The sequence below is a fragment of the Chitinophaga sp. YR573 genome, assembly GCF_900110995.1.
Taxonomy (GTDB): Bacteria; Bacteroidota; Bacteroidia; order Chitinophagales; family Chitinophagaceae; genus Chitinophaga.
Genome location: NZ_FOJF01000003.1, coordinates 749,728 through 1,211,100 on the forward strand (window position 1 = coordinate 749,728; position 461,373 = coordinate 1,211,100).

348 protein-coding genes and 1 tRNA gene (2 of these 349 cut by a window edge) are annotated in these 461,373 nt (G+C 41.9%); 186 read left to right on the plus strand and 163 right to left on the minus strand.

What is annotated here, in order from left to right; all coding sequences use genetic code 11:
• Positions 1 to 564: the 3' portion of an acyl-CoA dehydrogenase family protein gene (locus tag BMW86_RS33100; protein ID WP_218149256.1), read on the plus strand. It extends 246 nt beyond the left edge of the window; 564 of the gene's 810 nt are visible here — the last part of the coding sequence; its start codon lies off the left edge, out of view; the stop codon is at positions 562 to 564.
• Positions 557 to 1,117, plus strand: a complete 561-nt coding sequence (locus BMW86_RS33105; protein WP_218149257.1) for an acyl-CoA dehydrogenase family protein — start codon at positions 557 to 559, stop codon at positions 1,115 to 1,117. The genes BMW86_RS33100 and BMW86_RS33105 overlap by 8 nt, the downstream gene beginning before the upstream one ends.
• Positions 1,118 to 1,297: 180 nt before the next feature.
• On the opposite strand, the gene BMW86_RS29505 is transcribed toward BMW86_RS33105, so the two are convergent.
• Genes BMW86_RS29505 through BMW86_RS29515 form a run of 3 tightly spaced genes read right to left on the minus strand, consistent with a single transcriptional unit; the run spans position 1,298 to position 2,831 of the window.
• Complete coding sequence (locus BMW86_RS29505) at positions 1,298 to 1,690, minus strand: hypothetical protein (protein ID WP_089787080.1); 393 nt, start codon at positions 1,688 to 1,690, stop codon at positions 1,298 to 1,300.
• Positions 1,691 to 1,716: 26 nt separating this feature from the next.
• Positions 1,717 to 2,250: a YceI family protein gene (locus BMW86_RS29510; protein WP_089787082.1), complete on the minus strand. Its 534-nt coding sequence runs from the start codon at positions 2,248 to 2,250 to the stop codon at positions 1,717 to 1,719.
• Positions 2,251 to 2,261: 11 nt separating this feature from the next.
• Positions 2,262 to 2,831 carry a YceI family protein gene (locus tag BMW86_RS29515; RefSeq protein WP_089787084.1) on the minus strand — a complete coding sequence of 190 codons (570 nt, stop codon included), beginning with the start codon at positions 2,829 to 2,831 and terminating at the stop codon, positions 2,262 to 2,264.
• Between the two features lie 288 nt (positions 2,832 to 3,119).
• On the opposite strand from BMW86_RS29515, the gene BMW86_RS29520 reads away from it, so the two are divergent.
• Entirely contained in the window at positions 3,120 to 3,509 is a 390-nt protein-coding gene (locus BMW86_RS29520) for a winged helix-turn-helix transcriptional regulator (protein WP_089787087.1), read from the plus strand.
• Positions 3,510 to 3,549: 40 nt separating this feature from the next.
• Here BMW86_RS29520 and BMW86_RS29525 read toward each other — a convergent pair whose 3' ends face one another.
• From BMW86_RS29525 to BMW86_RS29540, 4 genes are all read right to left on the minus strand, one after another.
• A complete protein-coding gene (locus BMW86_RS29525) occupies positions 3,550 to 4,356 on the minus strand; it encodes a phytanoyl-CoA dioxygenase family protein (protein ID WP_089787089.1) in 807 nt (268 codons plus the stop codon).
• A 229-nt stretch (positions 4,357 to 4,585) separates the two neighbouring features.
• Positions 4,586 to 5,359, minus strand: a complete 774-nt coding sequence (locus BMW86_RS29530) for an SDR family NAD(P)-dependent oxidoreductase (RefSeq protein WP_089787092.1) — start codon at positions 5,357 to 5,359, stop codon at positions 4,586 to 4,588.
• Between the two features lie 266 nt (positions 5,360 to 5,625).
• Entirely contained in the window at positions 5,626 to 6,093 is a 468-nt protein-coding gene (locus BMW86_RS29535) for a DUF6691 family protein (RefSeq protein WP_089787093.1), read from the minus strand.
• 10 nt (positions 6,094 to 6,103) lie between these two features.
• Positions 6,104 to 6,664 (minus strand): YeeE/YedE family protein, encoded by a 561-nt coding sequence (locus tag BMW86_RS29540; RefSeq protein ID WP_089788248.1) that lies wholly within the window; start codon positions 6,662 to 6,664, stop codon positions 6,104 to 6,106.
• Positions 6,665 to 6,808: 144 nt separating this feature from the next.
• Between BMW86_RS29540 and BMW86_RS29545 the strand changes: the two genes are divergently transcribed.
• From BMW86_RS29545 to BMW86_RS29550, 3 genes are all read left to right on the plus strand, one after another.
• Entirely contained in the window at positions 6,809 to 7,261 is a 453-nt protein-coding gene (locus tag BMW86_RS29545) for a MarR family winged helix-turn-helix transcriptional regulator (RefSeq protein ID WP_089787096.1), read from the plus strand.
• A gap of 16 nt (positions 7,262 to 7,277) precedes the next feature.
• The gene (locus BMW86_RS32640) at positions 7,278 to 7,604 is read left to right on the plus strand and encodes a hypothetical protein (protein WP_143056730.1); all 327 of its coding nucleotides are present in this window, start codon (positions 7,278 to 7,280) and stop codon (positions 7,602 to 7,604) included.
• Between the two features lie 87 nt (positions 7,605 to 7,691).
• Complete coding sequence (locus BMW86_RS29550; protein WP_089787098.1) at positions 7,692 to 9,929, plus strand: monovalent cation:proton antiporter family protein; 2,238 nt, start codon at positions 7,692 to 7,694, stop codon at positions 9,927 to 9,929.
• Between the two features lie 226 nt (positions 9,930 to 10,155).
• On the opposite strand, the gene BMW86_RS29555 is transcribed toward BMW86_RS29550, so the two are convergent.
• Both BMW86_RS29555 and BMW86_RS29560 read right to left on the minus strand, forming a co-directional pair.
• On the minus strand, positions 10,156 to 10,956 hold the full coding sequence (locus tag BMW86_RS29555; RefSeq protein ID WP_089787100.1) for a hypothetical protein: 801 nt from the start codon (positions 10,954 to 10,956) through the stop codon (positions 10,156 to 10,158).
• A gap of 165 nt (positions 10,957 to 11,121) precedes the next feature.
• Positions 11,122 to 11,355 carry a hypothetical protein gene (locus BMW86_RS29560; protein ID WP_089787103.1) on the minus strand — a complete coding sequence of 78 codons (234 nt, stop codon included), beginning with the start codon at positions 11,353 to 11,355 and terminating at the stop codon, positions 11,122 to 11,124.
• 259 nt (positions 11,356 to 11,614) lie between these two features.
• On the opposite strand from BMW86_RS29560, the gene BMW86_RS29565 reads away from it, so the two are divergent.
• Both BMW86_RS29565 and BMW86_RS29570 read left to right on the plus strand, forming a co-directional pair.
• Positions 11,615 to 12,445 (plus strand): CheR family methyltransferase, encoded by an 831-nt coding sequence (locus tag BMW86_RS29565; protein WP_089787105.1) that lies wholly within the window; start codon positions 11,615 to 11,617, stop codon positions 12,443 to 12,445.
• A complete protein-coding gene (locus BMW86_RS29570; protein WP_089787107.1) occupies positions 12,442 to 13,008 on the plus strand; it encodes a chemotaxis protein CheB in 567 nt (188 codons plus the stop codon). Before BMW86_RS29565 ends, BMW86_RS29570 begins: the two co-directional genes overlap by 4 nt.
• Before the next feature lie 51 nt (positions 13,009 to 13,059).
• Here the strand turns inward: BMW86_RS29570 and BMW86_RS29575 are convergent, their stop codons facing one another.
• From BMW86_RS29575 to BMW86_RS29615, 9 genes are all read right to left on the minus strand, one after another.
• Entirely contained in the window at positions 13,060 to 14,625 is a 1,566-nt protein-coding gene (locus BMW86_RS29575; protein ID WP_089787109.1) for a hybrid sensor histidine kinase/response regulator, read from the minus strand.
• An 80-nt stretch (positions 14,626 to 14,705) separates the two neighbouring features.
• A complete protein-coding gene (locus tag BMW86_RS29580) occupies positions 14,706 to 15,011 on the minus strand; it encodes an iron-sulfur cluster assembly protein (RefSeq protein ID WP_089787111.1) in 306 nt (101 codons plus the stop codon).
• Positions 15,008 to 15,454, minus strand: a complete 447-nt coding sequence (locus tag BMW86_RS29585; RefSeq protein WP_089787113.1) for a SufE family protein — start codon at positions 15,452 to 15,454, stop codon at positions 15,008 to 15,010. The genes BMW86_RS29580 and BMW86_RS29585 overlap by 4 nt, the downstream gene beginning before the upstream one ends.
• Positions 15,455 to 15,461: 7 nt before the next feature.
• Positions 15,462 to 16,709, minus strand: a complete 1,248-nt coding sequence (locus BMW86_RS29590; RefSeq protein ID WP_089787115.1) for an aminotransferase class V-fold PLP-dependent enzyme — start codon at positions 16,707 to 16,709, stop codon at positions 15,462 to 15,464.
• 89 nt (positions 16,710 to 16,798) lie between these two features.
• Positions 16,799 to 18,121: a Fe-S cluster assembly protein SufD gene (sufD, locus tag BMW86_RS29595; protein WP_089787117.1), complete on the minus strand. Its 1,323-nt coding sequence runs from the start codon at positions 18,119 to 18,121 to the stop codon at positions 16,799 to 16,801.
• Between the two features lie 14 nt (positions 18,122 to 18,135).
• On the minus strand, positions 18,136 to 18,900 hold the full coding sequence (sufC, locus tag BMW86_RS29600; RefSeq protein ID WP_089787118.1) for a Fe-S cluster assembly ATPase SufC: 765 nt from the start codon (positions 18,898 to 18,900) through the stop codon (positions 18,136 to 18,138).
• A 46-nt stretch (positions 18,901 to 18,946) separates the two neighbouring features.
• Positions 18,947 to 20,392 carry a Fe-S cluster assembly protein SufB gene (gene sufB, locus BMW86_RS29605; protein ID WP_089787121.1) on the minus strand — a complete coding sequence of 482 codons (1,446 nt, stop codon included), beginning with the start codon at positions 20,390 to 20,392 and terminating at the stop codon, positions 18,947 to 18,949.
• Positions 20,393 to 20,414: 22 nt separating this feature from the next.
• Positions 20,415 to 20,744 (minus strand): HesB/IscA family protein, encoded by a 330-nt coding sequence (locus BMW86_RS29610; RefSeq protein WP_089787123.1) that lies wholly within the window; start codon positions 20,742 to 20,744, stop codon positions 20,415 to 20,417.
• Positions 20,745 to 20,762: 18 nt separating this feature from the next.
• Complete coding sequence (locus BMW86_RS29615; RefSeq protein ID WP_089787125.1) at positions 20,763 to 21,323, minus strand: NADPH-dependent FMN reductase; 561 nt, start codon at positions 21,321 to 21,323, stop codon at positions 20,763 to 20,765.
• Between the two features lie 78 nt (positions 21,324 to 21,401).
• Here BMW86_RS29615 and BMW86_RS29620 point away from each other — a divergent pair, with 78 nt between their 5' ends.
• The gene (locus tag BMW86_RS29620; RefSeq protein WP_089788250.1) at positions 21,402 to 22,067 is read left to right on the plus strand and encodes a helix-turn-helix transcriptional regulator; all 666 of its coding nucleotides are present in this window, start codon (positions 21,402 to 21,404) and stop codon (positions 22,065 to 22,067) included.
• On the opposite strand, the gene BMW86_RS29625 is transcribed toward BMW86_RS29620, so the two are convergent.
• From BMW86_RS29625 to BMW86_RS29645, 5 genes are read right to left on the minus strand one after another with little or no spacing between them, the layout of a single operon-like run.
• Entirely contained in the window at positions 22,036 to 22,449 is a 414-nt protein-coding gene (locus tag BMW86_RS29625; protein WP_089787127.1) for an EamA family transporter, read from the minus strand. The two genes, BMW86_RS29620 and BMW86_RS29625, sit on opposite strands and share 32 nt — an antisense overlap.
• 3 nt (positions 22,450 to 22,452) lie before the next feature.
• On the minus strand, positions 22,453 to 22,944 hold the full coding sequence (locus BMW86_RS29630; protein WP_089787129.1) for a GNAT family N-acetyltransferase: 492 nt from the start codon (positions 22,942 to 22,944) through the stop codon (positions 22,453 to 22,455).
• A 12-nt stretch (positions 22,945 to 22,956) separates the two neighbouring features.
• Positions 22,957 to 23,535, minus strand: a complete 579-nt coding sequence (locus tag BMW86_RS29635; protein WP_089787132.1) for a GNAT family N-acetyltransferase — start codon at positions 23,533 to 23,535, stop codon at positions 22,957 to 22,959.
• On the minus strand, positions 23,519 to 24,622 hold the full coding sequence (locus BMW86_RS29640; RefSeq protein WP_089787134.1) for an AI-2E family transporter: 1,104 nt from the start codon (positions 24,620 to 24,622) through the stop codon (positions 23,519 to 23,521). Before BMW86_RS29640 ends, BMW86_RS29635 begins: the two co-directional genes overlap by 17 nt.
• A 25-nt stretch (positions 24,623 to 24,647) precedes the next feature.
• A complete protein-coding gene (locus BMW86_RS29645) occupies positions 24,648 to 25,577 on the minus strand; it encodes a helix-turn-helix transcriptional regulator (protein ID WP_089787136.1) in 930 nt (309 codons plus the stop codon).
• Between the two features lie 320 nt (positions 25,578 to 25,897).
• On the opposite strand from BMW86_RS29645, the gene BMW86_RS29650 reads away from it, so the two are divergent.
• The 4 genes from BMW86_RS29650 to BMW86_RS29660 all read left to right on the plus strand — a co-directional run bounded on the left by BMW86_RS29650 (position 25,898) and on the right by BMW86_RS29660 (position 30,048).
• Positions 25,898 to 26,788, plus strand: coding sequence for a type IX secretion system protein PorG (locus tag BMW86_RS29650; RefSeq protein ID WP_177189435.1), 891 nt, complete (start codon positions 25,898 to 25,900; stop codon positions 26,786 to 26,788).
• A 474-nt stretch (positions 26,789 to 27,262) separates the two neighbouring features.
• Positions 27,263 to 27,595: a hypothetical protein gene (locus BMW86_RS32645; RefSeq protein ID WP_143056731.1), complete on the plus strand. Its 333-nt coding sequence runs from the start codon at positions 27,263 to 27,265 to the stop codon at positions 27,593 to 27,595.
• A 100-nt stretch (positions 27,596 to 27,695) separates the two neighbouring features.
• On the plus strand, positions 27,696 to 29,597 hold the full coding sequence (locus BMW86_RS29655) for a menaquinone biosynthesis decarboxylase (protein WP_089787142.1): 1,902 nt from the start codon (positions 27,696 to 27,698) through the stop codon (positions 29,595 to 29,597).
• The gene (locus BMW86_RS29660) at positions 29,569 to 30,048 is read left to right on the plus strand and encodes a DUF6265 family protein (RefSeq protein ID WP_143056732.1); all 480 of its coding nucleotides are present in this window, start codon (positions 29,569 to 29,571) and stop codon (positions 30,046 to 30,048) included. Before BMW86_RS29655 ends, BMW86_RS29660 begins: the two co-directional genes overlap by 29 nt.
• A 327-nt stretch (positions 30,049 to 30,375) precedes the next feature.
• Here the strand turns inward: BMW86_RS29660 and BMW86_RS29665 are convergent, their stop codons facing one another.
• Positions 30,376 to 31,959, minus strand: coding sequence for a peptide chain release factor 3 (locus tag BMW86_RS29665; protein WP_089787146.1), 1,584 nt, complete (start codon positions 31,957 to 31,959; stop codon positions 30,376 to 30,378).
• A gap of 91 nt (positions 31,960 to 32,050) precedes the next feature.
• Here BMW86_RS29665 and BMW86_RS29670 point away from each other — a divergent pair, with 91 nt between their 5' ends.
• The 4 genes from BMW86_RS29670 (at position 32,051) to BMW86_RS29685 (ending at position 36,160) form a co-directional block, all read left to right on the plus strand.
• Entirely contained in the window at positions 32,051 to 33,304 is a 1,254-nt protein-coding gene (locus BMW86_RS29670; RefSeq protein ID WP_089787148.1) for an ABC transporter permease, read from the plus strand.
• 18 nt (positions 33,305 to 33,322) lie between these two features.
• Positions 33,323 to 34,318 (plus strand): tRNA (adenosine(37)-N6)-threonylcarbamoyltransferase complex transferase subunit TsaD, encoded by a 996-nt coding sequence (gene tsaD, locus BMW86_RS29675; protein ID WP_089787151.1) that lies wholly within the window; start codon positions 33,323 to 33,325, stop codon positions 34,316 to 34,318.
• A gap of 6 nt (positions 34,319 to 34,324) precedes the next feature.
• Positions 34,325 to 35,047, plus strand: a complete 723-nt coding sequence (locus BMW86_RS29680; RefSeq protein ID WP_089787153.1) for a tRNA1(Val) (adenine(37)-N6)-methyltransferase — start codon at positions 34,325 to 34,327, stop codon at positions 35,045 to 35,047.
• 321 nt (positions 35,048 to 35,368) lie between these two features.
• The gene (locus BMW86_RS29685; protein WP_089787155.1) at positions 35,369 to 36,160 is read left to right on the plus strand and encodes a DUF3825 domain-containing protein; all 792 of its coding nucleotides are present in this window, start codon (positions 35,369 to 35,371) and stop codon (positions 36,158 to 36,160) included.
• A gap of 37 nt (positions 36,161 to 36,197) precedes the next feature.
• Here the strand turns inward: BMW86_RS29685 and BMW86_RS29690 are convergent, their stop codons facing one another.
• A complete protein-coding gene (locus tag BMW86_RS29690; RefSeq protein WP_089787157.1) occupies positions 36,198 to 37,397 on the minus strand; it encodes an NAD(P)-dependent oxidoreductase in 1,200 nt (399 codons plus the stop codon).
• 131 nt (positions 37,398 to 37,528) lie between these two features.
• Here BMW86_RS29690 and BMW86_RS29695 point away from each other — a divergent pair, with 131 nt between their 5' ends.
• The gene (locus tag BMW86_RS29695) at positions 37,529 to 38,221 is read left to right on the plus strand and encodes a YoaK family protein (RefSeq protein WP_255373040.1); all 693 of its coding nucleotides are present in this window, start codon (positions 37,529 to 37,531) and stop codon (positions 38,219 to 38,221) included.
• Positions 38,222 to 38,240: 19 nt separating this feature from the next.
• Here the strand turns inward: BMW86_RS29695 and BMW86_RS29700 are convergent, their stop codons facing one another.
• The 5 genes from BMW86_RS29700 to BMW86_RS29715 form a co-directional block, all read right to left on the minus strand.
• Complete coding sequence (locus BMW86_RS29700) at positions 38,241 to 40,637, minus strand: discoidin domain-containing protein (RefSeq protein ID WP_089787162.1); 2,397 nt, start codon at positions 40,635 to 40,637, stop codon at positions 38,241 to 38,243.
• A gap of 216 nt (positions 40,638 to 40,853) precedes the next feature.
• Complete coding sequence (locus tag BMW86_RS33260) at positions 40,854 to 40,976, minus strand: hypothetical protein (protein WP_255373041.1); 123 nt, start codon at positions 40,974 to 40,976, stop codon at positions 40,854 to 40,856.
• Positions 40,977 to 40,990: 14 nt separating this feature from the next.
• Positions 40,991 to 41,716: an SDR family NAD(P)-dependent oxidoreductase gene (locus BMW86_RS29705; RefSeq protein WP_089787164.1), complete on the minus strand. Its 726-nt coding sequence runs from the start codon at positions 41,714 to 41,716 to the stop codon at positions 40,991 to 40,993.
• Positions 41,717 to 41,718: 2 nt separating this feature from the next.
• A complete protein-coding gene (locus BMW86_RS29710; RefSeq protein ID WP_089787166.1) occupies positions 41,719 to 44,166 on the minus strand; it encodes an alpha-L-rhamnosidase-related protein in 2,448 nt (815 codons plus the stop codon).
• 25 nt (positions 44,167 to 44,191) lie between these two features.
• Positions 44,192 to 45,436 carry a DUF1028 domain-containing protein gene (locus BMW86_RS29715; RefSeq protein ID WP_089787168.1) on the minus strand — a complete coding sequence of 415 codons (1,245 nt, stop codon included), beginning with the start codon at positions 45,434 to 45,436 and terminating at the stop codon, positions 44,192 to 44,194.
• A 63-nt stretch (positions 45,437 to 45,499) separates the two neighbouring features.
• On the opposite strand from BMW86_RS29715, the gene BMW86_RS29720 reads away from it, so the two are divergent.
• Entirely contained in the window at positions 45,500 to 46,030 is a 531-nt protein-coding gene (locus tag BMW86_RS29720) for a C40 family peptidase (RefSeq protein WP_177189436.1), read from the plus strand.
• 8 nt (positions 46,031 to 46,038) lie between these two features.
• On the opposite strand, the gene BMW86_RS29725 is transcribed toward BMW86_RS29720, so the two are convergent.
• Positions 46,039 to 47,934: a sigma 54-interacting transcriptional regulator gene (locus BMW86_RS29725; RefSeq protein WP_089787172.1), complete on the minus strand. Its 1,896-nt coding sequence runs from the start codon at positions 47,932 to 47,934 to the stop codon at positions 46,039 to 46,041.
• Between the two features lie 4 nt (positions 47,935 to 47,938).
• The gene (locus tag BMW86_RS29730; RefSeq protein ID WP_089787173.1) at positions 47,939 to 50,134 is read right to left on the minus strand and encodes a tetratricopeptide repeat-containing sensor histidine kinase; all 2,196 of its coding nucleotides are present in this window, start codon (positions 50,132 to 50,134) and stop codon (positions 47,939 to 47,941) included.
• Positions 50,135 to 50,272: 138 nt separating this feature from the next.
• Between BMW86_RS29730 and BMW86_RS29735 the strand changes: the two genes are divergently transcribed.
• The 9 genes from BMW86_RS29735 (at position 50,273) to BMW86_RS29775 (ending at position 61,062) form a co-directional block, all read left to right on the plus strand.
• Positions 50,273 to 51,052, plus strand: a complete 780-nt coding sequence (locus BMW86_RS29735; protein ID WP_089787175.1) for an alpha/beta hydrolase — start codon at positions 50,273 to 50,275, stop codon at positions 51,050 to 51,052.
• Positions 51,053 to 51,062: 10 nt separating this feature from the next.
• Positions 51,063 to 51,980, plus strand: coding sequence for an alpha/beta fold hydrolase (locus tag BMW86_RS29740; RefSeq protein ID WP_089787177.1), 918 nt, complete (start codon positions 51,063 to 51,065; stop codon positions 51,978 to 51,980).
• 10 nt (positions 51,981 to 51,990) lie between these two features.
• Positions 51,991 to 52,479 carry a cupin domain-containing protein gene (locus BMW86_RS29745; RefSeq protein WP_089787179.1) on the plus strand — a complete coding sequence of 163 codons (489 nt, stop codon included), beginning with the start codon at positions 51,991 to 51,993 and terminating at the stop codon, positions 52,477 to 52,479.
• Between the two features lie 112 nt (positions 52,480 to 52,591).
• Positions 52,592 to 54,937 (plus strand): glycosyl hydrolase 115 family protein, encoded by a 2,346-nt coding sequence (locus tag BMW86_RS29750; protein WP_089788252.1) that lies wholly within the window; start codon positions 52,592 to 52,594, stop codon positions 54,935 to 54,937.
• 61 nt (positions 54,938 to 54,998) lie between these two features.
• Positions 54,999 to 55,625 carry an ABC transporter ATP-binding protein gene (locus BMW86_RS29755; RefSeq protein WP_089787181.1) on the plus strand — a complete coding sequence of 209 codons (627 nt, stop codon included), beginning with the start codon at positions 54,999 to 55,001 and terminating at the stop codon, positions 55,623 to 55,625.
• Positions 55,622 to 56,722 (plus strand): hypothetical protein, encoded by a 1,101-nt coding sequence (locus BMW86_RS29760; RefSeq protein WP_089787183.1) that lies wholly within the window; start codon positions 55,622 to 55,624, stop codon positions 56,720 to 56,722. Before BMW86_RS29755 ends, BMW86_RS29760 begins: the two co-directional genes overlap by 4 nt.
• A 66-nt stretch (positions 56,723 to 56,788) precedes the next feature.
• The gene (locus BMW86_RS29765) at positions 56,789 to 58,360 is read left to right on the plus strand and encodes a tetratricopeptide repeat protein (protein WP_089787185.1); all 1,572 of its coding nucleotides are present in this window, start codon (positions 56,789 to 56,791) and stop codon (positions 58,358 to 58,360) included.
• A 131-nt stretch (positions 58,361 to 58,491) separates the two neighbouring features.
• Positions 58,492 to 60,123: a serine hydrolase domain-containing protein gene (locus BMW86_RS29770; RefSeq protein ID WP_089787187.1), complete on the plus strand. Its 1,632-nt coding sequence runs from the start codon at positions 58,492 to 58,494 to the stop codon at positions 60,121 to 60,123.
• A 102-nt stretch (positions 60,124 to 60,225) separates the two neighbouring features.
• The gene (locus BMW86_RS29775) at positions 60,226 to 61,062 is read left to right on the plus strand and encodes an oxidoreductase (protein WP_089787190.1); all 837 of its coding nucleotides are present in this window, start codon (positions 60,226 to 60,228) and stop codon (positions 61,060 to 61,062) included.
• Here the strand turns inward: BMW86_RS29775 and BMW86_RS29780 are convergent.
• On the minus strand, positions 61,045 to 61,980 hold the full coding sequence (locus tag BMW86_RS29780) for a helix-turn-helix domain-containing protein (RefSeq protein ID WP_089787191.1): 936 nt from the start codon (positions 61,978 to 61,980) through the stop codon (positions 61,045 to 61,047). The genes BMW86_RS29775 and BMW86_RS29780 overlap by 18 nt on opposite strands.
• Before the next feature lie 102 nt (positions 61,981 to 62,082).
• On the opposite strand from BMW86_RS29780, the gene BMW86_RS29785 reads away from it, so the two are divergent.
• From BMW86_RS29785 to BMW86_RS29810, 7 genes are all read left to right on the plus strand, one after another.
• A complete protein-coding gene (locus BMW86_RS29785) occupies positions 62,083 to 62,982 on the plus strand; it encodes a DUF6929 family protein (RefSeq protein WP_089787193.1) in 900 nt (299 codons plus the stop codon).
• 38 nt (positions 62,983 to 63,020) lie between these two features.
• On the plus strand, positions 63,021 to 64,313 hold the full coding sequence (locus BMW86_RS29790) for an amidohydrolase (protein ID WP_089787195.1): 1,293 nt from the start codon (positions 63,021 to 63,023) through the stop codon (positions 64,311 to 64,313).
• A 196-nt stretch (positions 64,314 to 64,509) separates the two neighbouring features.
• Positions 64,510 to 64,674: a hypothetical protein gene (locus BMW86_RS32940; protein WP_177189437.1), complete on the plus strand. Its 165-nt coding sequence runs from the start codon at positions 64,510 to 64,512 to the stop codon at positions 64,672 to 64,674.
• A 64-nt stretch (positions 64,675 to 64,738) separates the two neighbouring features.
• Positions 64,739 to 65,752 carry a hypothetical protein gene (locus BMW86_RS29795; RefSeq protein ID WP_089787197.1) on the plus strand — a complete coding sequence of 338 codons (1,014 nt, stop codon included), beginning with the start codon at positions 64,739 to 64,741 and terminating at the stop codon, positions 65,750 to 65,752.
• A complete protein-coding gene (locus BMW86_RS29800; protein ID WP_089787199.1) occupies positions 65,749 to 66,171 on the plus strand; it encodes a MauE/DoxX family redox-associated membrane protein in 423 nt (140 codons plus the stop codon). The genes BMW86_RS29795 and BMW86_RS29800 overlap by 4 nt, the downstream gene beginning before the upstream one ends.
• A 138-nt stretch (positions 66,172 to 66,309) precedes the next feature.
• Positions 66,310 to 69,474: a SusC/RagA family TonB-linked outer membrane protein gene (locus BMW86_RS29805; protein WP_089787201.1), complete on the plus strand. Its 3,165-nt coding sequence runs from the start codon at positions 66,310 to 66,312 to the stop codon at positions 69,472 to 69,474.
• A gap of 3 nt (positions 69,475 to 69,477) precedes the next feature.
• Positions 69,478 to 71,265 carry a RagB/SusD family nutrient uptake outer membrane protein gene (locus tag BMW86_RS29810; protein ID WP_089787203.1) on the plus strand — a complete coding sequence of 596 codons (1,788 nt, stop codon included), beginning with the start codon at positions 69,478 to 69,480 and terminating at the stop codon, positions 71,263 to 71,265.
• 47 nt (positions 71,266 to 71,312) lie between these two features.
• Here BMW86_RS29810 and BMW86_RS29815 read toward each other — a convergent pair whose 3' ends face one another.
• Entirely contained in the window at positions 71,313 to 72,290 is a 978-nt protein-coding gene (locus BMW86_RS29815) for an aldo/keto reductase (RefSeq protein WP_089788254.1), read from the minus strand.
• Between the two features lie 78 nt (positions 72,291 to 72,368).
• Complete coding sequence (locus tag BMW86_RS29820; RefSeq protein WP_089787205.1) at positions 72,369 to 73,223, minus strand: helix-turn-helix domain-containing protein; 855 nt, start codon at positions 73,221 to 73,223, stop codon at positions 72,369 to 72,371.
• 146 nt (positions 73,224 to 73,369) lie between these two features.
• On the opposite strand from BMW86_RS29820, the gene BMW86_RS29825 reads away from it, so the two are divergent.
• Positions 73,370 to 74,848, plus strand: coding sequence for a hypothetical protein (locus BMW86_RS29825; protein WP_089787208.1), 1,479 nt, complete (start codon positions 73,370 to 73,372; stop codon positions 74,846 to 74,848).
• Between the two features lie 94 nt (positions 74,849 to 74,942).
• Here the strand turns inward: BMW86_RS29825 and BMW86_RS29830 are convergent, their stop codons facing one another.
• The 3 genes from BMW86_RS29830 to BMW86_RS29840 form a co-directional block, all read right to left on the minus strand.
• Positions 74,943 to 75,263: a DMT family transporter gene (locus tag BMW86_RS29830; RefSeq protein WP_089787210.1), complete on the minus strand. Its 321-nt coding sequence runs from the start codon at positions 75,261 to 75,263 to the stop codon at positions 74,943 to 74,945.
• A gap of 70 nt (positions 75,264 to 75,333) precedes the next feature.
• Positions 75,334 to 75,894, minus strand: a complete 561-nt coding sequence (locus BMW86_RS29835; RefSeq protein WP_089787212.1) for a Crp/Fnr family transcriptional regulator — start codon at positions 75,892 to 75,894, stop codon at positions 75,334 to 75,336.
• Positions 75,895 to 75,915: 21 nt separating this feature from the next.
• Positions 75,916 to 76,284 carry a winged helix-turn-helix transcriptional regulator gene (locus tag BMW86_RS29840; RefSeq protein ID WP_255373042.1) on the minus strand — a complete coding sequence of 123 codons (369 nt, stop codon included), beginning with the start codon at positions 76,282 to 76,284 and terminating at the stop codon, positions 75,916 to 75,918.
• A 115-nt stretch (positions 76,285 to 76,399) separates the two neighbouring features.
• On the opposite strand from BMW86_RS29840, the gene BMW86_RS29845 reads away from it, so the two are divergent.
• From BMW86_RS29845 to BMW86_RS29875, 7 genes are all read left to right on the plus strand, one after another.
• Positions 76,400 to 76,771 carry a DoxX family protein gene (locus BMW86_RS29845; RefSeq protein WP_089787215.1) on the plus strand — a complete coding sequence of 124 codons (372 nt, stop codon included), beginning with the start codon at positions 76,400 to 76,402 and terminating at the stop codon, positions 76,769 to 76,771.
• A 57-nt stretch (positions 76,772 to 76,828) separates the two neighbouring features.
• Positions 76,829 to 77,410, plus strand: coding sequence for a Crp/Fnr family transcriptional regulator (locus BMW86_RS29850; protein WP_089787218.1), 582 nt, complete (start codon positions 76,829 to 76,831; stop codon positions 77,408 to 77,410).
• 83 nt (positions 77,411 to 77,493) lie between these two features.
• Positions 77,494 to 78,384, plus strand: a complete 891-nt coding sequence (locus tag BMW86_RS29855) for an MBL fold metallo-hydrolase (protein ID WP_089787220.1) — start codon at positions 77,494 to 77,496, stop codon at positions 78,382 to 78,384.
• Complete coding sequence (locus BMW86_RS29860; protein ID WP_218149259.1) at positions 78,378 to 78,842, plus strand: nuclear transport factor 2 family protein; 465 nt, start codon at positions 78,378 to 78,380, stop codon at positions 78,840 to 78,842. The genes BMW86_RS29855 and BMW86_RS29860 overlap by 7 nt, the downstream gene beginning before the upstream one ends.
• Positions 78,843 to 79,017: 175 nt before the next feature.
• Entirely contained in the window at positions 79,018 to 80,064 is a 1,047-nt protein-coding gene (locus tag BMW86_RS29865) for an alpha/beta fold hydrolase (protein ID WP_089787223.1), read from the plus strand.
• A 538-nt stretch (positions 80,065 to 80,602) separates the two neighbouring features.
• A complete protein-coding gene (locus BMW86_RS29870) occupies positions 80,603 to 82,855 on the plus strand; it encodes a histidine kinase dimerization/phosphoacceptor domain -containing protein (protein WP_177189438.1) in 2,253 nt (750 codons plus the stop codon).
• A gap of 17 nt (positions 82,856 to 82,872) precedes the next feature.
• Positions 82,873 to 84,768, plus strand: coding sequence for a sigma 54-interacting response regulator (locus BMW86_RS29875; protein ID WP_089787227.1), 1,896 nt, complete (start codon positions 82,873 to 82,875; stop codon positions 84,766 to 84,768).
• Positions 84,769 to 84,771: 3 nt separating this feature from the next.
• On the opposite strand, the gene BMW86_RS29880 is transcribed toward BMW86_RS29875, so the two are convergent.
• Positions 84,772 to 85,428: a metal-dependent transcriptional regulator gene (locus BMW86_RS29880; RefSeq protein WP_089787229.1), complete on the minus strand. Its 657-nt coding sequence runs from the start codon at positions 85,426 to 85,428 to the stop codon at positions 84,772 to 84,774.
• A gap of 115 nt (positions 85,429 to 85,543) precedes the next feature.
• On the opposite strand from BMW86_RS29880, the gene BMW86_RS29885 reads away from it, so the two are divergent.
• The 7 genes from BMW86_RS29885 to BMW86_RS29915 all read left to right on the plus strand — a co-directional run bounded on the left by BMW86_RS29885 (position 85,544) and on the right by BMW86_RS29915 (position 94,988).
• Positions 85,544 to 86,743, plus strand: a complete 1,200-nt coding sequence (locus tag BMW86_RS29885; protein WP_089787231.1) for a di-heme oxidoredictase family protein — start codon at positions 85,544 to 85,546, stop codon at positions 86,741 to 86,743.
• Between the two features lie 4 nt (positions 86,744 to 86,747).
• Positions 86,748 to 87,191, plus strand: coding sequence for a QcrA and Rieske domain-containing protein (locus tag BMW86_RS29890; RefSeq protein ID WP_089787233.1), 444 nt, complete (start codon positions 86,748 to 86,750; stop codon positions 87,189 to 87,191).
• Positions 87,192 to 87,217: 26 nt separating this feature from the next.
• Positions 87,218 to 88,414 (plus strand): hypothetical protein, encoded by a 1,197-nt coding sequence (locus BMW86_RS29895; protein ID WP_255373043.1) that lies wholly within the window; start codon positions 87,218 to 87,220, stop codon positions 88,412 to 88,414.
• Between the two features lie 68 nt (positions 88,415 to 88,482).
• Positions 88,483 to 89,304: an AraC family transcriptional regulator gene (locus BMW86_RS29900; RefSeq protein ID WP_089787235.1), complete on the plus strand. Its 822-nt coding sequence runs from the start codon at positions 88,483 to 88,485 to the stop codon at positions 89,302 to 89,304.
• Positions 89,305 to 89,399: 95 nt separating this feature from the next.
• Positions 89,400 to 90,794 (plus strand): TolC family protein, encoded by a 1,395-nt coding sequence (locus BMW86_RS29905; RefSeq protein WP_089787236.1) that lies wholly within the window; start codon positions 89,400 to 89,402, stop codon positions 90,792 to 90,794.
• A gap of 2 nt (positions 90,795 to 90,796) precedes the next feature.
• A complete protein-coding gene (locus BMW86_RS29910; protein ID WP_089787237.1) occupies positions 90,797 to 93,907 on the plus strand; it encodes an efflux RND transporter permease subunit in 3,111 nt (1,036 codons plus the stop codon).
• Between the two features lie 10 nt (positions 93,908 to 93,917).
• Entirely contained in the window at positions 93,918 to 94,988 is a 1,071-nt protein-coding gene (locus tag BMW86_RS29915) for an efflux RND transporter periplasmic adaptor subunit (protein ID WP_177189439.1), read from the plus strand.
• A 90-nt stretch (positions 94,989 to 95,078) separates the two neighbouring features.
• Here BMW86_RS29915 and BMW86_RS29920 read toward each other — a convergent pair whose 3' ends face one another.
• The 5 genes from BMW86_RS29920 to BMW86_RS29940 form a co-directional block, all read right to left on the minus strand.
• Positions 95,079 to 96,560, minus strand: coding sequence for a hypothetical protein (locus BMW86_RS29920; RefSeq protein WP_089787240.1), 1,482 nt, complete (start codon positions 96,558 to 96,560; stop codon positions 95,079 to 95,081).
• Between the two features lie 51 nt (positions 96,561 to 96,611).
• Positions 96,612 to 98,183: a tyrosinase family protein gene (locus BMW86_RS29925; RefSeq protein WP_089787243.1), complete on the minus strand. Its 1,572-nt coding sequence runs from the start codon at positions 98,181 to 98,183 to the stop codon at positions 96,612 to 96,614.
• Positions 98,184 to 98,194: 11 nt separating this feature from the next.
• Complete coding sequence (locus BMW86_RS29930; protein WP_089787245.1) at positions 98,195 to 98,617, minus strand: hypothetical protein; 423 nt, start codon at positions 98,615 to 98,617, stop codon at positions 98,195 to 98,197.
• A gap of 22 nt (positions 98,618 to 98,639) precedes the next feature.
• Positions 98,640 to 99,089 (minus strand): hypothetical protein, encoded by a 450-nt coding sequence (locus BMW86_RS29935; protein ID WP_089787247.1) that lies wholly within the window; start codon positions 99,087 to 99,089, stop codon positions 98,640 to 98,642.
• 417 nt (positions 99,090 to 99,506) lie between these two features.
• Positions 99,507 to 100,394, minus strand: a complete 888-nt coding sequence (locus BMW86_RS29940; RefSeq protein WP_089787249.1) for a dienelactone hydrolase family protein — start codon at positions 100,392 to 100,394, stop codon at positions 99,507 to 99,509.
• 177 nt (positions 100,395 to 100,571) lie between these two features.
• Here BMW86_RS29940 and BMW86_RS29945 point away from each other — a divergent pair, with 177 nt between their 5' ends.
• From BMW86_RS29945 to BMW86_RS29955, 3 genes are all read left to right on the plus strand, one after another.
• Positions 100,572 to 102,743: a beta-1,3-glucanase family protein gene (locus BMW86_RS29945; protein WP_089787251.1), complete on the plus strand. Its 2,172-nt coding sequence runs from the start codon at positions 100,572 to 100,574 to the stop codon at positions 102,741 to 102,743.
• 109 nt (positions 102,744 to 102,852) lie between these two features.
• On the plus strand, positions 102,853 to 103,080 hold the full coding sequence (locus tag BMW86_RS29950; protein ID WP_089787253.1) for a hypothetical protein: 228 nt from the start codon (positions 102,853 to 102,855) through the stop codon (positions 103,078 to 103,080).
• A gap of 37 nt (positions 103,081 to 103,117) precedes the next feature.
• On the plus strand, positions 103,118 to 103,891 hold the full coding sequence (locus tag BMW86_RS29955) for a hypothetical protein (RefSeq protein ID WP_089787254.1): 774 nt from the start codon (positions 103,118 to 103,120) through the stop codon (positions 103,889 to 103,891).
• A 54-nt stretch (positions 103,892 to 103,945) separates the two neighbouring features.
• Here the strand turns inward: BMW86_RS29955 and BMW86_RS29960 are convergent, their stop codons facing one another.
• The 8 genes from BMW86_RS29960 to BMW86_RS29995 all read right to left on the minus strand — a co-directional run bounded on the left by BMW86_RS29960 (position 103,946) and on the right by BMW86_RS29995 (position 116,424).
• Positions 103,946 to 104,713 carry an ABC transporter permease subunit gene (locus BMW86_RS29960; protein WP_089787256.1) on the minus strand — a complete coding sequence of 256 codons (768 nt, stop codon included), beginning with the start codon at positions 104,711 to 104,713 and terminating at the stop codon, positions 103,946 to 103,948.
• Positions 104,697 to 105,437 carry an ABC transporter ATP-binding protein gene (locus BMW86_RS29965; RefSeq protein ID WP_089787257.1) on the minus strand — a complete coding sequence of 247 codons (741 nt, stop codon included), beginning with the start codon at positions 105,435 to 105,437 and terminating at the stop codon, positions 104,697 to 104,699. Before BMW86_RS29965 ends, BMW86_RS29960 begins: the two co-directional genes overlap by 17 nt.
• Positions 105,434 to 106,666: a nitrous oxide reductase family maturation protein NosD gene (gene nosD / locus BMW86_RS29970; RefSeq protein ID WP_089787259.1), complete on the minus strand. Its 1,233-nt coding sequence runs from the start codon at positions 106,664 to 106,666 to the stop codon at positions 105,434 to 105,436. Before nosD ends, BMW86_RS29965 begins: the two co-directional genes overlap by 4 nt.
• Positions 106,663 to 107,109 (minus strand): nitrous oxide reductase accessory protein NosL, encoded by a 447-nt coding sequence (locus BMW86_RS29975; protein WP_089787262.1) that lies wholly within the window; start codon positions 107,107 to 107,109, stop codon positions 106,663 to 106,665. The genes nosD and BMW86_RS29975 overlap by 4 nt, the downstream gene beginning before the upstream one ends.
• Complete coding sequence (locus BMW86_RS29980; protein WP_218149260.1) at positions 107,106 to 107,681, minus strand: hypothetical protein; 576 nt, start codon at positions 107,679 to 107,681, stop codon at positions 107,106 to 107,108. Before BMW86_RS29980 ends, BMW86_RS29975 begins: the two co-directional genes overlap by 4 nt.
• A 56-nt stretch (positions 107,682 to 107,737) precedes the next feature.
• On the minus strand, positions 107,738 to 109,708 hold the full coding sequence (nosZ, locus tag BMW86_RS29985) for a Sec-dependent nitrous-oxide reductase (protein ID WP_089787267.1): 1,971 nt from the start codon (positions 109,706 to 109,708) through the stop codon (positions 107,738 to 107,740).
• Positions 109,709 to 109,732: 24 nt separating this feature from the next.
• A complete protein-coding gene (locus BMW86_RS29990) occupies positions 109,733 to 110,236 on the minus strand; it encodes a c-type cytochrome (protein ID WP_089787269.1) in 504 nt (167 codons plus the stop codon).
• 638 nt (positions 110,237 to 110,874) lie between these two features.
• Entirely contained in the window at positions 110,875 to 116,424 is a 5,550-nt protein-coding gene (locus BMW86_RS29995) for a T9SS type A sorting domain-containing protein (protein ID WP_089787271.1), read from the minus strand.
• 389 nt (positions 116,425 to 116,813) lie between these two features.
• Between BMW86_RS29995 and BMW86_RS30000 the strand changes: the two genes are divergently transcribed.
• Both BMW86_RS30000 and BMW86_RS30005 read left to right on the plus strand, forming a co-directional pair.
• The gene (locus tag BMW86_RS30000; protein ID WP_089787273.1) at positions 116,814 to 120,959 is read left to right on the plus strand and encodes a hybrid sensor histidine kinase/response regulator; all 4,146 of its coding nucleotides are present in this window, start codon (positions 116,814 to 116,816) and stop codon (positions 120,957 to 120,959) included.
• Positions 120,960 to 120,988: 29 nt separating this feature from the next.
• Positions 120,989 to 122,221, plus strand: coding sequence for a PQQ-dependent sugar dehydrogenase (locus BMW86_RS30005; protein ID WP_089788260.1), 1,233 nt, complete (start codon positions 120,989 to 120,991; stop codon positions 122,219 to 122,221).
• Positions 122,222 to 122,263: 42 nt separating this feature from the next.
• Here the strand turns inward: BMW86_RS30005 and BMW86_RS30010 are convergent, their stop codons facing one another.
• The 11 genes from BMW86_RS30010 to BMW86_RS30060 all read right to left on the minus strand — a co-directional run bounded on the left by BMW86_RS30010 (position 122,264) and on the right by BMW86_RS30060 (position 139,327).
• Positions 122,264 to 124,168 (minus strand): hypothetical protein, encoded by a 1,905-nt coding sequence (locus tag BMW86_RS30010; RefSeq protein WP_143056733.1) that lies wholly within the window; start codon positions 124,166 to 124,168, stop codon positions 122,264 to 122,266.
• A gap of 1 nt (position 124,169) precedes the next feature.
• On the minus strand, positions 124,170 to 124,847 hold the full coding sequence (locus BMW86_RS30015) for a hypothetical protein (RefSeq protein WP_089787277.1): 678 nt from the start codon (positions 124,845 to 124,847) through the stop codon (positions 124,170 to 124,172).
• A 121-nt stretch (positions 124,848 to 124,968) separates the two neighbouring features.
• Positions 124,969 to 125,625 carry a response regulator transcription factor gene (locus tag BMW86_RS30020; RefSeq protein WP_089787279.1) on the minus strand — a complete coding sequence of 219 codons (657 nt, stop codon included), beginning with the start codon at positions 125,623 to 125,625 and terminating at the stop codon, positions 124,969 to 124,971.
• Between the two features lie 186 nt (positions 125,626 to 125,811).
• The gene (locus BMW86_RS30025) at positions 125,812 to 127,131 is read right to left on the minus strand and encodes a D-arabinono-1,4-lactone oxidase (protein WP_089787282.1); all 1,320 of its coding nucleotides are present in this window, start codon (positions 127,129 to 127,131) and stop codon (positions 125,812 to 125,814) included.
• Complete coding sequence (locus BMW86_RS30030) at positions 127,124 to 128,695, minus strand: NAD-dependent epimerase/dehydratase family protein (protein WP_143056734.1); 1,572 nt, start codon at positions 128,693 to 128,695, stop codon at positions 127,124 to 127,126. The genes BMW86_RS30025 and BMW86_RS30030 overlap by 8 nt, the downstream gene beginning before the upstream one ends.
• 23 nt (positions 128,696 to 128,718) lie before the next feature.
• Positions 128,719 to 129,627, minus strand: coding sequence for an aldo/keto reductase (locus BMW86_RS30035; RefSeq protein WP_089787286.1), 909 nt, complete (start codon positions 129,625 to 129,627; stop codon positions 128,719 to 128,721).
• A 131-nt stretch (positions 129,628 to 129,758) separates the two neighbouring features.
• Positions 129,759 to 131,357, minus strand: a complete 1,599-nt coding sequence (locus BMW86_RS30040) for a solute:sodium symporter family transporter (protein ID WP_089787287.1) — start codon at positions 131,355 to 131,357, stop codon at positions 129,759 to 129,761.
• 3 nt (positions 131,358 to 131,360) lie between these two features.
• The gene (locus BMW86_RS30045; protein WP_089787288.1) at positions 131,361 to 132,380 is read right to left on the minus strand and encodes a substrate-binding domain-containing protein; all 1,020 of its coding nucleotides are present in this window, start codon (positions 132,378 to 132,380) and stop codon (positions 131,361 to 131,363) included.
• An 18-nt stretch (positions 132,381 to 132,398) separates the two neighbouring features.
• Positions 132,399 to 134,564, minus strand: coding sequence for an alpha-galactosidase (locus tag BMW86_RS30050; RefSeq protein WP_089787290.1), 2,166 nt, complete (start codon positions 134,562 to 134,564; stop codon positions 132,399 to 132,401).
• 65 nt (positions 134,565 to 134,629) lie between these two features.
• Positions 134,630 to 136,183, minus strand: a complete 1,554-nt coding sequence (locus tag BMW86_RS30055) for a RagB/SusD family nutrient uptake outer membrane protein (protein WP_089787293.1) — start codon at positions 136,181 to 136,183, stop codon at positions 134,630 to 134,632.
• An 18-nt stretch (positions 136,184 to 136,201) separates the two neighbouring features.
• Positions 136,202 to 139,327, minus strand: a complete 3,126-nt coding sequence (locus BMW86_RS30060) for a SusC/RagA family TonB-linked outer membrane protein (RefSeq protein ID WP_177189440.1) — start codon at positions 139,325 to 139,327, stop codon at positions 136,202 to 136,204.
• Between the two features lie 646 nt (positions 139,328 to 139,973).
• Here BMW86_RS30060 and BMW86_RS30065 point away from each other — a divergent pair.
• Positions 139,974 to 141,242 carry an epoxide hydrolase family protein gene (locus BMW86_RS30065; RefSeq protein WP_089787295.1) on the plus strand — a complete coding sequence of 423 codons (1,269 nt, stop codon included), beginning with the start codon at positions 139,974 to 139,976 and terminating at the stop codon, positions 141,240 to 141,242.
• Between the two features lie 55 nt (positions 141,243 to 141,297).
• On the opposite strand, the gene BMW86_RS30070 is transcribed toward BMW86_RS30065, so the two are convergent.
• The 4 genes from BMW86_RS30070 to BMW86_RS30085 all read right to left on the minus strand — a co-directional run bounded on the left by BMW86_RS30070 (position 141,298) and on the right by BMW86_RS30085 (position 149,823).
• Positions 141,298 to 142,479: an alginate lyase family protein gene (locus tag BMW86_RS30070; RefSeq protein WP_089787298.1), complete on the minus strand. Its 1,182-nt coding sequence runs from the start codon at positions 142,477 to 142,479 to the stop codon at positions 141,298 to 141,300.
• On the minus strand, positions 142,449 to 144,653 hold the full coding sequence (locus tag BMW86_RS30075; protein ID WP_089787300.1) for a glycoside hydrolase family 31 protein: 2,205 nt from the start codon (positions 144,651 to 144,653) through the stop codon (positions 142,449 to 142,451). The genes BMW86_RS30070 and BMW86_RS30075 overlap by 31 nt, the downstream gene beginning before the upstream one ends.
• A 127-nt stretch (positions 144,654 to 144,780) precedes the next feature.
• On the minus strand, positions 144,781 to 147,639 hold the full coding sequence (locus BMW86_RS30080) for an N-acetylmuramoyl-L-alanine amidase (RefSeq protein ID WP_143056735.1): 2,859 nt from the start codon (positions 147,637 to 147,639) through the stop codon (positions 144,781 to 144,783).
• A 381-nt stretch (positions 147,640 to 148,020) separates the two neighbouring features.
• Positions 148,021 to 149,823 carry a DUF4082 domain-containing protein gene (locus BMW86_RS30085; RefSeq protein WP_089787305.1) on the minus strand — a complete coding sequence of 601 codons (1,803 nt, stop codon included), beginning with the start codon at positions 149,821 to 149,823 and terminating at the stop codon, positions 148,021 to 148,023.
• Between the two features lie 402 nt (positions 149,824 to 150,225).
• On the opposite strand from BMW86_RS30085, the gene BMW86_RS30090 reads away from it, so the two are divergent.
• From BMW86_RS30090 to BMW86_RS30100, 3 genes are all read left to right on the plus strand, one after another.
• Positions 150,226 to 153,327, plus strand: coding sequence for a PQQ-dependent sugar dehydrogenase (locus BMW86_RS30090; protein WP_089787307.1), 3,102 nt, complete (start codon positions 150,226 to 150,228; stop codon positions 153,325 to 153,327).
• Positions 153,328 to 153,501: 174 nt separating this feature from the next.
• Positions 153,502 to 154,080 carry a Crp/Fnr family transcriptional regulator gene (locus tag BMW86_RS30095; protein ID WP_089787309.1) on the plus strand — a complete coding sequence of 193 codons (579 nt, stop codon included), beginning with the start codon at positions 153,502 to 153,504 and terminating at the stop codon, positions 154,078 to 154,080.
• 77 nt (positions 154,081 to 154,157) lie between these two features.
• On the plus strand, positions 154,158 to 155,045 hold the full coding sequence (locus BMW86_RS30100; RefSeq protein WP_089787311.1) for an SDR family oxidoreductase: 888 nt from the start codon (positions 154,158 to 154,160) through the stop codon (positions 155,043 to 155,045).
• 93 nt (positions 155,046 to 155,138) lie between these two features.
• Here the strand turns inward: BMW86_RS30100 and BMW86_RS32650 are convergent, their stop codons facing one another.
• The gene (locus tag BMW86_RS32650) at positions 155,139 to 155,528 is read right to left on the minus strand and encodes a hypothetical protein (RefSeq protein ID WP_143056736.1); all 390 of its coding nucleotides are present in this window, start codon (positions 155,526 to 155,528) and stop codon (positions 155,139 to 155,141) included.
• Positions 155,529 to 155,686: 158 nt separating this feature from the next.
• Here BMW86_RS32650 and BMW86_RS30110 point away from each other — a divergent pair, with 158 nt between their 5' ends.
• A complete protein-coding gene (locus tag BMW86_RS30110) occupies positions 155,687 to 156,091 on the plus strand; it encodes an NUDIX hydrolase (protein ID WP_089787315.1) in 405 nt (134 codons plus the stop codon).
• Between the two features lie 65 nt (positions 156,092 to 156,156).
• A complete protein-coding gene (locus BMW86_RS30115; RefSeq protein ID WP_143056737.1) occupies positions 156,157 to 157,095 on the plus strand; it encodes a hypothetical protein in 939 nt (312 codons plus the stop codon).
• Between the two features lie 83 nt (positions 157,096 to 157,178).
• Here BMW86_RS30115 and BMW86_RS30120 read toward each other — a convergent pair whose 3' ends face one another.
• The 4 genes from BMW86_RS30120 to BMW86_RS30135 all read right to left on the minus strand — a co-directional run bounded on the left by BMW86_RS30120 (position 157,179) and on the right by BMW86_RS30135 (position 162,913).
• Positions 157,179 to 157,712 (minus strand): nuclear transport factor 2 family protein, encoded by a 534-nt coding sequence (locus tag BMW86_RS30120; RefSeq protein ID WP_089787319.1) that lies wholly within the window; start codon positions 157,710 to 157,712, stop codon positions 157,179 to 157,181.
• 27 nt (positions 157,713 to 157,739) lie between these two features.
• Positions 157,740 to 158,030, minus strand: a complete 291-nt coding sequence (locus tag BMW86_RS30125; protein ID WP_089787321.1) for a cyclic nucleotide-binding domain-containing protein — start codon at positions 158,028 to 158,030, stop codon at positions 157,740 to 157,742.
• Between the two features lie 159 nt (positions 158,031 to 158,189).
• Entirely contained in the window at positions 158,190 to 159,911 is a 1,722-nt protein-coding gene (locus tag BMW86_RS30130) for a RagB/SusD family nutrient uptake outer membrane protein (protein ID WP_089787323.1), read from the minus strand.
• 11 nt (positions 159,912 to 159,922) lie between these two features.
• On the minus strand, positions 159,923 to 162,913 hold the full coding sequence (locus BMW86_RS30135; protein ID WP_089787326.1) for a SusC/RagA family TonB-linked outer membrane protein: 2,991 nt from the start codon (positions 162,911 to 162,913) through the stop codon (positions 159,923 to 159,925).
• Between the two features lie 390 nt (positions 162,914 to 163,303).
• Here BMW86_RS30135 and BMW86_RS30140 point away from each other — a divergent pair, with 390 nt between their 5' ends.
• Positions 163,304 to 164,914: a DUF6377 domain-containing protein gene (locus BMW86_RS30140; protein WP_089787328.1), complete on the plus strand. Its 1,611-nt coding sequence runs from the start codon at positions 163,304 to 163,306 to the stop codon at positions 164,912 to 164,914.
• 241 nt (positions 164,915 to 165,155) lie between these two features.
• Positions 165,156 to 165,554 carry a hypothetical protein gene (locus tag BMW86_RS30145; protein WP_089787330.1) on the plus strand — a complete coding sequence of 133 codons (399 nt, stop codon included), beginning with the start codon at positions 165,156 to 165,158 and terminating at the stop codon, positions 165,552 to 165,554.
• Positions 165,555 to 165,681: 127 nt separating this feature from the next.
• Here BMW86_RS30145 and BMW86_RS30150 read toward each other — a convergent pair whose 3' ends face one another.
• Entirely contained in the window at positions 165,682 to 166,182 is a 501-nt protein-coding gene (locus BMW86_RS30150; protein WP_143056738.1) for a hypothetical protein, read from the minus strand.
• 167 nt (positions 166,183 to 166,349) lie between these two features.
• On the opposite strand from BMW86_RS30150, the gene BMW86_RS32945 reads away from it, so the two are divergent.
• Complete coding sequence (locus BMW86_RS32945) at positions 166,350 to 166,505, plus strand: chryseobasin-related MNIO class RiPP peptide (protein WP_177189441.1); 156 nt, start codon at positions 166,350 to 166,352, stop codon at positions 166,503 to 166,505.
• A 26-nt stretch (positions 166,506 to 166,531) separates the two neighbouring features.
• Positions 166,532 to 167,656: a multinuclear nonheme iron-dependent oxidase gene (locus BMW86_RS30155; protein ID WP_255373044.1), complete on the plus strand. Its 1,125-nt coding sequence runs from the start codon at positions 166,532 to 166,534 to the stop codon at positions 167,654 to 167,656.
• A 50-nt stretch (positions 167,657 to 167,706) separates the two neighbouring features.
• Here the strand turns inward: BMW86_RS30155 and BMW86_RS30160 are convergent, their stop codons facing one another.
• Positions 167,707 to 169,959, minus strand: coding sequence for an FG-GAP-like repeat-containing protein (locus BMW86_RS30160; protein ID WP_089787334.1), 2,253 nt, complete (start codon positions 169,957 to 169,959; stop codon positions 167,707 to 167,709).
• 201 nt (positions 169,960 to 170,160) lie between these two features.
• Here BMW86_RS30160 and BMW86_RS30165 point away from each other — a divergent pair, with 201 nt between their 5' ends.
• On the plus strand, positions 170,161 to 171,141 hold the full coding sequence (locus tag BMW86_RS30165; protein WP_089787336.1) for a hypothetical protein: 981 nt from the start codon (positions 170,161 to 170,163) through the stop codon (positions 171,139 to 171,141).
• A gap of 99 nt (positions 171,142 to 171,240) precedes the next feature.
• Here BMW86_RS30165 and BMW86_RS30170 read toward each other — a convergent pair whose 3' ends face one another.
• The 3 genes from BMW86_RS30170 to BMW86_RS30185 form a co-directional block, all read right to left on the minus strand.
• Positions 171,241 to 173,472, minus strand: coding sequence for an FG-GAP-like repeat-containing protein (locus tag BMW86_RS30170; protein WP_089787338.1), 2,232 nt, complete (start codon positions 173,470 to 173,472; stop codon positions 171,241 to 171,243).
• 265 nt (positions 173,473 to 173,737) lie between these two features.
• A complete protein-coding gene (locus tag BMW86_RS30180; protein WP_089787343.1) occupies positions 173,738 to 174,733 on the minus strand; it encodes an SDR family NAD(P)-dependent oxidoreductase in 996 nt (331 codons plus the stop codon).
• Between the two features lie 11 nt (positions 174,734 to 174,744).
• Positions 174,745 to 175,500: an SDR family NAD(P)-dependent oxidoreductase gene (locus tag BMW86_RS30185; RefSeq protein WP_089787345.1), complete on the minus strand. Its 756-nt coding sequence runs from the start codon at positions 175,498 to 175,500 to the stop codon at positions 174,745 to 174,747.
• Positions 175,501 to 175,606: 106 nt separating this feature from the next.
• Here BMW86_RS30185 and BMW86_RS30190 point away from each other — a divergent pair, with 106 nt between their 5' ends.
• Positions 175,607 to 175,963: a winged helix-turn-helix transcriptional regulator gene (locus tag BMW86_RS30190; RefSeq protein ID WP_177189442.1), complete on the plus strand. Its 357-nt coding sequence runs from the start codon at positions 175,607 to 175,609 to the stop codon at positions 175,961 to 175,963.
• Positions 175,964 to 176,085: 122 nt separating this feature from the next.
• On the opposite strand, the gene BMW86_RS30195 is transcribed toward BMW86_RS30190, so the two are convergent.
• From BMW86_RS30195 to BMW86_RS30215, 5 genes are all read right to left on the minus strand, one after another.
• On the minus strand, positions 176,086 to 176,352 hold the full coding sequence (locus BMW86_RS30195) for a DUF5518 domain-containing protein (RefSeq protein WP_089787347.1): 267 nt from the start codon (positions 176,350 to 176,352) through the stop codon (positions 176,086 to 176,088).
• 209 nt (positions 176,353 to 176,561) lie between these two features.
• Positions 176,562 to 178,172 (minus strand): RagB/SusD family nutrient uptake outer membrane protein, encoded by a 1,611-nt coding sequence (locus BMW86_RS30200; RefSeq protein WP_089787349.1) that lies wholly within the window; start codon positions 178,170 to 178,172, stop codon positions 176,562 to 176,564.
• 3 nt (positions 178,173 to 178,175) lie between these two features.
• Positions 178,176 to 181,445, minus strand: a complete 3,270-nt coding sequence (locus BMW86_RS30205; protein ID WP_089787351.1) for a TonB-dependent receptor — start codon at positions 181,443 to 181,445, stop codon at positions 178,176 to 178,178.
• Between the two features lie 54 nt (positions 181,446 to 181,499).
• The gene (locus BMW86_RS30210) at positions 181,500 to 182,627 is read right to left on the minus strand and encodes a FecR family protein (RefSeq protein WP_089787353.1); all 1,128 of its coding nucleotides are present in this window, start codon (positions 182,625 to 182,627) and stop codon (positions 181,500 to 181,502) included.
• A gap of 73 nt (positions 182,628 to 182,700) precedes the next feature.
• Complete coding sequence (locus BMW86_RS30215; RefSeq protein ID WP_177189443.1) at positions 182,701 to 183,279, minus strand: RNA polymerase sigma factor; 579 nt, start codon at positions 183,277 to 183,279, stop codon at positions 182,701 to 182,703.
• 210 nt (positions 183,280 to 183,489) lie between these two features.
• On the opposite strand from BMW86_RS30215, the gene BMW86_RS30220 reads away from it, so the two are divergent.
• The 4 genes from BMW86_RS30220 to BMW86_RS30240 all read left to right on the plus strand — a co-directional run bounded on the left by BMW86_RS30220 (position 183,490) and on the right by BMW86_RS30240 (position 191,838).
• On the plus strand, positions 183,490 to 184,770 hold the full coding sequence (locus tag BMW86_RS30220; protein ID WP_089787358.1) for a glycoside hydrolase 5 family protein: 1,281 nt from the start codon (positions 183,490 to 183,492) through the stop codon (positions 184,768 to 184,770).
• A gap of 9 nt (positions 184,771 to 184,779) precedes the next feature.
• Positions 184,780 to 187,011 carry a glycoside hydrolase family 3 N-terminal domain-containing protein gene (locus BMW86_RS30225; RefSeq protein ID WP_089787360.1) on the plus strand — a complete coding sequence of 744 codons (2,232 nt, stop codon included), beginning with the start codon at positions 184,780 to 184,782 and terminating at the stop codon, positions 187,009 to 187,011.
• A gap of 135 nt (positions 187,012 to 187,146) precedes the next feature.
• Entirely contained in the window at positions 187,147 to 189,723 is a 2,577-nt protein-coding gene (locus BMW86_RS30230; RefSeq protein WP_089787362.1) for a hypothetical protein, read from the plus strand.
• Between the two features lie 759 nt (positions 189,724 to 190,482).
• Positions 190,483 to 191,838: an amidohydrolase family protein gene (locus BMW86_RS30240; protein WP_089787366.1), complete on the plus strand. Its 1,356-nt coding sequence runs from the start codon at positions 190,483 to 190,485 to the stop codon at positions 191,836 to 191,838.
• A 10-nt stretch (positions 191,839 to 191,848) separates the two neighbouring features.
• Here BMW86_RS30240 and BMW86_RS30245 read toward each other — a convergent pair whose 3' ends face one another.
• Both BMW86_RS30245 and BMW86_RS30250 read right to left on the minus strand, forming a co-directional pair.
• Positions 191,849 to 192,622 carry a response regulator transcription factor gene (locus tag BMW86_RS30245; RefSeq protein WP_089787368.1) on the minus strand — a complete coding sequence of 258 codons (774 nt, stop codon included), beginning with the start codon at positions 192,620 to 192,622 and terminating at the stop codon, positions 191,849 to 191,851.
• Entirely contained in the window at positions 192,615 to 195,722 is a 3,108-nt protein-coding gene (locus tag BMW86_RS30250; RefSeq protein ID WP_089787370.1) for a ligand-binding sensor domain-containing protein, read from the minus strand. The genes BMW86_RS30245 and BMW86_RS30250 overlap by 8 nt, the downstream gene beginning before the upstream one ends.
• Positions 195,723 to 195,888: 166 nt before the next feature.
• Between BMW86_RS30250 and BMW86_RS30255 the strand changes: the two genes are divergently transcribed.
• Positions 195,889 to 197,442, plus strand: a complete 1,554-nt coding sequence (locus tag BMW86_RS30255) for a family 43 glycosylhydrolase (protein ID WP_177189444.1) — start codon at positions 195,889 to 195,891, stop codon at positions 197,440 to 197,442.
• A 58-nt stretch (positions 197,443 to 197,500) separates the two neighbouring features.
• Here the strand turns inward: BMW86_RS30255 and BMW86_RS30260 are convergent, their stop codons facing one another.
• From BMW86_RS30260 to BMW86_RS30285, 5 genes are all read right to left on the minus strand, one after another.
• Entirely contained in the window at positions 197,501 to 199,369 is a 1,869-nt protein-coding gene (locus BMW86_RS30260; protein WP_089787375.1) for an amidohydrolase, read from the minus strand.
• Positions 199,370 to 199,522: 153 nt separating this feature from the next.
• Positions 199,523 to 200,134 (minus strand): class I SAM-dependent methyltransferase, encoded by a 612-nt coding sequence (locus BMW86_RS30265; protein ID WP_089787377.1) that lies wholly within the window; start codon positions 200,132 to 200,134, stop codon positions 199,523 to 199,525.
• Between the two features lie 185 nt (positions 200,135 to 200,319).
• On the minus strand, positions 200,320 to 202,695 hold the full coding sequence (locus BMW86_RS30270; protein WP_089787379.1) for an ABC transporter permease: 2,376 nt from the start codon (positions 202,693 to 202,695) through the stop codon (positions 200,320 to 200,322).
• 542 nt (positions 202,696 to 203,237) lie between these two features.
• Complete coding sequence (locus tag BMW86_RS30280) at positions 203,238 to 205,337, minus strand: T9SS type A sorting domain-containing protein (protein ID WP_089787384.1); 2,100 nt, start codon at positions 205,335 to 205,337, stop codon at positions 203,238 to 203,240.
• Between the two features lie 564 nt (positions 205,338 to 205,901).
• Positions 205,902 to 206,600: a hypothetical protein gene (locus BMW86_RS30285; RefSeq protein WP_089787386.1), complete on the minus strand. Its 699-nt coding sequence runs from the start codon at positions 206,598 to 206,600 to the stop codon at positions 205,902 to 205,904.
• A gap of 647 nt (positions 206,601 to 207,247) precedes the next feature.
• Between BMW86_RS30285 and BMW86_RS30290 the strand changes: the two genes are divergently transcribed.
• The gene (locus BMW86_RS30290) at positions 207,248 to 210,646 is read left to right on the plus strand and encodes a gliding motility-associated C-terminal domain-containing protein (protein ID WP_177189445.1); all 3,399 of its coding nucleotides are present in this window, start codon (positions 207,248 to 207,250) and stop codon (positions 210,644 to 210,646) included.
• A gap of 86 nt (positions 210,647 to 210,732) precedes the next feature.
• Here the strand turns inward: BMW86_RS30290 and BMW86_RS30295 are convergent, their stop codons facing one another.
• The gene (locus tag BMW86_RS30295) at positions 210,733 to 211,290 is read right to left on the minus strand and encodes a hypothetical protein (RefSeq protein ID WP_143056739.1); all 558 of its coding nucleotides are present in this window, start codon (positions 211,288 to 211,290) and stop codon (positions 210,733 to 210,735) included.
• 245 nt (positions 211,291 to 211,535) lie between these two features.
• Between BMW86_RS30295 and BMW86_RS30300 the strand changes: the two genes are divergently transcribed.
• Both BMW86_RS30300 and BMW86_RS30305 read left to right on the plus strand, forming a co-directional pair.
• Positions 211,536 to 212,555, plus strand: coding sequence for a tetratricopeptide repeat protein (locus tag BMW86_RS30300; RefSeq protein ID WP_089787391.1), 1,020 nt, complete (start codon positions 211,536 to 211,538; stop codon positions 212,553 to 212,555).
• Between the two features lie 206 nt (positions 212,556 to 212,761).
• Positions 212,762 to 213,469: a hypothetical protein gene (locus BMW86_RS30305; protein WP_089787393.1), complete on the plus strand. Its 708-nt coding sequence runs from the start codon at positions 212,762 to 212,764 to the stop codon at positions 213,467 to 213,469.
• Between the two features lie 70 nt (positions 213,470 to 213,539).
• Here the strand turns inward: BMW86_RS30305 and BMW86_RS30310 are convergent, their stop codons facing one another.
• A complete protein-coding gene (locus tag BMW86_RS30310) occupies positions 213,540 to 214,502 on the minus strand; it encodes a tetratricopeptide repeat protein (RefSeq protein WP_089787395.1) in 963 nt (320 codons plus the stop codon).
• Positions 214,503 to 214,912: 410 nt separating this feature from the next.
• Positions 214,913 to 215,233 carry an aldo/keto reductase gene (locus tag BMW86_RS30315; protein ID WP_255373045.1) on the minus strand — a complete coding sequence of 107 codons (321 nt, stop codon included), beginning with the start codon at positions 215,231 to 215,233 and terminating at the stop codon, positions 214,913 to 214,915.
• Between the two features lie 344 nt (positions 215,234 to 215,577).
• Between BMW86_RS30315 and BMW86_RS30320 the strand changes: the two genes are divergently transcribed.
• The 5 genes from BMW86_RS30320 (at position 215,578) to BMW86_RS30340 (ending at position 219,114) form a co-directional block, all read left to right on the plus strand.
• A complete protein-coding gene (locus BMW86_RS30320; RefSeq protein ID WP_089787397.1) occupies positions 215,578 to 216,501 on the plus strand; it encodes a hypothetical protein in 924 nt (307 codons plus the stop codon).
• A 99-nt stretch (positions 216,502 to 216,600) separates the two neighbouring features.
• Positions 216,601 to 216,969, plus strand: a complete 369-nt coding sequence (locus BMW86_RS30325) for a hypothetical protein (protein ID WP_089787399.1) — start codon at positions 216,601 to 216,603, stop codon at positions 216,967 to 216,969.
• A 321-nt stretch (positions 216,970 to 217,290) separates the two neighbouring features.
• Positions 217,291 to 217,845: a dihydrofolate reductase family protein gene (locus tag BMW86_RS30330; protein WP_089787401.1), complete on the plus strand. Its 555-nt coding sequence runs from the start codon at positions 217,291 to 217,293 to the stop codon at positions 217,843 to 217,845.
• A 95-nt stretch (positions 217,846 to 217,940) separates the two neighbouring features.
• Positions 217,941 to 218,330, plus strand: coding sequence for a helix-turn-helix domain-containing protein (locus tag BMW86_RS30335; RefSeq protein ID WP_089788271.1), 390 nt, complete (start codon positions 217,941 to 217,943; stop codon positions 218,328 to 218,330).
• Between the two features lie 67 nt (positions 218,331 to 218,397).
• Positions 218,398 to 219,114, plus strand: a complete 717-nt coding sequence (locus tag BMW86_RS30340) for an SDR family oxidoreductase (protein WP_089787403.1) — start codon at positions 218,398 to 218,400, stop codon at positions 219,112 to 219,114.
• Positions 219,115 to 219,447: 333 nt separating this feature from the next.
• Here the strand turns inward: BMW86_RS30340 and BMW86_RS30345 are convergent, their stop codons facing one another.
• Both BMW86_RS30345 and BMW86_RS30350 read right to left on the minus strand, forming a co-directional pair.
• On the minus strand, positions 219,448 to 219,762 hold the full coding sequence (locus BMW86_RS30345; RefSeq protein WP_089787405.1) for a pyrimidine/purine nucleoside phosphorylase: 315 nt from the start codon (positions 219,760 to 219,762) through the stop codon (positions 219,448 to 219,450).
• Positions 219,763 to 219,920: 158 nt separating this feature from the next.
• Positions 219,921 to 220,277, minus strand: a complete 357-nt coding sequence (locus BMW86_RS30350) for a winged helix-turn-helix transcriptional regulator (RefSeq protein WP_089788273.1) — start codon at positions 220,275 to 220,277, stop codon at positions 219,921 to 219,923.
• A gap of 171 nt (positions 220,278 to 220,448) precedes the next feature.
• Here BMW86_RS30350 and BMW86_RS30355 point away from each other — a divergent pair, with 171 nt between their 5' ends.
• Positions 220,449 to 221,369 carry an MBL fold metallo-hydrolase gene (locus tag BMW86_RS30355; protein ID WP_255373046.1) on the plus strand — a complete coding sequence of 307 codons (921 nt, stop codon included), beginning with the start codon at positions 220,449 to 220,451 and terminating at the stop codon, positions 221,367 to 221,369.
• A gap of 294 nt (positions 221,370 to 221,663) precedes the next feature.
• Here BMW86_RS30355 and BMW86_RS30360 read toward each other — a convergent pair whose 3' ends face one another.
• Positions 221,664 to 223,055, minus strand: a complete 1,392-nt coding sequence (locus BMW86_RS30360; RefSeq protein ID WP_089787409.1) for an IPT/TIG domain-containing protein — start codon at positions 223,053 to 223,055, stop codon at positions 221,664 to 221,666.
• 676 nt (positions 223,056 to 223,731) lie between these two features.
• On the opposite strand from BMW86_RS30360, the gene BMW86_RS30370 reads away from it, so the two are divergent.
• From BMW86_RS30370 to BMW86_RS30395, 6 genes are all read left to right on the plus strand, one after another.
• Positions 223,732 to 224,340, plus strand: coding sequence for a Crp/Fnr family transcriptional regulator (locus tag BMW86_RS30370; RefSeq protein WP_089787411.1), 609 nt, complete (start codon positions 223,732 to 223,734; stop codon positions 224,338 to 224,340).
• Between the two features lie 51 nt (positions 224,341 to 224,391).
• A complete protein-coding gene (locus BMW86_RS30375) occupies positions 224,392 to 224,820 on the plus strand; it encodes a 4-oxalocrotonate tautomerase (protein ID WP_089787412.1) in 429 nt (142 codons plus the stop codon).
• Positions 224,821 to 224,926: 106 nt separating this feature from the next.
• On the plus strand, positions 224,927 to 225,433 hold the full coding sequence (locus BMW86_RS30380; RefSeq protein ID WP_089787414.1) for a cupin domain-containing protein: 507 nt from the start codon (positions 224,927 to 224,929) through the stop codon (positions 225,431 to 225,433).
• A gap of 146 nt (positions 225,434 to 225,579) precedes the next feature.
• Entirely contained in the window at positions 225,580 to 226,485 is a 906-nt protein-coding gene (locus tag BMW86_RS30385; protein WP_089787416.1) for an alpha/beta hydrolase, read from the plus strand.
• 5 nt (positions 226,486 to 226,490) lie between these two features.
• Positions 226,491 to 227,138 (plus strand): pirin family protein, encoded by a 648-nt coding sequence (locus BMW86_RS30390; RefSeq protein WP_218149261.1) that lies wholly within the window; start codon positions 226,491 to 226,493, stop codon positions 227,136 to 227,138.
• Positions 227,139 to 227,239: 101 nt separating this feature from the next.
• Positions 227,240 to 228,190: an NAD(P)-dependent alcohol dehydrogenase gene (locus tag BMW86_RS30395; RefSeq protein WP_089787418.1), complete on the plus strand. Its 951-nt coding sequence runs from the start codon at positions 227,240 to 227,242 to the stop codon at positions 228,188 to 228,190.
• 126 nt (positions 228,191 to 228,316) lie between these two features.
• Here the strand turns inward: BMW86_RS30395 and BMW86_RS30400 are convergent, their stop codons facing one another.
• Entirely contained in the window at positions 228,317 to 228,517 is a 201-nt protein-coding gene (locus tag BMW86_RS30400) for a cyclic nucleotide-binding domain-containing protein (RefSeq protein WP_089787420.1), read from the minus strand.
• Between the two features lie 582 nt (positions 228,518 to 229,099).
• Between BMW86_RS30400 and BMW86_RS33110 the strand changes: the two genes are divergently transcribed.
• The 7 genes from BMW86_RS33110 (at position 229,100) to BMW86_RS30430 (ending at position 235,343) form a co-directional block, all read left to right on the plus strand.
• Positions 229,100 to 229,696 (plus strand): hypothetical protein, encoded by a 597-nt coding sequence (locus BMW86_RS33110; protein ID WP_218149262.1) that lies wholly within the window; start codon positions 229,100 to 229,102, stop codon positions 229,694 to 229,696.
• Between the two features lie 12 nt (positions 229,697 to 229,708).
• Positions 229,709 to 230,470, plus strand: coding sequence for a hypothetical protein (locus BMW86_RS33115; protein WP_218149263.1), 762 nt, complete (start codon positions 229,709 to 229,711; stop codon positions 230,468 to 230,470).
• 10 nt (positions 230,471 to 230,480) lie between these two features.
• Positions 230,481 to 230,852, plus strand: a complete 372-nt coding sequence (locus BMW86_RS30410) for a hypothetical protein (protein ID WP_089787422.1) — start codon at positions 230,481 to 230,483, stop codon at positions 230,850 to 230,852.
• 4 nt (positions 230,853 to 230,856) lie between these two features.
• Positions 230,857 to 231,270: a hypothetical protein gene (locus BMW86_RS30415; protein WP_089787424.1), complete on the plus strand. Its 414-nt coding sequence runs from the start codon at positions 230,857 to 230,859 to the stop codon at positions 231,268 to 231,270.
• An 825-nt stretch (positions 231,271 to 232,095) separates the two neighbouring features.
• Positions 232,096 to 233,403 (plus strand): group II intron reverse transcriptase/maturase, encoded by a 1,308-nt coding sequence (gene ltrA / locus BMW86_RS30420; protein WP_089788275.1) that lies wholly within the window; start codon positions 232,096 to 232,098, stop codon positions 233,401 to 233,403.
• Positions 233,404 to 233,769: 366 nt separating this feature from the next.
• Positions 233,770 to 234,495: a hypothetical protein gene (locus tag BMW86_RS30425; RefSeq protein ID WP_143056740.1), complete on the plus strand. Its 726-nt coding sequence runs from the start codon at positions 233,770 to 233,772 to the stop codon at positions 234,493 to 234,495.
• A 263-nt stretch (positions 234,496 to 234,758) separates the two neighbouring features.
• Positions 234,759 to 235,343: a hypothetical protein gene (locus tag BMW86_RS30430; protein ID WP_143056741.1), complete on the plus strand. Its 585-nt coding sequence runs from the start codon at positions 234,759 to 234,761 to the stop codon at positions 235,341 to 235,343.
• A gap of 538 nt (positions 235,344 to 235,881) precedes the next feature.
• On the opposite strand, the gene BMW86_RS30435 is transcribed toward BMW86_RS30430, so the two are convergent.
• The 7 genes from BMW86_RS30435 to BMW86_RS30465 form a co-directional block, all read right to left on the minus strand.
• The gene (locus BMW86_RS30435) at positions 235,882 to 236,574 is read right to left on the minus strand and encodes a retron system putative HNH endonuclease (RefSeq protein WP_089787430.1); all 693 of its coding nucleotides are present in this window, start codon (positions 236,572 to 236,574) and stop codon (positions 235,882 to 235,884) included.
• Positions 236,558 to 238,054 (minus strand): AAA family ATPase, encoded by a 1,497-nt coding sequence (locus BMW86_RS30440; RefSeq protein ID WP_089787432.1) that lies wholly within the window; start codon positions 238,052 to 238,054, stop codon positions 236,558 to 236,560. Before BMW86_RS30440 ends, BMW86_RS30435 begins: the two co-directional genes overlap by 17 nt.
• Before the next feature lie 5 nt (positions 238,055 to 238,059).
• Positions 238,060 to 239,745, minus strand: a complete 1,686-nt coding sequence (locus tag BMW86_RS30445; RefSeq protein ID WP_089787434.1) for an ATP-dependent nuclease — start codon at positions 239,743 to 239,745, stop codon at positions 238,060 to 238,062.
• Positions 239,745 to 241,091 carry a restriction endonuclease subunit S gene (locus tag BMW86_RS30450; RefSeq protein WP_089787435.1) on the minus strand — a complete coding sequence of 449 codons (1,347 nt, stop codon included), beginning with the start codon at positions 241,089 to 241,091 and terminating at the stop codon, positions 239,745 to 239,747. Before BMW86_RS30450 ends, BMW86_RS30445 begins: the two co-directional genes overlap by 1 nt.
• A 9-nt stretch (positions 241,092 to 241,100) precedes the next feature.
• The gene (locus tag BMW86_RS30455) at positions 241,101 to 243,371 is read right to left on the minus strand and encodes a restriction endonuclease subunit M (RefSeq protein WP_089787437.1); all 2,271 of its coding nucleotides are present in this window, start codon (positions 243,369 to 243,371) and stop codon (positions 241,101 to 241,103) included.
• Positions 243,372 to 243,373: 2 nt separating this feature from the next.
• Positions 243,374 to 243,589 carry a helix-turn-helix transcriptional regulator gene (locus BMW86_RS30460; RefSeq protein ID WP_177189446.1) on the minus strand — a complete coding sequence of 72 codons (216 nt, stop codon included), beginning with the start codon at positions 243,587 to 243,589 and terminating at the stop codon, positions 243,374 to 243,376.
• Positions 243,590 to 244,004: 415 nt separating this feature from the next.
• Positions 244,005 to 244,418 carry a helix-turn-helix transcriptional regulator gene (locus tag BMW86_RS30465; RefSeq protein WP_177189447.1) on the minus strand — a complete coding sequence of 138 codons (414 nt, stop codon included), beginning with the start codon at positions 244,416 to 244,418 and terminating at the stop codon, positions 244,005 to 244,007.
• 258 nt (positions 244,419 to 244,676) lie between these two features.
• Between BMW86_RS30465 and BMW86_RS30470 the strand changes: the two genes are divergently transcribed.
• The 10 genes from BMW86_RS30470 (at position 244,677) to BMW86_RS30515 (ending at position 250,202) form a co-directional block, all read left to right on the plus strand.
• Positions 244,677 to 245,420 carry a sensor histidine kinase gene (locus BMW86_RS30470; RefSeq protein WP_089787439.1) on the plus strand — a complete coding sequence of 248 codons (744 nt, stop codon included), beginning with the start codon at positions 244,677 to 244,679 and terminating at the stop codon, positions 245,418 to 245,420.
• A gap of 34 nt (positions 245,421 to 245,454) precedes the next feature.
• The gene (locus tag BMW86_RS30475; RefSeq protein ID WP_089787441.1) at positions 245,455 to 246,369 is read left to right on the plus strand and encodes a HEPN domain-containing protein; all 915 of its coding nucleotides are present in this window, start codon (positions 245,455 to 245,457) and stop codon (positions 246,367 to 246,369) included.
• Positions 246,353 to 246,754, plus strand: coding sequence for a hypothetical protein (locus BMW86_RS30480; RefSeq protein ID WP_089787443.1), 402 nt, complete (start codon positions 246,353 to 246,355; stop codon positions 246,752 to 246,754). Before BMW86_RS30475 ends, BMW86_RS30480 begins: the two co-directional genes overlap by 17 nt.
• Entirely contained in the window at positions 246,754 to 246,966 is a 213-nt protein-coding gene (locus BMW86_RS30485; RefSeq protein WP_089787445.1) for a hypothetical protein, read from the plus strand. Before BMW86_RS30480 ends, BMW86_RS30485 begins: the two co-directional genes overlap by 1 nt.
• A gap of 66 nt (positions 246,967 to 247,032) precedes the next feature.
• On the plus strand, positions 247,033 to 247,878 hold the full coding sequence (locus tag BMW86_RS30490; protein ID WP_089787447.1) for a hypothetical protein: 846 nt from the start codon (positions 247,033 to 247,035) through the stop codon (positions 247,876 to 247,878).
• Between the two features lie 220 nt (positions 247,879 to 248,098).
• Positions 248,099 to 248,485 (plus strand): hypothetical protein, encoded by a 387-nt coding sequence (locus tag BMW86_RS30495; protein ID WP_089787449.1) that lies wholly within the window; start codon positions 248,099 to 248,101, stop codon positions 248,483 to 248,485.
• A gap of 36 nt (positions 248,486 to 248,521) precedes the next feature.
• Complete coding sequence (locus BMW86_RS30500; RefSeq protein WP_143056742.1) at positions 248,522 to 248,797, plus strand: hypothetical protein; 276 nt, start codon at positions 248,522 to 248,524, stop codon at positions 248,795 to 248,797.
• 48 nt (positions 248,798 to 248,845) lie between these two features.
• Positions 248,846 to 249,550, plus strand: a complete 705-nt coding sequence (locus tag BMW86_RS30505) for a hypothetical protein (RefSeq protein WP_143056743.1) — start codon at positions 248,846 to 248,848, stop codon at positions 249,548 to 249,550.
• Positions 249,551 to 249,584: 34 nt separating this feature from the next.
• Positions 249,585 to 249,839: a hypothetical protein gene (locus BMW86_RS30510; RefSeq protein ID WP_089787454.1), complete on the plus strand. Its 255-nt coding sequence runs from the start codon at positions 249,585 to 249,587 to the stop codon at positions 249,837 to 249,839.
• A gap of 114 nt (positions 249,840 to 249,953) precedes the next feature.
• Positions 249,954 to 250,202, plus strand: a complete 249-nt coding sequence (locus BMW86_RS30515) for a hypothetical protein (protein ID WP_089788282.1) — start codon at positions 249,954 to 249,956, stop codon at positions 250,200 to 250,202.
• 45 nt (positions 250,203 to 250,247) lie between these two features.
• Here BMW86_RS30515 and BMW86_RS30520 read toward each other — a convergent pair whose 3' ends face one another.
• The 3 genes from BMW86_RS30520 to BMW86_RS30530 form a co-directional block, all read right to left on the minus strand.
• Positions 250,248 to 251,342: a site-specific integrase gene (locus BMW86_RS30520; protein WP_089787456.1), complete on the minus strand. Its 1,095-nt coding sequence runs from the start codon at positions 251,340 to 251,342 to the stop codon at positions 250,248 to 250,250.
• A complete protein-coding gene (locus tag BMW86_RS30525; RefSeq protein ID WP_143056744.1) occupies positions 251,339 to 251,668 on the minus strand; it encodes a BTB/POZ domain-containing protein in 330 nt (109 codons plus the stop codon). The genes BMW86_RS30520 and BMW86_RS30525 overlap by 4 nt, the downstream gene beginning before the upstream one ends.
• A gap of 115 nt (positions 251,669 to 251,783) precedes the next feature.
• Positions 251,784 to 251,867, minus strand: a tRNA-Leu gene (locus tag BMW86_RS30530).
• Between the two features lie 125 nt (positions 251,868 to 251,992).
• Between BMW86_RS30530 and BMW86_RS30535 the strand changes: the two genes are divergently transcribed.
• Positions 251,993 to 253,090, plus strand: coding sequence for an NADH:flavin oxidoreductase (locus tag BMW86_RS30535; RefSeq protein ID WP_089787460.1), 1,098 nt, complete (start codon positions 251,993 to 251,995; stop codon positions 253,088 to 253,090).
• 60 nt (positions 253,091 to 253,150) lie between these two features.
• Here BMW86_RS30535 and BMW86_RS30540 read toward each other — a convergent pair whose 3' ends face one another.
• The gene (locus tag BMW86_RS30540) at positions 253,151 to 254,188 is read right to left on the minus strand and encodes a DUF6340 family protein (RefSeq protein WP_089787462.1); all 1,038 of its coding nucleotides are present in this window, start codon (positions 254,186 to 254,188) and stop codon (positions 253,151 to 253,153) included.
• A 247-nt stretch (positions 254,189 to 254,435) separates the two neighbouring features.
• Here BMW86_RS30540 and BMW86_RS30545 point away from each other — a divergent pair, with 247 nt between their 5' ends.
• Entirely contained in the window at positions 254,436 to 254,915 is a 480-nt protein-coding gene (locus tag BMW86_RS30545) for a group II truncated hemoglobin (RefSeq protein ID WP_089787463.1), read from the plus strand.
• Here BMW86_RS30545 and BMW86_RS30550 read toward each other — a convergent pair.
• Together BMW86_RS30550 and BMW86_RS30555 are read right to left on the minus strand one after the other, a co-directional pair.
• On the minus strand, positions 254,906 to 255,235 hold the full coding sequence (locus BMW86_RS30550) for a hypothetical protein (protein ID WP_089787465.1): 330 nt from the start codon (positions 255,233 to 255,235) through the stop codon (positions 254,906 to 254,908). The two genes, BMW86_RS30545 and BMW86_RS30550, sit on opposite strands and share 10 nt — an antisense overlap.
• A 47-nt stretch (positions 255,236 to 255,282) precedes the next feature.
• Positions 255,283 to 256,074, minus strand: a complete 792-nt coding sequence (locus BMW86_RS30555; RefSeq protein ID WP_089787467.1) for a DUF4846 domain-containing protein — start codon at positions 256,072 to 256,074, stop codon at positions 255,283 to 255,285.
• A 290-nt stretch (positions 256,075 to 256,364) separates the two neighbouring features.
• On the opposite strand from BMW86_RS30555, the gene BMW86_RS30560 reads away from it, so the two are divergent.
• Positions 256,365 to 257,060, plus strand: coding sequence for a hypothetical protein (locus tag BMW86_RS30560; RefSeq protein WP_089787469.1), 696 nt, complete (start codon positions 256,365 to 256,367; stop codon positions 257,058 to 257,060).
• A 73-nt stretch (positions 257,061 to 257,133) separates the two neighbouring features.
• Here the strand turns inward: BMW86_RS30560 and BMW86_RS30565 are convergent, their stop codons facing one another.
• The 9 genes from BMW86_RS30565 to BMW86_RS30605 form a co-directional block, all read right to left on the minus strand.
• On the minus strand, positions 257,134 to 258,060 hold the full coding sequence (locus BMW86_RS30565) for an EndoS/ChiA family endoglycosidase (RefSeq protein ID WP_143056745.1): 927 nt from the start codon (positions 258,058 to 258,060) through the stop codon (positions 257,134 to 257,136).
• Positions 258,061 to 258,156: 96 nt separating this feature from the next.
• On the minus strand, positions 258,157 to 261,261 hold the full coding sequence (locus tag BMW86_RS30570) for a beta-galactosidase, LacZ type (RefSeq protein ID WP_089787473.1): 3,105 nt from the start codon (positions 261,259 to 261,261) through the stop codon (positions 258,157 to 258,159).
• 4 nt (positions 261,262 to 261,265) lie between these two features.
• Entirely contained in the window at positions 261,266 to 262,852 is a 1,587-nt protein-coding gene (locus BMW86_RS30575) for a GxGYxYP domain-containing protein (RefSeq protein ID WP_089787475.1), read from the minus strand.
• Between the two features lie 9 nt (positions 262,853 to 262,861).
• On the minus strand, positions 262,862 to 263,794 hold the full coding sequence (locus BMW86_RS30580; RefSeq protein ID WP_177189448.1) for a BT_3987 domain-containing protein: 933 nt from the start codon (positions 263,792 to 263,794) through the stop codon (positions 262,862 to 262,864).
• Positions 263,795 to 263,850: 56 nt separating this feature from the next.
• Positions 263,851 to 265,620: a RagB/SusD family nutrient uptake outer membrane protein gene (locus BMW86_RS30585; RefSeq protein ID WP_089788284.1), complete on the minus strand. Its 1,770-nt coding sequence runs from the start codon at positions 265,618 to 265,620 to the stop codon at positions 263,851 to 263,853.
• 19 nt (positions 265,621 to 265,639) lie between these two features.
• Positions 265,640 to 269,059, minus strand: a complete 3,420-nt coding sequence (locus BMW86_RS30590) for a SusC/RagA family TonB-linked outer membrane protein (protein ID WP_177189449.1) — start codon at positions 269,057 to 269,059, stop codon at positions 265,640 to 265,642.
• A 187-nt stretch (positions 269,060 to 269,246) separates the two neighbouring features.
• A complete protein-coding gene (locus BMW86_RS30595) occupies positions 269,247 to 270,215 on the minus strand; it encodes a FecR domain-containing protein (protein WP_089787481.1) in 969 nt (322 codons plus the stop codon).
• Between the two features lie 58 nt (positions 270,216 to 270,273).
• On the minus strand, positions 270,274 to 270,864 hold the full coding sequence (locus BMW86_RS30600; protein WP_218149264.1) for an RNA polymerase sigma factor: 591 nt from the start codon (positions 270,862 to 270,864) through the stop codon (positions 270,274 to 270,276).
• Between the two features lie 122 nt (positions 270,865 to 270,986).
• Entirely contained in the window at positions 270,987 to 272,489 is a 1,503-nt protein-coding gene (locus BMW86_RS30605; protein WP_089787482.1) for a TolB family protein, read from the minus strand.
• A 182-nt stretch (positions 272,490 to 272,671) separates the two neighbouring features.
• On the opposite strand from BMW86_RS30605, the gene BMW86_RS30610 reads away from it, so the two are divergent.
• From BMW86_RS30610 to BMW86_RS30635, 6 genes are all read left to right on the plus strand, one after another.
• Complete coding sequence (locus tag BMW86_RS30610; protein WP_089788288.1) at positions 272,672 to 274,099, plus strand: alpha-L-fucosidase; 1,428 nt, start codon at positions 272,672 to 272,674, stop codon at positions 274,097 to 274,099.
• A gap of 101 nt (positions 274,100 to 274,200) precedes the next feature.
• A complete protein-coding gene (locus BMW86_RS30615; protein ID WP_089787484.1) occupies positions 274,201 to 274,530 on the plus strand; it encodes a hypothetical protein in 330 nt (109 codons plus the stop codon).
• 183 nt (positions 274,531 to 274,713) lie between these two features.
• Positions 274,714 to 275,259: an RNA polymerase sigma-70 factor gene (locus BMW86_RS30620; RefSeq protein ID WP_177189450.1), complete on the plus strand. Its 546-nt coding sequence runs from the start codon at positions 274,714 to 274,716 to the stop codon at positions 275,257 to 275,259.
• A 39-nt stretch (positions 275,260 to 275,298) separates the two neighbouring features.
• The gene (locus BMW86_RS30625; protein ID WP_089787489.1) at positions 275,299 to 276,243 is read left to right on the plus strand and encodes a FecR family protein; all 945 of its coding nucleotides are present in this window, start codon (positions 275,299 to 275,301) and stop codon (positions 276,241 to 276,243) included.
• A gap of 3 nt (positions 276,244 to 276,246) precedes the next feature.
• Positions 276,247 to 278,748, plus strand: a complete 2,502-nt coding sequence (locus BMW86_RS30630; protein WP_089787491.1) for a TonB-dependent receptor — start codon at positions 276,247 to 276,249, stop codon at positions 278,746 to 278,748.
• Between the two features lie 80 nt (positions 278,749 to 278,828).
• Positions 278,829 to 279,575, plus strand: coding sequence for a hypothetical protein (locus BMW86_RS30635; protein WP_089787493.1), 747 nt, complete (start codon positions 278,829 to 278,831; stop codon positions 279,573 to 279,575).
• A 61-nt stretch (positions 279,576 to 279,636) separates the two neighbouring features.
• Here BMW86_RS30635 and BMW86_RS30640 read toward each other — a convergent pair whose 3' ends face one another.
• The gene (locus BMW86_RS30640) at positions 279,637 to 279,969 is read right to left on the minus strand and encodes a hypothetical protein (protein ID WP_089787495.1); all 333 of its coding nucleotides are present in this window, start codon (positions 279,967 to 279,969) and stop codon (positions 279,637 to 279,639) included.
• A 486-nt stretch (positions 279,970 to 280,455) separates the two neighbouring features.
• On the opposite strand from BMW86_RS30640, the gene ppsA reads away from it, so the two are divergent.
• The 6 genes from ppsA (at position 280,456) to BMW86_RS30670 (ending at position 289,761) form a co-directional block, all read left to right on the plus strand.
• On the plus strand, positions 280,456 to 282,888 hold the full coding sequence (gene ppsA, locus BMW86_RS30645; RefSeq protein WP_089787497.1) for a phosphoenolpyruvate synthase: 2,433 nt from the start codon (positions 280,456 to 280,458) through the stop codon (positions 282,886 to 282,888).
• A gap of 10 nt (positions 282,889 to 282,898) precedes the next feature.
• Positions 282,899 to 283,936: a class 1 fructose-bisphosphatase gene (gene fbp / locus BMW86_RS30650; RefSeq protein ID WP_218149265.1), complete on the plus strand. Its 1,038-nt coding sequence runs from the start codon at positions 282,899 to 282,901 to the stop codon at positions 283,934 to 283,936.
• A gap of 195 nt (positions 283,937 to 284,131) precedes the next feature.
• Positions 284,132 to 286,642 (plus strand): discoidin domain-containing protein, encoded by a 2,511-nt coding sequence (locus tag BMW86_RS30655; RefSeq protein ID WP_089787499.1) that lies wholly within the window; start codon positions 284,132 to 284,134, stop codon positions 286,640 to 286,642.
• 137 nt (positions 286,643 to 286,779) lie between these two features.
• Positions 286,780 to 287,655 carry a helix-turn-helix domain-containing protein gene (locus BMW86_RS30660; RefSeq protein ID WP_089787501.1) on the plus strand — a complete coding sequence of 292 codons (876 nt, stop codon included), beginning with the start codon at positions 286,780 to 286,782 and terminating at the stop codon, positions 287,653 to 287,655.
• A gap of 64 nt (positions 287,656 to 287,719) precedes the next feature.
• Positions 287,720 to 288,703 carry a DUF5996 family protein gene (locus tag BMW86_RS30665; protein WP_089788293.1) on the plus strand — a complete coding sequence of 328 codons (984 nt, stop codon included), beginning with the start codon at positions 287,720 to 287,722 and terminating at the stop codon, positions 288,701 to 288,703.
• A gap of 62 nt (positions 288,704 to 288,765) precedes the next feature.
• The gene (locus tag BMW86_RS30670) at positions 288,766 to 289,761 is read left to right on the plus strand and encodes a serine hydrolase domain-containing protein (protein WP_089787503.1); all 996 of its coding nucleotides are present in this window, start codon (positions 288,766 to 288,768) and stop codon (positions 289,759 to 289,761) included.
• On the opposite strand, the gene BMW86_RS30675 is transcribed toward BMW86_RS30670, so the two are convergent.
• On the minus strand, positions 289,747 to 290,979 hold the full coding sequence (locus BMW86_RS30675; RefSeq protein ID WP_089787505.1) for an InlB B-repeat-containing protein: 1,233 nt from the start codon (positions 290,977 to 290,979) through the stop codon (positions 289,747 to 289,749). The two genes, BMW86_RS30670 and BMW86_RS30675, sit on opposite strands and share 15 nt — an antisense overlap.
• A 189-nt stretch (positions 290,980 to 291,168) precedes the next feature.
• Between BMW86_RS30675 and uxuA the strand changes: the two genes are divergently transcribed.
• Complete coding sequence (gene uxuA, locus BMW86_RS30680) at positions 291,169 to 292,350, plus strand: mannonate dehydratase (protein WP_255373047.1); 1,182 nt, start codon at positions 291,169 to 291,171, stop codon at positions 292,348 to 292,350.
• Positions 292,351 to 292,378: 28 nt separating this feature from the next.
• On the opposite strand, the gene BMW86_RS30685 is transcribed toward uxuA, so the two are convergent.
• The 4 genes from BMW86_RS30685 to BMW86_RS30700 all read right to left on the minus strand — a co-directional run bounded on the left by BMW86_RS30685 (position 292,379) and on the right by BMW86_RS30700 (position 295,093).
• Positions 292,379 to 293,143 (minus strand): isocitrate lyase/PEP mutase family protein, encoded by a 765-nt coding sequence (locus tag BMW86_RS30685; protein WP_089787507.1) that lies wholly within the window; start codon positions 293,141 to 293,143, stop codon positions 292,379 to 292,381.
• Positions 293,144 to 293,155: 12 nt separating this feature from the next.
• Positions 293,156 to 293,536: a YybH family protein gene (locus tag BMW86_RS30690; RefSeq protein ID WP_089787509.1), complete on the minus strand. Its 381-nt coding sequence runs from the start codon at positions 293,534 to 293,536 to the stop codon at positions 293,156 to 293,158.
• A 67-nt stretch (positions 293,537 to 293,603) separates the two neighbouring features.
• Positions 293,604 to 294,419, minus strand: a complete 816-nt coding sequence (locus tag BMW86_RS30695; RefSeq protein ID WP_089787511.1) for a helix-turn-helix domain-containing protein — start codon at positions 294,417 to 294,419, stop codon at positions 293,604 to 293,606.
• Between the two features lie 119 nt (positions 294,420 to 294,538).
• Positions 294,539 to 295,093 carry a hypothetical protein gene (locus tag BMW86_RS30700; RefSeq protein ID WP_089787513.1) on the minus strand — a complete coding sequence of 185 codons (555 nt, stop codon included), beginning with the start codon at positions 295,091 to 295,093 and terminating at the stop codon, positions 294,539 to 294,541.
• Positions 295,094 to 295,297: 204 nt separating this feature from the next.
• On the opposite strand from BMW86_RS30700, the gene BMW86_RS30705 reads away from it, so the two are divergent.
• From BMW86_RS30705 to BMW86_RS30735, 7 genes are all read left to right on the plus strand, one after another.
• Positions 295,298 to 295,813 carry a sigma-70 family RNA polymerase sigma factor gene (locus BMW86_RS30705; RefSeq protein ID WP_089787515.1) on the plus strand — a complete coding sequence of 172 codons (516 nt, stop codon included), beginning with the start codon at positions 295,298 to 295,300 and terminating at the stop codon, positions 295,811 to 295,813.
• 56 nt (positions 295,814 to 295,869) lie between these two features.
• Positions 295,870 to 296,775, plus strand: coding sequence for a FecR family protein (locus tag BMW86_RS30710; RefSeq protein WP_089787517.1), 906 nt, complete (start codon positions 295,870 to 295,872; stop codon positions 296,773 to 296,775).
• 57 nt (positions 296,776 to 296,832) lie between these two features.
• Complete coding sequence (locus BMW86_RS30715) at positions 296,833 to 300,300, plus strand: SusC/RagA family TonB-linked outer membrane protein (protein WP_089787519.1); 3,468 nt, start codon at positions 296,833 to 296,835, stop codon at positions 300,298 to 300,300.
• A gap of 10 nt (positions 300,301 to 300,310) precedes the next feature.
• Positions 300,311 to 301,801 (plus strand): SusD/RagB family nutrient-binding outer membrane lipoprotein, encoded by a 1,491-nt coding sequence (locus tag BMW86_RS30720; RefSeq protein ID WP_089788298.1) that lies wholly within the window; start codon positions 300,311 to 300,313, stop codon positions 301,799 to 301,801.
• An 11-nt stretch (positions 301,802 to 301,812) separates the two neighbouring features.
• Entirely contained in the window at positions 301,813 to 303,309 is a 1,497-nt protein-coding gene (locus BMW86_RS30725) for a DUF5689 domain-containing protein (protein WP_177189451.1), read from the plus strand.
• A 7-nt stretch (positions 303,310 to 303,316) separates the two neighbouring features.
• Positions 303,317 to 304,804, plus strand: coding sequence for a calcineurin-like phosphoesterase C-terminal domain-containing protein (locus tag BMW86_RS30730; RefSeq protein ID WP_089787523.1), 1,488 nt, complete (start codon positions 303,317 to 303,319; stop codon positions 304,802 to 304,804).
• A gap of 99 nt (positions 304,805 to 304,903) precedes the next feature.
• Entirely contained in the window at positions 304,904 to 306,025 is a 1,122-nt protein-coding gene (locus BMW86_RS30735) for an ankyrin repeat domain-containing protein (protein ID WP_089787525.1), read from the plus strand.
• A 355-nt stretch (positions 306,026 to 306,380) separates the two neighbouring features.
• Here the strand turns inward: BMW86_RS30735 and BMW86_RS30740 are convergent, their stop codons facing one another.
• Complete coding sequence (locus BMW86_RS30740) at positions 306,381 to 307,634, minus strand: MFS transporter (RefSeq protein WP_089787527.1); 1,254 nt, start codon at positions 307,632 to 307,634, stop codon at positions 306,381 to 306,383.
• Positions 307,635 to 307,997: 363 nt separating this feature from the next.
• Between BMW86_RS30740 and BMW86_RS30745 the strand changes: the two genes are divergently transcribed.
• The 5 genes from BMW86_RS30745 (at position 307,998) to BMW86_RS30765 (ending at position 325,374) form a co-directional block, all read left to right on the plus strand.
• Positions 307,998 to 310,958 carry a SusC/RagA family TonB-linked outer membrane protein gene (locus tag BMW86_RS30745; RefSeq protein ID WP_089787529.1) on the plus strand — a complete coding sequence of 987 codons (2,961 nt, stop codon included), beginning with the start codon at positions 307,998 to 308,000 and terminating at the stop codon, positions 310,956 to 310,958.
• Between the two features lie 23 nt (positions 310,959 to 310,981).
• Positions 310,982 to 312,514 carry a RagB/SusD family nutrient uptake outer membrane protein gene (locus BMW86_RS30750; RefSeq protein ID WP_089787531.1) on the plus strand — a complete coding sequence of 511 codons (1,533 nt, stop codon included), beginning with the start codon at positions 310,982 to 310,984 and terminating at the stop codon, positions 312,512 to 312,514.
• Positions 312,515 to 312,524: 10 nt separating this feature from the next.
• Positions 312,525 to 319,136 (plus strand): cellulose binding domain-containing protein, encoded by a 6,612-nt coding sequence (locus BMW86_RS30755; protein WP_177189452.1) that lies wholly within the window; start codon positions 312,525 to 312,527, stop codon positions 319,134 to 319,136.
• A gap of 85 nt (positions 319,137 to 319,221) precedes the next feature.
• On the plus strand, positions 319,222 to 321,102 hold the full coding sequence (locus BMW86_RS30760; RefSeq protein WP_089787535.1) for a glycoside hydrolase family 97 protein: 1,881 nt from the start codon (positions 319,222 to 319,224) through the stop codon (positions 321,100 to 321,102).
• A gap of 210 nt (positions 321,103 to 321,312) precedes the next feature.
• Positions 321,313 to 325,374, plus strand: coding sequence for a hybrid sensor histidine kinase/response regulator transcription factor (locus BMW86_RS30765; RefSeq protein ID WP_255373059.1), 4,062 nt, complete (start codon positions 321,313 to 321,315; stop codon positions 325,372 to 325,374).
• A gap of 30 nt (positions 325,375 to 325,404) precedes the next feature.
• On the opposite strand, the gene BMW86_RS30770 is transcribed toward BMW86_RS30765, so the two are convergent.
• Both BMW86_RS30770 and BMW86_RS30775 read right to left on the minus strand, forming a co-directional pair.
• Positions 325,405 to 326,229, minus strand: coding sequence for an RpnC/YadD family protein (locus BMW86_RS30770; RefSeq protein WP_089787539.1), 825 nt, complete (start codon positions 326,227 to 326,229; stop codon positions 325,405 to 325,407).
• Positions 326,230 to 326,424: 195 nt separating this feature from the next.
• Complete coding sequence (locus BMW86_RS30775; RefSeq protein WP_089787541.1) at positions 326,425 to 328,020, minus strand: glycoside hydrolase family 99 protein; 1,596 nt, start codon at positions 328,018 to 328,020, stop codon at positions 326,425 to 326,427.
• A gap of 206 nt (positions 328,021 to 328,226) precedes the next feature.
• On the opposite strand from BMW86_RS30775, the gene BMW86_RS30780 reads away from it, so the two are divergent.
• The 3 genes from BMW86_RS30780 to BMW86_RS30790 all read left to right on the plus strand — a co-directional run bounded on the left by BMW86_RS30780 (position 328,227) and on the right by BMW86_RS30790 (position 335,040).
• Complete coding sequence (locus BMW86_RS30780; RefSeq protein ID WP_089787543.1) at positions 328,227 to 328,913, plus strand: DUF92 domain-containing protein; 687 nt, start codon at positions 328,227 to 328,229, stop codon at positions 328,911 to 328,913.
• A gap of 79 nt (positions 328,914 to 328,992) precedes the next feature.
• Positions 328,993 to 332,139 (plus strand): CheR family methyltransferase, encoded by a 3,147-nt coding sequence (locus tag BMW86_RS30785; protein ID WP_089787545.1) that lies wholly within the window; start codon positions 328,993 to 328,995, stop codon positions 332,137 to 332,139.
• Positions 332,140 to 332,373: 234 nt separating this feature from the next.
• Complete coding sequence (locus BMW86_RS30790; protein WP_089787546.1) at positions 332,374 to 335,040, plus strand: T9SS type B sorting domain-containing protein; 2,667 nt, start codon at positions 332,374 to 332,376, stop codon at positions 335,038 to 335,040.
• Positions 335,041 to 335,068: 28 nt separating this feature from the next.
• Here the strand turns inward: BMW86_RS30790 and BMW86_RS30795 are convergent, their stop codons facing one another.
• Positions 335,069 to 336,640, minus strand: a complete 1,572-nt coding sequence (locus BMW86_RS30795; RefSeq protein ID WP_089787548.1) for a S53 family peptidase — start codon at positions 336,638 to 336,640, stop codon at positions 335,069 to 335,071.
• A gap of 336 nt (positions 336,641 to 336,976) precedes the next feature.
• On the opposite strand from BMW86_RS30795, the gene BMW86_RS30800 reads away from it, so the two are divergent.
• Positions 336,977 to 337,882: a helix-turn-helix domain-containing protein gene (locus BMW86_RS30800; RefSeq protein WP_089787551.1), complete on the plus strand. Its 906-nt coding sequence runs from the start codon at positions 336,977 to 336,979 to the stop codon at positions 337,880 to 337,882.
• Here the strand turns inward: BMW86_RS30800 and BMW86_RS30805 are convergent.
• On the minus strand, positions 337,874 to 338,269 hold the full coding sequence (locus tag BMW86_RS30805; protein WP_089787553.1) for a hypothetical protein: 396 nt from the start codon (positions 338,267 to 338,269) through the stop codon (positions 337,874 to 337,876). The genes BMW86_RS30800 and BMW86_RS30805 overlap by 9 nt on opposite strands.
• Positions 338,270 to 338,394: 125 nt before the next feature.
• Between BMW86_RS30805 and BMW86_RS30810 the strand changes: the two genes are divergently transcribed.
• Complete coding sequence (locus BMW86_RS30810; RefSeq protein ID WP_089787555.1) at positions 338,395 to 339,141, plus strand: SDR family NAD(P)-dependent oxidoreductase; 747 nt, start codon at positions 338,395 to 338,397, stop codon at positions 339,139 to 339,141.
• A 40-nt stretch (positions 339,142 to 339,181) separates the two neighbouring features.
• Here the strand turns inward: BMW86_RS30810 and BMW86_RS30815 are convergent, their stop codons facing one another.
• Genes BMW86_RS30815 through BMW86_RS30830 form a run of 4 tightly spaced genes read right to left on the minus strand, consistent with a single transcriptional unit; the run spans position 339,182 to position 341,864 of the window.
• On the minus strand, positions 339,182 to 340,159 hold the full coding sequence (locus tag BMW86_RS30815) for an aldo/keto reductase (protein WP_089787557.1): 978 nt from the start codon (positions 340,157 to 340,159) through the stop codon (positions 339,182 to 339,184).
• 21 nt (positions 340,160 to 340,180) lie between these two features.
• Positions 340,181 to 340,615, minus strand: a complete 435-nt coding sequence (locus BMW86_RS30820; RefSeq protein WP_255373048.1) for a nuclear transport factor 2 family protein — start codon at positions 340,613 to 340,615, stop codon at positions 340,181 to 340,183.
• 19 nt (positions 340,616 to 340,634) lie between these two features.
• Positions 340,635 to 341,012, minus strand: coding sequence for a nuclear transport factor 2 family protein (locus tag BMW86_RS30825; protein ID WP_089787559.1), 378 nt, complete (start codon positions 341,010 to 341,012; stop codon positions 340,635 to 340,637).
• A gap of 9 nt (positions 341,013 to 341,021) precedes the next feature.
• The gene (locus tag BMW86_RS30830) at positions 341,022 to 341,864 is read right to left on the minus strand and encodes an aldo/keto reductase (protein WP_089787561.1); all 843 of its coding nucleotides are present in this window, start codon (positions 341,862 to 341,864) and stop codon (positions 341,022 to 341,024) included.
• Between the two features lie 174 nt (positions 341,865 to 342,038).
• Here BMW86_RS30830 and BMW86_RS30835 point away from each other — a divergent pair, with 174 nt between their 5' ends.
• The 6 genes from BMW86_RS30835 to BMW86_RS30860 all read left to right on the plus strand — a co-directional run bounded on the left by BMW86_RS30835 (position 342,039) and on the right by BMW86_RS30860 (position 350,251).
• Positions 342,039 to 342,935, plus strand: a complete 897-nt coding sequence (locus BMW86_RS30835) for a helix-turn-helix domain-containing protein (RefSeq protein WP_089788302.1) — start codon at positions 342,039 to 342,041, stop codon at positions 342,933 to 342,935.
• 8 nt (positions 342,936 to 342,943) lie between these two features.
• Complete coding sequence (locus tag BMW86_RS30840) at positions 342,944 to 343,963, plus strand: serine hydrolase domain-containing protein (RefSeq protein ID WP_089787563.1); 1,020 nt, start codon at positions 342,944 to 342,946, stop codon at positions 343,961 to 343,963.
• 363 nt (positions 343,964 to 344,326) lie between these two features.
• Positions 344,327 to 345,109 (plus strand): hypothetical protein, encoded by a 783-nt coding sequence (locus BMW86_RS30845; protein WP_089787564.1) that lies wholly within the window; start codon positions 344,327 to 344,329, stop codon positions 345,107 to 345,109.
• Between the two features lie 9 nt (positions 345,110 to 345,118).
• Complete coding sequence (locus tag BMW86_RS30850; protein ID WP_089787566.1) at positions 345,119 to 347,029, plus strand: hypothetical protein; 1,911 nt, start codon at positions 345,119 to 345,121, stop codon at positions 347,027 to 347,029.
• Between the two features lie 2 nt (positions 347,030 to 347,031).
• Positions 347,032 to 348,168 carry a hypothetical protein gene (locus BMW86_RS30855; protein ID WP_089787568.1) on the plus strand — a complete coding sequence of 379 codons (1,137 nt, stop codon included), beginning with the start codon at positions 347,032 to 347,034 and terminating at the stop codon, positions 348,166 to 348,168.
• A gap of 355 nt (positions 348,169 to 348,523) precedes the next feature.
• On the plus strand, positions 348,524 to 350,251 hold the full coding sequence (locus BMW86_RS30860; protein WP_177189454.1) for an eCIS core domain-containing protein: 1,728 nt from the start codon (positions 348,524 to 348,526) through the stop codon (positions 350,249 to 350,251).
• A gap of 315 nt (positions 350,252 to 350,566) precedes the next feature.
• Here the strand turns inward: BMW86_RS30860 and BMW86_RS30865 are convergent, their stop codons facing one another.
• Positions 350,567 to 350,917, minus strand: coding sequence for a winged helix-turn-helix transcriptional regulator (locus BMW86_RS30865; protein WP_089787572.1), 351 nt, complete (start codon positions 350,915 to 350,917; stop codon positions 350,567 to 350,569).
• A 96-nt stretch (positions 350,918 to 351,013) separates the two neighbouring features.
• On the opposite strand from BMW86_RS30865, the gene BMW86_RS30870 reads away from it, so the two are divergent.
• On the plus strand, positions 351,014 to 351,766 hold the full coding sequence (locus BMW86_RS30870; RefSeq protein ID WP_089787574.1) for an SDR family NAD(P)-dependent oxidoreductase: 753 nt from the start codon (positions 351,014 to 351,016) through the stop codon (positions 351,764 to 351,766).
• Positions 351,767 to 351,864: 98 nt separating this feature from the next.
• A complete protein-coding gene (locus tag BMW86_RS30875) occupies positions 351,865 to 352,419 on the plus strand; it encodes a hypothetical protein (protein ID WP_089787576.1) in 555 nt (184 codons plus the stop codon).
• Between the two features lie 7 nt (positions 352,420 to 352,426).
• On the opposite strand, the gene BMW86_RS30880 is transcribed toward BMW86_RS30875, so the two are convergent.
• Positions 352,427 to 353,335, minus strand: coding sequence for an AraC family transcriptional regulator (locus BMW86_RS30880; RefSeq protein ID WP_089787578.1), 909 nt, complete (start codon positions 353,333 to 353,335; stop codon positions 352,427 to 352,429).
• A gap of 145 nt (positions 353,336 to 353,480) precedes the next feature.
• On the opposite strand from BMW86_RS30880, the gene BMW86_RS30885 reads away from it, so the two are divergent.
• Positions 353,481 to 356,276, plus strand: coding sequence for a glycoside hydrolase family 2 protein (locus tag BMW86_RS30885; RefSeq protein WP_089787580.1), 2,796 nt, complete (start codon positions 353,481 to 353,483; stop codon positions 356,274 to 356,276).
• A gap of 72 nt (positions 356,277 to 356,348) precedes the next feature.
• Here the strand turns inward: BMW86_RS30885 and BMW86_RS30890 are convergent, their stop codons facing one another.
• Together BMW86_RS30890 and BMW86_RS30895 are read right to left on the minus strand one after the other, a co-directional pair.
• Positions 356,349 to 357,875: a RagB/SusD family nutrient uptake outer membrane protein gene (locus tag BMW86_RS30890; RefSeq protein WP_089787581.1), complete on the minus strand. Its 1,527-nt coding sequence runs from the start codon at positions 357,873 to 357,875 to the stop codon at positions 356,349 to 356,351.
• Between the two features lie 14 nt (positions 357,876 to 357,889).
• Positions 357,890 to 360,964, minus strand: a complete 3,075-nt coding sequence (locus BMW86_RS30895) for a SusC/RagA family TonB-linked outer membrane protein (RefSeq protein WP_089787584.1) — start codon at positions 360,962 to 360,964, stop codon at positions 357,890 to 357,892.
• A 730-nt stretch (positions 360,965 to 361,694) separates the two neighbouring features.
• Between BMW86_RS30895 and cas6 the strand changes: the two genes are divergently transcribed.
• The 8 genes from cas6 to cas2 are packed head-to-tail and all read left to right on the plus strand — an operon-like array spanning position 361,695 to position 369,322.
• Positions 361,695 to 362,354 (plus strand): CRISPR-associated endoribonuclease Cas6, encoded by a 660-nt coding sequence (gene cas6, locus BMW86_RS30900; RefSeq protein ID WP_089787586.1) that lies wholly within the window; start codon positions 361,695 to 361,697, stop codon positions 362,352 to 362,354.
• 5 nt (positions 362,355 to 362,359) lie between these two features.
• Positions 362,360 to 362,932, plus strand: coding sequence for a hypothetical protein (locus BMW86_RS30905; protein ID WP_089787588.1), 573 nt, complete (start codon positions 362,360 to 362,362; stop codon positions 362,930 to 362,932).
• Positions 362,932 to 365,070: a CRISPR-associated helicase/endonuclease Cas3 gene (locus tag BMW86_RS30910; protein WP_089787590.1), complete on the plus strand. Its 2,139-nt coding sequence runs from the start codon at positions 362,932 to 362,934 to the stop codon at positions 365,068 to 365,070. The genes BMW86_RS30905 and BMW86_RS30910 overlap by 1 nt, the downstream gene beginning before the upstream one ends.
• 10 nt (positions 365,071 to 365,080) lie before the next feature.
• A complete protein-coding gene (locus tag BMW86_RS30915) occupies positions 365,081 to 366,385 on the plus strand; it encodes a hypothetical protein (RefSeq protein ID WP_089787592.1) in 1,305 nt (434 codons plus the stop codon).
• Between the two features lie 20 nt (positions 366,386 to 366,405).
• A complete protein-coding gene (locus BMW86_RS30920) occupies positions 366,406 to 367,455 on the plus strand; it encodes a CRISPR-associated protein Cas7 (protein WP_089787594.1) in 1,050 nt (349 codons plus the stop codon).
• 51 nt (positions 367,456 to 367,506) lie between these two features.
• Entirely contained in the window at positions 367,507 to 368,034 is a 528-nt protein-coding gene (gene cas4, locus BMW86_RS30925) for a CRISPR-associated protein Cas4 (protein ID WP_089787596.1), read from the plus strand.
• Between the two features lie 19 nt (positions 368,035 to 368,053).
• Positions 368,054 to 369,058: a type I-B CRISPR-associated endonuclease Cas1b gene (gene cas1b, locus BMW86_RS30930; protein ID WP_089787598.1), complete on the plus strand. Its 1,005-nt coding sequence runs from the start codon at positions 368,054 to 368,056 to the stop codon at positions 369,056 to 369,058.
• Positions 369,059 to 369,322, plus strand: coding sequence for a CRISPR-associated endonuclease Cas2 (cas2, locus tag BMW86_RS30935; RefSeq protein WP_089787600.1), 264 nt, complete (start codon positions 369,059 to 369,061; stop codon positions 369,320 to 369,322).
• A gap of 2,630 nt (positions 369,323 to 371,952) precedes the next feature.
• Here the strand turns inward: cas2 and BMW86_RS33410 are convergent.
• From BMW86_RS33410 to BMW86_RS30945, 4 genes are all read right to left on the minus strand, one after another.
• Positions 371,953 to 372,183 (minus strand): hypothetical protein, encoded by a 231-nt coding sequence (locus BMW86_RS33410; protein ID WP_410492578.1) that lies wholly within the window; start codon positions 372,181 to 372,183, stop codon positions 371,953 to 371,955.
• A complete protein-coding gene (locus tag BMW86_RS33415; protein ID WP_410492579.1) occupies positions 372,164 to 372,445 on the minus strand; it encodes a hypothetical protein in 282 nt (93 codons plus the stop codon). Before BMW86_RS33415 ends, BMW86_RS33410 begins: the two co-directional genes overlap by 20 nt.
• Before the next feature lie 549 nt (positions 372,446 to 372,994).
• Positions 372,995 to 373,819 (minus strand): endo alpha-1,4 polygalactosaminidase, encoded by an 825-nt coding sequence (locus BMW86_RS30940; protein ID WP_089787602.1) that lies wholly within the window; start codon positions 373,817 to 373,819, stop codon positions 372,995 to 372,997.
• A gap of 123 nt (positions 373,820 to 373,942) precedes the next feature.
• On the minus strand, positions 373,943 to 376,150 hold the full coding sequence (locus tag BMW86_RS30945) for a hypothetical protein (protein WP_089787604.1): 2,208 nt from the start codon (positions 376,148 to 376,150) through the stop codon (positions 373,943 to 373,945).
• A 178-nt stretch (positions 376,151 to 376,328) separates the two neighbouring features.
• On the opposite strand from BMW86_RS30945, the gene BMW86_RS30950 reads away from it, so the two are divergent.
• Positions 376,329 to 376,526 carry a hypothetical protein gene (locus BMW86_RS30950; RefSeq protein WP_089787606.1) on the plus strand — a complete coding sequence of 66 codons (198 nt, stop codon included), beginning with the start codon at positions 376,329 to 376,331 and terminating at the stop codon, positions 376,524 to 376,526.
• 315 nt (positions 376,527 to 376,841) lie between these two features.
• Here the strand turns inward: BMW86_RS30950 and BMW86_RS30955 are convergent, their stop codons facing one another.
• Entirely contained in the window at positions 376,842 to 377,606 is a 765-nt protein-coding gene (locus tag BMW86_RS30955) for a DUF4476 domain-containing protein (RefSeq protein ID WP_089787608.1), read from the minus strand.
• A 76-nt stretch (positions 377,607 to 377,682) separates the two neighbouring features.
• On the opposite strand from BMW86_RS30955, the gene BMW86_RS30960 reads away from it, so the two are divergent.
• The 10 genes from BMW86_RS30960 (at position 377,683) to treF (ending at position 400,852) form a co-directional block, all read left to right on the plus strand.
• The gene (locus BMW86_RS30960) at positions 377,683 to 378,198 is read left to right on the plus strand and encodes an alpha-ketoglutarate-dependent dioxygenase AlkB family protein (RefSeq protein WP_089787610.1); all 516 of its coding nucleotides are present in this window, start codon (positions 377,683 to 377,685) and stop codon (positions 378,196 to 378,198) included.
• A gap of 290 nt (positions 378,199 to 378,488) precedes the next feature.
• Complete coding sequence (locus BMW86_RS30965) at positions 378,489 to 380,546, plus strand: S8 family serine peptidase (protein ID WP_089787612.1); 2,058 nt, start codon at positions 378,489 to 378,491, stop codon at positions 380,544 to 380,546.
• Positions 380,547 to 380,560: 14 nt separating this feature from the next.
• Positions 380,561 to 383,944, plus strand: coding sequence for a DUF6603 domain-containing protein (locus tag BMW86_RS30970; protein ID WP_089787614.1), 3,384 nt, complete (start codon positions 380,561 to 380,563; stop codon positions 383,942 to 383,944).
• The gene (locus BMW86_RS30975) at positions 383,941 to 387,243 is read left to right on the plus strand and encodes a hypothetical protein (protein WP_089787616.1); all 3,303 of its coding nucleotides are present in this window, start codon (positions 383,941 to 383,943) and stop codon (positions 387,241 to 387,243) included. The genes BMW86_RS30970 and BMW86_RS30975 overlap by 4 nt, the downstream gene beginning before the upstream one ends.
• 11 nt (positions 387,244 to 387,254) lie before the next feature.
• Positions 387,255 to 392,765: a hypothetical protein gene (locus BMW86_RS30980; RefSeq protein ID WP_089787618.1), complete on the plus strand. Its 5,511-nt coding sequence runs from the start codon at positions 387,255 to 387,257 to the stop codon at positions 392,763 to 392,765.
• The gene (locus BMW86_RS30985; protein ID WP_089787620.1) at positions 392,762 to 394,630 is read left to right on the plus strand and encodes a hypothetical protein; all 1,869 of its coding nucleotides are present in this window, start codon (positions 392,762 to 392,764) and stop codon (positions 394,628 to 394,630) included. Before BMW86_RS30980 ends, BMW86_RS30985 begins: the two co-directional genes overlap by 4 nt.
• Positions 394,631 to 394,740: 110 nt before the next feature.
• Positions 394,741 to 397,416, plus strand: coding sequence for an alpha-L-rhamnosidase (locus BMW86_RS30990; protein ID WP_089787622.1), 2,676 nt, complete (start codon positions 394,741 to 394,743; stop codon positions 397,414 to 397,416).
• A gap of 266 nt (positions 397,417 to 397,682) precedes the next feature.
• Positions 397,683 to 397,979, plus strand: coding sequence for a thioredoxin (gene trxA, locus BMW86_RS30995; protein WP_089787625.1), 297 nt, complete (start codon positions 397,683 to 397,685; stop codon positions 397,977 to 397,979).
• Positions 397,980 to 398,080: 101 nt separating this feature from the next.
• Positions 398,081 to 399,250: a DUF5009 domain-containing protein gene (locus tag BMW86_RS31000; protein WP_255373049.1), complete on the plus strand. Its 1,170-nt coding sequence runs from the start codon at positions 398,081 to 398,083 to the stop codon at positions 399,248 to 399,250.
• A gap of 15 nt (positions 399,251 to 399,265) precedes the next feature.
• Positions 399,266 to 400,852: an alpha,alpha-trehalase TreF gene (gene treF / locus BMW86_RS31005; RefSeq protein ID WP_089787627.1), complete on the plus strand. Its 1,587-nt coding sequence runs from the start codon at positions 399,266 to 399,268 to the stop codon at positions 400,850 to 400,852.
• Positions 400,853 to 401,150: 298 nt separating this feature from the next.
• Here treF and BMW86_RS31010 read toward each other — a convergent pair whose 3' ends face one another.
• Positions 401,151 to 402,413: a cytochrome P460 family protein gene (locus BMW86_RS31010; RefSeq protein ID WP_089787628.1), complete on the minus strand. Its 1,263-nt coding sequence runs from the start codon at positions 402,411 to 402,413 to the stop codon at positions 401,151 to 401,153.
• 100 nt (positions 402,414 to 402,513) lie between these two features.
• Here BMW86_RS31010 and BMW86_RS31015 point away from each other — a divergent pair, with 100 nt between their 5' ends.
• The 4 genes from BMW86_RS31015 to BMW86_RS31030 are packed head-to-tail and all read left to right on the plus strand — an operon-like array spanning position 402,514 to position 404,400.
• Positions 402,514 to 402,783, plus strand: coding sequence for a hypothetical protein (locus BMW86_RS31015; RefSeq protein WP_089787630.1), 270 nt, complete (start codon positions 402,514 to 402,516; stop codon positions 402,781 to 402,783).
• A 34-nt stretch (positions 402,784 to 402,817) separates the two neighbouring features.
• Positions 402,818 to 403,276 (plus strand): NanQ anomerase/TabA/YiaL family protein, encoded by a 459-nt coding sequence (locus BMW86_RS31020; RefSeq protein ID WP_089787632.1) that lies wholly within the window; start codon positions 402,818 to 402,820, stop codon positions 403,274 to 403,276.
• A gap of 48 nt (positions 403,277 to 403,324) precedes the next feature.
• Entirely contained in the window at positions 403,325 to 403,792 is a 468-nt protein-coding gene (locus tag BMW86_RS31025) for an RNA polymerase sigma factor (protein ID WP_143056746.1), read from the plus strand.
• On the plus strand, positions 403,789 to 404,400 hold the full coding sequence (locus BMW86_RS31030) for a cupin domain-containing protein (RefSeq protein WP_089787635.1): 612 nt from the start codon (positions 403,789 to 403,791) through the stop codon (positions 404,398 to 404,400). Before BMW86_RS31025 ends, BMW86_RS31030 begins: the two co-directional genes overlap by 4 nt.
• A 2-nt stretch (positions 404,401 to 404,402) precedes the next feature.
• Here BMW86_RS31030 and BMW86_RS31035 read toward each other — a convergent pair whose 3' ends face one another.
• Entirely contained in the window at positions 404,403 to 404,843 is a 441-nt protein-coding gene (locus BMW86_RS31035; protein ID WP_089787637.1) for a nucleoside deaminase, read from the minus strand.
• Between the two features lie 149 nt (positions 404,844 to 404,992).
• On the opposite strand from BMW86_RS31035, the gene BMW86_RS31040 reads away from it, so the two are divergent.
• Entirely contained in the window at positions 404,993 to 406,069 is a 1,077-nt protein-coding gene (locus tag BMW86_RS31040; protein ID WP_089787639.1) for a 3-oxoacyl-ACP synthase III family protein, read from the plus strand.
• Between the two features lie 2 nt (positions 406,070 to 406,071).
• Here the strand turns inward: BMW86_RS31040 and poxB are convergent, their stop codons facing one another.
• Positions 406,072 to 407,799 (minus strand): ubiquinone-dependent pyruvate dehydrogenase, encoded by a 1,728-nt coding sequence (gene poxB, locus BMW86_RS31045; protein ID WP_089787640.1) that lies wholly within the window; start codon positions 407,797 to 407,799, stop codon positions 406,072 to 406,074.
• Between the two features lie 140 nt (positions 407,800 to 407,939).
• Here poxB and BMW86_RS31050 point away from each other — a divergent pair, with 140 nt between their 5' ends.
• On the plus strand, positions 407,940 to 409,088 hold the full coding sequence (locus BMW86_RS31050; protein WP_177189455.1) for a putative sensor domain DACNV-containing protein: 1,149 nt from the start codon (positions 407,940 to 407,942) through the stop codon (positions 409,086 to 409,088).
• Between the two features lie 42 nt (positions 409,089 to 409,130).
• Here the strand turns inward: BMW86_RS31050 and BMW86_RS31055 are convergent, their stop codons facing one another.
• A complete protein-coding gene (locus tag BMW86_RS31055; protein ID WP_089787642.1) occupies positions 409,131 to 409,346 on the minus strand; it encodes a DUF6965 family protein in 216 nt (71 codons plus the stop codon).
• 130 nt (positions 409,347 to 409,476) lie between these two features.
• On the opposite strand from BMW86_RS31055, the gene BMW86_RS31060 reads away from it, so the two are divergent.
• Positions 409,477 to 410,301, plus strand: coding sequence for a LamG domain-containing protein (locus BMW86_RS31060; protein WP_089787644.1), 825 nt, complete (start codon positions 409,477 to 409,479; stop codon positions 410,299 to 410,301).
• A 22-nt stretch (positions 410,302 to 410,323) separates the two neighbouring features.
• On the opposite strand, the gene BMW86_RS31065 is transcribed toward BMW86_RS31060, so the two are convergent.
• Both BMW86_RS31065 and BMW86_RS31070 read right to left on the minus strand, forming a co-directional pair.
• Positions 410,324 to 410,932 carry a TetR/AcrR family transcriptional regulator gene (locus BMW86_RS31065; RefSeq protein ID WP_177189456.1) on the minus strand — a complete coding sequence of 203 codons (609 nt, stop codon included), beginning with the start codon at positions 410,930 to 410,932 and terminating at the stop codon, positions 410,324 to 410,326.
• A gap of 211 nt (positions 410,933 to 411,143) precedes the next feature.
• Positions 411,144 to 412,043: a helix-turn-helix domain-containing protein gene (locus BMW86_RS31070; protein WP_089787648.1), complete on the minus strand. Its 900-nt coding sequence runs from the start codon at positions 412,041 to 412,043 to the stop codon at positions 411,144 to 411,146.
• A 198-nt stretch (positions 412,044 to 412,241) separates the two neighbouring features.
• On the opposite strand from BMW86_RS31070, the gene BMW86_RS31075 reads away from it, so the two are divergent.
• The 4 genes from BMW86_RS31075 to BMW86_RS31090 all read left to right on the plus strand — a co-directional run bounded on the left by BMW86_RS31075 (position 412,242) and on the right by BMW86_RS31090 (position 415,886).
• Positions 412,242 to 412,442 (plus strand): aldo/keto reductase, encoded by a 201-nt coding sequence (locus BMW86_RS31075; protein ID WP_218149267.1) that lies wholly within the window; start codon positions 412,242 to 412,244, stop codon positions 412,440 to 412,442.
• 83 nt (positions 412,443 to 412,525) lie between these two features.
• The gene (locus tag BMW86_RS31080; RefSeq protein WP_089788309.1) at positions 412,526 to 413,437 is read left to right on the plus strand and encodes an alpha/beta hydrolase; all 912 of its coding nucleotides are present in this window, start codon (positions 412,526 to 412,528) and stop codon (positions 413,435 to 413,437) included.
• Between the two features lie 25 nt (positions 413,438 to 413,462).
• On the plus strand, positions 413,463 to 414,881 hold the full coding sequence (locus BMW86_RS33120) for a carboxymuconolactone decarboxylase family protein (RefSeq protein ID WP_218149268.1): 1,419 nt from the start codon (positions 413,463 to 413,465) through the stop codon (positions 414,879 to 414,881).
• Between the two features lie 282 nt (positions 414,882 to 415,163).
• Positions 415,164 to 415,886, plus strand: coding sequence for an SDR family oxidoreductase (locus BMW86_RS31090; protein ID WP_089787650.1), 723 nt, complete (start codon positions 415,164 to 415,166; stop codon positions 415,884 to 415,886).
• Positions 415,887 to 416,147: 261 nt separating this feature from the next.
• Here the strand turns inward: BMW86_RS31090 and BMW86_RS31095 are convergent, their stop codons facing one another.
• The 3 genes from BMW86_RS31095 to cysC form a co-directional block, all read right to left on the minus strand.
• Positions 416,148 to 417,320, minus strand: coding sequence for a hypothetical protein (locus tag BMW86_RS31095; RefSeq protein WP_143056747.1), 1,173 nt, complete (start codon positions 417,318 to 417,320; stop codon positions 416,148 to 416,150).
• A 236-nt stretch (positions 417,321 to 417,556) separates the two neighbouring features.
• Entirely contained in the window at positions 417,557 to 418,381 is an 825-nt protein-coding gene (locus BMW86_RS31100) for a sulfotransferase (protein WP_089787654.1), read from the minus strand.
• Entirely contained in the window at positions 418,381 to 418,941 is a 561-nt protein-coding gene (cysC, locus tag BMW86_RS31105) for an adenylyl-sulfate kinase (RefSeq protein WP_089787656.1), read from the minus strand. Before cysC ends, BMW86_RS31100 begins: the two co-directional genes overlap by 1 nt.
• 302 nt (positions 418,942 to 419,243) lie before the next feature.
• Here cysC and BMW86_RS31110 point away from each other — a divergent pair, with 302 nt between their 5' ends.
• From BMW86_RS31110 to BMW86_RS31120, 3 genes are read left to right on the plus strand one after another with little or no spacing between them, the layout of a single operon-like run.
• Entirely contained in the window at positions 419,244 to 421,904 is a 2,661-nt protein-coding gene (locus BMW86_RS31110) for an exo-rhamnogalacturonan lyase family protein (protein WP_089787658.1), read from the plus strand.
• A complete protein-coding gene (locus BMW86_RS31115; protein WP_089787660.1) occupies positions 421,904 to 422,557 on the plus strand; it encodes a DUF6250 domain-containing protein in 654 nt (217 codons plus the stop codon). Before BMW86_RS31110 ends, BMW86_RS31115 begins: the two co-directional genes overlap by 1 nt.
• A 12-nt stretch (positions 422,558 to 422,569) precedes the next feature.
• Positions 422,570 to 423,337: a rhamnogalacturonan acetylesterase gene (locus BMW86_RS31120; protein WP_089787662.1), complete on the plus strand. Its 768-nt coding sequence runs from the start codon at positions 422,570 to 422,572 to the stop codon at positions 423,335 to 423,337.
• A 107-nt stretch (positions 423,338 to 423,444) separates the two neighbouring features.
• Here BMW86_RS31120 and BMW86_RS31125 read toward each other — a convergent pair whose 3' ends face one another.
• A complete protein-coding gene (locus BMW86_RS31125; RefSeq protein WP_089787664.1) occupies positions 423,445 to 424,074 on the minus strand; it encodes a response regulator in 630 nt (209 codons plus the stop codon).
• A gap of 298 nt (positions 424,075 to 424,372) precedes the next feature.
• On the opposite strand from BMW86_RS31125, the gene BMW86_RS31130 reads away from it, so the two are divergent.
• The 4 genes from BMW86_RS31130 to BMW86_RS31145 all read left to right on the plus strand — a co-directional run bounded on the left by BMW86_RS31130 (position 424,373) and on the right by BMW86_RS31145 (position 437,812).
• Positions 424,373 to 434,314 carry an Ig-like domain-containing protein gene (locus BMW86_RS31130; RefSeq protein WP_089787666.1) on the plus strand — a complete coding sequence of 3,314 codons (9,942 nt, stop codon included), beginning with the start codon at positions 424,373 to 424,375 and terminating at the stop codon, positions 434,312 to 434,314.
• A gap of 58 nt (positions 434,315 to 434,372) precedes the next feature.
• Entirely contained in the window at positions 434,373 to 435,494 is a 1,122-nt protein-coding gene (gene porV / locus BMW86_RS31135) for a type IX secretion system outer membrane channel protein PorV (RefSeq protein ID WP_089787668.1), read from the plus strand.
• A 162-nt stretch (positions 435,495 to 435,656) separates the two neighbouring features.
• Positions 435,657 to 436,631 (plus strand): sugar phosphate isomerase/epimerase family protein, encoded by a 975-nt coding sequence (locus tag BMW86_RS31140; protein WP_089787670.1) that lies wholly within the window; start codon positions 435,657 to 435,659, stop codon positions 436,629 to 436,631.
• A 188-nt stretch (positions 436,632 to 436,819) separates the two neighbouring features.
• Positions 436,820 to 437,812, plus strand: a complete 993-nt coding sequence (locus BMW86_RS31145) for a proline iminopeptidase-family hydrolase (RefSeq protein WP_255373050.1) — start codon at positions 436,820 to 436,822, stop codon at positions 437,810 to 437,812.
• A gap of 63 nt (positions 437,813 to 437,875) precedes the next feature.
• Here the strand turns inward: BMW86_RS31145 and BMW86_RS31150 are convergent, their stop codons facing one another.
• Genes BMW86_RS31150 through sprA form a run of 7 tightly spaced genes read right to left on the minus strand, consistent with a single transcriptional unit; the run spans position 437,876 to position 453,761 of the window.
• A complete protein-coding gene (locus tag BMW86_RS31150; RefSeq protein WP_089787674.1) occupies positions 437,876 to 439,492 on the minus strand; it encodes an FAD-dependent oxidoreductase in 1,617 nt (538 codons plus the stop codon).
• Complete coding sequence (locus tag BMW86_RS31155; protein WP_089787677.1) at positions 439,489 to 440,205, minus strand: SGNH/GDSL hydrolase family protein; 717 nt, start codon at positions 440,203 to 440,205, stop codon at positions 439,489 to 439,491. The genes BMW86_RS31150 and BMW86_RS31155 overlap by 4 nt, the downstream gene beginning before the upstream one ends.
• A gap of 1 nt (position 440,206) precedes the next feature.
• Positions 440,207 to 441,631: a RagB/SusD family nutrient uptake outer membrane protein gene (locus BMW86_RS31160; RefSeq protein ID WP_089787679.1), complete on the minus strand. Its 1,425-nt coding sequence runs from the start codon at positions 441,629 to 441,631 to the stop codon at positions 440,207 to 440,209.
• A 2-nt stretch (positions 441,632 to 441,633) separates the two neighbouring features.
• Positions 441,634 to 444,909 (minus strand): TonB-dependent receptor, encoded by a 3,276-nt coding sequence (locus BMW86_RS31165; RefSeq protein WP_089787681.1) that lies wholly within the window; start codon positions 444,907 to 444,909, stop codon positions 441,634 to 441,636.
• 30 nt (positions 444,910 to 444,939) lie between these two features.
• Positions 444,940 to 446,028, minus strand: coding sequence for a FecR family protein (locus BMW86_RS31170; protein WP_089787683.1), 1,089 nt, complete (start codon positions 446,026 to 446,028; stop codon positions 444,940 to 444,942).
• Between the two features lie 36 nt (positions 446,029 to 446,064).
• Entirely contained in the window at positions 446,065 to 446,637 is a 573-nt protein-coding gene (locus BMW86_RS31175; RefSeq protein WP_089787685.1) for an RNA polymerase sigma factor, read from the minus strand.
• Between the two features lie 23 nt (positions 446,638 to 446,660).
• Positions 446,661 to 453,761 carry a T9SS outer membrane translocon Sov/SprA gene (gene sprA, locus BMW86_RS31180; RefSeq protein WP_255373051.1) on the minus strand — a complete coding sequence of 2,367 codons (7,101 nt, stop codon included), beginning with the start codon at positions 453,759 to 453,761 and terminating at the stop codon, positions 446,661 to 446,663.
• A gap of 395 nt (positions 453,762 to 454,156) precedes the next feature.
• Here sprA and BMW86_RS31185 point away from each other — a divergent pair, with 395 nt between their 5' ends.
• The gene (locus BMW86_RS31185; protein ID WP_089787689.1) at positions 454,157 to 455,947 is read left to right on the plus strand and encodes a M23 family metallopeptidase; all 1,791 of its coding nucleotides are present in this window, start codon (positions 454,157 to 454,159) and stop codon (positions 455,945 to 455,947) included.
• 14 nt (positions 455,948 to 455,961) lie between these two features.
• Here the strand turns inward: BMW86_RS31185 and BMW86_RS31190 are convergent, their stop codons facing one another.
• Genes BMW86_RS31190 through BMW86_RS31200 form a run of 3 tightly spaced genes read right to left on the minus strand, consistent with a single transcriptional unit; the run spans position 455,962 to position 460,190 of the window.
• Entirely contained in the window at positions 455,962 to 458,463 is a 2,502-nt protein-coding gene (locus BMW86_RS31190) for a YfhO family protein (RefSeq protein WP_089787691.1), read from the minus strand.
• Positions 458,464 to 458,475: 12 nt separating this feature from the next.
• Complete coding sequence (locus BMW86_RS31195) at positions 458,476 to 459,792, minus strand: hemolysin family protein (RefSeq protein WP_089787693.1); 1,317 nt, start codon at positions 459,790 to 459,792, stop codon at positions 458,476 to 458,478.
• Positions 459,793 to 459,830: 38 nt separating this feature from the next.
• Positions 459,831 to 460,190: a winged helix-turn-helix transcriptional regulator gene (locus BMW86_RS31200; RefSeq protein ID WP_089787696.1), complete on the minus strand. Its 360-nt coding sequence runs from the start codon at positions 460,188 to 460,190 to the stop codon at positions 459,831 to 459,833.
• Between the two features lie 96 nt (positions 460,191 to 460,286).
• On the opposite strand from BMW86_RS31200, the gene BMW86_RS31205 reads away from it, so the two are divergent.
• The gene (locus BMW86_RS31205; RefSeq protein WP_089787698.1) at positions 460,287 to 461,018 is read left to right on the plus strand and encodes an SDR family NAD(P)-dependent oxidoreductase; all 732 of its coding nucleotides are present in this window, start codon (positions 460,287 to 460,289) and stop codon (positions 461,016 to 461,018) included.
• 68 nt (positions 461,019 to 461,086) lie between these two features.
• Positions 461,087 to 461,275, plus strand: coding sequence for a hypothetical protein (locus tag BMW86_RS32655; RefSeq protein WP_143056748.1), 189 nt, complete (start codon positions 461,087 to 461,089; stop codon positions 461,273 to 461,275).
• Here BMW86_RS32655 and BMW86_RS31210 read toward each other — a convergent pair.
• Positions 461,240 to 461,373, minus strand: partial view of a pepsin/retropepsin-like aspartic protease family protein gene (locus BMW86_RS31210; protein ID WP_089787700.1) — the 3' end only. The gene runs 340 nt beyond the window's last position; 134 of the gene's 474 nt are visible here — the last part of the coding sequence; its start codon lies beyond the right edge, outside the window; it ends in the stop codon at positions 461,240 to 461,242. The genes BMW86_RS32655 and BMW86_RS31210 overlap by 36 nt on opposite strands.

Below are 461,373 nucleotides of genomic sequence, written 5' to 3' on the forward strand. Positions count from 1 at the left end.
AGGGAATTGCAGTTACAGGTGCGTGCATTCATGGAAAATGAGGTGCAGCCCATTGTAAATGAGTATTGGCTGAAAGCCGAATTTCCTTTTGAAATCATTCCCAAACTGGCCGCACTGAATATCTGCGGTGTTACTTATGAAGGATATGGTTGTCCTAACAGGTCTTTCCTGATGGAAGGGATACTGGCGATGGAAATGGGCCGGATCGACTGCTCCATCTCTACCTTTTTTGGGGTACAGAGCGGGCTGGCCATGGGGTCTATTTACATGCTGGGGTCCGAAGCTCAGAAACAGGAATGGTTACCTTCCATGCAGAAGCTGGAAAAGATCGGATCTTTTGGTTTAACAGAACCTGAAGTAGGATCTGCCGCTGCCGGGGGATTAACGACAACAGCCAAACGTTCCGGAGATACCTGGATATTGAACGGACAAAAGAAATGGATAGGTAATGCCACTTTCGCAGATGTACTGGTGATATGGGCAAGGGATGTGGATGATAACCAGGTAAAGGGATTCCTGCTGCGTAAAGAACACTCCCGGATTCAGTGTAGAGAAGATGCATGATAAAATGGCCCTGCGTATCGTACAGAATGGGTTAATTACTTTGAAGGATTGTGTAGTGGAAGAGAAAGACCGCCTGGAACATGCCAATTCATTCAAGGATACTGCTAAGGTGCTGCGTATGACCCGTGCAGGTGTGGCATGGCTGGCAGTAGGTTGTGCAAGAGGAGCGTATGAGAATGCTTTGCAATACACGACTAAACGTAAACAGTTTGGAAAGCCTATTGCTTCTTTTCAGCTGATCCAGAATCACCTGGTAGAAATGTTGTCTAATCTTACTGCCATGCAAACCATGGTATACCGTCTTTCTGAATTACAGGACCTGGGTCAGTTGCAGGATGAACATGCCTCTATCGCCAAAGTTTTCTGTTCATTGAGAACACGGGATGTGGTAAGCCGTGCACGTGAAGTGATGGGAGGGAACGGTATTCTGCTGGAATATAATGTAGCACGCTTTGTAGCCGATGCGGAAGCTATTTATTCTTATGAAGGGACTAAGGAGATTAATTCACTGATAGTAGGAAGAGCTATTACAGGCTTCAGCGCATTCGTATAAAAATTGACTTTCAATCTGGCTCCGTCAGGAGCCCCGTGTTTGTAGATATATATTATTCAACAAAATCAGACTCCGTTAGGAGTCCCCTGTTACATCTGTAAATAGGGGACTCCTAACGGAGTCATTATATGGAAGATATTTATTTGCTACAAACACGGAACTCCTAACGGAGTTCTTTTTTTATACTGATTTAGCAAATAAAGGCTTCAGTGTAAACCATGCCAGAGCAGGGAAAAAGTGCATTGGGATCGTTAAGCCTGGAAATAATTCCGGAGCTTCGATCGTCATTGGCAGTTTTGCTGCAAAAGGCCCGAGAATTGTAACAAAGGAAAGGATGGTAAAGATCAGGTTGAAAACCGGTTCTGTATTGCCTTTCAATACTTTGCTCAATAAAAAGTAACCCACTGCAGCTATTAAAGTACCCGCAACAGAGCTGCCCAGTATCTTAGCGATTGTAACAGTCTCAGTGAATCCTTCTCCCAGTGAGGCCGCATATACTTTCTGGTATATGATGGAGGCGATGCCTGCGAGTAAACCGGATATTACACCCAGTAATAATAATTTCTTCAGCATGTAGTTGCAGATTTAAAAATGATCACTTACTTGGTAACGGGTACGGCTACTTCTACTTTAATGATATCAGAAACGTCACCGCCTGGTTTTCCGATATGGAAGTCGTTACGGTTTACGTTAAAGGTACCATTGAAGGTAGCAGTATTACCTGTACGCTTGAATGTAAAGGGAATAGTGAATTCCTTCTTCACACCATGTATTTCAAGATCGCCTGTTACCTGGTATGCGGTACCGGCTTTCACGATTTTCTTTGATACATAATGAATAACAGGATATTTGGCGGCATCGAACCACTCATCGCTTTTAGCGTGTTTGTTCTGAAGACCGTTACCTGTATTAATAGAAGCAACATCTACGGTCACATCGAAATTCGATACGGCCAGGTTCTGCTCATCAAATGCTATACTGCCTTTAAATGTTTTGAATATACCACCTGCTTCATTGCTGGAAAAGCTGATATTATATTTATCAGTTATTTTCCATACCGGTGATACTACTGTAAAGGCAAACACTGCTGCTATAAGCAGCAGTGTTACTGAAAATATTATTAGTTTCTTCATTATTGTTAAACTTATTCTTTAACAAATTCTGCATTGCCCAGGATCTTCACATCATCGCCCAGCATTGCAACTGGCATTGAAGCGCCGATACCGAAATCAGTACGTTTGATAGTACCGCTGAATTTGAAACCTGCAGATACTTTCTTGTTCATTGGGTTGGTAGCAGTACCGTTGAAAACTGCATCCAGGGTAACGGATTTAGTTACACCGTGAAGGGTCAGATCGCCGGTCAGTTTGTAGTTCTTACCGCTAACTTTCTTGAAAGAGGTGCTTTTGAAAGACAGTGTACCGAATTTCTCTGCGTCGAAGAAATCAGCGCTTTTCAGGTGTTTGTCGCGCATTTCGTTATCGGTAGAAAGGCTGTTTACATCAGCAGATACTTCAATTGTAGCATCAGACAGATCTTCTTTAGAAGAAGTGATCTTTGCATCAAAGGTTCTGAAGGCGCCTTCGCTTTCAGAGATACCCATGTGGGTTACTGAGTAAGACAGTCTTGAGTGCGCTTTGTCAACATTCCAGGTTTGAGCGAATGTAGTTGCGGACAGGGCCAATAAAGATGCAACGATGGTAAGTTTTTTCATGTGTTTTTAAGATTGAAAATTTAAGATTGAAGTTATTGTATTTGTAAAATTATACTTTTTTTTTGATGATTGATGTTTCAACATATATTTCCTTAAAATATACCTACAGGAGCGGTTCTTGCTATAATCATTTAATCACTGTTTTAAATATTTGTTATAAATTTACACTCTTAAGAGTGTTACTCTCTTTTGGAGAGTCAAAGGTAAATGGAGTGTAACTTCTAAACAAGAAGGCACCTCTGAGAGCCTTACTTACTTTTTAGTAACAATCGTGAAAATCAAATTGTTATGAAGGAAAATAATCCGGATAAATTTATACTAACGTCTGAATGTCCTATCAGGCAGGTATTAGACCGTTTTGGTGATAAATGGTCTATGCTGGTGGTGGAATTGTTGTCTCATAGAGGTCGGTTAAGGTTTAGTGAAATTGGCCAGAATATCGAGGATATCTCTCAAAAAATGCTCACGGTAACATTGCGTTCACTGGAATCGGATGGGTTGATAACGAGGGAGATTTTTCCGGAGATCCCGCCCCGTGTGGAATATGAATTAACAAGCCTGGGTAAGAGTCTTGTACCTCATATAATGAGCTTAACCAGTTGGGGAATAGAACATATGGCTACTATTCTCGAGAACCGGAAAGCCTATGAATTGAAACAGAAGAAGACTACATATTAAAACGGGGCTAACCCTGAGGCAGCCCCGCTTTAATACGTTATTACTTTACAATACCTGCAAAGCGTTGATAGAAGAGAGTCGGACTTTTTTCATTCTTCGGCTCATATTTACCTGCAATCAGGGGAACATATATTACCCTTCTGCGGCTGGCTTCTCCTACTACTGAAGATTGTGCCACACGATGCCATAAACGACCGTCGTGAACAGTGATATCACCAGCCTTAGGCATAATGGCGATCTCTTTCTTATCCGGACGGTGATCAATGAAATATCTTTTCTTGAACAGCATGCTTAATAAGCTCTGTTTGTGCGTACCTGGTATGATCCTTAATCCGCCATTCTCAGGCTGTAAGGTACTCAGGTGAATACCGAGGTTTAACATTGGGTTCAGACGGCCACCGTAGAAGATGTCACGCAGACCGTCTGTATGCCAGCCCATTTTGGTGAACTTGCTTTCAGGACCATTTACATAGTGGTTAAACACCATGCCATCCTTTTCATCTACTCCAATACGCGCATCGGGCCCGATTAATTCCAGTAATCCCTGTAAGCGTTCATCATTCAGGAGATCCGATAATACGGGTGTGTGCTTATTTATAAATGCAAAACGTTGTACGATTTTGTTACCATTGAGGTCGATACCATATTTAATAGGTACGCCATTAATCTTTTCCACGTTATCACTGATCCACTTTTGTTGTACCTGTTCAGATGCTTCAATGATCTGCTGTACTGTAGCAGAAGTCAGCGCGTTTGAGAAATGAATAAAACCATGTTCCTCAAAAAAAGCTTTTTGTTCTGTTGTGAGTGAATTGCCCAGTGTAAACGTAGTATAAGCTGTTGCCATGATAATTTGAAAAATTTAAATTGATTGATGATCGATAAATAGCCACATAGTTCGCTGTGAGGTTTGATAGAAGGATTTATCTAACAATAAGGACATCTCTTACTGGTAGGTGAAGAAGACCTGCGGAGTAGCTGAATTATAGTCGATGGTGGTAGCATTTATTAGTCTACTGAATTTATAGGATAAAGATAAGTACTTTTTACAAGTTACAAAAATAAACTATAATTGACTAACTTTTATAAAGACTACCAGCAATTTTTTCCACCATATCCTTTGGGAATAACCTTGTGGAAAACGCACTTATTACGTTTAGCGCACCAGGTATGATCTCCGCCTTCTTGTTAAACATTCCTTTCAACGCTATGTTTGCGGCCACATCCGGTTGCATGCCAAACTTCTCAGCAGTGGCTTTTATAGCCTGCATACCGGCACGGTCCACGAAATTGGTATTTACCGGTCCGGGGCAAAGACAGCTTACGGATACGTTACTGCCTTTTAACTCCTGCCGTAATCCCCTCGTAAAAACCAGTACAAAGGCCTTTGAAGCGGCGTAGAGGCTTAATGTTGGTACTGCCTGGTAAGCGGCTGTACTGGAAACATTAAGGATATACGATTGCGGTTGTGCTTTTAACATCGGAAGCAGGTAGTGACAAAGAGCTACAGGCGTTTGCATGTTCAGTTGCAGCATGTTAGACTGCTTCTCCAGGGTAAGTGATTCAAATGTTCCCCAGATCCCGTAACCTGCATTATTGATCAGAACAGATACCGTATAGTGGTTATCGGTACACCATTTATATACAGTTTCAGCAGCATTGGGCAGTGAAAGATCCTGAGCCAGCCAGCTTACCTGTACATTGTATTTAGTTCTGAGTGTATTCGCAACTGTTTCCAATTCCTCGCCCGACCTGGCTACCAGCAGGAGGTCGTAGTGTTTCATTGCCAGCAGGTTAGCCATTGATTGCCCAATGCCTTTGCTGGCTCCTGTTATTAATGCGTATGCCATATATGTTGTGAATACCCCTTAAAAATTGCGGAAAGATAACGCTATTTTACACAATATGAAAATAGAGGTCTCAGGTTGCAGAAATAAGGAAGGGCGGTAAGAATACCGCCCTTAATTTTTTAACCATATCCTATGAAAAACCTGAACTAAAGATATATGACCATTCTCTGCCGGGTAGTCAATTTTGGTAAAGGCTATATTTTATCTGGTAAACGTTGGTAAAACCACCCCGTTAACTAAAAATTAACAAGTGCGTAATCGTTATCCTAGTGTGGAAGGCGTTCTCTTACCGCACCGTACACCCAGGTACCCACAATTGCACTGAATAAGGTAACCACCGTAACGGTGAAGCCTGCACCGATCTGAGCGAATAATGGCCCGGGACAGGCGCCTGTCATGGCCCAGCCAAATCCAAACAGCAGTCCGCCAAACACCTGTCCTTTATTAAACGTCTTATTCGTAAACGTAACCGGTTCACCATGAATCGTCCTGATCTTCAGTCTTTTAATGAGAAATACCGAGATCATTCCCGTTACCACTGCCGAACCGATCACTCCATACATATGAAAAGACTGCAAACGGAACATTTCCTGGATGCGGTACCAGGACACTACCTGCGACTTTACCAGGATGATCCCAAAGAACACACCTGCCACCAGGTATTTTAACTGATACCATCCTGGTTCCTGCTTTACCGGTGTATCCAGGCTTTGTACTTCAAAATCAGTATTCATGATAAGGATATTATAAATGAAGAATAAAAGGAAGGATGAGATTAGCCATGATGAACCCACCAGCCATAAAACAGCAGGTGGCCACCAGGGAAGGCCATTGCAGGTTAGATAAGCCCATAATGGCATGCCCGGAGGTACAGCCTCCGGCATAGCGGGTGCCAAACCCTACCAGGAAGCCGCCCACTACCATCAGGATAAACCCTCTGATAGTCAATAATGCCTGCCAGTTAAACAGCTGTACCGGCAGTAAGGCATGGTGATCCGTCACCCCATAACCCTGTAATTCCGCTGCCAGCTGCGGATGGATTACCACCGGCAGGGGATCTGTCAGATGGAAGGCTGCGATCGTTCCGCCCAGTAATATGCCCGCTACAAAGAACAGGTTCCAGGATTCTTTTTTCCAGTTGTAAGAGAAGAAAGGTATTTTGGCAGGCAAACATGCTGCACAGATATGCCGCAGGGAAGACGAAATACCAAAGTGCCGGTTTCCCAGCAGCAATAACAACGGAACCGTAAGTCCTATGAGAGGCCCGGCAACATACCAGGGCCAGGGGGCGCTTAATGCATTCATCAGCATAATATCGGTTTTAAGTATAATAAAGGGATGTTATATAAGTGGTGGTAAGCAAATATATCATTTTAAATATCCACAGGATGTTGAAAGAATGCAGTAATCCAAATATGTTGCAACACGCATATTTATTATCTTTGAAGTATGAGAATAGAACAAGCTATTAATCAGCGTAAGTTCCGGGATGAACATCATAAGGTGGTTGTAAACCTCCTGTATACCGGCAACTGGTTGAGGGATGCATTGGGTGCCAACCTGAAAGCCCACGGGCTTTTACCGCAACATTACAATGCTTTGCGCATCATCAGAGGCAGACATCCGGAACCATTGTCTGCCGGTAGTATTAAAGAAGTGATGCTGGATAAAGCAAGTGATGTTACCCGTTTGCTGGACAAGCTGGAGAAACTGAACTTCATTCAGCGCAGACTTTGTCCGCATAACCGCCGTAAAATGGATATCAATATCACCACGCAGGGATTACAGTTACTGGATCAACTGGATGAGCCAATGGACGACTTTTACAAAGACCTTGTTGAACGGTTGACAGAAGATGAAGCGATGAAGTTGAGCGATCTGCTGGATAAAATGAGGGGATAATGATATCTTTGTCTGCATGAGGTGTGCTTTCGTTCTGTATTTTTTCTTCCTGGTATTTTGCTGCGGGCTTAGCGCCAAAGCAGAAAAGATCAGTGGCACTCAAATATTTTCCACGACCTCACAGGTAAAGTATCACGGGTATAGTGATGCGCCGGAGATAACTATTGAGATTATCACCAACCAGGCGCTCACTCCATTCAGGCCCGTTGCTAATGTTCATTTTAAAGATCATTTTCTTACCCCGGTTATTGTTTCCTGCAACGAAATATTTATCAGGCGCTTACTGCCCGATCTGCATGCTATTGTAAAGTGCATAATTTTCCCACAGCACTTTTTCTGGTAATTTCCTGTTTATCTTTATTATACCTCCATTATAACTGATGATACTTTATCATCGGCAGGATTTTCTATTTCGAACTAAAATTACCGGATGATACATTTACCACCTTTAATTGCCGATCTGGCATTGATATTAATTGCTGCTGCCATTACCACGCTCATCTTCAAAAGGCTGAAGCAACCACTGGTACTGGGATATATTGTAGCCGGCCTGCTGGTGGGGCAGCACGTGTCTATATTACCAAACGTATCCGATGAGGCCAATATTAAAGTATGGTCGGAAATCGGTGTGATATTCCTCTTATTCAGCCTGGGACTTGAATTCAGTTTTAAGAAACTGATTAAAGTTGGTGGGGCTTCTTCTATCACAGCGATAGTGGAAGTTACCTTTATGGTTTTTCTTGGATATTTTATAGGTAAGATGATGGGATGGTCTACCATGGATAGCATCTTCCTGGGTGGCATTCTTTCTATCTCTTCCACTACTATTATTATTCGTGCTTTTGAAGAACTGGGGATCAAAGGACATAAATTCGCCGGACTGGTATTCGGTATCCTTGTTGTGGAAGACCTGGTAGCCATCGTGCTGCTGGTATTACTTTCTACGTTGGCGGTAAGCCAGCAGTTTGCAGGCGGAGAAATGCTCAGTTCTGTATTGAAGCTCGTGTTTTTCCTCATCGCATGGTTTGTGACCGGCATCTTTTTCCTGCCTACGTTACTAAGGAAAACACGGAAACTGATGAATGAGGAAACATTGCTGGTAACTGCCGTGGGCCTATGCCTGTTAATGGTAGTACTTGCTACTCATGCTGGTTTTTCTCCGGCATTGGGTGCATTCATCATGGGATCTATACTCGCAGAAACTACACAGGCGGAGAAAATAGAACACCTGGTAAAACCGGTGAAAGAGTTATTCGGCGCCGTGTTCTTTATATCCGTAGGTATGCTGATTGATCCGGCTATGCTGATCAAATATGCAGGCCCGGTAGCTATCATTACCGTGGTGACTTTGTTAGGTAAAACAATCAGTACCAGTATAGGGGCACTGGTTTCCGGGCAACCACTAAAGACTTCCGTACAGGCAGGTATGAGCCTGGCGCAGATAGGGGAGTTCTCTTTTATCATTGCGCAACTGGGGCTGTCGCTGAAGGTAACCAGCGACTTCCTGTATCCGGTAGCTGTGGCGGTATCCGCGGTCACTACTTTCACCACGCCTTATATGATCCGCTTGTCTGCACCTATGTACGAAAAGCTGGCAGGCGTATTACCGCATCGCTGGAAAACATCTCTCAACAGGTATAGTGCGGCGGCACAGACGATCTCTGTGGTGAGCGACTGGAAACAATTACTCCGTTCTTATTTCATGAACATGGTTATCTATTTTGTGGTAATCCTGTCTATCATTTTATTATCGTATTACTACCTGTTACCGCTGATCAATATTCAAATTGATGGGTATAATTACGGGCGTATAGTGAGTGCGGTTATTACACTGGTATTGCTGTTGCCTTTTCTCTGGGCGCTTGCTTTCCGTAAGGTGAGCAATGAAGCCTCTTCTCATATATGGGAACAGAAAAAATACCGGGGACCGTTATTATTACTGCGTTTATCAAGAATTATTTTATCGGTTTTCCTGATAGGTTTTTTTATAGATCAGTTCTTTACTTATACTATTGCGGTGTTGGTAACAGCAGTTATTTTGTTGCTGGTATTTATGCTCAGGCACCGGATCCAGAAATTCTATAACACGATAGAAGAACGTTTCTTTTCTAACTTTAATGCACGTGAAGCAAGGGTAGGGCATATCAATAAATCTGTGCTGGCACCCTGGGATGCGCATCTGGCTGTGGTGGAGATACATGCACATTCTCCTGTAACGGGTAAAACATTACAGGAACTGGCATTGAGAGAGCAGTATGGGGTAAATATTGCGCTGGTGAACAGGGGCGGGCGGAAGTTGTATGCTCCTGATAAGGATACGCGATTATATCCGGGGGATGTGATTACGAGTATTGGTACAGATGAACAGCTGGAGAAATTCAACAGTTTCCTGGAATCTACGAATGAAGTGGATACCAGTCTGGAAGATACTGACCCTATTGCATTACGTCAGTTCCTGATTGGAAAGGAATCCCGCCTGGCAGGTATTAATATCCGTGAGGCAGGCATCAGGGAACGTACCCGGGGTATTGTGCTGGGGATTGAACGTAAAGGACGGCGTTTGCTAAACCCCGAATCTAATACCGTGCTGGAAGCAGGGGATATTGTATGGACCGCAGGCAGTGGTAAAATGCTGAATGCGTTTATTAAGGAGCAGCAACAGAAGTAGATAATAAAAGAGTAATCCCCAAGTTTATAACAAAACATGATAGGCTCCGTTAGGAGCCCCGTGTTTGTAGAAAACGCATTATACAACAAAATAAGACTCCGTTAGGAGTCCCCTATTATTTGTTATTAAGGGGACTCCTAACGGAGTCTATTATGTAGAAGATAGATCATTTCTACAAACACGGGGCTCCTAACGGAGCCAAGTTTGTTGGATCAGCTTCTTTAAATTACTCAGCCCACTCCAGTTCAGTTGCAACGGTTTCTTTGCCACCATAAGTAGCTGTTACCTTTACAGGATATTGAGAGGCGTTATAAGCGTATGCGTAGTTATTTACTATAGCGCTGCCAGCAGTTGCTGTAATAGTTTCAGAAACGATGTTATTGGCAGATAAATTAGCCGGCGCTATATCTATCATGTAGCTCAATACCGGGGTGTTCTGCTGTGCATTAGGTTTACTATCATATTTGTAGCTGGTGCTGGAACTCAGTACAAACTCCGCTTTATCATTCAGGCGGCCCATGTTCTCCATGCTGCTGATATTGCCCTGGGCATCCCAGGTATACAGCTGGCAGTTATGGCTCTCAAAACCATTCTTTCCTGCTTGTTTGCTAAAGAAATAACGGGCAATGATTTTACCGGTATTGTTATATACCAATGAATCATAAGCATTTACAACGTTTTCCTGGTAATAGCTGATCTTCTCTACCTGTCCTTTGGATGAATAGGTAAAAGTAGAAAACAACATAGGAGCATCAGACACTTCATCATCTGTAAACAGTGTTTTTACGAGGTGTCCGTTTTCATACACGGGAATACGGGCTACTACGTAGCTCTCATCACTGGTTTTGTGTGTACTTACCAGTTTAGCAATGCTTTTGTCTGCATTGTAGGTAATCACCGTCTTGTCTGTAGCTGTTGTAATACCGTGTAAACGCATTTTACCGTTTACAGTACGAAAACCGCTGAGCATAGCCGCAGCCATAAGAAAGGTCGCGCCAAGCGTACCCTTGTTCAATAATCCATTCATGATTGGCATAGTTAGGTTTAAAAAAAACTGGTACCCCGTTGGCGGAGGCTACCGTAAAGATATCGTCAGTAGATATAAACGACGTACTATTTTAGTTGGATTTTAATACTTAAAATATAATAAAAAAACTACCCCGGAATATTTATTCCGGGGTAGTAGAGTCAATTAATGAGGTGTTTTGTCCTTTTTTGGCCAGCTGCTGTCTCCTTTGGTCTTCATTTTATTCTTCCATTTTTTGTGTTTGGCAGTATCACTACGCGGTACTGTATCCTGCCGGAAATGGTCAGTATTGCTTACAGTAAGGTTGTTGGTGGCATAAGACCGGATACTGGTGGTTTGTAATGAAAAGAGGGCTACAATAAACAATAGCAGCCCGAATGATGCAAGATACTTTTTCATGGCTCTAAGTTTTAGTGAAGAAAAATATGTATAATCTAACAGCTAAAATCCTGCTCTTTTTGTCAATATTTTCTATATGGTTAATTTACAGTACTTTACGTGAGTGTTCAATATACGTATTGAATATTAAATAGATGCTTTTGTGGAAATTTCACTGCAATCAGCGTATCTCTAAGTTATAAAATGCTTATAGTAAATCACAGAAAACTTTGCGAAATTACATCAGGCTGAATAATTGTAGCATACTGTTATAAGAACAATGGAAAGTGTACATCACATAAAAGACGAGGAAATTGCTGTACTGCTGAACGATCTGTTAGAACAATACGGGTATGATTTCACGGATTATTCGTTTGCTTCTGTTAAACGCCGTTTACAAAGGGTATACACTACCGACCGCTTCCCCAGTTTTGCCGAATTCCGGTATAGAGTGAAGTCGGACCCTGTTTATCTCACCTACCTCATGGAGCAGATAACGGTGAATGTGACTGAAATGTTCCGCGATCCCGGCTTTTTCATGACCTTACGCAAAAGTGTATTGCCGGTACTGGCTACTTATCCCTTTATCCGCATCTGGCATGCCGGATGTTCTACAGGAGAGGAGGTGTATTCCATGGCTATTTTACTACAGGAAATGAATCTGCTGCATAAAGCGGTGATTTATGCCACAGATATCAATGAAACCGTGCTGGAAAGAGCCAGGAAAGGCATTTTTCCCCTGGCTCATATGCAGCAATATTCCCAAAACTATCAGCAGTCGGGTGGGCAGCGGGATTTCTCAGAATATTACGCCGCCAATTATGAATATGCGAAGTTCTCCGAAAAACTGAGTACCAAGATCATTTTCGCGGCGCATAACCTGGTAACAGATCGTTCATTCAATGAGTTTCAACTGATTGTATGCCGGAATACGTTAATTTACTTCAATAAAGATTTACAGGATAAAGTGTTACACCTGTTCAGTGATAGCCTGGAACAATTGGGCTTCCTGGCGCTTGGTGCAAAGGAAACACTTCGTTTTACAACTGCAGCCCCGTTATTTAAACCTGTAGCGCAAAAGGAAAAAATCTGGAGAAAAATATCAACATGACATCGCTCCCTAAACTCCTTGTTATCGGAGGATCTGCCGGTAGCCTGGATGTATTGCTAAGGCTATTACCATCGCTGGATAACAGCTGGCCTTTATCAATGATTATCGTACTTCACCGGAAGAACGACAGTGATTCCCTGTTAACAGAATTGCTGGCCTCAAGGACGAAATTAGCGGTGAAAGAAGCGGAAGAGAAGGATGTGCTGATGCCTGGTGTAATCTATATAACACCTTCGGACTATCACCTGCTTATAGAACGGGATGGTTCCCTCACACTGGATGATTCTGAAAAGGTAAATTACAGCAGGCCAAGTATTGATGTAACATTTGCGTCTGCTGCGGAAGTATTTGGTGACCGGCTGTATTGTATCCTGCTTTCCGGGGCTAATATGGATGGTGCCGAAGGACTGGCAACTGCCCGGGAACTGGGGGCTTTTACTGCTGTGCAGGACCCTGAAGAAGCTGAAGTATCTTTTATGCCAAGGCATGCCCTGAATAGTATTGCTGTTGACAGGGTATTGACGATGCAGGAAATGATAACATTTGTAAAATCATTGGAATAGGAATGATTTTTTGTGATGGTGCTTCACCCTGCACCCAAAAATCAAACTGAATCATTGCTCTATTGGTAATACCATGATAAAAGTAGCACCTTCATTTTCTTTACTATGTGCACTGATAATCCCCTGATGTTTTTCCACCACCTTCTTTGCAATCGCTAAACCAATCCCGGTCCCTTCATAAGCCTCACTGCCATGTAAACGCTGGAACAGGTTAAAGATCTTTGGCAGATACATCTCATTAAACCCAATCCCGTTATCTGTGATCGTAATCCGGCAGTAAGGTCCTTCTGCAGCAACCTCGCTCTCAAACTCCTTATGTGCCACCCTTTCTCCTTTCACCTGGATAATGGGTTTTACACCTTCACGGGTAAACTTCAACGCATTGCTGATGATATTCTGGAATGCCTGTCTAAGCTGCCCGGGAATAGCATGTAATGCAGGCATATCCTGCACAGTAATCTCTGCATTTGTATCCTGTACAGACAATTCAAGATCAACCAGTATTTCGTTGATAGTTGCGTTCACATCTACCAGTTCAAAATTATCCCCGGCAGAGAGGCGCGAATATCTTAACAGATCATTGATCAGCTTCGTCATTCTTTCAGAAGAGCCTACAATACGTTCCATATAGCCCAATGCATCCGGATTGGTACCCAGGTGCCGATCGCGTAATATGGTACCGAAAAGCTGGATTTTACGCAGTGGTTCTTTGAGGTCATGAGAGGCCACAGAGGCAAACTGTTGCAGCTCGTGGTTACTGGCTTCCAGTGCCTGATTCATCTCCTGTAGTTCCTGGGTACGTTCCACCACCCGTTGCTCCAGGATCTCATTCGCCTGTTTCTGATGGGCAATATCCGTGAACGTGCCTACCCATTTAATGATACGGCCATCTTCTTCCAGTGGAATTACCCGTAAGAGGTGACAACGAAAATGATTATGGATTCTATGATGGAGATAGACTTCTTTTTCTACAGGCAAACCTGCCTTCACTGCATTATCCCATACAAAAATAGGGTGCTGGTCCTGGTTGAATGTTTCAGGGAATTTATCCAGAGATGTGGAATAATGGAACCAGTAACGGTTCGCATATTCTACAGCCCCATCTGCACGGGCTGTAAAAGCCACCTGTGGCAGGGATTCCAGAATGGAATGCTGCTCCTGTACTTTAGCATTGAGGGCGGCCTGCGCCTGTTTACGCACTTCAACTTCCTGCTGAAGATTCGCGTGCATGGCCTGTAACTGCCTGTTCTGTTCGTATAATTTGATGAATGTTTTTACTTTTAAGAGTAAGATATCGGGGTCTACGGGTTTGGTAATGTAATCCAATCCACCTGATGCATATCCTTTGGCAATGAATTTTTTGTCTTTATTAGCAGCAGAGAGAAACAGGATAGGTACATCTTTGGCTTTGCTGTAGCCGGAGATCGTCTCTGCTACTTCGAAGCCGTCCATACTGGGCATTTGTACATCCAGTATGATCAATGCGTAATTATTCTTCAGGATTTTCTTTAATGCCTCTTCTCCGGAAAGGGCAGTATCAACTTCAAAATCGTGTAATTCGAGTGTTTTCCTTAACGAAAGAATATTTTCCGGCTTATCGTCGACAATTAATATCATTCTTTTCTAAATATAAATGGCGATAGGGATACCTCAAAAATCAAGCTAAAAAGGGAACTCCGTGAGAAGTTCCCTTTTTATTACAAAAAGCCTAATTCTAATTTGGCTTCTTCGCTCATCATATCTTTAGTCCAGGGGGGATCAAAAGTAAGTGTTACATCCACATCAGAAACTTCTTCTATCTCCTTTACTTTTTCCTCTACTTCACGTACAATATCTCCTGCTACAGGGCAGGCTGGTGCTGTAAGTGTCATGGTGATGCCAACGCGGTTATTATCACCTATCCTGATTTCATATACAAGTCCTAACTCGTAAATATTAACCGGGATTTCAGGATCATGTACAGTCCTCAGTACTTCTTCTATTTTATCTCTTAAATCGCTCATAATTCCGTGCCGTTTTTTTGTGATTGAGAAGTTGCCTGGTAAGCAAAAGCATACATTTTCATCTGCTTCAGCATACTTAACAGGCCGTTGGATCGGGTAGGGGACAGATGACTGGTAAGACCTATTGCCTCAATAAAATACAGGTCTGCTTCTGTAATTTCCTTTGGTGTATGATTGGATAATACATTTACCATCAGGCTGATCAGCCCTTTGGTAATTACTGCATCACTATCCGCTGTAAATACCAGTTTACCACCGGTCATTTCAGTATGTAACCACACCTGCGACTGGCAACCTTTTATCAGGTTATCCGGTGTTTTATACTTTTCATCTATCAGTGGTAAATCTTTTCCAAGCTGGATAATATACTCGTATTTGTCCATCCAGTTTTCCATGAAGGAGAAATCCGATATCAGTTCGTCCTGTGTTTCTTTGATAGTCATAGTCCCATTATCTTAACATGGAAGCAGCTTTCTGAATACCTGCTACCAGTTTATCAATATCTTCCATTGTTGTATACATTGCAAAAGAGGCGCGTACGGTGCCCGGAATACAAAACTCAGTCATCACCGGTTCTGCGCAATGATGTCCTGTACGGATAGCGATACCCTGCTTATCCAGCAGTTCTCCCAGATCGTACGGATGAATATCATCTATCAGGAAAGAGATAGCGCCGGTCTTCTTCTTAGCCTGGCCTATAAAGCGCAGACCCTGTACTTCCTGTAAACGTTGCGTGGCATATTCCATCAGTTGCTCTTCCCATTGCTGCACATTTTCTATACCTGCTTTCTGCAGATATTCTACTGCTGTGCCTAATGCAATCGCACCACTGATATCCGGTGTACCGGCTTCAAACTTATACGGCAGTACGTTGTAAATTGTTTTGGCAAAAGTAACGGTCTTGATCATATCTCCACCACCCTGATAAGGAGGCAGTTTATCCAGCCATTCTTCTTTGCCATATAGTACACCAATACCGGTAGGACCGTATAATTTATGTCCGGAGAATACCAGGAAATCTACGTCCAGTTCCTGTACATCCACCGGCATATGTTGTATGGCCTGCGCAGCATCTAATAATACAGGGATATTACGGGCATGTGCCTGAGCGATGATCTCGTGTACAGGATTCACGGTACCTAATGCGTTAGACACCCAGGTAACAGCAATGATCTTTACACGGTCATTCAGCAAAGCAGAAAACTGGTCCATCAGTAATTCACCCTGTTCATTCATAGGGATTACCTGTAACTCAGCGCCTCTGTCTTCACACATGATCTGCCAGGGAACGATATTGGAGTGATGCTCCATCGCAGATACCAGCACGATATCTCCCGGTTTGATGACGCCACGTCCGTAAGAGTTAGCCACCAGATTAATACCATCGGTAGTGCCTTTGGTAAAGATGACTTCTTCCGGTTTACGTGCATTGATAAAGCCGGCTATAGTTTTACGGGAACCTTCGTATGCATCTGTAGCAAGCTGGCTAAGGTGATGCACACCGCGGTGTACGTTGCTGTTGATGGTAGTGTAGTATTGTTCCAGGGCATCCAGAACAACCTGTGGTTTCTGCGTGGTAGCCGCATTGTCAAGATATACCAGCGGGATGCCGTATACCTTTTCCTGTAACAGCGGGAAATCCCTTCTGATCTTCTCTACATCCAATGCCGGAACAGTTATGTCGGGTACGTGTTGCATAATGAGTGTTATTATTTCTCTGATACATTTGAGGTCATCCAGGTATGAACCCGGATGACCTCATACAAAGATCGTAATTTCTTACTTAATTAATTGTTGATAGCGCCGGATACATACTTGCGGATCTTCTCAGAAAGGAAGTCCTGCAATGCCGGGATATGCACCTGGTCTGTAATGTCAAACGCAAAAGCGTTTACCAGCAGGGTCTTCGCAGCTTCTTCGCCAATACCGCGGGAACGCAGGTAGAACAAAGATTCTTCGCTGAAACGGCCTACAGTGAAACCATGGCTGCATTTCACATCATCCGCATATATTTCTAACTGCGGTTGTGAGTTGATGCTTGCCTTTTCGCTCATCAGCAGGTTGTTGTTCTGCTGGAAAGCGTTGGTTTTCTGTGCATCCTGGTGTACATGGATCTTACCGGTGAAAACACCATTGGAGTTATCCAGTAACACGCCTTTGTACAGTTCATTACTGTTACAGTTAGGCACCAGGTGATCAACGAATGTATGGTTATCTACATGTTGCTCATCGGTAGCCAGGTAAAGGCCATGCAGGTTTGTTTCTGTATTGCTGCCGGTGAGTGCTACACTCAGGTTATTGCGTGTAAGCTCTGCGGAAGGCAGGGTGAAGTTGAAGTGATGGTAACGGCTGTCTGCCTTCTGTACGGTAGAAGTATGATAAATATGACGGCTGTTCTTTTCACTGCTCTGCAGGTTGTAATGCCACAGCTCTGCATTTTCTTCCAGTATTATTTCAGTAACACTGTTTACAAAAGCGATGGCTGTTTCATTCATGCCTACGGAAGATTCTACAATCTCCAGTGTAGCACCTTTATGCAGCACCAGCAGGTGGCGGGGCTGTATGAAAGCGTTTTCTGCGGTAGTGTAGATATGGATGATGTGCAGGGGTTTATCCAGGCTGGCATTCTGGCCAGCTTCGATAAAGAGACCGTCTGCAAACAGGGCCGCATTCAACGCAGCAAAAGGCTGTTGTTGCAGGTGCGGGTGTTTATCAAACCATAACTGTAATTGAGTATTGTTAGCTGCATCGCTGAGTTTGGAGATGGTGATCTTTCCTTCAGCAGGCAGTTTGGATAATGCAATTTGCAGGCGTCCGTTCACCAGTACAGCAGTGTAGCTGTCCAGTTGAGGGATTTTGGTATTTACTGTTTTCAGTTGTTCAGCGGTGATAGTACCTTCTTCCTGAGCTAAGGAAAAAGAATCCTTCAGAAAGCGTTGTATATTGGTATAGCGCCATTCTTCTGTTTTCACAGAAGGCAGACCCAATGCCCTGAACCGGCTGAAAGCCAGCTGGCGTGCAGGAAGGATCGCATTATCTGCGTCTTCTCTCAGCTCTGGCCCCGGCAGCCCGTTTGATATAAAGTCGAAAAATGATTTGTCGCTGGTCATGTTCTGGTTAAGTGTTAAACGGATTCTTTCTGGTGTACCTCTTCTTTCAGCCAGTCGTAGCCTTTTTCTTCCAGTTCCAAAGCAAGTTCTTTGTTACCGGTCTTTACGATACGGCCATCATACAATACATGTACGAAATCCGGAACGATGTAGTCCAGCAGACGCTGATAGTGAGTAATAACCATGAAAGCCTTGTCTGCACTACGCAGTTTGTTTACACCAGCTGCAACGATACGGAGGGCATCGATATCCAGACCGGAATCCGTTTCATCCAGGATAGCCAGTTTTGGGTCCAGCATAGCCAGTTGAAATACTTCGTTACGTTTCTTTTCACCACCGGAAAAACCTTCGTTCAGAGAGCGGTTCATCAGATTGGCATTAAAGTCTACCAGCTGCTGTTTTTCCTTTGTCAGCTTCAGGAATTCCTTTGCTTCGATAGGAGCCAGGCCGTGGTAAGTCCGGATTTCATTTAAGGCAGTCTTCAGAAAATTCAGGTTAGATACACCTGGTATTTCTACGGGGTACTGGAATGCCAGGAAGATACCTTCGCGGGCACGATTTTCGGGAGAGAGATCCAGGAGGTTCTTACCTTCAAAGATGACTTCCCCTTCAGTAACCGTATAATTTTCACGACCAGCCAGTACAGAAGACAGTGAGCTTTTGCCGGAACCGTTAGGTCCCATTATAGCGTGCATCTCACCTCTTTTGATTTCCAGGTTAATGCCTTTCAGTATTTTTTTACCGTCTACTTCTGCGTGCAGATTTTTAATCGTCAGCATGATATTATTTCTCTATTGTTTTTCTTGTATAAATGTTGTTGATATATTACCCTACACTACCTTCCAGTGTAATAGACAGCAGTTTCTGTGCTTCTACGGCAAACTCCATCGGGAGCTGGTTCAGCACTTCTTTCGCGTAGCCATTAACGATAAGGGCTACTGCTTTTTCTGTTTCTATACCACGTTGATTCAGGTAAAATATCTGGTCTTCCCCGATCTTGGAAGTAGTAGCCTCGTGTTCAACGGTAGCAGTACTGTTCCTTGATTCGATATAAGGGAAGGTATGAGCGCCACAACGGTCACCTATCAGCAGGGAATCACATTGTGTGTAGTTACGTGCATTTGCAGCACGTGGTCCTACCTGTACCAGGCCACGATAAGTATTATCGCTATGACCTGCAGAGATACCTTTGGATATGATACGGCTGCGGGTGTTTTTGCCCAGGTGATATATTTTGGTACCGGTGTCTGCGATCTGTTTGTTACGGGTAACTGCCACAGAGTAAAATTCACCTTCAGAGTTATCGCCCTGCAGGATCACGCTGGGATATTTCCAGGTGATAGCAGATCCGGTCTCTACCTGTGTCCAGGATATTTTACTGCTGTTACCTTTGCAGATACCGCGTTTGGTAACGAAGTTGAAGATACCGCCGTTACCGTCTTTGTCACCGGGATACCAGTTCTGTACAGTAGAGTATTTGATTTCTCCGTGGTCCAGCGCAACCAGTTCCACTACTGCGGCATGCAGCTGGTTCTCGTCGCGTTTAGGAGCAGTACAACCTTCCAGGTAGCTTACGTAGGCGCTTTCATCAGCAATGATGAGGGTACGTTCAAACTGACCGGTATTTTCTGCGTTGATACGGAAATAGGTACTCAGCTCCATTGGGCTGCGTACTCCTTTGGGAATATATACGAAAGAACCGTCGGAGAATACGGCGGCGTTCAGTGCGGCGAAGATATTATCGGAATGAGGGACCACGGTGCCCAGGTATTTCTTTACCAGTTCAGGGTGATGTTTAACAGCTTCTCCGAAAGAGCAGAAGATAATGCCCAGTTCTTCCAGTTTGGCGCGGTAGGTGGTAGCTACGGAAACGCTGTCGAATACAACGTCTACGGCCACACCAGCCAGTACTTTTTGTTCTTTCAGTGAGATACCCAGTTTGTCGAAGGTAGCCAGCAGTTCAGGATCTACTTCATCCAGGCTGTTCAGCTTTTTCTTTTCTTTAGGAGCTGCGTAGTAAGATAATTTCTGAAGGTCCAGTTCCGGCATTTTAAAGTGCTGCCAGTTAGGGAATTTCATTTTCTTGAAAGCCGCAAAACCTTTCAGGCGCCATTCCAGCAGCCATTCCGGTTCCTGCTTTTTAGCAGAGATAAAGCGAATGGTGTCCTCATTGAGGCCAACAGGAGCGATATCCATCTCAATGTCAGTAGTAAAGCCGAACTCGTATTCCTTGTTGGCTATATCATCTATTATTTCGTTGCTATTTCTCATTTTCCGAATTAGTTAATTAATGCTACACCGCAAAACTTTCGCCACAGCTACACGTACGGGTAGCGTTTGGGTTGTTGAAGTATAAGCCCTTGCCATTCAACCCGTCAGAGTAGTCAAGCTCTGTACCATACAGGTACAAAAGGCTTTTCATCTGCACCACTATCTTTACGCCTCTGTCTTCAAATGTCTGGTCTCCTTCCTGATGATCAGTGCTTTCAAACTTCATCACGTATTCCAGTCCGGAGCAACCGCCGCCTTTTACGCCTACGCGCACAAAGGTATCAGGCGCATGATTTTCCTTGATCATGAGCGCCTTGATATATTCGCCTGCTTTTTCTGATACTGTTATCATATTGCTTCCTTATTATAGTTAATGTTGAACCGTCCTTACCATCCTGGCATCTCCCAGCAGGGAGATCACCATATCAAATTTATGTTTATAGGATACCGTAAAGTCTTTGGTTTCGGCATCATACAGGTGTTCTTTCATAATAGGTACGGAAAATGGCAGTACCCATGCCCTTAATGCTTTCGCTACCGAATCCATTGCATTGATGCCCTGCATCGCCTGTGAACCGTCTCCCCAGCACACCAAAGCTACAACCTTTCCCGTTAAATAAGGATGACTGAGCTTGCTGGTCATTTCCAGCCAGTCCAGGGTGTTTTTCATTACCCCGGTCATACTCCCGTGATAAAGTGGTGTTAACCACACATGTACGTCTGCTTTCAGGAAAGCATCGCACATCGCCTGTACGGGGGCAGGCACTTCTCCTTTTGGGTATTCAAAAAATGGAATGTGGCCGCCTGCAGGACTAAACACCTCTGTATTAAAGCCTTTCTGACGGAATTGGTCTTCAAAATAACCAGTCAGTTTATTCGCCGTAGTATAGGGGCTGCTGTCCATCGTGCCGTTGAAGATCAATACGTTCATTCTATGTATGTTGATGTAGCAACAAATTTTTTTTACTCCTACAAAATTACGACATTTGATAATAAAACAAGTAATAACTTGGAAAATTATAGACCCATCACCAAAGCGACAGCGGACCGGTTCCTGCAGTTACTGAAGACGAAGGGGCCACAATCGGCCGCAATGCTGGCAGCCGCTTTACAAATAACAGGAGAAGGCGCCCGGCTGCAGCTATTAAAGCTGGCAGAAGAGGGCCTCGTGATGTCGGCTACTACCACAAAAGGAGTAGGCCGTCCCGTACAAATCTGGAATCTTACACCCCAGGGGCATGCGCATTTCCCTGATACCCATGGGGAGTTTTCCCTTCAATTGATAGAAACCATCCGCAAAGAGCTGGGCGAAGCAGCGCTTGAAAAAGTAGTGACTGCCCGCGAACGCCTGCAACAGGAAAAATATACTCTTGCCCTCCAGGGCATCACCGATCTGGCCGAAAAGCTGGAACAGTTCGCTGCTATGCGTACCTCCGAAGGTTACCTGGCCGAATGGCATGCAGAAGATGACGGTTTTATATTTATAGAGAATCACTGTCCAATTTGTAATGCAGCTTCAAAATGTGCAAATATCTGTAAATCAGAGCTTAACACCTTTGCATCTATATTAGGAGATGAAGTGGAAGTTAGCCGAACCAACCACATTATTGCCGGAGATCGCAGATGTGTATATAAAATAGCTCTTATAAAATCAGTACCAGCGTTCCTCCCATAATCAATGCGGCCCCAATGGCAGTTTTGATGGTCAGTGCTTCATGTAAAAATACAATTGACAGCACAATAGTCAATGCCACACTCAGTTTATCTACAGGAGCCACCTGGGATACTTTCCCTATCTGTAATGCCTTAAAGTAAAAGATCCAGGATGCCCCGGTTGCCAGTCCGGATAATACCAGGAACAGCAGTCCATGTTTCGAAATATGCTGTAACCCCTTGCTTTCCCCTCTGAACAGAACAATACCCCAGGCCATTATCACAATGATGACAGTCCGGATGGCAGTAGCCAGGTCGGAATTAATATCCGCCACACCTATTTTAGCGAAAATGGCTGTTAGCGAAGCGAAAATAGCGGAGAGTAAAGCATAAATCACCCACATAGATCAATAAATTCTTTTACCGAGGATACTTAAACTTCTTTCTACGTTATCGAGTACTGCAATATTGGGGAGATGTGCCCATTCCTTAAAGCCCAGTTTCTCAAACAACCGGATGCTGGGAAGGTTGTGCGAAAAGATAAATCCCAGTAAAGTATGTATTTCAAGGGATGGACATTGTGCCATCGCGTATTCTAAAATCGCTTTTCCCTGACCTTTACCACGCTGATTTTCATGTAGATAGATGCTTATTTCTGCAGTTCCATTGTAAGCCGGGCGGCCGTAAAACGACTGGAAGCTGACCCATCCGACGCAGGTACCGTTCTCTTCCACCATCCATAAGGGGCGTTTTTCGGGAGAATGTTCATTAAACCATTTTATCCGGCTATCTACTGTAACTGGTTCAGTATCAGCAGTTACCATTCTTCCTGCAATGGTAGTATTATAGATCCCGACTATCTCCTTAAGATCTTCTGTAGTGGCATTCCTAAATAGCATGGAACAAAAATATTAAAAATGAAGTTCATTTTTATAGTCCCCCTGTAACATGCTGTAAATATATACGTCCACAAATCTGCCTTTCTCGAAAAATGACTGTCTGTGTAATCCTTCCCTTTGAAAACCAAGTCTGTCCAGTAAGGCATAAGACTTTGTATTAATAGGATCTACTATAGCCTCAATCCTGTTGAAATTCATTTGTTCAAACCCAAACTGCAGGATGGCATGGAGGGCGTTGGTCATAATTCCCTTACCCCAAAAGGCAGGGAGCAGGTCGTACCCGATCTCGCATTTATAATGTGTGGGACTGATATGATGAAAACCACAGGTACCTATTAGCTGATCATTGTCTTTCAGGCAGATAGCCCAGCGAATCCCTTCACCTATGCTCAGTTTTTCCCGGAAAAAAGTAACCATCTGAGCGGCCTCAGAAATATTGGTAAAACGTTCCACATCCATAAATTGCATAACAGGCTCGCTGGAAAAAATAGCGAACAAACCTGCCAGGTCTTTTTCGTCTATGGCACGCAATATCAGATTCTCTGTGGTCAGTACGGGTACTTCCGTAATTGATTTATTCGCTAGCGACATCGGGTTCGGGGGCTTTGGTTACTTCGGTTTTTTTCTTTTTAAGTGTCACATCACCCAGTAAAAGGGCCCATGGCTGCATATATTCTATATGTTCAAAAACGATTTTAAGGATGGCAATGACAGGGATGGCCAGGAACATACCCGGAATACCCCAGATGAGGTTACCGGCTACTACGCCCAGGATAGTTACCAGCGCATTGATTTTCACCTTGGAACCTACAATACGGGGCAGCAGGATATTGCTGTCCGTAAAATGCACCAGTAACAGGCAAAGCCCTACCTGTATAGTAATAGGTACGGAGCTGTTGGTAAGGGTCACCAGCATACATAAAATGGTGGCTACAAAGATCCCTACATAAGGGATGATATTGAAGATGGCCGCCATAATACCCAGCAGTGTAGCGTATTTAATACCCAGGATCCAGAAGATCGTACAGTTCACAATAGCCACTACGGTCATTTCTATCATCAGTCCGGTTAAATACCCTTTAATGATAGAACGTGTCTGGATAATAACGTCTTCGAGTATATCCCGGTGTTCGTCCTTAAAAACCCGTATCAGGAAGGTAACGAGTAACCGCCGGTACAGGAGCAGGAAAAACGTATATAACATCACGAAAATGAAGAAGATAAAGAGGGAGGAGACAGATAATACGGTGGTACTCAGGAAGCTGGTAGCAGAACCCAGGGTACCCATGGCTAACTGTTCCAGGTAGTCCATCTGTTTATGGGAGTTGATATGGAAATGAACGTTTATCCATCCCTGTAAGCCGTTCAGTGACTGCAGCAACTGTGCCTGTAAATGCGGGAAGTCGTCCACAAAAGAGCCCATCTGAGAAATCAGCAGCATAGTAATACCAGCCAGGATAACCAGAAAGAGCAGGATAACGGTAAGAGCAGCTGCTCCCCGTGAAAACCGCCATTTTTCAAGCTGGTTAGCCACGGGAAGCAGTGTAATAGACACCAGGAAGGCAAAGATCAGTGGTATGATCAGTTCATGCCCGAGCCTCAGGATGTATATAATGAGTAAGATAGATATCAGGGTAAAAGCCAACCGTGCGTTGAAGGGTAACTTCACTTCGTTCATGGACAGTGTATTTTACCCAAATATATTATAATAGTTGCTTCAAATATGGAATATAAATCTCGCAGGCATTAGGTGCCAGCAGTGATATGAAGAAATGGTTACCACTCATTTTAAACACGCCTTCGTTTACGTAACGGTTGATAAACTCGTACATGGGGATACCTGCAGTAGCGAAATCCATGGGTAAAGGCAGGCGCAGGTAATGGCCTCCGGGCATTCTTTTGGCCATGAGGCCTTCGGAAGCGGCGGTATGCAGCAGCTGTGCCGTTACATCTTTAGCGGGGATCAGGATACCTGCATACATGCTCATTTTCTCATATTCTGTAACAGGTACGGCATCCAGGGTACTGGTGATCACTCTTGCATGGGGCAGTTCCAGGCCGGATAATATTTTCCGCATCCGTTGTTCTTCCCGGTTCATTTTCATGATCATCTGTACTACGGGGTCCTGTTTATGAGACAGCAGGGTATAGAACAGCATACTTTCGGGCAGTACTTCGGCTTCTGTTCTTTCGAAGCTGAAATAGGGGGCAATCAGGTTTCCTTTCTTATCGAAGGATTGAACAATGGCGTCTACGAGTTCGAGGGTACGCTTTTCCTTGGGCAGGGTATCTATCTTACGGAAACTACGCGGACTCTTATTAAAATACTGTGTAAATGCCTTTGTAAAGGCAGCTACGGTAGCATAACCGGAACGTTCTCCGATCTCGCTGATATTATAGCCGCTATGTCTCAGCAATCCGGCAGATAATTCGAGGCGATGACGTTTTACGTATTGCCAGTAAGGTTCGTCCATCACAGCAGTGAAGCTGTGGTAAAAGTAAGAATAGGAAATGCCGAGCCATTCGGATACGTCCTTCATTTCAAATGCATCTGCTACGTGATCATCGGCAAAGCCAAGGGCCTTCACAGCAAGTTGTTCCATGGACTCCTGGGTTGGAGGTTTGTTTTTCATCGCGGGTTATTTTAAGAGGATTTATCAGCAGGGTGTCTACAATTATTAAGTTGATCAGAACTAACTCAAAATAAGAATTTTAACGCATATTAAGAAAAAAAACGCTCCAACAAATAAATGCTGCATTAATACGGCATCGGGCTTTGCAGTAGAGAAGAAAAGCATTATTTTGCGTCCGTTCTTAGCGCGTATAATTACCTGTATTACAATTTTTGCCAGTTTTAGACGTTATAAGACAATTGTTCTGATATCCCCTTATACCTGCCTTGAAAGTATGTACATCAATCATGTACAGATCACTATTATTTAATCCAGCCCTTATGTTGGTGCCAAATTTATGTGCATTGAGGAACCGTTTAACAGTAACCGTATTTAAGAAAGTAGTAGTCCTGGTATTGATTTTTGCGCCTTTAGCAGGTTTCAGTCAGCAGTACTGGCAGGTAGGTGGTTTTTTAGGGACAAGTAATTATAGTGGGGACCTTGCAGAAAAGCGTATAGACTTCAGGTATACCCGGTATTCCATTGGCCTTTGGGCCAAAAGGGATTTTAACCGTTATTTTAGTCTGCGTGCCGGGTTCACTTACGGCAGGATAGCCGGTGCTGACAGCACCAATAAAGATCCGAACCTGGTAGCCCGTAACCTCAGTTTCCGTTCTCCTATTATGGAAGGAAGCCTGATAGGTGAATTTAATTTCCTTGATATTGATGAAAAACGATTCACGCCTTATGTATTTGGGGGGATCGCCGTTTTTAGTTTTTATCCTACCGCCAGAGATGCTAATGGTAACGTGGTAAAGCTGCGTACATTAACTACAGAAGGGCAGGGGCTGCCTATGTACCCGGATAGAAAACAGTATAACCTGCGTTCTATTGCTATTCCTTTTGGAGCAGGCGCTAAATTCTTACTGACAGACTCCTGGGTACTTGGTTTTGAAATAGGTATCAGGAAAACTTTTTCAGATTATCTGGATGATGTGAGCATGGGGTATGTAGACAGGAACACGCTATTACAATACAGGGGACAGAAATCAGTAGATTATGCCTATCGTGGTAAAGGGACCTATCCTATAGATGGTTATCCCAGAGGTTCCCAGAAGAATGACGACTGGTACGTTTTCTCCGGATTTACAATTGGCTATCGTTTTGGAGGCACAAAAGGCCCGTGGGGACACTGGGGTAAACAGAAATTTTCCGATTGTCCGCGCATGTAACACAATATTATTCATCATTCTATATCATGCTGATCTCCCGGTTACAACCGGGAGATTTTTTTTGGCATACTTATTGGCTTTTACTATACAACAGAGCGGTACAATACGACAAAAGCCTTTGGCAGTCAGTATCTAACTGTTAAATAGTGTTAAGAATAAGATCCGGATCAAACTACTTATTAACTCATTATTTTTAAATGTTTGGATCATGAAAAAGTTAATTTTTCTCAGCATATTTATCTTAGGAAGTTTTACGTTTGCGAATGCACAACCTCCACTTCCTCCTCATCCGGTAGCGGTTCATCACCCACACCGTTTTCCTCATCCTCCGTTACCTCCAAGGCCGCACCGTCATGGACGTGTTGTACACCGTCACCATGTAGTGCATCACCACTGGCACCATAGACCAGTTCATCATCACTATTAATAAATTTTCTACTACAACCTTTCTCTAAACAACATAAACAAACAGTTATGAAACGGATAGTATTAATTACGATGCTAATAGGCGGAGCTATACTTAGTACCCAGGCACAGGGCAGAAGAGATTTTGACAGAGGTGACAGAGGACGCGGATACGGATACGGTCATGGTGGCCGTGGTTACGAAAGAGAATACCGTAGGGATGATTGCCGTCCTGCTCCTCGTTACAGTGGATATTACGGAGGTGGTTATGCTTGTCGCCCGGAACCAAGAGTAGTTTATTATGAAGCACCTTGCCCTCCGCCACCACCACCACCAAGAGTATATTACCCACGTGGTCCGAGAGTAGTGATCGCGACCGGCCCGATAGTAGTTGGTTTCTAGTTTAATTGGTTTTTCAGTTACAAATTACGAATGACGAATTACGATTGTGCGTATCTTTGCGCCTGATTGTAATTCGTCATTCGTTTTTAGTAACTGGGCTATGGCATATAAACATCTGAAACAATTCATTGATACACTCGAAAAGGCAGGAGAGCTGGTAAGGATCAAGACTTATGTTGATCCTAAGCTGGAAATAGCTGAGATTACAGACAGGGTAAGCAAATCACCCCATGGTGGTAAAGCATTGCTTTTTGAAAATACAGGGTACGATTTCCCGGTATTAATCAACTCAATGGGCAGCTACAAACGTATGTGCCTGGCATTGGGCGTAAAAGAGCTGGATGATGTAGCCCGTGAAATAGAAGACCTTTTTAAAATGCTGTCTAAACCCAAGGAAGGGATACTGGATAAACTCTCCATGTTACCTAAACTGGGCCAGTTTGCTTCCTGGATGCCTAAAGTGGTTAGTGGCAAAGGTAGCTGTCAGGAAGTTGTGATGACAGACCCCGACCTCAGCAAATTACCTGTATTGACGTGCTGGCCTAAAGATGGCGGTCCGTTCATCACTTTACCTGTTATTCATACCAAAGATCCGAATACCGGTACCCGCAATGTAGGGATGTACCGCATGCAGGTGTTTGATAATAAGATGACCGGTATGCACTGGCATAAACATAAAGTATCTGCCAAACACTTCATGGAATATAAAAAGCTGAAGAAGCGTATGCCGGTAGCCGTTATCTTAGGCGGTGATCCTGTATATACCTATTCCGCTACCGCTCCTTTACCTGAAAACGTAGATGAGTACATGCTGGCAGGTTTCCTGCGCAAGCAGAAAGTAGAGCTGGTAAAGTGTATTTCACAGCCGGAACTGGAAGTACCTGCCGATGCAGACTTTGTAATAGAAGGTTATGTGGAACCGGATGAAGAACTGATATGGGAAGGACCTTTCGGAGATCATACAGGGTATTATTCTCTGGCCGACTGGTACCCACGTTTCCATGTGACTGCTATCACTCACCGCAAAGATGCTGTTTACCCCTCTACTATAGTGGGTATCCCGCCACAGGAAGATGCCTGGATAGGGAAGGCGACAGAAAGGATTTTCCTGGCGCCTATTAAAATGACACTGGTACCTGAAATCATAGATATGGAAATGCCGGTAGAAGGGGTGTTCCATAACCTGGTGATCGCCCAGATCAAGAAGGATTATGCGGGGCAGGCCCAGAAGGTGATGAATGCTATGTGGGGGGCCGGACAAATGATGTTCAACAAGATCCTGGCAGTGACAGATGAAGGGGCTAATATTCACGACTACAAACAGTTAGCACAATACATGTTCCGTCATCTGAACCCGGCTACGGATATTTACTTTAGCCAGGGACCTATGGATGTGCTGGACCATTCCTGCTCTAAAATGGGTTTTGGCGGTAAGATGTGTATTGATGGTACGCGTAAATATGAAGAGGAGATTGAAGGTGAATTACTTACTACGATTAATAAGATTAGCGTAGCAGAGATCATACAGCGTTTCAGGGAGATCAAAGGGATCAATGATTCCCTGTTGAAAGATGATATTCCCTGTGTGCTGATAGCTGTAGAAAAGACCCGCCCTTTCCATATTAAAGAACTGAATGAACAGCTTTATAATCTGCCGGAAATGGCAGGTGTCAAGATGGTTCTTTATGTAGAGCATACCGTAGATGTAAGCGATCTGGCTTCTGCCTTATGGCGTTTCTGCAATAACCTGGACCCCCGTCGTGATAATTTTGTAATAAGGCAGGGTAAAACCATGGCAGGTATTGGTTTGGATGGCACACAGAAAACCCGCTTACTGGATAACTTCGAACGCGACTGGCCCAATATCATCGTAGCTGATGATGCTACTATCCAAAAGATAGATGAGAAATGGGTATCACTCAACATCGGACCTTTTATCGCTTCCCCTTCACATAAATATAAACAACAGATGTATGGTGAGGAAGCTATTGTACAGCAGTAGTCTGCTGCTGATAACATGCCTGCACGTTCATGCGCAGGTAACCAATGCCGATTTTCATTTCCTGGACCGTATGGAGGGTAAGTGGCTGATGCGTGCGAAACATAGCACGTTCAGGGAGAACTGGGTGAAGGTAAATGATGATGCATGGCAGGGTACCAGCTGGCGTATTGTTGACAAGGATAGTGTGAAGCAGGATGAAATGAAATTGTTACGTACTCCGGAAGGGCTCTTTTATACGATTGCTGCTGTGAAAGACCCTCAGACAGGACAACCTTTGCGGTTTAAGATACGCGTATTGAAAACGGTGGGATTTGTGGCAGAGAACCTGGATAGTCCTTATCCGCAGAAGATCACTTACCGATGGAAAGATGACCGGCATATGGATGCGCATTTTGAGGGGAAACAGGAAAAAACATTTAGTGAGATTATCTTACAGTATACAAGAGAATAAGTAAAAGGCTCCGGAAGGGGCCTTTTTAATGCTCTGAACAGGTATTAATCGGCTATTGAAGAGGTTCATCCTACGTTTATCCTACGTTAAAGACGTAGGATAAACGTAGGATAAACCTCTTCAATACCTGTTTTGTTCCTGTTCAATATCTGTTTCGTTACTGTTCTATTCCTCTTTGCGTAAATCAAATTCCCAAATCCATAAATAAAAAAAGCAAAGCTGGTGTAGCTTTGCTATACGTTTTACATTTAAGACAGTCTGCAATTGTACTTCGAGTTGGTCGTACAATTCAAAATACGCCGCTCCTGATCTCAGAAGCGGCTTTTATTATTTATGTATTTCAGAAGTGAAATGGAATTCTATTTCAGGATTGTTGGTACGTTCTGTATTTAAGTACCATTCAGACTGCGCCAGGTATACCAGGTGGCCATCTTTATCAGATACAATGTTCTGTCCCTTAAAACGGATAAAGTCTTCTATCTTCTGCTTATTGCCGGTAATCCAGCAGGCTTTATAGAAAGGAAGGGTGTTGAACTGGCAGGAAGCGCCATACTCCTGTAACAGGCGGTACTGGATTACTTCAAACTGCAGGTCGCCCACACAACCAATGATCTTACGGTTACCACCATGCTGGGTAAATAACTGTGCTACCCCTTCATCTGTTAACTGTAAAAGACCTTTTTCCAGCTGTTTGGTTTTCATCGGGTCTTTATTGATCACCTCTTTAAACAACTCCGGAGAGAAGCTGGGAACACCGGTGAAGTAAAAATCTTCTCCTTCAGTAAGAGTATCACCAATTTTAAAGTTACCGGTATCAAATAAACCTACCACATCACCCGGATAAGCATCATCTACTATATTCTTGTCACGGGCCAGGAAGCTGTATGGATTGCTGAAGCGTACTTCTTTATCCAGTCGTACGTGATGGAAGAACTTATTCCTTTCAAAACGTCCGGAGCATACACGAAGGAAAGCGATACGGTCGCGGTGACGGGGATCTAAGTTCGCATGGATCTTAAAGATAAAACCGCTGAATTTATCTTCCTGTACATCTACCGGGCGGGTACTGGCTTCGCGGCTACGCGGAATGGGTGCGATTTCCACAAAGGTATCCAGCAGGTCTTTTACACCAAAGTTATTTACGGCGCTACCGAAGAAAACGGGAGCCATTTTACCCTGGAGGTATTCTGTGTTATCGAACGTATCATACACACCTTCAATCAGTTCCACGTCTGCACGTAACTGTGCAGCATCCTGTGTATTGAAATGTTCGTCTATATAAGAGCTGGAAAGGTCTGTAAGGGGAACGATATCATCATCCGTTGCTTTCTTGTTAGGGGCAAAGGAAACGAAGCTTTTATTATAGAGGTTATAAACGCCTTTGAAGTCTTTACCGCCGTTAATAGGCCAGCTGAGGGGACGCACCTTGATATTCAGTTTTTCTTCCAGTTCGTCCAGGAGGTCGAAAGGGTTTTTACCGTCACGGTCCAGTTTATTGACGAATATGATCACCGGGGTATCACGCATCCGGCATACATCCATCAGTTTACCGGTTTGTTCTTCCACCCCTTTCACACAGTCTATCACCAGCACAACGCTGTCCACAGCGGTGAGCGTACGGTAAGTATCCTCAGCAAAGTCCTTGTGACCAGGGGTATCCAGCAGGTTAACCAGCATATCCCTGTATTCGAAGGTCATTACGGAAGTAGCCACAGAGATACCACGCTGGCGCTCTATTTCCATAAAGTCGGACGTAGTATGCTTCTTGATCTTATTGGATTTTACCGCTCCGGCCGTTTGGATAGCGCCACCGAATAACAGAAATTTTTCTGTAAGGGTGGTTTTACCGGCATCCGGGTGGGCTATAATGGCAAATGTCTTCCGTTTGTTGATTTCGCTTGCGTACTTCATATTAGTTTGTACCAAAAATGTTTGCAAAGGTACTTAGAAAGAATGAGAAGAATGGTGAATATCATGATTAATCATTAATTTACATGTATCTATGATAGCCACTATAAAAATATTATGGAACAGCCTTAAAATGGCTTTACAGGAGTTGCGGGTTAACAAACTGCGTACCTTCCTGTCCCTCTTAGGTATAACCATCGGTATATTCTGCATTATTGCCGTTCTCACGGCTACTAACAGTCTGGAAAGCAATGTTCGTACTGACCTGGCAGCGCTGGGTGATGACGTGATATTTGTCCAGAAATGGCCCTGGGAAGGTGGGCCGGATGCGCCCTGGTGGAAATACATGAACAGGCCACTGCCTGAATACAAAGAGTTGAAATACATACAGGACAAGGTACATAGTGCCAGCGCGGCCGCATTTGCATTCTCTTCCAATAATAAGCGGATAGAATATGGGAATGATTATATGCAGGGGGTGGATTTTATGGCTGTTACGCAGGATTACGATAAAGTGCAGCAGATCTCCATTTCAGCGGGTCACTTCTTTATAGGCAAGGAAAACGATGGATCGGCCAACGTGGCCATCATTGGTGCTAACCTCTGGGAAGGATTGTTTGGCTCTGCGGAAGCAGCATTGGGCAAAACTGTCCGTATTGAAGGAAGGCCGACCAAGATCATAGGGGTGTTGAAAAAGAAAGGTTCCAGTATGCTGGACATTGTCAGCTATGATAATATTGTAATAGTACCTTATAAATATGGGCGTACCATTGTGGATGAACGCCGGTATGCGGACCCTTATATCCTGGTAAAAACGGCTCCTACTTCTACCATGCCGGAAATGAAGGATGAGCTGAGGGGTATTATCCGGGCTGTTCACCGGTTGAGGCCTACAATGGAAGATAACTTCTCTCTTAATGAGATTACCAGTGCTTCTGATGATCTGAATGGCGTATTTGCTGCTATCAATATGGGTGGCTTTTTCATCGCCTTTTTTGCGCTGGTGGTGGGAGGGTTTGGTATTGCCAATATCATGTTTGTAACGGTGAAAGAACGTACCAGTATTATCGGGCTTAAAAAAGCCATTGGCGCCAAACGCAGTGTGATTCTCATGGAATTCCTCATGGAATCTATCCTGTTGTGTATCGTAGGTGGTGGAATAGGTTTGCTGCTGGTGTTCCTGGGGACCCTGGTAGCCAATAGTCTCAGTACTTTCGTGGTAACGCTCACACTTTCCAATATTATCCTCGGATTGACTATCTCTGCTTTTGTAGGGATGATAGCAGGGTTTATCCCGGCGTTTTCTGCTTCTAAATTAGACGCTGTGGTGGCAATCAGGAGTAACTAATTTCCTACCTTTGCGCCCATGTCTGTAAAAATACTGGCCATAGAGTCTTCTTGTGATGATACCGGTGCGTCTGTGCTGGTGGATGGAAAAATATTATCCAATTGCATTGCCAACCAGACAGTGCATGAGCAATACGGAGGTGTAGTGCCTGAGCTGGCATCCCGTGCACACCAGGAGAATATTGTGCCTGTGGTGGATTTGGCGTTGAAAAAAGCTGGTGTTAGTAAAGAGGAGTTAAGCGCGATCGCTTTTACTCAGGCTCCTGGTTTGATGGGGTCTTTGCTGGTGGGTAGTTCTTTTGCTAAGTCCCTGGCAATGGCGCTGGATATTCCGCTGATAGCGGTGCATCATATGCAGGCACATGTGCTGGCTAATTTCATTGCAGAATCTAAACCTTCTTTTCCTTTTTTATGCCTTACTGTTTCTGGTGGGCATACCCAGATAGTTCGCTGTGATAGTCCGCTGCAGATGAAAGTCATCGGCGAAACGCTGGATGATGCGGCGGGGGAAGCCTTTGATAAAAGCGCTAAATTATTGGGTTTGCCATATCCGGGTGGCCCGCTTATCGATAAATATGCTGCTCAGGGTGATCCCAAAAGGTTCAAATTTCCGGAGCCGCAGATACCAGGGCTTAACTTCAGCTTCAGTGGTCTTAAAACATCTATACTTTACTTTATACAGTCGCAGGAACCTCAGTTTATACAGGATAACCTGGCAGATATCTGTGCCTCTATCCAGCAGCGTATTATCAGTATACTGATGAATAAACTGGTAAAAGCATCTAAAGAAACCGGTATTAAAGAAATCGGTATAGCAGGAGGGGTGAGTGCAAATTCCGGTCTTAGGAAAGCATTAGAAGAGCAGGGTGCGAAATATGGCTGGAATACGTACATCCCGAAATTTGAATATTGTACGGATAATGCTGCGATGATCGCTATTACAGCATGGTACAAATACCAGGCAGGCGAGTTCGCAGGACTGGATGTTATTCCTGGTGCAAGAGCGGCTTTTTAATCTCTTATGGCAAACAACTATTTCCGTTTCAAAGAATTTACTGTGTATCAGGATGCCTGTGCTATGAAAGTATGCACAGATGCATGTATTCAGGGCGCTTATACAGCCCGTTATATACTGGAAAATAACCTGCCCTCTTCAGAGATTATGGATATTGGTGCAGGTACCGGGTTATTGACTTTAATGCTGGCACAACAACTCCCGTCATCACATTTTACAGCTATTGAATTAGATACTGCCGCAGCGGGGCAGGCTATTGATAACATTGCAGCTACTCCCTGGGTTAACAATATCAAAGTGATAAACGCAGATACACGGGAGCTACCTGTAGCCTTATACGATTTCATCATTACCAATCCGCCATTTTACGAAACAGACCTGAAAAGCAATGACCAACTACGTAATCAGGCTATGCATGCTACTACTTTAAATTATACATCACTGTTAGAAGTAATCACAAACCATCTAAAACCAGATGGTGTATTTTCCATATTACTCCCTTATCAACCCTTTACAGATTTTGCTGCAAAAGCCGCTGACGCAGGGTTTGATGTACAGCAGATATTGCACATCAAACAAAGTGTACAACACGATTATTTCCGTTCTGTTGGTATTTTTAAGAAGAGAGAAGGAGTAACGAATATAGAGGAAATGGCTATCCGCGAAACAGGTAATATATATACTCCTGCATTCACAGATCTGTTAAAACCTTATTACCTCTATCTATGAAACAGATAGCTCAGTTGAAAAAAAAATTGATAAAAAATTTGGTAATATTTTTCCAGTGAATTAGATTTGTGTTGTAGTTTTTAAAAACAGAAGAAAAAAGAAAACGCTCTAGAAGCACGTAGTTTTAAAAAACGGAAGAAAAAGAAAACGTTCATTTAGCTCTTGAAGCACGGAAGAAAGAAAAAAACGTAGTTTTAAAAAAAGAAAGAAAAAAAAGATAAGTTTTGAAAAAGGCCCGGGTTCTGCCCGGGCTTTTTTCGTTGTTGTATTTGTTTTTATGTAGGAAATTATATTTATTAAAAATCAGAAAGTTTCACGATTATGTATCAATTACAAGCAGAGGAAAGAAAAAAAGCACCTCTTTTAGATTTTGCCTATCTGGGCAGAATTGATGAATTTTTAAAACGGCTTAGAGAGATGGCTATGACTGAAAATTGGAATTATTTCAGGACTTATACTACGAGGCCATTGCCTATCCTTTACAATTATTTGAATCATACATTCATGAGATTAAAGGAACAGGGAAAAGTTATAGAAACATCTGGTTTTCATTGCTTTAATACTGGCCTGGTAACAGATCATCAACAGGAGATTTTTGCAGTTTTTAAAGAAAATGAGAAGGGAATGCGTTTTATGAAATTTTGTACGGAAAGCGATAACACCATGAGTTATTATTCGTCCTTACCTGAAAGGGCTACCTATTTCACAAATCCGGCAGATTTGATTTTTGATAACAGATTAGATTTTAGGATAAAAATTGATCACATTATTGGCGATGAGGCTAATTTTAGTCGATTCCCGGTAGAGATACAACAACTTTCTCAACATCAGCTTATTAATACATTTAATGGTGCTTTAGAACATGCGAAAAAGAGAATTAACAGGAATTATAAGACTGCAATTCCTCAATTTTATAGAGGACAATATGTTCCGCAGGGCCAGCTTCAATTACTTTTGCCACTCTGTTTGATCGAACCTCATCAGGCAGACTTAGCTCTTACTATTTATAAAGAAAATAATTTTTATTCAGGACGAACATGTTTGACATTAGATATGGCCATTAATAATGCTCGTTTAATAGCAAAGCCGGATGATGAATGGCTTAAGCCATAATGAAAAGACGATGATTAACCCTGCGTTTTCTTTCTTTTTATAAATCTGCATAATCCTGCAGATAAGAAAATCTTTCAGTCAGATGCCCCTTTTGCGCTATAGTGGCATTATGTAAAGTCTCACTCTGATCTTTCAGTAATTCATCAAACACATACTTCATCAACTGATCTCCGAAGTATTGCGAAGCATCCCTTGGCAACTCATTTGGCAGGTTACTCACGCACATCATATCGACTGTATCGGGCAGGTAAGGAGCTGTTTTCACATGTGTATGTCTATCCACTCCATATACAGGATCTTCAATCGTAGAATCCCCCAAATTACTGGGAATAGAACCATTGGTATCATCTGTAATATCAGCTATTGCCCGTATCCGGAAATTATCTTTCGCGAGGTCTGTCCAGGTAAAAAGAGGGGCAATCCGTTCATCCCAGTAAATCCCGTTCATCAATATATCAGTCGCTGTTACAAAGGGTAAAAATCTGCAATCATATTTATCCGGATGCAAATGGAAATCTTCCCTGCTATAAGTTTTATCCGTTTTCCTGAGATAAAGTTCTCCGGCTTTTAACTGTGTATATACCGGATATGCATAATTATTTATGAGATATTCTTCCGGTGGAATATACTTAATCCCCAGTAATCCCATTACTTCCAGCGTCCCCGCTGCTACTCGTCCGGAGCCGGTAATAGCAATCTTTAAAGGAGGTAATTTAGTCCCGAAATAATGATTGATCAGTTCTTTAAAGTCATGGCATTCATGCACAGGTGTTAATGAAAATGTGCCTGTTTTCTTCCCATAAGTTAATATCCCGTTATGAGCGCCAACAACTCCTGCAAAGAACCCGAATCCCAGGATCCGTTGTCCATCTTCATGCACGAGGCATTCATAATCTATGAGTGTGATCTGTTTTTGCAGGATGGTTTGCAGTAAATGCTGGTTTTGTGGTTGTTTCTTTCTGGTATGAGAGAAGAACAGATATGTTTTCCCTGCTAATAGTTTCTCTGATGGAACTTCTTTAATCCCGAGCAGTACCTGGCAGTGGGAGAGATCTTCAGAAAGGGTAACCCCTGCTTTCAGGTATTCATCATTTTTAAAACAGCGCCAATCGGACGGCTGTACGGTAATATTTACCTGTGGATAATTGCGTGTGATCCATTGGCATTGCAGTGGAGTGAATGCGACCCTGTTATCATGCGGCTGTTTTTCTTCCCTTATAAGGCCAATCTGTAACATTAGAATTTGAGGTTTGTTTTGTTTTGGTTTTCTAAACTAAGCAATTATTTAACAGTAGCAACAATATTCGTAATTTTACCACCATGTTTAGGCACAAAGGCAAAAGTAGAACATATCTTCATAATCTGCGATTGGCTTCAACACTTTCATTTATTGCAGGTATTGTTAATATTACGGGCGTCTTGTCTGTTAAAGTATTAACCACAAACGTTACTGGCCATTTTGCCTATTTTTCGGAAGAGCTGGTAAAAAAGAACTACCTCACAGCCCTGGTTTTCCTGATTTACATTTTTTGTTTCCTGGCAGGTGCATTCATATCTAATCTCTTAATTGAAACGGTTATAAGGATAAAACCAGCAGTGGCTCATACTATTCCTATGATCATCGAGATCCTTATTTTGACAATTACAGGGATGATGGGCGGTGTTTTAGCAGGCTTTCAGGGTCAGGTAATAGCCTGTGCTTTATTATTTGCTATGGGGCTGCAAAATTCTTTGGTTACAAAAGTCTCACAATCGGTAGTTCGTACCACACACTTAACAGGATTATTTACTGATTTAGGGATTGAATTATCCCAGTTATTCTTTTACCGCCAGGAAGCTGAATTCCGGCGATTATCCAGAAGCATTTATCTGAAATTAGCTATCATCAGCTTTTTCTTTATAGGATGTGTACTGGGGGGCTTTATTTTTAAAACATATGCATTAAAAACACTTTTCTTAGCATCTGGTTGTTTAATCATTGCGTTGTATTATGATAGTATCATTTATCATTATTATCATTTAAAGAGAAAGGTCCGTAATGAAAACAGCCCCAATCCATAGGATTGAGGCTGTTCAAAATTTATTCTACCACCACTTTCTTCCGCACATTATCCAGAGAAATAATGTAAATACCCTTAGTCCATTTAGAAATATCTATCTGCACCTGGGTAGCCGGACCTGTAACAATTGAGTTATAGATCTGCTGACCGGTAATGCTGTAAACTTTCAAAACAGATTTGCCTTTCAAACCTTTTGTCTGAACTGTAAGGAAATTTGTAGCCGGATTAGGCCAAACACCTATTGAAAGCGGTGTTTCATTGTCTTTTGTAGCAGGAGTAAATGCGATAGTTGCACTTTTCTTTGCAGCTGAAGCGGCATCTGCATACACTTCAAATTCCCACAGAGAAACACCATATACAGTTGCTCTCTTCACGCTATACATTCTTACATAACGGGCGCTCACGGCAGGGAAACTAAGATCCTCTGTACCTCCAACACCAGCGGTTACTGTTTTTTGGGCAGTCCAGGTGCTGTTATCAGTAGAAGTTTCTATACGATAAGAAGTCGCATATGCCACTTCCCATTTCAGTACTACTCTTGAAATATTCTGAGCAGTACCAAGATCAACTTCTATCCATTCGTTATCTGTATAAGCAGAAGACCAGCGGGTAGTAGTTGCGTCACCATCAAAGGCTTTATACGCTTCAAAACCGGTAGTTTCTACAGAAGAAGCTGTAATGGTTTTGTTAAGCGCTATATTCTGAGATACCGGAGAGAAGCTGAACCAGTTGAAGTTAAAGGATGCAGCATCCATTACTACGCGCATTACTTTTGTACCAGCAGTTAATACAGGTGTAGTAACGCTCACGGTAGCAAATGTCTGCCATGCACCGGTATTTGGTACGGTGATAGTGCCGGAGATATTCTGGCCACCCATTTCAATATGGAATGTTTTTCCCGCAGCAATAGCAGCTACTCTGGCCTGTAATGTGTAGGCACCTGCATTGGCAATGTTTACAGTATATTCCAGCCATTCGCCAGCCTGAATCTCACCTACATCATATCCGCCTTCTGTAGTACCTTCTATGTCTACGCCTTCAGTAGTACGATACTGGCCTTGTGTATTAGTCGCCGTTAAATCATGATAAGCAGCACCTTCTCCGCCATTATCATAATTTTCAGCTTCTATTTTTCCAGGGATAGGCCATGCTGTTCCACCATAAGGAGTCTGTGGTGCAGCACCATATACTTCCAGTTCGTAAATAGAATAACCATAGGCAGTCGCTCTTGCTGTACCATAAATTCTCACATAACGACCGGAGGCAGTCAGCCCGGTGTTATCGTTGGTCAGCGTCGTATTACCTGTAACAGATTTTACGGTAGTCCAGGTAGAAGCATCGGTTGATACCTGTATCTGGTAAGCGGTAGCATAAGCAGCTTCCCAGGTAATCTTCACTTCGTTAATATCATAAGTAGCACCCAGATCCACATACACCCATTGTGGATCAGCGAAAGCAGAAGACCAGCGTGTGGAATAGTTACCATCTGTAACATTAGAAGCTACTACACTTGTAGTGGTAGTTGCTTCAAGAGAAGAAGCGGTAACCGGTTTGCCGGATGCGAGGTTCTGAGGGACCGGTGTGCCACCTTTACAAACAGATCCCAAAGTGTTATAAATAGAATTGATATCACCATATTCTGATGCAATATCCCAGATCATGATCCCACCTGCAGTTGTTTTAGCAAGGTTGGATTTCCATACATGTTCTGCTGTGGTATTATCAGAACTATAAAACGGAACACCCAGCATTCTTTTGCTTTGAGGAACACCGCGGGAAGTCCAGTAGGAAATAGAGCTGCTGGCCAGGTTATTATCCCCGTAACACATAATGTTCACGAGGTCTAACATGGTAACATCATCATAGTGATCACCGTTGTTGCTCGCGCTTTCAGATACGGCAGCAGTAAACAGTTTACCCATTCCATGCAACTTGGTACCAAGAGCAGTAGCCAGGCTATTCCATCTGGCTTTTGTTGTGGGATATTCCCAATCCAGGTCAATACCATCCAGGTTATACTGAGTAACCAGGTTGCCACAGGCAGTGGCCAGGTTATTGATGGAAGTGGTACTGCTTGCAATTGTTTCAAAAGGAGTGTTGCTGGGTGAGGAGTCCAGCCATCCGCCTATTGATAAAAGCACTTTAACGTTATTGGCATGAGCTCTGGTAACGAGGTCTGTTAGTGTGGAACCACCATCAACAGATCCAATTTTACCATCAGTGCCAGGGATAGCAAATGCATAACAGATATGCGTGTATTTGCTGTAATCAATTTTCGATGGCGCATTAATGTAATAATTGCCACCGGCTACCCAGGAGGGATAATATCCCACGATGTTGTAGCACGACAATTGCCCGAAAGAGACCCTCGAGAGCATAACGAGGGCAAGAAGAAAAATCCATTTGATTTTTTGCATACTAGCTTTGTTTTAATGATTATGTTAAGGGTGTAAGGTGCTATTTTGAGAGGCTGTAATATAGCCGGGTTAAGATTGCGTTACAATCCTGAATCATAGGTTTTCAATCGGTTATTTTGAGAATGAGTTACTTAACGTGAATAAGGTAACATTACCTTATATTAATATAAATATAAAAATACATTTAATCTGAATAACTGCAATATAAAATTTATCTTATTTCCAGAAAGTTCCTAACTGCTTTAGCATCAATAAAAAGCCAGGACCAGGCATTTCACCATGAGCAAAAACATCAAATTCATAGAGGAAAGTTTTCTTGTGGCCCGCCAGTTTCATCATTCTTGCCAGGTAATTTAGGGAAGTTTTGCTACCAGTTTTTCCGGCATCAGTTTTAAAATAGTATAGATCAGTTTCCATTTAAGACCAGGGACAATGGTAAATGTATTTCCTGCGTTCACGACTGCGCTGGCTATGAAAGCAGGCTCCAGCATTAAAGATTCCGGCAGGTTTAGTCCTGCTGTCATCTTACTGCGTATATAACCTGCTACAATCACATTCACTTTAATATGTCTGGCAAAAAGATATTGTCTTAACCCGGCAAGGTACTGTGTAAATGCAGATTTGGTACTGCCATAAATAAAGTTGCTCTTCCTGCCTCTTACTCCTGATAAAGAGGACAGGCCGATAATCCTTTCTAACCGGTTATTATCTTTATCCATCGCAACAATATTAAGGATAGATACCGCCCCTGCATAATGTACCTGCATCATCCTGAAACTCCCTTTAAAATCAAGCAGAGCTTCTTCATTATTCTTCAGATACCCGGCCGCATATACGACGATATGTGGCTTTTCAGGTAGTTGTTGGTAAAAGTTTTCATGACTGTCAAAATCAACGGCATCAAAGTAAAGAATAGTAACCAGTTCTTTCTGAGGTACATGCTGCTGCACAAAAGTATGCAGCTCGTCCGTACTGCGGGAAGCCGCAAGGATACGGTAGCCTTTAGCTGCATATTGTATAATGGCTGCTTTAGCTACGTCTGAGTTGGCACCAAGCAGGAGAACGGTTTTACTTTGCATTTTTACTTATTTTCTATCGCAATAACATCTGTGATCTTACTCGTCTTATAGTCAAATGTTATACTGCCATCAGCAGTACTCTTCATCCGTTTCAGGATTTGTTTATTCACAGAAATAGTATAATAATTATCACCTTTCAGATCATTAATCAGATATTTATTTAAACCAGTGGAAGACTGGCTCCACAACATATTATCCTGGGAAAAGTTTTTTATTTCCAACGCGAGTGTACCCGTAGTTTCAACTTTCATAGAAGCTGTGCCATTATTACCATTAAAATATAACAACTCATTATCTGAACCATAAAAACCAAAATCTCTTTCACTAACTATCTTAAACCGTCCATCAGATATAGCATACTTATTCATAGCAAGATCTATCAATAATACCTGTCCCCTGAAATTATATTTTAACTGCGTACCTGATAACTGTTGTGTAATATGTGGATTAAGATAAAACCTGTTATACAAAGGATTTATTCCATAAATCGCCTGATACAAACCAACAACGGAAAGACTATTCCCGGAAAGAATATCATCTCCCAATCCATCCTGGTTCACACGTCCATACCGCTGAAAAGCAAGACCATCTTTCGCATATTGTGCCAATACATTCTTTACATATTTTAATGCAAGTTCGGGTTTGTAAGATGCATAGGCTTTTACGCCCAGGGCCCCCCAGGATAAAAACAGATCTCCGTTTTCGTAATTAGGGAAAGGGAATTGCCAGTCATTACCTTCGCCCTTATTATAACTATACATGCAAATAGGCCAGAAGAATAACTGTTCTTTTTGCATCTGATATTCTATCGTATCTAAAATAGTTTTTGTCCTTAATTTATTATCACAAATACCATAACCTATGGCCATGAAATTTACGGGTGTTACCATGTTATTTCCATGAACAGAACCGTCTTTATCCCGCCAGTGAATATAGCATGATTTGTTACCATCCCAGAATCCGCCTTCACTAACAGGCTTGTTAAAACTGGCTTTCAGCTTTGCTGCAAACTGCTGATAATAATAAGCTTTCTCTGTATTTCCCAGCTGTTGCTCAATATCTGCCCATAGGGTTAAAGCATGATATAGTTTTGCATTTACAAAGGCATTTTCATAAGATGCCCAGATGATATCTATCCAGTCACTGCTCTTTTTCTCAGTATGATTATCATTGATCATTTCTACTAATCCATTATTATTAGTATCTCTTTTCAGTAGCCAGTCAAGGGCTTTTTCACAGGATAGCTGATGTGTCTTCACCCATGCCTTATCGCCGGTCTGGTCATATAATTCTGCTACATTAGCAACAAAATCCGGATTAGCATCCAGTAAATATCCCCATTGCGCTTCGTAAAAACCTTTATCTGTCACTTCTCCCGGCATCATGTCTTCATTCGTATAAGCCCATCTGGACCATACTCTTCCATCCGGTTTAATCGCATTATCCCTGTAATAATCCAGGCATTGCTGATAACCGTTTAAATATTTTTGATCATTAATGGCCAGTCCCATCTGGGCTATATATTGTTCGTGCAAACAGATTGGCCCATAGGGGGTATGCCAGCTGTTTCCTCCAAAATGTTCTTTATCAATAACGCCTATTCTTGCAATCGTATTTAATACAGCACTTACCTGATCGCCATTAATCCCAACGAATTTGCCACGCCCATATTTATCGTTAAAGTTGAAATAAGAAAGTGTAATGCTTTTGTGACCAGATCCTACATTAACAGGTGCCCAGACATCTGTTCTGTCGCGGATATATCGCCTGCGGTTAGTACCCGAATCATAGCGCAGCCGGCCAGCGGATAAAGCGATGCTGTATGAAAGTTTATCATCAACACGACTGTAACTCATTATTGCACCAGGCTCATTAACAATAACGCTTAAACCATTGTTGGTCTTACTATTCCAGAAATCAGAAGAGTTGCTGTGAACACCATAAGTATCGGACGACTTATTAAAAAGATAAAACCAGGCAAGTCCGCCATATCCCTGATAGGCGCCTTCCCAGGTATTAATGCTTTTGAACATAAAGAGAGGTAATCCCACTTCTTCTGCTGTTATATTATTTGACATTTTTCTATCAATATCAAATTTGATATCCTTTGCCGTTACTGTAAACTTCCATGTTTCGAATATTTTATCACCATATTGGATATTGCATGTTATTACATTATCACGGAGTTGTACCAGAGGATAAGAAGAAAGCTGCAGTGTAGAATAAGTTTTCTTATCTGTTTTAATGAATGAATAAATACCTGCGGGATCAAGTACCTGCTGGCCATTCAACACCAATGAAGAGATAATGGCCTTTTTATTATAATCAAGCGTCATCTGCATTTTTTCATTACCAAACAGGATCTGCCTGTTTAGTATATCGTTTTTTATAACGGGCTGGGCTAAACACAGAACAGGAAACATGATAAGTAAAAGGAACCATTTCTTCATAACCAGCAATAGGGTTTGTTAAAGGTCAAATATCGGATCTTTTTTCAGGATTGTTAATCTCCTTTTGGAGTTTGATGGCATCGGCATTCTCCGGATCCAGTTTTAAAGCCTGGTTATTGGCTGTTTTTGCGGCATCAGGATTTCTCATCTTTAAGCAGGCTTTTGCCTCAAGATACCAGGTATAGGAGGAGGCCGGGTATTTTGCAGTTATTTCTCCTGCCAGTGTTATACTTTCTGATAAACGATTAAGGTCGATCATCATGCTGATAGCATTGTTCCAGTCGATGACCGTAAACTCCTTTACCGGGTAAAGCTTACTGATATAAGTATCATAGTATAAACAGTAAAAAGCAGAGAGGTTTTGTTTCCATGCAGGTTCACCTTTGATAGCGGCTTTGATAACAGCGATTGCTTTTTGTTCCTGTCCCAGATAAAGCCAGGCCTTGGCGATTTTTGGATATATTCCATACCAGCCATTCGTTTGTACAATGGCTTTTTTCAGCAATGTTTCCCCGCGTTCCTTATTCCGTTGTTCTATTGCGTAGAAAGCCTGATTGAGTGTAATACGGCCGTAATGATAGTTTAACAATCGTTGGAGATCGCCAAAAGGGTCGCGGGAATGGTCGACCCGCAGGTCAATCTGGTTAAACCACTCATTTTTAGTGCCTTTAACGAGTAATGCTGCGGATTGCTTACCACTTATCTGGCCGCCTGCATTTTCACCGGCTATCAGGCTTTTTAGCAGTCTTTCCGCCAGTGTACCTTCGCTATGTTCAAAGGCATCCGCCATATCATGGAGTACATTGGGGGCTAACTGGTTGCCCATCACCACGTAATATTTCCCGGAAAGGTCGGCAGCGCTGCCTTTCCAGTATTTAAGCGAAGACCCGGTAAAAGCAAATACATGGCCGCTGCTATCGATACCTGAGACCTGGCGGGTATCAGCATCCATATCTGATTGTTTAGTGAACAGGATGGCTTCCTGAATGGTTTTGCCCTGTGCTAACTGCTGAAAACCATTGATCGCATATTGAGGTTCCGTTTCTGCAATACAGGAAAAAGCGCCTATACCAGGGGTGATATAACAGGTGGAATTACCCACATATATGTTATTGGTGGCAACTGCGATACCCCATTCCTTTGCCTGCGGATCATAGGCTGTAATGCTGAAGGTGGAATTAATATTGCGGTTCAGCAACAGACTTGGCAGATTTTGTGCATGACAAAAGACAGGTAACAATAAAAGGGATGTCAGTAGTTTCCTTCTCATAGGATAAAGTTTTAAATAAAAAGCCTAAATATTTCACTAATTTTAAATATGTGCGAAAACCTTATGTTATGTTTATTACTTCCGGTTTTATTATCCTGCGGAGGTATTCCTGAGGAAAGAATGGCCATTCCTATTGATTCCAGTATATCTGAAACTATTGATACTATCAGAACGGACACCACAGATATCCAAACAGGCAATACGGACCCGTCAAAGCTTATCGCATACTCCCAAACACTGAAAGGCATCCCTTACAAATATGCGTCTACTGATCCGGCAGCAGGATTCGACTGTTCCGGGTTCATCACTTACGTCTTCAACCATTTCGGTATAGAAGTGCCAAGGACCTCTGTGGACTTTACCGATAAAGGAATACCCATCAATCTCAGCCTCTCAAAACCCGGCGACCTGATTCTTTTTACTGGTACTGATAGCACTATCAGAACAGTAGGCCATATGGGTATCATTACTCACACCGGTGATAGCATCGTTTTCATACATTCTACTTCCGGGAAAGCCTATGGTGTAACGGAAACAACGCTCAACCCTTATTATATGGGAAGATTCATGAAGGTAATCAGGGTGTTTGAATAAAGTTATAATCAGGCTATATATTCCTTCTTAATCCCCAGTTTTTTCATCTTTGATTTCAAGGTGGAAGGAGGAATATTCAGTACTTCAGCTGCGGCCCCGGCTCCCCATATCCTTCCATTGCATTTTTTTAAAACCGTGATAATATAATCCCGTTCATTCTCATGGATCGTCTTCATACGTACTTCTTCAACAACAGTTTCCGTTTTCCGGGAGACAGGTATCAGCGCATCTTCTATAGTGGTTCCACTTGTAAGCAATACACTTCTTTCTATTACATGTTCCAGTTCACGAATATTGCCAGGCCAATGATAAGCCATCATATTCTTTAAGATCTTATCAGACAAGCCCGTGATTTTCTTTCCCGTCTTACGATTATAATAATTCATGAAATGATATGCCAGTGCAGGAATATCTTCCGTACGCTCCCTTAATGCAGGTAACACTATGGGGAAAACGTTCAGCCGATAATATAAATCCAGCCGGAATCGCCCTTCGGCTACTTCTTTCTCTAAATTACGGTTCGTTGCCGTAATGATACGTACATCTACTTTTATAGGGGTATTCGATCCTAAACGTTCGATCTCTTTCTCCTGTAATACACGTAATAGTTTTACCTGTAATTCCAGCGGCATTTCTCCTATTTCATCAAGGAATATCGTTCCTTTATCCGCCTGTTCAAATTTCCCTGTTCTCTTTTCTATGGCGCCCGTAAAAGCTCCCTTCTCATGACCAAATAATTCCGACTCTATTAATGAAGCAGGTAATGCCGCGCAGTTTATTTTAATAAATGGTTGCCCCTGCCTGGGAGATAACTGGTGTATACAATCAGCGATTCTCTCTTTTCCTGTACCAGTCTCACCCATAATAAGCACAGAAGTATCTGCCGGAGCCACCTGTATGATGTGATCAAATACATTCAGCAGGAGATGGCTTTTTCCGATGATCCCTTCAAACGCTTTTATGTTTGTTATTTCGGTGTTTTTAACTATGGTATTATGTACTGCCTCTTTTCTATCACTGATATCAGCAATCAGGATCTGCTCCAGTCGCCTGAATAAAGAAATATGATCTGCATGATAAGTATCAGGACGGCGGCTGTAAAAAGAGAAGTGAAAGAATGTTCCGTCAGGCAGATGTAAGGGAAATGAGAGATGAGATCTCATCTGAAAAGTACTGGCAATGAGCTTTTTTAAAGAGGGTTGTTTACAGATTTTCTCAAAGGCATCATCATTATACCAGATGGGAGTATTATCGATAACAGTAGCGGCGGATAAATTTATCACATCAGCCATTGTCAGACCTGTAATGGTCAATAACTCTTTGATTCGTATTGTCTGGTACTGATCATATCCTATACGCAGAAATCCAATATCCTCAATAGAATTAAATCCTGCCAGTATAAAATCAAAAGGGATATGCGACTGGAATGCCTTTCCTATTTCAGCGAGTTTCTGTTCCCAGCCTTTGTGCTCCGAGATAATTTTGGTCAGTTGCTGCTGCAGCGTTGATTCTTTATTCAATGCAGATTCCTGGAGATGATCATGACGATACTGCGCAATTTCCAGGGTAACCAACAGGTCTTTTTCCCGGAATGGCTTTACCAGGAAACCGGAAGGCTGGGTTGCTTTTGCCGCCATCAGCACTTCTTCGTTTGAATTAGCAGACAGATATACGAAAGCAATATTTTCATTCTTCAATTGTCGTGCAAGATCTATCCCTGTTAGTTTTCCTTTCAGGAAGATATCCAGTAATACTAAATCAGGTGTTGTTTGTTTCATGATCTCCTGTGCCTTTACCACAGAACGTGCGATGCCAATAACTTCATAGCCCGCCTTCACCAGTATTAACCTGAGATAATCAGCTTCCACAAACTGATCTTCGACGATCAATATTTTCTCTTTCATAAATTTAGTTTGTTAATGTAAGATCAAATGCAATACTGATAGATGTTCCATCATGATTAAAAATATTAAAATCCCCATCCATGTCCTCACTTAAGCCCTGCATAAGATTCATTCCCATAGAGTTTCGTGCATGTATATCAAACGCTGCAGGTAAACCAACACCATTATCCGTTATCGTCAATAATATTTTATGCTCCGATACCTGTGACAATGAAATAGTAATAATTCCTTCCCTGCTATCCGGAAAAGCATATTTAATGGCATTTGTAATCGCCTCATTTAATATCAGTCCAAGAGGGATACAATGTGATAAATCCAGTTCAATACGATCTATATATAGTTTGAACTGGATAGCCTGCCGGATATTAAAACTATCCCTGAGATAATCTACCAGTTCATGTATATAATCAGGTATATTAATGGCAGATAGATTATCCGACTGATATAATTTCTGATGTATCAGCGACATCGCATGTATCCTGTGCTGACTATCACTGATAGCCATTAATGCTTCTTCTGTTTTCAGATAACCGGATTGAGTTCCCAGTAAACCAATCACCATATGAAAGTTATTTTTTACCCTATGATGAATCTCTTTCACCAGCCAGTCTTTTTCTTTAATGAGATCTTCCAGAGAAGCATTTTTCTTTTGGATCTCTACCTGCTGTGCCTGTAATAATTTATGACTCCTGGCCCGGTGCTGCGTATGTTTATACAACAGGATGATAATAATCAGTAACAAAACAATTCCCGACAGTGTGAAATTTTTAATTACCCTGCTTGCACGTAACCGGCTATTCTGCAACTGTGCCTGTTTTGTAAGCAACTGAATATTCTGTTCTTTAAAGGCCAGGTCCTTATCTTTCTGCTCAATATTATACACGATTTCCAACTGACTCACCTGCCTGCTCTTTGATTCATTAAACAGGGAATCATTTAATGTTTTATAGAACTGATAATGAGCGATAGCAGAGATATAATTACCCTGGGTGGAATCCAGTTTGAACCACCATAAATGGTTAAGGGCTAAATTCATCAGTAAACCGGTTTTCTCCGTGAGCTTCAGGTATTTACGTGTTTCGGGATATTTATGTGTAGCCAGCAAAACAGGGATAACAGCACCATATAACAGACTGTTTTCTTCACTGTTCAATTCATACTTCTCAGATATGTTCAATAACTGTGTGCAGTATTTTTGTGCTACTGCATAGTTGTTAAGTTTTGCATAGATAGCAGTAAAACCCGAAACTATTCTTATCCGGCTGATAACATCTTCTGCGTTATATTCTTTTTCAATTTCGTGGAGAAAATGCAGGGCATCTATTGTTTTCCCCTGTCTTAGTAATACATGCGTAATATTAAAAGCTAATTCATGAACAGCATTATTATCTTTATATTTCTTCGCTACAGATAAGGCTTTCTGGAAATAGGTATTGGCTTTATCAAACTCATTCAGATTAAGATAAGTGATACCAAGACGGTTATAAATAGTACAGATCTGTTTACTGGAATCTCCTACCATCTCTGCTGTCTGAAGCGCCAGCAGACCATATCTGATCCCTTCTTTCTGATCTCCTGAGGCAGTAGATACAAATCCCAGTAAATCATATACACCCATCAATCGTAAGTAACCTATCTGCTGGTATATTTTTAAAGCCTGTTTAAGTGATTCCAGTGATTTTGAAAAATCCCCCTGTATCTGGTATAAATCTCCCAGCTCTTTAAATATATCTGCTTCTTTTTTCCGGCTTTTCGCTTTCTGAAATGCGTTCAGGGACAACTTCATTGCATGAATTCTTTCCGTAAGGCCATTCCCTGAAAATGAATAATACCCTGCCAGATCGAAATAGGCATCACCCAGTTCCATCAGGTAGTTATTCGCTTTGAAGATATCTATTGCTTTACTGGAAAAATATCTGCCTTTGGTGCTGTCTCCATTTACATGCACGATTTTGGACAACTGTTCATAACTGTTACCGATCCCTTTCTGATAAAACAGTGTATTACTGAGTTTCAGGGCAGCCAGTACATATAACGTGGCACTGTCCAGATCACTTTTTTTCCTGTTGTCTTTAAGGAAGTACTGATCGCTTAGTTGCAGTAATACATTCACGCGGGAAGTATCCTGCTGCGCTTTGGCCGATATAACAATTCCTGCCATCAGGAAGGTATATAACAGCAGCTTTAGCGATTTCTTCATACCTAAATATACCGTTTTATTTCGTGGTTTCAATCGTACAACCGCGAAATAAAACAGTATATCATATAATGTATTTGTTGTAATTACTTGATAGTTAGTAGATTATTTGTTTGGCCTTTCGTTTGGCTATTATAAGCAATGGAAAACAACAAAATTCTCTTTATTACAGGTGCTTTTGTAAGCAGTAATTGCTGGGATGAGTGGAGGACATATTTTGAAGCCAGCGGATATACTACCATGGCGCCTCCATGGCCGCATAAGAATGCCCCGGCAGAGGAGCTTAGAAACCGTCAGCCTGATGCTGCAATAGCATCTAACAGGTTGCAGGATCTCACTGATTATTATGCGGAGATAGTCAGGCAGTTACCGGAAAAGCCTATACTGATTGGTCATTCTATTGGCGGTCTCATTGTGCAGCTTTTATTGCAACGTGGGCTGGGCATAGCAGGAGTTGCGATACATTCTGTTCCGCCGAAAGGGATATTCACATTGAAGTTATCTTTTCTGAAAGCAGGCTGGGGGGCACTGGGCTTCTTCACTTCCACGAAGAAATCTTATATGATGACTTTCAAACAATGGTGTTACTCCTTTACCAACGGCATGACTACCGAACAGCAAACAGCATCCTATTATAAATACGCCATACCGGAGTCAAAACTGATTGTAAGGGATACTGTTGGTAATGCTGCGAAAGTGAATTTTAAGAACCCGCATGCGCCTTTATTGCTGACTTCCGGTAGTGATGATCACTCAATACCTGCTTCTCTCAATTATTCCAATTATAAAAAGTATAAGAACAGTAATTCGGTAACTGACTATAAAGAATTCGAAGGGCGTAATCATTTTGTATTAGGGCAGCCTACCTGGCAGGAGGATGCGGAGTATATACTGGCATGGATCAAATCTAAAATCGTTTAAAACTAAATATATGATACCCAAACATTTATTGTTAGTAGCTTCTTTTTTTATGGTGCTAACTGTTACAGCAGCTGTTACCCCTGCATCTCCACCCGCTAACTTCAAAAGTGCAACAGCAGTGGTAAACGGTGTAAAGATTCATTACGTGATTGGTGGAAAGGGCGAACCCCTGGTACTAATCCATGGATTTGGCCAGAACTGGTACATGTGGAACCGCTTACTTCCTGAGTTATCAAAACATTTCACTGTTATCGCTCCTGATCTCCGGGGTGTTGGAGAATCAGACAAACCTGCCGGTGGATACGATAAAAAAACAATGGCAGTAGATATCCACGAATTAGTTACAAAACTCGGTTATCACAATATCAATCTTGTAGGACATGATATAGGGTTGATGGTCGCTTATGCCTATGCAGCGCAATTCGGGAATGAAGTTAAGAAGCTGGCATTACTCGATGCCCTGTTACCAGGAATAGATCCCGTATGGTCAGATTTCTCTAGCCGTGCGTGGTGGTTTGGCTTTTTCGCCCGACCTGTTGCCGGTGATCTTGTAAAAGGACAGGCAGGCGAATTCCTGACTGATTTCTGGCCGGTAGTGGGTCATATCAACAATGCTTTTACAAAGGAAGAGACGAATGAATTTATCAGGGCTTATTCCACTCCGGGAGCTACTACCGGCAGCTTCCATTGGTTTGGCGCTTTCCCGCAGGATGCAGAGGATAATCATGTTTTTATGAAGAATAAACTGCAGATGCCTGTCCTGGCAATGGGAGCAGAATATCAATCTGCCTCTTTCCTGGCGGATCATGTAAAAGTGGTAGCTGTAAATGTAACCGAAACCAAAATTATGGGAGCGGGGCATTGGATTGTACAGGAGGCTACGGATCAGGTGCAGAAAGGATTAATGGACTTCTTTATAAGTAAATAAAAACACATTGATGAAAACATTCCTTTTTTTGTTGCTCATAATATCTGCATTCAATATATCATCCTCCCGTGCGCAGGCAGCCCACAGTGGACAGCTCCGGATGACCCAACAGGAAATCATTGCAACAAAAGCAACTGATCCTTCTGCTCCTGGTTCCTCTAATTCATCAGCAGTGCAGGTGGTAGTTATTTTCGGAGATCCTTCCAAAGCAGGTCTTTATACCATCCTGTTAAAAGTAGCCGCCAATACACAAATCGCTGCTCACCTTCATCCGGATGCACGCGTTGGTACGGTAGTTTCAGGCACCTGGTATTTCGGTTATGGCGACAAGTTCGATAAAAGCAAACTGAAAATGCTTCCCACTGGTAGCGTGTATTCAGAAGTTGCTGATCAGAATCATTTCGCCATGACCAAAGAACCAGTTATCGTTGAGATCACCGGTTATGGCCCTTCAGGAGTCACCTACGTTAATGCGGCAGATGATCCTAAGAAACACTAAATTCTCATATAGGTAGATAACAAATGCAAAGCCCGCTCCAGCAGCGGGTTTTGTATTTATAAAAAATATCGTTTTAAATTTAATGATCTTTGTTCTTATCAATGAAAATTCCATGAAGATCAACTTTATCCTGATAACCCTCTTTTGTCAATTCCAGCTTTTTGCCCAACAGAAGCCTATCGGCATTACATTTAAAGCTTCTGCCAATAGTTTCCCCCTTGCAGCCAACGGCAAAGCTGCTACTATAATTTCTGATGTACAGGATGAAGAAGTTGTCAGCATCGCAGTAGATGCCTTAAAAAGCGATATTAGACAGGTTACGGGCGCAGAGATAACGAATGAGAAATACGCTGTAATCGTAGGCACTCTTGGCAAATCTAAAATCATTGACGAACTGGTAAGATTAAAAAAAATCCAGATCAGTAACATACAACACCAATGGGAAACATTTTCCATTAGTCTGGTTTCATCTCCGATGAAAGGAATTGACCAGGCTCTGGTCATCTTTGGCAGTGATCCAAGAGGCACCGCCTTCGGCGTATTCGAGCTTTCGAAAATGATAGGAGTATCCCCATTCGTATGGTGGGCAGACGTGACCCCGGAACACAGGGATGAGCTATATGTAACAGGCAACAAAAGTATCACAGGTCCGCCTTCTGTAAAATACCGCGGGATATTCATTAATGATGAAGACTGGGGATTACATCCGTGGGCCGCAAAACATATGGATACAACTATAAAAGACATCGGGCCGAGAACCTATCAGAAAGTATTCGAACTTATGTTAAGGCTGAAAGCTAATTATCTATGGCCTGCCATGCATCCCTGCACAAAAGCATTCTGGTACTATCCGGAAAATCCGGTACTGGCCAGAAAATACGATATCATCCTCGGAGCGAGCCACTGTGAACCATTATTAAGAAACAACATCTTTGAATGGGACCATAATTTTAAAAATGAATATGGCATAACAGCAGGGGAATGGCGTTACGATAAAAACAAAGAACAGATAGACAAATACTGGAACGACCGGGTATTACAATCCAGGAATAACCCAGCCGTTTACACTGTAGGCATGAGAGGGATACATGATGGCAGCATGCCTGGCCCAGGTTCCAAAGAAGAAAAGAAAACGCTGCTGGAACAGGTGATCGCCGATCAACGCAGAATGTTAAGTGATGGTTTGGGAAAATCTGCCGGTGAAATCCCTCAGATCTTTTGTCCGTATAAAGAGGTATTAGATTTATACAGATTAAACATGCGTTTACCGGATGATATCACACTGGCATGGGCAGATGATAACTTCGGATATATGCGCCAGTTATCCAACCCTCAGGAACAAAAGAGAAGCGGTGGCAGTGGGGTCTATTATCACTTATCCTACTGGGGGGCTCCCCAGGATTATCTATGGCTCTCTACCATATCTCCAACGCTTATCAGTTATGAACTCACAAAAGCTTACGAATTAAACGCCAGAAGACTCTGGGTCTTCAATGTAGGAGATATCAAACCCGCCGAAATGGAACTTCAGTTTGCCATGGACTTCGCCTGGGACATTCATAAATGGACGCCGGAGCAAGCTTCACATTACCCCGAATACTGGGCGGAAAATACTTTCGGTAAAGAATTCGCTAAACCTATTGGTGATATTAAAAAAGAATATTACCATCTGGCTGCTGCAGGAAAACCTGAACACCTGGATAAAATTCAATACACTAGTGAAGAGATAGAAAAACGTTTAGCAGATTATCAGTCTCTTGTTGCGAAATCACAGGCTATAAGCAAACTTATTCCCGCACGTTTAACAGATGCTTATTTCGAATTAATAGGTTATCCGGTAGAAGCTGCCTGCAGCATGAATGAGAAAGTATTGGGGAAATCAAATGAGGCATTTAAAAACATACAAATACTTACCGAAAAATATAATAAAGAAATTGCCAATGGTAAATGGGATGGAATGATGGATGATGCACCGCGAAGACTTAAAATATTCCAGACGCCGGAGACAATAACAACGCCCGAAATGATACAGCAATCCGTGATAATAACTCCCGCAGTTAACTATATACACAAAAGCAAAGAGCTAAAGAGTATAGAAGGCCTGGGTATTGAAAGCAGCGGTCTTACAGTCTGGCCTATGAAAATATATACAGACACTCCTTATGTGGAGTATAAAATGCTATTTCATAAGGGAGATAATAAAATAACCGTAAGATGTTTACCTGATTTTCCCCTGTATCCTGGGATGAAATTAAGATATGCTATCTCAATTGATCATGCAACGCCGGTATTTATAGATATCGCAACAGTTGCGGAATCCAAACCCTGGTCAGTAAATATCCTCAGAGGATATGCAGCAGGGGAAAGCGCCTACACCAGTGATGTCAGCGGGGAAAAGACAGTCCGCATTTATTTCCCGGACCCGGGATTGGTTGTCAGTGATATTGTGCAATGGTAGAACTTTAACAAAATTTATAATATTACAATCCTAAATTGCAATTATAAGTTTTTCACGCTGTATGCTACATCTGCAACAATTCAAAAAACACTACCACCACCGTCTGGTACTCGCTATCGACGATCTTCGTATCTCTCCCGGTATCTATTGGGTCAAAGGGGTAAATGGCTCCGGGAAAAGCACGCTGTTAAAAGCATTGGCTGGTATTTTACACTTTGAAGGAGACATAGTATTAAGTAACAGTCTGAATGTAAAAAGACAAACAAGGGCTTATAGGAGCCTGGTCAATTTCGCAGAAGCAGAACCTGTCTTTCCGCCTTATCTCAGCGGCCGGGAAATGACGGAACTGTTCATCAGCGCAAAAAATGGTACACAAGCCCAGGCGGAAGGTTATATCAGCAGCATGCAGATGCAGGATTATATAAACGATCCTGTAAGCACCTATTCCAGTGGGATGTTAAAAAAGCTATCCCTGGTGCTGGCCTTCATAGGAAACCCTTCTCTCATCCTTCTGGACGAACCGTTGATAACAATGGACAGTGCCTCTCTGCTGGTATTATATAAATGGATACGGGAGAGTAACGCCAGCTTCTTATTATCCTCTCACCAGGAACCGGAAGCCGGTAGTTTAAAAACCACTGGTACATTGCTGGTGGCAGAACAAACCCTTAAACTGGTTGAACCATGAAACAGCCATTGACGGTGGTATTAATGAGGATCTTTACTTATGGATTCTTCAGGATGCACGCAGGTATGCTGTTATTCATGTTTGTCACCTTCATCAGCTATTGCTTTTTCATCAATACACTTGGAGCAATACCGCAGGACTGGATGGCATATTTTCAGCAACTGATCACTATTACACTGGTCAGCAATCCGTTGATCATGTGTCTTTTCTTCATAGTCTGCCTGATTTATAATATAAAGAGCTGGCAATATGTCTCTCTGCAATTATCTGGTACGGAACAGCAGTTCATCTATTACAGCAGTACTGCCATGAGCCGCAGTAAACAATTCCGGAGCTGGTTTTATATACAGTTGCTCATCAATATGCCTGCTTTTGTATACGCAGTATTTGCGCTTTTTATTGGTCTGATGTGGCATCATTACGTACTACCATTGGTGATATTCAGCTACCTGCTGTTACTTACTATTATAAGCGCCCTGATTTATGTACAATTGGCGAACCGTTTTGCAGATATGCCGCATCCAACAGTCATCCCTGGCCGCTGGAAGAAACCTCTCTTTACCCTTTTCATTTACCATATATTCGATAAACGCAAGCTCACATACCTGATCTCCAAAGCATTCATTATAATGATCATCAGTATCGGATTTGTAAGGATGCCGAACGACCTTCGTACTTCCGCTATTGCCGTATTACTGATTATCATGGTACATGCCCTGCTCATTTACCAGGAACATCATTTCGAGAAAGACTACCTGAGCTTTATGCGTAACTTCCCCTACGGCATAACACGTATCTACTTTTACTCCGTTCTCACCCATATCATCCTCTTATTACCTGAATTCACCTGGTTACTGACCGCATTCAAGCCCCTGGCAGGTATCGGTTTACTATTACTGGGTATCAGCATTGCACAATTACTGCGTAGTATCTGTTACCGGAACGGTAGTAGTATGCAGGTGTACCTGCCGGCTGTATTTGTTTTGTTTCTACTGTTGTTCTGGGGTATTATGTATGGTTATATGTTATGGTTGATACCAATAAACTTCATTTTATCTTTCTTCCTTTTCTATCGCGGTTATTTCCGGCAGGATTAGACATGTATACACTTTGTACATGCCTGTAATTGGTTTTTTCCCTCCCAATGGCTTTTCTTTACAGGCATGGAGGGAAACAAAGATAAAACCTGGTACTTACTGGAGGATGCACAATTATTCTCAAAATCATTATTATGGGACCTGCAACACCAGTATTTCAATGAAAAAGGTGTGGATGCATGGCGGGAAGGAGAAGTCCCTCACTACATCACCTCTAACCCAACAATCGCCAACAGTTACGCCGAAATAATATTCTCTTTTCTGCAGGACCAACATTTTATAACAGATGATGAACCTCTTTACATCTGTGAATTGGGGGCAGGTACCGGCAGGTTTGCTTTCCATTTTCTCAAACGACTACTATTATTATGTGAGCAAAACGGTATTGCTTCAACGTCCTTCTGTTATATATTAACAGACTTTACATCTGCTAATACCGCATTCTGGTTAGCTCATCCTTATTTCAGCGAGTACTTTGCGAAAGGACTATCAGATGTTGCTATATGGGATGTAAATCAGTCAGAACAATTGTATCTCCATTTCAGCAAAAAGAATATCAGCGTAAGTACACTAATCCGCCCACTTGCAGTAATAGCTAATTATGTATTTGACAGTGTTCCACAGGAGTTGTACTATATTGATGATAAAAGACAATGGTCGCAATGCCTGCTTTCTCTCATCACAGACAAAGACCCGAAGGAAATGAACGCGGCTGAAACACTGGCAAGCCTGCAATATAATTACCAGTACCGTTCGATAGAACAAGTACCACATGAAGAACCTTATCTGCAAAGAATAACAGACAATTACAAACGGCAGCTTACCAATACGCATATATTATTCCCCACAGCAGGTTTACACTGCCTGCACCGTATGAGAGCCTTGTCGAAGGAAGGTATATTATTGTTATCCGCTGACAAAGGAGATCCTTCTTTTACAGCACTGGAAAACAAACAGCTTCCCCGTATAACCTATCATGGCAGTTTCTCTCTGAGCGTAAATTATCATTCCTTTAAAACATATTGCGAACAAAACGGGGGAATCGCTTTATTCCCCGAAGACAAAGCGGCTTCAGTAAATGTAAACTGTTTATTACTCCTCAATGAACCAGATAAATATCTATCAACAAAACGTGCTTATCAACGGGAAGTATTTGATTTTGGTCCGGATGATTTTTATACTATCATCAGTCATCAGTATCAATACATAGATAATATGGAGCTGCAACAGATACTGGCTTATCTGCGATTCAGTTATTACGACAGCAGACTATTCCTGTATTTTCTCCCCCGTCTCATCACGCTGGCAGAAAAATGGGATGATAACGAGAGGAATATGCTTATTAAAGCCATTGCCAAAGTGTGGGACTCCCATTTTCCGCTTTTCGATACAACTGATCTTGCAGACCAACTCGCAGGGTTATTGTACCATATGAATGCATATGAAGCCTCGCTCATCTATTATAATCATTCAATGGCTATCTTTGGAGAAAATGCCGGCACGCTTTATAACATAGCGCTCTGTTATTACATGCTGGAACAGGATAATGAAGCTATTACCCTGTTAAAAAAAGTTATTGAAATGGATCCGGAAAATACTGAGGCTATGGATATGCTAAAATCAACCTTTAACATGTGAACCTTCTTTTGCTGGTAATTGGGTTTAGAGAGACTTATACAACACTCCCCGAACACTCTCACTACTCAAACTTGATGGAATAAGTATGCAACCTTTGTAAACTTTGGTCGTCTTTATAATAATCAGATACTATGAGAATATATTACATCCTTATGTTGCTTTTAAGCTGTTTGCCCGGTATTGCCCAAAATACCCCCGATTCATTGCAGGTAAACATAGATTCGATATTCAACGTATACACCAGGACCAACAGCCCGGGCGTAGCCGTTTTAATTGTAAAGGAAGGAAAGGTGATATTCGAGAAAGGCTATGGGATAGCCAACCTGGAATACGATGTCCCCGTTACACCCACCACTGTTTTTGATATCGCTTCAGTCTCAAAACAGTTCACAGGCTTTGCCATTTCAACATTAATACAGGAAGGGAAAATATCCCCTGATGATGATATTCATAAATACCTGCCTGACGTACCGCAGTTTGGCAAAACGATCACCATCCGTAATCTTATCCATCATACCAGCGGACTGAGAGACTGGCCCGCCACCTTACACGCCGCAGGCTGGCGCTGGGATGAAGCCTTCAGATACGAGGACATCATGCGAATGGTGCAGCAGCAACGGGAACTCGATTTTGATCCGGGTTCAAAATACTCGTATTCAAATACCGGTTATAACCTGCTGGCAGCCATCGTGGCCAAAGTAAGTGGTAAAACATTCCCGGAATGGATTGAAGAACATATCTTCAAACCTTTGAACATGCAATCCTCACAGGTATCAGCAGACTATTCAAAAGTGATCAAAAATCTGGCTGGCTCGTATTACCCCAGCGGTAATGGATATAATAAGAGTAATGATGCACTTACGGCTTATGGTTCCAGCTCTATATTTACAACTGTAGAAGATTTATCTAAATGGGTCATTCATTTTCAACAGTCGCTGGACCAGAAAGATCCTGTTTATGTAAGGATGATTGAAACGGATACACTCAATAACAAACAAAAGATCAACTACGCCTACGGCCTGGAAGTAAACAATAATAGTATCTCACACGATGGGGGATGGGCAGGTTTTCGTACCATCATCTCCAATTATCCGGATCAAAAAATTGCTATCATCCTGTTAAGTAATAACAGTGATTTCGATCCTTATTCCAATACGACCGCTATAAAAAAATTATTCATAAAGACTACACCTGCACCCGAACAAAAACGGGAAGACCTTAGCGCCCTGCCAACAGTGAACGTAGATACGTTATTATTGAAAAAATACACAGGTAGTTACCAGTTAGGGGTAGGGTGGTATGTCACCTTTACCCTTGAAAACGGGCAAATGATGGTACAGGCCAATGGAGAAGATAAATTCTCTACAGATGTAAAGTCTGATACTGTACTCTGGGTACCGGCCTATCATTCATCTGTTACCTTCAGGAAGGATGCGCTCAAATACCGCAACATCATAGCCCCAAGAATCATCCCTGTTAAAGTAACCCCTTCAGAACTGAATCAATACGCAGGTACTTATTACAGCACAGAACTTGAAACAGCCTACAGGTTTTCAGTAGAGAACGGTAAACTGGTGGCGCATCATATGCGTTTAGGCGACTTTACCTTTGAACCGGACTTTGTTACACAGGAGAGATTCAGCAGTAACAACGGGACTATAGACTTCTTCAAAGACAAACAAAAAAAGATAGCCGGCTTCAGGCTTACAAATGGAAGAATAAAAAATATACTTTTTAAGAAGACAGTGTTTACCGCTTTATAATATGGCACATAAAAGCCCCCAATCTTTGAAATAGATAACAATATCTATGATTAGGATAAAGCCCGGCCCCTGATTTCATAGTTACTTTGTAAAAAAAATAACATGAAACAGAAAACATGGTTTGTCACCGGTACATCACAAGGGCTGGGACTTGAATTAGTGCAACAACTATTAGCAAAAGGGTACAATGTAGCAGCTACTGCCCGAAATATCGATGTCCTTAAGAAAGCTGTAAATACATCTTCCAGCCAGTTTCTTCCTTTGGAAATGAACCTGCTGGATGATAACTCCATCAAGACAGCCGTTGATATAACCATCCGGCAATTCGGAAATATCGACTACCTCGTCAATAACGCAGGATATGGCCTCATCGGCGGCATAGAAGAATCTTCCAGGGAAGAAGTACAAGCCAGCTTTGATGTAAACGTATTTGGCTTATTAGGTGTTACAAGGGCCGTCTTACCACACATGCGTACTGCCGGGTCAGGACATATATTCAACATTTCTTCTGTATTCGGATTAATCGCCGGGGCTGGCTGGGGTATTTACTGTGCTTCTAAATTCGCAGTTGAAGGGCTTTCAGAAGCACTAGCCCAGGAAGTAAAGCCCTTTGGTATAAAAGTAACCATCATCGAACCAGGCTATTTCAGAACGAATTTCCTGAAAGGTGGTTCTTTCGCTTTACCAAAACAACAGAACGATTTCTATCCGGAAGTAACAGAAACAAAACGAAAACATACAGAGGATATCTCTGGAACACAACAGGGAGACCCTGTAAAAGGAGCGGCAGTGATTATCAGCACCGGGGAAAGAGCAGATGCCCCTCTTCGTCTTTTATTAGGTTCAGATGCCCTCCAGTACGCTAACTATAAATTAGACCTGCTAAGGGCCGATTTTGACGCTAACAAAGACATCACCCTGTCAACGGACTACCAATAACCCATCCCTGTATTTCGAAGGAGAAACACCCGTTTTCCTGTTAAAGAACAACGCAAAGTTTGCCTGTTCTGTAAAACTTAAACAGCTGCTGATTTCCTGGATATCCCAGTCAGTATATCTTAATAAAGCCTGCGCTTCATAGAGCAAACGATCCTGTATATGTGTTTTCAGGGTTTTACCTGTATGTTGTTTGATCAACGTATTGAGATAATTAGGATGGAGATGTAACTCCTGTGCAAATTCAGCAGCTGTTTTTAACCTGATCTTATCTGCAGGACTGTTAATCACAAAAGTAGCCTCCAGCAGATTGATGAAATCGTGCAGGTGCCGGTAGGTTTCATTCACCTGTTGATGGACCAGATGATTCCCTGCTCTTTTCCCTTCGAATAAAATCAGTTGTAATTGTAATCCAATAGCTTCCTTTTTATCCTCACGATCAGACCCATATTCCTGGTTGATTTCTCTGAAACAATCTTCTATTTTTGCAGACTCCTCCGTATTTAATGCTATCACAGATTTATCTGCTTTAAAAAACGGATAATTCCTGAGAGCATCCTGTAAATAAGAAAAGCTATTCAGGTAATCTAAATGAAACAAACAAAAATGTCCTTCATGATCTCCTGATTTATTCTTCCAGGATATGATATTATCAGGATGTATAAACGCAATCGCCGGTTTATTTATAACATATTCATTCAAGCCAATTGTAAGCACAGCTTCTCCTTTGGTAACATGCAATATCTTGTAAAACTTTCTTCTGTTGGGAGACATGTAATCAATAGGCGGATTTTCTTTTCTATTATAAATGTGAAATGATCTTTCCAGAAAATCCTGTTGTACTACAGGCGTAGCGCTACCTTCAAAAAAGAATGGCGTAAAATCATTAAGATCCAGTAGCGGAATAGAAGAAGAATTCATGCACTAAAGTTACATAATTATATACCTGAAAAAGAAGAGTGCTGGTTGTTATTGAGAGAATTTGCTAAATTAGCACTCCTCTTACAATTATAACTACCAACATTGAACACAAAAACTGTATTATTAAAATCTTTACTACTGAATAAGTTTCCCTCCGGATCTGCTATTAATTACCATAATGGGAAATTATATCTAACAGGAGATGATGCTAATAATATGCTGGTACTTGATACTGATTACCAGGAAATTGATGCAATAAGGCTTTTTGATTATTCAGAAAAAAGGATTCCCAAAGCTGAAAAAACCGACTTTGAAACAGCTGTATTAGTAAATGTAAATGATCAGATTCATTTACTCATTTTGGGATCAGCATCACGTAAAGAAAGAGAAAAGGGAATGCTGATTCCGATAGCTGATGCCAGCCTTCCCCAACCATTTTCCTATGCGGAGTTTATAAAGAGGGTAAAGATGAAAGGGATTGGGGAAATAAATATAGAGGGAGCTACCTGCATCGGAGATCATCTTATTATAAGTAACCGTGGGAATAACGCTAACCGCGAGAATCATCTTATTATAACGGAAAAGAACTTTTGGCTCCGGCAAAACGAAGCAGTCCTTTCTATATTGCCAGTTGTAATACCTTTCAATACCAGAGAATTTCCCGGGATTTCAGAGCTGTGTTATGTGGAATCAAAGGACATCCTGTTGTTTACAATGTCCAGTGAGGCTACTAATAACGCTTATGACGATGGCGTTATTGGTGATAGTTATATCGGATGGGTGAATGATATTAATCAAAAACTACAACAGCCTGATATAATGCTGGACGGATTGATTAACCTCTCTGAGGTGGATGCAGCCTTTAAAAGTGAAAAAATAGAAGGGGTTTGCGTGGAGTCTGTTAATGGAAATGAACTGATACTTCATTTAATTGCTGACAATGATCAGGGTGAAAGCAGGCTATTTAATGTCAAAATGCTGATGGAAGCGTCAGGAAATTAATCAGATTATTCTTATCTTGACTACTCTAAATACAGCCTATGAAAATATCAACCATTCTATTACTAATGTCAGTAGTGCCTGCATTTGCACAAAACGCTGAAGTCAGTAAAAAGGCGGATGCATTAAAAGACCAGGTCATCACCTGGCGCCGCGATTTTCACGAACATCCGGAGCTTGGTAACCATGAAGTACGTACGTCAGCCATTATTGCCAAACATCTGCAATCGCTGGGTATAGAAGTACAAACAGGCATCGCTACAACCGGAGTGGTCGGTATTTTAAAAGGAGGCAAACCAGGCCCTGTAGTCGCTTTACGCGCAGACATGGACGGTCTGCCGGTAACCGAACGTACGCCAGTACCTTTCGCCTCAAAAGTAAGGAGCACCTATAATGGTCAGGAAGTGGGTGTCATGCATGCCTGTGGACACGATACACATATGGCTATCCTAATGGGTGTAGCCCAGGTGCTTTCATCCATGAAAAGTGAATTACATGGTACCGTTAAGTTCATTTTTCAGCCAGCCGAAGAAGGAGTAGAACCCGGCCAGAAGGGCGGGGCAGAAGAGATGGTAAAACAAGGCGTACTTGAAAACCCTAAAGTAGACGTTATATTTGGCTTACATATTAATTCACAGACAGAAGTCGGCAAAATAGGCTATCGCCCGGGTGGTACAATGGCAGGCGTTGACGACATGCAGATTATCGTAAAAGGAAGGTCTGCCCATGGCGCTTATCCCTGGTCCAGCGTAGACCCTATTGTTGTCTCTGCAGAGATCATAAACAGCCTGCAGACAATAGTAAGCCGTAATATCAATGTCACCGAAAACCCTGCCGTAGTAACTATCGGCGCTATTAATGGTGGTAACCGCTCAAACATCATCCCGGAAAAAGTGGAAATGTTAGGCACTTTACGCTCCCTTACTCCGGCCGACGAAAAACAACTGGTTTACCGGGTAACACAAATTGCTACCAAGACTGCCGAAGCACTGGGTGCTACTGCCGAAGTTAAAATACCTTACAGCAACCATTACCCGGTTACTTTTAATGACCTGGAACTTACCCGGAAAATGTTACCAACTTTACAAAAAACAGCCGGTACAGAAAATGTATTATTGCGCCCACCAGTAACCGGTGCAGAAGACTTCAGTTTCTACCAGGAAAAAGTACCCGGACTATTTTTCTTCTTAGGAGGAATGCCTAAAGGCGAGGATCCGCTTAAAGCACCCTCTCATCATACCCCTGATTTCTTTATCGATGAAAGTGGTTTCACTTTAGGTGTAAAGACATTGTGTAATTTAACACTTGATTATATGGCAGGAAAATCGCTTTAATAGCGATTTTCAATGCCATCATAACGACAGTCAATTTGAAAAGGTTAAAAAATATCCTGTTATGGATATTGTAAAATTCAAAAGTATTTCTTAGTTTCACTCAACAGAATATCTCAACATAATCTAAATCTTAACCCATAACCCTGTAGTATTCACTTGTACATATTGATCATTTTTTAAAACCCAAAAAGAAAACATGAAAAAGTTAGTTTTCCTCCTTTTTGTGCTTGCTGTTGGCACAACTGTAGCCGTTGCTGTTAAGGCAAATCAATCCAAAAGAATCGCTTATTGCCATTGTGAACCTGATCTGAAATGTAATTCCACTGGCGCCTGGGGTATCAAAACACAGCTCTGCCCCTGAGAAATTGAATTACTTATTCCATTAAATTTAAAAGGTTAAAGGCTGCCCTTGCAGCCTTATCTTTATGAAAAGAGATTTGCTGATACTATTTGCGCTGTTATGCTGCGCAATGATCACTACGTATATCCTTGCTAAAGGAGCCGAACCCGATAGAATATTTACAAGCCATACAAGGAATTACGATAGATTCACATTGCAGTCTGTCGATACTGTTTTATTTCCGGGCAGGGTAAGTATTATGAAAGCGGCACAAGGCAATATCTATGGATATGTATATAGTAAGAAAACCATTTTCAGATACAATACAGATCTGCACCAGACAGATTCTTTCTTCACGAACAGTATATTACCACTGGATATAGTGACCAGACTGGAAGTAGATACCAGCACACATACGTTTTACATCTTCGACGATACAGGGAAAAAGATCATTACTTACCAGCCTGGCAGCGGGAAACTGGATAGTATTATGTATCCTGATACTGCACGTGCATACAAGGATATCTCTCACACTGCTTATATGATTACGAGCTTCGATACCAGTAAAAAAGTAGCACAGCTAAAACTAAGAAACTTCAACGCTCCTGCACTGGATACTACCTTATATGAATTCCGCCGTTTTGAAGATGGAGGACTTTCCGCAGATGGTTTTTACACCAGGAATACCCGTAATCACTTTTATATTCCATTTTATAATGGAGGAATAATCAGGTATGATGAAGCAAATAACAACATCAAACTGATGCATACCATTGATAATACACCACCCTTGAATGTTGCAGTACCAAGCGGTAACATATACACAAGGTCCAGTAAATCTATTGTAGTTAATTCCACCGCCACTGCCGACGATCAATACCTCTATATACTCTCTTATGTATTATCAGAAGATGCTGTAGCCAGCAATTACAAAGGTCCGGCAGTAGATGTATATAATATTCAGAACGGTGACTATGAAGGTAGTTTCAGATTCCCTGGTTACCAGAGTAAACCTGTATTGCAACTCGCCAAAAGTGCAGATACACTGATCGCTGTTTATGAAAACAACATTCTCCTTTTTAAGCTGACAAGCAAATGAAAAAGCATATCCTCACAATAATCGTGATCCTCATCTCCATGTTATTTACCTATGCTGCCATTTTTAAAGCAATGGACTATCAGCTTTTCCTTTCAGACATGAGCAAATCACCATTACTCGTGAAATACGATAAGAACCTGCTGGCCCCAGTCGTATTAGGCACAGAATTCCTGATAGTACTATTATTGAATTTCCCTGTCACCCGCAAAACCGGATTCTTTTTATCTTTTTTTGTAATGGCAATTTTTAGCTTCTATCTATCCACATTATTTTTCTTCTTCACTAATATCCCCTGCTCCTGTGGAGGCATTCTTGGAAAGATGCCTTACCCCGTACATATTGTATTTAACATCTGCTTCACCTTGTTATCCGCCGCAGGCGTATTACTTACCAGTAAAAACTATAGACGCGTACATTAGTTGTTTTCCCAACTTAATTACCGGGAACGATTGCGTAAAAAAAGTTAACCCCAGTAACGGTTTATAAAAAAAATAAACCTAGCATTGTTATATAAATCCCATTCCCGTTTAAGAACTGTTGCCTTTTATTCCACTCATATGAAAAAGAAAATAGTCATTTTTCTGTTTTCAGCGTTATGCTTTTTAACAGCAGGCGCTCAAACGCTTACTATCACTGGTCGCGTCACTGCTGACAGTATACCATTACCAGGAGTTTCCGTCCTTGTAACAGAAACAAAACAAGGTGTAAGTACTGATGCAAATGGTAATTTCTCAATAAAAGTAACGCACCCCGTCAAACTCGTCTTCTCCTACATCGGTTATCGTTCACAAACCATTACAGCGAATGGAGAAAAACCATTGCAGATACAACTGGTAAGGGAACAAAGTAACCTGGACCAGGTAGTGGTCATTGGTTATTCAACTGTACAGCGAAAGGATGTTACAGGTTCCGTTTCATCTGTCAACGCCCGTCAGTTCAAAGATGTACCGTTGTCTTCTGCAGCAGAGATATTACAGGGCAGGCTGGCAGGTGTACAGGTCGTATCATCAGAAGGCGCTCCGGGGGCGGACGTAGTTATCCGCGTACGCGGAGGCGGTTCTATCACGCAGGATAATTCGCCTTTATACATCGTAGATGGTGTACAGGTAGAAAATGCCTTATCAGTAATTGCTCCGCAGGACATTGCTTCTGTAGACGTACTAAAGGATGCCTCTACCACCTCCATCTACGGAGCAAGGGGTGCTAACGGAGTTGTTATTATAACAACAAAAAGCGGACGCTCAGGAAAAACGCAGGTAAGTTATACCGGCTCTATGGGCTGGGGAGAACTCTCTAAAACAATGCCTGTATTGAGCCCTTATGACTTCGTCATGTGGCAATATGAAAGAAGTCGGGGTAGTAGTGCCGATAGCGCAGACTTCGCCCAGACATACGGTACTACCTGGGATACCCTTTCCAACTATAAAAATGTAACGCCCATAAACTGGCAGAAAGAAGTATTTGGAAGAAAAGCAAAATTCCAGAATCATAACGTGTCAATGAATGGTGGTAATGCCGCTACAAACTTCAATCTAAGTCTTACCGCAAATAAAGAAGACGGCATATTACTGGAATCAGGATTCGATCGCAAAATTGCCAATTTCAAATTAGATCATAAAGTCTCTGATAAAGTGAAAACCGGTATTAATATGCGTTATTTAGACCAGGCCATCACTGGCATGGGTACTACTAACAGCGGTACACGTACTACAAACCGCTTACGGCATAGCATTAATTACCGTCCGTTTGACCTGCCGGGACAAAGCATAGATGATTTTGATGAAGATTATTACCTGGCTTCCGGTGGAGCTACAAATCCCATCCTGCTTACACAGGCAGAATACAGGAATCAAAAAACAAAAGCTACTTACCTGACAGGTTACATTAATATCAACCTGATTAAAAACCTTACTTTCAGATCTACATTCGGATACGATAATACCACTATCAGGCAATCGCTCTTTTATGGCAAAATAACGAATACTGCCCGTCAGTATGCTTCTTTGCCAATCGCCTCCATTGGTGATCAGAGAAACAGTACTTTCAATAATTCGAATACATTACAATATGCGCTGAAGAAAGGGCAGCATAATGTTTCTGTATTGGCAGGAGAAGAAACAGTAGAGTTTAAATCTGCCACTAATTACGTAGAAACGAGATATTTTCCTGCTGATATAACCGCTGATAAAGCATTAGCAAACATGGGACTCGGCGCTGCGCCAACAGGGTCTTCACAACCTTTGCCTTCATCAACGCAGAATGCACCCAGTCGTATTTTCTCCTTATTTGGCCGTGTTAGTTATAATTATGCCGATAAGTATCTGCTTTCTTTTAACATCCGTGCAGATCGTACTTCTAAATTTGCTGCTGAAAACGGTACCCTTGTTTTTCCTTCCGGCTCTGTGGCATGGCGCTTCTCACAGGAAGAATTTATGCATAACATTAAATGGATCTCAGATGCTAAACTGAGATTCGGTTATGGTGCAGTAGGGAATAACCGTATCGGAGATATGTTATACCGGCAGTTATATGGTGTAACCGGACAATACGCATTTAATCATGCTATACTTCCCGGTTTTGCTCCTACAGCACTGGCTAATCCGGAATTACGCTGGGAGAAAAATATAACAAGAAATCTGGGGCTGGACCTGTCTTTCTTCGATAACAGATTACAACTGACAATCGACGCCTATAGAAATACAGCGAAAGATCTTTTGCTGGCCGTTCAGATTCCTCCAACTTCCGGATATACTACGCAAATAAAAAATATTGGTGCCACTTCAAACCGTGGACTGGAGTTCCAGATAAATGCCACTCCTATACAGAAACCTAAATTCTCCTGGAATTCCAATTTCAATATTTCCTTTAACCGCAACCGGGTAGAGAATTTAGGAGGACCCTCTCAGATGACCCGTAATTCCGGTTGGCAGGGAACGGACGGTGTAGATGATTATTTAGTGAAAGTAGGTCAGCCTGCAGGTTTAATGTATGGTTTCGTCACAGATGGTTTTTATAAGATTGATGATTTCAATTATAATGCCGCTACCGGTACTTATACCATTAAACCAGGTATTGCCGTCAACAGTGTTTATGGAACACCTCAACCGGGCATGTTAAAATGGAAAGATTTAAATGGAGATACCGTAATTACTGCGGATAAAGACAGAACAGTGATCGGTAATGCGAATCCAAAATTCACAGGAGGATGGAATAACCAGTTTACCTATAAGAATTTTGATGCCAGCATCTTCATCAATTTTGTAGTAGGCAACGATGTTTATAATGCCAATAAATTAGAATGGACAGATGGCTCTTTCCCCAATCTGAACATGCTAAACACGATGAAAGACCGCTGGACAAACATCAACGCACAAGGGCAGATAGTGACGGATCCTAAAGAATTATCGGCGTTAAATGCGAATGCACAGATATGGTCTCCTGTAAGAGTACAGCGCTGGTGGTTACATTCATGGGCTATTGAGGACGGTTCCTACCTTAGGATCAATAACGTTACCCTGGGTTATACATTACCTAAAAAGATAGCGAAGATTGCCAGTCTGAGGGTATATGCCACCGTAAATAACCTGGCTGTCATCACTGGATATTCAGGTTTTGATCCTGATGTCACTGCCCGTCGTTCAGATCCATTAACGCCAGGTGTCGACTTTGCTGCTTATCCCCGTGCAAGAACATGGGTGTTTGGTATTAACCTTAACTTATAAACAATGAAAAATCTTCTGATAATCACTATAGCTTTATTATTCATGCAGGGCTGTAAAAAGTGGACTGCAGTATCTCCTGGATCTGATTACAGTATTGATGAGGTCTTCTCTGATGTACCGAATGCAACATCCGCTTTAATCGGCGTATATGACGAATTACAGGGCGATAACGGCTATGGCATAAGAATTAGCCTGTATTATCCATACGACTCGGATGAGGGGATTGTAAGCGGTAATATCGATAATGGCCGCAGGGGAGTGGGACGCTACCAGTTACTCCTCACCAATGCAGAAGTCTCCAACCCGTTCCGGCAGTTATACAGGGGAATAGAAAAGGCGAATCTCTGTATTGAACAAATTCCATTAATGCCCTTATATACCAATGGGACAGATGACCAAAAGGCTCAATTACACCGTTTGTATGGAGAAGCATTAACGCTAAGAGCCCAGTTTTATCTTGAATTGATCCGTAACTGGGGAGATGTACCTGCACCCATGATCCCCTCTTATAAACAATCCAATTTATTCATAGCACAAACAGACAGGGATTCTACTTATGATAAACTTCTGGCCGACCTGGCCACAGCCAAAGAGTTATTACCCTGGCGTACAGAAGTAGTCCGCAATGAACGTATTACCAAGGGCGCAGCGATGGCATTGAGGGCAAGAATTGCTTTATACCGGGGAGGGTATTCATTACGTAAGAGTGGTCAGGTGCAAAGGGGAAGTGATTACATAAAGTATTACACCATTGCAAGGGATGAATGTGCCGAATTGATGTTAAAAAGAAGTGAGCATACCCTGAACGCAAGTTTTGAGAATATCTGGCGAAACGTAACCTCTTTTACTTATGATCCGCAGGGTGAGATATTATTTGAAGTAGGTGCAGGTGGTGGTAACTCCAACAGCGACAGCCGTATGGGCAACTATGACGGACCGAATTTAAACGCTGCCTCCCGGTATGGCGCCGGTGGAGGAGGAGTCATCATGTTACCCAATTATTTTTATGCTTTCGACTCCGTAGATACCCGTCGTGATGTTACCGTTACTTCTTATCAGGTTACATCTTCTTCAAATATTAAATCCCAGCGACGTTTAGGGGAATTAAATACAGGTAAATATCGCCGCGACTGGCGGGTACCTCTTCTTCCTGGAAGTGTCTTAAATGTTGGTTATAACTGGGTATTGATCCGCTTCTCTGATGTTCTTTTAATGTTTGCAGAGGCTGAGAATGAAATAAATGGAGCACCTACTGCTGCTGCCATAGCGGCCTTTGAAGAAGTGCGTAAAAGAGCTTATAAGAACGCAGACATAGGTATTACTCCATCTACCAAAGAAGGCTTTTTTAATGCCATCGTAAATGAGCGTTATTTAGAGTTTGGCCATGAAGGCATCCGCAAATATGACTTATCACGCTGGAACTTATTATCAGCAAAAATAGCAGAAACGAGAACGAAGATCCAACAGATCCGTGATCGTGTAGCTCCTTACGATTATGTTCCTCAATACATTTACTGGAAGAATAATGGAGAAGAGATCCAATATTATGTTGCAAACAATACTGCTACAACAGCAGTTCCCTGGTATCGTCCCACACAGGTACCAACTTCTTCAGAATGGAAAAGAGTGGATTGGGCGCAGCATCTTACAGCCACCAATTCAATAGATAATCTGGCTTTATGGCAGGGGCTTGCAAGGTTCTTCGTTCCTGGTAAAAGCGAATTGTTCCCTTATGATCAGGCTACATTAGATGCTTATCAGGGCAGGCTTACACAGAATCCCGGGTACTAATAAAATATCGGCCGGCGTTGACGTATACGCCGGCCGATAGGTTTTGTTTAACGATCTATGACAGACATATTCCCTTCATCATGCCGCTCACCAGCGGCCGGCGTAAGGTTGTTCAGCCTTTCGATCTGTTTTACGCTCAGCTCCAGCTGATCAGCGGCAGAGTTCTCCTCTACACGGGCAACGCGCTTAGTGCCTGGAATAGGGGCGATATCATCTCCCTGGGCGAGTAGCCATGCCAGTGCCACCTGTGCCGGAGTTGCGTTTACCTCAGCCGCTACGGCTTTCACTTCATCAACAATCCGTAGATTGCGAAGGAAGTTTTCACCACTGAAGCGAGGGTTAGTCTTGCGCCAGTCGTCATCAGAAAGCTGTTCAGGAGATTTGATTTCGCCGGTAAGGAAACCGTGGCCAAGGGGTGAGTAAGGCACGAAGCCAATGCCCAGCTCACGTAACAACGGTAACAGTTTGACCTCAGGATCACGGCTCCAAAGGGAATACTCGGTCTGTAATGCTGTTACAGGATGTATAGCGTGTGCACGGCGAATTGTGTCCGGACCAGCCTCAGATAATCCAATGTAGCGAATCTTGCCTTCGGCAACCAATTCTGCCAATGCGCCAACTGTATCTTCTATAGGAGTCTTCGGATCTACCCGGTGCTGATAAAACAGATCAATATACTCAGTCCCTAAACGCTTCAGAGAACCCTCTACTGCGACACGTACATTCGCCGGACTGCTATCAATAACACCCGGGCCAGCTCCGGCATGTGAAACAAGACCGAACTTTGTGGCAAGTACCACCTGATCTCTACGACCCTTTATAGCTCTGCCTACGAGTTCTTCATTGCCAAAGGGGCCATAAATTTCAGCGGTATCAATATGGGTTACGCCCAGCTCCAGGGCTCTATGGATCGTACGGATAGATTCAGCATCGCTGCCTGCACCGATATTGTAATAACCGGACATTGACATAGCGCCGAGCCCTATACGGGAGACATCAAGCCCCCCAATCGAAATGTGTTTCATAATATGCATTTAAGTGACACAAAGGTCACAATAAGCGCAAACCGGAAATAAAGAAAAACAAAGGAAAAAGTATGATTATCAAAGATGGGCTGCCCTTACCGATTTAGGGACATGACCGGTTTTCTTTTTGAAGAAGTTATTAAAGTAGGTAGGGTATTCAAATCCAAGTGCGTAAGCGATCTCCGCAATATTCCAGTCTGTATGTTGCAGGAGTGCTTTCGCTTCGCTTATAATTCTATCGCCAATATGGGTAGTAGTTGATTTCCCGGTAGTTTCCTTTACCGCACTATTCAAATAGTTGATATGCACGGATAAATTCCTTGCAAAGTCCTGTGCTGCTCTTAATTCCAGCGGCTGGTCGGCACTTTCAATAGGGAACTGCCGTTCCAGCAGTTCAAAAAATACAGCAGTAATCCTGGCCGCCGCATTTTTCTGTTTGGACCAGTTTTCTGAGGGTTGTATTTTTAACGCCTCATGAATAACCAGTTGTATGTAATTGCGAATCAACTCATCTTTAAAAGCATATTCACTATCCTGCTCTGCAATCATCTTTTGAAAAATAGCTTTTATAGACTCATTTTGATGATCATTTAAGGTGAAAATGGGCGTACCGCCAATTTTAAATAAAGGCGACTCCAGAAGGCTTGCAGTACGATCATTCAGCTTTAAAAAGTCTTCTGTAAAGAGGCAGGCAAATCCATCAATAGTGGGTCTGATAACCTCACAGGCGTATGGAATACGGGGATTACCAAAGAACAGGAGCGGACCATCTGTTTCAAAACTCCTGTCTGCATAATTAAAATTATACTTCCCGGAAGTTAAACTGATCTTATAAAAGTCTTTACGGCTATAGTTATGACCGGTAGCATTACTGTCAACCTCATATGCTTTAAAGCCCTTTAGTTTCAATTCCGTATTAAAATCTGACTGCATTGTACAAAAGTAAGAAAAACAAAGATTACTTAAGGTAATCCCTCAGCCATTTGATCATTACGTCATATTTAATAATCCGACATCCCTATTTTCAGAAAACATAAGTTTAATTTATTATCTTTCGCAGGTTTTATATCCCTGGAACAATGTTACAAGACAAAAAAACTACCTCGAAGAAAATACAGTCTCATGCAGTTGCTCAAAGTCCCGGACCTACAGCAATTTCGCAGCCATTTGTTCCACAGTCTTTACAACTTAAAAATACAGAGGCTACACCTGCAGCAGCCCGGTCTGCAATAACGCCATTTGTACCCTCTGATTCACCCACTCAGGCTAAATCTGAAATACTCCCTTTTCAGTTAACACAGAAAAAGAAGCAAAAAAGAGTAAAACCAGCCATACAGAAGAAACAGGATAATGATAAAATCGTTCAGCGCAAGGTGCTGATAAACGGATCTGAGTTTAAGAATGATGATGTTAATTTGACTGAGCTGTTGGTAAAAAAGAGTGAATGGCTGACTGACGAATACAAACGAAATTACAAGTCACAGGATGAGTTTATAGCGCATGCCAAGGGAGAGCCTGTACAATGTGGGCTTATTCCTACACTTGCACTATGGTATCGTTTGCCGCTGCCTTCAGCATACGTTTCCCTGCGCGCTAAATTCTTTTTACTGGGTGAATTACACCATATTTCCCCCTTGCGGCTAATCGTTGAAGAATCTAATCAACAGAGTGCAAAGGTGCTTGCAGAGGGTGGAGGTGCAAGTTTTGCCAACTCACCACTTGTTCAGACAGGGAAGCCGAATCTGGATCTGCCAACAGCAGCTGACAAACCCAATACCCATTTGGCAGAATTGGGTTTAGCCAAAGCGCTTTATGCATTTGCCAGCAAATATGAACCTTTAAAAGGGGAAAAAAGTCTAATAAGGTTGGATGCCCCTGTTAACGGACATGAAATAACATCTCCTGAACGTAAGGTGCCCCCACCCGGGAAGATGGTTTCCTTCCCGAATGTAAAGGATTGGGATGATAGGGCAGGAAGCAACGGACCTATCTATCGAAATATTGATGGTCGGCCTTATTATATAGTAAAAGGAAGTGATGGTACCACTAAAGGAAATGTACGAAAAAATATTTCAGTCGCGAATAATTATAATCACGATACTGCGACAGATAAATTTTTAGATTCAAAGGAAATAACAGAGGCTTTAGAGCCGGATAAAGAGACTATCGCAGACTTCATCAAGATCCGAAAAAAAGAATTTAAGGAGGAGGAGTACGAGTCGGCATATAACCGTGTATTTAATGCTCTTAAGGTACGCTCCGAGCTCAATCTTAAAAATGTCTATCCGGGTCAGGAGATGGTAGGTCGCAGGGAGCCAAAGATACAACCGGGAGGCGCTGATACAAAACAATCTACTGATACAGAGGTTGCAATGGATCACAGAAATACCGCTATGGTGGGCGCTCTGGAGCATGCAAGTAAAGAAGGTTATGCCATGGCATCATTTGGAGCACAACATGTAATAGATATTAAAGCCTGGTATAGTTTGTCTGGAAGAGAGAGACCTTTTGACATTATCACCTATGATGATTTTGTTCAGCAGCAGTATGCGCTGTAAGTCATTTAATCATTTCCGGAAATGGTTTTACACCATATACAAACAAGCGCAAATTAGAAAATTATTGAACACTTTCTTAATATAGTCTTGATTTTCACTTACCAGGCTGCCAGCTTAAACCAATAACCCCGATAAATATCACCAGCATCGAAACAATTTTCAAGCCGGTAATGGGCTCTTTATAGAAGATAAACCCTATTATAGCTGTTGCCACCATGCCTAAAGAAGCCCAGATGGGATAAACGATACTCAGACTGAACAGCTTCATGGCGTAGCCCATCAGCCAGAAGCAAACAACATATAGTAACATGGAGAGTATCGTGAATCCCCATTTCGTATTTCCTGCTGAAACTTTCAACAGTGTTGTTGCGGTAACTTCCAGTAGTATGGAACTTAAAAGATAGATCCATTTCATAGTTAATCATAAATTTTATACTACAAAGCTCCGCAATAAATAAAGCTGCTAAATTGCTAAATGACAACTTCTACTTTTTCCCCCGCAGCCTGCTAAGAGAAAATCTTGTTACCCCAAGCATGGATGCCAGATCCTGCTGACGGGCTTTTTGCAGGAAATCCGGGTAATTGAACAGATTTTCATAACGTTCGCCTGCAGATTGCGCCTGGAATGATAAGACAACATCCTGCAACTTAATAAATGCCTGTTCCCAGCTTTTCCGAATAAATTCATTCCAATTCAGGCTTTTACTGAGAAGCTCATCCATTTTCTTTCGTGAGATTAAATAAATAACACTTTCTTCAATTGCCTGTATGTTAAACCTGGATCTGCAAAGCTTAGCATAACTTTCCGGCTCAGTAAAGAAATAGCCTTCAAAGGCAAACCAGCTGGTAATATCTTTCTCATCAAGATTTGTAAATATCCGGAATGCACCGGTTTCTACGAAATAGTAAGCATCACAGAATTGTCCTGCTTTTAGTACAAAGGAATCCCTGCTCACTGTTTGAGATTGAAAGGCATCCGTTATTTCAGCCAATTCGTCTTCCTGAATTGAAATTGTGTTTCTGATATGGGTTTTAAGTGCTTCCATCTTTATGTCGTTTTTCTTTTATTAACTCCCCATAACATTCTTTCTAATTTTTAGCCCCCACGTTGACAATTCTTTTATAACCTTGTCCAGGCCGTTACCTTGCTCTGTAATAAGATATTCTACCCGTTGTTGAGGATCTTCAATAATCCTTTTTTCTAAAAGTGTGGTTGCCTCCAACTGTTTTAATTCCTTAGATAGTACTCTGTCAGTTATCCCCGGTAAAGTGTTTGCAATTTCTGAAAATCGCTTACCACCGGTTGATAACACCATAAGAATGGGTAATTTCCATTTGCCACTTAGAATTTCTAAAGCATCTCTTACGGCAAGTGCATTATTGCTCATGCAATCAGCCTTTATTTGATGTTGTGTTTGTTCCATTTGTGTTTCCATGTTAGCTTTTGACTATCCTGTTGGATAGTACTATCCAACAGGATAGTTTAATTAAACGGACTATAAATGTAGCTAGGTTTGCATGGTTAAAAAAATACATTTTAAATAAATCAAAATGAATAGTAAAGGAATAAAAATAACATACTGGTTATCGACAGGCTTTGTCGCATTTGTAGGATTTTCCGGCATTCTGAATGTACTTCAGATAGAATCTCTGGTAAAGGTAAATAGAGAGCTTGGTTTACCTCAGTATCTGATGCCCTTTCTGGGCGTAATAAAAATACTTGGTGCAATTACTATTGTATTGCCACTCTTAAAGAGGTTTCACGAAGCTGCTTATGCAGGCCTTATTTTTTACTTCACCGGGGCTACTTATGTATTAATTGCAAACGGTAAAGGTATAGAGAAATATGGGGTTACTCTTATTATTATAATTGCGACCGTGGTGTCTTACTTAACTTCTTTGAAACGAAAGCAAACAATCTGATGCATACGAATTAACGGAAACAAGGTATATTAGTGGCAATTTTGACAGTTCAGGAATATGACAGAACCTCTCAAACAAAATATTGCCAAACATATTTCTCTTTCTGAAAAAGAAACAGAAGTGTTTTGTAATTTATTTCAGCAAAGGTTAATTAAGAAAAAGAGTTTTTTATTAAAAGAGGGTGAAGTATGCAAGTTTGAAGGCTTTGTTACCAAAGGACTCTTTCGTGTATATCATATTGACAAAAGTGGAGCTGAACAAATACTTTATTTTGCCATAGAAAATTGGTGGATCACTGATATTGATAGCTTTACTAATGGCTTACCTTCTCAACTTTTTATCGAAGCGCTTGAAGATAGTGAGGTGCTTTTAATCTCAAAAAATGATAAAGAGTTTGCATACACAAATTTGCCTGAGATTGAGAAGTTATTCAGGGTAATGACTCAAAAAACACATGTTGCTCTCCAAAGAAGAATGATAGATAATTTGAGTAAAACAGCGGATCAGCGGTACCTTGACTTTATAGAAAAATATCCTAAACTTTATCAACGACTTTCTAATCTTCAAATAGCAGCTTACTTAGGTATCAGCCACGAGTTCCTGAGTAAAATAAGAAAAAAGATAGCTGGGAAAAAATAATGTGACTTTCATTTATTGAACTTGTTCAATGTTTTTATGCTTTGGATGATGGCATCTTTGCACCATCATTTAAAACAATACGGATGAAACATATCCTTTCAACAGCATTATTAACAACTTTAATCTTATTCAAAATGAATGTACAGGCACAAAGTTTCAAGGTTATTGAAACAGACAAATTAAAATTGCAAATTTACAACGCGTCGGAAAATAGTTTTGGTGTAGCATCGGTCATTGTATCAGGGAAAACCGATGCGGTATTAATTGATGCACAATTTACATTAGCGGATGCTGAAATAGTTGCGCAAGAAATAAAAAAAACGGGTAAGAAGCTGACTGCAATTTATATTTCTCATGGTGACCCCGATTTTTATTTCGGGTTAGAGGTATTCAAGAAGTATTTTCCGGAAGTAACTGCTTATGCCTCAGCAGCAACTGTAGACCATATCAAAGCTACTGCTCAGAAAAAATTAGAGGTTTGGGGTGAAAGGCTTGGCAAAAATATCACATCAAATGTCATTTTACCACAGGTTTTAAAAGGAAACAGCATTGACTTAGAAGGCCAGAAATTAGAAATAATTGGCCTGGAAGAATTTCCGGCTAAAACGTTTGTTTGGATACCTTCTATAAAAGCAGCCGTAGGCGGAATAAACGTTTTTGGAACTAGTTTCCACCTTTGGATGGCAGATGCTGCTACAACTGAAGCCCGTGAACAATGGATAGCGGTTTTGAACAAAATTGAATCACTCCAACCAGCGATTGTAGTTCCCGCTCATGGTAAATCTGAAACAGCTTTTGACCTGACAGCAGTCAGGCATACAAAAAGTTATATCCAATTCTACGAACAGGCATTAAAAACCAATAAAACATCAGAAGCCCTGATCGCTACATTGAAAGCAAAATATCCAACCCTTACTTTTGAAACTGCTCTGCAAATAGGTGCAAAAGTAAACACAGGTGAAATGAAATGGTAAAATCAACAATTATCTTCAACCTGGCAATGCTTATAGCTTTGTCAGGTTGTTCTTTAAATAAAGAAAAAATGACCAATTTAGAGATCGTAAGGAGCACTTACGAAGGGAAAACTTCGGAAGAAAATGGCAGAAACCTTGCTAAATATGTAGCAGAAAATATCACCTGGACCGAAGCCAAAGGTTTTCCGTATGCAGGCACTTACATCGGTCTGGAAAGTATTACGAAAAATGTCTTTAGCCGATTAGGCAGTGAATGGACAGATTATAAATTTACGCCGGAAGACTATGTTGCGGGTGAAGATAAGGTTGTTGCTTATGGCACTTACACGGGTACCTATAATGCTTCAGGCAGGTATTTTACGGCGAGAGTGGCTCATGTTTGGAAATTGAAAGATGGGAAAATTATAAGTTTTGAGCAATTCGTTGATAGTCAAACGGTGAACAATGCAATAAAATAACCTTCTATTGATAATTATATCCTGATGCAGTACTGAGGTAAAGGCATTTCTTACATTAAAGGATTTTAAGGCTGAAAACGTCTGGTCTGGGGTCGACTTTGTCCACTTGCCTGATTACAGGTTGACGTAACTTTATGCGAAGATTACTTTTGAGGAAACAAAAAATTCCATAAGTATGTCAAATAAATCAACATTTAGCCGTCGAAACTTTTTAAGTGATGCATTCAAGATACTTGGGGCCACAGAATTAGCTATGATAGGATTGGGGAATATGAGTTTCATCAATAAAAGTTTTACAGATGATCATGAGAAAAACGCTTCATTCGACTCATTAAAACAAATAGATGCGGGTCTTCTGAATATAGGGTACGCAGAAGCCGGTCCTGCGAATGGTCAGGTTGTAATTCTTTTACACGGATGGCCTTATGATATCCATAGTTTTGTAGATGTAACACCGATACTCGCGGGAAAAGGCTACAGGGTACTAGTCCCTTATTTACGCGGCTTCGGCACCACGCGTTTTCTTTCAGATAAGACATTCCGAAATGGTCAGCAGTCCGCAATTGCTCTCGACATCATCGCTTTCATGGATGCCCTGAAGATTGAGAAGGCAGTGCTTGCCGGTTTTGATTGGGGGGCACGCACGGCCAACATTATCGCCGCACTTTGGCCGGATCGCTGTAAAGCCCTTGTCTCTGTGAGTGGTTACCTGATTGGCAGTCAGAAAGCCGGTAAGGTACCGTTACCGCCGGGGGCCGAGCTGCAATGGTGGTATCAATATTATTTTGCTACGGAACGGGGCCAGGCAGGCTATGAAAAATACAGGCATGACTTTGCAAAACTAATCTGGCAGACTGCTTCACCAAAGTGGAACTTTGATGATGCCACATTTGACCGCAGCGCCGCGTCTTTCCAAAACACTGATCATGTTGCAATCGTCATTCACAATTATCGCTGGCGGCTAGGTTTAGCGGCGGGAGAAGCTCAGTACGACGACCTGGAAAAGCGTCTTGCAGAAGCTCCTGTTATCAGTGTCCCATCCATTACACTTGAAGGTGATGCCAACGGTGCTCCACATCCCGACAGCAGTGTGTATGCAAAAAAGTTTTCTGGCAAATATGAACACAGGGTTATTAATAAGGGGATTGGACACAATTTACCACAAGAAGCCCCCAAAGCATTTGCAGATAGTGTTGTTGATGCAGATATTCTTTCTAAATAAACCTGATACGCAGAGCAATCCAATGTTCGGGTCTTTAACCTTAAACACGTTTATGTCAACCAATAGCTCTTTTTGCTTTTGGTTGACATAAACGTGTTCCTTAAAATATGACATCCACTCATCCCAACAATTATTACCCAAAAAGGTTCCGGTGATAAAAACGACTGATTTTGTTGAGGGCATTGTCCTGGTTATTATTTCAGATGGGGATAGATCATAAAAAGTGCCATTTACATAAATAATTGTTAATCAGTATATTGATACTGCTATCTAAATTATTAGCACGAAATACCGTTGCAGTATTAAATCTTACCACGAAATAAAAGAGTAAATTTGAATAGCCCCCTAGAGCCATTTGTTTCAAATAAAATAAGATTGTAATGTGAATATCATGCTGAGATGTTTAACGACAGTACTTTTTGTTTGCGTGTGTTCTAACATTTATAGCCAACCACTTACCAGCCCCCTGGCAGTAAACAGCTACAATATTGCTCAAAAAAAGTTACTTGTCTTTAGTACTGCCAGATTTATTAATCTTATGGCACAAAATAATTTAGACAGAGATAGTGTAATGCTGATAGCCTGCAGGATAACGGGCTTACCTTTTCTTCTCCCTTACACCGGAGATGATGATAACACTGATTTAATTAATGCCGGCAAGGTCCATGAAGCAATCCGATCGTTGAAGAGCCTGAAAAACGAAGAGCGATTACAATTGTTAATTGAACTGGCTACCTGGTATCTTCATAAAGCAGGGGCATACAAAACAGACCTTGATAGTGCGAATTATTATATACAGGAGGCCTTAACATTAAGTGCAAATGACAATAACAGGCGATATGAATGTCTTGATTTACTTGGTGAATACTACCGCCAAAGTGGTAACGAGCCGGAAAGCAAAAAAATTTATCTTCAGATAGTTTCATCCAGCCAAAAGGAAATTAAAGCAAATGCCTGGCATCGTTTAGGGCAATTGCATACAGGAATTAATTCTTCAGATCTGACATTCCTGAACAATTCACTTGTGCTTTATCAGCAATCAGGATTAAAGGAAAAGCAGATCGAATTGTTGTGGAACATCGCAGACTGTCACCTGAAATCTGATATAAGTCTGTTTAAAAATGATATTCTCCGGATTTTAGAAATACAAAAATCAATAGGGTATAAGCATTCTCTATTTGCAGAATATGAGCTGTCTTTTGTATGTGTGGCACAGGCAAAATATTTAGAGGGCCTGAATCATGCAAATGCTGCCCGTGAAAATATGAAATGGTCTGGTATCACTGCACTTGAAGGGACATTTGATATGCGGTTGGGAGTGGTGTACTGGGCTTTAGGAAAAAATGCTGAAGCATTAACCTGGTTTAAAAAAGGTCTTGAGAACAGGAGCCTGGATACACATTTATTCTGGTTCAAAAGCTTGTTGTATGCGACTTCGCTGCTTGCTGAAGATATAGGCCGCCCCGAAGAATCTTTATCCCTTATGAAGGACGTTATCAGTAAATATCCCCCTATAACTCCCTGGGAAAAAGCCCAGGTATTTTCCATAATTGGGGCATGCTATGCAAGATTAAACAACTACAGATTAGCGGACGAAAATTATATGTCATTTTTTAAACTGAGCAATGAATATCCGGGTATAGATCCCATTGGAGAATTTGGAGAGACTTATCTGGAAATCGCCAATTTTTATTTATCAAAGTCGAATTTAAAATCAGCCCGATTGTTCGCTAAAAAAGTCATGTCAGGTAGTACACTGTCAGTCTGGTCCCTTGCCAGTAAAAACTATATGCTGTTTCAAATTGATTCTTTTGCGGGCAATTATAAATCCGCTCTGAGTGATCATATCCAATATAAACACTACGCCGATTCAGTGAATAGTATAGAACAGCGGAAAAAATTCGATGAACTGATGATAAGCTACGGAGCGGAAAAGAAAGACCGGGATATTAAAATACTTGAACAGGAAAAGAAATTGCAGGGCACGATGTTGCTGCAGGAGAAATTTACCCGTAACTGGATATTGGGAGGTGTGGTGCTTTTACTGATAATCGTGGGTTTACTCGTGTACAATATGAGGCTTAAACAACGAACAAATAAAAAGCTGGAGATTCAGCGAAAGGCAATTGAGGAACAAAACTTTACCTTACGTCATTTGGTAAATGAAAAGGACTGGCTGGTAAAGGAGATCCATCACCGTGTTAAAAACAACCTGCAAACAGTCATGAGCCTACTCAACTCGCAGTCGGTATATATTGATAATGATGCAGCACTTACTGCCATTCACGACAGCCAGCATCGTGTACATGCCATGTCGCTTATTCATCAGAAGCTATATAACTCAGAAAACGTTTCTGCTATTAATATGTCGTTTTACATCCGTGAACTGGTATCCTATTTACGCGACAGCTTTAATACGGGACAACGTATACGCTTTGAGTTTGTTATTGAGCCACTGGAAATGGATGTTAGTCAGGCCGTTCCTCTGGGGCTGATATTAAATGAAGCAATTGTTAATGCAATAAAATATGCATTCCCTGATGGCAGAAATGGAATAATCTCTATTACGCTTTCAAAGACGGCTCCCGATCGTTATTTACTCAGTATTTCGGATAACGGGATCGGAATGCCTGCGCATTTTAATAATAAAAAGTCCGGTTCATTAGGCATGAGTCTGATGGCAGGATTAAGTGAAGACCTTGATGGCGTTTTTTCCATAGAAAATAATATTGGCACTACGATAAAAATATCATTTATGCATGAATTGGGTGTTAGCGTACGGATCTATTAACCTTCAAATAATTAAAATTGAATAAGAAAGTACTCATCGTCGAGGATCAGTTTGTTGAAGCAAATGACATTCAGCTTATGCTTGGAAAAGCAGGTTATGAGGTTTGTGGTATCGCACGTTCGGTTGCCATTGCTCAGGAAATGATAAAGAAAGAACGCCCTGCACTTGTATTGCTGGATATTTTTCTGAAAGGAAAACTTACCGGTATTGATCTGGCCAGGGAGTTGAAAGAAAGCAATATAGCTTTTGTTTATTTGTCCGCTAATTCAAATGAAGAGATATTATCTGCAGCGAAGACTACAGAGCCATATGGCTTTATCGTAAAGCCTTTCCGCGAGAAAGACCTGCTCATAACATTGGAAATTGCACAATACCGTCACGAACATAGTCGTGAATCAAAATATAGAAGAGAAGCTGAATTAGTGCAGCAATTGGAGAAGACGGTCAATGAAAATGTTGCATGGAAGGAAAAACTGTTGCCAATAATAAAAATAATCCAGCAAGAAATACCTTTCGACTACCTGGCTATTGGTTTTGATGGACCAGGGAAAATTGTCAATAGTTTTTTAAGGACCGGTTTTAATGAATATCAAACGATCGGAATAACAGAACTCTCAACGATTACCAATACTACAGAGAATAACCTGCTGAAGATCCTTAATACAGAAGATGGTAAAGAAACTGTTGCAGCCTTTTTTAATGATGAAGAATTTGAGAAACAAGCACAGCGTCCTTCATGGAAAAAAATTGCAAGAGAAACATTTCATATGAAGTCTATGCTTTCATTTCCCCTGCTACCGGAAAATGATATATGTTTTTACAGTCGCAGGCCGGATACGTACAGTACAGAACATATAACCCTGATGCATCGTTTACAATCAATCCTCATAAGATATCTTAAGCGAATACCTGATGTTGAAAATATCAGGAATGTAAAAATCAGCAGCACTGTTCCGGATTCAACGAACCCGGGGTTTGAAAAGATCATAGGTAACAGCCATTTGCTGCTGAATGTATTCGGCCTTATCACACAGGTAGCTCCTTTTGATACTGCGGTGCTGATATTAGGGGAAAGCGGCACTGGAAAAGAAAGGATTGCGGATAGTATTCATAACCTTTCGTCACGAAAAGGAAAAGCATTTGTAAAAGTAAATTGTGCAACATTGCCTGCCACGCTGATCGAATCAGAATTATTTGGTCATGAAAAAGGCGCATTCACTGGCGCAACAGATAAAAGAAAGGGAAAGTTTGAGCAGGCGAATGAAGGAACTATTTTCCTGGATGAGATTGGTGAAATGCCAGTTGACCTGCAGGTAAAACTTTTACGTGTATTACAGGAAAAAGAAATAGAACCGGTTGGAGGCCAATCATCTGTTAAAATCAATGTTCGTGTCATCGCTGCTACCAACAGGAATCTCGAGAAAGAAGTAGCGGAGGGCCGTTTTCGTCTTGATCTTTATTATCGCCTTAATGTATTTCCAATTGAATTACCGTCTTTGCGTGAACGGGTTGAAGACATACCTGCCCTGGCTAATCATTTTATCGCTTACTATAATCGCAAGGCAGGAAAGAAAATCACCGGGTTTTCGGATAAAGTATTAAGACAAATGACGGAATATAGCTGGCCTGGAAACATCCGTGAGCTTGAGAATATAATAGAACGGAGCGTATTGCTTGCAAAAGGAACAGTTATTGAAGAAATCTCACTACCGGTAGTTCAAAAAAAGAATAACCCGGATTCTCATACGAGAACGATCCATGAAAATGAGCGGGATTATATCATCTCCATTCTTAAAAAATGTAATGGCAAAATCTGGGGTAGTGGTGGAGCCGCAAAAATATTGAGTATCCCTCCATCTACATTGAATTCCAAAATGAAAAAACTGGGTATCAGGAAAGGAGATAGTGAATAATTATCACACTTTCTTTATCAGTAACCTGTCACATGCTACCCGGCTTAACATCTCAGATTTTCTCTTACCATAGCTAACAGTCATTGTACCATCAAAAGGTTCCATTGAAATGATCTTCAATACAACGCCCAGCTGAAGGCCCCGGTTATTCAGGAATTTCAGGAACTCATCGGAAGAATAGATAACGGCAGCAAGCGTTACTGTATCTCCACTCTGGCATTCACTTAGTTTGTTATATTCCACCCAAACGATATTTCCATTTCTGTCGGGTATAGGTGATCCATGTGGGTCTACTTTGGGAAATCCCAGTATCTCATCCATCTTTTCAAAAAAATCAGGCGATTGTATATGCTCTACCTGTTCGGCAATATCATGTACCTGTTCCCATCCAAATCCCATTTTCTCCACCAGGTACATTTCTGTGAGCCTATGTTTACGGATGATCAGGGCAGCTTCCTTTTTCCCTTTTTCGGTCAGCCGGATGGGTTTGTAACTTTCATAATGGACCAGCTCTTTTTCAGCCAGTCTTTTCATCATACTGTTTACAGTAGGCATTTTGATATCCAGCTGCTTGCTTAGCTCATTTATGCTCGTTTCCCCTTTTTCATTAGCAATATTGAATATTGCTTTCAGGTAATTCTCCTCCGTTTGCGAGTTCATGGGCCAAAGTTAATAATACTTAGTTAAGACTAACTCAGGTTTAAGCTGATAAAATACTTTTGTTAGTCTAATCTAACAATTTATATTTGTATTGACTAATAAACAGTTTAGGCCAATGAAAAACTTTTACATTGCTTTTATAATTATAATAACCGGAATAATCCTTATACAGGCTTGTTCAAAGCTGGAACCAGCTGCTCTGGCTGATGATCAGTTATTGGACGGACCCGTGGACGGCCTGAATTATGAACAAAACGGACGGTTTCTGGCAGGAGATAATGCCTTTAATAATGAGATCTTTACGGTTGAAAAGGGGGTAGGACCTATTTTCGTGGCTACCAGTTGTGGCAGTTGCCATGCCGGCGATGGCAAGGGACACCCTTTTACCACGCTTACCCGCTTTGGGCAGGTAGATGAGACCGGGAATCATTTCCTGGATAAAGGAGGCCCTCAACTACAGAACCGGGCTATTCCCGGTTACTTACCTGAAACAATTCCGGCAGGAGCCACCTTCTCTAAATTTACACCACCTGGCAACACAGGGTTAGGTTTTCTGGAATTAGTATCAGACCAGGATATCCTGGCGATGGCAGATCCGGATGATGTAAACGGGGATGGTATCTCCGGAGTTCCTAACTGGAATACAATACCGGCTTATATCAACCCCTCAGTTAATGCCGTAACTCAAAACGGAAAATACATCTGCCGGTTTGGTAGAAAGGGAAGTATTTTCAATCTCCTGCAACAAACAGCAAATGCTTATAATCAGGATATCGGCATCACTTCTGTATTTGCAATTACAGATGTCTACGACCATCAGGAAACAGATCCGGAGGTCTCTACGCAAACAGTTAATAATGTAGTCTTCTACCTGCAAACTTTAAAAGCACCTATTCAGCGTAACCAGCAAGACCCCGCAAGCATCAATGGTGGTACTGTCTTTACACAGATCGGCTGTGAAAGCTGCCATAAGCAAACATTGAAAACAGGATATTCTCCGGTACAAAGCCTTTCCTACAAAGAATTTCATCCCTATACAGATCTGTTGCTGCATGACATGGGCAGTGGACTGGATGATGGTTATACCGAAGGCTCTGCCAAAACACATGAATGGCGTACTGCTCCGTTATGGGGGTTAGGGCTTTCTCCCAAGTCACAGGGAGGTGGTTACTTCCTGCTGCATGATGGTCGTGCAACAAGCATTGAACAAGCAGTAGAAATGCATGGTGGCGAAGCCACAGAAGCAAGAAGGAATTACAGCAGTCTTTCCCCGGCAGACAAAGATGCGTTGCTGAAATTTTTAAAATCCTTATAAAGCCATGAACAGAAAAGAATTTATACAACATTGTAGTTTTGCCTGCCTGGGGAGCATAGGTGCTGTAGCAATGCTGCAAAGCTGTGGCACAAGCAAAGAATTATCCGGTACTATCAGCGGGGATGATTTAATTGTATCGTTGACTGATTTCGAGACGATGGCCGGTAAAGAAAAACATTTTAAAAAGTACATCGTAGTGCAAAATGAACGGTTGAAACACCCCATTTGTATCTATCGCTTTAGTGAAACGGAATATACTGCTTTATGGATGCGCTGTACCCATCAGGGAGCTGAATTGCAGGTCTTTGGCGATAAACTTCAATGCCCGGCGCATGGCAGTGAATTCAGCAACAAAGGTAATATACAGAACGGCCCTGCTGCCATACCTCTCAGATCGTTTCCGGTAAGCATTGACAAGGATCAACTAAAAATCTCTTTAAAGAAATGAGCATCAGATATATACTCCCTTTCATCATGTGTACATATATTACTGCCCATGCACAGATTGATGAAAGTCTTCTAAAAACCATACCGAAAGATACTGTGAAGCAGGCCATGAACATGGATGCGATCTATAATCGCCCGTTTGTCAGCGTAGGCAAATTACCCGTTTCTGTGGGTGGTTACATGGAGGCTAACTGGCAGCACCTGGGAACAGATGGCATCAGTGAAGGGCATCAGTTCCAATTCAGGCGAATGACTTTATTCGTAGCCTCTACTATCAGCAAACGTATCAAATTCCTTAGTGAAATAGAGTTTGAAGACGGCGCAAAGGAAATAGCTATTGAGTTTGCGGCGCTGGACGTGGAATTACATCCTTTATTGAATCTCCGTGGTGGCATGATCATGAACCCCATTGGAGCCTTCAATCAGAACCATGACGGCCCTAAATGGGAATTTACCGACCGTCCCATTGCTATGACACAAATGTTGCCTGCTACCTGGAGCAATGCCGGTTTTGGTTTATATGGCAAGTATTATAATAAAGACTGGATGTTTGGCTATGAGGCCTACTTATCCGGAGGATTTGATAACTCCATCATCAACAACGAAGAGAACAAAACATTCCTGCCTGCAGCTAAGAATAATTCTGAACGCTTTGAAGAAAGTGCCAGCGGGGAACCATTATTTACGGGCAAAGTGGCCCTTCGTAATAATAAAATAGGAGAACTCGGATTGTCTTATATGGGTGGGGTGTATAACAAGTACCAGGATGATGGTATAAGGTTAGATGAAAAAAGGAGTGTAAATATCTGGGCAATTGATTTTAATACAACATTACCGGTACTTAATACTTTCATTACCACCGAATGGGCATGGATAAAGGTAAATGTGCCGGAAACGTATTCACAGCAATATGGAAATAAGCAACAGGGAGGCTTTATGGATATTGTACAGCCTATCCTGAAACGAAACATATTGGGCTGGAAGAAAGCTACCTTAAACATTGCCTGCCGTTTGGAATATGTAGACTGGAATGTAGGGAAGTTCAAAGAGACCGGTGGAAATATTGCGGAAGACTTATGGAGTATTATGCCGGCTATCAGTTTCCGGCCAACTTCAGAAACGGTACTCCGCCTGAATTACCGCTATCAGAAACAAAAAGATCTTTTAGGCAATCCACCTTCTGTTACAAGTGGTTTGAGTTTTGGAATTTCGACTTATTTTTAAAGGGATGCAGGGATGTTGTTTAAACATCCCTGTTTTTCTCTATATTAGCTGTTAATAACACCTTTCAGTTGGAAAAAAACATTCCGGTAAAAAACAAGATCAACTCAGAAAAACATATAAAGGCCGAACCTTTCAGAAAAGAGACCCGTACCACAGAACCTCACAAGCATAAACAATACTTCGAGCTTGTTTTTATCACAACAGGTACAGGGGAACACTGGATCGACGGTATAAAATATGATGTAAAGCCCCCGGTTCTTTTTTTCATTACGCAGGATCAGGTGCATAACTGGGATTTGAAAAGTGAGCCGGACGGGTATGTCGTTATTATTAAAAAATCCTTCATAGAAAAAAGCCTGGACCTTCAGTTAAAACTACTGCTCAACAGCATAAGTACTTTACATTGTCTTTATATAACAGAGAATGCCACCCTCTATCGTTTATTTGAATTGCTGGCAGAAGAGAACAAAACAGAAACAGAAAGTTCCTTTCCGGTTATTGAAAGTTTGTTAAAAGCCTTGCTGAGTAAAGTGCAGCAAATAGCTGGCCCTGGAATCGATAAAATCTCTCAAAAAGCAGACCTGTACCAGCTTTTTCTGAAACTACTCAACCAGCATAATCCTATAAGAAACAAAGTATCTTATTATGCAGGTATTTTAAATACTACTCCCCAGAATCTTAATACAGCCTGCCGTAAAGCGATTGATCTTCCCGCTGCGGAAGTCCTTGCCGGTTTTATTATTAATGAAGCCAAACGCTTACTGTTATATACAGATAAAACAGTCTCCGAAATATCTTTCTCTCTGAATTTTAATGATCCTTCCCACTTTGTAAAATACTTCAAAAGGCTCTCCGGATATACTCCCCAATCATTCCGGGAAACCAAATAGAATATACCAGGATATTTTCAAAAATACCATATTGCAGCAATAGCGATCTCTAATTTTAGTGCTGCAGACCTGTGCCTGTTAATATCGTATTTAATATGAAAGATAACCGTCGTTTGAATCCATTGGTTAAGCTATTTACAGTCTGTTACCTGCTGGTAATAACAGAAGAAAGTTTCGCCCAACAGCATCATCTTTCTATTAAAGAAGTATTATCGCTGGTACAGACACAACAACCCGAATTGAAAGGTTATAAAGAGCAGGCAGTGGCAGCCGGTTATGCTGTAAAAGTAGCGCAGAATACGCTGATACCGGAAGTAACAGCCGGTTACCAGGCAGGCTATGCAACTTATAACAATATTACCGGTATGAGTTACCCGGGTTTAATACTGCCTATCAGTGGGCCACCCTCTGCCGGCAATACATATGATCCGGTACCAGGTACAGCCTTAACTGCCCTGTTAAAATGGAATCCTGTGACTTTTGGCCAACGCCAGGCAGCTATTGAAAAGGCCGCAGCACAATACAAATCGGCAGCCAGCTATTATAACGATTTTCTTTTCCGGCAACAGTATGCAGCCATTGCTACCTACCTCGATGCCATATATCTCCGAAAACAGCTGCAAAATTATCAGGCGAATAAGGAGCGTACCGAAGCAGGACTGCAACAATCACTTATATATGCACAGGAGGGTTTACGCCCCGGCATTGATACCACACAGTTTCAGGCAGCATTGGCCCAGGTGGAAACAGACCTGCTCACTATACAACAGCGATACTATGCACAGCTTACTGAATTAACCCGCCTTACAGGATTGCCAGATGCACCGGATAATATTCAGTTATCAGATACTCTGCTGATCTCACAGATGCCTTCCACTACAGATACTACTAGGTCTCTGCTAACGCATCCACTATTACAATATTATCAGACTAAAAAAGCCGTAAGTGAAGCCGCATTAAAAGAAGTGCAACGCGCCTGGCGCCCACGACTGGATATCTGGGCGAATGCTTATGCAAGAGGTTCTGGCATAGCAGCAGATGGCAGTGTCAATAAATCTGCCGGCTGGTCTCTTACGCAGAAGAATTATGGAGCCGGTATACAACTGAGTTTTCCGCTGTTGCAATTCTCACAGGTAAATATCCAAAAGAAGCAGTATCAATCAATCGTAAAAGCAGACGATGCACAACTGACTCAGGTAACCTTGAATTTGCAGAAGCAGCAGCAAACAGCACAATATAATTACCGGCAGAATATCTTAATTGTTCGTCGGGCAATGGTGCAATCGCAAGCAGCACAATATGCCTTCGACGGATTGAAATTAAGCTATGAAACCGGTCTGATAGACTTTACAAGACTCATTCAGGGACAATACGACCTGCTAAAAGCGGAAGCTGGTCAGGCAGGTGCATTCCTGCAGTTATGGCATAGCTTACTGGATATCGCTGTAGCCAATGGTAATCTGGATGAGTTTATAAACAGTATAAAATAATTATGAAGCTAATCAGTTCAGCCTTACGGCATCCTGTTACTATACTAGTGGCTGTTATAGCCATCCTCTTTTTCTCTTATACATCTGTCAGAAATACAAAAATAGATATTTTCCCACGCCTGGGATTACCGGTAGTATATGTGGCGCAGCCATATGGTGGCTTGTCTCCGGAACAGATGGAAGGTTTTATCACCTCATATTATGAATATCATTTCCTGTATATCACAGGTGTTAAATATGTAGAGTCCAAAAGTATACAGGGCGCCGCTATCATAAAACTGGAATTTAATGAAGGTACAGACATGAGCCAGGCAATGGCGGAAGTGGTTGGATATGTGAACCGGTCAAGGGCCTTCATGCCTCCCGGAACAGTACCTCCGTTTATTACAAGGTTTGATGCCGGTAGCGTACCGGTAGGGCAACTGGTATTTCGTTCTGAAAGCCGGTCATTGGGTGAAATATCCGACCTGGCACTTTTTAAGGTACGTCCTATGTTTTCTACTTTACCCGGAGTATCTGCACCACCACCTTTTGGGGGTAATCAAAAAACAGTGTTGATTACCATTGATCCCGGAAAATTGAGGGCTTACAATCTTTCACCGGATCAGGTAGTACAAACAGTGGCTAAGTTCAATACGATCTCCCCGGCAGGGAATGTCCGCATCGGAGATACAACTTATATCACTCCGCAGAACAGCGTCATTGAAACATTACAGGATCTGCAGAACACTCCGCTTCAATTGGGTGCAGGACCAGCCGTATATGTAAAGGATATTGCCAATGTGAGCATGGGTGCAGATGTTACTACCAGTTATGCATTGATTAATGGTAAACGTTCCGTTTATATACCGGTCACCAAACGCGCAGATGCTTCTACCTGGGATGTGGTACAAAGAGTGAAAGCGGCTTTGCCGGATATGCAGGCTGCCATCCCTTCGGATATTAAAGTGACATATGAATTTGATCAGTCGGGGTATGTGATTAATTCCCTCAAAAGCCTGCTGTTTGAAGGAGGACTGGGAGCTATTCTTACTGGCCTGATGGTATTATTGTTCCTGAGCGATCTGCGTAGTGCCTTTATTGTAATTTTGACTATTCCATTAGCGTTATTGACTTCTGCTACTTTATTGTATCTGACCGGCCAGACAATTAATATCATGACGCTCGGAGGACTGGCACTATCTGTGGGCATACTGGTGGATGAAGCCACTGTAACGATAGAAAATATTCACCGGCATATAGAATCCGGAAAAGGAAAAGCAAGAGCTATTGCAGATGCAACAAAGGAGATAGCAGGACCTAAACTGCTCATCCTCTTAAGTATCCTCGCTGTGTTTGTACCAGCTATATTCATGAATGGTGTGCCTAAGGCGATGTTTATGCCATTGTCACTGGCGGTATCGTTTGCTATGATCGCATCATTCCTGCTGTCACAGACATTTGTACCGGTAGTTGCTAACTGGTGGTTAAAAGACCATGCAATAAAAAGAGAAGATGGGCTATTTCATCGGATAAAGCAACGATATATAACAGCTGGGAAACTTATAGATAAAGGGTTTGGCTGGATAACGGCTATATTTATATTCGTCTCTATAGGGTTGGTCTCGTTGTTGTTTATATACACTGGTACTGAATTATTTCCACAAACGGATAGCGGGCAAACGCAGGTACGATTACGTTTACCTGTTGGCTCGCGTTTTGAACGTACGGAAGACGCCACCAGAAAACTTTTATCATTGGCAGATAGCATTGCCGGAAAAGGTAATACGGAAATCAGTTCCGCATTTATTGGTACGCAACCTTCCAGTTTTCCGGTAAACTATATTCATTTATGGACAAGCGGTCCGCAGGAATCTGTTACCCGGATAAAACTAAAAAGAGGGGTTATTCCTGTTGAATCATTCAGGGAGGCACTAAGAGCTGCTGTTAAAAAAGAAATGCCTCATGCTAAGATTTCTTTTGAACCGGGTGATATAGTTGAACAGGTATTGAACCTTGGTAGTAATAACCCGGTAGAAATTGCAGTAGTGAACCGCAATCTTACAGAAGGAAAGAAAACGACAGATCTGCTTATGCAAAAACTCTCTGCTATTGAATCCTTACGGGATTTACAGATCAGCACACCTTTGGATTATCCAGCTATCCGCCTGGATATCGATCGTGTAAAAGCAGGTCAGCTGGGCATTACCAGCGAACAGGTAGCCCGTTCTACTGTCACAGCAACTTCTTCCAGTCGGTTTACCACACCCGGCTACTGGCTGGATAAGGTTACCGGCACTGCATATCAGGTACAGGTACAATATCCTGAATATCTTATGAACAGCACCGGGCAACTGGAAGCAATACCTATATCCGGTGGTCATTATCTTAGTGAGGTGGCTACGTGGAAACATGTAAACATGCCGGGTGAATATGACCGGCTGAATCAGCAACGTTATATTACCATTACAGCCAATGTGCATAAACAGGACATGGGAACTGTATTCAAAAAAGTACATCAGGCTATCAGTAGTATGCCTGATGGTACAAAAATATTACTGCGTGGGCAGCCCGAACTTTTACAACAGACGCTTAGCAGCTTGCAGGCGGGATTGTTGGTGGCAGTGATGGTCATATTTCTGGTGATGGCTGTTTATTTCCAGTCTTTCCGGGTAGCGCTGGCTACTTTATCTATCATACCGGCAGTGATAACAGGTTCATTATTCTTTCTTTTTATCACCGGTAATTCTTTAAATATCGAGTCATACATGGGAGCTATTATGGCTGTGGGTGTAGCTATTGCCAATGGTGTACTATTTATCACGAATGCAGAGCATTACAGAAAATCGGGGGATAACAAGTCCTTTATGCTGGCAGCAGAAAGCCGTTTACGCCCTATTCTGATGACAACTACAGCGATGATTGCAGGTATGATACCTATGGCATTAGGATTATCAGAGGGTGGGGAGCAGACGGCGCCTTTAGGTATTGCAGTAATTGGAGGGCTGCTTTTTTCGGCTATCAGCGTACTGTTTTTCCTTCCTTATGTGTACCAGTCAGTAATAGGCAGCATACCCTATAAACATGTATCTCTTGACCCCGATGATAAAAGCAGTATCAACTATGACAAATAATTTCAATTATATGCGATTATTCGCTTTACTATTAATGCTGGCTGCATGTAATAACAGTCGGGAAAGAACTAACGATACTACTGCTGCTCAGGATACGGTACCGGTATTTATTTTACAGCAGGATACTTTAAAGAAAATAGTGGAATTACCTGCGGAATTAGTGCCTTATGAAAATGCAGAATTATTCGCTAAAGTGCAGGGTTTTGTCCGTGAGATGAAAGTAGATCTGGGGGATCATGTAAGGAAGGGGCAAACGCTGGCAGTCATTGAAGCGCCGGAAATTAACAGTCGGTTTGCAGAGTCGGAAGCAACTTATCAATCTGCGAAAGCTAAATGGATGTCCGGTAAAGACAATTATGAAAGATTGTACAGGGCTTCCAAAGCGAAGACACCTGGCATTGTAGCACCGGTGGATCTTGAACGCAGCCGTAATCAGATGCTGGCAGACAGTGCTACATATGTAGCAGCGGGAAAACAATCCGAGGCTTATAAAGAAGTCTCTGGTTACTTATACATTAAAGCACCGTTTGATGGCGTAATAACCGCACGTAAAGCAGATCCAGGCGCTTTGGTAGGTACAAATGCCATGCTGCTTACTATACAGAATAACCGCATACTACGCTTACGTGCAGCTGTGCCTGAAATTTATGTATCAGCAGCCAATACATCAAAAAATATTGATTTCAGGGTAGATGCATATCCTACTCAACGCTTTCAGGCAAAGCTGGCCCGTAAGTCAGAGACTATTGATCCTGCTACCAGAACAGAGCTGTGGGAGTTTGAAGTAGATAATACCCATCATGAATTAAAAGCGGGCGCCTTTGCATATATAAAAATTGGAATTGAGCGCAATGCGCTTTCATTCATGGTCCCGGCTTCAACAATCGCTACCACTCAGGAGAGGAAATTTGTAATCCGTCTCAAAGAGGGGAAAGCAGAATGGGTGGATGTGCGACAGGGGATTACCAATGATACCGGTATTGAAGTATTTGGTGAATTAAGACAGGGAGATACATTGCTTGTAAAAGCGACTGATGAGCGTAAACCTGGAAGTAGTGCTTATTGGAAAGTAAGGAAATAATGCATCTGGCAGCTATTAGTAGATGAGAATGATTAAAATACGAATAAAAAAGGGGTGTTTCATTTTAAATGAAACACCCTTATCAAAATATCAATTTCCTTTTTGATTCATCTTAAGCGCCCTTTCAAACCTCGCCAGCTTGCTCATAGTCTGCCCTATATCCGGGGCATCAACAGGCTTATTAACCGTATCACAAATAAAAGAAAGATCACTGCCCAAACGGAACTGTGCCACCCCATGGCATCCCTGACAGCCACCCATGGAATACCGTTTTCCATTATAAACAATATTCTCTCCGCTATCAATAGGAGTACCAATTCCAGAGCCCCTGAAAATCTGTAAAGTAGTATCAGACTCAATCACATAATTGGCCAGGAAGAAATTAGGATAATGGGAGTCATTGGTCGTTTTTGCCTGTACCCCGATCAGATTATAATACTTCCATACAGAATTACGATTTGCTCTGTCCAGTAACCTGTGCGCCTCAATATTCGCCTGATTAACCTGATCTTCAACTTTACTTACACGGGGATAACCAGCAATAATAGTACCCCCATATGTAGGAGGGTCAAGTTTTTCATAACCCATGCTCAATTTAGGAAGCGTATCATCCTTATGTTCCCATGTAGCAAAAACGAAGTTCGGATATTTGCGTGTTTTGTGAATGATATGCAAACCAATAAGGAGATATGTATCATTTATCGCCTTTATAGTCCCATCTGCATTTTTACTATAAGTCAAAATTTTTCGCTGGAAATAAGTCTCAGCCTTTCCATCTTCAGGCAGCTTCTTACGCCAGGCAGTTTTAACTTCTATAGAACCTTCCGGCTCCCTGCTGCCAGGATCGTTAGAGCCCGTACCACAAGGCAGGCAAATAACATTTTCCGAAGGTGGGCAATCGCAGGTATTTTCTGCCCCCTGATAGTACGTATTATATTTCTGGATATTATTGAACGTCGTAATATTCGCCTGTTTTAATTTCTCTGCAGTGTTATAATGATTAAGGACATAGTCGTATTCATCCCGATTTACCTTCGCCTGATAAAGTACCTGGTATTTTTTACCATGTTCACGCGTATATGCATAAAGATTACAAGACCCGATTTCATTATTTTCATCAAGATTATTGAAAAGAGTAAGATCTACGCCAGGCTCGCTCGGGAAAGAACTGCTTGTATAGCTATAAACAGGCACCTTATCGAAGGGCAGCATCATATCATTACCAGGGCGAAATTCCACCCGGTGATTATAGGTTTCCCATACAGCCAGATCAGGAAAAGGTTTTGAGTCTCTGGAATAATTCCATCCGTAATCAGGTTCTCCGCGTTGATGCCTGGCGCCACTGCTTTCATAACTTGATCTCCAGTTCAATGCCAGGAATTCATTCCAGGCAAATTGGGCCAGTGCCAACTGACTGGTATCTGATGGAGTGTCATGTGGAGGCTTACTCATGAACTCGATGGAATATGACTTCGTTTCCCTGGCAAATAATGCTCCAGGCTTCCGTAGCATGAATATAGCACCTGTAATGATAAGCAGCAGGAGGAGAATAATCAGAACAGCTTTTTTCATCTTGTTAATAGTTTAAGAGGATGCTGTACATCAGCATCCTCTCCGTTATTATTAAATTATTTCCATTACTATTGAATTATCAGCAATCGCCGCATTCAATAGTGGCTGGGCCTCTTCCCGGCCAATAATCTCAATCCTGAAATTGGAAAGGTCAGGATTTATCTTGTCCAGGTTGAAATATGCTTCTGTTTTAAGATGTGCACGGCAGTTTTCACAGCCAAGCACATTCCATCTGCTTAACACCGAATGATGTCCTATATAATGTTCCTTACCATCCACAGTAGCATAAGCAGTCAGTACAAAGGAGCCAAAGATATTTCCCCGGTTGATATTAGCCACCCGGAGCTTGTTGGTAGTCAGCTTTTCCTGAGCCGCCAGCTCTTCACCATGCATCCAGTGTATAAGATCCAAAGATCCCACTGTGTAAACATAACCTAACTGTGTTTCAATATTGATGCATTCACGGGTGGTATAGAATGTACCGGTTGCACTATTTAAGAAAGGCTTGAGCGGAGAATCCAGCGTTAATGGCTCATTTTTAGGATAACCTGCACTAGGGCCTCCATCATCGCTGTTAGTACCAGGAAAACCAGGAATGATCTGGAAGTGATTAGTAAAATCGTGTTTCTTTTGCCATATCCAGAACATCCTGTCCACATTACAGTGATGGAAAAAGAATACAGGATCAAATGCTGCCGTATCATTTTCGCCCATATCGCCATTAGCTCCCGGAATAGGGGAAAAATCCGGATTATTGGGCCCGGGAATATTGAACCCACCGACAGACAGATGAATATCATTATGTGGGGTTTCCAGTGCTACCACAACAGGGTCCTTCGACGGTATCATGTTCCATGAAGCGGCAGATTTTTGATTGGAGAACACTGTATAATTAGGGGCATCAAGGCATAGCGTATAAAGCACATGTACTCCGCCAAGCTGCAGCCGCTTATCGATATCCGGCAGCGAAACGGTCTTGTTCAACCAACCCGTAATATTGCCATTTAGAAGGTTAGTACCCTGACTGGCACTAAATTGACTATTATGCTTATCGGATTTTGCTTTAGCTGCCGGTGTGCCTACCAGACCGGAATATGGATACCGCACCGTGTCTGTACCCGCAGGTTTCGAATATGTAGAGTTGTCGTTATTCACATTATCGTTGATAGCTATCTGGAATTTGTACGACCGGAGCGGATTGTCGACCATGTGCCCGCGAATTGACACCTGCTCCCGTGTCAGTGACCAGGGCATTCCTTTGGAAAGAGACTCATGTTCTGTTTCATCCCAATAAGGAAGCGTAACTTCTTCACAACCCTTAATGCTACGGAGCGCATTCTCAATCTTGTAAAGATACACGCGGTGCCAGGTAGGGAACAACACATTGTTATGATTGCAGTATCCTCCCCAGTAATTGCCATCTGTAGCACCCTGATCACGGAATGGTTCACCATGATACCCACCAATAGTAAAAAGTGAATTGGGATCATTGACCGGTAATTCCTTGATCCCCTTCCAGGCAAGCATGAGGTTTTCCAGAGGCGCCGGAGTGCCGGAATCATATAAATCTTCCAGTTCGCGGAGTGAACGACGAACACGGATACCTGACTCATTATTTTCCATAAGAATAGATTTTATTGTTGAAATTTAAGAGACCTGACAGCGAATGTGCCTAACAGAGAACCTGCAATAATGAAAAGCATTCCCGTTATAAGCAGCAATTTTATTTCGGGAAATACAAACCTTGAAAGCAGCAGACAAGTTGCGCCGATAACACTACTACAAAAGGGCAGGGGGCCTTTTTGTTTGATAGTCCTGTATTGCATCGCTACATGAAATAATAAGAATCCCAGCAATACCGGTAACAGCCAGGGCATATAAGGGAGTTTTGCCATACCGATGCTTCCAAACATACTCATATACACCGCCCAGCATAGCGGACATTTGGGAAAGAAAGCGATGAGTATACTAAGCAGGAAGGAGGATACTGTTCTTGCTGATTTCTTTGATACCTGCTGCCATTTTTTATTGCCAGGGGTGCAATTACAAGTTTCCATACTTAGGGGGTTGAGTAAATAATCACGCTGGTTTGCTAAGATCTACAGCATAACAGGTAGCTACCTCACCCGCTTTATGGATACTGGTTCCATCCATTGACGGATGATCTTTCAAGCGGACAACAGATCCTGACAGTACATTGGCCTGAAATTTTCCACCGGGTACTTTGGGTAGATAATAAATGTTGTAACCATATTCCCAAAAGGCTTCTTTGTCACCAGCTTTATTGTAGCCGGTACCGGTAATTTCCATGCCCAGTGGTTTCGTGTCCAATATTTTCCCCTTCAATTCCAGACTCCATTCACCATCTGTACCTATGGTACCGGAGATCTCACCATTGTCGCTAATGAATAGTTTGATTGTGCCATCACCTAGTTCCAGGTCGTTTGGCGGGATACTTAAATCGATTTCGTTTAAGAAGCTGCGATACGACCATACGGACTCGTTAGGATATTCAATTTTTTTTGCCATGATAGATGTGTTTAAGTATGAACAATAAATATCTTGCTCCTTTGAAAGAAGAAGTGAAGGACCGGTATTTAAATGCATGAAAAATCCCCTGTCACATTGGAGTTATGACACATTCACATGCTATGGATAATAAGAAGACTACTATACGAGTTCCCGAATAAGGTTAGTTATCATATTTTGAGGTTCTTGGTTATTGTTGTGGTATATATAATTTTCTTAGGATGTCTAAACGACTTATGGTTGCCAAATGTATAATTAAAATTAATAAAAAAATCAATCCTGAAAAAATATTATCAGGATAGGTATATTAAGTAAATATTTTGAATATCAATATATTAGATAATACATTTAATGCTTCGATAGTAACAGATATGTATATACGATATAAACTTCAGAGCGATCAGTTTATAGAATTGATTATTTTAATTTTGCAGTCAAAAATTCAATAGTACGTTTCCATGCAAGTTCCGCAGCTGGTTTATCATAACGGGGTGTTGTATCATTATGAAAACCATGGTTTACACCAGGATAAATGTAAGCAGTATATTCTTTGTGATTCTCTTTCAACGCACTTTCATAAGCGGGCCATCCTTCATTCACATGAGTATCTAATTCTGCATATTGTAAAAGCAGTGGTGCTTTTATCTGAGGCACAAGTTCTTTCGGCGGTTGCGCACCATAAAACGGCACAGCGGCAGCCAGATCAGCTATACGTACTGCCATCATATTAGCGATCCCGCCACCAAAACAAAAACCTACAACACCTATTTTCCCATTGCAATCAGGATGTTTTTTCAGGTATTCATAAGCAGCTATAAAGTCTTCCAGCATTTCATTCTTATCTCTTTTGCTCTGCAATTCACGCCCTTTATCATCATTACCAGGATAACCACCTAACGGAGTCAAAGCATCCGGAGCAATAGATATAAATCCAGCCAATGCCGCTCTTCTGGCCACATCTTCAATGTATGGATTCAATCCACGATTCTCATGAACAACCACAATGCCGCCAAGCTTTTTCGTTGTACCGGCAGGTTTAGATAACAAAGCCTTGATTGATCCTCCACCTTTTTCAGAGTTGTAATGAATATATTCAGATATAAGACGGGGATCATCTGGTTTCACCTGAATGGCATGCTGGTAATCAGGCATCAGGAAACTCATCAGTGAAGTGACTGTCAAACCTCCGACTGCGTATATAGACAGCTTTTCTATAAAGTCGCGTCTGTTCACCCTGTTATGAGCATAATCATCATACAGATCAAATACTTCCTGTTTGATATCTTCTTTTTTGATTTCGTTCATATGGATTGGGTTTGTATTAAAGTTACCTGATTTAAACGATCATTTATATATTACTTATTTTAAAACGTACATCGTAATTTATGTCAATCCTTTCTGCACTATTTACCAATCTTAGACAACTTATCCAACAATTCAGTTAAATTAGCGTTACGATTTGTTAATTTAACATCTATATCTATGAAAACCAGATTTTCCCTCATCAGGGTACTATGTACCCGCATGGCCTTTCTGTTTGCATTAACCATCTCGGTAAAAAGTAACTTACAGGCCCAAACCACAGTTCCCTTCACATTGTCCAACAACTCAACTTATGCTGATGGCAATGTGTACGTCGCGATTGTAGGTATCGTCAACGGCAATTTTGTATGGATTGACCCCAAAACCAGTGCGGTCAACCTTATGAGCGTATCAAACAATACCGTTCCCGGGCCCGTTATCAACGGTAATACTGGTCCCGGTGGTAATGGTTTGTACGCTAACTGTTTTGCCAAACTCAGTGACATACCTAATAAAACTTTCAACATTCCAGGTATTGCAGGATGCCGTATCCTGATTTCTTTCAACTCGCAGTTGTATCTCTATTTCTTTGGCGCATCCGGCTCGCCAAGTGGTTATGCTGCACCCAATCTTGCCAATCCAACAGATCCCAACCAGGGCATCCGGTTTGAAACGATTGAGCTCACAAATGCCTCAAATGGCCTTTGGGTGAACACTACCCGCGTAGATAGCTATCAATACCCTATGGGTCTTGAAGTATGGGGCAATTCCGGCTTCTACCAGAAGGTGGGTGAGCTGATACCTCACAGTCAGATCCTTTCACAATGGCAGTCTACCGCACCTTCCGAATTTGCTGGTTGCTATGATGCTACCAATGGTATCATCAAGTTCCCTTCAAAAACAGCGGCCTTCCAGACTGGCGGTGCGCAGGCTAATTATTTCGGTTCTTACATCGATGCCATCTGGTCTAAATACCAAAGTGGTAACCTGGTGTTCAATGCAGGTGATGCGGGTACATGGACCGGCCACGTATCCGGAAATGTATTCACGTTTACCAGAGCTTCTGACGGGCAGGTAGGAACGATATCAAACAAACCGACCAATCTTGAAGTGATGGAAGGCAGTGGTGTGATGGCCGCTGGCGGACAATGGGATAAGGTTATTCAGGCGCAGATCTGCGCTGCTATTAACCGCCATGCCATTGATCTGAATGCAGCAACCGGTACCACGCAGGATTTCTCCAATGCAGCCAGCTATTACCAGACCTCTCCTTACAACTGGTACTGCAAGTTCTGGCACCGCAGTGATATCAGCTACAACAGTCTCACTTATGCCTTCTGCTACGACGATGTATTTAACCATTCGTCTACAATCAACGCTTCCTCACCGGTACGGACTACCATTACCGTAGGAGGCTTTTCTGGCCTAACGGCAACAGGTGCTGCAATAGTGTACAAGGATTGTAATTACGGCGGTTATGCAATAGGTTTGAACCCCGGAACTTATACCCGCAGCCAACTGATTGCACTGGGTATCCTCGATGATGATATTTCTTCTCTCAAGGTGACTTCCGGATATAAAGTGACTCTCTACCAGGATGACAATTTTACCGGATCGACGCTTGCACTTACAGCAGACGACAATTGCCTGGTTGACAATAGCTGGAACGATGTAACTACTTCATTAAAAGTAGAATCCGCCAGTGCATCCTCTACCGTTATCCAGGCAGAGAGCTATAACTATATGTCTGGCATAGATGTCGAAACAACAACTGATGCAGGTGGTGGACAGGATGTAGGTTGGATAGACGCCGGAGACTGGATGTCTTACAGTGTAACAATACCTGCAACCGGTACTTACAATGTGGCTTACCGCGTGGCCAGCCCTAACTCCAATACGTCACTGCGACTGGAAAAGGATGCCGGTGCTACACAACTGGGTTCCGTTACTATCCCCAATACCGGTGGATGGCAGAACTGGACCAATGTTTCACATAATGTATCATTGCCGGCCGGAACATATAACATCGGTATCGCCACAGCTACAGGTGGTTTCAATCTGAACTATCTTACTATTACCAGTGTTTCATCTGCCAGAGTAGCCGTGACAACAAAAGCTGTGGATGACAACACCGTTACCCTGTCGCCTAACCCGGTAAGTGAACAACTGTACCTCCGTAACAACGACAAAGTAAGAACACTCAGCATTTATGATATCAGTGGTCATGATATCATGAAAGTTAAAAATCCAGGCAGCACAATTTCTGTATCTTCTCTGATACCAGGGATATACATCATTGCTATAGACCGTAAAGACGGTACTCAAAAACGGATTAAAATCCTGAAGCAGTAAATAATATCTTTCATAACTAATACAGAAAACCCGCTCATATAGAGCGGGTTTTCTGTATTATAGTGCTGTATAATTTATATATATTTGTATACAACATAACGATTTTGATATGTCTCGCTCAAGACGAAAGACACCTGTTTTTGGAATAACAACTGCAGTTTCTGAGAAAAAAGATAAAAGAAGATGGAATAGGATTTTTAGAAAAGTTTCAAAAAAACTTATTCGAAATGATATGGATGCTCCTGTGAAATTAGCCGCAGTATCAGACGTATGGGGTGGCAGTAAAGATGGCAAACACTATCGGGTTCAGCATAGCAAAGCCGACATGAGAAAGTAGTCTGTATAGACCCGACTAACCACAAATAAAATTTCCCATGAATATTTTCCAGTTAATTGCAAGAAGCATCCTCCGTAAATCCTTTCACCTGTCCGTATGGACAATTGAACAATTTTATGATATCGCACTCTATGAAGAAAAGGCCCGGCAACTGAATGAATTGCCTGATGGTACTTTGGGTAAAGAAATTGCTGCCTGCTTAAAACGTAACAATCTGCGTCTTGTACCAGGTTTCGAAAGCCATGATTTAAAACATGTACTGCTTGGCTTTGAAATGACAGCAGTGCATGAAATTCGTTTACAGGCATTTATGCTGGGCAATGGTAATCTGACAATACCTAGTTTCTCGGTATTTATTTTCGGAGCATTATTCCTGCCAGAGCTGTGGTATACATTTTGCCAGGACTTTAAAAATGGTTACAGTGCAAAGCCTATCAGTTCATGGACGATCGAAGATTTTGCACACTGTGAGATTACCACCTTGCGGGAAGCGGTGTTCAATTATGCACCGGTAAAACGCAGGTCATCTATAGGCGCTTATATCGATATCTTATTGGGAGCAGCCGATATGTTATTTCGCCTGTTATTCAACTGGTTACCTGATGCATCGTGGATGGTAAAAGCGGGTGCTTATATCGCTATCTTATTGGGCGCGTCCGGCATGTTATTTTGCCTGCCATTCCTGTTTTCTTCTTCGATGGCAGATATTGTAGGTGCGGGCTTTCCTTTTGTAGGAGGGGCCATTATTGCAGGCGCGGGGCTTATAGCACTTTCCAATGTAGCTAAGAGCAACAGAGCATCGTATGGATAAATTTGAAAACTTTATATGACATAACTTGACTCGGAACTAAGTTTAAGGACAGGCTCAGATATCTTTCTTTTTGAATATTCCAGCAGCTGTTATTAGAGGAATAATGGTCCAGCACAGCATACAGATAACAGTATAAATGCTTCCCGTGGCTGACCCCATGAATTTCTTGAACAAAGCACCTGAATAGCCCATCATTACGGCTGCGTCTAATTGCAGCAACACTAATATACGGGCCAGATCAACAGGGTTTAATGATATAAGTCCCAACAGGGGTTTCTCGATCGGGTAATCGCTGAATGAGTAAATAAAGGAGAGCAGCAAACCATCGAATAGCAGGATGAAGAACAGTGCTATAATGATCGCCGCGCCAATACCTTTGGTTTTGTCCTTGAATAACACAAAGATCAACAATGCCAGTGCTGAGAAGATCAGCGTTAAAAACAACCCGCTTATTATTAGAATAACAGCAGCCAGGTTATAAAAGAAAATGCAAATGGGAACGCCTACTCCCACCAGGTAAGCGATGGTTAATGCAATAGCAATGCCTGCATATTCTGCCAATAACATTGTTTTTCTTCTTATTGGCTGGGCCAGCAGCAGCTCGGTGAATTCTACGGAATTAAAGAAATAGATGGTGGAAAAGAGGATGCTGATAATAGGCACAAATAGCAAGGTAATGTTTAACAGGCTTAAAAGGCCTTTGGAAGCATTATCGCCTATGCCTGAAACGCTAATTGTGATTGCCGCCAATATAAACGTATAAACAAGTATTGTTTTATTCTTCAGCAGATCGAGCAGTACATATTTAATAATTGTTTTCATGGAGCTGATATTCTTCTCTGTAATTCTTTTGCATGATTGCAGCAACGATTTTATTCAATTTTTCCTGTCCGGTCGACTTTTTCAGTTCTTCCACTGTTTTATAGCACATCAGTTTTCCGTCCTGCAGGTACACTATATGAGTGGTGATGTCATCCAGGTCGCTGAGTACATGGGAAGTGATGAGAATAAGCTTTCCGTTGGTGCGCTCTTTTATAATCTTATCTTTAAGCAGCTCGCTTGATACGGGGTCCAATCCCGCTGTAGGCTCATCAAGGATAAGTATATCCGGAGAAAAAAGGAAAGAAAGGCAGGCACTAACCTTTTGGCGCGTACCGCCAGACAGGCTACGCATCGTTTTATGGTGTACGGCAGAGATGTTAAATCCTTCAATCAGTTCTTCATCATACCTGTTACAGTCTTTCCTGATCTCTTTGAGCATCTTTATTACCTGGCGTATGGTCATATTCTCGGGATAACGTCCTATCTGCGGCATATAGCCTATTTGCGAGCGGTATTCCCAATTGTCCTTTACTTCGTTCCCGTTTATCCTGATCGTTCCTTTTTCAGGGATCACTAAACCTAGTATGGATTTTATCAACGTAGTCTTTCCTGAACCATTGGGGCCTAACAGGGAAATGGTTTGCCCGCGTTCAAAATGCAGGTTGATGTTGTCTAAAGCCTTAAACTTTCTGAAGGTTTTGGTCAGATATGCTATTTCGATCATAGTTTTAATTTTTTCATTAATGGATGATCATCTTTCAGCATATCCGGTATTATAGTGGGCATTACCTTCTCTACCTGATCCATAATATCGCTAAGAAAGCTGCGGTACAGGATCATTGCCGGAGGTATCTTTTCCGTTATTACGGCATATACACTTACAGGGTAGTAGGAAACATCTCCTATACTATTTTTATCCAGGTCATAGCCATCGTACTTATCCCAGTAATTATTGTTGAATGTGTTCAGCATCATGGTGCCATTGGTGGTTACATCAAAGGAATTACCGATAAAATTATTCTCAACAAAGCTGCTTCCGCTACAGCTTGCCTGTACACGTACACCCCATCCGTTATCCTGGAAAATGTTGCGCCGTACATCAACGCGCGTAGTACCTTCCATATGTATGCCAACCGTATTTTTTGTAAACCGGTTATGCTCAATTTTACTGTCAGTGATCTCTTTCAATAAAAGGCCATACGAGGCATCTCCCCAATTATGGACAAATTCATTGTCACACATGATCACGCCTTTGGAGTACATTACTGCAACACCTGCACCGTTGCTCTTAAAGGTATTCTGCGTATAGGTATCATTGTGAGAAAACATGAAATGCAGGCCATATCGTGCATTGTCAAAAGATGTGTTAGCAGCGATATACGAATCGGTAACAAACTCAAAATAAATGCCATCCCGGTGCCCTGATATGGAATTTCCTGTTATTGAGAGGTGAGTGCATTTCCATGCATGGATGCCATTTCCGCCGTTTATTTCATCTTTAGCATCGGAGTGGATCATATTATTGACGATATTACACCGGGTAGTGTTTTGCAGGTAAATACCAAATGTGTTATTAATGAGCCTATTGTTCCTTATAGTAACGCATTTTGCATTTACGATCTTAATGCCTGCCATATCTGTAATAGATCCTTTCCCAATATGTTGTATCTGCAAGCCCTGTATTATTACAGAATCGCTGGCAATAATGAAAACCTGGTATTTATTTTCCCCATCTATTATAGGGAACCCTTCCCCGGTTATTGTCAGCTTTTTGGAGATTACGATATCATGTTCCTTATAAATCCCTTTTTGCAATAATAATGTGTCACCGCTATGCGCGATGTTTGCAGCATGGTGGATACTGTTGACAGCAGGATGTACTTTTATAATGGTGGCGAAACTCCAGGTAACGGCATACAGCAGGAATATATGTAATAACAGTACGGGTTTCATTGGTTTATAGGTTTGGTTTCCAGATCTTGCCATTTTAACTGGTTATTCTGCAAGCGATCCTTAAATGGCGCAGCTTCCCTGTCAGTTGAGAAAGCAGCAAAATTTCCGTTCATAGGGGTTTTAAATACTTCGCTATGCAGGTATACCGCCTGTCGGGCATCCAGGAAACTATTATCTGGTTTGTTGTAATCATTTACAAATATCATTGCCTTTGCACTGTTAACGTGTTTTTCCTTCATGTATTTCAGGAGGCATGCTATATCGTCAAATTTGTAGGCCTTACCTTTCTCTGTTACCATTTCTGCTGCAAAACGTTTATCCATTATGGTCATTTTACAGTGTGTGCATGCATCATGGCCATAGTCTACCGGTTCAAACTGCTGTTGGCAGGAGGAGAGGCCCAAAAGGCCGCAGACAAATAATATCAGAAGTACCTGCTTCATTTTTTATTTTTTTTCCATTCATAGATGGTCATAGAGACCAGTAAAATGCCTGTTCCAATAAAAAACCAGCCGGCAATGTCGGGTTGGGATAATACTTCAAAGTTCAGCAATTTCTTATACCCGAGTAAAGGAGGCTGGTAGGACATGCCTGGTACCCGTATTGGCGCGTGAGGATTCAGGTGGTGACCATAATTATACTCCCACATGTAGAAGTCATAAAATGAAAAGCACGCAATTCCAATGAACAGGGCGGACCATATGTAATAGTATATTTTCTTTTTAAGTAGCAGGACCAGGAATCCAAAGAGGATAAACAGGAGGATAGCGGCAGGCAGGAAGATGAATTCCCGGAAATCCTTTTTATTGATCTCCTGCATACCTATGTAATGATTCAGCCCATTGATGATAGGCACATCGCCTTTTATGTCATTAAGCCATATCTGCATAGATAATCCTCCCGGGTATTGTGGTGCTCTCAGATCAATCCGCCACAAGGGGAATAACCATAGTGTTGCCAGGAATAACATGACAATCACAATACTTATTCTTCCTGGCTTTGTCAGTGTTTTCATAATAAACAGATTAAAAGGTACTACAGCTATGGTTGCAGTACCTTTTGTGATTGATCTTATTTTTGTGTGCTGGCATCTGCGATGTCACCGGTACCGAATTTCAGAGGAGTGTTGCTCCCTTTGGGAGATACTCTCAGGTAACCTGACATTTCCTGGTGTAAGGCAGAACAGAAGTCCGTGCAATAGAATGGATAGATGCCCTGTTTTTGCGGAGTGAATTTTAAGGTAACGGTTTCCCCCGGCATGACTAACAGTTCTGCATTGGGATTATTCTTGATGGCGAAACCATGCGGAATATCCCAATCCTGTTCCAGGTTAGTAACATGGAAATAAATATCATCGCCCACAAATACTCCTTCAATATTATCAGGTACCAGGTGGGACCGGATAGCAGTCATATATACGTCCACCCGGTTCCCTTTGCGGACTACATTGGTCTTCTTTTCACCCATTGTCACAAATTCATTGCCATTCTTGTTAATGTCATAGTACTTCACCTGCTGGTCTTTTATCAAACTTGCAAGACATGCCTGCGCATAGTGGGGCTCTCCTATAGTAGGGTAGTCCAGGAGCAATTGCATTTTATCTCCGGATATATCATACAATTGGGCAGATTGTGCCAGTTCCGGACCGGTAGGTAAAAAGCGGTCTTTAGTTATTTTGTTGTACGCCACCAGATATTTGCCCCCTGGTTTCCGGGTATCACCACCGGGAATCATTAAGTGACCTACGGAATAGTAAGTGGGAGCCCTGTCCAGTACTTTAAGATCCTTTAAACTCCATTTTACTACTTCTGAAGAAAGGAACATGGAAGTGTATGCATTTCCTTTATCATCAAATTCTGTATGCAGAGGACCCAGCCCCGGCTTTTGTACTTCACCGTACAAGGCAGCTTCATATTTTATGATCGGGATACCCTGGAAATCTCCTTCAAACTGTTTGCTCCCGATAGCCTTTATCATTTTGCTAAAGGAGAACACAGGGATCAGTGCAGCCAGTTTCCCACTTCCGACAATGTATTCCCCGCTAGGGTCCAGATCGCAGCCATGAGGGGATTTAGGGCATGGAATCATGTAGACCATGTCCGGGCAATCTTTAGGGTCCAATAGTAATACTTCATGTTCTATAACGGAGGTAGCTGTTTGTTTACTTTCATCATAGATATTGTGTGCATAGTCAGCTGCTACTTTTTTGCCCTTGCCCGCTTTTGCATATTCTTCTGCTTTTTTCCAGTTAACGGCAACGATATAGTCCTTATCTTTTTGTGATGCGTTCACTTCAAGCAACGTATAAGCCTGCTCGGTATTGTAACTGGAAAAGAAGAACCAGTCATGTGAGGGCCCTTTCCCTCCATGACTCAGATCAAGGTTCATACCGGGCAATACTATCTGGAAAGCGATCGACATATTGCCGGAGCTTTTATCCACACTAATAAATGATGCGGTACTATGGAAGTTCTGTTTAAATGAACTGATCGGTACATCTTCTGTACCTAATGGTACAGAAAAGCGGGTGCCTGCTACCACATACTCTGTATTCTCAGTAATGAAAGGGGAGGAGTGGTTGCCTGCACTGTTAGGTATTTGCAGAATCTCTACCGTTTTAAATGTTTTGAGATCTATCCTGGCAATACGTGGTGTATTATTGGCATTGGCGAAAAGCCATCGACCATCCTGTTCTCCATTTGTCTGGGATAGGTCCAAGTGATGCTGGTCATCCCATGGGATCTGACCGTTAGTCGTGTTCAGCATAGCCTTTGTTTCTTCACTATAGCCATAGCCATTTTCCGGAAACACGGCAAATACCGGGATGAGCTTTAACAGTCGTCCTGAAGGCAACCCATAAACGGATACCTGTCCGTTAAAGCCTCCTGATACAAAATTGTAATACTCATCATATTTACCGGGTGCGACGTATACTTTTGAATCGGCATCTCCTATCACAGCAGATGCGGTGTTCTTCATTTTACAGCTTTGCACGAATGCTACAGCAGCAACTAAGCAAAGCGGAAAGAATATTTTTTTCATAAAAACAGATAAAAGTATGTATGATTAGTTTTTACCGTCATTATCCCGCATGAATTCCAGTACATTCATGGCCTCCTCATCACTGAGATGCTGGTTGGGCATACGTACCATACACTGTTCGAGCATAGCTTGTGCCGCGGGGTCTTTATCGATCATCTCATCTGTGTTGGTCACAAAATTCATGATCCATTCAGGCTTTCTTCTGTCTGTAACACCCTTCCAACCGGGGCCTACGAGTTTTTCTCCGGTAAGTTTATGACATGCACCACATTTTACGTCATATACTATTTTCCCCTTAGCCAGCATTGCCTTATCCAATGGGTGAGTAAGCTTTACTTCAGTAAACTTTCCTTTCCCTTTGCCATCTAAAACAGCCTGATCGGCAGTTTTATCTCTCTGCGTTACCATACTGGAATCTCCTGCTGCATTACTGGAAGAGGATTGGGAACCGGAATCAGATCCCGATCCGCAACTGTAAATAAGGAGGCTTGCAATAACTATTGATGCTAATAGATGTACCTGCTTCATAACTGATTTTTTAGGATTTAAAACTTTTATATTTTATTAAGAGAAAATAAATCACAATAAAATGATATAATGTTTCTCAAAAGGATCATACAGGCTACAAGCCTTGCGATGCAAATTATCGTCTGTTAATGAGGAATATGTTGCTTATGATCAGCCACAGGACTGATCTTGATCATTATTCGGTATGAATGAGATTAGCTATATTGCCAGGTAGCTCTATCGTTCAATCTGTAGATGATGAACCCATTTATAAGGCCTGTTTTTTATTGGATTTTATGACTGTATGAGCAGGTGGAATTATAAAATATCTTTTTTATGCTTCGCAAAGAGGTCACATGGCGGTACCATGTCGATCGCATATAACAGGCTCTCAATGTGGAAACGGATCTTTTAAGATGATACGTTATGGAATAAACATTTTTATTGTGGAAATTGTTGAAGAACCCCGGTTTTTATTCCGTACAACACCCGGGCAGCAGAATAACAGGTATCCGGGCATCGGGATTGAATGATATAAAGAACTTTTTTTGCAATGATCAATGGACCTTGAGGGCCCTGCAAAGCTTCCTGTAATAACAGTAAAACAAGAAAAGCCGGAGATCGATCTCCGGCTTTTCTTATTATATCATACTTATTCTCTACTTCACCTGAATTAATCTGCTGGTATATACCTTACCATTAACCTTTATCAGGCAATAGTGGATTCCTGCCGGAAGGCCGGAAGCATTTAATGTCAGTTTCTGTATTTCTCCTGCTTTTGCCAGATCATTATACAAACGTTTTTCCAGTACGCCGTTATTGCTATATACATCTACAGTCACCTGCGTTGTTGAAGGTGATTTGAAGGTGATATAAGCTACATCCGTAAACGGATTAGGATACGCATTGTACTCAAATGCTGCTCCTGATTTATTCTCTGCAACAGTAACAGTACCTGATGCCGTGCGGCCTGTGGATACGGGCACTGTTAATACCGTTTGCGCAGAATCGCTACAACCGTTCGTTGTATTCGTTACTTTCAACTTGAAGGTACCGGATGAACCTGCTAGTCCTGACATATAAGTAAGAGTAGTGCTGGTAGCTCCTGATGCAATAGTCCAGTTAACATCAGCGGATGTTAATGTCCATTTATAGGTAGCACCGTTTACACTAAGCGCTGTCAGTACGTCAAACGACAACGGAGAGAGGGTAGCGGTTGGCGGATTTATTACGGTAGTAGGAAGCGTTGTATTCTGATTGACAGCAGTATTTGAACTTGTCTTACATCCATTAGAAGGATTTGTAACGACCAGGAAGTAAGTCCCTGGAGTTGTAACCGTAGCTGTCGTATTGCTGGAAGTGAAGCCAGATGGCCCTGTCCAGCTATAGCTAACTCCTGGAGTTGTACTGGTAGCTGTTATGACAGTACTGGTTTTAAGACAGGTAAGGGTACCATCATTACTTGTTGTTACTCCTGCTGGTGCAGACAGGTCCTGGATGACAGTTGCACTGTCTATGGAAGAACAGCCTGTAGTACTTCTGGCAGTTACATAATACTTACCGGGAGCACTTACATTTACTGTTCCTTGTCCGGATGTAAAGCCAGACCAGGTGATAGTGGCACCTGTGGTGGAAGAAGTCGCCACTAAGTTTACACTAACAGTTGCACATGTTAATGTAGCAGGTGCAGTCACTACCAGATTTGGTTTAGTGATATTCTGTGTTACAATTGCGCTGTCTATAGAAGTACAGCCAGTAGTACTGCGAACAGTCACATAGTATTTCCCGGGAGCGCTTACACTTACTGTTCCCTGTCCGGAGGTAAAGCCAGTCCAGGTGATGGTAGCACCAGTAGTAGTTGATGTAGCATTTAAACTAACTGTAGTAGTAGCACATGTTAAAGTAGCAGGTGCAGTCACTACAAGATTCGGTTTGCTGATATCCTGAGTAACGGTAGCGCTGTCTATAGAAGTACAGCCAGTAGTGCTGCGAACAGTCACATAGTATTTCCCGGGAGCGCTTACGCTTACAGTTCCCTGACCAGGAGTAAAGCCAGTCCAGGTGATAGTTGCACCAGTAGTAGTTGATGAAGCACTTAAACTAACAGCAGTAGTTACACATGTTAAAGTAGCAGGTGTAGCCACTACGAGATTCGGTTTGCTGATATCCTGAGTAACGGTAACACTGTCTATAGAAGTACAGCCAGTGGTGCTGCGAACAGTCACATAGTATTTCCCGGGAGCGCTTACGCTTACTGTTGCCTGACCAGGAGTAAAGCCAGTCCAGGTGATAGTTGCACCAGTAGTAGTTGATGAAGCACTTAAGCTAACAGCAGTAGTTACACATGTTAAAGTAGCAGGAGCAGTCACTACAAGATTTGGTTTGCTGATATCCTGAATAACGGTAACACTGTCTATAGAAGTACAGCCAGTAGTACTGCGAACAGTCACATAATATTTCCCGGGAGCACTAACACTTACTGTTGCCTGTCCAGCGGTAAAGCCAGTCCAGGTAATAGTGGAACCAGTACTGGTTGATGTAGCACTTAAACTAACAGCAGTAGTCGTACATGTTAAAGTAGCAGGTGTAGCCACTACCAGATTCGGTTTGCTGATATCCTGAATAACAGTAACACTATCTATAGTAATACAACCAGTAGTACTACGTGCAGTCACATAATATTTCCCAGGAGCACTTACACTTACAGGATTCTGACCGGAAGTAAAGCCAGTCCAGGTGATAGTGGCACCAGTAGTCGTTGATGTAGCACTTAAACTAACTGAAGTAGTAGTACATGTTAAAGTAGCAGGCGCAGTCACTACCAGATTTGGAGTAGTAATATCCTGTATAACTGTTACACTATCTATAGTAGAACAACCACTCGCACTACGTGCAGTCACATAATACTTACCAGGAGCACTCACACTTACTGTGGACTGACCAGAAGTAAATCCTGTCCAGGTGATAGTCGCGCCTGAAGTAGAAGAAGTAGCTGACAAGGTTACACCAGTTGTTGCACATGTTAAAGTAACAGGCGCAGCAACCACCAGATTGGGTTTGCTGATATCCTGTGTAACGGTGACACTGTCTATAGAAGTACAACCAGTCGTACTGCGTGCAGTTACATAATACTTACCGGGAGCGCTTACACTTACTGTTGCCTGTCCGGCCGTAAAGCCTGTCCACGTAATAGCAGCGCCTATAGTAGAGGAGCTGGCAGCTAAGCTAACACTGGTTGCTGCACATGTTAAAGTAGCAGGGGCAGTAACAACGAGATTCGGTTTTGCGATGCTCTGTATTACGGTAACGCTGTCTATAGAAGTACAACCATTAGAACTACGTGCAGTTACATAATACTTACCCGGAGCGCTTACACTTACCGGATTCTGACCCGCAGTAAAGCCTGTCCATGTAATAACAGCGCCTGAAGTAGAAGAACTGGCAGCTAAGTTCACACTTGTAGCAGCACAGGTTAAACTATCCGGTTTTGTTACGCTCAGGTTGGGAGTTGTTATATTTTGAGTAACAGTGGTCGTCGCAGTAGCTGTACAGCCGCCGGATGCAGTTACTGTCAGGATATAACTACCAGGAACACTTACTATCGGGTTTTGCAGAGCAGACGTAAAGCTGTTTGGCCCTGCCCAGCTGTAAGTAACACCTGATGTGGTAGAAGTGCCTGATAGTATTACAGTAGTTATATCACAGTTTAAAACGCCGCTTACTCCCGCAGTAGCATTTACATTGCCACCTGTAGATGCTCCGGTCAGCTTTATATTATCAAAGTAATACTGCTCTGTAGCATTAGAGTTACTTGTTCTGATAACAACCTGTAGTGTGCTGCCATTCAATGCAGCTGAGTTGATAGTGATAGAAGCTGTTCCGAAAGTAGTGTTTCCTATTCCGGCGGAGTCTGAATATATGAGTGTTTCAGCGCCTCCGTTCAGTTTATAGTATACACGTATATAGTCGGCCGTTTCAAGGAAATCGTTTGATGAAGAGGTTCCGCTTATCAGGTCTGCAGAGATGACTACATTGCTTTTATTGGAGATGTCTATAACCCCGGAAGTCCAGACACCTTCTACCTGCGCGGTAAAGCTGGCTTTTAACTGGTTATTCTGTACAGAGAATGTACCAGGGCCAGGGAAAGTAGTGGTCCAGCTGGTGGCCCCTGTATCCGAGGTTGTACCATTTGCAAAGGTAAAATCTTCCAGCCAGAAAGCAGTGGCTGCACCCGCTGGTGCTACGGTCACAGACTGTGATGCAGTACAACCGTTGGCCGGATTAGTAACAGTAACGGTGTAGGTACCTGCTGTACTAACAACAGGGTTCTTTAATGTACTGGTAAAGCTGTTGGGCCCAGTCCAGCTGTATGTAGCTCCTGAAACGGTAGAACTGGCGTTTATTGTAACACCGGATCCGCAACCCAATGATCCGCCTGTAGCAGTAAGGTCCGGTGCTGTTTTATTTTCAGTAACCGCTACAACAGTCGAAGTAGCACATCCGGAACCGGTAGATACGGTTAACGTATAATTCCCGGCCGCAGTTACCACAGGGTTTTGCAGCGCAGAAGTAAAGCTGTTTGGTCCTGTCCAGCTGTAAGTAACACCCGATGTGGTAGAACTACCTGATAGTGTTACAGAAGTCGTAGTACAGGTTAAAGGGCCGCTTACTGTTGCATTTATTGTATTGCCACCAGCAGCTGTCCCCGTCAGCTTTATATTATCAAAGTAATACTGTTCAGTAGCATTTGAGTTACTTGTTCTGATCACTACCTGCAGGGTACTGCCATTCAATGCAGCTGAGTTGATAGTGATGGAAGCTGTTCCGAAAGTAGTATTTCCTATTCCGGCGGAGTCTGAATATATGAGTGTTTCAGCACCTCCATTCAGCTTATAGTATACGCGAATATAGTCAGCGGTTTCAAGGAAATCGTTTGATGAGGAAGTCCCGCTTATCAGGTCTGCAGAGATAACTACATTGCTTTTGCCGGAGATATCTATCACCCCGGAAGTCCAGACACCTTCTACCTGCGCGGTAAAACTGGCTTTTAACTGGTTATTCTGTACAGAGAATGTACCAGGGCCGGGAAAGGTCGTTGTCCAGCTGGTAGCCCCTGTATCCGAAGTTGTTCCATTTGCGAAGGTAAAGTCTTCCAGCCAGAAAGTACTCGATGTTGCAGTACCTGTTACAGTGACTGATTGAGTGGCAGTGCAACCATTAGCAGGGTTGGTAACCGTCACAGTGTAAGTGCCTGCGGTGCTGACAGCCGGGTTCTGGGAAGTACTGGTAAATCCATTGGGGCCTGTCCAGCTATAGGTAGCCCCTGAAACAGATGAACTGGCAGTGATAGCTACACTGCTGCTGCATAGAGTAGCTCCTGTTGCTGTCAGATCGGGTGTTGTTTTGTTTGTAGTGATGGTGACAGAAGCAGTGGCAGAAGCGGACGAAGTAGTGGCAGTAACGGTGTAGGTACCAGCTGTTGAAACGACTGGGTTCTGAGCCGTAGAAGTAAAACTGCCAGGCCCTGTCCAACTGTAGGTAACGCCTGATGCACTGCTGGAAGCAGACAGGGTAGTGGAAGGGTTGGTACAGGTTAGTATGCCACTGTTGGATGCACCGGCAGTAACGCTCACTGTACTACCGCTACAGGGCCCTTTCTCCTTAAATACCCTGTATTGCTCGATGTAATAATCGGACCTGGTACCGCTTCCGTTATCATAGTTATACATCTTTACGATCAGCTGTATAGAACTCCCCTGAAGAGAGTCTGATGTGAAGTCGATGGTACCAAAATTCCCTGTGCGTTGATCCAGCAGTGTTTCTGGTCCACCATCCAGCCTGTAATATATTTTCACATATTCAGAGCTGGTTTGTTTTCCTTCTGAGGAAATTTTTACTGCTGCCTGGAAACTGCTGTATCCTGCAGTTGAAAAGACGCGGGAATACCATATTCCCACTCCACCAATGTTTTGTGCTGTGAACCGGTTCGATTTAACAGCAAATATACTGGTACTGCTACTGACAACATTAGTAGCATCCAGGTACCAGCCGGTAGAGGAGGCATCAACGGTAGTGCCGTTTGCCCCCGGAAAGGTACCCGTAATAATTGGACAAGTAGGAGTGGCCGACAGGCGGATACTCAAGGCAAGGAATAGTAATAGCAAGGGCATAAGGCGCTTATAGCCCCCTTTAGGTAATAGTTTGTGCATGTAAAATTGGTTTATATCGGTAACGGTTTTAGACAGATTTATCTCATGACCTTTTCGGAGTTGTTATTGCACACTCATTCACAACAAAATTTCACTAACAAGGGTTATCAAACAGGAAATATGTAATAGTTAATACTGCCAAGTTCTTTAAATAAAACTTACCTAAGTATTAATTTTATTATAATATGATTAAAATGAGTATGGGTACGTGTTTTTGTGAGTAATAATGCTCAACCATTGAAATAATTCTCTACAAAACACTATACAGATATTCCGGATTTTCTCCCTAACTTTCTTAAGCAGCTGTTAAATTGGAAATATTCGCTGGAAAAACCGGAAAACAGAACATATAGAACGGTTATTGTGTTCATACATTTAAATTCCACTTAATGAAAGTATACAAATACTATATGTATTTTTTACTGAACAGTTTCCCGTTGCTTGCACATTCTCAGAATCAACCAATAAGATTTGCACACATTGGAGTAAATGATGGATTATCTCAAAGTAATGTAACCACTATCTTACAGGACATCAGAGGTTTAATGTGGTTCGGAACACAGGACGGATTAAATAAATATGATGGCTACCAGGTTAAAGTATATAAAAACGATAAAAAAAACACAGCCAGTATAAGTAATAATTTCATCAAAAGTATTGTACAGGATAAAAAAGGGAATATGTGGATCGCTACCTGGGGCGGAGGGGTAAACAGGTTCGACAGGGCAACAGAGCGATTCATCCATTATGTGCATGATAAGAATAATGCAAATAGTCTCAGTAATGACTTTGTAAGCATGCTTTACATAGACAGTAATGATAATGTATGGATAGGGACAGAAAGCGGCGGCCTGAATAAGTTTAATTATACTACCAATCAGTTCACGTTCTATAAACATGAAGAGAACAAAGCAGGTAGCCTGAGTGACAATTATGTACGCAGCATCTTTGAAGACAGCCAGCATAACATCTGGGTAGGTACCTTCCAGGGAGGCTTAAATCTGCTGAACAATAAAACACAATCCTTTACTCATTTTCAGCATTCTGTGGATGATACAACATCCATAGCACATAATTCAATTGAAGCCATTGTTGAAGACGGCAAGCATCGTTTATGGATAGGAATGAGGGGAGGAGGACTGGATTTATTTAATCCGGGAACACAGACCTTTCGCCATTTCAGACACGATCATACCAAACGCAATACACTGCCCCTGGACGTAATACTATGCATGAATGTTGATGATAAGAACAATTTATGGATTGGTACAGAAAATGGTGGATTGAGTATATTCAATCCGGAAAAAGAAATTTTCAATAATGTATTGTATGATGAAATTGATCATACAAGTCTGAGCAACAATTCCATTTACTCTATTTATGATGACTCCCAGGGAAACATGTGGGTAGGGACTTACAGTGGTGGTGTAAACCTTTATAACAGAAACAGTAATAAGTTCACTCATTATAATCATAATACTTCCGATAACAGCCTAAGTAATAACTACGTACTTTGCTTCTCTGAAAATAATGATGGTCGTATATGGATAGCAACAGATGGAGGAGGCCTGAATTTATTTGATCCGGTAACAGGCAGTTTTACCCACTTCAGACACAAAGAAGGTGATTCGACGACTGTTAGCAGTGATTATATTGTACCGCTGCAGCAAGATAAAGATAATGATTTATGGATGGGCACAGTAGGCGATGGAGTTTCCGTACTCAGTCTGAAGGAAAACAGGATCAGGCAATTAAAACATAATCCCAAAGACAGCACCAGTATCAACTTCGATAACGTTTGCGCAATGATCAGGGACAGGGATAATGACCTGTGGTTAGGTACTTTTGGAGGAGGGCTGGACTTATATAATTCTAAAACAAAATCCTTTAAACATTATAAACATAATCCCAATAACCCCAATAGTATCGTCAGTGACCGGATACAAAGTATTTTTCAGGATAGTGAAGGCTTACTCTGGATAGGAAGTTTTGAAAAAGGATTGCAGATATTTGATAAAACTACTCAGACCTTTACCTCTTTTGTTCCCAAAAAAAGTGCAAACAATCTGAGTGACAACAGGGTCAATTGTATCTATGAAGATCATAACAGGAACATATGGGTTGGTACCAGTTATGGTTTAAACTGCTGGAACAGAAAAAGCAAAACAACAACAGCCTACTCTATAGAGGATGGTTTACCCAATAACATCATATTTGATATATTGGAAGATGCTAAAGGCCGGCTTTGGATCAGTACTAATAAAGGATTGTCCAGGTTCAATCCGGCAACAAAATCTTTCACGAATTTCTACACGGCCGACGGGCTACAGTCGAACGAGTTTAAGGCACATGCAGCTATCAGAAGTCGTTCAGGGATGATGTATTTTGGTGGAGTGAACGGGTTTAATGTGTTTAATCCCGACAGTATAGAAATAGATTCATTTGATCCCCCGTTAATATTAACCAACTTCCAGATCCTGAATACGGATGTGGCAGTCGCCCTCGATGAAAAAGATCCTTCTCCATTGAAAAAAAGTATAGGAGAATCAACAGAGATTATTTTACCTTATGACCACTCGGTTATTTCGTTTGAATTCGCATCCCTGAACTATACCCTCAGGGAAAAAAAGCAATACATGTACAAGCTGGAAGACTTTGATGAAGATTGGAATCAGCTTGGGACCAGACGGCTGGCTACCTATACTAACCTGGACCCCGGCGAATATACATTCAAAGTAAGAGGACTCAAGAATAATGGGGAATGGTCATCTCATGTAACTTCTGTAAAATTGATTATTATTCCCCCTTTCTGGATGACATGGTGGTTCAGGTCATTAGTAATAGCAGTTGTTGCAGGAGCGATTGTTTTTATGTACAGACGCCGTATCAGTGCTATCAAAGCACAGAAAGAAGTATTGGAAAAACAGGTAAAGGAACGGACGGAGCGATTAGATATTGCTATGAAAGAAGAACGCAAAGCACGGAGAGAAGCAGAACAGGCCAACCGTGCCAAAAGCGTTTTTCTGGCAACAATGAGTCATGAGATCCGTACACCAATGAATGGTGTAATCGGGATGGCAGACCTGCTGGCCGACAGTAACCTTAACAATGAGCAACAGAAATATGCAGAGATCCTTAAGGTGAGTGGCGAAAGCCTGCTGAATGTGATCAATGATATCCTGGATTTCTCCAAGATAGAATCAGGCAGGATAGAACTTGAAATGAGAGATTTTGATCTGCGCATCTGCATTGAAGAAGTGCTGGATATTTTTGCTGAAAAAGCAGCAAAGGCCGGATTAGATCTGTTATACCAGATAAACCATGATGTACCGGCTCAGATCATTGGAGACCGTTTACGGCTGAAACAGGTATTGATGAATCTTGTAGGGAATGCTATTAAATTCACGCCGAAAGGAGAAATATTTGTAGGATTACAACTTGAAGAAACGTTGAAAGATGATATTGCTGTGATAAGATTTACTGTCAAAGACACAGGTATAGGTATCTCAGAGAAAAATCTTGATAAATTATTCAAAGCCTTTTCACAGGTAGATGCTTCTACTACCCGTAAATATGGCGGGACCGGCTTAGGACTGGTAATTTGTAAAAAACTGGTGGAAATTATGGGAGGTAATCTCCAGGTTTCAAGTGAGCAGGAACAGGGGGCCACTTTCTTTTTTACCATCAGCGCCAAAGTGAGTAAAGAACCGCTCATTAACTATGTCAATACCAGCTATGACGATCTCAACAAAAAGAAGATATTGATCGTAGATGACAATATGACGAATTTAAGTATTCTTAAAAGTCAACTGGACCAATGGGAGCTTATTACTTTATCAGCAACGTCCGGTGAAGAGGCATTGAAAATAATCAAAGATAAAATTCCTGTTGACCTGGTACTGACAGACATGCATATGCCTGATATGGATGGTACTGATCTGGCAAAAAATATAAGAGAATTTAATCCTCAGTTACCTGTCATATTGCTGAGTTCCATCGGGGAATACAATTTCAAACAAAACGAGGGCCTTTTTGTATCCACACTGGTCAAACCTATCAAACAGAAAATGCTGTTTACGCAGATTTTCGATACCCTCAAAAACAAGAAAAAACAAACAGTAGATGATGATATTATCATATCCTCTCAAACCCCGCATAAAAATTTAGCCAAATTATATCCATGGAATATTTTGCTGGCTGAAGATGATGCTATCAATCAGTTTGTAGCAAAAACCATTCTGGGTAAACTCGGGTATGAGCCAGACATCGCTAACAATGGGTTTGAAGCTCTTCAAATGTGGGAAAGGAATAAATATAATCTTATACTGATGGATATGCAGATGCCGGATGTAGATGGAATTGAAGCCACCAGAACTATCCGCCGGCAAATAGGGGAACAGCCTATCATCATTGCCATGACTGCCAATGCCATGAAAGAAGACCGGGATAAGTGTATTGATGCTGGTATGAATGATTATATCAGTAAACCAATTAATCAGCATGAACTTATCGACCTGCTGAAAAAATGGATCTGAAAGTTATTTTTTTATGTAAATTGAAATCTATGAAACTACCTATTCATGCAGTTATCACCGGGATAACAGTTGTTCTGGCATCCTGCAGCTCACCTTCTATAGAGCATACCGGAAATGGAAAGGATACCACAGGAGGAGCTCCCGTTGAAACGAAAGCGCCCAATTCAGATTATAAACCGGCATTCGCCGGGCAAACCCGCATTGCTGGAGTGCATACTACAACACCTTATGAAGGAACTATTTTGTCCGACGGACTTGAAGGGCCATGGGGTATTACAGCTTTACCGGATGGCAGGTTGCTGATCACGGAGAAAAAAGGTGATCTGAGAATCGCTACGGTATCAGGGCAGCTGAGTGCGCCTATTACTGGCATTCCTGCGGTAAATCCGGCCGGACAAGGCGGTTTACTGGGTATCCGCGTAGATCCGGATTTCAGTACCAACAGGATGGTGTATTGGGTATTCTCTGATCCGCTGCCTGAAGGTAATTTAACTGCTGTGGCAAAAGGGAAACTCTCCGCAGATGAGAAGACCATTGAAGGTGCTACCGTTATTTACAGAGCAACACCTGCTTACAAAGGAACACTTCACTATGGAGGAAGAATCGTTTTCGATAAGAATGGCAATATACTGATAAGTACCGGAGAGCGTTCTGATCTGGAAACAAGACCACAGGCGCAGCAATTGAACTCTGCCTTAGGTAAGGTGTTACGCATTACAAAGGAAGGGAAGCCTGTGGATGGTAATCCATTTGCTGGTCAGGCAGATAAACGTCCTGAAATTTACAGTTATGGCCATAGAAATGTACAGGGACTCGCCTTCAATCCTGAAACAGGTGATCTCTGGGAAACAGAATTTGGCCCAAGGGGAGGAGATGAAGTGAATCGTATTGAACCCGGAAAAAATTACGGATGGCCCACCATCACATATGGTATTGAATATGCCGGCCCGAAAGTAGGAGAAGGTATTCAACAGAAAGCAGGACTGGAGCAACCCGTTTATTATTGGGATCCCGTTATCTCTCCCAGTGGTATTACGTTCTACAGTGGTAATGGTATCGCTGAATGGAAAAATAATCTCTTTATCAGTAGCTTAAGTGGTATGCATATAGACAGGCTAGTGATCAAGGATAATAAGGTCGTGGGAGAGGAAAGACTACTGGCCACTGAAGACCAACGATTCCGTGATATAGCAGAAGGTAAGGATGGTATATTATATGCCATTACAGATAATGGCAGGTTATACAGTATTCATAAGAAATAACTAAAAAGGCTACGCAAACCGCGTAGCCTTTTTTACAATCCCTTATCGTGCTTTAGTAGCATCGTTAAATAAAGATATAAAGTACTTCAATGCATTCTCCTGATTATTGGGTACATCTGCAATAAGTTCAGCAGAAATATAATTTCCTTTTATACCGGAAGATTTCAAATACACATTGCCACTGTTGCCCAATAGTTTACTGATAGTTTCACCCTTATTCCCCATTTCGGCAACAGGCATCTTATCACGTAGATTTTTAGGACTGAAGAACATGGTCATATTATTTTTTAACAACAGTTCTTTTTGCTGTTTATTCAGATTACCCTTATAAGTGCCTGCATTTATCTGTTCAATATCTGTCAGCGATGTACCCATGAATACGATCCCATCCTTTAGAAGAATATGCAGATTGAACGGATTTTTAGTACTATGATAGAGGCTGTAAATATTGTTTGCAAACAGGACCTTATGTTTGCTGATACCATATTTGAGTAATTTCTCAATCAGATGTGTATCGTCGGAAGAGAACATACATAAGATATCTGGCAGGGTTTCCATTTTTGTTTGCGTGGTATCCCTGCGCTCATAATTTTCATCATACACATACGTTTGGTATGTTGATTCCCTGGGGGTAAGATTCGTCATCAATATAAGTGCGTCTCCTTTAACAACTTTCGCGATGGCCTTTTCATCCAGCAGGAGTGAAATCAGGTCGCCACCAAGGTCTATCTCCTCACTAAAAGTACCATAGGTCTGACTGAATATTTTAGGCAGTTCCTTCAGATAAGACTCTGTATCAAAAGCATAACTCATAAACCCGATCAGGCTATCACTTTTAATATATTTCAGGAACTTCTTATTCAGTTTCTTGTCATATATCTTCCTGTAAGCATCAGCCTTGTCTTCATCTAATGCCATTTCTCCTGTTATACGCATATGCTCCTTGTCCATGTATAACCGGGCATTCACGCTACCATATCCTTTCAGCATATTGCCATACTTCAGGAAATTATAAGGCAGATAACCACTGTAAATACGCTGAAGGTCTGCCATCCAGAAGGAACCAAGGGCATTTTTATCCAGACTTCTGAGGTAAGCAGGATTGTTTAAGATGGAAGGATTACTCTTATTCAAAATATCCAGGGAGTACGTTGCCATCCAGGCAGCGGCAACACTGTCCTTTAAGGCCTCTTGTTCTTTGTAGGCTCTGGTGTATTCGGTTTCCACTACAGGGGTAGGCATAGTCTCCTCTGATTCCGGAGCTTCCGGTACCGCAGGAATACCAGGTACTTCCTCCGTAACTGCTTCTGCCACCGGAGCTTCAGTTTCGACAGTTGTTTCAGGCATATCAATCGTTGCATCCGCAGACTCCACCGTATCTATTATTGCATCAGATACAGTCTCATCATAAGGATTATCGATGTAAGATAAGTCCCTGATACCATAGCGGGAAGCTGTCAGGGAGTCATGGAAGAAATAAGTGTTCACGGACCCGTGAGCTACATACAGCATCTCATTATTCCACATGAACAGATTTTTCCCGGATGTTGCCAGTACCCTTATTTCTCCCTGTTGTTTAATTTTTGCGCGTGTTGTATCATTGAAGAGTTTTTCAAATTTCCGGGGATCGGAGAGTGGTATTAATAAACAGTTATAATTAATGCTATCTGTTTTCTGATAATAATAGTAGATAGTGGAGGAAAGGTTAATGCCTGCATCTTCTATACCTTTATAATCCCCGCCTGTTCTTTTTGAAACACCATCTAATAACAGCTTTCCTAAAGCAGATGTATCGAATTCTCCTATGGAAAACAGCTGGAACAGCTGATCACTTTTAATGCTGGCTACTGCCAATGCCTTTTCCGGGATTTTATGTGCAAGATCCTGCGCTACTGCTGTGTATCCTGTAAACAATGAAAGGGTTAGTAATTGTAATACTCGTCTCATGCTATTTTGATAATTGTACTTGATTTGAAATATTGGCTTGTCCGTTAATCAGGTCTGGTATGGCCAGGCGTTGGATAATTGCCTGCTGATTTTTAGAAATCCTGGCCAGCTTGTTACTGTAACTGGTAATAGTAGTCTCAAAACGCAGGATACTGATATAAGCGGCGGCGCTGAATATCTCCTTATCCCGGTTCTTTAATTGATTGAATTGCACTTTCACATCGTTGGAATAGCTGTAATCCCTGGTAAACCGGGCTTCCTCCTTATTATAATTGTAAGTGGGGATATTGGTGCTTTTCACTTTATATTGCTCCAGGAGAGCTTTGGCAAGATGATTAACGTCCGAAACGTCTTTAAATGAGAAACGGATGTCGGCAACGAAATTTGTAAAGTCGGCAGTACTTTTAACATTAGAGATGCCCGGCATCCTGCTCAGTTGAGCGACTGTCTTATCTATTTCCTGCTGTATTTCCTGTTTACCGGGTACTTTGTAACCATGAATGCTGTCCATGAGCATAATAGCTGCAATCCGGTTTTTACTCTGGCTGAAGTTAACCGTCAGTATCATGGAGCCTGTTCCATCTTTCCCCATGGTGATTTCTTCAATCACTTCAAAGCAAGAGGTGAAAAATACAGATATAGTCAGCAGGAGTATAACAAAAAGTTTGTTTTTAAACATGTATAGTTAGCGCATTTGTCCCGGCCGCGGGCAAAGGTAACATTATATTAACATAAGTGAAATACTGGTATATAGGGATTTATTGACGTTTACGGTATATGTAGAAATAATATCATTTGACTTACGAAACCAGTTTCGTGATACCCAATCCTGCGTGATTGAACAACTGTGTGAATTCTTTCAATTCAATGATATTGGTGACGCCAAGCTTTTGAAGGATCTTTGCTTTATGGGTCCCTATTGTTGAAGTATGCGCACACAACAGGTTCGCGATCTGCGAAACGTTTTTCCCTTCAAGTAAATGGGTCATGACTTCCAGTTCCCGTGGAGATAGCCTGTTAAAGAGACTCAAAGGAGTTCTTTTAGTAGTTTCCAGGCTCTGGATGATATGCATTCCGGGACTTAAGTACTTTTTATTGTTCAGCGTAGTTATAATAGCTTTTCGGATCTCTGCGTCATCGGCTTCCTTGTTAATAAACCCTTTAACCCCTAATTGAAGATAGATCCTGGCGTAAATTTCTTCCTTGCTCATAGTCAGGATCAGGATCTTCAGATCCGGACAGAACGCGAAAATGTTTTGCAGTAAATTAATAGAATCTGTTCCAGGCATATTTATATCCAGGATCGCGAGGTCATAGCTGTTGGTCTTTATTTTTTCCCAGACAGTATCCCCATTACTACATTCATCTATTTCTATATTCAGAAATTCCTTTTTAAGGAGATAGGTGATCCCGGTTCTTACGATGGAATGGCAGTCGGCTATTAAGAATTTTTTCATAGCGATCAAGAGTTTTGGATAGTAATGATGATCGATTGTTGTCTAAAGTAGTTGCAAAGTAGAGTAATTTACTCATGTAATACTCATGCCTGTTAACCGATCTATCAAAAAAGAAGCTACAAAATATTGATCTTCATCATTTTAATGTTTTAAGATTTTGACTTATATCAAATGTCAATATTACACTTAAAAAACATTTTTAATAAATTCGTTCAGGAAAAGGCCATCCGGATCTATATTCTTCCGTAATTCCCGGAAATCATTCATTCTGGGATATATTTTCTCTAATACTGTTTTTGACAGATCTGAAAGTTTCCCCCAATTAGGACGGGCATCATATTTTTTCATTACATCGAAAAACAGTTGCATAGATGGATGAACTTCTTTTTCACGGTATTCACGTACGCACATCCCGATATAAAAGGTCTCCTGATTATAGGCTGGGCTAAGCCATGAACTTTCAGCGCCGGTATAACGAAGATCTACTGGGAAGTGGATTTTTTGCTCAGAATGCTCCAGTGTATCCCTGAATTCTTTTAAAGCTTTTTTATGATTATTATTAAGAACAGGCAGTCCATATTCAGAAACAACCATTGGTACTGTTTCATCATGGACTAATATCTCGAAACTATTCCCGATTCTTGTTCGTGGAGTAAAAAAATAATTGAGGCAATACTTATTGATTGCAGAAATTAAAGAAGGATCATCATGGCTTTTTATAAACATGGGGGCCGTTAATGCATCTATCTCTAGATCACGCATTTTTTGTTCATAACTGAACTTTTCCAGCTTGTCTTTTTCATTATATTCTTCTTCGTTTATCCGCTCTGCTTTAAACAAATATACTTTATTGGTATGCGGAAACCACCATGCCTTAAAGTATTCATAGCGTCTTGCATAATCATCCATGTATTCAATAAACTCATCAAACTCAATAACGGACTCCTCTGATCTCAGGTAAAATAAGGGTTCACATCTGAATGTTACTTCCGCAATGATCCCAAACATACCGAGGGAAATGGAAGCGGCATCCCATAGAGTATCTCTGTTTATCTCTAATACTTCTCCTGTTGCTGTTATTATGCGTAAATGCTCAATCTCTGCCGAAAGGCTCCTGTGCTTCAAACCACTACCGTGTGTGCCGGTGGCTAATGCACCGGCAACTGTCTGCTTATTAATGACGCCAAAATTGGGGAGTGAAAGTTTGTTTTCTTTCAGAACTGAATACAGTTCATGCAAATACATTCCACCCTGACAGCGAACGGAATCTTTACCGACTGAAATTAATTTCCGGTAGTTTTTCAGAGAAACTAAAATTTCATTACTGATAGCAATGGGAGAAAAAGAATGGCCAGAACCAACCACACGAATCTTTTTCCGCTCTCTTCCTGCCATCTGTACAACTTCAATTATCTGCGCTTCCGTTTCAGGTTCAAAATAGTTCTCAGCAATACAGGAGTGATTTCCTGCCCAGTTAGTCCAGTTAAAGTTCTTTTTGTTAACCATTGATATCTGATGCTTCAGTAACCACTACTTTTGATTCGCTGTAGGCTGATATATTGATACCGGTTTGCTTTTCTGCTTTCACTTGTTTTTTGATCCACTTATATGTTTTTTCTATTCCCACTGCTAAAGGGATAGATGGTTTCCAGCCGAGTATTTCTTCAATGAGTGTGTTGTCAGAATTTCTTCCACGTACACCTTCCGGGCCTTCGCGGTGTTTCAGTGGCAAATCTTTGCCTGCAATTTTCATCACAAGTTTTGCAAAATCATTCATCGAAAGCATTTCTTCCGAACCAATATTGAGAGGTTTATCATAATCAGATTTCATAATCCGGATGACGCCTTCCACACAATCGTCAATATAGCAGAATGAACGTTTCTGTTCACCATCTCCCCATATTTCGAAAGCAAATTCTGAAGTAGCAGCTTTACGACAAAAAGCAGCGGGTACTTTTTCTCTTCCACCTTTCCAGGTCCCATATTCCCCGTAAATCCCATGAAACCTTGCGATACGTACCTGCATCTGTGGAAATTCTTCTGAATATTTCATAGCAATTTCTTCAGCATATAATTTTTCAAGTCCGTAAATATCCTGTGGATAAGCCGGCCAGGCGGAATCTTCTTTCAGTCCAATGGTATTTTCTGCATCATTCTGTGAATGCAATGGATAAACGCAGGCGCTTGAAGAATAAAAATAACGTCTCACACGCTGGTGCCTTGCAGCTTCCAGCACATTTAAACTTATCATAGTATTATTGTATCCGATCCGGCTGTGATTACTTTGTATAAATCCCATGCCTCCCATATCGGCAGCAAGATTGAAAACCCAATCAATTCCCTGACAGGCCTGCATACAATTTTTCATAAAACGCAGATCGGTTTTAAGAAATTCATGGCAGAATTCATCCGGCTGCATAAATTCCGGCTCCTCCCAATCTGCGCCTACTACGTGATATCCTTCACGCTTCAGTCGTTTTCCTAAATGGGAGCCTATGAACCCACTTGCTCCTGTTATTAATACTTTGATTTTATTGTTTGTGATGATACGTATAGGTTCAACCAGTTTTAATACTTCAGCAATATATGAATGGTGGTTATACTTACCTTTTAATTCAACCGGTATTGATCCGTTAATATCAAACCATTGTCCATCTGAATGGTCATGATCAAAACTTAATGGAATATCTTCAATTTCTGCCTGAAAAGTAATGTTGATCGTATGAGAAGAAGCTCCCTGCTCAGAATCATTGAATTCTGTAGAGAACGTACCCAGAAACTTTGTTATTTTTATTTTGTCTTCCGGAATATCCAACTCCAGGGCAGCCTTTCTTATTCCACATTGTTCTATTCCTTCATTCTTCATCATTCTGCCACCCTGTAGCCAATAAAAGCTTTCACAGGGTTTATTCTTACGTTTGATAAGAAAAACTTTGTTGTCCTTCACAATGACAAGGTCAACACAAACCAAAGGAACATTATCAAGGATCATACGGTAAACATCTGTAGGAATTAATCCACCGGACGATTTCAGAATCTGTTCATCTTTGTAGGTTAATAGCGTTTTCATAAGATAGTTTTTTATAGTGGCAATCAAAGACCGAACTCCATCAGGAAGGACTCCATGACGGGGAGGTTAATATTTTCTTTATACGCATTTAAACTTTCTTTTACTTCTTCTTTAGAGGACGCTCCAATCACTATTGTACTAACAGCAGGGTGATAAAGAATGAATTTATAATTAAGCGCCATTAAACTGACACCGTTTTTATTGCACCATTGGTACATCCGTATGGCTTTTTCTACTGAAACATCTTTTTCTATGGCATAGTGCCGGATACTGGTATGGGCCGGATCTTTACCCGAAAGTAATCCCATGCACAAGGGAGATCCCAGCATAACAGGAACGTCATTTTTAAGGGATGTTCTTAGCAAGGAATCTGCTTTTGTACATAAAACATTATAATCGAGATATGGTAAAATAACGTCCGCATAACCAGAAGAAATAAATTTAAGATGCAGATCATGGTCCCGGACTCCCAGGCCAATGTTAAGGATCACTTTTTCTTCTTTTAACCGGAGCAGCGTTTCCATCCCTCCATTTTCCATCATACTTTTAAAATCAGCATTAGAGGGATCATGTATATGGACAATATCGAGGTAGTCTGTTTGCAATGTCCATAAACTATTATCAATACTCCGTCGTATGCTGTCTTCGGAATATCCTTTATAAATAGGGTGTGTGCCGGTTTTTGTAGAAAGAACAAAGGATGAACGTCCGCCGTATTCTTTTAATGCAACGCCGATTTTTTTCTCACTATTGCCATAAAATGGAGAAGTGTCCAGCAGGTTGATCCCATTTTCCAATGCAAACAAAACTGTATCTATCGCTTTTTTGTCAGATACCGGTCCCTGAAAAAAAACATTTTTTTTACAGGAACCAATACCTGCTCCTCCAAGTGATATAGGGAATATAGGCGTTTTATTGGCGCTTAACAACATGTAATAGTCTGTTTATAAATTTATTACGTTTACGTTATGCTCTTCTTGCATAGACAATCTTGATGCAATGATACAGGGATTAGAAAATGGGGACTATAGAAAATTTTCTATATTTAAATTTTGAGTCAAAGTTATTTCGCGAGCCCCAATGGTGAGAAGATCACAAACAAAGCTATCATAGCCAGCAATAAAATTACCGTATACAGGTGCCGTTTTTTCCAGGGCTGTAAGTCCACCACATTGTTCCATTGTTGCACAAATGGTTCCTTACGGGGGTACAGGGCGGCAACTATCATCATCAGCAATACCGTCAGTACAAATAAAATAGCCAGTACGTGCAGGAAATGCAAACCGGTATCAATGAGGAACTGCGAAACCGCATAAGTGAGAATGAAAAACGTCAGTCCTATCTTCGCTGCAATAGCGGGCATGCGCTTGTGCAACAGGCCAACGATCAGGATCGTGAAAATAGGTACACTGAAAAGACCGCTCACCATCTGGATGTATGTGTACAATCCATGCTGAGCAAAGACAATGAAAGGCGCAATGATCATGGCCAGTAAACAAACCAGTATTTCAAACCGCTTACCTGCCCGTATCAACTGGCGCTCACTCGCAGGCTTTTGCTGCCGTGCCTTGAATGGTTTGTACAGGTTCAGTACAAAGAGGGTGCTGCTGCTGTTAAGTCCCGCATTAAAAGAGGTAAGTGCCGCACCAAAGGTAATAGCTGCTATATAACCCGTAAGCATGGGAGAACAGACATCGCTGACAATTTTGGGAAATACTTCCGCAGTATTGTGCATATGAGGGTACAGCAGTACTGCAATCAACCCCGGGATGTTTAGCAGCAAAGGGGAGATGATCTTGCCTGTGCAAGCTACAGCAATACCTTTCTGGCTTTCGGCCAGGCTACGTGAGGACAGGGCCTGTTGTACAATGTATTGCTCCGTACCCCAATAGTAAAGGTTCACCAGGAACATGCCGGTGAAGATGGTAGGAAATGGCACTGCATCCTGGGGGCCGCCAATGGCATTAAAATGATCTCTTCGTGCTGATAGCAGCAGGTTAAGTCCGGTGCTTACGGAACCATGCCCCAGGTATTTCAGCGCGGCATATGGTAACAGTATACCGCCTGCGAACATCCCGATACCCAGCACCGTATCTGAAATAGCCACTGCCTTCAATCCACCCAGTACCGTGTAGAGGCAACCGATAGATCCGATAAGCCAGACCAGGATCCAGATGGTTTGCCAGTAACCGATATGCAGGACTTCCGATACACGGAACAAGCCATTAAATGTGATAGCTCCGCTATACAATACGGAAGGCAACATATTCACTATATAGCTGATGAGGAAGATCACCGACACAAAACGTTTGGTGCCTGTATCATAACGTTCTTCAAGGAAGTCTGGTGTAGTGGAAATACCGCTGCGCAAATACACGGGCATAATGAACTCCGACACTAACAACATGGCAAATACGGATGACAGGCCCCAGGCCATTACGCTCATGTTGTTGGTATATACCAGCTCATTCTCACCGATGAACTGCACCGCACTGATGTTCGTAAAGAACAGGGCGCCGCCTACTACCAGGAAGCTCAGGTTGCGGTTGGCGAAAAACAGGCCGGCCGCGGTTTGCAGGTTTTCCTTCCGGGTTTTGTACCAGGAGATCAGTGCCACAACGATGGTAACCAGTAAGAAACTCAGTAAGGCGCCAACATTCATACATCAAAGTGAATTACGTCTGATCAGTGTCGTGGGCATCACCTCATGCACCGGTTCCCGGCTCAGTACTGCCTGTGCAGCGCGTTTACCCATGTCACTGAAACTAACGGAATAAGTAGTGATACCGTTTCCGACAATCTCTTTTACCGGCTCGTCGTTATGCGACAGAATGCCTATATCCTCTCCTGGTTTTATTTTTTGGGCATTACAGTCCCTCAATAGGTTCCACAACTCAGCATTCTCATTCACATAATATACTACTCCCTTTTCCACAGAGCCGGGCTTATATTCACGTAAAATCTTTCCTTTAATCTTGTGGTTTTTAATAAAGCGCTGGAAGGAAGAAACGATTTCGGGGGGGAACAGTGAGTCTGGATTATGAAAGAATACTATCCGGTCGAATTTTTTAATCACATCACCCAACTGCTCAAAGACAGCATAAGAGGCTTTCTCAAACTCCTGCACTACATACTGGAATTCCCCATCCAGGGGTTCATAACGGTCAAATATCAGCAGCTTATTGCGGGGTATGGTGTTCAGTAGTTCCCTGGTGCGGGGATGATGAATAGGAGAGATGACATACATACCATAGTGACGGTTCTTCACCAGCATAAACATCGTTTCAAACACCTCTATGTTACCATGATGAAAGAATACGTCCAGGTGTACATTAGGCCCCAGTTCGTCGCGGAAACTACGGTAGAACTGTTCCTGGAAAGTATCAATGGTATACATCAGCAGCGCTACTTTGAGCGACTGCTGGGTATTGTCATCTGCAACAAAGTAACCCAGGCGGTTCTTGGATTCAATGAGGCCACGGCTTTGCAGCTCGCGGTAACCTTTGATCACAGTTTCCCTGGCATACCCCAGGCCGGCGATCATGGCATTTACAGAAGGCAGGGGATTGCCTACGCAGAAGATCTTTTCATTGATTGCATTGATGAAGCCTTCTACAAACCGCTCATGCTTGGAATAGGAAGGTATGTTGTCCAACTCCTGTATCTTTTCAAAAATTGTTTTCATCTCTGCCTGTTATTTAATTTATTCTACAGCTTCCAGTTCCAGTATACGACTAAACATTTTGTTAGTAGTGAACACATCCAGTCCTACTTTCATCAGGTAATCCCCGGAATAGACCTTGCCGTTGAAAGTTTCGTCCTTTACGCCCGGCATGAGATTAATTTCCTTAACACTGTACTTCCTGTTTGGGTTCAGACCCTGGCACTGCACCGGCATAAGGTTCTCCGCAAAACGGGGGTAAATATCATACGCGTACAAAAGTGCCTTCTCTTTAGACTCACTCACATACATTACCGCAGTATGATTACCATCATACGGGGAAACAAGCCGGTACTGGTCGCCGTTGAAATTAATATTTTTTACCCGATTATAGGTAGCTATTGCCGACAGGCAAAAAGCCTGCTCTTCCGGGCGTAACTCTTTCACGTTGATGTCGAAGCCCAATTTGCACTGCATAGCCACATCTACACGGAATTTAATGCTGGCATCATGGTTCCAGCTGGTCACATGAGCAGCCATGGCTTTGGAGGGAAAGAACTGGGAATATCCCCATTGAATAAACAGGCGTTCTACCGGGTCCGTGTTATCGCTGCACCAGAACTCTGTGAAGTAACGTAACCCTTCATAGTCAGTGCGTCCGCCGCCGCCAGAGCAAAGCATCATGGGCAGGTTGGGATATTTGGCCTTGATGCGGTCGAGTACGTTATACAGTCCACGCACATAATCTACATACAGGTTATTTTGTTTTTCTTTGAGATAAGGGGAGTAGATATTGGTAACAGGACTGTTACAATCCCATTTCAGATAGGCCAGTTGAGGATTCTCTGTCATCAGATGGTCCACTACGTTGAATACATGCTCCTGTACAGCAGGATTACTCAGGTCCAGCACTAATTGGTTGCGGAAGTAGTATCGCTCACGGTTGGGGAGCATAATTACCCAGTCGGGGTGTTTCTCAAAGAGTTCACTTTTAGGGTTCACCATTTCAGGTTCTATCCAGATACCGAATTTAACGCCTGTATGGGTAGCTGTTTTTACCAGTGCAGGCACACCATTGGGTAATTTGCTGCTGGTAGGCTGCCAGTCGCCCAAGCCCTGGGTATCACTCTGGCGGGGGTATTTGTTGCCAAACCATCCATCATCCAGGAGGAACATATCTACGCCCATGTATTTGGCTTCTGTTATCAGGGAATCCAGTTTGGACTCATTGAAATTAAAACCGGTAGACTCCCAGTTGTTCAGCAGTGTAAGACGGTCGCCTTTTCCATCCTTTAGCTGGTAATTACGTGCCCAGCGTTGCAGGTCGCGGCTGCCTTTACCTGTGCCCTGATTGCTGAGTGTAAAGATAAAAGCAGGTGTAACAAATACTTTTCCAGGTTCCAGCGTATAATCGGAAGCGTAAGGGTTGATGCCGGAGATCACGCGGAGGTTGTTTTCATTATCTACTTCAAATGTGAAGCGGAAGTTGCCTGTCCAGGCCAGGGTGCCCATCAGCACCTGTCCTTCGTTTTCACGGGGCACTTCGTCCAGGCCAACCGTAAAGAAGGGAGATACATGCAGGTTTGCCCTGGAGCCCAGCTTGGAGTCGATCACCTTTTTGCCGAAGTTCAGGGGAGCAGTGCTCATATTCACTTCTTTGGCCCAGTCTCCACTGAACTCTGTGAGGAAGTATTTAGCGCGTTTCCAATATAGCATGGATGATGCATAATTGCTGATATTCACGGCCCGCTTTTCGGTGTGACTGATCTCGCTCCAGGACTGGATGATATTCTCTTTCGCAAAGGCCCGGTAGTATAGTTTCACCTGTACCGGGTACAAAGCATCTTTCAACGTGATCACGGTTTCCGTAACATCGTCTGTTACTTGCTTCACGTTATGCGAAACGTATTGCAATACGGTGGTCATGTTGCCATCGTTATGCCGGATGCCGAACGCAGGTTCAAAATAAGTTTCCGAACCGGATACAGGGTATGCCTCCCAGGCCTGCCCATCACTGCGGGATTTTATGCTGGTATAGTCATGCTGGTTAGACAAACGGGGGCCCAGGTAAAGCTGATAGAGGCGCATATTTTGCGCGGTCTGCAATACGAGTTCCGTTTCATTGGTGGAGATGTAAATAGTTTGCGACTTAACTGCTGTATAGGTTACAACAATCAGGAAGAACAAAATGGATAATATCTTTTTCATATAGTAATTATAAAAGCAGGCCGGCTGCTTATTGCAACGGGCCTGCTTCTTTTTAAAAAGAACGATTAATTGTAACCTGTATTCTGATCAGATGGTTTGATATCACCATTCAGTTTCATCTCTGTATCCGGAATCGGGAATACAGTATTAAAATCCTGTATAGAACCGGATAGTTTAGTCCATTTGTTACGCGCTTTAACGAACTCTACAAACTTGCCGGTACGGATAAGGTCTATACGACGCCAGTCTTCCGCAAAAAGTTCCCGCATACGCTCATCCATGATGGCGGTGCGGAAAGCATCCTGAGACATAGCCTGCCACTTTTTATCATCCGGCAGCACACCACCCCAGGCGCGTGTACGCACTTCATTCACCACATTTACAGCATCCCCGCCGCGGTTCAGTTCATTGAGGCATTCAGCATAGCAAAGTTTAATATCGGCCAGGCGCAGTACCGGTATATTCTTACCGGAGTTCCACATGTTATTGATCTTATTATCTGTGTGTTTGTCTGTTCGGAAGTCTTCATACTTTTTCACGTGCGGCAACAACTCGTCATAGTCAGCGCCCAGGTCTTCCCAGCTGATAGGGTCCAGCGTAGGTACATCACCGTAATACGTGAAATCATAGCGGATGCTTTCCTGTCTGCGCTTGTCTCCGGCTTCCCATATGCCGCCGCTGTCTATAGCGGAGTAAGCATAATGAGTAGGTACGATCTTATCATAACCGGAATAATAGCAGCCGTCTCCATAGAAAGCCTGTACCGCACGGGAGCCTATCTGGAACTGCAGTTTATTGTTATTGGGAGAGGCAGGACTGAACTGGAATTCCAGAATAGATTCAGCAGTGTTGATCTTACTATAATCCCAGAGATCTTTATAAGGCACCAGCGAATAATCGCCCATCATCTTTTCAAAGCAGGCAGCAGCTTTGGAAAAATCACGCAGGCCGGTGGATACAGGGGCAGACATATAAGCCTTGCCCAGCATAGCCCATGCAGCTCCGGAAGTAGCACGTCCCGGATCATTGGTTTTGGGGCAATTATCAGCAGCGCGTTGCAGATCTGCGATGATGAAAGCCCACACATCTTTCAGCGGCTGACGGCGGAAACCGAGTTCAGTTTCACGGCTCAGATCGCGGATAGGGATTTCACCCCAGTACATGGTCAGTTGAAAATCCAGGAAGCCACGTACGAAAGAGGCTTCGCCCAGTAATTTCGCTTCCCGGGAGTCTGGTGTAACGGTGCCTGAACCCAGGCCTTTAACGATTTTGGCGGCTTCATTCACAACGGGCCAGCGGATATTCCACTGGTTGGCAATGTGGTTCAGCGTGGAGTTCAGGTTGCCATCATAGCGGTCCAGGCCACCTTTGTTAGGGTCGCTCTTCATCTGAAAAGCGCCTTGTTGGGTTTCATCAGTCCCCATCATCATGATGAGCCCCTGTTCGTCTGTGCGGATGCTTTTCCAGTTAGCGTAAATGCCTTTAAGACTAGTCTCTACCAGGTTCACGTCGGAGTATACCTGGCTTTCGTCAAGTTTGGTCATACTACGTTCGTCGAGGAATTTACTACAGGAAGCGGAGAGCATTACAATTCCCGCTACTATTATCGTGCGTTTCATAAATTTAGCAGTTGAAGTTTAAAAACCTACATTCAGTCCAAATACATACATTTTTACCGGAGGATAGCCATAATCGCCGGTTTCCGGGTCCATACCCTTGTAGTGCGTAATACAGAACAGGTTAGAACCGGTCACATAGAGGCGCAGGTTATTCAGTTTCCAGGCGCTCAGCTTTGTTTCCGGTAGTGTGTAGGAAAGTGTAAGAGCAGAGAGGCGCAGGAAAGATGCGTTCTGGATAGCGTAATCCAGGTCAGACGGATTGTAACGGTTATAGCTTGTATTGGCGATTACGCGGGGAATGTTGGTGTTGGTATGTTCCGGTGTCCAGCGGTTCAGCAGGTCCACAGAGGCCATGCTTTCACCATTGCTGTTGATCAGGCTTTCGTAGTAACTGCTGATCTTTTTGGCACCGTAAGAGTAGGTGAACACAGCATTCATCCCAAAAGCCTTGTAGGAGAGGTTAGTGGAAAAACCACCATAGAATTTGGGATCTGTTTTAGCCACTACTGTTTTGTCGTACTGATCAACAATACCGTCAGGCTTGCCGCCGGGACCGGAAATGTCTTTGGCAAAGAGATCTCCCGGACTAACAGTCTTACCATTGTAGTTCAGTCCTTCCCATTGGCTGCGGTTGGATTCCTGCGCAATACCGCCGGAGAGGAGCGTGTAAATGGTGTGCAGGGATTGTCCCAGAAAGATGTTGTTTTCACGCTGTATCACATTCTCGTAGGTATTGTATATCACGGTGGCATCACCATACAATCTGGTTACTTTGTTCTTATCGAAGGAAATATTACCGGAGGCTGTCCAGTTAAAGTCTTTCTTTTGAATGATATCCCCTGTTACAGAAAGTTCCATACCCTTGTTGTTCACGCGGCCGATATTTTCCCATTGCTGGTTATAACCGGTGGTAGCAGCCAGGGAACGGTTCAGCAGGATGTTGTCGTTGTTGATATAGAAGAAGTCAGCGGTAACTGTCAGTCTTGATTTTAAGAAGCCCATTTCTACACCAACATTGCTCTGCTTTTGTTTTTCCCAGGTGATGTTCGGATTACCACGACGGCCGTCATTAACGATCAGGGCATTGCCGTTATCGATCTTTGAGCCGTAAAGGGTTTGATATGCATAATTGCTGATATCCTGGTTCCCGACAACACCGTAACCAGTACGTAGTTTCAACTGGCTGAACAGTGATACATCTTTCATGAAATCTTCTTTCTTCACATCCCAGGCAGCGGACACTGAGGGGAATATCCCCCAGCGTTTCCCTTCGGCAAAACGGGAAGAGCCATCATAGCGGGCCGTAGCCGTGAAATGGTATTTGTCTTTGTAACTATAGTTTACGCGGCCAAGGAAAGACTGTAAAGTGTACGCGTAAAAATCAGAGCCGAGCACGGATTTTTCCACGGCAGCAGCGCCTCCCAGGTCGTTGTAAGAGAGGTCGTCACTAGCGAAGCGATCTCCCTGTGCCAGGGTATAATTGGATTGGCGTTTGCTGGCGCTGGTCCCTACCAGGGCCGTAAGTTTATGATCATTAGCAATGGTAGTGTTGTAGGTAATGGTATTATCCCATTGCCAGTAGGTATCGCTCCATCTTTCGTGTTTGGCGCGTGCATCGCCGTTGTACTGGCGGATGGCTTCCTGAATGTTATGAGGTGTAAACTCGAACCAGTCCTGTGCGCCATAGTCCATTGAATAGCTGGAGCGGATGTCCAGTCCTTTTATAGGAGTAATATTCACGTAGTTGGCGGTAGTAAGGCGGTTACGCGTACGGTAGCGTTGAACTAACAATGAGTTGAATGGATTGAAGTCATTGTTATTCTGCTCCCCGTGCGAGCGATAGTAAATCGTAAGGTAGTCGTAAGTATAACGGGTAGCCGGATCGCGATAAGGTTCATAATTCAGCAGAGGGTTGGCATTCAGGGCTTTCCCATAGACGTCGTCAGAAGGCATGTTGTCGTTGGTACGGGTGAAGCCGGTGTTGGTACCTACTTTCAGCCATTTCTTTATGTTGTATTCCGCGTTGAAACGGCCGGTGTATTTATTCTGTTTAGTGTTTTCCACCACGCCTTTGGTACCTGCATATCCAAGGCTCAGATAGAATATGCTGCGGTCGGACCCACCGGAGAAGCCCAGCGCATGGTTTTGCTGGAAGCCGGTACGGGTAACCTGGTCCAGCCAGTTATAGCTTTGTTTCTTATTGTAAGTATCGAATTCCTGGTTAGAGAAGGCGATGTTTGTTTTCAGCAGGGTGTTATCGATATAGTCCTGCCGGTCGGCGGTTGGATGATCTTTCATGTAGCCGTTGGCATAGGCATCAATGCGCAGTGCAGCCAGTTGTTGCGCATCCATGGTTTTAGGGATCCGTGTGAAGTCGGATACGCCTGCCCAGCTATCATAGGTAACGAGGCCGTCGCCGCCCTTGCGCTGCCCTTTCTTTGTAGTGATCACCACTACACCGTTGGCGCCACGGGAGCCGTAAAGGGCCGTTGCAGAGGCATCTTTGAGCACCTGTACGGAAGCCACATCGTTTACGTTCACGGAGTTAAATCCGCCCTGGTTGTTTTCCATCACTACGCCGTCCACTACATAAATGGGAGAGGAGCCTGCATTGATGGTATTGATACCGCGGATTCTGATGGTAGCGTCATCACTCGGGCGGGTGCCGTTGCTGACAAAAACACCGGCTGCATTGCCTTGTAAAGCCTGGTTGATGTTGGTGGCGGGGCGTTCCAGCAGCTTTTTGGAGTCTACCGTGGCGGTAGCCCCGGTAAGGTCCGACTTTTTCATACTGGCGCCTACGACCACCACTTCATCCACATTGGCGGTGGCTTGTTGCATCCTGATGTTCAGGGGAGCAAAGCCGGCGAAGGTCTGCATCTGCGTTTCAAAGCCTAAAAAGCTGAATTCCAGTGTGCCTTTCCCGCTTTCAGCGGTTAGAGCAAAAGCGCCGTGTTTGTCTGTAACAGTGCCGGTTTTGGTGCCGGTCAGCTTTACTGACACACCTGGAAGTGGCTCGCCTTTCATATCAGTAACATTACCGGAAATCCTGCCGCTTTGGGCAAAAACGGGTCCGACGCCCGTTAGCATAGCTATAATAGTCAGGAGCGACCATAGCCTTTTAAAAGCAATTCTTACATGCATAACGTGAAGCATAACGTGTTTTGTAAATAAATGATAGGTATAATAGCGACTTGACAATCTCAAATAAACGTGGCATTGAACATTCGAACTCCTTAATCTCCCCCTATAGCGATCTTGTTAAAAATTAAATCGCTGATTTTCAATCTTATCCTGTAGATTTTTGATTGGTTTGTTCTATTCTGGTCTACTCAACAAATATAGGGTTAGTTTCGAATTACAAAACTTTATTTTTTGGGACTTGATAAAAAGGCGGAGAAAGAAGGGGAGATATTCTATATAATTTCCTGGTAAACAGGCGTCTATATAGCGTCATTATTATAGGTGCTTATAAGGTGCTGAGATTTCAATGCTCCCAGTGGTATAAGCCCTATATAAGCCCACTATAAGTCCACTACAACTTGTATACAAGCCCACCTTATTTAGGGTGGGCTTATATAGGGCTTATATCCGTTGTAATTAGTTTTTTTAACTACATCTCAGTAGGTAATGAGGTATAGTTAATACCTTACAGCTACCGGTATAAATTGAACCAGCCGGGTTACAAGGTAATGCCATATTTATCCATGCTATAGCCACTGGTGAACAGTATGCGAGTTGATACTTTTACAAGACAATTTCAATTTTTAATTTTTTTAAAATTAAAACAATGAAAAAAAGTAAAAGTATCCTTGCAAGTACAATGGTGGTAAGCTCCCTTTTGATGCAAGGTGGATTAAGTAATGCACAAACGGCCCCTTCCACTGATGAGTCTATTCATCCGTTTAAAGTGCACATTCCGGAATCAGAACTTGTTGATCTTAAAAAGCGGATCAAGGCAACACGCTGGACGGAAAAAGAAACGGTAGACGATTATTCGCAGGGTGTGAAGTCGAAGACAGTTCATGAACTGGCAGATTATTGGTTGACTAATCATGATTGGCGTAAGGCGGAAGCAAGACTGAATGCTTATCCCCAGTTTACTACTAAAATTGACGGACTTGATATTCATTTCATTCATGTTCGCTCCAAAGAGCGTAATGCCCTGCCTATTATTTTAGTCCATGGCTGGCCGGGTTCAATCATTGAATTAATGAAGGTAATAGACCCTTTAACTAACCCCACTGCCTATGGCGGAAAACCCGAAGATGCTTTTGATGTTGTTATACCTTCAATACCGGGCTATGGGTTTTCAGAGAAACCGGCTACAACCGGCTGGGGACCTACCCGTATCGCAGATGCATTTGTAACATTGATGAAACGCCTGGGATACAAAAAGTTTCTTGCACAGGGAGGTGATTGGGGGGCGGTTATCGTTGATTTAATGGCTGTACAGTCACCTGATGATTTGCTTGCCATTCATACGAATATGCCTGGCGCGGTACCTTCCGGTATTGACAAGGCGGCTGTTGCCGGTGAGCCGGCACCATCAGGTCTCTCAACTGAAGAAAAACACGCGTATGAGCAACTGGTCTTTGTATATCAGCACGTTTACTACGGCTTTTATATGGGATCGCGTCCGCAAACGTTGATCGGATTGGCGGATTCCCCTGTTGGCCTTGCCACATTTATGCTAGACCACGATGCGCGTAGTCTGGAGCTCATCTCACGCTCGTTTGACGGACAATCTGAAGGGCTTACACGAGATGATGTTCTCGACAACATCACGCTTTATTGGTTCACTAACACTGCGATTTCTTCTGCTCGTCTCTATTGGGAGAATAAGTTCCCATATTTCAGTCCAAAAGGCGTCACAGTTCCCGTTGCAGTGAGTACATTTCCTGACGAGCTCTATCAGGCACCACGAAGTTGGGCAGAGAAGGCATATCCCAACCTGATCTATTACAACAAACTCGATAAAGGCGGGCATTTTGCTGCGTGGGAACAACCCAAACTCTTCACTGAAGAAATCCGCGCAGCTTTCAAGTCACTCCGCTGATTTTGGCAAAGGGAGATCTTGAAAATGGACGCGAAGTCGTGTCCATTTTCAAGACTTATTGAATCCAGATAAGCGGATAACGGACAGGTAAATTCCTGATAACTTCTTCTATCGCTGGCGAATGTTCCAAACGCTTCCAGGTATTAAACCAGTCTTTATTTGAATAAGCAATTGCACCAAAAGCCAGAGCAGGTTGAGCTACCGGCCATTCATCCCAATACATCACGTCTTTTTTTAAAGGCCATTTGCTTTTGTCAGCAAGATAGGGATACATGTATTCTATGCCTTTCTTCAAAGACCTGCCATCGGAAGTGGTATATGTCCAGAGATTGTCTTTATCATCTGAAAGGATCTGGCAGATAGTGGCCATAGCATCCAGGTTAAAAATGGAATAACCATAAGGCTTTGTCCTTCTTAGTTCCTGCGGGAAGCTTCCATCAGCAGCCATCTGATTAGGAAGCAACACATTTTTATAACGATCGCGGCAAAAATCCATGATCTTTTGATTACCGGTGAACTTTGCAAAACAGGCAACCTGCATTACCCAGCATGTACCATGATTGTTGACAGCATTCATTTCATCTTTGCCATACTGGTGCGTGGTCAGCCATTGCAGGTATTGTTCGAACCAGCTTTTAATGCCGGCTATCGCTTCTTTATCGTATAATTCTACACCAGCCATTGCCATCAGGCCCTGTACTACTTCCATAAAATGAATGGTATCAATAATACCTATTCCTCTTCCTGTATGTCTTCCTTTAATAGCCTGGGCAAATAAAAGATTAGGATTCATTCTTGTAGTAGTATCCATAAACCATGCACGGCAATGCACAATGGCATGTCTCATGTATTTTTTGTCTCCAGTCAGTTTATAAGCTGAAGAAAGTGCCCCCACGATTCTGCTGAACCTGATCATGGCCAGGCGGTGAGCAACAAAATTATCGGGGTTCGTCATGCCATCACGCTGGATGTACGGGCTATCAGCACTTACAGGGTTAGACCACCAGTAGTCACCTTCGGAGAAGAAGTCGTGCCTGCCACCTTTGCTTCTGCCGGATGATTGCGCCGTAACAGTGATAGGTTGCTGTTCCAGTGCCCATAACGCATCTTTAAGAACCTGTTCACGCAAAACGGTGGCGATTTCCTTTTGAATATGCTGGGCTGAACAGGGGATCAGTAAAAATACCGATAGCACTATTGTGAGTGCTATTGACCGGCTTCTGTCATAAACTTCCATGTTACTTTGTTTATAGTATTTGGTTTGCCTTTTACAGCAGGGGAGATGCTTCCTTTCCATTTCCCGTTTTTATCTTTTTCAACCTTTATTTCGCGCCAGGAGTATTCACCTCTTTCATAATTATAGCTTTCGCCATCGTCGTCATACAGTTTATAAGAGCCGTTCTTCTCACCGAAATGCCTTATCTCGATGTCCACTTTTTCTCCTGCGGCAGGAGCATGGAGCAATGGTGGCATCATCGGTATAATACCCCCATCTTTTACATATACAGGGATCTTATCCAGTCCGGGAGTTACGGTAATCACTTCTCCGTTTCCTACCCGTTCACCTGTATAGAAATCATACCAGTTACCTTTAGGCAATACTACTTTCCGTGTTGTCTGTCCTGTAAAAAGAGGAGCTACCAGCAGGTATTCTCCTGCCATATACTGGTCTTTTATTTCTTTAGTGGTGGCTTCTGCATAAGGGTTTTCTTCCAGGTTGTTACTGCCGGCATCTTTCTTTAGATCCTGTCCAAACCCTTCTTCCATATTCATAGCCCTGAAAGGAGGTGTACCCTCGAAATGATATTTTGCAAATTCGGAATACCAATACGGTATCATCTGCATACGCAGCAATGCCATTTTCTTCACCTGTTCTGCTACTTCAGGATAGCTCCAGGGCTTTGTTCCGCTTGACCATGCATTGATCATGGCCATTGGAGAAAAGATGACTGTCTGGAACCTGCGCAGCCATTCTTCACCGGTTTTCGAAACCCGTACTTCAGGCGTCCACAACACCCCTGCATATCCACTGTTGATTAAGGCCGTTATGAAATCTTCATGATTGTAATAGTCATTATAGATCACATAAGGAAAAGAGTTAGCACCGGCGTTAGATGCCCTTACGAGGGCATATGTTCTCTGGTTTTTTATGTGGTACATTTCTGCGCTGTAACGCTGTGCCAGCAGGCCATAGGTCTGACGCATCTGTTCTCCGTCTTTACCCGAAGGAAATGTGGCAACATCCGGCCAGAGGTAATAATCATATCCATCTACTTCATCTATTTTATAACCGCTTACTCCAATATCAACCTGGTCTTTCTGCAATTGTCCGAAGAAGATTTTTCTTGCTTCCGGCATTGTGAGATCTGGTACTTCGCCTACCCATACTGTGTGAGATCCTGTGTAGGGAGTAATGCTTTTATAAAAAGGAGCGGACTTAGATATATATGGATTGATCCATAAGTTGAGTCTTATCTTTTTATCGAGCATTTCCTTTACAAAGCTGGCAGGTTGCGGATAACGTGTTGTATCCCATTCAAACGTACCGGGATAAGATTTGCTTTGCCATCCGGGTTCTAATCCTATGTAATCAAGCGGGTATCCTTTTAGAAGAAAGCTGTCCGCCTCATTCTTTACATCCTGTGCGTTAAACAATGTCTTCACACGTTGAGTAAAACCCAGTCCCCAGCGTGGAGGCAGCGTTCCGCCGCCATTAAAAAGGTTATAACGTCTTACTGCGTCCAGTGCGGTAGGTCCGGCAAACAAATATACTTCTACGCCATTTGCAGGTACGAGGATTTCCACAGCATCGGAAGAGGGTCTGGAACTCCAGCTTTTGTCTTTGTTCCTGTCCTTTTCTGGGGGTGGGGTCTTACTGTCTTTCCGCACTGCTGAACCGGCATATACGGTCAGATAACGCGCGGAGTTTATAAATACACCATAACCTTTGGATGAAACATAAAATGGGACTGGTGCATGTGTGCGCCCGTTATCTCTGCCGCCATAGTGATCTACATGTAACTGAAGGATCTTTCCACGCTGGTAGATAGTCTGGAAATTAAGGCCGAATCCAAACAACTGCTCTTCGGGTGTAAGTGGAAAGCGCAGAGATGTTTTATTATTTGCCGTTGTTGCACTGATCTCATTTTGAGATAAAGGAAAAGCAACATGTTGCATTCTGCCTAAGGCTGCGGTATCAGGAACAGCACCTGATGCTTTCAGGAGATCGTAGGCTTCGGGACTACCGACAACGGTTTTCCATACACCCGGAGCCACCTCTTTCCATGGTGCCTGTTGTGCTGATAACGCTAAGGGGAATATTAAACAGCTTAATGCTAATAAACCAGTTTTAGATCCTGAACTGACAGGGTTTATGCAGTTAAGGACTACATGGGAAAACAATTTTTTCATAACTAATCGTTGGAATATAAAACAAGATAATAAATTCAGGGGGCTACTCCAAACGTATACTTAAAAGAGCTGCCCAAAATGGGCAGCTCTCCTCAGGATCCTCAATGATATGTAGCAAGGGCTTATTTTATTTAGCCACTACCAGCTTTTTACTTTCTGAAATAACAGACAGGTCAGGCTTGATGGTGACGATATAGATACCATTCTTTAAAGCACTGATGTCCAGGGTAAACTGGTTGTACCCATGTATCAGCTGAACAGGTTTGCGCTGAAGCACCTTACCAGTATTATCAGATAAAAGGACAATCGCAGACCGTGCACTTGCAGATAAGGTATAACCTACTTTTACCACATCACCAGATACCGGGTTAGGGAATAAAGTAAGCTTACCGGTTGGAACTATTGCAGTTTCCTTCGGAGCCTCTGTTTTAGCCAAAGTAGCGGCAACAGTTGCTGCAGCCTGTACGGTTACACCACCCGGGTTATAATAGTGATTCAGGATCCAGGTATAAGTTTTATCACTTGCCCAGAAGCTGGAACCCCATTGGCACATACCTCTGCCATGACCGTTTGTAGTTCTTCCTGCACAACGTGCATCGGAGATACAAGGCCATGCAGAACCTGTACCACTGTAACCATTACCACAACCTGCATTGTTATTCTCTGCAGAATATTCTGACCTGAAAATAGCACCACTCTTGATTAATACAACACCAGCAGTAGCTTTCGCTGCATTAATGGTAGATGTAGCGGTTTCGCTGCCCCATGCCTGGTTACAGGTAGTAGATGCAATGTCGAAGTTCGATTTTACAGGATGTTTTACGTAGTAAGCACCATAAGAACGGTAAGCAACTGCACCAGCTTGCAGAGAAGCTGCTTTCCAGCTGGAGATCCATTCGTTATCCAGCCCGGACTGTACATAAGCTTCAAGGCTCATTACCTTTACGGCAGAACAGGTTGTGCAGGAACAACTGGTACCTACACGGATACTCGTAGGTACGGCGATCGCAGCAGCAGTAACAGCCGATTCTGCATCCTTGTCGGCTATACGCAGGTATTCGCTTGTACGTTGAGCTTCATCAGCTGCTGTTCTGTCAAACATACCATGTGTGTAAGTTTCCACTTCTTCAGTAGTAGCAACTCTCTGGTCATCGCTGGCCGATGTCAGAGGTGTAAGTCCAACTTTTACAGTGATTTTATCTGCTATTAAACGGATATTGTTCAGTACATACGGTTTGAAACCTGTCCTGGTAATCCGTAGTGTAGTTACACCCGGAGCAACAGTTTCTGTAACAGCCGTAACAGGGACCGGAATAGTTAATGTAAAAAAACCATTTCTATCAAAGATCGTAGCACGACCACCAGCGGTTACTGTTGCACCTGCAATCGGAGCATTGGTCACGGCACTCCTGACATAACCTGAAAGGATCATGTTATTGGCAGCCACTACCTGACGGATTGCTTCATCATCTGATGCGATACGCATAGAAGAACTGATACGGTCCATGCTAATGTCTGCAGCAATGTTTGTTTCATCACCACCTTCAAAAGATGTTTCTATCTGATCATATCCGTTGGCGCTAAAAGAGAAGGTATATTTTCCCTTGTCGGCATCAAATGATGTTTGACCGTTTTCATCTGTTTGTATGCGGGTAGTAGTACCGTCTGGTCCTGTTACTGTAACAGCAGTATTGGCAACAGCAAAACCTGTTTCCTGATCCCTTACCGTAATAGCCATTTTGGTAGCTGCAACTGTAGCAGGATTGATTAAAGCGGCATATTTTTTCCAGTTCCAGTTAATCCCCGGATCGGTATGTGTATTGCCATCATAGTGCTGATGTCCTTTAATACGTACTGTCTTAGGCTGATAATTTGTACCGGAAGTAGCAGCTCCTTTAAAGCAGGCAGCTTTACTGATTCCGTACTTGGTACAGATATTACGTACCAGTGCAGCAGAAGACGAATACATACTGGTGGTATACCATTTGGCATCAGCAATATAACCTTCATGCTCAATGCCAATGGTATAGCTGTTGTGATTCAACACATGATAGGCTTTATCTTTTTCCCGCACCATCTGTGTTACCTGTCCGTCAGAAGAACGGATCACATAATGCGATGATACAATAGCCGTGCTGTTCTTAAACCAGGAGATAGTACCTGCATAACTGCCCTGAGCAGTATGTATAGTAACATTGGTAACGGCTACGCCACCACGACCTACAGTATAATTATTAGCATGTGCTGCGCTGAAAATTGCCGGGCCATAATCTGTACTTAATACAGAAACACCATCAATTGCAGCGCTCTGGTCCAGTACGTTATCAGGTGATATTACTTTATCCCTGGCATAATCTATCTGTACACCGGTGGCTTTTAATGCACGCAGTGTTTTTGCAGGATAGATTTTTTCCAGCTGTACATTTGCGGGCGCTCTTGTAAGCGTTGCAGCAGTAAAACCTTTCTGTAAATTATCATACACATCATATGTGTATAATGAGCGGGCATATGCATTCACTGCACTGCCATCATCAGGAATTTCAGAAATACTTTCCAGTACGGTAGCAAAACTTTCAACACCTGCAGCCACTTTCCGGCTACCTGCTTCGCGACTTAAAAACTTTGCAGTGGCCAGAATCTGAAGGCGTACATCGTTTTTAAATTGTGCAGTGCTGATGTTACTCAGTTTACTCACTTCCACCAGGTTATTTTTAAAGTAACCTTTCCCGTTTTCCACTAAACCAAAAATACCAAACCGTTCAGGCATACCCATGCAATTATCTTCATGTGGTTGCAGGTTAGTCATATGTGTGGCGGAATAAGCCATCGCTTCAAGTATCCCTTTGGGGAGGCCGGGATACTGGCGATAAGCTTCATTGAAATAATTGTCCAGACGGGAATTATCCGTCTGTTGTTGGGCTACCAGTTGCGTATAAGGCAATAGGAGTAATACAGCCATTTTAAGCAGCAAATAAACGCGATTCATAGGTTTTTGTTTATGGTTATTCTTTGGGCTAAATGATGCCGGATTATGCCACTTTATCAGTGCATAATTGCTACATCTTCATATTTGAGGGATCCTGGTTTTAAATGTTTTGAATTACGGGTTCAATAAATAGGTTAATGCATAAATGATCGGGTTGAATCAATCACATAGTAATAAAAGCAGCTAATAAAATTCTACAAGATAAGTATCAGTCTATCGGTCTTTCTACTGTACAGAATATAGTTCGGGTCTTTCGTTTTTCAAAACTAATGAAACATATTCGAAATATAAAAATTAATTAATATGGAAGATTGTGAGAACAACAATTGTGTCTTATATAAAAAGAGAAGCCGTCCATTAAGACGGCTTCTCTTTTTAATATTAGTAATCTGATGATGAAGTTGTGTTATCCGGTAAGATAAAAAGATTTGAATAGGAGCTGTCTGTCCAATGATTATCTGACCATCTGTTACCTCCTGTTTTATAGTTCGGCATAGTCTGTCCCGGATTACGATAAACAGCATTCGTATAATTCAGGTCTGTAGCATTTGCAGCCCCTTTCCAGCGATTACCGGTAACAACCATGTTAGATACAGGTACACCCAGAGGTGCATGCAGAGCAATGCCGGTACTGTTAATAATAAAATAGTTATCATTTACCATCACATGATCATAACCGGAGAAACCATTTTGATCTCCATCCGAGTACATGGCGAGCAATCCGGAAAGGCTGGAATTGTAGGGTGCATTAAATTCCAGATGATTGCGGGAGAAATTCAGATAATACTGACCACCCCAGGTCTGTATACCATCTATATGATCAGATCCGGTTGTATCAGGGTCTGGTGTTATCCACGATTCAGTAACTGTGATATTGTTTGCGTAAACATTCTCCAGTCCGTTGTGTGGTAAATAGCAACGGTGAACGATAGAAGCAGCGGGTTGCTGACTGTCTTTAAAGCCGCCGGTACTGAAGGCTGTTATTTCACAATAAAGAGCTGCGGCACCTCCACCGTTTCCACTTGGGTGGTTGGCTAATATCCCACCTTTGCATCCCCGTATTACCAGCCAGCCGGAGGAAACAGTGATCAGAGAACTGATGTTCGCTCCCTGTAGTACTACGGTGCCTGCAGGGAACCAGAAACCATCGATTGTTTCTCCTCCTGTTGCTACTGTGCGTGCCAGGCTACCCCAACCGCTAAGCGGAGCACCGGTGAAAGTACCACCAGGTACTGTAGTGAGTGAACTGATTGAAATACCTGCGGGACCAACTATCGAAGTGGTCAGTTGGGTGCCATGCGTGATATTTCCCGGATTAATGGTGATAAAATCAGCCAGATTACTTGCCGCTGACCGATTGCCAAATGCATCTTTTGCTTTTACATAAAAGCTATAGGATGCGGCAGCATTTAAATGTAAACTGGTAAGCGACAAAGAGGTGGCAGGCAACGTATCAATCAATATGCCATTGCGGTATACTTCATAACCCGTAACGCCTATGTTGTCTGTAGAAGCCGACCAACTCAAGGTTGCACTGTTACTGGTAATATTGGAGGCTGTCAGGTTGCCGGGAGCAGAAGGAGGAGATTGGTCATTCTGGTCTGGCACAAACTCAATATCCCTGAAATAATTACTGCTTTGATAGGAACTAACCGGGAACCTTCCTGGTGTATAAATATATACGCCGTTGGTGTCTGCAAGGCTGCTCAAAGGACCATTATTGATAACAGAAGCCAGTCCATAAGAAGTAGCTGCATATTTGCTGACCGCATTAACGGAAATAATATAGGTCGTATTGGCGCTAATGTGATAAGGAGTATCCAGCGTAGCAGTCTGCCATCCTGTGTCCGTTTCAGCGCTAAAAACGACTGTTTTCAGCATGCTGCCTTTTGCTGACCATAAGTGTCCGGTATGAGTGCCTGTTTCTCCGGCCACTTTATAGTATAGGAATTTTGTGATGGTCCCGGGTACGGCGGACTTGAATCTCATACCTAATTCAACCGGGTTATCTGATATCGAACTTAATGGTCTCTCTGTGGTCAATACAGTATAAGCTCCGGTACTAAGCGTATAGGCTTTTACTTTTCCTTCTACAGCGAGATCTCTTTTACAGGAAATCAGTGAGGATCCGATGAATATGCTAATAATAGCAGTGTTACTGCAAAGACGATAGGTTTTTCTCATAGATAGGTTTTATTATAAATTAGTAAAACGTATTTCTCAGATATTTATTTTTCAGTGGCGGCGGTGAAAATTTAATTACTATCGGAAAATGTGAAAATAGTATTCTTTTTATTGCAAACGATTGCATAACTTCGGAAGCGTAGCTGAAATAATTGTGACCTATATTCTGAAACACCATGTAGCAGTGTGTTTTAACCCTGTATTTTGTACATAACCCAATCATTCATCCTTAAAAACAACTTTATGAAAACCTAATAGTTAATTACATCCGTTAACAGGTTGTCCGTACCTGCATGTGACAATACTACTGTGTATAACTTAAAAGATTATACGTAAACAGGAGAAGTATGTCTGATCCCCTAATATTTAAACCCTCAGAATTCCTCGTTAAAGAACCCTATTATGAAAAATAAGTTATTACTGCCCTTATTCCTGTTGTTTTTATCGCTGTCCGCCAGCGCGCAATCACTACCCGCTAACTTTCAACGGGTGCAGGTTGTTACTGGTATCAGCAGTCCAACCTCTATGGCCTTCCTGCCTGACGGAAGAATTCTTGTATGCCAGGAAACCGGCCAGTTACGCGTTATTAAAAACGGCAGTCTGTTATCTGCACCTGCTATTACTCTTTCCGTCAATAGCAGTGGAGAACGGGGCCTGATAGGTATTGCAGTTGATCCTGGCTTCACTACCAATCACTATATTTATCTGTATTATACCAATACTTCCGGACCGCATAACCGTGTGAGCCGCTTTACTATGACCGGAGACATTGCTGCTGCTGAAACAGCATTGCTGGACCTGCCAACATTAGATGCTATCTATCATAATGGAGGCGGATTATCTTTTGGTAATGATGGTAAATTGTATGTTTCCGTAGGAGATAATAAAGTAGGCGACAATGCGAAGAACCTCGATAGTTATATGGGGAAGCTGTTACGCATTAATACAGATGGTTCCGTTCCTTCCGGAAACCCCTTTAGCGGCGGAGCTGCCCGTAGCCGTATCTGGGCATATGGTTTACGAAATCCGTTTACGAATTCCATTGATCCTGTAAGCGGAAAGATCTTTATCGATGATGTTGGTGAATCTACCTGGGAAGAAATCAATGATGCTTCTGTTAGTGGCCGGAACTTTGGATGGCCCGATCAGGAAGGCACCTGTTCTTCCGGTTGTACCGGTTTAACGAATCCTATTTATAAGTATAGTACCAACAGGAATGCTTCTCCTCCTGACGGACAAGGTTGTGCCATCAATGGTGGTACTTTTTTCAATGGTGCGATCAGTAATTATCCGGCTACCTATAATGGCAAATATTTTTTCCTGGACTATTGTGGGGGATGGATCAATTACTTAAATCCTGCATCTCCATCACGGACAGCCTTTGCTACCAGTTTAGGTGGTGGGCTTGTTTATCTCAAACAGGGCAATGATGGAAATCTTTATTTCCTCAGCCGGGATAACAGTGCGCTTTACAAACTTATTTATACGGGTACACAGGCACCTGCGATCACCACACAGCCACAATCTTTGAGTGTACCACAGGGGCAAACTGCCACTTTTAGTGTAGTAGCAACTGCCAATCCTGCTCCCACTTATCAGTGGCGAAAGAATGCGGTTAATATCACCGGTGCAACGGCTGCCAGTTATTCCATCGCTAATGTGCAACCGGCAGATTCTGGTCTTTATAGTGTAGTGGTAACCAATACTGCGGGCAGTGCTACCAGCAGTAATGCAAAACTCACTGTCGCTAAACCCAATACATTACCGGTTGCTACTATTACAGCACCTGTAAATAATGCCAGATTCCGGGCGGGTGATACCGTTTTATTTGCAGGTACCGGTACTGATGCAGAAGATGGTACTTTGTCTGCCAATGTTTTTCATTGGTGGATCGATTTTCATCATGCCAATCATATCCATCCTGGTCCGCAATTACGGGACAGCGTTAAAAGCGGTTCTTTTGTTATTTCAGCTGAAGGACATACGGAAACAGATATCTGGTATCGTATTCTTCTTTCTGTAAAGGATAGCAGGGGAGAGCTGGATACAAGTTATGTGGAAATGTTCCCTGTTACGTCAAATATAACACTGAATACACAGCCTGCTGGTCTGCAGGTGCGCCTCAATGATATTCCTTTTACCACACCGTATTCTTCAGCTACTTTATCCGGTATGGTAAGGCCAATGGATGCTCCTTCTCCGCAAACACTTAACGGGGTTACTTATATTTTTGATCATTGGGCACATGGAGGCGCAAGGGTGCAGAATATCAGGATTACTGATAATGATACTGCCTTTACTGCGATATTTAAAGCAGCACCTGCTGCAATCATACTGGCACCGGTACAGGATGCATATGTAAGGGATGGAACAAATGCAGCTATCACATTTGGTACCACAGATTCTACATTCCTGCTTACTAAAGTATCACCGGCCGGACAATTGAATAATGCGCGTGAAACCTATCTTACCTTTGATCTGACCAATACTGCGAATACCGTATCCTCTGTGGTGCTGAAGGTATTTGGTTATATAGAGGGGACTACTGCTATCAGTGTACCGGTTGGGGTATATCCGGTAAGTAGTTCTACCTGGTCTGAAAAAACGATTACATGGAATAATAAACCTGCATCTGACAGTACTCTTTTATCGTCTGCTGTACTTACCAATGATGCTGCGAGATATTATACATGGGATGTGACCGGCTATGTACAGCGTGAACTCGCGGCAGGACGAAAGAAAATTACACTGGCGCTGAAAAGTCAGCAGGCACATGATCCACGTATCTTCCTGAATGCAAAAGAGGCAGGGGCTAATACTCCGCAACTTGCTGTGATTGTAGATTCTGCGGGTTGTACTCCGGTTAATGCGAGCGGCGATGATGGCAATGTAGCGGCGAATGCAGTTGATAATGATTTGAATACCCGTTGGTCAGCAACCGGAAACGGACAGTGGATTCAATTCTGTTTGGGGAGCTCTGCTACTGTTACAGGTGTGGATATCGCATTTTATAAAGGGGATACCCGCCGTGCAATATTTGATGTGCTGGTGAGTGCAGATGGTATCAGCTGGACGAATGCAGCTACTGGTCTGCAGAGCAGTGGTACATCTCTCAATTTTGAGAGCTTCACTTTTACCGGTAGAACGGCGAAGTATGTACGTATTCTCGGACATGGTAACAACTTAAATGAGTGGAACAGCTATGCTGAAGTGAAGATTAAAACGACTACTACAGGTAAGGCGTTAAAAATAGCTGCATTCACGGTGTATCCTAATCCTGCTGGAGCATTCTTTACGGTGAAATTCAGCCTGCCATCAAATGGGTATACTACATTGGCTGTATATGATATGACAGGCAAACAACTGTTGGTACCTGTAAACGGACAGCTTACATCCGGAGCATATACGAAAACAGTATCTACGGCTTCACTACCCGCAGGTATCTACCTGATAAAACTGGTTCATAATGGTAAAGTGAATAGTCTGAAAATTATCAAGGAGTAAATAACTAAGTACAGAGACTGGAACTTTCTTTGGTTTGAATAGGAGATAGTTATAGAATAAGAGCAAAACCCGCTTCCAGTAGCGGGTTTTGCTCTTATTACATCAAATCAGGAGATGAAAATTTATTATTTCCCCGTTGTCAATAAGCTTAGATCGCTTAATTTTGACTAGCATATGATCACCAGATTTGAAACATATCTTCGCACACATACCAGTCTGAGCGATGAAGATATTGAACGGATTGCTTCAGCAGCAATGCCCAGATCCCTTCGCCGCAATGAATTGCTATTGCAGCAGGACCAGGTATGCCGGTATAAAACGTTTATTATAAACGGTTTGTTGCGTACTTTTGGTAGAGTTGCAGATGGAAGCGAATATATTTTGCAATTCTCTCCGGAGAATAGCTGGGCATTAGATGCAGAAAGTTATGACCGTGAGACACCTTCGGTATTTAATATCGCTGCTGTAGAACAAAGTGAGCTACTGCTCTGGAACAAAGCTGATTTTGATCGCTTGTTAACAGACATACCCGAACTGCAAGCTCTTTCCCGGCAATTGATCTCGCGCAGTAATTACAGCAGCCGGCAGCGACTGTTTACTGCGTTAAGTGCAACGTCGGAAGAAAAATATGAAGATTTTACCCGGACTTTTCCTCACTTACTGGCCAGGTTACCCCTACACCTGATTGCGGCTTATCTTGGCATTTCGCTGAAGACGTTGACCCGTATCCGCCATGCACAGTTACATCGTTAAGTAGAAATATGGTCAAATGACCACTTTTCCCAAAATGTTTTGACTCAATTTTGTATCCATAATTAAGTCATTCATTTATGCGTGTATTTGTAACAGGAGCTTCCGGATTTGTAGGCTCCGCCATCGTTAAAGAACTCTTACAGGCCGGGCACCAGGTGCTTGGTATGGTCCGCACGGACAGTGCTGCCGAAGAATTAATCAAAGCCGGTGCTGAGGTGCATCGAGGCAACCTTGATGATCTGGAAAGTATAAAAAAAGGTGCTGCACAATGTGATGCCGTCATTCATACCGCTTTTAATCATGATTTTACCCGTTATAAGGCCAATTGTGAGAACGATCGCCTGGTGATACTGGCATTAGGTGAGGTACTTGCCGGTTCGGGGCATCCGTTGGTTATTACATCAGCAATGGGCCTGCTGAATTATGGAAGGCTGGTGACCGAAAACGACACACCTGTCGGCTCTGATGTGATGCCACGTGCAGCTTCGGAAGAAGCGGCAAATGCTGTTGCCGGGCAAGGGGTAAACACCTATATTGTAAGGCTTCCGCTAACAGTGCATGACAAGGACGATCATGGTTTTATTCCAATCGTCATTGGTATTGCAAAAGAAAAGGGTGAATCAGTTTATATTGGAGAAGGGCATAATCGCTGGCCTGCTGTTCATCGTCTGGATGCCGCTGTTTTGTATCGTTTGATAGTTGAAAAGCAGCCCGGGCAAAAGGTTTATCATGCTGTTGCTGAGGAAGGTATCCCATTCCGGCAAATTGCTATGGCTATTGGACAAGGGGTACATTTACCTACTGTGAGCAAAGACGGGGAAGATGCCGGGGCCCATTTTGGCTGGTTTAAACATTTTGCTACTATTGATTGTCCGACATCAAGTGAGCAAAGTCGTAAATCGTTAGGCTGGGAGCCAAAGCACCCGGGACTATTCGATGACCTGATCCCGGGTGTGTATTTCTAAATACTTTGAAAAAATAAAACCTGCTATTACGGCAGGTTTTATTTTTTCTTGTAAGATAATTTTGTTGGTATAAGAGGCGTCTATTGTAACTAATCAAAGTGCGCCGATGAACTCTAAGCAATACCCGGGAGAGCAAGCAGTGCTAATATGAAAATATGTTCCCGCGATGGACGTTTGAGCCTTCATACCCACAGCCAGGTAGTTGTTAGTAGAGGCTAGCGTATAAGAATAAGTGCCTAACGAAGTTCCACTCAGTGTTGAAAACGTGATACTGTATGGAGTAGTTCCGCTACCACTTATTGAATAGGCAATGGTGCCTGCTGGTTGGCCTGCTCCCGGTGTGCCGTCTGTAGTGCCGGTGATTGGAAAGGAGAACGTGCGCAACTCCTTTTTGATAACAGGGGCATCAGAACGTACAGGGGCAAAGCTGGATAACGACAGGAAAAGGCATAGCATTAATGCGATGGGAAACAAATTCTTCATGGTAAATTGGTTTAAACGAGGGTTAAAAAATATCCTAACGAATATAAGTATTTCCAGTAATACTACAATTGCTAAACATTTGCTGATTTAAATTACCCGGTAAATACAGCAAAGGAAATCCCTTTGCTGTATTTTTATTTTCTTGTTATTTTAGCTCCATGAATCACATTGATTGCGTCGGATTGGTCGTTGTACAAAACAGGAAATTATTACTCGCTTTTAGCAGGAACAAGCAGGCCTGGTATTTACCAGGTGGTAAAATAGATGCAGGAGAGACTGCCCTTGCTGCGCTGCAGCGTGAAATTAATGAAGAGCTGAACATCTTTATTGCCGCAGAAAGTCTCCAATGGTATTGTCATATTACAGCCCCTGCTTTCGGGGAAGTTAATCTGGTGATGGAGCAGGAGTGTTTCCTGCATCAACTCACACAAATACCGGTTCCTTCTTCGGAAATCGGTGATATCAGGTATTTTGACCTGGATACTTACCGGAAAGAGGAACATCAGGTACCTGGTGTACTGATTGTTTTTGAAAAGTTGCGGCAGGATGGTTGGGTTGATTAGTTTATGTAGATCATTTGTAGTTGTTACTATTTACCAATCCATATTGAGAATACTTATTTTTGAGAATGCTTTTTTCAGACATGAGTAATATTGAAGGGAAATCAAATGAGGAGCTGCGTGACCTGATCAGGTACACAGATTGCGGGCAACAGGCAGCGGAACAGCTGTTGAAGCAGGATCCGTCAAACGAGGATCTGCGTTACATAATCGAGTACACAGATTATAAACAACAGGCGGGAGAACTGCTGCTGAAACAGGACCCGTCAAATGAGGAGCTGCGTTACCTGATTGAGTATACAGATTACAAGCAAGAAGCTTGGGAGCAGCTGCTAAAGCAGTATGTGAGTAAGGAAGATCTGTGTTACCTGATCTACTATACAGATTACAAACAAATGGCCTGGGAGGAGCTACTGAAGCAGGGGCCGTCAAACGAGGATCTGCGTTACCTGGTCCGGTACACGGATTACAGGCAACAGGCTGCGGAACAGCTATTTGAGCAGGCTCCATCAAACGAAGATCTGCGTCACCTGATCGAGTATTCAGATTACAAACAACGGGCCTGGGAACAACTGCTGAAGCAGGGGCCGTCAAATGAGGACCTGCGTTACCTGATGCGGTACACAAAGTATAAACAACAGGCAGGGGAGCAGTTGCTGAAGCAGACTCCATCAAACGAGGACCTTCGTGACCTGATCTGGTACACAAAGTATAAACAACAGGCAGGGGAGCAGCTGCTGAAGCGGGCTCCGTCAAACGAGGGCCTTCGTGATCTGATCCGGTATACAGAATACAAACAACAGGCGTGGGAGCAGCTGCTGAAGCAGGCCCCATCAAATGAGGACCTTCGTTACCTGATCGAGTACTCAGATTACAAACAACAGGCTTGGGAACAGTTGTTGAAGCAGGTTCCGTCAAACAGGGATTTGCGTTACCTGATCCAGTTCACAACATACAGGGAACAGGCAGGGGAGCAGTTGTTGAAGCAGGAACCGTCTGATGAGTAATATAGCATCAATAAATGTAGCATTAACTTAAAATAGCAACCCCGCTCTAGTAACGGGGTTGTGTTCGATTGCAATATATTGCGTTACTTATGCTTGCTTAACTTTTGTCTTTCATTAAGTGTTGGCTGCTCAAAGTATTCTGAAAGTTCTAAAGAATAGATGACACTCGTAATTTTCCATTTTCCGTCTCTTTTTATTAATGTCAGGTATTTTCCACCCCAGTTAGTCATCTTGTTATTTGCCCAAAAACTATAATCCATCGTTACTGATGCAACTGTTCCGTCTTCAACTATCCGAATGTTGTCAAACTTATCTTCGGTTGATGTATATCTGAATAAAGACCTTAAAAAACCTTTGTAGCTTCCTGAGAAGTAATTACTGCTCACGGCTTTTTTTTCTATTTCTCTGGCTTGAGATCTGTCCTTAATTGCAGCACACCAGGTAACGACTCCGTCATTGAACAATTCATAGAATGAAGTGGAATCCTTTTCGATCACACTTTTTGAATACTTATCTATCAGGATACTTATTTCTTTTTTATTGTCTGTTGTTTGCTGTGCAATTGACTGCTGAGCTATCGTCAAAAATATAATTGTCAGTAGTGTTATAGTTTTCATTTTACAAAGGTCCGTTAAAAGAACGCTTTATTTATTGATGTATGTTAAGAGTTTGATCCTGCTCAGGGATTCTGGTTTAATGCCTAAATAAGAAGCAATATCAAAATAAAAATCATTATTAAATTCATCCTCGTTATTCCTGATATATGATCTAAAGGTCCCTGAAGATACAAATGCAATAAAATTACAAACAGCACCTTCGCGAATCAGGGACTCTTTCTTCTTTAAGCTTTTTGTCTTCAACCGGGCATAAAACGTTTCAAAATGGTTCTGATCTAAACCTAACTTTCCGGTAAATAAAGCGATTAACGATTCCATGACTTCAATTGACTTGTAAGATGATTCAAAGGTATCATTTAATCTTGCTATCATCCACGATCTTATCGCCAGTTTACCATGTTATCGTTTAAAGCAACCCGGCTTTTATTTGGGTTGAAGAATTAACTGCTGCCCCGTTTTGAGGCAGCAGTTGATGTATTAATTATAGCCCGGATTTTGTACGAATTGTGGGTTAGCGCCCATGATATCGCGGCCTATCGGGAATATGGCCGTGTGGTCATCCGGGTCTGGCTGTTTATCCCACCAGGTACCGGTGTTAAATACGCCCCAGCGGATCAGATCTGTACGGCGGCGGTTCTCACCTAAGAACTCGCGGCCCCATTCATCGAGCATTTCCTGGTCGTTGAGCTGACTGCCATCAGGGTTATACAGACTAGGGGAACCAGCCGGATAGTTTCTCGTACGTACTGCATTCAGTAATATTGCTGCACCTGCCTTATCTCCTGCACGGTATTTACATTCAGCCAATGAATAATAGATTTCCGACAAACGTATCTCAGCATAAGCCGATGTGATACGGTTAGGATCCGGAGTAGGGTATAAAGGATATTTGAGGAAGAAGACGCCTGAGTTATGATCGGCATGATTCATATCCGATTCCTTATCGGCAATTGGATGCCCGGGTTTTGAATCGAGGAACCATCCAACCTGATCGCGGATAAACAGCGGATAAGAGCCCTTATTGCCACGAACGGTATCGGTGACGGTGTTACCATTCACTACGCGCTGATAGGGCAGGTAGCCGTACAGAAACATGCCTTCACGTTTACTGTTGCCGAGGTTTTTGTAAAGTTTCAGGCGATAGTCGTCGGGATAGCGCTGGAACTTAACGAAAGGCTTGCCTGGTTTAAAGGTATATTCAACGCTGTCCACATCTCTGCCGGGTTGAAGTGCGTATTTCGGGTTAGCCTGACCGAAGTCCGTAAAGCCACAGTATAATGGAGCCGCGTCGTAAGTCATTGCGAAAAAATACATGCCGCCATCATATTGCCAGTGCGTGCGTGAAAGACTGGATGGGAAGCCATAAATCGTCTCTGAATTGACCGTAGTGTTGGTATAATCGAATGGTGCATCCCAGCGGGTATCAAGCTGATAGGTGCCGTATTTACCGTCTATGATGTCCTGGCAAACCGTGGCGCAATCGCTGAACTTGTCCTGGTTGATGTACGCTTTGGCATTCAGATACAGGCGTGCAAGTAATGCTGCTGCCCCGGCCTGTGTCCAGCGGCCGATGCCTTTATCGCCCAGTGTTTCGCGTTTTGGCAGATCTGGTAATGCTGCTTTCAATTCGGATTCAATGTATTTGAAAGTTTCTTCCGGAGGGGATTGCTTGTTGCCGGTGGTGGTATGTTTTACATCGGTTATGATTTCGATATTGCGGTAAAAATCAAATGCTCTTAAATAGAACCATGCTCTCAGTGTTCTGAGTTCTGCTTTAAAATCAGCCAGCTCGGTTGCTGTAACGTTCAGGTTAGTCGGGTCGGATATCCCTTCCATATCCTGGAGGGAATTTGTTGCAAGTACGATACCCTGGTAAAAGGCTGTCCAGGCGCCGTTGGTGAAACCGTCCTGCGTGGTCCATGTATGATAGTGCATGCGCTGGTAATAGTTACCATCCTGCCAGTCGCCCTGACGGTTGTAGGTGCCTAGCTCGTCGGTGCTGTTCTCACCTGCGGCGTAAGTGTCATTCCCCTGGATGCTCCAGTAGGCGTGTTCGAATGGCCGTAAAAAATCCCTGATTACATCATCACGCCTGGTGAGGAACTGGGATACATCAACTCTGTCATAAACATGTTCATCCAGTTTTGTGCAAGCACTCAAAATCAGCACGGTGATCAATACTATATATTTCTTTTTCATCAGTTAGTTGTTTAGAATGTTACCTGTAAGCCCGCCAATACCTGTATGGTAGCCGGGTAAAAATTCAAATTACCCTGAACGCCGGGTGTTAAGCCGTTGATGGGGTACAGGTCCGGGTCTCCGCCTTTGAAGCCAGTGAATGTATGCAGGTTGGTTGCCGCAGCGTAAATCCTGAAGGCACGCAGGTATTTAGAGTTAATTTCACGACTATAGCCCAGGGTTACGTTATCGATTTTGACAAAGGAACCCGATTCCAGGAAATAATCTGAGGCAAGCGATGTGGTAGACGAATTGGTCAGCTTTGAATATTTGCTTTTAGGATCATAGGCTGATCTTAAGGTATTAGCATCAGATTGTGTTGCGGGAGTACCTATGTAAAAAGCCTGCATGTTAAACAGTTTATAGCCAAAGTTCCCTCTGAAGAAAAGGTTAAGATCCCAGTTCTTATAACGGAACGTATTGCCAAGCGATCCGGAAAATTTAGGCAGGCCATTGCCGACAAACTGCTTATCATCGGCATTCGACTGGTTGGCGGGTACCACTGTTCCATCCTTTTTATAAACCAGCAATGCACCGGTTGCATCCACACCCGCCGATTTTAACATATAAAAGTCCCCGATGCGGTGGCCTTCCTGCAAACGCTGGATAGTACCAGGGCTACCCGGAGAAGGCAAACCTGCCAGATCCTGGAAAGGAGCACCCTGATAAAGTTTGTTGGAGAAGGAAACGAATTTGTTGTTATTGTAAGCAGCAGTAAATGATATATTGTAACTAAACGCGTCGCGCTTTATTGCCTCCGCACTCAGTTGGAGTTCCAACCCTGAATTCTTCATTGTACCTACGTTACTGAAGGTTTGCGACTGAGGGTTTGGCGGAAGCGGCACATTATAGTAACCCAGCAGGTCTTTGTTGGTACGCACGTAATAGTTCAGCGAACCTGATAAACGGTTGTTGAATATTTCAAAGTCGATGCCTGCGTTAAAGTTGATGGCTTTCTCCCAGCCCAGGTTAGGGTTGATGTTCTGTGACGGACCGTAAACCTGGTATGTGGTACCATCGAATGGGAAATATCCATAACCTCCGTATAACAGCAATGAGAGGTAGTTATCAAAATCCTGGTTGCCGGTTACACCATAATCGGCCCTTAGTTTCAGGTCGTTCAGCCAGCTGAATTTGTTTTTCAGAAAGGGCTCATCGGAGATGCGCCATGCCGCAGATACAGCGGGGAAGTTACCCCATTTGTTATCGGCACCAAATTTTGATGAGCCTTCGTGCCTGATGCTTACGGTAAGGATGTATTTGTTGTCGAAATCATAGTTTATCCTGCCGAAAAACGCTGCCAGGCGGGAATCATTCTGGGTGGAGGACACGGCGTTTTGCCCGTTGCCCTTATCACCGCCATTCCAGGTACCTGAGCGAAGGTTGTTCCAGAGGAAGGTATCGAACGGAAAATCGTAGTTATTGGCGCTGAACTGCTGGTAATTGAAGTAGCTGTATGAATAGCCCCCTAATGCCTTAAAGTGATTCCTTTTAATGTTGAGTGAGTAATTGATCATCCACTCGATGTTCTTCTGATCGTTATCCTGTTGCTCCTGCGAGGCGTAGTTGGTCCTGGTTGTCTGGCCGGCATGAACGACGGTTGTGAGGGTCGACGGAGCGAAATACAGATTTTTGTAGGATGATTTGATAGAAGACACCGTTACTGTCGAACTCAGGTTTTCCAGGATGTTCACCTTCAGGGAGCCGCTTATATCTAATTCCTTTATCTCTGCCTCACTTTTAATAAGCCGGGCATTTTCAACCGGGTTGTTTGAGAAAAAACCTGTGTTGATGTAGTGATAACCTGTGCTGTCGTAAACAGGCAGGGTAGGATTGAGTGTAATGGCGTTGTTGAAATTTCCCTGATCGGAGTTGCTGGTATGCATGTACCTGGGTGCAACGTTCAGGGAAACGGTGTAGACATTTTCTTTTGAGCTATGATTCACATTCAGACGGGCGCCATATTCCTTTTTGTAGGCGCGCAGGTCGATGCCGTTGGCATCCCGGTAGTCGCCGGAAGCAAAGTAGTTATCGCTGGCTGTTCCGCCTGAAATCTGTAAGGTGTGTTTGTGTCCGTATGTGGGTGAACGGGTAACGGCTTTCAGCCAGTTGGTATTGGCCCCATAGTCGATACCCCGGGCTGGTGTGGCATTAACCCGGTACTTACGGAAATCGCCGGCACTGAGGACATCGGGTGTTTTAGTGAGTTTATCAAAGCTCACATAGCCGTTGTAAACCATTTTTGAATCGCCTGTGCCTTTTTTGGTGGTGATAATGATAACGCCGTTACTGCCACGGGTACCATAAATAGCTGATGCAGCACCGCCTTTGAGTACGTCTATCGATTCGATATCGTTTTGGTTGATGTTATCGATATTGCCGCCCGGAACGCCATTCACAACGTATAGAGGGCCTAAACCGGCACTGCGTGACGATACGCCCCGCAGCTGGATACTGGGAGAGGAGTTGGGGTCGGCAGTGGAGGTATTGGAGATACTTAATCCTGCCACTTTTCCCTGTAAGGACATTAAGGGATTGTTGCCCGCGACGGATTTCAGTTCAGCTGCGCTCACATGTGTTATAGCACTTGATACTTCTCTTTTATCCAGGGTGCCGTAACCAACACTGATGACTTCGACGCCTTTAAGTTCCCGGCTTGATGGAGCCAGTTTCACCAGTAAGGTGTTTAGACTGGTAACAGGAACTGTTTGCGGGATGTAGTCAATGGAAGAAAAGATGAGCTGATGGGCGGTGGTAGTTACTGTCAACCGGAATGAACCGTTTGCGTCGGTTGTGGTCCCGGAGCGGGTGCCTGCAATCCTGACGGTTACACCAGGTAATGGACTTGTAGTAGCTGAATCAATTACTTTTCCATCAATGACCCTGTTCTGCGCAAATGCCGGGTAGGATAGGGCAAGAATCAGGGCGAAACAACTTAATAATCGTAGAATTTTTGTTAGCATAACGTGTCTGCTTGATTGGTTCATAAACGTGGTTCATCGCTGTAGCTGATGAGTGATGCCTGTGCCGGTCGTGGCGTTTTAATTGGCGGGTCAAATTAAATCACTAATCAGGCGTGTTATGCTGTAGTAACGCGGTCGGGTAGAAAAATCTAACTTATTCTGAGATCATATATTTGATAATCAATGTTATATAGGAGTTGTTGCGTCGAAAAATCTAAGGCTATCGGACACGTTTTCATAAATTACATAGCAAAAAGCAGTACTTTTTAACCGTTAAAAACAGGAGGATCAGTGGGTAAGGCTTTCAACGTAATTCGTAGGAAGACAAAAAGTTATCGTTATATAAGGGCGGAAAAATTACGTATTACTTAAATCGGATCTCAGATCTATATGAATAAAATATTATTTGGTTTACTTTTTTTGCTGGCAGGTTTTAATGGAAATTCACAAAACACAAAATCAGACAGCCTTTTGACGGTCCTGAAATCGGAGCTTGCGAGGGAGAACTTTTACGATCAGGGCAAAGAAAAGCGGATAAAGCTCTTGCGGTTTCAGTTACTTCGTACGGATAGCACAAATTTTAATGCACAGTTCGATCTTTATTCAAAGATTTTTGAAGAGTACCATTCCTTCAAATTCGATTCTGCATTTCTTTATATCAAAAGGATGATCGACATTTCAGAGAAGTTTCAGAAAAAAGACCATCTGATCCGGAGCGAGATGACGTTGGGAAGCACCTTACTGAATTCAGGATTTTATAAAGAGGCTTTTGACGTTATCGGGGAGATAGATACGGGTAGGTTGTCCCAGGCTCTCAAAACCGATTACCTGTTCCTGCGGGCGCGACTGAATGCCGGTATTGCTGAATATGATAATGATGCTTATTTTTCGCGGAACTATTATAAGCAATCGGAGGATGATTTTAAAAATGCCGAGAGCGTTACTCCTGCCAATGATTTCGAGAAGACTATCAACCTGGCCTTCCTTGCGGATTCAGTAAAACACAAAAAATTAACTCCTGATTTTTTCTATGATGTTATTATCCGGCGTCGCCTGCCTGAACATGGTATAGCGATGGTGGCTACCAGGATTAGTTATGCTTATACGGGGCAAGACCGGGTACGTTTTCTTGCGCTTGCTGCGATAAATGATATTCGTTCCTCAACCAAAGAAACACTGGCCATATTTTTACTCGGGCAGGAGTTGTTTAAACTGGATAAAATAAACGATGCCTATATTTTCATGCAGGAGGCTTCCCGTAATGCTAAGTTTTATGGCGCGAGAAATCGTGCAGTGCAGATCGAATCGATGTTACCATTGATTGCAGGTAAAATGCTCGATGAGAAACAACATGAAAAAGATAAGCTGCTGATAGGCTTTTTGACCTTTTTGATTGTTGCCGTTATATTGTTTTTTCTGCTGGTCATTTACCGGAGACAAATATTGCGGATCAAAGCAAATGAGCTGATAATAAAGGAGAAAAACAATGAACTGGAAAGTGTAAATGGAAAGCTCTGGGAATCTTCTAAAATAAAAGAGGAGCTTATCGGGTTGTTTTTTAAAACGTGTTCATCATATATAGAAACGTTAGATAAAATAAAGCATAAAACCCTGCATAATATCAAACTGGGGAAATATAAAGATGTGAATTTGTTTTTAAACAATGTTCATATCGAAGAAGAAAAAGGAAATTTATACAACATGCTTGATACCGTTTTTTTAACGATGTTCCCTAATTTCATTACATCTTTTAATGCACTTTTAAAAAAAGAAGATCAGATTTGGCCGAAGTCCGGTGAAACGCTCAATGCTACACTCAGGATATTTGCTTTAATGCGGCTGGGAATAAATGAGCATGAGGCTATAGCTAAAATACTGGATTATAGCGTTAGTACTGTATATACTTATAAAATGAGGATTAAGTCGCGGGCGTTGGTCCCTGCAAATGATTTCGAGCAGAAAATAATGGAGATTAAATTTATTGATAGTAATCATCATTGATACGGCTTGATGTTATTGATCATAAATACACTGTATCTGACTGTTTAGTTCTCTGATTTAGCTTTGGAATATGGGTTCAGATTTGTTTTTCAATTTAACTTCACCTGATATTCACGTCAGATAAGGTGTATTTATTGATCAATAACATCTGGCACGAAGATTATGTACGCAAACGTTTGATGATATAAGCGAATATCATTAAATTAGATACTTCATACTTCACTTAAAAACCGTTTAACCCATGAGAAAAACCCTCATTTTCAGTGTACTGTCGCTGTTATTTGTTTCACAGATTTATGCCGTTACACCTGTCCGTACCATTTTTGCCCAGGACCTCAGGCAAAACAACATTACCACTACTTACAATGTACGTATCAAGCTGGTACATACCGATGGTAGTCCCGTTACCGGAAGCATAGGATTACGCGGATGCTGGGCCCGTAATGAGCAAACCGGGGTATATTATGATACTACTGACCGGGAAGGATATGAGTTTGAAGGATTGCCTGCCGGTACGTATACCTTTGGTGCATATCCTGGTAACTGGGAAGGTGCTGTGTCAAAGACAGTGCTCCTGGATCCCAGCGATGTAGGTGCAGATGGATTTATTGAAGTAACGTTGGTGTACTGGGTTGAGTAATTAATGATTCAGGAGGCTGATCTGAAAAGAGTTTTTCTGGTCAGCCTCTAATGAATAAGCAGCGGTTTGTATTTCTGACTGGTAATTGACATATTCTTGTCCACCTATAACCATATCCTGTTAACCATTACTCACACAATATTGCTGCAAAGTTTTTTGTGATATAAGCTTTCAGTAATTTTTCGGCGATGTCAAGTTTTCTGGTAGCTCTGCTATCGACCGGTAAGATCTTTTGATCCTCCATGTAGCGGATGGCTGCACCATCTTTTGCGTAGACGCGATACTCGCTTTTGGTTTCTTCTCCTTCAGCGGAACTACCGACGAGCTTTTCATAAGAAAAGATAAATTTACCAGACTCGTAATAATATTCATTTTTCCAGCTGCCGTCCCCGATACTTCCTGATTCTATGATCTTTACAATCTCATTGTCCTGAAAATAGTATTGTACGATACCATCCTCTACACGGCCATCAGACTCATACTTAAATTGCTGCTGTTTCAGAGATAATGTGTTGATCTTTTTGAATGCTGCCCGAATAGCTGCAATATCTGTTTCAATGCTTTTTTGTTGAGCACGAACATTTAGAACAGGTAAAACGATCATCAATATGATTATAATTCGATTCATTAACCTGACAATTTTGGAACCCAATATATTTAATTTTAATAACATGCCTGTAACCTTTTTTTTGTTGCAACGTTTAATGGTTGATAATGCCCAAGATCTATAATAACTGTAGCCATAGCTGGGACAATAATTACGCATTTTCTCACCCATGTTAAAAAAAACAAAGAATGAAGCTGTCAAAATCTCTACTTAGCGCCATCCTGATCGGTGTTGCCATCCAGACAACCGTTGTTTCCTGTGGAAAAGATGATCAACCAAAGCCAAAAGAAAAGCCCAAGCAGGATCAATCTTTGGGAAATTGCCCTGCCTGTGGTATGGGTTGATAACTGTACGCTGTAATTTCAAAAAGGTGCCTAAAATATTATCAGCTGTTGCCTGTAATCTGGATGCAAATATTCTCTCTGCATGTTTGCCTTTGATGGAGGAGTCCAGGGTAGAAGCCATAGAATGGTCTTTCGATGCATTATACAAAGAAAAAGAAGTGCCTTCCTGGTTCCGGGAGTTGCTGACAGCGTTTAGCAATGAGAAACGGCTGATCGGCCATGGTGTCTTCTTTTCTCTTTTTTCGGGTAAGTGGTTGCCTGAGCAGGAAGCCTGGCTTAAGCAGCTGGAGCAGACTGCTGCTGAGTTCCGGTTCGATCACATTACGGAACATTTTGGCTTCATGACAGGTAAGGATTTTCATCATGGCGCGCCGTTGAATATTCCTTATACTACCACTACTCTCAATATTGGAAGGGACAGGCTGAAGAGGATCTATGAAGCCTGCAGGCGACCTGTAGGTTTAGAGAACCTGGCTTTTTCGTATTCACTGGATGAGGTAAAGCGGCATGGCACCTTTTTGGAACAGCTGCTTGAGCCGGTAAACGGATTTATTATTCTTGATCTTCACAACCTTTACTGCCAGCTCCGGAATTTTGATATTGCATTTGATGAGATGATTGCCCTGTATCCATTGGATAGAGTCCAGGAGATCCATATCTCCGGTGGCAGCTGGGACGATTCTGCTGCAGATCCCAACCGCAGCATAAGGAGGGATACGCATGATGATAGCGTACCTCCTGAGGTTTTTCAGTTGCTGGAAATGACTATTGCACAATGCCCGCATCTTAAATATGTGGTGCTGGAGCAACTGGGTAACGGGCTGGTAACAGAAATGAGCAAACGTTGTTTTTATAATGATTTCCTGCAGATGGAAGAGATTGTTCGTAAGAACAATAATGAAAATGATGCTGGTGCTTCCGATCCCTTTCTTCCGTTATTTCCTTTATCAACAGGTACTGCTGTTGAAGATATGATGTTGTACCAACAGCAGCTGGAACTTTCTTCCATTCTTGAGTCATCTGCTTCGTATGCGGAGGCTATGCATGTGCTCTCGCAGTCTTCCCTGGCTAATTCAGACTGGAGAATAGAGCAATGGGAACCGTATATGATTGAAACTGCTGTTAAAATTGCGCAGAAGTGGAAGAAGTAGGTATTTTATCTAACTGCCCGGATTATTAGTCCGGGCAGTTGAATATCTATTTATTGTTTAACTATTTTCTCGCGGACTATTTTACTTCCATTATTTATCATCAAAAAGTATGTGCCCGGAACAAGTGAACTCACATCAATATTTTGGTTCCCATTATCTATCTTTCCTAACTGCACAGTCTTTACCGCTATACCGTATATGTTCATTATCTGTATAGATGTATTGCTTGCTGCATCTAATCCCTCAAACTGAACAGAAAGATTATTTACTACAGGATTCGGAAAGATTTTTATGTCTGCCGAGGTTTTAGTTGTCACTACACTATCTGGTTTAGGTGCTGCCATACGGGCCGGAGTATATTCACCACCCAGGAAAATCAGACCAATTCCTTCTTGAGCCTGTCCATTACTAAATAACCTGGCTCCTGTTATCAGGTCAGCATATCCGTCCCCATTTACGTCCCCCGCTCCAGCTACTGAAGATCCGAACCAGGAATTGGCCCTGTTGCTCTGTATTAGTCCAACTGGCCAGAAATTCAATCCGGGAGGGTAACCATAATAGAGCCATACCATCCCTTCATCTGTTTGTGATGCACTACTTTCCGCTCTGGGTAAACCTACCACAACGTCATCAAATCCATCTTTATTTACATCCCCGGCAAATGAAATCTGTGATCCATAAAGTGAAGAATCCTGGTCAGGTACGAGGAAGTAAGCTGAAGATATAATCTGATGAGGAGTGGTAACCAAACCAGTATTACTGCCAAGGAAAACATACATTGCTCCCGACTGTATACCATTATGTCCAAGGTCTACAAAATCTTTTGCGCCCACTACAATATCATCATATCCATCACCATTCACATCTCCTCCGCCGGCTATCGCAGAACCAAAAGAAGCTGCCTGATTAGGACGCAATATGGTTTGAGAAGGAGTAGTTGAGACCTGTCCATAACCGCCCCAAAAAACATATAAATCTTCACCGGCTACTACCATCATCTCATGGATACCATCCCCGTTTACATCCCCGGCATCTGCAACCCTTATTCCAAAACCAGTGGTTCCGCTCACCGCAATTTCATCAATAAATGAACTGCCTACTCCCCATACACCACCAGATACAACGGTAACATATCCCGCACCATTACTTGCTCCAATCACAATATCATCAATCAGATCGAAATTGAGGTCTTTCACAATGGCCACACTTATTCCAAAATAATCGCCCTGCCTTGTAGAGCGTATGATATCGGGAGTAGTAGTGATACCTGCTGAAGATCCATAATAAACATATACAGCGCCTGTATCATTACCAAAAGTGCCTGCACGATAAGGTGCACCCACTGCTACATCTGCAAAACCATCACCATTCACATCCCCACCACCGGCTATGTAAAGTCCGAAATGCCCATTCGCGACATTTTTCTCCAGTATGGTGTAATTATTGGGATTAATACCATTGGGTGCGCTACCATAGAAGACAAATACAGCGCCTTCCTGTGCTTCAGGATTGCTGAAATATGGAGCACCTATCATCACATCTGCATAACCGTCCCCATTTATATCTCCTGCACCTGCTACAGAAGTACCCATTTGGGCTCCTACCTGGTTAGATTGCAGAAGGGTACTGGCCGCCTGTATTACCATCGGACCAGCAATACCCCCAATAATAAGTGGGTATGCTGCATGTTTGGCATCCACGGTTATCTCTACCTGGTTGTTCTGAACGGTAAAGTGGGCCGGAAGCTTGTTACCCTTTGCATCCAGGACTTTCAGATCATGGTAAGAAAGCTGTTGCCCTTTGTTTGCAAATGTAAGACCGGTTGCGCTCCTGTACATAGCCTTCCAGCCGTTTGAGGATTGCAGTTGTACCGTTAGTTTATCCTTATCCGAAGGGTGCTCTATGATGAAATTCTGGCGGATCCCCTGTTCATCATTTACATATTCTACAGTGAAGTGATGATCGTGATCAAATTGAACGGTGTTTTCATGCATGGCAACAAGGGGTTGGGCTACGGGTTTATATCCGCCTACTGCTTTTACAGTAAGGTTAAAAGCCCATTGTTGTTCTGCATCCTGTGGCGTGATATTCAATTCATCTGCTGTGAAAGTAGCGCGTAACCCATTTTGACGGTTAGGGCTTTGGTAAATGTTGACATTGTCTTTCTTCCTGATAAAGTATTCAATACGTTCAATCTGCTTTTGCGCTTGTAGTATCTGGCCGTTGTCAATGACCGGCTCTGTATTGGCGCGTACAGTGATGGTAATGAAAAACAGGAAAACTGAAAAGTGGAGTTTTTTCATGATGAGGGTTATTATAGGTTATACATTAGGGTTGATAAGTTCAGGGATATTGTGGGTTATTTTGATTAACTAAAAGTAAAAAAAAATGCTGAAAGTGTTGTGACGGATAATGAAGGTGATTTAGGGTATGTCGGGTTTAACGGGGATGGCTAGGTTTGTTGATCAATAATTATATCTTTACATGTTCATAAACGCTTATATATGTTGATCTCAAAAACCCAATGGAAAATCGAATCTGAGAAAGTCACTATCCGCCCCCACGGTATTGTGTTCATCCTTGCCGGTGTTTTGGCTGTTGTCTTTATTGGGTTGTACCTGTTAGGCCAAAAAGAAAGTCCTGGTGATATGGGTCCTCTGGTAGTAGTAATGGCGCTCATTTGGCTGCTCTTTGTACTGGGTGGTTTTACGTATGTGATCTTCGACCGCAGCGCCGGTCGTATGAAACAGATGCTGTTTGGCTTTCTTCCCATCAGGAATATTCCTTTTGAGAAACTGTACCAGGTAACTATGGTTACCCAACGGGCAGGCGGTTTTAACTTCCGCATCTTTACCAAGGCAAATAAGTATGGAAAGGGTATTATGATAAGTTCCCATTATGGTAAAGATACTGATCCAAACGCGGTAGCATTCAGCAATGAAGTCATTCCCCTGATCCATCAATATCTGGATGCTGTAGCGCCATTAGTACCAGAAAATACAGAGATCACCAGCTACGAATATTTCACCGAAGGTGATGGGATTTATACCCTCAAGGCAAAGAAAGCCGGCCTTATAGTGTTTGGTACCTTCTTCCTGGCCCTCGGTATTCATGAATGTACTCCTTATGCCTGGATGACTGATCTCAATATAGGTGGTAAACTGTTGATGACCGCCTTTCAGATCGGATTGGGTGTGGTGTTTTTTGCTGCCGCTTATACCAGGCTCACTTTCAATACGGGTAGCCGTATTATAGAAAGGAAGAGCCCTATCGGTATAGGCAATCGTCAGTTTAGCTTCGACAGTTTTGTCAATTTCCAGACAGTGCGTAAAACCTATAACGGTGTTTATGCCGGCACAGATATCAATATGCTTTTTGAAGCTGCTGGCAAGAAAAATAATGTACTACGGGCATCTACTTTCAAAAATACGCAGCAGATCGAACGCTTTATGCTGGAGATCGGGAGTATTATGAATAGAATGTGATAAAGGCGGTTGAATGCTCCATATCAGGAGGCTTCCTTTTTCATTTGCGGATAGCATTCAGAGGCTCTGTTGTTACAGCAGGGCCTCTGAATTATTTAGTTATTGCTTAATTATTTTTTCCCGGAATACTTTACTACCATTCTGTATGATAACAAAGTATATTCCCGGGGTAAGTCTGCTAAGATCAATTGATTGCTGATAACTTTCTATGTTACCGACTTTAACAGATTGAACTGATATCCCTTGTACATTCATTACCTGTATATAAGTAGGGTTTTGGATATCTAATCCCTGCAACTGAACAGACAAGTTGTTTACTATCGGGTTGGGGAATATTTTTACAGCCGCAGAAGCAGTATGTTCTATCTCCGGAGCAGCGGCCAGCAACCCTGCACTACCAGCCCCACCATGATAAACAAATCCTGCTCCTTCAAAGAACTGCCCATTGGTATACAACATTGCACCGATAAGCACATCACTATAACCATCCCCATTAACATCGCCCGCACCGTCCACACTAAATCCCAATAATGCGTCCGCCTGGTTAGATTGTATCGTTGATGCAGGAACCGGATTTATGCCATTGGACCGGCCATAATAAACATAAGCCATTCCTTCACCTATCTGGTTGATGTTGTTGTTCTGCGCTCTCGCACCAACTACAATATCGCTGAATCCATCATTATTGATATCTCCGGCAAATGCGAGGCTACCGCTGTAATAAGTCGAATCCACATTTCCTTCCAGGATCGTGGCAGGAATTGTGTCAATACCTGTGGAATTACCATAATAGACATATACTGCGCCTTCCAGGGACTGGCCATTGGAATAATCAGGGAAGCCTATCAATATATCACCATGACCATCATTGTTAATATCTCCGCCACCTGCAAGGGCATATTCGTGAAATGTACCAGGTGCATTCAATATCATAGAACTGGCAGGTGTTACTTCAATACCGGCAGGCCCTCCGAAATATACAAAAATCTTATTGTCGGCTCCAACCACAATATCATTGTAGAGGTCATTATTAATATCCAGTGCCCCCGAAACCTGTGATCCTAAGTGCAATCCGGCTTGATTGCTTTCAATAACAGTCCATGGAGTATATGATATACCCCAGGGACCACCATAAATAAGTGTTACAGTTCCTTCATAAGTTTGTCCATGTGAAGCCCCGCTTGAGCCTACAATTATATCATCGATAAGATCTCCATTTACATCTTTTGTTATTGCTATAGACGATCCAAACTGGCCATAAGCCGGGTCGCCATAGACAGTCTCGGGTGTAGTTTCAATACCAGCTGCAGCGCCATAATATACAGAGATACCGCCCAGACTATTTGCACTGTCTGTGGGAGCAAGTGTTAATATATCGTCGTAGCCATCACCATTGACATCTCCGCCTCCGGCCATATTTGTTCCGTATTGTCCGCCAGCTACGCTTGGTGTCAACAAAGTATACCTGGTTGGATTAATACCACGGGAACTACCATAATATATGAATATAGCACCGTTTCCGCCCTGTGTATTAATATAGGATGGTGCGCAGAGCATAATATCATCATAACCATCGTTGTTGATGTCTCCTGCAGTTGATACCTTATATCCCATCAATGCGTCTACCTTGTTGCTTTGTACAAACGTATTGGCATTCTGCGGAGTACCATTCAATACAATAGGATCAATGGTAACCGGGTAAACCGCTTTTTCAACATCTACTTCTATTTGTACCTGGTTATTCTGTACAGAAAAATGTGCCGATAAGGTGGTACCCTTCGCATCCCATACCTTCAGGTCATTGTAAGAAAGCAGTTGTTGCCTGTTTTTGAATGTGAGATTGGTTTCACTACGTTTGAAAGTTTGCCATCCTTCGGATGCCTGCAGTTGTATACTGAGTTTGTGTGCCTGTACAGCAGGTTTTTGTATGATAAAGTTCTGCCGGATACCCTGATCATTGTTTACATATTCTACTGTATAATGATTATCATGATTAAATTGTATGGTACCATCGTCAATTATGGCTACAGGTTGCTCTGCTGGTTTGTAAAGCGAGCGACCATCAGCAGATACTCCTTTTACAGCAAGCCCGAATGACCATTGCTGTTGTGTGTTCCGGGGTGTAATACTCATTTCCTGGCCAGTATAAACAGCACGCAGGCTATTCTTACGGTTAGTACTCTGGTAGATACCCGCATTGCTTTGCCAGTGGATAAAGTATTCGCTACGAGAGAGTTGTTCCTGTATGTTTTTTTCAATAACAGGTTCTGTATTTGCGTGTACAGTACCGACAGAAAACAGCATAGTAGTAAGAAGGTAGAGTTCTTTCATGGTGAGGGTTATATGGGTTACAGAATATATGTACGGGTTAATTACATTTTTGTGAATATAATAAAAATAATGAATAATTTGAACGAGATGTTCAAAAGTGGAAAATCAAAGACGAGGGATTTTTCAGATTTGAGGTTTGGGAATTTTTTGAGTCCGGGAAGGATGATTCAAAAGAAAAGGCCGAAGATTATATCTTCGACCTTTGTGCCCGGTAGCGGTAAGTTTTTGAACCAACGCCATATGTTTGTGTGATACAAGATAAAAATCAACCAACGTTGAATGTAACTCCTGTCAATTCTTCGGTCAGTTTCCACAATTGTTTGGCACTGGCTTCATCTAAAGAATACGGTTTTACACCATTGGGTATTGATGAATCGATAGCTAATTCGGCTATATCAATATCTTCGAGGTACACACCGCCTGTTTCGTTTAATAGCGGGCTCGTAGCAGCCCATATGGTTGTAGCCGCACCTTGCGGAATGGTTTTAAGCGAATCAATAACTTCCGGTACAGGATTCCCTTTATCATCCAGGAAGCCAAATTGCTGTAATATTTCTACCGGAGCTTCTCTGGTTAATTCTGTTCCCCAAATATTACCGGGGTGTATTGAATATACTCTTATGCCGAATGATTTAGCACGATTGTCCAATTCCAGCGAAAACAGATTGACAGCAGTTTTTGATTGTCCATAACCCTGTAATGTCTGATATTCATGATTTTCAAAATTCGGGTCGTCAAAATTAAAAGGTGCAAAATGGTGTCCCAGTGAAGAAACGTTAATCACTCTTGCGCCATTCGCTTTTTTTAGCGCTTCCCATAATCTGGCAGTAAGGTGAAATACTGAGAGATAATTGGTAGCGAGTTGAGATTCAATACCTCTTGCATCACGGCGTAACGGCACGAACATAATTCCTGCGTTGTTAATGAGCAAGTGTAATGGTCTGCCCGAAGCTAAAAACTTTCTGGCAAAGGCGTCAATAGAAGAGGGATCTATTAAATCCATTTTTTCTATTTCAACATCGGTAATTCCTTTCAGGTTTTCCTTTGCTTTTTCAACATTTCTTGCGGGTACTATAATTGTTGCTCCTGCTTTAGAAAGAGTTTTAACCGTTTCCAACCCAATGCCTGTGTTACCGCCTGTGACGATCGCGATTTTTCCTTTAAGGTCAATTCCTTTAATTACATCACTAGTAGTCGATGTTGCGTTAAATCCTGAACTGATTGGTTGCTGTAAAGCTCCTGCGTAATTATCCTGTGCCATTTTGTTTGTTTTTAAAATCCGTAAATACCGCCGGAGACGGTAACTTTCTCTCCCGTAATCCACGCCGAATCATCAGAAGCAAGAAATACGGCAACCTTTGCAATATCTTCCGGCTGACCAAAACGACCAAGTGGTGTATTGGCAATTAATCTGGCTTCAAAATCGCTGCCGATAATGCCTGCACTATGAGTACCTTCGGTTTCCACACCGCCTGGCAAAATAGAATTGATACGAATATTTTTTACACCCAATTCTTTCGATAAAGCAATAGTAATCGCATCTAACGCTGCTTTGGTTGCAGAATATACCGAGCCTGTGGCCAAAGGCGTATTGCTTGCACCTGAACTGATGTTAATGATGTTTCCGCCTTTATCGCCAAACAGTTTTACGGCTTCACGGATTGCCAGTAAAGACCCTGATACATTGATGTTGAAATGCTGTTGAATAGATTCTGCTGATACCTGCTCAATTGGTGCGTACAGATAAATGCCTGCATTGTTTACCAAAATATCCAATGTGCCGAAAGCATTTTTTGTTTCTTCAAAAAGTCTGATTATATCAGCTTCTTTCGACACATCGCCCTGCACCGAAATTGCCGTACCGCCGTTATCGGTTATGACTTTAACGACTTTATCCGCACCCTCTTTACTTGATGCATAATTCACCACAACTTTTGCACCTTCTGCCGCAAAATATTTAGCGATCGATGCACCTATTCCTTTTGACGCACCTGTAACTATGGCTACTTTGTTTTTTAGTTTATTCATTTTTTCCAATCATTTGATGTGTGAGCTGCAAAATTATGATGATAAGGTTTACTTTAGTAACTTTGTATCAAAAAGTAACAGTAACCTGGAGGTAACAAAGTAACTTATGACGTGCAAAACAGATTTTCAAACAGATCGCAAAAAAGAAATGATGGCTGTGCATGATGCTATGGACGTGCTGAGCGGGAAATGGAAAATTTATATCATCTCATCTATCTGCCATTATAACAAAAGAAGATTTTCTGACATTTTGGATGATGTAGTTGGTATTTCCAACAAAATGTTAAGCAAAGAATTAAAGGATCTGGAGGTAAACAAACTGATCAAACGAACTGTTTTAGACACGCAACCGGTGACTGTTCAGTATGAACTTACAGAACATGGCCTAACGTTAAAGACGATAGTTAACAATCTGACGGAATGGGGAATGGCACACCGAAAGGAAGTTATCGGAAAGAAATAGAAGAATCCAGGAGGATCATTATAAATGGTGTTATATAGGCTCAGATGAACACGAAAAAAGAAAGGTCAGAGATTTTCTCAGACCTTTCCACTAATTATACACTTAATGAAGCAAAAGATTACCTAACTAACAGGTTCTTCTTCTTTTTGGAATTTAGACCAGATATAATTAAAAAGCCAGGCGCCGAAAATCGCATAAACAGGCATTGCCAGGTATGATTGAAATAAGAAAGTTATCAGTAATATAGTTATAGCTATAGAACCCACTACTCCCAGAATAATTCCTATAAGAGCGCCGTTTTTTCTATTTTTATTTCGTTTAAAATAGCCAACCACTCCTCCAATAATTGCACAAATCAATAAAAGTTCTGAGCCCCCTAGTTGAAACATAGTAAAGTTTTTTAGTGTTAAATTATCTTATCATATTGTTGATCTATTCATTACAATAGTTCTTTTGTAATATACTAATTTTTCAATATGTTTTCATATGAGGACGAAAAAGGCGCAGATAAAACAGACAATCCGCTAGCAGGGTGGATTGTCTGTTTTATCTGCACCGGAGTGTACTTTTTTTATTTGATTTACAGAGTAAAATCAGATTACCATTTTGGATTCTGCTTCATTGCAGGATTGCCATTGATTTCTACCAGTGGAATAGGCCAGAGGTAATCGCGTTCAGGATCGAATATTCTGTTTTCCACAATTACCGGCTGGTTTGTGTTGGGATTGATAGCGCCCATTGCCGGTCCTTTCAACACTTCTTCTCCTATCTTCCAACGGCGTATATCAAACAGGCGGGTGCCTTCAAATGCCAGTTCTACTTTTCTTTCCCGGCGGTATAATTCGCGTATTTTTTCCTGTGTATTATACACTGCAGTATTTACATCAGGCATGCCTGCCCTGTTGCGGATCTTATTGAGATACAGCAACACATCCGGATTTTGCCAGTCGTCTGATTCTACGAGTGCTTCTACATAACTCAGTAATATTTCAGCGTAGCGTGTGATCGTAAAGTTTAATGTACCGGCATTATTGCGGGACACATCTTTGGCATCTAGGTATTTCTTTACCCAGAAACCGGTTTGTGTAGATTGTGTTGCCCCCAGCTGATCCACTGATCCTGCGGTGAAGGGGTCCAGCAGACGGTTTACAAATGTTTGTCCCGGGAAAAGAACACTAGCCGCCAGCCTCGGATCTCTGTTATTTTTGTACAGGGGATTTTTCCAGTAATAGGCCAGACTGTCGGCTCCCAGTTCCTGCAATGTTTGGCCCTGCAGTGTTTCGTAAGTATTTACCATGGCTGCCGTAGGGCCGTTACAGGCTTGCCCGGACAGGCTTTTGGGTGCCAGTCTGAAAAATGCACCGGAGTTACCGGTACGGCGGAAGAGAATACGTTCCTTATTTTCCAGTGCATCATAGGTGAATAATTGCGCATAACTGTTAACTCCAGGGGTGGTACTATAGTGCAGGTCATATACTCCCAGACTAATAAGTTTCCTGGCATATTCGATCACCTTTGCATAATTTTTTATGCTGAGAAATAATTGTACCTGCATGGCATAACAGGCTCCTTTTGAAATGCGGTAAGCATCACTGGTAGGATAGGAGGCAGGTAGTATTTCCGCGGCAGAATCTAATTCGGCAGTAATGAAATTTACTACTTCCTCCTGCGTATTGCGTGGTACAGAGGCACCTTCTTCCGGGTCCAGGCTTTTACTCACAATAGGTATTGGGCCAAAGAAAAGAAACAGGTTAAGGTGTGCCCTTGCCCGCAGCGCCCTTGCCTCTGCAGCACGTTGCTCTTTCACTACCGCATTTTCCATGTAGATGCGTGAGTAGTTTTCCAATATGCGGGAAGCATTACGTATGTCTTTATAATTCTGACGATAAATATCGGAAAGGTAACTATCTGTTGCTGTAACTGCCCCCAATGGATAACTGTTCCAGCTACCGAAATTGGCCCGGAATACTGATTCGTCTGTGATGCCGCTCATATGCATGCGGCAGTTTGCCTGGTAGGAAGAAGAAGTAATCAAGGCACCAGGTGACATCTGATTAAGATAGATTACTTCCAGGTAATTGAAAAGGTCGGACTCCAGCCGCCACCATTTTTCATCGGTGGAAGCAGTAGGATTGTCCCTGTTGAGGTAATCTTTGGAACAGCCCCAAAGGAGGACTAACAATAGCAGAGAGATATGAATAGGTTTCATGAGTTAGAATTTAAGGTTAAGACCGAAAGTGTATGTCTTCAGTAATGGCACTGTATTCTGATCACCGCCACTTTCCGGATCAAACAATTTTACTTTCGAGAAGGTGAATACATTTTGTGCATTGAAGTACACACGCAGCATTTTAGCCCTTATTTTTCTGGCTACAGGTGCAGGCAGTGTATAACCCAGTTGTATATAACGAACACGCATGTATTTGCCGCTTACACGCCAGAAATTGGAGAAGTTGGCGTTGGTGCCTGGTGTGGGTGTCAGTCGCGGACGTGAGGCGCCTGTGTTTTGCGGCGTCCAGTAATCCAGCTGCGATTTTTGCGGAGTACCGCTTTCCCCGCCAATATTCAATGGTATGGCCAGGTTACCGCTGTAAAATAACGGGGCGCCGGATTCTCCCGATAATAAAGTCTGGAAGTCTATGTTTTTAAAATTGAAACCAAGGTTGAAGAAGAAGATATCAGTAGGTTCTGTATTACCCAGTGGTACCCGGTCGAGGTTGTTGATGATGGTATCTCCATTGGTATTTATAAAGTGAACATCACCCGCTGCCTGACCATTCATTTTAAGGATCTTAGTATTATCGATATCAGTCTGCTGCAGTAATCCCTGTGTGGCATAACCATAGAACTCTTTTAAGGCGCCACCCTCATACATGATGGTATTGCCGCTGATGATTGGCTGACCATTGTTGGTGAGATGTATAATCTGACTTTTATTCTTACTATAACCTATGCCTGCGTCAACGCTGAAGTTATTGCCAAATGATTTGTGGTAAGATATTTTGATCTCCTGTCCTCGGTTTCTCACGCTACCTACATTAACAGGGGCTCCGTTGTTGCCGGTGCCAATACCAGTACCAGACGTGTAGTTAGGCTGTGGTGTGATGATCATGTCGGTAGTCAGTTTGTTATACCATTCAGCAGTGATACTGATACCTGCTTTAAAATGTATATCTGTACCAACATTCAGTTCTTTTACTTTTTCCCAGCTCAGGTTGGGGTTGCCAATTACGGTTTCTGTACCATTATTGGGGTCGATGGTTGTTTGATAGAGATATGGATCTACGTTATTATTACCCAGCACTCCCCAGGAACCTCTGAGTTTCCAGGCGTCAAGGAACTTAACATGGAAGAAATTTTCCTTGTCTATATTCCAGCCGGCAGCAACAGAAGGAAATATGCCCCATTTTTTATCATTGCCGAACAGGGAAGAGCCATCGCGGCGCAAGCCGGCTTCAAACAAGTAGCGGTCGTCGTAGGTATAAAATACTTTCGCAAATATTGAACGCAGTGCCACATCTTTCCACGAGTCATAAGTGCGTAGTTCCTGTGTATAACCAGCGATAGCATTTACATTGTGTTTGCCGAAATCGTGATTGTAGTCCAGGTTACCCCCAAAGTACAGATAGCTTTCCCTGGCTGTAAGCGTGGCGGTTTTAACCGTCGGATAGTTTACGCCGGCAGTGCGATTGGTATAGTAGTCAAAGAAGATATAAGATTCCTGGTCTGCCTTGTCGATACCAGATGCTATGCGGTAGCTGGCTTGTCCTTTCAGGCTGAGTCCTGGCAGGATATTCCATTGCGGGCGTATGTTGAGTAAAGCCTCATCTCTTGTTTTGCTGAGGGTACCACCTTTTTCCAGCATGGCTACAGGATTCCAGCTCTCACCATAAATACCATAGTAAGTGTAATCAGGATTATCCTCTTTCACTGGATACTTTGAAATGATATTTGGTGGTATGGTGTAGGTGCGCCGGTAGATATCGGTGGTATACCTGTTAGTAGCATAGGGTTGATTTTGAACATTGCGTGAAGCAAAAAGGTCCATATAAATGAAGAAGTTCTTCGTAAGGTCTACGGTAGTATTGGCACGTACAGTGGTCCGACTGTAATCGGAGTTTTTCACATGTCCCTGCTGCCATGTTTGATTGATGGAGAGGGAGAACCGTGCTGCGGTATTACCACCGGAAACCAGGATGGAATGTTGCTGTATTGGAATGGCCTTGCGTAATACCAGGTCGGGCCAGTTGGTGTTAGGGTATTTAACGGGATCGCTGCCGTTTCGCGTCATGAGTATGGTAGAATCGCTGTAGATCGGATTTCCGCCGGAATTTTTCATCGCTTCATTGTTCATTTGCATCCAGGTGGCAGCATCTACAAAGTCGGGCATGTATTGAGGTCGTTGAATACCATAGTATCCGTTGTATTCAATATTGGGGACCCCGGCAACGCCACGTTTGGTGGTAATGATGATAACGCCATTGGCTGCCCTGGCGCCGTACATGGAAGCCGAAGCTGCATCTTTCAATACTGTAATACTTTCAACGGTATTAGGGTCCAGGTTATTCATGTCAAATGGTACACCATCCACCAGCACCAGTGGAGCCGCATTCAGGAGTGTACCTACACCACGTATGCGGATGTCTGCCTGGTCACCACCTACCAGCCCGGTGGACTGAGACACCATAATACCAGTGCCGCCACCCTGAAGTGCCTGGGAGAGTTGCGCAACGGGTTTGTTTTTCACATTCTCCATATTAACGATACTAACAGAGCTGGCTATATTTTTTACTTTCTGTGTGCTAAAGCCCGTTACTACTACCTGGTCTAAAGTCTTAAGATCTTCTCTGAGGGAGATGATCAGGTTTACCTGTTCCTGGTTCACGATGTACTCCTGTGGCTTATAGCCGATCATGGAGATCACCAGTGTGCTGCCTTTGGGTACATGTAGTTCAAAAACTCCGTCCCCATCTGTGGTGATACCTTTGCCAGTGCCTGTCACTTTAATGGTAGCACCTACCAGGGGCCCGGGAGGATCTTTGGCTTCCAGGACACGTCCCAGTACTCTGAGAAGCTTTTCCGGCGGAAAGTTGTCTTTGATAAGCTCCTTTTTCTTTACCACCATCGTTTTGCCGATGATGCTATAGCTCAGTGGCCGATCATTGAAACACAGGTCCAGTACCTGTTTTAGTGAAACATTTTTTACCTGTAATGATACAGGAGCAATAGTAACCAGTTCTTTTTCTTCATACACAACATATACGCCTGCCTGTTTAGCAATTTTTTTCAGCACTGTTTTTAACGGTTCGTTTTTAACAGTAATAGTGATGTTCTGGGAAATACCGCTTGCATAGATATTCATCATTGCCAGCAGCAGGAGGATAGAAGTAATGTGTTTATTTGCAATCGATTGCCGGTTATGGCATGGCGATGTCTTGGGCGCCGCTGTGCGCGGTGCTCCGGTGAAGTAATACGGATGCATAGACTAGTGGAATTTATAGTTGATTTTACATTGGGTGCCGGTAATTTTGGTTGTTTAGGAATGAACGGAGAGGACAGTAAGTTTTCTGTTTTCAAGTTTGCACTCAACTCCGTACAGGTCTAGTATTTTTAGTACGTCCTGCAGATTCATGTCTCTGCCTATCTGGCCACCGAATTTCTTAACGGCTACCTCGTTTGCCGGAGCCTCGATAGCGATCTCTATATCATACCATCTTGCCAGTTGCCGCAGGAAAGCAGGCAAGTCGGTATTTTCCAGTTCAAATCTTCCATTGCGCCAGGCCAGTACATTTTCCAGGTTAACAGTTTGTACTTCCATTTTTCCGGTGGCAGGGTTCAGTTTTGATTGTTGTCCGGGGTGTAGTAAGGCAGATGTATTTCCCTGTAATACTTTTACCGCCCCTTCTATCAGAGTAGTGTTCACTACCTGTTCGTCGTTGTAGGCCATAATGTCGAAACTGGTCCCCAATACCTGTACTTCCATTTCACCTGTTTTTACAATGAAAGGTTGTTTAGCGTCAGGTGCAATTTCAAAGTATGCTTGTCCGTTCAGTATTACTGTTCGGTTATCCTTAAACTTTAATGGGTATTTAAGAGATGAGGCTGCATTGAGCCATGCATGGCTGCCATCAGGAAAGCTTACCTGGAATACACCACCACGGGGCGTCGTAAGCTCATTAAATGCATTGGCTTCATTGCTCTGGCTCTCATACTGTAATTCACCCTTCTTTTGCTGAATAGCCATGTTGCCGGTTTTGATCACCTGGCTACCGGTATCGGTTAATACTACTTTGGAGCCATCTGCAAGAGTCAACACTGCTTTGTTGCCGCCAGGCTTTGTGATCACAGCCAGGGGCTTTGGCTGGTGTTTTGGCAGCAGTGGATAAGTTATCACTGCAAGGACAAGTACGGCTGCTGCAAGCCACCGGTATTTCCGGTAATGACGTGTATCAACCCGTTGCTGGATCTTATCCCACATACGCATGGAAGTATCCTGTGGCAAACGGTTCCCCTGCTGCAGGTTTTCCTGAAAAATGTCTGCTGCCTGCTCCCGGAGTTCCGTAGCATCTGTAGATTCCAGGTATGATTGCAGCCATTGTTCATCTTCCGCACTGCGGTGCGGTGACGAGAGGATCTCTTTTAATCTTTGTTGATCGCTTTTCAAATGCCTGGGTATCTTTATCTATATTATATACAACTGGTAATAATAAAAGGGGGGGGGAGAAGAGAGGATTTTTTTAAAGAATTTTCATCAGCAGGAAAAGAAGCAGGGTAGTATGCTTACGTATGTACTCCCTTAGGGTATACATAACTTCTCCCAGGTATTCCTTTACGGTATATCTGGAAATACCCATCAGCTGTGAAGTCTCTTCATATGTGCGGCCTTCCATCTTACAAAGCTCAAATACGCGCCTTTTTTGCGGGGATAACTGGCTGATGGCAGTTTCCAGTAACTCCCACTGTTTTTCGGCAGTCAGGAAATCATTATCGATAATAGGTTGCAGGATGGCTTCTGCCACTTTTCTTTTTTCACGTAACTCCTTTTTTAGAAGATTAATCGCACGGTTAAATGTAATGGTAAAAAGCCAGGGGCCTAATGGTCTGGCTATATCAATCTCTCTGCGCTTCTCCCAGAGCGTAATAAATGCCTCCTGGACGATATCTTCCGTTTCCGGAGAGGAATGAAGTATCTGGTAAGTTTTACGGTACAGCGCATGATGGTATTTATCATACAGCGCTTTAAAGGCTGTCTGATCGCCGGCGGACAATCCTCTCAGGAGTCCTGTTTCATCGTGGAAGTTTGCTGGGTTAATCAATAACTGGAATTCTAGATGATGATTACCAAAATACCAAAAAGATAGCAACTAACCTGATAGTGAATTGATAAAAGCTGATGGTAGATTGTATGAAATGCCTGTCAGGGTGAATCTGTATATGAATTAAACGCAATGAAATAGATAAAAAAGTACTATACCTGTGGCATAAGTTAGCATACTTTTGAAAAGCTTAACTAATTATAAAAAGTAATGCCACGTTTTTCACTTAATGTTATTTTAATCATCACGTTATGTACAGGCACCGCTACGGCTCAAAAGGGATTTATAACAAGGTCCGGGCATCAGTTCTCTCTTAACAATAAGCCTTACTACTATATTGGTACTAACTATTGGTACGGTGGTTTGCTGGCGTTGCAGAAAAATGGTAAAGAACGGTTAAAGAAAGAGTTGGATTTCCTGAAGAGTCAGGGGGTGAACAACCTGCGGATACTGGTAGGAACAGAGGGAAAAGGACTGGTAAATGGAGTAGAGCGGGTAAAACCAGCCTTCCAGTTTGAGCAGGGGAAATTCAATATGGAGATATTGGGTGGTCTTGACTTCCTCCTGTACGAAATGGGTAAAAGGAAGATGTATGCCGTATTGTTCCTGAGTAATAACTGGGAATGGAGCGGTGGCTTTTTACAGTACCTCAACTGGAATGGGGTCATTACTGATTCAGTCATGCGGAGTAAGCTGAACTGGGATGACCTTCGGGAGAATACCAGTAAATTCTATTCCTGCGGGCCTTGTCAGAAGGATTATGAGAATCAGTTACGACTGGTATTGAATCATGTAAATGAATATACTAAACATAAGTATATTGATGAACCCTCTATAATGGCCTGGGAATTGGCAAATGAGCCACGACCTATGCTCACCACTGCTGTGGACAAGTACAAACAGTGGACCTCTTCCGTAGCCAAACTGATCAAATCGATAGACCGCAATCACCTGGTAACCCTGGGTACAGAAGGAATTATGGGTACAGATGAATCTGCGGACCTGTTTAAAGAAATTCATCAGCCCAAAGAAGTCGATTATTTAACCATACATATCTGGCCCAAGAACTGGGGATGGTTTAAGGATACCAGTATTGCAGCCAGTCTGCCCGTATTGATTTCAAAAACACAACAATACATCAGGCAACATGAAGAAATCGCCAGTGAACTGAATAAACCACTGGTAGTAGAAGAGTTTGGCCTGCCTCGTGACAATCATTCGTTTGATCCGGCATCTTCCAGTTATTCACGTGATAAAATGTACGATGCCGTCTTTGCTGAATGGGCAAGAAGCCGGAAACAGGGAGGAGTGATCGCAGGATGTAGTTTCTGGGCATTTGCAGGAACTGCGAGGCCGGTTCCCGGACAAATATTCTGGAAAGAAGGAGATGATCTGATGGGTGATCCCCCACAGGAAGAACAGGGTTTAAACTCCGTCTTCGATTCTGATAACATCACCTGGAAAATCATCCGCACCTATACAATAAATTAAATATCAGTTATGAAAAAAGTACTCTTATTAGTTGCAATTGTTGCGGCCTCATTCAATGGTTATACACAATCGATCGATCAGAAAGTGGAGTCCCTGTTAGCGAAAATGACACTCGAAGAAAAAGCGGGACAGATGACTCAGATCAGTGTGGAAGCCTTCCTTAAAACTACGAATGGTGTTTTGAACGAACCTCATGAAATTGATATAGCCAAATTAGAGGAAGCGATCAAAAAATATAAAGTAGGTTCTATTCTCAATGTAGGAGGTAATGCACAAACAGTAGAGGTCTGGAGGAACAGGATAGAAACTATCCAGAAAATTGCACTCCAGGAACGCCTTAAAATCCCCGTACTGTATGGAATTGATGCCATCAGGGGAAATAATTATACATCAAATTCAGTGATGTTCCCTCAGCAGATCGCGCAGGCTGCTTCCTTTAATCCCGCAATGGCTAAAAAGGCTGCTGAAGTAACTGCTTATGAAACACGCGCTTCTTTTATTCCCTGGAATTTTAGTCCGGTGCTTGATCTTGGACGCCAGCCTGTCTGGCCCCGTATCTGGGAAACATATGGTGAAGACCCTTACCTTATCAGTGAAATGGGCAAAGCCGTGGTTCAGGGATACCAGGGAGATAATGTAGTGACCGACAAATACCATGTTGCAGCCTGTCTTAAACATTATATGGGCTATAGTATGCCTTTAAGCGGACATGATCGTACTCCTGCCTGGATACCTGAAAGGGAAATGCGTGAATACTTCCTTCCTCAGTTTGCCGCTGCTGTAAAAGCCGGTGCAAAGAGTGTAATGGTAAACAGCGCCGAGATCAATGGGGTGCCTGTACATGCCAACAAACACATTTTAACCGATATCCTTAAAGGTGAACTGGGATTCCAGGGACTGGTAGTAAGCGACTGGCAGGATATCCAATATCTTTATCTGCGTCACAGAGTGGCAAAGGACAATAAAGAAGCTGTAATGATCGCTATTAATGCCGGTATCGACATGAGTATGGTCCCTACTGATTATACCTTTACAGCCGATTTAATCGAACTGGTAAAAGAAGGGAAGATCCCTATGTCACGTATCGATGATGCGGTAAAAAGGATCCTGAGAGTAAAATATGAAACCGGTCTTTTTGAGAACCCGGTCGGCAAATCCCAGGACTATCCATTGTTTAACAGTGTAGCTCATAATAAACTGAACTACGACCTGACAGCTGAATGTATCACTTTACTCAAAAATACCAATAACATTCTTCCATTGACTCCGGGCAAAAAGATCCTGGTATCCGGTCCTGCTGCCAATTCAATGCGTTCTTTAAATGGTGGATGGTCACGTATCTGGCAGGGTACTACCAGTGATGAAACTGAAAAGGATAAGAACACTATCCTGGAAGCCATTCAGCATGTGTTTGGTGCTGCTAATGTACAATATAGTGAAGGAGCCGGTTTTGATAAAACACTGGATATTCAGGATGCAGTATCGAAGGCTGCCAATGTTGATGTGATCGTACTTTGTATCGGCGAAACCAGCTATACTGAAACACCTGGCAATATCGGAGATTTAAGGATATCTGATTCTCAGATTGAACTTACCCGCGCTTTAGCTGCTACAGGAAAACCGATTGTGTTTGTACTGACAGAAGGCCGTCCGCGTATTATATCTTCTATAGAACCACTCAGTGCTGCCGTACTTCATTCCTATTTGTCAGGAAATGAAGGCGGAAACGTGATTGCAGATGTGCTGGCAGGTAAGATCAATCCTTCCGGGAAACTGCCTTATACTTATCCTCGTTCTACCAACAGCCTGATAAACTATTATCATAAATATACTGAAACACTGAAGTTTGATGAAATGGCAGGATTTAATCCTCAGTGGGAATTTGGATATGGATTAAGTTATACTCAATTCTCTTATTCCAACCTGAAACTGAGCAATACAACACTTACAGATGCTAAAGCTATTACTGTATCAGTTGATGTGACCAACTCAGGTAAAATAGCAGGTAAAGAGACCGTATTACTGTTTGTAAGTGATGAAGTAGCTTCTATCACTCCTGAGGTAAAGCGTTTACGGGCATTTGAGAAAATTGACCTTCAGCCGGGGCAGACCAAAACAGTTTCTTTCACAATAGATAAAGAACGACTTTCCTTTATTAATGCACAATTACAACGGGTTACAGAACCTGGTGATTTCTCCGTTTCTGTAGGAGGTCTGAAAACCGCTTTCAAATATGAGTGATCCTGCTTAAAACTGTATACAGGAAAGGCTGTCTCAGTATGAGATAGCCTTTCTTTTTAGTGCTAAAAATACAAACTAGTTGGTATTGTTACGAAGCGTGTAACGATATAACTTGCCTTGTTATAAAATCCACACATGCAAAACTGGGTATTTAAAGCGCTGAAAAGTTTATTCGGCTTATTGTTTTTTCATTTCTATGAAATATTTGCCGACCTATTCTCAAAAATGGATAATATTCCATGGCGTCACCTGGTTGCAGACTTTTTCAGTATTGTGAGAAGTTCAGGAATGTTTTCAGTACTTAATATCGTCGCCTTTTTTGTTTTTACAATATTACCACAGGGCAGAGATGTATTACTGATAGTGGTGGAGGAAATAGCTGTTCAGCACCGGTTTGGTAATCTTATCTCTATGTTGATCGGCGCATTTATCTGGAGTGTGGTATCCGAATATGGTTGCCGGTATGCGATCTACGTGACAGATAATTCAGGAAAGAGTTTGTCTGATGAGCGGATAGAGTGGAAAAAAGCAGTGGAGAAGTTAGTGGCCCAGATGTTTTTGCTCACGCCATTTTTGATTCTTTTTACCGGATTCCTGATCAACTATCTGAATGAAAGCTCACTTGAGCCAACTGAGAAGAAAATAGGTTTTGGCGTGCCGGTGGCTTGTCTTTATCTGGTGCTGAATGTTGTCGCGAAAGCATACTTCTCAAAGGAGAAAAAAGGACTGATGTCGCTGAGGATCTTTTCTCTGATGGAGTTACCTGCAATTGAAAACAAATGGTGTAATAAACTGATTGGGATCTATAATGATTATGTTTTTACATTGCGTAAACCTTCTAATTTTTCTTCAGCAATAAATCCGCCGTTTATTGTTTTTTCAGATAATTTTCTCCGGCTGGATGATACCGGGCGTATGAAGTTCCTGCAGCAGCCGGCGAATATGGTTAAGGAAGCAATGGTGCCGGAAGAGTTTGAACCATTATCATTTTCAGAGCACAACGAGCAGGAAGATGAACAGTATAAATGGATTTACCGCATTCCCATTTCGTTTTATAAAACCCTGCATTTACAGTTAAAAATAATAGTATTTGCAAGCCTTACCATTTTTATTATTATTTGTTTGCTGCCATTGTCTTATTATGAAGTGATTGGTTCTCCCGGACTGGTCATTATTGCGTTTACCTGCTGGGGTGGAATTTATGCAGGTATATTATACCTGGATCATGCCATATTGCGTAATAGTAAATTCTCGTTGCGGTTTTTACTATGTGTATTATTAGTGATAAGCTCATTAATTAATAATGATCACCCGGTTCGGTATAATGAACATGGCCTTACCGATAACAGGCCCGTATTATCTTCTCATTTTGACAAATGGTTTGAAAAATATAAAGAGGATTCTGTTTCCTCAATGTACAAGTTTAACTGGATTAAAGATACTCCATACCAGAAAGTGAGATACCCGGTTATTTTTGTCTGTGCAGAAGGTGGCGCATTGAGGACAGGTGCATTTGCTGCTCAGACGCTGAGTTTCCTGCAGGATAATTTTCTTCGGGTCAAGGACTCTTTCCTTTATAAAAAAGCTCTGTGTATGGACAAGGCTGCAATGGACTCTAACAAGCCGGCTACTTATGTCATAGACTATAACGCAAAGAAGATGTGGCAACAGGAGAGAGGTAATGATTTTAAAAAGTCTATCTATGCTTACTCCGGAGTTTCAGGAGGTTCACTGGGATTGGCATTTTTTAATGCGATTGCCTATTTGGTCCCGTCTGAGAAATGGAAGGCAGATTCGTTGTCTAAGCTTACACAAGCATTTTTTGACCAGGATTATTTGTCGCCGGTAATTGGTAAAATGTTTTATGGCGATTTTTTGAATCTTTTTATTCCTTTTCATATTGAACGTTTTGACCGGGCTATTGCACTGGAGAAAAGCTGGGAGAAAGGTTTTATGAGAACTATACTCCCCAATGCTACAGACATATTCTCTGATGATTATCTGGGACTCTATAATAATGACCATTTGCATCCTGCAATGTTCATTAATACGACTGAAGTTGAGAGCGGAAAACAATGCTGGTTGAGTAATGTGAAACCTGATAAGGAGATGTGTTTTTCTGATGAAAGAGATCTGTTTAACACCAAAATAAAGGGCGGCATTAATTTCAGCACGATGATCAACTTCAGTTCCCGGTTCCCGCTTTTCTCTCCTGGTGCAAATCTCATGCAGAATGAGAACTTTAAATTACATTATGTAGATGGTGGTTATGTTGAAAATACAGGGGCCGGAACAATGCTTGAGATACTTGAGTCCCTGAAAGAGAATTCTAAGTATTTCAAAAATGATGAAGTTGTGCCGTTTGTTTTTGTATTGCGGTTTGGGGATGATAAAGATGATGATTTTAAAGATCTCAGTGTTGGCAATGAAATGCTGGAAGTCGTAACCGGAATTTACAATACGAGGATAGGACGTACCAGTACCGCAATGGCTCAGCTTGAAAGATTTACAGAAAAAAAGCTGAATGGTAAGTTTATCCAACTTTGTCTAAGTACGTCTGGTAGTCAGGTACCCTTAAACTGGGTATTGTCATCCAGCAGTCTGGATAATCTGAAAAAAGATATAGAGAACAAATGGCAGAAGAAACAGGAAAATCAGCTGAATAAATTTTTCCTGCTGAACGGGGAGTGTGTAAGGGCTTGTGGATATTAAAATCTAATCCCAGGGGCTATAAAATGGCGAAACGCCGGAGATCAATCTCCGGCGTTTCGCCATTTTGACTCAGGGGTTGAAAAAATAACTTTGTATTTCAAAGTGCTTTTGTATCTTTATGTTATCGAATGATTTTTACAATCCTAAATTATTATCAAAATGAAAACATTTAGCGTTGTTACCTCTATATCAATGGTATTAACCCTTATGGTAGCAGTACTCAGCATTCTTGGCATTACAATCACCGGTCTTTATCCGGGGATTATTGTGTTATTATTAGTGGCCCTGATTCCAATTGCTTCTAAGTTTTACGCTAAAAAAATTACTGGCAGGTCCGATGATTTCCGGAGAAATTATTATACGACTTTCACAATTATTAATTTGCTGTCAATCCTGGTTGTGTTATGGATGACATTTGTAATCGTGCATGATCGTGTTCTTCATGACTGTTGTTGATTTTTGGATAATTATAATATTTGAAAGATTTTTCTTTTCTTGAGAAAAAAACTTGAAAACGATCTTTTTAGCCCTTTCCGTTGCGACTCTCTTATTTGCATGTACTTTGACTATCAATGCATAAACCAAAGACTTAGAAACGCAGTATAAAGTGTTTAGGAGTATAGATGTTATTGATCAATAACATCTGGCACGAAGATTATGTAATCAAACTGAGACGTTACCCAAACTTTTAATATTGGTAAAATTCACGAGATTTGTATTTCAACCCATTTTGCACAACTCTAGACCCACTTCACGATTATGAAATTATTTACGTTTACACTGGCTTTTCTTGTCACACTTACTTCCTTTGGGCAGGCAAAAAGATTTGACCTGGTTATAAAGAATGCAAAAGTCTTTAACAGCAGAACAGGGGCCCTTGTATCAAACCAAACGATCCTCATAAAAGATGGTATTATTTCGAACGTAACCAGCGGTCAGAAAAGCTTTACTGCTATGAATACGATCGACGCCCAGGGGAAACTGGTAACTCCGGGATTTGTAGACACACATATTCATCCCACTGATGTTTATCGCAGCTATGGGCCCTTACCTGAGTATTTTTCCAAAGATTCTTTAGAAGTTTATAGAAAACGACTTTCCGATATTTATTTGCCTTATGGGGTGACCATCGCAATGATCATGGGACAATCTGAAAAATGGTTACCGCAGATAATTAACTGGCATAATGATCCTCAACCAAATCTTCTGGATATCTATACCGTAGGCGGGGCATTCGTTTCAAACGAAGGCCGCAAACCTTATATTAATCATGTTATTGTGGAATCTCCCTGGGCTGCAAAACAAAAGGTGATCTCCTACCAACAGTTGGGCATCAGGCATATCAAACTTTACTGGAAGCTGCGTAGACCGGAATTTGAAGCGGCGTTTAAGACGACTGATAGCCTGGGAATGAGAATTTACGGGCATGTTGACCAGAATATCATGTTTATAGATACTGCATTAACTATTGGCTTACGCAACTATGAACATATATTAACTTTGGTGAACAGCGTTCTGTATATGCGAAATGATGGCAAAGATTTCAGTCTGGATATGCAAAAATATTACGGCCCGGGCCATGCGAACGGCCAGTTGGAGAGGTTGGAAATGTTTCGGTTTATCCATGACAAAAAGCCGGCAGCGATAGATACATTGATCGGCAAGCTTTCAAAAAGCAATGCGACATTTTCTACATCGATCCACCTGATGGCCGAGCCGTTTGGGTTGACCTATTTTACTAACAAGATGGATACCTCTTTATCCGAAGCGCAATTAACCAGGTGCCGGGAGAATTTTAAAATATTTATGGGCTATGTCAAACAGGCATTTGACAAAGGAATAATACTCCGGATTGGCACTGACTGGCCTAATGGCGGCAAGGCAATAATCTCCGAGCAGCTACTGTTGGCTAAATATGGATTTACAGTCCCTTCAATTCTACAGATCTCAACTATAAATGGGGCAACTGCTTTGGGCATTGATGACAAATATGGCTCGATTGAAAAAGGAAAGAAAGCCGATCTACTTATTTGGAACAATAGCCCTTTTGACAATTATAAAAACTTTCTAACTGACAAGACAATTATTAAAGATGGTGTCGTTTTAAAAATGTAACCTGTAACATCTATTGTGTGGAAATTCTGGGCAGTGAATTCATGTATTCCTGGGGAGACGCGTTAAAATGCTTTTGAAAATTCCTGCTAAAAAGACTGTGAGTACTGTAACCGACCATCCTGGAAATCTCAGCCAGACTAAACTCATTTTCAGCAATAAGGCAGGCTGCCTTTCTGAGCCGGGTGATATCAATCAGTTCTTTGGGTGATAAAGCAGAAAGAGATTTAATTTTCCGATAAAAAGTGGGCCGGCTCATATTCATATGTTCTGCCAGCATATCAATATCCATTTGAGTATCCCTGATATTTTTACGAATATAATCATCCAGTTTTTTCAGGAAAATTTCATCCGTTTTTGAGTGAGCCATCACCCGCACATCTTCAAATGGCGAACCCGCAAAATGAGTTTTTATCTTTAAGCGGTTATTAAGCAAATTGGTAATTTGTATCTGAAGGAATCTGGGAGAAAAAGGTTTTTTAATATAAGCGTCAGCGCCGGCCTCCAGCCCTTTTATATGTGACAGATGAGTGTTTTTGGACGTCAGTAATATGATCGGAATATGGCAGTATTCAACATTTGATTTGACCACCTGACATAGTTCAAACCCATCTATCCCCGGCATCATAATGTCTGATACGATGAGATGTATCATTTCTGTATCCAGAACCCGCAGCGCGTTTTCAGCATTTTCTGCCCGATGTACTTTATAAGTATCACCTAAAACTTCTGATAGAAATTCCAGGATATCCTGGTTATCATCTATAATTAAAATGCTTTCAGTCATAGTTATTCAGATTAAACTCGAATTTTTGATGTATCGGTAATGTTAATACAAAAACGATTTCATTGATACTACCCGAAACCAACTCTAAAGATCCGTTATGTAATTCTGTTAACGACCTGGCCAGAGGTAATCCAATGCCTGTTCCTGGCTTTTCCTTGTTGTTGAGCCTGAAAAATGGCTCAAAGATTTTTTCCTGAAATTCGGCCGGGATCCCTTTCCCATCGTTACTGAAAATAATTGTAAATTTTTCGTCGCCGGCATTGAGGGGAGCCATCTTTATAGTAGCCCAGCATGCTGCATACTTAATGGCATTGGAGATCAGGTTACCGCATATTTTAATCAACGCTTCCCTGTCTACAAATGCCATAATATGGATTTCAGGAAGATCTGTATGTAGACTTATTTTGCTCTCTTTAGCAAGTTCTCTGAATGAATCTGTTTGTTCTGTGAGCAGTTTATTAATGTCTGCGTTTACAAAGTTTAATCCGAACTGTTCTATTTCGGTCTGCCTGAAATCCAGCAACTGCCCGGTAAGGTCTGTCAGTCGGTTTGCATTCTTCTGCACCATCAACAGGCTCTTTTTAATATTCGGCTGGTCCTCTGCCATTTTTAGCAATCTTTCGACTGGCCCTACAATCAGGGTCAGGGGTGTTTGAATTTCGTGTGCAATGTTGGTGAAAAAATCAATTTTAAACTGATAAATTTCTTTCTCTTTTTCGTGTTCAAATAGCCGGAGTTTAACGAGGTTTTTATTGTTCAGGTAACTATGATAATAGCGGATCAGCAGGAACAAAATGGCTCCTGAAATCAGCATATATAAAAAGTAAGCAGTATTGCTTTTCCAGAAGGGGGGTAAAATGCTGATAAACAGGCGCCGTTCTTTACCAGCCCAGCTGCCGACATTACTTTCTGCGCGTACTGTAAACGTATAGCTCCCTGGTGCCAGGTTTGTAAAATAGGCGTTTCTGTTGGTGTTAAGATATGTCCAGTCTTTATTTACCCCGGTCATGAAATATCTATACCTGGTGGCCCTGGCGGAAGAGTAATTCAGTGCAGCAAACTCAATACTGAAATTATTCTGATCGTGGGTCAGCACAATGGTATCTGTAAATAGAATTGAATCTTTATTGTTTATCTGAAACCCGGTAATGTAAATTGGCGGAGATACGTCTTTGGTGCCAAAATCGGCGGGGTTAAAGGCGATCATTCCTTTCACAGATCCGAAATACATTTTTCGGGTAGCGTCTTTGTAGGCCGAATTGTAATTGAACTGATCTGTTATGAGCCCGTTCGATTGCGTATAAGTCTTACACTGTTCGGTGCGTAAATCAAAACAGATAAGACCTCTGAGTGAACTTATCCATAAGTGTTTCGAATTATCTTCCAGGATACAGAACACTGCATTACTGGGTAAGCCGTTTTCTATTGTAAATTTTTTAATGGTTTTCCGGTCTGGATTTAACTTTATCAGGCCACCGCCGGCAGTTGCAAACCATAGTGAGTGATTGCTGTCTTCAAAAATATTATACACAGGAAATTCATTGAGCTGCTTATCGCCAAAGCGGATATTACCATGTTTGCCGGTTTTACGATTATAGTAAAAAGCACCTTGCGATACACTGCCAGTCCAGATATTTCCCTGTTTGTCTTCAGTGATGTCAAAAACATACGAGTTATAGGGTATTTGTTTAACACGACTGAATGTTTTGTGTTTCCTGTCATAAAGAAATAACCCCGAGCCATTATATGCAGTACCAACCAGTAAGGTGCTATCCATTGTGAGATAGAAACGAAGTACAAAATCACTGTTTTTGTCACCAATAAACTGAAAGCGGTCAGTCACTGTTCCGGTGCGTGTGTCCATTATTTCCATACCATGTAAAAACGGACCAATGAATAACTGATTATCGAATGCTAAAAGACCATGGATATTGGGGTAGGAGATAGCACCCTTTTTTCCCGTTGCAGCATAACGGGTAAATTTCCCTGTTTTTACATTGAACTTATTGATACCTGCATCTTCGGTACCAATCCATAAGTTGCCTCTGGTATCAGGACAAATTGTTCCCACAGCGTTGCCTGATATGGAGTTAGTGCCTTGCAGGGGATAATATTTTTCAAACCGGGCATTCTCTGCCGAATAATAATTTAAGCCACCAAAAAAAGTACCGGCCCACATACTACCCTGATTGTCTTTGCATATTGTATAAACAGCGTTATCTGAGAGAGAATAAGGATCACTGATCTGTTTTCGTAAATGCTGGCTTGTGTTGGTGGGCAGGTCGTATACATATATACCTGATTCAGTAGCTATCCAGTAATGCTGATTACTGCCCGCAGTGATATCACGTACATATACATCGGTATTATCATTGTTGCGAAGAGGTAATGATGTAATTGTACCTGTTTTAGTGTTATAACTTTTCAATCCCTGTTTAAAACACCCTACCAGAATTTCTTTATCACTGACGGGACATATTTTGCTGATAGATCGCATATTTGCGGGTATATGCTGATCAATTATCCGAACATCCTTTTGCTGTGAATAGATGCTGATGACGCCATCGTCATTTCCCACCCACAAATTTCTGCTGCTGTCAATAGCCACACAGGAAGCATGTAGTTTTAAATCTTCAACTTTTTTCTGCTTCTGATCATATTTGTAGAGGGAGTAATTAGCGAGGAACCATAAATTATTGTCGCTGTCAATCACAAGATGGCTGATGTATGTTGGCGGGGCGTTGTCAAGTGGAGTAAAAACTTCGTTACAGGGATTATACATAAAAATACCCTTACCTGTACCAATCCATAACATGCCGTTTTTATCCTCGGAGATAACGTTTATCACATTATTCCCTATACTGCCAAATTTGTTCTTTTTGTTTTTGTAAGTTTTGAATGTATAACCGTCAAAACGGTTTAATCCTCCTCTGGTACCAATCCACATGAAACCTTTACTATCCTGTAAAATGGACATCACTGAGTTGTGTACTAATCCATCATCAACCTGATAGTGTGTAAAATAATATTGCCCACAACAGGATAGTGTGGCAAGCTGTAATATCAGGCTTACAAAAATGGCATGAGGGAATAATTGCATAACGTTAATTCAAATATAAACAAATGTCCGGTTTGGAAATGAACGAATTTCCCTGTGATTGAAAATCAATTATTTGTAAATAGGGTGAGATAAATCGACAAAAAGTTGAACAGATTATGCACTATCTATTCGTTTATTTTGAATGGCACTAAATCAAAAATATCCTATGAAAAAAGAGTTATTTACTACAACGGCTATTGCCATCGCATTGCTGGCGGCCGGTTGTCAAAAAAAGCAATCGGAGAGTATTACGAAGTTAAGTCCCCCCACGACGCTTGGCATTGCACCTGCATTGGGAACACTGGTGGATAGTGGCATCTATCGCATCAGGGGATTCTCTTCATTACCAGCCGGCCCGGTAGTTGAAGTTACCGGAAACACAACTGCTGACGGTGCAAAAATTCAGCAATGGGGATGGTTTCCCAATAACGGACAGAAATGGAAACTTATAAAAACCGATGCTACTTATTATAAGCTGGTCAATGTTACCAGTAGTAAATGCCTCCAGTCGCCATCGGCAACTTCGGGAGAGGCATTACAGCAGGGTACTGATGATGGCTCTGATGCACAACGTTGGGCAATTGGCTATTCCGGCAGTAACAATATTTTTTCACTGACCAACAAGGAAACAGGCATGAAAATGGTTGTTGATCCTGAAGATAGTGTACCAGGTAGAAAAATCAGACAGGAAAGTAGTGTAACAGGCACACAGGATCTCTTTGAATTTCGGAACCTCAATTTTCAGAATCCTTTAAGTACTAACAGCCGTCCTGATCCCTACATAGCGCAAAAAGATGGATATTATTATTTCCTGTGTACTAAAGGCAATAGAATAACCATTGCGAAAACCGCATCTATGTCATTACTGGCGACTGTGCCTGAAACCACCGTCTGGACTCCTCCCACAGGTACAGCGTATTCATCTAATATATGGGCGCCTGAATTATATTTCCTTTCAGGCAAGTGGTATATTTATTTCACTGCTGATGATGGAGTATCGAGTGATACTCACCGTATGTTCGTGCTGGAGAATCCCAATGCTGATCCAACAACCGGAACATGGACATTCAAAGGAAAGATATCTGATTCAACTGATCAATTGGCTATTGATGGTTCGGTACTGACCGTTAATACAAAACATTACTTCATATGGTCGGGTTGGGAGAATGTAGCTACCAAATATAAACAATATATATACATTGCTTCCATGCATACCCCATGGAGCCTCAACGGTACCAGGGTAGCAATATCATCGCCTACCAATACCTGGGAAAAATATGAACCCAATTCAATAGGAGTTGGCGTTAATGAAGGTCCCATCATGCTGCAGAAAGATGACAGCAGCCCGGTATTCATTATATTTTCAGCAAGCCGTTACACGAGTGACAATTATTGCCTGGGGCAGATACAGTTAAAAAGCGGAGGTGATCCCTTGGTTGCGGCCGACTGGATAAATAAGAAGCAGGTGTTTGTCAGAAATGATGCTAACAATGTTTATGGACCAGGGCACAACGGATTTTTTACCAGTAGTTATACCGATGCAAACGATGTGGTGCATACCGAAAACTGGTTTGTATATCATGCGCGCAGTGTAGCCGCCACTCCAAGCGGAGGCAGACAACCAAGAATGCAAAAACTAACCTGGAATGCAGATGGATCACCAAACTTTGGCGTAGCCGGAGCAACAGGTGTTAACATCCCCATTCCGATAGGTGACTAAATGTAATTTATAAAACAGCCCGCCATTACAGACGGGCTGTTTCTATTGAGTCTTGGTTTTAGGCCATACTAACTTCCTGACTCACTGTGCTTCCATACACCAGTGAACCACCTACCCAGGTTTCCAGCACACCGATATTTCGCATTTTCATATATGGATCTATCATAGTAAGCGGGTCTTGCTGCAGTACAACAAAATCTGCAAAGTTGCCTACTTTCAGTGAGCCTGTCCACTGTTCTGCATTACATTGCCATGCAGCATCGTAGGTGATTGCCTTTAATGCCTGTTCGTGCGTAATGCGTTCAGGTGCATTGAGGATACCGCGTTTAGGATCGGCCTCCATTCTGCGGGTAACGGATTGCTCCATCATTCTCAAAGGCCCCAGTGGGCTTACCTGATTATCACTATGTAGTGTTATCTGCATACCTGCTTTTATCGCACTATTACAAAGATCAAGCATACTTGATTTTTCTCCGAAGATAGCTTCCTGGAAAGCATATCCCCAATAACCTACATGGCCAATCAGGAAACTTGGAGAGACCTCCAGTTGCTTCATTGTATTTAAGTCATCCTGGGTTGTTAAAGAGCAGTGTTCTATTCTATGCCGTACGCCCGTTACAGGTCTGGGAATAAATTCCTGAAACGCCTTAATGGCAAACTGAACGGCCAGGTTACCATTTGCGTGGATCATTACAGGCCAGCCTTTCTTTTTGATAATAATTTCCATCAGGGCTTCGAAATCCACTGGTGGCTGCTGTGGCTTTGTATCATCTTTTCCCCCGAAATTATATATACCATAGTTGTCTTTTGGGTTACATAAATACGGTTCAGACTGATAGGCTGTTAATCCCTGATTGGAACCATCCGTAATTACTTTTACGTGCGAGATATAGACATTCTTGTAATCTGTAGGAGGAGTAAATGGCGGTAACTGTTCCGCATCTTTTATTTCATTACATACCTGGGCGGCGCCAATGCGTACAGTAGCTGTGTTCACTGCTAAATAAGCATCCAGTAATGATTTCAGGCCATCGGTCATGCCTGCATCATACATAAAGGTCACTCCTCTCGAATTGGCTGTATCGAAAATCTCTTTCAGATAGATGAATGACTTCAGGAACATGGCAGCTTTCTGTAGCGGAGGGATTGTTTGCATGGCCGGGTCCATACCCGCGGCTTGCTGCAATTGCCCTTTTGTTTGACGTCTGTATTCGTTGAATGAGAAATAACCGTTTAATGTGTGGAAGTTTGCCGGATTGTCCCATACTAACTGCAGCGCGGGCGTGTTCAGATAAAGTGTATGCATTGAAGCACTGATTAACATTACCGGCGCGGTGTCGTTAATGCTATCCAATAGATCTATGTCTATAGTTATTAGCTCCTTATTATTTTTTTGCAAGGGCATTAAAGCCGGATCAATGCCTGCTCCCAGGAACCAGTGGTTCGTTGTTAGTTTAGCTACACCACTCCTGATGATCTCGCTCACTGAAGCTATATCATAACCTTCACGCAATTCCTGTCCATTAAAGCCTCCCACATCGGCCCAGCCCATTAATATAGCTGTGGGTACAAGATGCACGTGTGGTTCTATTAACCCGGGCAGTAAGGTGTTCCCTTCCGGCAACTCCCTGGAGACAAAGCCGGGATGATTCTGCTGCATGAATGCATATACCTCTGCTTCTGTTCCTGTGGCTACTACGTATCCATCTGCGAAGCCGATGGCTGGTACTGTTTCAACTGATCCGTTGATCATTGGCCTGATAGTGCCGCCTGTAACCATAAACGGCTGGGATTGTTCTTCTTTGGCAGCAGCCTTTTGGGTAGGGAGCTTTGCAAAATTCTCCGGACTGAACAGCTCATCTTTTAAGAGTGTGATAATAGGATTGTTACAGGCACAATGTGTGCAGGAATGGTGGTGGTGTTCCATGTGATTTGAGGTTTTGGTTATTTATGAGCAAAGAGCACACAGCATATAACACCAAACGTTTATTATTGTTTTTGAGGGCTTAAGATTTTATTTAAAGGTTGATCTTTTTCAGCCAAACAACATATTTACTACTCTAAAAACAAAGAATAAATCTTAAACTTTCTGCAAACACCAGGTGGTCATGCACCGTAAGTTTTGCACATTGGTGGTTTTTATAGGTTCGTGAAGCCGGGCGTTGAGGCTTTGGGTATATTGAAGCAGCAATTGCTGGTTAACCAAAAAACGTTCACTGCCATCGGGCAAAAGATAGCGGCCATTGCTCAGGTTCTGCACCAGCGTTTCAATCCCGATATCCGATGCAAGTCTTGCAAATAGATAACCGCCGGGTTTCAGTACCCGCCACATTGAGTGGATCATATTATCAAAATGATCAGGACTGTTCGCGAAGTGCAATACCGCGCTGCTGATCACCAGGTCAAAATAATTATCGTCAAAAGGCAGGTTTTCAGCCGAAGCAACTACAAAATTCTCTTTGGAGTTAGCATGGGCCAGCGTTTGTGATAATTGTTTAACTGCTGATACCGCATTGGGATTAGGGTCAATGCCATACACCTCATAGCCGTTTCTCAGGAAGTAAGTCAGGTTACGCCCGCCTCCGCAGCCTGCGTCGAGCACCTTTTTACAATTATCATAAGTGCCTTTAAGCAGTTGGTCGAAAAGGTAAATATCTATGTTCCCGTAAAGTTGCTGAAGTTCTGATTGCATGGATCAAAGTTAAAGGATAAGCAGCTTGACAGTAATTTTATTGATAAGAATAATATTGCTAATTTGAGATTAAACAGGATAATTACAATGCTTACATATTAGTCTTGAATATCACGCACAACTGATCCGGGAGGAGGCAATGTTAATCGGAACATTTTCTTAATAAAATCTACATCCGGAATAGTTTATTCTGTTCTGAGATCATTTGCAGAATTTGTCATAGCAGCTTTAATAGTATGAAAACTAATGGTGAGTAATGTAATTCCTATTATTGCGCCTCCGGCTATCAGGAAAACATCGGGGCTAATACGAATATGATAGGCAAATCGCTGCAGCCAACTGCTCATAGCCCACCAGGACAGCGGAATTGCAATGCCCACAGCAATGAGTACGGATAGTAATAAATCCCTGAATAATAACAGTATCACATTGTTCGCCGTTGCTCCCAGCACTTTGCGTATGCCTATTTCTTTACGTTTCCTCTCTACCGTGAACGTTGCCAGGCCAAACAGACCCAGGCAGGATATCAATACTGCCAATCCTGTGAAGTATTTTGACAATGCAGCTACCTGCTTTTCTGCAATGTATTGAGCCTGGAAATCTGCATTCAGGAAATTGTAGTCGAAAGAAAACTGGGGATTGAAGGACTTGTAGAAGGTACCCAATTGGGCAATCACTTTATTTTCCATACCTGGGCTGATCCTTACCAGGATAGTCTGTGTCTGATGGTCCAGCTCAATGAATAAGGGCTTTACTGACTCATGCAGAGATTCAAAATGAAAGTTTTTGACCACCCCTGCAATTTCACGGTGTTTACCTGCAAAATTGATACCTTTTCCCACCGGATCTTTTAGTCCCAGGGCTTTAATGGCCGCTTCATTAAAAATGATCTTTGATCCGTCTGTGCCGAAATTTTGGGAAAAAGTGCGTCCGGAAAGCATTTTAATCCCCAGGGTCTCTATTAAATCATAGGTGCCGTGAAGGTTCCTGAACATAATTATTTCTTCCCGTCCATTTTCCTTCCATGAAACAGGTATGCCTGGACCGCCCAGTATGTTGCCCACCATAGCAGAAGCATTTACAATTCCTGGTATCTTTTTCACTTCGGAAAGAAATGCTGGGATGTTGGTCGCTACACTTCCTTCAGACTCAAAGTAGATCACATGATTTTTGTCATACCCCGGATTTTTTGTTTGTATGTAGGTTATTTGTTTATACACGATCAATACTGCCACAATAAATATGACCGACAGGCTGAACTGAAATACTACCAATCCTTTCCGGGCCCATAATTCCTCAATGCTGTTACGGACCTTTCCTTTCAGTACAACCACGGGATTAAAACCGGAAAGGTATAAGGCAGGATAACTGCCAGCTATTAGCCCGGTGAACAGCGTAATGCCCAGAAATGATAATATAAGGTTAATGTCTGCATGAATTACTAATTGCTTTCCTGTAATTTCATTGAAACGGGGAAGTAGTAACTGTACCAGCAGTAATGCTATTATCAGCGATAAGAAGGCCATTAGCAAAGCTTCTCCCAGATGTTGAAGTATCAGTGTTTTCCGGTCGGCACCCATTGCTTTGCATATACCAATTTCCTTCATTCTGCCGGATGCTTTTGCCGTGGAAAGATTCATGAAGTTGATACAGGCGATGATAAGGATAAAAAGTGCTATCAGGGAAAATAGCTTTACATATCCGATTCTGCCACCCGATTGTATCCCGTTCTCATAGTTCCCATACAGATAATTTTCGCCATAGGGCTTCAGAAATAAATTACGATGAGTGCCTTTACTGTAGTTGCTCATAAAAGTGTTGAGCTTATCATTGAAATGTGCTACGTCGGTACCTTTCTTTAGCACCAGATAAGTGTAAAAAGGACCGGAATTGTTTTGGCTGTTCATTGTTCCCGTTATTCCCATAATGTCTTTAAATGCTGCAAATGGGAATACCAGATCGAATTGTACGGAGGAATTGGGAGGTGTTTCTTTAAAAATACCAGCAATAACACTCTGCTTTTTGAGATCATATATTTGCCAGTCAATAGTTTTTCCAATAAGGTTTTCAGTTGTATGGAATAATTTCATGGCAAGTTTTTCCGATATTACAATAGCATGCTTATCGGCCAGGACTTGCATACGACTGCCTTGTAAAAGAGGGTAGGAGAAAATATTGAAATAGTCTTTGCCAGCAAATATCCCCGCTACTTTAACAGTATTATTGTCTTCAGCAGAAAGGACCATCTTCGGGAACCATGAAGGAGGTGTACTGGCTGCCGCATATTCCACCTCTGGCATTGTTTCCATTAGGGCTTCTGCCAGTAAGGCCGAAGTCTCGGGAGTTGTATTAATCCCTCCGGCATGTGGGCGTTGCTCCATTACCTGGAACAATTGAGGACCTTTTTCGTGGAACTTGTCAATTGTTAGTTCATCATACACCCACAAATAGATCAATAGAGCACTGGCAAGACCTGTAGATAACCCTATCAGATTAAGGGAAGTAAACAGACGGTTTTTAAGGAAATGACGACAGGCAATCTTAAGATAGTTTCTGAGCATAATTATTTCTTAATACATGAGGGTTAAAGTCACTAAGAAGATGCCAGATTATTATTATACTAATAACAGTAAAATGTGCATGATTAAATTTGTGCATATGTCCGGTTTTGATACACTGCATGTGCGCTTTTGTCTCATTCTGAACCAGTCAAGTTAAGCAGAGATTTTAATATATGGAAGAATAGTGTCTCTAATATAAAAGCATTTTTTGCGGACTTCCACAGGTATATTGAACCTGTTAGTCTTGAAGTGGAATTCTGTGCTTTTGAGGGTGAGCACGCCGTAGCAGTGGGATACCTGACTTCAAAGATTTTGAAATACGATAAGCTTTTTTCGACAGCATTTACAGCTACATTTAAAGTGCAGGAAGGGAAGATTGTGAAGTATCATTTTCTGGAGGACAGTTATAGGCTGAATGAAATGATGAATTGATGAAAGGAGGGTGCCTCTTTTATTTAAGACACCCTCTACTTACACAAATGAAGTCAAATCAGAATACGACAGATGACTAGTGTTCAGTTAGCTTTTCATGGTGAGGACTATTATTGTTTGATGATTTTTTCTTTGATCACATTGCCGCCGTTATGAATGATCATAATGTAGGTACCGGGTACAAGTGTGCTCACATCAATAGTCTGGTTCCCTTTATTAACCTTTCCTATCTGAACCGTTTTTACGATTGCACCATTTATATCCAGTAGCTGGAGATAAGTATTTGTGCCTGCATTCAATCCTTCAAACTGGAGGGCAAGGTTGTTTGAGGTGGGATTAGGGAAGGTTTTAATTGTTGCTGTTGTTTTTGTTGTAACGGTGCTTTCAGGTGTATCTCTTGATGCCCTGCGGGACAGAATCAGATCAGACTCACTGCCCATGAAGATGGCTGCGATTCCTTCATCGGCTTGTGTATCAGTGTAAGATGGAGCTCCTATTATGATATCTGTATATCCATCTCCATCTATATCGCCCGCATTTGCCAGGCTGGTTCCCAGGTCAGACCAGGACCTGTCAGACCGTATAGTTGCCATCGTTGTATTTGTTAAACCTGAGGGAGAGCTGGGATACACGTACACCCGCCCTGAATTTGTGAGTCCGTTAATGTCTTCTCTGGGTGCCGATGCAATCACGTTTGCAAAGCCGTTCCATGTCAGCTGTGATCCCAGGAGTGCAGAATCCTGACTACCCGTTATCGTAGTGGCCAGGGTGTTGTAAAAACCATTACTATTACTACTATAGACATACAATGCACCTGCATGGTTTCCAAAATCCTTATCACCGACTACCAAATCGCGATATATATCACTGTTGATATCCCGCCCGGATAGAATCGCAGAACCGAAGGATACTGAGTTAGCAGGGGCATGTATCACCGTAGTAGCTGCGGAATCAATTGTCTGGCCACTGGGACGATAGAGATAGATTGCGTTATCAGCTACTACTATTGCTAAAAGGTTCCTAAATTGGTCTACAAACCCTCCAGTGGCTACTTTTTTTCCAAAGCCTATAGTCCCACTGATAGCCAGTTGTTGGATCAATGAATATTTGATACCCCTGGTATTGCCAAAATAAACGGAAACATATCCCTGACCTTCGGGTGCTCCAATCATGATGTCATTGGTACCGTCAAAAAAGAGGTCCTGAATAATGGCAACACTGGAACCAAACCGGTCTCCTTTTCTTGTTGAACGGATAATTTCAGGAGTGGTATTTAAACCAGTGGCTGATCCATAATAAAGATATGCATACCCGGTATCCTGCGAGGTCCATGAACCCGCATTATAGGGAACACCTACCAGCACATCACCATAACCATCTCCATTCACATCTCCGGAACCGGCTATTACCTCTCCGAAATGCCCGTTTGCAACATTTCTTTCAAGCATGGTAAATTGGTTGGGGTTTATCCCATTTGCGGAACCATAATAAACGAATACGGCTCCTTCCTGTGTCTGACCATTGGTATAATATGGCGCTCCCACAAGTATATCACTGAATCCATCCCTATTTATATCTCCGGCAGCGGCAACGGTAGTACCCAATCGGGCACCAGCCTGGTTTTGTCTCAGCAGGGTTTGGGCATTTAGTATTGTCATATCTCCCGCAATGACGGTAACGGAAACCGGATATGTTGCCTGTGCATCATCCACAGCAATCTCTACCTGATCCTGTTGTAAAGTAAAATGGGCAGGTAGCTGTTTACCTTTTGCGTCAAGTACCTTCAAGTCGCTGTAATTCAGCTGTTGGTCCTTGTTTTTGAACTGGACACCATTTATGCTTTGGTAGATGGCGCTCCAGCCATTGCTTACCTGTAGCCGGACCGTCAGTGCGCCGGCAGGTTTGTTGATGATGAAGTTTTGCCGGATGCCCTGTTCATCATTTATATACTCCACTTTGAAGTGATGATCATGATCGAATTGAACGGCATTGTCATGCGTGGTTACAAGAGGCTGAGCGGCTGGCTGATATCCGCCTACGTCTGTTACTGTAAGGCCAAATGTCCAGTGTTGTGTCGCATCCTGTGGCGTAATACTTAATTCACTGGCAGTGTAACTTGCGCAAATACCATTCTTTGGATTTGGGTCTGTAGTGGCATGAACAGAAATAGTAATGAGAAATAAAAGTACTGATAAGTAGGGCTTTTTCATCTTGTGGGTTTTAATAAGGGTTATATATAGGGTTGAAAATGCGGGTAACAAATATCATTGCACATTAATCGTAAAATACACCCAATCCGGGCTGGTACATGCAGTGCCCGAACAGTTGTTTCCAAACGTCGTAACCTTCACATTCCGGTACCGTACCTCAATATTACTTGACACCAATCGGGGATTTCGTCTGAAACAGGGGTGTGAATCATTGTCGGTTGTGTACTTTTTCGACATCCATAAAAACAAAGGGATAATACAATGGCACACAATGCCATCAGGGGGAACTTGTTCTTGGTTCGCATAAGGTTTTAATTGGTTAACAGTAGGCAATATACTAAATTATTTGAACGGCAGCGACGCTTCGTATTCATGTTAAGCCGTTAAAATCTCCCTAACTGATGATTGACAAATCTTTACTTTAATTGTTCTTACATAAGAATTTTTAAATTCCAGTCTGAATAATATAGAGAATGTATTATAATATTGATTATAGGTAAGCAAAATCTGGTGGTCAACAGTTTTTGCATTTAAATTTATCGTCTTGCTATTAAGGATTTGTGTTTAACAGATCATCAACAACCTACTCTGTCCGGATTTTTCCTTTGGCGCACGGTGAAGACAAGGAGGAACCTGACTTTCAGGATGATCAACCGCCAACCTCCATAGGTGACCAAGGCCTAAGCTTATTGGACGTGCATCAGGTTCTGCCTGATAGTGCAGATCAAAGAAATGTTCACTTAAGAATGACTCAAAACCTTCATCTGCTCCATGATATAGTTTTTTGAGTTCATCACGTATTTCCGGAATAAGTACTTTCTTTTTGCCTTGTGAATTTGGCAATATTTCACTCGATTCGCCATAGTAAGTGCATAAAAAGGTATCGGTTGGTATAGGAGAGCGATCTACATGAAAAGAATAAACATCGGTTGGAAAAAAGGGGTATGTATCATCCCGATCATAGTATTTGATCACATTAAGGATTGGCGATAAGCCATGAGCTTCCAATACCTTCAAGTCATTTAAAAGAATTTCACGGGCAAGTTGCCCTTGTTCACTCAACTGAAGTTCACAAAGTTCCTCTTGTTCAATTACCGTTATATTTCCGCTTAGCACTACCTTTTTAACAATCTCAGAAAAATCACCTGTTAGTTTACGAGTCCAGCAAATCGCATTCATTTCTCCGCTAAATGGCGTAGAAACAAGGTCTTGAAAATTCGTGACACAGTGAATTTGATTCTCAGTATGAGATAAACCTATCATGATAGTTAATATAAATATACAATCATTTGACAATCAGGTATGGGTGTAGCAACCAGTCAAGCCAGCACAAATACTGATTGAAAAACTTTTGATGAAGATACATTAACAGGTACTCAGATTCTAAGAAGTATTGTTAAGAAAAGGGATTGAACAGGTTCATCCTACGTTCATCCTACGTTGCGAACGTAGGATGAACGTAGGATGAACCTTATCAATACCTGTTCAATTCTGCTTTACATAGGGTCTTATTATAATCTGTGCAGGTGTATCATACCGTTCACAGAACATTTTAACCACTACGCGGCGTAAAGTACTCATTGAGCACAATCGTTTTGAAAATACACATATGAGCGGAATTTTTGTCAATGATGATGCCTCCTGTCGTACACAATAACATAAAAGTACTTGATAACTATTTTTTGTTTACATGGGTCAAAACTACTGGAGGCAAAGAGTACTGGCAACATAAAGATTTCAGGCAATACAATTTATAATGCTTCATCAATAGATAATGTATTAAAATTTGTTGACTGTTCAGATATCTCTGTATCTGATAATAAACTACTCAAGAAATAATAATAACTTTTATTATATTATAATTATATATACTTTGTGTTATTATGACCCGCTTTAGTAATAACCTATATTTGCTGATTTTCGCGGGCCTCATTCTGTTTCCACGTATTTCATTTGCACAGTTGCAGATTAATTCAATAACAAGTACACCCAGTACCTGCTCCAATAACGGAAGTATTACCGTTAATGCATCTGCAACTTCACTGCCAATGCTTTACAGTATAACAGGAGGTCCTGTAACACAACCTATACAGACCGTTAATGTATTTAATTCCCTTCCGCCAGGCACGTATACTGTGAAAGTTACTGATGCAGCATCGAACAGCACAACCGGAAGCATCACCATCGGGGGCAATTATTTACAGCCGGATATGAGTCCGATCAAAAGTCCGCCCTATTGCATCGGTAGCAGTACCGGCCAGATTATCGGCAACAGGATAGCAGGAACAGGCAACGGACCTTATACATGGCAACTTTTATCACCTTCTCCGGTTACTACCGCCCCGCAGGTTTCCGATACATTTAATAACCTGCCTGCGGGTAATTATACTTTGCGGCTAAGCGATGCCTGTGGGGGTTTCAGAACGATAGTAGTAACGCTGTCTGATCCTCCCCCTTCTAATCTATCTTTTCAGATTCCACCACAGGTAAATATGATAGGCTGCGATTCAGCAATAATAACGATGCATATGCGTGCTGATTTGTATCGGTTTCCACTTACATTAACATTTGTTACAAATACAGGTACTTTTACCACCAGTACCCCTACACGGATAGATACAGCAAACTGCTGCAATTATTTTACCGTTGAGCAGATTATTCCCAATTTTACCTATGGTAACTCTTTACAGATAACCATCACCGATAACTGTGGCAGCGTTATTGCTACCCAAAAATCTTATGCCAAATCATTTGTCTTTTGTCCTGTGCTAACTTCACACTTTGCCAACTGTATCTATAAAACAACCATTAATTATGATCTTAATAATCGTGCTTGTACCGGGCCGGATACACTATATACAAGCATGAAGCCACCGCTTATATATTCTGTTACGGACGTACTCACAAATACGATTGTTGATGCAGATACCCTTCCCGGATACCTTGCCAATAATGGTTACTTCCAGACAAGCGGCTTCAACACAAAAGATCTCATAACAGATAAGACATATAACATTGCTATTAAGGATGCCTGTGGACGAACTTTTCTCCAGCAGATGTATGTCCCTGCCCAGGCTACTCCTCCTGCACCACGGATATCTTACAAACAATTGTATCGGGACGGATGCCTGGATTCCACTGCCAAGATTTCGATCAGTGTTGACTATTTCAGACGACAGCCTCAACTGGTGCTGTTATCCGGCCCAGCAAGAATGGGAAGTAAGAAGCCAGGCTATGAATATGAAAGCTCTTATTCTTATCCTGATACATTCCAGATAACAGGAGTTGGTACGAATACCTATTCATTTGATATCAATAATTTATCAGCAGGTACTTACCAGTTTAAAGTAATAGACAGCTGTGGATCGGAATTGTTTGACAGCTTTATAATATTACCTGCACGGGTGACTGACTTTCATCATCGTTTTAGTTATAAAAGAGGATGTTTGGGCAGAAACGAATTACACTATAATATCACTGCTGCTAACGGCTTTATTCGTATCAGGAATCTTAGCACAAGTGTTGAAACCTATAAGTATTACCAGTCGCAGGATTTTGATACACCTATACATGATTCAGCTACCAATCTGGCATCAGGAACATATGAGGTTATCTTTAATTACACCTCCTATTTTGCATCCAGCATACCTGCAAACAGCACTGTGGTGCCTTGCCAGGAAATAAGAGATACTGTTGTGATTGAAGGCTATCAAACGCCTGCCGTCATCGCGCATAATTATGTGTCATGTAAACAGACAGCCTTGCTGGAAATAGTTGCAGACAGCAGTAAAGGAGTACCGCCATATGAGTATGAAATCGTTGCCGGGCCAGCCATTTTCCCTATGCAGACAAGTAATTTCTTTGCAGTAAATACGCCGGGAACATATACTGTAAGAATTTATGATGTTTGCGGCAATGCATCTACTTCGCAAATAACGGTGACGCAGATTGTAGTTCCTCCTGTCACGGTACTCTCATTCTCCTGTAACAGTAAGCAATTAACTTTCGGTTCATCCTCTTTTTACACCTACAAATGGACTGCACCTAACGGAACAGTATTTACAGGTGATACGCTTAATATCAATCCTGTAACCCCGGCTGATACCGGTATATATACCATTCAAAGAATCACCGATATTAATGGTTGCCGGGATACGTCATATAGTACCTACCATCTTGAATCCACCAATATATATGAACGGATAGAACGTATTTGCCCGGGCAATAGCATCACTATCGGGATGCATACCTATAACAGCACAGGGCAATATACAGACACGCTGAAGAATGTTAAAGGCTGTGATAGTATTGTTTTTTTACGCCTCACCGTTCTTCCCCTGAAGCGGGATACTGTATACAAATCTATCTGCCCTGGAATGCAATTTCAATTTAATGGAAAATTGTATTCAACTGCGGGCACTTACAGCGATACTTTGGCCACTTCTACCTGCGACAGCATTGTTACACTTGTACTTTCTGCAGCGCTAAAACAACAGTCTGTCAGTCTTAGTATATGTGAGAATACGCAGTATAATTTTAATGGTAAGATATTAACATCACCCGGTATTTACCGTGATACCTTAGCTACTACCACCTGTGACAGCATCGTTATTCTGGATCTGTCTGTGTTGCCTTTAAAGCGTAGCACATTCGACCATACAATTTGTGTAGGTGATCAATTTAATTTTAATGGAAAAATCATTACCACTGCTGGTAGTTATACAGACACACTAAACACTGCCTCTTGTGACAGTATCGTAACGGCAAACATATCTGTTGTTTCTCCAACGGTACAAATTACAGTGAGTCAGCAAACGATAATGGCCGGAGATATGGTACAGTTACAGGCCACTGATGCACTTAGTTACTTATGGAGTGGTGCAGGTGTTATTTTCAACAATGTGGCTATATACAATCCAGGCGCTACACTTCCGGCTTCTGCATGGATATATCTGCAGGCAACCAGTAATCCGGATGGCTGTATGATGGGAGATTCTGTATTTATAAACGTCATTGATCGCGCCACATATTGCGTAGATACCTATATCTATATGCCCTCTGCATTTTCTCCGAACGGGGATGGGTTGAATGATGTTTTTCGAATTGTGAGTAGGAAAATATCGCTTAAAACTTTCAGGGTTTTTAACCGCTGGGGTGAACTGGTATTTGCTACAAATGATTTAAATACCAGCTGGAATGGAGAGTATAAAGGAAAACGATTGCCAGGAACGTATGTTTATTATGTTACTTATACGGACTGTATGGGAGAAGCAAAATTAATTAAAGGAACAATTACGGTGATCCGTTAAAGTATATCTGCCCGGGATACTATCCCCGGGCAGATACAGGCGATGCCTTGTCCACCGCCAGTGAGTTAATTGACCGCAATTTCTTTTTAATCTTTTAGCCCGAGATACGCTTTTACCTCGGCATAATCGGACCAGTTTACCGGAGCAGCCGATCTTGCCTCTGTATTGCCGGGCACTATCATGTATCTGTATTGTTGATACTTTGTACCATCATTGGCCAATGTAGTACCCACATCCGCATTGGAATACAACTGAATCTTTTGCGTGTAAGCCGTGACGTTGATGTAAATACCAGATCTGGCATTATAAGGCAACGGATAAATGACAGGATCACTTGCTTTATTAGTGTTGATGTATACTTTTACATCTGCGGTACTCAGCAGTGCCTGGGTGAGTTTAGGTGCGTCAATAATGGCATAGAAGCCTATCGTATCAATACTACCGTTTGAATTATGTATGGTGTCGGGTTTATACGGCACATCCAGCCAGTCGGAATAAATCACAGTGCCGGAGCTGCTATCACCGGCAGGACCAGCAGGACCGGCTGGTCCTGTCGCGCCGTCTTTACCACAGGATATCATGAACATAACAAACAATAGTCCTGACAGCAGGACTAATGGGGAAATAAGATTACGTCTTTTCATATATGAGTTAGTGTTAAGGGAATGAAGGTTAAGGATTTCATACCTGATTCTGATTTAAGGGGAGCCAAAATACAAATTTTCTCAAAAAAATGCAATAGGCCAGTTAATATTGGTTATTAGTGCACTGGGAGAGGAAATCGGCTGGTGGGGTTTCGTGACCTGCTATTTGAAAAATACAGCTATATTGCAACGTCGCTGATTACCGGCGCTCTTATCCAGCGCCGTATAAAAAAACACAATCCCTAATGAAATTGTTGGTAACGTTTATCTTATTTTTTGGCTGTAGTAACCTGATTGCCCAACCTCGTACCCTGCCACTGACGATGGGCGTTGCGCCCGAGCAGGCATTTAAAAAAGTGTTTAATACCGATACGGCTCATTTTGAAAGCAGGGAAGCCAGTGAGAACGGAAAGTGGTTATTTGTGTCCTACGAAAAAACGGACACGTTTAACTTTAATTCGCCTTTTTATAAGAATAATGATAACAGAGACTACATAAGCGTCGGTATTGCATTTTACGAAAAACAACCCAACAACTACCAGCTGAAATTCACGAACGACAATGCATTCTACTGTGCTACCTGTAACAATGTAAAAGGACAGGGATTCACTTTAAATAATGATACTATTTTTATCCGTATATCATACGGCCCCAGCGTAGCTTGGGCGAATGATAGGTTTCAGTTTATATATAACAGAATTAATAACCGCTGGGAGCTTTCAGAAGCACAGATAGATATGGCCAATGATGAGAAGGAAATTACGAACGAACATATACACTTCCTCAGTGCGTCAGGTGTATACCTGGATAGTTATGCCGCAGAGTACGTGCATTTTGAAAACTACCCCTCCGAAAAGGCAGTCAGAGTGTCTCTTACTTATACACCGGGGCATTACAATGCATTGCTCGATTCATTGAAACGATTCCCTAAAGAACACTACAAATATCTGTCTAAAGTATTCTCCACCGATAACGCGGAAGACTTTCTAAGTAATGAAGAGATTCAGCTACCCCTGATCCCTGCTAATAATATCGGCTACTTTTTTGAGCAAGCTAATTCCCTGGATGTTGCTAAACAGTTCCTGGATCATGTAATAGCTGCATATCCTAAACGGGAAGTGGCTTACTATAACCTGGGCGATGTCTATAAGAAGAAAGGTATGAAGAAGGAAGCTATCGATAACTACAATACTTATATTTCCCTTATGACAGAAAGAAATCTTCAACATAAAATACCACAGTCCGTAAAAGACTACGTGAAGTAAATGAGTAAAAAAAGCGACGCTGTGGCGTTCAATTGTTCTACAAGGAATGGTCAGCAGGGCTTTACTTTAGTTCAGTTTGGTGCAGCCGTTTTTAAACTGAGATCAGTTAAGTTTCAAGTTTAATCAATAAATTAAGTTCAGTGGCCGGGCGGACGGAATGCTAATACTCCCACCTGCTGCAAACCCTGGACGTTGGCTGTAAGTTTATGAGAGCATTAATTTTCATAGTTTCTTTACTATCTTTTTCGTTGTCGTTTGGACAGATTCATAACGATTTGAAAGAGTATGGCTATAAAGGAAAAGTAAAAACCATAACAACTTATAATTATGACACACTTTCGTTCGACGAGAAAAATAAAATTTTAGACAACAGATTTTGGAGAAATAAAATTGTTTACATTTTCGACACAAGTGGAAACTTCGACACAATTTTTTCATACACACAATTACCAATAACCATAGACACAGTTTATACTTTCAAAACAGCTTATACTTACTCACAACAGACAAAAATTGCTTTAAGAATAAACGAAAAAAATGAAATTACAGATACAGTAAAATTTCTTTGGTTAAATGACACAACATATCAAACAACTGAAACTGCTGTTAGTGGACAAGTCAAACTATTAGGATATTTATTCTTAAACAAAAACTACAGAGACAAAGCTGGCAAGTACACAGGCTATGACGAAAATAGTAAAATTGATTATAACGAGAAATATGAAAACCTTATTAACGACAATGGACTTTTGACGAAAAGCTTTCGGACAGATTTGCTTACAAATACGATGACAGTAGTTAGCTATAAATATTTCGACTTTGACAAGTTTGGCAATCCAACAAAAATTTGGTTATCCAACTTGTTTGACAAGAAAGTGTTTAGAATTATTGTGAGAAAATTTGAATACTACTAGGAGAAAACCTACAGCCAACAAGTGGTTTTCGGCAAGTGTGGCTGGACGATGTAACTATTTAAGTGTGCGATTATTTATGTGTGTCTTTTAACAGACAGTGTTTTTCTATCAGCTCCTGCACCTCATTACCGTACATGAGTGTAAATCCTAGTTGTATGGCGTACTGAAGATCCTCACAGGCTTTCTCCTGCTGTTTCATAGCAAGGTAGATGAGTGCTCTGTTACGGAAAGCATAAGAGTTGGCCGGGTAATATTTGATCGCGAGCTCAATATCTTTGAGAGCCCCTTTCAGATCGTTCTTTTTGTATTTTACGTAGCCTCTGTTGTTATAGGCTACACCATCGTTCGGAGAAAGTTCAAGCACTTTGTTGAACATGGCGATCGCCTTTTTGTATTCACCGAGATCCAGGTAGCGGAAACCCAGATTGCAGATGGCACTGGATTCATTCGGGGAAAGACGTATGACTTTCTCCAGGTACGCGATACCATCCCTTGGCTTACCAAGATCATCGAGGATGCTACCCATACCGATCAGGGCTTGTATGTTGAGAGAATCAAATTTCAGGGCTGTCTTAAAGTCTTCATATGCTCCCTGGAAGTCACGTTCCATCTGGCGGGCGCTACCACGGTTGCCAATCGTAGTGTACTTCAATGTATCGTCGTCTTTGATCAGTTTTAAGGCCCGGTTGTAGTCGTCGATACTCTTGTTCGGCATCTGTATAGACAGAAAGGTGTGTGCACGATGAGAGTATATGTAAGGATTTTCCGGGTCCAGCATGAGTGCGGTGTTAAAGTTGAATAGCGCGGTATCTGCGATATGCTTACTCATATAGATCTCACCGCATAGATCAAAGTAATCTGGATTATTGTGGTTGCTAATCAGGAGGCGGTTGATGATGGTCAGGGCCTCATCATATTTTCCTTCGACGAGGAGGGTCTGGGCCTGATCGAATAGTAATGAGTCTTGTTTTGTTTGCTGCGCAGCAGCGAACAGGGTTACCAGGAGAAGTAACAAAGTCATTATTGATTTCATATATAGGGAAAATGTTGCTCGAAGATATCATATTTTTTGTCAATTGATCAAGATCCGGGACGTATATTCGATAATGAAACTCAAAGGAGAGGTACTCAAATACATATCTGAAATGGCGGATCAAATCGGAACTATTACACAGAATAACATAGGCATAAATACTCACCAGTTCTTTCGACTTTAGCCATTGCAACGATTGTATCACCTGCATCTTCATTTCATCCGCTGCCAGTAAATGCTTCCAACTGTTGATGGTGGCCGTCCAAAAGTATAGCTCACCATACAACATAGCCGACTTACGCTGCTCATACTCGTTGTTCATATGCGGGAAGGTAAGCTATACAACCATTCCGGTACGTGGGGACACGTACCAGGGGAGGGGAAGACGTATCACCGGGAGTATGACTTGCTTACCTGCCTAGCAGGTCTGCCACGGGTTGTACGACATGCGCTCTGCGTATACTTTGCACGCCGGCTTCACTCATACCGAAGTGTTTTACTTTGCCTTCGGCAATTAAATCTTTTACGGTTCCGGCAACGTCTTCAATAAGCACATTCGGGTCCACGCGGTGTTGATAAAACAAGTCGATATAATCGGTTTGCAGATACCGGAGCGAGTTTTCCGCCACCTGCCTGATGCGTTCCGGGCGACTATCCAAACCATCTGTATTCTTGCCGTTTTTAAAGCCAAACTTGGTAGCGATGATTACTTTATCACGTACATCGTGCAATCCACCCGTTTATTCAAACAAAAAGTAGGCGTTACGCCGAATGATTACCGGATGATGAATTAAATGAACTCATTTAAAATTTCATACCCACCCGCTGCCGCTGGGGTGAAGTACGACAATTTCTGCTTGTCAATAATAGTGGCAGAATGCGTTAAAATCAGTAAAATATCGACATGGCAGAATAAAAAATCTCTGTAAATCAATTGATTACAGAGCCTGATCGTGCCCAGTAGCGATAGATTCTCGAACCAATTAACGTTGATTATAATCGCTTTGTGTAAAAAAGGTCTGTTAAAATAGTGAACATAGGAAAAGATCTTTTCCTATTATATCTTTGACGTAGTATGTTTTCAAATCCTAAATTTCTCAGACCTATAGCACTATTGATTGTAATATTTGCAATTGCCTGTGGCAAAGAAAAAAATGACCACGGTGCTGATATCAGCACTAAACCCAATAAAGTGTATTATGGTTTTTACCCCAATAATATAGCATTTTATACCTGGAGAGATAGTATCTATTACCTCTCTGATGGACGTATTGATAAGGTAATATCTAAACGTCAGGACTACTTGTATGATAGTATTTATTCTCAGTTTGGATATAATACCAATGGGCGGGTAGAGACATTAAGAATGAGATCACCTGGTGGTTTTTACAACGAAGATTATGATTTTCATTACGACACTCTGGGCCGAATGGATAGTATGCACATATTAGATTATGGTTCACTCTCGGATACAATAAATGGCAGGTTTTTTTATGATAAAAATGGAAGGATCAGTGAGGTGAAGATGTTTGGGATACCAAAGGATACTCCTGTTGTATTTGCACATGTTTATTACTTTAGGGATGCTGCCGGAATATTGGATTCCAGCAGAGTTGTACGTGAGGTTAATGCCTTCTCGGATACGGAGAGCTCTGCAACAATTATGTATAATGGTGCTAAATCTCAGCAGAAAGCGTTTATAGACCATGATTATTTGTTGTTTCTGGCATTGAGAGATAACCCCCATTTGTTTTCCTCAGGTGGAGAGCAAAATATTAGTGATCAACTGTTGAATCCGGATCAGTTAATATTAAAGAGCTACTCCAGAAATTTGCGTAATAGTGGCAATACAGCGAATGATGCGGAAATTACTCCTTTTACGGCGGATTATTATTATTATCCTAATCAGTTTGTAAAGATGCTCAGTATCTATTTTTCATCTAATGAGCGACTGAGGCTTGTACTGAGATTTGAATATCCGCGGTACAAACTGGATTAAGAAAGTTGGGACTAAGGAAAGAGGAAAAGGGGCTGAGAACCATTTTATTCTATTTATCGAACTTTGCGCAATCCTTTAAAACATAATAATAGTCTAAGCATGGACCCGCAAACAGCAAAATATATCATAGATCATTATTTAGGTCTTCTTTCGTTCGAAGAACGAGGTCCAATTCAGATGACACTCGCTGCTTATCTGGGAGCGTCTTTAGATCTAAGTAATCCTATAAATACTCAACCCAATCCTATAGCTACGAAATTTTATCGGAAAAACGGGTGGCTTTCAGACGATCAGGATTCATCAGATATGCTGAAAATGGGTCAGGATCAATTTTATATTCTGATTGCCAGTAAGCTTAAAGAGCGATATGAGTCTGAAATATTTATCAATAACTGTCCTAAATGTGGTAAACTCTGCAGAACACCCCTGGCAAAGCAATGTCGCTATTGTGTGTATGACTGGCATTGATGTATCACGACTTTTATTAGTATCAGAATAATAACAGTTTAATTGTCCGGCAATAATTGGTGGAAGAATAGCAGTATTGGTATGTATCATGACATGTGTCAATTATGTGTCAGGAACAATGATAAAAGGAGTTAGCCATCACCGCCTGGCAAATGGTTATCTGTACCTTTACCATATGCACGAAGTTGAATCCGCATATAAGGTCTATGTAATGCATACATTGTTTGAGAGTTACCAATAACGACGAACTATTCTGAAGGATTGGTTATATGTTTCTTTAGAACTGAAACGTCCTAAATTGAGTACAATAAACTTTATAACATGCGAAAGCTTATTTATGGCATTAACATTAGTTTGGATGGTTGCTGCGATCATACCAAATTCAGCGGCGGAGATGATATTCTCGAATATTTCAGGGAACTGCTGGAAGACGTCGATCTGATCATTTACGGGCGGAAAACTTATGAACTGATGGTCCCTTTCTGGCCGGAGGTTGCTCAAACGCAATCAATGAATGAAGCTGCAAATGCATTTGCTAAGGTGTTTGCTAAACTTAAGTGTATTGTCGTTTCGCAATCCATAGACAGTGTAGATAACGAACAAACAATGATTATCCGGGATAATGTGAAGGAAGAGGTCTTAAAGCTAAAACAGTTACCCGGTAAAGCGATATCCACCGGCGGCGTGGAGTTACCAGCCCGATTAATCGAATGGGGGTTGATAGATGAATTCCATATGGTCGTTCACCCGCTGTTCGTTGGCCAGGGACGGCGATTGTTTACCGAAATGTCCTTGCCGGATATTATGGGTTTAAAACTAGTGGCGTCGAAAACGCTGAGTAACGGGTGTGTGGCACTGCGATATGAAAGGATTTGACGCCTAACGGAAATAGGAAAGCTCATTAATGAAAAACTTATGGAAATAAAAAAGCCTTTTGGTAATTTTAGAGTGACACTTTTAAAATGAAACAAATGGGACATAAAGAAAGAAATATCTCACCCAGAAAAATAGAAATTGCCAATCAGTTTTTGTTTGAGCTTGACAAACATCTAACCGAACTAAAAACGGGACAAGTAGAAAAGTCGATCAAACTCAATGAAATTGCAGAACGATTGTTTATAGTTCCTAATCATATGAGCGACACTGTAAGCGAAGTATTAGGCAAATCGCCTTGCGAAATCTACGAGAATAAATTAGTAGAAATTGCCAAAGAAATGCTTGAAAATTCAAACAAGCCAGTCAACGAAATCGCAAGAACTTTAGATTACGATCCCTCTAATTTTACCAAATTCTTTAAGAGTTATACAGGATTAACGCCCTCTAAATACAGAAAGTCAAAAACAGAATACCTCACCATTTAAACAGAATACCTCACCATTTATTTCCCTCAGGGCTTTCTAGTTTTGTCATCAATTAAATAATAAAATTATGACAACAAAAAAGACAGTCCTGATTACAGGTGCCAATCAGGGACTTGGATTTGAAACAGCCAAACAATTAGCCGAGCTTGGTTATTATGTTTACATGGGAAGTCGTGATAAATCCAAAGGAATTGCGGCACAACAAAAATTAAATGAATCAGGACTTAGTAATGTGGAGTTTATTGAGATAAACGTAACAGACATCAATTCAATAAAATCGGCAAAGCAGGAATTAGAAGCAAAAACACAACAATTAGATGTGCTAATCAATAATGCAGGCATCTCAGGGGGGATGCCTCAAAATATGTCCACATACGAAATGGAAAATTTGCGGAAAGTGTTTGAAACTAATTTTTTCGGAGCGGTGCAAACAACACAACAGTTTATTGATTTGCTAAAAAAATCTGCCGAACCACGAATAGTAAATGTTTCAAGCGGATTAGGTTCTCTCCATTTTAGTAATTCTCATGATTTTGCATTCTATGCTTACGGATGTTCCAAAACAGCATTAAATGCCTTTACCGTAAGTTTAGCGAAGGAATTTCGGAATACAAATTTCAAAATAAACAGTGTTGAGCCGGGCTACACAGCAACAAACCTCAATCAATATCAAGGCACACAAACCGTAGAAGAAGCTGTTGGTATCATTGTAAAATCTGCAACCCTGGGGCATGATGCACCAACAGGAAAGTTTTTCTGGAAAGAAGGCGAATTTGCCTGGTAAAAAACTACCGCCAGGGGCATTTGCAATAGCATGGCCTGACATTGTAGCTTTTGTTTCAGCAGGCATTACGCTCCGGTACCGGCGTCAGGAATCGAACCTGAAAACTATTCCTGTATAATGATTTAGATATTAGTTTATAAAAAATGAAGTTAGTTCGAAATGAAAAAGGCTTTAAGTTCAACAACTTAAAGCCTTTTCTTTTCAGGTGCCCGGTAGCGGAAGATTTACGAACCAATTGGCATTGATATTTAATAAGTTGCGGAAAATATAGTTTAAATCATTATCTACACATTAAGTGAGTTAAAGGTATCCCATTTATAATATGCTAATTTTTTAACTATAGTAACAGATATATGCTACATCCGTATCACATATTACTTCAAATGATGTGTGTGCGGCTATTTCAAAAGCATCATCCTTCTTGTGTCTTAGCCAGTCGCTGCCGCTCACCCTTGTACTCATGTTACCTGAAATAATTACCATAGTCTCAAGCGAAGAAGTGTTAAATACATAAGTACCCTTTTTCATAACTCCGACGGTTGCTGTCCCTTTCTCTGTTTCGATGCCAAGGCTTTGAACTTTTCCATCAAAATATATATTATGCGAAACCTTATCCGTTATGTCTGAAGAACTATTTGAACTGCTCATAATTTTAATTTATTAAACGTCAATAATTTTTGGATGCCCTAAATTAATTTATTCCATGACAGGGAATTGTAAAAAAATATGAATCGATTTCTTTCCAATAGTTAAAGTTAATATACCTTTCAACCCACCTGTAGTGGTCAAAGTTATTATACTTCACATCAAGCTGTTTTTAAAGTAGGATGTTGATCAGGATTTTCAAGATACTGTGTTCCCCAATCGTCCATTATCTTAATAACAGGAAGTAACGACATCCCTAAATTGGTTAAGGAATATTCAACTTTAGGAGGCAGTACCGGAAAAATTACTTTCTCAATAATACCGTGTTCTTCCAGCTCAGACAGCTGCTGATACAAAACTCTCCTTGTAGCCTTCGGATTTAACCGCTGTAATTCACTTGGTCTTTTTAGTCCTCTGGAAATATTATGGATCAAACACGGTTTCCATTTGCCGCCAATAATTTCCATAATCATAGCCATCCCACAATCCAGGTCCTTGGGAATTTTTCTATTGCTCATACCAATACTGATTTGTAGCATAAAATTAGGCATTAAAAGCATATTAGCTATAGGGATAATTTTAGCCCTATGATATAATGGAGTACGTACTTGTCTGCTATGCACTAAGCCTATAGTTTTGCATTCATTAAAATTTAAACAATGAAAAAATTAAAACTAATAATTAGTTGTATGTTTCTTGCATATACTACTACCGCCCAGGATCAATCAAAAGTATTTACCCAACCCACCAGCTATCATATGTTGTTGGGTGATATTGAAATTATTGCATTTTCCGACGGTAGTATTCCGCTAGACTTAAATAAGGTACTGACAAATACAACGCCTGCTGAAATTGAAAAGCTTACTAAAGACAATTTTCAAACATCAGTGATAGAAGCCTCTGTCAATGCCTATCTCATCAAAACGGCCGGTAAATTAATTTTGGTGGATGCCGGTACTGCGGGGCTTTACGGACCAGCGCTTGGATATCTGCCAGCAAATCTTACTAAAGCAGGTTATAAACCTGAACAGATAGATGCCATATTAATTACCCATATTCACACTGATCATACAGGTGGTCTGATGGATGGAGATAAAATGCTATTCCCAAACGCTACATTGTACGTAAGCAAAAAAGAAGCTGATTATTGGCTGAGTGAGGAAAATTATGCCCATGCGCCTGCCAGATTAAAGAAGTACTTCGATGAAGCCCGTTTAAAAATGACACCTTATGTAAAGGAAGGCAAAGTAAAAACATTTGATTATGGGGCAGAACTTTTTCCTGGTATATTACCTGTTGCAAGCCCGGGACATACACCTGGTCATACTTTTTATCAGGTATCATGTAAAGGTGAGAAAATTATGTTCTGGGGCGATATTATGCATGCTGCCCCAATACAGTTTGCTAACCCTGATGTTACTATTGCTTTTGACGTAGACCCTCAGGCAGCTGCTGCAATGCGGAAAAAAGCATTTCAGGAAGCCGCTAAGGAAAAATATTGGGTAGCAGGAGACCATTTATCATTCCCGGGTATTGGACATATTCGTAAAACAGGGCAGGCGTATATCTGGTATCCTATTATTTACTCAACTACCGGTATAGGGCAATAATGAAAAAACTTTTCAATTTCTATTCAAGTAATAATAATAATTGATAGATTCCGCCGAACCCAAGACATGTTGATAATCAACAAATTGACCCAGAATGAGAAATGTCTTAAAACATAGAACCCGCTACTAGAGCGGGTTCTATATTTCGGTGCCCGGTAGCGGTAGATTATCGAGCCAAATGTTATTGATTATAAATATGTTATATAGGAATTAGATTAATTTATTGGAATAAATCAATCATCTCTTTGTTTTAATTAATGCCCGCAAACCAATTCTCTGTTAATTAATTAAAACTCACTCCCCCTTTGTAAAAGTGAACGGTTCATTAGTTTGAACAGAGCTACCTACTATACTCACAATAATCCTGTAAGTACCTACTGTTAAATTAGGTACATATAACTTTATTTGATTAGCATCATTCGAAATTGATAAGCCATAAATGTTGCCTATGCCAGTTGCAAAATCAACAAATTTAACAAAGGCAGCATTGCCTGGATTTACGTTTGCCAGATTTGTTCCTGTAATAGTCATTTCTGTAAAATAAGTTCCGGAATGAGGAGTGAAAGATGTTATACTGGGGACGATTACCTCAAATAAATCGTTCGCTGTGGCCGTCATGCCAGCCACCACAACCTTGACAGTATATTTTCCTGCGGCCACTCCTTCGGGCACCTTTGTATATAAGTCGGAATGGTCAGGCACACCCAGCTTGGCATCTATAGTAGTATTGCCAAATATGATCTGTGCTGTCTTGTATGATTTTCTGAACCCTTTGCCGCGTATATCATAATATTGTCCGGAGAAACCTGATTTAATGGTGATAGAATCAATAACAGGTGCTTTTAACTGGAAATCACTGGTTGACGTAAGGTTGGTAAGGCCGGAAATAAGTTGAATTTTAGCAGATGCCGCTTCTATTTCATCCGGCACAACGACCTTCACAGAAGTTTCAGCCGCACTCACAACCTGTGCTTGTACATTTCCGAAATTAACCGTTAAAGCATCAGGATTGGTATCAAGATGTTCACCCTCGAGCGTAATTGTATCCCCGATAAATGCAGTTTGAGGCGAAAAACTGGTGAAAGTCGGTGTTCCGGGAAGTATAACCTTGAACAATTCTGGAGCAGAGGCTTTCAATCCTGCCAAGCTTACTGAAATAGCATATTTTCCTGCAGGGATGCTATCCGGTACTTTTATGATTAAACCGGTATGACTTTGATCAATAGCGGTTAGCAGCTTGTCTCCAAAGTATATTTGTGTAAATTTGGTTGAACTGCTGAATCCTTTTCCTGTTATTATTACTTGCTGCCCTGCTACACCTGAATCACAGGAAAGAGATTGAATAACCGGTGCTTTCAGCTTGAAATCGTTAGCTAGTATAATCTCGTTAGTACCTGAATATAAATGAATTTTAACAGCCGATTCTTCAATATTATCGGGTACAACAACTTTTACAGATGTTTCAGATACGCTGATTATATCGACAAGCACTGTTCCGAATTGAATCAATAGTGCTCTAGGGTCGGTGCCGAGATTTTTTCCTGCAATACTAATTGTATCTCCTATAAATGCAGTTAATGTGGAAGGATTTCCATTTGACGGATCGGTAGTTTTATCCTTTTTGCTACATGCAATAAATGAGATTGTGTAAATCAAGACTAAAATAAAGGGGAATCTTTTTTTCATGGTTAATTATTTAAAATTTGAGCGACTCGCTTTTGAGGGATAACCCGAAAGCTTATGTATAATAGAGCGATCATCTTTATTGTAATATTATTCAACCTGATCGTTCTGCTACCTATAAGACAAAGAATTTCCTAAACTTCCTACGTGATATGTTTATGATGATAAAATAAATTTATTGTCTTGATAAAATGGATACTCATTAAATAATTGATTAACGTTAATGTCAGAAAATCTCCAACCCCTTACTGATAAGGATGCTGCATAATTCCTTATGGATAAAGAGGCTTGCCAGGCGGTACAAAAGCAACCTTTTCAGATAAGCAAGGGCATTAGCGAAAACGTTGTGGGGTGAAGTCTTTTTCTGACCACTTACTTTTAATTTGATTATTGGCATACTTCAATTTTATAAAAATTAATGAAGTGCGAAGTTCGCCTTAAAGAACACTTTATTTATTGATGTATGTTAAGAGTTTGATCCTGCTCAAAGATTCGGGTTTAACGCCTAAATAAGAAGCAATGTGGTTTCCCGGATATTGGGAGGACAAGCCTTTAAGTCTTCCTGATGCCGAATTTTTGGGAACATAAAAAACTTATTGGGTATAGAAAACATACACGATCAATTTCGCCTTCCGTTACCAATTTGTTTTATCTTTAATAGATACTAATAATTGTCAGTATGAATACAGAAAGTCTTTTGGTTGATGAACTCAACGCTTTGGACAGGGTGCTCAAGGATGTTGTCGGATTAAACGAGCGATATGTAGCAGAATTCAAGCAAATCATGTTTCGTAAACACTTAAGTAAAAAAGAGTTTCTGATCAGCGAGGGCACTATCTGCAATTTTATCGGAGTTGTTATTTCAGGAGCTATGCGTTCATTTATACGCGCGGGCCAAACAGACGAATTTAATAATGATTTTTATTTTGAGCATGATTTTGTAAGTGCTTACACCAGTTTCTTAACTTCCCAGCCTACAAATTGTAACATCCAGGCCCTAACGGATGTGAATGTAGTTTACATTACCGCAGAGCAATATCAGGGATTGCTTTCACTGGATAATGAATGGTTTAAACTAGGCAAATACATATCTGAAACATTTTTTATCAGGAAGTGTAAACGGGAAACCTCATTTTTAAAGAATACAGCGGCTAAAAGGTTTGAAAGTGTACTGCAGTTATATCCGGGAATTGAGCAACGGGTTTCGCAATATCATATTGCTTCCTATTTGGGCATTAAACCTGAATCCTTGAGCCGGATCAAACTCTTAACATACATCAATAAATAACGGCAATTTAATACGGAGGTTTGTACTTCATTATTTACTAAATACTGAAGTATGCCAATAATCGAATTAAAAGTAAGCGGTCAGGAAGATCCAACTTTAGCGCAAGAACTCATTAACGAAATTAGTCGTCTTACCAAAGAAGTTTTAAAGAAGAAGCCTGAAGTTACAGTAGTCACCGTATCATTTGTCCCGGATTATCTTTGGTTCATTAATTCTGTATCTCTGGCTGTATTAAAAACAAAAAGTTTCCATCTTAATATCAAATTATCGGATTCCAGCAACCTTAAAATTGACAAAGCTGATTATATTCAGGCTGTCCACAAATCCTTAACCTCCCTGCTGAGAAGTATCCATCCTGTAAGTTATACTGCCATTCAGGAAATGAAAGCAGATGCCTATGGTTACGAAGGATTAACGATAGAGTATAAATATATTAATAACCAAAGGAAAAATGATGACATATCCGCTCCCATCGTTTGAAATCAATATTACCTATCATTGACTGGTGTGCGGCACTTAAATTACGGCATTTAGCCAGAAAATATTGAATAAAAAAACTTGATAAACACTATTAATAAATATCAATATGGAAAACTCAAAGCCGTCGCCCATAACCGTTGACCCTAAAGGCGGACAAATATTATCAATCGTAGGCGATAACTATCGCATCCTTGTCTCGGGAAAGCAAACCAACGGTGCATTTGCTGCTATCGACATGCTGATACCTCCTCAAAGCGGCCCGGGACCTCATTCTCATGCCAATTTTTATGAATCTTTTTATATCGTAGATGGCGAGCTGGAGGTTCATTCTGAAGCCGGATCTTATAAGGCAACAAAGGGTTCCTTTGTGGTCATACCTGAAGGTGGTGTAGTGCATTACTTTAAAAATGTAAGTGATAAGGTAGCTCACTTGCTTTGTACAGTAGTCCCTGCCGGGTTGGAAGAATTTTTTGAAGAAATAGGGGAACCTGTGGCTGCCGGTGAATTTCTTCCACCGTTGCCTATGGACACAGAAGCTATAAAAAAACTACAAGCAATCGCTCAAAAACATGGGCAGGTAGTTTATCCGCCAGATTTTCTTGATAAGAAGTAACAAATCTTTTAGATACAGTGATATAGTTAACAACAAACTGAAAATGTCCGATACCGTCTGGCGGATTGGACTATTTTTCAGGCGTAGCGTGCTATTTTAAATTTGGCATCCTGTCGACCTTTGACATATCATTAAAATCTAATCAAATGGCACTTTCCGAAGAAGTATTAAAAACAATAGCCTACGCAGAGGCGCACGGTTATGATAAACTAAACCTTTTGCCGCCGCAACAAACCAGGGATATGATGAAACAGGCACCGGCAAACCCGAACCCGACAGCAGTTGGACAGGTGATCAATACAATAATAGAAAAAGACCAGATCCCGGTAAGAATTTATATCCCCAAAGGAAGCGGCCCCTTCCCGGTGATAACTTATTTTCATGGGGGCGGTTTCGTACTCCTGAGTTTAGATACACATGATGAAATTTGCCGGCAGCTTTGCGCTAATACAGCTGCTGTGGTCATGTCAGTAGATTACAAACTGGCACCAGAGCATCCATACCCCGAGGGGCCGGAAAGTTCTGTTACAGCAACACTTTGGATGCTTGAAAACGCAAAAAAATATAACGCAATTGGCGAAAAAATGGCCGTAGCCGGGGATAGTGCCGGGGGGTATATGGCTCTTTACGTAGCACAAAAATTGACAGCTGCCGGAGTTGTACTCAAGGCCCAATTTGCCACCTATCCAGTAACAGATCACTATTCATCACATCATGCTTCCTGGGAAGAAAATAAGGATGGTTATGTTTTGACTGCGGAAATGATGAAATGGTTTTGGGATAATTATCTAACCGATCCGGCTAAATTCGATGAAGCATCGCCTTTAAGGACGACCGACCTTTCGGGTTTGCCTCCGGCATTGATCATGACGGCAAACTATGATCCCCTGAGAGATGAAGGGAAAGCCTATGCAGATAAGTTGCAAAAGGCAGGTGTCCCTACAGTTTATCAAAATTACGAAAATGTCCATGGATTTTTTGGGACAGGTTCGATAGGACAACAGGCGATGCAGGAAGCCAGTAACTTTTTAAAGGATAAATTAAACAATTAATCATAGTGCAAATAATTTCAAATCAGCAAAAGATCGTAAAGAAAAACGGTGGCTTCGGCATCGAAATACTTTTTCCCGGTAAAGGGATGGGTTCCGAAGATTCGGGTATCGGTACCATTGGACGAATCGACCAGGCAACAGTTACACCCGGTACGCTGGTATCGATGCACCCGCATAAAGATGATGAAATACTAACCTATATTAGAAGTGGCGTTGTTGAGCATAAGGATACAGAAGGGAATATCGAGATTATCACGAATAAAAGATTAATGATGATGAATGCTGGCACACAATTCCAGCATGAAGAGCTGGTTTTGCAAGAGGGTGGTGTGCTTAGTGCCTTACAGATATTTATTCGTCCGGAAATTGGTGGACTGATCCCGAAAGTACAGTTTTATGATTTTCCTGAAGCGATAAGCCGGAATGAATGGCGGGAGGTTGCCGGAAAGGATGATCCGTTTCCTTTACAGATCAGAAGCAATACCTGGATCTATGACATTAGACTGGAACAGGGAAAACAGCAATCACTGCCGGTTTTACCATTAAAAGATGCTACATGCCTGGTGTATTTATTCGACGGACTACTTGCGATCAACGAAAATATCAATATTCAAAAAGGAGAAAGCCTGGTTGTTGAAGACGAGATAATTTAGCTTAAAGCCGTCGAGGATTGCAATATTGTACTATTTGTAACTGATCATAATGCAAGGGTATTTAAAGAAGGTATGTACAGTGGTAACATAAACAGAACAAAATGAAAAAGATAATTTATTCCAAATTCGGCGATGCTGAGGTACTACAAATAGCAGAGGTTCCGATTCCTGTGGTGCAGGCCACAACCATTTTAATTAAAGTTAAAGCAGTATCCATCAATCCTTTGGATTGGAAAATACGCAATGGGGAAATGAAAATAATGTCTGGAAGTAAATTTCCAAAAGGCATAGGAATTGATTTTTCGGGCATTGTTGAAGAGACCGGCACAGCAGCTACTAAATACAATAAAGGTGATGAGGTATTCGGTATACTGGATGTCTTTAAGGGAGAAGCGTTGTCAGAATATCTTACAGTCGAGGAAAAAGATATAGCCATCAAGCCTCGGAATATTTCTTTCGAACAGGCTGCGGCTATGCCCGTCGTAGGTTCTGCCGCGTTGCAGATATTTAAAACTTTAGTAAGCCTGAAAAAAGGGACCGAAATTCTGATCAATGGCGCTTCAGGTGGTATTGGGATGTTCGCTACTCAAATCGCAAAAATGAGTGGTGCCATAGTTACTACTGTAGTAGGCGATAGTGGAATTCCAGCGGGTAAAGATTGGGGTGCGGACTTTGTCGTCAATTATCGGAACGAAGATGTTTTGAAAGGGAACAAACAATATGATGTCGTTATTGACCTATCAGGTAAAATGCCTTTTACTAAAGCAAAACAAATCATGAAGCATTCGTCAGCTTATATACATACTGCCCCCGGACCAAAAGAAATCATCACCTCTTTTTTCATCAACTTGTTTTCAAGTAAGAAATATAAACTACTCATGCTTAAACCCTCCCCAGAATATCTCGCCGAACTTACAGGTTATGCAGAAGATGGAATTGCGATTGTAGTTAGTAAGGTATATCCTTTCAATTTATTTAAAAAGGCTTACACCGAGGTTCCCAACGGTAAATTTATTGGGAAAGCGGTAATTACAATGGATAGGGTGGTTTAAAGATTTTGTCTCATCCGGCTATAGGTTGTTAATCCTGCAATTGGTTTACACACTTTCGCATTATTTTGCACAAGTGCATCCGCTTCTCTCCCACAAAAAAGCCTTGATAGCAATATCCAGGCTTTTTTATTTCCTTGCAAACTGCTGCTGTACCCGTGTAAGACTTTTTCTTGAAATACCAAGATAAGAAGCAATCATATGCAATGGAACACGATTAAAATATCCGGAAAGGAAATTCAGATATCTCTCTTCTATAGTCTGACTGATTTGCATGTATATTCTCCGCTGACTGGCATCATACCCGTGATCACTGAAGTGCTGGGGCATGAGAGTTCCAGTTCAACGAAGTATTACTTGCGGGTAGATGAAGGCTCCCTCTGATTTTCCTGGAAGGGTAACCGTTAGAGAAATACCACAATTTGTGTGTGTGTTTTGAATATGAAAGAGTTGTAGGGTATAGGAAATGCACATAAAAAATAAAACCCGCAACTAGTGCGGGTTTGCTATTTTTGTGCCCAGTAGCAGAGCGTTTTCGAACCAACTTCTGTTGATTATTAATAGGTTATTTTCTTTAATGAAACGGTCGTTCTGAAATTATTGCCTATTTCTGATATTATCTTCGGTTTGATAAATTTGCTGTATTAGATTCAAATTATTAGAGGATTTTCCTGTTTTCTTACGTGACTTTACTTTAATAACCATAATCCTTTAGTTTTGAAATACAACTCGCATCAATCCAGAAATTAAAAGTCTTGTAATGAGAATACTTTGATTTTTTTTGAGCGGAACGGCAAATTGAATAGAAGACAATATCTTCCATTATCAATAATGGAAGTTCATTTACTCGTGAACAAATTTTTCTTTTCTAATGGCTTAAAAATCTTAATTTAAAGGTTATAACATCAATGAATGGCAATCGTTCGTCCCCGACTTAATGACTTCTACAATATTCCTTTAAAGCAAGAGGACATAGATTTTGCACTTCCTTTTCTAGATGAAGATATTCCTTTATATGTTGATCCCTTTCTTCTTTGGAAAATTCCTTCACAGCAGGATAACGGATTACATTTAGCTGTTGTGTCAGCATTCAATGCCATTGGAAATCAATTTATTAAAGGAAAGGAACAAGAGGCAATCCAAACCTTGATTGACCTGACGGAGTGTGATGAGGCAGGACTTGGCAATTCAAAAACCAGAACGGGGAAAAAATTAGGTGTTAAAGCATCTGAAGAAATTCTTGAGCTATTTAAAAATATACCTCAAATTAAAAATAATGGTTTTGAACACTTTGAGGAAGTCCAGCTTTTGGTAGAGGGCATTTCAAAGGATCGGATTAGTGATATTACGTGTTCTCTAATAAAATCTTTTTTAGTCGACTATACATTAGAAAAATGTGATAAATACAAGTTTCCCTTTGAAAAATGTTCTGTACCAATATTTAATATACAAAAGCTGAAAATCATTTTAGAGGAGACTTATCTACCGGTTAATCCTGACACTCAATAGCCAATTATATTGGTGCCCAAACGATGGCTGCGTTACAACCCATGGCTTAACTACGAAGATTACTTTGATAACTATTATATAAAAGATCATCAAAAGACCTTTGGAAATAGATTAAATCGAGTTCAACTTCTTGATTTCAACAGGCACAACTATGATATGGTTAATGCCTATACTCGTCAGAAAGTCGGGAACCAGCAAAGTTGTGTTAACGACCCGCTTTTTACACAAATTCCAGTCCTATCCGCAAAAAGAAAATCAGAAACGATTGTGGGATTGCCAACAGGAAAAGATCAAAATGCCGACCGCAAATATGAGGACAATATGGTTTCGGTATTGGCCTCCATGCTCTATCCTTATTTGGACTTTGCACAGGAACAAAGTCGCACAGAAAGTGGCTTACATATACGCGATATTATTTTTTATAACAATCGATCATATGATTTTTTAACAGAAATATACGATAAATATGAAGCTACGCAGCTGGTAATAGAACTCAAAAATGTCAAGACACTAGAGCGGGATCACCTAAACCAATTAAATCGATATTTATCAGACCAATTCGGACGATTTGGGATTTTATTTACCAGAAATGCAGCACCCAAAAACATCTACGACAATACTATTAATCTGTGGTCTGCACATAGAAAATGCATTTTAATATTGGATGATTCTGATCTCGTTATGATGGCTGATATGTACGAAAATAAACAACGAGACCCAATTGATGTTATTAAAAGGAAATACATCCAATTTACACGTGATTGCCCATCATAAAAAGATAAATATGACAGAGGAGGAAATTAGCAATTTTGAAAAAATACAGGCGCAAACTCAAAGTTTCCATGATGAAATGAGCGCACTGGCAAGGAAAACGCCAAACGCTGCAATTAACAAATTTAAAATTAAGTTCATAAACAAGGCGCTGGCGGAATGTAACGATATACTGGGCCAGGGCTATAGTCCCTTTGAAGATTTTGATTTGTTTGATGAGGATGAACTACCCTCTAGCAGTGATGTTGCTATGATGCTGGGGCAATATCTAAGTTGCTTAGAAAAAAAGAGAGCAGATAACATATATGTCCGTGGAGGATATTATTATTGGATTGGAACTGAAATTCGGACCTTAATGCCAGAGAAAATTAATCGAAAAAAATAACCAAATGGCAGGAAAAGATATTACGAGAGCCAACATTACTGAATACACTCTCATTCAACCGATGTTGCAAGCTGTTTATGAAGAGTTTAAAGAGTTTTCAAAGAAGAAACAAGACGGTGTAATCAATAAAATTAAGATTAAGCACGTAAATCGCATTCTAGAAAGAGTAATGGCGTTGCTTGCAGGAGAATCGACAACCGCTTTTCTTGATTTGGTTGAAGAAGACGCTATTCCAACAAATAGTGATGTAGTATTAATAATAACGCAATTTGTAACAGCGCTGAATAAATTTAAAAACGACCATCAAAGCTTGCATTCTGGTTATTACAGATGGAATGTAATGGAAGAAGTAGATGGAGATCAAGATGATGTCGAGGATGAAGGTCTTGCTGACGAAGATGATGAAAACGAGCTCTAATATGTAATAGTTCTGATTTATTCCGACAGTCGGTTACCAATTGGTCTAGGCAATAGTTAGGTTATAAGAATATGAACTTGGTTTATTAGCTCTTGATCGAACCAACTTGGGATTGAATATGAAAGACTTATAAAATAGAATGAAATAATTGAAAACACAAAACCCGCTCGTAGAGCGGGTTTTGTGTTTTTTGTGCCCACTACCGGTAAGTATTCGATTGCGCTGTGCAAAGTCCGTGAGGTGGGGATTTACAAATGAAACACCTCGAAATTACCCGGCAGGTAAGCACCCCTGCCCGACAAGGTCTAGTCAACCACCGGAAGCGAGTCTTGCGTAGTCATTAGAGATGATGGCACGAAGCGTAGACAGCGACTGCTGAAGGTATGCGATAGAGCCTCGAAACTTACGGAACGTTGAAGCCTTGGTAGTTCGAAATATTAAGGCAACATCAAACCTGCGCTATTGACGAGCAGGGGCGATTCGACCGGGGTCTGAGAACATATCAAAGGCAGACAGGGGTAATACGGGAACACAGGAGGGCCTAACGTCTCCGAGCGAATGTCGGTTTATAATGGATTTACCGAACAAGAACAATCCAGGCTTGCAGGGTACATATCGCCACCATGTAAAGCGCAAAGAAAAGGCGATATCGGAAGGTATCTGAACCGAGAGAGATCGAAGGTAAGGAGAAGGACGAAGGCAGTCTTAGCATCCTCATAGTACTGTTTGAAAGGTGGGAAATCAGCTCTATGAAAGCCACTCAGTAAGGAAGGGGGATGTCTATTTATGGAACTGCATCTTAGCAACACTAAATGTACCAGAGACATGAAAGAAGTGTTAACAGTAGAGATGCAGATAGCGGCAAGGGCAAGGAAATATCCGGGAGAAGCCTTGACTAACCTGCATGAGTTTATTGATGTCGGACTATTGAATGCATGCTTCGATTCCCTGAATAAGAAAGGGGCAAGCGGAGTAGATGCAGAGAAATGGATCGATTACAATGGACAAAGAAATGAAAGAATACCTCAGGTATTAACGGCTTTCAGGAGCTATACCTACCGTGCGCCTAATATCCGGCGGGTATTTATACCGAAAGGAAATGGGAAACTACGGCCATTAGGTCTTCCTACCGTGGAAGATAAGCTGTTGCAGACAGCGGTATCGAGAGTTCTGACACCGGTATATGAGGACATATTCTATCAGCATTCCTATGGGTTTAGACCAGGCAAATCCCAGCACCAGGCATTGGAAGAATTGTCCAGAGAAGTGAGTGTAAACGAGATGCGCTACATCATAGATGCTGACATGCAAAACTACTTTGGGAGTATCAATCACCAATACCTGCGGGAGTTCCTTGACCTGAAGATAAAAGATGGTGTGATCAGGAAAATGATCGATAAATGGCTGAAGGCTGGAATATTAGAAAACGGACAAGTGATGTATCCAACGGAAGGTACACCTCAGGGAGGTAGCATCTCTCCGTTGATCAGTAACGTTTTTCTACACTATGTTCTGGACGAATGGTTCAAAGAACAAATCCAGCGATTACTGAAAGGTAGCAGTTTTATCACCCGCTTTGCAGATGACTTTTTGTTAGGTTTTACCAACAAGGAAGACGCAATACGAGTGATGGAAGTACTACCGAAGCGATTAGGGAAATTTGGATTGACATTTCACCCTGAAAAGACCAGATTGATTGATCTGGGAGAAGTAGAGGGAGAGGATAAACATCCAAAGAAGACGTTTGACTTTTTAGGCTTTACCCATTACATGAGTAAAAGCAGGAAAGGAAAACTTATTCTGAAACGCAAAACAAGCAGTAAGAAACTGAATCTGGCATTGAAACGATTGAGTGATTGGATTAAGTTTTATAGACATAAACTTCCCATTGCGGAACTTATGGGAGAACTGAACCAAAAGCTACGCAGTCACTATGCTTATTACGGTATGACCTTTAACTATAGAAAGCTACACACATACTATAACCGGACAAAACATTTGCTCCATAAATGGTTAAACCATCGTGGCGGAAAACGTGTCTGGACGTGGAATAAAATTGCAAAGCTGACTACAGAATGGATACCTCTTGTAAGACCGAAAATCTATCACAGTCATCAATTAGCGAAGCCATAAATAGAGGAACCGTGTGCAGGAAAGCTGCTCGCACGGGACTGTGGGGGAGCGGGGGAGGTAACGAACCGCTCTACCTGGAACCAATTATTTTGATTATCAATAAGTTAAGTGATATTAAGTTTTAAAAACGAGTTGCTTTGTGTACGAATGTGAATCTATAACTCCTAATTTGTCAGACCCAGTATTAGCTATTACAACTTATCACCAGGAATTCGAGAGAAACGTAACCAAATTGATATTGCAGCTTAACTGAGTATCCATTTTATTGTTGCAATTCCACTACAAGGTTCAGGTATAAATAGAATCTACGATATGTGTTTTTCGTAGTATATTTATTATCATATGATTTTGTCATTTAATTCGACTATGAAAATTACGCCACTTCCCCCGATAACTTATGTTATATCAGCCTGTATTTTGTCAGTTTGTGAGATGGTACAAATTTTTGAATGGTATGTTTATGAAGAATTTGCACCCCTTAATAATACTTTAGAGGCAGATTTATCTCTGAGTGGACATCCATTTTATCATTTGTCTTCATTTTTAATGTTACTATCTTTTTTCGCTTTATTATATCCTTTTGTGGTTATTTGTATTCATAATTTTACAGCATCACCGGTGGCATCGATGATGGCATTTTTAGGATTATTTATTTTCTGCTTATTTCAAATCTATTTGTTATCCATCCAGGTATTTTATATGCAAATGGGGTTATCATGGTTTCTCATCCAGACGAATGGGCCTGGTGTACATGAACATGGTGTGGTAGAACATTTAAGGTATCAGGAACTCAGAATGAGTTTGTATTTTCCATTGATATTTTCTCAGCTAATAGCTTCTGTCATACTGGCTTTTACTATTAAAGTGAAGGCTAAGACAGATATGCTTCTTAAATATGCATTTGGAATAAATGCATTATACCTAGCTTGGTATTTAATAAAGATGTATCGCAGTCTGTTTTATTTTGGTGATTTTTATAGTGGAATATATTCTCCGGTTACTATCATTGTTTATTTCCTCTTATTGGTATGGTTTATAGTTAATAGCCGAAAACCTGAACAACCTTTTGATATGAAGCATCGTACTACCTAAATAATTTTGCCCACTACTTATCTCTGTTTAAACTGAAGTAACACGGATGCCGCCACATCGCAAAGACGTTTTCCGTTCAATACAATTTTATGAAAATTCGACTTCTAATATTATTCATACTTACACCGGTACTATTATACTCACAAAACAGTACAAAGTTTGACGCGACAATAAATTTCTTTCGAGAGCGAGAAATCAAATTAAATACAGTGATACCTCCTCCTGGCTTCAAGGTCTATTATAATTGTGACTCACTACTTTTTATGAGAGGCAATTTTGGGGACACAATAAAAATATGGACATCTGGTAGTGATTCGTATCAAAGTCTTATCCAGTTCAAAGACATCATTAAAAATCAAAGCTTTGGTATAACTCAGTTTGTAAAGAGTATTGACAATGATGGACGAATCTATGTTTCTACCTATCATCAAACAGAATTTATCTATCGCAATGATTCGCTTTTTGAAATGGGGAACTCGAATCCACCAGCATCAGAACCATTAACTCAACTATTTGACCAATATTTTTTTAAAAAACAAATAGACAAGAATACCTATGAAGCTCGTTTAGACAGCCTTCACGAAATTGAAGAAAAGCAAGCTGTTTATACCCCCAAGTTGATTTTTAGTGAAAAGATGTTTCAAAATAAAAAGGAAGTGACCCCTTCTAAGAAACTAAATTTTGAAGGTGATACAATTGAATTAGAAAATAAATGGACTGAGAATGGAAAAACATGCTATCTGATAAGGATTAACAATAAAACTAAAGATGGCGAAAAAACAACCTACGCATATGCAATTGACGAAAATGTGAGATTCATACAATGGGAAGGATGTACTGTCAAATGACTTAAGAAAATCGCATATAACAAGGGAATCTAGAATATGTCAATAAATAGTCTATAATTGGGGATTTTCAAAGCCATTCCTGGAATCGAACCTTTGTATGGTTGTCTATGAATGAGTTATAAGATAAATAGAATTGACCTTAAATAAGAAACCCGCTCATAGAGCGGGTTTCTTATTTAAGGTGCCCAGAACTGGAATACTATCCTGCTGGTTATTAATATCTTACAATCTCGGAATGTCAAATTGCAGTCGCTGTTTTTTAGACAGCGGAAATGTGTGCATATTGTTCGCACTTTTCAACTCTTTTCACCTGTCAGGATAAAGATAGGAACATTATACAATGTTACCAATTTATTGGTACTAATAGCGACCGAAAGCATTTGTACATTTTGCTTCAAAGGGATAAAAGTGGGGGTGCAAGTCATTTAAGGTATTTATAGATCTCCAGGATTGTTTCTGTTTTATTTTTCTTTGTTCCGGCATTGCAATCCATTTACTCCTTTCATTTGCAGGTTGTATTACTCAAACGATTGTATTATTAGGGTTGGTTTTGTCTTATTTTTTTTCCCAAGTAGTAAACTGCAACCATACAATATGGTCGGTATTTATTGTCAACCCGATTTAACCATTTATTTCTTTCTTGTTCTAGCTGTCGAATAAATCCAGCTTTATCATTCTTAAATCTCTTACTTTCAGCTCTTACTTTTTCTTGAACTTCAATATATATTTCGCTCCGGCCATCTTTTAAAGTCTGCATATTTAAATTTAGAATATCATTGAGTTGTCTGTCAATTTCAGAATTATCATTGATAGAACTAATCTCGCCTTCAGGATTATATTTAAAAAGAGCTTCATAATTTGGGCGACTAGATGTCGGATTAACTGTCAATTCAAAATTCGCCTTTTTGGTGTCACAAGTTTGAAGCTTTTTTGGTTTCCCTTCATTTCCAGTACAAGCACCATGTAGGTTTGAATAAGTAAGTTGAAGTTCTGAATGAGTGTCTTGACATAGAAAATGTTCTACTTTCATATCATAACTAACTCTTCCTTCTTTTTCAACTTTTTCAGGTATACGTTTCATACAATAACAACAAATGTGGCCTTGCTCTGATAATAAACTTTGGCGCAATTCCTCTTTTGTTTCAAGTGGAATATTATCAAAATTTGAATGCTTTTTTGCTCTATGTTGAAGCAAAGAAGTGGGTTCCGCTATTTTAATTACCTGCTTCATTTGTATCCTCTTGTAAATAATCTAATTGCGTTTTTGCCCTGATCATTGCTGGGTCATCTTCCCCCAAAATTTCGACAAGCTTAGTGTATTCAGCTTTTGATTTCTCCAATTCTTCATCTTCTATTAAATTAAATAAGATACTTAGTGATTTTGCAACTTTCTTGTTTCTTCGTTCTACACCCATCATTTCGTAAAGAATAGTGCTAATGTCTCTGCCATAATATTTGGGTGTTACTTTTACAATTTCGCCATCCTCCATGATTTGAACATCACAGCTTGCAGGATCCGCGTTGCTTAATAATTGTGGCGAGTGAGTTGTTATTAAAAACTGGCTTGTATTAATTTCATTTATAGTAGCTAATTGATTGATGTTTTCAATAAAATTTCTTTGCCAAGATGGATGTAAATAAGTATCGGGTTCATCAAACAAAAACAATGTATTTTCATTGTTTACTAATTCAATAAGACCTCTAATAATTATGGCTTGTTGTTCTCCTTCACTTAAAACATTAAAAGTTTTTTTACCCCCGTCTTCTTGAATAAAAGAAAACTTTATTTCTGGCGCAAAACCATCAATTGTTAAGGTATTTAAGATTTTAAAGAAGGTTTTCTCCTCAGTAAAATGCTCTCTGATTTCAAACAGTTTTTCCTGACCCCAAATGGTAATATTTAAAACTTCGTTTTGCCAACCCTCGATAACAACATTACCTTTTGATCCATTGGTTAGTGAATTTTCATCAATTAGTAAGGGGGAACCAATGCTATCCAGAAAATCTAAAAATACCTTAACCTCTCCTTTAGCTCCCCACCAATTTTCCATTTTACCTTTTCCCCACCCTGGTTTCTTTAGTGAGATTTTAATACTTTCAACTCCTTTTATCTTTGCTCTCTGATTTAAAAATTCGGGAATATCGCCAAACTCATATGACAAAAGAGTAAGTAGAATAATTTCAAATAATGTAGGTTCAAAATAAAAGAAAGGACGATGAATATTTGTGTTCCCTTTTCTAAAATTAACTGAAAGCATTTCATCATGAGGTAAACAAATTTTCTTCATTATTTCGGCAAGCCCTGAATAATAAATTACAATATTGCTGGGCAATATCTTTTCAAAATTACCAAAATGCTTTTCAATTTCGTTTTCTCTTTCAATTATTTTATCCGCGGAGAATACTTTGAACATAAGTGGTTCATCTTTCTCACTTGCAGATATTTCAACTTTTATATATTCTGTTTTGAATTCGCTTGTTGTAGCCGTTTGTTCTAACGTTTCTTCTAACCGTAATTCATATTCTAATTTGAAGCCGAACTTTGACTGCTTCTTTAAAAAAGCGTCACTAAATATTTGTGCAATGCTTTCAAGTATCGTTGACTTACCCGAACCATTAATGCCAATAAGAATGGATACATCTTTATGAAAGTTGATACTAAACTCCTTCAACATTTTGTAATTATCTATATATAAAGAAGTAACTCTCATTTCTTTTATTTTGTCTTTATTTCTAATATTAAGTCAAATACTGATTTGAAGTGTTTGAACTCATTGTCTGGAAACGTGTTGCAATCTCTGTCTAACGCCCTTTTTACATTTTCTTTCGTTACTATAGTGTTAAGGCTTTTGAATGACCTAAATACATATTTGTTCAATAGAGCCTTACTAAAATAGTCTTCGATGTTAAAGTTATCGTCTCCTCTATAAAACGGCCTTTTTTGAAACATTGCAACCCAAATTTCACCTTGTTTTCTAAATCTATTATAATTGCCGTTATTAAATTTATTATTATCCCCTCGATCAAAAATCTTGTTTATGGAACCCCATCCAGCTTGATCAGCATCAAACAAAGCTATAATGTGTTGCCCTGTTTTTGGTGTGAACTTTTTAGTCATTAGTTTAACGCCATCTGCGCCACCACAAGGCAAATATTCAAATTTTAAATTTGCATAACGAGGTTCTGTTTTCTGTAAAACTTCTAAAGCCTTTTTTAAAAAGGTTTCATCTGATTTACCTTCAATAAGTAAAATGTCATTTTCAGAATTCAAGAATATATTTTGTTCTTGATAGCTCCAAATCCCCTTTGTTAGTTCATGAACGATCTCTTGCTTTTCTTTTGCCTCTATTTGTGCGTCGTTGTTTGGCTTTTTGGTAAGCATTGTAATATGCTTCAAGTCAAAGTTATGCGTCAAAGTTGGTGAATGTGTCGTTATTATATTTTCCCTATTAGAATATTTGGTAAGCAGTTTTTGAATTTCTTCTTTTCTTGAAAGATGTATATGGCTATCAGGCTCGTCCAATAAAATCAAAGAATTTTCATCGCCAACGACTTCTAGTATTAGCATTATCAAGAGAAGTTTTTTTTCTCCTTCACTTAAACATTCAGCATCAAGATTGGTGTTATAGTTGATTTGAATTTTAGTTATTAGTTTGTCATCTTTCGGCATGAATGACACTGTCAGATAACGAAAAACTTCAATTTCAGTAAGGAAATTTAAACGCGCTTTAAATGTTGCTAAGTCTATTTCAATAGATTGGTCTTTGTTTGGGTTTAAAGCCAAAATGAAGTTCGTAACAGGATTAGGACTTTTCAGAAAATCATTCAACTTGGCTATGTCAAATGTGAATTTAACTGTATTGAAAGTCCTTATACCTAGGGTGTTTTGGCAAAAATTACTGAGATCTGAAAAAACAGAAAAATCATAAAAATGTAATGTAAGTAAAGCAATGTTCCAATAGTATTTATTGATGTAAACCAAACTTGTGTTTGGAAGTGTTGCTCCACGAATTGCTTTTATGTATTCTTCGTAAAATGGCCAATAGTATTTATCCCACAACCTACTTTCCTCACCACTATATGAGCTTATTAATTGACTTGGTAAATGTTCTGTTTTCAAATTATCTACAATGTCATTTATTTTGAATTTATAAGCGCCATTTTCAAACGTAACTTCTACTTTGTACGAGTCTTTATTATAAACCAATTCATAATTAAAGGGTGGATTATATTTGCGGTCATAAAGTCCAGCAAAGATTCCACTTATTGCTTCAAGAATATTGCTCTTGCCACTTCCATTATTACCAATTAAAACAGTAATTCCTGCTTTGGTTGAAAAGTCTATTTCAAAACTATCCAGATTTTTGAACCGACTATTTATTCTTAATTTCTGTAACCTCATTAGCTAAATATTGCTTTTTCAAAATCATGTATTGCTCTATCAATAAAATTTACAGATTTAAATTTTAAGGCTTTAATTTGATTTTTATAATTGGTAATTGTTTTTACAATTTCAGTTTGTAATGTTAATGAAGGAACGACTACTTTATAATCTGAAATTATACCCGCATTAAGATTGGGCTGGGCACTCCCGTATGCCATTTTTTTAAGATTATTTGTTTGTGTTTGTAGAAATTCCCACAAATAATCTGTAAGTACAATTTCATTGTTTATATCAAACAATACGGCACAGGCTTGATTAGTAGCTGCTTTTACTCCGAGTTTAGCTGTCTTTCCTATTGTAGCTCCATACATTGCAATAGCAATACTCCCTACATCGTAGAGTTTTGCACTGCTAAATTTCAAAGCATCAGATGTGATTTTCTCTTCGGTATCATAAATTATGTTATTATTTAACTCACCTGTCTTAATCCACGGAATGTTTCCATTTTCAAAATATTCTTTACGGCTTCGAGATGGAGTACCACCACTACTAATTTTACACAAATCACTTACGCTGTATTTCCTGAAATTGCTTTCATTTAATGCCACATTACCTTTAATAAAATCCAAGCCCCATTTTTCTAAGTATTCAAATTGAACTAATTGAATCCCCTTTTTTAAAATTCCCTCTTCCTCCTTTTCCAATCCTAATTGCTCAAAAAAATAGTTTTCAATTTCACTTTCTAACTTGATGGCTTGTTGCTGTAGTTCTGAAGCTTCTCTTACATTTTTGTTATAATCATTTACTATTTTGTTTTGTTCTGAAATAGAAGGTAATGGTATTTTTTGATTTAAAAATAAATCAATATCCATTCTTTGTCTATTGGTAGTTCCACTACTACAACTTTGAGCAAACTTAATAAACTCTTTAGTTGTAGTTATTAACAATAGAAATTGTGGATTAATCCTTTTCTCATTTACCTCAAATAAAGGAAAGTCATTTGTTACAATAGCCCCATCTAAATCATTTGGAATTATTCCAAATGCTCCATTTCTAGCATCAATTTTTGAAATAATGAATTGTCCTGAGTTTGCTAAATACTGTTTTTTTGTACCAATGTTTATTCCTTGTTCTATATCCCTTAATACAACCCCATTATTATTTATCTTAACGGTTACTCGTTTATAAAATTTGCCATCTTCTATATTTACAATTTGCCTTTTTTTTATTAAAAACTCTCCGATTTTGGCGAATTCAAATCTATTTGAGTAATCTACTTTAGAATCAAGTAAAGTTTGTACACTCCAATTGTCTAGCTGAATTAGTTCAATAAATTTCAAATATGTGCTTACTGCTGACTGCATTAGCTAATGTTATTTTCCGTAAAAAACTTCTGGTTCTGAAAAAACGCCTTCCACAACTTTTACCCTACGTATTTCTTTATCTGCTATTTGATAAGTTATTTCTTCAGCATTTGTTGCCCACAATTTATTTTTCTCACGGAATGTTTTAAATTCCTTCGCTAAAGGCTCCAATTCGTTTTCTATTTGTGAACCAGTGCTACTAATACCAGCTTTCTCTACTGCTGCGACTGGTATTTGGTAATTGAATTCTCTTTTTAATTGCATTCTTACTTCATGAAGTATATTATCCTCAATTTCCTTTAGTTCAGCTCTCAATTTTTTCTTTTCTACTGTACTAGGCGTTAGTTTACCCTTCAATTCTAATTTTTTAAGTATTTCATTGGTTTTAGATTCATATTTTCTACTGATTTCAAGCTTTGCATTTTGGCCTATTTTCTCCCATTGTTCAGCTTCTTCTTTTGTGAATTTTTTAAAGAAAAGTAAACTTGGTTTTACTGTTGCTCCGCTTGCAATGAAAACATCTTGTGGAATAGATGTAATGAGTAATATTTTAGCTTTACTTTCTATAAAATCTCTTATTTTTTGCAAGTTGGTATTATTCAAAACACCTTCTGGTAATACTATGCCCATTCTTCCTCCTGGTTTAAGCAGGTTTAAGCATCGTTCTATAAATAAAACTTCAGTAAGAGTACTCATACTGCCAGTTTCATATAGATCTAATAGGGAATTACCCACATTATCATTTACTTGTCTTAATGCTTCATCGTATGCTGATCCATAAATTTTTTGATATTTTTTGATACGCTCAACGTCTGTGAATTTATCCGCTTCCGTAATTTTCAACGTTTTTTCTATTCTGCTACCAAAGGGGGGATTAGTAAGAATCACATCAAAACGATTTTCAAAAATTCCATTTACATTTAAGAGTCCATCATTATGATGTACTCCTCCATGTCCATCACCGTGCATAATCATATTCATCTTTGCAGTTCTTGCCATTCTTGGATTTGCATCTGTGCCAAAAATGCAATTATGAGAAAGATGATGGTACCTGCTTTTGTTGTTTTTTATTTCAAATTCTTCATTTAACTTACTAATTAATCCTTGTACTTTTGTATCGATTTCTTGTTGCTTTTTTAAAGGCAATTTTTCAAATGTTTCGTCAAAATATTTCTCCTTAATTACTTTTATTTCATCCTTTATATCTTCGTCAATTTTGTTTCTTACATATTCAAATGCAGTAATTAAGAAGCCTCCACTGCCACAACAAGGATCACAAATTGTTTCGCCTTCTTGTGGTTCAAGAATATCAACCATATAGTCAACGATTGTTCTTGGCGTGAAAAATTGGCCTAACTCGCCTCTAAATGTTTTACCTAAAAACTGCTCAAAGGCTATTCCTTTTACATCATCAGAGGTGTCAGATAAGTTAAATGCTTCAAGCTCTTCAACGATCATTTCAAAGCTATTTCGCTTTATTTTTATTTGGTCTTTTGGCTCAAAAATGCCATCGTTTTCAAATGCTCTTTTTGTATTATCAAATAAGTATTGCATATAGTCTTGGTCTAAATATGCAACTTCATTCTTTAGTTTAGGTCGTATTACTAATTCATAATTTTTCTCGTCCGCTTGAAATTTGGCCTTTGAAAAGATCATCTCTTCTGTTGCGTTTCTTTCATACATTATTTTCATGAACAAAATCTTGCTTATTTCGTCAAATGCTGCTTCTGGTGATAACTTATCGTTGTTACGTATGATATTATGACAACGAGTTAAAAGTTTTGTAAACTCTTCTCTTGTAAATGATTTTGTCTCTTTTATATATTTATCTATTCTTTTATCATCAAATAGAATTTCTGCTTTGGGAATATCAGATAATTTTTCTATTTTTTTAGGCGCATTATCTTTTTGAATATGAAAGACTTTGGCTTCTTTAAGGTTTACTGCAATAAAGAAATTTGCGTTTATGGTAGATGCGAAATTATATCCTATCGAATAGTCGCTTTCCTTTATTTTAATATGTTCTGCCTTACATTCAACAGTGATAATGATTGAAGGAATTAAGTTTTTACTTTTATCTTTTTCTGAACGCCAAATTGCAATGTCCGCTTTGTACCTTTTTTTAATCTCAATATCCTGTCCTAATTGTTCTAGTGAATATCCATAAATATTTACTAGTCGAATAATGAATTCTTGTTTTAATTTTTCTTCCGCTGTATTTGTAACCCATTTATTCTTTAGGGGTGCAAATATCTTATCCCCATTTATTTCTATTTGCATAATTACTTTGTCGTTTTAGTTGAGTTAATTAACTCTCTTACATCAACTTTTAAGAGTGTAGCAATATTTACAAGATTGTCCATAGAAGGCTGAACTTCATTTGTACACCAACGAGAAATGGTGGTTTCGTTTTTCCCCAATTCTTCTGCAAGCCATTTGTTAGTCTTACCTTGTTCGGCTAAAACTGCCTTCAGCCTGTTAATTGCTTTTTTATTCATATTAATCGGCATTAAATGCAAATATATCAACTTTTTAGGTGTAGTCTAGTGAAAAACATTATTCGTTCTACCCCAATTAATTCAGCCCGTTGTTTCTCCATTTTAGACTGAATAGCATGTTGTCACATTCATATATCGTTTTGTTAGCGTGTAAGTTCACTTTATGGTGAATACTCAGATTGCAAATGATCTCAATTTTCATTTTGCCATCCTAATTCTTTCATGGCTGCATAAGCATTCAATATCCGACACTGAAATATTTAGAGATATTTATAATCTGGCAGCAAATTGTCCGAAGTCAAAATGACCGATCTTTTAGAGAATAGAAGAGTGTTCCAATAAACTTTGAAAGGTTAAACCAAAAAGCCATCTACACTCTGTAGATGGCCTAAATAAAAATATTGAATTCTTGCTTTTATTTTTTCTTCTCTGCCAACATCTTCTCCAGCAAGGCAATCTTTTCTCTTTCACTTTTCAATAGAGCCTCATATAATCTTTTATTTTCCTCCATTGCTTCTACCCATCTATCGATTGGATTGAATACTGGTTTATAATTAATAGCTGCGTTGTCGTTAAAATTACAAGCGATGTTATTAATTGCCGCATCCTCATTAAAATTCTTAATGGCATCTACAGGCACCTTCAACGTTTTTGCAATCTGTTCCAGTTGCTCTGGTTCAATCGTTTCTTTGGTTTCCAGTAAAGAAATACTCTGCTGGCTGATATTAAGGGCATCGGCTAACACATCCTGTTTGATATGCAGGATTTCTCTAAGGCGTTTTACCGCACGTCCCTGGTGTACTTTTTCAGGCATACTGGTAGTTGTCATAGTCGCAAATATATTGAAAACTAACAATTTGGTATTATACTAATTCCCGGTTGGTATAGTACAAATGAGCATCCTTAACCAACCCATCGGTAAAATACAACATTTTTTTATTAACGCACAGGCTTGCTTGGTTGGCTACGGCCTGACAGGGCGGTAATTTACCTTCCGGATACAGTAGCCGACAACCGATTGGCAGTAAAATACACTATAAGGCCGTTTTGGACAATAACCACCTATTTACACTATAAATCTACATCTATGCCAAAAACAGTAGAAAACAACACCTTAGCGCCGTATTACCCGCTCGCCCTACCCAACCAGGAAACCACCTCTCTACAAACCATCGAGCTATTCCTCGGCATGTTCGCACATGAACTACGCAGCCAGGTAGCCGGAACGGTACAGGTATGCCAGTACATAAGGGAAGGTAAGAATAAGGATTTTTACCTGCAGGCATTGGATAGGGCTACCCTTGATACCCTGCATGTGCTGGACAATATGCTCACCACCGTAAAAATAAGGGCCGGCAAGCTGGAGATTGCCACTGTCAACGAATCTTTCCACTTCAGGGCATGGGTACACCCGCTGATACGGTCTTTTGACGATGTTGCCGCTATACAGCGAAAAGACATCAGCCTGACACTTCACCCTTCACTGGAAGAGGCTTTTATCACGACCGACAAAGTAAAATTGGGCCAAATTATCCAAAACTTGCTTACCAACGCTCTTAAATTCAGCTATCCGAACACCTGTATAGCGGTAAATTGTCATATTCTGCTGGCCGGATTGATCATTCAGGTAATCAATCAGGGCATGGGCATTCCTCCGGAAAAAACTGCCACCTTATTTGCCCCCTATGAACAGCTTGATAAAGGGTTGGCAGGCACAGGCTTGGGGTTATACCTAAGCCGGTTATACTCGCAGGCTTTGGGCGGATACCTTACCGTAAAGAGCAATCATGGGAATACTGTTTTTACGCTAACAATACCCGTTTACCGTTAAACCATCACCTCATTACCGCACTAAAACTTTACCTATGCGCAATAACCTTCCACACTTGTCCAAACTACAGATCACTCAGTTGGCCAAACTCATTGAAAACATACTACAGGCGATGCAGCCAGAACTTATTCTCTGTTTAGGCAGCCGTACCACCACCATGCAGGATTGGAGTTGTTTTTGGGAGGAAGAAGGCTACCGTCAAACCGTATTTCCCACTACCTACGACCTGCTGATCCTAACAGGTGAGGGTGAAAAGAGGGTCGATCATGAGCTGATCCAGTTGATAGAGCAACAGGCCCGGGCGCTGCCCTGTGAGGTAACCTGCATGATACAGCCATTCCATGCTTTTCATGAAGGGCTGGAAAAAGGTTACCGTTTTGATACGACCGTTTACCGTGAAGCGGTAGCTGTTTACAGCAATGGCAGGCAGCTTTTGCCAGTCATTCCGGCAGAACCGGAACCGCAAGCCCTCAAAGGCAGAATAGAAGATCACTGGAACCGGTGTTTTACGATAGCCCAACGCTTTTTCAAGGCTGCAACCGACTGCCAGCAGGATAACTGGCCGGAACAGGCTGCTTTTAACCTGCACCAGTCCGCCCAACACGCCTGCATGGCACTGTTAAGGGTTTTTACCGGCTACCGGTCTACCACCCATAACCTCTCCCGGTTACTGGCCCTGATAGAAAATTTCAGCTTTGAGCCTTCCATTATCTTTCCCTGCCTTACCAAAGAAGAGAAGGAGTTATTCACCCTGTTGAACCGGGCTTATTCCGATGCCCGTTATAAGGAACACTACACGATCTCCGCGGAAAAAGTGACCATACTAACAGAGCGGGTGCAGGAGTTGCTGATGGTTGCAGAGATGCTTTACAAAAACAGACAGGAACAACTGGCAACAACACAGGCACTTGTATTTCCTATAAAACCCGGCCATGAAAAACAAGCGTAAAAGAAAGCCACCTGCCAGCTTCAATAGGAACGGCTTGGCAATAGCCATAGAAATAGACATGCCCGATGCATTTTCAATCGCCTGCCGTCAATTTCATGTGGGCGAACAGGAGGCATTGCAATTTTTTGCAGATCACCTCCTGTTTGCAGCGTACGTGCTGAAAGAAACAGGTGATATCTACTCGATGGCTACAACTGTTTTCGCAGCTTATACAAATACACTGTCCCAGACGCCTATTGCAAACGAATCTAAACGGCAGATCTGCATAAAATACACCAAACAGGTGATCGCGATATTGTCAGGCAACGAACAGTCGGTAAGCTACACCGCAACAATGAAAGAATGGTATGAAAAGCTATATCAAAATGATCAATACAATAGCTGATGAAAAAGACATTTAAGATACAGCACACACATGATAGTTATGTAATGACATCCCTTACGCAATGTTCCTTACAGGAAGTGTTACAGTTTTACGTTAACCATGTATCGGTAAACAGTTTCCTGGAGAATGATGGCGCTATAACAGAAAAAGCAACCGGTGTATTTTTATCTTTTACGCCAAAGCCGACGAGCGAAGAACACCTCCCTGATTAACCGGTTTGTAACCTCTAAATAAGGGAAGCTGCTGGCAGTATTGCCATTTTTCATTATATTAGTTTCATGCCTATAAAAGAACCTACCACAAACCCGCCCCGCATGCACATTGTCCCTTTACTGGCACAACGCTTTTTTAAGGATTATGACGCAGGCGTTCAATCGTATTCACTACCGCAGCAACTGGAATTAACAGAACACCTGCTGCATGTGTTAACGATTTTCCGGAAGTATCAGCCGGATGAACAGGAAAGTATTTTCACGCAATACCGGGAAAAAGAAGAAGCCTTATTGAAAAAATACGGGAAAACGGGAAAACCCTACTTTGACAGGCAGTTTCATCGATATTTCTATTTTGAAACGGTATTAGCCGACAAAGGCATTTTTGAATCGGAGGTATTCAATAATTTACCAGGAGATCAGCAGGGTTTAACGTTAGACGAGATTCACCAGTTTATTCAAGTCTGCCACAATAACCTCTCCAACGCCAAAATCTTCCTGTACCTTCAAATGGAACCCGAAGCAGCAGCAGCTGTTGTACCGGAACCGGCAGGCTCGGATAATGAAATGACCAAAGCCCGCCAGTTATTAGCCATTTTCTACCTGCTCAAAACAGGCTTTGCGATAGAACACCGGGATACGCATTCTGTCAGTGCCGTTGCGCAGTTGGTGCATTTACTTACCGGAACTAAGTTCACAACCACGCAGAACTCCGACATCTACAAGAAATACGCCAGCATGCCTAACTACAATAAGGGCGAGCAGTTGATTGCAGACCTGCAATTTATACAGCCTTATTTTAACCGGCTGAACATGCAGGAGGCTGTACAATTGATCGAGGAAGAAATCAACAGGGCCATCAAAGACCTGCCAGCGGGAACCAGGAATAAATACCGTAATAAAGAGATATAACTGGTAGCATTTACCGCTACCAAAAGTAACCGTTTACCGTTAAGCCATATTGCCAAAACAGGCAGTATGGCTTTTTTATGCCCACTACCGGCAGTTTTTCCAGAGAATAGGTATCCCTATAGGGGGAACCTCCCCCTCCATTCGATCTCATCTTTGTATCACGAACCGTAAACGTAAAACAACGACCGGTTTAACGGTAAACAATAAATGTCTTGTTATCATGGAAACAGCCCATACAACACAAAGCAAACCCAATGAAGGGCAGGCAGGTAAAGAATGGCGGCAGGCTACCGGAGAACAAAAAGCAACCGGTAATCCCCAGGCATGGTGGGAGCAGTTGGCGGGAACCCTGCAAGACGATAAGGAAGGCGTAAAAGGCTGGTATAAGCTATTATCAAACCCGCTTACTGTCATCATTGGCCTATTCCTTTTAGGGTATTGGCTGTTTACACAAAAACAGGGAGCTAACGCGCATATAGAAAAAGAAAGCGAACAGTTGAAAAAGGAAATGAAGCGATTAAAAAAGAAATACAAAAAGCTGCAAAAAAGCATACACAGCTCGACCAATAATAGCGGCGCATCTAACGGTTTCGTTGTATTGGATTAACGCTAAACGGCATTACTGTAAAACGATAAAATAATCATGATGGAAACAATTACTACCAAACCCGTTCAAACAAGTTCGCACACTACCCCAATGGATGTATTTATAGATATTGTACGCATCCTGCTGGATAATGCGCTGACATGGCAAGTGGAAGGCATCAATGAAAAAGAAAACAGCCTGTTGATACAGGTAAGTTATCAGCCGCAATTAACGCGCCACCGTAAAGCCTTAGAGAATATGAAAAGCATTTTAGCTGATTATGGTTATTACGTCAAAGGTTCACCCAATGATGATGCGGAACAGAATAGTTAAGCAATACCCTTACTGTAAAACCTGCTGTTTAACGCTAAATACTATTTTATGACAACAGTATGCCTCCATTGTGGGAAGCCCATCCAATCGCAACGCAGCACCAAAAAGTATTGCAGTGACAACTGCAAACAACTGGCATTTTATAAGCGCAGCGGTTTACTCTTATCGGGAGCAACTATGACTGAAACGTTAAATGATAACAAGCCTCCGGCAAATGTCATCAATCAACCGGTAAGCAAACCGGTTAACGATAAATCCGGTGTATCGCCAGAACAACAACCAGCGGAACGGCCGTACCAGTGGGTATATTCCAGGTTAATAGAGCAGGTAGCTGAATACGTGGATAGCGGCCATGCTTTGTTGCTATTGCAGCATCCGGAAGAGTATTGGAGCAGTTATACATTATCTGCCGTAAAATGGGTAAGTATCAGGCTCCGTTGTCTGTTGGAAAACCTTATCAGGCTTAGTAACCTGCCTGCTGTCAACTATCAAACGTTGAGAGCAGTATTGGAAGCATTTAACGATATAATGGCTTCCCGTCATTTTAGGCTTCTCCCACCTGATTATTCTTATACAACCATTATCAAAGAACTGGCTGGCAAATTAGCTGTTCTTGCAAAACAGGGAAAGCGCCAGAAAACAACCCGCTTTCGTTTAACGCTTAACCGTAAGGCAGAACTGATGGCCGCACGGTATATACTGGCCGGTTTGGTGCCGCCTGCCAGGTTCAGCGAACTGGATTTTAAAGAATAACCACAACTATTTTTTCACCATTAAAATCAGACAAATGAACACAGTTATTACTAAGAAAGAACTCCATGTTCCGGTAGACGTACTTATCCGGGTAGCCGATGTTTTATTGGAAAATGATATTACCAATACCATCATCGGAACAGAAGAAGAAGATCATGAACTCGTAATCGAAGTTGAATACGAAAAAGAACAGCGAGAGGTGATTCATGAGGTGGAGGACATTATCTCCGATTACCATGAAAATGATGAAGAGGACGAGGACGACGATGATGAGGAAGAAGATGAATAAGCCACTTTAGCATTGCTACAATCGTGGGGTATATTCTCACGATTGTGGCAAGCATTTTATTTGAATGTGAGGCTACAGAAAGATGAATCCTTTTTAAACAATAAACAATGCAATATGATAAAGCGGGATGATTTATTGGTAATGCGGGCAATAGCCCTTTGTTTTAAACCCTTCTTAAAACCAGAAGAAGCACTGATCTATTGTAACCTGGGCCGAACTCAATTCGCCAAGAATTGTGAGGAATATGGTATTTACAAAACCAATAGCGGGTACTACAGGAAAGAAGACATAGATAAAATGTTGTCCGGTGAAATAGTGGCTGCAGTGGCTTCAACCCCTCTGGTTAAACTAAGAGCTGCATAGAGAACAGGGCTATTCACCGGCGAATGGCCCTGTTCTTTTTAATGCCTATAGAAACGTACCGATATTAAAAGATGGTAAATGACTGATGGCCTCCGATTGATCTTTGGGTTTATGCCGTTTATATGTCTGCTGTACCTGTCTGGTGGTCGTATGCCCCATGAGATAAGCGATAGTTACATCATCTACATTCTTATCTTTTAGCAGGATGGAGAAACTTAACCGGGCGCAAGACCAGGTTACATATTTATTCACTCCTGCACGTTTAACCCATTCTCCCAACACTTTATTTGCACCATTAGCTGTTGGCAAACTAAACACCTTATTCACGGACGTAGTTTTACCAAATGACAACTGTTTTATTTCCTCCAATATGGCAAGGGCTATAGGGTGGAGGGTAAGCACCACTGGTTTGCCTGTTTTCTGCTGGATAATCCTGGTAATTAAGGTGCCGTTTTGTAAATCCTGCCATTCCTGCCTTTTCACATCCACCCATCTAAGCCCTGTATAGCAACTGAATAAAAATGCCAGCTTGACTTGTTGATTAAAACAGGGCGTATTAAGCAGGGCTACATACTCTTCCGATTCCAGGTGTTCTTTAAGGGTAACACTTGGATTGCGTACAGCCGGAATATCTTCTGTAGGATTATTCCTGTAATACCCATCCTTGGTGGCAGCATTTACCACCCATTTAAACCGGGCGTAATAATTGGCAGGAGTTTCACCAGTCAGCGTATCCAGTAAATGCCGCCGGAAGCGTTTGCAGAAATTCTCCGTAATATCCACCGGTGAAATGAAATCACTTTTAATATAAGCCTTGAACTTGGTAAGGCAGCAGGTAAGATGCCGGTTGCCTTCTCTTTTATTTAGTTTGATGTATTCCTCGAAATACTCTACAAAGTTGGCTTTAAACTTATGCGCAGGAATAACAGGTGTACCTACGGCTTGCTGCTCAATGGTGAGCTGGCTCATTTTTGTTTCCAGAATCTTCAGCGCTTCTTTGTTGAAGTTCTTTTGGATCTGGTTTTGAGGGTTAGCATAAATAAAGACCCCGGTAGAAGGTCGCTGCCCTGGCCCGCGACCTAAATCATAAAAGAAATAAATCTTATCTCCTTTCTTATTGAGTTTTTCTCCGATGTTCATAGCGTTCCATTTTTAAAGGTTACGGGAGAGAAGCCCAATGAGTGTGCCATGCCAACAGTAAAATCAGCCTGATAGATACCCGTCACCAGCAAGTGAAAGTTTGCGAAAGAAAGCGGGAACAACAACCTTGAAAATAATTTTGAAAACCATCTTGTACAAGTTGGCAGAACTGCCATATAGGCTTGCGTTTCACTGCCAGAAGTGAGTGTCATCTTGAGTGTCAAACCGGGTGTCAAAGTTACATTTTTGACCCGTTTTTGATGTAAAAATCCTTTGGTTAGATTCCGGTTGTGTTCCGGTGGAGTGCCTGCAATTCTGAGTGTCATTGCGAGTGTCATTTGAGTGTCGTAAATAGTGGGAAAAAGGGCTAAAAAGCATGAAAAACCGACACTCCCGAAAATAAAAAAGCCTTACAAATCAATGACTTGTAAGGCTATAAAGTGCCCAGAACAGGAATCGAACCTGCACACCCTTGCGAATACAAGATTTTGAGTCTAGCGCGTCTACCAATTCCGCCATCTGGGCAAAGCAACTGTCCTACAGTTGCGGGTTGCAAATGTATAAAAAAAACTTAAATCACAAATAAAATTTTAAAGATTATTGGCATATCGGAAAGTTCCGATATATTTGCATTCATAGAAACAAAAACAATGAACGTAAATAGCTTATTCCAACCCTTCAGCCTCAAATCCTTACACATCAAAAACAGGATTGTAATGGCGCCAATGACAAGATCATTCTCTCCCAATGGCATCCCCGGAGATAATGTCGCTGCCTATTACCAGAGGAGAGCAGCAGGAGAAGTAGGATTAATATTATCAGAAGGCACAGTAATAGACCGCCCATCTTCTTCCAACGATCAAAACATCCCACACTTTCATAATGAAGCATTAAAAGGCTGGGAAAAGGTGATCAATGATGTTCATGCAGCAGGTGGCAGTATGGGCCCGCAAATCTGGCATCAGGGAGTAATGGGAAACCATCATTCAGGCTGGTTGCCACCAGTTCCGTTTGAAGGCCCTTCCGGCATACAAAAAGCTGGAGTAACAAACGGTAAGACAATGACCGACAAAGACATCGCCGACGCCATTGGTGCCTATGGTAAAGCTGCCGCAGATGCCAAAAGATTAGGATTCGACTGCGTAGAAATCCACGGAGCTCACGGATATCTCATTGACCAGTTCTTCTATGAAGTAACCAACGCCCGCACCGATAAATACAATGGAAAAAACGTTGCAGAAAGAAGCTTATTCGCTACAGAAGTGATCAAAGAAGTACGCAGACAGGTAGGAGAGGACTTCGCAGTGATTATCCGCCTCTCTCAGTGGAAAAGCACCGATTACACTCATAAAATGGCTAAAACACCTGAAGAAATGGGTGCCTGGCTCAACCTCCTCGCCGATGCAGGAATAGACATCTTCCATTGCTCTCAACGCCGTTTCTGGGAACCTGAATTTGAAGGCTCCGATCTCAACTTCGCAGGCTGGGCAAAAAAACTAACCGGTAAACCAACTATCACAGTAGGCTCAGTAGGTCTGTCTGGTGAATTCATGGCTGCCTTCGCAGGTGAAAGCTCTGAACCTAGTCCTTTAGATGAACTATTACGTCGCTATGACCGCGGAGATTTTGACCTGGTGGCCGTAGGCCGACCAATATTAGCAGATCCTGAATGGGTGAAGAAAATCAAAGACGGTCGTACTACCGAATTAAAAGGATTTTCAAAAGAAGCTCTTGCTCAATTAATTTAATAAAAAAAGCAGAGGCTGTAATTTCAGCCTCTGCTTTTCGGGTATCTATAGTCATTTAAGCTATTCTGATTGCTGATCCTTCAACACACCATCACTCACTTTCCTGTTCTTAAGGATCCGTATATAATTAAGCGCTAAACGGTTATTACAATTCTCATACGACTTCTGCGCCCATTCAATCGCCTTATCAAGATCCCCATTTATCTCACAGATGATCGCCATATTATAACATGCCCTGCCGGAGATTTTCACACTGGTATTATTCGTTTCACGTTTCCATAATTCCGCCGCTCCATTCCAGTTTCCCGTTTGCGCTTTACGCTTTGCAATGGTGAAATTATCAGTTCCCTTTACATAATAATCTCTCGATACTCTTATCCAGTAAGGAATTATTCTCAATGCATAATCTTTCCCCGCTTTACTTCCCACTTCTTTTACAGCCTCCTTACGGTCGAGAATTGCTCCCGCAGCAGCTACCGGGTTAATCCCTTTACCAGAGAATGTAATATCCCTTGCTATAGAATACTCATCAAGAATATTCTTACCCGCAGGATCATAAATTCTCCATCCTGTTTTAACTGTTGTCAGCATATTGGCATGGTGTTCAATGCCAGGTATATTACCAAGTGGAGTCTTTATCGTAATAGGGACTGCTGCATAACTTACTTTGGAATCAGTATCGAAAAGCTCCAGTACAAAAAGCGCATCTACTTTATTATCTCTGCATATCTGATTTATAGTCTCCCAGGGCAGGGGAGCAGAGAATAACCCCGGAACAGTTGTCCGTAAATCAATACTATTAAACGCGGTAACATTCGTAAACCTGTTGTTCTTGAAAAGTTCATCTGTAACTCCTATGATAGTCGCATTAGAACCTTCTTTATCGAGATTAACGCCTTCCATTGAAAAGACCTTATCTACGACATCAACAGCCTTATTTGCATCGGAGACCAGACTTCTGTTAACCACACCTACATTTTTAATGTAGGTTGGAATAGTTACTGGTGCCGGCTTCAAAACACTTATGTAAACCAAATTCGTTGATCTGCAGGAACAAAAACAGATTGTCACCCCAAGAATAAAAATTAGAACTCTCATGCTATCTTATTTACCTCTATCTGCACAAAATAGAAATAAATATTAGATAATATAATTATATATTAAAATAATGAGTATTTATTTAATAGTGGATTGATTATCAATTGAATGGATGTTTGTTCATCTTGCCGATTAATGCGCACCGAATAAACACAGTAAAATACCAGCTACTTCCTCAAATAGTAAATTATACTTATTTTCATCCCTCAGATGAATGAACATCTGCCATTGATAAAAAACCTAAAACATGGAAGAGAAAAAAACAATCCCTACACTATACGAATGGGCTGGTGGTAAAGACGCTCTCGAAGGACTAACTAAATTATTTTATGAGAAGGTTTTGAAAGATGATTTACTATATCCGGTATTTAAAAATATGTCTGCCGATCATAGTAGTCATGTAGCGCATTTTATCGCAGAAGTTTTCGGAGGACCTAAATTTTATACAGAAGAAGATAAGGGCAGTCATGCCAGTATGATTACTCACCATTTAGGTAAGATGCTGGATGAACCCAAAAGGAAAAGGTGGATGGACCTGTTACTGGAAAGCGCGGATGAGATTGGCCTGGCCAATGATCCCGAATTCCGTTCTGCCTTAGTTGGTTATCTGGAATGGGGAAGTCGTATAGCCGTCATCAATTCAAATACGAACGATAATCCTGTGAATGAAGCTGAACCAATGCCAAAATGGGGCTGGGGAGAAACAAAAGGGCCTTATCAGGGCTGAGAATCATCCTTGCTAACAAGCCACTGAGTAAACTTATATCTGGGTAGTATCTCACTCATTTTCTTCTTCAGCCACTTGGATACAATCTCAAATACAATAAACCCTATTATAATTGAGATAGTCCATTCCAAAGTACTGTAAGTATGCTTATCAAGTACTGTCTTATGTGTGGCATGTCCCCATAAATTCCAGATACTGCGGGTGGTAAAGAAGTGAGATACCAGGCGTGTAGATGTCATCCCGATCACGAATCCTAAAAAATTACCAATATAATTACTGTATACATACTCAGCGAACTTTTTAACAACCGTGATTTTCATAGGGGTAGATTTTCTAATGCTAAACTAATACCTAAATTTTGAAAATGCTACCCCTGTTTAAACCTTTTTAGCTGATCCCGCTGAAATATCCACTCAGGTGTATAAAGATTACTGCTAAACGTTGTGTTATACCACGGACTTAATATAGACGTAGGATTTCTCAATACATGTATATTCTGTGCAGGCATATAACTCTGTGCGATCAGAAATATCTTCTCACCTGTAGTTATCTTGTAAGCCACATCTACCACAATCACGGCATGCCCCGGAGATCCTCCTTTAATAAAAACATAACCTGGTGCTATATCTTTCATATCCGCCACAGTCTGCAGCTCTTTTGAGAGCGATAAGGTACCGGCATAGGAAAATACTGTCTGAAGATAACTGTCAAAACAGGCCCGTCCTGTACATGGAGCCGCTGATAACTGTTTACTTAATTTACCTTGCTTCATGGGGAAACGATACCCTTTCATCCAGCTGGCATAATCCATAGAGGTACCATCTGTTGCCTTAAAACTGATTTGCTGGTATAACGCATGTGCATACTGGTATTCAGCATACAGCCGCATCACTGCATCTGCACACTGCTGAAGGTCCTTATCCCCGACACTCACATCCAAAACGGCATATTGCGCCAGCTGGTTGAACTTTTTAGTCCCGTTGTACAAGTATACTGTCTTATCCTTTTTAAGCGGAATTTGCCGGAGCCAGGCCCCAAAAGACCCTGTCTTCTGGGTTATCCGCTGGTATCCTTCCGGTAGAGGAATCCCCCCGATAGTTTGTCCGGATACTAACGTACAGGAACCTATTAATAAAAGTAGAAATATAGCTGGCTTCATAATGTTGAGATGCAGAAAGACAGAATTTCCATAAAACTCCCGGAAATAGGAGCCGGATTCAAAAATACTAATTAAATTAGGGAGTAAGTTATTCCATGATTAGTATCAGAAGAGCTTCTAAAAGGCTTGTGAACAGGACTATCTTACATTAAAAGACGTAAGATAGTCCTGTTCAGGTGCTTATCAGACATAATCTATATGCCTGTTTATAGAAAAAAACTTATTTTTCTGTGAATAGAACTTTTCAACTAATCCCTTGTTACCATCTTATACCGATCTAAATTCTTACTATGAAGTATGTAAAAAGAATAATCCAGACAAAAACCTGGTTAACTGTATTCCTCATTATTTCACTGACAACAATCTGTTCCGCGCAAACTGTAAAACCGGAAAAAAGTAAAAAAGGCAAGCCTTACACACTCAAAATCAGAAAAGGAGATTATTGGATAGGAGGTGGATTAGGACTAAGTGGTTCTGTGGCCCCACTAGGTCAGTATATAGGTACGGCTGCCAACCTGTCTATAAAAGGCGGTTATCATGTTATCGATAAGTTATCCGTCGGACTTACGATCACAGGCGGTATCAGCATTACAGATAAAAAGTCAAATGGGGTATACACCCGTGCCGTTAGTCTGTTAGCCGGTCCTTTGGTCCAGTACATGATACCACTTACTAAAACACTGTACCTGGCACCAACAGCTGCTGTCACCTATGGACCTATAAACATCAAATCCATGACTTCCGCCGCCGGTGCACCGGAACAGTATATAAAAGTAAAGGGTAATGCCTTTTGCCAGATTTTGGGTGTAGGACCTTTTTTTGAGGTGATACCCGGAAGAGCAAGCTTTGGTGCGCATATTCTCTATTCCTTCCTGCAACAGACAACGAATGTCTACGCTAATGATGGTAGTCTTGTTCCTAATACGGAAATCAAAGACAATAAAAGCGGTCCGGGGATGATTATGGAGTTTAAATTACATTTTTAACAACTTATTAAAAGAGATAAAACCCGTGTATACAAGATGTATACACGGGTTTTTAGTTAACCTCAAATCGTTCCTATAAAGCTCTGAAGGTAGCATTTGTATACCCGGAATCTACGTTGCCTGCGAATACCATAATACCCGCTTTGATACCTGTGGCAGGTTGCCATGTTGCTGCTGTCTTTGCACTTGTAAGCGTATTATAAACTTTGGCGACTCCGATCATTGTTTTGGCTGCGCCAATAGAATCCGACCAGCGGTAAAACCGGGTAACATTATTCTGGAAGTAACCCATATCCTGTACAAAGTTGAAATATTTTGCTACGTCCGGCGATTGCCCGATGGCGTAACCTGCCCGTCCGCCGCTATATATTGCCGCCGTATATATAGTGTAGTTACTGTCAGGAGAGAGTGGCCCGTAATATTTCCCCAATTCTTTTATCAGTGTAATAAAATTGCTGTTGGCCGGCGTATTGGCCATATGTTCAACATCAAGGGCAATTCCGTCAAGATGCAGCGAATCTGTGATGCAGGCTTTAACAAATGCTGCAAATTGCTGATAGTTCAATCCGTTTCCCTGGTAGTCGGTAAATGGGGTGGTCGTATTCCACGAATTGGCATCATCTACATTCATCAGCACTTTCACACCTGCCTTCTGTAAAGTTCTTACATGGCTGAGGATTGATTGGTAGGAATGGTAGTTGGGATTGACAGTCAGGATGTAACTATCGCTCTTGCCATAATGTACAGAATCTGCCATTTCCCAGGCTGTACCTTCAAACAGTACCACCACGTTGGCCTCAGTGGCAAAGTTTGTGAGCGGAAGGACGTTGGGGGTTGCATCAAAGGCATAATAAGCCACCTTAAAGGGCGGTTTGGGTATTTTTATATGTAAACTATCAGTGACTGGTGGGTTGATAACAGGAGGAGCGTCTTTTTTCTGACAGGAAACAATACTCATGATTGCAATGAGCATACATGGATAGTACAATTGTTTAATCATAGCGGGTTCATTTTAGCAGATATGAACGCAGCGGAATAGAAAATTCTTATAAGAGAATCGTATAAACGTGATAATTTATACGATTCTCTGACTAGTTTAGTATGGTTGTATACTGAATGATAGTGTGGCTGGTTTAAAAGGTATATAATACTGTGGTAATGGAATAGGCCCGCAACTGGCATTCCCTACACCCAGCTGGGCCTCATCCAGGCTCAGAATGGTTTCCGGTCTCCGTTGCAGCTGGTACAGGTGCGGAGCTGCCCATAGGTCCTGATCCGTATAATGCAGTGCTGTAAAACTCAGGTGATCATCGGCCACAACCATAATCCCTTTATCATCCACATCCGTGAGTTTCACCCAGCGAACATCCTCCCGGTTAGCCATTCCCTGTGGTCGTTCATATTGCTCCAGCATATTATCTACTGTACGCTGATATTGTCCTATTTCAGCAGCCGTCTTCCTGTCTGAATAATTTTCAAAAGGACCACGACCATACCATTCCACATTTTCCAGTCCGGGGTTCAATGTCATACGTAATCCCAGACGGGGGATAGGCAAACCACTGGTATCCGGCGTGAAACCGGCCTGCACCTGTATTAAACCATTCCCGTATACGGTATACTTCATTTGCGTAACCACCTTGAATCCGGAACGTGTAGCCGCGGTAGTAACCGTTGCAATTTCAACCGCTTTACTGCTGAGTGGTTTTACCGCAAAACTATTCAGCGTGTATTGCAGACTATCATAACCGGCCTGCATCCATTCAATAGCAGGGCCCCTTTCTTTGGTACGGTCATTATCCAGTCTGGCACGGTACAGGTTAAACACGGGGCCGTTTTGAGCATTGCTGATGATAGTACGGTTCCCGTATTGTAATGAAGAGATGTTACCGGTAGCTTTGTCGAATGCAACAGCATAATCTTTCCCTTTAATACTTACTATGGCGTTGTCCTGATGCAGATCTATTTCCGGCAACTCCGCAATGTTAAGTGCAGCTTTGGGAATAGCAGGAAAAGGTACTTTCATTTGTTCCCTTGCCACTTCGGTCCCCTGTTTTCCCCATAATGCATCTTCCCGCAATCGGAATGCTACTTTCAGCCAGTATTCAGCACCTGGTGTTAATACAGGCTTTTTAAAAGGAATAGTGACAATGGTGGAATCGTTAGGAGCCAGTTGTACGGGAGCTAATGTTCCGGATTGTATTACTTTACCGTTTTCGGATAATGTCCAGGTACAATCAAAGTTATTCAGGTTGAGAAAATCATACTTGTTTCTGATGGCAACACGTCCATCTATGAGGTTGATCTTAACATACTGATATACCTTTTTCACCTCTTCCATCTTAGGCGTAAACTTTCTGTCGGAAGTAGTAAGCCCTTTAATGCTGAATGTACCGTCATTGGGTTTGTCACCGAAATCACCACCATAAGCAATAAATGTTTTACCCGTTGTATCGCCGGGAATAAGTTTGTTAACACCCTGATCTACCCATTCCCATATACAACCGCCAATCAGGCGTTTATGTGATTCAATGGCATCCCAGTATTCCTGAAGGTTACCCAGGGAATTACCCATTACATGTGCATACTCACACATGAAAAAGGGCTTGGGAGATGTTTTTTCTCCTTCAGAGATTAATGTATTTACAGAAGGATACATCGTGGATTCAATATCCGCTATTTCGTTATATCCTTCATAATGGATAGGGCGGGAGTTATCTATAGCCAATATAGCAGCTTTCCCTGCAACAAAATTCTCTCCTCCCCAGGACTCATTACCCATAGACCAGATAATAACAGAAGGATGATTTTTGTCCCGTTCTACCAATCGTACCTGCCTGTCTACATAAGCTTTTTTCCATGCAGGATCTTTAGTCAGCTTGTCGCCCATACCATGTGTTTCCAGGTTGGCTTCATCTATTACATAGAGTCCGTATTCATCACACAGCTGATACCACAGTGGATCATTCGGATAATGACAGGTACGTACGGTATTGATGTTACATTGTTTCATCAGGATAATATCCTGTATCATAGTGGCTTTTGGTACTGCTTTGCCATAAGCCGGGTGTACTTCATGACGGTTCACGCCTTTCAGTAATACCGGTTCTCCATTCACCCACAGGCGACTGTCTTTCAGTTCTACTTTCCTGAAACCAAATTTAGAAGAGAGCGTTTCCAATACTTGTCCCTGTTTATCCTTCAACGTTAGCAGCACAGTATAAAGAAGGGGTGTCTCAGCAGACCATAAGGCAGGTTGTATCGCATCAGCTTTCAGCATATATGTTTTTGCAGATGGATTTACAGGCTGATTAATACTGATGTACAATTTACCGGCAGGATCATATACTTCCACACCTAATGTTAAAGGAGCTTTAGCATCATTCTTTATATCCGTTTTTACGGAAAAGACCGCAGATTTAAAATCAGCCGCAAGGTCCGATTGCAGGAAATAATCCTGTATATGCATCTTCGGTTTTGCATACAGGTATACGCTCCTGTGGATCCCACTGAAACGGAACATATCCTGATCTTCCAGGTAACTGCCATCGCTCCATTTGTATACTTCCACAGCTACCAGGTTCTTTCCCCGTTTCAGATATTTTGTAATATCAAACTCCGCCGGGTTAAAGCTGCTCTGACTATAACCCACCTTTTGTCCGTTTACCCACACATACATAGCGCTGATAACACCATCGAAGTGAATGAACATTTCTTTGCCATCCCAGTTAGCCGGAATGTCAAACTCTCTGCGGTAAGATCCTACAGGATTAGGTTCTTTGGCTGTTGTCCAGTCGGCAGGTACGGCACCCATTACCCGGGGAGGATCTACTTTAAAAGGATATTCGATGTTTGTGTAAATGGGCGTACCATAACCCTGCATTTCCATGTTGGAGGGTACAGGAATGGTAGACCATTGTGTAACATCAAAATCGGTTTTGTAGAAATCAACGGGCCTTTCAGATGGCTGTTTTACCCAATGAAATTTCCATAGACCATTTAGTGAAATATACCAGGGTGATGTTGATGGTATATCCTGTAAAGCCTGCTCCCTGCTGGCATAAGGGATACAGATAGTATGAGCGGCTTCTTTGTTAATACCTAAGACCTGCTCGTTTTCCCAATCATGATTTTGTCCATGTACAGCCACATGACCTGCTGTAAGGAGACATACTACAACTCCTAAAGTTTTAAGACCCATTTTGCTATTTTAAATTCTTTTTTACAAGCTTAATAAAAGCATCCGGTGTTACTACGCGTACATTGGAATTTAACCCATTGATTACTGTTTGAATACTGGACAGATCTTTTGTCCAGGCATGCACAAATACCAGCGTATAACCTGATGCGTCAGAAGGATCTGTTGGCCGGGAATTGATATTGCTGATCACCGTAGATTCTTCTTCCAGTCCTGCCCAGAGGTTATCCCTTGCTTCTATAACAGGTTTCCCATTATCTGAAAACTGGATACTCCCATGAGGGGCTTCTCCATAACCGGTATAAATCAATCCGTCTATATTACTGTGTGATAAATATTTATTCCAGAGGTCCATACGTCCGATCACACCCTGGTCCAGGATATTCACAATGTTAAGATTCGCCTTTCCCATGAAGGTGTTCAGTCTGTCCAGATATTTATCCAGAGAGGCAACCGGCATTTTACTAGGGAAGGTATAACCGCTTCCGCTGGGGCCCGCTACAAAACAATCCTTAGCAGACGCATTTTCATAATACCAGCGTAATGTAGCAGGGGAGAGGTCTACCAATGAAGGACTGATAGTATATCCCATGTTAAAAGTTCCGCGGACCGGGTTACTGAAATAACTCTGTAGTGACCAGAGATCAAATGCAATATTATCTCCATCGCTTACCAGGAATGTTACATAATGCACATTACTTTCTGTAACCGGTGTAGTGCCTGTTTTTTGTTTAAAAGAAGCAGTATCGTATATGCTGCTCAGCGGTGCCAGGTTAGCGGCGAGGTCTGTAGGCAGCATGGCAACACCTGCTTCAGCAGCATTAGATACCATGGAGAATTCTTCCTTTCCGTATCCAAAACAAAAGGCTTCCGGATCCAGGCCCTGCAATACTGTTTTACGCCATGGTGTTTCACCATCATAAAAAGTAAAGGCATTCGTAAGCGTAATATAATCACGCAGATGATGATTGATGGAAGGAGTCAGTTCAGCTGCCAGCGCTTTAGAAAAAGCCAGCGGATAATTACTGTACACCCATTTCTCATCACGGGTACGTACATCCGCTTTGCGGGTAGTAATACCGGCAGCAATTAAGGGTGTTTCCAGGCTTTTATCTACTGCGATGGCGTTCATCGGGCCACAGAGAGAAGTGGCTGCTGTCAGTGATTTTTCATTCTTAGCACGGTTATACAATACATACCCGCTTATTTTTGATTTGAAATGATCAACGAGGGCGGGCCAGGTAGTATAGTTAGTGAGTGTAATTCCATATTTACTGTTAAGGTAATTAAGCCATACAGTAGAAGGTCCTCCTTCATCAATATAGATCTGCTCGGAAGATGTTTTAGCAACGAGCCCCTGTAAAGTGGCCACCAGTACTTTCTGTTCTGCAGAAAGATTGTTGCCGTTGATCACGCAGAGAGATTTGAGTGCCATCCCTTTCTGGTGCAGCACTCCTTTGTTCAATATTTGTGTATTCTTTACAGGTAATGTATCGATGATAGTAACGACCGGTGACTGGTTGTTTGTTTTACTACACGCAAAACATCCGATCCCCGCCGCTACAAGTAACGTGAGTATGAAATCTTTCTTCATGTTTGTTGCTTAAAATATTTGTACTTCTGCGATATTGGTACTGGATGTGGCGTATACTTTTGTTACGGTCACTTTCACATACCGGGCCTGTTTTAATGTGGAGACAAAATACTTATACCAGGGCTGACCGGCATCGTGCGGCATATCCTTAATAGCTGCAACATCATCCCAGGTGCTATTATCAGTACTTACAGACACGGTAACATCCTGTGGTTGTCCATGACCATCTGTTTGCCAGTCGCCTTCAAAATAACGGTCCATAATACCAATACCATGCACCGGTTTTATTTCACCCATATCAATAATGATATAATGTGGAGGACCCGGTTCACCGCCAGACCATTTTGAATTCCAGAAAGTACCGGGATCTCCGTCAATAGCTGCTTTAGCCAGACCATTCCCGCCACCTTCTGCAGGTTCTTCTGTGGAGAAACCTGCAATGCTCCAACCGCTTTCATCATAAGGCTGCATACTCGCCAGATCGGCGGTGCCGTTTACGACGAAATAAGTGGTTTGCTGATAAGCACTGACTGCTGCCCCGGAAATACTTTCTATACTTACAGGGATCATATAATCCTGGAAAGGACTGATTCTGTCTTTTGCAATTATTTTAAGTGGAATATTCCCGGTGCTGGTAGCTCCTTTAGGGATGGTAGCAGTGGCCTGTACCTCGTAACTACCCGCTGGCAGCAAAGGATAGGTAGTACCGTTTTCTTCATTGAATTTCGCTACCAGGGAAGTATCAGCCTTGAAATGTACGGTGATATCATTCCCTGCATTTGCCCCCGAAACAGTAGGATAATCTGATCCTACTATTACAGCGCTGTAAGAGACTATAAACGGCGTATCTGCAATGGCAAATGATTCTTTTACAATACCGTTCCCCGCTTGCGGCATATAAACAGCCTTAGCGGTATGATTATCTTTTTTGCATGCAGTCATTAAAACTCCTGCTAACAAAAATATATATAGATTTCTCATGATTGAATTTTTGTTGATTAATACCCTGGATTCTGTCCGTTTATCCATCCATCTGTACCACCACTTTGCTGCCGGATCTTGTAGTTACGGTCAAGCACATACTGAGGGATAGGCATGGTATACATTTTAGGCAGGAATAAACGGTTGCTCACATTGGTACGGGTGTAAACAAGCGTACCATTGTTAGAAGTGATCACCATACCAGCTTCAGGACGGTTTAGCACACCTGGAGTGCCATCTGCCATTTTATCGGCAATCTTCCAGCGGAGTACATCCCACCAGCGTTTGTCTTCAAATGCCAGTTCCACACGGCGTTCACGGTGAATGATCTCCCTCATTTTATCCTGGCTCACAGCGCCATAAGTGGCTTCTACTGTAGGCAGGTTATTACTGCGTGTCCTCACTTTATTCACGGCTGCCAGTACATCCGGAGTTGGGCCGTTCACTTCATTTTCTGCTTCGGCAAAACTGAGCAATACCTCTGCATAACGGAAAAACATATAGTTCTGGTAAGAGGTGCTGTTAGCCCTGTTGTCGCTGCCCAGGATGCTTTCATCCAGCCTTTTGCAGGCATAGTAACCGGTATGGGTAACATCGCTGCTATAACCCAGATCTATTTCATTTTCGGTACTGCGTCCCAGGCCAACCACAGTTTTAATGGTATCACCCTGCCATTCGCTTCCGTTAAACAAAACCGTCTGGTAGAAACGGTTCTCCCTGTTCAGATAAGGGTGCTGGGGATCATAACCGGAGCCGGCTTCGCTGATTGCTTTTCCGTTGGCCATAGAGAATTCATCCACCAGTTCCTGTGTAGGCTGAAAGTTACCCCATGCCAGTTCTGTTCCGTTTACGATAGTAGGACCTTCTTTGCCTTCCAGTTGTCCGCCTTTACCGGGCATGTACTGCCGGGCAAAAATTGACTCCAGGCTATTATTAGCTGATTTCAGGAATAAGGCCCTGAAATCAGGATACAGGTCATACATGCCCAGGTCTATTACAGCTTTGTTAGTCGCCGATGCTTTTTTCCATCTTTCTACATCTCCTATAGGATTCGCCACATTGCCGGAATTCCGCAAAGGACTAGCTTCAAATAGTTCGCACCATCCTTTTAGTGTAAGTGCTGCACCTCTGGTGGGTCTTCCTGCATCTGCCTGTTTAAGGGGTAAGAGGGGAGCTGTTTCTGCCAGTTCGTTTGTAATAAACCGGAAGGTTTCCACTTCTGTACTTCTTGGTATATAGATGCTATCACCCTGTGTGATATTATCCAGTGTTTTTGTGATAACAGGTACACCTCCATAAGCCATCCACAGCCAGTGGTAGAAGAGTGCCCGCAGGAAGCGTACTTCAGCAATCCTTTCTGTTTTATAATCGTCCGGTAGTGTGGATGCCGTCACTTTCTCTATGAACAGGTTACATTTTCTGATCTTCTCGTAATTGCCAGTTCTGGAATCGCCGTTACCGTCTTTTCCCCAATACCACATGTCCCAGGGGCCACGGGGCAGGTTGGAAGGCGTAACATTGGCGATGCGTATATTGGAGTATCCCTGCATCCAGGTAACGCCTACATCAGAATTGTCGGTGTATTGGTCCAGATGTTCCGTTTCATTATTCATATCGGGCATCTGGTTGTATATATCATTCAGGAAGAGGTCTGCATTAGCAGTGGAAGCCCATACAACATCATCGCCTACGCGATCTCTTGGTGATACTTCCAGGTAATTTTTCTTACAGGCTGTCATAGCAACACCCAGCAGGACAATGAGACAGCTTTGTTTTATAGTGATCATTTTTCTTTCAGTTAAGGTGTTAGAAGGTAACATTCAGTCCCAGTGAAGTCGTTTGTTGCTGGAAGTAATATTGTCCGTTTGAAGAACGTGCTTCCGGATCAATCTTCTCTTTCATATGCGGAGTCCATGTCCACAGATTTTGTCCTGCAACGTATACACGTAGTTGCTGGATACCTACACGCCTGATCAGTTTAGCAGACAATGAATAACCCAGTTCTGCACTACGGAGTTTGAGATAGGACGCATCCCTTAACCACCAGGAAGAAAACCTTGTATTATAATCTTTAGGTTGTGTGCTTACACGTGGATATAATGCAGTTGTATTGGCTGGAGTCCAGTGGTCTTTGTAATACAGTTCACTGGCAGAACCCTGCTGATCAAAAGGATATACCAGGCTACCACCTACAGGAAGACTGATCTGTGTTGCTGCCTGTAACAGGAAGTTGAGATCAAATCCTTTCCAGGAAAGGTTGGGAGAGAAGCCAAAGATCATTTGTGGGGTACCGTTAGGTCTGCCGATCACTGTCTGATCGTTATCATCAATAATCCCATCCGGTTTACCTGATGGTCCGCTCAGGTCTGCATATCTGATATCTCCGGGATGCACGGGTGCATCCGGCAGTGAAACAACGCCTGCTTTCAGTGAGCCGTCAGTATTGAAATCTGCTGGTGTAAAGTAGCCAAGCGCTTTCAGTCCGAATTGAGTACCATACGCACGTCCTGTCTGACGGCGGTTAGGATTATTATAAGTAGCATCTGTTTCAAATACCTGTAACAGTTTATTTTGCGCATAGGTGAAATTGCCGTTCACTTCCAGGTGTAAACCATTAGAGAAAGTATGGTTGGTACCCAGACTGATTTCCACTCCACGGTTGCTCATGATAGCCGCATTCTGTTCAGTAAGCCCCACACCATATTCTGCAGGTACGGTAACAGAAGGAGGTACCAGCATGTTGGAACGTTTTTCATAAAAGTAATCAGCTCCTACTGTCAGCTTACCTTTCCACAAAGAGGCTTCCATGCCCACATTGGTCTTTTTAGCCCGTTCCCATGTAATAGCAGTATTAGCCTGTAATACTTCACTGATACCAGCTGTTAACGAACCATCCAGCACAGCTGCATTGTTATAGATGGAATAACCTGTCAGGTACTGGAAAGGACCGCCGGCCAGGTTACCGGATTCACCGTAGGAAGCCCTTACTTTCAGTAGATCTATCCAGGCCGCATTATCTTTTATAAAACTTTCGCGGGCCATATTCCAGCCTAATGAAAAGGCAGGGAAGAAGCCATATCTGCGACCCGGAGCAAAGTAATAATGTCCGTCATACCTGCCTGATACTTCTGCCAGGTATTTACCATCATAGTTATAGCTCAAACGATATACATAACCTATTTGTCTTTGTTCCGAAGAGGCCCCTCCATTAGAGAGTTCTCCCTGTGCCGTACCACCACGGTCCAGTTCATCAATGTCTATCGGGTAATTTATTCTGCTGCCGGAGAGATCCCAGTATTTCTGGTTCCGGGATTCCAGTACTCCCAGGAAAGTAATATCGTGTTTACCAAAGGTATTGTGGTAGTTAATATATCCCTGATAGGTGAATGCTTTATTCTGACTGGTACTCAGGCTCAGTGATGGTTTGGATGGCCCGAGATAAGCCGGTGTATAGGTATATGGAGTGGTTGTAAAATCTGCACTGTATGTAAGAATAGGTGTTTTCCATACTTTAGTATAGGTATTATAAGGATCATAACTGGCCACACCCTTAATGCTAAGACCTTTTATAAAAGGTAGCTGCTGCTCAATGCTAAAGGTGGTCATAATCTGTGTATTCTCATTATGGGCATATCCGCTATGCGCAATGGTACCTACCAGTGAGTTGGTGATATAGCTTCCCCAAAGGCCATTGGAGTAGTAAATAGCCGATGTAGGCGGTGTTCTGAATGCCTGGTACATAATACCTCCGCCAGCCGAAGCATAGCGGTTATTGGCATCTCCGCTGCTGGGATCCGAATAACCGGAATAATTCTGGTCTTCTACCCAGCCACTGATAGAGATACCCACCTGGGTGGTTTTAGTCGCTGCCACATCAAGGTTCGCCAATGCATTATATTTTTTCAGGTTGGTGGTAGAGAATTGTCCGTCCTGACTGGTATATCCTAATGCAGCAAAGTATTTTACTTTTTCTGTACCACCTGATAGTTGGAGGTTATGATTAGTGAGTAATGCATTACGTTGTATCACATCCCTTAAGCCCTGGCTGTTGGGATATTTATCCCGGTCAGCATCGGCAGCGCCATCTACTGTTTTTTTGTATCCGGCTATCTGTGCATCAGTAAAAGAAGGACTGAAGTTGTCATTGCGGTTAGCTTCATTGCTTAACAGAGCATACTGGTAAGAGTTGACCATGCGGGGCATCCGCGTAGGGTTCTGAAAACCGGCATATCCATTATAAGAGAGTGTAGGCGCACCGGTTTTTCCTTTTTTGGTAGTGACCAGGATGACACCATTGGCACCTGCAAGGCCATAGGGGGCTACTGCCGCCGCATCTTTTAGTATAGTCACGCTTTCAATAGTAGCAGGGTCCAACCGGGAGAAATCCCTGTAAATCCCATCAACCACCAGCAGGGGATTTGCGTTCCCGATGGTGGAAGTCCCCCTTATCCGGATCCGGGAACCATCCAGTCCGGGTTCTCCGCTTCCCTGGTCAGCCATAAGACCGGGCATACGGCCTACCAGGTTATTCGTCATATTCACTACCGGTTTCTGTGCAAAGTCTTTTCCTTTTACCACAGATACCGCTGCGATACTGTTAGCTTTCAGTTGTGTACCATAACCCACTACTATTACTTCACTAAGTGCAGTGGAACTTTCTTCCAGTTGTACATTGATGGATGTATTGCCTGCTACCGGTACTTCTTTGGTGATGTAACCGATAAAAGAAAAGATCAGTACACTTTGTTCGTTTGGTACAACGATGGAAAACCTGCCTTCCGGATCCGTATTTGTGCCGTTTGCAGCTCCTTTTAACCGGATACTGACACCAGGGAGTTTTTCACCTTTTGGAGAGGTGACGGTGCCTGTAACGGTTAGTTCTTTTACAGGTGCTGGTGCCGGTGCGGGAATCGGCACAATGAAAACATAATGATCTTTCTGTTGATAAGTAAGACCTGTACCTGAAAGCAGCAGGTCCAGTGTGCTGGCTACTGTACGGGTAGCTACCGGAAGTTTGATATGTGCAAATCTGCTTATTTCGGCCAGCCTGTAACCGAAGCGAAAATTGGTCTGTTGTTCTATTTCCTTTAATGCTGTTTCCAGACTTTTCCCCGAAAGGCCCAGTGAAATCCTGGTTTCCCGGATATCCTGCCCATTTGTTTTTGCTGCTATCAGAATATTACAGCCGAATAATAAAATTGCCAGTACTAACGTGGAACATCTCATAATCCAAAGGATGGTTTTGAGTGGGATTGGACGTTCATAAGGAAACGTGGATCCCTTACTTACAAAAAAATGCATAGATTTGTTTGGTTTTAATCGGTTTGAACGCTGTTTTAAAATCCATTGGTTGCGGGTACTTGCCTGTACCTGTAATTATACCGCTGTGGTTGCCTCCGCAGCGGTTTTGTATTTAATTTTTCTTCCTGCTGACAGTAATAACATTCTCTTTTATATGATAACTGCAGCCATTGAGATGGCAGATCATATTCATGACTTCCTGGATGTTTTCTCCATGTAAGAAGGAAATGGAAAACCGTGATTTTTTCAGTTCAGGACTGGCAAATACGATTTCCACATTATACCATCTGCTAATGGTAATGGCCGCATCTGCCATCGTTACATTATCAAGTATTAATTCACCTTTAGTCCAGGCTACCATGTTGCCTGCAATGGTATCCCTCAGTATTACCTGTTTATTTTCCGGATGATATTCCAGGAACTGGTTAGCTACGATCACGCCCAGTGCTGCTTTGCCTTCAGCTACGCTTACTTTACCATTTACTACTGCCACTGTCAGTTGCTGGTTATATGCCTGTATGTTAAATGCAGTACCCAGTACTTTAGTAGTAACGTTGCCGGTATGTACCAGGAAGGGTTGTTGATCACGATGTGTGACATCAAAATATGCCTCCCCCTCCAGGAAAAGTTCCCGGGTATTACCCGTAAAACTGGCAGGATAACGCAGTTTACTACCTCCTTTCAGCCAAACGATGGAACCGTCTGCCAGCTTCAGTTGCATGCGTTGACCAGCGGGTACTGTCAGTTCTTTATAAGCAAGGGGGATTGTCCCGGAAGGCTTAAATAATAACCAGGTCATGGTCCCGGCAGTCAGCAGCAGTAACAGACCTGCCGCATAGCCCAGCCAGCGCCGCTTATTACGTGGCAGTTTCTCTGTAATCCGGAGATATAATGCTTCTGATTCTTCCGGCTTTAGGTGCTGTACAGGGGCCAGTTCTGCCCAGATACGATCTATTGCAGACTGGAGTGCGGGATCTTCCCCTGCATCCTGCAGATATTGCATTAGTTCATCGTAATCTTCAGCATTGATGCTATCATTGGCGAGGTTGCCAAGCAGTTGATATAATCGCTCTTCATTCACGTGGATGACGGTTTAATATAGTGCAATACACGCGAGCCTACCTGTTCGGGTAGTCAGATTAATAAAAAAAGAAAAATAAGAGGAGAGGGAAGAGGATTTCGGACTGGTTAAAGCAGGCACGTAGGGTCTTTAATGCGCCTGTCAGGTGGTATTTTACGGTATGTACAGAGATATTCATACGGGCCGCAATTTCTTCATAGGTAAGGCCTTCAAATCTGCTCAGCCGGAAAACCATTTGCTGCTGCTGGGGTAAAGTATTTAAAATATGAGAGGTAAGACGTTCGAGGTCTGCTGCCAGGATCCCTTCTTCGGTTTCATTATGTTCCGGGTGAATGGTGAGCCAGAGCTTTTTACGGGCTGCCTCTGAGGTGGCTGTTTGCCGTAACATATTCAGTGTTACTCTTCTGGCTATGGTATATAACCAGGGTGCAAGAGGATATTCACTGTCTAATTTTAAACGGTGTTCCCATAGTCGTAACAGGGTTTCCTGCACCACTTCCTTGCTCTGTTCCCTGTTTTTAAGGAAATGATAAGCCAGGCCATAAATCTTCTGGCTATACTGGTCAAATACCACACGGAATGCAGATTCATCCCCCTCACGCAGACGGATGATCAAATTCCAATCAATAGATTTAATTGCACTTTCCACAACCCCGGTAATAATTGATTTAAGAATTCCCTCCCTAACAATGCTGATGCGTCTAAGGTATGGAATTTAATATCGAAGTTATATCTTTTTTAAGTCGGGATGCAGTTTAAAGAATAACACATTCAGGGGATGATATCATCCGAATTGCTTACAAATGCAATTTTCCTGCTGTCTGGTGACCAGGAAGGAGTGTTAATAGTTGCCTGCCCTCCATATACATAAGCTATTACTTTTGGCTTTCCGCCAGAGACAGGCATTAGTCGCAAATAGACCTGTTTATAGAAGGGATGATCATCTGGTGGAACATCTTTTGAGAAGGAAATAAAAACGATCCATTTACCATCCGGGGATATATGTGGGAACCAGTTATTATATTCATCAGCAGTAAGCTGTTCCGGCTGACTACCATCTGCATGCATACGCCAGAGCTGCATAGTACCGGAACGGGTAGAGTTAAAGTAAATGTATTTCCCATCCGGACTGTATTCAGATCCATCATCCAAACCGGCAGTATTCGTGAGTTGTTCTTCTTTTCCTCCCCCGGCAGGAATCCTGTAAATATCAAAATCATTATTCCGCCTGGCAGTGTATAACAGGTATTTCCCATCCGGCGACCAGCCATGCAGGTAAGACGGGCTTAGTGGTGTAATCTGTTTGGGAATCGCTCCTGTACTGGGTACTGTGTATACGAAAGAACCATCCTGTGCATCACTTTCTGTGCCACTGAGGCCCAGCATTTTGCCATCAAAGGAAAGTACGTGATCATTATTATTATCCTTTACAACACCGGTGTTAATTACTACAGGCGATTTTGTTCCAAAATCAAAGCGGTATAGCAGGCCTTTGCTGTTATAGATAAGACTTTTACTGTCCTTTGTCCAGTTGGGAGCCTGTAAAGATGTTTTATCGGAGTAGACAATCTTCCGGTGACCACTGCTCATATCCATTACTTCAATATGGCTGCCAATATAATCCCGGTAGGGAACGAAGTTTTCTTTTGCAGGTACAATGATGCGCACATTATTATACCTTACTTTTTCTACTACGTTTTTATTGTGGGAACAAATGAACAGGCCAACGTATAATTCATCGTTCAGGTTTACATCAGCTATCTGTTCAACTGTAAAAGGTTCCCCGGAATGCGCTACAGACATAATGTACCGGTTTCCTTTCCGTTCCAGTTGTATGACATCAGGCCCTTTTATAACTGATTGAATTTCTTCCATATCCGCATGTGCTGTTTTGCGATATTGTAAAGAAGTGAGTCCGTCTCCATGTACCGTAGCCGCAACAGTAGCTGAACTGCTATCCAGCGTGTTACGTACCATCCACCCAAATTTTCTGTGCAGCTCTGTTCCCTTGCCCAGTAAGACTCCCCGGCTTTGTAAAATGAAATCGCCTTTCATCTTTTTCCAGGCATAATGAAATTCATCACTTCCAAACCAGATGTTATTACCTGCACCTGATAGTTCATATACCTGACTGGCAGTATCATAGGTAGTGTTGCCTTTATGGGATGCAACGCCTACATCAGTGCTTCTGTCGAATATGCCTGTGTTTTGTGATATGGCAGGATAGCCGGCTGTTAATAGCATGGCACAGGCAACAGTTTTGAGGATATTCATAACGATTTTGATTGAGTGGTATCCTAAGATAATATTGATTTCTGAGATTATTATATACTATCTCATTAAGTAGTAAGGGTGCAGAAAATAGTTGCTTCGATATAAAATATTTATATTTTGTGTCCGATTTAGTGGTATTATTCAGGTAATTAATAATTAATATGGGTCTCAAAAAATTTGTCATGCAATGCCTGGTTTTCACTGCAACCACAGGCACATTTCTACCATTTCGTGCAAATGCACAAACCGCTCCAACTCCTGTAGGACCTGTGCCTAATGCCCGGCAGATTGAGTGGTATCATCGCGAGATCATCGCTTTTTTTCATTTCGGTATGAATACTTTTACCAATGATAATGAAGGCGATGGAACGGCAAGTCCTCAACAGTTTAATCCTACTGCATTAGATTGCAATCAATGGACAGGTGTGCTTAAAAGTGCCGGTATCACCACCGCTATTTTTGTAGCAAAACATGCGGATGGTTTTTGTAACTGGCCAACTGCTCATACAAACTATTCAGTTAAAAACAGTCCCTGGAAAGATGGTAAGGGAGATGTTGTGAAAGAATTTACGGATGCATGTAAAACTGCCGGAATTAAAGCGGGGATTTATCTCGGGCCACATGACAGACATGATTCCAGGTATGGAACAGTTGATTATAGTGATTATTATGCCAGTCAGTTATCAGAGTTATTAAGAAACTACGGCCCGATCTGGGAAATATGGTGGGATGGAGCAGGAGCTGATAAAATTACCACACCTTTTTATACACGATGGGCAGATTCCGTTCGCAGGCTGCAACCCAATTGTGTTGTTTTTGGAACAAAAAATTCCTATCTCTTTGCGGATTGCCGCTGGATGGGAAATGAATCAGGAATAGCCGGAGATCCTTGTTGGTCAACCGTTAATTTATCTTCCATAAAAAATGAAGCGGATAATATTCCTGCATTAAATCATGGAGAAGTGGATGGAACAGCTTATGTGCCTTCTGAAGTAGATGTGTCCATTCGTCCAAGCTGGTTTTATCACAAAGAAGAAGATCCACAGGTGAAAAGTGTTTCCACGTTATGGGATATTTACTTTAGTTCTGTAGGTCATAATAGTGTCTTGCTGCTGAATTATCCTCCTAATAAAGAAGGATTGGTTTCTGCTATCGATGCTAAAAAAACGGATAGCCTTGGTGCGCTGATTCGTGGCACTTTTAAAACCAATCTTGCCAGTGGAGCAACTATAAAAACACTTCATCCCCGTGGCGCAAAATATAAAGCATCCAATATGGTGGATAACCTGGAGAATACTTATTATGCAACAGCGGATGCGGCTACTACAGACACCCTCGTTTTTAATCTGGGGGCTGCAAAAACATTTGATGTGCTGATGTTGCAGGAAGTCATTGAGTTAGGACATCGTACTACCGGATGGTCTGTAGAGTACTCAACGAATGGTAAGAAATGGATTCCAATTCCGGAAGCAACAGGAAAGCAGTCGATTGGTTATAAATGGCTGGTTAAGTTCAAACCGGTAACAGCTTCGCAGGTGCGATTAAGGATTACTGAGGGGAAGGCCTGTGCTGCCATTCATACTTTTGGGATCTATAAGCAACAAATGTAAACATATGTAACTACCTGATAGTTTGAGATTAATGAAATATTTTGAAGAACTGTCTAATTAACTTAAATTCAAGATATTATTAAACTTCAAACATAAATTCCATGGTAGAAACTGAAGTAAAATCCAACACTAGGTCAAGGAACTGGCATGCCAAATCGGTTGGCAAATTAACAGGCCCTCCTTACACTATCACAGTTATCGGAGAAGTTGGAAGTGGCACAGCTGCTCCCGCACTAAAAAAGAATGAGCGTAAAGAAGACAAAAAGCCAGGTGTTTTGTATCTCACTTGTGTGGGTGGGACAACAAGTGATCAATACGCAAAGGTGTTATATACAGAGGTAATATCATCACACGAAGAGTTTACCAAAGTTCATATTGACGACGCTAACGGACACATAACAGAATTCAACGTCACTATCATTCATAACTGATGCAGTTGCACGATATTGTACAAAAGGTGCTCGGTTTCGGGCACCTTTTGTTTTTTTTCTTGTCATGTCCGACCCAATCAAAAGTTTAAGAAGCGAATAGTTCCCATTACTAAATAAAGTTTAACTTGCGCATTCTTGTGATGTATCGGAACCTGTGTTTTGCCAACGTTAACTTATATTACTGTGGATCGCAATGATCTTTACGCTCAATTCAGGCAATTGTTCCTGCAATTCTATGACCCCCTGTGTAAATATGCTTTTACCTTCGTCGCAGATAAAGATGCCAGCGAAGATGTTGTACAAGATATGTTTACGCGCATATGGGAAAGGCATCAGGAAATGATAACGGCTCCAAACATCCGTGCTTACCTCTATAAATCAGTGAGAAACAATTCATTTACCTATCTGAGTAAAAAGAATAAGGTATATAGTTTATCTGATTGGGATATTGATGAAGAAGATATAACAGAACAGGAAAACCATGACATTCCCCATTACAGGGAACTACTGAAAAAAGCGATTGACGACCTTCCGGCAAAATGCAGGGAGGTATTTTTATTAAGCAGATCAGGCAACCTTAGCAACCAGGAAATTGCGGACAATCTCGGAATCTCTGTTAATACGGTCAATAATCAAACCTGGAAAGCCATGAAAATGCTGAAAGCATATGTAGCGAAGGCCAAACTATGGCTTCCACCGGCTTTACTTATTTTTTTTACCAAACTGTAGGAGTTTTCCAAAAGCGATAGTCTTATAACCAGGAAAGTTATGATATCATTACCTGAACATATAGAGATAATACTTGAGAAACATCTCAAAGGATTGGAGAGCAGCTCAGAAATGAAGGTGCTGGAGGAGTGGCGTGCGGAGAACTCAGCACATGAATTATTATATAAACAGCTACTTAAGTTATGGCAGGAATCTGGAGTTATCCTGGATGAACCTGTATACGATGCCAATAAAGCATGGAATAAGCTCGATTTTGCCCTTAAACAGGGTAAGCCTGCCCGTCAGTACAGTATGACCAGATTTTTGCTGGCAGCCTGCTTTACAGGCATTATTTTTATCGCTGGCTGGATGTTCTTCGGCCAAAAGGATATGACAACACTCCAGGCTACTGCCAACAGGCAGCTTACACTTCCGGACGGCTCCTCAGTGATTCTCCGTAAGGGTGCAGCTATCAGTTTCCCTAAGGACTTTAAAGAGCGGGAGGTTACTCTTAACGGGGAAGCGTACTTTGATGTGAAGCCTGATAAGGAGCATCCTTTCCGCATACAAACAACCAGGGCCACCCTTGAAGTATTGGGGACATCTTTTACAATTAATACTACCAGTCAGTATGACCGGTTGGTAGTAACTACCGGTATGGTATCCTTTACCAAAACAGCCACTAAACAACGGCAAATCATTTTACCCAACCAGGCCGCTGTATTGAATGAAAAAGGCATTGATGTAACACCGGTGAGAGATTCGAATTATTTGTCATGGAGAACAGGGATCTTAACATTCGATAATACTTCCATGGAACAGGTAGCTGCGGAGCTTTCCGACTGTTATAATGTGGTCATAAAACCAGATAGCGGACTATTGACATTCACCATTACAGCAAGGTTTGAAAAGCAACCTGTAGAACAGGTATTGGAAGAAATCAGACTACTGTTCAATCTTAGTTACCGCAAACAACACGATACTATCCTGCTATTTAAGCCATAACCTATGTTACGTTTCATGCTTGCTGTAGCCTGCTGTTTCATATTGTCAGATGGAATGGCGCAAAGCAATCTGTTAAAAATGAAGTTCTATTGCCAGGCAACGGAAGGAAGTGTTAATGCCGTATTGCATGATCTGGCTATTTATAGTAAGGTCAATATTGAATATGCTCCTTCTTCTCTTGACAGTACCCAAATAATAAGCCTTCCTGCCGGTGAAACATCGTTGGGTACTGCTCTCAACAGAATTTTAGCCGGACAAAAAGTATCCATTATTGAGAGGAATAATAAAATTATTATAGTAACTGCTGATTCCCCGCTGGAAGCGGCTGAGAAATATGTTCTCTACGGATTTGTCCAGCTGGAAAACAGTCTTGAACCATTACCCTTTGCTTCTATCAGGGAAACAGCTACGGGTACCCTGTGCCAGTCAAATGTCTTTGGTTTTTACAGCATCACTCTTCCATCGGGAAAACATGCATTGCAGGTCTCATTTACAGGATCTTCTTCAAGAACAGTTACCATAGATCTTGATAAAAACAGAAATCTCAACCTGGCGCTTTCACCTGCCATGTTACCAGAAACACAGGTAGAAGCGGGGAATATGCTAAAAAGAGATGCCGGTATTAAACTCAACAGATATCAATCCGGGATCTATAGTAATATGCTGGGTGAAACAGATCCTGTACGGGCGGTATACCTGTTACCCGGGAATATGGAAAGCCAGGAATCCGGTGGAAAACTGCTGGTAAGGGGAGGAGACCCCGGTGAAAGTCTTTTTCTGCTGGATGGTAACCAGGTATTTAATCCGGCCCATTTGCTGGGAGAGGTATCTATTTTAGCCAATACCAGTATCAAGTCAGTCCAGCAATATAAAAACGACTTCCCCGCCCGGTTGAGTGGGGGTATCTCATCTGTTACTGAAATCAATACAAAAGATGGTAATATGGAGAGATGGAGCGGTGAAGGAGAAGCCGGCATCAGTTCTCTTTCATTTACGCTTGAAGGCCCGCTGAAGAAAAACCGTACTGCCATCATGTTATCTTCCAGGCAAAGCATGGGGGATGTGGTTAATCATGACCTGCTGGCATACGAAGCCACTTTTTCAGATACGCATATTAAGGCTACCCATATTTTCAACCGGAATAATAAATTACAGTTAAGCGGTTATATTGGGACCGACCAGCTTCACTTGTCACAGGACAATCCGGAATACCTGCAGAAATGGAATAACAGGCTTTTCACGGTTAACTGGAACCATATATTAGGTACCCGCTCCTTTGTAAACACTACATTGAATGTAAGTAACTATGATAATTACATTGGTTTAATGTACAATGTTCCGGGTGAATATAACAAAGGATCTGTATTCAATAACTATGCTTCCGGTACACGATACGAGGCCAAAACACAAGTCGAACTCACTATATCTCCACATCTGCAAAGCCGTTTTGGAGGAAGATTTGAGCATAACACTATCAACTCTTATAACACACTGGTTACATACTATTTTGTAGAGGATCTGGATTCCTTTTCTTCCGGAAAACGTACGCTTGGTTTTTCTGATATAATGGTATATTATGAAAATGAGATCAGGATAGGTGCAAATTTCCTGATAAGGCCCGGTGTACATTTTAATGCCTATAACTATGATAACTATAGCTATCAATCATGGCAACCACGATTTTTCTCCAGCTACAGAATAAGTGAATCCCAACAGATCAATCTTTCCTATACTCAGATCGGGCAGTTATTACACCTGGTTACAAGCCCTTATCCCGGTATGAACAGGGAAGTATGGATACCTGGGAGTAGTCAGTTAAAGCCGGAAGAAAGTAAAATGCTGAACATCGGATATCAGTATAAAAGCAGGAATAAGTTACACCTCACAGCTGATATTTATTATAAGGAAACAAATAACGTGACTGGCTTTAGACAAACATCGAATCTTCTTTTTAATAATGATTCTATAGAGAAAAAGATTATGACAGGCAAAGCATCCGGTTATGGTGCAGAACTGATGGCGGAGAAAAAGTACAACAAATGGAAAGCCATTTTTTCTTATACGCTTTCCTGGAGCTGGCGACAGTTTGATAGCATTTACAATGGCAGCAAACAACCCTATCGTTATGACAGACGTCATAATCTGAATCTCTTAATACAATATCAGCCAATTAAAAAACTGGAATTAAGTGTACTCTGGCATTTTAATACGGGTGACTGGATAACACTTCCTTCATCAATATCTTTCAAACCAGATATCGCTACTCCAACTAATACGCCTTTCAGGGGTACCGAAACCAACCGCCTGAATTTAAATGCTTCTTACTATTTTGACACAAGAAAAATTCGTCATAGAGTAACAACAGGTATACATGCTGTGAACCAATCTGCTATGAAGTACAGCACAGAGGTAATAACTGAGGAGAATAAAAGCTATGATATCACTACATCCCCGGACCAGCTATTTAAATACAGCTGGTACCTGACCTATAATATCAGCTTTTAAAAATATTTTTTGCTATCGGATAGGAGTTTTCCAATATTCATCGTCTTACTATGAAACAAAACTAAACGAACGATTTAACCATGAAAAAAATTCTGATTACATTACTGACATGCACATGTATATATAGTTGCAGCAAAAATGATGACAATGCTACTCCTGGTTCCCAGAACGGATTATTATATGAACCTGGTGGTGTTGTAACCGCGGATAAACCTGTTATGTATACGAACGGTGGTGTGGCTATTCACGATCAGGCAATCATAAAAGATTATTTAACGCGCAGAGGGTGGGTGTCAGATTATGTATTTGATGGGCAGACAGCAGATGCCAAGATGTTTAGCTCATATACACTGGATTTTTCGGATGCCAAGTATACATTAATAGGAATGACTAAAGCAGAAATCGTTAATAAAACTGATACATCAATGTTGATGGCAGTATTAGATAGCGCTATTACTCCGGTAGGGGAAAAATCCTGGACTGATTCTTTAATGGACATGGTAAACAAAAATGGCCCACTGGCAGAATGTCCTTCTTACTATACCGATCCATGTTCATACAGGAAAAAATACCCTCTGCTGATTGCTGATAACAGTTATTACATCCCTTATGTAGTGGCTTCTATTACAACAAATGTTATGATTCCTACCGGGTTTGGAGTGCCAATGGACTATGGTGTTTTTACACATAAAAGAGGAGAGACAATGGTATTTAATAAAAGTATGGTATCTAAGTTAGGAAGAACACTTTTATATAACAGCTATCTCCTTCAAAGTAATGATACACTGGTTGTACAAACGTTGCGCCAGCAGATGGTAAAACAATAGTATCCAAAAAACCATAAAAGGGAATGATCAGGTATAACAATGCCTGATCATTCCCGTTTAATTAATTAACCTTTATACGTGAAACTTGTCCATCCAGACCATTGTTGCGGATGAAGCTCACTATTACATACTCATCTTCATACGATCTTTCGAATGTACCAACGACGTATTCAGGTGTGGATCTTTTCACGTTAACGATGCAAAAGTCATCATTCGTAGTTCCATCTGCAGAATCATATACCCTGAGTTCACAACCGGGTCTGACACCAAAAAGTCTTGCAGATCTGATTGCATCATTTTGTACCGGACGAAAATCCTGTCCAGGAGCATCTTCAACGGTCTGAACGATGTTTTGAGTTGCGTTGTTCCCTTCATAGAATACAATAATACCCATGACAATAGTGGTTTTGAGGTGAAAAATTAAAGAAAGAGTGAATAGAGTGGATATGGTAATTTGAGGTTGGTTGAGTTTATGAGTAAAAAAACTATATATCAGTTGATTATATGAATTTAAATAACTTTTGAGAATAAATAACAAAAAACTTTTGACTCACAGATTTCGTGAATTTTCATGAAAGTAGTAGTATCAATGCAATAGTATAAGAGGTAAGTCGATTACAATTGATCGATTTTCTATTAATTAATCCATTTAGCATCTTTTGTTAACTAAATCCATGCAGAGCTGCTTTAATTTATGAATATTACATTTGATTCATAAATATACTCATAAGCAATGCGTCCTGACTATGCTTTCAAGAGATTCCACGATGAGCGTACGCTTTATGTACTGCTTATGTTCGCACTTGCAGCAGATATCTGACTGATAACAGATGCCCCATAGCTTTATTTTCATAACCACCATTACTAACACCTTTTATTTATGCACCAAACAATCATCGGCTTGTCTGCCGTGGGTATCCACGATATTGACAAGGTGGGTGGCAAAAATGCTTCCCTCGGAGAAATGATCAGTAACCTTTCCGGATTAGGTATAAAGATCCCGGAAGGATTTGTAATCACAGTAGACGGTTATCGCATATTCTGCCGGTTTAACCAGCTCGAAAGTAAGATAGAAGAGCTGATCAACGGTATCGATCACAACAGTGTAGAATCCCTGCGAAGAGGAGGACTGCAGGTCCGCCAACTGATCCGGAACAGTAAGTTCCCGCCGGAATTATCCCAGCTCATTATCGAGGCTTATCACCAGTTATCTTCCAACTACGACCAGGAGAATACGGATGTGGCAGTACGTTCTTCCGCTACGGCAGAAGACCTGCCGGACGCGTCTTTTGCCGGTCAGCAGGAAACCTACCTGAACGTTCGTGGTGCTGCTGCACTAATGGATTCCGTACGTAATTGCTTTGCCTCTCTTTTTACTGACAGGGCCATCAGCTACCGTCAGCGCTTTCTTTACAATCACTTTGAATTAGCATTATCCATCTGCGTGCAAAAAATGGTACGTTCTGATCTCGGTTCTTCCGGGGTAGCCTTTTCTATTGATACGGAAAGTGGCTTTAAAGATGCTGTAGTGATCAACGGGGCCTATGGATTGGGAGAACTGGTGGTACAGGGGGCTATACTGCCGGATGAATTTATCCTCTTCAAACCGGCTTTAAAAGAGGGATTCCCTGCTATCATAGAAAAGAAGCTGGGTCGCAAAGACCAGAAAATGGTATATGGTGATGACCCGGATGAAAGAGTGAAAGTCATCTCCACGGAAAAATCTGCGAGAGAAAGGTTTTGTCTGGATGATAAAATGATCCTCCGTTTGGCTTCCTGGGTATGTACCATTGAAGATTACTATACCAGACTCAAAGGACATTGGTGCCCTATGGATATAGAATGGGCATTAGACGGTATTTCAGGAGAGCTGTATATCGTCCAGGCCCGCCCGGAGACTGTTCACTCCAACAGGAATCAGCAGACACTGGTAGAATATGTTATTGATAATAAGGATACCGCAGCGCCTATCCTTACAGGGATTGCTGTAGGTGATAAAATAGGCAGCGGGAAGGTTAGTATATTCTATTCCCTGGATAAACGTATTGAAGGCCACGATTTCAATGAAGGTGATGTACTTGTAACAGATATGACAGACCCCGACTGGGAACCTATCATGAAAAAAGCCTCTGCCATCATTACGAATAAAGGAGGACGTACCTGTCATGCAGCTATCGTAGCCCGTGAAATGGGCGTACCTGCTATTGTAGGCTGTGGCAATGCCACAGAAGTGCTGACGGCGGGGCAATTAGTTACCGCTTCCTGCGCAGAAGGGGATGTGGGTCTTGTATATGATGGAACAATCAGTTACCATATGCAGGAAACAAACCTCGACAGCCTGCCTGCCATCCGTACATCGCTGATGCTGAACGTAGCCTCCCCATCACTGGCATTTCAGTTCTCAAATCTGCCACATAAAGGAGTGGGTCTTGCCAGGGAAGAGTTTATTATCAACAATTATATCAAAGTACATCCGCTTGCACTGCTGCATCATACCAGTTTGAATGACGAAGCATTATCTGCCAGTATAAAAGAACTCACACGTGGATACAATAGTGGTGCCGAGTACTTTATTGAAAAGCTATCTTTTGGCATTGCCCGTATCGCAGCCGCTTTCCATCCCTATAAAGTGATCGTCCGCTTCTCTGATTTTAAAAGCAATGAATACGCCAACCTGCTGGGCGGTAAACACTTTGAACCACAGGAAGAAAATCCAATGATAGGATGGAGAGGTGCTTCCCGCTACTATGATCCCGTTTACCAGGAAGCATTTAAACTGGAATGTGAGGCGATCCGCCGTGTACGTAACCAGATCGGCTTATCGAATGTATCTGTGATGATTCCTTTTTGCCGCACAGTGGAAGAACTGTTAAAAGTAAAAGCGATCATGAAAGAATATGGCCTTGAACAGGGGAAAGATGGTCTGGAGTTGTACCTGATGGCGGAAATACCTTCCAACATCATGATGGCAGCTGAATTTGCTAAAGAAGTAGATGGGTTTTCCATCGGCTCCAATGACCTTACACAATTAACCCTGGGGTTAGACCGTGACTCTGCTCTGGTAGCAGGATTATACGATGAAAGAAATCCGGCGGTAAAACGAATGATAAGCATGTTGATAAAAGAAGCAAAAAAGGCAGGTGTAAAAGTAGGTATCTGTGGTCAGGGGCCTTCAGATCATCCTGACTTTGCCCGTTTCCTTGTTGAGGAAGGCATCGATTCCATCTCTGTTACACCTGATTCTATCATTAAAACCATTCGTGCTATCCATACTGCAGAACAGGTAACGGCTGGTGTTTTATCAGAATATTAATACGTTGATTATGATGAGAAAATTAATGACACTGGAAGAGTTTACCATTCAGGAACTCCGGACATTCCCCAAAGCAACAGGGCAGCTATCCGGGTTACTAAGAGATATAGGTCTGGCCGCCAAACGTATTAATGTGGAAGTGAACAAAGCGGGATTGATGGATGCCATACTTGGGGCTACGGGATATATAAATATCCAGGGAGAAGAAGTGCAGAAACTGGATGTATTCGCAGATAACCAGCTGGTGAGCGTACTCCGCAATGGCCTTTATTGTGCGGGTATTGCCAGTGAAGAAAATGATGATATCCTTGTATTTGATGATGAAGTCAGCAACAATGCTAAATATGTTGTAATGATGGACCCTCTGGATGGCAGCAGCAATATTGATGTGAATATGCCGGTAGGTACTATCTTCTCTGTTTACCGTAGGGTAACTCCCCTGGGGACTCCCTGTACAAAAGAAGATTTCTTACAACCAGGTACGCGTATCGTTGCCGCTGGGTATATTATTTATGGCCCCAGTACTATTATGGTATATGCTACCCGGCGAGGTGTGAATGCTTTTACATTAGATCCTTCCATCGGGGAGTTCTGCTTATGTTACAGTAATATGCAATGCCCGGAAACAGGGGATATCTATTCACTGAATTATGGTAACTACAGCGGTTATAATGACCAGCTAAAAAAGTACATCGACTTTTGTGAGCGTAAAAAGCAGAACGGAAAATATTACACACAGCGTTATGTAGGAAGCCTGGTAGCAGACATTCACCGGAACCTGATCAAAGGAGGGATATTTCTTTATCCGGGTACTGCGGAAAAGCCTAAAGGCAAATTACGCTTGTTATACGAATGCAATCCAATGGCCTTTATTATTGAAATGGCCGGTGGACAGGCAACGAATGGTAAACAATCCATCCTTAGCATAATCCCGGAGAGTCTTCATGAAAGATCTCCTTTATTCATTGGAAGCGCCGGTATGATGCAGGAACTGCATCAATACATTAAAGGAACTGCTATCCTCTACAATATGAGCAATGCGTATTAAATAAGGGGCTGGCTAAAAGGGGTACCTACAGGAGAGGGGGGACCCTTTTTAATCAGCCCTGTGTTGTTATTTTCAGGATCATAAAAGGTTATAATAGCATCGAAAAGCAAATAGTTCAAACACTACTTTTGATTTTCAAAATTGACATTATGCAATTGATGCATATTGTCTGATGTTTCATATAAACCCATATCCATGAAAACACAACACCGGCTTTATGCCTTTTTGTTTGTACTGTTATGCAGTCACCCGCTTTTTGCACAGGATGTTTACATTAACCTGAATCAGCCACATCAGGGAATCGATGGTGCCGGCTTCTGTCATGAAGGAGACCGGCAGAATGGTAATACCTATGTTATCAGTACAGCTATCCAGCAGATGCTGGATAATCACATGACTTTGTTCAGAGACATGTTCCCTAATAAGGTATGGGAACCCTCTAAAGGAACGTTTAATGGTACGGATTCCCGTGTAGTCAGCAGTTTTCAACGCCTGAAAACCATGCAGGACAAGGGGATAAAGACAATCCTTGGTATCTGGGATGTTCCGGACTGGATGGTGAGTAATCCATCCGCCGGTTCAAATCGTAAGATCAATAACTTTGACGATTTTGCTTATTTCATTACCTCTTATCTTGTGTATGGCAAAAACAATTATGGCCTTACGGTTGATTATGTAGATGTAAATGAAACCAAAACTTCCGGTGTGAATATCTCTCTTACTGCACAGGAATATATTACGCTGATCCAGAAATGCCAGACACTTTTTACGGCTAATGGCATCAAAACAAAAATGAGTATAGGAAGCGTATTGCTCTGGGATATCCAGTATAACAAGGATATCTACAATGCTGTAAAGAGCCTCAGCGTGGCAGGTAATCCTACCTGGCATACTTACAGGGGAGGAAGTACTACCGGTCGTGAGCCAATCTCTTACTGGGAAGCATGGGGTGCATGGCAGCAGACGCTTGACCGCAATCTGTGGGGTACTGAAACGGATTATGATGCCTACTACTGGGAAAATCCTGACCGCCTGACCTGGCAGGGAGTAGAAGAGATGGCAGTGATGTATTACCGGAATTATTACATAGCCCGTATGTCCACATCCTCAGGTTGGTTCTGGCATCCTGAATGGCCTTCCAATAATGTGCATACCGCTTACATGAACAACTTTGAGCCAGGTGGGCAGGTTGTAGAAACCAGTCAGCCTGATGGGGATGTGATGACTGTCGCTTATAAACACACAACTAATAAAAAGTTTGTTATTCAGGTGTTGAATCAGGCTTCATCCACACATACCGTTACTTTCCACGGTGTGCCGGCTAATAAACCACTGACTTTAATCCGTACCAGTGAAGCGGGCGACCGTTCCAAAACGGTAGGCACCTATACGCCCAGTGGCACAGACTTCACCATCACTTTGCAGGCGAATAGCTTTAATACATTTACAGGTGCGTTAGATGGCGTCGTTGATGTAGTGGCTCCCAGTACTCCGGCGAATCTCAGATCAACCGGAAAAACTTCGACCAGTATTTCATTGGCATGGGATGCTTCTTCTGATAATATCGGGGTAGCGGGATACCAGGTATTCAATGCCGCCAATACACTTTTGGGTACTGCTTCCACTACCAGCACAACCCTGCAGGGGCTCACTGCAAATACTTCTTATACACTGGTCGTGAAAGCCTATGATGCTGCGGGAAATTTCTCAGCAGGCAGTTCCGCTATAACGGTTGAGACGGATACCGCTACTACTCAATCAGGTGCTGCTACCGTATATGCTGATTGTAACTTCACTGGTAGTGGGGTTTCATTAACACCGGGCACTTATACACTTTCGCAGTTACAGGCATTGGGCGTTTTGAATGATGATATCTCCTCTGTACGGGTAAAGAGCGGATACAAAATCACATTGTATACAGATGGTGGTTTTTCGGGTACTGCTGTTACGCTTACCGCAGATGATAATTGCCTGGTAGATAACAGTTTCAACGACCTCACCTCTTCTGTAAAAGTAGAGACTTATTCTCCAAACATTGCCTACAGCCGTCCGGTTTTCACTACTTCTAATGAGGATGCAACCGTGACAGGTGATAAAGCCGTGGATGCAAATGGGAATACCCGTTGGTCCAGCAGTTATGCCAATAATCAGTCTATCGTAGTAGACCTTGGGGCAAACTATAATGTTAACCGGGTAAGATTGGCCTGGGAAGCAGCTTATGCAACAGATTACCAGATCCAGTTTTCTACTGATAATACTACCTGGACTACTGTACGTGAATTCTGGGGTAAAACATCTGCAGTAGCAGATGACCAGACCGGTTTGAGTGGTACTGCCCGTTATGTGAAGGTGTATTGCATCAATAGAGCAACGGCCTATGGTTTCTCTCTGTATGAGTTTGAAATTTATGGTACGCTTGCAGGAGCTGCCATGGTTGCTGCAAAAAGCCAGGAGCATAGTAATGTTTCCGAAGGCATCTCGATCTTCCCCAATCCGGCCCACGACCAGGTTACTGTAAAACTAGGGACCGCCTGGTTGCAAAACAGCCGTTTGGTATTGCTTGGCACCGATGGTAAATATATCATCAGCAGGCCGGTTACCAGCACAATGGAAATATTACAGCTGTCATCTTTACCAGCTGGATTATACATTCTGAAGGTATCCAATGCAAAAGGCCAGATTACCCGTAAAATTATTAAAGAGTAAGAAAATTCATTAGCAGGAGAGCGGTTGCCCGGATAGGGTGGCCGCTTTTGTTTTTTAGGACTATATTTCAGTTTTTATACCCCAATCCCTGATATTGATCATGTAACTCAAACTCATAACCATTAAAGATTGCCCGGATGTTTAAAGACATTGTATTAGAAATTCCCTCACTCGCCCCCAATGATTGTTTTTCAGTTTCCTTAGAAAAACCGGAGGAACTGGCTGGGCCGCTTCATTTTCATGAGGAGATGGAGCTAAACCTGATTATGGATGCTGCAGGTACCCAGCGTATTATAGGCGACCATATCGGCGAAACAGGAAATATGGAATTAGTGCTTATCGGACCTGATCTGCCACATGGATGGTTTAATCATCATTGCGTATCCGGTAATATCCGGGAGGTGACCATTCAATTTAATAAGGAGTTGTTTCCGCTGGCCCTGCTTCAAAAGAACCAGTTATTCAACATCCGGAAAATGTTTGAAGATGCAAAGCGGGGGTTGCTTTTTTCACAGGAAACTGTGCAGAAAATCTCTCCCCGTATCATGGCGCTAAACAGGAAAACCGGTTTTGATTCAGTACTTGAACTGCTCTCAGTACTACATGATTTATCAATGGCGCGTGATACCTGTACATTATCAGATATCACGTTTACCAAAGAAAGGCATGTGTTTAACAGCCGGAGAATTGAGCAGGTATTTGAATTTCTTTATCGCAATTTTGCGGAAAAAATAACCCTGTCTGATGTCTCTGGCATTGCGAATATGTCTGACGGTTCTTTCAGCAGATTTATTAAAATTCATACAGGACATAGCTTTACAGAAAATCTGATTAAGATCCGCCTTGGACATGTGTCACGGATGCTGATAAACTCTTCTTATTCTGTCAATGAAATTGCCAGTAAATGCGGATTTCATAATATGGCCAACTTTAACCGCATATTCAGGGAAAGAAAAGGATGTAGTCCCAAAGAGTTTAAACGAAAATATAAAGGCAAATGTGTATTCATCTGATGTAAAAGAAAAACGGGCTATATCAGCCCGTTTTTTGTTAAATTACTATTCTCAATTGTTTGCTATGGATAAGACTGCTTTACAACAAATACAATGGCCCGTACTGGATTATAATAGCTGGAAAGATACACTAGCTACTGTGCATCTATGGACGCAGATTATAGGAAAGATCCGTCTGAGGAAGATGCCCTGGTTAAATCATTCCTGGCATGTGACGTTGTATGTGAATCCCTATGGATTGGGTACAGGAAGCATTCCATATGAGAATGGGATTTTTCAGATAGACTTCGACTTTATACACCATGAGCTGGTAATTGTTACCAGTAATGGTAAAAGGGAAACGGTAGCTCTGAGGCCCAGAACCGTTGCCAGTTTCTATAACGAAGTATTTGAAAAGTTGAAAGTATTGGATATTGATGTAACCATTTATACCGTGCCCTGTGAATTAGAAGGAGTCATTCCTTTTGAAAAGGATGAAATCCATCAGTCATACGATCCAAAAAAAATGGAAGACTACTGGCTGGCGCTTGTAAAGATCAACAACATCTTTACCCGGTTCAGGGCCCGCTTCACCGGCAAATGCAGCCCTGTACATTTCTTCTGGGGTGCTTTCGATCTTGCTGTTACAAGGTTTTCAGGAAGAGATGCACCACAGCATCAGGGAGAAGCACCTAATATGCCCGCGGATGTAATGAAGGAAGCGTATTCCAAAGAAGTAAGCTCCTGTGGATTCTGGCCAGGCAATGATCAATACCCACACGCTGCTTTTTATGCTTACTGTTATCCTGCTACACCTGCTTTCGGAGAACAGCCTGTTAAGCCTGCCGGCGCTTTCTATAGTAAGGAGATGGGAGAGTTCCTGATGCCATATGAGGTAGCTATGCAGGCAGATGATCCCGAAGAAGCGATATTAGCATTCCTGCAAACTACCTATGAAGCAGCAGCCATTACAGGTAACTGGAATCGTAAAGAACTGGAATGTGATTTTACACAGTTCGAAACAGCATATGGGTGTTTCAAAGAAGTGACGAATACTTTGGAGGATTAACGAAATAAAGTACTATAAAGCAAATTATTGTTGCAATTTTACGGCGCAAAATCCGTAATAACATGTTACCCGCCGACATATTTAAAGAGGTTATACAAGATCTTCCAGACCAGACTACCATTGCGATAGCTATCCTGAAAAACGGCCAGATTTCTTTTGATGGACTGATAAAAACAGATGGTGTAGTGCTGCCATCGAAGAATGAACGTGCTATCTTTGAAATTGGTTCCGTGACCAAAGTATTCGCCGGGTATATACTGGCGCGATGGGTGCTGGGAGGAAAAGTGAAGCTGCATGACCCTATTAGCCAGTACCTGCCTTTTAATCTACATGGTAATCCGCCTATCACATGGGCACAACTGGCGTTGCATACGGCTGGGTTACCCAAAATGCCACACGACATTGAACAATACCCTGATTATGATCCTGCTAATCCGCTCAGGGATTATGATAGCCAGCGGCTGGAACATTATTTATCCAATCAGTTGCAATTAGATAGCCAGCCCGGGGAGGTGTATCAGTACTCAAACCTTGGTTTCGGGATACTGAGTTACATGACGTCTCATATAGAAAGAAAGTCATTTGCCGATTTGGTAGAGGAGCATATTTTTAAGCCATTAGGGATGGTCAATTCATCCTTTGATGCAAAGAGTACTTCCGCAATAAAAGGCATTGATGCGGCCGGCAATACCTGCCCACATTGGGATGGTGGTATCATGAACGGCTGCCTGGGTATTCTCTCTTCTGCGGAAGACCTGATCAGGTTCGGCGCTATCTACCTTGATTCCTCAAGTGATATTGTCAATTTCCAGTTGGAAAATACTTTTGACGTACCGCCTGGTGGTTTTCATAGTAACCTGGGATGGGGGCAGCGGACTTTACCCAACGGTATTCCCATGTTGGGCATCAATGGCGGAACAGCCGGTACAGGCGCTTCTTTGCTTGTAAATCGCCGGGATCATTCCGCCATTGCGGTATTGACGAATATTGTTCCGGAATACTATATGGAACACATTTACCCGTTGAATAAACAATTGCTGATATCACTGACACTGTGAAGTAAGAAATTTGATAGTTGTTTTATTGAGATCACTAAAGAAATGGTGTGCTGCATACATCTCATCAATCTGGTCCGTTACGAAAAGCCGTTGGGAAACGTTGAGTGATTTGTAAGTAGGGTAGGTAGTCGGATTAGCCAGTAAAATTGGCGCCAGGCTATCTGCCGTTATTGTCATATAATTTTTAGCATCCATCCAGTGATTCGTTTTCAACTCATTGAAAAAGGCCGTAGAAGTTGTTATACTGATATCAGATCTTCTGGCAAAACGTTCCGGATAAGCAGGTGATTTATCCTGCAGGAAGTATTTACTGCATACTCCTCTACCTGTTAACAATTGAGAGTAGGTCAAAGCATCTGCATCTCCCTGAGTGCCTACCTGGTCATTATCATCATACTTAGCCATACAAAACTGGAAAGGTATCACTGAAGTATTGAAAACTACCTGAAAACCCTGTGCACAATAAGCGATACCGGATTTAAATTTATATAAATAAGATAAAGAACAGGAGAAAGCACCACCATTACTCATACCTATAGAGTACAGAGGGATAGTTGGATTGGCATAACCCCGTGCATAAAAGGTGTCACGTATCGCTTTGATATTGGCATAGTCTATACTGGTAGTGCTATCCAGCGGTAAGGTTTGCCATCTCAGGTTTCCGTCTCCGTTTGTGTCTGTTCCTAATGATACCTCTTCTGCTTCTGTAACAACCACGGCAAAGCCTGCATTTACCAGGTCTCTTATCATCAGTATCCAGTCGTAGTTGTTAGCGATATTCTGAGCACTGCCACCGGTACCATGCAGCAGAAAAGCAATACCCTTAGGACTGGAAGGGAAATAATAGTATACATTTTTCAGAATGTTCACGCCTTTTATCTTCTCATATTGCAGTGTATAGGCAACTGATGTTTTTGTAGTAGCAGTGACTGTTACATTCTGAGCAGGCATCACAAAGCTGTTATGCCATTCTCCGCTATTCTGTAAGAGATTGGTAAAGCCTGTCCAGCTATCAAATACGGCATTGTCCGGAATAGCGGTCGACCAGATATTTACAGTATCCCCAATTTTATATTTACCACTTCCGTAGCCATTAACGACAGTAACCGTAGCGCTGTCGGTAATAGTATTGTTGTTATCCGGAGCAGGAGTGCTGGATTTCTGGCAGGCGCTAAACAGAGTCAGGCACAGCAGTCCACCAAATAATAAAGATCTCATAGTGATTGTCCCTTTAGTCAAATGTGCTAACAAGATAAAAATCTATAGTGATATTTACAAGATTATTTTAATATGAGTATTATGTTGATTATCAGTATGTATTATCTAGTCTGAAAATATACAATCGGTTGCATTTTAAAATTGCCTTATATTCGTTTCGCCCTTTTTATATCAAAATCCATGTTATTAATGATGAACTATACAATGGAGAAAACCATGAGATGGTTTGGCCCAAATGATCCGGTTACCTTATCAGATATCAGACAATCAGGATGTACAGGCGTAGTGACTGCCCTGCATCATATACCTGTTGGCGAAATATGGACGGTTACAGAGATCAATAAAAGAAAGGAATTGATTATGGCAGCAGGCATGAGCTGGACTGTCATCGAAAGCCTGCCTGTAAGTGAGGAAATCAAAAAACAATCCGGTGATTATCTGAGGCATATAGTGAATTATAAGCAAAGCTTACGTAATGTAGCGTCATGCGGACTGAAAGTAGTTACCTATAATTTTATGCCGGTGCTTGATTGGGTACGCACTGATATTGCTTATACCTTAGCGGATGGCTCGAGAGCGTTACGTTTTGAACGGTCTGCCTTTATTGCCTTTGATCTGTTTTTATTAAGAAGACCAGGTGCTGAAAGTGATTATAATACAGAAGAAATCAATAAGGCATTCCTGTTATTGCAGTCGATGAGTAAAGAGGCCCAGGCAACGTTGTATAAAAATGTATTATTAGGATTACCGGGAAGTGATGAGCCATTCACTGCTCTACAGGTATTAGAGGCACTGGATACTTATAAAGGAATAGATGCAGACCAGCTACGGCAGCACTTATATTATTTCCTGCGGGAGATCATACCCATTGTGGAAGAAGCAGGATTAAAACTGGCTATCCATCCGGATGATCCTCCTTTCCCTGTATTAGGACTGCCACGCATTTTAAGCACTGAAGAAGACGTTAATAAGCTGTTACAGGCAGTTCCCTCAGCAGCTAATGGATTATGCTTCTGTACAGGTTCATTTGGCGTAAGAGCAGACAATGATCTGCCGGGTATGGTGCAGCGATTGGGAGATCATATCCATTTTGTTCACTTACGCAATACTCAAAAAGATAAAGACAATAACTTCTTTGAATCCAATCATCTGGAAGGAAGCGTAAACATGTTTGCAGTGGTAAAAGAACTGGTATTATTGATGCAAAGGAAAGGCATTTCTATTCCTATGAGGCCAGATCATGGGCATCAGATGCTGGATGATCTGAATAAAACCACTTATCCCGGCTATTCGGCTATCGGCAGGTTAAAAGGTCTGGCTGCATTAACAGGACTGGAAATGGGCATTGTCCTTAGCGAAAAAACAAACTAAAGGTTGCATCTTGCAACCTTTAGTTTTATTAAAATAGATGTTCAAAGCTACCATCTGTAACTATCTCTCCAACCAACTCATTCATTCTTTGATAAATATTCTTATGTAAGAATGGTCCCATGCTAATTCTCTTAACACCTGCTTTTTGTAAATGCTTAAAATCAGGTAGGCCCGGAATACACATTACATTAACAGGTAACATTGAATGCGCTGTTACTTTTTCTATATCTGCCATCTTTGTAATGCATGGTAAAAACAGGCCATGTACTCCTGTATGCTGATATAGATCAATCCTCGAAATGGCATCATCCAGCGCATTGGGTAAACCAAGGAGAAAGCTGTCTGTACGCACATTAATAAACATCCCAACATCCAGCAAACTGGTAATACGTTCCAGCTTTTCCGCAAAAACTTTTGCATCAACGATACTTCTTTTGCCACTGACTACAATTGAATCTTCTATATTGATACCGGAAACCCCTGTTTCGTGTAATCGTCTTATAACACTGACAATCTCTTCCGGCGTATCTCCATAGCCAAATTCTATATCAACAGTAAAAGGAATAGAAACAGCAGCAGTTATATTTTTAATAATAAATAAATACTCTTCTATGCTCATTTCCTCTCCATCTGCATATCCCAATGTTTCTGCTACAGCGGCACTGGATGTACCTATCGCTTTAAAGTTTTGTTGTTCGAATATTTTAGCGCTCTGTGCATTCCATACATTACCTATGAGTAATGGTATGGGTTGATGATGTAATGCTGAAAATTCTTCAAATCTGTTTTTCATGTCTGCTATTATTTAAGGTATGAGATCAGCTTCTGCGCCGAATGCATGATCAATAATAATTTTCCAGCTGCCATCAGCCTGTTGTTTCATTACCTCTATACCTTTAGCGCTGATTTTCACCTCGCCATTGTCGGTAATACTCCATTCAGACCTTCCTACAGCAATATTCTCTGTCTGGAGACAGTAAACAGTTTTAATCTCCATTTTGCCTTTGATAGATAAGATACTCTTTACTGCTTCTTCAAATTTTTCTTTTCCGGAAACGGATGTTCCTGGTTCAGGTACTATAATACCTGTAACATCATACATGCTCATTACAATGTCAGCGTTACCTGTGTTGAATGCGTTTGCCAGTGATGCATGCACATCTTGTGCTTTTGTTGGTAGATTCATTTTTTGAGTTTTTAGTTATACAAAACTAAACCTCATGGATCTACTGAAATTGTACAAATCGGAAGTATTAGTTAGTAGCTAATATCTGATTGATGGGAAGTGTTTGTGTAGCAAATGAAGTGGGGGTAATACCTGTAAAGAGTTTAAATTCCCTGATAAAATGGGACTGATCAAAATAGCCTGCATCATAGGCTACGCCTGTTAACTTCTGGGTGTTGGCATTCAACAGATTTAGACTATACTGAAAACGGTTGATCTTACAAAACAGTTTAGGGGCTAATCCTGTATATTGAGAAAAGAGTTGATTCAGATAACGGGTAGAGATATTATTTCGGATAGAGATAGAGACTATTTTTTCATTGGTACAATCATTTTTCAGGCTATCTGCAATCTCTCCGATAAGCTTGATCTTACTATGTTTTTTATCGGAAATAGTGAGTCTGTCCAATAAATATTCTTCTACTAATGTAATTCTGTTATGGAGGGTTGTAGTTCCTAATAACTTTACATGCAGACGCTTAATCGACGGGCCAAATAAATCAGCTGCATCAATGATATCATTATTAAATTCAGCTACATTTTCTTTGAAGAAATAAGCGGCAGAGTAAGGATAAAACCGTATCCCCAGCATAATATTCTTACCTGTAGATTTTATAGCTAATGGCTTCGTAATCTGTCCCCAGAGTTCTATAGCAGGTGTAGTATTAAACACACCATCTTTCCTTGTTAACCAGCTCCCTTCTCCCAGGTTGAAAATCACTTCCATATTCCCGCTGGGGAATACAATATCATCAAAACTTACATCTGAGTTGGATTCATAGAAATAGAACCCCTTGATGTAAGGTCTTAATTGCAGACAGGGAAGAATTTCTTTAAAGGTCACAATTCTCTTTTTTTCACGAAGTTATAGGGAATAAGATACTAAAAATTGTACAAATCGGAACAGTTTTCTGTGGATAAAATAAGGCCGGATTTACTCCGGCCTCTTGTATATTTTGTTAATTATTTGTTCAATCCTTTACTTATCAGATAGGTACCTGTTGAAATACCCATTAGTATATAAGCATTTGAATCAAAAATCGGATATTCCATCTTTTGGAAAAACATGGTGAGGTAGATCCCGATATAAACAAAGGTGAAAATAAGCTGCTGAAGACGGGCAATTGATAATTGACCGGTATCGTCTTTCAGAATATCTGCCCAGAAGCCTGTTGTTTGAACCGTCAATGATTTTAGTAATGGATTGTCTGCTGGATTAGCTTTTTGACTGTTGTTAATTATCTGCGCGGCAGCAGTTGTTCCGCCCGATATTCCCAGTAGTACTAATCCGGTTAAATTGATATCCGGATGATGGCCTGTTACGTTCCCCCAGTAAAGAGAAAAAATAGGACAGATGACAAGTGTCCATAACCATAATTGAAATTTATTGAAACTGTATGGCTTTCCTGCCATATTTCCTTCTTTTAGTAAATCGGTACGCCACCCTACAATTAAAATGGCTAAGAATACGAGTATGGCAATGATGATGGAAATGGCGGAGTATACGTCTTCTGACATTTTAAATTGTTTTATTGTAACAAATATACTTTTTCTAAGTGGCTCTCTTGGTGCTTACAGACGAAGGTAGGAGGATGAGAATTCTTAAAAAATACCAACTACTTTGTATTTTTCACAAAATCTTCTCCTAAATTTAACAGCGAATTAATACAAAGTTCACACTGTAAAACTACTTTCGCCCCCAAAATCACTTCCGGTACTGCGATGGCATTCAACAACCTACATAATGAAATATATTTCGACAGGTTATTCAAAGAAACCTATCCCAATACCATTATGTACCTGGAGAAGATCAGCAATAATAAAGAACTGGCCAGAGACCTCGCCCAGGAAGCCTTCCTGAAAGTGTGGCAAAAGCTGGTATTACTTCCGGAAAACAGGGAAGAAAGACTACGTTACATACTAATAATAGCAAGAAACTGTTTCCTGGATCATCTGAAACTGGCCTTAAAAGAAAAACAACAACAGGAAGCCTACTCCAGTATTCAAATAGAAAAAATCACTACGAACGACCTGGAAGTAAAAGAACAACAACAGATTATCGACTATACCATTAATACCCACGAAGAACCTGCCCGCCGCTACTACCTGTTAAACAGGGAAGAAGGACTTACCTATAAAGAAATCGCACTGCAGGAAGGCGTCTCCGAAAAAACAGTAGAACGTTATATCGGTCGCGTACTCCGATCATTAAAAGCTTTAATGGCCACTATCTGGTAACAATTCCTTAACGTAACTACCTGACGGTAACCAGTACATTTTGCTGTTCTTATAGTATGGACATCAGGAAACAACTGGACGATTTTGCAGCAGGTAAATTAAACGCCGCTGAAAAGACTGCCTTAAGACATGCATTAGCCGCGCTCACAGAGCAGGAACGTATGGATCTGTTTCCTGTAGATGCCTATATAAATGAGAACTTCCAGCTGCCGGAAGAAGAAATAGTCACTGCATTAGCAAAAATAAAAAGAAATACATCTAAAAGAAGGGTCCTTTTCACCGCCTGGAAATACGCCGCCGTATTCCTGTTAATCCTCGGCAGCGCCTTTTTATTAAGGAAAAACACAACTTATAAAAAACGCAGTCTCCATGTACCGGACGGTAACCATGCATCCCTGGTATTATCAGATGGTACCCGTGTTACCATCAACGGTGGTAGTGAATTGGAATTCCCGGAAAAGTTCACAGGAGCAGAACGTATTGTATACCTGAAAGAAGGTGAAGCCTATTTTGAAATAGCTAAGAATCCCCGCCAGCCTTTCATCGTAAAAACCTCACAATTAAACATAAAAGTACTGGGTACATCATTCTCTGTCAGGGATTATAATAATGAGAATCATGCATCTGTATCCGTTAACAGTGGTAAAATCGAATTGGAGGGACGGCTGTTAACAGCAGGATACGGATCCGTACTGGATAAACATACAAGAACATTCACTAAACTGGATATCGATACTACTGCAACAACAGCCTGGATAAGAGGGGAGTTTATTTTCCAGGATGCCACTTTACAACAGGTATTACAGGTACTGCAACACAGGTACCCCGTGCATATTGTGGTGAAAGACCCGCAACTATTGCAACACAGATTCACCGCCACCTTTAGGAATAATAGTATTCAAAGTATTATAGAGCAGTTAAACCTGATGAGTAACAAGGACAACCAGATAATTATACAATAAAAAACACCCTGCTGTAACAGGGTGCCGAAATTCAGTACAAGCTAAATTTTAAAATGAATGAACAAAGTTACAAAAAAGCGGGGAGGCCCGTTCGGAATTTTTTGCCCGTACCCGAACGGTATCATGTTCGTACTATTCTTATTTTGGGCATTATCTGTCAAAGCACAATCCGCTGAGCCAAAACTGGATATCACCATGGAAGGCCAGCCGCTGAAAAGCGTGTTCCAGTTTATCCAGAAGAACAGTCCATACCTGGTTAATTATAGTGGCAATGAAGTAAATGGTAATACACTCGTTACCATCAACCTGCAGCATGCTACCGTACCTGAAATTTTACGCACTGCGTTAAGAGGTACGGATTATGAATATACCCGCAACAGTAATGCATTTGTTATCATGCGCAAAGTGGAAGACGTAGTAGTCCGCGGTAGAGTAACAGATGAATCCGGGGAAGCGCTGATCGGTGTAAATATCCGGCCTAAGAACGGCAGCAAAGGAACCGTTAGCAATATAGACGGTAACTATTTCATTACCATTCATCCTGGTACTGTTCTTTTATTTTCTTTCCTGGGATATGCATCGCGTGAGTTTACCATCACAGAAACTAAAAAGCTGGATGTGCGACTGGCACCAGACCGTAAAGCATTAAATGAAGTAGTGATCACTACCGCTTTAGGCATAAAAAGAGAAGAGAAGTCGCTTGGTTACTCCACTACAGTAGTAAAAGGAGAAGAGCTCACAGAAGCTTTATCTGCTAACTGGACAGATGCGCTCTCCGGAAAAGTAGCTGGTCTTAACCTGGTTAGATCAAATGCGGGTCCTACCGGTTCCAATAAAATCATTCTGCGCGGAGAAAATAACCTGAACGGAGATAACGAAGCGCTCATTGTTGTAGATGGAGTGGTGATCAATCAGAGTAGTGGTCGGCGTAACGGTATCAGCGGGGAATCTTCTTATGGTACCAGTAGCGATAACATGCCAGCTGACTATGGAAGTGGTCTCAATGATATCAATCCGGAAGACATAGAATCGGTTACTGTGCTGAAAGGTCCCGGTGCTGCGGCTTTATATGGCCAGCGCGGTGCAAACGGCGCGTTGATCATTACTACCAAATCCGGTAGTTCTAAAAGGAAAGGTCTGGGTGTTACATTCAACTCTAATGTTTCCTGGGAAAACGTGAACCGCTGGCCTGATCTGCAATATGAATACGGCCAGGGCCTGGACGGAGCCAACTATTATTCCTACGGTGCTTCTCCGGATGGAGCGAGCACCAGCGGTACCAGTTCTGCTTATGGCCCTCGTTTCGACGGACAGAAATTCTATCAGTATGATCCGGTAACACAGGCACAGGGGAAAGAAAAAACACCCTGGGTAGCTTATCCTAATCAGATGCAGAAATTCTTCAATACCGGAGAAACCTATACGAATTCAATCAGTGTAGATGGGGGATCTGATAAAACAACTGCCCGTTTCTCATTCACCAATGTATCTAATAAATGGATAGTCCCTAATACCGGTTACAAACGTAATACGGTATCTATGTCTGTTAACTCAAAAGTGAATGATAAACTACAGATTTCATCAAAAGTAAATTATACAAATAAATGGAGTGATAACCTGCCGGGTTCCGGTTATGGTAACCAATCCCTCATGTACTGGTATATATTCTGGCAGCCTAATGCGAACATCGACTGGCTAAAAAACTATTGGGCAAAAGGACAGGAAGACCGTGTGATCAAATATCCGTTCAGTTCCTTCCCTGAAAACCCATACGCGGTAGCTAATGAGTTTATCAATGCAACTAACCGCCACGGTATCACCGGAAACGTTCAGGCTACCTATAGCTTTACGAAGGAATTAAGTCTGACTGTAAGGACCTCTGTAGACTTCGCCTATGAACAACGCTCTCAGGAGCGTCCTTATGATGCGGGGGCTAAATTGCCTAAAGGAAGCTACCGTACACAGAATCTCTTTTCCATGGAAGCCAGCAGTGACTTCCTGTTAAAATATGCTAAAAGGATCAATCCCGATTTCGAATTCTCGGTAACAGCCGGTGGTAGCTCATTAAGAAATACCTATAACAAAGATGAAACCCGTGCGGATTCACTGACGTTCCCCGGTATTTTCACAATGGCCAATGCTGCCGGACCACTGGTAACAATGCCATTGAGAAGCCGTTATGCAATCAACAGCTTTTACGGCTTAGTGGCTGCCAGTTATAAAGACTTCCTCTTTGCGGATTTTACCGCCCGTAAGGACTGGGCCAGTACACTGGCTACACCCAGTCGTACTACAAACGCAGGGTTCTTTTACCCATCTGCGAATGTGAGCTTCATCGCATCCGAAGTATTCAAACTCCCCAAGGTTATCAACTTTGCAAAACTGAGATTCTCTGCATCAGGTGTAGGTAGTGGAGGTACTACTTCTTACCTCACGGCCTACAGTTATATCTCTTCGGGCAGCTTATATAACGGCGGACTGGAAAACCCTGCTTTATTGGCGAATCCTGATCTCCGGCCATTAAGGACCATCACTTATGAAGCAGGTACCAATATCCAGCTGTTTCAGAACCGTCTGGGCATGGACCTCGCTGTGTACAGGGGGAATACCAAAGATCAGCATTTAAGGCGTGTAGTTGACCGCGCTTCCGGTTTTACATGGGTATTAATCAATGCCGGAGAAGTGAGCAATAAAGGGTTGGAATTGGCCTTAAATGGCACGCCTGTTAAAGTGAAGGGTGGATTTACCTGGAATACCAACATCATATTCTCTGCTAATAAGAACAAAATTGAAAGGCTGGCAGACAGCTCATTAGTACTACGGACAGGCCCTGTAGGTGGTGGCCAGATCGTAGCACAGGTGGGTGGAAGTATGGGAGACCTCTACGGAAGAGGATATCAGCGAGCTCCGGACGGTCAGGTTATTTATGACGGGACCACTGGTGTGGCTTTGCTTACAGAAGGAGTGAAATACCTGGGTAATATCATTCCTAAATGGAAGCTGGGCTTCAGAAACGACTTTCAATACAAACAATTCAACTTACATCTCTTATTCGATGCCCAGTACGGTGGCGTAGCCCATTCTCTCACACATTACAAACTGGCGGAGCAGGGGAAAACGAAGAATACATTACCAGGCAGATACAATGGTATTATTGGGAATGGTGTGGTCCAGAATGCAGATGGGAAATTCAGGAAGAATGATGTGATAGCTACCGATATCGATGAATATTACCGTTCTCACTTTGGTGTGGATAATGCAGAAGGCAGCGTATTCAGGACCGACTTTATCAAATTCAGAGAGGTTAGTCTGGATTACACCTTCAGTCCGAAATATCTCAAAAAGATAGGGTTACAGCGTGCCACCGTAGGGGTGTATGGACGTAACCTGCATATCTGGTCTAAGTGGCCCATATTTGATCCTGAATTTGGGACACTTAACGGAGATGATATCACACAGGGTTTCGAGATTGGTCAGTTCCCGTCTACCCGCACCTTTGGATTTAATTTATTACTTGGATTCTAATTTTTGTAAGATGAAGAAAATAATATTGATGTTAAGCATCCTGCTGGCATCATGCACAAAAGATTTCCAGGAGATCAATACGGATCCTAATGGTACACCTGTTGCATTACCGCAACAGCTTTTACCACCGGCATTAGTCAGCACTTTATCATACAACATGTTGCGCAACCGCAATTTTAATAATGAGCTGATGCAGGTAACGGTAGATCTGGGAGATGCGGAAGGGAAAGTATTCAGATATGATTACCGCGCTACCTGGGCAGATTATCTCTATAACGGATGGTATTCTGAACTTACCAATTTTAAAGATATCTATAAGATTGCCAGTCAGGAGTTGAACTATAACAAATCCTATATGGGTATCTCTTTAATCTGTCAGTCGTGGATTTATTCCATGCTCACAGATACCTATGGTGATGTCCCTTATTTTGAATCCAACCTGGCCAAAGATAGCGCTATTTACGAACCCCGTTTTGATAAACAAAAAGATATCTACCTGGATATTTTCAAGAAACTGGAAGAGGCAAATACGCTGTTAACTACGGGCACTGCGATCAGTGGCGGAGATCCTGTGTATAGCGGGAATGTGCAGAAGTGGCGTAAGTTCGGCAATTCATTATATCTGAGATTATTGTTAAGAATTTCCGGTAAAGCGGAAGTCTCCGATAGCTGTATTGCAAAGTTTAAGGATATCGTAGAAACGAATGCAGCTAAATATCCTATAATGGCCAGCAATGATGAATCGGCTATTTTGAGATGGACAGGAATAGGGCCTTATTCATCTCCTTATCTGAGTGTAAGAGAACAGGATTTCAAAGCGCCCGGTTTAGGCAGTTTCTTTATCGATCATTTAGCTTCCTGGAATGATCCCCGTATTGATATTCCTACCTATGGCAGCAATGGTATCAACAGGTGGGGGATAGCGCCTTATTCGGGTTCTTATCAGGGCATTCCAAGTGGTTATTCTCCCGGAGATAATCCTATTAAAAAATCTTATTTCTACTCGAATACATCTACTTCTTCTTTAATGACAGAACCATTAACAGGTATGATCATGAATTATGCAGAGCTGAAGTTTATCTTGGCAGAAGCTGCTGCAAAAGGATGGATCGGTGGTTCTGCGGAAACCTATTATAATGATGGGGCTTTAAGCAGCATTACCCAATGGATACCCACCTGGCCCATGGATATTAAAACATTCCTCTCTGCCGCGGATATTGAATGGGTAGAAAGTGAAACGCTGGACCAGAAGATGGAGAAGATCCACTTACAGAAGTACTATGCACTTTTCCTGGAAGATATGGAACAATGGTTTGAATACCGTCGTACAGGACACCCTTTATTACCTAAAGGACCAGGGTTAAAGAATGGTGGTATTATGCCGGCAAGGATGACTTATCCCGTGTATGTACAATCCACCAATCCTACGAACTATAAACTTGCTGTAGCTGGCCAGGGATCTGATGTAATCTCTACACAGGTATGGTGGCAAAAACCTTAATTATGAAAACAATGAGAACAATATTGATATACGCAGCCTTGCTTTTTGTGTGGGGATGTAAAAAGGATACTTATCCGGGTGGAAGTATCAGTCCATATATAGCGCTCTATGATATCAGAGACCTCTACCGGGGAAACGATGTTGTACTGACAACCGATAACATGTACGGATCAAACAGTATAGCCGTAATGGTGGTATCGGACCATTCCGGTGGTAACTTACCTGCCGGTTTGCTGGTAGTACAGGATAGCCGCCGTTTATCTCAGTTAAGAGGGATCTCTATTCCTTTAGGAACAGAAGCTGCCGATTATGTACCAGGTGATTCCCTCATCATTCATGTAGAAGGGAAAGTATTAAAGAAGGTAGATGGTATTCTGGAACTCACAGGTATTAAAAAAGAAGATATCACTAAAGTATCTTCCGGAAATCCGATCCCTGTTAACAGGGTAACGACGAACCTCATCGTTGCTAACCCTGATGCTTACGAAAGTACATTGGCTGTTGTTGTAAAGGGAGGCTTTGATCCGCTGCCCGGGCCAAAAGATAAATTATCAGGTGACAAGGTGCTGAATGATGGATTCGGGGATATTGCTTTGCATACAGAAGCTACGGCTTTGTTCGCAGATAGCCTGATGCCGGTAAGCGCTAATTTCTACGGAATAATGTTTAATGTAAATGGAACACCACAGTTCCGTGTGCGTAAGGGTGATGATGTGGTGGTGTTGAGTTCTACCATAGAAATTGCGTCTGTTCTCATCACAGGATTTATCAGTGATGTAAAAGGGGCAGATGGCAATTATGAATACATACAGATGATGGCCACGCAGGATATTGATTTTGCTGCTACTCCCTATGCTGTGGTGGTAACCAATAATGCGAATGCTTCTATCCCTACCGGTTACCCTGCCAAGGGATGGGCTACCGGCAGCATGCGTACATTTAAACTGAATCTGTATACTGGTAAAGCAGCTAAAGGAACTTTCTTTTATGTGGGAGGTGATGGAAAGATGATCAATGGTCCTGCTTCAACGAGTATAAGTTCTTCTAACTGGATAAGGGCTTTCAATTATGTAACCAATGATGGTGATGGTTTTGGTACCAAAACCGGTGGACTGATGGCTAACAGTGGGAATGCTTTCGGGATGGCTGTATTTAAGGATTCAGTCGTAACTGTAGACTCCCGTCCGGTAGATGTTATCTTTATCTCTTCAGGTGGTAGTTTGTATACAGAAGGCCCGCCGGCTAAAGGTTATCGCATTACCAATACGGATTTCTACGATGTGATAAATCCTGTCACCTTACAGGAACAACCATTCTACAGAAGTGGTTCCAATACGATCAGCCTTGCTTATAACACGGCCGATCTGGGTTATTTCTACATGTTGGGGGGTACTTATAATCCGGCTTTAGGGAAATGGACAAAAGCCAGGACACAAACAAATGTACTGCTGACTAAAACATCTGCTCTCACTGAAATTGAAGGCACCGGATCTACTACACTCAAATAAAACATCTATGATCAACAGAAGGAATTTTTTAAAGAACGTAGGACTGACAGGATCTTTATTAACCATGCCAGCAGCGTTGCTGAATGCAAAATCATTAGCAGCATCACAAACAAATATTGATCTTTCAGCAATAACTTTAAGAGGGAAAGTGCAGTGTGAAGGAAAAGGAGTTGCGGGAGTACCCGTAACAGATGGTATCAATATCACGTTAACGGATAAGAATGGGTTATACGAACTGATAAGTAATGCCACCGCAGAATTTGTATATATCAGTGTACCTTCCGGGTATGCATTTCCGGAGCATAAAAGCATTGCGGCATTCTATAAACCTATCTCTAAGAATAATTATAAAAATGATTTTAATCTGGAGAAATTAAAGGTAGATGATCGTAAGCATACCTTTGTTGTTTGGGCAGATCCTCAGATGAAAACTAAAAAAGATGTAGAGGTTTTAATCAGTCAGTCGGTTCCGGATTTGCAAGCTGTTATCAAATCTTATCCTGCCGATACATTGATTCATGGCATAGGATGTGGTGACCTGGTATGGGATGAGTTCGAATTATTCGAAGATTACAAACATGCTGTTGATATGTGTGGTATTCCTTTCTTTAACGTGATTGGTAACCATGATATGGATAATGAAGCGCGTACGGATGATAAATCTGCGAATACATTTAAACAGCAGTTTGGCCCTACTTATTACTCTTATAACAGGGGAGAGCTACACTATATAGTACTGGATGATGTGTTCTTTTTAGGAGTTGCAAAGAAGTACATAGGTTACATTACGGAAAACCAGCTGCAATGGTTGGATCAGGACCTGGCGCTTGTAAAACCGGGTACTACTATCATAGTAAGTCTGCATATTCCTACTTTCACCGGCAATGCACGCAGGGCAGGAAAGGTTGAAGATGTAACAGATGGTGGTACTGTAGCCAACAGGCAGCAGTTATATAAAATGCTGGCTCCTTACAAGGTACATATCATGAGTGGTCATACGCACTTTAATGATAACTGGGAAGAGGGCAATATCATGGAACATAATCACGGTACTGTATGTGGTGCCTGGTGGACTGGTCCCATTTGTGGAGATGGTACACCTAGTGGTTACGGTGTATACGATGTAAATGGCTCTGACATTAAATGGCATTATAAATCTACCGGTCTGGCAAAGGACAAGCAACTCAGGATTTATCCGAAAGGCAGGGTTAAGGAGTCTCCGGATGAACTGGCTGTGAACGTATGGAACTGGGATAAGAAATGGAAGGTAGAGTGGTTTGAGGATGGTGTGTTGAAGGGGCCGATGGAGCAAAAGGTAGCTTATGATCCCTGGGCATTTGAATTGTATGCAGGCCCATCACTTCCTAAAGTCCGCAAATTCGTAGAACCTGTATTGACTGATCATATGTTTTTTGCAAAACCTTCTGTCGATGCTAAAAAGATTACGATAAGAGTAACGGACAGATTTGGAAATGTGTATGAAGAATCAGTTTAATAGTAAAAGGCGTCCCGGTTATCCGGGACGCCTTTTTTGTCCCTGTCTGCATCAGATTGAATAAAATAAGTATATTTAGCCTAAGCTAAATAAAAACCTATGTCCCTGTTTAGTAAATGGTTTAAAAAGGAAGAAAAAGAAAAGAAAGAAGTAGAAGAAAACCCACTCCCATGGATAGAAGCATCCGAGAACCCATGGGGCGTACGGCTCCTGGATTTAAGGCCCATCTCCCAGAAAATGCTCTCAACATCTTCAGATCCGCAGATGGCTACAAATGCAGTGTCATATGGCAGCGACGACGGCACATCCTTCATAGGTCAGGAACCCGTAGATAAAACCACAATTGAAACAAACATTACCATTCCTATAGACGGATATTTAGCTCCCGGCGTATTGTTTATCCCCAATGTAATGGAACATAAGTGGGCTATTTATTTCCATGGGAATAACATCCTCTTCATTCGCAGCTGGTTAAGGAAGGTATTTGTCATAGCTCAGACTGTGCAACATAATAATCAGCTGATTATCGAAAGAGTGCAGGGGAAATTTACAGAAGTAGAAGAGCCAGTATTTACTATAGCCATGCTTAAATTTATCCTTATTAGTCATGCTATAAATAAAATAGTACCAGCTCCTCTCCCGGCAGACCTGATATCTTCTACCAGAGCAGCAGGCATGTGGGCATTTTCTTGTTATGGTAAGATGGCGCACATCGGCATATTTGATGAAACATTTGAGATTAATGCGACTAAACCATTACGCTCGCATTCATTACTGCATATAGCCGTAGCAAGAGGAGATATGAAAGAAGCAGAGAAACAATTAGCGGCTGGTATTTCACTGAATTACCTCGCAGGAGATGGTTTAGCACCATTGCATTGGTCTATCTCAAATGATGATGGTATCACAGAACAGTTATTACTGCTGGGTGCTGATCCTGATGTTATTTCTACTGAGGGAGCTACCCCTATGATGAACGCCGTGCAATCGAACAAAATGGAACAGCTGTTGCTGTTGCTGAAGTGGAAGGCAAATGTCAATGCGCGGGACTATAGAGGGTTTACCTCATTACACAGGGCTGCTGAAATGGGCCATGAAGATATCGTGAAAGTACTATTGGAGAATGGCGCTGATAAAACAATCGTAGCAGAAGGACATACCGCACTTTCCCTGGCAGAAATGGGAGAGAATAAAAACATTATTCAACTGCTTCAAAATTAAAAGAGGCTGACTCGATTGCGGTTAAGTCAGCCTCTTGGTACGTTCTTTTATAAGAACCTGTAACTGCTAAGGGTTTTCATAGGATAGGGACTGAGACAAGAACTACATAGGAATTGGAATAGTAATAAGGTTCATAGGATAGTAATAAGGTTCCATAGGATATGTGTTTATATAAGATGTGTGTTTATTTAAGTCGGAACCTGGTTTTTTTATAAAGCATATGGTTAAAATTGTAAAACGGTTTTCAATAAATGGTTGTTATGGTTATATAAGTTTGAATAAGTTTGTTCGTTTTTGTTAATGCAAAGTTGGGCAATATATTAGAACTATTAATAACGGTTTTCAGGTATTTATTTCAGGGAGTAGCACTTTTTTCGATCTTGATAAGCGGTATTGCGGCAAAAGCGATCAATAACATAAAAGTAGCTGTTATAACAAATAACCCTGAACCTACTATATGGTAGAGGAAAGCACCTGAGACCAACCCTATAATACTGGCAAGGCTTCCCGCACTTCCGGCAAACCCCTGGATCATACCCTGTACATGTTCATCTCCGGTATTAGACAGTAAGGCCACAAAAGATGGCCACATGATACCATTTCCAATAGCAAAAAGCAAGGCGCCTGTATAAATTAACACTATGTTGTTGAATTGCAGCAATATGAAACAGATGCAGAGGATAAAACTGCCTGTAATGATCAGGGAGGCGCCGGAGAATTTCTTTGCAAGGAAAGTTAATACAGGTCCTTCTACCAGTACCATCATCCCGCTTAAAAAAGCAAAGAAGATACCCAGTTGTAATACGCTCCAGTGTAGTTCTCCGGCAGCATATACAGGGAACCCTACATAAAAGAAATTGAATCCTAAAAATATCAGGAAGTATAAAGTGAGAAAATAGGGGACATTGGGTAATTTAAGTACAGAGGAAAGACGGTATAATTCCACTGTTGGGATCACTTTTTTATCAGTCTGCTTAAGTACAGAGGAAAAACGGTTTAACTCCATTGTTGGAATTACAGTCTGCTTATCCGGATGTATACGGAAGTGAATTACAAAAACAGCCACGAGAGAAGTGAGGGCGGTAGCAATAACAGGCAACGTATTTCCCATAGCAGTTGCACCTAATATACCCGCCAGTAAGGGCCCGAATATTACCCCCAGGTTAGAAGCCGCTGCCATTTTTCCGAAGTTCTTCTTACGGTCTTCATGAGCCGAAATATCTGCTACATAAGCATTGGCTACTGAAACATTACCACCGGTAATCCCGTCCAGGGCTCTGCCTAAAAATATAAAAAGCAGGGGTATACTGAAGAGCGATGTTTGCTGATAAGGTAATAACAGGCCAATGAGAAATATGATCCAGGCAACGAAGGTACCGCCTTCACTTATCAGCAGGATCTTTTTACGTCCGAACTTATCAGACCATGCACCAAGAATAGGGGAGCCGATCAGTTGAAAGAAGGAGTAGGTAGCACTTAGTAATCCATACACCACTTCATGCCCACCCAGCTTGAATACGATCACTACCATAAAGGGAATCACCAGACTGAATCCCAGTGCATCAATGAATGTGACCAGTAAGATGGGGAAGAGGGGAGTTTTCTGCATGACTTCAATTTAACGAATGTTAAGTGAAGTCGTCATCAAACCGATGATTTATACATCAAAAAAGCCGTCCAAGCTTTTGGGTGCACTACAATTGTAATTAACGTATGTATTTGAATATCAGTTAGTAGTGATTTTTACCCCTCTTATTGATAACCTGGGAAAGGCGAAAAATACCCCTTCTTTTACGAATAATGACCCCTGTCTTCTTATGGGAGGAGAGTACTTTTGGAATGCTGATAATCAACCAAACCTATACGTAGGGACAAGTCGTACTCTTTTTAATATTAATAAATTCCCGAGATGAAAAAAACTACGCTATTGTATTTTTTAAACCGTTTTCTATTATTCATTTTATTCTCTGTCATGTTTTTTCATACTGGCAATGGACAGGGAAAAACTGTAACAGGTGTTGTCAAAGACTCCAGTGGTACTCCTTTACCCGGTGTGCAGGTGATAGTTAAAGACACTAAGATTGCTGCCAGGACTGCTGCTGATGGAAAATTCAGCATTGCAGTCCCTGATAATCAGCATGTGTTGGTATTCAGGTATATCGGCCTTGCTACAGAAGAACTGCCTGCTACTGGTACTGATATGGGAAATGTCATTCTAAAACCGCAGTCTGTCGGTTTGCAGGATGTGGTGGTAGTAGGATATGGTGTGCAGAGAAAATCCGACCTGACAGGTGCCGTTTCCAGCATTAAAGCTGCCGATATTACTAAAATAGGTGGGAGTAATGCCGCAGAAGCCTTACAGGGGAAAGCTCCCGGTGTACTGGTATTAAATGTAGGGGCACCGGGCAGTGCACCGATTGTTCGTGTTCGTGGTATTGGAACCAATGGTGATCCCAATCCTTTGTATATAGTTGATGGCATGTTCGTAAATGATATTCAGTACCTGAACAGCCACGATATTGCCTCTATGGAAATATTGAAGGATGCCTCTGCGACTGCTATTTACGGGTCCCGGGGCGCCAATGGTGTGATACTGGTAACCACTAAAAAAGGAAGATCAGGTAAAGCAGTGGTGAATGTCAGCGGTAGTGAAGGTTTCCAGTTTCTGACACGGCGTTATGATGTTGCCAATGGCAGTGAATATGCCCGGTTACAGAATATGATAACGGGAACCAATGTTTATCCGCATCCAGACTCTCTGGGTGAAGGCACCAACTGGTTCGATAAAAGCACCCAACGGGGCTGGGTAAAAGATTACCAGTTATCCATTTCAGGTGGTTCTGAAAATACCAGCTATAATATTAGCGGAGGCTATTTTAAGCAGGACGGGGTGATGAAATTTACTGATTATGACCGGTTCACATTGAGGGCTAATAATGAATACAGGCTGAATAAACGTTTAAAGATCGGGCATAACCTGTCTATGAGTAATTCGAATACGACTGGCATCGCCAGTAGTTCCGGCCTCCGGGTATTCAATGCACTTGTCCGCATTTCACCATTGATCTCTGTATATGATGCCAATGGTAATTTTAACGCAGGACAAGATCCCGATATCATTAATCCTTATGCAGCACTTTATTATGGTAAAGATGCCAATAATAAGAGTCTGCGGTTTGTGGGCAACGGCTGGTTAAATTATGAGGTGATTCCGGGTTTAGTTTTCCGCAGCAGTTATGGGGTGGATTATTCATATGACAGATACCATTATTTCGAGCCGGCTTATACCATTTCAAGTCCTAATCAGATCCATGCCAGCAACTCCTTAACAGAAAACCATGTCAATAATAAAGTATGGTTATGGGAGAATACCCTTACGTACGACAAACAAATTGGCAAGGACCATCATTTGAATTTATTAGGAGGGATCACCGCACAGGACGGAACGTATGATAAACTTGAAGGAGTGGGTACAGGACTGGCGTTTGACAGTCCGGATTATCAATACCTGGGTGCTGTACCTGCAGGTAACCTGAGCGTGACATCCACTGCTTACAGTGAATCAATGCTTTCCTATCTTTTCAGGGCTAACTATTCGTTCAAAGACCGTTACCTTTTTACCGGTACTTTCCGCGCTGATGGTTCCTCTAAATTCGGGCCGGATAACCGTTATGGATATTTCCCTTCCCTGGCACTGGGATGGCGCGTATCAGAAGAAAATTTCATGCAGCGTATCTCCTGGATAGATAACCTGAAATTACGTGCCAGCTGGGGACAGGTGGGTAATAATAAAATTAACAACTATATAGCTTATAGTACCGTTACGCAGGATCCTGTTTATAACGCGTTGTTCAATGGGGTGTATGCTGTGAATGGTACTGTTACAAACGCATCAAATCCTGCTATTAAATGGGAACGCACTGTACAAACAGATGCCGGTATTGAGTTTGGAACGCTGAATAAGCGATTGAATGTGGAGTTTGATTATTTCAACCGTGATACTAAAGATTTACTCCTGATTGTTCCCATACCCGGAGGATCAGCCGGTATAACACCAACCTATTCAAATGTAGGCAGTATCCGTAACAGGGGGATTGAATTCCTGGTAAACTGGAACGATCATGTAGGTGATTTCAATTATGGGATCAGGTTTTCAGGAAGTACTTACAAAAATACGGTACTTAATTTTGGTGGTCAGATTATCTCCAGTACCCAATTCTTATCTTCTTCTGTACATCGAGGCGAAAAGGGTCAGCCTATCGGTTATTTTTATGGCTACAAAACAATTGGCATTTTCCAGAGCCAGGCACAGATCAGTGAATACAACGGCAAAAACAGCCAGGGGAAAGAATACCAGGCTAATGCTAAACCAGGCGACCTGATATATGCTGATACAGATGGCAACGGGTATATTACAGGAAATGACCAGACAAATATAGGATCACCTCATCCTAAATTTATTGGAGGTTTAACACTAACAGCTTCTTATAAAAACTTTGATTTTGCAATAGACCTGATGGGCAGTTTTGGTGCAAAAATTTATAATACTGCCCGTAACCAGATCACTACTACCACTACTAATCTGCACAAAGACTGGTTAAGAGCATGGACTCCCACCAATACCAATACTGATATGCCACGGTTGGCAGCAAACTCCAACAACTCATGGGGATCAAGTTTTAATGTGCAGGATGGTACCTATGGTAAGATCCGCAATGTGGAGCTGGGCTATAATATGCAGAAAAGTCTGTTGGACAAAGTTAAGATCTCTAACCTGCGCATTTATGTAAACCTGACGAATCCTTTATACATCACAAAATACAAAGGATTTTCACCGGAGATTGCCAACGGCAACGTATTGGAAATGGGAACAGATTTCAGCACGTACCCTGTTTCTGGTACTGCAAGGATAGGTGTGAATATGACTCTCTAAACATCATTTTAAGTGTACACAGTATGAAAAACATTAAATATATTCTTTTAGTTACAAATATCCTGGCGTTGGTTTCCTGTACAAAATTCCTGGAAAAATCGCCACAGGCAGTAGTATCAGATGAACTCTTCTTTGCAGATGATGCAAATGTGGAGAAGGCAGTAAACAGGATCTATGGAACGATCAGCTGGCGTGAATATACAATTGGCCGTCAGTCTTTCAGCACACATGAAATGGGAGGAGAAGATATTGTAGGGAACACCAATAATGGTATAGGAACAGTGCTGAATATGTTTCAATCATATACTTATGATGCGAGCAATGCATATATACAACAATATTGGGACAGGACTTACGCTAACCTCAACTTTTGCAACCAGGTGATAGACCGTACGCCGGCTATGAAAAACCGTACGCTGGCTGAAAGGGCAGAGTCACAGGCTAAATTCTTCAGGGCTTATTACAACTTCGATCTGGTGAATGTATTTGGTCAGGCTCCTTTACGCGATCATGTACCTTCTGCCGCTGAATATGATATTCCGAAAAGCAATGAAGATGCAATTTATAGTCTGATCATTAAAGACCTGGAATATGCTATTGAAAAACTACCTACCAGGGGAGAATGGGGCGCAGCAGGATTAGGACATGTTACAAAAGGTACTGCACAGGGGCTGCTTGCCAAAGTATATTTATTCCGGCAGGATTACACTAAGGCACAACAATATGCGAATGATGTAATTACAGGAGGAGAATACAGTCTTTTTGCAGACTATCGCGCATTATTTAGTCCGGATAACCTGTACTCCAGTGAGAACATGATGCCTGGTGGTTATTTATTCACCAGCACGATCTGGTCCGGTCGTTGGTATAACCCGTATTTACAATACCAGGGCGTAGCAGGTGAATTTGGCGATGGGGTGGTATATCCTGCTGATGCGCTGGTGAACAGCTATGAGACGAATGATCCCCGTGAAGCAGCCACCATTTTTTTTAAAACGGATAAAGTAACAGGATGGGAAAGCAAAAATGCTAATACCCCCAAAGATGGTAGCGTATACTTTCCGTCAAATACTAATTATGCCAACAAGAAAGTGATCTGGCCAAAATCTTATTGGAACAACGGTGAGTTTTCTTTTCAGAATGTAAACCCGATGTTCATGCGATATGCAGAAATATTACTGATCTATGCGGAAGCCAGTAATGAGTTGGGACAATCAGGTAACGCACTTACTACATTGGAACAGATCCGTTACCGCGCGCGTGGTAATAAAACTTTTGCCGACGCAGGGGTACTACCCGAAATTATCGCTACAGATAAGGCTGAACTGAGAGAAAAAATATGGCATGAACGCCATATAGAACTGGCACTGGAAGGTCATCGCTGGTTTGACCTGGTTCGATACAATAAAGTGGTACCAGGATATACAGAGAACCTCCTGAAGAATGTATATCAACGGGCGAACTTCAATTACAATAAATTCAGCAGATTCCCCATTCCTCAAAATATGATCACCAGTTCTCAGGGTATTCTTACACAGAATGATGCCTGGAAATAAAATTCCCTTTATGAAAAAAATAACTGCTCTTATGAAAATGCTGTTATTGCTATTTGCTATGGGTATATCCCAGGAAATAGTAGCCCAGCAATTCGTTCACCCGGGTATACCCTTCACTACAAGTGATCTGAACCTGTTAAAAACAAATATTAAAACAGAGCCCTGGTTATCCGTTTATAATTCATTTGCAAGCGATTCAAAGTCGCAGCTCAGCTATGCAATGCAGGGCCCTTTCGCTACAGTAGGACGTGCAGTGGATATAAACCGTGGACCATGGATGAATGATATGACAGCCGTCCACAATCTTGCTCTTATGTGGATCTTTACCGGCGATACTGCCTATGCTAAAAAAGCAACAGGCATATTGAATGCCTGGGCGTTAACGAATACCCAATGGACAGGAGACGAAATATTCCTTGACCTGGGAGATTATGCTGACATCTTTGTAACGGGAGCGGACATACTGAAATCAACTTATCCGGGATGGACGGCTGAAAATACGGCCAATGTGAACAATTATTTTGCTAATGTGCTCTGGCCGAAACTGGATGTGCCCAATCCTGTAAGAGGGCTTAATCAGGGTGCTCTCGAGCTGAAAGCAGCCGTGAGCATTGCTGCATTTCTGGATGATACCACCAAATGGAGACAGGCAATGGCATCCTACCGGGGAGATGCAGGGGGAGGATTGGCGAACAGCCTTAGTAATGGAGAGGTAGGAGATGCCGGGCGTGATGAAGGGCATTGGGCCGGTCAGGCGGAAGCACTTGCATGGAGTGCTGAAGTGGCATGGAAACAGGGTGTAGACATGTTTAGTGAACTGGACAACCGGTTACTGGCAATTAGTGAATTGTATGCAAGATTTCATACAGATACTACTGGTTTGAGATTCATCCCGTTTGGCGGCCCCTATTCAGCGTATAATGGATGGGGCTCGAATGGCACCGCCAAACGCCTGATCAGGACTTATAATATTATTGAAGGGGCTTACGCTATCCGGAAAGGCATTCCGGCTCCTTATACTGTTCAATTGCGGAATGTGGTGGGTGAAAACACCAGCACTTTTCTTTACCGGAAAAGTGCTGACGCTTCTACCGCTACAGCCTTGCCGCCAATTATTCATCCTGTAGCGCAAGCTGTTACCAATCTAACCAATACGGATATTGGAAGTACCGGATTGGCAGGAAGTGCCAGTTATAACAATGGTAGCTGGACCGTCAAAGGAGCGGGCGCTGATATTCCTGTTCCGCCATTGACGGCTAAAGATGCCTATAATTTCGCCTTTCAGAAAGTTAGCGGGGATGCAGTGATCATTACCCGTGTAACATCGCTTGAAAATACGGATGCCGGGGCCAAAGCGGGTATTATGTTCAGAGAATCCTTAACGGATGATTCCAGATATGTAGGGTTATTTTTACGTGCAAGCGGGGGCGCTGTGGTTACCTGGCGTGGTGCTACTGCCTGGAATAAAACTGCCACCTCCTGGAACAATCCGCCAGGAGGATACCAGGATCATTATTTACCGGCCGTACCTTATTGGTTGAAACTGGAAAAATTAGGTAGCAGGATAACTGCTTTTCACTCGTTTGACGGAATCAGCTGGACCTGCATTTGTTCTGTGGAGATTGCCATGGCTAACTCCCTGTATGTTGGTTTATGCGTAACTTCTCACAATACATCAGTGCTGAACACTTCCGTTTTTACTGAAGTGGCTATTACGAATCCTTCACCCGCAGGATCTCCTGTGATCACCAGTGCAACTGCCGACACCACCACAATTGGTTCGGCCTTTCATTATGCGATCACTGCTTCAGCAACACCTACCAGCTTTAGTGCTACAGGTTTGCCCGCGGGGTTGGGTATTGATTCTGCTAATGGTATAATTACAGGAACACCAACAGTTACCGGTACATTTACTGTAACATTGAACGCTACGAATGCAAGTGGTACAGGGTCTGCCATCCTGATGCTGACAGTATTGAATAATGTTGCTCCGGCTGCGCCCGGACCGGTGACCGCTATTAAACAGAGCAACACCAGTATTCAGCTTTCCTGGACAGCGTCTGCTAACGCTACCAGCTATACGGTGAAGCGTGCAATGACTGCCGGAGGGCCTTACACGACTATCATGTCTGGTGTTACGGGAACATCTTATGTTGATGCCAGCGCTTATCCCGGTCCTAATTACTATATCGTTACAGCCCTGACGGGTTCTCTGGAAAGTATTGTTTCGAATGAAGTTTCGGTGAAGTTACCTCCGTCAGTACCTTCAATACCTGCCGTGATCAACCTGAATAACCAGGTGAATCTGAGCTGGCCTGTTGCTATTGGAGCAGCAACTTATAATATTAAACGGGGTACTGCTAGTGGTGGTCCTTATGCTACCATTGCTACAGGAGTAACTGATACATTATACACGGACCTGGGATTAACGAACGGAGCATATTACTACTATGTAATTTCTGCTGAGGAAGAAGGACTTGAAAGTACTAATTCTGTTGAAGCACTGGCAGTACCGGGATCTTCTTCCGGTAGCTGGAGCACCACGGCGGCAACGGGTAACTGGAGTACAGGGACGAATTGGGTGAGTGGAACAGCGCCTGTTACTCCGGCGTTAATCACCTTCAATAGTTCTACCACCGACACTTTGCAAAATGATATTGCCGGACTGGAAATTTCGCGGATGCAGTTTAATGCCGGTGCTGATCCCTTTACAATAAGAGGGAATGCAATTACGCTTGGCAATGATATTACGAACAACGCTGTTAACGCACAAGTCATTAATCTTCCTGTAACGTTGAACAGGGCTTCGGCTATTAATGCGAATACAGGCGATATTACACTGGGTGGTATTATCAGTGGTAGTGGCAGCCTTGTTAAAAGCGGACCGGCAATGGTTACGCTTACAGGGGCTAATACGTGGACCGGCGGCATTACTGTTAATGGTGGTGGTGCGGGAGGCTGGCCGCCCACTTATATATTCGCCATTGGGGGTATAGGCACAGGTGCTGTTGGAGCGCCGTTATCAGGACCAGTAGGTACGGGTGCGGTAGTGCTGAATGGTGGTTCATTGATGAACAGCGGCAGTGCGGTTATCTATAACGACGTTATCGTAAAAGATAGTGTAAAGAGTTATCTCTATAGCCAGGCAGGAGCTTTAACGCTGGCAGGAAGATTGCTGGGTAGCGGCACTCTTGAACACGATGGCAATAGTACGAATGGTTTGCAATTAAACGGGGATAACAGCCAGTTCACTGGTACGTTTATCTCCATAAACAGAAGCTCCAATCATCGTATCCGTTTTAATACTGCAGCAGCTGGCAGTGCTAAAGCAAACTGGGTATTCAATAATGGATTTACAGACGGACAGGGCTTTACTTTTACTGATACCATTCATTTTGGGTCTATGTCTGGCAGCGGGCAGTTGCGCAGGGATAACGGAACTCCTGTTATCAGTATCGGGGCATTGAATACCAACACAACTTTCAGCGGTGTAATTACGGGGGCACTTACTATTGTTAAAGAGGGTACAGGCATATTCCGGTTCACCGGTAACAATAACTATACAGGTACAACCACTGTTACTGCGGGTACCTTACTATTGGATAGCGTAGGGCAGATCAGCAGTGTTACTACTGTTAACGGGGGCACTATTGGTGGTATAGGTACCTGTAACGCTGCATTGACCATTGGTACGGGTGGAACACTAGCTCCAGGTAGCCAGGGTGTAGGTACATTTACCACAACAGGTTTACTGACTATGCAGCCGGACGCGACTTACAGTGTTGAGCTGAACACAAACCAGGGTAAGGGCGATAAAGTAGTTGCCAACAGTGTAAATCTTAACAATCCCCGGTTATTGTTTACGCTTATCAGTGCAGATTCATTACCCTTAGGAACTTCCTTTACTATTATTGATAATACAGGAAGCGCCGCTGTAACAGGCATTTTTAATGGTTTGCCGGAACTGGCGCCGGTTACGATCGGCAGCTTCAATTTCCGTATTACGTACAAAGGCGGGACCGGCAATGATATCCTGTTGCTGGACGACCGTACTACGCCTGCAATGATCACCAGTGCCGATACTGCCACAGTATTGATTGGTAAGCCTTTTAACTATACTATTACGGCTATCAAATCACCTGTCAGTTTCCATGCTACAGGGCTGCCTGCCGGCTTGAGTATAGATACCAGTACCGGCGTCATATCCGGTACAGCTACAGTGGCAGGTACTTTCCCTGTTACATTAAGTGCAACTAGCACCATTGGTACCGGAACGGCTACACTCAAACTAACGGTGCTGAGTAACATTGTTGCTGGTCTTATTGTTGCCGCTGGTGATGGAAAGAATATTATTGAATGGGAGGCTATCCAAAACCTGAGCTATCATGTAAAACGTTCGCTTAGTCCGGATAGTGCTTATACTGTTATCGCAAACGTCGCTACCACCAGGTATACCGATACAACTGTTACTAACGGGAACACCTATTATTATGTGGTAGCTTCTACGGATACTGTTACAGAAAACCCTAACAGCGATGCTGTGGTGGCGAGGCCCAATGCAGGGCAATACGGTTACTGGAAGTATGATGAATCAAGTGGTATACGGGGAATTGACGGATGGGGAGCTAATCATGCTACTTTAGCAGCCACAGCTACACGCAGTACCGGTTATGCCGGTCAGGCGCTGAAACTGAATGGTACGGCTACGGCTTACGCATCTCTGCCAACAGGTCTGGTAAGTACTTTGAATGATTTTACGATCACTGCCTGGGTAAGCATGGATGCACTATCCAACTGGATGCGGGTCTTTGACCTTGGTACAGGCACCAGTAAATACCTGTTCCTGACGGTGCAGGGAGGTACTGCATCCGGTAAATCAATCATACGTTATGCTATTAAGAATGGTGGTGCAGAGCAGACTGTCTCTTACAATTATACTTTGCCACTGAATACCTGGACGCATTTTGCCGTGACCCAGTCAGGAAATACCTGCAGTCTTTATATCAACGGGGTGCTGGTAGCGTCAAATACCAGTGTCACCATTAAGCCTGCTACGCTGGGAAGTACTAACCAGAACTATATCGGGAAATCACAGTATACTGCTGATCCGATGTTTAAAGGGGCGATAGATGAGTTTAAGATTTACAACAGGGCTTTAAGTGCTGCTGAAATAGGAGGGGCATTGAAGGTAGAGCAGGTAATAACATTTGCTGCTATTGATAAGAAGATAGCTGGTGACTCTGATTTTAATGTGGTGGCCACTGCTTCTTCCGGTCTTCCTGTAAACTTTAGCAGCAGCAATGAACAGGTGGCTACGGTAACAAATGGTGTGGTGCATCTGCTAAAAGCCGGTAGTGCTGTTATTACAGCTATCCAGGTGGGTGATACTACTCATAAACCTGCCACTTATCCGCAGACATTAAATGTGCTTCCGCTTCATCTGAAAGTGATGCATAGTGATGGGTCTTCCGCTAACAACAGTATCCGGCCTTACCTCAAAATTGTGAATGAGGATACGGTATCCGTTGCTTATAAAGAATTGACTGCCCGTTACTGGTTTACTGCTGAGAATTTCGCAGGTATAAATACCTGGATTGATTATGCAACACTTGGGAGCCATGTGAAGATGAACTATGTAGCATTGGATGCACCAAGGACAGGCGCTTTCGGTTATGTTGAATATAGCTTTGATACTACAGCAGGTTTCGTTTCCGCTGGTAGTAATTCCGGTGTTATTCAATCAAGAATGGCTAATAAAGACTGGTCAATCCTGCTGGAAACAGACGATTATTCTTATGCTGCTAATCAAACTTATACAAGCAATAGTCACATTACCTTATATCGTAATGGTCGGCTTATATGGGGTGAAGAACCGGCCGTAGCCACACCGGTACTGAGTTTGAAAGCCTATATGCAGTCCATCAGTAGTGCACAGAACACCATCAGTACTTACCTGAAAATAAATAATGAAGGGAATGTGCCGGTGGCTTATGAAGATGTATCGGTCCGCTATTGGTTTACGGCAGAAGATACCTCCGCTTTAAACTACTGGATAGATTATGCTGGATTAGGTGCTTATAATATTAATGGCCGGTTTGAACGGTTAAACCCAATAGCTGATGGAGCAGATACTTATTTTGAATTAAAGGTGAAACCTGCTGCAGGTATATTGTATCCATTGAGCAACACAGGGAATATTCAATACAGGATTTCCAAAGTGAACTGGTCAGGTTTTGTACAAACAAATGATTACTCTTACCTGCCTTTGTCTTCATTTGGAGAGAATGCTCATGTTACGGTTTACTATAAAGGAGAATTGATATATGGAACGGAACCAGCCGTTAATGGTACTGCTACACGTGTTGCTGTAAAAAGTGATGTGCCAAAAGCGTTGATAAAGATGTATCCTAACCCGGTGGCAGATGTATTGATCATACAAATCGACAAGGTCGCAGATAATGCTGTTGTGCATGTGTTTAATAACAACGGTGTTATAGTGCATACACAGCGGTTAACGAATGCAATCAATACAGTTGACGTGAAGAATTGGGTACAGGGAGTGTATTATGTGAAAATTAAAAATGGTGATGCTGTCACTACTGAAAAAGTAATTAAACAATAATTTTTATAGAGATAGGAACAATCGAAAAAGGAAGGAGTTTTTACTCCTTCCTCATTTCCGAAGAAACAAAAAAGCAGCCTGGAAAATGATTAAATACTTATGCTATACATTATTGTTATTAACGGCAGGAATAACGGCTATTGCACAGAATATATTAAAGGATACGAGGGTAACGCTTCAATCTCCGGATAAGCGTATTACCCTTCAGTTCTACCAGAAACAAATGGCGCCGGGGAAAAAACAAATGTATTACCAGGTGTCTTTTAAAAACAGGACGGTCATCCATGAATCGGTTCTTGATATCCAACTGGATAATCATCTTTCGGAGCAGGCAATGGCTTTAAAGGTTGACAGGCATAAAAAGTGGTGCGAGAACCTGTTGATAAAACAGATTATAACTGCTTCCGTAGATACTTCCTGGCAGCCATTATATGGAGAGCGGAGCATCATCCGGGATCATTATAATGCAGCTACTGTTGAAATGGTAAAGGATGATTATCCGATCTATTCAATGCGGATAGAGATACGGGTATATAACGAAGGCACTGCTATTCGTTATGTATTTCCGGAAAATGAGCGGGGAACTTATTACAGGATAACAAATGAAAATACAGAATTTTGTTTGCCTGAAGGTACCCTGGCCTGGTATGCATCCTGGGCACAGGCTCCATACAGGCTATTGCCGCTCAATAACTGGCCGGATGAAAGTGAGCGGCCGCTCACCCTGCAACTTCCGGGTAATATATATGCCTGCCTGACAGAAGCCCGGATGGTTGATTATGCCCGTACTAAATTTAAGCTTACCAGGCGTAATACTATTGTTACAAGCATGTATACACCGGCTGATCTGATCTCTCCTTTTGGAACGCCATGGAGGGTAATTATGATTGCTGATAAACCCGGGGACCTGATAGTCAACAACGATATCATCCTTAACCTGAATGATCCTTCAAGGATCAAAGATCCTGACTGGATCCGGCCTGGTAAAATAATGAGGGTGATGACACAAACGACAGCTGCCGCAAAAGAAAATATAGATTTTGCGGTGAGACATCATCTGCAATATATTCTCTTCGACTGGAAATGGTATGGTCCTTCTTTTACATTCAACTCTGATGCTACAAAGGTGGCCATTCCTGATTTTGATTTGCCCGGAATTATACAATACGGAAAGGAAAGGGGAGTAGGAGTATGGCTGTATGTAAATCTGCAGGGATTGTATGCACAGTCGGATTCATTGTTCTCCATATATAAACAATGGGGAGTAAAAGGTGTCAAATTCGGATTTGTACAAACAGGGTCTCATCGCTGGACCACCTGGCTGGAAGACATGTTAAGGAAAACAGCCGAAAATCAGATCATGATGAATGTACATGACGACTGGCGCCCTACGGGTGAACAGAGAACATGGCCTAACCTCATGACGGCTGAAGGTATCCGGGGAAATGAAGAAATGCCGGATGCTACTCATAATACAGTTTTACCTTTTACCCGTTATATAGCAGGTGCGGCTGACTATACCATTTGTTATTATGATCAGCGAATCAAAACCACTCATGCCCATCAGCTGGCATTAGCAGCTATCTACTATAGTCCGTTGCAAACATTATACTGGTATGATGAACCCGCTGACAGCCACAATGAGCCGGAACTGGAATTCTGGGACCATATTCCCGTTACCTGGGATGAAACGAATGTTTTACAGGGCAGTCCGGGACAATACATTGCTACTGCCAGGCGAAAGGGTGAGGAGTGGTTTATGGGAATTATCACAAATAATAAAGCAAGGACCATGCAGATAAGCTTTCGGTTTCTTCCTGCAGGGAAAAAGTTTATTGCAAAAATATATGGGGATGATACAGCTACTAAAGTGAGTGTGGTGGAAAAGAGGATAGATGCAACAACAGTATTGGATGTAAAACTTATTGCATCCGGTGGCCAGGCTATCTGGATCAGACCGGAATAATATAGGGTGCAGGGCTTCGCCCCTTTGATTTATTTTGACAGCGTAGATTGCCAGTTGTTATTTATGATCAATAACAATCTGGCACGAAGATTATGCAATCAAACTGAGTCACTATCAACCTTTTTTTATTCGGAAATATCAGCGGGATTTATTAGTTTCCTACTTTATAGCGTTATGAATAATTCCCGTAAAAGAGTGGGTTTGGCTTTTATGTGCCTTTTAATAATTTCCACGTTGAGAAGCATCCCGGCGCCTGCATTCCCATACCCCCCTGTGACCTACTTAGGAATTGAACACGGCTTATCAAATAATAGTGTCCGGCATATTTACCAGGATCATCAGGGCTTTATGTGGTTTGCGACATATGATGGTCTGGACAGATATGACGGGTATGACTTTAAAGTTTTCAGAAATACGCCGGGTGATAGTACTTCCCTGGTACATAGTATTATATCTTCTATAACGGAAGATCATCATCACCTTTTATGGATTGGTACCAGGCAGGGAGCCAGCCGGTTTGACCATCTTTTGGATAAGTTTACTACTGTTAACTGGGATCCGGGGGATCATAAGCCTGTACAAAAGCTCAGAGCTGTTGTAAGAGATATTAAGTCGGACGAAAAAAACAATGTTTTTATAGGTACTGAGGGCCTTGGCCTGGTGATTTGCAGGGATGGAATGATTACCGGCACTACTGTTCCATTGATACAGTCAGGCACTAAAATAACCAGTTATGGCGTACATGCTATCAGAATAGATAAGAAGAACAGGGTATGGGTAATCGTACAGGATCGTGGCCTGGGCTTATTTGATCCTCAGTCTATGCAATTGCGGCTGGTAGATCAGTCGGCCCCCTCATCAGGCTGCCTTGAAACAGATGGTAAGCATGTATGGATAGGCGAATTGAATACGGTATATGATTATGATACGGATAATCATTCTACTGTTAAACTAACAGAGGGAACCGACAGAGTAGAATCTTTACTGCTGGATAGTGATCATAAACTTTGGATTGGTACAGAATCCGGCAATGTGAATATATTAGACCTTGACACAAAAAAGATGGAATACCTGACACCAGGTGATAGCCGGTTTTCACTGGGAGGAGGGGGTATTCGTAATATTTATGAGGATAAGGATCACCGGAAATGGATAGCCACCTCCAGGAGCGGTGTAAATATTATTGATCCTCAGAAACACCGGTTCCAGACCTTTACTCATGAACCGGGGAATAGTAACAGTCTTACCGGTAATACAATTTCTGCATTGAATGAAGCGCCCGACGGAAATCTGTGGATAGGAACAGATGGAGAAGGCGTGAATGTATGGGACAGGAAGCGGAATAGTTTTTCTTTTTATGCCAATAACCCGGCAGATCCGGAGTCGTTATCCGATAATTTCATTACTGGTATTAAAACAGATCATGCACAGCATATATGGATCGCAACATATAGGCATGGGTTAAACCGCTTTAACAGTGTTACCAATAGATTCAGGCGTTATGCCTGCATAAATCCCGTTTCGGGTAAAGAGAACAATGTGGTATTTTCCCTTTACGAAGACAGGGAACATCAATTGTGGGCAGGCACTTTGCGTACCAGGGGAGTGTATGGAGCCCTGTACCGGTATAATGAGAAAGCAGACCGCTTTGACGCATTTGACACTAATCTTTCAGACCTTTTTACGTTGAAAGAAGACCGTAATGGTACGCTATGGGGTGGAAACCTGGAGCAACTGGTAAAAATAGATAAGCTTAATAAACAACACCAGTATTATCATATTGGTTATACTATAAGAGCCATTTATGAAGATAAAAAGGGCAATTTATGGATAGGTACGGAGGGTGGTGGACTGATATTGTTTGACAAAACGAAGAATACTGTAACGGCCAGTTATACCACACTTGACGGATTGTCTAACAATGTTGTGCTGAATATCCTGGAAGATGATCATGGTAATCTTTGGATGAGTACATACAAAGGATTATCAAAATTCAGTATTGAAGAAAAGAGATTTGAAAATTACTATCAGGGAGATGGATTGCAGAGTAATCAGTTCTACTTTAATGCGGCGACAGCGTTACATTCCGGGGAGATGGCCTTTGGAGGTATAAAAGGGTTCAATTTATTTCATCCGGACAGTATAACCCCGGTCCATGCCATGCCACGCCTGTTCCTTACAGGGATAAGTGTTGATGGTAAATCCCTGGAGCAGTATAATAAATATATCAGCAGGGTAGATGATGATCATATTGTTTCTATAAAGGTACCTTACAATGAGGCCGTTATTTTATTAAACTTTACTGCGCTGGAGTACTCTGCCCCCGATAAAATAAGATATACCTATTTTATGGAAGGTTGGGACAAGAACTGGACCAACACCGGTAATATGAGAATTGCGGCGTATACACATCTCAGTGAAGGCAATTATATTTTCAGGGCTAAATGTACGAATGCCGGAGGGCTTTGGAATCCTGAGGAAATTGTGTTGTATATCACGGTATTGCCTCCCTGGTACAGAAGCTGGTGGGCGTTGCTTGCTTATGCACTGATATTGTCTGGTACAGCCTACCTGTTTTTCCTTTATAAGATCCGGCAAAACAGGTTGAAATATGAGATCAGGGTTGCCCATGTAAGTGCAGAGAAGGAAAAAGAGATGAATGAAAAGAAGATGGCTTTTTTTACCCATGTCTCTCATGAATTCAGAACGCCGCTTACACTGATCGTTAATCCGGTAAAAGAAATGCTTGCCAGTGCGCGGAAAGAAGCTGATCCGGAGAAGTTAAATATCATATACCGTAATGCCCGCAGGTTATTGGGACTTGTAGACCATTTACTCTTGTTCCGTAAGGCTGATACTGACGGTGATAGTCTTAAACTGGTAAGACTGGATTTCAATTCATTATGTAGTGACGTCTATCATTGTTTTGAAGAGCAGGCGCGGATAAAAAAGATCGATTATCATTTTAAGAGTCCGGATGTATTACCGGAAATGTATGTAGACCGTGAAAAGATGGAGATCGTGTTGTATAACCTTTTGTCTAATGCGCTCAGGTTTACTCCAGAGGGAGGGGGAATTCAGTTTACTGTACAGGAAACGGTAAACAATGTGGAGGTCAGGATTGCGGATAGTGGTCCGGGTATTCCATCACATGCCGGAGAGCGGCTTTTTCGGAAATTTTACCAGGTAATGGGCAATGTCTCTTCTGGTAGTGGTTTTGGTATAGGTCTTTATCTTGTTAAACATTTTATGGAGAGCCACTTTGGAACGGTGAGTTATGAAAGCAGGGAAGGAGAAGGGACTACATTTTTGCTCACATTGCGAAAGGGAAAAGAACACTTTGGTAATCTGCCTGTGTATGATGATGTTGCAGAGGGGGCGACGCTGTTGCATGAACTCGTGGATGAAAGTACTGCTGAGAGTATGCCAGAAACAACAAACATTGACCTGGCTTTACTGGTAACGGAAAAACAGACGATCCTGGTGATAGATGATGATGATGCGCTGAGGAAGTATGTTGTGCAGGTATTTGCAAATGAATTTACGGTGATACAGGCTGATAATGGAACGGAAGGCGCAAGGCTTGCCAAACATTACCTGCCGGACATCATTATAAGTGATATTACCATGCAGGGAATGAATGGTATAGAACTTTGTACGTTGATCAAAGAGGATACTGTTCTCTCGCATATTCCGGTTATACTGCTTACGGCCAGTACAGCTTCAGAAACCCGTTTAAAAGGGATTCAAAGTGGTGCAGATGACTATATTACCAAGCCATTTGAGAATGATTTATTGTATGCCAGGGTAATTGGTATGCTGAAGAAAAGGAATACACTGCAACAATATTTTTATAACGAAGTCACGCTTAAAAAAAATGAGCAGAAGGTTTCAGCGGAGTACCGGGAATTTCTTAATAATTGTATGAGAATAGTTGAAAATCATCTGGATGATGATAACTTTTCGATCAAAACTTTTTCTGCTGAGATAGGTATGAGTCATTCCAGCCTTTATAAAAAAGTAAAATCCGTATCTGGTCAGTCTATCAAAGGATTTATACGTTTTATCAGGCTTCGGAAAGCGGCGGAAATTATGATTAATTCTGAATACAATATCACGGAAATTGCCAGTATGGTAGGGTTCAATGATACTAAATATTTCCGGGAATATTTTTATACTCTTTTTGGTATGAATCCATCTGAGTATATCCGGAAGTTCAGAAAACCTTTCCATAATAATCTTCAATTGAATAAGAAGATTATAAAGGAATAATGTTTTCTACTTACAAGGATATTGTTTGCACTATGATTCCGGATTTATAAGTTTCTCTACTTCGGAAACAGGAATATTAAACACTTTAGAAATAGATTCTGTATCATATCCAAGTTCTTTCATCCTGATCGCCGTTTGCATTTGGTTTTCCGCTTTCTCTTCTTCTCTCCCTATCTGATAAAACGCATCATCTTTCATCTTAAAAAATGTTCTTGTAGATATCATATGTTTGAATTTAAGTTTAACATTGTCGTTACATAATTGCACTAAGACACGCAGCTGATTAATATGCTTCCCTTCTGTTAAATCACCGTCGGCAGAGGGATTGATCTCCTGCAAAATGTTTTTTAATGCCTTCTCTATATTATCATTTCCGAAGTTAGCTAAAATTGCAAATACTTTTACTTCGGGCTTATCTGATTGTAAAAAAAATTTGTACTCAATTCCGTTCAACGGAATTATTTTATACCAGAATTTTAAATTTTCATGCCTGATAGTAGTCTTCATGGTAACTGCATCTTTTCCCATGAAAATGACATATTGTTTTACTGGTATGCCGTATTTACGATACAGCATCACCGCATATTCAGCCATGCGATATGCCATGTTTTTATCATTCTGAGACTGCCATTCTATATGAAGGATAAAAGTATTGTTATGCCTGTCTGTTATTTCCTTCAATACATCCGGCTTCCTTTCCTTTGTGTATTGCAGATCATCAGGAATTTCCCTGCTTGCAGAAATATCTAACTGCAGCACATCCTTCATGAAAACAGGCAATACAGATTCCATATTCTCCTTTACAATCTTGTCATATTTATTAGCCTGCTTCAGGTCTATACTATCTTCTTCCATTTAATTGAATAAATGATTAAATAAATAAGTCACTAACTTTTAACAGGGGAGAAGATGATAACCGGGTAACAAAAAAGAACAGCCCTGATGTTGATCACCAGGGCTGCTCTAATATTTTTTAAGATGCTGTTTTCGTTTAACGAATGTAAGAAAATAATAAATTTAATTGCAAATTTTTTTATTGGCAAAGAAAATTTAGTTCTGCAATGTCCACTGACTACTCTCAAAATAATTAGGTACCGCCGTACACTGTGCCAGTCCGCTCTGATTCTCTAGGTTGAGATACGTACCCTGCCATTCATTCTTAAGGCGTGTAAGCCCATTATAGCTCTCTAGAACCCAATAACTGCTGTAATAAGTATCAGGGACTGCTGTACTTTCTGCATAGCTGTAAAGGTGTTCTATGTTCAAATAATGACTGGTAGATAAATTCTTAAACCGGATATGACCATTTACCGTTTCCTGTACCCATTTGTATTGATTACCGGTATTGACAGTACTGTATTTTACCTGGCCATTCTCTTCGTACAGATAAGTACTCAGCCATTTGTTTTTAATATACACACCACTTGTAGGAGGAGTTGTACCACCACTGATCGTATTGAGTAAACTTTCTGCATTGCTTACCTGTAAATTAGCCAGGTAAGTAAATACCTGGTTCAACTGCTGCTGTACACTGCTATTACCGCTGTATTGTTTTCTGTACTGATATAAACGATATACAACTTCCAGCTCATGCTGTCCATAGGTAACGCCAAGTTTCTGCTGCATCAGGGTTAAGAAGGAGTAACCATATTCCTGGGTAGGTTCTATAATGGTACCTTCTCCATAATCATTCCAGGTAGCAAACTGGATAATGTTTACAGAAGAGTTAATTGCTTTATCCAGCATAGTGGAGAAAGTGCCGGTGCCATTGAAAGGAATCTGCCAGGTGGGGCCATCTGCGCCACCTGCGGCATAGAAGGAATTAAATCCGGGATATACCACGCCAACAGATAAAGGGAAACTGCTTGCCTGTGCGTAGTAGTTGTCTACAACAGTGGGATGTTGCTGATAAATCCAGGGAAATTCTCCCCCTGTATTATTACTGCCTACCTGACCGGTAAATCCGTACAGCGGCAATACTTTAGGCTTAGGACTGATACCACTCAGGATAGCATCCCATTCGGATGGCTGGTGGAAGGTAATAGGACCGAAGTTCAACACCACAGGTACTCCATTCGTTCTTAAATAATTACTCTGGTTAAAGTAGTTATTCTGCATGTATACGAAATCACCATGCGCACCAGACGTGTTACCGGCATCCCAGTTCCTGTCTTCATGCACGATAGAGAATTGCAATCCTACAGATTGCAGTTTGCTGATGAGAGCATTGGAATTACTCAGGTTATCAGGATAGTCATATAACTGCCTGGTACCTGGCCAGTCGATAAATACACCATCAGCACCGGCATATTTCATCAGTAATAACTGGTACTCTATGATATCCGGGTCGCCTGAAGCATAAGGGCCTGTCTGGGGATAGTAGTAAGCAGCAATCTGTCGCTTCCCGTTAGTGATGATGTCCGGGTTCTGGGTGTTCATCTTCCAGTGATAACCCCAGGCACCTCTGGAAGCCGGTGTTTCGAACCAGGGCATCCAGTGAATAAAGACTTTTTTGCTAACAGTTTTGCTTACAGCATTTACCGCTACTGCCGGTAAAGTTAACGTGGAGTCATTTTGCTTTAATTCCGTTTTGTTACACGCAAGCAAAAAGGAGGCGTAAAAAAAGAGCCATGCTAATTTTTTCATTTGGTTATTTTGAGATGAGTAAAAGATATGGATTAAGGTTTCCGGGAGCCAAAGTACATATATGATTTTATCCTTTGTAATAATATGCTGAAAATATAGAAGAATTCAGCAGAGTAAAATTATATTAGTTTGATAATCATCTGTTTGAGGAAAGTAGATATATAGGTTGATTCCTGTAAAAATATTATAATTATTTTGCGGTAGTTATGAATTACAAACTCATCATCATCCTTCCATTGCTTGTTATCTTCATGATTGCATGCATTAAGACCAAAAAATTAACTGTACCTGCCTCATTGCTGGCAGGACTCATTGGTTTCCTCATCAGGACAGGAGCAGGTTACCCGGGCCTCATTATATTGGTAGCATTTTTTATCATGGGGGTATTGGCTACGTCCCATAAAAAGGAGCTAAAAGCCAATGCCGGCGAGCAACAAAGGACGGCCTCTCAGGTTTTTGCCAATGGAGGAATGGCCGCTATACTGGCAACAATAGCCATATTCTATCCTCACCGGGAAGAATTAAATTTAATGATGGCTGCCAGTCTGGCTTCTGCCACAGCAGATACATTGTCTTCAGAACTGGGTATGGTATATGGCCGTAGATTTTATAACGTGTTGACTTTTAAAAGAGACGGGAAGGGGCTTAATGGAGTAGTTAGTCTGGAAGGTACTATACTCGGGGCCGCTGGTGCACTGGTAATTGCCGGCATTTACGGTATAGGGCATGGTTTTAATTATCAGTGCCTGGTGATCGTGTTTGCCGGTATAATGGGTAACCTGGCGGATTCCGTGCTGGGGGCCACACTGGAACGTAAGCACAAAATAGGGAACGATACCGTTAACTTCTTAAATACCCTTTTCGCAGCATTTGTAGCTGGCTTGCTTTATTAACCGAAATTAAAAAGGTTACAACATAAATAGCCTAACTTTAGAGTTGCACGTTTTCGACGTGTAGTTAAAAGGCACATATATGAAAGAAGGACAATGCATTGTTGCTATTGGCGCTTCAGCCGGTGGATTAGGCCAAATAAACACCTTCTTCGATTATACCCCTCTGGATAGCGTCTCCTATATTATCATTCAACATTTATCTGCTGACTATAAGAGTATGATGTCTTCGCTGCTGACCAAACACAGTAAGTTAAACGTGCTGGAAGCAGAAGATGGGATGCTGGTAGAAACGAATAAGGTATATCTTATTCCCAGTAAAAGCAGCATGACTATCAAAGATGGGCGTTTATTGCTGACGAACAAACAAAAAGGCGTTAATCTCACTATCAATACTTTTTTTACTTCTCTTGCTGAAGAAGCAGGTGAAAATGCCATAGGCATTATCCTTGCAGGAACCGGTGATGATGGTACAGAGGGGGGGAAGTCTATTAAGAATGCCGGTGGCCTGGTGATTGTAAGTAAACCGGAATTGTCTGAATTCGATCAGATGCCTATGAGCGCTATCGCTGCTGGTCTGGCGGATTATGTATTGTTGCCCGAACAGATGCCGTTATTGATACAACGTTATGTAAGTGATAAAATGAAGAATACCGATCCTGATATTGAAGCGGAAGAAGAATTGATCATGATGAAAATTATCGGACTTATAAAAGATAAGCTACCGGAAGATTTTTCAGGATATAAAAAGACAACGATTTTACGCCGGATTAAAAGACGAGTGACCCTCCTGAGCTGTAAAGGGCTGGTTGACTATTTTGTGCTGCTGAAAAAAGATGATAAAGAATTACAAAACCTGGTGAAGGATTTTTTAATCAGTGTGACTTCCTTTTTCCGGGATAAAGCAGCCTTCGAGATTTTAGAAGAAAGTATCATTCCGGAAATGATCGAAGCTAAAGGAGAGGAAGAAATTAAAGTATGGGTGGCTGGTTGTGCAACAGGAGAAGAAGCCTATTCCCTGGCGATATTGTTACGGGAATATCTGGATGCAACCAATAAAAAGAATGCGGTAAAAATATTTGCAACAGATATTGATGGTGATGCATTACAATTGGCCGGCAAAGGATATTATAGCGAAAATATTGAAAAGGATTTATCCCCGGAAAGATTAAAACGCTTTTTTACAAAGGATGATAAGGGATACAAGATTAAACCATCCGTCCGTGAGATGCTTATTTTTGCACACCATAACATGGTGAAGAATCCTCCTTATTGTAATATTGATTTTATCAGTTGCCGCAATCTGCTGATCTATATGAATCATAGTCTGCAGCGGAAAGTACTGAATATGCTACATTTTGGTATGCGCTATGGGGGATATTTATTTTTAGGCCCCAGTGAAAATGTAACAGACTTCATTTCCCATCTGGAAGAAGTGAATAAGAAATGGAAGATCTATAAAAATATCCAGGCAAAAAGGATCATGAGTTTTGAGGATTTTACGGCTCCTGTGGTGGAAAGTAAAATATATGTATTGCCTCAATGGAAATCTGATGAAAGAAAAAAGGTTATTACTACTGCTAATGCAGATATGGATCTCCTGATTGAAATGGGATATGCAGGATTAATGATTGATGAAAGTGATCAGGTGACAAGTGTATTTGGGGAAAGTACCCATTTCCTGCATCAGAAGATGTTCAATCATCATTTGCCTGATCTTTTGTCGAAACCATTGCAGGTGGCATTTATAACAGCCAGTATAGAAGCAGATAAAACAAATAAGTTAGTAGTTGTAAAAGGAATTGAGGTAGCGGGTATAGATTCGTCCGTTTCATTATCTGTAAAACCTTTGGCGGTTGATAAAACAAGACTGGTGCTGTTTCTGGAAGACAATAAACAGGCGTTTTCATTTGACGAAAGTTTTTTTAAGGATAAGTATACGGTAAATATTGAGGAAGAATTACGCACCACCAGGGAGAGCCTGATCTCTACCCATGAACTGCTGAATGCTTCGAATGAGAATATGCAGTCGTTCAATGAAGAACTGCTTTCTGCCAATGAAGAAATGCAGAGTACCAATGAGGAGATGCAATCTGTGAATGAAGAGTTACAGACTATTAACGCAGAATATCAGTCCAAGATAAAAGAGCTGTCCAATCTAAATGATGATCTCAATAACTATTTCCGCAGTAATGTGAATGGGCAGATTTTTGTGAATAAGGAATTAATGCTGATGAAGTTTTCACCTGCAGCAGAGATACATATCAACCTGCTGGAAATAGATATTGGAAGGCCGTTAAGTGATATCTCCACCAATATCCGTTTTGAAACAATTGAAAAAGATATTAAGGATGTGCTGGCCAACGGATGTGTAATTACCCGCGAGATACAGGCTGTTAACGAGAAATGGTTCCAGGTGATGACGATGCCTTACCTGCGTAAAGGAAATAACGAAACAGACGGGGCTATTATCACCTTTAATGATATCTCTGAATTAAAAAAGATCCAACAGGAATTATCTCGTAGTAATAAAGTGTTACAGGCTATTAATACAGATCTGGATAATTTTGTGTTTACTTCTTCTCATGATCTGTTAAGTCCGATGAATAATATAGAGCAGATCATCTATTTCATCAATGAGAAGAATACGATCTTTGATGTTGAAACAAAGGGTTATGTAAATATGTTGTCAACGGCGGTTGACAGGTTCCGGGGAGTTATTAAAGAGATGGCAGCAATAGGGAAGATGGAGAGCGAGATGCTGAAGCTGGAAGAGATCAATGTTGATGAAATTATAGGAGAGATTTTGGAGAGTATTCAATGGAAAATTGAATCGGAACGTGCGGATATAAAAATGTCCCTGGATGTTAAACACATTCTTTTTTCTAAAAAGAATTGCAGGAGTATGATTTATAATTTGATTAATAATGCACTTAAATTTAAATCTCCTCTCAGGTATCCTGAAATCCTTATCAGTACCAAAGATCTGCCGGATTATATTCTTTTGTCTGTAAAAGATAATGGCATTGGTATTGGTAAAGCGAAAATCAGGAGTATCTTTAAAATGTATGAACAACTGGATAAGGGATCAGAAGGGCAGGGGTTGGGCTTATTCCTGATCAATAAAATTATAGATGCATCCGGGGGAAAGGTAGAGGTAGAAAGTGAGCTGAATGTAGGAACAGAATTCAGATTATATATCAGGAAAGAACAAAGCCCGGGGCATTAACCTGATATTATTTAATGATCGTAAGATGCAGTAGATGTTATGAACAGGCGAATATCATGATCTGATAATATATTATAGATGTAAACGATTTCAAGGGGGAATATATCAGGAAATAAATTGTATTAATTATTTCGTATAAGCATGGATTATTGAGTAGTGTGTTTGTTGAAATTAACGTTTAAATTGAACCACGTTAAGACCCATACTACTATCTATTTAACCCATGACCCGAATATGAAGCTGTTTTTTACTATCCCCTTGTTGTTATGTTATACTGTTTGTTATGCCCGTCAGGCAGGTTTTATCACCCCGGATACTATTTGTGTAAACACACCTGTTACTGTGAATAATACTTCTGTAGCAGGATCTAAATTTTACTGGAGCTTTTGTGGCAGTAATAATTTTTCTTTACCGCAGGCAACGAATTTAGGAGGGATGGGAGGTGTGTTCAGCATTCCTGTTTTTTCTGAGACGGTGAAAGACGGTAATAATTATTACACTTTTGTTGTGAATAATGGCAGCGGAGGACTGGTACGTCTTTCTTATGGTAATAGTCTGCTGAATACTCCGGTAGTACAGGATTTTGGCAGTTTCGGCGGTGTGATACATGGCACAGCAGAAGGAATACAGGTGGTGAAAGATGCTGTTGGGTGGAGAGTGATTATTGTTGGAGGGAATGATCCTAATCCAGCTAACGTTTATATCGTGAAAGTGGATTTCGGTAATTCGCTGGATAATATGTTGCCGGTAGCAGTAAACTGGGGGAATATTGGGACGCTGAGTTATCCTACAGATCTTTATATTTTCAGAGAAAATAATGCATACTATGGATTTACAGTGAATGCGCAGTCTAATACGATTACACGTTTTTCTTTTGGTGCTGATTTTAATAGTCCGCCTGCTGCTGCTAATCTGGGGAATTTAGGTGGTTTAGACTGGCCTACGGGTGTGTATGCGATTAAGGTAGTGAATGAATGGCATGTGTTTGTCTGTAATACAAATTCAAATACGATAACGCGTTTTGATTTTGGTACTTCTCTGTTGAATGTACCTACTGCTGTAAATCTGGGTAATCCTGATAATAAACTCAATCATCCCCGCGATCTGATGATCATCAATGATTGTGGTAATCTTATCGGTTTAATGGCCAACGGCGATGGGGATGATATTCTCAAACTGAGTTTTGACGGGAATGCTATTACAGGTGCTATCTCAGCTACTTCTTATGGCAATATTGGGAACCTGAATTATCCGCATAGTCTTTCTTCTTTGATCAGGGAAGGGGATGATTTGTATACAACCGTGACAAATGCTTTTAATGGTACTATTACCAGGATAAAATTTTCAGGATGTACAAATGGCAGTATCCCTTCTTCTTTATTACAGCAACCACCTGTATTCACTTACACTACCCCGGGAACATACAATGTTAAAATGATGATGGATGAAGGGCTGGCTACACAGGAGTCGGTTTGCAGGGATATTGTGGTAATGCCACCGTTGACAGCAGATCTTGGGCCTGATGTTAAAATCTGTAATGGTGCTTCGGTAACCCTGGATGCGGGTGTGGATGATACACGGTATGTATGGTCTGATAATAGTACTGCGCAACAGTTGGTGGTAAATACTTCCGGTCATTATCAGGTGACAAAATTCAATGGCGGGTGTACGGCTACAGATGATGTGGATGTTATTATCAGTTCATCTATGTCTCTTACTGCTACTAATGCTGCTTATGTTTGTGGAGACCTGACAGGTAAGCTGTCTGCTGTTATAACAGGAGGGACCGGGCCTTATGAGTATTTTTTGAATGCGGTGGCTGTTGGAAGTACTAACACTTTTGATCAACTTGTACCAGGTATTTATACTATTGATGTAACGGATGCGGCAGGTTGTAAAGCGACTACGCAGGCGGATATTAATCTGGATGCGGTAATACCTATCAGCGGCAGTGTTTCTTCTGTTCCACCTTCCTGTTATGGGAAAGAGGATGGGACGATTACGTTATCTATACAGCAGGGGGCTGCACCTATTGAATATGCGATAAAAGGACAGCCATTTCAGCCCGATCCTGTATTCCCTGATATAAGTACTGGCACTTACACCTTATATGCCCGTAATGCGGCTTGTATTGATAGTTTTGAGGTGACCCTATCAGCTTCTGCTGTGACGTTAAACACTATTGCTAAAGATGCTACCTGTGACCATGCCGATGGGCAACTTGATATTGATGCCAGCGGGGGAATTCCGCCTTATCAATTTTACAGTAATGGAACGTTGGTTGCCGGTTCTATGAATAATTTATCACCCGGTGATTATATAATAACAGCTATTGACAGCAAGGGTTGCAGCAGTACTTCCAATCTTACTACGATTAATAATATCACTGTACCACGGATATCAATCCTGAACAAAGATACTACTATCAATATCGGGCAAATGGTACATTTGCAGGCTATAAATGGTGTGGATTATGAATGGACGCCAGCGGACGGATTATCCTGTACTACCTGTGCCACACCGGTGGCACAACCTTTAGAACCAACTACCTATATAGTGAAAACGATCACAGGGAATAACTGTATTGTTGCTGATACTGTTCGTATTGGGCTGTCTCATTCTCAGTATTTATACATCCCCAGTGCTTTTACGCCTAATCATGATGGTATGAATGATTATTTCAAGGTAAAATCTTTTGGAATAGACCGGTTCCGGATGAATATTTATAATCGCTGGGGAGAATTGATCTATAGCAGTAATAATCCTGAGAGTGGCTGGGATGGCAGGTTTAAAGATATACTGCAGGCTTCCGGTACTTATGTGTATATGATCGAATACGTGTATTATGGTCAGGATGATAAACCTTTATTACAGAAGGGTGTGCTCACGTTAGTGAATTAAATAAAAAGCTCCTTTAGGAGCTTTTTATTTATGCAAGAATTTCCAATAATTTAGATCCTATAGGAACACCCATACCTGTGCAGGGATCCCATCCTTTTCCTGCTTTATATCCTTTATTACCTGTCACCGTAATATTATCTCCCTGAGTAATATCCCGGCATACATCTGCAGACGCATATAACTTCGTATGGATAAAACCTGCCGGCTTTTTCAGCTTTTCATTGATCAACGCAATTAAGCCCGCCATTAATGGTGCTACGGCGCTTGTGCCACCAATCACCATACTCTCTCCATCCACCAGCACATCATAACCCGTAGCTGGATCAGCCACAGCAGCTATATCAGGTACGCCACGGCCAGCCTTTTTAGTTTGCAGGGATACCGGTACTTTACTGGCGGACTGGTAATCAGGGAGAGGGAATATGTCACTGACACCTCCACCGGTAGCGCTGCTGTCGTTTTCATGCCATACCACTTCTTCGGTGATTTCATTCGCTGCATTTACGTTTAAACGGGTGCCACCGCAAGCCAGCACATAAGGACTGGAAGCCGGAAAATCCACATGTACCTGCCCGTCGTTTACACCATCATTAGAGCCGCTGTCGCCAGCCGCTGCACAAATCGTTACGCCCATCGCTGCTGCTGCCTGGAATACCCCGTTATAGGCTTGCAGGGACTGCTCTGTCCAGTTGGACTCTGCGGATCCCCAGCTGATGGAGACGACAGATGGTTTGTAACGGGTATCATGTACGGCCTGAGAGATAGCATCCAGGAAACCGCTATCAGTGTTAGGGGCGAAGTATACAGCCAAAGTAGCGCCATGTGCCACGGCTCCTGCTACTTCTATATCCAGTAGTACTTCCCCGTCGGCACTATCCGGAGTGCTAGGGTTGTTATGTCCACCATCCACAGAAATTGCTTTTACTTTTGGTTTGCTGAGCTTTAATGATTTGAAATATTTGGTGATATCGGCAGTCTTATATCCGCCTCCTAATTCAATAATGGCAATGCACTGACCTTTACCCGTTACATCGGCCGGATAATCATAAATACGTGCCAGCTGATCCGCTGTGAAAGAGGTGCTTACCTGCCGGGCATATGCTATTTGTCCGCTGTTCCTGATCTTGAATTTAGGGGTAGCTATCTGCCTGTTGTCGAGTCCGAACACACCTTCTATGATATTGTCCAGCTCCAGGGGCACCTGTAGTTCACCGCTACGTGCCCGGAAGGTACAGCCTTCTTTATCTTTATATTTGGTTACGGCGGTACGGAAGGCATTTTCCATTTGTAAGAGAGAGCCTTGGACTTTTACCGTTCTGGCATTGGCATCTACTTTTACGAGGGTTAATCCGTAGTGATCTGCAAACTCAGTTACTTTTTCCAGGTCTTCTTCAGAAGCCCCGTATTCTTTATGAAATTCTTCTCTTGAAAGGCTTTTAAAACCTTTATCTGTTAATGGATCGGGTAAAGGTTTGTTGGGTTTGATACGGATGGTGACGGTGATCTGCTCGTTTTTGGTAGTGTCGTCGGTTGGCGTAGCCTGTGGCGCAGACTTAAAGCTGCCTTTTAAAGCCACATACTGGTTAAACTGGGTTTCCATGGATCTGTTTTTTTAGTGATAAACGTTATAAATACTCTACTTGTTGCATATGCTTTACTCACTCAATAAACGTGCTAAATCCTGCTTTTAGGAGCCTCGCGTAGATTGCCAGGTGTTATTGATCATGAATACACTACATCTGACTGTTTAGTTCTTTGATTTAGCTTTGGAATATGGGTTCAAGGTTTGTTTTTCAATTTAACTTCACCTAATATTCACGTCAGATAAGGTGTATTTATAATCAATAACACCTGGCACGAATGGCACGAAGATTATGTAGTCAAACTGAGGCCCTACCCTTTTAGGAAGAAATGCATATATTTGATTTTTGAAAGTATGGAAATCGCCTCAATTGAAGATTTTTACCGGGATACGGCTTCGCTGATCCCTGAATCTCTTAACAAAGAGATCGGGCATTTTAACGTGTTTAAAATAGCTGACCTTTTTGCTTCCAAAGAAATGGTCATGCCTTATAATCGCCGGGCTTACTATAAAATAAGCCTGATTAACGGCAGGAATAAGGCTGAATATGCAGACAAAGTGATTGATATTGAGAAGAATGCACTGCTGTTTGCCACACCTAAAATACCTTACTACTATAGTCCCCTGGACAATGAGCAATCCGGGTACTTCTGCATCTTCACTGATTCTTTCTTAGCTAAAAGTAATAGTGGTACTAACCTGGAAGAATTACCTATCTATCAGCCGGGTGGTTACCCAATATTCCAGCTTACGGACGAGTCTTACGCTGATATCAATCACATCTTTGAGAAGATGTTCAAGGAGCTTTCTTCTGATTATGCCTACAAATATGACCTGCTGCGTAATTACCTGCAGGAGCTGATCCATTACGGGCAAAAGCTGCAGCCTGCTTCAGCTTTATATCCCACGCATAATGCGTCTGCACGTGTATCTTCGCTGTTTATTGAGTTATTGGAACGGCAGTTCCCGATAGATTCTCCGCGTCAGAAGCTACAGTTGCGTACAGCCAGTGATTATGCGGACCAGCTGGCGGTGCATGTCAATCATCTGAATAAAGTATTAAAGGAAAATACGGGTAAAACCACGACTGAGATTATCAGTAGCAGGGTAGTGCAGGAAGCAAAGATCCTGTTAAGGCAAACTGACTGGAGTATTTCTGAGATTGCCTATTGCCTTGATTTTGAACAGGTAGCACATTTCTCTACTTTCTTTAAGAAACAAACATCAATGACTCCGCTGGGCTTCCGCAGCTTAAAGTAATTCTTCCCTGGTAAGGTAATAGTGTATGTTCTGTAACTGGTGAACATGTACCAGTGGGCGTCCATAAGGGATCAGCTCTGCTGTGAGCAGTTGAAAGGAGTACCCGTCATCTCTTATATACAGGCTGTCTTTATGGGTGTACTTATAGGAAAACACGTTCTCATCTTCTCCATAATCCTTATCACCTCTAACATATCCAAAACCAATTAAATGATCAGCTTCCAGCACGATGGGGTTCACTTTATCCAGTGGCAGCTTGTTTTTGGGTAAAGAGGTACAGTAGATAAAGCCGTCCAGGATCCCTTCCACCTTAAAGCTGGTTTCAATTAAATATAGATTGTAGTACCATACAAGGTTACCTATGCGTACATCAGCTTCCTCTATCATAAGACTATTTTAATTCTGTTGCAATTATACTGGTAATATTTGAATTTCGAAGATGATTGATTGAAAGTCGAAAACAAGTTGCCTCTATTGCGTGTTAGCTTTGTAACATCAAAAAACAACAAATCATGAGTAAAATTGCATTAGTCACCGGAGCCAACAGAGGTTTAGGTAAAAACATAGCATTGAGTCTTGCAAAAGATGGAGTGGACATCATTGTAGTGAATCGTAGTAAAGCTACTGATATAGTAGATGAAATCAAAGCATTGGGGCGGAAAGCGGTAGCTGTTCAACTGGATGTTGCTAATACAAGTAGTTTTGATGCTTTTTATAAAGAGGTGGGTGCACAGTTAAAATCTGAATGGGGCAGGGAGCAGTTCGACTACCTGGTGAATAATGCCGGTATTGATGCACATTCCTTATTTCCTGACACAACGGAAGAAGCGTTTGACAGCCTGATGAATGTGCACTTCAAAGGTGTATATTTCCTTACACAGAAAGCTTTGCCTTTTATCGCAGATGGCGGTCGTATTGTGAACCTTTCTACTGGTTTAACACGTTTTTCTACGCCAGGGTATGCTGCTTATGCATCTATGAAAGGCGCTGTTGAAGTGCTGACAAAGTACCTGGCTAAAGAATTAGGGGGCAGAGGTATTACCGTGAATGTAGTAGCACCTGGTATTACGCATACAGACTTCACGAAAGCAGCGTTTGCGCATAACCCTCAGCTGGAGACGTTTATGAGTAACAGTACAGCGTTGGGCCGTGTGGGATTACCGGAAGATATTGGGGGTATTGTAAGATTCCTGTGCAGTGAAGAAGCGCATTGGGTTACGGCGCAGCGGATAGAGGCGTCAGGGGGAATGTTCCTCTAAATTATAATGGAATATCCGCTCTAGGCGGATATTCCATTAATTATTTTCCTACTCTATTCTGCAAATGTGCAGGGTACCTTGCACCTTGTATGGCGATTTTTGAAGCAGCATTTTCTATTTCCTGCAAATCATTTATTGTCAGGTCAATAGAGGCTGCACCAATGTTTTCCTGTAGACGGTGCAATTTTGTAGTTCCCGGAATAGGTACGATCCACGGCTTTTGCGCCAATAGCCAGGCTAATGCAATTTGTGCAGGTGTAGCATTTTTTTCTGTGGCGATGGTTTTAAGAAGATCTACCAGTTCCTGATTAGCTTTCCTGTTCTCTTCAGAAAAACGAGGTACAATGTTTCTGAAATCGGTACTGTCAAACTGTGTGTTTTCGTTGATAGCACCTGTTAAGAAGCCCTTGCCTAACGGACTGAAAGGAACAAAGCCGATTCCTAATTCTTCAAGTGTTGGTAAGATTTCCTGTTCAGGTTCCCGCCACCATAAAGAGTATTCACTTTGTAATGCTGCAACGGGTTGTATTGTATGTGCTTTGCGAATGGTTTGTGCGCCCGCTTCTGACAATCCCCAATGTTTTATTTTCCCTTCTTTCATTAAATCCTGAATAGCTCCGGCAACATCTTCAATAGGAACATTCGGGTCAACCCTGTGCTGGTAAAACAAATCAATGTAGTCTGTCTTTAACTTTTTCAATGCCGCTTCTGCTACGGCTTTAATATTTTCCGGACGGCTGTCCATTCCCAAAGTTGGTTGACCTTCTTTGAAGCCAAATTTGGTAGCAATAACTATTTTGTCGCGGAACGGTGCTAATGCTTCGCCCAGTAATTCTTCATTGGCGCCATATGCTTCTGCAGTATCAAAAAAAGTTACGCCTGCATCAAATGCTGAACGCAATAGTTGAATGGCTTCCTTTTTGTCTGTTGCAGGACCATATCCAAAACTCAATCCCATACAGCCTAAGCCCAATGCAGATACTTCTAATCCGCTTTTCCCTAATGTTCTTGTTTTCATTTTTTTAATGATTTTTAATGATCAAATCCCCAGCTCTGCTTTATCCTGCCAGCCAAATATCGATTTTCGTTTGGAAATCAGCCATTGGTTATTTACCCGTGTATATTCATCGTTATAATGAATGCCAAAAGTGGTTTTCATTTTTTTGCCGTTTTCTGCACCAATAAGCGTTACCGTGCAGTATGCAATTCCTGTTGCTCCGTTATCATTAAGGATTACGGTTTGCTGCCCGTTGAAATGATAAGAAGTTTCAAAATCTTTCAGAAAAGCTGTAAAGGTATCTTCGATTTCCTGACGTCCATGCAAGGTTGAAGCCAGCTGACCACCAAAATACAATTCTACAATTGCGTTTTCTGAAAAGAGGGCGGCTTGTTCCTTCATTTTTCTTTGATCGCCATATATGGCATACGTATCTACTAATTCTTTTAATGCAATTTTGTCTTCAATCTGGCTCATTATTTTATTTTTATTAGAATTAATAACTTGATGTGGTGTGAAGATTTACCAACTTCCATTGATCATTTTTTCGTGTATATACTTCTGTATAGATCAGATTATAAATACTGCCGCCATTTACTGTAAATTTTGCTTTCCCCACCAAAACAGCAGTATTGCCATAGACTTTTGCTACTTCTTCTTTTGGTTCAATCTTATTATAACTAAACCTGCCTGTTTTCAACTGGTTTATCCAATCTGCTTTAGTCGTGATGTGTCCGGTGATATGAATGAAAATCAATTCATCGTCAAACAAATCGGCTAACTTGTCAAATTGCCGGGTGGTTTTCCATTGAAACTTCTCATTGGAAAGGTGGAGGATTTCTTTTTCTGAAAATTGCTGTGTATTAGTTTCCATACAGAATGTTTATTTTCTACCTCCCAACCATTTGACAATAGCGGGGTCGCGATGATCGAAGAAAGCGCTTTGCTTTTCATCGAGAGATTTTATCTGTTCCATATCTGCTTCGGACAATTCAAAATCGAATACGTCAAAGTTTTGAATGATACGCGCTGGAGTTATTGATTTAGGTATCACCACAATGTTCCGCTGAATCATCCAGCGGAGCACAACCTGAGCGATGGACTTATTATATTTTTTACCGATGGCAGCAATGAGCTCATTACTGAAAAGGTTGTTTTTCCCTTCTGCAAATGGCCCCCAGGATTCTTGCTGTACCTTGTTTTCCTCAAGAAACTTTTGTGTCTCGATTTGCTGATGGAAGGGGTGTGTTTCGATCTGGTTCACGGCAGGGGCGATCTTGTTGAAAACGATCATATCCATTACCCTGTCCGGCATAAAATTACTGACGCCGATCGCCCTTATTTTACCAGCTTCGTATAACTCTTCCATGGCGCGCCAGGCACCATGCACATCGCTATAAGGCTGGTGGATGAGGTAGAGGTCGAGGTAATCCAGCTGTAATTTGTTCAGCGAAACCTCAAAAGCTTTTTTGGCTTTTTCATAGCCGGCATCGGCTACCCATAGTTTAGTGGTAACAAAGAGGTCTTTGCGGGCTATACCGCTTTTCTTTAAGGCAGTGCCTACGGACTCTTCATTCCCGTAGGATGCAGCCGTATCTATGGAACGGTAACCGGCTTCCAGTGCGGTTAATACCGATTTTTCACATTCGGCAGCATCCGGAACCTGAAATACACCAAAGCCTAAAATGGGCATTTCTACACCATTATTTAATTTGACGTTGTACATACGATTGGATTTTTTATTATCTTCTATCAGCGGGAATCCTGTTTACTGACGCAAAGTTCAGGCTTGACAGTGATGATTTTATTATACAGATTACGGCATTCTCTACCAATATTACTGATTGGGGTAACGGGGTGATCCGAAATGTATAGATTTGTATCAGATAAACAGTTGAATATGGAAAAAGTTGTGGATTTTAAAAGTATTGTTGATTATAACAACTTTAATAAGCATAAGACTTTACATCCTCTGGTCAGCATTCTTGATCTCTCTAAAGCAGATCCAAGGCAACATTATAAAATGAACTTTGGCATTTACTGCATTATACTAAAAGATGTAAAGTGCGGGGATTTAAAATATGGGAGGGACTATTACGATTATCAGGAAGGCACATTAGTCTTTTTTGCTCCCGGACAAGTGGTGGAAGTGGAGAGTTATGATGAATTCTATCAGCCCAAAGGACATGCCCTGGTATTTCATCCCGATTTAATTCATGGGACTTCACTGGGTAAAATAATCCATGATTACAGCTTCTTCTCCTACAATACGAATGAAGCACTGCATCTATCGGATCGTGAAAGGGAGATTATTCTGGATTGTTTTGCCAAAATAGAATTCGAACTGCAACAATCCATCGACAAGCATAGTAAAAAACTGATAGCTTCCAATATTGAATTGTTCCTGAACTATTGCGACCGGTTTTATGATCGTCAGTTTATTACAAGGGATAATGTTCACAAGGGGGCTTTGGAGAAATTTGAGACTTTGTTACATGACTATTTCAATTCTGACAAACCTCAGGATATTGGCTTACCTTCTGTTGGCTGGTGTGCTGATGAGCTTCATCTTTCTCCCAATTATTTCGGTGATCTGATTAAGAAGGAAACGGGGAGATCTGCACAGGAATATATTCAGAATAAAATAATAGATCTTGCAAAGAATAAGATATTCGATGCAGGTAAAACTGTGAGCGAAATAGCCTTTGAACTGGGTTTTAAATACCCGCAACACTTTACAAGGTTATTTAAGCAACGGGTAGGACATACTCCTAATGAGTATAGAAAAATGAAATAACGCGCTATATGAAGTATTTATCATTTCTTTTGTTATTCAGTCTTCGTTTATCTGCACAGGATTTCTCTGCTGTAGATAAATATCTGGAAGATCATATTGCAGCTTATGATGATAATGTAGTAGTACTGGTTTCTCAGCATGGCAGACTTATTTATAAAAAGGAAATCAATTTACGTGCGGATGATAAAAGAGTGATCGCTTCTGCTTCTAAGTGGTTATCTGGAGCAGTCATTATGTCTCTGGTAGATGACGGGAAATTGTCTTTAACGGATACCGTGGGAAAGTTCCTGCCTGTGTTTACTAAATACCATAAAGGGAATATCACTATAAGGCAGCTATTTTCGCATACTTCCGGGTTTCCGGGCAATTCCCCTGAGCGATATGAATACAGCAAAGATTTGAGCCTCGCAGAGGCCGTAGATTCGATTGCGGTGCATACAAAGATGATCAATCCTCCCGGAGCTGCATTTAACTATGGTAGTGTAAGTATGCAGATAGCAGGCAGGATAGCGGAAGTTGTTTCCGGTAAATCATGGCAGGCGCTTTTTAATGAGAAGATTGCCCGTCCCTGTGATTTAACGGCTAATTATCTGTTGATGAATTTCAGGAATCCGTTATTGGCAGGAGGGGTGCGTACTTCTGCTAGTGATTACCTTCATTTTTTAGAAATGATTGTCAATAAGGGGATGTATCATAATAAACAGGTGTTAAGTGAGAAGGCGCTGGGGGAGATGTTGAAAGACCAGACAGCAGGAGCTATTTTTCAGGATACTCCTTATCCGCTTAATCCCGAGTCTCCTACGTCTAAGGATACCGTGCGATACGGGATAGGGAACTGGATTGATGTGCATACTGCATCCGGGGAGATATTGGAGACTAGTAGTCCGGGTGCTTTTGGAACACATCCCTGGCAGGATGAGAAAAACGGGATTGCGGGTATTATATTTACGAGGAGCAGTATCAGGAAGAGTAGTTTGTCGAGTGTGCATGTGAGAGCGATGATCAGGGAGATAGTTGGTGTACATTGAGAATGAAATATATATACTGATGGAGTATATAATTCAAAACGTATGTGTATATAAAGCCCCGCTTTGATAAACAAGGCCGGGGTGGGATAAGCCATCTATTGGTAATCCTCTCAAAGTGGCTCACATAGCAGATAAATAATACCAGCACGAATATATTTGATCGCATTATTGGTCTGGACGAAAGTCTGGGTCCACTCTGAAATAAATCCTCCCAAATGCAATTGAAAAGCATTTGAGAGGATTTTTCTTTTTAGAGATATTCCAAAAAATACAAACTAGTTTGTATTTTTTGAATGCTCTATCTCCTTTACCTTAGATATAAAATTCCCCAAACGATCAGGCGAACTATTAACACCCCGCATAATGACCGCAAAGCTATATTCAGCCTTCACTATTCTTGCATTTATCATATTCAGTTGTAATAAAAACACAGATCAATTACCTCCACCTGACGCTCCTCCGACAGAACTGGTATTATCTGCCAGATTAAACGGTCTGGCGGTGGTAGACTTTATCTTTCATCAAACCAGGACTCAGTCCCACGATACCGTTTGGCTTTCCCTACACAATGCTTCGGGTGCAGCCATCCCCAAAATGAAATATCTGGTTGAACTCTGTAACGCCGTACCGCAAAGCTATACAAACTGTAACCTGCAACTAGTGGATACCTTAAGAAACACGCTGCAATCAGATGCGATTCTTGAAAAAGTATATACCTGGATAGACAAAAATATTAACCTCGATAGTATGCTTATTAATACCGGGATTATTTCCTGTACAGGACTGTCGTCTCATCCCATAGCTGGTGTTTATCAATCCACGTATGCTGTATTTGAAACAGAAGGTAATAACACAGGTTATTACGGTAACGTTAGGGCATATATTTTTGCTGATGGGGTTACTACTTTCCGACTACAAGGACAGAATGAAGACACCTACAACGCCACCGGGCAATTCATCCAAACCCTTGCTTTTGATGGGGTGCTGAAAAAAGGGCAGGACATACTTTCTCCTTTCCACCTGGACACGGTAACTAGTAATCAACTGCTAGATACCAGCAATGGTAAGCTAATACTTCGACTGCATCTGACTACTCCCATCTCCGATACGATCCATTCTCTTCTCTTCACTACACAACGTGTTTAAAGATCATACATGAAATCATACCTGTTATACCTCTTTTTTTTCTTAATAGTCATTCCTGTAGGAAAAGTATTCTCCCAGGAAAAAGACATACAAATCACCCAAACGAAAAAATTTACGGTTTATCATGCGAACGATGGAGGCAATATTGTATTGAACCTGAAAGCAACCTACTATAGTAAAGGAGATACATTCACAGTTTTTAAAGATGACCAACGGATGTTTGGATTATCATCTCCGCTTAACCTGCGCGAATTCCGTGATAGCATAACACACTCGCTCAACAACACTTCCTTTACAAATGAGTTTTTTTCAGAATATTCACTTAATGAGATTTTTCTCTGGCTATATTTATTCCGAGTAGACGATAAAGAACCTAATATCGGCTTCCTGAACCTGGGTACAATTACTAATCACGATGAAAATAACTCATCTGCCAGGGTTTTCCTGCTGGATAGCATGAGAAATATCATCAATCATCAAAGAACCGTCTTCTCTAATAACAAAAAGGCAGTTGTAAGTCTGCTCAATCAATATAAAAGTAAAATTGGGGACTCCAATAAAGAATCGTCAGATAAAGTATTGATAAATAATTTTTTACAAAAATTTCATGATGAACCTTTTCCCAAATTGGACTCCGCTGCGTTATACACAATTGGCCAAAAAAATAAAAAAACATCTCCAGAAAATAATCTGCTGAAAGTTAGCTCCCCGGCGTACGAAGCCGCAAGAAAAAACGTATCCGATGCCAATGACGCGTTGAGGGTAATGAATATCTTTCCCATCGAAAAGGTGAGTATCCAGTTCGAACGGGGATATATTGAACGTATACAAGCTTGGGTCAGGAATAGAACCGGAGGTACAGATATTTATGAAAATACCTTTGCTATAGGGTTCTCATCCATCAATAATTTAAAAGCCTTCCAGCGAACAAAACTCTTTATGAGGAAATCATCCCAAATAGGATTCAACAGCTGCATTTTTCTGAGTGACGTAATTGGTAATTACGATAACCTGCTCGACTTATATACCCGTGATTACAGTCCGGCAGATACCGTGATCAACTTCGCTTACCCCGAAGAAATGCCCCTTATATCTTTAAAAAAAGAAAGAAATATCCGTTTATTTGACGGTAAAATCTTCACCGACCTTGGTGGAATAGACCAGGAATCTCCCAATGGACTTGTACAGGTTGAAATATGTAGAAGATTTAACCTCAATACCTATCGGTGGCAGGCAGGGGAACGCCAGGATGTAGGGGCTTTTTCTTATCTGAACGTGTACGGTGCACTTTCTAAAATAGAAGACAAAAATAAAGTACTACCTCTCCATAATCAGAATACGGTCATTAACAATACATTAGTTTCACCCTCTTATACCACTAATCTGGACTTGAGACGATATGAAAACTTCTCTATGGGAGTTGACCTAAATGCTCTTCTCTACGACTTCCCGGATATGAAATTCACCGCTTACCTTGACTTTGGTATCAGATATGGGCACGTAGTATTAGGCGACACTATCCGAAATATCGTTGGTGGCATTGTAGCTCCCGGGAAAGACACTTCTTTCTCCGGACACACCGTTACATTAATGCTTCCCAGGATCTCAGTCGAAATCTTCCAGGAAAGAAGAGTAGGTCTTGTCATGAGTTATAATTATAACCATACTTACGCCTTTACAAACAATCAGTTCAAACAGATCATGAGCTATAAAAAATCGGATCTGAATAATATTGTTACAGAAAGAGCTGCACGAAATTCTCATCAGTTAGAACTGTTATTGCGTGTGGAAACTTCGGAAAAAAATAACGGACAAATATTCTTCCGGAGTAGATTTTTCTGGCAACAGGGAGACGCTAATACCTTCTTCTCGCAGATTCAGGTAGGATATGCCTATAATATTATTTACCGAAATAACTAGTGATGAAACATGTCATACTCTTTATATTACTGATTACCTTTTTCGGAATCACAAGCCATGGACAAGACTGGACTCCCAGTTTAGGAAAAGGGCCTGTGCTTAAAAAAGTAGTGCGTCATAAAGACCAGGTAGTAATGCTCTATAAAACAATGCTTAAGGATATAGCTACTTTTGATACATTCTATCTTGAAAGAAAATTATACCTTACAATAACACGGACCTATCAGAGAAATAGTCTGATCACTATTGATACGACCATATCAGCAGATTTAAATTATATGAACAAAAATGCTGTTCCTAAGTGGGACACCATTACCTTTAAACTACCCAAACCTGGTTCTTCCAAAGACTCAGTCGAAATTCATAATAGTCTTCCCATTGATAACAGAACAAGTTCATCTATAACTGATAGCTCTCATATCACCCATAGAGGTACCCTCGACACTCTGCCTTTAACCCGCAAAGCGTTAAGGACGCTTTATGAAAACGGTTACTATGCAACAGTACATCCACCTGCATTCTACGCTGCGCTAAGTTTTATACCGTCCAGGGCATATAGAATGGTACTAGTAAACGATCCACGGTTCAATAAAAACGACCTCCTGGAAAAAAGGAAATTACAGGAGAAACCTATTTTCGAATTTGCGGCATCGTTTGCTGCTGGTATATTCATAAAGAAAAAGCATACACTGTATGCAGAATATCTGTATATAAGGGAAGGGTTCAAGGCCAATCAATCTACTATTGATTGGCCCTCAGGCTTTCCCCAAACAACCACCGGTAAAAATACCTATACTTTTTATTCCCATGGTATTGGAGTTGGTTATATATGTGGGGGCTATCTCAGATCTAATTTCATTACAGACATGGGTGTATACCTGACCTGGCGAAATACATACCAGCAGAATCACAACAATGAATTGTATGATGAAGATCTCCGCGACCGTGCCTGCATTGCAAAAATAGGTATCGGATACAGTGCCCGTTTGGGAAATACTTTTTCACTAAAGATCTTACCTGTTATATATTACAACCTTTCCCCAGTGAACAGCAAGACGCTGAAAACCCGTTTATACAATATAGGCTTGTCTACAGGGATCAGTTTTCACAACGTGAAAAATAACATAATCTATAACTAAAATAAGTTATTGTCCTTCTATCTGGCCTTTATCAATTCATATTCGTATAACTTTTTTACTCTTGTTCAACTTGTAAGCAAAAAGAATAAAAAAGGGCAATTCCAAATTGGTTATGTTGAGTTAAGACGCTTAAACAATAACTATAATTAAAAAATTGTTTTGGCCGGCCAATTCTGAATAACGGAAGCTAATTCGGAAAACTCCGCTTCAAAGTTATTGCATAAATTTAAAGGCATAGCCCTATAATTTTATGTCACACAAAAACAGAAGCACCGAACCTGCGCGTTACTTTTCGGCTGTAGCGCACCATCCCAATTCTTCAGGAATATCTCAACGAGCTGTTCAACCTTCTCAAATGGCGTCAATTGAAAAGAAGAGTAAGGATAATGGCACTTTTCAGATGTATAATGGATCTGTACCAGAGATTAAGACATTCTCAATGCCTGCTGAAGTTAAAAATAAACAAACTGTAACCCCGGATATCAAACCATTTCAATTAAAGCCAAACAATACAGGTTTACCCAATGACCTCAAAACAGGTGTTGAACAACTATCTGGCTTTTCTATGGATGATGTGAACGTACATTATAATTCGGAGAAGCCGGTGCAGATGCAGGCGTTCGCATTTGCACAAGGTACAGATATACATGTAGCTGCGGGACAGGAAAAACATGTGCCCCATGAAGCCTGGCATGTGGTACAACAAAAACAGGGAAGAGTGAAGGGCACAATGCAAATGAATGGGCTGCAGGTAAATGATGACAGCAACCTGGAACAGGAAGCTGACGCAATGGGCGAAAAGGCCATAAATATAGGCGCAGTTGCGCAATGTAAGGCAAATGAGGAGAACAGGCTGAATGACGACCCTCCTGCAAAATCATTCACCAGTGGAAATGTAATACAAAGAGCGGTAAAGCTGATCCTGGAAGAGGATCAGGATACGGAATGGGATAGCGTGAAGAACAAAAAAATAAAAGAGGTAATTGCCTATGAGCTCAGGACTCATGCAGGTGGTAGTAATAAGGAGGGGACGCATGGGCGGCATATTGTGGCAGCAGCCTTAACGGAACGTTATCTGCGTGCAATGATCGTTGGACAGACATTGGAAACGGTAGGTGATTTTTTTGTCTATGGAGGAACAAATAATACGGATAAAAATATGAAGCAGGTCGAAATGCAAATAGATGACTGGGTAAGGAGCGAGTTAAGAGATCAAACTAACATTAGCATTGGGGCGGCATCTTCCAATATGAGTGGGGGCTCAAAACTGGGTACTGCGTTTGGCAAGTTGGAAGGGGAGGGCACTTTAAGTAGAGAAGAAAAGGAGTCGCTGCTAATTGACTTGCTGAATGCTGCTTTTGATATAGAAGCTGCTGAAAAGAAAGTGGAGAAGAGACTGTGGAAACCGAAAGATCTTGTGGAGGCTGTGATGAAAACAGTACAGATGTTGAAGATTGTTATCCGGAAAAAAGCGGATGATAGCGGAGATGATGAATGGAAATCTATAGCTGACGAATTAGACCCTCGCTTTTTACCGGGGAAGCTAAAACTATCAACCCTATACAGAAAATATTTAGGAAAGAGTAAGCTAAAACTAAAAAAAGAGAGAGAAATGAGGGACGAAATAAGTAAAGAGTACAGAGAGGGCAGACCTGGATTAATGAAAGAATTCAGAAGGGAACGGCGGGAGGGGAAAATAGAAGAGAAATACCAGAGTAAATTAGAAATGGAAAGAAGGAAGCTCCTGAATGCAAAAATGAAAGAATACGATGATTCCCATGTCGGATATAGCAGTGAGTTGCGCAGACCCGTAGTACGTAGTGCTTCAGTTGCGGCTCTAAACATAGCAAGGACAATGGTGAAAAAAGAAGAAACACCCCTCACACCTGTCAAAACAAATATTCGCCTGCAGCCTACGCCTCAGCTGAGTTCCCCATCTGTTTTTAACCCAAAGGATGAAGTGGAATTATCTTCTGATGAAGAACCTGAAGTAGTGCCTAAAAAAACGCTTAAGAAAATGCTGGTAAAGGCATCTAACAAAAAGTCTGATGAAGAGTCCTGCGAGGATGAGTCCAGTGATTGATATGCTGATTTCTATATTGATATCTTATTTTATCACAAGACTTTGATGAGATGGCATGATAGCTATATCTATGCAATTTCATTTGGCATTAATTAGGAGCTTATACTAGATAGTGATTATATTTTTAAATTGGTTCAACCAGAGACGCGAATGGAAGTTTTGGGTTTCTCCGTGCAAGTTGGGTTTTGAAAATGTAAATGACTTAAAGCTTGATCTTGAAAATTCGGCGCATTTTGAACTTCAAATTTCAGATATAACCAGAAGTAAGCCGCAGCGTCCGATTAATGCAGAATATGTAAAACGAGAAACGGAGTATCATTGATTTCGCTGCTTGCTGCCCCAATCACTCAGTTGTTTTAAAATAGGCCCCAACTCTAATGCCATCTCAGTGAGCTCATATTCTACTCTTGGAGGAACTTCTGCATAGACTGTTCGTTTAACCAGACCATCTTGTTCTAATGCCCGCAATTGTAAGGTTAGCATGCGTTCCGTAATATAAGAAAACTCCTTCTTTAGATCGCTGAACCTCATTTTCTTGCTCTCTAATTTATTTAATATCAGCAATTTCCATCTGCCTCCAATCTTGTAGACGGCATAGGTAAGATCACAGTCAATAATACATTTTTCGTTGCGGGTATAAGTCGAATTTTGCTTTCTGGCTACCATTACTTACATATTTGTACGTACCATACAATTGCTTGTACACCCTGTAAAAGTAGATGCTACCGGCTACTTTTACAAAGAAAATTTAAACACTAAATTATGGACCTGTATTTGAAAGGAAAGACGGCAGTAGTAACCGGTGCCAGTCAGGGACTTGGCCGCGCAATTGCAAAAGAATTGGCTATTGAAGGTGTGAAAGTTCTTGTTACTGCAAGAAACGAAGACTTGCTCAACAGCTTCAAAGATGAAGTTGCCGCTGCCGGTGGCGTAGAACCGGTTACGTTTGTCCAGGATTTTGTTGCTCCTGACGGGCCTCAAAAGATTGCGGCGGCAGCACTGTCCAGCCTGGGACACGTCGATATTCTCGTTAACAATGCGGGCCGTAGCCAGCCATTGGATGTCATTGCTCCGGAAGAGGCATGGGTCGAGTCTATGACACTGGATTTCGACCGTCATAGACAACTGACGCAACAGCTTTTGCCCCATTTTATGGAGCGTAAGCAGGCGGCTATACTGAATCTCACCAGCACTTATGAATTACGCACAATCAATGTTTCGGCGATTGCCAAAGCAGCCATAATCATGTGGTCCAAACAGCTCTCCGGACAACTGGGGAAGTATGGCATCAGGGTCAACTGTCTGCAGCCAGGCCTTATAGATACTGGGAATATCCGACGTTTCTTCTCTGGTGACGAACGCAGGGAATTTGCCGGACGTGAGATTCCATTGGGTGATTTCGGTGAGCCGCAGGACATAGCCAATATGGCTGCTTTCCTGGTATCGCCTCGTGCACGATACATCACTGGCACTGTAGCCGTTGTCGATGGAGGGATGCGTCGCTCTCCGTTCTGATTGTTGTATTGAAAGCCAAATGACCGGCAGGTCATTTGGTTTAACATTCATATGGCACATTTCCAGGGTTACATCCAGGAAAATCATTAAATTACTGTATGGCGAAATTGATTGGATCTCCGCCCTTTGTAGGGACACAAGACGGCCTCACCATATATCGGTTAGAGGGCGAGCAGTATTATGTGCGTATGCAGAGCTCTATTACGGGCAAACGGATTAAGAAGGATAAAGCTTTTGCGGGGTTCAGGGATAGTTCTCAGCGGATGCGTATAGCGTCTCGTCTTGCTTCTGCTGTTTACCGGCAGTTTGTGGTAAAGGAGTATCCTTTGTACCGGGAGATGACCGGGAAGGCCATTTTATGGCTGAAGGAAGGGATTGCGGCATCTGTTATTGAAGAGAGATTACAGCAGGCGTATATGTCAAAGTGCGCGGTTAAGGAGGCGGAGAGTAGGAGTTACCATGCTTCAGAGGAGAAGCAGCCATGTTGGAAGGTAGCCGTTAAGGGGCTGTTTTATATCCCGGATGGGGTTAATAGAACCAGGAGAAGGCGGGTAGTTTATGATAAGAATAGTTCTCATGATAAAGATAATCGTGGTATATATCTTGATGTAATGGATTTTATTAATATGTCTCATCAGCATGCCTACCAGTAATTAAAGGTTAACTTGTTCCTACCTCTGAACTTCTTTTATTTCTATACTCCTGTGGAGAAACTCCCATTGTCTTTTTAAATATACGTGAAAAGTAATGTTGGTCAGACATACCGACTTCCAGTGCAATTTCCTTGATTCGTTGTTTTGTAAACAGCAGATACTGACAGGCTTGCATTATTTTCAGATGATTATAATACTCAATAGGAGAGAACCCCGTTTTTTTTCGGAATAACAGGGAAAAATGAGAAGGCGAAAACTGGATATGCTGTGCAATCTTCTCCAGTGTCAGATTTTGATCTACATTCTTCTGCATATAGTCGATAGCACTATCTATGGTGTCTGTTTCGGTATTATTCATCCGGGATTTGTTTTTCTCCTGGTAAATAAAAGTAGACAGATAATGCCAGAGGTACATATTGCTATACATCAGGTGCTCCATACTATAACCCCGTTCCAGCGGAGTATATATCTCGTTGAATAACCGGATTGTTTTTTCACTGTCGGGTATAAACCCACTGTAACTATTTAAATATTGATGTATTTGTTTTACCCAGTCATCAGCAGACTCCCCCTTGAAATGAATCCAGAAGATTGTCCAGGGATTATCTGCATTGGCTGCATAGGTATGCTTTGTTAACGCAGGTATAAGATAAAAATCACCTGGTGATATCTTATATTCCTGTTTATCTATGATCACATTTCCTTCTCCTTCATGACAATAAATAAGAATATGCTGATCGGTGCCATGCAAACGTTCCCTATAATGGTAGCGGGCTTTCGGGTAATAACCCATATCCGTGATGTATAGTTTTCTGATCAGTGGATGTGTACTGCATTTATTGTTTAATACAGATTTTGGAATGATAACGGCCTTCTGCCCCTGGAAGCCGTCCTTTTTTCGCTGTCCCTTTACCATGTCAATTTTTTGATAAAAAAGTAAGAATGTCCACAAGAATAATCATATAGTCGCTCCTTGTTAAAGGTAAAAAAAGTTTTTTTGTAGAAAAGTTTTGATTCTTTGCATTTAGATAAGAATAAATCAAACTATATTATTACCACAAATGAATACACACGTTAGAATCAAACTGATATTGCTGGCAGCAATAATGACTATTCACATTGCTGTACCGGCACAAAACAGGATCTCGCTGGCAGGGAAATGGCAATTCCGGATAGATAGAGACGATCAGGGTATTAAACAGCAATGGTATACCCAACAATTGAAGGATCCTGTGAAATTACCCGGTGCTATGCAATCTCAGGGGTATGGTGATGAGCCTTCCGTCAACACAAAATGGATCGGTGATAGATTTGAGGCCTTTCTGAAGGAGGAGAAATATGCACCTTACCGCAAAGATGACAACTTCAAATTCCCCTTCTGGCTAACCCCCCAAAAATATTACATGGGTGCTGCATGGTACCAGAAGGTCATTAATATCCCACAGCAATGGGCCGGTAAACATATCAGTCTTACACTGGAACGTTGTCATTGGGGTACCACCGTTTATACAGATAATCAACTCATCGGCGCAGATAGCAGTCTGGCCACTCCGCATATATATGACCTGAGCCATCTCAACCCTGGTAAACATACACTCACTATCCGTGTAGATAACCGTTATCTTTCAGAAGTAGGTATCAACGCTCACAGTGCCAGTGATCAGACACAGGGTACCTGGAATGGCATTGCAGGAGACATTGTACTGGAAGCAGGCAGCCCGGTTTTTGTAAAGCAGGTGCAGGTCTATCCTGATATCCTCAACAAGAACATTCAGCTTAAAATTATTCTCGGTCATACCGGTAATGCAATTTCAGCAGGCAGTCTTTCTCTGTCTGTAGGTCAGTTACCTGCATTAAAGAGGTCTTTCAGTAATAATGACAGCATATTAGCATTTACCTATTCCATGGGTGATCGTCCTGTATTATGGGATGAATTTAACCATACACTATATCAACTCACGGTTCAACTGCAAACAGCGGATAGGAAAAACAGTGATAGCAAAAAGATTAGTTTTGGAATGCGTAATGTAGGTACTGCCAACTCAAAAATTACGGTTAACAATCATCCTGTATTTCTGAGGGGAACATTGGAATGCGCCATCTTCCCGTTAACAGGTTATCCACCCACAGATACAGCTGCATGGGCACGGATTTTCCGCATTATAAAGGCACATGGCCTCAATCATATGCGTTTTCATTCATGGTGTCCGCCGGAAGCAGCATTTACGGCTGCGGATCATGCCGGTGTGTATCTTTCTGTTGAAGTGGATTGCTGGGCAAGAGTAGGAGATGGGCTATCTGTGGATAATTTCCTATATGAAGAAAGCAACCGGATCATTGCTGCCTATGGTAATCATCCTTCCTTTTTGATGATGGTACCTACTAATGAACCGGCAGGAGATAAAAACCGTGACCCGTACCTGGCGGCATTCGTGAAATACTGGAAAGACAAAGATAAACGACGTCTTTATAGTGCAGGTTCAGGATGGCCGGCTATTGCAGAAAATGATTATCATGTTCTGCCTGAACCGCGTATTCAGGCCTGGGGGGAAGGAATTCAAAGCATCATTAATGCCAGGGCTCCCAATTCACAGTTTAACTTTAAAGAAAAAATCAAAGACAATAAACCGGTTGTAGCACATGAAATAGGGCAGTGGTGTGTATATCCTGATTTCACGGAACGAAAGAAATATACTGGTCTGTTACAGGCACGCAACTTCGATATCTTCTACGACTTCATGAAGAGAGAACACCTGCAGTCACAGGCACATGATTTCCTTATGGCTTCCGGAAAGTTACAGGCATTGTGTTACAAAGCAGATATAGAAGCCGGTATGCGTACGGACTATGCAGGTTACCAGTTACTGGACCTGCATGATTTCCCCGGTCAGGGTACTGCACTGGTAGGGATTCTGGATCCTTTCTGGAACAGCAAACCTTATTTCACACCCGCAGCCTTCCATCGTTTTTCTTCTGCTACAGTGCCACTTGCAGTGATCAGTAAGTTTACATGGAAGAACTCAGAAGTATTTACGGCTGCTGTACAGATTGCCCATTTCGGAAAAGAGCAGTTGCGGAAAGTACCCGTAAAATGGAAGATCACCGGCAAAAACAAACGGGTAATAGCGAATGGCACTTTATATGCAGACCTGGACCTGAAGAATGACAACCAGGCAGGTAATATCTCCTGTAAACTTTCCGGTATCAGCAAAGCAGAAAAACTCAACCTGGAAATCATATTGGATGGATTGGGTGCAAATGACTGGGACTTCTGGGTATATCCTGATACGTTAAATGTGCAACCAGGTACTGACATCACGGTCACGGAGGCACTCACACCTGCAATATCTGCAAAGCTGGAAGCGGGGGCTACTATATTATTGCTTTTAAACAATAAAATCACTGAAAAGAAAGGCGCTTCTATTAAAACAGGGATGTCTACGATCTTCTGGAATACTGCATGGACGGAAGGGCAGCCTCCTCATACATTGGGTATTCTATGTGATCCGGTATCACCTCTTTTTAATGATTTTCCAACGGAATACTATTCTAACTGGCAGTGGTGGGATATTATTCATACAGCTCAGCCGATGCACCTGGATAATTTTCCTGCTGAATTAAAACCATCTGTACAATTAATAGATACCTGGTATGAAGCGAGGAAGCTGGGTATATTGTTCGAAGCAAGGGTAGGAAAGGGGAAGATAGTGGTGACTTCTATAGACCTGCAACATGATTTGGACACAAGGTTAGCTGCGAGGCAGCTTTATCATAGTTTGTTGTCATACATGCATACAAAAGCATTTAATCCTTTGGTCACAGTCAGGCCAGAACAAATACAGGAACTATACAAATAAACAAAAAGAGGAAGGGGTGTTTCAATTGAAACACCCCTTCCTCTTTTATTTGTGGATTAAAGATCCAGTCAATTACTTCCAGTATGAATTTTGTTCTGCCTTAGAATTAGAATTTATCTCATCCTGTGGTATCGGGAAATAATCATGTTTATTAACCACATAAAACTGCTTACCTACTTTATCGCTGTTAGTCAGTTCCTGTTGCAGTAATCCCCATCTCTTCAGATCATAAAAACGCTGACCTTCGCGTGCAAATTCAAGCATTCGCTGGTGTCTGATCTCTGCCATCATCAGGGTTTCGTCTAAACCGGCGGTCAATGCAGGTAACTGGGCTCTGTTGCGGACCATAGTGATATATGGATAGGCATCAGCTGGCCTGCTTTGCATTGTTACTGCTTCGGATAGTAACAATAATACATCCGCGTACCTGAGCGCTTTTTCATTAATGTTGGAAGTGTAACTACCACCATTGCTACCGGTAAGCTCATTATCTTTTGTATAGTTCTGGTATTTCTTATACATGGATTGATAACCGAATTGTAAGCTAAAATCGCTGAATGGTTTATTGTAAAATGTAGCCCCGGGGTAATCCCACATCAGCGTCGCATACATTCTCGGGTCAAGTTCATTAGTAGTTGTTTTTTCCTTTTGAAATTCATTGAACAACTTATCAGTAGGACTCACTTCGAACCAACCGGAAACTTCCGAAGGGGCAAACTCCTGTGCGGTAGTAACGCCGAGCGATTCATTGGCATTTTCACCTGCCCAGGGATTAGTACCGCCCACATCAGCAAGCTGGATCTCAAAAAGAGACTCTATATTATTATCATTTGCAACAGTAAAATTATCGCCGTAATTGCTCATTAGCTGATAAGTGAATGGAGCAACAGTTAACTGTTTTAAGGTAGTCTCTGCATTAGGCCAGTCTTTAAGATAAACATAGGACTTACCCAGAAAACCAAGTGCGGCACCTTTGGTGGCCCTACCCAGATCTGTGGCGGAGTAAGAGAGAGGCAAGTCTACAGCAGCTTCAGTGAAATCTTTTATTACCTGTGCCCAAATCTCGGGTTCTGCAGAGACAGGAATAAAATAATCAGCAGTAGCAACAGGGACGGTGGTCCTTAAAGGAACAGCACCAAAATTTACAGCTAAAATATAGTAGTTCAAACCCCTCAGGAATTTCGCTTCAGCGATGTATTGTTTCTTTTTAGTATCATCTAACCCGCTGACTTTATCAATGTTCTCCAGGATCTGGTTAGCCCGAAAAATGGCACGGTAAGAAATATTAAAGACGTTGTTGGCTGCGGCGTTATCCGGAGTGTTGGTAAATGTGGAAAGCTGGTACAAATAACTCACATCATTTCTAATGAAGAAATCATCTCCTCTTCCATTGGAAAGTTCAACACCTCTTACTCCCCAGTATCCACCATCTACATTCTTGAATAGTCCGTAGGTTGCTGCGAAGGCGCTTTGTACATCCGCTTCATTTTTCCAGAATGTTTCGGTAGTGATCTTATTAGGGTTGGTGAGGTCCAGGTTTTTGCTGGAACAGCCTGCCATAACAACCGTTGTTGCTATTGCAAAAAATATCTTATTCATGATGAATGATTTAATTATAATGATAACTGAATACCGAGTGATACTACACGGGCAAGAGGATAGGCCACATGACCAAAGTCAACACCTCTGTCCAGAATACTGCCTGATCTGCCAATATCCGGATTGTAACCACTGTAATTCGTTATGGTAAATAAATTATCCGCGCTGATATAAGCACGCATGGAAGTAATCTTGAATTTATTATTCAGGCTTTCCGGGATAGTATAACCTATCTGTAATGTTTTGAGGCGGAAATAAGAACCACTTTCAAGGAAGCGGGAAGAGCTCTGTGTATTAAAGTTTGGATCATTGATAACGGCTCTCGGAATGTTGGAATGATTGGTAGGTGTCCATGCATTCAAAGTAGCGCGGGAATAATTAAACTCCAGGTTCATCCCTTCAAGGTCCTGCCTTAAACCATTGTATATTTTATTGCCGGAAGTACCCTGCATAAATATGTTCAGGTCAAAATTAAAGGCGGATAAATTAGCGCCAAGTCCGTACTCAAACTTAGGAAAAGGACTACCGCAATTCACCCTGTCGGAATTACTGATGCTACCGTCGCCGTTCGCGTCAAGGAACTTAATATCTCCGGCAGATGCATTCGGCTGGATCACCTTCCCGTTTTTATCCTTGTAGGCATTTACCTCGTCCTGGGATTGGAAGATTCCCTCTGCTTTGATCAGGTAAAAAGCACTCACCTGGCCACCGGCTTCAGTAAGTGTAGTAGAAGCACCGTGGTGGGTAGGTTGTCCTCCAAATATCTGCTGGGAACCTGTACCCAGTTCAATCACTTTATTCTTTATAGAAGAGAATGTTCCATATACGGAGTAATTCAGTACACCTACCTTACTGCCGTAATTAATTCCCAGTTCAAACCCTTTGTTTTGCAGGATACCTGCATTCACGGTAGGGTTTTCAGAAGAACCTGCGGAACCTGGAATGGGTACCTCTAACAATACATCGGTGGTTCTTTTGGTAAAGTAATCAGCACTCATATTCAGTTTGCCATCCAGGAAACCTGCATCAATACCGGCATTGATTGTTTCTGTATTTTCCCATTTGATATTAGGGGAGGCAAAAGCCGTCTGGATAGCACCAAACCATTTCTGCTGGGCTGTGCCTATTACATAATTGATGTTGGAGGCGATGGCAGCACTATACTGGTAATCCCCAATTTCCTGGTTGCCCAGTACACCATAACTACCTCTTATTTTCAAAGAAGATAAGACTTTGGGATCTGCATGAAAGAACTTTTCATTGGAAAGATTCCACCCTACAGCAACAGAGGGGAAGTTCCCATATCTGTTGGCTTTACCAAAGCGGGAAGAACCATCTCTTCTGAAGCTGGCCGTAAGCAGGTAGCGGTTATCATAAGAATAGATCACACGTCCTAGTTGGGATAAAAGCACACTTTCTGTACTGTTACCACCTACTGTAGCAGCACCGGAAGCAGCATCCAGTTCTTTTATTCCGTCAGGGAGATTTGTTTTACTGGCAAGCCAGTAATTATATTTAAGTCGCTGGTAAGCATATCCTGCCAGTACCTGGAGGCTATGTTTTCCGAAGTCTTTATTATAATTCAGCGTATTTTCCAGCAATACCAGGTTGGTGCGCTCCTTGGTCTGACTGAGGTCATTGGTGGAATGTGCAAACAGGCCACCTACCACATAACGGCGCTGATAATCATCTGTATTACCGAAAGAGTTGGTGTATCCAACGTTGAACTTATACTTCAAGTTTGGCAGAATGGAAACTTCCGCAAAAGCATTTGCGAGAATAGAAGTCAATTCGTAACTGATATCTTCAAGATGTAACTGTGCTACAGGATTGGCCACATTCACAACTGGTCCTGATGCGCCGGAATAACCACCCAGGGCAGTGGAGTCGTAGATATTAAACACCGGGATCATTTTTGTTGCAGAACCTACAGGATTACCTCCCTGGCCGCCCCAGCCTGCCGGCATGCGGATCCATCTTTCTCTTGTCATCAGCACTGTTTCACCAATTTTCAGACGGCCTTTAGTGGCTTCTGACTTAACGCGAACGCCATAACGTTTGTAGCCTGTTACATCCACAATACCATCCTGATCAGTGTATTGTCCGGACATGCTGTACTTTGCGGTCTCACCGCCACCACTTACACCCAGGTAATACTGTTGTATAGGTGCTGTTCTGTAAATAGCATCCTGCCAGTCGGTCCCTTTGCCCAGCTGTGATGGATTAGCGGCAATGGCCAGTCTTGGCAGACCTGCTGCATCATGTGCGGCATTACTCACTGTGGCCCATTCAGATGCATTTAGTACATCATACTTTTTGAGGATCTTCTGGAAGCCTAAATTGGCATTGAACTGGATAACGGTCTTGCCGGGTTTACCGGATTTGGTGGTCACCAGTACAACTCCATTCGCAGCTCTTGATCCATAGATAGCGGCAGCGGAAGCATCTTTCAATATATCCATTGATTCAATATCTGCGGGAGCAACATTATTGATGTTGGCTACCTGTACACCATCTACAATATAGAGGGGATCAGCATTATTGAATGTTCCTACACCCCTTATCAGGATACGGGTACCGGAACCGGGATCTCCCCCGGCAGATTCTACTGTTACACCAGGTAATTTACCCTGTAATGCACGGCCCACATTACTAACACCTTCTGTCTTAATATCTGCGCCTTTTAAAGATGCAATGGCCCCGGTAAGATCCTTTCGTTTTACCGTACCATATCCGATTACAACTACTTCATTTAACCCGGAAACACTGCGTTTAAGGGTTATGTTGTAGGAAGAGGCTTCATCCACTTTAACTTCAACAGTTTCATACTCCATGGAGGAAATAACAAGTGTACTACCTTTGGCTGCATCAATCGTAAATGCTCCTTTATCATCAGTCATGGCTCCTTTTGCGGTGCCTTTGACCTGAACAGAAGCTCCGAACACAGGTTCCTTATTATCAACATCCGTTATTTTACCGGATATCTTTTTCTGTGCATCAGCCATCAGGAAAGAAAAGAGAAATAATAGCAGCATAGTTGGTTTACACCATGCTCTAGGTGAGAGGCTCACACCGTGGGAATTTGTCATACAGAAATTGGGTTTAATGATTTTGGCGATAGTTTACATAACGTATGCTAAAGGTAGTTTTAATAAGAATAGCTAGATAGGGATTTTTTCATTTTTTATGTGGATAATCTTATTAATTAAGTTCGTATTTTATAGGCAGATTAAAGATAATGTCCTAATGACACCATTATCAACTACTTAATTAAGTGTATATTTTATAGGGAATAATATGTCCAAATGACACTATTTAGTTGCCACGAAAATTTAGCGTGTAGGAGGAAGTTGTTCAAATCTCTCTCTAATTTTTTGAGGAGGGTGATTCATCTTAAGTATTTTTACTACTATTCTTATTTTGCAGCTTGTTGAAATTGGGAAAAGAGAAGCTGATAAAAAAATTGATTATTATACAGTGCTCATATAATAGTACTTATTTTTGACGCCCTTATATCTTTACTACAAATGATCTACATAGTGATCCTGATGTTAGCATCACCTCTCATCCTTAAAATGTAGAATAGGTCTTTATCAGATTTATTAATATGTTGTTTTCATAAAGTGTGATGTGGATATAAATAATCTATCATAAGTGTGGGTTGCTGTGACATGCGTAATTATACTCATTTTTTTATTTTCGCTTGCTAATCTGAAAAATATTATTACTTTTTGCCTGATTAGAATCCCAAACAGTGTCATGTAACATTAATTTATATTTATTGGATCAACCACCAAAACATAAATTCCACTTTTAAACATGAGGTTATACCTAAAACTAAAACCATCTGATAACACACCTGTATCATTTAATTATCAACCGAAGCTAACAGGAGCAATTCATAAGTGGCTTGGTAAAAATGAATGGCATGATGCAACCTCTCTATATTCTTTCTCCTGGCTCAACGGAGGTCGTAAGATGGGTGATAATCTATTCTTTGAACATGGTGCAAACCTGGAAATATCTGCGTACGATACTGATTTCATAAAGAGTATTATAAGGGGAATCCAAAAAGATCCGGGTGTTGCTTTTGGCCTTACTGTTACTGATATAACTATTGGAGAGTCTCCTTCCTTTTCTGAACGCGAAATAATGTACGTTTCCAGCCCTGTTCTTGTAAAAAGGACTGTAGAAGATAAAGAGATACATTATACCTATGATAATGATATATGTGCTTCTTTATTGACAGAAACTTTTAAAATGAAGTTAAGGAAAGCGGGGCTATCAGATGAGCAGGCCAATGTTAGCTTTCTGAAAGATTACCCGGGGGCAAAGACGAGGATTATCTATTACAATAATATAGGTAATAGGGTGAATGTCTGTCCTGTTGTTATTGAAGGATCTCCGGAACAGATAGCCTTTGCCTGGAATGTAGGAGTAGGCAATTCAACAGGTATTGGATTTGGGGCATTAAAATAAATCAGATGACTTATTACATAGTAAAGTATTCCGGGGCTTTCGGATTCATCAAGCCCTGGACAGCCGTGCGCGATGGTAAGACTTTCAGTCAGCAGTTTTTAACTGCGTCAACGGTTGAGGGGATTGAAAAGAAACTATTTCCTGAAACGTTGTTACATCCCGGAATAACAAAAATTGCACGTTATAAACTGTCTTATTCTTCGATCAGTGTTCAACAGGAAGTAACCCAGACAAGGGGGTGGGAATATAAAAAGCAACAGGCTTTAATGGTTAGAAACCGATCCATTTTAGAAAGGGGGATAATGATAGAACCTTTATTACATCTTGCTTTTCTGAATTTGGATGATGCTAACCGGATTAATGATCAGCATATATGTTTATGCCGTAATGAGGACATTCTGTTACCAGATCCAGAAGTTATTCCGATGACTGAAGAAGAGTTTAATTTATTGGATGGGTTTGAGCTGCGTTTCGGAGAGGCTGATGAAGGTTTTCTTACAGGATTTAACCGGTTTAACAATGTCGTACCCATGTATGGAAAACTGGAAATTAGTGGTAATCCTGTAAAGAATAGCTAATGGGGAAATGGGATAATATTTTAGCTAAAAGTGAGCAGCATGGAAGGATGTCGCTTGAGCAGCATTTGAGTGATGTAGCAAATATTGCGGTGAAGATAGCTGCCAGTATAGGTTTAGATAAGGAGATTGCCTATAAAGGAGCCATTTTACATGATATAGGAAAAGCAAGTACGCAGTTTCAGAAAACATTAGCTAAGAATTTTAATCGGCCACCAGGTTTTATATTCAGACATGAGATCGCTTCTTTATTCTTCCTTTCGCTAATCGAAGAAAAGAATAAGCCTGCAATAATTGATATGGTGGTGGCGCATCATAAGTCCATCTATAATGATGCAGGAGGAATGGGACTTCTTGATCTGATGGATTCGACTAATGATTGTTTGGAAAGACATTTAATTGATTTTGAATCCTGGGTACAGGATGCATTAGATATCCTACATCATTTTGGTTTTACAGTAAAACCAATAACCAGGGAAGAAGCGAGGAAAAGTTTTGATGAAGTTGTTGAGTATTGTGATAATAGGAATTACGGTTATTCAAAATGGAAGGGATTGTTAATTGCTGCAGATCATCTGGCCTCAGCAATGGATAGCGAATTATATAAAATTTGGGATCAGCTCTTTATTAAACCGGATTTAGGTTTTTATTATAGGACAGGAGAACTTTTTCCACTGTCTTTAATTGCGGGGAATGATACCCGGGCCCATACATTAGTGACAGCACCTACTGGTGCAGGGAAAACTGATTTTTTACTTAAACGTTGTAAAGGCAGAGTTTTTTATACACTTCCGTTTCAGGCTTCTATTAATGCTATGTATGAAAGGATAAAGAAGGATTTGAGTAATACCAATGCTCAGATTCATTTATTACATGCAGCTTCTGCGTTAAAGATGGAAGGGAAGCAAATTGAAGAGAAAATATTACAGCGACATATAGGAGCTTCAGTCAAAGTGCTGACTCCTCATCAGCTGGCCTCTCTTGTTTTTGGAACAAAAGGTTATGAGGCTTTAATCGCCGATCTCAATAATTGTGATGTCATCCTGGATGAGATACATACTTATTCTGAGACAACACAAGCGATCGTTCTTAAAATCGTAGAAATACTTTGTTCGCTTAATTGCAGGGTACATATAGGGACTGCAACAATGCCGGCAGTATTATATGATCGTCTGTTGAATATTCTTGGAGGGAAGGAATGTGTGTATGAAGTTACATTATCTTCTGATATACTGGATTCATTTAACCGGCATATTATCCATAAGGCGGATTCAATAGAAGAATTGTCTGAATTGATTGAAGACGCTGTTGAGGAAGGGAAAAAGATACTGATTGTATGTAATCGTGTGGTACGATCACAGGAGTTATTCAACATGTATGAAGATAGGTATCCGGATATTGATAAAATGCTTATTCACAGCAGGTTTAAAAGGGGGAGAAGGAGTGAGCTGGAAACCAGGTTAAAAGAGGAATTGAATGAAAGTAAGGAAGCATGTATTGTAGTAGCTACGCAGGTTGTGGAAGTAAGTCTGGATATTAGTTTTGACCTTATGATTACGGATGCAGCGCCTATTGATGCTTTAATACAAAGATTTGGTAGGATAAACAGGAAAAGAACCAAGGAAACGATTGGTCATTATAAACCGATTTACGTTTTAAGGCCACCTGAAAGTAAAAATGATGCACTTCCTTATGAGCTGGCCACTTTACAGCGTAGCTTTGAAGTATTGCCTGATGGAGATTTGTTAGAAGAGAGAAAACTACAGGAATTGATTGATAAGGTATATCCTGAGATTGGGTTTGTTAATATTGATCTTAGTGCTGTTTTTAAAGAGGGACAATGGCGTATAAGAGAGCTTTGGCATCATCCCAAATCAGCCTTGCTTGAAATACTGGATATTGATTCGGCCACCTGTATAGTAGAAACGGATGTGGACAGCTATAATTCCGCAGGTTATGCAGAGCAGAGTAAATTAGAAATTCCGGTCTCTTATAATGCAGTAAAATTTAATCATCTGGAACAACTAAAAATCGGAACAAAACCTTTTGTAATTCCTTCAAGAGCATATTGTGAGGAGATAGGATTTAAAGCAGCGTATGCAAAGGAGGAATTTTATGATGTAACTCTTCGTTTTTTATAAGCAAAAAAGTATGATAGCAACTAACATCGGGAGAATATTCCTAAAAGCCTATAATCAAAAATATAAGTGTTCGTATAGCCCCAGGGATTTTTTTGCAAAAGTTTATTATGAAATGTTTTTTAATCATAATAAATATATGATGACAGGTGGTAATTCCTCGTTTGAAAACCCTAAAATAAGCTGGGACAAAATGAGGTCTGGGAATATTCCTTATGAAACGTCTGACAGGCGTTTTGAACGGTTTAATACTTTCGTAGAGAAGGCTGCAACTGCCATGCCTGATGCCAGTATCGCAATTGGATATCCTTCCTTAGATATTACAGCAACAACATCAGGACAAATAACCAATCTGAACGTTTCTTTAAATCAGGATGATGTTTATCTGTCATGGATAGGAAGCGGTTTAGGTGTAGGTGTTCAGGGAGGAATATCAATTCTATTTGATAAGCCCGCATTACTACTGGATATTTTTGAGGGTTGGAAGGTTTATCGTGATTATCTCAACCAAACGCCGCAATTAAGAGGTAACCAGATTACTACCTGGAATGGACAATGGATTGCACATCGGTATGATGCACATACTTATAGTGAATCTGATGTAACTGCTGGTTTAAACTGTTTAGGCTCAATGAAGGATGGAGGACTGGAAGTAAATACAAAGTCATGGGTGAATATTCTGATTGGTATTTGTAAGACTTATCCGGATACACAAATAACAGGTTATGTGTATAATATAGGGCAAACTAATACGACTATTGGCTTTATTCCTTTTAAACTTCCTCAGATAAAGAGACCTTTTGAGCTTTATGAGAAATATTTTGGTGGCACAAAAAAGGAGGAAGCGGAAAACCTGTTTGGTACTGCATTTGGTTTTGAAACGGCTTGTCGTATGGGATCAATAGGTATTAATGCAATGGAACCCAAGGGTCTTAAGGAGTATATCAAGGAGGGAAAAGTTCCTGTTTATAAAAAAGAGGATGAAGAAAAGAAAATAACTTTTAACACTTATCAAATCTGGCTATTAGCAATGCTTAACAACGAACAACTATGGGAGAAAGCGCAACATTTTGCAGCTTCCCTGAATCAGTACGCTTTAAGTAGCGACAAAGGTAAAACGGATAAGTCTAATCATGTAAAGGATGTTTTATCCTCTGTAAATAAAAAACAATTTATAGAGAAGCTCATTGATGTCATAGAAGGTGCTAAGGATAAAACAAATTATATGGAAATGGCTCAGTTGATTAACATAATGCCTTCCGATAATGTTCCTTACTTTCTAACGCTTATACGTTTTCAATTTGCAGCAATCAGTTAATAAATTAATAAAGATAAAAAATGAAACCTTACATCTATTTAAGAGCATTAAAACATGCTGAGCATACTGTGTTTGGCGTTCAGGAAGGGCAAAAAACATATTACGATGCACAGTTTGGGCAGTATTGTGCTTATTCAAGCGGGCAACAGGTGAAACGTTCTATTCTTGAAGATTTGACTTCAAATCTGAATGTATCCATGGCTCCTGTAACATTCAATTATAATATTAAAGGGAAACAATTGGAGAATAAGGAACCATGGTCGCCATGTGATCCTAATTATGTTGACCAACTTATTGGTGGCTGGATGAGGGCAGGGGATGGCTTGACTGTTAAAAGACGTAGTCCGTTGTCAATATCTGCTATGCGTCCGTTACATCCTTTATTGTCTGGTACGGTAAAAGAGAACCTTACGTTTGATAGAAGTAACCGTCCTGATGGTAATCCGGTAAATGTGAGAATGGGAGATAAGTTATTAACGGAGGAAGAAATAGAAGATTTCTTAACCAAGAATGATCGTACATTACCTCGTCGTAACTGGATACCTGATAATAGAAGAGCGCAGGGACTTTTTGTATATGATATTGCCATTGATTTAAGAACGTTATTTTCCGTATCAGTTAATCAACATGAGCCAGAGTTAAGCAAGGAGAAAATTGAGGACCTTACATCTAAAGGATGGATATCGGGAGAGAATACATTTGGTAAATGCCTGATAATGCCAAAGGCAGAAAGAGAAAAGATAATTCCAGCTCTGGCAAGTGCTTTATTAAACTGGCGTATTACCTCTAACCAGGCCCGTACATTTAGTTTAATGGAAACGCTGGCAGTGGCGATTAGCGATAATGCAAGTACTTTGACTGGGGCTATACGTGCCAAGTTATCAGAAGAAGGGGAGAAACAGAAGGCAAAGCCTATTATAGATGAAACTGCGGGTGCTGAATTGTTTATTACATTACCATGTTCCGGTTACATTAATACGGTTAATGAAAGTGCAGATGCATTACAGCAGGCACAGGAGAAACTTATTAATGTAATGATGGAGTTTCCGTATGAAAATCAATTGAATTAAATAGTAAGGTGAGATGGTCAATACGAACATCTCACCTTTGTTTATTTTACCATGATTACTACTGCTACCTGTATTAACTACTATCATATTTGTCATCGTAAATTGTGGTTATTCTCTAATGGCATTCGTATGGAGCATACATCTGATACGGTGTATGATGGTAAATTATTACATGACAGAAGTTATCCTCAACGGGCGGAGAAACATACAGAGATTGAAATTTCAGCAATTTTCAATGGCTTTGAATTATCTGGCAAAATAGACTTTTATGATGCGAAGGAGAAGGTAATTCATGAAATTAAGCGTAGTGATAAAATAGAGGATGCTCATGAATGGCAGGTTAAATATTATATATGGCTGCTTGAACTGAACGATATTACCGGTGTACGTGCTACTCTGGAGTATCCTAAGCTGCGGAGTACGCTCGACGTAATATTAGAAAATAAAGACAGGAAATACCTGACGGATATTATCCCTAAAATTGCGTTATTGAAAGAAAGTGAAGAATGCCCTTTGAAGATCAATAGTAAAATCTGTAAGAATTGTAGTTATTATGACCTTTGTTATGTTGTAGAATAGCCTTGTTATCCTTCCCAAAATGAAAAAATCATATTATCTTTTTAATCCTGGGCGCATGAGCCGAAAGGATAATACGCTGAAATTTGTTCCGGTAGATGAAGAAGGAAAAGAAGGGATTCCCAAATACATCCCTGTAGAGAGCGTAGACAATCTTTATACTTTTGGTGCTTTGGATGCCAACAGCGCGTTATACAACTTCCTGGGTAAAGAACAGATCAGCGTTCATTTCTTTGACTACTACGAACATTATACCGGTAGCTTTATGCCTAAGGAATATTTGTTAAGTGGTAAAGTCCTTATCGCACAAACAGAATGTTACTCTAAGCCTAAAAGACGAATGCCTGTAGCCAGGAAATTTATTGAAGGGGCTGCCTTTAATATGGTGAAGAACCTGCGTTATTATAATAATAGAGATAAGGATACTACTGCACAAATTGAGAAGATTGAAGTTCTTTCTCTGCAAATAGAGACTGCTGAAGATATAGAAACTTTAATGGGAATAGAAGGTAATATCCGGATGTCATATTATGAAGCGTTTGACCTGATCATTAATGACTTTGAAATGGGTAATCGTGTCAAACAACCTCCTTCTAATGAGGTGAATGCAATGGTATCATTTGTTAATATGATGTGTTATACGCTTTGTCTGGATATGATTTATCATACACAACTTAATCCTACCATCAGCTTTTTACATCAACCAGGATATCGTCGTTACTCATTAGCCCTTGATCTCGCCGAAATATTTAAACCAATATTGGCGGATCGCTTGATTTTTTCTTTGCTCAATAAAAAAATGATTGGTAAAGGTGATTTTGACCATACACTTAATAGTTGCCTTTTAAAAGATAGTGGCCGGAAGAAGGTAATCAAAGCCTGGGATGAACGTCTGCAGGAAACGATAAAACATAGATCTTTAGGTAGGAGTGTTAGTTACAAACATCTTGTGAAACTGGAATGTTATAAGCTGGTGAAACATATTTTGAGCATAGAGGAATATAAACCGTTTAAAGCCTGGTGGTAGATGTATGTGATTTTAGTATATGATATAGAAGAGAGACGGGTCAGCAAAATGCTGAAATTATGTCGCAGATACCTGAACTGGATTCAGAATAGTGTATTTGAGGGAGAGCTAAGCGAAGTGAAACTTAAAGAATTGCTTGGTGAAGCTAAAGGGATTATCAATAAAGATAAAGACAGCATTATTATTTTCAGTAGCCGTCAGGAGAAATGGTTGGATAAAATGGTTGTTGGCAAGGAGAAAAATGAGCTGAATAATATTTTGTAGTCGTCGAAGAGGCTTTTGTGAGGTTGTGATTGTTAAGATCTTTGACATTTTGGAATTAAACCATTGATTTTGTTAGCTTTGGGGATGTTGTCGATGTCTGGGGGGAATTTTATTATTGTATATCGACGACTTTTATTGTTATAAGAGAGGAAAGCGTATCTTTGTTTATGGCCCTTTTAGGGCTTTTTTTATGGCCGGTTTAACGGCTTCCAATTGTACCATAGAGGAATTGAAACTGGCCTGCTTTGTGAAGGGATATTTTTACGCCTGCTTCCAATTGTACCATAGAGGAATTGAAACCTACAAACAAAACAGACGAACTGGATCGGTATGGACTTCCAATTGTACCATAGAGGAATTGAAACATAAACCTAAGTTCGTTAACCTGTTTAAAGCAATCCTTCCAATTGTACCATAGAGGAATTGAAACTAGTCTTTGAGGTACATTTTAACGCTGGTTCACCTACTTCCAATTGTACCATAGAGGAATTGAAACACGGACGACAGAATGTTTTACCCCTGTAAGCCGGATACTTCCAATTGTACCATAGAGGAATTGAAACACCCGGCCAGGATAGTAGTCCTGGCCATTATCTTTCTTCCAATTGTACCATAGAGGAATTGAAACATAGAGAGAGGATTAAATCATTCTCACCTTTAAATTCTTCCAATTGTACCATAGAGGAATTGAAACGGGAATGCAGGATCTTTCACCCATAATAATATAAGCTTCCAATTGTACCATAGAGGAATTGAAACTTTAGTGCAGGCGGTTATCCCGGCGGCTACCCTGGACTTCCAATTGTACCATAGAGGAATTGAAACTCATCGTGAAGTATGGCAAACACTGGTTTGCGATAACTTCCAATTGTACCATAGAGGAATTGAAACTATTGGGAGGGAAATCAAGAAAGCGTCGTAAGCAACTTCCAATTGTACCATAGAGGAATTGAAACCTCCATCCACTATACCGGTAGCAATGCCAACACCCTCTTCCAATTGTACCATAGAGGAATTGAAACCATACTACACAATCGTGTTTGATCCTCTTTTTAGTGACTTCCAATTGTACCATAGAGGAATTGAAACTCCATCTGGCTTAATAAGATCAACGCAGTTATGAAGTCTTCCAATTGTACCATAGAGGAATTGAAACGGTCTATAATTCGATTTAATTTTATACAATGAATGTCTTCCAATTGTACCATAGAGGAATTGAAACATAGATGATGAGTCGGAAAACGATGACGGTTCGCTACTTCCAATTGTACCATAGAGGAATTGAAACTAGGTGAGCTTGTTGACTGCTGTGTGACTAATAATCCCTTCCAATTGTACCATAGAGGAATTGAAACGGCCCGTCCAATTAAATACTAACTATTCCCAAAAAACTTCCAATTGTACCATAGAGGAATTGAAACTTCTATCAGCTGGGCAACAAAGCTATCGGGATCAGGCTTCCAATTGTACCATAGAGGAATTGAAACCAAAGGGGTTTTCAAGGATTCAGATATGTAACAGAACTTCCAATTGTACCATAGAGGAATTGAAACTTGAAATAGATATCGCGCACTGCACCTGTAGTTCCATCTTCCAATTGTACCATAGAGGAATTGAAACAGAAAAACAAATAGCTGATGAAAAAGCTCTTAGGCAGCTTCCAATTGTACCATAGAGGAATTGAAACATGGGCGTGAAAAGAGTAGTGCTTTGTGTGCCTAAACTTCCAATTGTACCATAGAGGAATTGAAACCTATGCGGAGATTGATTAATATCTGATACTCCACTACTTCCAATTGTACCATAGAGGAATTGAAACTCGTCTGACACCTGATCCATGTTACGATACCAAACTTCCAATTGTACCATAGAGGAATTGAAACTGTATATCGCTGCCATGATTTCTTTATCGATAAAGCCTGCAATTGTACCATAGAGGAATTGAAACCAGGATTAAGGGTTTGTAAAGACAGATAAAAAGTTACTTTCAATTGTACCATAGAGGAATTGAAACAACACCATAGCAGTGAAATTACTAGATGGGTCCCCACTGCAATTACACCATATAGGAATTGAAACTTAGATATCACAGAGTGAAATAATTTATTGCGGCTATCTTTCAATTGCACCATATAGGAATTGAAACAAAAATGAGAGGCATAGACAAAATCTAACGAGTTTTCGTTCAATATGTACCATATAGGAATTGAAACGAATTGGTAAGTAGTTCTATATTGTTCTCTTTAAACTTTCAATTGTACCGTAGAGGAATTGAAACAGCAACTACGATCTGCGTTACATCATCGAGTACACACGTTCAATTGTACCATATAGGAATTGAAACTCTGCTCATACCTGCATTCAGATATATCATCCCTCCTTTTAATTGTGCCATAGAGGAATTGAAACACGCTAACGTCCGACATATAAGACAATTGCGCCTGGGCTATCAATTGTAGCATAGAGGAATTGAAACTATTATTTTTAATGCTCTCATGTTTACTTTTTTAATCTATCAATTGTAGCATAGAGGAATTGAAACCAATTTATTGTAGTAGATAGCATTCAATACTGGAACACTTTTAATTGCACCATATAGGAATTGAAACATCACCGTTCCTGCCAGTATTTTAGTAGCTGCGCTCATCTTTCAATTGCACCATAGAGGAATTGAAACCTTTACCCATGTCATGCACCGCACCGCCGCCAACGCCTGCAATTGTGCCATAGAGGAATTGAAACCTCTTATAGATCACGTATTGAGCAGCACTGGGAAGCTTTTCAATTGTACCATTGAGGAATGGAAACGTATTACTGTAACTAGTGTTCCTATCGCCAGTGTTATCTTTTAATTGTACCATAGAGGAATTGAAACTGATTAAGACTGCAACGTTTTAAAAGATCGTCATCTTTCAATTGCACCATAGAGGAATTGAAACCTTTACCCATGTCATGCACCGCACCGCCGCCAACGCCTGCAATTGTGCCATAGAGGAATTGAAACCTCTTATAGATCACGTATTGAGCAGCACTGGGAAGCTTTTCAATTGTACCATTGAGGAATGGAAACGTATTACTGTAACTAGTGTTCCTATCGCCAGTGTTATCTTTTAATTGTACCATAGAGGAATTGAAACTGATTAAGACTGCAACGTTTTAAAAGATCGTCGACTTTCAATTGCACCATAGAGGAATTGAAACTCCGGAAAGTTAATTGAGTAGTCCAGCCCGTTAGGTCTTTCAATTGCAGCATAGAGGAATTGAAACACTGGAAAGCAATATTGCCATACCTGGGATACTCCACTTTCAATTGCACCGTATAGGAATTGGAACATTACAGACACAAGTGATATAACATGAATAATTTTAATTGTACCATGGAGGAATTGAAAAGATTCAAGCATCATAGAACTAAATGCAGGAAGGAATGTCTTTAATTGCACCGTATAGGAATTGAAACTGTATCTATAACAATAAAATACACACTATGCAAAACTTTCAATTGCACCATAGAGGAATGGAAATAAAGGATGGATGCGCCGTAAAAACAGCAAGACTTCTTTCAAGTCCACTACAAAAGAATGAAAGCTTTATTACAATTTGAATTATAACCACGTGCTGTACTATAGAATAAAACAGGCAATCAAATTATTGATCGCCTGTTTTAATTGCTTACTGGCAAAAATAACTCCACTTATCCAAATCCCTTTTCTTTAGCACTGCACTAAATTTCTTTGTTTTTGCTGCAGGGCATACCGTAGATTGAAACTTCGCCTGCGTCATTTCGTCTGTGTATTCTGTTACGAAGACGGGTTTGTTTTTGGTGATGTAGGGTAGCATATCGTCCTGCCAGCCCTGGTCGAAGGCGTCTTCGGTGAGTGCCCAGTCAAAGGAAGAGGAGAAGTCGTCAGTAAGTTCGGAGACGTTCTTCTGGCCGATGCCGAGGCCCATGGAGTGGGCGAGAGTGATGAGATAAGTGCAGAATGCTTTGGTGTCTGTGATAGAAATGTCGAAACCGGTTTCGTTCTCGTATGCGTCGAGGTTATCCGGTTCGATGGCGTCGAAGCCTTTTTGTCGGATCATGGTGAAACGGGATATCAGCCATGGTTTCATGCTGTCTAGGTGGCGGATATCCAGCCACCTTTCGTCTGGCCATTCAGGATAGATTTTACCGATGACGGAGGGTGGGAGAAGAGCACTATCCGGACGGTAGTTTTCAAGCGTACCGACGGAGACGTAAGCAATGACCATCTTGCCTTTAGCATGTAAGGCATCAACCGTAGCTTTGGTAGTTTCAAAAGCATCCACGTCTACAACGTCTGTAGTGAAAGTGTCTGTGGATGAAATGTTCGCCAGGTCCCAGTCGAATGTGACACCGGCAACAGGTTGCCACCAGGTAGCAGCATTCTTTTCAGGATCAGGGACAGTGGTAGTAGTAGACGTTTTACTGCAGCTGGTTAAAAGAATAAGACCAGCAATAAAATGCATAGGTTTCATAAGATAAGTAAATCGGTTTTATAAGAATCGGTTTTTATAAGATATGTCGGGGCAAAGATATAAAAAGATATAAAAAAAGTAACCCCGGCAATTACGCCGAGGCTACTAAACTAAAAAAAACCACTACTTGTTAGGACATACATCAGTTACTGAGAATCCTACTGCTTTTATACCATACCATGGGAACAAAGTAGAACTGTCCCTGATAACACGTGAGTGTGCGTATATACTTACGGTATAGCCGCAATTATCCAAACCGGAAACATTCAGGCTCCATGCTGCATTACCATCACCATCATCGGCATTATTTCCAAGGTTGCCTATATCACCGGCATTTGGCAATGCATCGTAATAACGGCTCACCGGACTAGGTACAACCCCATGTGTATGAGAGGTAGGTTGCAGATCAAGTCCCCATGATGCAAAGTATGGATGTACTGCCCTTAAATGACCACTTATAATGTTATTGGAAGGTGTCTTATCATAGCAATGACAATCTCCGCCATCAATTACCAGATCGAGTGTTTTGGTGAAATCGACAGTTGGTGTGGCGAATGGATTGATGCTCATGTGTACGTTACAGATAATGAGAGAGAAAACATCCTTCACTATTTCATTGCCATTCGCATCTGTATGCGTAAAGCGGATGGTGTAGGTACCATCATCCAATCCGTCTGTACTCCAGCCGGCGAGGTAGTTGGTTTCGTTATAGAGGCCAATAGCAGGATTCGCCTTATATATGTACCAGCCGCCAACAGCAGATTGATTATCGCTGAATTCGAGGTTCGGATTAGGTGTGAAATCGATCATTGGGAAGCTCTCCGTACTGGATACGGAAGCATAAGTGCTGTCTGATGCGCCGTATTTCTTATACTCGATCTTGTATTTAATGATACCATTGAAACCGTTGCGGTCAATGAGACCATTGAAGCTCACCCAGCCACCGTAAGGACGGTTGTTGTAGGAGGTTGGGTTGGTGAGGTCGGAGTTAACGAGGAAGGTGCTGGCACTGATTAAATCACGGTCTACACCTCCGACGAATGTCAGTTCTGCATCTACAAAAGGTGACTGGCTCGGACGGATCTGTACTACTGCATCTTTACGGTTACCCCAGGTATTGAGCAGGTTGGGGTTGGTCGTAGATGGAAGCGACTGCCATGACAATACCGCACGGATACGGATTATATTCGGCTGGGTACAGCTCTTAATATGGCCTTTCAGGTTAATAGGCAGGTCTATATTATAATAGAGACCATCAGCAGGAATATTGTCGATATCATGTACCGTAATGCTAGAAGTACCCAGGTATTGATCGAATGTACCGTTATTGTCCCAGTCGGCCCAGAAAGCTACGTGTTCCTGTGAACCAGCATGACAAAGATCTCCACTGAAACCACTGTTTTTCTTGATCTTTATTACAGCACCGAGGGTATCTAATGCCGTATTTAAGCCTACACATTGCAGTTCTTCGAAAGTTACATCTGCCTGGCCAACAGGTTTCAGGATGAGCTCTGCAGCAGCCTTAAAATCGATTTTTAACTTTTGGATATCATACAGGTTATAACTGGCGGCCTGTACAAATTTAGTACCGTTAGCAATAGCGGGCGCAATGGAAGAAAAGAAGGTACGGTGATCCGGAACACCCGCACGTTTGTAGGCCTTATAATAGGTCTCTATTGGTGGTAAAGGCGGAATCGGAATGTGTACCTGTTCTTTAAGATCGATATTCGCCAGGAAATCCGGTTTCTCTTTTACGTTCAAAGCAGTAAAGATATCACCCCACAGGATGAAACTTCTGCGTTTCAGCTGAATGTTCACATCTTTTACATTACCATAATATGGCACCGCATTCGGGTTAGAAGAAGGGATCGTATTCCATGACAATACTGCACGTACAGTAGGAATAACTGCTGTCTGGCAATTGAGGAATTTACGGTACTTTTCATCATTGATGAATAAGTGCGTCATGTATTTGAGGGGATGTTGAGGACCGGGAGGAGCCTCTGAAATGTCAGCTACTTTAAAGCTGGAATAACCCATGTCCTGGAATCCGCTGCCATCTTTGAAATCTACAAAGAAACGGACGTATTCCCTGGAGCCGTTAGTGCAAAGTCCGCCGCTGTAGCCGGTAGACTGTTTAATACTGATAATAGCTTCCAGCTTGCCTTTTTCGGGACTGTAGCCTACACAGGTAATTTCTTCCCAGTAACTGATACTGTTGTTAATCTGAATGTCCTGTGAGAATACTTTGCTCAACAGGAAGGTCTGCCGGTTGAAGAGGAGTTGTGATAATTGTTCCGGAGACTGATCGGGAATTTTTAAACTTTCCATAATGTTGTTTTTGGAGGTAACTGATAATAAAATTGGGGTAATTGGACACAAATTTAGAGGGGATATTAATGAAAGCGTAGAGTATTAATACTTCATCCATTACGTAGTTATACGTTTTTTCACAAATGATTTTTGTTTTTCCAGGTGAAATCCTGCACTTTAGACAAAATATATTAACATGATTTACAAAACATATGTGGCAGAAGCAGGGAACGGAGCAGAACTTACAGAGAAGCTGGATGCTTTCTTTGCGGCCAATGAAGGGATAGAGATATTATCAACGGATCAGTCTCACGGGGCTTCTATATTGTTTACTATTATCTATAAACAACCAGCTGAGAAAAAGCAGGTGGGTGGTTTTACAAGGAGAGAGTAGTTTTATCTCAAAGCTTCATCAGGAGTTCTATGCTGGCAACAAAACATAATAGGTTCCGTTAGGAGCCCCGTGTTTGTAGAAATTGATTATAGCATCAAACCAGACTCCGTTAGGAGTCCCCTATATCCGATTTTAGGGGACTCCTAACGGAGTCAATTTTTGTTGTTTATTATGTTGGCTACAAACACGAGGCTCCTAACGGAGCCGAATTTGTTAGAGCGGATTTTGCTACATGGAGTTCCTAACAGAGCTTTTTATTTAAGCGAATACTAACGGAGCTTTTGCTTTGAGCGAATCCTGGTGGATCTTTTTTATTTATCTGAAGTTCTTTATATAATCAGCCAGATCTTCTTTAGTTCTCGAAAAACTGAAGACTTCGTTAATCGTGAAATAATTATTTCTGTCTAATGTTCTGGCATAAGCATATTTAGCAAAGTCCAGTTTGCGATCTTCGAATGCGAATAGTTTAACGAGTTCTTTTACCTGTGCAGTAGTGAAATAGTTGTTATCAGCAATCTGCTGGGCTACTGTCATACGGGTATTATCAAAGCTTTCTTTACGGATAGCTTCTTTGGCCATGGCAAAAGAGTTATCGGACATTTGCTGTGGTGAGCGGGGGGTATTATTCCCATTATTATTGTTACCAGGGCCAGGACGGTTATCATGATTATCCCAATCTTTTCCGCCATTCCCACCATAACCGCCATTTCCACGATCTATATTATCATAATAATCTCCTCTTGTTAAAAGCTGTTCATCTACCAGTGTCTTACCAAACCTGTTCACTACTATATCCGTATAATACTGGGATTTTATCAGCAGATTAGCATTATACACCTGTTGTCCATAAGCAGTATTATTCCATCTCTCTTTTTTTACAAGGAACAACTTTACAGAATGATAACCAGGAGCCAGGTCTTCTATAGTCAGTGAATTATCCTGACAAATATAATTCCTGTCATCAATCACGGCACGTATGGCGCCATTGCCAACCATCGTAATACTTAATTTACTCTGTGCCTGCAAGGCGGCAGAAATAGTCAGGAAAAGGCATAGTAAGGAGGCATAACTAACTTTCATGATATAGGTTTAGGTATTAAATAAAATTTATATGCTAAAGTAGTCCTTTTACCTGATTTATTGTTAATTTGCGCAAATGCATGGAATCAGGTACATAGGCGAATTTATCAGCTCACCCGAAGATCTTTTCAGATTACTGAGAGATAATGTGATATGGGATACCAGGATGGTTGCACGAAGAACGGCCAGTTTCGGCGTTGCTTATAATTATTCTCAGATCCATTATCCTGATACACCATTCATTCCTGAGCTGATCAATATCCTGAACAGGATTGATGATGAACTGGGTTTTGAACCTAATAACTGCCTGATTAATTATTACCTGGATGGAAGTTCAAAAATGGGATTTCATTCAGATCAGATAGATATATTAGAAGAGGATACAGGTATTGCGATTTTATCAGTAGGAGAAACGAGAACGCTTCGGTTCAGAAATATACAGGACAAAAATGAAGTAGTTGATTTTGAATTACCTTCCGGATCATTGATCTATATGACACAGGAAGTACAGCATGTATGGCAACATTCCATCCCTTCTGCGGATACCAATGAAGGCAGGATGAGTCTCACCTTCAGGAAAATGAAATTGTAATAAAATTGTTGATTATATCAGATATTTAAATTAATTTACTTTTCATATAACACGCAAAACCTTATAATCGAAAGTACATACCCCAAAGGATTGATTGCATAATACCCCAAAAGATCCACCAGCAGAATCTAAGAATCAACAAAGATTTTACCCCAGAGGAATAATAACGCCATTGAATGATTCGGCTATGAACACATAGTACAACATTGTTTTTATATCATCATAACTCTCACTGCCGGAAGAATCTTCCGGTGAAGGATTACTTTATTGTTTAAGACCTTAAAAAATAGATGATGGAACCTGTTTGGTCAAAGTTCGATAATGTACTTACCGATATCTACAGTACTTATCTGGCAATTAAATCCAATCCCGTTACTCCCGGACAATACCTGCATGCTGTTTTAAAGAATAACCGGGAAGAAATTTTCCTTAGACTGCAATACAAAGGTAACTTGCAAGAGTTAGAAGCAATTGGCTTTAAAACGATTTCCGTTGAAAGAGAAGGAGTAGCAAAAGGTCGTGTGATGTATGAACGGCTGGGAGATTTGTCGGCTCATCCTGATGTAATAAAGCTGGTATATGGAGAAGAAATGCACCCAAGTATAGATACCAGTACACTGGAGATACTGGCAAGAGGAACTACGGTTGGCACCGATTGCGTATGGTCTGTAGCGCCGGCTACCGGCGTATTTACAGGGATGACAGGCGACGAGGTAGTGATAGGTATTATAGATACCGGTATTGATTACAGGCATGAATCTTTTCAGAAAGAGAATTCTACAGATACCAGGATTTTCAGGATCTGGGACCAGGGCTTAGTACCTGTTGCCGGAGAACATTCTCCCGCTGTGGGATTATTATCTGCAGGGCCTACTTATGGTGTTGAATATACTGATGCTAATATTAATGGAGCGCTGGCTACGCCGGCTACTTTCAATGTACGTACGCGAGACTGTAACGGGCATGGTACACATGTAGCAGGCATCGCTGCCGGTAATGGCAAGCAGAAGAACTTTTCATCAGATCCCCGCTTTACATTTACCGGTGTAGCGCCAAAAGCAACGCTGGTCATTGTAAAGATGCTTTACCCGGAGATTGATCCCGGTGTCGATTCGGAAACGCGTTTTAAAGATGCTATTACTTACATCCTACGTGTTGCAGGTGCCAGACAGGTAGTAATTAATTGTAGTTTTGGCCATGATACAGGGCCACATGATGGCCTGGTGGAAGATGGTATAGATGGGCAGGAGATATTCCTGGAAACTACATTTGCCGCGGCTACCGGTAAGATCTGTGTGTTTTCGGCAGGCAACAGCGCCAGACACAGACAGCATGCTATTATTACAATACCTGCAGGAGGGACTATAGAAATACCCTTTGATTTAGATGATCCCCGTAACCCCAAAAGCAGTTTTAATACCTGCGTCACAGTGGAGAATACTTTTCCGCTGGGACTGGATTTCTGGTACAATAATAGTGTGGCAGGCGTAACCCTCAGCATGAAGCAACCTCCTCCGGATACCGCTTTTCATCCCGTTGCCGGGGTAGCAGTGGGAGCTGCTTTATTCAATTATCCTACCGCTTTAAATAAGGAGTTTTCGATCAAGCATATTACTACAAATGTTACGCGTAACGGAAGTCCGCTGTCGCGCAAAAACATCGCTGTTACGATCTTTCCTAATGGACTTTTGCATCGCTTAGGCCGTTATACGGCTAAACTTACAGGCCCGGTTGGCGCCGTTATCCATGTATGGTGCAGACAAGCCAAAGGATATCAGATAATGCTGGCCCCGGATGGGGCTTTACCTGCCGGGGTAAACGTGACGGATGCCGGTACGATATGCGCGCCTGCACATACACCCAGTGTAGTGACTGTAGGTGCTTATGATGATACGGATGGTCATATGGCCTGCTTCTCCTCACAAGGGCCGTTAGTAGATTACTCAGGCTCGGGTGTACTGGTAGCCAAGCCTGAATTATCAGCGCCCGGTGTGAAGATCTGGTCTGCCAAAAGTTATCATACAACAGGGGGGCTCTGGGCGGATCTTCTATTTACCCTACGTGACTTCGTTGGTGGATACGTGCAAAAAGGAGGCACCAGTATGGCGGCTCCGCATATTGCAGGCGTAGTAGCGCTGATGCTGCAAAAAAAACCTAACCAGACGCTGGCCCAGATAAAAACCGCTTTACAATCCACTGTACGCGCCCGTCCGCAGACATTCCCTGCAGCAGAGCCTTGTCCACGAACAAGTACAGTTGCATTGCCAGTCACTCCGCCGGTATCTGTAGATATAGCCGGCAGCGGTAAGGTAGATGCAAAAAGTGGATGGAATTCTATTGTACCCTAAGAAAGCATTCAATTATGGCTGGAAAAGATACTATCGTACGCATCGCCACTTCCCTGGCTAAAGCACTGGGTGGAGGGGCTTCCTTCTTTGATGATTTCTCTACCCAATCACTTGGACTGAAATTACCGGATGCTGTGTTACAGACAGCTGCGGTGACCAGTGCGCAGCAACAGGGATCGTTTGCTGCTAAAGCATTGATCAAGGCGTCTACTGACTTGGAAACCGCCGTGGCGGCAGATGATACAGCTGCTATCATTAAAGCCATCTTTGATCTGGGACAAAACCTGGTGGCTTATTTCTCTGCTATTGGCAATCTGGTATCTGGTGTTTCAGGCAGTATCAATGCCGGTACTATTCCTGATAGTAATGACCGCGCAGCTGCTATTGTACTGATAGGTATATTGGGAAAAAAGATTGCCGATGGTATTATTATTTCCGCCATTGAACAGTCTGTGCCACAGGTGATGTTCGGACTGAAAATATTAGGTCTGGCCGACTGGCAGTTTACACCAGCAGATACAGGTAATAACCTGAGTAATGCCTATGTGAAAAAGGGATTATACCTGGAAAGAATTAAAGGTCTGATCAGTGATCCCGCCAAACATTTCAAAGATACTGTGAAATGGGGAGATCCATCTTTTGATCCTACAAACAGCTTTAACACACTGGCAAATTTCTTTGATGATGAAGATTCAGTAGCTGTAGGCATGGAAGGCACCGATCCTTATTTTGAATATGGGAATTTCCGTGTACGCCGCCTCTCCGGTGGATTACAATTCGAATTTAAACTATCCTTTACAGAAAGCGTTGGCGCCAGGATAAACCTCAATGATCAATGGGGTATAGGCTTCACCGCCCGCTTTGGTCTGGACGGCCAGATAGCGTTACAGGTGTCTCCTCCTCTGAACTTTGAACTGAAACCGCCCGGTGCAGATGTATCCGGTGATATAAAGCTCTTCTTCGATCGTAACGAATCTGCCAGACCCTTTGACATCATTAGCAACAATGGACTGGTGAACCTCTCCGCTACTAATATATCAGCAGGTGTAGGATTATCCGCCAGTTGGGACATAGCGAAGAACGCTGCTATCATAGAACCGATGATCTTTGCCGAGATCACAGGTGCTACGTTACGCATTGGCTCCTCAGACGGAGATGGCTTCATCGCAAAACTACTCGCCAGTGCAGATATAGAAGGCAATTTCGACCTGGGCCTGGAATGGCTGGCCAGTAAAGGACTACGTGTAAAAGCCAGCGGCGGTATAGAAATCGCCCTGCCTATACACAAGCAGTTAGGCCCATTGGAAATAGATACGATTTACCTGGCTTTAAAGATACTTACAGACGGAACGCTGTCTCTGGAAGCTTCCGCCGGATTTAAGGCCATGCTGGGGCCCTTATCGGCCTCTGTGGAGCGTATAGGTGCGAAGATAGACTTCTCCTTCTCAGATGGTAACAGTGACAAGTTCGGGATGTTTAATGTAAGCCCGGGCTTTAAACCACCTAATGGGGTAGGTCTGGCCGTGGATGCAGGCGTAGTGAAAGGCGGCGGATATCTCTTCCTGGATTACGATAAAGGAGAATATGCAGGTGCTTTGGAATTAACATTCAGTGAGATAGTATCCCTCAAAGCCATTGGTATTATCAATACTAAAATGCCGGATGGTACGCCGGGATTTTCTTTACTCATTATCATTTCAGCGGAATTCGGTACCGGTATACAACTGGGCTTCGGCTTTGTATTACTGGGCGTAGGTGGCTTACTGGGACTTAACCGGAGAATGAACCTGCAGCCTTTGGCAGAAGGTGTACGCAGCGGTGCGGTAAACGGTATCATGTTCCCGACGAACATCGTAGCGAATGCGCCCCGCATTATCAGTGACCTGCGTACTTTCTTCCCGGTAGAAGAAGGGAAATTCCTGATAGGGCCAATGGCTAAACTGGGATGGGGAACACCGGCACTGGTGACGGTATCATTAGGGATCATTATCGAGATCCCCGGTAATATCGCTATCCTGGGTATTTTAAAAATAGCCCTGCCAACAGACGAAGCCGCGATATTAAAACTACAGATCAATTTCATAGGTGCGATAGAATTTGATAAAAGCAGGCTCTGGTTCTTTGCCAGTCTGTACGATTCCCGTATCCTCTTCATTACGCTGGAAGGTGAGATGGGCTTACTGGTAGCCTGGGGTAGTGATGGTAATTTCGTGGTGAGTGTAGGTGGTTTCCACCCTGCATTTAATCCTCCTCCTTTACCATTCCCATCTCCTGCAAGACTCTCCCTCAATGTACTCAATGAGGACTGGGGAAGGATACGTGTAATGGCTTATTTTGCGGTTACTTCCAATACCGTGCAGTTTGGCGCAAGAGCAGAATTATACTTCGGATTCAGTGCGTTAAACATAGACGGACATATTGCGTTTGATGCGTTATTCCAGTTCTCACCTTTTTATTTCATCATATCATTATCGGCTTCTCTGTCTGTAAAAGTCTTTGGTATAGGACTTCTGAGTGTAAGAGTGGAAATGTCGCTGGAAGGACCTACACCTTACAGAGCAAAAGGAACAGGTTCAATCTCCATACTGTTCTTTGATGTAGATGTTGACTTCGACTTTACATGGGGAGAAACACAAAATACGGTACTGCCTCCGATAGCTGTTATGCCACTGCTGAAGGCCGAATTTGATAAACTGGTAAACTGGAAGGCACAATTACCGGCTGGTAATAACATCCTGGTATCACTGCGTACAATAGATGCAGCAGCAGAACTGGTATTACATCCGGTAGGTACATTGCAGGTAAGTCAGCGTTATGTGCCGCTGGGACTCACACTCAATAAAGTAGGTACACAGAAACCCAGTGATGCAAAGATCTTTACTGTTAGCGCCACAGGACTGACTAAAAAGAATGACGTACAGGAAGCATTTGCGATGGCGCAGTTCCAGGACATGGATAACGCTATCAAATTATCCCGCCCGTCTTTTGAACAGGAACCAGGCGGACTGGAATTGTCTGTCGCCGGTCATTCTGTAGCTAGTGGTAAGGCAGTGAAACGTATTGTACGGTATGAATTAATAGTGATAGACACCAACTACAAACGCTTCTTACGTCGCTTCTTCAATTTCTTCAGTGGTGTACTGTTTAATCATTTCTTAAAAGGAAATGCGGTAGCAAAATCTGCGCTGTCTATGAAGAACAGCAAACAATTACAGCCTTTTGATGAGAAAGTGCAGGTAGTACAAGGCGCTTACGCTGTAGCCAGTGTGATGAATAATAAAGCAGTAGCCACTTTTGCCAGTGAAGCACAGGCAAGGGAATATATGCAGGGGCAGAGCGCTAATCTACAGGAAACATTACATGTTATTCCACAACACGAATTAAACACCGCAGCATGAGCGAGACTATAGCCACATATACTTTTCTCCCCTGGCTACGGCAAGGCGTAGCTAACAAGATCACTGCGGCGGATATGGACCCTGCCGTAAAAGTACGTGCTACCATCAACGTGGCATTAAAGATCGACGGGGATGGAGGAGCTATTACAGAAGCGATCTCCAAAGATATACAACTGTATGGCCCGGGAGATATCATAGGGATTGATTCAAAGGCTATCGTGAAAAATGAACCACATAACTGGATCACTAATTTTGAGCCTAATTATCTGCCTTATATTGAGTTTTACGATGAAGATTTCCCCTGGAGATATACACCTGCAGCGCCAGATACTACGCGCGACAGACTACGCCCGTGGATAGCGCTGGTGATTGTAAAAGAAGGGGATTTTGAAGAGGGCAAGAATATACAGGGAAAACCATTGTCGTTTATCACGGTGGATAATGCGGCTACTAAATTCCCGCCCGCAGAACAATTGTGGGCCTGGTCGCATGTACATGTAAGTGATAGCCTGATGAACGAGATATCAGGTTTACCAGCTAATAAAGATCAGATCCTGAATAATTTCACCCAGAAGGTAGGGAGCAATCCTGATATCGCCAGCAGCCGTATCATGTGTCCTATCAAACTGGAAGAAAACACGGCTTATCACGCATTTTTAATTCCTTCATTTGAAACAGGCAGATTAGCAGGATTAGGCAAGAGCATGGCCCCCGCAGATATACCTGCTCCTGTACATGCTACACTTTCTGCCTGGGCAGATTATACCGGTAAGGATGAACCATCCAGCTTCCCGTATTATCATCGCTGGTATTTCAGAACAGGATCAGTAGGGGATTTTGAATACCTGGTAAGACTGCTGCAACCCAGAGCGGTAGATAAAAAAGTTGGTCGTAAAGATATGGATGTACAGTATCCCGGCAGTAACCTGCGCGGGATCTTAACACCGGAACTGGGTGGTATTCTCAAACTGGGTGGTGCTTTACAGGTGCCATTTGATACGATGACGCAACCGGATAAAGATGAAGTAACGAAATATGAGAAATGGGACCAGGTTCCTGCTTATCCGGTAGCATTTCAGAAAGACCTTGCCGAGTTTATCAACCTGGCAGATGATTACAGTACTACTGCGGCAGCTACTGCCAACAATGCTACTTCACTGGACCCTGCTATTAAATCAGATTGTGATCCGCTTATTACGGCGCCGTTATATGGCCGCTGGCATGCACTGGTAAACCGTTTGCTGAAGAGTGGGGATACTGATAATGAGAACTGGGTACATCAACTCAACCTTGATCCGCGTTTTCGTGTGGCCGCCGGGTATGGTACCAAAGTAATACAGGATAACCAGGAAGATTATATGAGCGCTGCCTGGAAACAGGTAGGAGATGTACTGGAAGCAAACCGTAAAATGCGACTGGCGCAACTGGCTAAAGCCGCATCCTGGAGCTGGTACCAGAAGCAATTTGCCCCGATGGTACAAAATCCGGATGACAGGGCATTACAACTGCTGGCCCCTGTACAGAAAAGAGTACTGGACAGCAACATGACGGTATACTATCAGGTGAATAAAAGCCGTGTAACCTCCTCTGTTGTATCTTCTCCGATGCGTAAAATTATGCGCCCGGGAGGAAGAGTGGTGAAAAGGCTTTCATTCACAGCAGCAGTGACACCTACGAATCTGGCACAGCGTATAAATGATGCTGCCGTAGTGATAGCGCCGCCTAAAGTGATCCCGGCCAGCTTACCTACTCCGCAACAACTGGGAGATGCAATAGGACCTAATGTGCCACCATTATTAGTGTCTACATTAAAGACTTCCCCCTGGATAAGGATTGTTGCTTTATTACTGGCGTTGTTGTTTATCATCCTGATGTTCTTTATACCTATACTGGGTATATTGGTAGCATTACTGATAGCCTTCTTCATTCTTTCCGGCAAATGGAAGAAACAACTGGATGCTACAGAAGCATTGACAAATCAGACACCTGCTTCGGTGGATACATTGCCTACCAGTCCGGATTTTGTACTCAGTAAACCCAGTGATCAGTTCAGACCTTCTAAAGGTCCTGCTGACAGCAAAGAAGCCGTAGTGTATAAGATCGCATTGAAAGATGCGCTGAACATGCTGGAAGTGACGAAACAAAGCGGACAGGTAACAGAAAGACCCAGAATTAATTTACCTGCTATTGTAGATGTGACTTTCAAAGGCATCAATCCTGTATTAACTATTCCCCGCCTGATATACAGCAGTGTGCTGATCCCTGAAAGGATACGTGTAATGCTGGCAGAAGAGTTTACAGAAGTATGGGCTTATCCTGAAATAGATGTTCCCATGTATAAACCACTGGCGAAAATATCCTCAGAATTATTCGTTCCCAATATCAATTTTATCAGTGAAAATACGATCTCCTTACTGGAAACAAATCAGAAATTCATAGAGGCTTACATGGTAGGATTAAACCATGAATTTTCAAGAGAGTTATTCTGGAGAGAATATCCTACAGACCAGCGGGGTAGTTATTTCCGGCAGTTCTGGGATGTGAGCAGTTTCTTTGATGGCAGTGTAACAGACCCTGTTGCATTGAAAGAAAGATTACGCGATATTCCCCCCATACATACCTGGTCTAAACAGTCCAAACTGAGTGATCATGATAACCGCGAGGCATATGGAGATAAAGATGAGGAGCTGGTACTGGTGATCCGTGGAGAATTATTGAAGAAATACCCTAATGCGGTGATCTATGCACACCAGGCTAAATGGCAGCTGAACGATGATGGTACGATTAATAATAAAGTAGAAAGAGAGCTGGTAACACTTACACCTGCTCAGGAAGATAAGCCACCACGTACAATTGTTAAATCACCCCTGTACGAAGCTAAAGTAGACCCCGATATTTATTTCTTCGGATTCGATCTGACTGCATTGAAAGCAAGAGGTGGTACAGGTGAAACAAATGCGGACCTGAATAATGCGGGATGGTTTTTCTGTATCAAGGAACGCCCGGGAGAACCACGTTTCGGATTAGATATAGATAAAGATACTACGCCTAATGTATGGAATGATTTGTCGTGGCAGGATGTATTACCAACCGGTTCTTTTATACAGATAACAGATGCAACCCCTACGATAACTTTAAGCCCGCTGGATGTCTCGGACAATGAAAAAACAGAGCAGCGTGCAGATGACAATTTCGTTTCCTGGAACAAGGATATGAATGCGGCAGAAGTGGCTTACATTCTTTATCAGGTGCCGGTGCTGGTAGCAGTACATGCATCTGAAATGCTTCCCAAACCTTAATACAGAATTCCATGGCTGAGTTTAATGAGATAAGACAACAACTAACGGATGCGCGTAACAGTAAGTCGCAAACGCAGGAATCGCTGACTGCTGCAAAAGAGAAGTTAAGCAGGGTTAACAGAGAGCTGGAACAATTGCAGAGAGGTTATGATGCCAGTAATCCTGCCCATGTAAAAAGGTTGGAAGAACTGAATAAAATGCAATCAACTGCCGGAGAGGCAGTGGATAATCTTAAAAAGACTTTAACGAATGCCGGTACAACGGTGGCGGATATCTCCAAACAATTCCAATTGTTTTTAGATCCCCGTAAAAATATCAGCAGGATGGATGATGCTTATCCATTCCTGTTATTACCGGTAAGGATAGAAACAAGATTTAAGCGGATAGATAATAACAATCAGCTCTGGATCAGGATCTTTCCGGATGATTGTGCAGTAGATACTTTTGAGAAATTATTGTCAGAGACAGAGGTAAAGAATGCAGTGTCTTACTGGAACCGTTTATGGCAGGCCGGTGGTGTGGAAGATGATGAACGGGCTGCCTGGAGAACGCTGGTATCCAGTCATGGTTCAGGGCGTGCTTCTTATATTATCAGTCAGTATAAACCATTGAATGAGGCCGATAAGCCGGTGAAGGTAAAGAAAACAGATATTATCCTGGTGGTGAGTTCGCCTACAGTGCCTGATAATGCATGGCGTGATTACTGGACTGTATTATTAAAATCTGCCGGGAATAAGGCGGCGGAAACAACAGCCTATACAGATCTTGTAAATGTAGTGGGAGCATCTACTGCCGCACAGGGAGTAAAAGATTATCTGCCGATGGATTTTTCGGCTTACTCACTATTGTACAAGTCGGATAAAACAGTGGATGTAAAAGTAGTCTTCCAGCAGTTACCTGCTCCGGGTGCTACGGATACAAAGTTACAGTCCTGGTCACAGGCACCACATGTAAAAGTAATGCCTGATTGTTTCGTGGTAAGTGGTTATCAGAACGGTAGCCTGGTATTTGAGGTAACCGGTTCGCAGATTCCTTCTCCGCTGGTAGTAGGGCCAGATCCTAATGCGACACCGGGAGATGAGTTTAAGCAGGACCCTAACGGAGAGATGGTAGTAGGAGATGATATCCGCTGGATGGTGGATTTTGAAGATGCGATCGCAAAAGGATTAGGGTTTAAAATTGATCTGACACCAGCGCAGGCGGGAGCCGGTTTTGATAAGATCTTTGCTTTAGGGGTAAGATTGAGTAATGATGAACAGAAAGGCGCTGAATTGTTAGAAGAGCTGTTAGATCATCATCGTTTAAGTCGTAAAGGATTATCCCTGTTAAAACAGGGAACTGCCACCAATAATACAGATACAACGGCTGCCGGTCATCAGAACCTGGATGATGCGGATGAGAGTTTCGATGAAATGAAACAATCGCAGCTGTTTACCATAGAGACAGATCCATTCCTGAAGAAAGACGGGCAATGGCTGGCGGAAAGCCTGGGGATCAGTTATGAATCTTTGTATAAAGTGAAGAACAGCGGCTTTACAGATCAGCTGGAAGGTAAAGCGATGAATGTAGCGTTATGGCCGGCAACGATGGGGTACATGATGGAGTCCATGATGCAGCCGCTATTTAAAGATAGTGATATCGTCAATACCCGCGACTTCTTCAACCGTTTTGTAGCAGGGCGTGGTACAGTGCCTGCTATTAAAATAGGCAAACAGCCTTATGGGATTTTGCCGGTGGCGACATTCTCCGATCTGCCCTGGCTGAGTGGCAGGACTGTACCCGGACTGGCAGCCATTAACCGCAGTTATATTTCCCGCCTGTATGAGGTACTGAAGATCATAGATACCGACTGGGGGCCTTTGGTAAACCAGGTATCCTGGATTGGCAAAACAGGAGATGCACACCAGATTCTGCTGGATGTGGTGGGATTAAATCCTGATTCTGTGGAGTATTACCAGCGTAATGCAGAGAGTGTGGAAGAGTTGTTTAACCGCCTTAATTTAATGGGATTCGGGGGTGCTATAACTGCTATTCTTCTAGTTGCAGCCTATGCGAAATCCGGTGCAGACCTGTTGAAGAAATTTGGTTATACTGGCACGGTATTACCGGATATCCTCCATAAATTTTTTATCCAGAGTCAGAACCTTTTAAAAGGACCATTGATTGATGATAGTCCGCTTTCTGAAAAGGAATTAATAAGGAAATATACCCCAGACCCTAATGGGGTGAATTACCTGCAATGGCTGATTACAGCAGCGGAGACCTCTCATGATACTTTGCGTAAGCAGGAGGGCTTTATTGATGGAAAGATCCCCACTGCTTTGTTATATCATATGCTGCATCATGCACTGGACTTAAGTTATGTGGAAGTAAGCATGCTGTTATTCCAACAGGCTGCATTACTTACTCCCGAACAAGTTACTTCCTCTAAAATAGAACCAGCCTTTCTGCATATCAGTCAGAAGGCAACAAAAACAGAAAGCCGCTGGCAATACCTGTATACACCAGAGTCTAAGATCACTGGTAATAATGAATTACTGGTAGGAGATTATATTCCTAAAATCATTAAAACAGATGTTGCTACGCAGTACCTGAATGAACAGTTAAAAAGTGTAGCGTTATTAAAGGGTATTCCAACGGCCAGACTGGAAAGAATTTTTGCAGAACATATAGATTGCTGTAGTTATCGCCTGGATGCCTGGAAGAATGGTATCCTGAATTACCAGTTATCATTGATGCGTAGCAGTACAAATGATAATGGTGAAGTGGATTATAAAAAGGGCACTTACATTGGTGCTTATGGCTGGCTGGAAAATGTACGTAGCGAGAATAAAGTATTAACTGAAGTGAATCTGGATGATGATCCTGAACTGAAAGATCTCTTTATTAAAGGTCAGAAAACGACACTGGTAAAAGACAATACTAATGGCGGATATATACTGGCTCCTTCCTTAAACCATGCCGTAACGGCTTCTGTGTTACGCAATGGATATATGACAAACGCTAATCCTGATGCCTTGCGCATCAATCTTTCTTCAGAGCGTGTACGTAAGGCGTTGTCTATTATTGAAGGGATGCGCGGCGGACAGTCATTAAGCGCTTTACTGGGATATTATTTCGAAAGAGGATTACATGAAGGGCATCCCGGTGTAGAGTTGGATTATTTCATTTACCAGTTGAGGAAAGCTTTCCCACTGGCTGCCAATAAGAACAAAGAAACTTTGCTGGATGCTGCGGCACTCAGCAGTGTGGAAGCGATTGAAGCAAATAATGTAGTAGACGGCCTGGCGTTGTTAGAGCAGATCCGTGTATCAGGTGTCAGTACTTATCCTTTCGGAAAGGTGTTGGACCCATTGGATAATACAGCCCAGGGAATTGCGATTGAAGCAGAAGTACAGCATATTATGGACCTGAATGATGCCATAGCGGATACAGCGCTGGCAGAGAGTGTACATCAGGTAGTACAGGGTAACTATGACAGGGGGGCGGCTACGCTGGATACTTACAGCAAAGGTAATTTTCCGCCTGTGCCGGATGTGATACAGACACCACGCAGTGGAGTGAATCTCACCCATCGTGTAGGACTGCATTTTGAAACAGGCCTGAATCCTGCTTTGGAAATAACGGCAAGAGCCAAAGCAGAACCAGCTGTTAATAAGTGGCTGAAGAGTATGATACCCGCTGTGAATAATATAGTCTGCACTGTTAGTTATAATGCGGTGGCCGATGAGGAAATAAGTGCCGCGACACTTGGACTGGAACCTATTGATTTATTATACCTCGTCAATATAGATAACGAGCCTGCCATGACGGACCTGGATGACCGTATCAACAGGTTTGTACTGGATAAGGTAACAGTAAGGCCAGATACTGTTATTACCATTAACTACATGAAACGTATAGCGGGTAAGGTGAGTTTTTTTGAACTGGCTCCGCTGATGAATAGCCTGCGTCATTTATTATTGCATTCAAGACCGCTTACTGCCAATGATATTGTATTGTCCAACAGTGCACAGCAGCAGTCAGACCAGGCCCAGTCGCTTGATAGCAGCAGATTGCAGATGGCATACGACAGGCTGGAAGGTCTGCGTGCGACCCAGCTGACGAATTACAGTGCAGTCATTGATCCGCTGGTGGCTGATACCGTTACTAACAAAACACAGATCCTGAACACAATAGATATACTGATGACAGATCTGGTGAAGATTTTATCTGCTGTGGGAGAGTCGGGTTTACCGCAGGCCGGTTATGGATTTATTCATGACAGGAAAAAGCAGCTGTTCATTAATCTGTTGAATAAGCTGGATGAACTGATAAAACGCTGGGATGACAGACTGGTACATTTTGATGGCCTGATAGCCACTTATGGAAGTTTAACAACGGATGAGGAGAAGTTTGATTTATTGCTGAACGCGAGAAGGGATATTACGGCTAATCCTGAAGTATTGTTACCGGTGAATCCTGATGATCTTAAAAATGATCTGATTGCAGGACGTTTAATATTTAAGAATAAACGGGATGATTTCAATAACCAGTATCATACCAATGAAAGGTCTTTATCTACTTTCCTTACTAATATCAAAGCATTGTTGCCCACCACATCTTTTGATCAGATAACATTTGATGTATCGGATGTAGAGCAGCTGATCATTGTCCTGGCAACTGATATGGCAACAAGAGCAACGGGACTGGCTACAGACCTGAAAACACGTTTAACTGCCGCCGCTTCTTTGCTTGCGGATGCCAGCACCGCAACTGAAGATAAAACGCAGGTTGATTTGTTATTACAGGCGGGCAAACAGCTCTTCCATGAGGATTTTAAGATAGTGCCTTCGTTTACGATGCCTGCTGATAAAGCAGATGAATGGGCGAATTCCTATGGTGCTACCACTCAATTGTTAGATCATCTTATCAATACAGAGAAAGTTGATTTCCCTGTGGATGAATGGTTGTATGGTGTAGCCCGTGTACGTGAAAAAATGTATCACTGGGAGAATGTGACTATCCTTTCGGAAGCTTTTGGTAGTACAGAACGGATATTGAAACCGGTGCAGTTACCGTATAAGAGTGCTGATAGCTGGCTGGCACTGGCTTATCCGCCAACTTATGTAATAGAGAGTGACCGTCTGTTATATACAGCTCATTATGCTGTTGCTTTTGATAAGACGAAACAGCAGTGCGGGTTATTACTGGATGAATGGACGGAAGTGATTCCTGCCCGGGAAGAGACGATAGGTGTTGCCTTTCATTACGACCGGCCAAATTCTGAGCCACCACAGGTAATGTTATTGGCCATGCCTTCTGATTTCAAGGGCGCCTGGCAATGGCAGGACCTGGTGAATATTTTACATGAAACACTGGATATGACCAAGAAGCGTGCGATAGAGCCTGATAATATTGACAAATGGAATTATGCACGTTTCCTGCCTGCGGTTGTTTCGTCTATGACGGTATATCCGCTGACATCATCGCTGAATTTTGCTTTTAACAATAACGTTCAGGAAATACTTAGCAAATCATGAATCAATACGTTGCTTTAGATAATATCCGTCAGGAGCTGACGTTGAGAACAATTCCTGCTATCACTTTGTGGAACAGGCTGGAAGCGCGTCCGCGTACAGATAACTTTGACCGTGCGCTGAAAGCGGAAGTGCGGGATGCCTTGTGGATGCTGACCAAACAATGGCAGATGGGAGAGTTCCGTGGGGATGATGCCGGATCTCCTGTTACGTCGAAGATTCATATGAGCACCACTAAATTGTCTAAATATGTGGCGGGGAACCATGATGTGCAGGCGTTTGATGATACTGTTCCGCTGGAAGCCAAGGCGGAACAGCGGCCTATCCCTTTTACCATTGATACACAGAAAATATCGCTGGATATAAGGCTTTTGATGGGCAGGCAGTGGTTAAAGATGATTGCATCAACCGGTAATTTTAAAGCTGCTTACATTACGAAATATGCCATCAGCATACCTGATATAACTGATAAAAATGATGTGCTGATTACGGCTCACAGGGAAGCGTGGCAACAGGTTGCGGCTACAGCCCAGCGTTGTATGGATGGGTATGAGCTCTACGTTTATCTGAAATCAAATGCTGCTCATCATGCTTATGATACTATCCCTATGACTCCTGTGCAGCAGGATGCTATTGATATCTTAGCTGATAAGTTCATCACCTGGTATGAGAAATTGTATTATCAACCTTTAGATCCTGAAAACAATGCCTGGAAACCTGATTTCCTGGAGTACCAGTTTGGTTGTTCTGCACCGCAGGGTACAGGGGAAAAGGTGCTTACAGCAGATCAGTATTGTGATGGTCACCTGGACTGGTACAGCGTGGATATAGATCCGCTGGCTATTACATTAGGAGATACGGGTGTTCCTGCTTTACCACCCAAAACGTACACCCGCTCATTTATACCCGTGCCTGTTACGTTTGATGGTATGCCGGATACCCGCTGGTGGACATTCGAAAACGGGCGTACTAATTTCGGGAATATTAATCCGGGGACTACGGACCTTGGGAAATTGTTACTGATGGAGTTCGGGTTGGTATTTGCTAATGACTGGTTCCTGCTGCCTTTTACCCTTGATGCAGGGAGTATTGCCAACATTAGGGGCATGTCTGTGACCAATGTATTTGGAGAGCGCTTCTGGATAGAAGCGGCGGGAAAAGGACTGGATGATGACTGGAACAAGTGGAGTATGTTTACGTTGAATACAAAAGGTAATCTGGGAGAGTTAACAGATCCCAGCTTACTGGTATTACCGGTAACGCCTAAAATACTTGAAAGCAAACCCCTGGAAGAGATCCGGTTTATCAGGGATGAAACGGCTAATATGGTATGGGCGATCGAACATACTGTTCCTTTGATGACAGGTGCTGCTAAACGTGGCAGCGAAGCTGCTGATGAGCTGCAAAAACGTTATCAGCAGTTACTGGATAAGGATATTTCAGATGGGACGGTTGTAAGTCCGGCCCCAGTGTATAAAGCGGATATCCGTTATCAGGTGATGAACAGTGTTCCTGAAAACTGGATCCCGTTTATTCCTGCACGTCTGGAAGGTAGTAACAGGAGTATACGCCTGCAGCGTGCTGCTATGCCAAGGATACTAAGTGGTGATGCTGCCAAGCCTGAAAAGATCCGTCCACGGACGACGTTGCTGCGGGAAGGGCTGGATATAGACCTTTGCAAGCCTTATTTTATTAATGAGGAAGAGGTACCACGTGCCGGTACGAATGTGTATCAGTCTTATCAGCGTTCACGCTGGTACGATGGCGGTGTATGTACCTGGCTGGGTATCCGTAAGCAAACCGGCAGGGGAGAAGGGCATAGCGGGCTGGCATTTGACCAGACCGTTCCGGTAAAGAAGGCGGAGTAAAGCAGATAAGATACTGAGGGACAGTTTAGATAGTTTAGAGCATTATATTGCTATTCGTTATGATTTTTTTCATCTAAACTATATATTCGTCTCTTCAACAAGTATTTGTCATGCTAAAATCCACATCAGGTCTCAGGGCTTTTGCCTCTGTATTTTTGTTCATTACATGCTGCACAACAGCTTCCCTGGCTCAGGTGGTTGTTGCAGGTATGCAAAGTGAATATCTTAAAAATCCTATCGGTATTGATACCCGTAATCCGCGTTTATCCTGGTATCTGGCTGATCCACGTCAGAACAGTTTACAGAGCTCCTACCGCATAATAGTAGATACCGATTCCAGTGCTGTGGCAGAAGGGAGAGGCAATGTCTGGAATACCGGCCGGGTAGAATCAGATAGTACCCTCATCGTTTATAAAGGGCAGCCACTGCGGCCGTTTACAAAGTATTTCTGGAAAGTAGAGATCACAGACCGCGACAAACAAACGTCCGCAGGGATAGCCAGTTTCGAAACCGGTATGATGGAGATGAAGAACTGGCAGGGCGCCTGGATTTCCGATAGTGAAGACCGGAACAGACAACCGGCCCCTTATTTCAGGAAAACCTTCATGACTTCTAAAAAGATCCGATCTGCGCGGGCTTACATCGCTGTAGCTGGTTTATACGAGTTATATATCAACGGGGAAAAGATAGGTAATCACCGCTTGGACCCTATGTATACCCGCTTCGACCGCAGAACATTATATCTTACTTATGATGTTACCCCGCAGTTACAATCCGGTAAGAATGCTATAGGCGTATTGTTAGGTAATGGCTGGTATAATCATCAGTCAACCGCTGTATGGGACTTCCATAAAGCGCCCTGGCGTAATCGCCCGGCTTTCTGCCTGGATCTGAGGGTTACTTATGAAGATGGAACGGTAGAAATCATCAAATCAGGCAAAGACTGGAAAACAGCGCTTAGCCCTATCATATTTAACAGCATTTATACTGCCGAACATTATGACGCCCGCCTGGAAAAGCAAGGCTGGAATACGCCCGAATATGCTGATTCTGCATGGGGGCATGTCATCTATCGTCAGGCGCCGTCTACCAATATCGTAGCCCAGGTAATGCATCCTATCAGGAATGTTGAAGAAATCCCTGCTAAGAGCGTGCAGAAATTCAGTGATTCCAATTACGTCTTTGATTTGGGCAGGAATATAGCAGGGGTGAGTAAGATCACTATAAAAGGCGCTCCGGGAACAGTTATCCGTCTCAAACATGCAGAACGTGTGTATCCTAACGGACACGCAGATATTTCCAATATTGAGATGCATTACCGGCCTACAGATGATAAAGACCCTTTTCAGACAGATATCTATATCCTGAGCGGTAAAGGGGAAGAAACCTTTATGCCGCATTTTGACTATAAAGGGTTTCAGTATGTTGAGCTCAATAGTACAACACCGGTTGTTGTGAATAAAGAAAGCCTGGTAGGTTATTTTATGCATAGTGATGTACCACCTGTGGGACATATTAACTCTTCCAATCCTCTTATCGATAAGCTTTGGTCTGCTACCAATCATTCTTATCTCTCTAATCTTTTTGGTTATCCTACAGATTGTCCGCAGCGTGAAAAGAATGGCTGGACTGGTGATGCACAGATAGCCATAGAAACAGGATTATATAGTTTTGATGGCATTACCATCTACGAGAAATGGCTGGCAGATCATCGGGATGAACAACAGCCCAATGGTGTATTACCTGCTATCATTCCCACCGCTGGCTGGGGATATGAATGGGCTAATGGTCCGGACTGGACCAGCACCATTGCTATCATCCCCTGGAATATTTATCTTTTCTATGGAGATAAAAAACTGTTGTCTGATTGTTATGACAACATCAAACGTTATGTAGATCATATTGATCTGATCAGCCCTACTGGTATAACTACCTGGGGACTGGGCGACTGGGTACCTGTTAAATCAGTGACTCCTGTAGAACTCACCTCTACCTGTTATTATTATGCAGATGCATTGATTTTATCGAATGCTGCAAAGATCCTGGGTAATACAGCAGATTATGGAAAATACCTGGCGCTTTCTGTGAAAATTAAGAATGCATTCAATGATAAATATCTGAATAAAGAAACGGGTATTTATGGAGATGGTGTACAAACGGCGTTAAGCTGTCCACTGTACTGGGGACTGGTACCTGATGAGTTTAAAAGCAAGGTGGCAGCTAACCTGGCTAAACGTGTAGAAGCAGATCTGTTTCACCTGGATGTAGGTTTGCTGGGACAAAAAGCTATCCTGAATGCATTAAGTGAAAATGGTTATGCGGATATAGCATATAAAGTGGCTTCTCAGAAAACATATCCTTCCTGGGGTTGGTGGATAGAGAATGGCGCTACAACTTTATACGAGAACTGGAAGATTGATGCAGCCAGTGATATTTCCCTGAACCATATTATGTTTGGAGAGATAGGAGCATGGATGTATAAAGGTTTGGGTGGGATTAAACCAGATCCTTTACAACCGGGATTCAAAAATGTATTACTGGCACCTCATTTCGTAGAAGGGCTTGATCATTTTGAAGCTATACATGAAGGGCCTCATGGTAAAATCACTTCTTCCTGGACAAGGAAAGGTAAAAAAGTGAATTACACGGTGATCATCCCTGCTAACTCCACAGCAACTATTGTATTGCCGGTAGTAGCTGGTTTAAAGCCTTACCTGGACGGGAAAGTTGTAGAAGGAGAAAGGATGTCTACCGGGTCTGGCACGTACGAATTTTCCTGGAAATAGGGTAGCGACAGCGTAGATTACCAGATGGTATTGATCATAAATACACTGTATCTGACTGTTTAGTTCTCTGATTTAGCTTTGGAATATAGGTTCAGGATTTGTTTTTCAATTTAACTTCACCTAATATTCACGTCAGATAAGGTGTATTTATTGATCAATACCATCTGGTACGAAGATTATGTAATCAAACTGAGGCACTACCTAGCCTGCCTGAACCATATGTTTCTGATAAAAGAAGCGTAACTTTAAGTACAATCATAAATGGCATGGCTACATTTTCAGAAGTAATCAATAGTGATAAGCCAGTATTAGTAGACTTTTTTGCCACCTGGTGTGGGCCGTGTAAAACAATGGCGCCGATTTTAGAGCAGGTAAAGCAAAAAGTAGGAACTGACGCAACGATCATAAAAATTGATGTAGATAAGAATCCCGCTGCTGCATCTGCTTACCAGATTCAGGGCGTACCAACACTGATCCTGTTTAAGAAGGGGAAAGTCCTTTGGAGACAGTCCGGGGTCGTTCCCGCCAATAACCTGGAACAGGTTATTAAACAAAACGCATAATTGCATACACTTATCATGCTTGTCCTTAGAAGAGCCGCAGAAATGCGGCTTTTCTTTTTGTCATAATATTTTGTATGTTAGTAGGCATAACCAAAGTCATAATGAAATTATCTCAACGCCTGTTATCTATTGATGCATTCCGCGCTATTACCATGCTGGCAATGATCTTTGTGAACGATGTGAGTGGTGTCAGTAATATTCCCGCCTGGATAGACCATGTAAAGGGAAATGAGGATGGTATGGGCTTCGCTGATACCGTTTTCCCGGCATTCCTTTTCATTGTAGGACTTTCTATCCCTATTGCCATTGGGCGGCGTATCAGTCGCCAGGAGTCTTTTTTCAATACTGAATGGCATATCATTGTGCGTTCTTTTGCACTGATAGTAATGGGTTTCTTCCATGTAAACCTGGAGAGTTACAGCAGCGCGGCTGCCTTACCTCATGCTGTTTGGGAACTCCTGATTACCGTGGCTTTTTTCATGATATGGCTGGATTATCCTGAAACAATGAACCGCACCCGTAAATACGCTATTATGGGTGTAGGCATGGCGTTATTACTACTCATGGCCTTGTTATATGAAGGTGGCAGCCAGGACGATCCTCATGGCATGCAGCCGGAATGGTGGGGTATCCTTGGGATTATCGGTTGGGCATACCTGGTATGTGCTACACTATTTCTTGTGGTAAAGGGTAAGTTCCCTGCATTGGTAGCTATTTATGGTATCTTTCTGTTGATCAATATATTACATCATGGGGAATGGTTTGCGCCAAGAATCTGGCTGATCGGGGATGGTGGTTCTGTATCCCTGATTATGGGTGGGGTAGTGGTGTCGTCCTTGTATCTGAAGCTGATGAAGGATGGTAAACGTAGTGCCCAGATGCTCATTTTTACAGTAATAGGAGTAGTAATGATAAGCGCTGGATTCATATTGCGTCCTTATACAGCCGGGATCTCAAAAATACATTCCACACCGGCCTGGGTACTGATCTGTTCCGGTATCAGTGTATTGTTGTTTAATCTGATGATATGGCTGGTAGATGTAAAGGAAAAGATGAACTGGTTCAGTATTATCCGTCCGGCAGGAACCAGTACGCTCACCTGTTACCTGATCCCTTACCTGTTATATTCTGTTTTTACGCTGGTTCACTTTAAATTCCCTGCTGTATTGAGTGAAGGGATAGGGGGGATTCTCCGTTCGCTGGCTATTGCTTTTGTTGTAATTTTAATAGTAGGCTGGCTGGAAAAGAAAAAGCTACGTTTGAAAATATAATTACCTTCATTTTCTATGAAAAACAATAGTTTCCTGTTTATCCTGCTTCTCTGTTTGGCCGGGTGCCGGTTTAACACGAAGCTGGAAGCGAAACATGACTCACCAAGACAATTATATCCCGGTTTATTTGAGGACGTGCAGACGTCTCATGTTTTTGCGGATAGTAAAACATTTGTAGACTGTATCCCCAGGTATGAACCGGCGGATATTATGAAGTCGTACAATGAAGAAAAGGGTAAAAAAGGATTTGATCTTAAGGAGTTTGTTCATAAACATTTTGGTACGCCTGTGCCGCCACGGCCTTATCGTTCTGATTCTACTCAGTCTGTAGAGGTACATATAGATTCACTATGGAGTGTGTTAACACGTTATGATGATCAATATCTGCCGGGTACTTCCCTGATTTATCTGCCACATCCTTATGTAGTACCGGGGGGGCGTTTCCGTGAGGCTTATTATTGGGATACTTATTTTACCATGAAAGGGCTAAAGGAAGATGGGAAGCCGGACCTGATTAAAGATATGATGGACAATTTCTCCTTCCTGCTGAATACTTATGGTTTTATACCTAATGGTAACCGTACTTATTATCTCACCCGTTCCCAGCCTCCATACTTTTCACTGATGATGGATTTGCTGATAGCAGAGGAGCCTGATCCTCAGGCAATGAAGAGAAAGGTACTGGCTACTTATGGCAATGCTTTAAAGTTAGAATATGGCTACTGGATGAGTGGGGCAGAAACTGGCAAAACACAGCTGCATGTGGTAGTAATGCCTGATGGCTCTGTGCTGAACCGGTATTATGATTCCGGTAACTGGCCACGTGAAGAAGCCTGGACGGAAGACATTGCTACTGCTGCTGCATCAGGACGAAAACCAGTGGAAGACGTGTATCATGAATTACGTTCAGGCGCGGAATCCGGCTGGGATTTCAGTAGCCGCTGGCTGGCAGATGGTAAAACATTGGGAACGATTCACGTGACTGATATTGCACCGGTAGATCTGAATTGTCTGATGTTTCTGATGGAAAGAATGCTGGCTACTGTTTATGGTCTGGAAAAGGATACTGTAACCAGCAATAAGATGTGGTTGGCCGCTACTACCAGGATGAATACTATACAGAAGTATTGCTGGGATGAGAAGACGGGATGGTTCAGGGATTATGATGTTAAAGCCAGAACGCAGACACCCAGTCTTAATCTTGCGGGGATGTTTCCTATGAGTTTTAAAATAGCAAGAGAGGGGCAGGCAGATAGTATGGTTACTGTGTTAAAAAGAGAGTTCCTGAAACCTGGTGGATTGGTTACTACTCCTGTAGAAACTGGTCAGCAGTGGGATGCACCCAATGGCTGGGCCCCTTTACAGTACATGTCTGTGCTGGGGTTGTTAGCTTATCATAAAGACTCAGTGGCGGAGGATATTGCTAACCGCTGGATACATGAGAATACAAAGGTTTTTAAACAGACAGGCAAGTTGCTGGAGAAATATAATGTAGTGGATACGACATTAACCGGTGGAGGAGGAGAGTATCCTAACCAGGATGGTTTCGGATGGACTAATGGTGTATTGATAAGGTTTCAGAATATATTCAAGAAACAATAAACTATTGTTTATGACAAAACATAGTAGGCTCCGTTAGGAGCCCCGTGTTTGTAGAAAATAGATAAACAACAAAACAAAGACTCCGTAGGAGTCCCCTATTATTCGCGACTTAGGGGACTCCTACGGAGTCTATTAAAGAGAAGATTATTTTTTGCTACAAACACGGGGCTCCTAACGGAGCCTATTGCGTTTTGATATAAACCACGGGGCTAACAGAGCCTATTGTGTGTTAGAAATTTGAGATTATACCATGCAGCATCTGAGGGCAAAATATACAGGAGTCTTTCTTTATATCAAATTATTCAATAGTTACTGATAACCTTTGATGAATCATCTCATTCATATGATCTCTTTCAGAAGTTCCTTTAATCACTTTATAGCCTGGTAAAGGATCAAACTTCACGAGTTCTACAGACTTTAACTGTGCAGGTGTATTCGCTCCAAACCAATGATCATCTGCCTGTTGATCCCAGGTTACCAGGGCCAGTTGTGCCTGTACAGGATAATTACTATCTCCCCGCGTACGTGCGTACTGGTAAGCAATATCATTAGCATATAAAGTAGACATCGTTTTATGTTGTTTATCTACCTTAGTACTGATTACTTTCCATTTTAACAGTGTATCTGTTTCCAATGCAAGAGGTGTTGTAAATACATAATCAACATCTTTTAAAGGCTGATGACAGTTCACACATTCAGTCGCAAATAATACTGTTTTTCCATATGGTTTCAGGTCCATTCCTTTCCATCTTGCCCATCCCCATCCTTTGGTCTCTTTGTATTTATCTGCATCCTTAATCATAAACTCTACCTGTTTAAATTCCCCTGCATGCACCACGCCATCTGCATCTACCAGCTGCTCCCAGGCTACTTTAGCAAATGTGGTACCATCAGGCCAGGGATTGGTATGATGCTCTTCAATCGCTTTCACGGCAATGTCATTACCGAAGATCACACGTAAGGTACTGTTATCAAACCTGTCGGTAGTATTGATCGCTTTCCACTGGCCATAACCTTTGATAAATTCGATGCCGTTAAGGGCAGGTTTAACCGCTATGGCAGCTTTATTGATCCAGTCGTTATATTGTTTCTCTGCTGCGCTAAACCTGGCAGAATCTGATGTTTTAACAGGAGAAAGACTGATCAGATAATTCTTCAGCACGGTGATATCATTATCCGAAATTTTAGCTTTCGGATGCAGCATCGTATAATTACTGAGAGGCATTTCCTTAAACAGGATCTGGTTTAGAGAAAGATAGAGATTGGCTTTTTTATCTCCCGGAGCCAGGCTATCCCAGTTGGAAAAATTCAGCGCAGCCCTGCCATCTTTTACATGGTCTGCTACCAGCCAGTAAGCAGGTGCTATCTGATCGAACCATTTGAGGTTGGTTTCGTTAGAGTGGCAGTCGTAACAGGAATTCTGAAGAATCTTTTTTACTTCATCCGGCGCCTGGAGATCACCGGTTACCGGTGGGTTCTTTAGTTCCGGCCGAATGAACTGGATACCTGTGAAACAGATAACCAGGAATAACAAACCTAATAACCATTTCCTTTTAGACATGATGGATTAATTTTTACAAAACTATAGGAAAACCATGCATACACGTGTGTTAAAAAGGTTGAACGTAATGAATTAAAGGATAAGTGATATCTTAGTAGTCATGAAACTCAATAATCAGGACATTACAAGACTGACGGAGATCAGGATTTACTTCAGAGAGCCTCCTTATTCTTTCAAGTTATCAGGATATGCCAGGCTACAGGTAGAAGAAAGTATTGGCATACTCAGGAAATATCCTAACATACCCGCCACCCTGATTGAACGGATGGAAGCCTTTATGCCATTGCTGATAGAATCAGAGCATAATATCTCTGAAACAATGGAACTGATGAAAAAGTTCGCAGTATTGCTGAACGAAATCAACCGATAACCCCAGGGCGCATTTTTTCATTACTTTTGCGCCCATGATATTGGATACATTACAAAACGCACATCTGTATTATGGCCTCGGCCCCCGCTTTATAAAAGCATTTGAATACCTGGTTAACACTGATTTCAATAAAGTGGAAAAAGGCCGGTATGAAATAGAGGGTACTAACATCTTCGCCATTGTAAATGAATATGATACGATAGATACCGAAGGGGAACAGATGGAATCCCACCGCAAATATATTGATGTGCAATACATCGTAAAGGGAGAAGAACTGATCGGGCACGACTTCCTGAAACAACAAATCCCATCCAAAGTATATGAAGAAGAAACCGACTTTATGCTGTTTGCTGAAAAGCCTGCTTTTTTCTCAAAACTGGAACAGGGGCACTTTGCTGTTTTCTTTCCGACAGACCTGCACATGCCCAATATTCGCGTTGGAACACCGGTTCCGGTGAAGAAAGTTGTAATCAAGATAGGAGTAAGTATATAGATTTTTTTACTGCGTAAGATTAATAATTTAATTCTATCTTTATTTACAGTGCTACCGATTAAAGACAATTATCAAGGACACAATATAATAGTTGCTATCAGAAAGGGCGACCCGGAAGCTATTTCTAAACTATATGATCAGTATAGTGGTATTTTGTTTGGTTTTATTACCAGGATGGTAGGCAACTCTCTTATTGCGGAGGGGGTTTTACAGAATAGTTTTATTGTAATATGGAAAAGCCTGGCGACATACGATCCTGAAAAGGAACGACTGTTGACCTGGATGCTGAAAATAACCACGGGCGTTTGTATTGATGCCTTACCCGAAACAGGTACGATCGATAAGGCAGACACAGGTATATCAGATTATGAATACCTGAATAATGCCATCTCACTTGTTTTCTTTAAAGGATTAAGCCTGGAAGATGCTGCTAAAAAATTAGAGGTTCCCCTGGATGTGTTAATACCGAAGATGAAAATGGCCTTCAAACAGCTGCATGGAGGACTGTCATTATGAAAAACAACTCAACTTTTATAGAATCCGGGATACTGGAATCATATATAGCTGGTTTAGCTACTGAGGCTGAAATCAGGGAAGTGGAAGAGATGGCTGCTGCTCATGCTGATGTGCGTGAAGCATTGGATGCATTAAATGACGTAACAGAGCAGCTGGCAGTAGCAAATGCAGTTGCGCCGCCACCCATACTGAAGCCTTTCATAATGGCTACCATAGACTTTATGGGTAGAATGGGCGCAGGCGAAACACCTTCTTTCCCGCCAATACTGGAAACAGGCGCAAAGATTGCGGACTATGCAGAATGGCTGGACCGCCCGGATATGGTTATACCTTCTTATTTTGATGGAGTATATGCAAAGATCATAGGATATACGCCACAGGTAACTTCTGCCATTGTATGGATCAGTGAGATGGCACCGGAAGAAGTGCACGATAATGAGTATGAAAAGTTCCTGATTGTAGAAGGCACCTGTAATATTACAATAGATGGAGAAGTCCATTCTCTGGTAGCAGGAGATTACCTGGCTATCCCCTTACATAAAAAACACACTGTAGAAGTGACCTCTGCTGAATTGTGTAAAGTAATCCTGCAGCGTGTAGCAGCCTAATCTCATTTATGTAATCCTCTGCAATGATCTTCCAATATACCTGTGATAATGGTTGGAGGAGTACCCCAGTGTTTTATTGAAGTATCTTTTAATATGGGATATAAAGAACTATATCCACCAATTTCCCCTGTAGTCATCCCCATTACTACTGTATTAATTTTTGCATGCCTGATCACATAGGAACACATAATACAGGGTTCATGCGTGGTATATAAGGTGCAATCAGAAAGGTCCTGGCTCTTTAAAGCATGCGTAGCGTGTCTGATGGCTTCTATTTCAGCATGGAAGGTGATGTCCATATTAGTTTTTCCTCCCTCTATGCCTTCTCCTATGATATGTCCGTCTTTTACGATCACTGATCCAACCGGACTATCTCCCCGGTGGCCTGCCAGAATGCCCAATGCAACACATCTATGCATGTAAAACTCATGATCTTTGTTCATTACTTATCTTTATACAAAGTTAAGGTATGGATTATTCAGATCATATATACGACTGATTGTTATCATTTAAGCGTACCTTCATATCTCATATCTTTCGCTTATGAAAAATAGCAAGGTATACGTTTAGAGTATAAACAATGAATTAAGATATGTCTCCTATAAGAACAGTTATAACGGGTACAGGTAGTTTCATTCCTGAGAATAAGAAGATTAATAGTGAATTTGCCATCCACGATTTTTATGATGATCGTCAGCAACGTATCCCCAATGCAGCTGTTGACATCATTAAGAAGTTTGAACAGATAACGGGGATCTATGAACGGCGATATGCGAACCAGGAAATGAATGCATCAGACATGGCGGCTATTGCTGCAGCTGTTGCGATCAAAGATGCAGGGATTGATCCTGAATCTATTGATCAGATCATTGTTGCGCAAAATTTCGGAAACGTAAGTAAGCATACGATACAATCTGATGCGGTGCCTTCCCTGGCATCCCGTGTTAAACATATATTGGGTATCAAAAATCCTTCCTGCATACCTTATGATCTTTTATTTGGTTGTCCGGGCTGGATACAGGGTTTGATCCATGCAGAAGCATTCTTTAAATCCGGTCAGGCTAAAAGATGCCTGGTAATCGGGACTGAAACGCTGAGCCGTGTGATTGACAATTACGACCGCGACAGTATGATCTTCAGTGATGGTGCCGGAGCTGTGATTGTAGAAGCACAGGAAGGAGAAGCAGGGTCTGGTGTATTAGGTGCCGTTGCTCAGTCTTTTGTAATAGATGAACTCAATTATATCTTTATGGGGAAATCTTATTTCCCGGAAGCTGATTCCCGTATCCGTTATATTAAGATGCAGGGCCGTAAGGTATACGAGTTTTCACTGAAGCATGTACCGGAAGCCATGAAGGGCTGTCTGGAGAAAAGTAACGTAGATATTAAAGATATTAAGAAGATCTTTATACATCAGGCCAATGAAAAGATGGATATCGCTATTATCAAAGCATTTTATATGCTCTATGATATCAGTACTATCCCTCTTAATATAATGCCAATGAATATAAAGGAATTGGGTAACAGTTCTGTTGCTACTGTTCCAACCCTGTTTGACATGGTAAAAAGAGGAACGATACCTGACCATGAACTAAAACAGGGAGATATCGTTCTCTTTGCTTCTGTAGGAGCTGGTATGAATATTAATGCTATTTGTTACAAGCTCTAGTTTTATTCCAGGAAATTGCTTTTAAGTGTTTGCCACACTTCACTGCCGTTACCATTAAAGATCTGTTTCAGCATATAGATACCGAATCCTTTTGCCTGTGATAACTCAATCTTTGGCGGCATTGTTAATGCGCTGGGATTGACAACTACGTCTATTAACACCGGCCCGTCATGTGCGAGGGCTTTTTCTATGGCTTCCTGAATATTTTCCGGACTTTCTACCCGTATTCCTTTGATACCGATAGCGGCCGCCATTTTTGCAAAGTCGGGATTCTTCAGGTCTGTACCGAATGGTGGTAAGCCTGCTACTTTCATTTCCATCGCTACAAATCCCAGTTGTCCGTTATTATAGATCACTATTTTAACAGGAAGATTGTATTGATAGATAGTGAGCAGATCACCCATCATCATTGCAAAACCACCATCACCGGATAAAGAGATCACCTGTCTGCCGGGGTATTCTAATTGTGCACCGATAGCCTGTGGCATAGCGCTGGCCATAGACCCATGATTAAAAGAGCCCAGCAGTCTGCGCTCTTTTGTCATTTTCAGGTAACGGGCAGCCCATACTGTAGGTTCGCCTACATCTGCGGTGAAGATGGCGTTATCAGCAGCCGTTTCACTGATGATTTTTGTAAGATATTCAGGGTGGATGGGCGTGGTACCTTCCTTGCCGGTAGCATGGGAATCCAGTGATTTGCGGCTGTCTCTATAATCATTTACACATTGATCCAGGTGCTTTTTGTCGGTCTTTTGTTGTAAAAGGGGAAGCAGGGCTTCCAGTGTTTCTTTCACGTCGCCTACCAGTCCCAGGTCTATACGGCATCTTCTGCCCAGGCGTTCTGCACGGATATCTAACTGTACAACTTTCTTGGATTTTGTGGGCAGGAAATTGGAATAAGGAAAATCTGTGCCTAATAATATGATCAGGTCTGCAGCTTCCAGGGAATGAAAGCCGGAAGCAAAGCCAATGAGGCCGGTCATACCCACATCGAAAGGATTGTCGTATTCCACATGTTCCTTTCCTCTTAGCGCATGCACCATAGGAGAGAGGATGATTTCCCCCAGCTGTATCAGTACATCATGTGCTCCGGCACAGCCACGGCCGCATAACAGGGTTACTTTGGAGGCCTCATTAATGAGTGTGGCCAGTTTATCCAGCTCTGCGTCTGAAGGGCGGATGGCCGGGCGGGTTAATAAGATGGGATGTTCAAGGTAGTCGTCTTCCACTTTCTCCATCGCCACATCTCCGGAGAGGCCGATAACGGCAACACCACGAAGGCCAATTGCATTTTGCATAGCGATCTGTAATACGCGGGGCATCTGCCGGGCAGAAGAGATGATTTCGCAATAATGGCTGCATTCCCGGAAGAGTAATTCGGGATGTGTTTCCTGGAAGTAGCCGGTGCCTATTTCACTGCTGGGAATATGTGCCGCGATAGCCAGTACGGGGGCCATGCTGCGGTGGCAATCATACAGACCATTGATGAGGTGAAGATTACCGGGGCCGCAGCTACCGGCACATACAGCCAGTGTGCCTGTCAGCTGAGCTTCTGCACCTGCTGCAAAAGCGGCTGCTTCTTCGTGTCTGTAATGAATCCACTCTATTTTTCCGCTCTGGCGGATCTCATCTACTATACCGTTTAACGAATCACCTGTTACGCCATGTACACGCTTTACGCCAGCCTGTACCAATTGTGCTACCAGTTTAGCTGCTATGGTTTTTGACATTCTGAATTGGGTTTGTGAGTGGAAATTGAGTAATAATTGTTACAAATTCTTTGCCATCAATGGATTGTACATGATTTTACGTAATAGGGCAAACACTATTTTGTTTTTCTATAGCTTTGGAGTTATTTAACGGCTTCTTTATGGAATTGACGAACGAATCGACTTATCAGGCTGCCAGTAAGGTAGCCGGCACGATAGAAGAACATTTTCAGAAACATCTGGCAGCAGCAAAGGCGAATGGTGAAGAAGACCTGGCAACAATGCCCAATGAGGCGATCATCGAAAAAATGATTGATGTAGCGTTCTGGGCAAGCCTGCGGAGAGAAGAGGGAAATCCTACCCGTATTTCTCTTGCATTTTTACAACCCTGCCAGGCAGGAAAACCTTTACTATTTGAACAACGCCTGCCACTGACGGTGAAAGTGCTGACAAAATTAGCTCCTGGTGTAGAGCGGGCAGGTATTCATATAGGGGTGTGGTTTGATGGTACTGAGTTATTCATCTGGGGTACCACCATGAAACTGCCGAATTACTGTTTTGTACTGGATGTGTCTGAACCTGGATTACTGGTGGTGAAACACCGCCGTATAGTAGGATTGGGAAAGTTTACCAATGTAGCGGTACTGAAAGGCGACCAGGTGCAGGTAGTGGATGAAAATAGCGGACTGCTGCCTGATACTCCTGCTATCCTTACTTCATTACTGGGTTTAAACTCTTCCCCTTTATGGAATGATCCTGTGAATGTATTGATCCAGATTGCCGTATCCATGCGTTCACATATGCGGGGAGGTATTCTGCTGGTGACGCCATCCGGTAATGATCACTGGAGAGATTCTATCATACATCCTTTGCAGTATCCGGTGTTCCCTGCTTTTGGCGGTGTGGCAGACTTAATAAGACAGGACGGTAGTAAGGTGACAGAGATCTTCTGGCAGACAGCCTTAAGACGTGAAGTGGAAAATGTGACAGGACTGACAGCTGTAGATGGTGCTACCATCATCAATGATCAGCATGAGCTGATGGCTTTCGGGGCAAAGATTACACGTTCTGCAAAGTCTACTCCGGTAGACCAGATGCTGATGACAGAGCCGGTAGTAGGAGGGATACCTGTGTTGGTACATCCTTCCAGTATTGGGGGAACAAGGCATTTCTCAGCGGCGCAGTTTATACATGATCAGCATGGGGCTTTGGCGCTGGTAGCTTCTCAGGATGGATATTTCACGGTGTTCTCCTGGTCGGAAAAAGCACAGATGGTGCAGGCGCACCGTATTGATATTTTATTACTGTAAGATCAGAGGGCTGACCTGTTTGTTTCCAGGTCAGCCCTCTCATTATGCTGTCAGCTTGTTCTTTACGAAAAGCAGACGCTCATAAAATACTTCGAAGATACCTACTCCTTTCCTCAGTTTGATAATAGCCAGATGGCTGAATACAAATGCTTTAAGGTCGATAATCTTACTTCCCTTTGATAACTCAATTGATTGGGGCAATTCGGCAGTAGAAAAAAAATCCTCCATCTCCTGGATGTCTTTGTCGGCATATTTCATATTAACCCGCGTATAGCAAATATCTATCCAGCTTTTTTCATTATATTGTAAGTGTTAATCCGACAATTATCGGTAACCCAACACTGGCCACAGGTTTTGCAACTATATTCTTTATTACAAAATCCACTTTATGAAAACAATCATCACAATCCTTCTCATCCCATTTTTGTTTGCCTGTCAGAAAACTGCCAGCATCAAGCCTTCTTTGCAGCAACAACAACTGGCTGCAGTAGCAGCAGACACATGGGAAACTGTTTTAGATAACAGTAGTTTTGCCAATTACACTGCTTTTGAAGCTGCCTGGAATTATCTGTATCCATGGGGATCTGATCATAACGGTAGTGCGCGTATGTATGGCAGCAGTACGGATCATAATCATATTTATTTAAGCAATAGTATCCTAACAATAAAAGCTACAAAAATTACCTGGGATGAGGGCTCCAGTACATCTGATCCGCACCTGGCTATTCATTATCATTCCGGTGCTATTAATACAAAGGAGCATGTACTTGTAAACGATCAGTTTCCCAACTGGGAAGTGAAATGTGATTTCCAGGTACCTACTGTGACTGGCTCCTGGCCTGCATTCTGGTTAACAGGTGTAAACAGCTGGCCTCCTGAAAGTGATATCATGGAATTTAAGGGCAGCGCTACTAACTGGCAGAATACTTTCAGGACTTCTTCTGATGTATCCAGTACGCTGACGACGGTATCTTCTCCCGGCAGCTGGCATACTTACCGGGCATGGATCACCAAAGTGAGTGCTACCAATGTAGATATCCATTATTATATTGATGGAGTATGGAAGGCGGTGCATAATGCCAACTTTGTGGGCAAGCCTTTGTATGTGATCATTAATATGCAGATGGAAGGTTCCAGCGGGGCTCCTGGCCCTACGGCTGATACTTATTTTAATGCCCGTAATATTTATATCGGAAGAACAAGGACCTATTAATGGTTGAGGAAACCTGTGGCTTTTATACTTTTATTGTTTTGTATAACCCATCCCAGAGGGGTTTCAGTTCGATTACTATTTTGCTGCTATTGTCTTCTATAATCCTGCTGATGCCCACACCGTCACCTGTGTAGATGAATAGTTTAGCCAGCTGTATATCACTCATTTCAGATTTAATTTCACCGTTTTCGCGGGCATGTTTTACCCTGGCCGTCCATGCTTTTATTTCTTCTTTCTGATAGACCAGGAGAGTTTCTTTGAAGCCAGGGAGAATCTTCATCGCATCAAAAATGAGGTAGTAAAGGTTGGTTGTAAAGGGTAGCTCTTTATTACTACCACCGATCATTTTTACCGATTTTTTCCTTCTGTTTTCTGATTCTGTCAGTATTTCGGTATAGAATTGTTTTAAGGAATGGAATGGGATTTTACTGAAATCCACAGACATCATATCTCTGAAGAAGTGTTGTATTACTTCTTCAAACACCTGTTCTTTACTGCTAAAGTAATGATAGAACGCTCCTTTAGACATGCCGGTTTCTTCCACGATCTGTTTCATGGTTACTTCCTTGAAGTTTTTCTGCAGGAAGAGCCTCAGCGATGTAACTAAAATATGTTCTTTTGATTCGTTCATAGTACCGACCATTTGGTACATAAAATTAGGGATAAAAATGAAATACTGTTACATCTTTATTTATTAAATAAAAATAGATGTGTTTGAGTGTGAATTAAAGGGACAATATTTTGTTTTAAAACTATTATCAAAGAGGGGGTTTTAGGTAAAGTCGTTTTTAATATCGCATCTTAAAAACGACTTTGACATACTCCGGCCTTATGAAACAAAGTCAATTCAATGATTTTCGGTATTCATTGGGAGAATGTCCAACCTGCTGTTTAAAGAAACGGGTAAAATGCGAGGGATATTTAAAACCAAGCTTATAAGCAATCTCGCTTACCGATTTGCTGATATCAAGTATCTGTTCTTTCGCGACATCAATCAGTTTTAGCTGTATGTATTCCTGCGCTGATTTCCCCGTTTCTTTTTTTACCAGGTCCCCGAAATATTTTGGAGATAGATTGAGTTGGGCTGCACAGTACGAAACGGAAGGCAATCCCAGGATTTGCAGTTTTTCAGATTGGAAGTAATTGTTCAGTAATCCCTCAAATCCAGTCAATACATCTTTATGAATATGTTCTCTTGTGAGAAACTGCCGGTCATAAAACCGAACGGAATAATTCAGGAACATTTCGATATTACTTACGATCAAAGTCCTGCTGTGCTTATCAATAGGATGAGCTAATTCATACCGGATCTTATTAAAACATTCCAACACAATTTCTCTTTCTGCATCGGATATGTGAAGCGCTTCATTGACGTCGTAAGAGAAAAAACTATATTCGTTAATGCATTTGCCAAGGTGCGTTCCACGGATTAAATCGGGATGAAAGAATAATCCCCATCCTGTCGGCTGTATCATGTTTTCACTTTCTTCAAATCCAAATACCTGGCCGGGAGCGATGAAAAGAAGCGTTCCTTCTTCGTAATCATAATGATTGCGGCCATATTTTACCTCGCCACATTTCTCGTCTTTTAAAAAGATCATGTATACATCAGAAATATAACGCGCTTCTTTTACAGGCTTCGACAACGACTGATCGAGAACACTTACCAAAGGATGCAGGGTCTTCTGCCCCCGTTCGTTATTGATCTGAGTCACGCTTTCAATTCTAAGAGGATTTGCCATGCCTTCGGTTATTTTAAAATGAAATTAGATTAAGTATTTCAAAAACTCTAGCAGAGTACTCCTGAACAGAAATAATGATAAGAGAAACAGGAATCTGTATAACAACCTGATGCAAAAGTATAAAGAACTTCGCTCCGTCCAATAATCTATCGAATCATTTGATATAGTTCTGCAAAAATCAGTAAAAATAAAAGGAAAATGAAAGAATTACCATCAATAGCATTAGGTACCTGGTCCTGGGGAACAGGTTTTGCCGGAGGCGACCAGGTTTTCGGTAATAACCTTAATGCCGGGGATTTAAAGCAGGTGTTTGATACAGCGATGAAAGCAGGGTTTAATTTATGGGATACTGCTGCGGCTTATGGCATGGGCTCATCCGAATCTATTTTAGGTGAATAAAAACCGTTTCAGGTATTAAAACCACACTATTGGTATAAACGAACAAGATATTGTCAATGGGCATTATAAAAAGATTTACAAAAATGAAAAAAGTAACAACTTTTAAAAATAAAAATCTGAAAATGGCAGCGGAAATGCATCTGCCGCATAATTTTATCGAGACAAAAAAATATCCCGCCATTGTATGTATCCACCCTGCCGGCGGTGTTAAAGAACAGACCATCGGGATGTATGCCTCACGACTGGCAGAATTTGGATTTGTAGTATTAACGTTTGATGCTTCATTCCAGGGAGCAAGTGAAGGTGAGCCCCGTTACCTGGAAGATCCTACTGCCAGAGTAGAAGATGCCCGTGCCGGTGCAGATTATCTATCAACGCTTCCTTACATTGATACCGACCGCATGGGGGTATTCGGGATTTGTGCAGGTGGCGGTTATGCCATCAGCGTGGCACAAACAGAGCATCGCTTTAAAGCAGTAGCAACGGTTAGTGCTGCACCTATGGGTGAAGGATTCAGAAATTTTCTTGGAAACGAAACACCCGCTTCTGTTTTGTTGGATATGCTAAAAAATGTAGGGCAACAGCGGACCTTGGAAGCAAATGGCGGAGAACTCCTTTACGTACACTGGGTGCCTGAAACAAAAGAAGAGATTAATGAGAATACACCCGATCTATGGAGAGAAGGTCACGACTATTATAAAACACCAAGGGGGCAGCATCCAAATTCAGTGAACAAATATTTGTTTACCGGTACAGACAGAATGATAGCCTTCTCTGCTTTTGATCAAATAAGCACACTGCTTACGCAACCTATTCTTTTAATTGCCGGAAGTAAAGCAGATACCAGGTTGTTCAGCGAACAGGCATACAGCCTCGCAAAAGGAAAAAAAGAATTATTCATTGTAGAAGGTGCAACTCACATTGCTCTTTATGACATACCTGAATATGTAAATCAGATTGTACCAAAGCTGGTTGATTTTTTTCAGGCACTATAATAATTACTCTAATAAATATTAAAAAATGAATATAGGAAAAGGTTCAAAAAAAGTATTGTTCGTAGTAACAAGCTGCAATGTAAAAGGAGCTACAGGGATTCCAACAGGATTTAACCTGAGCGAAGTTACCCATCCGTTGGAAAAATTGGAAGCAAGCGGTGTTGTTGTTGATATTGCATCGATAAAAGGCGGAGAAGCACCTTTAGATGGTTTAGAGGATTTCAATGATCTGGTTAATGCTAAATATTGGGCTGACGTTGACTTTCGTAAAGCTATCGAAAATACACTGAAGTTAGATGATGCAAAAGCTTCAGATTACGACGCAATATTCTTTGCGGGTGGTCACGGAACTATGTGGGATTTCGCCGATAGCCCTGCAATCTTAAAGTTAGTGCCGGAATTTTATGAGTCAGAAAAAATTGTTTCAGCAGTTTGCCACGGCCCTGCATCTTTGGTAAATGTAAAATTAAGTGATGGCTCATACCTGATCTCAGGCAAAAATGTAGCGGCCTTTACGAATGGTGAAGAGGAAGAAGTGCAATCAACCAAAGTAGTTCCATTCCTGCTTCAGGATGCTTTAATTGAACACGGCGCTATTTACAAGCACGCGCCCAACTGGAACAATAACATCGCTATTGATGGCAGGCTGATCACGGGCCAAAATCCGCAATCTGCTGCCAGTGTAGGTGAAGCCATGGTAAAAATGCTTAAAATTAACAGTACCGGTGCAATAGCATCAAAACCAGCATTTTCAAGTGCTGATGTAAGTAGTGTTTCTCCTGCATTAGGCAAGTATATTGCTGAAAAATTAGTTGGTGAAGTTTGGGAGCGCCCCGGGTTAACAAAGCATGACCGTTGCATAGTTACTTTATCAGGCCTGATAGCAAGAAACCAAAGCAATGCAATGCCCCATTACTTTATTAAAGCGCTGAATAATGGTATTGCACCGGGTGAACTCTCAGAAATTATCACTCATCTTGCTTTCTATTCAGGTGTGCCTAATGCCATGTCGGCTGTGGCTGTTGCAAAGGATGTATTTGCAAACTATGGGATATCACAAGCAGAATTACCTTCAATCGACCCACTGGTGCTTGATAAAAACGAGGCTTTACCGGGCGATGAAAACCGGGTAGCTTTTATAGAACAAAACATCGCTCCAATAGCAGAAGGTTTTGCTAAATACACCAATGAGCTATTGTATGGAAAGGTATGGCTGCGTGCGGGATTATCATCAAGAAGCAGAAGTCTTGCAACAGTAAGTGCGATGATTGCGGCCGGGGATTTACAATTTCTCGGGATGTATATGGGGCGGGCTGTTCAGCACGGCATTACCAGGCAGGAAATGGGCGAAGCACTAACTCAATTGGCATTTTATGCAGGCTGGCCAAAAATTGTTTCTGCATCATTGGTTGTAAAAGATGTATATGATGGTGCAGGAAAATAATTTCTTCTATTAGCGTTAATCCTCATAAAGGAGCTTTGGGACTAAAATCCCGGGCTCCGTCTGCTCTTTGTATGGCGCCAGTCAAAAATGGACATGGCATTCCATTTACGCCTTAATCGGAAATAATGGTAAGAAAAACAGGAACCCGAATAACAGTCTTGAACGAAAGTATAAAAAACTTTGCCTCTTCAATACGAGTAAATTATTTGCGGCAGATGTAAAAGGCTCATTTGATTAAAATAAACGTCTTTTTATAAACATTCAATATTAATTAAAAAACCAATGAAATTATCCAACAACAAAATTTTAATCACTGGGGGAGCTACCGGCATCGGTCTGGGATTGACTGAAAGATTTATTCAGGAAAATAACCAGGTTATTATTTGTGGAAGAAGGAAGGACGTGCTGAAAGAAGTGTCTGACAAATTCCCGGCAGTAATAACAAAGGTTTGCGATTTATCGGAAGAATCCGGACGTACAGAACTTTATCACTGGATAGCAGAACAGCACAGTGATTTGAACGTATTGGTAAACAATGCAGGTATTCAAAACTGGATGGATATCTCAGATAAGAACTTTTATAATAAAGCAAAAAATGAAATTCAAATAAATGTTTTCGCTCCGTTACATTTGACGACTCTGTTCGTCGAACTCAAATCATTGAACACTGTCATAAATGTAACTTCCGGATTGGCATTTGTGCCGCTTACAAAAGTGCCTGTTTATTGTGCCACAAAATCTTTTTTCCACTCGTTTACCATTTCATTAAGACATTTGCTAAAATCAAAAAATATAGAGATCATCGAATTGATCCCACCAGCACTCAACACTGACCTGGGTGGCGAAGGGTTGCACAGTGAACACCCTTCTGTAGGTGATTTTATTAAGGCAATATTTCAACAACTGGAAGAAGGCAAAAATGAATTGACTTTTGGATATAGCGAAATGCTATCGAAGGCAACACCAGATGAAATACAGGGTATGTTTAAAAGAATGAACCCATAAGGAGAAACGGCTTTACGGATAGGCGTTCTATAATCCAGGTTGCTTTGCACTGCAGATGAGGTTAACGTCTACCAGTTCCAGTTTCTTTACCATGTGCTCAACGGTAGTCTTGTATTTTCCAAACTTTACCGGTATAAATTACAAAAAAGCCTCCAAATCTTTCGACTTGAAGGCTTTAAAGCTTGTGGGGGAAAACCAACTTAAACCCTACTGTAATCAGTCTAAAAACGAATTACAACATGCATATAAGCTGTATTATACTCATTGAACTACAGTAACATCTAAATTAACGGTGCCCAGTACCTGGCTGCCACCAGTATTGCCGAAGGTGATTGTAACAGTATTCGCTGCACTTATATATGCATAGGCTATAGTCAGTCCGGCAGACATTGCCGCTCTTGGATTCACCATCACATTGCCTTGTGTGGTAGCGCCTGTAATAGTAATAGTTTTGGTTAATGGTGAATTTCCGGAAACAGTAGTGCTATTGTCAGTAATGGTAGCGCTACCTTTTATGATATTGCTAAGAATAGTGCCACTGCTACCCAGTTTGAAAGTACCGGCAACATCCAGTTTTGCGGTGGGAGTGGAGGTGAGTACCCCAAGGCTGCCATTTGCAGTTATTGCGCTGACTGCTGTGGCTGAGGAGTTGCGCCATTCCGTAAGGTTCGCAGTCTGAGAGGCAATGGCCTGTACAGCTAAGGGCACACTTGCCATACGTTGGGCTGGTATCAGCACTCCGGTATTAGTAGAGGCAGATATAAAACTTGGGGTAGGGATACCGGAAACCTGACGGTCGCCAGATAGTACAATGCCCCACCAGGAACCCATATGCAGGTTATGGCCGCCACCTCCCTGCCAGAAAATGTCAACCCCATCGCTGGCTATACGAAAGTCCCCGTTGCCACTGCCGGCTGTGTTAGTGAAATATAAAGTAGATATAGCAGTACTGCCGGTGGTATGACGTATTTCTATTGAATCCTTTACGGATAACGGAAGCGCCGGAGTGGTAAGACCAATACCTAAACGGCCACTGCTGGTAAGACGCATGTATTCTGTATTATTTGTGATAAAGGGGAGGTCGAAGGTACTGATGGTCCCCAATTTCTTTTCACTGGTTACGCTATTGCCACCGAGTACCCAGGCACCGGTGCTTACATCTGTTATTTTCTGCCAGCTGCCGCCTTTGCGTAACCGTAAGGTGCTGTCTGGCGTAAAGTAAATGATCATTCCATCTGGTGCGGTGGTTAATGGTGCCAGTGTGGTATCGCTTATCCTGGTCAGCAATAGTCCTTGTTTTTTGCTTTCAAGTTCAAGCAGTGCTGATTTGTTGGTCGTATTGGGAGTTGTTCCCAGCTTCAGCTGTTGTGATTGAGCTACTGTGGCGCATAGCAATAGCAGGCCCACAGATAATAGGTGTAGGTGTCGTTTCATTGTTCCTGTATTTATATATAGTGGTAAAGAATATGCTTATCTTCTATTACCTCGTTCAACTGTTTTATTAAGTGCTTCGAACATTCTGGGGCAAATGTTTACTTTTCTCTTTAGCTACCTTTAGCTCATTCACACGTTTACGACAAATTAAAAATTATTGTGAAGTAAAGTATTTTTTTTGATAAAAAAAGACTTTTTTGCTCTAAAATAGATTTTTCATAAAACAGGTTGCCGGTTTATACCAGTATTTTTAACTGCTCCTGTAACTCATTCGCTTTTACTAATAATGATTTGTCTTTGACATAACGTCCTATATCAAGTATCTTACTTAGCAGATTCTCTTTATACACGTTCTTATAATTGTAATATTCCAGTTTAAAATCCCAGGTATCAGACAGGTGCTTAAATACCTGTTTGTTATTATCAGAGAGCTCGGTATGATCTACTACCAGGTACTGTGCCGGATTGAGTTTTTGCAGGTGATGAAGGATTGCCTCATTATAGGTAATCCATACCCGTAAAAAATGTTCACTGTGCTTATTGAGTAAAAGTCTTTTCCGGAATGGCTTTTTAAAATATTCCCAGAAGAATTTAGAGAACCCTTTTTTCTTTGAATATTTATGCGCAGTTCTGCTATAGATCCTGCTGATAAGAGAGCTTACCACACTGCGGTGATCGCGTAAAATAACGAGATAACGGGCTTCGGGGAGTAGTTGTCGATAATGATCCAGGAACAGGCAGGTACGCGGTTCTTTCCATGCCCATTGTTGCTGAGTAGCATTCTTTTGTTTTACCAGTTTCCTCATTTCATGCAGTTGCCCGTCTGAGAGAGTTACCAATGGTTCATCTATCATGCCATCTTCAGATAAATGAAAATCCTTTAAGACGTTTTTATGGTACTGATAGAAATCAAGATCTTCATAATGGCCGTCTTCATTACCTATACCGGCGCCCATGAAGTTATCTCCCACATGCATGCCGCATTTGTATAACCACTGTGTAAGCAATGAGGTGCCTGACCGGTGCATACCGGTAATCACTAAAACTTTGCTGTCTGTCATTAGTTTCTTATTTGAGCGTGTACGGGTAACAGTTGTGAAGAAATGGTGTTCCTGATAAAAGCGAACAGTTCGTTGGTGCAGGCAGTGATACTCTTTTCATTTGTGCGCAGATGCAAATCAGGATTTGATGGCGCTTCAAAAGGGTCATTGATGCCTGTTAAATTAGATATTTTATCAGGATGCCCGTTTGGTAATAAAGCCCGCTTGTAGAGGCCTTTGGTATCACGTGTAATAAGTTCATTTACGGGACAATCTATATATACTGTCTTCACATGTTCATAAGTAGTAGCCAGCTCATGACGGATCTCATCATAAGGGTTGATTGCACTGATAATACAGACAATACCATGGCCGGAGAGCCTGCTGGCAACGAAGCCTAAACGCCTGATATTCTCACAGCGATCTTCTTTGGAGAAGCCGAGATCTTTGCAGAGAAATTCCCTGTATGCATCACCATCAATGATTTCGATGGGAGTGTGATAAGCAATTCCTTTTCGCTTAACGTTCGTTGCAATTGTTGTTTTTCCTGCTCCTGAGAGTCCGCATAGTTGTATTATCATCGCATATCAATTTACGGGTTGAATATGCTGCAGGCCGAAATGACAGGTTGAATGGAAGGATAGTTCTTGTAGTTCGCATGGACAAATTACAATTACATGGGGAAACTTTGTCCAATTATAGATGAAATCAGGATTTTTATCGACCTACTGCCAAAATGTTTATTGAATTAACGTGTTGGACATTTGAGAAACGTAAAGTTGTGCCTGGTTAAACTGATCTGTCTATTTGACCGCTTATAGAAAGTAAATCCCTGCGTTAGCATCTTTTTAATATATTTATGTCTACAATATTAGTAGACTAAATGAAGCCAACTTTATCACGCCGTGACTTTGTAAAGAATTCCATGATAGTGACCGCAGGTTTGTCCCTGCCATCCTCAATTATAAACGGCGTTAAAGCGGTTGATCCCGTAAAGCTGCATTGGCTGGGTGATAAAGCACCTGCTTTTTCCGCAGGAGCTACCTGGGGAGTACCCTGGCCTAAAGGAGCTATTCCCAATAGCAGCGGATTTATACTGGAAGAGAATATCCCTTTGCAATCATGGCCGCTGGCTTACTGGCCTGATGGTTCTGTAAAGTGGAGTGCGCATGCGATCAGTGCCAATAAGGGATTAACTGATACGTTGACATTAAAGCCCGGGAAGGCGGTTGTTACGGGTAGTATAAAGGTGGATGAATATAACGATAGCATTACTATAGATAATGGTCTTATTCAGTGTGTAATCAATAAAAAGGGGACATCCCTGATCCGCTCTTTAGCCAGAGAAGGAAAGATTACTGCTAAAGAAGGAAAACTGGTTTTGTTAAAACAGGATAGCGGAGATTATGCTACTACTAATGAATGGTTTGATGGTACTATTGATACTATTACAGTTGAACAAAATGGCCCCATAAGAGCGGTTGTGAAAATAGAGGGGAAACATAGCAATGGATTACGCAGTTGGCTACCTTTTATACTGCGTTTATATATTTATGAAGGAAGTGAATCTATCCGCATTCTGCATACTATCATTTATGACGGAGATGAAAAGAGCGATTTTATCCGTGGATTAGGGATACGTTTTGATGTGCCATTGAGCGGAGAACTCCAGGACAGGCATATCCGTTTTACAGGGGAGAATGATGGCGTATTTGCGGAAGCGGTGAAAGGACTTACCGGCTTACGCCGGGATCCCGGACAGGCGGTACGGGAAGCCCAGCTGGCTGGCAAATTAACACCAGCTGTGGGGCCGGACGTAGCCGACAAGTTACAATATATACCAGCCTTCGGAGATTACACATTATTCCAGCCAACACCAGATGCTTTTGAAATTCAGAAGCGTACCAGAGAAGGATACGGATGGATACAATCCGCCTATGGGCGTCGTGCATCAGGGACGGGTTATGTAGGTACCCCTTCCGGAGGATTGGCATTCGGTATAAGAAACTTTTGGGAAAGCCATCCTGCACAGCTGGATATCCGTCATGCACATACGGAACAGGCAGAAATTACCATGTGGTTATGGGCACCGAAAGCATCTGCTATGGACCTGCGTTTTTATCATGATGGTATGGGGCAGGATACATTCGCGAAACAACGGGAAGGACTGGAAATTACTTATGAAGATTATGAACCCGGTTTTGGTACACCTGTAGGTGTGGCAAGGACCAGCGAAGTGCAACTGTGGGTATTGGCAGCTACTCCATCCAATGAAAGATTAAGTCATATCGCTGCTTATATCAATGATCCTGCTACAATTACGTTTTCCAACACTCAATGGCAGACTGCCGGCGTGTTTGGAGGTAACTGGAATGTAGCAGCCACAACATCTCCCGAAAAAGAAAAGATAAAACAACAACTGGATTTCTATTTCGATTATTACCATAAACAGGTAGATGTACAACACTGGTACGGCTTCTGGAATTATGGAGATGTAATGCATACTTATGATACAGATCGTCATGTATGGAGATATGATGTAGGTGGTTTTGCCTGGGATAATTCAGAACTCTCCACAGATCTGTGGTTATGGTATTATTATTTGCATACCGGTCGTAAAGATGTGTTCCGCATGGCAGAAGCCATGACCCGTCATACCGGTGAAGTAGATGTACATCATATAGGGCCTTTCAGTCCGCTGGGTTCAAGGCATAATGTGCAGCACTGGGGATGCAGTGCAAAGCAGTTACGCATTGCCACTGTAGCTAACCGCCGCTTTTATTACTATCTCACTGCGGATGAACGGGTAGGAGATCTGATGCGTGCAGAAGTAGACGCAGCAGATACGTTACGTACCATTGTACCAGGCCGTAAAGTAGGGCAGCAGATGGGAGACCCTAACGGTAAATATGCAGGTGTTTCCTTCGGTACAGACTGGGGGTCTCTTGCAGCGGCATGGCTGACAGAGTGGGAGCGTACGGGCAATAAAACAGCTAAAGACCGGCTGTTTAACAGTATGCGTACTATTGCCGCACAACCGCATGGATTTTTTACAGGTAGTGCAGATATGGAATTGACTACAGGTATATTTCAGTTAGCTGATAAAGACAAAATCTCTGCTACTCATTTAAATGCAGTTTTTGGATTACCGGAGATATGCACTGAGTTAATAGCCCTGATTGATATGCCTGCTTTTGAAAAAGCATGGCTGCAATATTGTGAGCTATACAATGCCACACCTGAAGAGCAAAAAGCAGTATTAGGTAAAGACCTTGGTAAGTTGAACCTGCGACAGGCACATGCCCGTTTAACAGCATTTGCTGCCCGTAAGAAGAATGATCCGCAGCTGGCAGCACGGGCCTGGAAAGAGTTCTTAGGCGGAGAAGCCGGTATTAAGAAATTATCAAAAGATTTACATCATATTGAAGGATCTTCGGTATTACATCCCATAGATGAAGCAGAAGGAGTATCTACGAATGCCGTAGCGCAGTGGGGACTAACGGCAATGGTGATGCTGGATTATGTAGGAGATAAAAATGTATAATGATGAAATTATTACTGAGTGTGTTTTTTACCTTGCTGACATGTAGTTCTTTTGCGCAGTTTTTTACAGATGATTTTAAGGATACCAGTCAGTTGGTTATTGAAATGGCGCCTGCGCCTAATTCATCTGTATATACAGATCATGGAAAACTGATACTGGATACAAAAGGTGGCGTGACTGTATGGGTAAATAAACGTTTAGAAGGAAATATAAAGATCGAATATAAAAGGAAAGTTTTGACAGAGGATAAGATCAATGATCGCCTCTCTGATCTCAATACTTTCTGGATGGCACAGGATCCTCTCAACCCAAATCTGTTTACCCGTAATGGTGTACTGGAAAGATACGATTCCCTTAAATTGTATTATGTAGGGATGGGCGGGAATACAAACAGTACTACCCGTTTCAGGAAATATGAAGGGAATGGTATCAGAACATTAATACAGGAATATAAAGATGCAGACCATCTGTTGAAAAAAGATAAAGAATATAAGATCACGATCATTGTAAAAGATGGTGTGAGTAGTTATTTTGTAGATGATGTGTTGTACTTTACATATAAAGATCCTAACCCTATCACTGCCGGCTATTTCGGATTCCGTTCTACCTGGTCGAGGCAGGAAATCAGTCAACTGAGAATTTATAAATTGTAATATGCTATCGTTATGAACAAACTGCTTTTGTTTTTATTATTATTTATTGGCACCCAGCAAAGTAAACCCACTTTATTCCTGATTGGTGATTCTACCGTTAAAAATGGAAAAGATAAAGGAGATAACGGCCAATGGGGCTGGGGACATTTTATCGGAGATTACTTTGATACTACCCGTATAAGTATCAGCAACCGGGCATTGGGTGGGACCAGCAGCCGCTCTTACCAGACTAAAGGTTTATGGGACAGTGTACTGGCTAAATTAAAACCGGGAGATTATGTGATCATGCAATTCGGGCATAATGACGGTGGCCCACTGGATGATACGGCCCGTGCCCGTGGTACCATTAAAGGGACAGGAGAAGAAAGTAAGGAAATCTTTAATCCTATTACCAGGCAGCAGGAAGTGGTGCATACCTATGGCTGGTATCTCAGTAAAGTGATTAAAGAAGCAAAGGCTAAAGGAGCGATTCCGGTGGTTTGTTCTCCTATTCCCCGTAATGTATGGAAAGAGGGCAAAGTAGCCCGTTCTACAGAAGATTACGGACTTTGGGCTAAACAGATTGCTATCAGAGAAGGAGCGCTGTTTATAGAGCTAAATGGCCTTATTGCAGACGTTTATGATAAAGAAGGGGAGACGAAGGTAGCCAGTACTTATTTTGGAACATTAGATCATACACATACTGTTGAAGCAGGGGCAAAATTAAATGCAGCAGAAGTAGTGGAAGGGATTAAATCTTTAAAAGGATTAACTTTAAATAAGTACCTGAGAGGTATGTAAAGAGCTTCTGACCGGCTTCTGAAAGGCAATATCCTACGCTTATCCTTCGCTTTTTAGCGTAAGACAAGCGTAGGATATTGCTTTTTTATTGCTTATCAGTGCCTTTTTTAGCTATATAACTGCACCTTTTCAATCATCTCTACAATATTAGATACCTGTAATTTCTCGCAAATCCTTTTCTTGTAAGTACTTACAGTAGAAATTTGTAAACTAAGCCTTTGTGCAATTTCAGCTACGCTGATCCCTTTTATAAGTAACTGCATAATATTACTTTCCCGGTTAGACAGGCGGTCTAAAGGATTGGAAGTATTTGATTTCTTATTGCCGATGTTATTGAGCAGGGTTTGTTTTAACAGGGGGCTTAAGTATTTCTCATCTCTCAGCAGGCTTTTTACCGCATTCTTTATCTCCTCTATTCCCGTTTTCTTGGAAAGAAAGCCATCAGCACCTGCTTCCAGGTATCTCCAACCGAAAATCTGTTCATCATAGCTGGAAAAAATGAGAATCTTGATTTCAGGATGTCTTAGCCTGATTACGTCCAGCATCTGGTGATTATTTCCCCCGGGCATATCTATATCAAGAATGACAAGGTCAAATGGCTTTGAGGAAAGCATTTTCAGGGTGTCGTCAAAACTACTGGCGTTACTAACTTGGACGTCTTCAATTGTTTTTTGCAGGATAAGGGTAGTTCCATAGCGGACTACTTCCTGATCATCTACAACTAAAATGTTAGGCATAGTATACTTAATTATGTAAAAGTACGTGACAACACGAAATAATCAAATAGATATACGTAATAAAATGGAAAAGGGGTGTACGAACATGTTATGACAATTTACTATTTGTAGTAATATTACTACATAACATTTAAATAAATTCTAATAAAATAGAAATTTATATTATGTATTTTTGTGCCATATGAAGAACTGTGTTGTGAGTATCCCTTTACAATCAAGCATTGATAAAAAATATGGTACAAGACTTATGTCTGCGTTAGTCGCAATATAAGCATCTGCTAATCAATTAAATGTAAAAATGAGATTATTTCTACCTAAATGTTTAGGCATTACCTTACTGTTATGCCTATACAGCATTTTTTTATCAGCTCAGACAGGCCCTGCTGGCGTAAACAGCGGAGCGGTTTTGTGGCTTGATGCTTCCGACATAAACGCGGGAGGAACAGCTCCAACTATTGGAAGTACTGTTTCTACCTGGCTGGATAAATCGGGAAGCGCGCATAATGCTACATCTACAGGTACCAATACTGCAATATATACAAGTGGGGGGGCCAATGGTTTGCCGGTTATACATTTTAACAGGGCATCTTCGGGTTCGGGTACAGGTTTTACCGTGAATGGACTGGATATCAGAGCGGTTACTTCTCCGGAAGTAACAGTTTTTGCTGTATACCGCCAGGGAACCAATGACGGTAATAACCAGGCTGTATGGGGTAATGACAATGGAAGCCAGCAACGCTTCTTTGATTCCAAATGGAGTACGGGAACTACAGACGGTAGTTTATCTACCGGGGGAAGTGCATCGGTCATATCCGGCGCCTCCACCGTTGGTGAAACGAGGCTGGTCACCGGGGTATATAGTGGTCTGGTCACAGCCGGGGTCAATACAGGGGCCAGTAACGCCTCTGCCGTATATCTCAACGGAAAGAAATTATCTACGTTTACCGACATGACTGCTGCCTCCAGCGGTCAATCTGTTTTTAAGATAGGGCTTGACGGGGATGATAACTATTTCAACGGGGATGTGAGTGAAGTTGTGGTCTATAACCGCAAACTCACTGATTGTGAGTTGGAAACAGTTAGTAAATACCTGGCGGGTAAGTACGGGATCGATTTTAGTAATATCGGTTCTTATTATTCATTGGGCGCTCCTATCAACAAGAATATCAATGGTATAGGTAAACCGGCATCCACATGTTCCGGCAATCCTGTTATAACAAGTGCTAACAGTGATATAGCTATTGTAAGCAATCCCTCTGCAGTTTCTGCAGGTGCGGTACTTACATTTGCCAATGATGGTGGTGGATATGGTGTTTCTTTAGAAACACCTTCTACTTATAATTCCCGTCTCACACAAAAGTGGAGGGCAGATCTGACAGGTATTGTAGGAACAGTAGATATCTGTTTTAACCTGGAAGGATTAGGGATTGATGAATCCAATTCAGCCAATTTTGCTTTATTAATAGATAAAGACGGCAACTTTAGTGATGCCAGTATTGTGAGTACAGGCGTGAGCGTATTTGGAGACAGAGTATGTATCTCTGGTGTAAGTCTTACAAAAGGAGATTACTTTACGCTGGCTACCTCAGCGCCAGGTGCTACCGCCGCTACTGTTACTTCTACTAACGAAGGTAATGTGAAGCTTTCTGCTTTTGCAACAGCTACTGTAATTGATAATCAGATCTTAGTAAAAGGAAGCGCGACCATTACCAATGGACGTGTATATATTGATACGGGCTTTGTAGCTTCCAGCGATGTGATAGGATGGGGTGCTTTACCTACAGGTGTAACGGGTGCATATAGTGCTACTACCGGTATCGCAACATTTACAGGAACAGCTACTCCTGCACAATGGCAGGCGTTTTATAGAACGGTGACGTTCAGAACTCCCAGTGGTAATTTGTCAGACAGGGTGATCCGTTTTGTACTGGGGAGCGTAGTTACTTTAACAGTAGGTTCCAAACCACATTATTATGAGGCAGTTACAACTGCTGTAGACTGGCCCACCGCAAAAGCAGCTGCTGCTGCTAAAACGCTGTATGGTATGCAGGGTTACCTGGCGACCGTTACTTCTCAGGCAGAAAATGATTACATAAGAGCAAAACTGGCCTCTACCGGCTGGATAGGTGCAACAGATAATTACCTGTTAGTGAATGCTGCCAAGGGCAGTACTTTATATGCTAACCAGGCAGCAGCAGATGGTCATTATTTTTGGGTAACCGGTCCGGAAACAGGAGTGGCTATTTCTAATGGTCTTAACACTCCGGTAGCTGTAGCTGGTGCTTACATGAACTGGAATGGTGGTGAACCAAATAATTATCAGGGAACCAATGAGCAGTATGTTCAGTTGAATACTTTGTTATGGAATGACCTTCCTCTTAGTTCAATATTAGGATATGTGATTGAATATGGCGGATATCCAAGTGATTCCGTAATGAATATTGATTACAGCAGAGTAGTGAGAAACGCTCCGGCAGGACCTGTGTTGGTAAGTATCTCTAACGACAGTGGTACCCCTGCGGATAAAATCACCAATGATTCTACCCTGACTATAACAGGGACCGGTCCTGCAAATGCCCTCATTACAGTATACATTGAAAATGTTGGTGTGATAGGTACCACAACTGCTACAAACGCTGGTGCATGGACTTTTGATTATACCGGCACTATCCTGAAAGATGGTACCTATAATTTTACTGCAACCAGTACGGTTTCTTCTGTAGTAAGTGCTATGAGTGCGATATTACAGGTAACTGTAGATCGTACTGCTCCTGCTAAACCAGGTACACCAGCACTGGCTTCCGGTTCCGCTGCAGCTACTAATACAACAACACCTGCATTAACAGGTTCTGCTGAACCAGGATCTGTGGTAACTATATATGTTGATGGTACCTCGAAGGGTACAGCTACAACAGATGTTACCGGTAAATGGACTTTTACTTCACCCGCTTTAACAGTAGCCACACATTCTATTACTGTTACCGCAAAAGATGTTGCAGGGAACATAAGTGTTTCCAGCGATGCATTTGTATTAAAGGTAGATCTAACAGCACCGGCTACCCCTCCGGCTCCAACATTGGTAGGTGGTGTTGCTGGTGTAATTGGTAGTGCTACTCCAACTATTAAAGGTACAGCGGAAGCAAGCAGTATGGTACTCATCATTAAAGATGGTGTGTTAATTGATTCTGTTGCGGCTGATGCTACCGGTAACTATACTTATACATTTGTTACCCCTTTACCAGAGGCTACTTACAGCATCACTGTGAAAGCAAGAGATGCAGCCAGTAACTTAAGTGGGGCAAGTACGGCATTAAGTATAAAAGTAGATATCACTCCGCCTGCTACTCCTGCCGCACCGATACTGGTAGGTGGTAATAATGGTGTGACTAATAATAACAAACCAACTATCAAGGGTACTGCAGATCCAAATACAACTGTCATCATCTTTAATAATGGTGTGGCTGTTGATTCTGTTCTTGCGGATGCCAGTGGTAATTATACTTATACACCGCTGGTAGCTGTAGCGGATGGTACTTACACCGTTACTGTAAAGGCGAAGGATGCTGTAGGTAATGTGAGTGGCGCGAGTCCTGCACTGATGGTAACTATCGATACCGGTGTACCGATTACGCCAACAGTACCTGTACTGGTGGGCGGTAACAATGGTTATATTGGTACCAGCACACCCACTATTACCGGTGTGGCGGAAGCTAATTCCAAAGTATACATATATAAAAATGGTGTAGTCCTGGACTCTGTAATCGCAGATGCCAGCGGTAATTATACTTATACATTCTTAGTACCATTGCCGGATGCTACTTACAGCATTGCGGTGAAGGATAAAGATGCAGCAGGGAATGTGAGCGCATTTAGTCCTGTGCTGGTGATTAAAGTAGATACAACTAAACCGACTACTCCGGCGGCACCTGTTAAAGTAAGTGGTAATGATAAACCAGTTATTCAGGGAGTAGCAGAAGCCAACAGTACAGTGACTATTTATAGTGATGGTGTATCTGTTGGAACTACTACCGCCGATGCTTCCGGTAACTATACATATACATTTACTGCTTCGCTGACAGATGGTATACATGCAATTACTGTAACTGCTACAGATGCAGCGGGTAATGTAAGTACTGTCAGTCCAGCATTAAATGTAATAGTTGATACAACTAAACCAACTACTCCAGCGGCTCCTGTTAAAGTAAGTGGTAATGATAAACCAGTTATCTCGGGTGTGGCGGAAGCCAACAGTACGGTAACTATCTATAGTGATGGGGTATCAGTTGGAACTACCACTGCCGATGCTTCCGGTAACTATACTTATACCTTTACAACTTCGCTGACAGATGGCACACATGCGATTACTGTAACAGCAACTGATGCAATGGGTAATGTAAGCTCATTGAGCCCGGCGTTAAATGTGATTGTTGATACAACTAAACCAACTACCCCAGCCGCACCTGTTAAAGTAAGCGGTAATGATAAACCAGTTATCTCTGGTGTGGCAGAAGCCAACAGTACAGTAACTATCTATAGTGATGGGGTATCTGTTGGTACTACTACCGCTGATGCTTCCGGTAACTATACTTATACCTTTACAACTTCACTGACAGATGGTGCACATGCGATTACTGTCACTGCTACAGATGCAGTGGGTAATGTAAGTGATGCCAGTGCAGCGTTAAACGTAACAGTTGATACAACTAAACCAACTACTCCAGGAGCACCTGTGAAAGTGAGTGGTAATGATAAACCAGTTATCTCTGGTGTGGCGGAAGCCAATAGTACCGTAACTATTTATAGTGATGGTGTAGCTGTTGGAACTACCACTGCCGATGCTTCCGGTAACTATACTTATACCTTTACAACTTCGCTGACAGATGGCACACATGCGATTACTGTCACTGCAACTGATGCAACAGGTAATGTAAGTGATGCCAGTGCAGCGTTAAATGTAACGGTTGATACTACTAAACCAACTACGCCAGCTGCACCGGTGAAGGTGAGCGGTAATGATAAACCGGTTATCTCCGGTGTGGCGGAAGCTAACAGTACGGTAACTATCTATAGTGATGGGGTATCTGTTGGAACCACTACCGCAGACGCTTCCGGTAATTATACTTATACCTTTACAACTTCGCTGACAGATGGTACACATGCGATTACTGTCACTGCTACAGATGCAGTGGGTAATGTAAGTGATGCCAGTGCAGCGTTAAACGTAACAGTTGATACAACTAAACCAACTACACCAGGAGCGCCTGTTAAAGTAAGTGGTAATGATAAACCAGTTATCTCTGGTGTGGCAGAAGCCAACAGTACAGTAACTATCTATAGTGATGGTGTATCTGTTGGAACTACTACCGCCGATGCTTCCGGTAACTATACTTATACCTTTACAACTTCACTGACAGATGGTACACATGCGATTACTGTAACTGCTACAGATGCAATGGGTAATGTAAGTGATGCCAGTGCAGCGTTAAACATAACAGTTGATACAACTAAACCAACTACACCAGGAGTACCTGTTAAAGTAAGTGGTAATGATAAACCGGTTATTTCAGGAGTAGCGGAGGCTAACAGCACTGTGACTATTTATAGTGATGGTGTATCTGTTGGTACTACCACCGCTGATGCTTCCGGTAATTATACTTATACATTTACAACTTCACTGACAGATGGTACACATGCGATTACTATTACTGCTACCGATGCAACAGGTAATGTAAGTACTGCCAGTGCAGCATTAAATGTAATAGTTGATACAACTAAACCAACTACTCCAGCTGCGCCTGTTAAAGTAAGTGGTAATGATAAACCAGTTATCTCTGGTGTGGCGGAGGCTAACAGCACCGTAACTATCTATAGTGATGGGGTATCCGTAGGAACTACAACTGCCGATGCTTCCGGTAACTATACTTATACCTTTACAACTTCGCTGACAGATGGTACACATGCGATTACTGTAACAGCTACAGATGCAATGGGTAATGTAAGTGATGCCAGCCCTGCATTAAATGTAACGGTTGATACAACTAAACCAACTACACCAGCCGCACCTGTTAAAGTAAGTGGTAATGATAAACCAGTTATCTCCGGTGTGGCGGAAGCCAACAGTACGGTAACTATCTATAGTGATGGTGTATCAGTAGGAACTACTACCGCCGACGCTTCCGGTAATTATACTTATACCTTCACCACTTCGCTGACAGATGGTACACATGCGATTACTGTTACTGCTACCGATGCAACAGGTAATGCAAGTAATGCCAGTGCAGCATTAAATGTAATAGTTGATACAACTAAACCAACTACTCCAGCAGCACCTGTTAAAGTAAGTGGTAATGATAAACCAGTTATTTCAGGAGTAGCGGAAGCTAACAGCACTGTAACTATTTATAGTGATGGTGTATCTGTTGGTACTACAACTGCCGATGCTTCTGGTAATTATACTTATACCTTCACCACTTCGCTGACAGATGGTACACATGCGATTACTGTAACTGCCACCGATGCAGCGGGTAACGTAAGTACTGCCAGCCCTGCATTAAATGTAACGGTTGATACAACTAAACCAACTACACCAGCCGCACCTGTGAAGGTGAGCGGTAATGATAAACCAGTTATCTCTGGAGTGGCGGAAGCTAACAGTACGGTAACTATCTATAGTGATGGGGTATCTGTTGGAACCACTACCGCAGACGCTTCCGGTAACTATACTTATACCTTCACCACTTCGCTGACAGATGGCACACATGCGATTACAGTAACAGCTACCGATGCAACAGGTAATGTAAGTAATGCCAGCGCAGCATTAAATATAATAGTAGATACTACTAAACCAACTACGCCAGCTGCTCCGGTACTGGTGGGTGGTAACAATGGAGTTATCAATACAAGTAAGCCAACTATTAAAGGTGTAGCAGAAGCGAATGCTACTGTCATCATCTATAAAGGAGGAATAGCCATTGATTCTGTAACAGCAGATGCCAGCGGTAATTACACCTACACATTTGTGACAGCCTTAGCTGATGGTACTTACAGCATTACTGTAAAAGCGAAAGATGCTGCTGGTAATGTAAGCGCTGCAAGTCCTGCGTTAAGCATCACAGTAGATACTACTAAACCAACTACACCGGCAGCACCAATATTGGTAGGCGGCAACAATGGTTTAACCAATGATGCGACACCGGATATTAAAGGAGTATCAGAAGCTAACAGCACCGTAACTATTTATCGTGATGGGGTAGCGGTTGGTACCACAACAGCAGATGCAAGCGGTAATTATACTTATACATTCCCAGCTAGTTTGACAGATGGTGCACATGCTATCACTGTTACTGCTACTGATGCCGCAGGTAATGTAAGTGCAGCCAGCCCTGCATTAAATATTACGATAGATACTGTTAAACCAGCTACGCCATCAGCACCTTTACTGGTAGGTGGTATTAACGGTGTAACGACCGATGCTACACCGGATATTAAAGGAGCGGCAAATGTTAATAACACGATCAATATCTATAGCGATGGTATATGGGTAGGTCTTACTACTACAGATGCCAGTGGTAATTATGCTTATACATTTATCACTACACTCCCAGACGGTGCACACGCTATTACTGTAACTGCTACCGATGCAGCGGGTAATGTAAGCGCATTCAGTCCTGCATTAAATATCAAAGTAGATACACAAACACCATCCACACCAGCTGCTCCGGTACTGGTAGGTGGTAACAATGGTGTGATCAATATCAATAAACCAACTATTAAGGGTGTGGCAGAAGCGAGTGCTACTGTCATCATCTATAAAGGTGGTACTGTACTGGATTCTGTGATAGCAGATGCCAGTGGCAATTACGCTTACACATTCGTAACAGCGCTGGCGGATGGTACTTACAGCGTTACCGTGAAGGTGAAAGATGCTGCAGGTAACACCAGCGGAATGAGCCCGGCACTGAGCTTTACTGTAGATACTGCTGCACCAGCTACTCCGACAGCTCCTGTACTTGTAGGTGGCAACAATGGTGTAACCAATGATGCTACACCGGATATTACCGGTAAGGCAGAGGCTAACAGCACCGTAAGCATTTACCTGGATGGAGTGAAAGTCGGTACTGCAACAGCAAATGCCAGTGGAAACTACACATACACATTCGTAACAGCACTGGCAGATGGGGCTCATGCTATCACTGTGACTGCAACGGATGCAGGTGGTAATGTAAGTGCTTTCAGTCCTGCATTGAACATTACTGTTGATGCTTCTGCACCAGTTGCGCCGCCAGCTCCTGTATTAGTAAGTGGCAGCAATAACAAAACAACAGATCCTACTCCTGATATTAAGGGTACTGCAGCAGCCAACAGCACAATCACCATTTATAGCGATAATGTGAAAGCAGGTACTGCAGTAGCAGATGCCAGCGGTAATTACACCTTTACATTTGTAAATGATCTGCTGGACGGTACGCGCAGTATTACGGTGACAGCTACTGATGGTGCAGGTAATGTTAGTCCTGTGAGTCCTGCACTGAGCATCCTGATAGATGCACATGCACCAGGCAAACCAACAGCTCCTGTATTAATGAGCGGATCGAATAATATTACGAATGATGCCACTCCGGACCTCGCAGGTAAAGCAGAAGCCAACAGTTCAGTGACTATCTATAATGATGGTGTTGTAGTGGGTACTGCTACTGTAGATGCCAGTGGTAATTACACCTATACTTATACTACTGCACTGGAAGACGGTTCTCATGTGGTAACGGTAACGGCTACGGATGACGCAGGTAATGTAAGTCCTGCCAGTCCTGCACTGAACTTCTCCGTTGATACACATGCACCGGGTACACCAACAGCGCCGGTATTGGTTGGCAACAGCGATTATCTTACCAACAGTGCCACTCCAACAGTTACCGGTAAAGCAGAACCAAACAGTATCGTAACAGTTTATGCTGATGGTGTGGCTGCTGGTACTGCACAGGTAGACGCCAACGGTAATTATACTTTCACCTTCCCTGTGGGAATGAGTGATGGTCCGCATGCAATCACAGCAAGAGCTACAGACCTGGCAGGTAACAGCAGTGAATCAGCTAGTCCGGCATTGAATATTGTAATAGATACCAAACCACCGGCTACTCCGTATACACCTGTATTGGTTGATGCTGTGGTGGATGGTGTGGTCCCTAACGGTAAACCGACTGTAACAGGTATGGTAGATCCGAATACGACCGTGACTATCTACGAGAATGGGGTAGCAGTGGGTACTACCAAAGCAGACAGCACAGGTAAATGGACATACACCTTTGAGACACCGCTCTCCAATGCTGCTCATGCGGTTACTGTAACAGCAACAGATGCTGCTGGTAATGTAAGTGCATTCAGTCCTGCATTAAACTTCGTTGTTGATGCACATACGCCGGATGTTCCGCTGCCTCCAAGACTGCCAGGTGTAAATGGTAAAACAAATACAACTACACCAAATATTACCGGTCAGGGTGAACCTGGTACACTGATCACTATCTATACAGATGGTACGAAGAGTGGTACTGCGTTAGTAGATGCAAATGGTAACTGGACATACAAATACAATCCGCCATTATCAGAATCTGCTCATAATATCTATGTAACAGCATCAAAAGCTGATGGTACTTACGAGAGCGGACATAGTGAAACAGTTATATTAACGATTACGCTGAAAGGGCCTGCCGTTGTACTTACATCCAATGCCAATGCAGGAGCTATTGTGAACAGCACCTTAACGGTGACTGTCACCTTCGCCGATGCAGTGAGTGGATTCAGCTGGGATGATGTGGTAGTTACAAACGGTAAGGTAACCGGCTTCACACAGGTATCTTCAGGTATCTATCAGGTACTGGTTACCTCTACAGAGAATGGTATCGTAACAGTAGAAGTTCCTTCCGCTGTGGCAGTTGATATTATCGGTAACGGCAACATTGCGTCAGATATCTTATCCATCAATATGACGCCAGCAGAAGGTATAGCACAGGTATATCCAATGCCTTCTATAGATGTGATGAATGTACGTTTCTCAGGAATCAACAATGCGAGAGGATTGGTGAGTCTGACGAATATGGCCGGACAGGTTTTAATGAACCAGCCGATCATTATTAAGAATGGTGTGGTAGGGCTGAATGTACAGAGACTGCCAGGTGGTACTTATGTATTACTGGTGACCGTGAAGGATGCAACTTATCATATGACAGTTGTTATAGCGAGATAAAGAGAGTTGTCCCGGCAATGAATATTGCCGGGACTTTTAAAGAAAACAAATTTATCAGATGAGACAATTTTCTTTCCTGGCCATTTTATTTGTGATGTGGATGCCAGCGATGATCCAGGCACAGGATTTTAGCAAGATCCTGAATGTTGCTTCATCAGCAGCTCCTTTTTTGCGGATTTCTCCGGATGCACGGGCAGGAGGGATGGGGGAAGCAGGCATTGCCACCTCTCCCGATGCGAATGCATCTTTTTACAATCTTTCCAAAATAGTGTTCAATACTTCTCCCAATGCTGTAGCTGCCAATTACACACCCTGGTTAAGAGGTATCAGCAGTAATATATACCTGGCAACTATAACTGGTTATCACAAACTGGATGAAATGCAGGCTATTAGTGCTTCGTTACGGTATTTTAGTCTGGGTAACCTGCAGTTTTCCGATGCATCCGGTAATATGCTTGGCAGTTCTCATCCCAGGGAATTTTCATTCGAAGGAGGATATTCACGTAAACTGAGTGATAAACTGAGTATTGCCCTGGCTGCCCGTTTCATTAATTCTAAATTAGCCAGCGGAGCTGCGAACAACTCATTAACAACCTATAAAGCCGGTAGTGCATTCGGCGTAGATCTCTCTGCGTTTTATACCGACCTTAATGAGGCCGGGAAAGGATATGCATTCGGCGCTACCCTTACCAACCTGGGTTCCAGGGTAAATTACAGCAGTAACACTACATCCAAAGAATTCCTTCCTGCTAATTTAGGGTTGGGAGCGTCTTATACGATGCCGCTGGATGATCAGAAGAGCAAGTTCCTGTTTGCGCTGGACATTAACAAGCTACTAACACCAGTACCTCCGACGGATTCTGCGGGGATTGCTGAGTATTACAAAGGCAGTGTTGTGACAAGTTATTTCAAGTCTTTCGGTGGAGATAATGGCGGCTTAAAGGCTTTCCAGTTTTCACTCGGAACAGAATACAGTTATAAGAATGAGTTTTTTATAAGAGCGGGTTATTTCTATGAAGATAAATATCATGGCGGCCGTAACTACCTCACTACAGGAGTAGGTTACAAATATGAAACTGCCATGTTTAATATCGCTTATGTAGTGCCTTCGGGCAGCGGTATTACCAAAAGTCCACTATCCAATACACTCCGGTTTGGAGTAACTGTTACCATTCCGTAAGAACCAAGAATAAGAACCAAGAAATAGTCTATCCTATAATCCCTATGCCTACGAAAAGGGCTGCTCCCCGGAGCAGCCCTTACCATTTGTCCAAATTTTGGCAGAATTATTGTTTTTTTTGTACTTTCCATTAATTATGTGCCACGTTCAAAATTTAAAAACATGAATTCCAGGAGACTTTTTATGCAACAGGCCGGCCTGATCGCTGCCGGATTAATGATTAACCCATCTGATATCTTTAGCAGAGGAAATGCTAATACTATCAGTAAAATCGGCATTCAGTTATATACCCTTCGCGACCAGCTTGGAAAAGATGTGAAAGGGACCATTGAAAAGGTGGCGCAAACAGGGTTTGCACATGTAGAAACCTATTATGGTTATAAAGGACCTAAACAGGCAGACCAGTTCTGGGGATTAGACCCTAAAGGGCTTTCTTCCCTGTTAAAGGCAAATAAACTGGTTACTCATAGTGGCCATTATCAGCTGGATGAGTATTTAACCCGTGGTAACGGAAAGGATGAAGCGCTGAAAGTGCAGATTGATATTGCAAAAGAACTGGGTCAGGAATACCTGGTAGTACCGGTGCCTCCCCATGCATTATGGGATAAACTGACTTCCGATGATTTTAAATTCATGGCTACCCAGTTGAATAAAGCGGGTGAGCTGGCGAAGAAATCAGGTTTGAAGGTGGGATATCATAATCACTTCTGGGAATTCAGACAACTGGCAGATGTAAAGACTACCGGTTATGAGATCATGTTAAAAGAAACAGAAGCTTCCCTGGTGAGTTTTGAACTGGATCTTTTCTGGGCAATTAAAGCAGGCAGTGATCCTGTTGCATTGTTTAAGAAATATCCGGGCCGTTTCGCCATGTGGCATGTAAAGGATATTGATAAATCTGCTACTGAGAAGATTGCTGGTGGAGATGCAGACCATAAAACTTCTATGGAGATATTACCATTGGTGAAATTTGCAGAAGTTGGCAGTGGTGCTGTTGATTTCAAAACTATTTTTGCGAATGCCAGTACAGCAGGCGTGAAATATGCTTTTGTAGAACAGGACCAGATTTCAATAGATCCTTTTGTAAGTATTAAAAAGAGTTATGATTACGTGACAAGTAATCTGCTGAAGAAATAAGGGCTCCGTACGGAGTCTCGTATCTATAGAAAGTAAGTTATCCAACAAAAAAACGACTCTTGATAGAGTCGTTTTTTTGTTGGATAACTTACTTTTGGGCTATAATACAGTTAACCATTAACCTTAACAAAACAATGATGTTACAACGTTCAATCTATGTTTGTGCTATAATAGCGTCTCTTTTTCTCATGTCCTGCACCTCGCCCGCGGGGCCTTCTAAAACTACTACTGATTATTTTGCACCAGCTGATTCCGGTGTGCAGGTAGCTGGTATAAAAATAATCCCCATTACAACACCAAAAGGGAAGTTCAATGTATGGACTAAAACAATTGGTAATAACCCTACTATTAAGGTATTACTGTTAGCAGGCGGACCTGGTGTCAGTCATGAGTACCTGGAAGCATTTGAAAGCTTTTTCCCTAAAGAAGGCATTGAGTTTATCTATTATGATCAGTTAGGTTGCGGATATTCTGATAATCCAAAAGATACTTCTTTATTTGATCTCGACCGTTACGTGGAAGAAGTAGAACAGGTGCGTACCGCATTACACCTGGACAGCACTAACTTTTACCTTTACGGGCATTCATGGGGTGGTATCCTGGCTATGCAATATGCAGTAAAATACCAGCATCATCTTAAATCACTGATTATTTCGGATATGATGCCAAGTGCGGCAGATTATAATAAGTATTCAGAAGATGTACTGGCCAAACAAATGGACCCACTGGTGCTGGATACGCTGCGTCAGATTGAGGCAAAAGGTGATTTCGGGAACCCTAAATACATGGAGCTGCTGATGCCGAATTATTATGCACAGCATATATGCAGACTTGATCCATGGCCGGAGCCATTATTACGCGCGCTTGGAAGACTAAACAACGATCTGTATGTAACTATGCAGGGACCCAGTGAATTTGGATTGAGAGGTAAACTGCTCAGCTGGGATGTAAAACCTCAGTTAGCAGGATTAACCATTCCCGTACTGAGTATAGGTGCCAAATATGATAGCATGGATCCTGAAGCAATGAAATGGTTGGCACATACCGTGAAGAATGGTAGTTACCTGTATTGCCCTAATGGCAGTCATATGTCTCTCTATGATGATCAACAGGTATATATGAATGGTATTATCAGATTTATCAAAGAAATAGATGGAGGAGCTAAAAAAATAACACTCTGATTTTTTAAATGTAAAGAGCTACCCGTTTAGGAGTAGCTCTTTACATTTAAAATGTACATAAACTTATTCTAACCGTTGTTTATCTTTCAATAACTGTTCTTTCAATTTCTCATAGTTCACATCCTGTACGGCTGTTTTTCCTTCTATAGCCAATACTGCCGCTGTCGCGGCACTCTGCCCTAAAATCATAAATACCGGCTCCATACGGATAGACCCAAAAGCAATATGCGAGCTGGATACACATACCGGTACCAGCAGGTTCTGACACTCTTCTTTTTTAGGAATAATAGCTCCATAAGAGATCTTATAAGGTTGTTTGATATCAACCCCTATATCACCTTCATTCTGTACAAATCCATCTTCTTTTACATAACGCTGGGCATTATGCGCATCCAATGTATAAGAACCCATCCCTACAGGATCAGATACCGGCTTTATACCCATTACCTCATTTTCTGTCATTACATCCACGCCTATCATTCTCCTGGCTTCTCTTACATATAACTGGTGAGGCCAGTTACCATTATCTGTAAACTCATCTTTGGCTAATCCCCATTTGCTCATAGTGGTACGTACCTCCGAAGGAACACGGGTATCATTCGCCAGGAAGTACATCAATCCTTTCTGATACAACTCATGCTCTTTGAAAATCTCTTTTCTTCTCTCATAAGATGCATCAGGATAATCATAATTCATTCCTATATCATCTGTGCTAAAAGGTCCATGATTATTTACATCTGTTTTATGATTGGGGATAGGGTCAAACTTGTTAAAAGTTTCCCTCCATCCGCTGTTGAAGACCCTTACCAGTAATTCATATTGAGAGGAATCATAACCAACAGGTTTTGTAAAAGGTATCCTGTTATCAGGATTATCAGAGAGGCACATACGAAAACAATAAGCCTGTATTTTATTATCACCATCGCCTTTCTTACCAGGATTTTTATCTGAAACACGTGGGAGTAAACCACTGCTTACATCTCCGGGAACATTATACGGACTGATATCGGTTTTGAAGTAATGACCATGATGAAGGGTGCCCGTCTGTATACCATTCCATTGTTCACCATATACACTATTGGCTTCCCTGCCTACATGATAACGTACGCCTGCGGCGGCCATCAGGTCTCCTTCATAGGTAGCATCAATAAATACTTTTCCTGAGAAAGTCTTATTACTAAGAGTTGAAATAGCTATGATCTTCCCGGATTTCTTTTGCACCGTTTTACGGTTCAGCCATTCATTCCTGTATACTTTGATATGATGTTCTTTGATGAAATCTTCGAAAACCTGTTCCGCTACATGAGGTTCAAAGATCCACATTGTACGTGCTGTTCCGTCCATGGCAGGAGTACCTTGCCCTTTATTCCCGTACTCAGATTGTTTCTGCCATTGCCATGCATCGGGTTGCTGATAATGCAGATATACCCTGTGGTAAAATTCACGTGCCTGTCCGCCGATAACGGATTTATTACCGGTATCTGTAAAACCCAGTCCATTGGAAGATAGTCCACCAAGGTGGGTATCAGGAGAGACGATGATGACAGATTTGCCCATTTTGCTTACCTGTACAGCAGCCGTAACAGCTGCGGCAGTACCACCATAAATAATTACATCTGCTTTTTGAGCGTAGGTTGTAATAGAAAGTGAGAGTGTTATAACAATGAATAGTTTCTTCATAATAATCTTTTTAAATAAGCCGGATAACTTTTGCCTTCCGTACCACCATCACCGAAGGTGATACTATCTCCAAAACAAACGATACGACCGGTGGGTAACTGTTGTTGTACAATATACTCAAATATGGCCACTGCCATGGTGCGATATCCTTCAGGAGTAGGATGAATACCGTCCGTCTTTTTACTGTTGGCCTCATTCTGGATTAAACTATCTTCATCCAGTCCTATATTACCGATCCGCTGAAAGATATGGTCCATATCGAGGAAAGATTGTTTATTATCAGCAGCTACTTTTTTTATCACTTCATTAACCTGTTGTTTCCTGCCGCTATGACCTTCTGGCGCATAGAAACTTTGCGGATGACGGGTATATAAATATGGCTCATAAGCAGGCAGGATGCTCATCAGTAATATCTTACTTTTTATCTTTGAAACGATCTCCCTTAAGTTCTTTTCATAAGCAGGCAAAGGAATATATTTTCTGCTGTTCATATCGTTTGTACCTATCATGAGAATGGTAAGGTCCGGATGATGGGCCAGGCAATCTTTATCTATTCTTTGTAACAGATCTTCTGTATTATTCCCACCTATACCAGCATTGATAATAATACTTTCTGAAGAAAGGGGGGAACTCCTTTTGAAAGGGAAGTATTTCTCCTGTACAGCTAATGATGTTGTTAGTAATCCTGTCTGTAAAAAACTCCTTCTATGCATATCAGTAAAGAGGATTTTGTGTTAAGTTTTTATTTACATCTCTTTCTGTCTGAGGAATAGGATATAAATAATTTCTCTCAGCCACTGTAATAGATGAATTCTGTGCCTGCATCGCACTAATCAATCTTTTAGTCCTTACCAGATCATACCAGCGATGCCCTTCAAATGCCAGTTCCAGCCGTCTTTCCAGTAACACACTGTCCCGGAACTGGTCCTGACTTAATGTAACCGGAAAATCTTCCAGCCCGGCTCTTTTTCTGATACTGTTCACAGCATCATAAGCATTCACATTGCCTGCGGCCTGTTCATTCAACGCTTCCGCATACATCAGCAATACATCCGCATAACGGATGATGGGAAAGTTATTGCTGCCTTCTCCATTTGCTGTTGCAGAAGGATCAAGATATTTGTGTACATACGCCGGGAAAGTAACACTGGCAGGTGCTGGAGGGGTACCAGTGGGGGTGTATAACTTTATCGTCACATCCCTTCGTTTATCCTGTGCGCGATAAGTATTATAAAGATTCGCAGTAACAGGATCATCTCCAAAGCCAGCAATCCCATTTACACGGTCAAAGTTAGGCCGCATATAACCCTGCATATAACTTCCTTCTCCTAATCCACCACCAACAGCCTGTACTTCAAACACCGCTTCTTTCCCGTTCTTATTAGGCAATGCAAAAGCATCTGCAAAGTTATCCCACAACCCATAGAACCCAAGATCCATTACTTCTTTTGATTTAACGGCAGCAGCAGGCCAGTCTGCCCGGGTTAAATATACCTTCGCCAGGAATGCTTTCGCGGCACCGCGCGTTGCCCTGCCAGCATCCGCACCGGTATACGTAAGCGGTAAAACTATCTCTGCTGCTGAAAAATCTGCTATGATCTGTGTATATACTTCATCCGCTGTAGCTCTTGCTACAGCAAGGTCATTCAGCGAAGTAGTTTCCTGTAATATCAATGGTACTCCGCCAAATAATCTGACTAAAGTAAAATAGTAAAAGCCCCGCATGAATTTTGCTTCTGCCAGCAAGCGGCTTTTTAACGCCGTATCCATTGGCACAGCAGGTACACGGGCCAGTACGGTATTCGCCCTGTTAATGCCCTGGTAGGCAGCAGACCATACCGACTGAAACGTACTGGTAGCAGGAGTAAATGTATATTTATCCAGGTCGTTCTTCGCCTGATTAGCAGTGGAACGACCGCCACCCCATTCTGCATCATCAGTTGCCTGGTCCTGCAATACCCACATCACCTGATCATACATATTTGCGCCTTTCATCGCGTCATACACCGAATTGACAGCAGCTTTGGCATCATCCGCATTTTTATAGAAATTATCCGGTGTAAAACTGGATTCAGAAGTCTGATCAAGCAGGTTACAGGAACATAACGTGATCAATATAATAGATAGATACTTTTTCATAATTAGAAATTTACATTGAGACCAAAGAGTAAAGTTTTAGCAGCAGGATAACTGGCATAGTCAAAACCCTGACTGCGGCTATCCTGACCAAACCGGTTTACTTCCGGATCATAACCACTGTATTTAGTCCAGGTAACAAAATTCTGTGCAGTAACGTATACACGAACAGATTGTACACTCTTGAAATGTAATGTATAAGCCAGTTGTACATTCTTCAGCCGCAGGTAAGAACCATCCTCTATCTGCCTGGTGGAAATACGGTTAGCCGGACGGGTAGTAGCAGCACGGGGAATATCTGTATTGGTATGGGTAGGAGTCCATCTGTCCAGCATGTCCCTATCCTGGTTAGTTGTACCATTCAGATACTCCAGTTCAAAACGGTTGGCATTTAATATTTTATTACCGGAGACTCCCTGTAAGAAGATAGTAAGATCAACACCTTTATAAGAGAAAGTATTACTGATACCACCCAGGAAATTTGGCTGTGCTCTTCCTATAATAGTACGATCGTTATCATCAATCTTTGTATCATTATTAAGATTTTTATACTTACGGTCGCCTACCTTTTTCGCACTGGCATCTGTGAGTGCTGCCAATTCTGCTGCCGACTGATATACACCATCAGTTACATATCCGTAAAAAGATCCCAGTGGCTCACCAACGCGGATAATACCGGAACTTACATTCTGTGCGATATTAGCTACTTCTCCTGCGAAGATCTGTGGAGCTCCTCCTATATCCAGTACTTTATTCCGGTTGGATAAGAAATTGAAATCAGTACTCCATTGAAACGCACCATCAATATTTTTAGTGGAGATACTTAGTTCTATACCCCTGTTCTCTACTTTCCCCAGGTTTTTAATAGCGCTGGAAAAACCTGATGAAGATGGGATGGTTACATTTAACAACAGATCTCTTGTTCTCTTTAAATAAACATCTGTAGTGATATTGATCCTGCTGTTAAAAAGAGAAAGATCGAGACCAAGATCGGATTGTGTAGTTGTTTCCCATGATAAATCGGGGTTTGCTATCTGGCCGGGGCCTATACCGGTAGTGACCGTATTTCCAAGTACATAATTTTGTGTAGATAAAAGGGAATAAGCAGGATAATTACCAATACCATCCTGGTTACCGGTAGAACCATAAGTAATCCTTACTTTAAGATCATTGATCGCTTTAAGTGGTTTCATAAAAGGTTCTTCGGTTACCCGCCATGCTAAAGCCGCAGAGGGGAAATATCCAAAGCGTTTATTAGCGCCAAAACGGGAAGATCCATCTGCCCTGAAGGAAGTAGTCAGTAAATATTTATCCCGGTAACCATAATTAATTCTGCCGAGATAAGATTCCAGTCCCCAGGTGCCAATACCCGAACCAGGAGTAACAGCTACTGCGCCCGCACCTAAATTTCCTGTGCCTAAGTTATCATTCACAAAACTTCTCGCAGCAGCCGTACTGTTCTCTGTACGGTTGGCTTGTTGTGTATACCCTGCAAGAAAACTCAGGGTATGAATTTTATTAAATGTTTTAGTATAGGTAAGGAGATTTTCATTCAGCCAGGTAATAGATTGTGCGTTATAGATAGAACCTGCGCCTCCCTGTGCCAGTCCGCTGGACACACTCCTTGGCAGGTAGCTGTCCTGTTTTTGCAGGACTCCATCCAATCCCAGTAATACTTTAAAACTTAAGCCATCTATAATCTGGTATTCTGCGAAAATATTTCCAAAAATGCGATAGGCGGTATTTGTGTTTTTACTTTCTTTTGCCAGTGCTGCCGGGTTATCCGCAGTGAAATTCAAGGCAGGATCTGTAATGAGATAAGTACCGTCTTTATTATATACAGGCAGTAATGGTGGGAATTGTAAAGCAGCCATCGTCACAAGCCCTGCACTACCCAGGTTACCATTTGTGAGAGATTGGTTATTCAATGTACGGTTCACGGAGAGGCTATTACCTATCTTGATCTTACTGGTTAGTTTTCTGTCGAGGTTTATTCGAAAAGAATAGCGGTTGAAATCCGAATTCTCTACAATTCCTTTTTGTGTGAAATATCCGGCAGAGATAGCATATTGCGTTTTCTCATCTCCTCCACTGATAGATAACTGGTAATTAGCCGTAGGAGCCTGGCGGAAGATTTCATCCTGCCAGTCGGTCCCTTTTCCGAAAGCAGCAATCTGTGTATCTGTGTATACGGGTGCCAGTCCATCGTTGGTATTGGCTTCATTCACAAAACGTGCATATTCGCCCGCATTCAATACCGGGTATTTCCGGCGTACCTGTTGTATGCCGTAATAAGTATCAAAGTTAATGACAGATTTTCCTGCTTTACCCCGTTTGGTAGTAATAATTACAACTCCGTTAGAGCCTCGTGAACCATAAATAGCGGTGGAAGAAGCATCCTTTAGGATGCTCATAGATTCGATATCTGAAGGATTTAGTGTGCTTAACACATTGAAGCTGGAACCACTTGCAGCACCATCATTTTTAAATGGGATACCATCTATTACATATAGTGGTTCATTATCTCCCTGAATGGAATTACCGCCACGGATACGGATGGTAGTAGTCCCACCCGGAGCGCCTGAGTTCTGCGTAACCTGTACCCCGGCAGCACGTCCCTGTAAGGCCTGATCAAGAGATGTGACGGCTACTTTCTTTATTTCATTGACAGAGACCGTGGTAACAGAGCCGGTCAGATCTGTTTTCTTTACCTGTCCGTAACCCACTACGATTACTTCTCCCAGGGCTTCTGTACCGCTTTCCAGGGTAATGGTAATGTCCTTTGTAATGGGGACGGTTTTTGTTTTAAATCCTAGTGCCGAGACGACCAGTACTGCATCATCAGGAACGTTTGTAAGCGTGAAAATACCTGCTTCATTAGTAGCAGTGCCCCGTTGTGTACCTTTGATCTGTATGGTAGCACCGGGAATAGGTTCCCCTTTTTCGTTCACGACCTTACCCTGCAATTTGTCTGTTTGCGGTGGTGGTGATGATGTAATAACTTTCCGGCTGATAACGATGGTATTCCCGTGGATGGCATACGTCAGTGGCTGGTCTTTCAGCACATCACGTAAGGCTGTTTCCAGTGGTGTTTTGTCCAGGGATACGGATACGGGGTGGGCCGCCAGCATATCCTCATTACGATGGAAAAATACATAACCTGTTTGTTTTTTAATGGAGGAGAAAACCTTTTCCAGGGGAACGTTGGTCCCTGAAAAAGTTACTGGTTGGGCGCTTGCTTTCAGCAAGACGAATGTCAGTAGCAGTGCTGTCAGTTTCATAACATGGAAAAATTAAACCCGTGGAAATTATCAGGGCAGGATAACTATTTGCCTGCCTTCTATTTTAAAATGTACTCTTGTTTGTTCCAGAATTTGTAATGCCTGTTCAAGTGATAATGTTCTGCCTATTTCCCCCGAAAAAGTACCCTGCGGAATGGCTCCCTGATAGCTGATGGTAACGTCATACCAGCGGGATAACTGGCGCATAATAGTTGGCAGGTCTGCATCCCGGAAGGAGAAGTACCCGTTCTTCCAGGCAATGACATCTTCTGTATTCACCTGCCGGATATTGATGTCCGGACCGGATACAGCCGCCTGCTGTCCTGGTTTCAGTATTTTATCAGCTACTTTTACGGCACCTTCCAGCAGGGTGGTATTGGTTGTTTTTTCATCGGGGTAGGCCATCACGTCAAAGCTGGTACCTAACACCTGTATATCAGAACCATTCACATGAACTTTAAATGGCTGGTGTGCATTTTTTGCTATTTCGAAATAAGCCTGGCCTTCCAGTTCCACTATCCTTTCTTTCCCATTAAACGCAGTAGGGTATTTAAGCCTCGATGCGGCGTTTAACCATACTTTTGAACCATCAGGCAGCATTACCTGGTATTGTCCGCCACGGGGCGTAGAAAGCGTATTAAAACTTACTGTTTCCTGTTTACCCTGAGCAGCATATTGTAAAATACCCGGCTTACGGCGGATGGTGGTAGTACCTTGCTGTAATATGCCGATGCTATCCAGTGCAATGGTAGAACCATCTGCCAGGGTGAGTGTGGCCTTATTAGTTCCTGCCTGTATATCAGTTTTGTGTATAGTTTTTGCTGCCAGTGGGGCAGAGGGTTTAGGTACCGGCTTTAAATACAGCCAGGCAATCATACCTATTGTTACTGCGGCAGTGGCATAAGGCCACCAGCGTATTTTGCGCTGAGGTCTGGTAGCTGTCAGCATAGCCTCCAGTTTAGCGGCCGCATCCGGAATACCCGGAGCATCCTTACTATCCAGCCACAGTTGTTGGTGCAACTGTTCATCGTCCATAGCAGCCAGCAGTTCTTCCAGCTCCTCACGGGTACATGTATTGGACAGATAACGCTGCCAGAGTATAGTTAACCTGTGATCCATATTAGCAAGACGTTGGAAAAACAGGGAACAACTAATCTATTTATAAAAAAATATGAAAACCAGCACCAGGTTGAGGTGTTCTGTAAGATATTGCTGGATAAAACGCTGAGATTCAGTGATATGATTGCTTACGGTATTTTTAGAAAGGCCAAGCTCCGATGCTATCTCTTTATGAGATAAGCCTTTTTCCCTGCTTAGCAGGTATACTTTCTTCCTTTGAGGACTTAACAAACCAATTGCTTCCCTTAATTTCTCATCATATTCTTTTGAGATAACCAGGTTATCTGCTGCGGCTGCATCCGCGGTTTCTATCTGTTCCATCAGCAGGTCTACCAGTTTGGGATCACGACTGGCTGCCCGCAGGAAATCTATGGCCCGGTGATAGGCAATACGGAACATAAACCCTTCCAGGTTATCAATACGGGGTAACAGTTCCCTGCCTACCCAGCACTTGGTCAGTACATCCATCACTACTTCTTCCGCTACCTGCGGAGATTTGATGATAGTACGGATATAATGAAAAAGTCTTCCCTGCCATTCATAGAAAAAACTACGATAAGCATTTTCATCCCCTTCTGCTATTAATTGTAAAAGTGACTTTTCTGGCATCCCGCATAAAAATAATAAAATTTTTATGGCCCTAATACAAATCGTAGTGTTAATCCGCCGGTAGTAGTCACGGTAGGACTTGAAGTAGATAATACCGGGATAGTCTGTTTACGTGTATAATAGAATTTGAGATTCACTTTTTTATTGACGACATAATCTATGGAAGGAGCGAGGCTCACTACTTTCTGTCCGGAAGTAGGTACAGATACACCACCATCCAATTGGTTATTCACCGATTTCTCATCCCTGTAACTTAGGTCCATCCTGAAATTAAGATCATTATCCAGTTTATGTGAACCGTTTTTCCCTACAGCAAATGGGAGTATTAATCCTTTTACACGATAACCACCGCCTATGGTAATCTCACTGGTCCGCGCTTCTGTTAACTGATAGTCTGTTAAACTAAGACTGAGCGCGCGGGACTTCTTATATTCCATGCGCATATTTAAATTGTTTTTCAATGTAACATCTATACCTAATAAAGGATTCAGTTGTTCAGACATCGTTACATTCGGCACTGCATAATAAGGGACATAATTACCGGAAATAGAATCCCTGAAACTGGGATAGCCCAGCGACCTTTCATCCATATAACTGGAAGAAGTGTTAAAAGAATTCATACTCAGACTGCTGATATACGCATGTGTAAGGATTAAACTCTGCACATAATCGCTGAATGGCTGGAGTTTACTTAAGCCATCATAAGTAATACGCCAGTTAGGTAAGGGGATCATCGTTTTGAAAGGATTACTGCGGATCTTATCTAATCCTGATGTAGCTATCAGCCCTATCTTCTTTGGATCTTTTCCCGTATATGCTGCCAGGAAAGAGGAGATCAGCACATTCTGTTCATACTTCCCATACCCATATTTATATGCTGCATCACCAGTATCAGCTACAGGCAGGGAAGGGTCCTGTGCATAAGGATTGGCTGCCCAGTAACGACTGGAAAGTATGGCGCGGTAATTCCTGAAATTTGTAAAACTCTGTGAAAGACCATTCTTCATGAACAGCGTTTTAACCATGATGTTCGTTATTTCAAAGCCACCGTTGTCATAAGGATCCAGGTGCTCATATTCACCTAGTCCATACCGGTCTTTAAATAGTTCCGAATGGTTCTTGGAAAACGATTTTGTAAGTGTAAGGTCTATCCGTAAACTGGTAACAGGTTCCAACTGGGCCTGTATATTCAGTGCCTGTGTAAACTGTTGCTGGAACTGTGAATTAAAGAGCGTGTCTTTACTGATCAATCCCCTTCTGGCTTTATCGTCCAGCCATTTTGAATCAGGCTGATAACCGAAGATAAATGCGAGTCCGGGTTGTTTACTGCGCCAGTTCATCCCCATTAACTGTGTACTGTCCATATATCCTGGTAAGCGGGTATAATTATTCTCAGAATAACTGATATTAATTCTTTTGATAGCCAGTAATGGTTTCAGTAATCCTTTCAGAAGAGGAGAGACTTCTATATCAGGTGTTTTAGGAGGCGTTTTTCCGGGTGGTACTTTTGTTTTAATGCCCAATACACCTTTCAGGAATTTAGACTTGCTATATAATTCAGTGAATTTAAACTCTGCAATGATAGCCGTTGTTTGTGTATTCTCAATGGTATTTCCCTGTATCCTGTTGGCCAGAGAAGCGGCTGTCCAGCGGTATTGCGCTGAATAGTTTACTGCTACGTTTGTCCAGTTTAATAGTGGGAATTTAGCCAGAGGTAAAGTATAGTTCGCGTTGAAGGTCTGGAAGTAATTGGTATTACGGCCCAGGTTCTTCAGGTTATGCCAGATGCTGTCTTTCTTTGCTTTGGTATTGATACGTCCATCCGGTTCATCTATCCTGGCATTGTTAACAGCCGTTAAATCAAAATTGAGATTACGGGTAAGGTCCCATTTAAGACCATAATATCTATCGAAATTAAAGTATTTACTAAAGGTCTCTTTCAGTTTATAATCACTGCCTACATTACGTAACCTGGATGCACTGAACTGCCTGGTAATATCAGCCCGGAAGTTTACATTGGAAGGTAAGAGGTTGTAGTTAAAACTTTTCAGCAATCCCAGCCAGGGAGATTTACTCCTGATTAAATTCTTAAAAGGTTCTTTGAATTTATCCTGCGCACTAAAGTTATACCCCAATACCCCGCGGTTTTTGATTAACTCATAACTTTCAGTAGAAGGGTTATGTTGCTGGGTACCAGTGTAAGCATAGGTCAGATCAAAGTTCTCTATGCTCCAGGGCTTCAGCTTCTTTTTACCATCACTGATTTTACGCAGGTTGGTGATGTTAAGACTGGTGATAGTAGTAACATCCTGTGCCTGCTGTTTGATAGAATCGCGTTCGTGTTTATTGGCAGCAAGACTTAATTTTTCTTTTAGTTTGATATCAATATCGAATGGATCATATTCCGGCATGCTGGACGACTGTGATTTACCTGCATATATGGGAATAGACAAACGTGCTTTTTTAGGTAGTAGTTTTCCCATATCCAGGTTCAAAGATGCATCATATTGCAGCAGATTATCCTGGAAACGCTCATTCAGACTCTGGTTCACAGCACCATAACCTGCAGTATGCATATTGCTGCTGATGGCCAGTGTACCCAGGTCGGCTAATTGCGCATTCAATCTGCCGGTAGCAGCATAACCGCCTTTCTCATCAAGCCCTGTTAAGCGCAGTTCATCAAACCATACCTCTGCGCATTTGGCCAAACCATCATTCGCGGGATTGTATACCGCCATCATCATCCCTTCTACATCTCCCAGGTTAGGATTCCCTATCACCGCAATAGTATTACCATTGGGTAGTTTCTTCTCATATAGGGTAGCCGTAGATGCACCGGCATTATTACGTGTCTGTTTTAAGCTGCTGAGATCTGTAAGGGTCAGATCAAGATTATTGGCGGTAGGCCATACGGCTGTTTGTGCTGTAGCGCCAAAATTCGTTGTTGTTAATGGAATACGGTATTCATAGAAGTTCTCTGTATAATCACTGCCTATGCGGATCACCGCTTCCAGGTCTTTATCTTTCAGTGTATTTACATCATTCACTGCTTCCGCGTGAATGAACATTTGTAACTTTTTATAACGCCGGAAATCCATGCCCAGCGTTTTGTATACGCCTCTTGATTTACCTTCCTGCAGGTTACAGATTTGTAATGAAAGAGATTGCTCATTGAGTAATAAAGTGGTGTTGCTGGTGCTCAGACTGCTTTCCCTTTGTAAGCCGGGTGGTAATACATACGCTACCGGAGTACGGGACGCGTTCTCTTCTATATTAACAGCGGTATTGTTAAAAGTTGTAGCGGTAGATGCAGTCACCATGTCTCCGGCACCAGCCTGTAATTCATAACCATACTGCCGCCATTGGTTACGCACCAGTTGCAGCTTACCAAAACGCATTACTACTGAATCCTCAAAATTGGTGAGGTACATGCGCATAAAACGAATTGACTTGAAATCAGCAATACCTCCAACAGCCGCATTATACTGATCCACGGGTATCTTGAACTGGTACCATGTTTCAGTGCTGGTAGAACCGTTTGCCAGTGATACCGTAGCATTGATTTTATCCACGATGTAATTGGAGCCGATATCCATGTTGGGTTTCATATGTACCCTGTACTGGAAATAAGACTCTGTTTCATTCATGGTATTATCAAAGTTCAGGTCTTCTGATTCCGGTATATTGGTAGCGGCAGAAGAATACGATGCGTTACTGCTGGTAGCGGGAGAGTTCCCTTCCGGCATGCTGAACCGCTTGTAACGCTCCAGTATAGTTAATTTTCTGGCATCGTAATCATCTCCCCGGTAGTAGTGGTAGTTGTCATTGGAAGGATCTGCCAGCGCTGCCTGGTAGACCGCAGAGCCGGTACCAAAGTTGTTACGTAACTGTTGCAGGTAACTGCTGCGGTAATAGGCTTCATCGGCGGTGGTCAGTCCATCGTATCCCACATCCTGGTATTGGCGGATGTTGGCATCGTTATCAAATGCTTTTGTTAACTGTTGTTCATAGGTAGGCATTCTTCCCCAGGTAGTAGAATCGTATGTAGTGCTTCCCGGGGCTTTCATCCCATTTTCGAAAGCTTTATGTGAATCTTTGAGAATGTCTTCAGAGATACTCCCCAGGTTAAAATAGAGATCCCCGCCTGTACTGGATGGGTTTTTAATGAAAGGGTCCTGTACCCAGAATTCTATGTACTGTATGTTTGATGATTCAAAGTCGGTATTGTCCAGCGAACGCATAATACCTGCCCAGCGTTTTTTAGGCGATTTAAGCGTGCCATCTGTATTTACCTGTGCCTTGCTGGCTTCAAAGTTATAAGGCCCGCGTTGGTCAGGAAAATAGGCAAGATCGAGGGTGGTAAGCTGGGCTTGTGAGTACTCGGTAGATACATTGGGGAATATTTCCTTTTCATATACGATACGCACCCTTGGGTCCGACTGATCATCTTTTGTAACGCCAGCCGGCAGACCGGTGCTGGTGGTCACCTGCAAAGTAGGTTCTATAATGTACCAGGATAATAATGCCCTGTTTTTGCCATAATCCAAAGAGTCTATCAATGACCCTTCGGGGAACATTTCCATACCGGTGGTGTCAGTCGCGCCAACCGGAGTGGATGCTAAAGCCCAACTGGAGGAAGGTGTTTTCAGGTCGTAGTTACTTTCTGTTCCTTCAAAGTCATCAATATATACCTGCCCTTCACTGCTGCCGAAAGAGTTGATCAGTTTACTATGCCCCGGGAATAAGCGTGCGACTTCTCCTGTCAGGCTTATCTGGGAAGGAGTAGTTGTTTCATAGTTGGGTAATTTATTCAGCAAACGTGTCAGCGCTTTAGAGGCAGAGTTATAATTACCATCCAGTCCTACAACCGTGTTGTTGATAGGGTCTTCCCCGTAATTTACTTTCGTGGTGTAGGGGCGTTCACTCATATGTACAATGGTAGAACCGAAGGATAACTTATCATTCACTACATAATCCAGTCTTGTTCCCATGTAGTTCCTTACCTGCTCACCATAGGCGCCACTGTTCTCAAAGCCAATATTGATAGCGGACCCCGAACTCAGAATCCCGTCATTGATAATCTTTACCCTGCCCAGGTTATAATCAACCGTATAATCGACGTTTTCTATGAGTGTTTTACCACCCGCAGTAACAGTAACAGATCCCGCAGGAATATTATATGCATTCAGCGATACTTCAGAGGAGCTGCCTGCTTTGTAACTACCTTTGATGACATAGCGGTTTAGCGCAGAATATTGTTCCGCAGCTGTTTTGGTAGAGTCATACAGTTGTGGGTACAGGTATTGTTTCTCCAGTGCAGCATTTCCCCCGAATGCTTTGGCAAGGTCTTTTCCGAAAGGTTCCAGCACCGGGAATATGATACGGCCGTTAGATACATCTACTGTATATCCGCTTACAAAATCGAATACACCATCCGGTTGCGGATCATTATTGTTATTGAGATTATCCAGGTTGAGAATAGAAATGATAGGAGCGCCACTGTATTCATTGACAGCATCAGGGAGATAACGTCGCTGACTGGCTGCACGGGTATCGGTACCGGGATCATTATAATACACATCCATGGTGAAGTCTGCGCTGCTCAACTGGTAAGCACCGGTAGAGTAGATGTTCTTCATCATCAGGTTCCAGATGGGTAGCTTTGTACGTACCGCGGTTGCTTTCAGCATTTTCAGGAACAGTACCCGGCTGTTTGCGGCATTGCTTTCATCTGGCGGAACATCCTGTGCAAAATCACCTACTTTATAAGTACGCCCGTTGTAACTGTATTCATAGGCCACAGCCAGTACCTGGTCGGATGCCAGCTGGCTGTTCAATGTAATAAATCCAAGTTTCTTATTAACGGTATACTCTGTGCTGTCCAGTTTACGGGCATATGTTTTTTCATAGTCCTGCACGGGTGTTAGTCCGGCTGCCTGCAACTGGCTCACCACTGTACTGGGATTCCTGCTGGCATCATCTCCGGCCAGATTACCATATAAATCGTTAATACCGTTATAGGGCAGCTTGCCACCGGAAATGACGTGAACAGCAGTTGTATTGTAAGGATTGTATTCCGCAAGGTCCATCAATCCTATTACGTTTCTTGTATTGGTAGTTGTACCTGTTTTATTGGTAACCCATACTTCTATTCTTGTGATGTTGGAAAGAGAACGTACGGATGGCAGATTGCTCATCGCATAATTAAACGTGTCGCGGAAGAACTGTGCCATCAGGAAGTTCTTATTCTCATCATAGGCATTTCCTTTGATGGTATAGGATTGCGACTGGCTGCCACCTTTCAGCGTAAGCGTTTGTTTCTGCGACTTCTGACTGGATAATACACTCGTTACTGTTAGTCGCCCGAACTGTAATTGTGTCTTTATCCCAAACAATGACTGCATGCCACTGATCAGTGAACTGTTCAACGGAAAGCTCACATTACCAGCTTCTATCTTTTTGATGATCTCATCATCATAACCAGTATACTCCAGTTTCACCTGGTTCTCAAAATCAAAAGTAGACTGTGTATTATAATTGGTGATGAGTTTCAGTTTGTCCCCGATCTTACCTGTTACATTCAGGTTGATGTTCATGTTCATATCAAAACCACCACTCTTACGCGCACGTTCTGTCAGCACGGGATTATTGATGTATTGTCCATCATATCCCATGGATATTTCCAGAGACCCCTGTGGTTTGATATCTACTTTATTACCGCCAAAGATGCGGTCAAAAATGCTGTTGCTTTTAAAGAGTTTAGGAGCTTCACTGGTCCTGTTAAGATTACCCAGTGTAGAGGCTCTTTTCATAAAATAATCATTCTCACTTTGCCGGGATTGCATGTTGTAGAAGTCCTGGAAACTCATGAGGGTAGGCTTTCTGTAGTATTGATCACCTATCTTTTCAGAGATAATATAATCTCTTGTAACCGGGTCATAATCTACATCCTGCTGAATGCTTTTGGGATCTTTTAAATCCATAGCATTCTCTGCATGGTCTATCAGTTTCACCCCATGACGATCCTGCAAAGGATATTTTAGTGTATCCTTCACAGGTATAACAACGGTGTCTGCTGAAACAGTAACAATTCCGTGAAGGTCCCGTGCTGCTGTGTCTATCATGAAAAACAAAATTACACCTACAACAGCTAGAGCAGGATAGTACATTCTTATACGTCTTCTAAGGGATTTCTTCACGTGATCTTACTGAGTCGAATAATTCAACTCTGTACCTTAACGTGATATTTTAAGAAGGTATTGCAGCCGAACCACAGACAGGAGAAATGTATAGATGAAATGGTAAAGTAAATCGGCTGAAAGAAATAATATGCCTAATATTTTGCTGAGGCAACCATTTATCAGTTGGTTTATACCAGATATTAATTGATCATTTTCAATCAGTAGTCAATACATTTACTTTGCAGCCTGATATAATTTAAACAATGCACAGGAGTTAGTTGTTTTCTCTTTTTCAGAGACGTACTTTGCTTCCTGATTTAATTTAAACCCCAAGTAGTATGAAAATCGCAACTTTTGCGGCAGCAATGTTATTCTGTTTACATGTATGCGCACAACGACCACAACCCCTGCAGGAAGACAGGTTTTCTTCCGAAATATTGTACAGAAGTGTTAAAAAGCCCACGATTGATATCCCCAAAGGACCCGACGGGGATGAAGCGACCAGCAAACCGGTCTTAAGCAGTTTTAAGGTATTATCTGCCCGGCCGGCTATCAGAACAAAGCCCCAGCAGCAACTGGTATTTACAGAAGCGGATGCACCGGGTGTACTTGCTCTGGCTAAAATGTACAGCGCGAATGTTTGTGCTGCACCCGTAGTAGAAGACGCACTGGAACCGGTATACAGCTCTGTAAAGGCACATATGCCTTTATATCTTCCTTACCGCAACAGTGTTGTTGGTATCTGGCAGGGATTTTATTACAGCTGGGATAATGACAAAGACGGTAAGAATGATGCTCACCGTGCCATCGACTATGGGAAAGGTAGTGTTGCAGCAAATGAAGATCCTTCTTTTGGTGTATATGCGATAGCCCCCGGAAAGGTGATCACTGTACAGTGGTCAGACGGTGGTGGCAACAACGTCACTATTGAGCATACCGCTCCGGATGGATATAAATACCGCAGTACCTACCTTCATCTGCGTGATGGTTATGATCATGACCGTGCACAGGCTAAGAAATCGCCTTCAGCCAAATACATGAAGTTTGCCAATAATGGCACAACCAGCAATCTCTGCTGGGGAACCAATAGCCAGGTTATCGCTGTAAAGGTGGGTGACATGGTAAAGGCCGGAGATTTTATCGCGAACTCCGGGAACACTGGTTCCGGTGGAATTGGTGTGATCCTGAATGATGATGGTACAATGAAAAATCCGGATACCCGTTCCTTTAATGTACATCTGCATTATGAAACAAGGATACTGGATACCCGCAGTGGTCACAGCGGTGAATGGGTACTGGTAGATCCGTACGGTACTTATAACAGCAGCAGCGTAGATTGTTATGACCTGGAATCAAACACACCATATGCACGTTTGTTTGCGCCTTTTTACCCCAGCTTCCATAATGTTCCGCTGGATATCGTAAATAAATACTGGTCTTATTATACCGGTATGGGTATGGCACTGCAAACAATAAGTGTAGATAGAAACGGTAGCGACCTGTATGCTGCCGGTTCATTCCAGTGGGGATTATCCGGTGCCTGGTACGCACATTTTTATATGACTGGTGATACCTATCAGGCTAAGTTCAATACTTATAATGCACAGGGCTTCCGTCCCCGTCAGTTGTCAGTAACTAAAGATGGTAGCGGTAATCCACGGTTTTCTGCAATATGGGAAAAGAACCCGGCCGGACAATCAGCTCATTCCATACACAATGCAAATGATGCTGCTTTTGATGCTGCCTGGAAAGACTATGTAGTAACCAAGAAATGGCATGTTCAGGAACATGCGGATTACACCGTAAATGGCAAGAGATATCATGCAGCGGTATTTGTAAATAAACCTGCTGATAATGGCTTTTATCTTTACTATGGTATGAATGCAACTGATTTCAGCAACAAGTTCAACGAACTATATAGCAAATGGGAACTGAAAAGCATTTGTGTGAATGATGGTAAGGTAGGCGGCGTTTGGCGACCTAAACAGAACAATTATGCCGCTTATTTCGGTATGACTTCTGCCGATTACCAGGCTAAGTTCAACCAGTTTTCCGGTCAGGGATTACGTTTGTTAAAAGTACAGAACTACGATGATAACCAACACTTCAGTGCAGTGTGGGGTAAATAATAAGAAATGGCGTCTCAATGCATTTGAGACGCCATTTTACTTTTCCAGTTCATGATGAATCCACCTATTAATAAGGCTATCATTATAAAATAACTGAACAGGGATATCTTAATACCACTATAATATACCGCTGGTTCAAATTTAAAAGTGATAGTATGTTTACCTGCCGGTACCATCATCCCTCTCAGCGCATAATTAACACGGCAATAAGGTACTGGCTGATCATCAATAAAAGCTTTCCATCCTTTTTCATAATATACTTCAGAGAATACCGCAAACTGAGGCGCTGCTGCTGAAGATGTATAAGAAATGCTGTTCAGGTTATTGGCTATCAGTTTTATTGTAGCAGATGAATCAAACTGAGAAATTCCTTTTACATCCTGCTGATAACGCTGATCTATTACAACCGTATCTTTGGTATGCAGGGTATTCAGCTCATTCATTTCCGCATCCGCATTGGGTACCCATTTAATTGCTTTTACAAACCAGGCATTCCCTAATGCGTCCGGGTTTAATTGGGCAACTGGTGCACCTCCTTCACCGGGAACAATAATATACTTCGCATTCAGCATATTCAATACCTGCAGGTTATTATGACTTATCTGCCTTTCTATCAGATCTGCATAGAGCTGTAATTTAGCGGCATGGTAACCACCTATGCTCTTATGGAAGTAAGAGGTCATTGCATCCTGAAAAGGGCTGGCAGTAAGGTTAAATACACGATAATAAGGGTCTTTATCCTGTAAGATCTGCTGATCCGCAGGAGATGGCTGAAACGGATTGCTGTAACTCAGTTCATCCATAAAACTATCGCTGTTCAGATATCGCCGGTCTACCTGTAACAAATCGACTAATATCAAAAGGATGATGCCTGTGGTGAACCACTGCGCTTTGATTTTCCCTTTCACAAAGAACCATACCAGTCCGAATGCCAGTGCTACGAATAACAGTGAACGCAGTACATCATTCCGGTAAAGACTTGCTCTGTCTTCTCTGAGCGCCTGCATCAGCTGGTCTGCTATACCAGCATTATTCTGTGTCATCTGTAAAAGCTGCGCATGGAACTGGTCATCACTGCCCGGGTTCTGCATATTGCCCGTAGCATTGGTATATGACATACTGAATGAAGCGATCAGCAACATCACTAATATACCACCAGTAACCAACCCTGTCCATTTCAGTTTCTTCAGCAGTTCTTCTTTGGGAATTTGTCCTTTAATCAGTTCATTGAGAGTCATCACTACCAGTATCGCAAAGGATAACTGTGGAATGATCAATGCCTGTGAAGGTGCTCTGAACTTGTTATATAAAGGGAAATGATCGAACATGAAGTAGTTAAAGCCCTGCAGATTACTGCCCCATGCCAGGAAGAGACCTAATACAGTGATGGCAACCAGCCACCATTTATGCCAGGACTTAATAATGAATAAACCCAGTATCACCAGTAAGCATACAACAGCGCCGAGATAAACAGGACCTGAAGTACCCAGCAGCGACTGATCTCCCCAGTACAGGTCCCATCTGCTGATCATTTTTTCTGCCTGTTCAGCTGGTACGCCTAATGTTTCCAGTTGTTTATAGGTAGCTGAATTCGTACTTAATGAGCCGGAAGAACTGCCACCATAGATATCGGGAGCAATCAGGGTAAACGTTTCAAATTTACCATAGCTCCATTGGAATACATAGTCTTTATCAAGACCATGATCCATATTTTTCTGAGAGGATGATGCAGTTAATTCTGATTTACCACCGCGGGTACTTGCTTTGGAATACTCAAAGGTGCTCCATAAGCTCACGGCATTGGAACCCAGTGATAACCCTACCGAAAGCGCTACCAGCAAGGTACCAATAATCAGATGTTTGTATTCCTTCTGCTGTATGCAATACACCGCAAAAGTAATACCTATGACTGCCAGTATTAAAAAGAAGTAATACGTGATTTGCAGATGGTTTGCTGCTACCAGGTAAGTAAGGAACAGCGACATGACGCCGCTACCCAGCAGGTATTTCTTACGGGTGATGAGTATCAGTCCGGCAATAACCGCTGGCAGATACGCCATAGCCAGCATTTTCGTATCATGACCGGTGACAATAATAATAGGAGAGTAGCTGGCATATGTATAGGCTACAGCACCAGCAAATCCCACCCAGGGATTGGCCCCCAGTACCACACAAAGAATGTAAAAACAAAACGCGGCCAGGAACAGTACATTTATCGGCTTGGGTAATCCAAGAGATAAGATAACAGGAATATAACTGCCATAGTTATACGGAGATTCCATGGAGATCTGGTAGGTAGGCATCCCGCCAAACATGCTGGTAGTCCACAGTGGAGTAATACCATGTACCTGTTTGTAATCCAGGGATTCTTTGGCCATAGCCTGCCATTGCACATTATCACTCTGACTTAATATTTTCCCGTCCAGCACTGGCTTGCAATAGAGAGTAGCCAGTATGAGTAATGCCAGCACTGCGATAGCATGTGGCAATAATGATTTGAGCCAGTTGTTTTTCATAGGAGTAGCGTATTAATCTTCCTGCGACTTTTTAATCATTGAAACGTGTATTTTGGCAATACGGTGCTGGTCCATCTGCATCACTTCCAGCTTCAGGCCCCGCCATTTCAGGCTATCTCCGCTTTCAGGGATCTTACCCAGTTTATCCAGGATGAATCCACCCAGTGTAACATAAGAGGTATAGTTTGCCTTTTGCGGATCTGCATCTATACCCATCAGTTCCAGGAATTCCACGAATGGCAATTGCCCGTCTACCAGCATACTGCCATCATCATTTTTGATGACCTCGTATTCAAACTCATTCGTTTCAGAAATATCTCCCACCAATGCATCCACAATATCATTGATGGTCACAAGTCCTTTGATAGAGCCGAATTCATCCACTACCATTGCCTGGTATATCCTTTCCTTTTTGAATAGTTCCAGTAACTGGTAAGCGCGGTTATGTACGGTTACAACCAGCAGTTTCCTGCTGATGGCAGCCAGATTATTCACGACACCGTTGAAGTTTTCACTCAACAGGTCTTTGGAATAAACAAAGCCGGTGGTGTTATCGAGATCTCCTTTTGCAAGGGGATATACTGTATGTTTTTGTGTGAGGATCTTTTCTTTATTGATCTCCGGAGTATCAGTCACATCCAGCCATATTACTTCATTACGGGGTGTCATCAACGCAGATACCTGTCTGTCGCCCAGGTTAAAAACGTTCTGGATCAGCGCTTTTTCCGTTTCCTCTATCACGCCGCCCTGATGGCTTTCAGCAATGATTACACGTAATTCTTCTTCTGTATGAATATCCTCATGTTCATTCATCGGTTTAATACCAATAATACTCAGGATCACATTGGCAAGACTGTTCAATATCCAGATGAAGGGACGGAAAACAATGTAAAACAATTTGAGAGGTAGTGCTACTGTAAAAGTAGTAGGCACTGGTTTACGGATAGCGAGGGATTTAGGCGCCAGTTCTCCAAATACGATATGCAGGATGGTAATGGTCATGAAGGCTACCGGCAGTGCTACCTGATGCGCTGTTTCGGGAGACAGTGTAATATGCAGGTTATCAAAAAGCTGCAAGATGAGTGTTGTAACTACTCTTTCGCCTACCCAGCCAAGGCCCAGAGAGGCCAGGGTAATACCCAGCTGTGTAGCAGCAAGGTAACCATCCAGGTTATTGAGAATACTTTTGGCAACCAGTGAAACGGTTTTACTACGTCCGGAACTTACTTCTATCTGCGACGATCGGACTTTAACGATCGCAAATTCTGCTGCTACGAAAAAACCGTTCAGCAGTATTAAGAAGATGGTAAATATTATGTCGAAGGTCATTAGGTGTCTTAATTTGGTACAACTATATTTTTAAAAATTCAGTCAGGCGTATTCCTGGGGCGGTGTACATTTCCCCAGTCAGATATTACCTGTAACATTGGTTTGAGTGATTCTCCGGAACTGGTAAGTTCATATTCCACACGTGGTGGTACTTCGGCATATACGAGGCGATTGATCAGTCCATCTTTTTCCAGCTCTCTCAGCTGTAATACAAGTATGCGTTCAGAAACAGAAGGAATGCTTTTTTTCAGTTCACTGTAGCGCTGTTTGCCTTGCAGCAGGCGCCATAAAATGGTTGGTTTCCATCTTCCACCTATCAGGTCGAGTGTATAAGCCATGCCACAATCCCCCTGTATCTTTTCTCTGTTCAATGTATTAGTTGAGCTTTCTTTTCTCATTACTTACATTTTTGTCAGTACTGGATAATATTATCAGTACTGGTAAAATTAAGACTACCTGTTTACTTTTACAAACAATTAACAAAAAATATTATTATGAAACACCTTGAAAACAAAGTAGCATTAGTGACAGGAGGCAGCAGGGGGATGGGAGCAGCCATCGTAAAACGGCTGGTAGCAGAGGGGGCAACAGTGGCTTTTACCTATGTGAAATCCGCGGCTAAAGCGCAGGAACTGGTCACCGCACTTGGCGATAATGTAATAGCCATTCAGGCGGATAATGCTTCTCATACAGCAGTTACGGCTGCGGTTGAGCAGGTTGCTGCTACTTTTGGACGTATAGACATACTGGTGAATAATGCCGGGGTTTATCTTCAGAAGGGCTTATTAGAGCATACTGCCGTGGATTACGACCAGGTGATGGACGTTAACGTGAAGGCGGTTTTCATGGCTTCCCTGGCAGCGATTCCTCACATACCTTCCGGTGGCAGGATTATCAGCATTGGCAGTAATATGGCCGACAGGGTAGTGGGCCCGGGGGGTACGCTGTATGCTATGAGTAAGTCTGCATTGATTGGCCTTACCAAAGGGTTGGCAAGGGAGCTGGGCCCTAAAAGTATCACCGTTAACCTGGTGCAACCAGGTCCTGTAGACACGGACATGAACCCGGATAGCGGAGATCACGCTGCCTTCGCAAAAGGGTATATGGCATTAGGGCATTACGGAAATGTAGTGGATATTGCCGGTCTTGTAGCCTATCTGGCAGGCCAGGAGAGTGGTTTTATCACCGGTACCGCCATTACAATCGATGGAGGATTTAATGTCTGATCTTTAACTGCTTATTAACCGAAAGGGAGTTATTAAGCTGTTACTTTGCAGCCTGATAACTCCCTTTTATGAAAAAACTAATAATTACTGCTTTGCTGATTGGCGCCGGTTTTGGCGGATATGCATTACTGCATAAAACACCTGTTCATGTAAACTATGGCACCTGCAGCCCTAAAGGCAAATGTACTGCCTGTAAGAATTGCAGCGGTTGTAAAAACTGCTCAAAGAACGGAGGGACCTGTAGCGTCTGCCGGTAGAGGTACCAGCCTAATGCTAGGTATTTTTATACGTGCCATGTTAGGACGAAGAGGATGTACGATTAACTCTTGTCTTAATGGGTCTATTAAGACATCCA

Bases quoted from the DNA above. Each gene is read 5' to 3' on its own strand.
- BMW86_RS33105 (WP_218149257.1), top strand. From the start codon at position 557: ATGCATGATAAAATGGCCCTGCGTATCGTACAGAATGGGTTAATTACT.
- BMW86_RS29505 (WP_089787080.1), bottom strand. From the start codon at position 1,690: ATGCTGAAGAAATTATTATTACTGGGTGTAATATCCGGTTTACTCGCA.
- BMW86_RS29510 (WP_089787082.1), bottom strand. From the start codon at position 2,250: ATGAAGAAACTAATAATATTTTCAGTAACACTGCTGCTTATAGCAGCA.
- BMW86_RS29515 (WP_089787084.1), bottom strand. From the start codon at position 2,831: ATGAAAAAACTTACCATCGTTGCATCTTTATTGGCCCTGTCCGCAACT.
- BMW86_RS29520 (WP_089787087.1), top strand. From the start codon at position 3,120: ATGAAGGAAAATAATCCGGATAAATTTATACTAACGTCTGAATGTCCT.
- BMW86_RS29525 (WP_089787089.1), bottom strand. From the start codon at position 4,356: ATGGCAACAGCTTATACTACGTTTACACTGGGCAATTCACTCACAACA.
- BMW86_RS29530 (WP_089787092.1), bottom strand. From the start codon at position 5,359: ATGGCATACGCATTAATAACAGGAGCCAGCAAAGGCATTGGGCAATCA.
- BMW86_RS29535 (WP_089787093.1), bottom strand. From the start codon at position 6,093: ATGAATACTGATTTTGAAGTACAAAGCCTGGATACACCGGTAAAGCAG.
- BMW86_RS29540 (WP_089788248.1), bottom strand. From the start codon at position 6,664: ATGAATGCATTAAGCGCCCCCTGGCCCTGGTATGTTGCCGGGCCTCTC.
- BMW86_RS29545 (WP_089787096.1), top strand. From the start codon at position 6,809: ATGAGAATAGAACAAGCTATTAATCAGCGTAAGTTCCGGGATGAACAT.
- BMW86_RS32640 (WP_143056730.1), top strand. From the start codon at position 7,278: ATGAGGTGTGCTTTCGTTCTGTATTTTTTCTTCCTGGTATTTTGCTGC.
- BMW86_RS29550 (WP_089787098.1), top strand. From the start codon at position 7,692: ATGATACATTTACCACCTTTAATTGCCGATCTGGCATTGATATTAATT.
- BMW86_RS29555 (WP_089787100.1), bottom strand. From the start codon at position 10,956: ATGAATGGATTATTGAACAAGGGTACGCTTGGCGCGACCTTTCTTATG.
- BMW86_RS29560 (WP_089787103.1), bottom strand. From the start codon at position 11,355: ATGAAAAAGTATCTTGCATCATTCGGGCTGCTATTGTTTATTGTAGCC.
- BMW86_RS29565 (WP_089787105.1), top strand. From the start codon at position 11,615: ATGGAAAGTGTACATCACATAAAAGACGAGGAAATTGCTGTACTGCTG.
- BMW86_RS29570 (WP_089787107.1), top strand. From the start codon at position 12,442: ATGACATCGCTCCCTAAACTCCTTGTTATCGGAGGATCTGCCGGTAGC.
- BMW86_RS29575 (WP_089787109.1), bottom strand. From the start codon at position 14,625: ATGATATTAATTGTCGACGATAAGCCGGAAAATATTCTTTCGTTAAGG.
- BMW86_RS29580 (WP_089787111.1), bottom strand. From the start codon at position 15,011: ATGAGCGATTTAAGAGATAAAATAGAAGAAGTACTGAGGACTGTACAT.
- BMW86_RS29585 (WP_089787113.1), bottom strand. From the start codon at position 15,454: ATGACTATCAAAGAAACACAGGACGAACTGATATCGGATTTCTCCTTC.
- BMW86_RS29590 (WP_089787115.1), bottom strand. From the start codon at position 16,709: ATGCAACACGTACCCGACATAACTGTTCCGGCATTGGATGTAGAGAAG.
- sufD (WP_089787117.1), bottom strand. From the start codon at position 18,121: ATGACCAGCGACAAATCATTTTTCGACTTTATATCAAACGGGCTGCCG.
- sufC (WP_089787118.1), bottom strand. From the start codon at position 18,900: ATGCTGACGATTAAAAATCTGCACGCAGAAGTAGACGGTAAAAAAATA.
- sufB (WP_089787121.1), bottom strand. From the start codon at position 20,392: ATGAGAAATAGCAACGAAATAATAGATGATATAGCCAACAAGGAATAC.
- BMW86_RS29610 (WP_089787123.1), bottom strand. From the start codon at position 20,744: ATGATAACAGTATCAGAAAAAGCAGGCGAATATATCAAGGCGCTCATG.
- BMW86_RS29615 (WP_089787125.1), bottom strand. From the start codon at position 21,323: ATGAACGTATTGATCTTCAACGGCACGATGGACAGCAGCCCCTATACT.
- BMW86_RS29625 (WP_089787127.1), bottom strand. From the start codon at position 22,449: ATGTGGGTGATTTATGCTTTACTCTCCGCTATTTTCGCTTCGCTAACA.
- BMW86_RS29630 (WP_089787129.1), bottom strand. From the start codon at position 22,944: ATGCTATTTAGGAATGCCACTACAGAAGATCTTAAGGAGATAGTCGGG.
- BMW86_RS29635 (WP_089787132.1), bottom strand. From the start codon at position 23,535: ATGTCGCTAGCGAATAAATCAATTACGGAAGTACCCGTACTGACCACA.
- BMW86_RS29640 (WP_089787134.1), bottom strand. From the start codon at position 24,622: ATGAACGAAGTGAAGTTACCCTTCAACGCACGGTTGGCTTTTACCCTG.
- BMW86_RS29645 (WP_089787136.1), bottom strand. From the start codon at position 25,577: ATGAAAAACAAACCTCCAACCCAGGAGTCCATGGAACAACTTGCTGTG.
- BMW86_RS29650 (WP_177189435.1), top strand. From the start codon at position 25,898: ATGTTGGTGCCAAATTTATGTGCATTGAGGAACCGTTTAACAGTAACC.
- BMW86_RS32645 (WP_143056731.1), top strand. From the start codon at position 27,263: ATGAAACGGATAGTATTAATTACGATGCTAATAGGCGGAGCTATACTT.
- BMW86_RS29655 (WP_089787142.1), top strand. From the start codon at position 27,696: ATGGCATATAAACATCTGAAACAATTCATTGATACACTCGAAAAGGCA.
- BMW86_RS29660 (WP_143056732.1), top strand. From the start codon at position 29,569: ATGGTGAGGAAGCTATTGTACAGCAGTAGTCTGCTGCTGATAACATGC.
- BMW86_RS29665 (WP_089787146.1), bottom strand. From the start codon at position 31,959: ATGAAGTACGCAAGCGAAATCAACAAACGGAAGACATTTGCCATTATA.
- BMW86_RS29670 (WP_089787148.1), top strand. From the start codon at position 32,051: ATGATAGCCACTATAAAAATATTATGGAACAGCCTTAAAATGGCTTTA.
- tsaD (WP_089787151.1), top strand. From the start codon at position 33,323: ATGTCTGTAAAAATACTGGCCATAGAGTCTTCTTGTGATGATACCGGT.
- BMW86_RS29680 (WP_089787153.1), top strand. From the start codon at position 34,325: ATGGCAAACAACTATTTCCGTTTCAAAGAATTTACTGTGTATCAGGAT.
- BMW86_RS29685 (WP_089787155.1), top strand. From the start codon at position 35,369: ATGTATCAATTACAAGCAGAGGAAAGAAAAAAAGCACCTCTTTTAGAT.
- BMW86_RS29690 (WP_089787157.1), bottom strand. From the start codon at position 37,397: ATGTTACAGATTGGCCTTATAAGGGAAGAAAAACAGCCGCATGATAAC.
- BMW86_RS29700 (WP_089787162.1), bottom strand. From the start codon at position 40,637: ATGCAAAAAATCAAATGGATTTTTCTTCTTGCCCTCGTTATGCTCTCG.
- BMW86_RS33260 (WP_255373041.1), bottom strand. From the start codon at position 40,976: ATGATGAAACTGGCGGGCCACAAGAAAACTTTCCTCTATGAATTTGAT.
- BMW86_RS29705 (WP_089787164.1), bottom strand. From the start codon at position 41,716: ATGCAAAGTAAAACCGTTCTCCTGCTTGGTGCCAACTCAGACGTAGCT.
- BMW86_RS29710 (WP_089787166.1), bottom strand. From the start codon at position 44,166: ATGAAGAAATGGTTCCTTTTACTTATCATGTTTCCTGTTCTGTGTTTA.
- BMW86_RS29715 (WP_089787168.1), bottom strand. From the start codon at position 45,436: ATGAGAAGGAAACTACTGACATCCCTTTTATTGTTACCTGTCTTTTGT.
- BMW86_RS29720 (WP_177189436.1), top strand. From the start codon at position 45,500: ATGTTATGTTTATTACTTCCGGTTTTATTATCCTGCGGAGGTATTCCT.
- BMW86_RS29725 (WP_089787172.1), bottom strand. From the start codon at position 47,934: ATGAAAGAGAAAATATTGATCGTCGAAGATCAGTTTGTGGAAGCTGAT.
- BMW86_RS29730 (WP_089787173.1), bottom strand. From the start codon at position 50,134: ATGAAGAAATCGCTAAAGCTGCTGTTATATACCTTCCTGATGGCAGGA.
- BMW86_RS29735 (WP_089787175.1), top strand. From the start codon at position 50,273: ATGGAAAACAACAAAATTCTCTTTATTACAGGTGCTTTTGTAAGCAGT.
- BMW86_RS29740 (WP_089787177.1), top strand. From the start codon at position 51,063: ATGATACCCAAACATTTATTGTTAGTAGCTTCTTTTTTTATGGTGCTA.
- BMW86_RS29745 (WP_089787179.1), top strand. From the start codon at position 51,991: ATGAAAACATTCCTTTTTTTGTTGCTCATAATATCTGCATTCAATATA.
- BMW86_RS29750 (WP_089788252.1), top strand. From the start codon at position 52,592: ATGAAGATCAACTTTATCCTGATAACCCTCTTTTGTCAATTCCAGCTT.
- BMW86_RS29755 (WP_089787181.1), top strand. From the start codon at position 54,999: ATGCTACATCTGCAACAATTCAAAAAACACTACCACCACCGTCTGGTA.
- BMW86_RS29760 (WP_089787183.1), top strand. From the start codon at position 55,622: ATGAAACAGCCATTGACGGTGGTATTAATGAGGATCTTTACTTATGGA.
- BMW86_RS29765 (WP_089787185.1), top strand. From the start codon at position 56,789: ATGGAGGGAAACAAAGATAAAACCTGGTACTTACTGGAGGATGCACAA.
- BMW86_RS29770 (WP_089787187.1), top strand. From the start codon at position 58,492: ATGAGAATATATTACATCCTTATGTTGCTTTTAAGCTGTTTGCCCGGT.
- BMW86_RS29775 (WP_089787190.1), top strand. From the start codon at position 60,226: ATGAAACAGAAAACATGGTTTGTCACCGGTACATCACAAGGGCTGGGA.
- BMW86_RS29780 (WP_089787191.1), bottom strand. From the start codon at position 61,980: ATGAATTCTTCTTCTATTCCGCTACTGGATCTTAATGATTTTACGCCA.
- BMW86_RS29790 (WP_089787195.1), top strand. From the start codon at position 63,021: ATGAAAATATCAACCATTCTATTACTAATGTCAGTAGTGCCTGCATTT.
- BMW86_RS32940 (WP_177189437.1), top strand. From the start codon at position 64,510: ATGAAAAAGTTAGTTTTCCTCCTTTTTGTGCTTGCTGTTGGCACAACT.
- BMW86_RS29795 (WP_089787197.1), top strand. From the start codon at position 64,739: ATGAAAAGAGATTTGCTGATACTATTTGCGCTGTTATGCTGCGCAATG.
- BMW86_RS29800 (WP_089787199.1), top strand. From the start codon at position 65,749: ATGAAAAAGCATATCCTCACAATAATCGTGATCCTCATCTCCATGTTA.
- BMW86_RS29805 (WP_089787201.1), top strand. From the start codon at position 66,310: ATGAAAAAGAAAATAGTCATTTTTCTGTTTTCAGCGTTATGCTTTTTA.
- BMW86_RS29810 (WP_089787203.1), top strand. From the start codon at position 69,478: ATGAAAAATCTTCTGATAATCACTATAGCTTTATTATTCATGCAGGGC.
- BMW86_RS29815 (WP_089788254.1), bottom strand. From the start codon at position 72,290: ATGAAACACATTTCGATTGGGGGGCTTGATGTCTCCCGTATAGGGCTC.
- BMW86_RS29820 (WP_089787205.1), bottom strand. From the start codon at position 73,223: ATGCAGTCAGATTTTAATACGGAATTGAAACTAAAGGGCTTTAAAGCA.
- BMW86_RS29825 (WP_089787208.1), top strand. From the start codon at position 73,370: ATGTTACAAGACAAAAAAACTACCTCGAAGAAAATACAGTCTCATGCA.
- BMW86_RS29830 (WP_089787210.1), bottom strand. From the start codon at position 75,263: ATGAAATGGATCTATCTTTTAAGTTCCATACTACTGGAAGTTACCGCA.
- BMW86_RS29835 (WP_089787212.1), bottom strand. From the start codon at position 75,894: ATGGAAGCACTTAAAACCCATATCAGAAACACAATTTCAATTCAGGAA.
- BMW86_RS29840 (WP_255373042.1), bottom strand. From the start codon at position 76,284: ATGGAAACACAAATGGAACAAACACAACATCAAATAAAGGCTGATTGC.
- BMW86_RS29845 (WP_089787215.1), top strand. From the start codon at position 76,400: ATGAATAGTAAAGGAATAAAAATAACATACTGGTTATCGACAGGCTTT.
- BMW86_RS29850 (WP_089787218.1), top strand. From the start codon at position 76,829: ATGACAGAACCTCTCAAACAAAATATTGCCAAACATATTTCTCTTTCT.
- BMW86_RS29855 (WP_089787220.1), top strand. From the start codon at position 77,494: ATGAAACATATCCTTTCAACAGCATTATTAACAACTTTAATCTTATTC.
- BMW86_RS29860 (WP_218149259.1), top strand. From the start codon at position 78,378: ATGGTAAAATCAACAATTATCTTCAACCTGGCAATGCTTATAGCTTTG.
- BMW86_RS29865 (WP_089787223.1), top strand. From the start codon at position 79,018: ATGTCAAATAAATCAACATTTAGCCGTCGAAACTTTTTAAGTGATGCA.
- BMW86_RS29870 (WP_177189438.1), top strand. From the start codon at position 80,603: ATGGCACAAAATAATTTAGACAGAGATAGTGTAATGCTGATAGCCTGC.
- BMW86_RS29880 (WP_089787229.1), bottom strand. From the start codon at position 85,428: ATGAACTCGCAAACGGAGGAGAATTACCTGAAAGCAATATTCAATATT.
- BMW86_RS29885 (WP_089787231.1), top strand. From the start codon at position 85,544: ATGAAAAACTTTTACATTGCTTTTATAATTATAATAACCGGAATAATC.
- BMW86_RS29890 (WP_089787233.1), top strand. From the start codon at position 86,748: ATGAACAGAAAAGAATTTATACAACATTGTAGTTTTGCCTGCCTGGGG.
- BMW86_RS29895 (WP_255373043.1), top strand. From the start codon at position 87,218: ATGTGTACATATATTACTGCCCATGCACAGATTGATGAAAGTCTTCTA.
- BMW86_RS29905 (WP_089787236.1), top strand. From the start codon at position 89,400: ATGAAAGATAACCGTCGTTTGAATCCATTGGTTAAGCTATTTACAGTC.
- BMW86_RS29910 (WP_089787237.1), top strand. From the start codon at position 90,797: ATGAAGCTAATCAGTTCAGCCTTACGGCATCCTGTTACTATACTAGTG.
- BMW86_RS29915 (WP_177189439.1), top strand. From the start codon at position 93,918: ATGCGATTATTCGCTTTACTATTAATGCTGGCTGCATGTAATAACAGT.
- BMW86_RS29920 (WP_089787240.1), bottom strand. From the start codon at position 96,560: ATGAAAAAAGCTGTTCTGATTATTCTCCTCCTGCTGCTTATCATTACA.
- BMW86_RS29925 (WP_089787243.1), bottom strand. From the start codon at position 98,183: ATGGAAAATAATGAGTCAGGTATCCGTGTTCGTCGTTCACTCCGCGAA.
- BMW86_RS29930 (WP_089787245.1), bottom strand. From the start codon at position 98,617: ATGGAAACTTGTAATTGCACCCCTGGCAATAAAAAATGGCAGCAGGTA.
- BMW86_RS29935 (WP_089787247.1), bottom strand. From the start codon at position 99,089: ATGGCAAAAAAAATTGAATATCCTAACGAGTCCGTATGGTCGTATCGC.
- BMW86_RS29940 (WP_089787249.1), bottom strand. From the start codon at position 100,394: ATGAACGAAATCAAAAAAGAAGATATCAAACAGGAAGTATTTGATCTG.
- BMW86_RS29945 (WP_089787251.1), top strand. From the start codon at position 100,572: ATGAAAACCAGATTTTCCCTCATCAGGGTACTATGTACCCGCATGGCC.
- BMW86_RS29950 (WP_089787253.1), top strand. From the start codon at position 102,853: ATGTCTCGCTCAAGACGAAAGACACCTGTTTTTGGAATAACAACTGCA.
- BMW86_RS29955 (WP_089787254.1), top strand. From the start codon at position 103,118: ATGAATATTTTCCAGTTAATTGCAAGAAGCATCCTCCGTAAATCCTTT.
- BMW86_RS29960 (WP_089787256.1), bottom strand. From the start codon at position 104,713: ATGAAAACAATTATTAAATATGTACTGCTCGATCTGCTGAAGAATAAA.
- BMW86_RS29965 (WP_089787257.1), bottom strand. From the start codon at position 105,437: ATGATCGAAATAGCATATCTGACCAAAACCTTCAGAAAGTTTAAGGCT.
- nosD (WP_089787259.1), bottom strand. From the start codon at position 106,666: ATGAAACCCGTACTGTTATTACATATATTCCTGCTGTATGCCGTTACC.
- BMW86_RS29975 (WP_089787262.1), bottom strand. From the start codon at position 107,109: ATGAAGCAGGTACTTCTGATATTATTTGTCTGCGGCCTTTTGGGCCTC.
- BMW86_RS29980 (WP_218149260.1), bottom strand. From the start codon at position 107,681: ATGAAAACACTGACAAAGCCAGGAAGAATAAGTATTGTGATTGTCATG.
- nosZ (WP_089787267.1), bottom strand. From the start codon at position 109,708: ATGAAAAAAATATTCTTTCCGCTTTGCTTAGTTGCTGCTGTAGCATTC.
- BMW86_RS29990 (WP_089787269.1), bottom strand. From the start codon at position 110,236: ATGAAGCAGGTACATCTATTAGCATCAATAGTTATTGCAAGCCTCCTT.
- BMW86_RS29995 (WP_089787271.1), bottom strand. From the start codon at position 116,424: ATGCACAAACTATTACCTAAAGGGGGCTATAAGCGCCTTATGCCCTTG.
- BMW86_RS30000 (WP_089787273.1), top strand. From the start codon at position 116,814: ATGAAAGTATACAAATACTATATGTATTTTTTACTGAACAGTTTCCCG.
- BMW86_RS30005 (WP_089788260.1), top strand. From the start codon at position 120,989: ATGAAACTACCTATTCATGCAGTTATCACCGGGATAACAGTTGTTCTG.
- BMW86_RS30010 (WP_143056733.1), bottom strand. From the start codon at position 124,168: ATGAGACGAGTATTACAATTACTAACCCTTTCATTGTTTACAGGATAC.
- BMW86_RS30015 (WP_089787277.1), bottom strand. From the start codon at position 124,847: ATGTTTAAAAACAAACTTTTTGTTATACTCCTGCTGACTATATCTGTA.
- BMW86_RS30020 (WP_089787279.1), bottom strand. From the start codon at position 125,625: ATGAAAAAATTCTTAATAGCCGACTGCCATTCCATCGTAAGAACCGGG.
- BMW86_RS30025 (WP_089787282.1), bottom strand. From the start codon at position 127,131: ATGGTTAACAAAAAGAACTTTAACTGGACTAACTGGGCAGGAAATCAC.
- BMW86_RS30030 (WP_143056734.1), bottom strand. From the start codon at position 128,695: ATGAAAACGCTATTAACCTACAAAGATGAACAGATTCTGAAATCGTCC.
- BMW86_RS30035 (WP_089787286.1), bottom strand. From the start codon at position 129,627: ATGTTGTTAAGCGCCAATAAAACGCCTATATTCCCTATATCACTTGGA.
- BMW86_RS30040 (WP_089787287.1), bottom strand. From the start codon at position 131,357: ATGAATGTTGGCGCCTTACTGAGTTTCTTACTGGTTACCATCGTTGTG.
- BMW86_RS30045 (WP_089787288.1), bottom strand. From the start codon at position 132,380: ATGAAAACAATTTTTGAAAAGATACAGGAGTTGGACAACATACCTTCC.
- BMW86_RS30050 (WP_089787290.1), bottom strand. From the start codon at position 134,564: ATGAAAAAGATATTATCCATTTTGTTCTTCCTGATTGTTGTAACCTAT.
- BMW86_RS30055 (WP_089787293.1), bottom strand. From the start codon at position 136,183: ATGAAACGCACGATAATAGTAGCGGGAATTGTAATGCTCTCCGCTTCC.
- BMW86_RS30060 (WP_177189440.1), bottom strand. From the start codon at position 139,327: ATGCATGTAAGAATTGCTTTTAAAAGGCTATGGTCGCTCCTGACTATT.
- BMW86_RS30065 (WP_089787295.1), top strand. From the start codon at position 139,974: ATGAAAAAAAGTAAAAGTATCCTTGCAAGTACAATGGTGGTAAGCTCC.
- BMW86_RS30070 (WP_089787298.1), bottom strand. From the start codon at position 142,479: ATGGAAGTTTATGACAGAAGCCGGTCAATAGCACTCACAATAGTGCTA.
- BMW86_RS30075 (WP_089787300.1), bottom strand. From the start codon at position 144,653: ATGAAAAAATTGTTTTCCCATGTAGTCCTTAACTGCATAAACCCTGTC.
- BMW86_RS30080 (WP_143056735.1), bottom strand. From the start codon at position 147,639: ATGAATCGCGTTTATTTGCTGCTTAAAATGGCTGTATTACTCCTATTG.
- BMW86_RS30085 (WP_089787305.1), bottom strand. From the start codon at position 149,823: ATGAGAAAAACCTATCGTCTTTGCAGTAACACTGCTATTATTAGCATA.
- BMW86_RS30090 (WP_089787307.1), top strand. From the start codon at position 150,226: ATGAAAAATAAGTTATTACTGCCCTTATTCCTGTTGTTTTTATCGCTG.
- BMW86_RS30095 (WP_089787309.1), top strand. From the start codon at position 153,502: ATGATCACCAGATTTGAAACATATCTTCGCACACATACCAGTCTGAGC.
- BMW86_RS30100 (WP_089787311.1), top strand. From the start codon at position 154,158: ATGCGTGTATTTGTAACAGGAGCTTCCGGATTTGTAGGCTCCGCCATC.
- BMW86_RS32650 (WP_143056736.1), bottom strand. From the start codon at position 155,528: ATGAAGAATTTGTTTCCCATCGCATTAATGCTATGCCTTTTCCTGTCG.
- BMW86_RS30110 (WP_089787315.1), top strand. From the start codon at position 155,687: ATGAATCACATTGATTGCGTCGGATTGGTCGTTGTACAAAACAGGAAA.
- BMW86_RS30115 (WP_143056737.1), top strand. From the start codon at position 156,157: ATGCTTTTTTCAGACATGAGTAATATTGAAGGGAAATCAAATGAGGAG.
- BMW86_RS30120 (WP_089787319.1), bottom strand. From the start codon at position 157,712: ATGAAAACTATAACACTACTGACAATTATATTTTTGACGATAGCTCAG.
- BMW86_RS30125 (WP_089787321.1), bottom strand. From the start codon at position 158,030: ATGGAATCGTTAATCGCTTTATTTACCGGAAAGTTAGGTTTAGATCAG.
- BMW86_RS30130 (WP_089787323.1), bottom strand. From the start codon at position 159,911: ATGAAAAAGAAATATATAGTATTGATCACCGTGCTGATTTTGAGTGCT.
- BMW86_RS30135 (WP_089787326.1), bottom strand. From the start codon at position 162,913: ATGCTAACAAAAATTCTACGATTATTAAGTTGTTTCGCCCTGATTCTT.
- BMW86_RS30140 (WP_089787328.1), top strand. From the start codon at position 163,304: ATGAATAAAATATTATTTGGTTTACTTTTTTTGCTGGCAGGTTTTAAT.
- BMW86_RS30145 (WP_089787330.1), top strand. From the start codon at position 165,156: ATGAGAAAAACCCTCATTTTCAGTGTACTGTCGCTGTTATTTGTTTCA.
- BMW86_RS30150 (WP_143056738.1), bottom strand. From the start codon at position 166,182: ATGAATCGAATTATAATCATATTGATGATCGTTTTACCTGTTCTAAAT.
- BMW86_RS32945 (WP_177189441.1), top strand. From the start codon at position 166,350: ATGAAGCTGTCAAAATCTCTACTTAGCGCCATCCTGATCGGTGTTGCC.
- BMW86_RS30160 (WP_089787334.1), bottom strand. From the start codon at position 169,959: ATGAAAAAACTCCACTTTTCAGTTTTCCTGTTTTTCATTACCATCACT.
- BMW86_RS30165 (WP_089787336.1), top strand. From the start codon at position 170,161: ATGTTGATCTCAAAAACCCAATGGAAAATCGAATCTGAGAAAGTCACT.
- BMW86_RS30170 (WP_089787338.1), bottom strand. From the start codon at position 173,472: ATGAAAGAACTCTACCTTCTTACTACTATGCTGTTTTCTGTCGGTACT.
- BMW86_RS30180 (WP_089787343.1), bottom strand. From the start codon at position 174,733: ATGGCACAGGATAATTACGCAGGAGCTTTACAGCAACCAATCAGTTCA.
- BMW86_RS30185 (WP_089787345.1), bottom strand. From the start codon at position 175,500: ATGAATAAACTAAAAAACAAAGTAGCCATAGTTACAGGTGCGTCAAAA.
- BMW86_RS30190 (WP_177189442.1), top strand. From the start codon at position 175,607: ATGACGTGCAAAACAGATTTTCAAACAGATCGCAAAAAAGAAATGATG.
- BMW86_RS30195 (WP_089787347.1), bottom strand. From the start codon at position 176,352: ATGTTTCAACTAGGGGGCTCAGAACTTTTATTGATTTGTGCAATTATT.
- BMW86_RS30200 (WP_089787349.1), bottom strand. From the start codon at position 178,172: ATGAAACCTATTCATATCTCTCTGCTATTGTTAGTCCTCCTTTGGGGC.
- BMW86_RS30205 (WP_089787351.1), bottom strand. From the start codon at position 181,445: ATGCATCCGTATTACTTCACCGGAGCACCGCGCACAGCGGCGCCCAAG.
- BMW86_RS30220 (WP_089787358.1), top strand. From the start codon at position 183,490: ATGCCACGTTTTTCACTTAATGTTATTTTAATCATCACGTTATGTACA.
- BMW86_RS30225 (WP_089787360.1), top strand. From the start codon at position 184,780: ATGAAAAAAGTACTCTTATTAGTTGCAATTGTTGCGGCCTCATTCAAT.
- BMW86_RS30230 (WP_089787362.1), top strand. From the start codon at position 187,147: ATGCAAAACTGGGTATTTAAAGCGCTGAAAAGTTTATTCGGCTTATTG.
- BMW86_RS30240 (WP_089787366.1), top strand. From the start codon at position 190,483: ATGAAATTATTTACGTTTACACTGGCTTTTCTTGTCACACTTACTTCC.
- BMW86_RS30245 (WP_089787368.1), bottom strand. From the start codon at position 192,622: ATGACTGAAAGCATTTTAATTATAGATGATAACCAGGATATCCTGGAA.
- BMW86_RS30250 (WP_089787370.1), bottom strand. From the start codon at position 195,722: ATGCAATTATTCCCTCATGCCATTTTTGTAAGCCTGATATTACAGCTT.
- BMW86_RS30255 (WP_177189444.1), top strand. From the start codon at position 195,889: ATGAAAAAAGAGTTATTTACTACAACGGCTATTGCCATCGCATTGCTG.
- BMW86_RS30260 (WP_089787375.1), bottom strand. From the start codon at position 199,369: ATGGAACACCACCACCATTCCTGCACACATTGTGCCTGTAACAATCCT.
- BMW86_RS30265 (WP_089787377.1), bottom strand. From the start codon at position 200,134: ATGCAATCAGAACTTCAGCAACTTTACGGGAACATAGATATTTACCTT.
- BMW86_RS30270 (WP_089787379.1), bottom strand. From the start codon at position 202,695: ATGCTCAGAAACTATCTTAAGATTGCCTGTCGTCATTTCCTTAAAAAC.
- BMW86_RS30280 (WP_089787384.1), bottom strand. From the start codon at position 205,337: ATGAAAAAGCCCTACTTATCAGTACTTTTATTTCTCATTACTATTTCT.
- BMW86_RS30285 (WP_089787386.1), bottom strand. From the start codon at position 206,600: ATGATAGGTTTATCTCATACTGAGAATCAAATTCACTGTGTCACGAAT.
- BMW86_RS30295 (WP_143056739.1), bottom strand. From the start codon at position 211,290: ATGAAAAGACGTAATCTTATTTCCCCATTAGTCCTGCTGTCAGGACTA.
- BMW86_RS30300 (WP_089787391.1), top strand. From the start codon at position 211,536: ATGAAATTGTTGGTAACGTTTATCTTATTTTTTGGCTGTAGTAACCTG.
- BMW86_RS30305 (WP_089787393.1), top strand. From the start codon at position 212,762: ATGAGAGCATTAATTTTCATAGTTTCTTTACTATCTTTTTCGTTGTCG.
- BMW86_RS30310 (WP_089787395.1), bottom strand. From the start codon at position 214,502: ATGAAATCAATAATGACTTTGTTACTTCTCCTGGTAACCCTGTTCGCT.
- BMW86_RS30320 (WP_089787397.1), top strand. From the start codon at position 215,578: ATGTTTTCAAATCCTAAATTTCTCAGACCTATAGCACTATTGATTGTA.
- BMW86_RS30325 (WP_089787399.1), top strand. From the start codon at position 216,601: ATGGACCCGCAAACAGCAAAATATATCATAGATCATTATTTAGGTCTT.
- BMW86_RS30330 (WP_089787401.1), top strand. From the start codon at position 217,291: ATGCGAAAGCTTATTTATGGCATTAACATTAGTTTGGATGGTTGCTGC.
- BMW86_RS30335 (WP_089788271.1), top strand. From the start codon at position 217,941: ATGGGACATAAAGAAAGAAATATCTCACCCAGAAAAATAGAAATTGCC.
- BMW86_RS30340 (WP_089787403.1), top strand. From the start codon at position 218,398: ATGACAACAAAAAAGACAGTCCTGATTACAGGTGCCAATCAGGGACTT.
- BMW86_RS30345 (WP_089787405.1), bottom strand. From the start codon at position 219,762: ATGAGCAGTTCAAATAGTTCTTCAGACATAACGGATAAGGTTTCGCAT.
- BMW86_RS30350 (WP_089788273.1), bottom strand. From the start codon at position 220,277: ATGAGCAATAGAAAAATTCCCAAGGACCTGGATTGTGGGATGGCTATG.
- BMW86_RS30355 (WP_255373046.1), top strand. From the start codon at position 220,449: ATGTTTCTTGCATATACTACTACCGCCCAGGATCAATCAAAAGTATTT.
- BMW86_RS30360 (WP_089787409.1), bottom strand. From the start codon at position 223,055: ATGAAAAAAAGATTCCCCTTTATTTTAGTCTTGATTTACACAATCTCA.
- BMW86_RS30370 (WP_089787411.1), top strand. From the start codon at position 223,732: ATGAATACAGAAAGTCTTTTGGTTGATGAACTCAACGCTTTGGACAGG.
- BMW86_RS30375 (WP_089787412.1), top strand. From the start codon at position 224,392: ATGCCAATAATCGAATTAAAAGTAAGCGGTCAGGAAGATCCAACTTTA.
- BMW86_RS30380 (WP_089787414.1), top strand. From the start codon at position 224,927: ATGGAAAACTCAAAGCCGTCGCCCATAACCGTTGACCCTAAAGGCGGA.
- BMW86_RS30385 (WP_089787416.1), top strand. From the start codon at position 225,580: ATGGCACTTTCCGAAGAAGTATTAAAAACAATAGCCTACGCAGAGGCG.
- BMW86_RS30395 (WP_089787418.1), top strand. From the start codon at position 227,240: ATGAAAAAGATAATTTATTCCAAATTCGGCGATGCTGAGGTACTACAA.
- BMW86_RS30400 (WP_089787420.1), bottom strand. From the start codon at position 228,517: ATGCCCCAGCACTTCAGTGATCACGGGTATGATGCCAGTCAGCGGAGA.
- BMW86_RS33110 (WP_218149262.1), top strand. From the start codon at position 229,100: ATGGCAATCGTTCGTCCCCGACTTAATGACTTCTACAATATTCCTTTA.
- BMW86_RS30410 (WP_089787422.1), top strand. From the start codon at position 230,481: ATGACAGAGGAGGAAATTAGCAATTTTGAAAAAATACAGGCGCAAACT.
- BMW86_RS30415 (WP_089787424.1), top strand. From the start codon at position 230,857: ATGGCAGGAAAAGATATTACGAGAGCCAACATTACTGAATACACTCTC.
- ltrA (WP_089788275.1), top strand. From the start codon at position 232,096: ATGAAAGAAGTGTTAACAGTAGAGATGCAGATAGCGGCAAGGGCAAGG.
- BMW86_RS30425 (WP_143056740.1), top strand. From the start codon at position 233,770: ATGAAAATTACGCCACTTCCCCCGATAACTTATGTTATATCAGCCTGT.
- BMW86_RS30430 (WP_143056741.1), top strand. From the start codon at position 234,759: ATGAGAGGCAATTTTGGGGACACAATAAAAATATGGACATCTGGTAGT.
- BMW86_RS30435 (WP_089787430.1), bottom strand. From the start codon at position 236,574: ATGAAGCAGGTAATTAAAATAGCGGAACCCACTTCTTTGCTTCAACAT.
- BMW86_RS30440 (WP_089787432.1), bottom strand. From the start codon at position 238,054: ATGAGAGTTACTTCTTTATATATAGATAATTACAAAATGTTGAAGGAG.
- BMW86_RS30445 (WP_089787434.1), bottom strand. From the start codon at position 239,745: ATGAGGTTACAGAAATTAAGAATAAATAGTCGGTTCAAAAATCTGGAT.
- BMW86_RS30450 (WP_089787435.1), bottom strand. From the start codon at position 241,091: ATGCAGTCAGCAGTAAGCACATATTTGAAATTTATTGAACTAATTCAG.
- BMW86_RS30455 (WP_089787437.1), bottom strand. From the start codon at position 243,371: ATGCAAATAGAAATAAATGGGGATAAGATATTTGCACCCCTAAAGAAT.
- BMW86_RS30460 (WP_177189446.1), bottom strand. From the start codon at position 243,589: ATGAATAAAAAAGCAATTAACAGGCTGAAGGCAGTTTTAGCCGAACAA.
- BMW86_RS30465 (WP_177189447.1), bottom strand. From the start codon at position 244,418: ATGACAACTACCAGTATGCCTGAAAAAGTACACCAGGGACGTGCGGTA.
- BMW86_RS30470 (WP_089787439.1), top strand. From the start codon at position 244,677: ATGCCAAAAACAGTAGAAAACAACACCTTAGCGCCGTATTACCCGCTC.
- BMW86_RS30475 (WP_089787441.1), top strand. From the start codon at position 245,455: ATGCGCAATAACCTTCCACACTTGTCCAAACTACAGATCACTCAGTTG.
- BMW86_RS30480 (WP_089787443.1), top strand. From the start codon at position 246,353: ATGAAAAACAAGCGTAAAAGAAAGCCACCTGCCAGCTTCAATAGGAAC.
- BMW86_RS30485 (WP_089787445.1), top strand. From the start codon at position 246,754: ATGAAAAAGACATTTAAGATACAGCACACACATGATAGTTATGTAATG.
- BMW86_RS30490 (WP_089787447.1), top strand. From the start codon at position 247,033: ATGCCTATAAAAGAACCTACCACAAACCCGCCCCGCATGCACATTGTC.
- BMW86_RS30495 (WP_089787449.1), top strand. From the start codon at position 248,099: ATGGAAACAGCCCATACAACACAAAGCAAACCCAATGAAGGGCAGGCA.
- BMW86_RS30500 (WP_143056742.1), top strand. From the start codon at position 248,522: ATGATGGAAACAATTACTACCAAACCCGTTCAAACAAGTTCGCACACT.
- BMW86_RS30505 (WP_143056743.1), top strand. From the start codon at position 248,846: ATGACAACAGTATGCCTCCATTGTGGGAAGCCCATCCAATCGCAACGC.
- BMW86_RS30510 (WP_089787454.1), top strand. From the start codon at position 249,585: ATGAACACAGTTATTACTAAGAAAGAACTCCATGTTCCGGTAGACGTA.
- BMW86_RS30515 (WP_089788282.1), top strand. From the start codon at position 249,954: ATGATAAAGCGGGATGATTTATTGGTAATGCGGGCAATAGCCCTTTGT.
- BMW86_RS30520 (WP_089787456.1), bottom strand. From the start codon at position 251,342: ATGAACATCGGAGAAAAACTCAATAAGAAAGGAGATAAGATTTATTTC.
- BMW86_RS30525 (WP_143056744.1), bottom strand. From the start codon at position 251,668: ATGACACTCAGAATTGCAGGCACTCCACCGGAACACAACCGGAATCTA.
- BMW86_RS30535 (WP_089787460.1), top strand. From the start codon at position 251,993: ATGAACGTAAATAGCTTATTCCAACCCTTCAGCCTCAAATCCTTACAC.
- BMW86_RS30540 (WP_089787462.1), bottom strand. From the start codon at position 254,188: ATGAGAGTTCTAATTTTTATTCTTGGGGTGACAATCTGTTTTTGTTCC.
- BMW86_RS30545 (WP_089787463.1), top strand. From the start codon at position 254,436: ATGGAAGAGAAAAAAACAATCCCTACACTATACGAATGGGCTGGTGGT.
- BMW86_RS30550 (WP_089787465.1), bottom strand. From the start codon at position 255,235: ATGAAAATCACGGTTGTTAAAAAGTTCGCTGAGTATGTATACAGTAAT.
- BMW86_RS30555 (WP_089787467.1), bottom strand. From the start codon at position 256,074: ATGAAGCCAGCTATATTTCTACTTTTATTAATAGGTTCCTGTACGTTA.
- BMW86_RS30560 (WP_089787469.1), top strand. From the start codon at position 256,365: ATGAAGTATGTAAAAAGAATAATCCAGACAAAAACCTGGTTAACTGTA.
- BMW86_RS30565 (WP_143056745.1), bottom strand. From the start codon at position 258,060: ATGATTAAACAATTGTACTATCCATGTATGCTCATTGCAATCATGAGT.
- BMW86_RS30570 (WP_089787473.1), bottom strand. From the start codon at position 261,261: ATGGGTCTTAAAACTTTAGGAGTTGTAGTATGTCTCCTTACAGCAGGT.
- BMW86_RS30575 (WP_089787475.1), bottom strand. From the start codon at position 262,852: ATGAAGAAAGATTTCATACTCACGTTACTTGTAGCGGCGGGGATCGGA.
- BMW86_RS30580 (WP_177189448.1), bottom strand. From the start codon at position 263,794: ATGACTGCATGCAAAAAAGATAATCATACCGCTAAGGCTGTTTATATG.
- BMW86_RS30585 (WP_089788284.1), bottom strand. From the start codon at position 265,620: ATGATCACTATAAAACAAAGCTGTCTCATTGTCCTGCTGGGTGTTGCT.
- BMW86_RS30590 (WP_177189449.1), bottom strand. From the start codon at position 269,059: ATGAGATGTTCCACGTTAGTACTGGCAATTTTATTATTCGGCTGTAAT.
- BMW86_RS30605 (WP_089787482.1), bottom strand. From the start codon at position 272,489: ATGAATATCCTCAAAACTGTTGCCTGTGCCATGCTATTAACAGCCGGC.
- BMW86_RS30610 (WP_089788288.1), top strand. From the start codon at position 272,672: ATGCAATGCCTGGTTTTCACTGCAACCACAGGCACATTTCTACCATTT.
- BMW86_RS30615 (WP_089787484.1), top strand. From the start codon at position 274,201: ATGGTAGAAACTGAAGTAAAATCCAACACTAGGTCAAGGAACTGGCAT.
- BMW86_RS30625 (WP_089787489.1), top strand. From the start codon at position 275,299: ATGATATCATTACCTGAACATATAGAGATAATACTTGAGAAACATCTC.
- BMW86_RS30630 (WP_089787491.1), top strand. From the start codon at position 276,247: ATGTTACGTTTCATGCTTGCTGTAGCCTGCTGTTTCATATTGTCAGAT.
- BMW86_RS30635 (WP_089787493.1), top strand. From the start codon at position 278,829: ATGAAAAAAATTCTGATTACATTACTGACATGCACATGTATATATAGT.
- BMW86_RS30640 (WP_089787495.1), bottom strand. From the start codon at position 279,969: ATGGGTATTATTGTATTCTATGAAGGGAACAACGCAACTCAAAACATC.
- ppsA (WP_089787497.1), top strand. From the start codon at position 280,456: ATGCACCAAACAATCATCGGCTTGTCTGCCGTGGGTATCCACGATATT.
- fbp (WP_218149265.1), top strand. From the start codon at position 282,899: ATGATGAGAAAATTAATGACACTGGAAGAGTTTACCATTCAGGAACTC.
- BMW86_RS30655 (WP_089787499.1), top strand. From the start codon at position 284,132: ATGAAAACACAACACCGGCTTTATGCCTTTTTGTTTGTACTGTTATGC.
- BMW86_RS30660 (WP_089787501.1), top strand. From the start codon at position 286,780: ATGTTTAAAGACATTGTATTAGAAATTCCCTCACTCGCCCCCAATGAT.
- BMW86_RS30665 (WP_089788293.1), top strand. From the start codon at position 287,720: ATGGATAAGACTGCTTTACAACAAATACAATGGCCCGTACTGGATTAT.
- BMW86_RS30670 (WP_089787503.1), top strand. From the start codon at position 288,766: ATGTTACCCGCCGACATATTTAAAGAGGTTATACAAGATCTTCCAGAC.
- BMW86_RS30675 (WP_089787505.1), bottom strand. From the start codon at position 290,979: ATGAGATCTTTATTATTTGGTGGACTGCTGTGCCTGACTCTGTTTAGC.
- uxuA (WP_255373047.1), top strand. From the start codon at position 291,169: ATGATGAACTATACAATGGAGAAAACCATGAGATGGTTTGGCCCAAAT.
- BMW86_RS30685 (WP_089787507.1), bottom strand. From the start codon at position 293,143: ATGAAAAACAGATTTGAAGAATTTTCAGCATTACATCATCAACCCATA.
- BMW86_RS30690 (WP_089787509.1), bottom strand. From the start codon at position 293,536: ATGAATCTACCAACAAAAGCACAAGATGTGCATGCATCACTGGCAAAC.
- BMW86_RS30700 (WP_089787513.1), bottom strand. From the start codon at position 295,093: ATGTCAGAAGACGTATACTCCGCCATTTCCATCATCATTGCCATACTC.
- BMW86_RS30705 (WP_089787515.1), top strand. From the start codon at position 295,298: ATGGCATTCAACAACCTACATAATGAAATATATTTCGACAGGTTATTC.
- BMW86_RS30710 (WP_089787517.1), top strand. From the start codon at position 295,870: ATGGACATCAGGAAACAACTGGACGATTTTGCAGCAGGTAAATTAAAC.
- BMW86_RS30715 (WP_089787519.1), top strand. From the start codon at position 296,833: ATGAACAAAGTTACAAAAAAGCGGGGAGGCCCGTTCGGAATTTTTTGC.
- BMW86_RS30720 (WP_089788298.1), top strand. From the start codon at position 300,311: ATGAAGAAAATAATATTGATGTTAAGCATCCTGCTGGCATCATGCACA.
- BMW86_RS30725 (WP_177189451.1), top strand. From the start codon at position 301,813: ATGAGAACAATATTGATATACGCAGCCTTGCTTTTTGTGTGGGGATGT.
- BMW86_RS30730 (WP_089787523.1), top strand. From the start codon at position 303,317: ATGATCAACAGAAGGAATTTTTTAAAGAACGTAGGACTGACAGGATCT.
- BMW86_RS30735 (WP_089787525.1), top strand. From the start codon at position 304,904: ATGTCCCTGTTTAGTAAATGGTTTAAAAAGGAAGAAAAAGAAAAGAAA.
- BMW86_RS30740 (WP_089787527.1), bottom strand. From the start codon at position 307,634: ATGCAGAAAACTCCCCTCTTCCCCATCTTACTGGTCACATTCATTGAT.
- BMW86_RS30745 (WP_089787529.1), top strand. From the start codon at position 307,998: ATGTTTTTTCATACTGGCAATGGACAGGGAAAAACTGTAACAGGTGTT.
- BMW86_RS30750 (WP_089787531.1), top strand. From the start codon at position 310,982: ATGAAAAACATTAAATATATTCTTTTAGTTACAAATATCCTGGCGTTG.
- BMW86_RS30755 (WP_177189452.1), top strand. From the start codon at position 312,525: ATGAAAAAAATAACTGCTCTTATGAAAATGCTGTTATTGCTATTTGCT.
- BMW86_RS30760 (WP_089787535.1), top strand. From the start codon at position 319,222: ATGATTAAATACTTATGCTATACATTATTGTTATTAACGGCAGGAATA.
- BMW86_RS30765 (WP_255373059.1), top strand. From the start codon at position 321,313: ATGTGCCTTTTAATAATTTCCACGTTGAGAAGCATCCCGGCGCCTGCA.
- BMW86_RS30770 (WP_089787539.1), bottom strand. From the start codon at position 326,229: ATGGAAGAAGATAGTATAGACCTGAAGCAGGCTAATAAATATGACAAG.
- BMW86_RS30775 (WP_089787541.1), bottom strand. From the start codon at position 328,020: ATGAAAAAATTAGCATGGCTCTTTTTTTACGCCTCCTTTTTGCTTGCG.
- BMW86_RS30780 (WP_089787543.1), top strand. From the start codon at position 328,227: ATGAATTACAAACTCATCATCATCCTTCCATTGCTTGTTATCTTCATG.
- BMW86_RS30785 (WP_089787545.1), top strand. From the start codon at position 328,993: ATGAAAGAAGGACAATGCATTGTTGCTATTGGCGCTTCAGCCGGTGGA.
- BMW86_RS30790 (WP_089787546.1), top strand. From the start codon at position 332,374: ATGAAGCTGTTTTTTACTATCCCCTTGTTGTTATGTTATACTGTTTGT.
- BMW86_RS30795 (WP_089787548.1), bottom strand. From the start codon at position 336,640: ATGGAAACCCAGTTTAACCAGTATGTGGCTTTAAAAGGCAGCTTTAAG.
- BMW86_RS30800 (WP_089787551.1), top strand. From the start codon at position 336,977: ATGGAAATCGCCTCAATTGAAGATTTTTACCGGGATACGGCTTCGCTG.
- BMW86_RS30805 (WP_089787553.1), bottom strand. From the start codon at position 338,269: ATGATAGAGGAAGCTGATGTACGCATAGGTAACCTTGTATGGTACTAC.
- BMW86_RS30810 (WP_089787555.1), top strand. From the start codon at position 338,395: ATGAGTAAAATTGCATTAGTCACCGGAGCCAACAGAGGTTTAGGTAAA.
- BMW86_RS30815 (WP_089787557.1), bottom strand. From the start codon at position 340,159: ATGAAAACAAGAACATTAGGGAAAAGCGGATTAGAAGTATCTGCATTG.
- BMW86_RS30820 (WP_255373048.1), bottom strand. From the start codon at position 340,615: ATGAGCCAGATTGAAGACAAAATTGCATTAAAAGAATTAGTAGATACG.
- BMW86_RS30825 (WP_089787559.1), bottom strand. From the start codon at position 341,012: ATGGAAACTAATACACAGCAATTTTCAGAAAAAGAAATCCTCCACCTT.
- BMW86_RS30830 (WP_089787561.1), bottom strand. From the start codon at position 341,864: ATGTACAACGTCAAATTAAATAATGGTGTAGAAATGCCCATTTTAGGC.
- BMW86_RS30835 (WP_089788302.1), top strand. From the start codon at position 342,039: ATGGAAAAAGTTGTGGATTTTAAAAGTATTGTTGATTATAACAACTTT.
- BMW86_RS30840 (WP_089787563.1), top strand. From the start codon at position 342,944: ATGAAGTATTTATCATTTCTTTTGTTATTCAGTCTTCGTTTATCTGCA.
- BMW86_RS30845 (WP_089787564.1), top strand. From the start codon at position 344,327: ATGACCGCAAAGCTATATTCAGCCTTCACTATTCTTGCATTTATCATA.
- BMW86_RS30850 (WP_089787566.1), top strand. From the start codon at position 345,119: ATGAAATCATACCTGTTATACCTCTTTTTTTTCTTAATAGTCATTCCT.
- BMW86_RS30855 (WP_089787568.1), top strand. From the start codon at position 347,032: ATGAAACATGTCATACTCTTTATATTACTGATTACCTTTTTCGGAATC.
- BMW86_RS30860 (WP_177189454.1), top strand. From the start codon at position 348,524: ATGGCGTCAATTGAAAAGAAGAGTAAGGATAATGGCACTTTTCAGATG.
- BMW86_RS30865 (WP_089787572.1), bottom strand. From the start codon at position 350,917: ATGGTAGCCAGAAAGCAAAATTCGACTTATACCCGCAACGAAAAATGT.
- BMW86_RS30870 (WP_089787574.1), top strand. From the start codon at position 351,014: ATGGACCTGTATTTGAAAGGAAAGACGGCAGTAGTAACCGGTGCCAGT.
- BMW86_RS30875 (WP_089787576.1), top strand. From the start codon at position 351,865: ATGGCGAAATTGATTGGATCTCCGCCCTTTGTAGGGACACAAGACGGC.
- BMW86_RS30880 (WP_089787578.1), bottom strand. From the start codon at position 353,335: ATGGTAAAGGGACAGCGAAAAAAGGACGGCTTCCAGGGGCAGAAGGCC.
- BMW86_RS30885 (WP_089787580.1), top strand. From the start codon at position 353,481: ATGAATACACACGTTAGAATCAAACTGATATTGCTGGCAGCAATAATG.
- BMW86_RS30890 (WP_089787581.1), bottom strand. From the start codon at position 357,875: ATGAATAAGATATTTTTTGCAATAGCAACAACGGTTGTTATGGCAGGC.
- BMW86_RS30895 (WP_089787584.1), bottom strand. From the start codon at position 360,964: ATGACAAATTCCCACGGTGTGAGCCTCTCACCTAGAGCATGGTGTAAA.
- cas6 (WP_089787586.1), top strand. From the start codon at position 361,695: ATGAGGTTATACCTAAAACTAAAACCATCTGATAACACACCTGTATCA.
- BMW86_RS30905 (WP_089787588.1), top strand. From the start codon at position 362,360: ATGACTTATTACATAGTAAAGTATTCCGGGGCTTTCGGATTCATCAAG.
- BMW86_RS30910 (WP_089787590.1), top strand. From the start codon at position 362,932: ATGGGGAAATGGGATAATATTTTAGCTAAAAGTGAGCAGCATGGAAGG.
- BMW86_RS30915 (WP_089787592.1), top strand. From the start codon at position 365,081: ATGATAGCAACTAACATCGGGAGAATATTCCTAAAAGCCTATAATCAA.
- BMW86_RS30920 (WP_089787594.1), top strand. From the start codon at position 366,406: ATGAAACCTTACATCTATTTAAGAGCATTAAAACATGCTGAGCATACT.
- cas4 (WP_089787596.1), top strand. From the start codon at position 367,507: ATGATTACTACTGCTACCTGTATTAACTACTATCATATTTGTCATCGT.
- cas1b (WP_089787598.1), top strand. From the start codon at position 368,054: ATGAAAAAATCATATTATCTTTTTAATCCTGGGCGCATGAGCCGAAAG.
- cas2 (WP_089787600.1), top strand. From the start codon at position 369,059: ATGTATGTGATTTTAGTATATGATATAGAAGAGAGACGGGTCAGCAAA.
- BMW86_RS33410 (WP_410492578.1), bottom strand. From the start codon at position 372,183: ATGGTACAATTAAAAGATAACACTGGCGATAGGAACACTAGTTACAGT.
- BMW86_RS33415 (WP_410492579.1), bottom strand. From the start codon at position 372,445: ATGGTACAATTAAAAGATAACACTGGCGATAGGAACACTAGTTACAGT.
- BMW86_RS30940 (WP_089787602.1), bottom strand. From the start codon at position 373,819: ATGAAACCTATGCATTTTATTGCTGGTCTTATTCTTTTAACCAGCTGC.
- BMW86_RS30945 (WP_089787604.1), bottom strand. From the start codon at position 376,150: ATGGAAAGTTTAAAAATTCCCGATCAGTCTCCGGAACAATTATCACAA.
- BMW86_RS30950 (WP_089787606.1), top strand. From the start codon at position 376,329: ATGATTTACAAAACATATGTGGCAGAAGCAGGGAACGGAGCAGAACTT.
- BMW86_RS30955 (WP_089787608.1), bottom strand. From the start codon at position 377,606: ATGAAAGTTAGTTATGCCTCCTTACTATGCCTTTTCCTGACTATTTCT.
- BMW86_RS30960 (WP_089787610.1), top strand. From the start codon at position 377,683: ATGCATGGAATCAGGTACATAGGCGAATTTATCAGCTCACCCGAAGAT.
- BMW86_RS30965 (WP_089787612.1), top strand. From the start codon at position 378,489: ATGATGGAACCTGTTTGGTCAAAGTTCGATAATGTACTTACCGATATC.
- BMW86_RS30970 (WP_089787614.1), top strand. From the start codon at position 380,561: ATGGCTGGAAAAGATACTATCGTACGCATCGCCACTTCCCTGGCTAAA.
- BMW86_RS30975 (WP_089787616.1), top strand. From the start codon at position 383,941: ATGAGCGAGACTATAGCCACATATACTTTTCTCCCCTGGCTACGGCAA.
- BMW86_RS30980 (WP_089787618.1), top strand. From the start codon at position 387,255: ATGGCTGAGTTTAATGAGATAAGACAACAACTAACGGATGCGCGTAAC.
- BMW86_RS30985 (WP_089787620.1), top strand. From the start codon at position 392,762: ATGAATCAATACGTTGCTTTAGATAATATCCGTCAGGAGCTGACGTTG.
- BMW86_RS30990 (WP_089787622.1), top strand. From the start codon at position 394,741: ATGCTAAAATCCACATCAGGTCTCAGGGCTTTTGCCTCTGTATTTTTG.
- trxA (WP_089787625.1), top strand. From the start codon at position 397,683: ATGGCTACATTTTCAGAAGTAATCAATAGTGATAAGCCAGTATTAGTA.
- BMW86_RS31000 (WP_255373049.1), top strand. From the start codon at position 398,081: ATGAAATTATCTCAACGCCTGTTATCTATTGATGCATTCCGCGCTATT.
- treF (WP_089787627.1), top strand. From the start codon at position 399,266: ATGAAAAACAATAGTTTCCTGTTTATCCTGCTTCTCTGTTTGGCCGGG.
- BMW86_RS31010 (WP_089787628.1), bottom strand. From the start codon at position 402,413: ATGTCTAAAAGGAAATGGTTATTAGGTTTGTTATTCCTGGTTATCTGT.
- BMW86_RS31015 (WP_089787630.1), top strand. From the start codon at position 402,514: ATGAAACTCAATAATCAGGACATTACAAGACTGACGGAGATCAGGATT.
- BMW86_RS31020 (WP_089787632.1), top strand. From the start codon at position 402,818: ATGATATTGGATACATTACAAAACGCACATCTGTATTATGGCCTCGGC.
- BMW86_RS31030 (WP_089787635.1), top strand. From the start codon at position 403,789: ATGAAAAACAACTCAACTTTTATAGAATCCGGGATACTGGAATCATAT.
- BMW86_RS31035 (WP_089787637.1), bottom strand. From the start codon at position 404,843: ATGAACAAAGATCATGAGTTTTACATGCATAGATGTGTTGCATTGGGC.
- BMW86_RS31040 (WP_089787639.1), top strand. From the start codon at position 404,993: ATGTCTCCTATAAGAACAGTTATAACGGGTACAGGTAGTTTCATTCCT.
- poxB (WP_089787640.1), bottom strand. From the start codon at position 407,799: ATGTCAAAAACCATAGCAGCTAAACTGGTAGCACAATTGGTACAGGCT.
- BMW86_RS31050 (WP_177189455.1), top strand. From the start codon at position 407,940: ATGGAATTGACGAACGAATCGACTTATCAGGCTGCCAGTAAGGTAGCC.
- BMW86_RS31055 (WP_089787642.1), bottom strand. From the start codon at position 409,346: ATGAAATATGCCGACAAAGACATCCAGGAGATGGAGGATTTTTTTTCT.
- BMW86_RS31060 (WP_089787644.1), top strand. From the start codon at position 409,477: ATGAAAACAATCATCACAATCCTTCTCATCCCATTTTTGTTTGCCTGT.
- BMW86_RS31065 (WP_177189456.1), bottom strand. From the start codon at position 410,932: ATGAACGAATCAAAAGAACATATTTTAGTTACATCGCTGAGGCTCTTC.
- BMW86_RS31070 (WP_089787648.1), bottom strand. From the start codon at position 412,043: ATGGCAAATCCTCTTAGAATTGAAAGCGTGACTCAGATCAATAACGAA.
- BMW86_RS31075 (WP_218149267.1), top strand. From the start codon at position 412,242: ATGAAAGAATTACCATCAATAGCATTAGGTACCTGGTCCTGGGGAACA.
- BMW86_RS31080 (WP_089788309.1), top strand. From the start codon at position 412,526: ATGAAAAAAGTAACAACTTTTAAAAATAAAAATCTGAAAATGGCAGCG.
- BMW86_RS33120 (WP_218149268.1), top strand. From the start codon at position 413,463: ATGAATATAGGAAAAGGTTCAAAAAAAGTATTGTTCGTAGTAACAAGC.
- BMW86_RS31090 (WP_089787650.1), top strand. From the start codon at position 415,164: ATGAAATTATCCAACAACAAAATTTTAATCACTGGGGGAGCTACCGGC.
- BMW86_RS31095 (WP_143056747.1), bottom strand. From the start codon at position 417,320: ATGAAACGACACCTACACCTATTATCTGTGGGCCTGCTATTGCTATGC.
- BMW86_RS31100 (WP_089787654.1), bottom strand. From the start codon at position 418,381: ATGACAGACAGCAAAGTTTTAGTGATTACCGGTATGCACCGGTCAGGC.
- cysC (WP_089787656.1), bottom strand. From the start codon at position 418,941: ATGATAATACAACTATGCGGACTCTCAGGAGCAGGAAAAACAACAATT.
- BMW86_RS31110 (WP_089787658.1), top strand. From the start codon at position 419,244: ATGAAGCCAACTTTATCACGCCGTGACTTTGTAAAGAATTCCATGATA.
- BMW86_RS31115 (WP_089787660.1), top strand. From the start codon at position 421,904: ATGATGAAATTATTACTGAGTGTGTTTTTTACCTTGCTGACATGTAGT.
- BMW86_RS31120 (WP_089787662.1), top strand. From the start codon at position 422,570: ATGAACAAACTGCTTTTGTTTTTATTATTATTTATTGGCACCCAGCAA.
- BMW86_RS31125 (WP_089787664.1), bottom strand. From the start codon at position 424,074: ATGCCTAACATTTTAGTTGTAGATGATCAGGAAGTAGTCCGCTATGGA.
- BMW86_RS31130 (WP_089787666.1), top strand. From the start codon at position 424,373: ATGAGATTATTTCTACCTAAATGTTTAGGCATTACCTTACTGTTATGC.
- porV (WP_089787668.1), top strand. From the start codon at position 434,373: ATGAGACAATTTTCTTTCCTGGCCATTTTATTTGTGATGTGGATGCCA.
- BMW86_RS31140 (WP_089787670.1), top strand. From the start codon at position 435,657: ATGAATTCCAGGAGACTTTTTATGCAACAGGCCGGCCTGATCGCTGCC.
- BMW86_RS31145 (WP_255373050.1), top strand. From the start codon at position 436,820: ATGTCCTGCACCTCGCCCGCGGGGCCTTCTAAAACTACTACTGATTAT.
- BMW86_RS31150 (WP_089787674.1), bottom strand. From the start codon at position 439,492: ATGAAGAAACTATTCATTGTTATAACACTCTCACTTTCTATTACAACC.
- BMW86_RS31155 (WP_089787677.1), bottom strand. From the start codon at position 440,205: ATGCATAGAAGGAGTTTTTTACAGACAGGATTACTAACAACATCATTA.
- BMW86_RS31160 (WP_089787679.1), bottom strand. From the start codon at position 441,631: ATGAAAAAGTATCTATCTATTATATTGATCACGTTATGTTCCTGTAAC.
- BMW86_RS31165 (WP_089787681.1), bottom strand. From the start codon at position 444,909: ATGAAACTGACAGCACTGCTACTGACATTCGTCTTGCTGAAAGCAAGC.
- BMW86_RS31170 (WP_089787683.1), bottom strand. From the start codon at position 446,028: ATGGATCACAGGTTAACTATACTCTGGCAGCGTTATCTGTCCAATACA.
- BMW86_RS31175 (WP_089787685.1), bottom strand. From the start codon at position 446,637: ATGCCAGAAAAGTCACTTTTACAATTAATAGCAGAAGGGGATGAAAAT.
- sprA (WP_255373051.1), bottom strand. From the start codon at position 453,761: ATGATAGACACAGCAGCACGGGACCTTCACGGAATTGTTACTGTTTCA.
- BMW86_RS31185 (WP_089787689.1), top strand. From the start codon at position 454,157: ATGAAAATCGCAACTTTTGCGGCAGCAATGTTATTCTGTTTACATGTA.
- BMW86_RS31190 (WP_089787691.1), bottom strand. From the start codon at position 458,463: ATGAAAAACAACTGGCTCAAATCATTATTGCCACATGCTATCGCAGTG.
- BMW86_RS31195 (WP_089787693.1), bottom strand. From the start codon at position 459,792: ATGACCTTCGACATAATATTTACCATCTTCTTAATACTGCTGAACGGT.
- BMW86_RS31200 (WP_089787696.1), bottom strand. From the start codon at position 460,190: ATGAGAAAAGAAAGCTCAACTAATACATTGAACAGAGAAAAGATACAG.
- BMW86_RS31205 (WP_089787698.1), top strand. From the start codon at position 460,287: ATGAAACACCTTGAAAACAAAGTAGCATTAGTGACAGGAGGCAGCAGG.
- BMW86_RS32655 (WP_143056748.1), top strand. From the start codon at position 461,087: ATGAAAAAACTAATAATTACTGCTTTGCTGATTGGCGCCGGTTTTGGC.